At 65.8% G+C, this 458,146-nt stretch carries 439 protein-coding genes, 1 tRNA gene, 1 other RNA gene, 7 pseudogenes and 2 riboswitches (1 of these 450 cut by a window edge); of the genes and pseudogenes, 192 read left to right on the top strand and 256 right to left on the bottom strand.

From position 1 onward, the window contains the following. The 3 genes from N4S67_RS22060 to N4S67_RS22050 all read right to left on the bottom strand — a co-directional run. Positions 1 to 302 carry the 5' end (the start) of an SDR family NAD(P)-dependent oxidoreductase gene (locus tag N4S67_RS22060; protein WP_260995141.1) on the bottom strand. It extends 553 nt beyond the left edge of the window, so only the first 302 of its 855 coding nucleotides appear in the window; the start codon lies at positions 300 to 302; its stop codon lies off the left edge, out of view. Continuing rightward, the gene (locus N4S67_RS22055) at positions 289 to 1,833 is read right to left on the bottom strand and encodes a flavin-containing monooxygenase (protein WP_260995140.1); all 1,545 of its coding nucleotides are present in this window, start codon (positions 1,831 to 1,833) and stop codon (positions 289 to 291) included. The genes N4S67_RS22060 and N4S67_RS22055 overlap by 14 nt, the downstream gene beginning before the upstream one ends. A 136-nt stretch (positions 1,834 to 1,969) precedes the next feature. Beyond that, positions 1,970 to 2,704, bottom strand: coding sequence for a TetR/AcrR family transcriptional regulator (locus N4S67_RS22050; RefSeq protein ID WP_260995297.1), 735 nt, complete (start codon positions 2,702 to 2,704; stop codon positions 1,970 to 1,972). A gap of 115 nt (positions 2,705 to 2,819) precedes the next feature. Here N4S67_RS22050 and N4S67_RS22045 point away from each other — a divergent pair, with 115 nt between their 5' ends. The 6 genes from N4S67_RS22045 (at position 2,820) to N4S67_RS22020 (ending at position 5,275) form a co-directional block, all read left to right on the top strand. Beyond that, on the top strand, positions 2,820 to 3,263 hold the full coding sequence (locus N4S67_RS22045) for a hypothetical protein (RefSeq protein ID WP_260995139.1): 444 nt from the start codon (positions 2,820 to 2,822) through the stop codon (positions 3,261 to 3,263). A gap of 61 nt (positions 3,264 to 3,324) precedes the next feature. Next, positions 3,325 to 3,498 carry a CsbD family protein gene (locus N4S67_RS22040; RefSeq protein WP_260995138.1) on the top strand — a complete coding sequence of 58 codons (174 nt, stop codon included), beginning with the start codon at positions 3,325 to 3,327 and terminating at the stop codon, positions 3,496 to 3,498. Positions 3,499 to 3,535: 37 nt separating this feature from the next. Then, positions 3,536 to 3,691 (top strand): DUF6131 family protein, encoded by a 156-nt coding sequence (locus N4S67_RS22035; RefSeq protein WP_260995137.1) that lies wholly within the window; start codon positions 3,536 to 3,538, stop codon positions 3,689 to 3,691. 71 nt (positions 3,692 to 3,762) lie between these two features. Beyond that, positions 3,763 to 4,215 (top strand): hypothetical protein, encoded by a 453-nt coding sequence (locus N4S67_RS22030; protein WP_260995136.1) that lies wholly within the window; start codon positions 3,763 to 3,765, stop codon positions 4,213 to 4,215. Positions 4,216 to 4,275: 60 nt separating this feature from the next. Then, complete coding sequence (locus N4S67_RS22025) at positions 4,276 to 5,091, top strand: DUF1206 domain-containing protein (RefSeq protein ID WP_260995135.1); 816 nt, start codon at positions 4,276 to 4,278, stop codon at positions 5,089 to 5,091. A gap of 43 nt (positions 5,092 to 5,134) precedes the next feature. Next, positions 5,135 to 5,275: a hypothetical protein gene (locus N4S67_RS22020; RefSeq protein WP_260995134.1), complete on the top strand. Its 141-nt coding sequence runs from the start codon at positions 5,135 to 5,137 to the stop codon at positions 5,273 to 5,275. A gap of 28 nt (positions 5,276 to 5,303) precedes the next feature. On the opposite strand, the gene N4S67_RS22015 is transcribed toward N4S67_RS22020, so the two are convergent. The 6 genes from N4S67_RS22015 to N4S67_RS21990 form a co-directional block, all read right to left on the bottom strand. Continuing rightward, a complete protein-coding gene (locus N4S67_RS22015) occupies positions 5,304 to 5,786 on the bottom strand; it encodes a DUF309 domain-containing protein (RefSeq protein WP_260995133.1) in 483 nt (160 codons plus the stop codon). Between the two features lie 52 nt (positions 5,787 to 5,838). Continuing rightward, positions 5,839 to 7,275 (bottom strand): WS/DGAT/MGAT family O-acyltransferase, encoded by a 1,437-nt coding sequence (locus N4S67_RS22010; protein ID WP_260995132.1) that lies wholly within the window; start codon positions 7,273 to 7,275, stop codon positions 5,839 to 5,841. A gap of 100 nt (positions 7,276 to 7,375) precedes the next feature. Then, the gene (locus tag N4S67_RS22005; protein WP_260995131.1) at positions 7,376 to 9,082 is read right to left on the bottom strand and encodes an alpha-glucosidase; all 1,707 of its coding nucleotides are present in this window, start codon (positions 9,080 to 9,082) and stop codon (positions 7,376 to 7,378) included. Continuing rightward, on the bottom strand, positions 9,079 to 9,999 hold the full coding sequence (locus N4S67_RS22000) for a glycosyltransferase family 4 protein (protein WP_260995130.1): 921 nt from the start codon (positions 9,997 to 9,999) through the stop codon (positions 9,079 to 9,081). Before N4S67_RS22000 ends, N4S67_RS22005 begins: the two co-directional genes overlap by 4 nt. A gap of 222 nt (positions 10,000 to 10,221) precedes the next feature. Then, entirely contained in the window at positions 10,222 to 11,196 is a 975-nt protein-coding gene (locus N4S67_RS21995) for a YihY/virulence factor BrkB family protein (protein WP_260995129.1), read from the bottom strand. Beyond that, on the bottom strand, positions 11,180 to 11,593 hold the full coding sequence (locus N4S67_RS21990) for a hypothetical protein (RefSeq protein ID WP_260995128.1): 414 nt from the start codon (positions 11,591 to 11,593) through the stop codon (positions 11,180 to 11,182). Before N4S67_RS21990 ends, N4S67_RS21995 begins: the two co-directional genes overlap by 17 nt. On the opposite strand from N4S67_RS21990, the gene N4S67_RS21985 reads away from it, so the two are divergent. After that, entirely contained in the window at positions 11,580 to 11,984 is a 405-nt protein-coding gene (locus tag N4S67_RS21985) for a hypothetical protein (protein WP_260995127.1), read from the top strand. The genes N4S67_RS21990 and N4S67_RS21985 overlap by 14 nt on opposite strands. A 55-nt stretch (positions 11,985 to 12,039) precedes the next feature. Here N4S67_RS21985 and ssrA read toward each other — a convergent pair. Next, positions 12,040 to 12,408: a transfer-messenger RNA gene (gene ssrA / locus N4S67_RS21980) on the bottom strand. A 595-nt stretch (positions 12,409 to 13,003) separates the two neighbouring features. On the opposite strand from ssrA, the gene N4S67_RS21975 reads away from it, so the two are divergent. Beyond that, a complete protein-coding gene (locus N4S67_RS21975; RefSeq protein WP_260995126.1) occupies positions 13,004 to 14,377 on the top strand; it encodes a hypothetical protein in 1,374 nt (457 codons plus the stop codon). Between the two features lie 72 nt (positions 14,378 to 14,449). Here N4S67_RS21975 and N4S67_RS21970 read toward each other — a convergent pair whose 3' ends face one another. The 10 genes from N4S67_RS21970 to prfB form a co-directional block, all read right to left on the bottom strand. Further along, entirely contained in the window at positions 14,450 to 15,301 is an 852-nt protein-coding gene (locus tag N4S67_RS21970; protein WP_260995125.1) for a maleylpyruvate isomerase family mycothiol-dependent enzyme, read from the bottom strand. A gap of 62 nt (positions 15,302 to 15,363) precedes the next feature. After that, positions 15,364 to 17,559, bottom strand: coding sequence for a putative bifunctional diguanylate cyclase/phosphodiesterase (locus N4S67_RS21965; protein WP_260995124.1), 2,196 nt, complete (start codon positions 17,557 to 17,559; stop codon positions 15,364 to 15,366). Positions 17,560 to 17,797: 238 nt separating this feature from the next. Continuing rightward, positions 17,798 to 20,113 (bottom strand): putative bifunctional diguanylate cyclase/phosphodiesterase, encoded by a 2,316-nt coding sequence (locus tag N4S67_RS21960; protein WP_260995123.1) that lies wholly within the window; start codon positions 20,111 to 20,113, stop codon positions 17,798 to 17,800. A gap of 119 nt (positions 20,114 to 20,232) precedes the next feature. Next, complete coding sequence (locus N4S67_RS21955) at positions 20,233 to 21,078, bottom strand: EamA family transporter (RefSeq protein WP_260995296.1); 846 nt, start codon at positions 21,076 to 21,078, stop codon at positions 20,233 to 20,235. Positions 21,079 to 21,086: 8 nt separating this feature from the next. Beyond that, complete coding sequence (gene smpB, locus N4S67_RS21950) at positions 21,087 to 21,590, bottom strand: SsrA-binding protein SmpB (RefSeq protein ID WP_260995122.1); 504 nt, start codon at positions 21,588 to 21,590, stop codon at positions 21,087 to 21,089. Positions 21,591 to 21,592: 2 nt separating this feature from the next. Further along, positions 21,593 to 22,486 carry a permease-like cell division protein FtsX gene (gene ftsX / locus N4S67_RS21945; RefSeq protein ID WP_260995121.1) on the bottom strand — a complete coding sequence of 298 codons (894 nt, stop codon included), beginning with the start codon at positions 22,484 to 22,486 and terminating at the stop codon, positions 21,593 to 21,595. Next, positions 22,486 to 23,175 carry a cell division ATP-binding protein FtsE gene (ftsE, locus tag N4S67_RS21940; protein WP_260995295.1) on the bottom strand — a complete coding sequence of 230 codons (690 nt, stop codon included), beginning with the start codon at positions 23,173 to 23,175 and terminating at the stop codon, positions 22,486 to 22,488. The genes ftsX and ftsE overlap by 1 nt, the downstream gene beginning before the upstream one ends. A gap of 36 nt (positions 23,176 to 23,211) precedes the next feature. After that, entirely contained in the window at positions 23,212 to 23,658 is a 447-nt protein-coding gene (locus tag N4S67_RS21935) for a hypothetical protein (RefSeq protein ID WP_260995120.1), read from the bottom strand. After that, positions 23,655 to 24,671, bottom strand: a complete 1,017-nt coding sequence (locus tag N4S67_RS21930) for a mechanosensitive ion channel family protein (protein ID WP_260995119.1) — start codon at positions 24,669 to 24,671, stop codon at positions 23,655 to 23,657. Before N4S67_RS21930 ends, N4S67_RS21935 begins: the two co-directional genes overlap by 4 nt. Further along, positions 24,661 to 25,776 carry a peptide chain release factor 2 gene (prfB, locus tag N4S67_RS21925; protein ID WP_260995118.1) on the bottom strand — a complete coding sequence of 372 codons (1,116 nt, stop codon included), beginning with the start codon at positions 25,774 to 25,776 and terminating at the stop codon, positions 24,661 to 24,663. The genes N4S67_RS21930 and prfB overlap by 11 nt, the downstream gene beginning before the upstream one ends. Positions 25,777 to 25,960: 184 nt before the next feature. On the opposite strand from prfB, the gene N4S67_RS21920 reads away from it, so the two are divergent. Next, complete coding sequence (locus tag N4S67_RS21920; RefSeq protein ID WP_260995117.1) at positions 25,961 to 27,325, top strand: FAD-dependent oxidoreductase; 1,365 nt, start codon at positions 25,961 to 25,963, stop codon at positions 27,323 to 27,325. A gap of 13 nt (positions 27,326 to 27,338) precedes the next feature. On the opposite strand, the gene N4S67_RS21915 is transcribed toward N4S67_RS21920, so the two are convergent. Continuing rightward, on the bottom strand, positions 27,339 to 27,605 hold the full coding sequence (locus N4S67_RS21915) for a helix-turn-helix domain-containing protein (RefSeq protein ID WP_260995116.1): 267 nt from the start codon (positions 27,603 to 27,605) through the stop codon (positions 27,339 to 27,341). A gap of 84 nt (positions 27,606 to 27,689) precedes the next feature. Here N4S67_RS21915 and map point away from each other — a divergent pair, with 84 nt between their 5' ends. After that, entirely contained in the window at positions 27,690 to 28,478 is a 789-nt protein-coding gene (map, locus tag N4S67_RS21910) for a type I methionyl aminopeptidase (protein WP_260995115.1), read from the top strand. A gap of 37 nt (positions 28,479 to 28,515) precedes the next feature. On the opposite strand, the gene N4S67_RS21905 is transcribed toward map, so the two are convergent. After that, complete coding sequence (locus tag N4S67_RS21905; protein ID WP_260995114.1) at positions 28,516 to 28,902, bottom strand: hypothetical protein; 387 nt, start codon at positions 28,900 to 28,902, stop codon at positions 28,516 to 28,518. A gap of 23 nt (positions 28,903 to 28,925) precedes the next feature. Between N4S67_RS21905 and hisN the strand changes: the two genes are divergently transcribed. The 3 genes from hisN (at position 28,926) to N4S67_RS21890 (ending at position 32,485) form a co-directional block, all read left to right on the top strand. Further along, positions 28,926 to 29,714 carry a histidinol-phosphatase gene (gene hisN / locus N4S67_RS21900; RefSeq protein ID WP_260995113.1) on the top strand — a complete coding sequence of 263 codons (789 nt, stop codon included), beginning with the start codon at positions 28,926 to 28,928 and terminating at the stop codon, positions 29,712 to 29,714. A 127-nt stretch (positions 29,715 to 29,841) separates the two neighbouring features. Then, on the top strand, positions 29,842 to 31,236 hold the full coding sequence (locus tag N4S67_RS21895) for an acyl-CoA dehydrogenase family protein (protein WP_260995112.1): 1,395 nt from the start codon (positions 29,842 to 29,844) through the stop codon (positions 31,234 to 31,236). A 34-nt stretch (positions 31,237 to 31,270) separates the two neighbouring features. Then, entirely contained in the window at positions 31,271 to 32,485 is a 1,215-nt protein-coding gene (locus tag N4S67_RS21890; protein ID WP_260995111.1) for an acyl-CoA dehydrogenase family protein, read from the top strand. 16 nt (positions 32,486 to 32,501) lie between these two features. Here N4S67_RS21890 and N4S67_RS21885 read toward each other — a convergent pair whose 3' ends face one another. Together N4S67_RS21885 and N4S67_RS21880 are read right to left on the bottom strand one after the other, a co-directional pair. Next, positions 32,502 to 33,500, bottom strand: coding sequence for an acrylyl-CoA reductase family protein (locus N4S67_RS21885; protein WP_260995110.1), 999 nt, complete (start codon positions 33,498 to 33,500; stop codon positions 32,502 to 32,504). A gap of 67 nt (positions 33,501 to 33,567) precedes the next feature. Continuing rightward, the gene (locus N4S67_RS21880) at positions 33,568 to 34,542 is read right to left on the bottom strand and encodes an esterase family protein (RefSeq protein WP_260995109.1); all 975 of its coding nucleotides are present in this window, start codon (positions 34,540 to 34,542) and stop codon (positions 33,568 to 33,570) included. Positions 34,543 to 34,871: 329 nt separating this feature from the next. Here N4S67_RS21880 and N4S67_RS21875 point away from each other — a divergent pair, with 329 nt between their 5' ends. The 11 genes from N4S67_RS21875 (at position 34,872) to N4S67_RS21825 (ending at position 44,816) form a co-directional block, all read left to right on the top strand. Continuing rightward, entirely contained in the window at positions 34,872 to 35,429 is a 558-nt protein-coding gene (locus N4S67_RS21875; RefSeq protein ID WP_260995108.1) for a TetR/AcrR family transcriptional regulator, read from the top strand. Positions 35,430 to 35,509: 80 nt separating this feature from the next. Then, entirely contained in the window at positions 35,510 to 36,664 is a 1,155-nt protein-coding gene (locus N4S67_RS21870) for an acyl-CoA dehydrogenase family protein (RefSeq protein WP_390893484.1), read from the top strand. A 10-nt stretch (positions 36,665 to 36,674) separates the two neighbouring features. Next, on the top strand, positions 36,675 to 37,061 hold the full coding sequence (locus tag N4S67_RS21865) for a nitroreductase family deazaflavin-dependent oxidoreductase (protein WP_260995107.1): 387 nt from the start codon (positions 36,675 to 36,677) through the stop codon (positions 37,059 to 37,061). Between the two features lie 72 nt (positions 37,062 to 37,133). Next, positions 37,134 to 38,234, top strand: a complete 1,101-nt coding sequence (locus tag N4S67_RS21860) for a homogentisate 1,2-dioxygenase (protein ID WP_260995106.1) — start codon at positions 37,134 to 37,136, stop codon at positions 38,232 to 38,234. A gap of 63 nt (positions 38,235 to 38,297) precedes the next feature. Further along, positions 38,298 to 39,497: an alpha/beta fold hydrolase gene (locus N4S67_RS21855; protein WP_260995105.1), complete on the top strand. Its 1,200-nt coding sequence runs from the start codon at positions 38,298 to 38,300 to the stop codon at positions 39,495 to 39,497. Beyond that, a complete protein-coding gene (locus tag N4S67_RS21850) occupies positions 39,494 to 40,699 on the top strand; it encodes a CaiB/BaiF CoA transferase family protein (RefSeq protein ID WP_260995104.1) in 1,206 nt (401 codons plus the stop codon). Before N4S67_RS21855 ends, N4S67_RS21850 begins: the two co-directional genes overlap by 4 nt. Beyond that, complete coding sequence (locus N4S67_RS21845; RefSeq protein WP_260995103.1) at positions 40,696 to 41,628, top strand: hydroxymethylglutaryl-CoA lyase; 933 nt, start codon at positions 40,696 to 40,698, stop codon at positions 41,626 to 41,628. The genes N4S67_RS21850 and N4S67_RS21845 overlap by 4 nt, the downstream gene beginning before the upstream one ends. Further along, a complete protein-coding gene (locus tag N4S67_RS21840) occupies positions 41,628 to 42,239 on the top strand; it encodes a TetR/AcrR family transcriptional regulator (RefSeq protein WP_260995102.1) in 612 nt (203 codons plus the stop codon). The genes N4S67_RS21845 and N4S67_RS21840 overlap by 1 nt, the downstream gene beginning before the upstream one ends. A 14-nt stretch (positions 42,240 to 42,253) precedes the next feature. Further along, on the top strand, positions 42,254 to 43,492 hold the full coding sequence (locus tag N4S67_RS21835) for an acyl-CoA dehydrogenase family protein (protein ID WP_260995101.1): 1,239 nt from the start codon (positions 42,254 to 42,256) through the stop codon (positions 43,490 to 43,492). Then, entirely contained in the window at positions 43,489 to 44,478 is a 990-nt protein-coding gene (locus tag N4S67_RS21830) for a phosphotransferase family protein (RefSeq protein ID WP_260995100.1), read from the top strand. The genes N4S67_RS21835 and N4S67_RS21830 overlap by 4 nt, the downstream gene beginning before the upstream one ends. Continuing rightward, a complete protein-coding gene (locus N4S67_RS21825) occupies positions 44,475 to 44,816 on the top strand; it encodes a DUF6285 domain-containing protein (RefSeq protein ID WP_260995099.1) in 342 nt (113 codons plus the stop codon). The genes N4S67_RS21830 and N4S67_RS21825 overlap by 4 nt, the downstream gene beginning before the upstream one ends. Positions 44,817 to 44,865: 49 nt before the next feature. On the opposite strand, the gene N4S67_RS21820 is transcribed toward N4S67_RS21825, so the two are convergent. Then, positions 44,866 to 45,507: a class I SAM-dependent methyltransferase gene (locus N4S67_RS21820; protein ID WP_260995098.1), complete on the bottom strand. Its 642-nt coding sequence runs from the start codon at positions 45,505 to 45,507 to the stop codon at positions 44,866 to 44,868. Positions 45,508 to 45,556: 49 nt separating this feature from the next. On the opposite strand from N4S67_RS21820, the gene N4S67_RS21815 reads away from it, so the two are divergent. The 19 genes from N4S67_RS21815 (at position 45,557) to N4S67_RS21725 (ending at position 64,046) form a co-directional block, all read left to right on the top strand. Further along, the gene (locus N4S67_RS21815; RefSeq protein ID WP_260995097.1) at positions 45,557 to 45,964 is read left to right on the top strand and encodes a nuclear transport factor 2 family protein; all 408 of its coding nucleotides are present in this window, start codon (positions 45,557 to 45,559) and stop codon (positions 45,962 to 45,964) included. A 1-nt stretch (position 45,965) separates the two neighbouring features. Beyond that, positions 45,966 to 46,496 carry a YceI family protein gene (locus N4S67_RS21810; RefSeq protein WP_260995096.1) on the top strand — a complete coding sequence of 177 codons (531 nt, stop codon included), beginning with the start codon at positions 45,966 to 45,968 and terminating at the stop codon, positions 46,494 to 46,496. A gap of 18 nt (positions 46,497 to 46,514) precedes the next feature. Next, complete coding sequence (locus N4S67_RS21805; RefSeq protein WP_260995095.1) at positions 46,515 to 46,916, top strand: Rv3143 family two-component system response regulator; 402 nt, start codon at positions 46,515 to 46,517, stop codon at positions 46,914 to 46,916. A 164-nt stretch (positions 46,917 to 47,080) separates the two neighbouring features. After that, the gene (locus tag N4S67_RS21800) at positions 47,081 to 47,452 is read left to right on the top strand and encodes an NADH-quinone oxidoreductase subunit A (protein WP_260995094.1); all 372 of its coding nucleotides are present in this window, start codon (positions 47,081 to 47,083) and stop codon (positions 47,450 to 47,452) included. After that, a complete protein-coding gene (locus tag N4S67_RS21795) occupies positions 47,443 to 47,997 on the top strand; it encodes a NuoB/complex I 20 kDa subunit family protein (RefSeq protein WP_260995093.1) in 555 nt (184 codons plus the stop codon). The genes N4S67_RS21800 and N4S67_RS21795 overlap by 10 nt, the downstream gene beginning before the upstream one ends. Before the next feature lie 62 nt (positions 47,998 to 48,059). After that, the gene (locus N4S67_RS21790) at positions 48,060 to 48,686 is read left to right on the top strand and encodes an NADH-quinone oxidoreductase subunit C (protein WP_390893483.1); all 627 of its coding nucleotides are present in this window, start codon (positions 48,060 to 48,062) and stop codon (positions 48,684 to 48,686) included. Beyond that, positions 48,686 to 50,020 carry an NADH dehydrogenase (quinone) subunit D gene (gene nuoD / locus N4S67_RS21785; RefSeq protein ID WP_260995091.1) on the top strand — a complete coding sequence of 445 codons (1,335 nt, stop codon included), beginning with the start codon at positions 48,686 to 48,688 and terminating at the stop codon, positions 50,018 to 50,020. Before N4S67_RS21790 ends, nuoD begins: the two co-directional genes overlap by 1 nt. After that, positions 50,017 to 50,898 (top strand): NADH-quinone oxidoreductase subunit NuoE, encoded by an 882-nt coding sequence (gene nuoE / locus N4S67_RS21780; RefSeq protein ID WP_260995090.1) that lies wholly within the window; start codon positions 50,017 to 50,019, stop codon positions 50,896 to 50,898. Before nuoD ends, nuoE begins: the two co-directional genes overlap by 4 nt. Beyond that, a complete protein-coding gene (nuoF, locus tag N4S67_RS21775; RefSeq protein WP_260995089.1) occupies positions 50,895 to 52,211 on the top strand; it encodes an NADH-quinone oxidoreductase subunit NuoF in 1,317 nt (438 codons plus the stop codon). Before nuoE ends, nuoF begins: the two co-directional genes overlap by 4 nt. Continuing rightward, positions 52,211 to 54,598 (top strand): NADH-quinone oxidoreductase subunit G, encoded by a 2,388-nt coding sequence (locus N4S67_RS21770; protein WP_260995088.1) that lies wholly within the window; start codon positions 52,211 to 52,213, stop codon positions 54,596 to 54,598. The genes nuoF and N4S67_RS21770 overlap by 1 nt, the downstream gene beginning before the upstream one ends. After that, the gene (gene nuoH / locus N4S67_RS21765; protein ID WP_260995087.1) at positions 54,595 to 55,842 is read left to right on the top strand and encodes an NADH-quinone oxidoreductase subunit NuoH; all 1,248 of its coding nucleotides are present in this window, start codon (positions 54,595 to 54,597) and stop codon (positions 55,840 to 55,842) included. The genes N4S67_RS21770 and nuoH overlap by 4 nt, the downstream gene beginning before the upstream one ends. After that, positions 55,835 to 56,359 carry an NADH-quinone oxidoreductase subunit NuoI gene (nuoI, locus tag N4S67_RS21760; RefSeq protein ID WP_260995086.1) on the top strand — a complete coding sequence of 175 codons (525 nt, stop codon included), beginning with the start codon at positions 55,835 to 55,837 and terminating at the stop codon, positions 56,357 to 56,359. The genes nuoH and nuoI overlap by 8 nt, the downstream gene beginning before the upstream one ends. Further along, positions 56,356 to 57,126 (top strand): NADH-quinone oxidoreductase subunit J, encoded by a 771-nt coding sequence (locus N4S67_RS21755; protein ID WP_260995085.1) that lies wholly within the window; start codon positions 56,356 to 56,358, stop codon positions 57,124 to 57,126. The genes nuoI and N4S67_RS21755 overlap by 4 nt, the downstream gene beginning before the upstream one ends. After that, the gene (gene nuoK, locus N4S67_RS21750; protein WP_260995084.1) at positions 57,123 to 57,422 is read left to right on the top strand and encodes an NADH-quinone oxidoreductase subunit NuoK; all 300 of its coding nucleotides are present in this window, start codon (positions 57,123 to 57,125) and stop codon (positions 57,420 to 57,422) included. Before N4S67_RS21755 ends, nuoK begins: the two co-directional genes overlap by 4 nt. Before the next feature lie 7 nt (positions 57,423 to 57,429). Then, entirely contained in the window at positions 57,430 to 59,310 is a 1,881-nt protein-coding gene (gene nuoL, locus N4S67_RS21745) for an NADH-quinone oxidoreductase subunit L (RefSeq protein WP_260995083.1), read from the top strand. Further along, a complete protein-coding gene (locus tag N4S67_RS21740; RefSeq protein ID WP_260995082.1) occupies positions 59,307 to 60,872 on the top strand; it encodes an NADH-quinone oxidoreductase subunit M in 1,566 nt (521 codons plus the stop codon). The genes nuoL and N4S67_RS21740 overlap by 4 nt, the downstream gene beginning before the upstream one ends. Beyond that, the gene (nuoN, locus tag N4S67_RS21735) at positions 60,869 to 62,449 is read left to right on the top strand and encodes an NADH-quinone oxidoreductase subunit NuoN (protein WP_260995081.1); all 1,581 of its coding nucleotides are present in this window, start codon (positions 60,869 to 60,871) and stop codon (positions 62,447 to 62,449) included. The genes N4S67_RS21740 and nuoN overlap by 4 nt, the downstream gene beginning before the upstream one ends. Positions 62,450 to 62,458: 9 nt before the next feature. After that, entirely contained in the window at positions 62,459 to 63,238 is a 780-nt protein-coding gene (locus N4S67_RS21730) for an enoyl-CoA hydratase (RefSeq protein ID WP_260995080.1), read from the top strand. Between the two features lie 28 nt (positions 63,239 to 63,266). Beyond that, positions 63,267 to 64,046 carry an SDR family NAD(P)-dependent oxidoreductase gene (locus tag N4S67_RS21725; RefSeq protein WP_260995079.1) on the top strand — a complete coding sequence of 260 codons (780 nt, stop codon included), beginning with the start codon at positions 63,267 to 63,269 and terminating at the stop codon, positions 64,044 to 64,046. 3 nt (positions 64,047 to 64,049) lie between these two features. On the opposite strand, the pseudogene N4S67_RS21720 reads toward N4S67_RS21725, so the two are convergent. Together N4S67_RS21720 and N4S67_RS21715 are read right to left on the bottom strand one after the other, a co-directional pair. Continuing rightward, positions 64,050 to 64,726, bottom strand: a pseudogene (locus N4S67_RS21720) (PIG-L deacetylase family protein). A gap of 5 nt (positions 64,727 to 64,731) precedes the next feature. Beyond that, positions 64,732 to 65,334 carry a TetR/AcrR family transcriptional regulator gene (locus tag N4S67_RS21715; protein WP_260995078.1) on the bottom strand — a complete coding sequence of 201 codons (603 nt, stop codon included), beginning with the start codon at positions 65,332 to 65,334 and terminating at the stop codon, positions 64,732 to 64,734. A gap of 45 nt (positions 65,335 to 65,379) precedes the next feature. Between N4S67_RS21715 and N4S67_RS21710 the strand changes: the two genes are divergently transcribed. After that, entirely contained in the window at positions 65,380 to 66,543 is a 1,164-nt protein-coding gene (locus tag N4S67_RS21710) for a phosphotransferase family protein (protein WP_260995077.1), read from the top strand. After that, positions 66,543 to 67,655 (top strand): hypothetical protein, encoded by a 1,113-nt coding sequence (locus N4S67_RS21705; RefSeq protein WP_260995076.1) that lies wholly within the window; start codon positions 66,543 to 66,545, stop codon positions 67,653 to 67,655. The genes N4S67_RS21710 and N4S67_RS21705 overlap by 1 nt, the downstream gene beginning before the upstream one ends. A 34-nt stretch (positions 67,656 to 67,689) precedes the next feature. Here N4S67_RS21705 and N4S67_RS21700 read toward each other — a convergent pair whose 3' ends face one another. Next, positions 67,690 to 68,061: a DUF4345 domain-containing protein gene (locus tag N4S67_RS21700; RefSeq protein WP_260995075.1), complete on the bottom strand. Its 372-nt coding sequence runs from the start codon at positions 68,059 to 68,061 to the stop codon at positions 67,690 to 67,692. Positions 68,062 to 68,094: 33 nt separating this feature from the next. Between N4S67_RS21700 and N4S67_RS21695 the strand changes: the two genes are divergently transcribed. Then, positions 68,095 to 68,856, top strand: a complete 762-nt coding sequence (locus N4S67_RS21695) for a helix-turn-helix transcriptional regulator (protein ID WP_260995074.1) — start codon at positions 68,095 to 68,097, stop codon at positions 68,854 to 68,856. Here the strand turns inward: N4S67_RS21695 and N4S67_RS21690 are convergent. Further along, positions 68,813 to 70,324 carry a flavin-containing monooxygenase gene (locus N4S67_RS21690; protein ID WP_260995073.1) on the bottom strand — a complete coding sequence of 504 codons (1,512 nt, stop codon included), beginning with the start codon at positions 70,322 to 70,324 and terminating at the stop codon, positions 68,813 to 68,815. The two genes, N4S67_RS21695 and N4S67_RS21690, sit on opposite strands and share 44 nt — an antisense overlap. Before the next feature lie 41 nt (positions 70,325 to 70,365). Then, the gene (locus N4S67_RS21685; RefSeq protein ID WP_260995293.1) at positions 70,366 to 71,346 is read right to left on the bottom strand and encodes a TIGR03617 family F420-dependent LLM class oxidoreductase; all 981 of its coding nucleotides are present in this window, start codon (positions 71,344 to 71,346) and stop codon (positions 70,366 to 70,368) included. A 34-nt stretch (positions 71,347 to 71,380) separates the two neighbouring features. Between N4S67_RS21685 and N4S67_RS21680 the strand changes: the two genes are divergently transcribed. Next, entirely contained in the window at positions 71,381 to 72,727 is a 1,347-nt protein-coding gene (locus N4S67_RS21680; protein ID WP_390893482.1) for a flavin monoamine oxidase family protein, read from the top strand. Here N4S67_RS21680 and N4S67_RS21675 read toward each other — a convergent pair. Then, the gene (locus N4S67_RS21675; protein ID WP_260995292.1) at positions 72,724 to 73,692 is read right to left on the bottom strand and encodes an alpha/beta fold hydrolase; all 969 of its coding nucleotides are present in this window, start codon (positions 73,690 to 73,692) and stop codon (positions 72,724 to 72,726) included. The two genes, N4S67_RS21680 and N4S67_RS21675, sit on opposite strands and share 4 nt — an antisense overlap. 147 nt (positions 73,693 to 73,839) lie before the next feature. Between N4S67_RS21675 and N4S67_RS21670 the strand changes: the two genes are divergently transcribed. Continuing rightward, on the top strand, positions 73,840 to 74,811 hold the full coding sequence (locus tag N4S67_RS21670) for an NADPH:quinone oxidoreductase family protein (protein ID WP_260995071.1): 972 nt from the start codon (positions 73,840 to 73,842) through the stop codon (positions 74,809 to 74,811). Here N4S67_RS21670 and N4S67_RS21665 read toward each other — a convergent pair whose 3' ends face one another. After that, positions 74,812 to 75,564 (bottom strand): alpha/beta hydrolase family protein, encoded by a 753-nt coding sequence (locus N4S67_RS21665; protein WP_260995070.1) that lies wholly within the window; start codon positions 75,562 to 75,564, stop codon positions 74,812 to 74,814. A gap of 56 nt (positions 75,565 to 75,620) precedes the next feature. On the opposite strand from N4S67_RS21665, the gene sodC reads away from it, so the two are divergent. Next, positions 75,621 to 76,478 (top strand): superoxide dismutase[Cu-Zn], encoded by an 858-nt coding sequence (sodC, locus tag N4S67_RS21660; protein ID WP_260995069.1) that lies wholly within the window; start codon positions 75,621 to 75,623, stop codon positions 76,476 to 76,478. 5 nt (positions 76,479 to 76,483) lie between these two features. On the opposite strand, the gene N4S67_RS21655 is transcribed toward sodC, so the two are convergent. Continuing rightward, positions 76,484 to 77,029: an SRPBCC family protein gene (locus N4S67_RS21655; protein ID WP_260995068.1), complete on the bottom strand. Its 546-nt coding sequence runs from the start codon at positions 77,027 to 77,029 to the stop codon at positions 76,484 to 76,486. A 131-nt stretch (positions 77,030 to 77,160) separates the two neighbouring features. On the opposite strand from N4S67_RS21655, the gene N4S67_RS21650 reads away from it, so the two are divergent. Next, complete coding sequence (locus tag N4S67_RS21650; protein ID WP_260995067.1) at positions 77,161 to 77,757, top strand: DivIVA domain-containing protein; 597 nt, start codon at positions 77,161 to 77,163, stop codon at positions 77,755 to 77,757. Here N4S67_RS21650 and N4S67_RS21645 read toward each other — a convergent pair. Further along, a complete protein-coding gene (locus N4S67_RS21645) occupies positions 77,734 to 79,530 on the bottom strand; it encodes an alpha/beta hydrolase (RefSeq protein ID WP_260995066.1) in 1,797 nt (598 codons plus the stop codon). The two genes, N4S67_RS21650 and N4S67_RS21645, sit on opposite strands and share 24 nt — an antisense overlap. A gap of 139 nt (positions 79,531 to 79,669) precedes the next feature. Here N4S67_RS21645 and N4S67_RS21640 point away from each other — a divergent pair, with 139 nt between their 5' ends. After that, the gene (locus N4S67_RS21640; protein ID WP_260995065.1) at positions 79,670 to 80,095 is read left to right on the top strand and encodes a hypothetical protein; all 426 of its coding nucleotides are present in this window, start codon (positions 79,670 to 79,672) and stop codon (positions 80,093 to 80,095) included. A 1,492-nt stretch (positions 80,096 to 81,587) separates the two neighbouring features. On the opposite strand, the gene N4S67_RS21635 is transcribed toward N4S67_RS21640, so the two are convergent. The 5 genes from N4S67_RS21635 to N4S67_RS21615 form a co-directional block, all read right to left on the bottom strand. Further along, positions 81,588 to 82,712, bottom strand: coding sequence for a helix-turn-helix domain-containing protein (locus tag N4S67_RS21635; protein ID WP_260995064.1), 1,125 nt, complete (start codon positions 82,710 to 82,712; stop codon positions 81,588 to 81,590). Positions 82,713 to 83,184: 472 nt separating this feature from the next. After that, complete coding sequence (locus N4S67_RS21630) at positions 83,185 to 83,385, bottom strand: hypothetical protein (protein ID WP_260995063.1); 201 nt, start codon at positions 83,383 to 83,385, stop codon at positions 83,185 to 83,187. A 44-nt stretch (positions 83,386 to 83,429) separates the two neighbouring features. Beyond that, entirely contained in the window at positions 83,430 to 83,882 is a 453-nt protein-coding gene (locus tag N4S67_RS21625) for a deaminase (RefSeq protein WP_260995062.1), read from the bottom strand. Between the two features lie 96 nt (positions 83,883 to 83,978). Beyond that, positions 83,979 to 84,353, bottom strand: a complete 375-nt coding sequence (locus N4S67_RS21620) for a hypothetical protein (RefSeq protein WP_260995061.1) — start codon at positions 84,351 to 84,353, stop codon at positions 83,979 to 83,981. 565 nt (positions 84,354 to 84,918) lie between these two features. Further along, positions 84,919 to 85,269, bottom strand: coding sequence for a helicase C-terminal domain-containing protein (locus N4S67_RS21615; protein WP_260995060.1), 351 nt, complete (start codon positions 85,267 to 85,269; stop codon positions 84,919 to 84,921). A gap of 200 nt (positions 85,270 to 85,469) precedes the next feature. On the opposite strand from N4S67_RS21615, the pseudogene N4S67_RS21610 reads away from it, so the two are divergent. Next, a pseudogene (locus N4S67_RS21610) lies at positions 85,470 to 85,813 on the top strand (helix-turn-helix domain-containing protein). Positions 85,814 to 85,964: 151 nt separating this feature from the next. Here N4S67_RS21610 and N4S67_RS21605 read toward each other — a convergent pair. Genes N4S67_RS21605 through N4S67_RS21595 form a run of 3 tightly spaced genes read right to left on the bottom strand, consistent with a single transcriptional unit; the run spans position 85,965 to position 90,129 of the window. Further along, positions 85,965 to 87,755: an ATP-binding protein gene (locus tag N4S67_RS21605; protein ID WP_260995059.1), complete on the bottom strand. Its 1,791-nt coding sequence runs from the start codon at positions 87,753 to 87,755 to the stop codon at positions 85,965 to 85,967. Further along, the gene (locus N4S67_RS21600) at positions 87,748 to 89,133 is read right to left on the bottom strand and encodes a hypothetical protein (protein ID WP_260995058.1); all 1,386 of its coding nucleotides are present in this window, start codon (positions 89,131 to 89,133) and stop codon (positions 87,748 to 87,750) included. Before N4S67_RS21600 ends, N4S67_RS21605 begins: the two co-directional genes overlap by 8 nt. A 33-nt stretch (positions 89,134 to 89,166) precedes the next feature. Further along, positions 89,167 to 90,129 (bottom strand): hypothetical protein, encoded by a 963-nt coding sequence (locus N4S67_RS21595; RefSeq protein ID WP_260995057.1) that lies wholly within the window; start codon positions 90,127 to 90,129, stop codon positions 89,167 to 89,169. 668 nt (positions 90,130 to 90,797) lie between these two features. Between N4S67_RS21595 and N4S67_RS21590 the strand changes: the two genes are divergently transcribed. Beyond that, positions 90,798 to 91,637 (top strand): hypothetical protein, encoded by an 840-nt coding sequence (locus N4S67_RS21590; protein ID WP_260995056.1) that lies wholly within the window; start codon positions 90,798 to 90,800, stop codon positions 91,635 to 91,637. Between the two features lie 241 nt (positions 91,638 to 91,878). On the opposite strand, the gene N4S67_RS21585 is transcribed toward N4S67_RS21590, so the two are convergent. The 4 genes from N4S67_RS21585 to N4S67_RS21570 form a co-directional block, all read right to left on the bottom strand. Beyond that, a tRNA-Met gene (locus tag N4S67_RS21585) sits at positions 91,879 to 91,952 on the bottom strand. A 75-nt stretch (positions 91,953 to 92,027) separates the two neighbouring features. Then, positions 92,028 to 93,410, bottom strand: coding sequence for an FAD-binding oxidoreductase (locus N4S67_RS21580; protein ID WP_260995055.1), 1,383 nt, complete (start codon positions 93,408 to 93,410; stop codon positions 92,028 to 92,030). A 9-nt stretch (positions 93,411 to 93,419) separates the two neighbouring features. Next, positions 93,420 to 96,446, bottom strand: coding sequence for a UPF0182 family protein (locus tag N4S67_RS21575; RefSeq protein ID WP_260995054.1), 3,027 nt, complete (start codon positions 96,444 to 96,446; stop codon positions 93,420 to 93,422). 76 nt (positions 96,447 to 96,522) lie between these two features. Next, the gene (locus tag N4S67_RS21570) at positions 96,523 to 97,545 is read right to left on the bottom strand and encodes a YlbL family protein (RefSeq protein ID WP_260995053.1); all 1,023 of its coding nucleotides are present in this window, start codon (positions 97,543 to 97,545) and stop codon (positions 96,523 to 96,525) included. Between the two features lie 77 nt (positions 97,546 to 97,622). Between N4S67_RS21570 and N4S67_RS21565 the strand changes: the two genes are divergently transcribed. The 3 genes from N4S67_RS21565 to N4S67_RS21555 are packed head-to-tail and all read left to right on the top strand — an operon-like array spanning position 97,623 to position 101,242. Further along, entirely contained in the window at positions 97,623 to 98,978 is a 1,356-nt protein-coding gene (locus N4S67_RS21565; protein WP_260995052.1) for a zinc-dependent metalloprotease, read from the top strand. 50 nt (positions 98,979 to 99,028) lie between these two features. Continuing rightward, a complete protein-coding gene (locus N4S67_RS21560; protein ID WP_260995051.1) occupies positions 99,029 to 99,859 on the top strand; it encodes a cyclodehydratase in 831 nt (276 codons plus the stop codon). 42 nt (positions 99,860 to 99,901) lie between these two features. Continuing rightward, entirely contained in the window at positions 99,902 to 101,242 is a 1,341-nt protein-coding gene (locus tag N4S67_RS21555) for a macrolide-binding ATPase MABP-1 (RefSeq protein ID WP_260995291.1), read from the top strand. A gap of 20 nt (positions 101,243 to 101,262) precedes the next feature. Here N4S67_RS21555 and N4S67_RS21550 read toward each other — a convergent pair whose 3' ends face one another. From N4S67_RS21550 to N4S67_RS21540, 3 genes are all read right to left on the bottom strand, one after another. Further along, on the bottom strand, positions 101,263 to 101,544 hold the full coding sequence (locus N4S67_RS21550) for a WhiB family transcriptional regulator (RefSeq protein ID WP_313959975.1): 282 nt from the start codon (positions 101,542 to 101,544) through the stop codon (positions 101,263 to 101,265). A 142-nt stretch (positions 101,545 to 101,686) separates the two neighbouring features. After that, a complete protein-coding gene (locus tag N4S67_RS21545; RefSeq protein WP_260995050.1) occupies positions 101,687 to 101,881 on the bottom strand; it encodes a hypothetical protein in 195 nt (64 codons plus the stop codon). A 115-nt stretch (positions 101,882 to 101,996) separates the two neighbouring features. Further along, complete coding sequence (locus tag N4S67_RS21540) at positions 101,997 to 104,105, bottom strand: ATP-dependent DNA helicase UvrD2 (protein WP_260995049.1); 2,109 nt, start codon at positions 104,103 to 104,105, stop codon at positions 101,997 to 101,999. Positions 104,106 to 104,187: 82 nt separating this feature from the next. Between N4S67_RS21540 and N4S67_RS21535 the strand changes: the two genes are divergently transcribed. Continuing rightward, complete coding sequence (locus tag N4S67_RS21535) at positions 104,188 to 104,430, top strand: mycoredoxin (RefSeq protein ID WP_313959974.1); 243 nt, start codon at positions 104,188 to 104,190, stop codon at positions 104,428 to 104,430. A gap of 25 nt (positions 104,431 to 104,455) precedes the next feature. Here the strand turns inward: N4S67_RS21535 and nudC are convergent, their stop codons facing one another. Together nudC and N4S67_RS21525 are read right to left on the bottom strand one after the other, a co-directional pair. Next, positions 104,456 to 105,388 carry an NAD(+) diphosphatase gene (gene nudC, locus N4S67_RS21530; protein ID WP_260995048.1) on the bottom strand — a complete coding sequence of 311 codons (933 nt, stop codon included), beginning with the start codon at positions 105,386 to 105,388 and terminating at the stop codon, positions 104,456 to 104,458. Positions 105,389 to 105,440: 52 nt separating this feature from the next. Further along, complete coding sequence (locus N4S67_RS21525) at positions 105,441 to 106,535, bottom strand: potassium channel family protein (protein ID WP_260995047.1); 1,095 nt, start codon at positions 106,533 to 106,535, stop codon at positions 105,441 to 105,443. A gap of 46 nt (positions 106,536 to 106,581) precedes the next feature. Between N4S67_RS21525 and N4S67_RS21520 the strand changes: the two genes are divergently transcribed. After that, positions 106,582 to 106,977: a DoxX family protein gene (locus N4S67_RS21520; protein ID WP_260995046.1), complete on the top strand. Its 396-nt coding sequence runs from the start codon at positions 106,582 to 106,584 to the stop codon at positions 106,975 to 106,977. 10 nt (positions 106,978 to 106,987) lie between these two features. On the opposite strand, the gene N4S67_RS21515 is transcribed toward N4S67_RS21520, so the two are convergent. Continuing rightward, positions 106,988 to 110,218 (bottom strand): ATP-dependent helicase, encoded by a 3,231-nt coding sequence (locus tag N4S67_RS21515; protein ID WP_260995045.1) that lies wholly within the window; start codon positions 110,216 to 110,218, stop codon positions 106,988 to 106,990. Next, on the bottom strand, positions 110,215 to 113,337 hold the full coding sequence (locus N4S67_RS21510; RefSeq protein WP_260995044.1) for a PD-(D/E)XK nuclease family protein: 3,123 nt from the start codon (positions 113,335 to 113,337) through the stop codon (positions 110,215 to 110,217). Before N4S67_RS21510 ends, N4S67_RS21515 begins: the two co-directional genes overlap by 4 nt. Positions 113,338 to 113,401: 64 nt before the next feature. On the opposite strand from N4S67_RS21510, the gene N4S67_RS21505 reads away from it, so the two are divergent. Together N4S67_RS21505 and N4S67_RS21500 are read left to right on the top strand one after the other, a co-directional pair. Further along, positions 113,402 to 114,181, top strand: coding sequence for an alpha/beta hydrolase (locus N4S67_RS21505; RefSeq protein ID WP_260995043.1), 780 nt, complete (start codon positions 113,402 to 113,404; stop codon positions 114,179 to 114,181). A gap of 2 nt (positions 114,182 to 114,183) precedes the next feature. Beyond that, positions 114,184 to 114,480 carry an MGMT family protein gene (locus N4S67_RS21500; protein WP_260995042.1) on the top strand — a complete coding sequence of 99 codons (297 nt, stop codon included), beginning with the start codon at positions 114,184 to 114,186 and terminating at the stop codon, positions 114,478 to 114,480. A 77-nt stretch (positions 114,481 to 114,557) separates the two neighbouring features. Here N4S67_RS21500 and N4S67_RS21495 read toward each other — a convergent pair whose 3' ends face one another. From N4S67_RS21495 to N4S67_RS21485, 3 genes are all read right to left on the bottom strand, one after another. Next, positions 114,558 to 115,412 (bottom strand): TIGR02569 family protein, encoded by an 855-nt coding sequence (locus N4S67_RS21495; protein WP_260995041.1) that lies wholly within the window; start codon positions 115,410 to 115,412, stop codon positions 114,558 to 114,560. A gap of 36 nt (positions 115,413 to 115,448) precedes the next feature. Next, positions 115,449 to 116,627 carry an adenylyltransferase/sulfurtransferase MoeZ gene (gene moeZ / locus N4S67_RS21490; RefSeq protein WP_260995040.1) on the bottom strand — a complete coding sequence of 393 codons (1,179 nt, stop codon included), beginning with the start codon at positions 116,625 to 116,627 and terminating at the stop codon, positions 115,449 to 115,451. Positions 116,628 to 116,720: 93 nt separating this feature from the next. Beyond that, entirely contained in the window at positions 116,721 to 117,752 is a 1,032-nt protein-coding gene (locus N4S67_RS21485) for a DUF3152 domain-containing protein (RefSeq protein WP_260995039.1), read from the bottom strand. 128 nt (positions 117,753 to 117,880) lie between these two features. On the opposite strand from N4S67_RS21485, the gene N4S67_RS21480 reads away from it, so the two are divergent. Then, positions 117,881 to 118,543: a TetR/AcrR family transcriptional regulator gene (locus tag N4S67_RS21480; protein WP_260995038.1), complete on the top strand. Its 663-nt coding sequence runs from the start codon at positions 117,881 to 117,883 to the stop codon at positions 118,541 to 118,543. On the opposite strand, the gene N4S67_RS21475 is transcribed toward N4S67_RS21480, so the two are convergent. After that, positions 118,530 to 118,781 carry a DUF3107 domain-containing protein gene (locus N4S67_RS21475; protein ID WP_260995037.1) on the bottom strand — a complete coding sequence of 84 codons (252 nt, stop codon included), beginning with the start codon at positions 118,779 to 118,781 and terminating at the stop codon, positions 118,530 to 118,532. The genes N4S67_RS21480 and N4S67_RS21475 overlap by 14 nt on opposite strands. 237 nt (positions 118,782 to 119,018) lie before the next feature. Here N4S67_RS21475 and N4S67_RS21470 point away from each other — a divergent pair, with 237 nt between their 5' ends. Further along, positions 119,019 to 119,786: a hypothetical protein gene (locus N4S67_RS21470; protein ID WP_260995036.1), complete on the top strand. Its 768-nt coding sequence runs from the start codon at positions 119,019 to 119,021 to the stop codon at positions 119,784 to 119,786. A 6-nt stretch (positions 119,787 to 119,792) separates the two neighbouring features. Here the strand turns inward: N4S67_RS21470 and N4S67_RS21465 are convergent, their stop codons facing one another. Then, entirely contained in the window at positions 119,793 to 120,494 is a 702-nt protein-coding gene (locus N4S67_RS21465) for a ferritin-like domain-containing protein (RefSeq protein ID WP_260995035.1), read from the bottom strand. A gap of 233 nt (positions 120,495 to 120,727) precedes the next feature. On the opposite strand from N4S67_RS21465, the gene N4S67_RS21460 reads away from it, so the two are divergent. Together N4S67_RS21460 and N4S67_RS21455 are read left to right on the top strand one after the other, a co-directional pair. Continuing rightward, complete coding sequence (locus N4S67_RS21460) at positions 120,728 to 122,176, top strand: DEAD/DEAH box helicase (protein ID WP_260995034.1); 1,449 nt, start codon at positions 120,728 to 120,730, stop codon at positions 122,174 to 122,176. A 20-nt stretch (positions 122,177 to 122,196) separates the two neighbouring features. Then, complete coding sequence (locus N4S67_RS21455) at positions 122,197 to 123,408, top strand: Rv3212 family protein (RefSeq protein WP_260995033.1); 1,212 nt, start codon at positions 122,197 to 122,199, stop codon at positions 123,406 to 123,408. Positions 123,409 to 123,691: 283 nt separating this feature from the next. Here N4S67_RS21455 and N4S67_RS21450 read toward each other — a convergent pair whose 3' ends face one another. Then, positions 123,692 to 124,495, bottom strand: a complete 804-nt coding sequence (locus N4S67_RS21450; RefSeq protein WP_260995032.1) for a ParA family protein — start codon at positions 124,493 to 124,495, stop codon at positions 123,692 to 123,694. A 51-nt stretch (positions 124,496 to 124,546) separates the two neighbouring features. Here N4S67_RS21450 and N4S67_RS21445 point away from each other — a divergent pair, with 51 nt between their 5' ends. From N4S67_RS21445 to N4S67_RS21435, 3 genes are read left to right on the top strand one after another with little or no spacing between them, the layout of a single operon-like run. Then, positions 124,547 to 125,191 (top strand): acid phosphatase, encoded by a 645-nt coding sequence (locus tag N4S67_RS21445; RefSeq protein WP_260995031.1) that lies wholly within the window; start codon positions 124,547 to 124,549, stop codon positions 125,189 to 125,191. Continuing rightward, on the top strand, positions 125,188 to 126,285 hold the full coding sequence (locus N4S67_RS21440) for an isochorismate synthase (RefSeq protein WP_260995288.1): 1,098 nt from the start codon (positions 125,188 to 125,190) through the stop codon (positions 126,283 to 126,285). The genes N4S67_RS21445 and N4S67_RS21440 overlap by 4 nt, the downstream gene beginning before the upstream one ends. Next, positions 126,282 to 126,761 carry a GNAT family N-acetyltransferase gene (locus N4S67_RS21435; protein WP_260995030.1) on the top strand — a complete coding sequence of 160 codons (480 nt, stop codon included), beginning with the start codon at positions 126,282 to 126,284 and terminating at the stop codon, positions 126,759 to 126,761. Before N4S67_RS21440 ends, N4S67_RS21435 begins: the two co-directional genes overlap by 4 nt. Here the strand turns inward: N4S67_RS21435 and N4S67_RS21430 are convergent. Beyond that, positions 126,716 to 127,141 carry a hypothetical protein gene (locus N4S67_RS21430; protein WP_260995029.1) on the bottom strand — a complete coding sequence of 142 codons (426 nt, stop codon included), beginning with the start codon at positions 127,139 to 127,141 and terminating at the stop codon, positions 126,716 to 126,718. The two genes, N4S67_RS21435 and N4S67_RS21430, sit on opposite strands and share 46 nt — an antisense overlap. Positions 127,142 to 127,191: 50 nt before the next feature. Here N4S67_RS21430 and N4S67_RS21425 point away from each other — a divergent pair, with 50 nt between their 5' ends. Together N4S67_RS21425 and whiB1 are read left to right on the top strand one after the other, a co-directional pair. Then, positions 127,192 to 128,157, top strand: a complete 966-nt coding sequence (locus N4S67_RS21425; RefSeq protein WP_260995028.1) for a diacylglycerol/lipid kinase family protein — start codon at positions 127,192 to 127,194, stop codon at positions 128,155 to 128,157. 237 nt (positions 128,158 to 128,394) lie between these two features. Continuing rightward, positions 128,395 to 128,649, top strand: coding sequence for a transcriptional regulator WhiB1 (whiB1, locus tag N4S67_RS21420; RefSeq protein WP_015305418.1), 255 nt, complete (start codon positions 128,395 to 128,397; stop codon positions 128,647 to 128,649). A gap of 193 nt (positions 128,650 to 128,842) precedes the next feature. On the opposite strand, the gene N4S67_RS21415 is transcribed toward whiB1, so the two are convergent. Continuing rightward, on the bottom strand, positions 128,843 to 130,330 hold the full coding sequence (locus N4S67_RS21415) for a sensor histidine kinase (protein WP_260995027.1): 1,488 nt from the start codon (positions 130,328 to 130,330) through the stop codon (positions 128,843 to 128,845). A 37-nt stretch (positions 130,331 to 130,367) separates the two neighbouring features. Beyond that, complete coding sequence (locus tag N4S67_RS21410) at positions 130,368 to 130,583, bottom strand: biotin/lipoyl-binding carrier protein (RefSeq protein ID WP_006245864.1); 216 nt, start codon at positions 130,581 to 130,583, stop codon at positions 130,368 to 130,370. Positions 130,584 to 130,725: 142 nt separating this feature from the next. Between N4S67_RS21410 and N4S67_RS28080 the strand changes: the two genes are divergently transcribed. Further along, complete coding sequence (locus N4S67_RS28080) at positions 130,726 to 130,800, top strand: 50S ribosomal protein bL37 (RefSeq protein WP_085976515.1); 75 nt, start codon at positions 130,726 to 130,728, stop codon at positions 130,798 to 130,800. Positions 130,801 to 130,815: 15 nt separating this feature from the next. Here N4S67_RS28080 and rsrA read toward each other — a convergent pair whose 3' ends face one another. Beyond that, positions 130,816 to 131,115, bottom strand: coding sequence for a mycothiol system anti-sigma-R factor (rsrA, locus tag N4S67_RS21405; protein WP_260995026.1), 300 nt, complete (start codon positions 131,113 to 131,115; stop codon positions 130,816 to 130,818). Then, a complete protein-coding gene (locus N4S67_RS21400) occupies positions 131,112 to 131,771 on the bottom strand; it encodes a sigma-70 family RNA polymerase sigma factor (RefSeq protein ID WP_260995287.1) in 660 nt (219 codons plus the stop codon). Before N4S67_RS21400 ends, rsrA begins: the two co-directional genes overlap by 4 nt. Before the next feature lie 184 nt (positions 131,772 to 131,955). Between N4S67_RS21400 and N4S67_RS21395 the strand changes: the two genes are divergently transcribed. Together N4S67_RS21395 and N4S67_RS21390 are read left to right on the top strand one after the other, a co-directional pair. Then, positions 131,956 to 132,447 carry a YbaK/EbsC family protein gene (locus tag N4S67_RS21395; RefSeq protein ID WP_260995025.1) on the top strand — a complete coding sequence of 164 codons (492 nt, stop codon included), beginning with the start codon at positions 131,956 to 131,958 and terminating at the stop codon, positions 132,445 to 132,447. Between the two features lie 9 nt (positions 132,448 to 132,456). Next, entirely contained in the window at positions 132,457 to 133,314 is an 858-nt protein-coding gene (locus N4S67_RS21390; protein WP_260995024.1) for an SDR family oxidoreductase, read from the top strand. A gap of 6 nt (positions 133,315 to 133,320) precedes the next feature. Here N4S67_RS21390 and N4S67_RS21385 read toward each other — a convergent pair whose 3' ends face one another. From N4S67_RS21385 to N4S67_RS21350, 8 genes are all read right to left on the bottom strand, one after another. Next, positions 133,321 to 134,091, bottom strand: coding sequence for a YqjF family protein (locus tag N4S67_RS21385; protein ID WP_390893470.1), 771 nt, complete (start codon positions 134,089 to 134,091; stop codon positions 133,321 to 133,323). Positions 134,092 to 134,152: 61 nt separating this feature from the next. After that, positions 134,153 to 134,395, bottom strand: a complete 243-nt coding sequence (locus N4S67_RS21380) for a hypothetical protein (RefSeq protein WP_260995022.1) — start codon at positions 134,393 to 134,395, stop codon at positions 134,153 to 134,155. Positions 134,396 to 134,397: 2 nt separating this feature from the next. Further along, positions 134,398 to 135,261 carry an oxygenase MpaB family protein gene (locus N4S67_RS21375; RefSeq protein ID WP_260995021.1) on the bottom strand — a complete coding sequence of 288 codons (864 nt, stop codon included), beginning with the start codon at positions 135,259 to 135,261 and terminating at the stop codon, positions 134,398 to 134,400. Then, on the bottom strand, positions 135,258 to 135,479 hold the full coding sequence (locus N4S67_RS21370) for a hypothetical protein (protein WP_260995020.1): 222 nt from the start codon (positions 135,477 to 135,479) through the stop codon (positions 135,258 to 135,260). The genes N4S67_RS21375 and N4S67_RS21370 overlap by 4 nt, the downstream gene beginning before the upstream one ends. 118 nt (positions 135,480 to 135,597) lie before the next feature. Further along, positions 135,598 to 136,428, bottom strand: a complete 831-nt coding sequence (locus N4S67_RS21365; RefSeq protein WP_260995019.1) for an enoyl-CoA hydratase/isomerase family protein — start codon at positions 136,426 to 136,428, stop codon at positions 135,598 to 135,600. Beyond that, on the bottom strand, positions 136,425 to 137,021 hold the full coding sequence (locus tag N4S67_RS21360) for a TetR/AcrR family transcriptional regulator (protein WP_260995018.1): 597 nt from the start codon (positions 137,019 to 137,021) through the stop codon (positions 136,425 to 136,427). The genes N4S67_RS21365 and N4S67_RS21360 overlap by 4 nt, the downstream gene beginning before the upstream one ends. Positions 137,022 to 137,060: 39 nt before the next feature. Then, the gene (locus tag N4S67_RS21355) at positions 137,061 to 138,602 is read right to left on the bottom strand and encodes a DUF7782 domain-containing protein (RefSeq protein WP_260995017.1); all 1,542 of its coding nucleotides are present in this window, start codon (positions 138,600 to 138,602) and stop codon (positions 137,061 to 137,063) included. Beyond that, positions 138,599 to 139,357, bottom strand: coding sequence for an SOS response-associated peptidase (locus tag N4S67_RS21350; protein WP_260995016.1), 759 nt, complete (start codon positions 139,355 to 139,357; stop codon positions 138,599 to 138,601). Before N4S67_RS21350 ends, N4S67_RS21355 begins: the two co-directional genes overlap by 4 nt. Positions 139,358 to 139,393: 36 nt before the next feature. Here N4S67_RS21350 and aroA point away from each other — a divergent pair, with 36 nt between their 5' ends. From aroA to N4S67_RS21335, 3 genes are all read left to right on the top strand, one after another. Further along, positions 139,394 to 140,710, top strand: coding sequence for a 3-phosphoshikimate 1-carboxyvinyltransferase (aroA, locus tag N4S67_RS21345; RefSeq protein ID WP_260995015.1), 1,317 nt, complete (start codon positions 139,394 to 139,396; stop codon positions 140,708 to 140,710). Beyond that, complete coding sequence (gene rsgA / locus N4S67_RS21340) at positions 140,707 to 141,696, top strand: ribosome small subunit-dependent GTPase A (RefSeq protein ID WP_260995014.1); 990 nt, start codon at positions 140,707 to 140,709, stop codon at positions 141,694 to 141,696. Before aroA ends, rsgA begins: the two co-directional genes overlap by 4 nt. Before the next feature lie 105 nt (positions 141,697 to 141,801). Further along, entirely contained in the window at positions 141,802 to 142,443 is a 642-nt protein-coding gene (locus tag N4S67_RS21335) for a class I SAM-dependent methyltransferase (RefSeq protein ID WP_260995013.1), read from the top strand. Positions 142,444 to 142,467: 24 nt separating this feature from the next. Here the strand turns inward: N4S67_RS21335 and N4S67_RS21330 are convergent, their stop codons facing one another. The 5 genes from N4S67_RS21330 to N4S67_RS21310 form a co-directional block, all read right to left on the bottom strand. Next, complete coding sequence (locus N4S67_RS21330) at positions 142,468 to 143,706, bottom strand: fatty acid desaturase family protein (RefSeq protein WP_260995012.1); 1,239 nt, start codon at positions 143,704 to 143,706, stop codon at positions 142,468 to 142,470. Between the two features lie 69 nt (positions 143,707 to 143,775). Then, positions 143,776 to 144,942, bottom strand: coding sequence for a ferredoxin reductase (locus tag N4S67_RS21325; protein ID WP_260995011.1), 1,167 nt, complete (start codon positions 144,940 to 144,942; stop codon positions 143,776 to 143,778). Positions 144,943 to 145,014: 72 nt separating this feature from the next. After that, positions 145,015 to 145,509 (bottom strand): DUF6912 family protein, encoded by a 495-nt coding sequence (locus tag N4S67_RS21320; protein WP_390893468.1) that lies wholly within the window; start codon positions 145,507 to 145,509, stop codon positions 145,015 to 145,017. 16 nt (positions 145,510 to 145,525) lie between these two features. Then, positions 145,526 to 147,265 carry a BCCT family transporter gene (locus N4S67_RS21315; protein ID WP_260995010.1) on the bottom strand — a complete coding sequence of 580 codons (1,740 nt, stop codon included), beginning with the start codon at positions 147,263 to 147,265 and terminating at the stop codon, positions 145,526 to 145,528. Positions 147,266 to 147,325: 60 nt separating this feature from the next. Then, positions 147,326 to 148,735 carry a WS/DGAT/MGAT family O-acyltransferase gene (locus N4S67_RS21310; RefSeq protein WP_260995009.1) on the bottom strand — a complete coding sequence of 470 codons (1,410 nt, stop codon included), beginning with the start codon at positions 148,733 to 148,735 and terminating at the stop codon, positions 147,326 to 147,328. A gap of 167 nt (positions 148,736 to 148,902) precedes the next feature. On the opposite strand from N4S67_RS21310, the gene N4S67_RS27995 reads away from it, so the two are divergent. After that, positions 148,903 to 149,439, top strand: coding sequence for an Rv3235 family protein (locus N4S67_RS27995; RefSeq protein ID WP_313959972.1), 537 nt, complete (start codon positions 148,903 to 148,905; stop codon positions 149,437 to 149,439). 10 nt (positions 149,440 to 149,449) lie between these two features. On the opposite strand, the gene secA is transcribed toward N4S67_RS27995, so the two are convergent. From secA to N4S67_RS21290, 3 genes are all read right to left on the bottom strand, one after another. Continuing rightward, positions 149,450 to 152,263: a preprotein translocase subunit SecA gene (secA, locus tag N4S67_RS21300; protein WP_260995007.1), complete on the bottom strand. Its 2,814-nt coding sequence runs from the start codon at positions 152,261 to 152,263 to the stop codon at positions 149,450 to 149,452. A gap of 104 nt (positions 152,264 to 152,367) precedes the next feature. After that, positions 152,368 to 153,012, bottom strand: coding sequence for a ribosome hibernation-promoting factor, HPF/YfiA family (hpf, locus tag N4S67_RS21295; protein WP_260995285.1), 645 nt, complete (start codon positions 153,010 to 153,012; stop codon positions 152,368 to 152,370). A gap of 340 nt (positions 153,013 to 153,352) precedes the next feature. Next, entirely contained in the window at positions 153,353 to 153,982 is a 630-nt protein-coding gene (locus N4S67_RS21290; RefSeq protein WP_260995284.1) for a ComF family protein, read from the bottom strand. Positions 153,983 to 154,058: 76 nt separating this feature from the next. On the opposite strand from N4S67_RS21290, the gene N4S67_RS21285 reads away from it, so the two are divergent. Continuing rightward, positions 154,059 to 155,366, top strand: coding sequence for a DUF2252 domain-containing protein (locus tag N4S67_RS21285; protein ID WP_260995006.1), 1,308 nt, complete (start codon positions 154,059 to 154,061; stop codon positions 155,364 to 155,366). Between the two features lie 19 nt (positions 155,367 to 155,385). On the opposite strand, the gene N4S67_RS21280 is transcribed toward N4S67_RS21285, so the two are convergent. The 7 genes from N4S67_RS21280 to N4S67_RS21250 form a co-directional block, all read right to left on the bottom strand. Continuing rightward, positions 155,386 to 155,814: a QcrA and Rieske domain-containing protein gene (locus N4S67_RS21280; protein WP_260995005.1), complete on the bottom strand. Its 429-nt coding sequence runs from the start codon at positions 155,812 to 155,814 to the stop codon at positions 155,386 to 155,388. Positions 155,815 to 155,827: 13 nt separating this feature from the next. Next, positions 155,828 to 156,391: a DUF6529 family protein gene (locus N4S67_RS21275; RefSeq protein ID WP_260995004.1), complete on the bottom strand. Its 564-nt coding sequence runs from the start codon at positions 156,389 to 156,391 to the stop codon at positions 155,828 to 155,830. Continuing rightward, entirely contained in the window at positions 156,384 to 156,836 is a 453-nt protein-coding gene (locus tag N4S67_RS21270; protein WP_260995003.1) for a hypothetical protein, read from the bottom strand. Before N4S67_RS21270 ends, N4S67_RS21275 begins: the two co-directional genes overlap by 8 nt. 101 nt (positions 156,837 to 156,937) lie before the next feature. Then, the gene (lpqB, locus tag N4S67_RS21265; RefSeq protein WP_260995002.1) at positions 156,938 to 158,695 is read right to left on the bottom strand and encodes an MtrAB system accessory lipoprotein LpqB; all 1,758 of its coding nucleotides are present in this window, start codon (positions 158,693 to 158,695) and stop codon (positions 156,938 to 156,940) included. Next, the gene (mtrB, locus tag N4S67_RS21260) at positions 158,692 to 160,338 is read right to left on the bottom strand and encodes an MtrAB system histidine kinase MtrB (RefSeq protein ID WP_260995001.1); all 1,647 of its coding nucleotides are present in this window, start codon (positions 160,336 to 160,338) and stop codon (positions 158,692 to 158,694) included. The genes lpqB and mtrB overlap by 4 nt, the downstream gene beginning before the upstream one ends. Before the next feature lie 75 nt (positions 160,339 to 160,413). Next, entirely contained in the window at positions 160,414 to 161,100 is a 687-nt protein-coding gene (gene mtrA, locus N4S67_RS21255; RefSeq protein WP_260995000.1) for a two-component system response regulator MtrA, read from the bottom strand. Between the two features lie 61 nt (positions 161,101 to 161,161). Then, positions 161,162 to 161,794 (bottom strand): dTMP kinase, encoded by a 633-nt coding sequence (locus N4S67_RS21250; RefSeq protein WP_260994999.1) that lies wholly within the window; start codon positions 161,792 to 161,794, stop codon positions 161,162 to 161,164. Positions 161,795 to 161,847: 53 nt separating this feature from the next. On the opposite strand from N4S67_RS21250, the gene N4S67_RS21245 reads away from it, so the two are divergent. Further along, positions 161,848 to 162,747, top strand: coding sequence for an LppU/SCO3897 family protein (locus N4S67_RS21245; RefSeq protein ID WP_260994998.1), 900 nt, complete (start codon positions 161,848 to 161,850; stop codon positions 162,745 to 162,747). A gap of 136 nt (positions 162,748 to 162,883) precedes the next feature. Then, a complete protein-coding gene (locus N4S67_RS21240; protein WP_260994997.1) occupies positions 162,884 to 163,249 on the top strand; it encodes a heme-binding protein in 366 nt (121 codons plus the stop codon). Between the two features lie 74 nt (positions 163,250 to 163,323). On the opposite strand, the gene ahcY (N4S67_RS21235) is transcribed toward N4S67_RS21240, so the two are convergent. The 6 genes from ahcY (N4S67_RS21235) to N4S67_RS21210 form a co-directional block, all read right to left on the bottom strand. Further along, entirely contained in the window at positions 163,324 to 164,790 is a 1,467-nt protein-coding gene (ahcY, locus tag N4S67_RS21235; RefSeq protein ID WP_260994996.1) for an adenosylhomocysteinase, read from the bottom strand. A 117-nt stretch (positions 164,791 to 164,907) separates the two neighbouring features. Next, positions 164,908 to 165,543 carry a TetR family transcriptional regulator AlkX gene (alkX, locus tag N4S67_RS21230; protein WP_260994995.1) on the bottom strand — a complete coding sequence of 212 codons (636 nt, stop codon included), beginning with the start codon at positions 165,541 to 165,543 and terminating at the stop codon, positions 164,908 to 164,910. 17 nt (positions 165,544 to 165,560) lie between these two features. Next, complete coding sequence (locus N4S67_RS21225; RefSeq protein WP_260994994.1) at positions 165,561 to 165,743, bottom strand: rubredoxin; 183 nt, start codon at positions 165,741 to 165,743, stop codon at positions 165,561 to 165,563. Further along, positions 165,740 to 165,913, bottom strand: a complete 174-nt coding sequence (locus N4S67_RS21220) for a rubredoxin (protein WP_260994993.1) — start codon at positions 165,911 to 165,913, stop codon at positions 165,740 to 165,742. The genes N4S67_RS21225 and N4S67_RS21220 overlap by 4 nt, the downstream gene beginning before the upstream one ends. Further along, on the bottom strand, positions 165,910 to 167,058 hold the full coding sequence (locus N4S67_RS21215; RefSeq protein ID WP_260995283.1) for an alkane 1-monooxygenase: 1,149 nt from the start codon (positions 167,056 to 167,058) through the stop codon (positions 165,910 to 165,912). The genes N4S67_RS21220 and N4S67_RS21215 overlap by 4 nt, the downstream gene beginning before the upstream one ends. A gap of 224 nt (positions 167,059 to 167,282) precedes the next feature. Continuing rightward, positions 167,283 to 168,752, bottom strand: a complete 1,470-nt coding sequence (locus N4S67_RS21210) for an amino acid permease (protein WP_260994992.1) — start codon at positions 168,750 to 168,752, stop codon at positions 167,283 to 167,285. A 56-nt stretch (positions 168,753 to 168,808) separates the two neighbouring features. Between N4S67_RS21210 and N4S67_RS21205 the strand changes: the two genes are divergently transcribed. Beyond that, entirely contained in the window at positions 168,809 to 170,167 is a 1,359-nt protein-coding gene (locus tag N4S67_RS21205) for an FAD-dependent oxidoreductase (RefSeq protein ID WP_260994991.1), read from the top strand. Positions 170,168 to 170,177: 10 nt separating this feature from the next. Then, positions 170,178 to 171,119 carry a DUF808 domain-containing protein gene (locus N4S67_RS21200; protein WP_260994990.1) on the top strand — a complete coding sequence of 314 codons (942 nt, stop codon included), beginning with the start codon at positions 170,178 to 170,180 and terminating at the stop codon, positions 171,117 to 171,119. Here N4S67_RS21200 and manA read toward each other — a convergent pair. The 4 genes from manA to N4S67_RS21180 all read right to left on the bottom strand — a co-directional run bounded on the left by manA (position 171,116) and on the right by N4S67_RS21180 (position 175,361). Continuing rightward, the gene (gene manA / locus N4S67_RS21195) at positions 171,116 to 172,342 is read right to left on the bottom strand and encodes a mannose-6-phosphate isomerase, class I (RefSeq protein ID WP_260994989.1); all 1,227 of its coding nucleotides are present in this window, start codon (positions 172,340 to 172,342) and stop codon (positions 171,116 to 171,118) included. The genes N4S67_RS21200 and manA overlap by 4 nt on opposite strands. Before the next feature lie 4 nt (positions 172,343 to 172,346). Then, entirely contained in the window at positions 172,347 to 173,459 is a 1,113-nt protein-coding gene (locus N4S67_RS21190) for a TobH protein (RefSeq protein ID WP_260994988.1), read from the bottom strand. After that, positions 173,456 to 174,844 carry a phosphomannomutase/phosphoglucomutase gene (locus N4S67_RS21185; RefSeq protein WP_260994987.1) on the bottom strand — a complete coding sequence of 463 codons (1,389 nt, stop codon included), beginning with the start codon at positions 174,842 to 174,844 and terminating at the stop codon, positions 173,456 to 173,458. Before N4S67_RS21185 ends, N4S67_RS21190 begins: the two co-directional genes overlap by 4 nt. A 97-nt stretch (positions 174,845 to 174,941) precedes the next feature. Further along, complete coding sequence (locus tag N4S67_RS21180) at positions 174,942 to 175,361, bottom strand: DUF3499 domain-containing protein (protein ID WP_260994986.1); 420 nt, start codon at positions 175,359 to 175,361, stop codon at positions 174,942 to 174,944. 130 nt (positions 175,362 to 175,491) lie between these two features. Here N4S67_RS21180 and N4S67_RS21175 point away from each other — a divergent pair, with 130 nt between their 5' ends. Next, positions 175,492 to 175,914 carry a metallopeptidase family protein gene (locus N4S67_RS21175; RefSeq protein ID WP_260995282.1) on the top strand — a complete coding sequence of 141 codons (423 nt, stop codon included), beginning with the start codon at positions 175,492 to 175,494 and terminating at the stop codon, positions 175,912 to 175,914. Between the two features lie 10 nt (positions 175,915 to 175,924). Here the strand turns inward: N4S67_RS21175 and N4S67_RS28075 are convergent, their stop codons facing one another. Next, on the bottom strand, positions 175,925 to 176,338 hold the full coding sequence (locus N4S67_RS28075; RefSeq protein ID WP_390893464.1) for a WhiB family transcriptional regulator: 414 nt from the start codon (positions 176,336 to 176,338) through the stop codon (positions 175,925 to 175,927). Between the two features lie 294 nt (positions 176,339 to 176,632). Here N4S67_RS28075 and cofD point away from each other — a divergent pair, with 294 nt between their 5' ends. The 3 genes from cofD to N4S67_RS21155 are packed head-to-tail and all read left to right on the top strand — an operon-like array spanning position 176,633 to position 179,570. Continuing rightward, positions 176,633 to 177,697, top strand: coding sequence for a 2-phospho-L-lactate transferase (gene cofD / locus N4S67_RS21165; RefSeq protein ID WP_260995280.1), 1,065 nt, complete (start codon positions 176,633 to 176,635; stop codon positions 177,695 to 177,697). Further along, on the top strand, positions 177,694 to 179,034 hold the full coding sequence (locus tag N4S67_RS21160) for a coenzyme F420-0:L-glutamate ligase (RefSeq protein WP_260994985.1): 1,341 nt from the start codon (positions 177,694 to 177,696) through the stop codon (positions 179,032 to 179,034). Before cofD ends, N4S67_RS21160 begins: the two co-directional genes overlap by 4 nt. Further along, positions 179,031 to 179,570, top strand: a complete 540-nt coding sequence (locus tag N4S67_RS21155; protein ID WP_260994984.1) for an NUDIX hydrolase — start codon at positions 179,031 to 179,033, stop codon at positions 179,568 to 179,570. The genes N4S67_RS21160 and N4S67_RS21155 overlap by 4 nt, the downstream gene beginning before the upstream one ends. Here the strand turns inward: N4S67_RS21155 and N4S67_RS21150 are convergent. Genes N4S67_RS21150 through rfbD form a run of 3 tightly spaced genes read right to left on the bottom strand, consistent with a single transcriptional unit; the run spans position 179,567 to position 182,366 of the window. Beyond that, positions 179,567 to 180,643 (bottom strand): NDP-sugar synthase, encoded by a 1,077-nt coding sequence (locus N4S67_RS21150; protein WP_260994983.1) that lies wholly within the window; start codon positions 180,641 to 180,643, stop codon positions 179,567 to 179,569. The two genes, N4S67_RS21155 and N4S67_RS21150, sit on opposite strands and share 4 nt — an antisense overlap. After that, a complete protein-coding gene (locus N4S67_RS21145; protein ID WP_260994982.1) occupies positions 180,640 to 181,527 on the bottom strand; it encodes a glycosyltransferase family 2 protein in 888 nt (295 codons plus the stop codon). Before N4S67_RS21145 ends, N4S67_RS21150 begins: the two co-directional genes overlap by 4 nt. Continuing rightward, a complete protein-coding gene (rfbD, locus tag N4S67_RS21140) occupies positions 181,524 to 182,366 on the bottom strand; it encodes a dTDP-4-dehydrorhamnose reductase (RefSeq protein WP_260995279.1) in 843 nt (280 codons plus the stop codon). The genes N4S67_RS21145 and rfbD overlap by 4 nt, the downstream gene beginning before the upstream one ends. A gap of 115 nt (positions 182,367 to 182,481) precedes the next feature. Between rfbD and N4S67_RS21135 the strand changes: the two genes are divergently transcribed. Then, a complete protein-coding gene (locus N4S67_RS21135) occupies positions 182,482 to 183,951 on the top strand; it encodes an LCP family protein (protein WP_260994981.1) in 1,470 nt (489 codons plus the stop codon). Next, positions 183,939 to 184,658, top strand: a complete 720-nt coding sequence (locus N4S67_RS21130; protein ID WP_449288839.1) for a TIGR03089 family protein — start codon at positions 183,939 to 183,941, stop codon at positions 184,656 to 184,658. Before N4S67_RS21135 ends, N4S67_RS21130 begins: the two co-directional genes overlap by 13 nt. A 6-nt stretch (positions 184,659 to 184,664) precedes the next feature. Here N4S67_RS21130 and N4S67_RS21125 read toward each other — a convergent pair whose 3' ends face one another. Next, complete coding sequence (locus N4S67_RS21125) at positions 184,665 to 185,912, bottom strand: DUF1298 domain-containing protein (protein WP_260994980.1); 1,248 nt, start codon at positions 185,910 to 185,912, stop codon at positions 184,665 to 184,667. 162 nt (positions 185,913 to 186,074) lie between these two features. Here N4S67_RS21125 and N4S67_RS21120 point away from each other — a divergent pair, with 162 nt between their 5' ends. Both N4S67_RS21120 and N4S67_RS21115 read left to right on the top strand, forming a co-directional pair. Beyond that, a complete protein-coding gene (locus N4S67_RS21120) occupies positions 186,075 to 187,277 on the top strand; it encodes an AMP-binding protein (RefSeq protein ID WP_260994979.1) in 1,203 nt (400 codons plus the stop codon). 31 nt (positions 187,278 to 187,308) lie between these two features. Next, on the top strand, positions 187,309 to 187,575 hold the full coding sequence (locus N4S67_RS21115) for a hypothetical protein (RefSeq protein WP_260994978.1): 267 nt from the start codon (positions 187,309 to 187,311) through the stop codon (positions 187,573 to 187,575). On the opposite strand, the gene N4S67_RS21110 is transcribed toward N4S67_RS21115, so the two are convergent. The 3 genes from N4S67_RS21110 to N4S67_RS21100 are packed head-to-tail and all read right to left on the bottom strand — an operon-like array spanning position 187,564 to position 190,505. After that, entirely contained in the window at positions 187,564 to 188,727 is a 1,164-nt protein-coding gene (locus tag N4S67_RS21110) for an acyl-CoA dehydrogenase (RefSeq protein WP_260994977.1), read from the bottom strand. The two genes, N4S67_RS21115 and N4S67_RS21110, sit on opposite strands and share 12 nt — an antisense overlap. A gap of 28 nt (positions 188,728 to 188,755) precedes the next feature. Next, positions 188,756 to 189,265 (bottom strand): 5-(carboxyamino)imidazole ribonucleotide mutase, encoded by a 510-nt coding sequence (gene purE / locus N4S67_RS21105; protein WP_260994976.1) that lies wholly within the window; start codon positions 189,263 to 189,265, stop codon positions 188,756 to 188,758. Further along, complete coding sequence (locus tag N4S67_RS21100; RefSeq protein ID WP_260994975.1) at positions 189,258 to 190,505, bottom strand: 5-(carboxyamino)imidazole ribonucleotide synthase; 1,248 nt, start codon at positions 190,503 to 190,505, stop codon at positions 189,258 to 189,260. The genes purE and N4S67_RS21100 overlap by 8 nt, the downstream gene beginning before the upstream one ends. Positions 190,506 to 190,599: 94 nt before the next feature. Between N4S67_RS21100 and N4S67_RS21095 the strand changes: the two genes are divergently transcribed. Further along, a complete protein-coding gene (locus N4S67_RS21095) occupies positions 190,600 to 191,277 on the top strand; it encodes a GtrA family protein (RefSeq protein ID WP_260994974.1) in 678 nt (225 codons plus the stop codon). Here the strand turns inward: N4S67_RS21095 and N4S67_RS21090 are convergent. Then, the gene (locus N4S67_RS21090) at positions 191,232 to 191,750 is read right to left on the bottom strand and encodes a PH domain-containing protein (protein WP_260994973.1); all 519 of its coding nucleotides are present in this window, start codon (positions 191,748 to 191,750) and stop codon (positions 191,232 to 191,234) included. The two genes, N4S67_RS21095 and N4S67_RS21090, sit on opposite strands and share 46 nt — an antisense overlap. 73 nt (positions 191,751 to 191,823) lie before the next feature. Here N4S67_RS21090 and N4S67_RS21085 point away from each other — a divergent pair, with 73 nt between their 5' ends. After that, on the top strand, positions 191,824 to 192,594 hold the full coding sequence (locus tag N4S67_RS21085; RefSeq protein WP_260994972.1) for a CmcI family methyltransferase: 771 nt from the start codon (positions 191,824 to 191,826) through the stop codon (positions 192,592 to 192,594). A 2-nt stretch (positions 192,595 to 192,596) separates the two neighbouring features. Here N4S67_RS21085 and N4S67_RS21080 read toward each other — a convergent pair whose 3' ends face one another. The 11 genes from N4S67_RS21080 to N4S67_RS21030 form a co-directional block, all read right to left on the bottom strand. Continuing rightward, positions 192,597 to 193,808 carry a lipase family protein gene (locus tag N4S67_RS21080; protein WP_260994971.1) on the bottom strand — a complete coding sequence of 404 codons (1,212 nt, stop codon included), beginning with the start codon at positions 193,806 to 193,808 and terminating at the stop codon, positions 192,597 to 192,599. A 3-nt stretch (positions 193,809 to 193,811) separates the two neighbouring features. Next, positions 193,812 to 194,618: a biotin--[acetyl-CoA-carboxylase] ligase gene (locus N4S67_RS21075; protein ID WP_260994970.1), complete on the bottom strand. Its 807-nt coding sequence runs from the start codon at positions 194,616 to 194,618 to the stop codon at positions 193,812 to 193,814. Further along, positions 194,615 to 195,871 (bottom strand): lipase family protein, encoded by a 1,257-nt coding sequence (locus tag N4S67_RS21070; RefSeq protein ID WP_260994969.1) that lies wholly within the window; start codon positions 195,869 to 195,871, stop codon positions 194,615 to 194,617. Before N4S67_RS21070 ends, N4S67_RS21075 begins: the two co-directional genes overlap by 4 nt. Before the next feature lie 176 nt (positions 195,872 to 196,047). Next, on the bottom strand, positions 196,048 to 197,556 hold the full coding sequence (locus N4S67_RS21065; RefSeq protein WP_260994968.1) for a sugar transferase: 1,509 nt from the start codon (positions 197,554 to 197,556) through the stop codon (positions 196,048 to 196,050). Positions 197,557 to 198,018: 462 nt separating this feature from the next. Then, positions 198,019 to 198,906: a sialate O-acetylesterase gene (locus tag N4S67_RS21060; RefSeq protein ID WP_260994967.1), complete on the bottom strand. Its 888-nt coding sequence runs from the start codon at positions 198,904 to 198,906 to the stop codon at positions 198,019 to 198,021. Then, the gene (locus tag N4S67_RS21055; RefSeq protein WP_260994966.1) at positions 198,887 to 200,104 is read right to left on the bottom strand and encodes a lipase family protein; all 1,218 of its coding nucleotides are present in this window, start codon (positions 200,102 to 200,104) and stop codon (positions 198,887 to 198,889) included. The genes N4S67_RS21060 and N4S67_RS21055 overlap by 20 nt, the downstream gene beginning before the upstream one ends. Next, a complete protein-coding gene (locus N4S67_RS21050) occupies positions 200,104 to 201,366 on the bottom strand; it encodes an acyltransferase family protein (RefSeq protein WP_260994965.1) in 1,263 nt (420 codons plus the stop codon). Before N4S67_RS21050 ends, N4S67_RS21055 begins: the two co-directional genes overlap by 1 nt. Next, positions 201,363 to 202,673, bottom strand: coding sequence for a lipase family protein (locus tag N4S67_RS21045; RefSeq protein ID WP_260994964.1), 1,311 nt, complete (start codon positions 202,671 to 202,673; stop codon positions 201,363 to 201,365). Before N4S67_RS21045 ends, N4S67_RS21050 begins: the two co-directional genes overlap by 4 nt. Beyond that, positions 202,670 to 203,338 carry a YveK family protein gene (locus N4S67_RS21040; protein WP_260994963.1) on the bottom strand — a complete coding sequence of 223 codons (669 nt, stop codon included), beginning with the start codon at positions 203,336 to 203,338 and terminating at the stop codon, positions 202,670 to 202,672. The genes N4S67_RS21045 and N4S67_RS21040 overlap by 4 nt, the downstream gene beginning before the upstream one ends. Next, entirely contained in the window at positions 203,335 to 204,615 is a 1,281-nt protein-coding gene (locus tag N4S67_RS21035) for a lipase family protein (protein ID WP_260994962.1), read from the bottom strand. Before N4S67_RS21035 ends, N4S67_RS21040 begins: the two co-directional genes overlap by 4 nt. 2 nt (positions 204,616 to 204,617) lie before the next feature. After that, entirely contained in the window at positions 204,618 to 206,171 is a 1,554-nt protein-coding gene (locus N4S67_RS21030; RefSeq protein ID WP_260994961.1) for a polysaccharide biosynthesis tyrosine autokinase, read from the bottom strand. 97 nt (positions 206,172 to 206,268) lie between these two features. Between N4S67_RS21030 and N4S67_RS21025 the strand changes: the two genes are divergently transcribed. Then, complete coding sequence (locus N4S67_RS21025; protein ID WP_260994960.1) at positions 206,269 to 207,681, top strand: O-antigen ligase family protein; 1,413 nt, start codon at positions 206,269 to 206,271, stop codon at positions 207,679 to 207,681. A gap of 178 nt (positions 207,682 to 207,859) precedes the next feature. Further along, positions 207,860 to 209,272, top strand: coding sequence for an endo-1,4-beta-xylanase (locus N4S67_RS21020; protein WP_260994959.1), 1,413 nt, complete (start codon positions 207,860 to 207,862; stop codon positions 209,270 to 209,272). On the opposite strand, the gene N4S67_RS21015 is transcribed toward N4S67_RS21020, so the two are convergent. The 7 genes from N4S67_RS21015 to N4S67_RS20985 all read right to left on the bottom strand — a co-directional run bounded on the left by N4S67_RS21015 (position 209,265) and on the right by N4S67_RS20985 (position 216,185). Next, entirely contained in the window at positions 209,265 to 210,452 is a 1,188-nt protein-coding gene (locus N4S67_RS21015) for a hypothetical protein (protein WP_260994958.1), read from the bottom strand. The two genes, N4S67_RS21020 and N4S67_RS21015, sit on opposite strands and share 8 nt — an antisense overlap. Next, entirely contained in the window at positions 210,449 to 211,579 is a 1,131-nt protein-coding gene (locus N4S67_RS21010) for a glycosyltransferase (protein WP_260994957.1), read from the bottom strand. Before N4S67_RS21010 ends, N4S67_RS21015 begins: the two co-directional genes overlap by 4 nt. Positions 211,580 to 211,587: 8 nt before the next feature. Further along, entirely contained in the window at positions 211,588 to 212,256 is a 669-nt protein-coding gene (locus N4S67_RS21005; RefSeq protein WP_260994956.1) for an acyltransferase, read from the bottom strand. Positions 212,257 to 212,322: 66 nt separating this feature from the next. Beyond that, on the bottom strand, positions 212,323 to 213,450 hold the full coding sequence (locus N4S67_RS21000) for a glycosyltransferase family 1 protein (RefSeq protein ID WP_260994955.1): 1,128 nt from the start codon (positions 213,448 to 213,450) through the stop codon (positions 212,323 to 212,325). Next, positions 213,447 to 214,124, bottom strand: coding sequence for an acyltransferase (locus tag N4S67_RS20995; protein ID WP_260994954.1), 678 nt, complete (start codon positions 214,122 to 214,124; stop codon positions 213,447 to 213,449). Before N4S67_RS20995 ends, N4S67_RS21000 begins: the two co-directional genes overlap by 4 nt. After that, on the bottom strand, positions 214,121 to 215,086 hold the full coding sequence (locus N4S67_RS20990) for a GDP-mannose 4,6-dehydratase (protein ID WP_260994953.1): 966 nt from the start codon (positions 215,084 to 215,086) through the stop codon (positions 214,121 to 214,123). Before N4S67_RS20990 ends, N4S67_RS20995 begins: the two co-directional genes overlap by 4 nt. After that, a complete protein-coding gene (locus tag N4S67_RS20985) occupies positions 215,076 to 216,185 on the bottom strand; it encodes a glycosyltransferase (protein WP_260994952.1) in 1,110 nt (369 codons plus the stop codon). The genes N4S67_RS20990 and N4S67_RS20985 overlap by 11 nt, the downstream gene beginning before the upstream one ends. A 403-nt stretch (positions 216,186 to 216,588) precedes the next feature. Between N4S67_RS20985 and N4S67_RS20980 the strand changes: the two genes are divergently transcribed. The 5 genes from N4S67_RS20980 (at position 216,589) to N4S67_RS20960 (ending at position 222,249) form a co-directional block, all read left to right on the top strand. Then, on the top strand, positions 216,589 to 217,347 hold the full coding sequence (locus tag N4S67_RS20980) for a class I SAM-dependent methyltransferase (protein ID WP_260994951.1): 759 nt from the start codon (positions 216,589 to 216,591) through the stop codon (positions 217,345 to 217,347). Between the two features lie 35 nt (positions 217,348 to 217,382). Further along, a complete protein-coding gene (locus N4S67_RS20975; RefSeq protein WP_260994950.1) occupies positions 217,383 to 219,023 on the top strand; it encodes an acyl-CoA carboxylase subunit beta in 1,641 nt (546 codons plus the stop codon). A 38-nt stretch (positions 219,024 to 219,061) separates the two neighbouring features. Next, on the top strand, positions 219,062 to 219,313 hold the full coding sequence (locus tag N4S67_RS20970) for an acyl-CoA carboxylase subunit epsilon (RefSeq protein WP_260994949.1): 252 nt from the start codon (positions 219,062 to 219,064) through the stop codon (positions 219,311 to 219,313). Then, positions 219,310 to 219,966, top strand: coding sequence for a Maf family protein (locus N4S67_RS20965; RefSeq protein ID WP_260994948.1), 657 nt, complete (start codon positions 219,310 to 219,312; stop codon positions 219,964 to 219,966). The genes N4S67_RS20970 and N4S67_RS20965 overlap by 4 nt, the downstream gene beginning before the upstream one ends. 462 nt (positions 219,967 to 220,428) lie before the next feature. Next, positions 220,429 to 222,249 (top strand): hypothetical protein, encoded by a 1,821-nt coding sequence (locus tag N4S67_RS20960; RefSeq protein ID WP_260994947.1) that lies wholly within the window; start codon positions 220,429 to 220,431, stop codon positions 222,247 to 222,249. Between the two features lie 27 nt (positions 222,250 to 222,276). On the opposite strand, the gene N4S67_RS20955 is transcribed toward N4S67_RS20960, so the two are convergent. The 6 genes from N4S67_RS20955 to N4S67_RS20930 all read right to left on the bottom strand — a co-directional run bounded on the left by N4S67_RS20955 (position 222,277) and on the right by N4S67_RS20930 (position 228,122). After that, on the bottom strand, positions 222,277 to 223,161 hold the full coding sequence (locus N4S67_RS20955; protein WP_260994946.1) for a phytanoyl-CoA dioxygenase family protein: 885 nt from the start codon (positions 223,159 to 223,161) through the stop codon (positions 222,277 to 222,279). Positions 223,162 to 223,172: 11 nt separating this feature from the next. Next, positions 223,173 to 223,763, bottom strand: a complete 591-nt coding sequence (locus N4S67_RS20950) for a TetR/AcrR family transcriptional regulator (RefSeq protein ID WP_260994945.1) — start codon at positions 223,761 to 223,763, stop codon at positions 223,173 to 223,175. An 85-nt stretch (positions 223,764 to 223,848) separates the two neighbouring features. Further along, positions 223,849 to 224,829 carry an NAD-dependent epimerase/dehydratase family protein gene (locus tag N4S67_RS20945; RefSeq protein ID WP_260994944.1) on the bottom strand — a complete coding sequence of 327 codons (981 nt, stop codon included), beginning with the start codon at positions 224,827 to 224,829 and terminating at the stop codon, positions 223,849 to 223,851. Continuing rightward, on the bottom strand, positions 224,822 to 226,171 hold the full coding sequence (locus tag N4S67_RS20940; RefSeq protein WP_260994943.1) for a nucleotide sugar dehydrogenase: 1,350 nt from the start codon (positions 226,169 to 226,171) through the stop codon (positions 224,822 to 224,824). The genes N4S67_RS20945 and N4S67_RS20940 overlap by 8 nt, the downstream gene beginning before the upstream one ends. A gap of 153 nt (positions 226,172 to 226,324) precedes the next feature. Beyond that, entirely contained in the window at positions 226,325 to 227,461 is a 1,137-nt protein-coding gene (locus tag N4S67_RS20935; protein ID WP_260994942.1) for a glycosyltransferase, read from the bottom strand. A gap of 28 nt (positions 227,462 to 227,489) precedes the next feature. Next, a complete protein-coding gene (locus N4S67_RS20930) occupies positions 227,490 to 228,122 on the bottom strand; it encodes an acyltransferase (protein WP_260994941.1) in 633 nt (210 codons plus the stop codon). A 215-nt stretch (positions 228,123 to 228,337) separates the two neighbouring features. Between N4S67_RS20930 and N4S67_RS20925 the strand changes: the two genes are divergently transcribed. Then, the gene (locus tag N4S67_RS20925) at positions 228,338 to 229,234 is read left to right on the top strand and encodes a sulfurtransferase (protein ID WP_260994940.1); all 897 of its coding nucleotides are present in this window, start codon (positions 228,338 to 228,340) and stop codon (positions 229,232 to 229,234) included. After that, positions 229,231 to 229,641 (top strand): SufE family protein, encoded by a 411-nt coding sequence (locus N4S67_RS20920; RefSeq protein WP_260994939.1) that lies wholly within the window; start codon positions 229,231 to 229,233, stop codon positions 229,639 to 229,641. Before N4S67_RS20925 ends, N4S67_RS20920 begins: the two co-directional genes overlap by 4 nt. Before the next feature lie 25 nt (positions 229,642 to 229,666). On the opposite strand, the gene N4S67_RS20915 is transcribed toward N4S67_RS20920, so the two are convergent. Together N4S67_RS20915 and N4S67_RS20910 are read right to left on the bottom strand one after the other, a co-directional pair. Further along, positions 229,667 to 230,020 carry a hypothetical protein gene (locus tag N4S67_RS20915; protein ID WP_313959971.1) on the bottom strand — a complete coding sequence of 118 codons (354 nt, stop codon included), beginning with the start codon at positions 230,018 to 230,020 and terminating at the stop codon, positions 229,667 to 229,669. Between the two features lie 33 nt (positions 230,021 to 230,053). Beyond that, positions 230,054 to 230,575: a GFA family protein gene (locus N4S67_RS20910; RefSeq protein WP_260994938.1), complete on the bottom strand. Its 522-nt coding sequence runs from the start codon at positions 230,573 to 230,575 to the stop codon at positions 230,054 to 230,056. A gap of 96 nt (positions 230,576 to 230,671) precedes the next feature. Here N4S67_RS20910 and N4S67_RS20905 point away from each other — a divergent pair, with 96 nt between their 5' ends. Continuing rightward, positions 230,672 to 231,130, top strand: a complete 459-nt coding sequence (locus N4S67_RS20905; protein WP_260994937.1) for a VOC family protein — start codon at positions 230,672 to 230,674, stop codon at positions 231,128 to 231,130. A gap of 71 nt (positions 231,131 to 231,201) precedes the next feature. Here N4S67_RS20905 and N4S67_RS20900 read toward each other — a convergent pair whose 3' ends face one another. Beyond that, entirely contained in the window at positions 231,202 to 232,383 is a 1,182-nt protein-coding gene (locus tag N4S67_RS20900; protein WP_260994936.1) for an HNH endonuclease signature motif containing protein, read from the bottom strand. A gap of 232 nt (positions 232,384 to 232,615) precedes the next feature. Here N4S67_RS20900 and N4S67_RS20895 point away from each other — a divergent pair, with 232 nt between their 5' ends. Beyond that, on the top strand, positions 232,616 to 234,427 hold the full coding sequence (locus N4S67_RS20895; RefSeq protein WP_260994935.1) for an acetyl/propionyl/methylcrotonyl-CoA carboxylase subunit alpha: 1,812 nt from the start codon (positions 232,616 to 232,618) through the stop codon (positions 234,425 to 234,427). Positions 234,428 to 234,447: 20 nt separating this feature from the next. After that, positions 234,448 to 234,777, top strand: coding sequence for a hypothetical protein (locus N4S67_RS20890; protein WP_260994934.1), 330 nt, complete (start codon positions 234,448 to 234,450; stop codon positions 234,775 to 234,777). 9 nt (positions 234,778 to 234,786) lie between these two features. On the opposite strand, the gene N4S67_RS20885 is transcribed toward N4S67_RS20890, so the two are convergent. After that, entirely contained in the window at positions 234,787 to 235,329 is a 543-nt protein-coding gene (locus N4S67_RS20885; RefSeq protein ID WP_260994933.1) for a nucleotidyltransferase family protein, read from the bottom strand. A gap of 310 nt (positions 235,330 to 235,639) precedes the next feature. Between N4S67_RS20885 and N4S67_RS20880 the strand changes: the two genes are divergently transcribed. Beyond that, positions 235,640 to 236,083 (top strand): STAS domain-containing protein, encoded by a 444-nt coding sequence (locus N4S67_RS20880; protein ID WP_260994932.1) that lies wholly within the window; start codon positions 235,640 to 235,642, stop codon positions 236,081 to 236,083. Here N4S67_RS20880 and N4S67_RS20875 read toward each other — a convergent pair. After that, positions 236,054 to 236,776: an RNA polymerase sigma factor SigF gene (locus tag N4S67_RS20875; RefSeq protein ID WP_390893481.1), complete on the bottom strand. Its 723-nt coding sequence runs from the start codon at positions 236,774 to 236,776 to the stop codon at positions 236,054 to 236,056. The genes N4S67_RS20880 and N4S67_RS20875 overlap by 30 nt on opposite strands. Positions 236,777 to 236,838: 62 nt before the next feature. Further along, a complete protein-coding gene (locus N4S67_RS20870; protein WP_260994930.1) occupies positions 236,839 to 237,273 on the bottom strand; it encodes an ATP-binding protein in 435 nt (144 codons plus the stop codon). 373 nt (positions 237,274 to 237,646) lie between these two features. On the opposite strand from N4S67_RS20870, the gene N4S67_RS20865 reads away from it, so the two are divergent. Further along, positions 237,647 to 238,663 carry a DNA topoisomerase IB gene (locus N4S67_RS20865; protein ID WP_260994929.1) on the top strand — a complete coding sequence of 339 codons (1,017 nt, stop codon included), beginning with the start codon at positions 237,647 to 237,649 and terminating at the stop codon, positions 238,661 to 238,663. A gap of 56 nt (positions 238,664 to 238,719) precedes the next feature. Here N4S67_RS20865 and N4S67_RS20860 read toward each other — a convergent pair whose 3' ends face one another. Continuing rightward, a complete protein-coding gene (locus tag N4S67_RS20860) occupies positions 238,720 to 239,946 on the bottom strand; it encodes a glycosyltransferase (RefSeq protein ID WP_260995277.1) in 1,227 nt (408 codons plus the stop codon). A 242-nt stretch (positions 239,947 to 240,188) separates the two neighbouring features. On the opposite strand from N4S67_RS20860, the gene N4S67_RS20855 reads away from it, so the two are divergent. Together N4S67_RS20855 and mbp1 are read left to right on the top strand one after the other, a co-directional pair. Continuing rightward, positions 240,189 to 240,386, top strand: a complete 198-nt coding sequence (locus tag N4S67_RS20855; protein WP_260994928.1) for a hypothetical protein — start codon at positions 240,189 to 240,191, stop codon at positions 240,384 to 240,386. 117 nt (positions 240,387 to 240,503) lie between these two features. Beyond that, positions 240,504 to 240,740 carry a microaggregate-binding protein 1 gene (gene mbp1, locus N4S67_RS20850; RefSeq protein ID WP_260994927.1) on the top strand — a complete coding sequence of 79 codons (237 nt, stop codon included), beginning with the start codon at positions 240,504 to 240,506 and terminating at the stop codon, positions 240,738 to 240,740. A gap of 69 nt (positions 240,741 to 240,809) precedes the next feature. On the opposite strand, the gene usfY is transcribed toward mbp1, so the two are convergent. From usfY to N4S67_RS20830, 4 genes are all read right to left on the bottom strand, one after another. Further along, positions 240,810 to 241,118 (bottom strand): protein UsfY, encoded by a 309-nt coding sequence (usfY, locus tag N4S67_RS20845; protein ID WP_260994926.1) that lies wholly within the window; start codon positions 241,116 to 241,118, stop codon positions 240,810 to 240,812. Positions 241,119 to 241,207: 89 nt separating this feature from the next. After that, positions 241,208 to 241,828, bottom strand: a complete 621-nt coding sequence (locus N4S67_RS20840; RefSeq protein ID WP_260994925.1) for a flavodoxin family protein — start codon at positions 241,826 to 241,828, stop codon at positions 241,208 to 241,210. Continuing rightward, positions 241,825 to 242,208 (bottom strand): hypothetical protein, encoded by a 384-nt coding sequence (locus N4S67_RS20835; RefSeq protein WP_260994924.1) that lies wholly within the window; start codon positions 242,206 to 242,208, stop codon positions 241,825 to 241,827. Before N4S67_RS20835 ends, N4S67_RS20840 begins: the two co-directional genes overlap by 4 nt. A gap of 104 nt (positions 242,209 to 242,312) precedes the next feature. Further along, positions 242,313 to 242,996, bottom strand: a complete 684-nt coding sequence (locus tag N4S67_RS20830; protein WP_260994923.1) for a PAS and ANTAR domain-containing protein — start codon at positions 242,994 to 242,996, stop codon at positions 242,313 to 242,315. 126 nt (positions 242,997 to 243,122) lie between these two features. Here N4S67_RS20830 and N4S67_RS20825 point away from each other — a divergent pair, with 126 nt between their 5' ends. Next, positions 243,123 to 243,683: a restriction endonuclease gene (locus N4S67_RS20825; protein WP_260994922.1), complete on the top strand. Its 561-nt coding sequence runs from the start codon at positions 243,123 to 243,125 to the stop codon at positions 243,681 to 243,683. Here N4S67_RS20825 and lat read toward each other — a convergent pair. Beyond that, the gene (gene lat, locus N4S67_RS20820) at positions 243,680 to 244,996 is read right to left on the bottom strand and encodes an L-lysine 6-transaminase (RefSeq protein ID WP_260994921.1); all 1,317 of its coding nucleotides are present in this window, start codon (positions 244,994 to 244,996) and stop codon (positions 243,680 to 243,682) included. The two genes, N4S67_RS20825 and lat, sit on opposite strands and share 4 nt — an antisense overlap. Positions 244,997 to 245,100: 104 nt before the next feature. Between lat and N4S67_RS20815 the strand changes: the two genes are divergently transcribed. Together N4S67_RS20815 and N4S67_RS20810 are read left to right on the top strand one after the other, a co-directional pair. Beyond that, entirely contained in the window at positions 245,101 to 249,564 is a 4,464-nt protein-coding gene (locus N4S67_RS20815) for a cation-translocating P-type ATPase (protein WP_260994920.1), read from the top strand. Next, positions 249,548 to 249,874: a hypothetical protein gene (locus tag N4S67_RS20810; protein WP_260994919.1), complete on the top strand. Its 327-nt coding sequence runs from the start codon at positions 249,548 to 249,550 to the stop codon at positions 249,872 to 249,874. Before N4S67_RS20815 ends, N4S67_RS20810 begins: the two co-directional genes overlap by 17 nt. On the opposite strand, the gene N4S67_RS20805 is transcribed toward N4S67_RS20810, so the two are convergent. Next, positions 249,875 to 250,345, bottom strand: a complete 471-nt coding sequence (locus N4S67_RS20805) for an Lrp/AsnC family transcriptional regulator (protein WP_260994918.1) — start codon at positions 250,343 to 250,345, stop codon at positions 249,875 to 249,877. A 30-nt stretch (positions 250,346 to 250,375) separates the two neighbouring features. On the opposite strand from N4S67_RS20805, the gene hglS reads away from it, so the two are divergent. Both hglS and amaB read left to right on the top strand, forming a co-directional pair. Next, positions 250,376 to 251,617: a 2-oxoadipate dioxygenase/decarboxylase gene (hglS, locus tag N4S67_RS20800; RefSeq protein WP_260994917.1), complete on the top strand. Its 1,242-nt coding sequence runs from the start codon at positions 250,376 to 250,378 to the stop codon at positions 251,615 to 251,617. Next, positions 251,614 to 253,167: an L-piperidine-6-carboxylate dehydrogenase gene (amaB, locus tag N4S67_RS20795; RefSeq protein WP_260994916.1), complete on the top strand. Its 1,554-nt coding sequence runs from the start codon at positions 251,614 to 251,616 to the stop codon at positions 253,165 to 253,167. The genes hglS and amaB overlap by 4 nt, the downstream gene beginning before the upstream one ends. A gap of 4 nt (positions 253,168 to 253,171) precedes the next feature. Here the strand turns inward: amaB and N4S67_RS20790 are convergent, their stop codons facing one another. Further along, positions 253,172 to 253,606: a hypothetical protein gene (locus N4S67_RS20790; protein WP_260994915.1), complete on the bottom strand. Its 435-nt coding sequence runs from the start codon at positions 253,604 to 253,606 to the stop codon at positions 253,172 to 253,174. A gap of 149 nt (positions 253,607 to 253,755) precedes the next feature. Between N4S67_RS20790 and N4S67_RS20785 the strand changes: the two genes are divergently transcribed. Further along, on the top strand, positions 253,756 to 254,658 hold the full coding sequence (locus tag N4S67_RS20785) for a MerR family transcriptional regulator (protein WP_260994914.1): 903 nt from the start codon (positions 253,756 to 253,758) through the stop codon (positions 254,656 to 254,658). 96 nt (positions 254,659 to 254,754) lie between these two features. Further along, positions 254,755 to 255,345: an isopentenyl-diphosphate Delta-isomerase gene (idi, locus tag N4S67_RS20780; protein WP_260994913.1), complete on the top strand. Its 591-nt coding sequence runs from the start codon at positions 254,755 to 254,757 to the stop codon at positions 255,343 to 255,345. On the opposite strand, the gene N4S67_RS20775 is transcribed toward idi, so the two are convergent. The 11 genes from N4S67_RS20775 to N4S67_RS20725 all read right to left on the bottom strand — a co-directional run bounded on the left by N4S67_RS20775 (position 255,284) and on the right by N4S67_RS20725 (position 263,887). Further along, positions 255,284 to 255,628, bottom strand: a complete 345-nt coding sequence (locus N4S67_RS20775) for a DUF3140 domain-containing protein (protein ID WP_260994912.1) — start codon at positions 255,626 to 255,628, stop codon at positions 255,284 to 255,286. The two genes, idi and N4S67_RS20775, sit on opposite strands and share 62 nt — an antisense overlap. Then, positions 255,621 to 255,836 (bottom strand): hypervirulence associated TUDOR domain-containing protein, encoded by a 216-nt coding sequence (locus tag N4S67_RS20770; protein ID WP_260994911.1) that lies wholly within the window; start codon positions 255,834 to 255,836, stop codon positions 255,621 to 255,623. Before N4S67_RS20770 ends, N4S67_RS20775 begins: the two co-directional genes overlap by 8 nt. Positions 255,837 to 255,874: 38 nt before the next feature. After that, a complete protein-coding gene (locus tag N4S67_RS20765; protein ID WP_260994910.1) occupies positions 255,875 to 256,894 on the bottom strand; it encodes a DUF5914 domain-containing protein in 1,020 nt (339 codons plus the stop codon). Further along, a complete protein-coding gene (locus N4S67_RS20760) occupies positions 256,891 to 258,408 on the bottom strand; it encodes an FAD-dependent oxidoreductase (RefSeq protein WP_260994909.1) in 1,518 nt (505 codons plus the stop codon). Before N4S67_RS20760 ends, N4S67_RS20765 begins: the two co-directional genes overlap by 4 nt. Beyond that, a complete protein-coding gene (locus tag N4S67_RS20755; RefSeq protein WP_260994908.1) occupies positions 258,405 to 259,121 on the bottom strand; it encodes a class I SAM-dependent methyltransferase in 717 nt (238 codons plus the stop codon). The genes N4S67_RS20760 and N4S67_RS20755 overlap by 4 nt, the downstream gene beginning before the upstream one ends. After that, complete coding sequence (locus N4S67_RS20750) at positions 259,118 to 259,447, bottom strand: lycopene cyclase domain-containing protein (protein ID WP_260994907.1); 330 nt, start codon at positions 259,445 to 259,447, stop codon at positions 259,118 to 259,120. The genes N4S67_RS20755 and N4S67_RS20750 overlap by 4 nt, the downstream gene beginning before the upstream one ends. Further along, on the bottom strand, positions 259,444 to 259,788 hold the full coding sequence (locus N4S67_RS20745) for a lycopene cyclase domain-containing protein (RefSeq protein WP_260995276.1): 345 nt from the start codon (positions 259,786 to 259,788) through the stop codon (positions 259,444 to 259,446). Before N4S67_RS20745 ends, N4S67_RS20750 begins: the two co-directional genes overlap by 4 nt. Before the next feature lie 2 nt (positions 259,789 to 259,790). Next, entirely contained in the window at positions 259,791 to 260,729 is a 939-nt protein-coding gene (locus N4S67_RS20740) for a phytoene/squalene synthase family protein (protein WP_260994906.1), read from the bottom strand. Continuing rightward, positions 260,726 to 262,228: a phytoene desaturase family protein gene (gene crtI, locus N4S67_RS20735; RefSeq protein WP_260995275.1), complete on the bottom strand. Its 1,503-nt coding sequence runs from the start codon at positions 262,226 to 262,228 to the stop codon at positions 260,726 to 260,728. Before crtI ends, N4S67_RS20740 begins: the two co-directional genes overlap by 4 nt. Further along, positions 262,228 to 263,364, bottom strand: a complete 1,137-nt coding sequence (locus N4S67_RS20730; protein ID WP_390893462.1) for a polyprenyl synthetase family protein — start codon at positions 263,362 to 263,364, stop codon at positions 262,228 to 262,230. Before N4S67_RS20730 ends, crtI begins: the two co-directional genes overlap by 1 nt. A 139-nt stretch (positions 263,365 to 263,503) precedes the next feature. Then, positions 263,504 to 263,887: a hypothetical protein gene (locus N4S67_RS20725; RefSeq protein ID WP_260994905.1), complete on the bottom strand. Its 384-nt coding sequence runs from the start codon at positions 263,885 to 263,887 to the stop codon at positions 263,504 to 263,506. A gap of 106 nt (positions 263,888 to 263,993) precedes the next feature. Between N4S67_RS20725 and N4S67_RS20720 the strand changes: the two genes are divergently transcribed. From N4S67_RS20720 to nei2, 3 genes are read left to right on the top strand one after another with little or no spacing between them, the layout of a single operon-like run. Continuing rightward, positions 263,994 to 264,644: a TetR/AcrR family transcriptional regulator gene (locus N4S67_RS20720; RefSeq protein WP_260994904.1), complete on the top strand. Its 651-nt coding sequence runs from the start codon at positions 263,994 to 263,996 to the stop codon at positions 264,642 to 264,644. Positions 264,645 to 264,675: 31 nt separating this feature from the next. Further along, on the top strand, positions 264,676 to 269,214 hold the full coding sequence (locus N4S67_RS20715) for an ATP-dependent helicase (RefSeq protein ID WP_260994903.1): 4,539 nt from the start codon (positions 264,676 to 264,678) through the stop codon (positions 269,212 to 269,214). A 24-nt stretch (positions 269,215 to 269,238) separates the two neighbouring features. Beyond that, positions 269,239 to 270,000 (top strand): endonuclease VIII Nei2, encoded by a 762-nt coding sequence (nei2, locus tag N4S67_RS20710; protein ID WP_260994902.1) that lies wholly within the window; start codon positions 269,239 to 269,241, stop codon positions 269,998 to 270,000. 4 nt (positions 270,001 to 270,004) lie between these two features. On the opposite strand, the gene N4S67_RS20705 is transcribed toward nei2, so the two are convergent. Together N4S67_RS20705 and N4S67_RS20700 are read right to left on the bottom strand one after the other, a co-directional pair. Next, positions 270,005 to 271,108 (bottom strand): fatty acid desaturase family protein, encoded by a 1,104-nt coding sequence (locus N4S67_RS20705; protein ID WP_260994901.1) that lies wholly within the window; start codon positions 271,106 to 271,108, stop codon positions 270,005 to 270,007. A gap of 13 nt (positions 271,109 to 271,121) precedes the next feature. Continuing rightward, a complete protein-coding gene (locus tag N4S67_RS20700; RefSeq protein ID WP_260994900.1) occupies positions 271,122 to 272,174 on the bottom strand; it encodes a ferredoxin reductase in 1,053 nt (350 codons plus the stop codon). Between the two features lie 177 nt (positions 272,175 to 272,351). Between N4S67_RS20700 and N4S67_RS20695 the strand changes: the two genes are divergently transcribed. Together N4S67_RS20695 and N4S67_RS20690 are read left to right on the top strand one after the other, a co-directional pair. Then, positions 272,352 to 273,026 (top strand): TetR family transcriptional regulator, encoded by a 675-nt coding sequence (locus tag N4S67_RS20695; RefSeq protein WP_260994899.1) that lies wholly within the window; start codon positions 272,352 to 272,354, stop codon positions 273,024 to 273,026. Positions 273,027 to 273,057: 31 nt separating this feature from the next. After that, on the top strand, positions 273,058 to 273,837 hold the full coding sequence (locus N4S67_RS20690; RefSeq protein ID WP_260994898.1) for an enoyl-CoA hydratase/isomerase family protein: 780 nt from the start codon (positions 273,058 to 273,060) through the stop codon (positions 273,835 to 273,837). On the opposite strand, the gene N4S67_RS20685 is transcribed toward N4S67_RS20690, so the two are convergent. From N4S67_RS20685 to N4S67_RS20670, 4 genes are all read right to left on the bottom strand, one after another. Next, a complete protein-coding gene (locus tag N4S67_RS20685; RefSeq protein ID WP_260994897.1) occupies positions 273,806 to 274,576 on the bottom strand; it encodes an SDR family NAD(P)-dependent oxidoreductase in 771 nt (256 codons plus the stop codon). The two genes, N4S67_RS20690 and N4S67_RS20685, sit on opposite strands and share 32 nt — an antisense overlap. Before the next feature lie 4 nt (positions 274,577 to 274,580). Further along, entirely contained in the window at positions 274,581 to 274,877 is a 297-nt protein-coding gene (locus tag N4S67_RS20680; protein ID WP_260994896.1) for a hypothetical protein, read from the bottom strand. A gap of 142 nt (positions 274,878 to 275,019) precedes the next feature. Next, on the bottom strand, positions 275,020 to 275,340 hold the full coding sequence (locus tag N4S67_RS20675; protein ID WP_390893460.1) for an RNA-binding protein: 321 nt from the start codon (positions 275,338 to 275,340) through the stop codon (positions 275,020 to 275,022). Between the two features lie 52 nt (positions 275,341 to 275,392). After that, complete coding sequence (locus N4S67_RS20670; RefSeq protein ID WP_260994895.1) at positions 275,393 to 276,217, bottom strand: MOSC domain-containing protein; 825 nt, start codon at positions 276,215 to 276,217, stop codon at positions 275,393 to 275,395. Between the two features lie 515 nt (positions 276,218 to 276,732). Between N4S67_RS20670 and N4S67_RS20665 the strand changes: the two genes are divergently transcribed. Both N4S67_RS20665 and N4S67_RS20660 read left to right on the top strand, forming a co-directional pair. Continuing rightward, the gene (locus tag N4S67_RS20665) at positions 276,733 to 278,619 is read left to right on the top strand and encodes a glycoside hydrolase family 2 protein (RefSeq protein WP_313959970.1); all 1,887 of its coding nucleotides are present in this window, start codon (positions 276,733 to 276,735) and stop codon (positions 278,617 to 278,619) included. A 526-nt stretch (positions 278,620 to 279,145) separates the two neighbouring features. Continuing rightward, positions 279,146 to 282,385 carry an Ig-like domain-containing protein gene (locus N4S67_RS20660; protein WP_260994893.1) on the top strand — a complete coding sequence of 1,080 codons (3,240 nt, stop codon included), beginning with the start codon at positions 279,146 to 279,148 and terminating at the stop codon, positions 282,383 to 282,385. 67 nt (positions 282,386 to 282,452) lie between these two features. Here N4S67_RS20660 and N4S67_RS20655 read toward each other — a convergent pair whose 3' ends face one another. The 3 genes from N4S67_RS20655 to N4S67_RS20645 all read right to left on the bottom strand — a co-directional run bounded on the left by N4S67_RS20655 (position 282,453) and on the right by N4S67_RS20645 (position 286,540). Continuing rightward, the gene (locus N4S67_RS20655; RefSeq protein WP_260994892.1) at positions 282,453 to 283,310 is read right to left on the bottom strand and encodes a pseudouridine synthase; all 858 of its coding nucleotides are present in this window, start codon (positions 283,308 to 283,310) and stop codon (positions 282,453 to 282,455) included. Continuing rightward, positions 283,307 to 285,046, bottom strand: a complete 1,740-nt coding sequence (locus N4S67_RS20650; RefSeq protein WP_260994891.1) for a glycerol-3-phosphate dehydrogenase/oxidase — start codon at positions 285,044 to 285,046, stop codon at positions 283,307 to 283,309. Before N4S67_RS20650 ends, N4S67_RS20655 begins: the two co-directional genes overlap by 4 nt. A 78-nt stretch (positions 285,047 to 285,124) precedes the next feature. After that, complete coding sequence (locus N4S67_RS20645) at positions 285,125 to 286,540, bottom strand: NAD(P)H-quinone dehydrogenase (RefSeq protein WP_260994890.1); 1,416 nt, start codon at positions 286,538 to 286,540, stop codon at positions 285,125 to 285,127. 91 nt (positions 286,541 to 286,631) lie between these two features. Here N4S67_RS20645 and N4S67_RS20640 point away from each other — a divergent pair, with 91 nt between their 5' ends. Further along, complete coding sequence (locus N4S67_RS20640; RefSeq protein ID WP_260994889.1) at positions 286,632 to 287,111, top strand: gamma-glutamylcyclotransferase; 480 nt, start codon at positions 286,632 to 286,634, stop codon at positions 287,109 to 287,111. Here the strand turns inward: N4S67_RS20640 and N4S67_RS20635 are convergent. From N4S67_RS20635 to N4S67_RS20625, 3 genes are read right to left on the bottom strand one after another with little or no spacing between them, the layout of a single operon-like run. Beyond that, complete coding sequence (locus N4S67_RS20635) at positions 287,108 to 288,064, bottom strand: hypothetical protein (RefSeq protein WP_260994888.1); 957 nt, start codon at positions 288,062 to 288,064, stop codon at positions 287,108 to 287,110. The two genes, N4S67_RS20640 and N4S67_RS20635, sit on opposite strands and share 4 nt — an antisense overlap. Before the next feature lie 58 nt (positions 288,065 to 288,122). Beyond that, positions 288,123 to 289,292, bottom strand: coding sequence for an amidohydrolase (locus N4S67_RS20630; RefSeq protein ID WP_260994887.1), 1,170 nt, complete (start codon positions 289,290 to 289,292; stop codon positions 288,123 to 288,125). Continuing rightward, complete coding sequence (locus N4S67_RS20625) at positions 289,289 to 290,464, bottom strand: M20 family metallopeptidase (RefSeq protein WP_260994886.1); 1,176 nt, start codon at positions 290,462 to 290,464, stop codon at positions 289,289 to 289,291. Before N4S67_RS20625 ends, N4S67_RS20630 begins: the two co-directional genes overlap by 4 nt. Before the next feature lie 48 nt (positions 290,465 to 290,512). Here N4S67_RS20625 and N4S67_RS20620 point away from each other — a divergent pair, with 48 nt between their 5' ends. Further along, the gene (locus tag N4S67_RS20620; RefSeq protein WP_260994885.1) at positions 290,513 to 291,295 is read left to right on the top strand and encodes a purine-nucleoside phosphorylase; all 783 of its coding nucleotides are present in this window, start codon (positions 290,513 to 290,515) and stop codon (positions 291,293 to 291,295) included. Here the strand turns inward: N4S67_RS20620 and N4S67_RS20615 are convergent. Then, positions 291,241 to 292,344, bottom strand: coding sequence for an AbrB family transcriptional regulator (locus N4S67_RS20615; RefSeq protein WP_260994884.1), 1,104 nt, complete (start codon positions 292,342 to 292,344; stop codon positions 291,241 to 291,243). The genes N4S67_RS20620 and N4S67_RS20615 overlap by 55 nt on opposite strands. A 101-nt stretch (positions 292,345 to 292,445) precedes the next feature. Between N4S67_RS20615 and N4S67_RS20610 the strand changes: the two genes are divergently transcribed. Together N4S67_RS20610 and N4S67_RS20605 are read left to right on the top strand one after the other, a co-directional pair. Then, on the top strand, positions 292,446 to 292,919 hold the full coding sequence (locus N4S67_RS20610) for a MarR family winged helix-turn-helix transcriptional regulator (RefSeq protein ID WP_260994883.1): 474 nt from the start codon (positions 292,446 to 292,448) through the stop codon (positions 292,917 to 292,919). Continuing rightward, a complete protein-coding gene (locus N4S67_RS20605; protein WP_260994882.1) occupies positions 292,916 to 294,553 on the top strand; it encodes a phospho-sugar mutase in 1,638 nt (545 codons plus the stop codon). The genes N4S67_RS20610 and N4S67_RS20605 overlap by 4 nt, the downstream gene beginning before the upstream one ends. A 5-nt stretch (positions 294,554 to 294,558) precedes the next feature. Here the strand turns inward: N4S67_RS20605 and upp are convergent, their stop codons facing one another. Next, the gene (upp, locus tag N4S67_RS20600; RefSeq protein WP_260994881.1) at positions 294,559 to 295,182 is read right to left on the bottom strand and encodes a uracil phosphoribosyltransferase; all 624 of its coding nucleotides are present in this window, start codon (positions 295,180 to 295,182) and stop codon (positions 294,559 to 294,561) included. On the opposite strand from upp, the gene N4S67_RS20595 reads away from it, so the two are divergent. Both N4S67_RS20595 and N4S67_RS20590 read left to right on the top strand, forming a co-directional pair. Next, positions 295,181 to 295,528: a type VII secretion target gene (locus N4S67_RS20595; protein WP_260994880.1), complete on the top strand. Its 348-nt coding sequence runs from the start codon at positions 295,181 to 295,183 to the stop codon at positions 295,526 to 295,528. The genes upp and N4S67_RS20595 overlap by 2 nt on opposite strands. Positions 295,529 to 295,530: 2 nt before the next feature. Beyond that, a complete protein-coding gene (locus N4S67_RS20590) occupies positions 295,531 to 296,610 on the top strand; it encodes a C40 family peptidase (protein ID WP_260994879.1) in 1,080 nt (359 codons plus the stop codon). Positions 296,611 to 296,614: 4 nt separating this feature from the next. On the opposite strand, the gene N4S67_RS20585 is transcribed toward N4S67_RS20590, so the two are convergent. The 3 genes from N4S67_RS20585 to N4S67_RS20575 are packed head-to-tail and all read right to left on the bottom strand — an operon-like array spanning position 296,615 to position 300,326. After that, the gene (locus N4S67_RS20585) at positions 296,615 to 297,076 is read right to left on the bottom strand and encodes an SRPBCC family protein (RefSeq protein WP_260994878.1); all 462 of its coding nucleotides are present in this window, start codon (positions 297,074 to 297,076) and stop codon (positions 296,615 to 296,617) included. After that, complete coding sequence (locus N4S67_RS20580) at positions 297,076 to 298,662, bottom strand: GTPase (RefSeq protein ID WP_260994877.1); 1,587 nt, start codon at positions 298,660 to 298,662, stop codon at positions 297,076 to 297,078. Before N4S67_RS20580 ends, N4S67_RS20585 begins: the two co-directional genes overlap by 1 nt. Further along, the gene (locus tag N4S67_RS20575; protein WP_260994876.1) at positions 298,659 to 300,326 is read right to left on the bottom strand and encodes a GTPase domain-containing protein; all 1,668 of its coding nucleotides are present in this window, start codon (positions 300,324 to 300,326) and stop codon (positions 298,659 to 298,661) included. Before N4S67_RS20575 ends, N4S67_RS20580 begins: the two co-directional genes overlap by 4 nt. 112 nt (positions 300,327 to 300,438) lie before the next feature. On the opposite strand from N4S67_RS20575, the gene satS reads away from it, so the two are divergent. Further along, the gene (gene satS, locus N4S67_RS20570) at positions 300,439 to 301,695 is read left to right on the top strand and encodes a protein export chaperone SatS (protein ID WP_260994875.1); all 1,257 of its coding nucleotides are present in this window, start codon (positions 300,439 to 300,441) and stop codon (positions 301,693 to 301,695) included. Positions 301,696 to 301,725: 30 nt separating this feature from the next. Here satS and N4S67_RS20565 read toward each other — a convergent pair whose 3' ends face one another. The 3 genes from N4S67_RS20565 to N4S67_RS20555 are packed head-to-tail and all read right to left on the bottom strand — an operon-like array spanning position 301,726 to position 304,530. Beyond that, complete coding sequence (locus N4S67_RS20565) at positions 301,726 to 302,814, bottom strand: adenosine deaminase (protein WP_260994874.1); 1,089 nt, start codon at positions 302,812 to 302,814, stop codon at positions 301,726 to 301,728. 1 nt (position 302,815) lies between these two features. Continuing rightward, the gene (locus tag N4S67_RS20560; protein ID WP_260994873.1) at positions 302,816 to 304,117 is read right to left on the bottom strand and encodes a thymidine phosphorylase; all 1,302 of its coding nucleotides are present in this window, start codon (positions 304,115 to 304,117) and stop codon (positions 302,816 to 302,818) included. Continuing rightward, positions 304,114 to 304,530 (bottom strand): cytidine deaminase, encoded by a 417-nt coding sequence (locus N4S67_RS20555; protein WP_260994872.1) that lies wholly within the window; start codon positions 304,528 to 304,530, stop codon positions 304,114 to 304,116. The genes N4S67_RS20560 and N4S67_RS20555 overlap by 4 nt, the downstream gene beginning before the upstream one ends. Before the next feature lie 209 nt (positions 304,531 to 304,739). Between N4S67_RS20555 and sdhC the strand changes: the two genes are divergently transcribed. The 4 genes from sdhC (at position 304,740) to N4S67_RS20535 (ending at position 308,222) form a co-directional block, all read left to right on the top strand. Beyond that, complete coding sequence (gene sdhC, locus N4S67_RS20550; RefSeq protein WP_260994871.1) at positions 304,740 to 305,168, top strand: succinate dehydrogenase, cytochrome b556 subunit; 429 nt, start codon at positions 304,740 to 304,742, stop codon at positions 305,166 to 305,168. A gap of 83 nt (positions 305,169 to 305,251) precedes the next feature. Further along, positions 305,252 to 305,671, top strand: a complete 420-nt coding sequence (locus tag N4S67_RS20545) for a succinate dehydrogenase hydrophobic membrane anchor subunit (RefSeq protein ID WP_260995272.1) — start codon at positions 305,252 to 305,254, stop codon at positions 305,669 to 305,671. Between the two features lie 14 nt (positions 305,672 to 305,685). Next, positions 305,686 to 307,440 carry a succinate dehydrogenase flavoprotein subunit gene (sdhA, locus tag N4S67_RS20540; RefSeq protein ID WP_260994870.1) on the top strand — a complete coding sequence of 585 codons (1,755 nt, stop codon included), beginning with the start codon at positions 305,686 to 305,688 and terminating at the stop codon, positions 307,438 to 307,440. Further along, positions 307,440 to 308,222: a succinate dehydrogenase iron-sulfur subunit gene (locus tag N4S67_RS20535; RefSeq protein ID WP_260994869.1), complete on the top strand. Its 783-nt coding sequence runs from the start codon at positions 307,440 to 307,442 to the stop codon at positions 308,220 to 308,222. Before sdhA ends, N4S67_RS20535 begins: the two co-directional genes overlap by 1 nt. A gap of 54 nt (positions 308,223 to 308,276) precedes the next feature. On the opposite strand, the gene N4S67_RS20530 is transcribed toward N4S67_RS20535, so the two are convergent. Continuing rightward, on the bottom strand, positions 308,277 to 308,666 hold the full coding sequence (locus N4S67_RS20530) for a hypothetical protein (protein ID WP_260994868.1): 390 nt from the start codon (positions 308,664 to 308,666) through the stop codon (positions 308,277 to 308,279). Positions 308,667 to 308,767: 101 nt separating this feature from the next. Between N4S67_RS20530 and N4S67_RS20525 the strand changes: the two are divergent. Further along, positions 308,768 to 309,388 (top strand): annotated as a pseudogene (locus tag N4S67_RS20525) (carboxymuconolactone decarboxylase family protein); the annotation flags it as partial. Here N4S67_RS20525 and N4S67_RS20520 read toward each other — a convergent pair. The 3 genes and pseudogenes from N4S67_RS20520 to N4S67_RS20510 all read right to left on the bottom strand — a co-directional run bounded on the left by N4S67_RS20520 (position 309,381) and on the right by N4S67_RS20510 (position 313,267). Next, positions 309,381 to 310,280, bottom strand: coding sequence for a sigma-70 family RNA polymerase sigma factor (locus N4S67_RS20520; RefSeq protein ID WP_260994867.1), 900 nt, complete (start codon positions 310,278 to 310,280; stop codon positions 309,381 to 309,383). The pseudogene N4S67_RS20525 and the gene N4S67_RS20520 sit on opposite strands and share 8 nt — an antisense overlap. Before the next feature lie 77 nt (positions 310,281 to 310,357). Further along, positions 310,358 to 311,704: pseudogene (locus tag N4S67_RS20515) on the bottom strand (amino acid permease); the annotation flags it as partial. 69 nt (positions 311,705 to 311,773) lie between these two features. Then, positions 311,774 to 313,267, bottom strand: coding sequence for a gamma-aminobutyraldehyde dehydrogenase (locus tag N4S67_RS20510; protein ID WP_260994865.1), 1,494 nt, complete (start codon positions 313,265 to 313,267; stop codon positions 311,774 to 311,776). Positions 313,268 to 313,390: 123 nt separating this feature from the next. Here N4S67_RS20510 and N4S67_RS20505 point away from each other — a divergent pair, with 123 nt between their 5' ends. The 4 genes from N4S67_RS20505 (at position 313,391) to N4S67_RS20490 (ending at position 317,615) form a co-directional block, all read left to right on the top strand. Beyond that, positions 313,391 to 313,912, top strand: a complete 522-nt coding sequence (locus N4S67_RS20505; protein ID WP_260994864.1) for an Lrp/AsnC family transcriptional regulator — start codon at positions 313,391 to 313,393, stop codon at positions 313,910 to 313,912. Further along, positions 313,909 to 315,294 carry an aspartate aminotransferase family protein gene (locus N4S67_RS20500; protein ID WP_260994863.1) on the top strand — a complete coding sequence of 462 codons (1,386 nt, stop codon included), beginning with the start codon at positions 313,909 to 313,911 and terminating at the stop codon, positions 315,292 to 315,294. The genes N4S67_RS20505 and N4S67_RS20500 overlap by 4 nt, the downstream gene beginning before the upstream one ends. Positions 315,295 to 315,317: 23 nt before the next feature. Beyond that, positions 315,318 to 316,313: an SMP-30/gluconolactonase/LRE family protein gene (locus N4S67_RS20495; RefSeq protein WP_260994862.1), complete on the top strand. Its 996-nt coding sequence runs from the start codon at positions 315,318 to 315,320 to the stop codon at positions 316,311 to 316,313. 81 nt (positions 316,314 to 316,394) lie between these two features. Next, on the top strand, positions 316,395 to 317,615 hold the full coding sequence (locus tag N4S67_RS20490; protein WP_313959969.1) for a D-alanyl-D-alanine carboxypeptidase family protein: 1,221 nt from the start codon (positions 316,395 to 316,397) through the stop codon (positions 317,613 to 317,615). On the opposite strand, the gene N4S67_RS20485 is transcribed toward N4S67_RS20490, so the two are convergent. Next, positions 317,609 to 318,541, bottom strand: a complete 933-nt coding sequence (locus N4S67_RS20485; RefSeq protein WP_260995270.1) for an NAD(P)H-dependent flavin oxidoreductase — start codon at positions 318,539 to 318,541, stop codon at positions 317,609 to 317,611. The genes N4S67_RS20490 and N4S67_RS20485 overlap by 7 nt on opposite strands. 59 nt (positions 318,542 to 318,600) lie before the next feature. Continuing rightward, positions 318,601 to 318,664: riboswitch (guanidine-III (ykkC-III) riboswitch) on the top strand. An 11-nt stretch (positions 318,665 to 318,675) separates the two neighbouring features. Between N4S67_RS20485 and N4S67_RS20480 the strand changes: the two genes are divergently transcribed. Beyond that, positions 318,676 to 318,993 (top strand): DMT family transporter, encoded by a 318-nt coding sequence (locus N4S67_RS20480; protein WP_260994861.1) that lies wholly within the window; start codon positions 318,676 to 318,678, stop codon positions 318,991 to 318,993. On the opposite strand, the pseudogene yhjD reads toward N4S67_RS20480, so the two are convergent. From yhjD to N4S67_RS20465, 3 genes and pseudogenes are all read right to left on the bottom strand, one after another. Beyond that, a pseudogene (yhjD, locus tag N4S67_RS20475) lies at positions 318,987 to 319,978 on the bottom strand (inner membrane protein YhjD). The gene N4S67_RS20480 and the pseudogene yhjD overlap by 7 nt on opposite strands. A gap of 17 nt (positions 319,979 to 319,995) precedes the next feature. Further along, on the bottom strand, positions 319,996 to 320,988 hold the full coding sequence (gene trpS, locus N4S67_RS20470; protein ID WP_260994860.1) for a tryptophan--tRNA ligase: 993 nt from the start codon (positions 320,986 to 320,988) through the stop codon (positions 319,996 to 319,998). Between the two features lie 22 nt (positions 320,989 to 321,010). Beyond that, on the bottom strand, positions 321,011 to 322,381 hold the full coding sequence (locus N4S67_RS20465; RefSeq protein ID WP_260994859.1) for an NAD(P)/FAD-dependent oxidoreductase: 1,371 nt from the start codon (positions 322,379 to 322,381) through the stop codon (positions 321,011 to 321,013). 93 nt (positions 322,382 to 322,474) lie between these two features. On the opposite strand from N4S67_RS20465, the gene N4S67_RS20460 reads away from it, so the two are divergent. After that, positions 322,475 to 323,311 carry an alpha/beta fold hydrolase gene (locus tag N4S67_RS20460; protein WP_260994858.1) on the top strand — a complete coding sequence of 279 codons (837 nt, stop codon included), beginning with the start codon at positions 322,475 to 322,477 and terminating at the stop codon, positions 323,309 to 323,311. On the opposite strand, the gene N4S67_RS20455 is transcribed toward N4S67_RS20460, so the two are convergent. Next, the gene (locus N4S67_RS20455; RefSeq protein WP_260994857.1) at positions 323,308 to 325,563 is read right to left on the bottom strand and encodes an NADP-dependent isocitrate dehydrogenase; all 2,256 of its coding nucleotides are present in this window, start codon (positions 325,561 to 325,563) and stop codon (positions 323,308 to 323,310) included. The two genes, N4S67_RS20460 and N4S67_RS20455, sit on opposite strands and share 4 nt — an antisense overlap. Positions 325,564 to 325,824: 261 nt before the next feature. Further along, a riboswitch (SAM riboswitch) is annotated at positions 325,825 to 325,943 on the top strand. Between the two features lie 100 nt (positions 325,944 to 326,043). Between N4S67_RS20455 and N4S67_RS20450 the strand changes: the two genes are divergently transcribed. The 6 genes from N4S67_RS20450 to erm all read left to right on the top strand — a co-directional run bounded on the left by N4S67_RS20450 (position 326,044) and on the right by erm (position 331,134). After that, entirely contained in the window at positions 326,044 to 327,399 is a 1,356-nt protein-coding gene (locus N4S67_RS20450) for a bifunctional o-acetylhomoserine/o-acetylserine sulfhydrylase (protein ID WP_260994856.1), read from the top strand. Further along, on the top strand, positions 327,400 to 328,521 hold the full coding sequence (gene metX, locus N4S67_RS20445; protein WP_260994855.1) for a homoserine O-acetyltransferase MetX: 1,122 nt from the start codon (positions 327,400 to 327,402) through the stop codon (positions 328,519 to 328,521). Next, positions 328,518 to 329,246: a methyltransferase domain-containing protein gene (locus tag N4S67_RS20440; protein WP_260994854.1), complete on the top strand. Its 729-nt coding sequence runs from the start codon at positions 328,518 to 328,520 to the stop codon at positions 329,244 to 329,246. Before metX ends, N4S67_RS20440 begins: the two co-directional genes overlap by 4 nt. A gap of 55 nt (positions 329,247 to 329,301) precedes the next feature. Beyond that, positions 329,302 to 329,652, top strand: a complete 351-nt coding sequence (locus N4S67_RS20435; protein WP_260994853.1) for a type II toxin-antitoxin system prevent-host-death family antitoxin — start codon at positions 329,302 to 329,304, stop codon at positions 329,650 to 329,652. Between the two features lie 12 nt (positions 329,653 to 329,664). Next, the gene (locus N4S67_RS20430) at positions 329,665 to 330,303 is read left to right on the top strand and encodes a zeta toxin family protein (protein ID WP_260994852.1); all 639 of its coding nucleotides are present in this window, start codon (positions 329,665 to 329,667) and stop codon (positions 330,301 to 330,303) included. Between the two features lie 63 nt (positions 330,304 to 330,366). Beyond that, positions 330,367 to 331,134 (top strand): 23S ribosomal RNA methyltransferase Erm, encoded by a 768-nt coding sequence (gene erm / locus N4S67_RS20425; protein WP_260994851.1) that lies wholly within the window; start codon positions 330,367 to 330,369, stop codon positions 331,132 to 331,134. Positions 331,135 to 331,158: 24 nt separating this feature from the next. Here erm and N4S67_RS20420 read toward each other — a convergent pair whose 3' ends face one another. Continuing rightward, positions 331,159 to 331,452 (bottom strand): DUF3017 domain-containing protein, encoded by a 294-nt coding sequence (locus N4S67_RS20420; RefSeq protein ID WP_260994850.1) that lies wholly within the window; start codon positions 331,450 to 331,452, stop codon positions 331,159 to 331,161. Further along, positions 331,442 to 332,293, bottom strand: a complete 852-nt coding sequence (locus N4S67_RS20415) for a bifunctional methylenetetrahydrofolate dehydrogenase/methenyltetrahydrofolate cyclohydrolase (RefSeq protein WP_260994849.1) — start codon at positions 332,291 to 332,293, stop codon at positions 331,442 to 331,444. The genes N4S67_RS20420 and N4S67_RS20415 overlap by 11 nt, the downstream gene beginning before the upstream one ends. Positions 332,294 to 332,321: 28 nt before the next feature. Here N4S67_RS20415 and N4S67_RS20410 point away from each other — a divergent pair, with 28 nt between their 5' ends. Continuing rightward, positions 332,322 to 333,539, top strand: coding sequence for an NADH:flavin oxidoreductase (locus tag N4S67_RS20410; protein WP_260994848.1), 1,218 nt, complete (start codon positions 332,322 to 332,324; stop codon positions 333,537 to 333,539). Here the strand turns inward: N4S67_RS20410 and N4S67_RS20405 are convergent. Together N4S67_RS20405 and N4S67_RS20400 are read right to left on the bottom strand one after the other, a co-directional pair. Continuing rightward, positions 333,506 to 333,892, bottom strand: a complete 387-nt coding sequence (locus N4S67_RS20405; protein WP_260994847.1) for a hypothetical protein — start codon at positions 333,890 to 333,892, stop codon at positions 333,506 to 333,508. The genes N4S67_RS20410 and N4S67_RS20405 overlap by 34 nt on opposite strands. A gap of 77 nt (positions 333,893 to 333,969) precedes the next feature. After that, complete coding sequence (locus N4S67_RS20400) at positions 333,970 to 334,530, bottom strand: TetR/AcrR family transcriptional regulator (protein ID WP_260994846.1); 561 nt, start codon at positions 334,528 to 334,530, stop codon at positions 333,970 to 333,972. Positions 334,531 to 334,565: 35 nt separating this feature from the next. On the opposite strand from N4S67_RS20400, the gene N4S67_RS20395 reads away from it, so the two are divergent. After that, positions 334,566 to 334,970, top strand: coding sequence for a nuclear transport factor 2 family protein (locus N4S67_RS20395; protein ID WP_260994845.1), 405 nt, complete (start codon positions 334,566 to 334,568; stop codon positions 334,968 to 334,970). Between the two features lie 65 nt (positions 334,971 to 335,035). Beyond that, complete coding sequence (locus tag N4S67_RS20390) at positions 335,036 to 337,657, top strand: FHA domain-containing protein (RefSeq protein WP_260994844.1); 2,622 nt, start codon at positions 335,036 to 335,038, stop codon at positions 337,655 to 337,657. A 48-nt stretch (positions 337,658 to 337,705) separates the two neighbouring features. Here N4S67_RS20390 and N4S67_RS20385 read toward each other — a convergent pair whose 3' ends face one another. From N4S67_RS20385 to N4S67_RS20350, 8 genes are all read right to left on the bottom strand, one after another. Then, positions 337,706 to 338,599 (bottom strand): SDR family NAD(P)-dependent oxidoreductase, encoded by an 894-nt coding sequence (locus tag N4S67_RS20385; protein ID WP_260994843.1) that lies wholly within the window; start codon positions 338,597 to 338,599, stop codon positions 337,706 to 337,708. A gap of 39 nt (positions 338,600 to 338,638) precedes the next feature. Next, on the bottom strand, positions 338,639 to 338,851 hold the full coding sequence (locus N4S67_RS20380) for a three-helix bundle dimerization domain-containing protein (RefSeq protein WP_260995307.1): 213 nt from the start codon (positions 338,849 to 338,851) through the stop codon (positions 338,639 to 338,641). A 120-nt stretch (positions 338,852 to 338,971) separates the two neighbouring features. Next, positions 338,972 to 339,292 (bottom strand): nuclear transport factor 2 family protein, encoded by a 321-nt coding sequence (locus N4S67_RS20375; protein ID WP_260994842.1) that lies wholly within the window; start codon positions 339,290 to 339,292, stop codon positions 338,972 to 338,974. A 58-nt stretch (positions 339,293 to 339,350) separates the two neighbouring features. Beyond that, a complete protein-coding gene (locus N4S67_RS20370) occupies positions 339,351 to 339,914 on the bottom strand; it encodes a pentapeptide repeat-containing protein (protein ID WP_260994841.1) in 564 nt (187 codons plus the stop codon). Between the two features lie 4 nt (positions 339,915 to 339,918). Then, positions 339,919 to 340,485 (bottom strand): GTP-binding protein, encoded by a 567-nt coding sequence (locus N4S67_RS20365; protein ID WP_260994840.1) that lies wholly within the window; start codon positions 340,483 to 340,485, stop codon positions 339,919 to 339,921. A gap of 16 nt (positions 340,486 to 340,501) precedes the next feature. Beyond that, on the bottom strand, positions 340,502 to 340,873 hold the full coding sequence (locus N4S67_RS20360) for a DUF742 domain-containing protein (protein WP_260994839.1): 372 nt from the start codon (positions 340,871 to 340,873) through the stop codon (positions 340,502 to 340,504). A gap of 7 nt (positions 340,874 to 340,880) precedes the next feature. After that, positions 340,881 to 341,300 carry a roadblock/LC7 domain-containing protein gene (locus tag N4S67_RS20355; RefSeq protein WP_260994838.1) on the bottom strand — a complete coding sequence of 140 codons (420 nt, stop codon included), beginning with the start codon at positions 341,298 to 341,300 and terminating at the stop codon, positions 340,881 to 340,883. Further along, complete coding sequence (locus N4S67_RS20350) at positions 341,297 to 344,119, bottom strand: HAMP domain-containing sensor histidine kinase (RefSeq protein WP_260994837.1); 2,823 nt, start codon at positions 344,117 to 344,119, stop codon at positions 341,297 to 341,299. Before N4S67_RS20350 ends, N4S67_RS20355 begins: the two co-directional genes overlap by 4 nt. A gap of 264 nt (positions 344,120 to 344,383) precedes the next feature. Here N4S67_RS20350 and N4S67_RS20345 point away from each other — a divergent pair, with 264 nt between their 5' ends. Then, positions 344,384 to 344,848, top strand: a complete 465-nt coding sequence (locus N4S67_RS20345) for a tRNA (cytidine(34)-2'-O)-methyltransferase (protein ID WP_260995269.1) — start codon at positions 344,384 to 344,386, stop codon at positions 344,846 to 344,848. A gap of 17 nt (positions 344,849 to 344,865) precedes the next feature. Here N4S67_RS20345 and N4S67_RS20340 read toward each other — a convergent pair whose 3' ends face one another. Beyond that, positions 344,866 to 345,513 (bottom strand): nitroreductase family protein, encoded by a 648-nt coding sequence (locus tag N4S67_RS20340; protein WP_260994836.1) that lies wholly within the window; start codon positions 345,511 to 345,513, stop codon positions 344,866 to 344,868. 22 nt (positions 345,514 to 345,535) lie between these two features. On the opposite strand from N4S67_RS20340, the gene N4S67_RS20335 reads away from it, so the two are divergent. Next, positions 345,536 to 345,952 (top strand): TIGR03667 family PPOX class F420-dependent oxidoreductase, encoded by a 417-nt coding sequence (locus tag N4S67_RS20335; protein WP_260994835.1) that lies wholly within the window; start codon positions 345,536 to 345,538, stop codon positions 345,950 to 345,952. 30 nt (positions 345,953 to 345,982) lie between these two features. On the opposite strand, the gene N4S67_RS20330 is transcribed toward N4S67_RS20335, so the two are convergent. Then, positions 345,983 to 346,810, bottom strand: a complete 828-nt coding sequence (locus N4S67_RS20330) for an adenylate/guanylate cyclase domain-containing protein (protein ID WP_260994834.1) — start codon at positions 346,808 to 346,810, stop codon at positions 345,983 to 345,985. 19 nt (positions 346,811 to 346,829) lie between these two features. Next, the gene (locus tag N4S67_RS20325) at positions 346,830 to 350,126 is read right to left on the bottom strand and encodes an error-prone DNA polymerase (protein ID WP_260994833.1); all 3,297 of its coding nucleotides are present in this window, start codon (positions 350,124 to 350,126) and stop codon (positions 346,830 to 346,832) included. Between the two features lie 54 nt (positions 350,127 to 350,180). On the opposite strand from N4S67_RS20325, the gene N4S67_RS20320 reads away from it, so the two are divergent. The 3 genes from N4S67_RS20320 (at position 350,181) to N4S67_RS20310 (ending at position 351,804) form a co-directional block, all read left to right on the top strand. Next, positions 350,181 to 350,567, top strand: coding sequence for a DUF2237 family protein (locus N4S67_RS20320; RefSeq protein ID WP_260994832.1), 387 nt, complete (start codon positions 350,181 to 350,183; stop codon positions 350,565 to 350,567). 74 nt (positions 350,568 to 350,641) lie between these two features. Continuing rightward, positions 350,642 to 351,334, top strand: coding sequence for a DUF899 domain-containing protein (locus N4S67_RS20315; protein ID WP_260994831.1), 693 nt, complete (start codon positions 350,642 to 350,644; stop codon positions 351,332 to 351,334). Then, complete coding sequence (locus N4S67_RS20310; RefSeq protein ID WP_260994830.1) at positions 351,331 to 351,804, top strand: SRPBCC family protein; 474 nt, start codon at positions 351,331 to 351,333, stop codon at positions 351,802 to 351,804. Before N4S67_RS20315 ends, N4S67_RS20310 begins: the two co-directional genes overlap by 4 nt. Here N4S67_RS20310 and N4S67_RS20305 read toward each other — a convergent pair. The 5 genes from N4S67_RS20305 to N4S67_RS20285 form a co-directional block, all read right to left on the bottom strand. Then, positions 351,801 to 352,682, bottom strand: a complete 882-nt coding sequence (locus N4S67_RS20305; RefSeq protein WP_260994829.1) for a universal stress protein — start codon at positions 352,680 to 352,682, stop codon at positions 351,801 to 351,803. The two genes, N4S67_RS20310 and N4S67_RS20305, sit on opposite strands and share 4 nt — an antisense overlap. 66 nt (positions 352,683 to 352,748) lie before the next feature. Next, the gene (locus tag N4S67_RS20300) at positions 352,749 to 353,618 is read right to left on the bottom strand and encodes a MaoC/PaaZ C-terminal domain-containing protein (protein WP_260994828.1); all 870 of its coding nucleotides are present in this window, start codon (positions 353,616 to 353,618) and stop codon (positions 352,749 to 352,751) included. 642 nt (positions 353,619 to 354,260) lie between these two features. After that, positions 354,261 to 354,446: a hypothetical protein gene (locus tag N4S67_RS20295; RefSeq protein ID WP_260994827.1), complete on the bottom strand. Its 186-nt coding sequence runs from the start codon at positions 354,444 to 354,446 to the stop codon at positions 354,261 to 354,263. Positions 354,447 to 354,812: 366 nt separating this feature from the next. Beyond that, positions 354,813 to 355,478, bottom strand: a complete 666-nt coding sequence (locus tag N4S67_RS20290) for an MBL fold metallo-hydrolase (protein ID WP_260994826.1) — start codon at positions 355,476 to 355,478, stop codon at positions 354,813 to 354,815. Beyond that, positions 355,475 to 356,560 (bottom strand): S-(hydroxymethyl)mycothiol dehydrogenase, encoded by a 1,086-nt coding sequence (locus N4S67_RS20285; protein ID WP_260994825.1) that lies wholly within the window; start codon positions 356,558 to 356,560, stop codon positions 355,475 to 355,477. Before N4S67_RS20285 ends, N4S67_RS20290 begins: the two co-directional genes overlap by 4 nt. Positions 356,561 to 357,095: 535 nt before the next feature. On the opposite strand from N4S67_RS20285, the gene N4S67_RS20280 reads away from it, so the two are divergent. The 4 genes from N4S67_RS20280 to N4S67_RS20265 all read left to right on the top strand — a co-directional run bounded on the left by N4S67_RS20280 (position 357,096) and on the right by N4S67_RS20265 (position 360,606). Next, on the top strand, positions 357,096 to 357,857 hold the full coding sequence (locus N4S67_RS20280; protein WP_260994824.1) for an SDR family NAD(P)-dependent oxidoreductase: 762 nt from the start codon (positions 357,096 to 357,098) through the stop codon (positions 357,855 to 357,857). Positions 357,858 to 357,978: 121 nt separating this feature from the next. After that, positions 357,979 to 358,365: a nuclear transport factor 2 family protein gene (locus tag N4S67_RS20275; RefSeq protein WP_260994823.1), complete on the top strand. Its 387-nt coding sequence runs from the start codon at positions 357,979 to 357,981 to the stop codon at positions 358,363 to 358,365. Between the two features lie 115 nt (positions 358,366 to 358,480). After that, the gene (locus N4S67_RS20270; RefSeq protein ID WP_260994822.1) at positions 358,481 to 359,599 is read left to right on the top strand and encodes a zinc-dependent alcohol dehydrogenase; all 1,119 of its coding nucleotides are present in this window, start codon (positions 358,481 to 358,483) and stop codon (positions 359,597 to 359,599) included. Positions 359,600 to 359,661: 62 nt separating this feature from the next. Next, the gene (locus N4S67_RS20265; RefSeq protein WP_260994821.1) at positions 359,662 to 360,606 is read left to right on the top strand and encodes a TAXI family TRAP transporter solute-binding subunit; all 945 of its coding nucleotides are present in this window, start codon (positions 359,662 to 359,664) and stop codon (positions 360,604 to 360,606) included. A gap of 1,997 nt (positions 360,607 to 362,603) precedes the next feature. Here N4S67_RS20265 and N4S67_RS20260 read toward each other — a convergent pair. Next, positions 362,604 to 363,452: a fumarylacetoacetate hydrolase family protein gene (locus tag N4S67_RS20260; protein ID WP_260994820.1), complete on the bottom strand. Its 849-nt coding sequence runs from the start codon at positions 363,450 to 363,452 to the stop codon at positions 362,604 to 362,606. A gap of 333 nt (positions 363,453 to 363,785) precedes the next feature. Next, positions 363,786 to 363,965: a hypothetical protein gene (locus N4S67_RS20255; RefSeq protein ID WP_260994819.1), complete on the bottom strand. Its 180-nt coding sequence runs from the start codon at positions 363,963 to 363,965 to the stop codon at positions 363,786 to 363,788. A 778-nt stretch (positions 363,966 to 364,743) separates the two neighbouring features. Here N4S67_RS20255 and N4S67_RS20250 point away from each other — a divergent pair. From N4S67_RS20250 to N4S67_RS20215, 8 genes are read left to right on the top strand one after another with little or no spacing between them, the layout of a single operon-like run. Continuing rightward, complete coding sequence (locus tag N4S67_RS20250; protein ID WP_260994818.1) at positions 364,744 to 365,511, top strand: MlaE family ABC transporter permease; 768 nt, start codon at positions 364,744 to 364,746, stop codon at positions 365,509 to 365,511. Continuing rightward, the gene (locus N4S67_RS20245; RefSeq protein WP_260994817.1) at positions 365,508 to 366,359 is read left to right on the top strand and encodes an MlaE family ABC transporter permease; all 852 of its coding nucleotides are present in this window, start codon (positions 365,508 to 365,510) and stop codon (positions 366,357 to 366,359) included. The genes N4S67_RS20250 and N4S67_RS20245 overlap by 4 nt, the downstream gene beginning before the upstream one ends. Positions 366,360 to 366,361: 2 nt before the next feature. Further along, a complete protein-coding gene (locus N4S67_RS20240; RefSeq protein ID WP_260994816.1) occupies positions 366,362 to 367,747 on the top strand; it encodes an MCE family protein in 1,386 nt (461 codons plus the stop codon). Positions 367,748 to 367,774: 27 nt separating this feature from the next. Further along, positions 367,775 to 368,803 (top strand): MCE family protein, encoded by a 1,029-nt coding sequence (locus tag N4S67_RS20235; RefSeq protein WP_260994815.1) that lies wholly within the window; start codon positions 367,775 to 367,777, stop codon positions 368,801 to 368,803. Then, entirely contained in the window at positions 368,800 to 370,119 is a 1,320-nt protein-coding gene (locus N4S67_RS20230; RefSeq protein ID WP_260994814.1) for an MCE family protein, read from the top strand. The genes N4S67_RS20235 and N4S67_RS20230 overlap by 4 nt, the downstream gene beginning before the upstream one ends. Further along, the gene (locus tag N4S67_RS20225; protein ID WP_260994813.1) at positions 370,119 to 371,483 is read left to right on the top strand and encodes an MCE family protein; all 1,365 of its coding nucleotides are present in this window, start codon (positions 370,119 to 370,121) and stop codon (positions 371,481 to 371,483) included. The genes N4S67_RS20230 and N4S67_RS20225 overlap by 1 nt, the downstream gene beginning before the upstream one ends. A 23-nt stretch (positions 371,484 to 371,506) precedes the next feature. Next, positions 371,507 to 372,610, top strand: coding sequence for an MCE family protein (locus N4S67_RS20220; RefSeq protein ID WP_313959978.1), 1,104 nt, complete (start codon positions 371,507 to 371,509; stop codon positions 372,608 to 372,610). Between the two features lie 3 nt (positions 372,611 to 372,613). After that, positions 372,614 to 374,059: an MCE family protein gene (locus tag N4S67_RS20215; RefSeq protein WP_260994812.1), complete on the top strand. Its 1,446-nt coding sequence runs from the start codon at positions 372,614 to 372,616 to the stop codon at positions 374,057 to 374,059. A 77-nt stretch (positions 374,060 to 374,136) separates the two neighbouring features. Here the strand turns inward: N4S67_RS20215 and N4S67_RS20210 are convergent, their stop codons facing one another. The 5 genes from N4S67_RS20210 to N4S67_RS20195 form a co-directional block, all read right to left on the bottom strand. Continuing rightward, a complete protein-coding gene (locus tag N4S67_RS20210) occupies positions 374,137 to 375,420 on the bottom strand; it encodes a DUF3500 domain-containing protein (RefSeq protein ID WP_260994811.1) in 1,284 nt (427 codons plus the stop codon). 5 nt (positions 375,421 to 375,425) lie between these two features. Next, complete coding sequence (locus tag N4S67_RS20205) at positions 375,426 to 376,979, bottom strand: FAD-dependent monooxygenase (RefSeq protein WP_260994810.1); 1,554 nt, start codon at positions 376,977 to 376,979, stop codon at positions 375,426 to 375,428. Between the two features lie 63 nt (positions 376,980 to 377,042). Next, positions 377,043 to 377,699 carry a class II aldolase/adducin family protein gene (locus N4S67_RS20200; RefSeq protein WP_390893480.1) on the bottom strand — a complete coding sequence of 219 codons (657 nt, stop codon included), beginning with the start codon at positions 377,697 to 377,699 and terminating at the stop codon, positions 377,043 to 377,045. A gap of 557 nt (positions 377,700 to 378,256) precedes the next feature. Further along, positions 378,257 to 378,460: a ferredoxin gene (locus N4S67_RS28070; protein ID WP_390893479.1), complete on the bottom strand. Its 204-nt coding sequence runs from the start codon at positions 378,458 to 378,460 to the stop codon at positions 378,257 to 378,259. Positions 378,461 to 378,471: 11 nt separating this feature from the next. Then, positions 378,472 to 379,677: a cytochrome P450 gene (locus N4S67_RS20195; protein WP_260994808.1), complete on the bottom strand. Its 1,206-nt coding sequence runs from the start codon at positions 379,675 to 379,677 to the stop codon at positions 378,472 to 378,474. 1,010 nt (positions 379,678 to 380,687) lie between these two features. On the opposite strand from N4S67_RS20195, the gene N4S67_RS20190 reads away from it, so the two are divergent. Continuing rightward, positions 380,688 to 381,335, top strand: coding sequence for an MBL fold metallo-hydrolase (locus tag N4S67_RS20190; protein ID WP_260994807.1), 648 nt, complete (start codon positions 380,688 to 380,690; stop codon positions 381,333 to 381,335). 489 nt (positions 381,336 to 381,824) lie between these two features. On the opposite strand, the gene N4S67_RS20185 is transcribed toward N4S67_RS20190, so the two are convergent. The 3 genes from N4S67_RS20185 to N4S67_RS20175 form a co-directional block, all read right to left on the bottom strand. Beyond that, positions 381,825 to 382,835 (bottom strand): quinone oxidoreductase family protein, encoded by a 1,011-nt coding sequence (locus N4S67_RS20185; protein ID WP_260994806.1) that lies wholly within the window; start codon positions 382,833 to 382,835, stop codon positions 381,825 to 381,827. A gap of 1,234 nt (positions 382,836 to 384,069) precedes the next feature. Then, positions 384,070 to 385,863: an acyl-CoA dehydrogenase gene (locus N4S67_RS20180; protein WP_260994805.1), complete on the bottom strand. Its 1,794-nt coding sequence runs from the start codon at positions 385,861 to 385,863 to the stop codon at positions 384,070 to 384,072. A 100-nt stretch (positions 385,864 to 385,963) separates the two neighbouring features. Further along, positions 385,964 to 386,719, bottom strand: a complete 756-nt coding sequence (locus tag N4S67_RS20175) for a cupin domain-containing protein (protein ID WP_260994804.1) — start codon at positions 386,717 to 386,719, stop codon at positions 385,964 to 385,966. Between the two features lie 518 nt (positions 386,720 to 387,237). Here N4S67_RS20175 and N4S67_RS20170 point away from each other — a divergent pair. After that, positions 387,238 to 387,972, top strand: coding sequence for an SDR family oxidoreductase (locus N4S67_RS20170; protein ID WP_260994803.1), 735 nt, complete (start codon positions 387,238 to 387,240; stop codon positions 387,970 to 387,972). Positions 387,973 to 388,656: 684 nt separating this feature from the next. Next, complete coding sequence (locus tag N4S67_RS20165; protein ID WP_313959968.1) at positions 388,657 to 388,794, top strand: hypothetical protein; 138 nt, start codon at positions 388,657 to 388,659, stop codon at positions 388,792 to 388,794. A gap of 492 nt (positions 388,795 to 389,286) precedes the next feature. Here the strand turns inward: N4S67_RS20165 and N4S67_RS20160 are convergent, their stop codons facing one another. Beyond that, positions 389,287 to 389,898 (bottom strand): class I SAM-dependent methyltransferase, encoded by a 612-nt coding sequence (locus tag N4S67_RS20160; protein ID WP_313959977.1) that lies wholly within the window; start codon positions 389,896 to 389,898, stop codon positions 389,287 to 389,289. A gap of 456 nt (positions 389,899 to 390,354) precedes the next feature. On the opposite strand from N4S67_RS20160, the gene N4S67_RS20155 reads away from it, so the two are divergent. The 3 genes from N4S67_RS20155 (at position 390,355) to N4S67_RS20145 (ending at position 393,090) form a co-directional block, all read left to right on the top strand. After that, complete coding sequence (locus N4S67_RS20155; RefSeq protein WP_260994801.1) at positions 390,355 to 390,816, top strand: SRPBCC family protein; 462 nt, start codon at positions 390,355 to 390,357, stop codon at positions 390,814 to 390,816. Between the two features lie 252 nt (positions 390,817 to 391,068). Then, complete coding sequence (locus tag N4S67_RS20150; RefSeq protein ID WP_260994800.1) at positions 391,069 to 391,650, top strand: TetR-like C-terminal domain-containing protein; 582 nt, start codon at positions 391,069 to 391,071, stop codon at positions 391,648 to 391,650. A 306-nt stretch (positions 391,651 to 391,956) separates the two neighbouring features. After that, a complete protein-coding gene (locus tag N4S67_RS20145) occupies positions 391,957 to 393,090 on the top strand; it encodes a cobalamin-independent methionine synthase II family protein (RefSeq protein ID WP_260994799.1) in 1,134 nt (377 codons plus the stop codon). A 282-nt stretch (positions 393,091 to 393,372) separates the two neighbouring features. On the opposite strand, the gene N4S67_RS20140 is transcribed toward N4S67_RS20145, so the two are convergent. The 5 genes from N4S67_RS20140 to N4S67_RS20120 form a co-directional block, all read right to left on the bottom strand. Then, positions 393,373 to 393,693 carry an antibiotic biosynthesis monooxygenase gene (locus tag N4S67_RS20140; RefSeq protein WP_260994798.1) on the bottom strand — a complete coding sequence of 107 codons (321 nt, stop codon included), beginning with the start codon at positions 393,691 to 393,693 and terminating at the stop codon, positions 393,373 to 393,375. A gap of 109 nt (positions 393,694 to 393,802) precedes the next feature. Then, positions 393,803 to 394,228: a DUF1761 domain-containing protein gene (locus tag N4S67_RS20135; protein WP_260994797.1), complete on the bottom strand. Its 426-nt coding sequence runs from the start codon at positions 394,226 to 394,228 to the stop codon at positions 393,803 to 393,805. Between the two features lie 74 nt (positions 394,229 to 394,302). After that, positions 394,303 to 395,145: a fumarylacetoacetate hydrolase family protein gene (locus N4S67_RS20130; RefSeq protein WP_260994796.1), complete on the bottom strand. Its 843-nt coding sequence runs from the start codon at positions 395,143 to 395,145 to the stop codon at positions 394,303 to 394,305. A gap of 469 nt (positions 395,146 to 395,614) precedes the next feature. Next, positions 395,615 to 396,805 (bottom strand): DUF3500 domain-containing protein, encoded by a 1,191-nt coding sequence (locus tag N4S67_RS20125; protein ID WP_260994795.1) that lies wholly within the window; start codon positions 396,803 to 396,805, stop codon positions 395,615 to 395,617. A 207-nt stretch (positions 396,806 to 397,012) separates the two neighbouring features. Then, entirely contained in the window at positions 397,013 to 397,837 is an 825-nt protein-coding gene (locus tag N4S67_RS20120) for a cupin domain-containing protein (RefSeq protein WP_260994794.1), read from the bottom strand. Between the two features lie 264 nt (positions 397,838 to 398,101). Between N4S67_RS20120 and N4S67_RS20115 the strand changes: the two genes are divergently transcribed. The 5 genes from N4S67_RS20115 to N4S67_RS20095 all read left to right on the top strand — a co-directional run bounded on the left by N4S67_RS20115 (position 398,102) and on the right by N4S67_RS20095 (position 403,352). Then, positions 398,102 to 398,932, top strand: coding sequence for an N-acyl homoserine lactonase family protein (locus N4S67_RS20115; protein WP_260994793.1), 831 nt, complete (start codon positions 398,102 to 398,104; stop codon positions 398,930 to 398,932). Positions 398,933 to 399,047: 115 nt separating this feature from the next. Next, the gene (locus tag N4S67_RS20110) at positions 399,048 to 400,154 is read left to right on the top strand and encodes an alcohol dehydrogenase catalytic domain-containing protein (RefSeq protein WP_260994792.1); all 1,107 of its coding nucleotides are present in this window, start codon (positions 399,048 to 399,050) and stop codon (positions 400,152 to 400,154) included. Beyond that, positions 400,154 to 400,900: an SDR family NAD(P)-dependent oxidoreductase gene (locus N4S67_RS20105; RefSeq protein ID WP_260994791.1), complete on the top strand. Its 747-nt coding sequence runs from the start codon at positions 400,154 to 400,156 to the stop codon at positions 400,898 to 400,900. The genes N4S67_RS20110 and N4S67_RS20105 overlap by 1 nt, the downstream gene beginning before the upstream one ends. Before the next feature lie 44 nt (positions 400,901 to 400,944). Continuing rightward, positions 400,945 to 402,426, top strand: coding sequence for an aldehyde dehydrogenase (locus N4S67_RS20100; protein WP_260994790.1), 1,482 nt, complete (start codon positions 400,945 to 400,947; stop codon positions 402,424 to 402,426). A gap of 14 nt (positions 402,427 to 402,440) precedes the next feature. Then, a complete protein-coding gene (locus tag N4S67_RS20095) occupies positions 402,441 to 403,352 on the top strand; it encodes an NAD(P)-dependent oxidoreductase (protein ID WP_260994789.1) in 912 nt (303 codons plus the stop codon). Here N4S67_RS20095 and N4S67_RS20090 read toward each other — a convergent pair. The 4 genes and pseudogenes from N4S67_RS20090 to tcuA form a co-directional block, all read right to left on the bottom strand. Further along, positions 403,343 to 404,881, bottom strand: a pseudogene (locus N4S67_RS20090) (carboxyl transferase domain-containing protein). The gene N4S67_RS20095 and the pseudogene N4S67_RS20090 overlap by 10 nt on opposite strands. Further along, positions 404,878 to 406,092, bottom strand: coding sequence for a CaiB/BaiF CoA transferase family protein (locus N4S67_RS20085; protein ID WP_260994788.1), 1,215 nt, complete (start codon positions 406,090 to 406,092; stop codon positions 404,878 to 404,880). Before N4S67_RS20085 ends, N4S67_RS20090 begins: the two are co-directional and overlap by 4 nt. Further along, on the bottom strand, positions 406,089 to 407,213 hold the full coding sequence (tcuB, locus tag N4S67_RS20080; protein WP_260994787.1) for a tricarballylate utilization 4Fe-4S protein TcuB: 1,125 nt from the start codon (positions 407,211 to 407,213) through the stop codon (positions 406,089 to 406,091). The genes N4S67_RS20085 and tcuB overlap by 4 nt, the downstream gene beginning before the upstream one ends. Then, on the bottom strand, positions 407,200 to 408,630 hold the full coding sequence (tcuA, locus tag N4S67_RS20075; protein WP_260995267.1) for an FAD-dependent tricarballylate dehydrogenase TcuA: 1,431 nt from the start codon (positions 408,628 to 408,630) through the stop codon (positions 407,200 to 407,202). Before tcuA ends, tcuB begins: the two co-directional genes overlap by 14 nt. A 194-nt stretch (positions 408,631 to 408,824) precedes the next feature. On the opposite strand from tcuA, the gene N4S67_RS20070 reads away from it, so the two are divergent. From N4S67_RS20070 to N4S67_RS20060, 3 genes are all read left to right on the top strand, one after another. Then, complete coding sequence (locus tag N4S67_RS20070; protein WP_260994786.1) at positions 408,825 to 409,679, top strand: oxidoreductase; 855 nt, start codon at positions 408,825 to 408,827, stop codon at positions 409,677 to 409,679. A gap of 248 nt (positions 409,680 to 409,927) precedes the next feature. Next, positions 409,928 to 411,130, top strand: a complete 1,203-nt coding sequence (locus tag N4S67_RS20065) for a cytochrome P450 (RefSeq protein ID WP_260994785.1) — start codon at positions 409,928 to 409,930, stop codon at positions 411,128 to 411,130. After that, positions 411,127 to 411,327, top strand: coding sequence for a ferredoxin (locus N4S67_RS20060; protein WP_260994784.1), 201 nt, complete (start codon positions 411,127 to 411,129; stop codon positions 411,325 to 411,327). Before N4S67_RS20065 ends, N4S67_RS20060 begins: the two co-directional genes overlap by 4 nt. Before the next feature lies 1 nt (position 411,328). On the opposite strand, the gene N4S67_RS20055 is transcribed toward N4S67_RS20060, so the two are convergent. The 3 genes and pseudogenes from N4S67_RS20055 to N4S67_RS20045 all read right to left on the bottom strand — a co-directional run bounded on the left by N4S67_RS20055 (position 411,329) and on the right by N4S67_RS20045 (position 413,872). Beyond that, positions 411,329 to 412,048, bottom strand: a complete 720-nt coding sequence (locus tag N4S67_RS20055) for a TetR/AcrR family transcriptional regulator (RefSeq protein ID WP_260994783.1) — start codon at positions 412,046 to 412,048, stop codon at positions 411,329 to 411,331. Positions 412,049 to 412,121: 73 nt separating this feature from the next. Beyond that, positions 412,122 to 413,185, bottom strand: a pseudogene (locus N4S67_RS20050) (aldo/keto reductase). Positions 413,186 to 413,347: 162 nt separating this feature from the next. Next, positions 413,348 to 413,872, bottom strand: a complete 525-nt coding sequence (locus N4S67_RS20045; RefSeq protein WP_260994782.1) for a TetR/AcrR family transcriptional regulator — start codon at positions 413,870 to 413,872, stop codon at positions 413,348 to 413,350. Positions 413,873 to 414,160: 288 nt separating this feature from the next. On the opposite strand from N4S67_RS20045, the gene N4S67_RS20040 reads away from it, so the two are divergent. Both N4S67_RS20040 and N4S67_RS20035 read left to right on the top strand, forming a co-directional pair. After that, positions 414,161 to 415,318, top strand: a complete 1,158-nt coding sequence (locus tag N4S67_RS20040) for an LLM class flavin-dependent oxidoreductase (protein WP_260994779.1) — start codon at positions 414,161 to 414,163, stop codon at positions 415,316 to 415,318. 76 nt (positions 415,319 to 415,394) lie between these two features. Beyond that, on the top strand, positions 415,395 to 416,486 hold the full coding sequence (locus tag N4S67_RS20035) for a hypothetical protein (protein ID WP_260994781.1): 1,092 nt from the start codon (positions 415,395 to 415,397) through the stop codon (positions 416,484 to 416,486). A 112-nt stretch (positions 416,487 to 416,598) separates the two neighbouring features. Here N4S67_RS20035 and N4S67_RS20030 read toward each other — a convergent pair whose 3' ends face one another. Next, on the bottom strand, positions 416,599 to 416,781 hold the full coding sequence (locus N4S67_RS20030; protein WP_260994780.1) for a hypothetical protein: 183 nt from the start codon (positions 416,779 to 416,781) through the stop codon (positions 416,599 to 416,601). Between the two features lie 181 nt (positions 416,782 to 416,962). Here N4S67_RS20030 and N4S67_RS20025 point away from each other — a divergent pair, with 181 nt between their 5' ends. The 8 genes from N4S67_RS20025 (at position 416,963) to N4S67_RS19990 (ending at position 424,324) form a co-directional block, all read left to right on the top strand. Next, the gene (locus N4S67_RS20025; RefSeq protein ID WP_260994779.1) at positions 416,963 to 418,120 is read left to right on the top strand and encodes an LLM class flavin-dependent oxidoreductase; all 1,158 of its coding nucleotides are present in this window, start codon (positions 416,963 to 416,965) and stop codon (positions 418,118 to 418,120) included. Between the two features lie 4 nt (positions 418,121 to 418,124). Next, on the top strand, positions 418,125 to 418,940 hold the full coding sequence (locus N4S67_RS20020) for an alpha/beta fold hydrolase (protein ID WP_260994778.1): 816 nt from the start codon (positions 418,125 to 418,127) through the stop codon (positions 418,938 to 418,940). A 150-nt stretch (positions 418,941 to 419,090) separates the two neighbouring features. Beyond that, the gene (locus tag N4S67_RS20015) at positions 419,091 to 419,618 is read left to right on the top strand and encodes a flavin reductase family protein (protein WP_260994777.1); all 528 of its coding nucleotides are present in this window, start codon (positions 419,091 to 419,093) and stop codon (positions 419,616 to 419,618) included. Then, complete coding sequence (locus N4S67_RS20010; protein ID WP_260994776.1) at positions 419,615 to 420,868, top strand: bifunctional 3,4-dihydroxy-2-butanone-4-phosphate synthase/GTP cyclohydrolase II; 1,254 nt, start codon at positions 419,615 to 419,617, stop codon at positions 420,866 to 420,868. The genes N4S67_RS20015 and N4S67_RS20010 overlap by 4 nt, the downstream gene beginning before the upstream one ends. A gap of 75 nt (positions 420,869 to 420,943) precedes the next feature. After that, positions 420,944 to 421,954 (top strand): ABC transporter substrate-binding protein, encoded by a 1,011-nt coding sequence (locus N4S67_RS20005; RefSeq protein ID WP_260994775.1) that lies wholly within the window; start codon positions 420,944 to 420,946, stop codon positions 421,952 to 421,954. After that, positions 421,951 to 422,781: an ABC transporter ATP-binding protein gene (locus N4S67_RS20000; protein ID WP_260994774.1), complete on the top strand. Its 831-nt coding sequence runs from the start codon at positions 421,951 to 421,953 to the stop codon at positions 422,779 to 422,781. Before N4S67_RS20005 ends, N4S67_RS20000 begins: the two co-directional genes overlap by 4 nt. After that, positions 422,778 to 423,578 carry an ABC transporter permease gene (locus N4S67_RS19995; protein WP_260994773.1) on the top strand — a complete coding sequence of 267 codons (801 nt, stop codon included), beginning with the start codon at positions 422,778 to 422,780 and terminating at the stop codon, positions 423,576 to 423,578. The genes N4S67_RS20000 and N4S67_RS19995 overlap by 4 nt, the downstream gene beginning before the upstream one ends. Then, positions 423,575 to 424,324, top strand: a complete 750-nt coding sequence (locus tag N4S67_RS19990; protein WP_260994772.1) for an ABC transporter permease — start codon at positions 423,575 to 423,577, stop codon at positions 424,322 to 424,324. The genes N4S67_RS19995 and N4S67_RS19990 overlap by 4 nt, the downstream gene beginning before the upstream one ends. Before the next feature lie 143 nt (positions 424,325 to 424,467). Here the strand turns inward: N4S67_RS19990 and N4S67_RS19985 are convergent, their stop codons facing one another. The 13 genes from N4S67_RS19985 to N4S67_RS19925 form a co-directional block, all read right to left on the bottom strand. Continuing rightward, a complete protein-coding gene (locus tag N4S67_RS19985) occupies positions 424,468 to 425,085 on the bottom strand; it encodes a GntR family transcriptional regulator (protein WP_260994771.1) in 618 nt (205 codons plus the stop codon). 205 nt (positions 425,086 to 425,290) lie between these two features. Further along, positions 425,291 to 425,797, bottom strand: a complete 507-nt coding sequence (locus N4S67_RS19980; protein WP_390893456.1) for a CAP domain-containing protein — start codon at positions 425,795 to 425,797, stop codon at positions 425,291 to 425,293. 10 nt (positions 425,798 to 425,807) lie between these two features. Beyond that, a complete protein-coding gene (locus N4S67_RS19975) occupies positions 425,808 to 426,182 on the bottom strand; it encodes a DUF732 domain-containing protein (protein WP_260994770.1) in 375 nt (124 codons plus the stop codon). After that, positions 426,152 to 426,682 carry a hypothetical protein gene (locus N4S67_RS19970; protein WP_260994769.1) on the bottom strand — a complete coding sequence of 177 codons (531 nt, stop codon included), beginning with the start codon at positions 426,680 to 426,682 and terminating at the stop codon, positions 426,152 to 426,154. The genes N4S67_RS19975 and N4S67_RS19970 overlap by 31 nt, the downstream gene beginning before the upstream one ends. A gap of 40 nt (positions 426,683 to 426,722) precedes the next feature. Beyond that, positions 426,723 to 427,301, bottom strand: coding sequence for a mammalian cell entry protein (locus N4S67_RS19965; protein WP_260994768.1), 579 nt, complete (start codon positions 427,299 to 427,301; stop codon positions 426,723 to 426,725). 27 nt (positions 427,302 to 427,328) lie between these two features. Further along, positions 427,329 to 428,783 carry an MCE family protein gene (locus tag N4S67_RS19960; protein WP_260995265.1) on the bottom strand — a complete coding sequence of 485 codons (1,455 nt, stop codon included), beginning with the start codon at positions 428,781 to 428,783 and terminating at the stop codon, positions 427,329 to 427,331. A gap of 10 nt (positions 428,784 to 428,793) precedes the next feature. Next, the gene (locus N4S67_RS19955; protein ID WP_260994767.1) at positions 428,794 to 429,927 is read right to left on the bottom strand and encodes an MCE family protein; all 1,134 of its coding nucleotides are present in this window, start codon (positions 429,925 to 429,927) and stop codon (positions 428,794 to 428,796) included. After that, positions 429,924 to 431,258, bottom strand: a complete 1,335-nt coding sequence (locus tag N4S67_RS19950; protein WP_260994766.1) for an MCE family protein — start codon at positions 431,256 to 431,258, stop codon at positions 429,924 to 429,926. Before N4S67_RS19950 ends, N4S67_RS19955 begins: the two co-directional genes overlap by 4 nt. Continuing rightward, positions 431,255 to 432,604, bottom strand: coding sequence for an MCE family protein (locus N4S67_RS19945; protein WP_260994765.1), 1,350 nt, complete (start codon positions 432,602 to 432,604; stop codon positions 431,255 to 431,257). The genes N4S67_RS19950 and N4S67_RS19945 overlap by 4 nt, the downstream gene beginning before the upstream one ends. Then, positions 432,601 to 433,629, bottom strand: coding sequence for an MCE family protein (locus N4S67_RS19940; RefSeq protein ID WP_260994764.1), 1,029 nt, complete (start codon positions 433,627 to 433,629; stop codon positions 432,601 to 432,603). Before N4S67_RS19940 ends, N4S67_RS19945 begins: the two co-directional genes overlap by 4 nt. Positions 433,630 to 433,649: 20 nt before the next feature. Further along, a complete protein-coding gene (locus N4S67_RS19935; RefSeq protein ID WP_260994763.1) occupies positions 433,650 to 435,014 on the bottom strand; it encodes an MCE family protein in 1,365 nt (454 codons plus the stop codon). Between the two features lie 4 nt (positions 435,015 to 435,018). Beyond that, positions 435,019 to 435,873: an ABC transporter permease gene (locus N4S67_RS19930; RefSeq protein ID WP_260994762.1), complete on the bottom strand. Its 855-nt coding sequence runs from the start codon at positions 435,871 to 435,873 to the stop codon at positions 435,019 to 435,021. Further along, positions 435,873 to 436,637, bottom strand: a complete 765-nt coding sequence (locus N4S67_RS19925) for an MlaE family ABC transporter permease (protein WP_260994761.1) — start codon at positions 436,635 to 436,637, stop codon at positions 435,873 to 435,875. The genes N4S67_RS19930 and N4S67_RS19925 overlap by 1 nt, the downstream gene beginning before the upstream one ends. Before the next feature lie 283 nt (positions 436,638 to 436,920). Between N4S67_RS19925 and N4S67_RS19920 the strand changes: the two genes are divergently transcribed. Continuing rightward, a complete protein-coding gene (locus N4S67_RS19920; RefSeq protein ID WP_260994760.1) occupies positions 436,921 to 438,054 on the top strand; it encodes a cobalamin-independent methionine synthase II family protein in 1,134 nt (377 codons plus the stop codon). 1,491 nt (positions 438,055 to 439,545) lie between these two features. Here the strand turns inward: N4S67_RS19920 and folD are convergent. From folD to N4S67_RS19865, 11 genes are all read right to left on the bottom strand, one after another. Continuing rightward, positions 439,546 to 440,382, bottom strand: coding sequence for a bifunctional methylenetetrahydrofolate dehydrogenase/methenyltetrahydrofolate cyclohydrolase FolD (folD, locus tag N4S67_RS19915; RefSeq protein WP_260994759.1), 837 nt, complete (start codon positions 440,380 to 440,382; stop codon positions 439,546 to 439,548). Further along, the gene (locus N4S67_RS19910; protein ID WP_260994758.1) at positions 440,379 to 441,383 is read right to left on the bottom strand and encodes a carbohydrate kinase family protein; all 1,005 of its coding nucleotides are present in this window, start codon (positions 441,381 to 441,383) and stop codon (positions 440,379 to 440,381) included. The genes folD and N4S67_RS19910 overlap by 4 nt, the downstream gene beginning before the upstream one ends. Positions 441,384 to 441,397: 14 nt before the next feature. Further along, positions 441,398 to 442,306, bottom strand: coding sequence for a formyltetrahydrofolate deformylase (gene purU, locus N4S67_RS19905; RefSeq protein ID WP_260994757.1), 909 nt, complete (start codon positions 442,304 to 442,306; stop codon positions 441,398 to 441,400). 10 nt (positions 442,307 to 442,316) lie between these two features. Beyond that, positions 442,317 to 443,795, bottom strand: coding sequence for an adenosylhomocysteinase (gene ahcY / locus N4S67_RS19900; RefSeq protein ID WP_260995264.1), 1,479 nt, complete (start codon positions 443,793 to 443,795; stop codon positions 442,317 to 442,319). Positions 443,796 to 443,797: 2 nt separating this feature from the next. Continuing rightward, the gene (gene metK / locus N4S67_RS19895) at positions 443,798 to 445,042 is read right to left on the bottom strand and encodes a methionine adenosyltransferase (RefSeq protein ID WP_260994756.1); all 1,245 of its coding nucleotides are present in this window, start codon (positions 445,040 to 445,042) and stop codon (positions 443,798 to 443,800) included. Between the two features lie 2 nt (positions 445,043 to 445,044). Beyond that, positions 445,045 to 446,115 carry a hypothetical protein gene (locus N4S67_RS19890; protein WP_260994755.1) on the bottom strand — a complete coding sequence of 357 codons (1,071 nt, stop codon included), beginning with the start codon at positions 446,113 to 446,115 and terminating at the stop codon, positions 445,045 to 445,047. Position 446,116: 1 nt separating this feature from the next. Next, positions 446,117 to 447,295, bottom strand: a complete 1,179-nt coding sequence (locus N4S67_RS19885) for a class I SAM-dependent methyltransferase (RefSeq protein ID WP_260994754.1) — start codon at positions 447,293 to 447,295, stop codon at positions 446,117 to 446,119. Between the two features lie 283 nt (positions 447,296 to 447,578). Continuing rightward, on the bottom strand, positions 447,579 to 448,553 hold the full coding sequence (locus tag N4S67_RS19880; protein WP_260994753.1) for a methylenetetrahydrofolate reductase: 975 nt from the start codon (positions 448,551 to 448,553) through the stop codon (positions 447,579 to 447,581). After that, positions 448,550 to 449,002: a methylenetetrahydrofolate reductase C-terminal domain-containing protein gene (locus tag N4S67_RS19875; protein WP_260994752.1), complete on the bottom strand. Its 453-nt coding sequence runs from the start codon at positions 449,000 to 449,002 to the stop codon at positions 448,550 to 448,552. The genes N4S67_RS19880 and N4S67_RS19875 overlap by 4 nt, the downstream gene beginning before the upstream one ends. 262 nt (positions 449,003 to 449,264) lie before the next feature. After that, positions 449,265 to 451,064, bottom strand: a complete 1,800-nt coding sequence (locus N4S67_RS19870; RefSeq protein WP_260994751.1) for a bifunctional homocysteine S-methyltransferase/methylenetetrahydrofolate reductase — start codon at positions 451,062 to 451,064, stop codon at positions 449,265 to 449,267. Further along, complete coding sequence (locus N4S67_RS19865) at positions 451,061 to 452,299, bottom strand: PucR family transcriptional regulator (protein ID WP_260994750.1); 1,239 nt, start codon at positions 452,297 to 452,299, stop codon at positions 451,061 to 451,063. Before N4S67_RS19865 ends, N4S67_RS19870 begins: the two co-directional genes overlap by 4 nt. 176 nt (positions 452,300 to 452,475) lie before the next feature. Here N4S67_RS19865 and N4S67_RS19860 point away from each other — a divergent pair, with 176 nt between their 5' ends. Both N4S67_RS19860 and N4S67_RS19855 read left to right on the top strand, forming a co-directional pair. Next, positions 452,476 to 453,411 carry a LysR family transcriptional regulator gene (locus tag N4S67_RS19860; RefSeq protein WP_260994749.1) on the top strand — a complete coding sequence of 312 codons (936 nt, stop codon included), beginning with the start codon at positions 452,476 to 452,478 and terminating at the stop codon, positions 453,409 to 453,411. 326 nt (positions 453,412 to 453,737) lie between these two features. Continuing rightward, a complete protein-coding gene (locus N4S67_RS19855; RefSeq protein ID WP_260994748.1) occupies positions 453,738 to 454,640 on the top strand; it encodes a LysR substrate-binding domain-containing protein in 903 nt (300 codons plus the stop codon). A gap of 15 nt (positions 454,641 to 454,655) precedes the next feature. Here the strand turns inward: N4S67_RS19855 and N4S67_RS19850 are convergent, their stop codons facing one another. The 4 genes from N4S67_RS19850 to N4S67_RS19835 all read right to left on the bottom strand — a co-directional run. Then, complete coding sequence (locus N4S67_RS19850; RefSeq protein ID WP_260994747.1) at positions 454,656 to 455,453, bottom strand: SDR family oxidoreductase; 798 nt, start codon at positions 455,451 to 455,453, stop codon at positions 454,656 to 454,658. 36 nt (positions 455,454 to 455,489) lie between these two features. Next, entirely contained in the window at positions 455,490 to 456,710 is a 1,221-nt protein-coding gene (locus N4S67_RS19845) for an NAD(P)/FAD-dependent oxidoreductase (RefSeq protein WP_260994746.1), read from the bottom strand. Positions 456,711 to 456,764: 54 nt separating this feature from the next. After that, on the bottom strand, positions 456,765 to 457,286 hold the full coding sequence (locus N4S67_RS19840) for an aromatic-ring-hydroxylating dioxygenase subunit beta (RefSeq protein WP_260994745.1): 522 nt from the start codon (positions 457,284 to 457,286) through the stop codon (positions 456,765 to 456,767). 1 nt (position 457,287) lies between these two features. Continuing rightward, positions 457,288 to 458,146 (bottom strand): SRPBCC family protein (locus tag N4S67_RS19835; protein ID WP_313959967.1); only part of this gene is annotated, 859 nt, incomplete at its 5' end.

Genomic DNA, 458,146 nt, shown 5'->3' with positions numbered 1-458,146 from the left:
ACAGGCACCGCGCCGCCCGCGACACCGGCGTTGTTGTAGATCTGGTGGACCACCCCGTAGTGCCCAGCAACCGACGATGCGTAGGTATTGACCGCCGACTGGTCGCTCACGTCGAGAACTTCGACGTGCGCCTTCTCGCGGGCGACGGTGTTCACTCGCTCGGCCGTGCCGAACAGGCCCTCCTCGTTGACATCTGAGATCGCCACGCGCGCACCCCGGCCGGCCAGAGCGATCGCCAGGGCACGGCCGATTCCGGAACCGGCACCGGTGATCACCGCGACCTTGCCGTCAATTGAACCCACGTACTGTTCCTTTCGCACGCGCGGTGCTCGCGTCTATGTCGAGCGACGTCTCGTAGGAGTCGAGATCGAAGCGCCTGGTTTGGCGGCGGAAGCGGAAGGTGAAATCGGGCCACAGCGTGGTGTTGTTGCCATGGGCGTCCAGGTACCAGCTGGCGCAGCCGCCGGTCATCCACACCGACCCGGCCAGCTTGCGTTGCAGTTCGTCGTTGTAGGCGTCTTGGACGTCCTGTCGGACGTCGATGCGCGTGATCCCACGGCTTTTCATCGTGTTGACGGCGTCGACAATGTAGTTCAGCTGGGACTCGATCATGTACACCATCGACGTGTGGCCGAGTCCGGTGTTGGGCCCCACGAGGACGAAGAGGTTCGGGTAGCCGGCGACCGTTGTTCCCTTGTAGGCGCGCATCCCCTTGTCGGCGAAGGTCTGGCTCAGGCTTCGTCCGTCGCTGCCGCAGATCCTGTCGAACATTGGCGAGTCGGTGACATGGAACCCGGTGGCCACGATGATCGCGTCGACTTCGCGGGCGGTGCCGTCCTTGGTGACGATGGCGGAGCCGTCGACTTCGCGGATGCCCTCGGTGATCAGGTCGACGTGCTCACGATCCAGTGCGGGGTACCAGTCGTTGGCGATGAGCATTCGCTTGCATCCGATGCGGAAGTTCGGTGTCACCTTGCGGCGCAGCTCGGGGTCTTTGATCTCGGTGCGGATCTTGGCACGCGAGATCAGCTCGAATGCCTTCATCAGCCGCGGATTCTTCGCGAGCCCGACAACCTGCGTCTCGCGTGCGGCATAGATGCCGGCGCGGGCCAACCGCAGTACGCCTGGAATATTGCGAAACGCCCACCGTTCGACCCGGGTGAAGGGTCGGTCGAAGCGCGGAAGAAGCCACGGCGCCGTGCGCTGGTACACGTCGATATGAGAGACGGTGTCGGCGATCGCCGGTACCAACTGAATCGCCGACGCTCCGGTACCGATGACGGCGACGCGTTTGCCCGTCAAGTCCGCGTCGTGGTCCCACTGCGCCGAATGAAACAGCGCACCGTCGAAGTCGTCTATGCCCGGTATGTCCGGCAACGAGGGTTCGGCCAGCGCCCCGAATGCCCCGATGAGCACGTCGGCGGTCATCGTTCCGTGGCTGGTGGACAGTTCCCAGTGCCGGCGCTCCTCTCGCCACACGGCTCTGGTGACCGCACACCCGAACACGTGCCGATCAAGGACACCCGCACGTCGGCCGACTCTACGGATGTACTCCTCTATCTCGGGCTGGGTGGAAAACGACCGCGTCCAGTTCGGGTTGAGCGCGAAAGAGTACGAATACAGATGCGATGGCACGTCGCAGGCCGCACCGGGGTAGGTGTTGTCGCGCCAAGTCCCGCCGACGTCGTCGCCGCGCTCCAACACGACGAAGTCACGGTGGCCGGCCTCCTCCAGATTCACGGCAGCGCCTAGACCCGAGAACCCGCTACCGACGATCGCGATGTGGGTGTGACTAGGCAGTTGCTGCGACTTCACCGGCGAATCGTCAGCCACGTGGCCTCCCCCCGTTGGGCGCGCATCTCCAGCGCACCGTCGTACTCGACACTCGATCCGGTCACCTACGAACCCGTAGGTTACTTACTAGTAGCCACGGAGGGAAGCTAGCAATCCTTTGCGGGTCCGTGGCGTCTCAGGGGGTGCGGGGCGATCCGTCGGGCCGGGTAAGGGCGGCGGCCAGGCCGTTGAGCAGGAGGTCGAGTCCACGGTCGAGTTCAGCGGCGCCGTCATACGAGGCCAAAGCGGGCGCAAGGGCTCGCAGCCGAGGGAAGTCGGTGATCGAAAGCCGGTGCAGCCCGAGTTGCAGGACGTGGTCGGTCTCTTCGGGCCGTTCGATGATCTCCTGCAGTTCGTCGAGCACGTGACCGTGCAGGTACGCGAACAGCACGCGGTAGATGTGGAGCGCGTCATCGCCGGTGAACCCTGCGGAGATGAGCAGGGTGAGAACGTCTTCAAGCGGGCGCAGCGTGCCTGGTGGCCGCTGCCCGAGCGGAGTGGCCAACGGCCGAGTGACCAGAAGCGGCACCACGTTCGGGTGTTCGAGAGCCAGTGCGCGAAAGCGATGGGCGACGGCCCGTAATTGGCCCGCCCAGTCACGGTCGGCGGTGTCCACCGAGAGCTGGCTCATGACGATTTCCGCAACGCCGTCGAGCACCGCGGATTTGTTTGCGACGTGGCGGTAGAGCACCGTCGTGTCACGTTCCACGGCGTCGCTGAGTCGGCGCATGGATAGGGCATTCACACCGTCGCGGTCGATGATCCTCAGGGCGGTGTGCAGGATGACCGACCTGGTGATCTGGCCGTTGTCGCGACCGGCGGCCGTGAGCGGTTCAGCATCAGCGGCCAAGGGAGTTCTCGGTTCCATCATCGGAGTCATGTTTCCTCCTACGACACTGTAGACCAATGGTGTGTGTCAACGCTGTTGACAAGCTACCCGGTGAGGCGTCTACTGGAGTCCTAGCACCGGAAATAGAGGCGTCACCATGATCGTCATCGTTGGAGCGATCGTTTTACTTGCCGCCGTCGTCGTCGGACTGGTCGGAATTCTCGGCAACGCCGGTTCCGCTCATTCGTTGACGGAGAACTTCGCGGTGTTCGGCTACCACGTCACTGGATCGACGGGCACGCTCTTTCTGTTCGGCATCGTCGTCGGCGCGGTGGCCATGCTGGGCATGAGCGCGCTGTTGGCCGGTGCTCGTCGCGCTGCGAGCCGCGGCCAAGACGCGCGTCGCGAACTCGCACAGTCCCGGCGCGAAACGGCGTTCCTTAACCGGGACCTCGCCATCCTGCACGAACACCAGAGCGCTTCAACAACGCGCGCTGAGCCGCGCGGAGTCCCAGCGGCGGGCGATCGCGATCGAGATTTCCGTCCATGGTCACGAATTCGGCGCCCAGTTGCCAGCGCTAGACGCGGCGCATCCCGCTAGCACCATCCGTCGAGCCCTGTCCCCATTGGCTTTTCCACCACTACAAATCGAAGGAAGCACCATGAGCATTGGCAAGAAGCTCGCCAACAAGACCGAAACGGTCAGGGGCGCCGCCAAGAAGTACTTGGGCCGCGCCACCGGCAACACCCGGCTGCGCACCGAGGGGCGCCTCGAGCAGGCCAAGGGCAATACCAAGCAGGCGGGGGCCAAGGCCAAAGACATCTTCAAGCGCTGATCGCAAATCGCCGCTCTACCAAAGGAAAAGTAACACCATGATCGTTCTCGGAATCATCCTCCTCATCGCCGGCTTTCTCCTCAACATCTCGATCTTGTGGACCATCGGCATCATCGTTCTCATCGTCGGCGTCGTCTTGACCGTGATGGGATCGATGGGACGCGCCGTCGGCGGCCGTAAAACCTATTACTGATCCCCAGTTCAAACCCGCACGCCTACAACTGATCCGAACTTCTCACCGCTCGACCAATTCTAGGAGTCATTATGACTACCAGCACCATCATTCTAATCGTGGCCGTCGTGGTCATCGCCCTGCTGATCGTGGCCGCAATCGCGTGGTTTGCGCGAAACAAGCGCACCCAGCAGCATCGCGTTGAGGCAGGCGACATCCGCAACAAAGCGGCCGAGCAGTCCCACAAGGTGGGGCAGCGCGAGGCTCTCGCCGAGGAGACCGCAGCCAAAGCCCGTGCCGCCCAGGCCGAAGCTGACGCCAAAGCCGCGCACGCGACCGGCCTGCAGCACCAAGCGCAGATGCGTCACAGTGATGCTGCCACCGCGCGCGACGAGGTGAACCAGGAATACGACCGCGCCAACAAGATTGACCCGGACACACAATACGACGACACGACACAGACAGGACCTGACAATCGCGAATCGACTCGTGACGAATCGACCAGAGGCCAGCAGGGCCCCCCGGCCATGCCCCGCGCCAGGTAGTCCGCCCTCGACGGCATAGGCGGCCGGGTGCTGACTCATCCGGCCGGTTAGGAGCGATCGATGTTCGACCAGGCCTCGTCCTCCACCGCGACCGAGATCGTCCAGAACAGCACCTTCGAACGCTTCGCCCGAACCGGCTACGTCGTGAGCGGTCTGTTGCACCTCACCATCGGCTATTTGGCCATTCGGATCGCCCTGGGCACCAGCGTCGGCGACGCTGATCAATCCGGTGCGCTCTCGGCGGTGGCGGCTCAACCAGGTGGCATCGCCGCCCTCTGGGTCGCCGCCCTGGCGTTCTTGGTGATGGCGCTGTGGCGGTTGGTCGAGACGGCGGTGGGCCGCTCGACGGCCCGGAAATCGCAGCGCACAGCATCAGAAGTCCTGGACCGAGCAAAAGCCTTCGCACTCGCGGTCGTCTACTTCGCGCTCGCGTACTCCACATTCGGATTCGCCCGCGGTGCAGGTAAATCCACCGGCGAGCAGAACTCCGACATCAGCGCACGACTGATGCAGACAGGGCTGGGCACTGTCGCGCTGATAGCCGCGGGAGTGGTCATCGTCGCGGTAGGCGGGTACCACATCTACAAGGGAGCCTGGCGAAAGTTTCTCGACGACCTCAAGGGCACGTCGAGCGATCTGGTGCGGCGACTGGGTACGGTGGGCTACGTCGCCAAGGGCTTGGCCATCGCAGGCGCCGGAGTACTCATCGTTGTCGCCGTCAGTCGCACAGACCCGAACCAGGCAACCGGTATCGACGGTGCTCTGAAAACACTTGGGGCGCAACCCTTTGGGGCAGCGATGTTAATCGCGGCCGGCTTGGGCATCATCACCTATGGCCTGTACAGCTTCGCCATGGCCCGCTACACCAAGATGTAGGCCGAGCTACGCGTACACGATCAACCAGAAGCAGGAAGCAAGTATGAATAGTCGTCTCGACAGTTTGTGGTACGCGATACAGCATCCACTGGGGCCGTCACGCGAACTGGGTTCCTACGCCAACCATCAGGACAGCGTGGAGGAACTCATCCGCGACATGAAGACACGAGTGCAGCCCGAGTAGTGTCGGCCCGAGAGTGCCGCCGCACAGGTTACTCAGATCGATGAACCAGGCGGGGTCGTAGGCGTTCCGGCGTGATCACGGTGTCCGCGGACATGTCGTCGATCAGCGCGTGCGCATAGTCGGCCAAACCTGCGGCGTCGATACCGTACCGCCGCCCCGTGTCATCGTGGGCGAGGACGGCCGCTGCGCGGCTGAGGACGGACACCGCTCCCCTGCCGTTGTCGCGCTGGACATGGGTGATGCCGACCGCAAGTTGGGCAAGCGCTTGCCACAGTGACCTTTCGTCATCCGGGGCGTTCTTCCACGCGGCCTCGAGCACTTCGTGCGCGTTGAAGGCCAAGCCCCGGTCCAGCAGATCCTGGGCGAAGGCCAGCGTTTCGGCCGGCGGCAACTCGAGGTCGTCCGGGATGCGCGCAACGCCCTCGCTGCCCGGCGGAAGCGGTCGACCGAGCTCGTCGCGGGGGCGACGGCTCTGGGGCCTGCCATGTTCGTCGCGATCGCGCTCAGTCACCCGCTCATCATGGCATCGGCGACGATTCGGCTGGCGAGTGGGAGCACGCTGATCACCCTGCGGCGCTGAGCATCTCCTTGAAGGCGCTCTGCATACAATCGGCGTAGTGACCGGGGTCGGGCAGCGCACTACGATCCGCTGTCACCCCGATCGAGACTGTTCCGTTGTAACTCGCCACGATGTGGAAAAGGTTCATCCCGCCGATCAGCGGACCCAGGCCGGTGACCCGCACGAGGCGGGCGCCAGCGAAGAAAATCGGCTCGGTCGGGCCTGGCACGTTGCTCACCGTGGTATTGGCGATCGCGGGCCCCGAAAAAGGGACTGCGCTAGCGGCTTTCACCGTCAAACCCAGCAGTGTGGTAGGCACGGTGCCGACCAGCTCCATCAGCCGGGAGCTGCTCGAGGTATCGGAAGTGTCGCGGAACGCCGAGGTCTCCGCAACGATGGCAGCCAGCCGTTCGAGCGGATCGCAGATCGTGGTTCCCAGTGCCTGCACTCTGCCGAAGAGTCGGTTGCCGCCGCTGCCGCTCTCGCTGTCGGACCGTATCGACATCGGGCACGCGGCGATGAGCGTCTCGTCGGGCAGCTCGCCGTGCCCGTCCAGATAGTGGCGCAGCGCACCCCCGACGTAGGCAAGTGCCACGTCGTTGATGGTCGCGTCCGGTACACAGGCTTTGATCCGTTTGAAGTCATCGAGGTCGTGGAAGCGGGCATCGAACACCCGGTGCGGCGTGGCCGCGCCGTTGAAACGCGTGTTCGGCGCGAACAGCGAGCCCGCCCCCGGGGCCAGTGCGGCCGCGACTCCGCCGGCAATTTTTCCTGGCAGCGCCGCGACGTGGCGCAACGCCCCAAATGCGCTCGGAATCACGACTTTACCCGCGCGCAGCGGGTGCAGTGCGCCGTTGAGCGCGGTGCGCACTACGAGGTCCGCTGTCGACGGCAGCGCCCCGGGTTCCCATGGCTTGTCCGGTGGGGCGGGGCGTGCGCTGTCGGGCGCGAGATCATGCATGGCCGCCATCAACTCGACGCTTTCCATCCCGTCGACGACACAGTGGTGCAGCTTGAGCGAGATCGCGAACGACCCCTTCGGCACACCGGGGATGGAGTTCAATCCCTCGATCACCGTCATCTCCCACGGCGGCCGACGAAGGTCGAGTTGGCGTCCGTGGATGCGGGCGATCTGTATGCACAGCTGACGCCAGTCCCCCGGCTGAGGCAAGGCGATGTGCCGGACGTGGTACTCGAGGTCGAAGTTCGGATCATCGACCCAGTACGGCATGTGCAGGCCGCCGGGCAACTCGGTCAGCCGCCGACGGAATGTCGGTGCAAGATGCAGTCGCGCGTCGATCTCGCCCAGAATGCGTTTGAAGGTGACTCTGCCACCGGGCACCGTTGACTGGTCGTAGATCAACAGCATCTGGATCTGCATTGGCGTCTCTGGTTTTTCGGCGCGCAACATCATGTCGTCCGTCCAGCTCAGCTGTTCCATATCCCACCCCTTTTCCGTTCACCCCAGTCGACACGCAACGCGTGCCGTCCGCAGCGAATCGGCGAAGTTTCTTCCCCTCCTCAGAGGGAGGCAAGGGGCGTCATCGGACCGGGCGCATGTAGATGCGCGCGTCCCAGCCGGCGAGGTCAAGCGATGCCGAGGTCAACGTCGCGGGGGCATCGGCCAGGCCGAGCAGCATCTCGGCATCGATCCATTCCCTGCCGATGTCGACAGTGCGGGGGTCCCGTCCGCAGTTCGCGATGATGAGGAGTTCGGCGGTCGACGTGCTTCTGGTGTACGCCCAGATCTGCGGGTCGTCCTCCATCAGCGGCGTGAAATCGCCGTCCACCAGGACCGGCAGGTCGTGGCGGAGACGGATGAGTGCCTGGTAGTGCGCGAAAACCGAGCCCGCCGAGTCGATCTGGGCTGCGGCGTTCAGCCAGGTGTGGTTGGGGTTGACGGCCAGCCACGGCTCGCCGGTGCTGAACCCGGCATTCGGTCCGGCGTCCCACTGCATGGGTGTACGGGCATTGTCGCGGCTGATCTTGGCCAAACCGGCCAGCGCCGCGGCTTCATCTCCGCCGGTTTCGAGCACGCTCCTGTGGAAGTTCACCGCTTCGAGGTCCCGGTGGTCCTGAGGGGTTCGGAAGGGGAAGTTGGTCATTCCCAGTTCTTCGCCCTGATAGACGAACGGGGTGCCACGCATGCCGTGCAGAATGGTCGCGAGCGCTTTGGCCGAGGCCGCCCAGTAATCCGGGTCGTCGTCGCCGAACCGGGACACGACGCGAGGCTGGTCGTGGTTGTTCCAGTACAAGCTGTTCCATCCGGTGTCCGCCAACTCCACCTGCCACCGATGCAGCGCCTTCTTCAGGGCCACCAGGTCGAGACCGCGGTAGTCGAATTTCCCCGCCGGGCCATGGTCGACGGAGACGTGCTCGAACTGGAAGACCATGTTCAGCTCTCCCCGCGTTGGATCGGTGTAGAGCCGGGCTTGTTGCGGTGTGACGCCCGGCATTTCGCCGACGGTGATGAACTCGCCGTCGCGGCCACCGAAAACCGCGCGTGTCATCTCGGCGAGGTACTCGTGCACGTGCGGTCCGTCGGCGAAGTTCTCGAAGGCGACGACGAATCGTTGCTCGGGGGCTGCCGGGGCGTCGGGCAGCCCATCGGCCTTGGAGATGAAGTTGATGACGTCCATCCGGAAGCCGTCGACGCCGCGGTCGAGCCACCAGATCATGGTGTCCTGAACGGCCTTTCGCACCTGGGGGTTCTGCCAGTTCAGGTCGGGTTGTTTCCGGTCGAACAGGTGAAGGTAGTACTGGCCGGTGGTCTGATCCCATTCCCACGCCGAACCGGAGAACAACGAGCCCCAGTTGTTCGGTTCGGCGCCGTCACGTGCGTCGCGCCAGATGTACCAATCCCGCGTTGCGCTGTCTCGCGAGGACCGCGACTCAACGAACCACGGGTGCTCATCGGAGGTGTGGTTGACCACCAAGTCCATCACCAACTTCATGCCGAGTTCGTGCACCCTGGCGAGCAACGCATCAAACTCGGGGAGGGTGCCGAACAACGGATCGATGTCGCGGTAATCGCTGATGTCATAGCCGTTGTCGACCTGTGGCGAACGATAGACCGGCGACAACCAGATGACGTCGATCCCTAGTGTCCGTAGATAGTCGAGGCGTCCGATGACGCCACGCAGATCGCCGACCCCGTCCCCGTTCGAGTCCGCAAAGCTGCGCGGATAGATCTGGTAGACGACGGCCGACTGCCACCAAGCAGTATCGCGTCCGCCACCCACCGTCACGCCCCACGACCGATGACGTCGCGGTAGACCGCGACATACTTGTCGGTCATGGCGGAAACCGTGAAGCGTTGGGCGGCCAGGCCGGCGATGGCGCCGCGGTCGAGGTTGCCCGCGGCAGCGACCGCGGCCACCGCCGAGTCGATGTCGTCGACGAGCAAGCCGGTGGTGCCGTGCGAAATCAACTCGCCCATGGAGCCTCTCGCGTTGGCGATCACCGGCGTGCCACAGGCCATCGCCTCGACGACGCTGTAGCCGAACGGCTCGTCGAAGTCGATCAGGTGGAGCAAGGCGTGCGCACTTCCCAGCACGTCCGCGCGGTTCTTGGCATCGACGGGGCCGAGGTAGCGCACCCGCTCGCCGTCGATGTGTGGGCCGACCTCGTCGCGGAAGTACTGCTCGTCCTGGATGATCCCCGCGATGTCGAGCCTTCGGCCACATCGGCGGGCGACCTCGATCGCGTGGGCGGTGCCCTTGTCGGGGTGGATTCGACCGAAGAACAGCAGGTGCTCGCCCGGGCTGGGATGGATCGTGAACCCGTCGATGTCGATGCCGTGGTGAATCGTCGCGGCGTAGTGCAGGTTCGGGTGTCGGTCGGCGTCGCTGATCGACACGTAGGCGGTGCCGGCGTCGTAGCGCTCGTACACGGGAACGATCCGATTCGACGAGAACCCGTGGATCGTGGTGACCACGGGTGTGGCGACGAGATTGCTGTATGTCAGTGGCAGGAAGTCGAACCCGTTGTGGATGATGTCGAACTCGCCGGCGCGCTCGAACACCGAAGCGATGTGCAGGCATTCTGCGACCTTGGCGTCGATCGTGGGATCCTCCGACCAACCAGCGGGCGCGGTCGCATGCAGCCTTGCCGTCGTGATCGAGTCTGCCGTGGCGAACAGCGTGACATGATGGCCTGCCGCCACCAGACCTTCGGTGAGCAGTGAGGCGAACTGCTCCCACGGCCCGTAGTTGCGCGGCGGTGTTCGCCACGCGATCGGCGCCAGTACGGCAACTCGGATCGGGCCGTCAGCGTTGTCTTGAATGGGAATGTTCCCAGGCTACCCGGGCTGAACAGCTACGGGTGCTACCCCGTCAGGCATATCCCGCAGCATGCTGCCGTTTCAGCTCGTCGTTCCTCCGAGACGTCACGCCTGCGTATCTTTGGACTCAGGCTCTTCGAAGGTGACATCGATACGCTGAAAACCCTTAGCGCGTTGGGCTTTGGCCTGACCGATATAAGTCTTGCGGTCACCACGGGTCAAGTCGACGTTGTCGGTAAAGGGAGTCAGCAAGGCACGGGGGTAGAGGCGATCGGTCGCAACCACATTGGCTTGGGCGCATAGCAGCAATGTGGTCGCGATCAAGTACAGGAAAGCCAACAAGCCGAGCACTAAAGCGAACACGCTGTTGGTAACACTCGAAGACTTGACCACCTGCGCTATGTAGATCGCGCCGAACCACTGCAGCAGTTGCCAAACGATAGCCGCGGCCAGGGCCCCGGGCGCAACCTCACGGTAGGTCACATCCCTGGCGGTGGCGGCCCGGAAAACAACCAGACACACGCCTGCATTGATCAGCACCGACAACACCACAATGGTCGCTTTGCCGACTATCCCGAACGACTCCGAAGCGCGGCTGACTGCGGCTAGGACGGTGGTGGCTATCAGCGCCAAGGCGAGGACCAGGAGCAGGAGCAAGCTGCGGATCCGCGCCCGGACGGGATCGCGCCTGTCGTTGCGCGGCACCGCCCACAACGTGTCCATGGCGTTCTGCACTGCCTGGCCCGCGCCAAGACCTCCATACAGCGCCCCCGCAATGCCGACGAGGACGCCGACCGTTCCCCCACTCAGACCTTCGGGCTGGCCGAGTTGCTCACCGATAACGGGAAACTGCGCGAACGCAGACTGCAAAATTTGTTCCTGCAACTCCGGGCGTCCGACCAGCACTACTCCCAAAACGGTTGTGAGCAGCAGCAACGCAGGAAACAGCGAGACGAATGAGTAATAGGTGATCAGCGCAGCCAGGTAACTAGCCTGATCATCGACATACTTGTAAACGACCGCGATGAGAAAGCCGGCGACGCGACTCCGCCGTTGTACCCGATCAAGCCAACCCACCATGATGGACTCCACCGCCAAGTGCGGTGAGGCCCGCACGCTGCAGCGATACCCAAGCGATCGAGGCGCAAATCAACGCGGGCACGGGCATCGCAATCTCACCGCCGACCGTGCATTCTCCACACGCGTCGCGCGTGAGCCGAACAGTCTGGCCTCGGCTCACAGATGAGGTGAGGCCGACAATGCCTGCGGCGCGAAACAACGCGAGGGCACCCGCGGATACGTGCGGTAGTTGCGATTCAAATTCCGCGAAAATGGGATCATTAGCAACACTGGCAGGGTTCAATTGCACCGCACGACCAGGAAATTCTTCTGCTGCGTCAAAACTCAGCAATCGCACAAGATGATTCGCGGCCCGGGAGGCCGCCACGGACGAAAGAAACACCATGAACACCACCATGATGATGAGGCGCCTCTTCGCTGGGGCGTTGATCTCGGGCGCCGTCGCGGCGGCCGGCTTGGGGCTGGGCGCAGGTTCTGCCGCCGGCCACCCTCCCACCGGAACGTGGTGCCCAGGACAGCCCTTACCGCTTGGGGACGCGGTATTCGGCTGGGACATGAACGTCTGCCACGATTACTGGTTCGTCAACCCCGGTGAAGGCAACGTCCCGATAACCGCCAGCGGCAGGCAGATCGGCAGCTATATCTGGATCGGTTCGGTACCCCCATGGCTGCCACCCCTTGGGCCGCCGCCTCCGCCGCCCCCACCACCTGCACCGGGTTCCTATTGCGCAACCAACCCGATTGGATGCCACTTCTTCGGCCCGTATGGACCGGGTAGCCACGGCTAGGGGGAGTCGCCGTAGAAAGGCCCAGGTCGAGATCTTGTCCCGACCTGGGCCTTAATCGTGGAGCTGCCGGGAATCGAACCCGGGTCCTACGGCATTCCCTCAAGGCTTCTCCGTGCGCAGTCCGCTATGTCTCTACTCGGATCTCCTGATCACGCGAACAAGTCAGGATGACGATCCCAGTCGCTGTTTGATGTCCCCATGGGTTCCGCGACCGAACCCGTGGGTTTGTCCCTCTAGCTGATGCCAGGGTCCGGGCCGAGGGCGCTCCCGGTCTGACAGACACACCGTCGCTTAGGCAGCGAGGGCGTAGTCGCGCTGATTGGAATCGGCGCTTAATTGGTTGCAACGACGCTTACGGTGGTCTCTTGCCTGCACCGGCACGCTTCCCTTGATTCGATGCGCGAAGTCGAAACCGTTCAGCCCCTCGCACCCCTGCCGACCATCGACAGGACACTCAATCGTACGCCAGACCCAACCGTCGCGGCCAAGACATTCTTCCCGCGTCTAACGATGCAATAACTCCAGCACTCATTCGCCACGCCGTGATCGGACAAGTCACTCGCCGTCACTAGCAAAGCTATTGCGCCGTAGCACGTAACGCTACCGAGTGGGCTGCAGTGGGTCGCCCCTCCTCTGCAAGGTTGGCGGCGCATCGCCACACAGACCACAGCCACCTCTACTGTTTTCGACGGCAACGTCATTTCCTGCGGAAACTGAGGTCAGCGATCGAAACCTACCTATTGCCTGTTTAGGGCTTCTAAACCATACAAATAGTATGTTACGGTCCACGCCATGGTCCAGCGGCAACGTCGTTCCCGGCGGCTAGCAACGGCGGCACCCACCGCGTCGCGTGACGCGACTCGGCTCGCGTGTCGCGACAGTCGTCCGACCGACGGCCCCATTGCAACGTTCCCCGTTGCTAGCGCAGCGCCCCTTGAGTTCGCCCCGAAGAGCACCTCCAACAGCGCTCGCCGAGTTGTGGCGTCCCGCTTTGGATTCACCGTGGAATGGAGAGAAAAGTGAAATGGAGTAACCGCCCGCTGCGGCTACGCCGGGTTGCACGGCCGATCGTGCTGGCACTCGGAGCGTCCCTTGCGGTCATGGCCGCCGGCCCCGCGGCGCCGGCCGCCGCGTCAGCCGCCGGCTACGAGCACAAGGAACCGCACCGCGTTTCGGTCCCTTTGTACTATCCGTGGGGGTATCACGATCTGCCGGGCGATGGTCACTCGATGGGCAGAATCGGATGGCAGGCTCACGCGATTTCCGGCCCGCGAGGCGTCTTCGCCGCGTTCGAGGCCATCAACAACCAAAGCAACAAGATCGGCCCGGTCGTCGCCGACTTCGACATCCTGAAGGGCGTTTACCCCCGCATCACCACAGGCGGAAAAAAGCCGCACGGACCCAAGCCGGGCCACGGCAGCGGCGGCCCCCAGATTGGGCTGGACTTCGTCGATATCGGTAGATGGCGTGTCGGCGTGCCCGAGTTCGCGGAATCAACCGGCAAGCTCGGCTTCGAGAGCAAGAACAGCTTCGGCGCGGACGGCATCAAGACCAGCATCGTCGGATTCAACAATCAGGGCCTCGCCCTCGGGCCGACCCGAAACAACATCGACATCGTCAAGGGCGCCTACCTCACCATCACACCCGGCGGAAAGAAGGATCCGTGTGACCCCAAGCCGATAGGGCCGGCGGCCTCGCTGAAGCTCATCGACATCGGCAAGTGGCGAACCGGAATCCCCGGACTCCTGGAGTGGAGCGGCGAACTGGGTTGGGGAGCCAATGTCAATGTCGACAAGACCGGCTTCAACGGCGGTCTCTGGGGGGTCAACAAACAATCGATCACCATCGGCCCCGCCAGCTTCGGCTTCAATTTCACTCCAGGCTTCCACGTCGATCTCGGTGGGCCGCAGACGAAACCGGGGAAGCCCCACACACCACATCACCCCGGCGACAAGCCCGACAAGCCCAGCCACCTCGGCGATATGCCGGACAACCCTGGTTACGGGGGCGACAACCCCGACAAGCTCGCTGACCCACTCGCCAACGCAGGCCACACGCCCGGCCAGGGCGACAACGACAAACCGGGTCACGACGGCGACAAGCCAGGGCAAAGCGGCGAGAGGCCCGGCAAGGGCGATGACGACGACCTCGGCCGGGACAACGACAAGCCGGGTCAGGGCGGGTCCAAGTCAGGCGACAAGCCCGGCGACACCCTCGCGAACGGCAACACAGCCGACAAACCTCAGAACGGCGGCAGCAAGTCAGACGACAAGCCCGGCGCTGAAGGCGACAAGCCGGGCAACGGCGGCGACAACTCCGACCAGGGTGGCGGCGGAAGCAATGACAGCAACGGCGGCAACGGCAACAGCAGCAGTGACAACAGCGACGACTGATCGCTGACTCGAGGCCAACGGCACGACCGCCCGTCTGCCGTTGGCCTCGACCCTGCCAAACGGAAGACGTTGCTAGATCACGTAATTGAGGTGCTCAACAATACGCCTGCCGACCGCTTCGTCTCCGCCGTATGAGACAGCGTCGGCGTGCTGGGCCAGTGGCACGCGCCCCCCGGCGAGCCGGCTGAACAGCAGCGCGTCAAGGCGAATGGTCGTCGTCGGATCGGCGTCGCCGAAGTCGTCGACCACCCGTCCCCTGCCCTCGACCGCCACGTTGATCGTCCGGCCGAGCGGCCCGGCCAACTCGATCGACACTCGCGCACCGTCCGGCGCGCCACCGAGCTTGCCGACGACGAAGCCCATGCTGGCGGCCATTTCGTCGAGTGCGAGCTCTGAGGCGGGTCCGACGAGCTCACTGGTGCCTGCCGGTCGGCCGACGGCATCGCGGATGTCGTGCTCGTGCATCCAGCAGTCGAAGACCCGGACTCGCATGAAGCGCCCGTAGCTGTCGGGACCCGCCGGCGTCGCGGTGACCTCGTTCCATGCGCTGTTGGACATGTCGGACAACGCTTTTCGCCGATCCGCTGTCGTGGCGCGGAATCTCTCGAGCAGCTCCGCCGGCGGGACGCTTCGCATCCGGCGCACCCAGCGCTCGTTGAGCACGCCGATGTCGTTGCGGACGTGTTCCAATGTCGACACGTCGAGATCCGCCTCGGGCGTGTCGACGCCTTGCAGCATCGACTCCGTTCCCCATATGTGTGCGACGACGTCGTGCACGCTCCAGCCGGGCAGCGACGTCTGCGCCTGCCATTGCTCATCGCCGAAACCGCTGACGAGCGTGTCGAGATTCCTCCACACCTCGAACAGACCGGCCAGCACGGCGGGCTTGTCGAGGGTGGTCACCGGGCGCGGGGGGCTGCTCACCCCCTCGACGCTAGACGCCGAGCGCCGGCCCGATCACCGAACGTGCGCGAAACCCCGGTGATTCACGGCGTGTCGACGGGCAGACCCGCACACTCGCCGACAGCGGACTCGTCGAGAGCGCTGATCGGGGCGGGCGCGCCGAAGAGGTGGCCCTGAGCCAGCCGGCAGCCCGCCTCGGCGACGGTCTGCGCCTGTTGAGGCGACTCGATGCCCTCGGCGACAGCCTCGAGGCCGAGTGCGTGGCAGAGTCCGATCACCGACCGGTACAACGTCATGTCCTCGTTCGGTTCGACACCGACCGCCAGCCCGCGGTCGAGCTTGACGACTCGCACGGGCAGCGAATGCAGATAGGTCAGCGAGTTGTAGCCCGCGCCGAAATCGTCGAGCGCGACTCGCACACCGAGCGCGTCGAGTCGGGCGATCTCGGCAGCGGCTTCGGCGATATCCACGATCGGCACCGTCTCGGTGATCTCGAGCACCAACCGCGTCGGCGGTATGCCGCACCGCGCCAGCGTCCGCCGCAGTTCCTGCTCGAAGTCGAGATTGCCCAGGCGCGCCGCACCGATGTTCACATGCAGGTCGACGTCCACGCCCGCCGCCTTGAGTTCACCGCACGCCAGACTCAGCACCATGGCGTCAAGGTCGGCGCCAAGGCCGGCGGCTTCGGCTGCGGCGACGAAGGTTTCGGGCGGAATCTGTGTGCCATTTGGCGCCGTCCACCGGGCCAGTGCCTCGACGGCGACCACCGTCGCCTCCGGCAGTCGCACGATCGGTTGATAGGCGAGGCTGAAGCCATCAGGCACCGTGCCCTTCGCCCGACGCAATGCCACCGCGAAATCGGTCGATGCGCCCGAAGCGGGTCGATACACCACGGCGGTGTCCTTGCCGAGGCGCTTGCCCGCGTACATCGAGATGTCGGCTTGGCGCATCAGATCATCCGAGGACGGCATCGGCTCGTCGACACCCGTACGCACCAATCCCATGCTTGCCCGGACGCGCACCGAGGAACCGTGCACCGCGAACGGATCGCGCAGTGCCACCCGCAGTCGGTCGGCGACGACCTCCGGCGCCTCGATGTCGTCGTCGATCAGGATCGCGAACTCGTCCCCGCCGATGCGCGCGACGGTGCCGGGCTCGCGCACACAACGCTGCAGCCGCTCGCCGACGGCGCGCAGTAATTCGTCGCCCGCGGCGTGACCGAACCGATCGTTGACGTCTTTGAAGTCGTCGAGATCGACGAAGATCAGCACGAACCGCCCGTCCCGCATCGCCGAGTCGAGCCGTCGACCGAACATCAACCGGTTGGGCAGTCCGGTCAATGAATCGTGATGTACCTGGTGAGCGAGCAGACGTTGGGCGTCGACCAGTCGCTGCATCAGCAGGTGCTGCGCATGCATCGCGATGACCTGGCGGGCTGCGACAAGCAACACCAGGGCCACTGTCGACCACACCATCACGGCGGTCGGGGGCTGTCCCTGCAGCACATGGAAGGCGAACAATGCGGCGATGCCGATGAACCCGGAGTACGGCAGGACGAGTTGCGTCCAGTTCATGGCTTCGCGACTGCGTCGCGACCCGGGCTGTGGGGACCACTCGAGTACCGAGTAAGCGATCAGTAGCGGCCCGAGGACGAACCCGATGCCCGCCCACACCGCGCCGGATGTCTCGTCGACCGAGTGCAGATAGGCGACCATCCGGTCCGAGCCCGCGATCACGACGACGCCGCCGGCCAGCAGGAGGTAGTTCGTGCGATGCGGCCGGTCCGGCTGATAGCGCATGGTGATCAACGTGGCGCTGACGACCACGACTGCTTCGAGCAACGCGTAGGCAAGCGCCACGGGCGCACTGCCGGAACGCGGCACCGCGGCGCCGGCAACTGCGCCGTCGAGGCCCATGAACACCAGCAGCGAGAAGGAGGTCCCCGCCACCACGCCGTCCAGCACGTAGGTGAGCACCGAATGCTTGATTGGACCATCAGGCGGGACGGTCAATGCGCCGCTCGACCCCGCCAACACCAGCAGCGCGACGAACACGAACGTCGGCGGCAGGAAGTACGCCGTCACCGATGGCGCAGGAGCGAGGCTCACGCTGCTCGCGTCGCCAAGTACTCGCCAACATATCTCGGCGACAAGCCAACTCAGCATCCCCGCGAAGACGAACAGCCGCCAGATGCGCGACGCCCCCTGCGCTCGCAACGCGAAGACGGCGCTGCAGACCAGTCCCGCGAGACCGACACCGATTTGAAGCACGGCATCCATGGCCTGCGATGCCTGCTCACCCCAGAGACTGAGCGCATTCAGACACGTCAGCGCGACAACGGCGGCGAAGAGCCCGAGGCGCAGCTGTTGGCGCTTAACGACACCGCCTCCAATCGTGACCCTCTGACGGCGTCTCCGGCGCCCGCTGCTACCCAATATGCGGCAACGGAATCAACCTAGCAAACTCTCATGTGTCGAACCAACGCGATCATCGTCGCAACCAGCAACTTTCGGGGCACTAACCGATGCGCTCGGCCTGCCCGACCGGAACCCCCACTGCGCTGATGGCGAGTTCTGCGATGGGCGCCGGAGTGCCGTACAGATGCCCCTGAGCAAGACCGCACCCTGCGGCAGCGATCGTCTGCGCCTGAGCAGACGTCTCGATGCCCTCGGCGATCACGTCCAGATCGAGGGCGTCGCACAATCCGATGACGGACCGATAGAGCGTGACATCGCGATGACGTTCGGCACCCACGGCCAGACTCCGGTCGAGTTTGACGATCTGCACGGGTAGGGCGTGCAGGTACATCAGTGAGTTGTAACCCGTGCCGAAGTCATCCAACGCCACTTTGACGCCGAACTCGTTCAACCGTTCGATCTGCGCTGCAGCGCCGGCCAGATCGACGATGGGCACCGTCTCGGTGATCTCCAGAACCAGCTGCGTCGGCGGTATCCCGTGTCGCGTGAGCGTGCGCAGAACCTGCTGCTCGAAACCAGCGTTGCCGAGCCGGGCTCCCCCGATGTTCACATAGAGAACAAGGTCGATGCCGGCCCGCTTCACTTCCTCACATGCCAGGTCGAGCACCATGGCGTCGAGCGTGGCCCCCAACCCGGCTGCTTCGGCCGCGGCGACGAACGTCTCGGGCGGAAGCTCGATGCCGTTGGGGGCATTCCACCTCGCGAGCGCCTCGACACCCTGCGGCGCCCCATCCGGCACGCGCACGACAGGCTGATAGACGAGTTGAAAGCCGGCAGGCACGCCGCCATCGGCCTTGCGCAGCACGGTCGGGAAGTCCGCTGTCAGGTCGGAAGTCGGCTGATAGACGACCGCGGTGTCCTTGCCCAGTCGTTTGCCCGCGTACATCGACAGATCGGCCTGCCGCATCAGGTCGTCGGGCGACGGTGACGGTTCGTCGACGGCGGGCCGGACGACACCCATGCTGGCCCGGATGCGTACCGAGGACCCGTGCACCGCGAACGGTTCTCGCAGCGCCACGCGAAGACGGTCCGCGACGACCTCTGGTTCCTCTTGTTCCCCGTCGACGAGGATGGCGAACTCGTCGCCGCCGATACGCGCGACGGTGTCGGGTTCGGCGACACACCGCAGGAGCCGCTCGCCGACCGCGCGGAGCAGTTCGTCACCGGCGGCGTGCCCGAACCGATCGTTGACGTCTTTGAAGTCGTCGAGGTCGACGAAGATCAGCACGAAGCGGTTGCCGCGCATCACCTCGTCGAGCCGCTGCGCGAAGAGCAATCGGTTGGGAAGTCCGGTCAGCGAGTCGTGGTGAACCTGGTGCGCCAGCCGACGCTGGGTGTCGTAGAGCCGATACGTCAATCTCCGCTGCGCCCGCATGGCGACCACCTGCCGAACTGCCACGAGCAGAACCATCAGCCCCGTTGCCCCGACGGCAATCGGATCCAGACGCTGGTCGCTGAGCACGTGGAAGGCGAACAGGACTGCCACCCCGAGGAATCCGGCGTAGGGCAGCGCCAGCTGCACGAGTTCCAACGCGTTGTCGCTTCGGCGTATGGCGGTGCCGGAATGCCGAAAATCGAGTAGACCGTACCCGACCAAAACCGGGGCCAGGACGAAGCCGATGCCGCCCCACAATTCGCCGCCCTCGCCGACCGTGTTGCCGAGATAGACGACGAGTCGGTCCGCCGTGGCGGCCAGCACGCCTCCCGTGGCCAACAGAAGATAGTTGAGACGGTAGGGCCGACTCGGAAGGTAGGTCATCGCGACCGCCACCGCGACGATGACGACCAGGACTTCGAGCAGCCAATAGGCGAATGACGCCGTAGGAGTGCCCATGCGGTCCGGCGCAGTGCCACGTACGGCGCCCGATCCGGCAAGGGCAACCAGGATCGAGAAAGACAGCGCCGCCACCAGAGCGTCGAGCACGGTGGTCACCGGCGAGTTCCGGATGGCGCGGTCCGGCCGACCGCGAAGGCCCCCGCCTGCGCGAACCAGGAGAAGTGTCGTCACCAGGCCGCACAACAGCGCGACGAAGTACGCGACAACCCCGGGGGTGGGAAGCACGCCGGTTTTCCTCCCGGCATCCGACCACATCCAGAAGTACTGGCCGAGCATCCAACCGGCGATTGACGCGACCGCGGTCAGCCGCCACCACCTCGACAGGCCACTGGTTCGCCACGCCATGATCAGCGCGCAGAGGATCGCGCCGCTTCCAGCGGTCAGTTGCATCAGCCCGTACACCAGGCGGGAAACGTCCTGACCCCACAGTGCCAAGGCATTCACCACCGCCACGACGAGGACCACGGCAAAGACGGCGGCAAAGAGAACTAGGCGCGGCTTGTCGCCCTTGACTAGCACCCCGTCTCCTTACGCTGGTCGGCGGACGGCGTCCTGAATTGCCACGACGCGCAACGCTCGCAGCTCACACAGTACCTAGAACATGCCCGATTCAGATGAATCTAGCAAACTTGGGCCGACTATCCGGCGGTGATCATGGCCACGGCCGCCACCGCGAGGACCATCCCGGTGACCTGCCAACGGGTCACCCGCTCACGCAGTACCACGATCGCCAGCAACACTGTCGCTGCCGGGTACAGCGACATCAGCACCCCGGCGAGCGATAGCAGGGCCGCCTGCAGCGCAAACAACATCGCGATGTTGGCGCCGGTATCGAGCAGCGCAGCGAGCACGGCGAGCTTCAGCGGGGCGCCTGACGGCGGGCGCAACGCGCCGCTGACGGCGGCGATCACGACCACCAGAACCGTCGCCGATGCTCGGGCGAAGACCAGCGGCCACAGATTGGCCTCCGCAGGCGCCTGATCGATCAGCACGAAGTTCAGGCCGAACGCGACCCCCGATCCGACCGTCAACCAGGCCACCGTCTTGGTGAATGTGTGCGTTGTGCCGTCGTTGTCGGGAGCTTCCCGGCTGACCAGCACCACCGCGGTCAACGCCACGACGACCCCGCACCCGGCGATCAGGCCGGGCTGCTCCCCCAACGCCAGACCCACGCCCACCGGCAGCGCCGCCACCAGCACCGCCGTCAGCGGCGACACGACCGAGATCGGTCCCGCGCCGAGTGCCGCGTAGAACCACCACACCCCGAGGGCCTGAGACACTCCGCACAGCGCGCCCCAGAGCACGGCACCCTGCGATACCTCACCGCCGACCGCGAGTGCCAATGCGGTCAGCAGCACCAACGCGATCGGGTAGGACACCAGCACGACCCGCAGCGCGGCGACCCGTCGTGACGCGATGCCGCCGACGAAGTCACTGACGCCGTAGCCCAGCGCCGATGCCAGCGCGTAGGCCGGGCCCTCCAGCGGGCCGATCAGGTCATGCCTTTGGCGCGACGACCCAACTCGCGGGTGATCTCGCGCTGGGCGTCGCGACGCGCCAGATCCTGGCGCTTGTCGCGCGCTTCCTTACCCCGGGCCAGTGCCAACTCCACTTTCACCTTGCCGTCGGAGAAGTACAGCGACAGCGGCACCAGCGTCAGGTTGCCGTCGCGAATCTTGCCGACCAGCGTGTCGATCTGGCTGCGGTGCAACAGAAGTTTGCGGTTGCGCCGTGGCGGGTGGTTGGTCCAGGTGCCGTGGTGATACTCCGGGATGTGGAGATTGCGCAGCCAGACCTCGCCGTCGTCGACGGTGGCGAACGCGTCGGCGAGAGACGCCTGGCCGTCGCGCAGGCTCTTCACTTCGGTACCCACCAGCTGGATGCCGGCTTCGTAGGTGTCGAGAATCGAATAGTTGTGCCGCGCTCTGCGATTGGTCGCGACAATTTTGTTGTTGGATTTTCCGGTGTCGGCTGCGGAGCCTGATTTTCTGGCCATGGCTATCTTCGAACGTAGAGGCGCAGCGTGACATAAGCCGTGACACCGGCCATCGCAACGCCGACGAACAGCAGGATCGGTGCGATGTAGAGGATGTCGGCGTAGTCGATTCTGGCGATCAGATTGGCTTGGTAGAACTGGTTCAACGCGTTCTCGAGGAACAGCGCGCGCACCGCGATGAGGCCGAGGATCGATATCGCCACACCGATGAATGCCGCCAGCATCGCCTCGACGAGGAACGGCAACTGCGTGTACCAGCGACTCGCGCCCACCAGTCGCATGATGCCGATCTCGGTGCGACGCGTGTACGCGGCGACCTGAACCATGTTGGCGATCAACAGCACTGCGCCGACCGCCTGCACCAACGCCACGGCGAACGCCGCATTCGACAAGCCGTCGAGCACTGCGAAGAGACGGTCGATCAAGTCCTTCTGGTTGAGCACGTTGAGTACGCCGGGTCTGCCGACCATCGCGTCGTCGAAGTCCTTGTGCTGCTCGGGATCGTTGAGTTTCACGACGAATGACGCCGGAAATGCTTCCCGTCCCGCGACATCCCGGTACTGCGGGAACTTCCTGATCGCGTCGTCGTAGGCCTGGTCGCGGTTGAGAAACCGCACCGACCGCACGTCGTCGCGGTCCTCGATCTGTTGACGCAGGGCCTGGCACGGGTCGGCGTCGCAGGTCGGATCGTTGGCCGAGACATCGTTGGTCAGAAAGACCTGGCTCTCCACGCGATCCAGATAGATGTCGCGCGACTGGTCGGCCAGGCGCACCACCAGGAGCCCACCGCCGAACAAGCCGATCGAGATCGCGGTGGTCAGGATCATCGCAACCGTCATCGTGACGTTGCGACGGAACCCGGTCAGAACCTCATTGATCAGGAAGCCGAAGCGCACTAGCGATCCATTCCGTAGACGCCACGCTGCTCGTCGCGAACCAGCCTGCCGAGTTCGAGTTCGACGACGCGCTGGCGCATCGAGTCGACGATGTGATGGTCGTGGGTGGCCATCAGCACCGTCGTGCCGGTGCGGTTGATCCGCTCGAGCAGATCCATGATGTCCTTACTGGTTTCGGGGTCCAGGTTGCCCGTGGGTTCGTCGGCGAGCAGGACCAGCGGCCGGTTGACGAAGGCGCGGGCGATCGCGACGCGCTGTTGCTCGCCGCCGGACAGCTCGCCGGGCAACCGGTTGGCCTTGCCGGACAGGCCGACCATCTCCAGCACGTCGGGCACCACACGGTTGATCACCTCCGCGCGCTTGCCGATGACCTCCAGCGCGAAGGCGACGTTCTCGAACACCGACTTCTGCTGCAACAGCCGGAAATCCTGGAAGACGCACCCGATCACCTGGCGCAGACCGGGGATGTGGCGGCCGGGCAGCTTGTTGACGTGGAACTTGGACACCCGGATGTCGCCGGCCGACGGTTGTTCTTCGGCGAGCAGCAGCCGCATGAACGTCGACTTGCCCGAGCCCGACGGTCCGATCAGGAAGACGAACTCACCCTTGTCGATCTTGAGCGACACATTGTCGAGGGCAGGTCTGCCCGACGACTTGTACTGCTTGCTGACACGGTCGAGGGTGATCATCACGGCTCGCCAGTGTAGCGGTGAACGGTCATGCGGCTAGCTGGGCGGAGCCGTGGTCGCCGGCGTCGTTTGAGGGCCGAACGGCGCAGCGGTGGTCGGGGGCAACGACGTCGTCGGCGTCAGCGTCTGCGTCTCCGGCGGCAGCGGACCGAAACCGTCCGGGTCGACCACGGTCGTTGTCGGCGTCGGCGAAGTCGTCGGGGTCGTCGTCGTGGTGGGACTGGTGGGCGTCGTGGTGGTCGGCGGCGTCGTCGTCGTGGTGTACACCGGTTCTTTCGGCCTGCGCACATTCGTGCGCGGCACCCAGGTGTAGTTCGGATCGGGCACGAAGCCGGGCGGTACGACAGCCGCAGGCGGTGGCGCCGGCGCGGGCGGCTCGGGCTGGAAATTCTGGTGCACCCAGAACAGCGCGATGAACGCGACGACGAGCACCAGCGTCGAGATGCGCATGCGACCGAATTTGGCCGTCACCCAGGATTTCATTTCGTCTGCTCCGTGCCCGCCCGCTCCTCGCGCGAGCGCTCGTCGGCCGGACCCTGGGTCTCGGCCTCAGCGCCGCCCGCGGTCGCGGGATGCACGATGGCCTCGACCATCGGGGCCGCGGTGCCGTCGTGCAGCGACACGATGCCCGCGCGACGGAGCGCGCGCAGCACCAGGATGCGGATGCGCCTGCCCACCTCGAACTGCTTGCCGGGCAGCGTGCGGGCGACCATCCGCAGATTCACGGTGTCCAGTTCGATGCTTTCCACACCCATCAGTTGCGGTGCGTCGAGCAGCAGATCCTTCAGCGCCGGGTCCTCGATCGCGCTCTCGGCGACCTCGTGCAGCAGGTCGTTGACGACGTTGAGGTCGGCGGCAGCAGGCACCGGGATGTCGATGACGGCACGCGCCCAGTCCTTCGACAGGTTCACCGACTTCACGATCTGCCCGTTGGGAATGGTGAACATCTCGCCTTCGGCGGACCGCAGCTTGGTGACGCGCAGGGTGACGTCGACGACGGTGCCGTCGGCGGGAGCCGCGATGCCCGCGACGGTTAGCGACACTAGGTCACCGAAGCCGTACTGCTTCTCGGTGATGATGAAGAAACCGGCCAACAGATCCTGCACCAGCCGCTGCGCGCCGAAACCGAGCGCCGCGCCGAGCACGGCGGCGGGGGCGACCAGCGATCCGATCGGGATGGCAAGGATGTCGGTCACTTCGACCGCCACGATGACGAAAAGCAGCGCCACCGACACCCAGGAGATCACCGAGGCAACGGCCTGGCGATGCTTGGCGCTTTCGGTGCGGACCAGCTGGTCACTGGACTGGTATTCGGCGTCGATCCGGCGGACGACCCGGCGCGCCCCCCAGTTGATGAACCGGGCCGCGAGCAGGCCGCCGATCAGCAGCAGCCCGATGGGCACACCGCGCTCGAGGATCCAGGAGCCGACATTGCCGTCCCAGAAGCCGCTCCAGCGGTCCCCCAGGGATAGGGCGATCAGATTGCTATTCGTCATCTCGTCTGTTGCGCCAACGGATCCCGGCCTCGAGGAACCCGTCGATGTCTCCGTCCAGTACTGACGCCGGATTACCGACTTCGTGTTCGGTGCGCAGGTCTTTGACCATCTGGTACGGGTGCAACACATAAGAACGCATCTGGTTGCCCCACGAACTGCCGCCGTCGCCCTTCAACGCGTCGAGTTCGGCACGTTCTTCTAACCGCTTGCGCTCCAATAACTTTGCCTGGAGAACCCGCATCGCCGAGACCTTGTTCTGCAATTGCGACTTCTCGTTCTGGCAGGTGACCACGATACCGGTCGGGATGTGGGTGAGTCGAACCGCGGAGTCGGTGGTGTTCACCGACTGACCGCCCGGGCCGCTCGACCGGTACACGTCGACCCGCACGTCACCTTCCGGGATGTCGATGTGGTCGGTGGTTTCGGTGACGGGCAGCACCTCGACTTCGGCGAAGGAAGTCTGCCTGCGGCCCTGGTTGTCGAACGGGCTGATCCGCACCAGCCGATGCGTGCCCTGCTCGACCGAGAGCGTGCCGTAGGCGAACGGTGCGTGCACCGCGAAGGTGGCGCTCTTGATGCCCGCCTCTTCGGCGTAGGAGGTGTCGTAGACCTCGACGGGGTACTTGTGCTGCTCGGCCCAGCGGATGTACATCCGCATCAGCATCTCGGCCCAGTCGGCGGCGTCGACCCCGCCCGCGCCGGAACGGATGTTGACCAAGGCCTCGCGTTCGTCGTACTCGCCGGACAGCAGCGTGCGGACCTCCATGGCCTCGATGTCCTCACGCAGCTGCTTGAGTTCGGCGTCGGCTTCGGCCAGCGCTTCGGTGCCGCTGGCACCTCCTTCTTCGTCGGCCATCTCGTAAAGGACGGGCAGGTCGTCGAGACGCTGGCGCAGTTCCTCCACGCGGCGCAGCTCACCTTGCGTGTGCGACAACTCGCTGGTGACCTTCTGCGCACGGGCCTGGTCGTCCCACAGATTGGGGTCGGAGGCCTCCTGCTCGAGCTTCTCGATGCGCACGCGCAGCCCCTCGACGTCGAGCACCCGCTCCACCGTGGTCAGGGTGGAGTCGAGGGCGGCGAGGTCGGCTTGACGGTCAGGATCCACGGGAGTTCAGGGTACCGTCCCGATTTCCCGGCGCGTTTCGCGTTGACGTGCGACTTCGCCCGGAGTTACCCCGATCGACGGCGTCCGCCGTTTAGCATCGGGTTCGTAACCAGCCCGGCGACGACGCGGCAGCCCCTTGCGCGTGGCCGGGCGCGATAGATGTGCCTATCAGAAGGTTCGAAGAATGCGCCCTTACCACGTGGCGATCGTCGGCTCAGGACCCTCGGGTTACTTCGCCGCGGCGTCGCTTCTGAAATTCGCCGATGCTGACGACGACGCCGATGTGCGCGTCGACATGCTCGAGATGCTGCCCACGCCCTGGGGATTGGTGCGCTCCGGCGTGGCGCCCGACCATCCGAAGATCAAGTCGATCAGCGCGCAGTTCGAGAAGACCGCACTCGACCCGCGGTTCCGGTTCTTCGGCAACATCGTGGTCGGCGACCACGTGCACGCCGCCGAACTGGCCGAGCGCTACGACGCCGTGATCTACGCGGTGGGCGCCCAGTCCGACCGGTCGTTGGGCATCCCCGGGGAGGATCTTCCCGGCAGCGTCGCGGCTGTCGACTTCGTCGGCTGGTACAACGCGCACCCTCACTTCGAAGACATGACCCCCGACATCTCGAGCGGTCGCGCCGTCGTGGTCGGCAACGGCAACGTCGCCCTGGATGTCGCGCGGATCCTTGTCACCGACCCCGAGGTGCTGGCGGCCACCGACATCGCCGACCACGCGTTGCAGTCGCTGCACGACCGCGGCGTCGAGGAGGTGCTCATCATCGGCCGCCGCGGACCGCTGCAGGCCCCGTTCACCACGTTGGAACTGCGTGAACTCGGCCACCTCGAGGGATTGGGCGACGTCGACGTGATCGTCGACCCGGCCGATTTCGCCGACATCACCGACGAGGACCTCGAGGCCGCGAGCAAGACGGTGCGCAACAACATCAAGGTGCTGCGCGGCTACGCCGAACGTGAGGTCACCGGGGCCAAGCGGCGCATCGTGTTCCGGTTCTGCACGTCACCGATCGAGATCAAGGGCGACGGTCGCGTCGAATCAATCGTGTTGGGGCGCAACGAACTCGTCGACGACAACGGACGCGTCGCGGCCAAGGACACCGGCGAGCGCGAAGAGGTGTCCGCCCAGCTGGTGGTGCGCGCGGTCGGCTATCGCGGCGTGCCGACGCCCGGCCTGCCGTTCGACGACCGCAGCGGCACGATCCCGCACGCCGGCGGTCGCGTCGAAGGCAGCCGCAATGAGTACGTGGTCGGCTGGATCAAGCGCGGCCCCACGGGTGTCATCGGCAGCAACAAGAGTGACTCCCAGGAAACCGTCGACACGCTGTTGGCCGATCTGCGTGGCGCCGCACTGCCCGAGCGCGAGCCGGACCACTCCGACAAGATCGCCGAGTGGTTGGTTGAGCGTCAGCCCAAAGTCGTCACCGACGACCATTGGAAGCTGATCGACGAGCACGAGAAGTCAGCGGGTGAACCGCACGGCAGGCCACGGGTGAAACTGACCAGCGTCGCCGACCTGCTGCGCATCGGGCACGGCTAGGCGCCAGTCGGTGTCAGATGGCCATCCGTTGGCCGTCTGTCCCATGCCAGGCATCGACGGCATCCTGCAAGGGCAGGTCGAGCGCGTTGCAGAGCCCGATCACCGTGCCGAAGCTCGGGCTTGGCATCCGTCCGACCTCGATCTTGCGCAGTGTCTCCGGTGAGATACCGGCGCTGCGAGCGATCACCTCGGGGTCGCGACCGGCTCGAGCCGTCCGCATCAGCGCACCGAGACGTTGCCCCGCTCTCACCTGCTCCGGACTCAGGGGTACCCGCACCATGCCGGTCAGCATAGCCGGTATTCAAATACCGGCAGTGGTAATGTCGCGACGGTATAAAAATACCGACACCGACGAGGGCCGAACATGATCGAACTCAAGACTGCCAACGAAATCGCCAAGATGGCGGTGACCGGCGAATTCGTTGCTGACACGCTGGCGACGCTGTCGATCGAGGCCCAGCCGGGGGTGAACCTGTTGCAACTCGAGCAGCACGCGCGCGAACTGATCGCCGAACGCGGTGCGACCTCGTGCTACTGGGATTACGCGCCGTCGTTCGGCCGCGGTCCGTTTCGGAATGTCATCTGCCTGTCGGTCAACGATGCTGTCCTGCACGGTCTTCCCCATGACTACGTGCTGCGTGACGGCGACGTGTTGAGTCTGGACTTCGCGGTGTCGATCGACGGTTGGGTTGCTGATTCTGCGGTCACGGTCATCGTCGGTGACAGCGCCGAACCCGCCGACAGAGCCCTGATCGAGTCGACGCGAAAAGCCCTCGACGCAGGTATCGCCGCAGCGGTGCCCGGCGGCCGGCTCGGCGACATCTCCGCCGCCATCGGCGACGTGGCGACCGAGGCGGGATATCGCGTCAACGCCGAATTCGGCGGTCATGGACTGGGCCGCACCATGCACGAGGACCCCCACGTGGCCAATCGCGGGCGCCGTGGGCGCGGACTGCTGCTGCGGCCGGGCATGACCCTGGCGCTTGAACCGTGGTGGGCACGAGGCAGTGATCGTCTGGTGATGGATGCCGACGGCTGGACGCTGCGCTCGGCTGATGGGTCGAACACCGCGCATTGTGAGCACACCATCGCCATCACCGAGAGCGGACCGCGTGTGCTCACCCCGTCGCGATGTGCCCAGCAGACGAATTGACGGAGCCGCGGTCGGGTGCCGCAGCGACTCCGCTCGCCTAGTGGACGTGCGGCGGCTGATTCGGCGGCGGCGGTCCCGGTGGGGGTGGAAGTGGGGCGTCGGGCGGCGCGAAGTTCCAGTTGTCGGGGTTCTTCGGCGAATACACGACGTCGATCAGCTGGCCCATCGTCGGCCAGTTGTCCGGGTTGACGACCATGCGCTGGTACACCACATGTTCGTTGACGGTCGGACCGTTGATCACGCCGGTGATCGTCACGAACTGCTCTGCGGCGTCCTCGCCTCTCGGGCTGACGCCGGTGACCAGCATGGTGCCCGGCACCCAGTCAGAGCCCATGCCGCCCATTCCACGCCGCCGCCTGATCCATGGCGCGGCCAACAGGAAGAGCGCACCGATCAGCACCACCAGCACAAGGAGTTCAAACACACGGCCATGGTAGGACTGCAGCCATGGGATCGGTCGCCGACGACGTTTCGCTTGCGCTGCAACTGGCCGATGAGGCCGATGCGCTGACGATGGACCGCTTCGGCGCGCTCGATCTGAACGTCGACACCAAACCCGACCTCACCCCGGTCACCGATGCCGACCGCAACGTGGAGTCGGCGCTGCGCACCACACTGTCCGCGCAGCGTCCCGACGATCCGGTGCTCGGCGAAGAATACGGCGGCACAGCAACTTTCACGGGCAGACAGTGGGTGATCGACCCGATCGACGGCACCAAGAACTTCGTCCGCGGTGTGCCGGTGTGGGCGACACTGATCGCACTGCTGCGCGACGGGGTTCCGGTGGCGGGGGTGATCAGCGCGCCGGGCTTGCAGCGGCGATGGTGGGCCGGTGAGGGCCTTGGCGCGTTCATGGCCGTGAGTGGGGCGGCACCTCGCAGGATCGAGGTGTCGTCGGTCGCCGACCTGGAGTCGGCGAGCCTGTCGTTGTCCAGCCTCGACGGCTGGGCCAAGCGCGGATTGCGCGACCGCCTGATCGACCTCACCGATGCCGTGTGGCGCGTGCGCGGCTTCGGCGACTTCTGGTCCTACTGCCTGGTGGCAGAGGGCGCGGTCGACATCGCGGCGGAACCCGAGGTCTCGCTGTGGGATCTCGGTGCGCTCGACATCCTGATCCGCGAAGCCGGTGGCGCATTCACCAGCCTCGACGGCGCGGCAGGCCCGCACGGCGGCAGTGCTGTGGCCACCAACGGCCACCTGCACGATGCGGTGCTGAGCAGTCTCGACCCGGCGTAGCGTTGACCGCGGAGTCTGTGAACTTCATAACAAGGGCGGGCAGACCTTACTGCTGAGTCAGTTCCTACCTTACTCTGGAGTCAGTTAGGCGTGTGCGCACGTCCCATCACCGATCGAGGCAGCTGACATGACCAACACCCGGCCGTCGAAAAACGGCTCCTCCTTTGCCAAGCGCACCGACAAGCAGAGCGCCGTCGGTCTGCAGAAGCACAAGCGCTCTCCCACCGACATCGGGCTCGCGCTGGTCACTCCGCTGGTCGGCCAGGAGTTCTTGGACCGGTACAACCTGCGTGACCCGCTCAACCGCGGACTCAAATACGGCGTCAAGCAGGTGTTCTCCGTCGTCGGCGCGGCCAACCGGCAATTCAAGAAGGCGTCCGGCTCGCCGAGCGGGCCCACGCGTCTGAAGAAGAGCGGCGCCGACTACTTCGACCTGACTCCCGACGACGAGCAGAAGATGATCGTTGAGACGGTCACCGAGTTCGCCGACGAGGCCATCCGGCCCGCCGCCCGCGAGTCCGACGAATCTGCGCACTATCCCACCGATCTCGTCGCCAAGGCTTCCGAACTCGGCATCACCGCGATCAACGTGCCCGAGGACTTCGAGGGCATCGCGGCGCATCGGGCGGCCGTCACCAACGTTCTGGTCGCCGAGGCGCTGGCTTACGGCGACATGGGACTGGCGTTGCCGATCCTCGCGCCCGCTGGTGTCGCGTCGGCCCTGACGCACTGGGGCAGCGCCGATCAGCAGGCAACCTACCTAAAGGAATTCGCCGGCGAGAACGTGCCGCAGGCGTGTGTGGCCGTCGCCGAGCCGCAGCCGTTGTTCGATCCGACCGCGCTCAAGACCACGGCGGTGCGCACACCCAGCGGTTACCGTCTCGACGGGATCAAGTCACTGGTGCCCGCGGCGGCGGACGCCGAATTATTCGTCGTCGCAGCGCAACTCAACGGGAAGCCGGCGATGTTCATCGTCGAGTCGTCGTCGAAGGGGCTGAGCGTCACGCCCGATCCCGGCATGGGTGTGCGCGCGGCGGCGCTGGGCCAGGTCACGCTGGACGGGGTGACGGTGCCGCTGTCGGCCCGACTGGGCGAAGACGGTGCCGGCGACGAGGACTACTCCGAAGCCATCGCATTATCGAGGCTGGGTTGGGCTGCGCTGGCAGTCGGCACTTCGCATGCGGTGCTCGACTACGTGGTCCCTTATGTCAAGGAGCGCAGAGCGTTCGGTGAGCCGATCGCGCACCGTCAGGCCGTGGCGTTCATGTGCGCCAACATGGCGATCGAGTTCGACGGACTCCGGTTGATCACCTGGCGCGGCGCCTCGCGTGCCGATCAGGGCCTGCCGTTCACCCGAGAAGCGGCGCTGGCCAAGCGGATGGCCACCGACAAGGGCATGCGGATCGGCCTGGACGGTGTTCAATTGCTCGGCGGCCACGGATACACCAAGGAGCATCCCGTCGAGCGTTGGTATCGGGATCTGCGTGCGATCGGCGTCGCCGAGGGCGTCGTGGTGATCTGACCGAGTCGTCCTTACCTATACCGAAAGTCGAATCATGGCAATCAATTTGGAACTGCCCCGCAAGCTGGAAGCAGTGATCGAGAAGGCGCATCAGGGTGCCGCCGAGATGTTGCGGCCGATCTCGCGCAAGTGGGACCTTCGTGAACACGAGTACCCCGTCGAGTTGGACACCCTTGCCACCTTGTTCGAGGGCATCCAGGACGCCAAGGCCTTCGCTTTCGCCGGCGCCGAGGCGTTCCGCGACGGCACCGAACCCAAGGACGTCAACCACAACGGCGCCAACATGTCGGCTGTTCTGAACGTGATGGAAATCAGTTGGGGCGACGTGGCGTTAATGCTGTCAGTACCGCGCCAGGGACTCGGAAATGCCGCGATCTCGAGTGTGGCGACCCCCGAGCAGTTGGACCTCCTGGGCAAGGACGTGTGGGCTGCGATGGCGATCACCGAGCCGGACTTCGGCTCGGACTCGGCGGCGGTGTCGACCACGGCCAAGCTCGACGGCGACGAATATGTGATCAACGGCGAGAAGATCTACGTCACAGCGGGTTCGCGGGCCACCCATATCGTGGTGTGGGCGACGCTGGACAAGACGCTCGGCCGCGCGGCGATCAAGTCGTTCATCGTGCCACGCGAGCACCCCGGGGTCACCATCGAACGGCTCGAGGACAAGCTCGGCATCAAGGCGTCCGACACCGCCGCGATTCGCTTCGACAATGTCCGGATTCCGCAAGCGAATCTGCTCGGCAGCCCGGAGATTCAAATGGACAAGGGCTTTGCCGGGGTCATGGAGACCTTCGACAACACCCGGCCGGTCGTCGCCGCGATGGCCGTCGGTATCGCTCGCGCCGCGCTCGAGGAACTGCGCAAAATCCTCACCGCGGCCGGGGTCGAGATCTCCTATGACAAGCCGTCGCACGCGCAGAGCGCGCCCGCGGCCGATTTCCTTCGGATGGAATCGGATTGGGAGGCGGCGTACCTGCTGATGGTGCGTTCCGCGTGGCAGGCAGACAACGACATTCCCAATTCCAAGGAAGCCTCGATGGGCAAGGCCAAAGCCGGCCGCGTCGCCAGCGATATCACGCTGAAGGCCGTCGAACTTGCCGGAACCGTCGGCTATTCGGAGCAGACACTGCTGGAGAAGTGGGCCCGCGACAGCAAGATCCTGGACATCTTCGAAGGCACCCAGCAGATTCAGCTGCTGGTGGTGGCTCGCCGCCTGCTCGGTTTATCGTCGTCCGAATTGAAGTAGTCGTCGCGGCGACGGCTCAGAACCCGTCCTTCACGACGACGCGGGTTCGGCCGGTGACGCCGCCGCCGATGATCGTGCGCAGGGTCTCCGGTGCTGCGAGCACCGACACGTCTGCGGTGAGGTCGTCGAGGTGGCGCGGCTTGAGCTCGTCTTCGAGCTGACGCCAAACCTCGCGGCGGGCGGCGATCGGCAACTGCACCGAATCGATACCGGCCAAGGTGACCCCGCGCAGGATGAACGGATGCACGGTGGTGGGCAGGTCTGCAGACCCTGCTAGCCCCGACACCGCCGCCACACCTCCGTAATTGAGCGTGCTGAGCGCGTAGGCGAGCGGGGTGCCGCCGACGCAGTCGACCACCGCGGCCCAGTTGGACTTGCCGAGGGCTCGCACCTTCTCGCCTTCCCCGGGCACCCGGCCGATCACCTGCGTTGCGCCGAGCTGCATCAGCCAGTCCTGCGCGTCCTCCTTGCCCGTCGACGCCACCACCTCGTAGCCGAGCGCGGCCAGCAGATCCACACTGATGCTGCCGACGCCGCCGGTCGCGCCGGTGACCAACACCGGACCGTCCTCCGGATTGATGCCGTGCGTGCGGACCGCGTTGACGCTCATCGCGGCGGTGAAGCCCGCGGTGCCGATGGCCGCTGCCTCGGCGGTCGACAGTTGATCGAGCTTGACCAGATAGTCGGCCGGGTACCGGGCGGTTTCGGCGTAGCCCCCGTGGCGACCGGTGCCGATGTCGTATCCGTGGGCGACGACGCGGTCCCCCACCGCGAAGTCAGCAGCGGTGCTCTTGGTGACCGTGCCGGCGACGTCGATGCCCGGAATCAGCGGATAGGAGCGCGCCACACCGCCTTTCGGCGTCACCGCAAGAGCGTCCTTGTAGTTGATGCCGCTGTAGTCGACGGCGATCTCGACGTCACCTTCGGGCAGGAAGGTCTCGTCGACCTCCTCGTGCTGGAGGGTGATCGAGCCCTCGGAGTCCTGATGTGCGACCAGTGCGTTGATTGCGACCATGACGGCCATTGTTCACCAACGCAAAAGTCCCCGAACACTCGCGCGTTCGGGGACCTTCGCTCGATCGTCAGCCGAGGTAGGAGATGAGGTCAGGCTTCATCTGCTGAAGCTGCTGGCCCCAGTACTCCCAGCTGTGGGTGCCGTACGGCGGGAAGTTGAAGACACCGTTCGAACCGCCGGCGGCGACGTATTGCTCCTGGAACGTGATGTTCGTGCGGATCGTCAGCCCCTCGAGGAACTCGGCGGGCAGGTTCGCGCCGCCCAGCTCGTTGGGCTTGCCGTTGCCGCAGTACACCCAGAGCCGAGTACCGTTGGCCACCAGCTGCGGGATCTGCACCATCGGATCGTTGCGCTTCCAGGCAGAGTTCGGGTCCTCGGTGGGGCCCCACATGTCGTTGGCCTTATAGCCGCCCGCGTCGCCCATCGCCATGTTGATCAGGAACGGCCACTGGCCCTCGGACGGGTTGAGGAACGCCGACAGCGCCCCGGCGTAGATGAATTGGTCGGGATGGTAGACCGACAGGATCATCGCCGAGTTGCCCGACATCGACAGGCCCACCGCGGCGTTGCCGGTTGTCGACACCCCGCGGTTGGCGGACAGCCATTGCGGCAGTTCGGAGGTCAGGAACGTCTCCCATTTGTAGGTCTGGCACCCGTTCTTGCCGCAGGCGGGCTGGTACCAGTCGCTGTAGAAGCTGGACTGCCCGCCGACCGGCAAGACCAGCGACAGCGGGGTGTCGTAGAACCACTCGAAGGCCTGGGTCTCGAGGTCCCAGCCGTTGAAGTCGTCGCGGGCGCGCAGACCGTCGAGCAGGTACACCGCCTGGGACCCGGTGCCCTTCTGGAACTGGACCTTGATGTCGCGGCCCATGGAGGGTGAGGGCACCATCAGGTATTCCACCGGAAGGCCCGGCCGAGAGAAGGCCCCGGCGGTGGCTGACCCTCCGGTGAGACCGACTACGCCAGGCAGGAGAGCCGCTGCGAAGGCGGCGACCGCGAACCGGCGCGCCCAGGGGCCACGAATCTTGTCAATGAGCCACATACTGCAAATTCCGTCCATCTTCCGGTTTCCGGGGTACAGGTTTCCCGTGATCGAGCGATCACCACCAGCAGCGCAGCGTCTTTCTTGACTGTGCCGCTCGTGTGTCCGCTCGACTGAGCCCGGTGGCCGTCGCACGGACCGAGAAAATTTCAGTTGTCGCGTGTGCAGTAAATCACGTGGCCAGCGATTGAGGAATCGTGACTGACATTGATTGGCGGATCTGCGCCAATCGAAATATTGGTCGGCGTCATTTCTTTGCCTTTACAAATCTCTTTGATTCGTAATCTCTTGTTGGCCGCAATCGGTGGGCATCGTCGTACGCTCGGGTCATGGCAAACGCCCGCGCGCACCGGCTGAGCGTGGACGACTGGATCCAGGCCGGGTACGCGATCCTCGCCGAGGAAGGCATCAAAGCGCTGAAAATCGACCGCTTGTGCGGCCGCCTCGGCGTGACCAAGGGCAGCTTCTACTGGCACTTCACCGATATGGCCAGTTACCGCAGCGCGTTGATCGACGCATGGGGCCAGCTGCTCGACGAGGACCGGCGCGACTTCGGCAGACCCACCGACGCGTCGCCACGCGAACGGCTATCGCAAATGATGACGTCGTTCATCAATGCCCGGCAGTGGACACTCGAGCGCGCGATGCGCGAGTGGGCCCGCACAGACGAAGCGGTCGCGGCCAGCGTGCGCGCGGCTGACCAACGGGTTTTGACGGCGGTGCGCCAGGCCTTCGTCGACGCCGGGTTCGACGCCGAGGAAGCCGCGCTGCGCGCCAACGCCACCTTCGCCGCGGGCATCGGCTTTCTCCACCTATCTGGGTCCAAACCCAGTGAGCGCGGCGCCGACGCGCGGGAACGCTTCCTCGAACTGATGCTCACGCGCTGAGACTGCATGCTCGGCGGCAATGCTGTCCGTACAAAAAAGTATGTTAGCGTGCCCGCATGGTTGCGTCCGCCATGACCACGATGAGCGGTGTCAGTGCGATCAGCGAACAGTTCGTCGCCAACCTGGGTCACCGGGCCCGGGAAGCCGAGCGACTCCGACGGCTGCCTGCGCAGACCGTCGCCGATCTCACCGAGACCGGCTTCACCGACCTGCTGGTACCGGCGCGGTTCGGCGGGCAGCAGGCCGACTTCCCGTCGATCCTCGACCCCGTCCGTCGGATGGCCCACGGCTGCGCCTCCAGCGCATGGACCATCGGTTTCTACGCGCTGCACAACTGGATGCTGGCGCTGTTCGGTGAGCGCGCCCAGCAGGAGGCGTTCGCAACGCGGCCGTTTCTTGCCCCCGCTCCCCTTGCCCCGACGGGTCGAGGCGTCCCGTCGGGCGACGGCGTCCGGCTGACCGGCAGGTGGTCGTGGGCCACCGGTGTGATGGACGGCAACTGGATCATCGTCGGCGCTCTGTGCGGTCCAGATGACGGCATCTTTCCGGCGCTGGCGCTACTGCCGATCAGCGAGGTCGAAATCGACGACGTGTGGCACACCGATGGCATGGCAGCCACCGGCTCCAACGACGTCGTCATCACCGACGTCTTCGTCCCCGAGCACCGACTGGTGCCGGTGTCCGACATCTATTCGGGCACCGCGCCCGGCGCGCATCTGCACGGGGTCGACACATATCGGTGGCCGATGGTGCCCGCGCTCGCACTTCTGGCGGCGATGCCCGCGCTCGGCAGCGCCGAACGCGTCGCCGACATCTACGCCGAACGACTCTCCACACGGGTGCTGGCCTACGAGGGCGTCCTCCAGAAGGACAAGCCGATCGCCGCGGCCCGTCTCGGCGAGGCCCTGGTGCGGCTGCGTGCGTTGCGCGGTTTGCTCGCCGACACCGTCAGGCAGATCGAAAGCCTGCTTGCGACGGGCGATCCCGTGCCGCGTCCGATACGCGGTGAGGCCCGCATGGCGGCTGCGCACATCGTGCACGAGTCGCGAGCCGTCATCGGCGACCTGCTGGAGGCCTCCGGCGCCAGCGCCCACTTCGCCGACAATCCGCTGCAACGAATCAAGCGCGATGTCGATGTGCTGGCCGGCCACGTCGTATTCGATTACGACACCAGCCGGGAGCTCGCGGGCGCACTGCGCCTGGGCGCGAAGGTGTCCAGAACCGCGATGGTGTGAAAGGGAGGCCATGGCCGACGTACGAAACCGGGTCACGACCGTGTTCCAGAAGCGGGTCGCCAACCCGCTGATGCGGCTGATGCCGTTCCAGACGTTGCTCGAGACAACAGGGCGCAAGACCGGTCGGCCCCGCCGAACGCCGCTGGGCGGCAAGCGCGTCGGCAATGAATTCTGGTTCGTCTCGGAGTTCGGCGAAAAGTCGCAGTACGTCCGCAACATCAAGGCCGATCCGGCCGTTCGTGTCCGCCTCAACGGCCGGTGGCACAACGGCACCGCTCATCTGATGCCCGGCGACGATCCGCAGGCACGCCTGCGATCGCTGCCGCAGTTCAACAGCTTCGGTGTGCGCACGTTCGGCACGAACCTGCTGAGCATCCGGGTGGATCTGACCGACTGACCCGTTGACGGCCGACTGAAGTAAAACTAAAGTCAGTTTTATTTTGCTGCCGACTACGCCGATGGAGCGTCCATGGAATCCTTCGTTCACCTGCGCAAAGGGCGCACTCCGCGGCGCCTCCACGCCGATCTGGACGGCCTGAAGGACGACGAGCTGGGCCGCGGTGGATTCACCGGCCGCACCGCGAACATGTACCGGCGCAACGACCCGACCGCGTACCGGTCCGTCGGCCCCCTGCAGCCGGTCGATGTGTTGTCCAGCGAGCTCAAGCCGAGCGACACCGACGCGGCCGGCGGTCCGATGCTGTTGTTCTCGAACGCCGACTGCCAGGTTCTGCTCTCGCGCCGCAGCGAGCCGATGCCGTTCTTCGTCCGCTACGTCGACGGCGATCTGCTCAGCTTCGTCCACAAGGGTGCCGGGGTCTTCGAGACGGAGTTCGGCCCGCTTCCCTACCGCGAGGGCGACTGGGTCTACATCCCCAAGGCGTGCACGTTCCGCCAGGTGTCTGACGAGGAGTCGACTCTTCTGCTGATCCAGGCCACCGACGAGTTCCGGGTACCACCACCGGGGCAGCTCGGGCGCCACTTTCCGTTCGACCCGTCACAGGCGACGATCCCCGAACCAGCGCCCTTCGACACCGGCGACGGCCCTCTACAGAACGGGGAGTACGAGGTGCGCCTGATCCATGACGGCGGGCCGACATCGCTGTTCTACGAACACCATCCGCTCGACGTCGAAGGGTGGCGAGGCGACAATTTCGCGTTCACCTTCAACATCGCCGACTACAACGTCGTCACCTCCGACAGCGTGCATCTACCGCCGACTGTGCACATGTTCATGCAGGCCACCGGCGTGTACGTGATGAACTTCCTGCCCAAGCCCGCCGAAGGCGTTCCGGGCACCGAACGCACACCGTGGTACCACCGCAACGTCGACTTCGACGAGATCGCGTTCTTCCACGGCGGATCGCTCTACGGCATTCCGATGCCGCCGGGCCTCATCTCGCATGCGCCGCAAGGTCTTCACCACGGCGCACCCGAGAAGGCGCGGGAGCGGGCCCGCCGCAAGTTCGACGACTTCGACCGGGTGGACTGGCAGGTCATCGCGGTCGACACCCGTAGGCGGTTGATCCCGTCGGCCGAAGTGCTGGCCAACGATCTGGGGCAGCACTGATGAGCGCTTGCGCGAAGAAGCGAGGGCACTGATGAGCGCTTGCGCGAAGAAGCGGAAGCACTGATGACGACGATGGAGGCGCCGGCGCGCTACGAGTACGAGCGCATCCCCTATCTCGTTGCCTTTCAGAACACTTCGGGGGTTCGCGACGTCTATGGCGGCGTGGCCGAGTTGGTTGTCCTGGAGAGTCATCTGCTCAAGCCGAAGAACAGGCCGAGCGACACGGTGCTGGTGTTCATGCACCCGATCGGTGGCGGCGCTTACCTGCCGATGATGAACGGACTCGCGCGCGCAGGTCATCATGTCATCTACTGCAACAGCAGGTTTCGCGGCACCGACTCGGCGCTGCTGATGGAGAAGGTCGTCGAAGACCTCGGCGAATGCATCAAAGACGCCAAGAACCGGTTGGGCTATTCGAAAGTGGTCCTCGCCGGTTGGAGCGGCGGCGGCTCGTTGTCGATGTTCTACCAGCAGCAAGCCCAGCGGCCGACCGTCACGGCCAGCCCTTCCGGTGACGGACCCGACCTGACGAAGCTGGGGTTGATCCCCGCCGACGGCATCATGCTGCTGGCCGCGCACATCAGCCGCCACGGCACCCTGACCGAATGGCTCGACGCGTCCATCCTCGACGAGTCCGATCCGAGCAGGCGCGACCCGGAGCTGGACCTTTACGACCCCGACAATCCCAATCAACCGCCCTACACCCGGGAGTTCCTGGACCGTTACCGGCGGGCGCAGGTTGAACGGAACCGCCGAATCACGAAGTGGGTTAAGGCCAAACTGGCCGAGCTCAGATCAAGCGGACGCCCCGGCGCGGATTCCGAAGAGTTCGCGTTCGTGGTGCACGGCACCATGGCCGATCCCCGCTGGCTGGACCCCACGGTAGATCCCAACGAACGCACCCCGGGGACGTGCTACCTGGGCGATCCTGCGGTGGTGAACAACAGTCCCGTGGGCCTGGCGCGCTTCTGCACACTGCGCAGTTGGCTGTCGCAGTGGAGCTACGACGACGCCAACGGTGACGCCGTGCGGTGCGGGCCGGACATCGCGATACCCGCGCTGGTCATCGGCAATCTCGCCGACGACGCATGCACGCCGAGCCATACCCGCCGACTTTTCGACGCCATCGGGCATCCTGATAAGGAGATGCACGAGATCGCAGGCGCCAACCACTACTACGCCGGCCCCGACCAGCGGGACACGCTGCGCGAGGCAGTCGGCCTCGTCACCGGCTGGCTGCATCGGCACGGCTTCTCGCAATGACTGCCACCGGTCCGCTAGACGGCATTCGCGTGATCGAGGTTGGGACGCTGATCTCGGGCCCCTACGCCGGCCGCCTCCTCGGCGACATGGGCGCTGAGGTGATAAAGATCGAGCCGCCCGGCGCACCCGACCCGCTGCGCACCTGGGGGCAGGCCGAACTCGACGGCCACCACTTCTTCTGGACGGTGCACGCCCGCAACAAGAAGGCCGCCACGCTGAACCTGCGCGAAGCGGCGGGCCGCGAGCTGTTCCTGGAACTGGTCGAGCGTTGCGACATCATCGTCGAGAACTTCCGGCCCGGCACCCTCGAGAAGTGGAACCTCGGGTATGACGTTCTGCGCGAACGCAACAAGGGCATCATTCTCGTCCGGGTATCCGGGTACGGGCAGACCGGCCCCGACGCGCACAAGGCCGGCTACGCCTCGGTGGCCGAAGCAGCCAGCGGGCTGCGGCACATGAACGGATTTCCCGGCGGGCCGCCGCCACGCCTGGCGCTGTCGCTCGGCGACAGCCTCGCGGGGATGTTCGCCGCGCAGGGTGCGCTGGCGGCGCTGTACCGGCGCACCGTGACCGGCGAGGGGCAGATCGTCGACGCGGCGCTGACCGAGGCCTGCCTGGCCGTTCAGGAGTCGACCATTCCGGACTACGACGTCGGCGGGGTGATCCGCGGCCCGTCGGGAACTCGGCTGGAGGGCATCGCGCCGTCGAACATCTATCCCACCGCCGACGGCAGCTGGGTGGTGATCGCCGCCAACCAGGACACCGTCTTCCGGCGGCTGTGCGGCGCAATGGGTCAACCGGAACTGGCCACCGACGACCGGTTCGCCAATCACGTTGCGCGGGGACGTAACCAGGACGAACTGGACAAGATCATCGGCGACTGGGCGGCACAGCGTCAGCCCTCCGACATCATCGCCACATTGTCGGAGGCCGGCGTGATCTCGGGGCCGATCAACACCGTCGCCGAGGTGGTGACCGACGCGCAGTTGCTGTCGCGCGGAATGATCGCCGATCACTGGGACGAACGTATCTCGCGCAACGTCAAGGGTCCGGGTGTGGTGCCGGTGCTGTCGGAGACGCCGGGCACCATCCGCTCGGCAGGCCCCGCGAAACCCGGTCAGCACAACGCCGAGATCTACGGTGAATTGCTGGGCAGGACCAACGACGAGATCGCGGCACTGCAGGCGGAGGGCGTGTTATGAGACCGCGGACGCGAGGAGCGAATCAGACGCTGCCGACGCACGTGGACATTCGGGACGTCTCGATGCGCGACGGACTCCAGATCGAGAACCCGATCCCGTTGTCCGCCAAGCGAAAACTGCTTGCAGCCGTCGCCGCCACCGGTGTCCGTGAAATGGAGGCCACGGCCTTCGTCTCACCGTCGAAGGTGCCCGCGCTGGCCGACGCGGCCGACCTCGCCGCCGAACTGCACAACTTCGAGGGCATCGAGTTCTCAGCGCTGGTGGCGAGCACCAACGGGGCCAAGCGCGCGATCGCCGCGGGGCTGCGGTCCATCGAGTACGTGGTGTCGGCGGCCGACGGACACAGCCAGGCGAACGTCGGCCGCTCGTCAGCGGAGGCGACCGCACAGATACCCGAGATCGTCGCCGTCGCCCACGACAGCGAGGTGTCCGTCGAGGTCATCGTCGCCACCGCGTGGGACTGTCCGTTCGACGGGCCCACCCCGGCGCAGCGGGTTCTCGACATCGTCGCTGCGGCGTGCGACGGCGGCGCGGACCGTCTCGCGATCGCCGACACCATCGGCACCACCACGCCCGGGCGGGTGACGGACCTGGTCTCTGCGGTCCGGCCGCTCATCGGCGAGGTTCCGCTCGGCGCACACTTCCACAACACCCGTGGCGCCGGTCTGGCCAGCGCTTGGGCCGCCGTCAGCGCCGGTGTCACCCGCCTCGACGCCTCGGTCGGCGGGCTCGGCGGCTGCCCGTTCGCCCCCGGCGCGAGCGGCAACATCGCGACCGAGGATCTGGTCTACATGTTGCGCGACAGCGACATTCATGTCGACGTCGACCTGCAGGCCGCCCTTGACGCGGCGCGCGTCGCGCAGGAGGTCGTAGGACACGAGCTTCCCAGCTCGCTGTTGCGCGCCGGCGACCGGATCCTCGGCGACTGATGCCCGTCGAGACGCTCAGCGCCAAGGGCCGCCAGACCCGCCAGGCCATCGAACTCGCCGCCCGAAAGCTGTTCGCCGAGCGCGGTTTTCACGGCACCACGCTGGGCGACATCACGTCTGCGGCGGGAAAGTCGCCCGCCGCGTTCTACCGCTACTACGCCGATAAGGAAGACCTGCTGGCCGCGTTGGCCCAGTCGTTTCTGCACGACGTCGTGACCCCGTCGGGGCTGAGCGTCCACCTGCCGGAGTCGCCCGACGACGACGCGTTCTTCACGTCGGTGGTGACCGGCTACTGGAACATGTTCAAACAGAACATCGGCATCATGATCGCGGTCGCACAGCTCGCGGCCACCCAGCCGCGATTCGCCGCGGTGCAGAACGAGTTTCGCCAGTTCGGCATGGACATCGTCGCCGCATCCGTGCGTCGCGCCCAAGAGCAGGGCTACGGCGCCGAACTGAACCCACAGCACACCGCAGCGGCCATCGCGCTGTTGTTCGAGAACTTCACGACGGTGTTCGTCGGCACGTCGGGTCTGGACCTCGAGATCAGCGACGAGGACGCCATCGCCACGCTGTCACGGATTTGGAAGAAGACTCTGTACGGTTCCTAGCCAAGGAGACCACTGTGGATTTCACGCTGCCCGACCACCTTCCGGGTGTGCTCGCCGAGATGGACGCCTTCATCGAGGCCGAGATCAAGCCGCTGGAACGTGAGCACATCCAGTACTTCGACCATCGCCGCGAACACGCGCGCACCGACTGGGACAATGGCGGCATCCCGCGCCGAGAATGGGAGGACCTGCTCGGCGAGATGCGCAAGCGCGCCGATGCGGCCGGATGGCTGCGCTACGGCCTGCCGTCGGCATTCGGCGGTCGCGACGGCAGCAACATCGACATGGCCGTCATTCGGGAACATCTGGCACACAAGGGCCTCGGACTACACAACGACCTGCAGGACGAGTCGTCGATCGTCGGCAACTTCCCACAGGTGATCATGATGGACCGGTTCGGCACCGACGACCAGAAGAAGGAGTGGACCGAGGCGCTGATCACCGGCGAGCGGTCGATGGCATTCGGTCTGACGGAGCCCAATCACGGATCGGATGCCACTTGGCTGGAGACCACGGCCGTCCGAGACGGTGATGAGTGGGTGATCAACGGCGTCAAGCGATTCAACACCGGTGTTCACCGCGCGACGCATGATCTGGTGTTCGCGCGCACGTCGGGTGAGCCGGGTCAGGCCCGTGGCATCACCGCGTTCCTCGTGCCGACCGACACGCCGGGATTCACCGTCCCGTACTACTGGTGGACGTTCAATATGCCGACCGACCACGGCGAGGTGGAACTCTCCGACGTGCGGGTGCCCGCCGACGCGATCCTCGGCGAGCTCGACCGCGGCCTCGAGGTGGGCCAGACCTTCCTGCACGAGAACAGGATTCGCCAAGCCGCCAGCAGCCTCGGCGCCGCGCAGCACTGTATCGACCGGGCCGTCGCTTATGCCAATGAGCGCAAGGTGTTCGGCAAGCCGCTCGCGGTGAATCAAGCGGTGCAGTGGCCGCTGGTAGAGCTGCAGACCGAGGCGCAAATGGTGCGGTTGCTGGTCCGGTTCGCGGCTTCTGAGCTGGACCGCAACCACCACATGGAGGTCTCGGACAAGGTGTCGATGGCCAACTACCGCGCGAACCGACTGGTGTGCGAGGCCGCCGACCGTGCGATGCAGGTGCTCGGCGGGGTGGGCTACAGCCGTCACGAGCCGTTCGAACACATCTACCGACACCATCGCCGATACCGGATCACCGAAGGAGCAGAGGAGATCCAGATTCGCCGAGTGGCGCAGCGGCTGTTCGGATTCGGGCGCAAGTGACACACCGTCAAGGAGCTGGACTGACAGAAGAGCGGCTCGAAGCCGTCCTGCGCCCGGTGCTGGGCGAGGACGTCGCGGTCGAGAACCTCAACGCGCTGACCGGCGGTGCGAGCCGGACCACGTGGGCGTTCGATGCCGTCACCGCCGGGGAACGCCGAGCGTTGATCCTGCGCACCGGGCCACCCGACGACGTGCATGCGGCGATGGAGTTGGAGGCGCAGGTGCAGCAGCGGGCCGCCGCCGCCGGAGCGCGTGTCCCCAACATTCTGACCGCGGACAATTCGCCTGCGGCGCTGGGCAACCCGTTTCTGATCTGTGGGGCGATCGCCGGCGAGACCATCGTGCGGCGGATTCAGCGGGCGCTTGACGACGACGGCCGTACCCGGCTGCTGAATCAGTGCGCGCAGGCACTGGCCGCCATCCATCGGGCCGATCCGGACGGTGTCGGGCTGACGCAGTCCGATCAGCTCATCGAGTGGCGGGATCGCCTCGACGAGATGGGTGACACCACGGCGACCATCGAGTGGTCCTTCCGGTACCTGGAGGCGAATCGACCACCGCGGTCACCACTTGTGCTGGTGCACGGCGACTTTCGGATGGGCAACCTGATCGTGGACGACCAGGGTTTGGCGGCGGTGCTGGACTGGGAGCTGGTGCACCTGGGCGAGGTGTACGAGGACCTCGCGTGGTTCTGCATCCGGGCGTGGCGGTTCGGGGCGCCGGAAGCACTCGGAGCGGGCGGGCTGGGCAGCGTCGAGCGTTTCCTGACCGCTTATGAGACGGCGAGCGGGACGACCGTCGACCGCGACGCGTTCCGGTGGTGGCTCACCGTCGCCACGCTGCGATGGGGAGTGATCTGCCGTTTCCAAGCCGAACGCCACCTGTCCGGTCAGTCACCATCGGTGGAATTGGCGGCGATCGGGCGGCGGGTCAGCGAAACGGAATGGGATGTGCTGGACCTTCTGGAAGGTGGCGGACCGAGATGAACTGGCTCTACGGTCGGCCGACCGCCGCCGAACTCGTCGCCGCGGTGGCCTCGTTTCTCGAGACCGACGTGCGGGCAGCCACCGTCGACGCGAAGCAGGTCAACTTTCATGCCCGCGTTGCGGCCAACGTCTTGCGCACCGTCGAACGCGAACTGCTCGACACGTCGGAAGGCGAGGTCGCCGCGGCGCTGAACGGGCTGGGTTTCGCCGACGAACCGGAACTCGCCGCGGCGATCCGCGCCGGTGCCCTCGACGATCGAGGCGCCGAGCTGTTGCCGGTGTTGCGCATGCTGGTCCGGCACCGCCTCGCGATCGCCCACCCCGGCTACGCCGAGTGATTTCGGCGCGCAAACGTTCGCTCAGCGACGGTTTGCGCGCCGAAATCGCTCAGAGGCGGCGGGCCCGCGCCAGCCACGCCGGCTCGTCGACCACGGTCCCCACCGGCGCTCCATAGGCCTGCGCCTGCGATTCCCGCACCACGCCGCGGTAGGTCGTCTCGTCGAGCGCCTCGAGCGCCCATCCGTCGGCGAACGCCTCACGGATCACCTGTTCACTGACTTCGGGGCCGAATCCGCGGCCCTTGTCCGACAACGCCAGCACGTGCACCAGCCCGCCCGGCCGGCACGCCGCATGCAGGCTGCGCACGTACCGCGGGCGGTCCGCGTCGTCGAAGATGTGGAACAACGCGCTGTCGACGATGGTCTCGTAGCCCGGCTCTGCCAGCTCAGACGAGCCGAGAGCCAAGGCGTCGGCGACGTCGAAGCGGGCGTCGACGCCCTTCGACGTGGCGTTCTCCCGCGCCTGCTCGATGGCGTGCGGCGCGAAATCGATGCCGAGCACGTCATAGCCGAGCCGGGTGAGCAGGATCGTGTGTTCACCGGCGCCACAGCCGACATCGAGCACTCTGCCGCGGAATCCGCCGGTCCGTTCGAGCTCCACGATCGCGGGCTGGGGCTCCCCGATCACCCACGGCGCGGACCGGGACTTGTAGGCGTCGTCGAATAGCGAGAAGGTAGGTGTCACGTCCATGTCCGCAGTGTTCTACCTCAAGCGTTGTTGAGGTCAAGAAAGGACCACCGTGCCCGTTGCCGACGCCGATGCCATCGTCGAGGTGGCAGACCGCCTGTTCGCGGCGATCGAGCAGGGCGACATCTCAATGGTGCAGCAGATCTGGGCCGACGACATCGTGGTGTGGAAGACCGGCGATCGCGACCGCGACAAGGACCGGGCACTGCGGGTGATCACCTGGTTCATGAACACGACCACCAAGCGCCGCTACGAGATCCTCGATCGCGAACTGTTCGACGGCGGCTTCGTCCAGCAGCACGTTCTACACGCCGACGGCCGCAACGGCGGATCGATCTCCATGCGGGTCTGCCTCGTGGTGAAGTTGGGCGTCAACGGCTTGATCAGCCGTATCGACGAATACTTCGACCCAGCCGAGTTGGCGCCGCTCCTCGGGTCGACCGGCTCACAAGGAGAATGACATGGTCAGCCTGAGCGAGTTTTTCAGCGATTCGTCCTCGACCGGAACGTGGACCGTCGTACCCGACCAATCCACCATCGTGGTAAAGAGCAAGTCGATGTGGGGCCTGGTTCCCGTCAAGGGCCGCTTCACCGAATTCAGCGGCGACGGCCAACTCACCCCCCCACAAACGGTTTCCGGCCATATCGACATCAAAGCCGCCTCTTTGCGCACCGGGATCCGCAAGCGCGACGAGCATCTGCACTCCGCCGATTTCTTTGAGGCCGAAAAGTTCCCGGACATCAGCCTGATGATCACCGAAGCCAGCGCCATCGACGGCGACACAGTGGATCTTCATGCACAGCTGACCATCAAGGGCACCACCAAACCGCTGTCGCTCAAGACCAAGGTGAGCCCCGTGGGTGACGGCGGCATGCGCCTGTCCACCCGGGTCACCGTCAACCGGCAGGACTTCGGTGTCGACGGCAACATGGCCGGAATGATCGGCGACAACGTGACGATCTCCGGCGACATTGTGTTCCGGCACACCTGATAGCCGTACGATCGGCCCATGGTCGAGCCATCGGGTCCGTTGCGAATCCTCGTCTACAGCGACAATCCACGGACCCGCGAGCAGGTTCAGCTGGCCCTCGGCAAGCGCGTGCACCCCGACCTGCCCGAGCTGACCTACGTCGAGATCGCCACCGGGCCGATGGTGATCCGCCAGATGGATGCGGGCGGGTTCGATCTGGTCATCCTGGATGGGGAAGCGTCCCCGGTGGGCGGTATGGGAATCGCCAAGCAGCTCAAGGACGAGATTGCGGACTGCCCGCCGATTCTGGTGCTCACCGGACGCCCGGACGACGCCTGGCTGGCCCACTGGTCGCGCGCCGAAGCCGCCGTTCCGCATCCGATCGACCCGATTCGCCTCGGGGATGCCGTCGCGTCGCTGCTGCGCACGCCCGTTCAGTAGCCAGAAAGGCGAATTGAACTGTCGCACTTGCCTATTCGAGGCATGACGACATAGCCACACGGTGCTAATAGCGATACTAACCAAAACGCGTGGCGCGCATCGCAAAGCCCGCTAGGGTGTGGGTAAGCTCACATCGACAGCCCACGAGGGAGCGTTCGCGCGGTATGGATTTGTACACGCCAATCCTGGTGCTTGGCGCTATTGCGGCCGTGTTTGCGGTCGGGTCGGTCGGCATTGCTCTGCTGGTCGGCCCACGGCGCTACAACCAGTCCAAGCTGGAGGCCTACGAGTGCGGCATCGAACCGGTGCCGGAGTTGGCCAGCGCGCACTCGGCGGGCCAGCGCTTCCCGATCAAGTACTACCTGACGGCGATGTTGTTCATCATCTTCGACATCGAGATCGTCTTCCTCTACCCCTGGGCTGTCGCGTTCGACAGTCTCGGCCTGTTCGCGCTGGTAGAGATGCTGCTGTTCATGGTCGTCGTGTTCGTCGCGTACGCATACGTCTGGCGACGAGGAGGTCTGGCATGGGACTAGAGGAGAAGCTGCCCGCAGGCATCATGCTCTCGACCGTCGAGAAGGTGGCCGGCTACATCCGCAAGGGCTCGCTGTGGCCCGCCACGTTCGGACTGGCCTGCTGTGCGATCGAGATGATGGCGACGGCGGGCCCGCGATTCGACATCTCCCGCTTCGGCATGGAGCGGTTCTCGGCGACGCCGCGGCAGGCGGATCTGATGATCGTTGCGGGGCGGGTCAGCCAGAAGATGGCGCCGGTGCTCCGCCAGATCTACGACCAGATGGCCGAGCCCAAGTGGGTGCTGGCGATGGGGGTGTGCGCCTCGTCGGGCGGAATGTTCAATAACTACGCGATCGTGCAGGGCGTCGACCACGTCGTGCCGGTCGACATCTATCTTCCTGGATGTCCGCCCCGGCCTGAGATGCTGCTCCACGCAATTCTCAAGCTGCACGACAAGATTCAGCAGATGCCCCTCGGCGTGAACCGCGAGGAGGCGATCCGCGAAGCTGAGCAGGCCGCGCTGTCGGTGACACCGACAATTGAGCTCAAGGGGTTGCTGCGGTGACCGAGAACGACGGCGGCCAGGCTGATCTCAATCCTCCCGAGGTCATCGGCGTGCGCCGCGGCATGTTCGGCGCCAAGGGCTCGGGCGACACGTCGGGCTACGGCCGACTCGTCCGGCCGGTGGCACTACCGGGCGGTTCGCCGCGCCCGTACGGCGGCTACTTCGACGAAGTCGCCGACAAGCTGGCCGAGGGTCTCGGAGACGACGGTTACGCGCAGTCCATCGAACGGGTGGTGGTGTTCCGCGGCGAGCTGACGCTGGAGGTCCGGCGCGAGAAGCTGCCCGCGGTCGCGCAGGTGCTGCGCGACGATCCCGCATTGCGGTTCGAGCTGTGCCTCGGGGTCAGCGGTGTGCACTACCCCGACGACAAGGGGCGCGAACTGCACGCGGTCTACCCGTTGATGTCGATCACCCACAATCGCCGCATCCGCGTTGAGGTCGCCGCGCCCGACGCCGACCCGCACATCCCCTCCCTGTACGGGGTGTACCCGACCGTCGACTGGCACGAGCGGGAGACCTACGACTTCTTCGGGATCATCTTCGACGGCCATCCGGCGCTGACGCGCATCGAGATGCCCGACGACTGGGTGGGTCACCCACAGCGCAAGGACTACCCGTTGGGCGGCATCCCGGTCGAGTACCACGGCGCCGAGATACCGCCGCCCGACCAGCGGAGGGCCTACAACTGATGAGTACATCCCCCACTCCGCCCGAGCCGGGCGGTCCTGAAACGGTGGTCGTCGTCGGCGGACAGGACTGGGAAGAGGTCGTCGCCGCCGCCCGCCGAAACGCCGAGGCCAATGCCGGCGAACGCATCGTCGTCAACATGGGCCCCCAGCACCCCTCGACGCACGGCGTTCTTCGCCTCATTCTCGAGATCGACGGCGAGACCATCGTCGAGGCCCGTGCGGGCATCGGCTACCTGCACACCGGCATCGAGAAGAACCTCGAGTTCCGCAACTGGACCCAGGGCGTCACGTTCGTGACCCGAATGGATTATTTGTCACCGCTTTTCAACGAAACGGTGTACTGCCTGGGAGTCGAGAAACTGCTCGACGTCACCGACGACATCCCCGAACGGGCCAGCGTCATCCGGGTGATGATGATGGAACTCAACCGCATCTCCTCGCACCTGGTCGCGCTGGCCACCGGCGGCATGGAACTCGGCTCGATGGGCGCGATGTTCTACGGCTTCCGCGAGCGTGAGCAGATCCTGTCGATCTTCGAGACCATCACTGGGTTGCGGATGAACAACGCCTACATCCGGCCCGGCGGCGTGGCGATGGATCTGCCCGACGAAGCCATCCCGCAGATTCGCGACATGCTCAAGCTGATGCCGAAGCGGCTCAAGGATCTCTCAGACCTGCTGAGCGAGAACTACATCTGGAAGGCGCGCACCCAGGGCATCGGATATCTGGACCTCACCGGGTGCATCGCGCTGGGCATCACCGGTCCCTGCCTGCGGTCCACCGGCCTGCCCCACGACCTCCGCAGGGCGCAGCCGTACTGCGGTTACGAGAACTACGAGTTCGACGTCATCACCGACGACGCCTGCGACTCCTACGGCCGCTACCTGATCCGCGTCAAGGAGATGGACGAGTCGCTGAAGATCATCGAGCAGTGCCTGGACAAACTGAAGCCCGGTCCGGTGATGATCGAAGACAAGAAGCTCGCGTGGCCCGCCGACCTGAAGCTCGGGTCCGACGGGCTGGGCAACTCGCCCGAACACATCGCCAAGATCATGGGCCACTCGATGGAAGGGCTGATCCACCACTTCAAGCTCGTCACCGAGGGCATCCGGGTTCCGGCCGGGCAGGTCTACGTCGCGGTCGAGTCGCCGCGTGGCGAGCTGGGCGTGCACATGGTGTCCGACGGCGGCACCCGGCCCTACCGCGTGCACTACCGCGATCCCTCGTTCAACAACCTGCAGGCCGTCGCGGCCATGTGCGAGGGCGGCATGGTCGCCGACGCGATCACCGCGGTGGCGTCGATCGATCCGGTAATGGGCGGGGTGGATAGGTGAGCGTGTTCCTCGAATTGGGCCAGCGCCCCGACGAACCCGGCCCACCGATCCACGGTCAGAAGACCTATCCCGGTGACGTCGCCGCCCGCCTGACACGCGACGCGGAAACGGTGATCGCGCGCTATCCGCACAGTCGGTCGGCGTTGCTGCCGCTGCTGCACCTGGTTCAGTCCGAGGACGGGTGTCTCACCCCGGCGGGCATCGCGTTCTGCGCGGCACAGCTGGGGCTCACCGAGGCCGAAGTCACCGCGGTGGCGACGTTCTACTCGATGTACCGCCGTACGCCAACCGGCGAATACCTCGTCGGCGTCTGCACCAACACGCTGTGCGCGGTGATGGGTGGGGACGCGATTCTCGACGCGCTGCAGGACCATCTGGGCGTGCACGCCGGCGAAACCACCGACTCCGAGAATGGGGCGCCGCGCGTCACTCTGGAACACATCGAATGCAACGCCGCATGCGACTACGCGCCGGTCGTCATGGTCAACTGGGAGTTCTTCGACAACCAGACGCCGTCGTCGGCACGCGATCTCGTCGACGCGCTGCGGGCGGGCGAACCGCCGACGCCAACCCGTGGCGGCCCGCTGTGCACCTTCAAGGAGACCGCGAGAATCCTTGCCGGATTCGCCGATCCGGAAGCCGCCGCGGCCCAGGGACCGGCGGGACCCGCGACGCTCGCCGGTCTGCGTGTTGCGCGCGAGAACGGCATGCAGGCCCCCGAGGTCACCACCGTGACGGATTCGCACGCCGGGCCCGACGACGGCGAGGTCGCCGCTGATGCGATGAAGGACCAGGCCGCGCCTGCGCCATCAGCCACCGTGCCTGCCGAACCGAATACCACCGAAACCGACCCCACCGCAACGGATCGCAAAGCATGACCGCACTGACTCCCGTTTTCAGCCGGTACTGGGACGAGCCCGAACCCTGGTCGATGGAGACGTACCGCCGCCACGACGGCTACCGCGCGCTGGAACGCGCGCTCGGCATGGCTCCCGACGACGTCATCGCCACCGTCAAGGACTCGGGTCTTCGCGGCCGCGGCGGCGCAGGCTTCCCGACCGGCACCAAGTGGTCGTTCATCCCGCAGGACGACACCGGTGCGGGCGCCAAGCCGCACTACCTCGTGGTCAACGCCGACGAGTCCGAACCCGGTACGTGCAAAGACATTCCGCTGATGCTGACGACGCCGCACTTCCTCATCGAGGGGGTGATCATCGCGGCGTACGCCATCCGGGCCAACCACGCGTTCATCTATGTACGCGGCGAGGTGGTGCCGGTGCTGCGGCGACTGCAGGCGGCGGTCGCCGAGGCGTACGAGGCCGGCTACCTCGGCACCGACATCGGAGGATCCGGCTTCGATCTGGAACTCATCGTGCATGCGGGCGCGGGCGCCTACATCTGCGGTGAGGAGACCGCACTGCTGGACTCTTTGGAGGGTCGACGCGGGCAACCGCGGTTACGTCCACCGTTTCCTGCGGTGGCCGGCTTGTACGCCTGCCCAACGGTGGTCAACAACGTCGAGTCCATCGCCAGCGTCCCGCCCGTTCTGCTCAATGGCGTGGACTGGTTCCGCTCCATGGGGTCGGAGAAGTCGCCGGGCTTCACGCTGTACTCGCTGTCGGGCCACGTCACCAATCCGGGACAGTACGAGGCGCCGCTGGGCATCACGTTGCGCGAACTGCTCGAGTACGCGGGCGGGATCCGGGCCGGGCACTCGCTGAAGTTCTGGACTCCCGGTGGCTCGTCGACACCTCTGCTGACCGAGGAGCATCTCGACGTGCCACTGGATTACGAGGGAATGGCAGGCGCTGGGACCATGCTCGGCACCAAGGCGCTGCAGATCTTCGACGAGACCACGTGCGTGGTGCGCGCGGTGCGCCGCTGGACACAGTTCTACGCCCACGAGTCGTGCGGCAAGTGCACGCCGTGCCGGGAAGGCACCTACTGGCTTGCGCAGATCTACGAGCGCCTCGAGACCGGCGCGGGCACCGAGGCCGATATCCAGAAGCTGCTTGACATCTCCGACAACATCTTCGGAAAGTCGTTCTGCGCGTTGGGTGACGGCGCAGCAGCACCGATCATGTCGTCGATCAATTTCTTCCGCGACGAATACATGGCGCATCTGTCCGGCGGTTGTCCGTTCGACCCGCACGCCTCGACACTGATGGCGGCCGAAGGGGTGGGAGTCTGATGACGCAGACCGCCGACACTGGCGCCGCGGCCGACGTCGAGATGGTGAGCATGACCATCGACGGCGTCCAACTCAGCGTGCCGAAGGGCACATTGGTGATTCGCGCCGCCGAACTGCTCGGTGTACAGATCCCCCGGTTCTGTGACCATCCGCTGCTCGACCCGGTCGGCGCGTGCAGACAGTGCCTGGTCGAGGTCGAGGGCCAGCGCAAGCCGATGGCGTCGTGCACCACCACCTGCACCCCCGACATGGTGGTGCGCACCCAGTTCACCTCGGCGACCGCCGACAAGGCGCAGCAGGGCGTGATGGAGTTGCTGCTCATCAACCATCCCCTGGACTGCCCGGTGTGCGACAAGGGCGGCGAATGCCCTTTGCAGAATCAGGCGATGTCCAACGGCCGCACCGAAACCCGCTTCGAGGACGTCAAAAGGACGTTCCCGAAGCCGATCAACATTTCCTCGGAGGTGCTGCTCGACCGGGAACGCTGTGTGCTCTGCGCACGCTGCACCCGGTTCTCCGAGCAGATTGCGGGCGACCCGTTCATCGATCTGCTCGAGCGCGGCGCGCTGCAACAGGTCGGGATCGCCCCTGGGGAACCGTTCCAGTCGTACTACTCGGGCAACACCGTGCAGATCTGTCCGGTCGGCGCGCTCACCGGCGCGGCCTACCGGTTTCGCGCCCGGCCTTTCGACTTGGTCTCCAGCCCCAGCGTGTGCGAGCACTGCTCGTCGGGATGCGTCCAGCGCACCGACCACCGGCGCGGAAAAGTGTTGCGCCGCTTGGCAGGTGACGATCCGCAGGTGAACGAGGAGTGGAACTGCGACAAAGGTCGCTGGGCCTTCACCTACACCGGGCAGGGCGACCGCATCACCACACCGCTGGTCCGCGACGACGGCACGCTGCGTCCGGCCTCCTGGTCGGAGGCGATCAGCGTGGCGTGCGCCGGCCTGGCCGCCGCGCGGGGCAGTGCCGGAGTGCTCGTCGGCGGACGGGTGACGGTCGAGGATGCCTACGCCTATGCGAAGTTCGCCCGAATGGTGCTCAAGACCAACGACGTCGACTTCCGCGCGCGGCCGCACAGCGCCGAGGAGGCTGACTTCCTCGCCGCCCACGTTGCGGGCCAACCGATGACGGTCACCTACACCGACCTGGAGAACGCGCCTGCGGTACTGCTCGCCGGGTTCGAACCGGAAGAGGAGTCGCCGATCGTCTTTCTGCGGCTGCGCAAGGCCGTCCGCAAAAAAGCCTTGCAGGTCAAGGCGATTGCCCCGTTCGCCTCGCGCGCCCTTGTCAAACTGCGCGGCCAGCTGATCGCCGCTGCGCCAGGTGGTGAGGCCGCTGCGCTCGACGGTCTGGCCGACGACGAGCACCTGAACCTGCCCGGCGCTGTCATCCTCGTCGGCGAACGCCTCGCCACCTCACCCGGTGCCTTCTCGGCCGCAGGCAGGTTGGCGGCCGCGACCGGCGCCCGGCTGGCCTGGATCCCGCGGCGGGCCGGCGAACGCGGCGCACTGGAGGCCGGTGCGCTGCCCAACCTGCTGCCCGGTGGCCGACCGGTGTCCGATCCGGTCGCGCGCGAACAGGCCGCCGCCGGCTGGAACGTCGCCGAGGTGCCGAGCACTCCGGGCCGCGACACCACGGGCATCCTCGACGCGGCGCGACGCGGCGAGTTGGGCGCCCTGGTGGTCGCCGGCGTGGAACCGGACGATCTCGCCGACCCGGACGCGGCGCTGGCCGCGATCGAGGCCGCCCCCTTCGTGCTGAGTTTGGAACTGCGGGAGAGCGCGGTCACCGAACGTGCCGACGTGGTGTTCCCGGTCGCGCCGGTGGTCGAGAAGGACGGCGCTTTCCTGAACTGGGAAGGACGAATTCGTCCGTTCGGGCCGTCGCTGCAGAGCAACGCCGCGCCGGACCGGCGGGTGTTGCAGTTCCTCGCCGACGAGTTCGGTATCGACCTGAACATGTCCAGCGCGACGGCCGCCGGCGAGGAGATGGCGCGTCTCGGACTGTGGGGGGGCCCGCGGCTGAGCGGTCCGACAGTGCAGGCGGCGCAGCCCACGCACGCGGGCGCCGGGCAGGCGGTGCTGGCCGGCTGGCGCATGCTGCTGGACGCGGGACGCCTGCAGGACGGCGAACCGCACCTGGCGGGGACCGCGCACGCTCCGGTCGCGCGGATGTCGGCGGCCACCGCGAGTGGAATCGGCGCCGCCGAAGACGATTTGGTGACCGTGAGCACCGACCGCGGGCAGATCACGCTGCCGCTGGTCATCACCGAGATGACTGACGGCACCGTGTGGGTTCCCCTGAACTCCACCGGCTCGGGGGTGCACCGCAACCTCGGTGTCACCGCCGGAGCCGTCGTCTCGATCGGACGGGCGGCGCGATGACCTATCCGGATCCGACGCTGTTCGGCCACGATCCTTGGTGGCTGATTCTCGCCAAGGCGCTGCTGATCTTCGTCTTCCTGATGCTGACCGTGCTCACCGCGATTCTGATCGAGCGCAAGATCCTCGGTTGGATGCAGATGCGACCCGGCCCCAACCGCGTTGGACCGTGGGGGCTGCTGCAGTCGCTGGTGGACGGTGTGAAGCTGGCGTTGAAAGAGGGCCTCATCCCCGCCGGCGTGGACAAGTTCATCTACCTTGCCGCACCGGTCATCTCGGTCGTTCCCGCCTTCATCGCGTTCGCCGTGATCCCGATGGGCGGCGAGGTGTCGGTGTTCGGTCACCGCACGGCGTTGCAGCTCACCGACATGCCCGTCGCGGTGCTCTACATCCTGGCCGCCACGTCGATCGGCGTGTACGGAATCGTGTTGGCGGGCTGGGCGTCGGGATCCACCTATCCGCTGCTGGGCGGCCTGCGATCGAGCGCGCAGGTCATCTCCTACGAAATCGCGATGGCTTTGTCCTTCGCCGCCGTGTTCATCTACGCGGGCACGATGTCGACGTCCGGGATCGTGGCCAGCCAGGACGGGCTGTGGTACATCTTCCCGCTGCTGCCGTCGTTCATCATCTACGTGACGTCGATGGTCGGCGAAACCAACCGCGCGCCATTCGATCTGCCCGAAGCCGAAGGCGAACTGGTCGGTGGTTTCCACACCGAATACTCCTCGATCAAGTTCGCGATGTTCATGCTCGCCGAGTACGTCAACATGGCGACCGTGTCCGCGCTGGCGACCACCTTGTTCCTCGGCGGGTGGCACGCACCATGGCCGATCAACATGTGGGACGGCGCGAACACCGGATGGTGGCCGCTTCTCTGGTTCACCGGCAAGGTCTGGGCGTTCCTGTTCCTGTTCTTCTGGCTGCGCGGAACCCTGCCGAGGATGAGGTACGACCAGTTCATGGCCATGGGTTGGAAGATCCTAATCCCGGTCTCACTGGCCTGGATCATGATCGTCGCCACCACCCGCAGCCTGCGCAACCAGGGCTACGACCAGCTGTCCAGCGGCCTGGTCGCCGTGGGCGCCGTGGTGGCGCTGCTTCTGCTGTTCGCGCTGTGGCGGACCCTGCAGGCCAGAAAGATTCGGAACATCCCGAAGCAGGCAGTGGACACCGGCGTTTTCCCGGTGCCGCCCCTGCCTACCGAGGCCCCGAAGGGGACGGCTTCAAAGGAGGCGACGAATGCCTAAGTTCTTCGATGCGATCGCAGGTTTCAGGGTCACGTTCGGCACGATGTTCAAAAAGCGGCTCACCGAGCAGTATCCGGAGAAGCCGGGTCCGGTGGCCAAGCGCTATCACGGCCGCCACCAACTCAACCGGTATCCCGACGGGCTGGAGAAGTGCATCGGCTGCGAGTTGTGCGCATGGGCCTGCCCAGCTGACGCCATCTTCGTCGAGGGCGCCGACAACACCGAGGACGAACGGTTCTCCCCCGGTGAGCGGTACGGCCGGGTCTACCAGATCAACTATCTGCGGTGCATCGGGTGCGGTCTGTGCATCGAGGCCTGCCCCACCCGCGCCCTGACCATGACCAACGAGTACGAGATGGCCGACGACAACCGCGCCGACCTCATCTGGGGCAAGGACAAGCTGCTCGCTCCGCTGGAGTCCGGTATGCTGCCGCCGCCGCATCCGATGGCCGAGGGCAGCACCGACGAGGACTACTACCGAGGCAACATCGCGCCTCTCGCCGGGGACGCCAGGTGACCCTCGAGTTCCTCGCGAACGCGGCCGCCGATGTCGCCGGCCGCACCTCCACAACCGAGGCGGTGCTGTTCTGGGTACTGGGCACTGTCGCGGTGCTCGGTGCGCTGGGAGTCGTCACCGCACCGAAAGCGGTGTACTCGGCGATGTTCCTGGCCACCACGATGATCGTGTTGGCCGTCTTCTACATCGCCCAGGACGCGCTGTTCCTCGGCGTGGTGCAGGTCGTCGTCTACACCGGCGCCGTGATGATGCTCTTCCTGTTCGTGGTGATGCTCATCGGCGTCGACTCCTCCGAGTCGTTGGTCGAAACAATTCGGGGACAACGCATTGCGGCGGTCGCCGTCGGCATCGGCTTCGGACTGCTGCTCATCGCGGGGATCGGCAGCGTCTCGGTGGGCGGGTTCACCGGCCTGACGCAGGCCAATGCGAACGGCAACGTGGAGGGTCTTGCCGCGTTGATCTTCACCCAGTACCTCTGGGCGTTCGAACTGACTGGTGCCCTGCTGATCACCGCGGCCCTCGGGGCCATGGTGCTGGCGCACCGGGAGCGGTTCGAACGCCGGATGACCCAGCGCGAGTTGGCCGAGGAGCGCTTCAAACCCGGCGGGCACCCGACGACGCTGCCGAACCCCGGTGTCTACGCGCGCAACAACGCCGTCGACGTCGCGGCACGTCTTCCCGACGGGTCAGCGTCCGAGCTGTCGGTCAGCGCCCTGCTGCAGAAGCGCACCGTCGGTCAGACGAACGGCAGCGGAGGTGATGAGTGAATCCCGACAACTATCTCTATCTGGCTGCGCTGCTGTTCACCATCGGCGCCGCCGGTGTGCTGTTGCGGCGCAGTGCCATCGTGATGTTCATGTGCGTCGAGCTGATGCTCAACGCCTGCAACCTGGCTTTCGTGACGTTCTCCCGGATGCACGGTCAACTCGACGGGCAGGTGGTGGCGTTCTTCACCATGGTGGTCGCCGCGTGCGAAGTGGTGGTCGGTTTGGCGATCATCATGACCATCTTCCGGGCCCGCCGCTCGGCCTCGGTTGACGACGCAAGTCTGCTGAAACACTAAGGGTGCGATGACGACTCCTGTGTGGCTGACGATCGCCCTGCCGCTGGCAGGTGCAGCGATACTTCTCCTGGCCGGGCGGCGTACGAACAGTTGGGGCCATCTGCTGGGCTGCGCGGCCTCGCTCGGATCGTTCGCGGTCGGGGCGGTGCTCTTCGTCGACATGCTGGGGCGCGACCCCGACAACCGCACCATTCACGAGGCGCTGTTCAGCTGGGTACCGGTGGCGGGTCTACAGGTGGACTTCGGGTTGCAGCTGGACCAGTTGTCGATGTGCTTCGTCCTGCTCATCACCGGTGTCGGCTCCCTGATTCACATCTACTCGATCGGCTACATGGCCCTGGACCCCGAGCGGCGCCGGTTCTTCGCCTATCTGAACCTGTTCCTGTCCGCGATGCTGCTGCTGGTGCTCGCCGACAACTACCTCGGTCTGTATGTCGGCTGGGAGGGTGTCGGCCTGGCGTCGTACCTGTTGATCGGGTTCTGGGCACACAAGCCGTCGGCGGCCACCGCGGCGAAGAAGGCGTTCGTGGTCAACCGCGTCGGCGACATCGGCCTGGCCATCGCACTGATGGTTATGTTCGCCCACATCGGATCCGTTTCTTTCGCAGGTGTTTTCGCCGCCGCACCGGATGTGGGCGAGGGCGTGCTCACGGCGATCGGTCTGCTGCTACTGCTGGCGGCGTGCGGAAAGTCGGCACAGGTGCCGCTGCAGTCGTGGCTGGGTGACGCAATGGAGGGCCCCACGCCGGTGTCGGCCCTGATCCACGCCGCCACGATGGTGACCGCGGGCGTCTACCTGATCGTGCGTTCCGGCCCCGTCTTCGACCTCGCACCGAACGCGCAACTGGGGGTCGTGATCGTGGGCGCGGTCACGCTGCTGTTCGGCGCGATCATCGGGTGCGCGAAGGACGACATCAAGAAAGCGCTTGCGGCGTCGACGATGTCGCAGATCGGCTACATGGTGCTCGCCGCCGGCCTCGGACCCGCCGGATACGCGTTCGCGATCATGCACCTGCTCACCCACGGTTTCTTCAAGGCCGGGCTGTTCCTCGGCGCCGGGTCGGTGATGCACGCGATGAACGACGAGGTCGACATGCGCCGCTACGGCGGACTGCGCAAAGCGCTGCCGATCACCTTCATCACGTTCGGGCTCGGGTACCTCGCGATCATCGGGGTGCCGCCGCTGGCCGGCTTCTTCTCCAAGGACGGCATCATCGAGGCCGCGCTGGGAGCGGGCGGCGTCAAGGGCTACCTCCTCGGCGGAGCCGCCATCCTCGGCGCCGGGATCACCGCGTTCTACATGACGCGGGTGATGCTGATGACGTTCTTCGGCGAAAAGCGTTGGGGGTCGGACATTCATCCACACGAGTCACCAAAGGTGATGACGTGGCCGATGGTCCTGCTCGCGATCGGCTCGGTGGTCTCCGGTGGTGCGCTGGCCGTCGGCGGCACGCTCGAGCACTGGCTGGAGCCAGTCGTCGGCACCCACGAAATCCACCACGTCGCACCGGTTTGGCTGGTGACCACGGTGATCCTCGGGGTCGTCGCGGTCGGCATCGCGATCGCCTACCGGATGTACGGCAGGCAAGCGGTGCCCGCGGAGGTGCCCGCCGGATCGGCGCTCACGGTCGCGGCCCGTCGCGATTTGTACGGTGACGCCCTCAACGAAGAGGTGTTCATGCGGCCGGGACAGTTGCTGACCAGGGGGCTGGTGGAGATCGACGACGAAGCAGTCGACGGTGCGGGCTCTGGGCTTGCCGCCCTGGTGTCCCGATCATCGGGTGGACTCAGGAAGTTTCAGACCGGTTTCGCCCGCTCCTACGCGCTGACGATGTTGGCGGGCGCGGTGCTGGTGGTCGGCTCGATTCTGGCGGTGCAGTGGTGGTGACGTCGTTTCCGTGGTTGACGGTGCTGTGGGCGGTGCCGATCCTCGGCGCCGCCGTGGTGATCCTGCTTCCCGCGCCGATGCGCGCAGCGGCCAAATGGATTGCACTCGTCGTATCGATCGCCGTGCTCGCCATCACCGCGCTGCTCGCGGTGCAGTTCGACCCCGGCGGTGAGCAGTATCAGTTCGTCGAGGCGCACCGCTGGATTCCGTCGTTCGGCACCGGCTACATCCTCGGCCTCGACGGCATCGCGCTGGCGATCGTCGCACTCACTGCGGTGCTGGTGCCGCTGCTGCTGGTCGCCGGGTGGAACGACGTCAGCGACGAGGGCGCATGGGGCGGCCGTTCCACGCACGCGTATTTCGCGCTGACGCTGGCCGTCGAGGGCATGGTGATCATGTCCCTCGTCTCGCTCGACGTGCTGCTGTTCTACGTGTTCTTCGAGGCGATGCTGATTCCGATGTACTTCCTCATCGGTGGCTTCGGCGGCGCGGGCCGTTCGAAGGCCGCGGTGAAGTTCCTGCTGTACAACCTGTTCGGCGGCCTGATCATGCTGGCCGCGGTGATCGGTCTCTACGTCGTGACGGCGGGAAGCGACGCCTTCGAGGCCGGCACGTTCGACTTCCGGCAGATCGTCGCCGCCGTGTCGAGCGGCGACTTCGTCGTCAACCCGGCGGTGATGAACCTGCTGTTCCTCGGATTCATGTTCGCGTTCGCGATCAAGGCACCCCTGTGGCCGTTCCACCGCTGGCTGCCCGACGCGGCGGTCGAAGCCACACCCGCGAGCGCGGTGCTGATGATGGCGATCATGGACAAGGTCGGCACGTTCGGCATGCTGCGCTACTGCCTGCAGTTGTTCCCTGACTCCGCAACGTATTTCCGGCCGCTGATCATCACGCTCGCGGTGATCGGCATCGTGTACGGCGCGATAGTGGCGATCGGGCAGACCGACGTCATGCGTTTGATCGCGTACACATCGATCTCCCACTTCGGGTTCATCATCCTCGGCATCTTCGCGATGACGAGCCAGGGGCAGTCCGGCTCGACGTTGTACATGGTCAACCACGGCCTGTCGACGGCGGCACTGTTCCTGATCGCCGGATTCCTGGTGTCACGGCAGGGATCTCGTCTCATCGAGTCCTACGGCGGCGTGCAGAAGGTGGCTCCTGTGCTGGCCGGCACGTTCCTGGTTTCCGGCCTGGCGACCCTTTCCCTGCCCGGACTGGCGCCGTTCATCAGCGAATTCCTGGTCCTGATCGGCACGTTCACCCGCTACCCGGTGTTCGCGGTCGTCGCCGCAACCGCGTTGGTGTTGTCGGCCGTCTACATCCTGTGGATGTACCAACGGATGATGACCGGGCCGGTCAAGGACGGCAACGAGCGGCTGCGGGATCTGGTGCCCCGGGAAGTCCTGGTCGTCGCACCACTGATCGCGCTGCTGATCGGTCTCGGGGTGTATCCGAAACCCGCGTTGGACGTGATCAACCCCGCGGTCACCCACACGCTGACCACCATCGACCAGCCTGACCCGGTTGCCCCGATCGCCGAAGGGCCGATGCGATGAACCTGCAAGCCCCCACCGTCGAGTACGGCCTGCTGTCCCCGATGCTGATCGTGTTCGGGGTGGCCATCGCCGGCGTACTCGTCGAGGCCTTCCTGCCCCGCACGAGTCGCTACGGCGCGCAACTGGTCCTCAGCCTCGGCGGTTTGGCCGCCGCAGTAGCCGCCGTCGTAGTGCTCGCCCGCGACATGCACGGCACCGTCGGCCAGTCCGCCGTGATGGGCGCGGTCGTCATCGACACACCCGCCCTGTTCCTTCAGGCCACCATCCTGGTGGTCGGCGTGCTGGGCATCCTGCTCATCGCCGAACGCCAGATCGGCGCACAGGCCGACGGAATGCCCGCCGGGCGCGGCCTGGACGCGTTCACGCCGCAGGCGTCGGCCATTCCCGGCGCGGTCGCCGAACAGCTGGCGACCAAGGTCGGCATCATCCAGACCGAGGTCTTTCCGCTGACGATGTTCGCGATCGGCGGCATGCTGCTGTTCCCGGCGGCCGACGATCTGCTGACGATGTTCATCGCGCTGGAGGTGCTGTCGCTTCCGCTGTACCTGTTGTGCGGACTCGCGCGCAGGCACCGCCTACTGTCACAGGAAGCTGCACTGAAATACTTTCTGCTGGGCGCGTTCTCGTCGGCGTTCTTCCTTTTCGGGGCGGCGATGTTGTACGGCTACGCCGGCACGCTGGACCTGCGCGGCATCGCCGACGTGGTGGCGTCCGGATCCGGAAAGACTTCGCTGGCGCTGATCGGCACCGGCCTGCTGCTCGTCGGACTGCTGTTCAAGATCGGGGCTGTGCCGTTCCACTCCTGGATCCCCGACGTGTATCAGGGTGCGCCGACGCCCATCACCGCGTTCATGGCTGCCGCCACCAAGATCGCGGCGTTCGGCGCCACGCTGCGCATCTTCTACGTGGCACTGCCCGAACTGCGCGACGACTGGCGGCCCGTGCTGTGGGCCGTCGCGATTCTGACGATGGTGATCGGCACCGTGACCGCCGTGACGCAGACCGACGTCAAACGGATGCTGGCCTACTCCGCAGTGGCGCACACAGGGTTCATCCTGACCGGCGTGATCGCCGGAAACGAGTCGGGACTGTCCTCGACGCTGTTCTACCTGTTCGCCTACGGATTCTCCACCGTCGGCGCCTTCGCCGTGGTGAGCCTGGTGCGCAACACCGCCGACGGCGACGAGGACACGGCGATGGCGCGCTGGGCCGGGCTCGGCAGACGGTATCCCGTTGTCGGCGTAGTGTTCTCGCTGTACCTCCTCGCGTTCGCGGGCATTCCGCTGACCAGTGGCTTCGTCAGCAAGTTCGCGGTGTTCAAGGCCGCCGGCGAGGGCGGGGCGATCCCGTTGGTGATCGTCGGCGTGGTCGCCAGCGCGGTGGCCGCGTACTTCTACGTGCGGGTGATCGTGCTGATGTTCTTCACCGATCCACCCGAGGACGCGCCGGAGGTGGTGGTGCCGAGCGTGCTGAGCACCGCGGTCGTCACGATCACCGCGGCGGTGACGTTCGCGCTCGGCGCACTGCCGCAGCCCATTCTGGACCTGGCGAACAACGCCAACCAGTTCCTGCGTTAACGTCGCGCAGTGTCCGACTCACTAGTCCTCGTCGCCGACCACGGCGCCGTTCGCATGCTCACGCTCAATCGGCCTGAGGCCAGGAATGCGTTGAGCCGGGACCTTATTCGCGCGGCCTACGCGGCGCTGACGGAGGCCGACACCGACGAGGCGGTGCGCGCGGTCGTGTTGACCGGTACCGACCCCGCGTTCTGCGCGGGTGTCGACCTCAAAGAGGCGCAGCGCGACGGACTCAAGTATTTCGAGGAGTTCCGGTCGCAGAGTTGCATCGCGGCCACCGCCAAGATGAGCACACCCATCGTGGGCGCCGTCAACGGCGCGACGTTCACCGGCGGTTTGGAGATGGCGCTGGGCTGCGACTTCCTGATCGCCTCGGAGCGAGCGGTGTTCGCCGACACGCACGCCCGCGTCGGCATCCTGCCCGGCGGGGGCATGACGGCCCGGCTCCCCCAGGTCGTCGGCGTCGCGATGGCCAGGCGGCTGTCGATGACCGGTGAGGTGGTCGACGCCGCACGTGCCGAACGTATCGGGCTGGTCACCGAAGTCGTCGCCCACGAGCGGCTTCTGGAGCGCGCGCTCGAACTCGCGACGCAGATCGCCGAGGTGCCGGGCCCGGTGATGCGGGGACTCAAGGAGATCTACACCACCGGCGCCGCGGCGGTGATCGACCCCGCGCTGGCAGCCGAGCAGACGATCGCGTTCGCCCAACACCGCGACTTCGAGGGGCTCGGCGATCAGTTCCGGGCGGTGGCCGCGCGCAACAAGGATCAGATCGCACCTGGGGAATAGGCCAGTACTGAGCGAGGTTGTCGCCCGCATGACCTCACTTTCTGGCAAGACCGCACTGGTGACCGGCGCCTCGCGAGGGATCGGACGCGCCATCGCACAGCGACTGGCTGCCGACGGCGCGCTGGTCGCCGTGCACTACGGCACAAACGACGCTGCGGCCGCGGAAACCGTTGATGCGATTCGCGCCGCGGGCGGCGAGGCATTCGCGGTCCGGGCAGAACTCGGCGTCGAGGGCGACGTCGACACCTTGTTCGCGGGACTCGAGGGTGAACTCGGTGGCCGTCGGTTGGACATCCTCGTCAACAACGCCGCCATCGCCACCGCTGACGCCACCATCGACAAGGCAACGCCCGAACAGTTCGAGCGGGAGTTCGCCATCAACGTGCGGGCGCCGTTCTTCATCACCCAGCGAGCACTGCCGCTGCTCAGCGACGGCGGGCGCATCATCAACGTGTCTTCGGGCGTCACCTGGTTCGCGACACCGCAGATCGTGTACTCGATGACCAAGGGCGCGCTGAACGTCCTCGGCCGCTCATTGGCCAACACACTCGGGGAGCGCGGCATCACGGTGAACAACGTGGCGCCCGGCGTCACCGACACCGACATGAACTCGTGGCTGCACGACAGCGACGATGCGCAGAAGGGATTCACGAACATCACGGCGCTCGACCGGATCGGCAAGGCCGACGAGATCGCCGATGCTGTCGCGTTCTTCGCGTCCCCCGACAGCCGCTGGGTGACGGGTGAGACGCTCAACGTCAACGGCGGGATGTATCTCGGGCCGAAGGAGAAGTTGCTGCCGAGCTAGCCGTCAGCGTGCGCGTTTTACAATGAACTCGACGGTGCGTTGGCCGTTGAACTCCGGGCGCGGCGACGTGGTCATGTCGACCTGCTTGCGCGCCTGCTCAATGACCGGCGTGTCCGGGTCGAGGACAGACAGGTAGACGTCGTGCTGCGCGAGCGACGTCACCGCACGCTCGAAGCATTCGCCGTCGATCACCTCGGCATGCGTGGGCTCGGGTCCGTTCTCGAACAACCAACGCGGCGGGCTCTCGAGCGAATCATAGGCCGCGGCAACGGCATTGGAGAACTCGATGTGGTCGCGCTGGTTGGGTTGGCCGGGCGCCCACTGCGGACCGCTGTAAATCGTGATGACCAGCTCCGGCGCCAGTGCGGTGATCGCCTCGACGATCTTCGCCCGCAGCTGCGGCGTATTGCGGATATCGCTGTCGGGGAAGTCCCAGAACTGGACGTCCTGGACGCCTACGACGGCGGCCGAGCGCAGCTGCTCCTGCTCTCTGCGCGCGCCTGCCTCCGCGGGCGCCATCCCCTCGATGCCGGCCTCCCCGCGACTCCCAGCGCGTAATGCACCGCCTTGCCCTGGCCGGTCCACTTGGCCACCGCGGCCGCACACCCGTACTCCGGATCGTCGGGATGCGGGACCAGCAGTAGCGCAGTGCGCCACTGCGTCGGGAAGGGCTCGAGCATCGCCGCTATGTCACCACCCCGTGCACGACGATCGCGGTCGTCTGGACAACCCAGTCGTCGCCGAGGGTCTCGTCGGGCACCAACAGAACGCGCAGCAGGGTGGCTCCGCCGATCACCTCGACCAGCCGGTCGGGATCGATGTTCGGGTGCACCTCGCCACGCTGCACCGCGTCGGCCAGTCGGGAGCGAACGGCGGCGAAGACGTCGGTGAACCGGGCCATCACCCGGGTGTTGAGTTCGGCGTCGGCGGCCACGTCGGCGATCAGGCCGGGCAGCGCGGCGCGCACCACAGGAGTGGTGAACACGTCGCGCGCCGCTGCGAGCATCGCGCGGATGTCGGCGGCGATGTCGCCGGGCGGCGTCTCGATAGCGGTGGGCGCGGCCGGGAACGCGGTTTCGTGCACCAGTTCGGCCTTGCTCGACCATCGTCGGTACAGCGCGGTCTTCGTGGTACCGGCCCGATCCGCCACCGCGGCCATCGTCAGATTCGAATATCCGATTTCCACAAGCAGATCCGCGGTGGCGCGCAGTATGGCAGCGTCGATGCGAGGGTCCCTCGGCCGTCCGGCCGTCGGGGCCTTGTCAACCGGGGACGGGTCTGCTTTCATAACGCTACCCACCGTATCGTAATCGTCGGCCGAAGGAAGAAATAAGTGGCAAGTGAACCGGCTGTCGAAGATGTCAGTCGCCTCGAGCATTCGAGTCGCGACCTGTCCAAGCTCCCCGAGGTGATGGCGCGCTGGTTGTCGACGGTGCTGCCCGGCGGCGTCACCCCGGAGATCACCGTCGAGAGCGGGGTCGATGCGAACGGCATGTCGTCGGAGACGATCATTCTGACCGGCCGCTGGGACGAGAACGGCCAGGTGGAGCAGAAATGGGTGGCCCGCGTCGCCCCGGCGGCCGAAGACGTTCCGGTGTTCTCCTCCTATCGGATGGACCATCAGTTCGACGTCATCCGGCTGGTCGAAGAGAAGACCGATGTGCCGGTGCCGCGCGTACGGTGGCTGGAGAGCACCGGTGAGGTGCTCGGCACACCGTTCTTCCTGATGGACTACGTCGAGGGCCGCGTGCCGCCGGACGTCATGCCGTACACCTTCGGCGGAAACTGGTTCGCCGACTCCCCCGCCGAGCGCCGTCGCGAACTTCAGGACGCCACCGTCGGGGTGATCGCGCAACTGCACTCGATTCCGGAACCGCAGAACACCTTCGGATTCCTCGACGACGGGTCCGATGACAACGCGTTGCGGCGCAACCTGAACTGGCTGCAAGACTGGTATCGGTTCGCCGTTCCCGACATCGGGCGCTCCGAATTGGTGGAGCGGTCGCTGGACTGGCTGGAGGCGAACTGGCCCGCCGAGGCCGCGGCGAGCGACCCCGTCCTGGTGTGGGGCGACTCCCGCGTCGGCAATGTGCTGTACTCCGGGTATCAGCCCGCCGCGGTCCTGGACTGGGAGATGGCGACGCTAGGCCCGCGCGAGATGGATGCCGCCTGGATGATTTTCGCGCACAATGTTTTCCAGGAGCTTGCCGGGCTGGCCGGCCTGCCCGGTCTGCCGGACTTCATGATCGAGCAGGACGTCAAGTCGCACTACGCCGCAATGACGGGCGTGCAACTCGGCGACCTGAAGTGGTTCTACGTCTACTCCGGTGTCATCTGGGCGTGCGTGTTCATGCGGACAAGCGCCAGGCGGGTGCGCTTCGGCGAAATCGAGAAACCCGACGACGTCGAGTCGCTGTTCTATCACGGTTCACTACTGCGCCGGCTGATCGGCGATGAGCGCTCGAGCGAAGAGCCAACCAAAGGAGCTGACGCCTGATGCTGGGACCGACCGATGAATTCCCGATTCACCAGATCCCCCAGCCCATTTCGTGGCCCGGGGCGTCGGACCGCAACTTCTACGACCGCTCGTATTTCAATGCGCACGACCGCACCGGCGACATCTTCCTGATCACCGGTATCGGGTACTACCCGAACCTCGGCGTGAAAGACGCCTTCGTTCTGGTGCGCCGTGGCGACAAGCAGACGGCCGTGCACCTGAGCGACGGCATCGACGCCGACAGGCTCAATCAGCACGTCCTGGGGTACCGCGTCGAGGTGGGCGAGCCGCTTCAGAAGTTGCGGGTGACGCTCGAGGAGACCGAAGGCATCGCCCTCGACTTGAGTTGGGAGGGTTTGTTCCCCGTCGTGCAGGAGCAACGCCACGTGCTGCGTACCGGCACGCGGGTGACGCTCGATGCGCAGCGGTTCGCCCAGGTGGGCTCGTGGAGCGGAAAGATCTCGATCGACGGCGACGAGATCGGCGTCGACCCGGCGGTGTGGATCGGAAGTCGTGATCGGTCATGGGGCATTCGCCCGATCGGCGAACCCGAGCCGGCGGGCCGGCCCGCGCATCCTCCGTTCGAGGGCATGTGGTGGCTGTACGTCCCGATGGCGTTCGACGATTTCGGTATCTGCCTGATCATTCAGGAGGAGCCCGACGGGTTCCGCAGCCTCAACGATGTCACCCGGGTGTGGCGCGACGGCCGGGTCGAGCAGCTCGGCTGGCCGCGGGTGAAGATCCACTACAAGTCCGGGACGCGAATTCCGCACGGAGCCACCATCGAAGCGACCGCCGGCGACGGCTCTCCGGTGCGCTTCGACGTCGAGTCGAAGCTACCGGTGCCCATCCACGTCGGCGGCGGATACGGCGGCGACTCGGACTGGGTGCACGGTGTGTGGAAGGGCGACAAGTTCACCGAGCGTCTCACCTACGACATGACCGATCCGGCGATCGTCGGCCGGGCGGGCTTCGGCGTCATCGACCACGTCGGCCGTGCCGTGTGCACCGAGGGCGGCAAGACCGCCGAGGGCTGGGGGTTGTTCGAGCACGGTGCGCTGGGGCGCCACGACCCGTCAGGATTCGCCGACTGGTTGACCGTCGCCCCCTAGCGATTTCGGCGCGCTGACGATCGGTGAGCGAACGTTAGGGCACCGAAATCGCGAAAAGTAGGGCGGCGGCGGCGGCCTCGACCAGGCAGTAGAACCAGTTGGGGTAGAACGGCGTTCGGTCACCAAGCAACGCGGCCACCAGCCGCCCCAACGCCATCCCGGCCAATGCGGCGCCGACGGTGATCAGTACGCCTTTGCCGATGTCCCCACCCACGATGGCGGCATACCCCAGAACGCCCGCGATCGCGAGCCCGAACCCGCCATAGACCGCGCGCACCTCGGATCGCGCCGCGGCGTCCCCCAAGCGGATGCCGAACGGTCGGATGATGGCCGCCGGTGCGACGAGCGCGTAGATCCCCATGCCCGCGAAGAACACACCGATCACGATGATGACAGCGTGCGCCAAGGTAGCCTCCTAACGATCGACGAGGAGACCAGCATGGGCGATGCGGCGACGGAAGCGCTTCCACAAACCTGCTGCCCGACGGTGTGGCTGTGGCCGGGCCAAGCCATGTATGCGGGTCCCAGCCTCAACCTCGCACCACACTCGGGATCGGTGTGGTGCTTCGCTGCCGGCATCGGCGGGCCATTGACCGTGACCACGCCCGACGGGGCCCCGCGGCAAGCGCGCAGCGTCTTGATCCCACCGCGAGTGACCCACCAGATGGTCTGCCACGGCGCGGGATTGGTGTCGTGCTATCTGGAGCCGACGTCCGCGCGCGCCGAAGCCTGCCGGTCGGCCATGTCGGAGTGGATCGGCCCTATCGGACTGACGCACACGGCCGAGGACCGGCTGTTGGCCATGCCGCAGGACGACGAGAGCGCTTCTCGCTGGCTGGATTCGGCCGCCCCGGCAACGCAGCGGGCCGTCGATCCGCGCATCACCGCCGCGGCCCGCAGAATCAGAGACGATCCCGCCACCGCGGTGTCATCGCGCGAGCTGGCCGGGCAAGCGGGCGTGTCCGAATCGCGGTTCCTGCACCTGTTCCGCGACGAGCTCGGAACAAGCCTGCGGCGTTACCGGATCTGGGTGCGTCTGGTGCATGCGGGCACCGCCATCGCGGCCGGAGCCAACCTCACCGAAGCGGCGATGAAGGCCGGCTTCGCGAGTCCTTCGCATCTCGCCGACCGGTTCAAGACGACGTTCGGGCTATCAGCTAGCCAGCTGCTCGCGACGGGGTTGACGGTACGGACGCCGTAGCCACCCGCCCGAACACCATCGACTCGTCGATGCGGTCGAACCGGTGGTCGATCGCGTCCAGAACGTAGTTGTGTCGCACGTTCCACGGTCGGTGCGTGCCCGACTTCGGCAGCACGTGTGCCGAACGCTTCACATAGCCGGCGTTGATGTTCCACGCCGGCTTCTCCGGCATCGGCTTGCCACCCAGGTGGGGGTAGGCGTGCGTATAGCCGTGAGAGTCCATGTGCGCGATCAACTTCGCGAAAGCCTTCGCCGTCATGTCGGCGCGCAGCGTCCACGACGCATTGGTGTAGCCGATGCACCACGCCATGTTCGGCACGTCCTCGAGCAGATACTCCTTGTAGACGAACCGGTCGGCGGGCTTGACGCCGACCCCGTCGATGCTGATCTCGATGCCACCGAGCGCCTGCAACTGCAGGCCCGTCGCGGTGACGATCACGTCCGCGTCGAGGCGCCCGCCCGACTTCAGCACGATGCCGTCCGCGTCGACGTGATCGATGTGGTCGGTGACCACTTCGGCACGGCCCTCGCCGACATGCTCGAACAGATCGTTGTCGAGCACCAGGCACATCCGCTGATCCCACGGGTCGTACCGCGGTTTGAAGTGCACATCGACGTCGTAGCCGTCGGGCAACGCGGCGATCGTCCGGTTCCGGATCAGCCACCGGCCGAAACGGGGCGCCTTGCGGAACATGAAGTAGGTCAGCACGTGGAACAGCGCGTTACGCATCCGGACCACGGCGTGAGAGGCCCGCAGCGGCAGCGCTTTCCGGATGAAATCCACCATCGGATCGATCCGCGACATCGACATCATGTACGTCGGCGAGCGCTGCAACATGGTCACGTGCGCCGCCTTCTGCGCCAGTGCGGGGATCAGGCTGATCGCGGTGGCGCCGCTGCCGATGACCACGGCCCGCTTTCCCGAGTAGTCGAGATCCTCCGGCCAGAACTGGGGATGCACCACGTCGCCGCGGAACTGCTCGATGCCGGGGAACTCCGGGGTGTAGGGGGCGTCATAGCTGTAGTAGCCGGTGCCGAAGAACACGAACCGCCCGCGGTAGAGCTTCTCCTGCGGACCGTCGGGACCATCCTGGACGGTGCGCACCGTCCAGGTATCGGTCGTCGAGTCCCACTCGGCCGACTGGACGTGGGTGTTGAACCGGATGTGACTGTCGATGCCGTACTTGCGGGCCGTCGCGGTCAGATACTCGCGGATGTACTCGCCGTCGGCCACGTTCTCCGGTCGGGTCCACGGCTCGAACGGGTAACTCAGCGTGAAGATGTCGCTGTCGGAGCGAATGCCCGGATAGCGGAACAGGTCCCACGTCCCGCCAATGCGGGCACGGCGCTCGAGCACCGTGTAACTAAGCCCGGGATTCTTCTCGCGAATGCGGTACGCCGCGCCGATTCCCGAGATCCCCGCGCCGATGATCAGCACGTCGGAGTAGTCCGCCTGGTCGGCACCCATCCCGCAGCCTCCTTTGGTCCGGCTGGGTACCACGATAGGGGTCAGCCCTGCAGCGCGTCGACGATCTCGGCCAGGGATTCGACCGCGATGGGACCGGGCTGGTAGAGGCAGACGCGGTCGGACACGCCTTCGACGCGGTCGCGGATGTGCGCCGCGACGTCGACGGGGCTGCCGCACGCCGCGATGGTGTGCAGCATCTCGTCGTCGATCAGCGTGCCCATCTCCTCCCATCGCCCCTGTTTGGACAGCGTGTTGAGTTCCGGCTGCAGATCCCCCCAGCCGTGCACCTCCAGGACGGGCCGGTACGCAGGCGTCGACCCGTAGAACGCCAGCAGCCGACGGGCCGCCGTGTGATCTCGATCTTCGGAGCCGACCGACACGATGATCTCGGGAACCACCGCGAAGTCCTCGAGGCGACGTCCCGACGCGTCGAGGCCGTCGCGCACCGCGGGCATCGTCACCTCGGCCAGGAATCGCTTGGACCCGAACGGCATCACCAGCAGCCCGTCGGCGGACTTCGCCGTGGCATGGGTCAACCGCGGTCCCAACGCGCCGACATAGATCGGCGGCGGGGCGGGCAGGGGGCCGCGCGGGGTGAAGGTCGGCGTCATCAGGGTGTGCCGGTAGTACTCGCCGCGGAAGTTCAGCCGTTCCCCGGTGGTCCAGGTGGTGAAGATGGCGCGAAGCGCGGCCACCAGTTCGGTCATGCGCGCGACCGGTTTGTCGAAGTCGGCGCCGTAGCGCTTCTCGATCTGCGTGCGGATCTGGGTGCCCAGGCCGAGGGTGAACCGGCCGCCGCTGAGCAGCTGGTGGTCCATGGCCTGGTGTGCGAGATGGATTGGATTGCGCGGGAACGCGATCGCCACATTAGTCATCAAATCCAGCCCGCCGACCGTGGAGGCAAGGGTCAGCGGAGCGAACACGTCGTGCGGTCCCTCGAAGGTGAATACGCCGCTGGCGCCCGCCTCCCGCAGCGCGTGTGTCCGTTCGATCGCATCCATTGGTCCGAACAGCGCCGTCATCACCTTCACGGCGTGAGAGCCTAGTCGGGTGACCATGCCAGCCAACGCCGACGTCGTCGTCGTCGGCGCGGGATTCGCAGGCCTGGCGGCCGCCCGGGCCCTGGTGCGATTCGGCCACTCCGTGGTCGTTGTCGAGGGTCGCGACCGGGTCGGGGGTCGGTCGATGACGACGACCATCGCCGGTGTTCCGGTCGACCTCGGGGCGACGTTCGTCGGCCCCACCCAGGATGCCGTCGTCGCGCTGGCCAAGGAACTGGGCTGCGCAACCGAACGCACCCACACCCGCGGCAAGAACCTGATCCGCTGGCGGGGCCGGACGCGGTCCTACCGCAGCACGATCCCGAAGTTGTCGATCCTGGAACTGGTGGACGTGTCGCGCATCCAGTGGCGTTTCGAGCGGGTATGTCGCCGCGTGCCGGTGAACGAGCCGTGGACGTCGCCGATCGCCGAACTGCTCGACAGCAAGACCCTCGACCAGTGGCTGCGCTATGTGCACGCCAACGCCTCGACGCGCGACCTGATGGCGATCATGGCCCGGGTGACGTGGGGTTGCGAGCCCGACGCGGTGTCGATGCTGCACGCCGTGCGCTACGTCAAGGCCGCGGGCGGTATCGGGCGCATGCTCGACGTGCAGGGCGGCGCGCAGCAGGATCGCTTCCCCGCAGGCACGCAGCAGATCGCGGTGCGCATGGCCGACGAACTCGGTCCGCGCGTCGTGCTGAACACCGTGGCGCGACGCATCGAACGCCATGCGGACGGCACGCTGTCCGTCGGGACGGACAGCGGTGAGGTGGCCGCTCAAGCCGTCATCATCGCCGTCCCGCCCGAGCACCGCGCCAACATCTCGTTCGAGCCGGACCTGCCCCCGGAGCACCAGAAGCTGGCCGCGCACTGGCCGCAGGGCAATCTCAGCAAGGCCTACGCCGCCTATGAGACGCCGTTCTGGCGCGCGAACGGCTGTTCGGGTGAGGCGCTGTCCGATGAGGGGCCGGTGTTCATCACGTTCGACGTCAGCCCGGGTGACGGCGGCCCCGGGATCCTGTTGGGATTCACCGATGCGCGGTCTTTCGACCCGCTGCCCGGCCCGGAGCGACGCGAACGCGCGCTGACCGGGTTCGCGACACTGTTCGGCGACGCGGCGATGACTCCGACCGACTACGTCGACCATCGTTGGAGCGCAGAAGAATTCGCACCCGGCGGCCCGACGGCCGCCGTCCCTCCCGGATCATGGACGACGTACGGCCCGTGGCTGCGCAAGCCGGTCGACGGAATCTATTGGGCGGGAACCGAAACCGCCGACGAATGGACCGGGTTCCTCGACGGCGCGGTCCGTTCAGGGCAACGGGCCGCCGACGAAGTGCACCGGCGGCTGTCGGACTAGGAGCTGGCGCGGCGCTGCTGCGTCGCCGATTCGACCAACCACCGCAGGTGCTTGTTGACCTCGTCGGGGCATTCTAGGATCGCGCAGTGTCCCCCGGACAGCTCGACGAACTGCGCGAGATTCGGTACCTCTCTGGCGATTCGGCGCGACGACACCATCGGCAGCAGGCGATCTTTCTCGCTGCCGATGACAAGGGTCGGCACCGTGAGGTTCTTCACGCCGATGTGCTGCGGACCTAGGTGGTCGACGAGCGTGCGGGCCCAGCCACCGCGCCCGGCGGCCGGCGTCGTGGTGAACAATTCGAAGACGAACTCGGCGACGGCGGGGTCGGCGTCGCGACCCACGGCCAGTGTCGAGACGACGCGCCTGCTCGGCAGGTCGACGGCGCGCACCAGCGGAGCCGCGCCCAGCGTCTTCAGCAGGGTTCCCCCGGCCCGCACCCTGGCCGCGGCCAGCGGCGGCGGCACCGGCAGGAACCGCAGGTGCCGCAACAGGTCCCCGGTGGTGGTGTTGATCAACGCGACCGCGTCGGCGCGCTGCGCCACCCGCTCGGGATGACGCTCGGCCCACGAGGTGATCGCGATGCCGCCCATCGAATGCCCGCCGATGACGGCACGTTCGCCGGGTGCCAGCGTCGCCTCCAGGACCGCGTCGAGGTCGGCGGCCAGATGGTCGAGGCTGTAACCGTGGCGACGGTGCGGCACACCGCTGCGCCCGTGGCCGCGGTGGTCGAAGGCGATGACGCGGTGGTCGCGGGCCAGGTCGGCGATCTGACACGCCCATACGCGCAGCGCGCAGGTGATGCCGTGCGCCAACACGATCGGATAGCCGTCCTCGGGTCCGAAGACCTCGGTGTGCAGACGGACGCCGTCGCTCGAGCGAACTTCAACGACACGACTGGGCGGTAAGGACTGGGCGGGGGCGAAGGTGCGGGAATGTCGGCTGGCCCGTCGGCGCTGCCGCATCTGAGGTCCCATATGAGCTCCGATCGACTCCGGCAACGCTGCCGGATAAGTGAGCTTATCGTCCGCCCGATCGGATCTGGCGCAGGATGTGAGATGGTGACGCGCACGCGAGGAGCAAGGAAGACGTCGACGACGAGAGGACGGCCGATGCGCGCGATACAGATTGCCAGCCTGGACGGACCGCAAGCCGCGAAACTCGTCGAGGTCGACGAACCCGACGGCGACGGCCTTGTCGTCATCGACGTGCACGCGGCCGGGGTCGCCTTTCCTGACGCTTTGCAGTCGCGCGGGCTCTACCAGTACAAGCCGGACCTGCCGTACACCCCTGGCGCGGAGATCGCGGGGGTCGTGCGCAGCGCTCCCGAGGATGCGGGGCTGAACGCGGGCGACCGGGTGTGCGGGTTGACGATGCTGTGCGGTGCGATGGCCGAAGTCGTTGCGCTGCCCGCTGACCGGGTCTTCACGCTGCCCGACTCGGTGTCGTTCGAGGCCGGCGCCGGACTCCTGTTCAACGACCTGACCGTGCATCACGCGCTGCTGACCCGCGGCCGGTTGGCCGAGGGCGAGACGGTGCTGGTGCACGGCGCCGCGGGCGGTGTCGGCACGTCGGCGCTGCGGTTGGCCCCGGCGTGGGGCGCCTCCCGGGTCATCGCGGTCGTGAGCTCCGAGGACAAACGCGCGGTCGCGCAGGCGGCGGGCGCATCGGATGTCGTTCTGGCCGAGGGCTTCAAGGACGCGGTCAAGGAGATGACGGGCGGGCGCGGGGTGGACATCGTCGTCGACCCGGTCGGTGGCGACCGGTTCACCGACTCGCTGCGCTCACTGGCCCCCGGAGGGCGACTGTTGGTCATCGGGTTCACCGGCGGCGAGATCCCGACGGTCAAGGTGAACCGGCTGTTGCTCAACAACGTCGACGCGGTCGGTGTCGGCTGGGGCGCGTGGGCGGGAACGCATCCCGGCTATCTCTTGGAGCAGTGGGCCGAGCTCGAGCCGCTGCTGGCGTCGGGCAAAGTGGCCGCGCCCGACCCGGAGGTCTATCCGATGGAGCGCGCGGCCGACGCGATCGCGTCACTGGAGGACCGCTCTGCCAAGGGCAAGGTCGTCGTCAAGCTGCGCTGATCAGAGGTAGGGGTCGGACCAAGCGCTGATGATGCGGGCCGCCCGCGCCGCCTGGTTCTTGCCGGTCAGCAGATGGTCGGCACCTTCGAGCGACACGAAGCTGCGGGGATGGCGGGCGGCGCGGAAGATCTCGCTGGCGTTCTTGATGCCGACGGTGTTGTCGGTCGGCGAGTGCATGACGAGCAGGGCCCGACGCAGCGATTGGATCCGCTCGTGCAGATCGACGGCGCGCACGTCTTCGATGAAGTGGCGCTTGAGGGTCAGCGCCTTGCCGCCGATGAGGAACGGCGCCTCCCCCTCGGACTCGATGCGCTCGCACAGGGCGTCGTAGGCGTGCTCGACGTGAGCGGGTTCGTACGGGGCGCAGACGCTGGCCACCGCCTTGACCGTCGGGCACTCATGGGCGGCCGCGATGACAGCCGACCCGCCGAACGAGTGGCCCACGAGCAGACGCACCTCGCGGCCCTCGTCGTTCATGAACTCGACCGCGCGGGCGGTGTCGGCGACCTTGTGGGAGAACGACCCGTCGCCCCAGTCCCCCTCGGAGTCGCCCAGGCCGAGATTGTCGAATCGCAGCATGCCGATGCCTTCGCCGGCCAGTTGCTTGCAGATGCGGCTGGCGGCCGGGCTGTCCTTGCCGAGCGTGAATCCGTGCGCGAAGACACCCCATCCACGCACGTCGCCTTCGGGGACGTCGACGAGACCGGCCAGGGTCGGTCCGGAGGTGCTGGTGAATCTGACGCGCTCGGCCACGCGCGCCATCCTGTCACCATGTGTCGCCGATCACGTTTGGGGGTACGCCCTGTGCCATGGCAAACCGAATCGTCATCGCTGCTGCCCTTTTGGCAGCACCCATCGCCGCGCTGAGCGGATGCAGCACTTCAGATCAGGCCGACGAGCAGACCACGTCGAGCAGCGCGGCGCCCGCGGGCACCGAAAGGTTGACCGCGCAACTGAAGACGGCTGACGGCACGCCGGTCGCCAACGCGACCCTGGACTTCGCGAACGGGTTTGCAAGGGTCACGGTCGAGACGATCGAAAGCGGCATTCTCAGCCCGGGCTTTCATGGGATGCACATCCACTCGGTCGGCAAGTGCGAGGCCAGTTCGGTGGCCCCCACTGGCGGCGAGCCGGGTGACTTCCTCTCGGCGGGCGGACATTTCCAGGCCCCCGGGCACACCGGCCATCCGGCAAGCGGTGACCTCACCGCGCTCGAGGTCCGGTCGGATGGGTCGGCGGAATTGGTGACCACCACCGACGCATTCACCGCGCAGGATCTCCTCGCTGGAGAGGGCACCGCGCTGATGATCCACCAGGACGAAGACAACTTCGGACACATTCCGGACCGCTACAGCCAGGGCGACGGCTCCCCGGGTCCGGACCAGGACACGCTGGCCACCGGCGACGCGGGTGGCCGGGTGGCCTGCGGTGTCATCGAGTCCGTGTCGGCCACCACCTCGTCGTCGACGACCACCACCACCACGACGACCACCACGACGCCGACCACCATCACCGAGACGACGGTGATCAGCCCGACGACGATTGTGCCGCCGCCGGTGACGCAGACGACGACCCCCGCCACCACGACCGTCACGACGGCGACCACCACGACGACGGTGCCCACGGAGACGACGACTGAACCGCCGCCTCCTCCCGGGCAGGGGTAACTCCCTTAGCGAGGAAGCCCGACCTCGCGTGCTTCGCGTTCGGCCAGCGCCTTGAACACGAGCAGTTGCTTACGCATCATCAGCAGGTTGACCAACGTCCAGGTCTGCCCGATCACCCAGGGACCGTCGAACAGTGCCCGCACATGCAGACGCGTTCCGGTGCCGTCCGGCCGTAACGCGTAGGTGTTGACGACCGTGTTACCACCCGACATCGCGCTGCCTTCGCGCGGCCGCAGCGTGAGATGCTCGTTTTCCTTGAACGACGCCAGCTCGAAAACATAGGTGCGGCCGAAGATTCGGACGAAAGGCTGCCCGACCGCGAGCTCGGTGAGCGCAGGAGTACGCGTGCGCGGGCTGCGCCTGCCGGTGTTGTCCAGGAGGTCGTAACTGTAGGGCGCAACGCGCATCTGGCACAGCCAGGCGAACACCATCGCGGGTGTCGCGTCGATGGAGATGGCGCGGTCGACGCGTAAGGCGCCAGGCAATAGGGCGTCGCAGGGCAGGTTCGCCGCTCGTTCTTGCGCGGTGACGTTCCAGGAGGTTCCGATCATGAACCGTACATTACCGTTCATCTATATAGATAGCAATGCATAGACGGTGCAACACCGAAATTCCCGTCATAACGGAGGCCCACCAGGCGCGATCATGAGTACATGACGACTGCGCTGACGAGGATGGCCAATTGAGCGACCACTCAACGTTTCTGCTGTGGGCGTCGTTCGCCGTGATCGCGGCCGTGTCGCTGATCCCGATGAACTTCATCAGCGACCGGCGCACCGGGCGGCGCATCTACTGGTGGGGCTGGCTGATGGGCACGGCAGGCATCGCGGTGGCAATGTCCGGACGCGAGGGTTGGCGCGCTGCGATCGTCGGCGCGGGCGGGTTATTCGTCATCGGAGTGATCACGGCGTTTCGCTATACGCCGTACCTGAAGGTCGGCGGACAGATCTTCGCCTCGAGCCGATGGGACCGGCAGCCCGACCCGGGCGACCAACCAGAAGTACCATTTCGCCCCCTGACGGCCGATGACGTTCGCAGCGCCTCTTTTTCGCGACCGTTCGGCCAGCAGGGCTACAACCCCGGCGAGGTCGACGCGTTTGTCGAGATGATCGCCGGCCGCTTGGAGAGGGCGAACGCTTTGACCGCCGACGACATCGGGGGCGTGAAGTTCGGACGGCCCAGAGCGTTCGTCCGCGGCTACGACCCTCATGAGGTCGACGAGTTCCTCGCCGCCGCAGCAGAAACGCTGGCGCGTCTAGACAGCTTCGGTGAGGCCTAAGTCGCGGTAGATGTTGGGCCGTTCAGCTTGGGCGTCGGGCAGGAAACCGAAGATCGGCCAATCGTGGATCTGGCCCTTGCGCAATTCGAAGGTGAAATCGGCGCCGGGTGTTGTTATCGCCTTCTGCTGCAACAGCAGTACATCCGGGGTGCGAAGGTCGAGTTCGCCGGCATAGACGGTCGTCGGGGGCAGGCCCTCGAGTGATCCGAACAACGGGCTGGCCAATGGGTTTCGGGTGCCGTCGGGATCCTCGGCGGTTTCAAGCCCCCTCGACCACCACAGCCCGTTGCGCTTGGAGCTGGCCGGGCTCAGCAGCGGATCGTCGACCTTCGCGACGTCGGGGTTGCTCAGGCTCGAATCGAGCGCAGGGGCCAACAACACCATGCGGCCCGGCAGCGCCTCCGCGAGGTCGCATTCCGTATCGCTCTCGCATCGGCGGACCAGCTCCTGGGCGGCGGCCAATGCGATCGAACCGCCGGCGGAATCGCCTAGCACGCTGACGTTTTCGGCGCCGTGCTCGGCGACCTGGGCTGCAATGAAGTCGGCCATCACCGGGATCACCGACTTCGCGGTGCCCCCGGTGCCTTCCGCGTTGGCGAGCGGATACAGCGGCACCACAACGGTCGCGTCCGTTGCCCGCGCCAGATCGGCGTACGTCGACCAATGGAAGAGGCTGGCCGTGGAGATGAACGAGCCGCCGTGCACGGCGACGACCACCTTCTCCGACGGGTTGCGCGGCGCGAGTGTCCAGACCTTCCAGCCGTTGTACTCGCCGCTGCGCACGTTGAGGCCATAGGTCACGAAGAACGGCGGAACTCCGTCGGTGAAAACCGGAATCTTTGCGCTGGTGCCGTTGAGCTCAATGCCGAAGGCGCCCAGGATGGGCTTGATCAGCCGCAGTCCGGCGACGAACACCTGCGTGATCAACGACGGCCGCCCGGTGAACTCGGCCTCCTCGACAACGGCCGCCGTCTGCGCGCTGAGGGTTTGGATCGCCGGTGGGTGCCGTTGTGGCTCGACAAGCGCTTCTCCGATCTCGCGACGGGCAGCGGCCGCCAGTACCCACGCCGCGGGAGGATCGGCGGGAGCTGGCACGTCACCGTCGTTGGCGAATGGCGCGAGCACCGCGGTGAGCACGCTGGTGATGACGTTAGCGGGGGCCTGGGGGGCGGGCTCGGAGTCGAGCGCGACGGTGCGCTGCTTGCGGATCGGCTCAGCGGGGCGCGGCGCTGCGTCGACCGTCGGCTGGAGCACGACTTCGGGCACGGCGGGGTCCGCTTCTCGCGGCTGGGCCACCGTCACCGTGTGGGCCGTGGTGTTCGACTGCGGCGACGGCGGGGTGGCCTCGGTGGGATCCTCGTCATCCGCGCGGTCGCGACGATCGTCGCGGTCGTCATCGGCAGGAGGCTCTTCCTTCGGCTCTTCGTCTTCGTCTTCTTCGTCTGGCGCCACCACTTCGTCGGGCGTCTCGATCTGCGCTGTGCCGCCCGCGCTCACCACACCCGCGGGTGCGGTACGCACGTCGTCGCCCGATACGTTCGACGGAGGCGAGTTCGGATCAGCGTCAGTGCCGGTGTCGGGTGACGATGACTTCGTCTGCGAGGCATCGTCATTGGACGTGTCATCCGAACGGGCACTGGAGTCCGCAGGTTCGGCGACGGCAACGCCCGCGACTCCATGTCCGGTGACGACCGCAGCACCGACGCCGAGCGCGACCGCCAAGGCGCCGATCCGTCCGACATGATCCGCCGCGCGCCACGAGACAACCGCCATCGTCGACTCCATCCCCGCTGTGCCCGGCTGGCAGCGTTGCCGGACTATCCGGTGGATACGGTCGCATGAGTGCCGTGCGGACGGGGTCGATTTGGGGCGAATGGAAACTCGCCAGCGGGACAGGGCGGAGGTGTGTGTGGTGCCAGAACGCAGTGTCACTCTGGAGACGCTGGGAGCGTGGGTCATCAAGTGCAATCCGCGCCGGACGCCTGTCGATCCGATGCTGGCGGTCGGCGAGACCAAGAGATCCTGGTGCATCGCCGACAATTACCGCTCGGAACTCATCCGGCCAGGTCATCGAGTGCTGTTCTGGGTGTCGGCGCACCCGCAACGGGGATTCTGGGGTGCGGGGCGCATCACCGGCGATGTGACGGTCGATGAGGCCGGCGGGCTTCATGTGCCGGTACGCATCCCGTTGTTCGCCGAGCCGCTGACAGCCGCCACACTCAGCTCGGTACCGGGTCTGCGCTCGCTGGAGGTGTTCCGTTCGCCGCAGCAAGCCAACCCGTCCTGGGTGAGCGCGGCCGAACTGGCGCTGCTCCACCCGCTGCTGCCGCCGGCGTGATCGCCTCGGGAAGTCAATGAAAACGGCCCCCGGAGAATCTCCGGGGGCCGTTTCATCTAGTAGCGGGGACAGGATTCGAACCTGCGACCTCTGGGTTATGAGACAGAAATCTGGAGTTTCGGGGTACCGGCTATTTCCCATTTGTGCAGCTCAGTGCGGGTGTGCCCCCCGAGCGGTTCCATCTGATTGCACCCGTTTGGGCCCGTTTCGCAGAGTTGTGTTCCCAAATTTGTTCCCAAATATCGGGTCCGCTGCGACCGTGGGGAACGGTCGCAGCGCACTTCTGACGACGTTTCAACTCCCGTGGGTTAGACGACACACCGCTAGCTATGCGGCGCCCGTGGCTGCACCGTTACGCGTGTTCGATCACGAACTGACGGATACAAGCATTGACCTCGTCAGGAACTTCGCCCGGCAAAGAGTGCGTGGCGTTAGGCTACAGGCTATGTCGCTAGTGGGGCACTACCGCCTTCATCCGCGCAATCCCTTTGTCCGAATCATGAATACTGTTGCCTGCCAGCAGAACCTGTATCGGTAGCTGTGTCGAACGGAGTAGACGATCGCTAGGGAAGAACGGCGACGCCACGCGCACGGGTGGCGCGAAGGCCGCGAATCCGGCGCCGAACAGCCCAGTAAGTCTGGCGGTAGAGCTACCCGGTGCGGGGTTACCCGTCACCGATGCCGCAAAGCGTTTAGCGCGCGCGGAATTCGGGCGGCCGATAGTGGCGAAAAGATTCCGCCAAAACCACTGGTAAGTCCTTGTCACCGTGTTGGCCGGATCGACTGGTCGGACGCGTCCGCTCCGAGTGTCGCCGATGACGATCGGTTGCCACCGGTTAGGTGACTCGCCGAGCGTGGTCTAGCGCCAACTGGGTTGCGTAACCACTCGTTCCATGCGGTGGGGGTATCGTCAGTGGGTATGAGTTATGCAACGTGGGAGGAGGTTCCGGACCGTCTCTTGGCGCTGGAGAACCCGCCGCGAAGCGATGTAGATCGCATCTGGCGCGAGGACCGAACCCGGATCCGGTGTCGGAGTTGCGACCGCCACTACATCGCGAGAGTGTCTGATACTCCAGATTGTGAGGATTGCCGCTCGGGTAACCCGCCGAGGCCCCTGCCCGAAGTCCAGGAGTTGGCAGAGGAAAAGATTTCGCAAGCGAGGTGACCAGAAGCGCCCGCCGGTCGAAACAACGGGGGCGCAATGTGTCACACGTTCAGCCCGCAAAGCGTCCTTCAGAAACAAGTGTCACTAGCTACACGCCGTACGAGTGACTGCGCCGAACACCACCACCCGAGGACCGGGTTCGTAGCACTGCGTGGCTCGCGGGGGCTAGGGTCGCGGTCTAGGGGCAAAAGGGAGGGAGTCATGGCTGAAGCACAAAACGTGGCACGCACCCCCGCCAGGCGGCCGGCGTTCAGCGTTCATAATCAAGACCGAGGGCATGACCGCCGACGAGATGAAAGCCGCCGCGCGGGAAGCGCTTCGGCGGCGTCAGGAATCGTCCGACGAAGACACTTGAGAATGCTTTTTGATTACCCTGCTCACTGTGCTGGTCGAGCAGCCAACCTCGGCAGCGATTGCCTTCTGCGACTTGCCCTCTCGGCGTAGGGCCATGATGGATTGCTCACGGACCGCTGCGGCGGCTTTGGGCTTCGCCGCGTCAGGAATAGGTATGGTGAGGCTCATCTTTCGGGAATCAGGACCGTGCGGAGCTTGGTTGGCTCGCAGGATGTCCATAATGACCGAAAGCTTGTGCATCCGAGATAGTCCCGCATGTTCGTTGCGGCGCGGTATTCCGGTGTCGTTGAAGTGGCTTGCATTGATTCCAATAAGGAATGACTGGTGATAGTCGCTAGATATCATTTGAGCGGCAGTCTTGCCATCGCCTGTGGGGAGCAGCATTTTCATTCCGCGTTGGGCAACGTATACGGGACTTCCTGAGTTGCCAGCTGTCGAGAAGGCATCAAACAACACCTGATGGCTACTGTCCTCTTTGGTTGGCGCGCCTTTGTCGGACCGGTAATCGGTCTGCGGATCACTCGCGATCAAGCCAGAGCGCATCACTGGCCTTATTTGCAGCTGGTCGTACCATTGTGGATAACCAGGGAAGACAACGAAATCTCCCGGTTGTATTCGTGGCCACAGCCTTTCGCATTCCACGAGCATCTCCCAACCGATTGCGTGGTTAAGTGTGATTTCAGTGGGACTATTTTCGGCCATGAACTTCGCCATGTCGCCGTAGATCTCGCCGGTAGCCTCTAGGAATTCTCCAGGCTTCGATGCAACTGGGATTACTGCAACGTCAAGCAAGGGGTCTGGATGATAGAGCGGCTCTGGATTAGCAATGACGTACTCGCACCGCAGTTGCGTACTTTGCCACCATTGGATCTTGATTGACTGTATCTTTGACCCTCTGTTGTCCACCTCGTTGTAGAAGACCGCATCAGCAATATGCCGGTTAGTTACTAATCCCATACGATCGTCACCGGTGGGAAACCCGACGATAAATCCGGTTCCTTTAAGGTCGCAGCAATGCGAGCCATCATCTGGAAAGTAGTGCGTCGCCTCTAGTCGGCATGCCGAGTAGAGCTGACGTGCGCTAAATCCGGTGTCCACGAATGCACGGTACCCCGGCATGGGCCGGATCTGAGGCTAGGCTGAGAACGGAAACGACGCCCCGGGCCTACCCCAATCAAACAGGCCCGGGTCGTGTCTATCAGCGGACGCCAATCAGCGGCTCACCGTTTTCCGAGTCGTCGGTGATGATCAGCGACAGACCACGTTCGGCAAGCGAGTCGCGCAAGATCTGCCAGCACCTTCCGAAACTCTCCAACAGTTGATCGGAGTGCCGTCAGGGTTGAAGCCGCAGACAGCAGAATTGGGCGTCAGCGGGTTGAACGGGTCAATGAATTCAGCCATGAGTCAGGTCTCCCTGTCAGGTGGCACTTGCGGAGAATTCCGGCAAGTGACGGGAGACCGTCCGCGCTGCGGTAATTGTTGATGCTAGCCACCGAAAGTCGTTGGGCTAGAACATCTTCGGGCCGAATAGCGGGCCGCGTTGTCCGATTTCCGGACAGTACGGCGCGCGTTAGTTCAACTCATAGGTGTCGGTTCCAGCGTCGGACTTGATGGTGAGCTTCACCGACGACACGTCGTAGAAGGCCTTGTATGTCCGCAAAGCTCGATCAACAGCCCCCTGGTATAGCTGCGGGCCTGCTATCTCCATATCAACGAGTACCTCACCAGCCCTCTGAAACCGAGCCTGCTCGTTGAGCAACCTGTCGCCCATGAACGGCGACAGTAGAAAGCCCCAGGATTTGGTCTGCTGTTTGCCTACCTGATCTCGCGTGAACTCGTCGTTGAGTTCTTCGATCTGCGCACTGAGGTCGAGATCAAAAGTACGACTTGGATACCGGCTCCCATCAGGCGTCGTAGGCCGCGACCGCAGATTGCGTTGTTCGGATCGAGCACGCCGATAACAACACGGGCGATTTGGTGGTCAATAATCCACTCTGCGCACGGCCTTTTCCCCTTTGCGGCATCTCTGCCCGTGGTGCACGGCTCCAGCGTCGTGTAAAGCGTTGCGCCCATGACTGATACGCCTTTGAGGTTCTTTTCGAGAAGTGTGAACTCGGCATGGTCTCCCGGGTGCTGCTGGCCTCGATAAGCCTCACCCAGCTTCTCGCCGTCCCGCGCGATCACGGCACCCAACTTGGGCGAGATTTTGATCTGCCCGTCTTTTTGTTCATTGACGCATTGCCGTGCGATCTCAACGGTTCGTTCCATGAACGCTCGCTCTGGCCCAGATGGGGGGTGGGGGTGGTCACCGCCGGACGGTATCGACGGATGGGCGAGAGCGAATCGGCTCTGCAAAAAATCGGCTCACGGTCCGCCCTCCCGCACGTCACCTGACGGTGCGAGCACGAAGTTCTCGTGGTGGCCCACTGACAGGTCGGCGTCAACGTCGGCGGCGGCGTAGTCCCGAACCGACCGGACCCGGCAGTGCCAGATATGCCCCTTAGTCAGGTACGCGTTGTGGAAGTAGATGCCCCACCCAGCGGCCTGGTCCCTGGTTTCGAAGTTGCCGATGCGGACCAGCTTGGTGCCGTCCATGACGATTTCCAGCGCGTAGAGCAACGGTTTGATCCCGCCCGATTGCAGGGGTCGGAACTCGATCCCGCCTGCGCCGCCTCGTGGCACGAGAACCGGTTCCGGTGCGCCGGTCCAGTCGCACAACAGACAGGTGAAGAGCTGCACGAGGGTGAACGCTACGCCGCACCACCGACAGATTTGGGGGACCGAGCGCGTGCCGCTTTGCTGACTTGCTGACTTGCTGACTTGCTGGCGCGATGGCCCCGGCCCGCAGTAAATTCCCGCCAGGTTTGAGACAACTTCCCGTGATCGTCAGTGTCAACGCTGTAACCTGCGGCGATGCCGCACAGCCGACAGAGCTTGAGTCGGCAAACGCGCAGGTCGGCGTATTTCGTCTCGTTCGCATCGAGAAGGTCGGTGAACATCCGCGCGGGACCCAGGCCGTCATCGCTCACTAAAATTCGGGGGATCCGCTGCCTCGCTGGCGATCAGAGATCCAGGCCGGAGTCGCGGCTCAGGCTGACGCCTCGGTCGCGCGCCACGTCCCTTGCCTGGTCTTGTCGATCCCTTCCAGCCTGCCACGCATCGAAGCTGCCGCGCCGAGACGCGAAAGCGTCTGCGCGGCGATCCACAAATCTCGCAACGATATCGGGAATTGCAGCGGGGTCTGCCTGGGAGGCGACCTGATGCGCAATGCGCGAAGAGCTGTCGCGAGCGATCAGCGAATGCACTAATCGCGCTGATTCCATCGGGGTTCCGCGAACCAGCGAGAGAACGGCCTCCGGCTGTTCTGGGTATCAGTGATCCGTTCGTAGAGGTGTGCGGTGTTGGTGTGGCGGCCGCGAGACATCGCCAGGTAGAGCAGGTTTCGGGTGGCGTTTTCGCCGAGGACGGCGTGACTGGTGTCGGCGGTTACGCCTTGGGCGGAGTGGACGGTGACGGCATAGCCGAGATTGATGTGCTCACGCGGATAGTCGCCGGTGAACACTGCGCCAGCGCCATCGTCGAGGCGGACCGCTGCAATCCGGCAGTTCTCCTCGTCGATCGCGGCGATTCGCCAGCGGTTTCCGTTTCGGACCATCGGGGCGCACTCGGTGGCTTGGAATTGTCGATGACCGTTACGTCGGGATCGTTGCGGCGACTGATGATGAGATCGCCGACCCCGACACGTTGTCCATTGGCGCCGGTGAGGGTGGGTTCGTCGCGTCCGATGCGATGCTCGTGCAGTCGTTGGTTGAGAGCGCGGGTCATTTCGGTGGTGTCGCAGATCAGCAGGGCGTCATGGCCTTTCGACAGGTCAGACTGGTAATCCGTGCCGAGGCGGTGAAGCGTGGCCTCGTCGACTCTTCGCGCGCCGATGCCTCGCGCAAGGGCCTGCACGAGGCCGTCCAGACCCAACGTCTCGTGGACATTCGGAAGGCGCACGGTCATCGCCAGTCCGACGTCGCAGCACTCATGGGCGTCTCGCAAGCGCGAGTGTCCAAGCAGAAAGCGGCGATCTGTCGCATACCGAAATCGGCACACTCCAGTCTTATGTCGCAGCTCTGGGCGGGCACCTGCGGATTGTTGCGGAGTTCAGAGAGAGAGCCCTCGACGTGGCGACTGCCCGTCCGGATACGGATTGAGTTACACCCGGGTTGGATGTCCATCGATCACCTAGAATTTCGGCCGCCAACCGCCGAGACAGCATCGAGCCCACGGGCTGCTAACCCTGGCCGTCGATCGGTAAGCGGTAGTCGCTTTCAACGCAATCTGCGACCTGATCAGTTTGTGAAATTACTGTGCGGCCTGATCGCCGACCCGTGATTCTTGGCGCACATCCAGAAGCGTCACCCAGTTGTCGTCGCGAATCTTGAGCTGGCGAGCAAGCGGTTCCTCGTACGTTGTAACCACGACTTGCCGGAAGGGTTGACCTCCGCTCGTAACCCTGGTGAGCAAGCTGGCCACTTTTCGGCGCGCATCGGGGTCGAGATGCTCCAATGGTTCGTCAAACCAACAGAAGTCAGCTTTGGTGGCGAGCTGGGTGACTAGAAGACGTAGCAGAATGTTGGCACCCATCCCTTCGCCGGTGCTGAAGGAGTCAAACGGCAATGGAAGGCCGTTCACCGTTCGTGAGATCTCACCGTCTGACGAGGTTGATAGTCCTCCACGACCAGGAAACAGCGCATCCCATCGTCGGTTGATCTCCGCAGCAAGAGGACGAACGTTGCTGTCGAGCACCTCCTTCAGGGTCCTCTCGGTGGCATCAATCGCAACTTGCAGTTTCGCCGAACGCCTGAATAGGGCCGCCAGTTCGCGCATCGCGTCGTCGGCCGCGACCGCCTCTTCGTACTCCTTGTCTGCCATATTGCTTGATGCACGAGCGTTTACAAGCTCCGTAAATGCCGCCTGCACGTGCACTTCCAGATCCTCCACACTCCCAGTATCGGATTCGGCCGGTGGAGTCGGCGGCGCAGGTGGAAGATGCGGGACAGAACGCCACTGCGTTCGAACCTTCTGTAACGCGACCTGCTCTGCAGATGCCTTGGCCTCGTCATCTCGAAGACTAACTTGTTGCGCATCTAGGGCCTGGATGTCGCGTTTATTTACGTCATGCGCGATATTGACAGTGGCGTCGTCGAGCGGCCGACGGCACACGGGACAATCCTCGTGTGCGTCGCCTAACCGTTGGTCGTTGGCGACTAGTAGATCTTTCGATGCCTGAAGCACTGCGAGTCGAACTCTGATGCTTTCCAAACGCGAAGAGATTCCACTCAAGGCATCGTCGAGAGTTTCTTCAACCGCCGTTGCCGCGACCGTCTTGCCCAACAGGCCTGAGAGATCGGTGGCAATCAATTGGACCGCAGTGGTCCATCGAGTTTGTTCATCCGTCCATTTCTCCAACGCCGCCCGCGCGCTTGCATTATCGCGCAGCGCCTTCATGCGTTGTTGCAAGTCAAGATATTTGACGTTGGCTGCCTCTGCGGATCGACCAGCCTCTTCTTTCGCATCTTGCAGCGCGTTTAGAGCCTTGGCAGACGACGCGTTCGCCTGCTTTATAGAGCGGATCGCAGCTTCGGTCTCCTTTTGCAACCGCTTCACATTGTCAACCGCGACGCTCAAACTGTCGACGCCATAGTATTGGCCGAGGTGCTCGCGGAGTCGCCACGCGGGAGCGCCGCCAGACCGGTCAGCAGACGGCATTGTGGCTCCGGCTAAGAACCAAGGCTCCGCGCCATACACATCTTTCAACAGACGTGGCAACTCGTCGCCGTGGACCGCTTTTCCATCAATAGCAACATTCGCCGCAAGTTCTGCTTTCCGTTTCTGCGCCTGAATGGTGCGCTCTACGGTGAGTGACCGTCCATCTGGAAGGGAAAGTTCAACGAAGGCAACAGCTTCGGTTCGCCCGTTGCGAACTGCCGCTACTCCGGGTGCTGCAGTGCCGAACAACGCCCAACGGGCCGCTTCGACCAGAGATGTCTTTCCCACGCCATTCGAGGCGACCACAAACGTGGTGCCCTGGCCGAACGTCACTGTGAGGTCATCATAATTACGCCAGTTGTGCAACGTTAGTGTCTTAAGCATCGTCGATTTCCGCGGTTAAGGTGTCCAGCGCGGTCGGGAGAGATTCAGCGCTGGCGACTGAGAGGACGAAGCGAACCACTGATTCTTCGACGTCTTGTCCTAACGTTGTCCAAGCCTGACGCTTAGGCTGATGAGCGCGGCTTCCCGCCTTTATCACTTCAGCTATAGAACTGCGGACATGTCGCCTGGCGACTTCAGCGAGATCAGCCCGCATCTCGGTGAGCGCGTCATCCTCCACGAACTCCCAGCCAGTCATAGCGAAGGCATCGAGATATTTGAACAAGGTCTCGCCAACATCGAACCCACGCATAGTCACTGTCGGTCCACTCGTTGCGCCGCTTGGAACCGCGTAGGCCGTCCTCATGTCCGCCGTAGTGAACAGGAATGTTGTCCAATCATTCGCAGGAACGGCGACCGCAACCGCGTCAGCATCACACTCGATGTGGCACAAACGTTCGCATGCGTTTGCAATGTCGCCTATACCAGGAAAAGCAGTTCGCTCAGCACTCTCGAGGGTTGCCACTAACACCGCAGTGTCGAGGTAGACGACTTTCAGTATCGCTGCGAGATCTACTCCGGGCCAGATCTGCACTCGAAGTTCTTGTGGCGCAACGCATGTGATACCCGTCAGTCGCCCGCCAATGTCACTAGCAATCGCCGCGGCTTCGCCAGACATAGCCACCTGTGCCGCCGGCGCGACTAGCTCCGCATGGACCGTCTGCGACGCCACTGCACTTGGCGACAGGTCCCCAAGAAGATCTCGAAGCGCTTGCCGGTACTCCAGCCGCTGGTCCCTGCTGTCCAGGATTGGCGGCCCCGTAGCCACGTCGCGAGGACGACGGCCTTCGCGCGTTGCGGCAATGACTTCATCAACCGCGAGAGCAATATCCAATTCACATAAGTAATCTAGAAATGCCGTGACATCGATATGGGTCCGTAAGGCCGTCATTGCCGCTGCGGAGATGCCCAAAGGTGTTGCGTCGCTGTCAATTATGACTGATTCCTCATCAGCTAAATCGTCATCGAAGACCACAGGCACAACATCAGCGACTCCGTCGTCAAAGACACGACGAACCCAAACCAAAAGAGCTTCATCACGGCCAACACGCCACAGCTCATTGGGGTGCGGAGCCACGCCGTTGGCGGCGTCGATTGCTCTTGTAAACGTCTCCGACAACGGGTTGGACGCTGAAAGAATTCGCGCCACGCTGTTATCGCTTGGCTGCTCTGGGCGGACACCGCTCGCCAACTGCATCCGCGCAAATCGAACACGGCAAGCAAGGCAATCGTCAGTGTGCGCATCGACTGCTGCACGGCTCTCGGCGTCGCTCAGTGCCGCAAGCAGTTCGTTGGATGACGGGTGGGTGTAGTCCGCCATCACTTGTCACCTCCATTCGGATCCATGTAGTAGTTAAGACGTTGCACTGGGGGTTGGTGTCCGATATTCGACCCAATCACCGCAGAACCTCGTTAGAGCGGCGCTAGTTGCCTCCGCAGACGCGGGATCGTCGAAGTCCTTGGCGAGCTTGTCGAACAAGCGTTGGCGAATGAGCGCCGCCTGCGATTTGCCTACGCCGATGTGAGTGGCCAGATCTCGGATCGAGCTATCAAGCCTCGCAACGATGATTCTTTCACGATCGCTCAGGCGCCCAAATATTTCAGCTGCGTGGAGTTCTGATATCGCTGCCAGGGCGGGGTCCAAAGCAGGTTGTAGCGGCTCTCCGACTCCATCAAGAATATCGACTTCGACAGAGAGCGGAGTCCGACGATGATCGAGTCGGCTCGTGAGAGCGTGTGCTATGTCAACTGCGGGCAAGCTGCCGGCCGCGGCTCGTAGCAACGTTTCTATCAAACGAACGAATGAAGCCTCATCGGCCAGGGGGGCATCCCGTCTAGCGCTATTCCATGGTGGCACAACGACTTCGACCGCCACTATCGAGCGTGTCAAGATTTCCGGGCTAACACTGCTAGGGTCCGTCGATCCATCCACCAGCGTCCAACGCTCCTTCTTCGGCGCGACCGCCAGGAACTCGTCGCGAGATCGCAAGATCTCTTTGGTCCGCAAAATGAGCTTGCCAAGATCTGTACGCCTACCGGCGTCGCGGAGGTAGTTAGCGACCGCGGAATCGAGGATCCGTTCGAAACTTCGCTCGTCAACTGACCGCGTCGTTACATCGGCGATGCGCTTCTGCCCGCGTACACCCTCGAGGAAACCGTGTGCTGCCTCGGCTATCGCCGAGGCGTCCCACAGCAGTGAACCCGGCGGTGGCGGGAACCCGTAGCCTAGGGCCACGGCTCGCACAGTTGCATACAGCAACCGCGCGCCTTCAGCCCCCAGCATGCCGGTGGCAAGTACTTCCTCACGGGGTGTCATCTAAACCGTTCCAAAACTTGCTCGAGGTACGGGGATGACAAGACGCCTATGCGTTTTACGTTCGGCGAGCGCCACAGCGATTGCTCTACCGTCTTGAAGTCCGAAAAAACGCCCGGTTCATTACATCCGGCACACGCATCAGCAGGGTGACTCACGCCTGCGACGTGGAGTAGGTGCGTTCTCGTGACGATGCGGATAGGGCTGTGGGCAACAGGTGGTACTTCGAAGATCACAGCAGGCCGGGCTGCCGCTGGATCTTTACCGTAATAACAGAGCGGGTCGACAAGATACATATGACCGACCTCAGGCAGAAATGGATCTCCCTGCCTGCCCCCGAGTTGGGCCAGTAGGGCGTGCGGCCGCCTGTCCTGTGTGGCCATGGTGTCGTACGTGACCCTTCTGATCCGCAGGTGGTTCGCAGCGATTCCTTTGCTGTTACTCAAACGTCGGATCTAGATCATTTGTCCGATCATCGCAGCGAGATGAATGCGCAGGACAAGAAAGCCCGATTCGACGTCATACCACTGTGACAGCAGCAGTTCGCCCGAACACGGATTCTGGAGGTGAGTCGTGACATTTATCCTGGATACCGGAAGATTCTGCGATTCGGCGGTTCGTCGCCCGCCCTTGTGTTCAATTCGAAGCAGGCTAGCCCGGCTGGGCCCACGATGACCGGGTTGATCGCGTCCCTGGTCGTGGGGATAATAGTTGCGCTGCTGTTGCTGACAGCGTGGAATTTGCTGCGCCGCCCAAGCGAGCGGCGCACCTACAAGCAGACAGTCGGAGCCATACGGACATGGATGATCCCGTTGGCATTCGCGCAAGCTGTGCTCGTAGCCGCAACAGTCATCTTCCTCTCCAACGCGTGGCCCATTCTGAGCTGGGGTTGGTGGAAGTCGACGGGAGGGAGCGGCAATATCGTCATGGGACAGACGGCCAACGAGGGCCAACTGTGGAGTTGGCTATCATTCGCGATCCCGATCGGGCTGGCGTTCCTGGTGCCATGGCTCGCGCACCAAGAAGAGCGCGTATTCCGGTACGGCACCGAAGACGACAGCTGGCCGCGGCGACTGCGTACCCAGACCGCATTCGGCCTTGCGCACCCACTATTCATGGGCGTGCCAATCGCTGCAGGACTCGCTCTCATCTTGGTCGGACTTACTTTTCAAGTGGTGTATCTGGCCGCCTTCCGCCGATCGATCGCCGGCTCGCCGCGCACGGCGCCAATCCCTCCACCAGTTCGCCTTAGCTACCCCGCAGCGCCCGATGGCCCTTACGATCCTGCGAAGTGGGACGAGCACATTCAGGACTGCATCGACGTTGGAGCTCGGAACCACCGGCGGATCGATGACTGGGCAGACGCTGAACTCAAGCGGATCGAAGGCAACGAAGAGCTCCTGCGTGAGTCGCGAAACCGTGCCACAGCGATCGTGGCGGCGTTCCACTCCATCTATAACTGGCTGCTGCTAGGACTGTTAGTCGCATCTTTGGGGGCGGCGTCGACGTGAGCCGATAAATGCGTCAGAACTGGGGGTTGCGGCCGTGTCAATCTGCGAGCAACCGTATTTGGGCCTGTCCCCGACTTGCCGGCCAAGAGTGGCCCGGACTTAGATCCGCAAAGCGGCATTGAGGACGCACAAATTCCATTCCCGCACCATGTAAATCCATAGCTTCGCTAATGTTCCCAAAAGTGTTCCCAAATGGCATGAAAACGGCCCCCGGAGAATCTCCGGGGGCCGTTTCATCTAGTAGCGGGGACAGGATTCGAACCTGCGACCTCTGGGTTATGAGCCCAGCGAGCTACCGAGCTGCTCCACCCCGCGACGGGTGAACGCAAGGTTACCGAAGCCGGGTGTGCACATCCAAATCGCGTGCTCGCCTTCCCGACGTGAGACCGCTCACGGCAGGCGGACCACCTGGCCCGCTCGGTATACCCCAGCCGGGTCGTACCGATCACCCGCGGCGGCCAGCCGCTGTCGGACGGCGTCGGTGTACACCCGGGCCGGCCGGTCGGGATCGGTCGACGGTGCGAAGTTCGGGAACTGACCGCCGTGCGACCACGGCGCGAGCGCGTCGACGATTGCGTGCGCGTGCGCGGTGACGCGTTCGGCAAGATCGGGCATCGGCAGGCCGATGGTCGTCAACGAGTACGCCGCGTCACGGTGGCACAGCGCGCTGTCGACGCGTGGCGCCCGGGCCAGCGCGCCGCCGAGCATCCTGAATTCGACGATGGTCTGCAGAGATTGCGCCGTCGGGCCTGCGAGCGCCAGCACCGCGTCGATACCGTCGGCGCTGAGGGTGTTCAGCAGCGCCTGGTTCTCGTAGACCGGCATCGGGTCCACCGGATCCGCGTGGACCCCGCCGATTGCCGCGTACGGGGTCACTCCGACCGTGTCGACCAACGGCGTCGCCGCCCCGTGAATCGGGGCCAGCACCCGCTCGGCCGCGGCCACATCGCCCAGGGCGACATAGCGCACGGCCACGGTCATCCGGCCTGCCAACGGTTCCGGCACCCCCGGCAGCGGCGGCAACTGGAGCAGCGCGACCGACGTCGTGATGCTTTCCGGCAGTCCCACACACCACTCCCGCCAGGCGTGTAGCACCGCGGCCGCGTCGGCTCCATCGAAATAGACGGCACCGCCGTAGAATTCGGGGATCGGCAGCAGTTCGATCTCCATGGCCGTGACGATGCCCAGCGTCGCCTTGCCGCCACGCAGGCCCCAGAACAGGTCTGGGTGCTGTTGCGGCGTCGCGCGCACGAGATCGCCCGTGCCGACCACGACGTCGATGGCGCGAACGTAGTCAGCGCATGCCCCGACGCTGCGCACGAGCGGGCCGATTCCGCCTCCGGTGTGCAGGCCGACCACCCCGACGGTCGGCGATGAGCCGAGCACCGGCGCCAGACCGTGCGGCGTTGCCGCGTCCAGCAGGTGCTGCCCCGTCGCGCCAGCCCCTACCCGGGCAATCCGGTTGTCAACGTCGACAACGCATTCCGTCATGGCCCCGGTGTGCACCAGCACAGTGTCGGTATTCACCACCAGGGCGCCGTGTCCCGTCGCCTGGACAGTGACCTTCAGTTCGTTCGCCACCGCGTATCGGACAGTCTCGGCAACGTCGTCTGGGGTCGACGCGAACAGCACCGCGCCCGGCGTGATCTGACCCGCCACGTTCCACGGGTTGCTGCGCAGATACTCGGGTTCGCCGGGCAGAGCCACCGGAGCGGTTACACGTTCGCGCAGGCCCGACAAGGCATCAGCGAAGTCGGTTTCGGTAGTCGTCACTAAAGGAGCTTATCGAGCCGCCTGGTAATCGCCCATCGCGTCGTCCAGGCGCTGAAGCGCCTCGCCGAACTGGGCGAAGTCGCCGCCCTGCTGCGCTTGGCGCATCGCGTCGAGTGCCTCGTTGACCTGTTGCAGCGCTGCGGCTTTCGCCGCCGACAGCTGCGTCGGCGCACCGTCAGTAGGCGGCACCGCGCCCGGCGGCGTCGCCACCTCCGGGGCGCGGCCCGACTGGTCGGCCGGGGGCTGACCGGTGGGCGTGCGACCGTCGGGCGGCGGCTGCGCGGCGGGTTGTTGCCCGCTCGGTTGCCCCGCCATTGGCGCCGGACCCGTGGCCGTGGCGTCGGCACCGGGACCGAACAACTCGGTGAGCGCGTCGCGCACCGTGGGTCCGTAGCCGACCCGGTCGTTGTAGAGCATGGCCACTCGGATGAGACGCGGGTAGGACGACGCGGCGTCACTGGCACCGGGTGACGCGTAAACCGGTGCGACATAGAGCAGTCCGCCCTGAGCCACCGGCAGCGTCAGCAGGTTGCCCCACCGGATGCGGTTCTGGTTGTCGCGGCCGATGACGCCGAGGTCCTGGCTGACCGCGGTGTCGGTGCTGATCGCGTTGAACGCGAGCTTGGGACCGTTGACCTGACCGGGGATGGTCAGCACCGTCAGCTTCCCGTAGGTGTCCGGGTCCGAACTGGCGCTGATGTACGCGGCCAGGAAGTCACGGCGGAACCGGTTCATGGCGCTGGTCAGCTGGAACGACGACGAATTGTCATCGGCGGCAAGGTTCTTGGCAACCAGGTAATACGGCGGCTGGTAGCTGCTCGCGGTCGGATTGGGATCAAGCGGCACGTCCCAGAAGTCCGACGTGGAGAAGAACGTCACCGGGTCGTCGACGTGGTACTTGGCCAGCAGTTCGCGCTGCACCTTGAACAGGTCCTCGGGATAGCGCAGATGCTGCTGCAGTTCGGTCGAGATGTCGCTCTTGGGCTTCACCGTGTTCGGGAACACCTTCATCCACGCCTGCAGGACCGGGTCCTGCTCGTCCTGGGCGTACAGCGTGACGGTGCCGTCGTAGGCGTCGACCGTCGCCTTCACCGAATTGCGGATGTAGGACACCTGTTTGTCGACCTGAAGCCGGTTGAGCGCCACCTCGGTTGAATCGGCTGTGGCGCTCGACAGAGACGTCAGCTGCGAGTACGGATAGTTGTCCAGCGTGGTGTATCCATCGACGATCCACACCATCCTCTTGTTGACGATGGCCGGGTACACGCTGGTGTCGGTGGTCAACCAGGGCGCCACCGCCTCTACGCGCTCGGCCGGATCGCGGTTGAACAGGATCTTGCTGTTCTCGCCGATCACGTTGGAGAACAAGAAGTTCCGCTCGGCGAACTTCGCGGCGAACACCGACCGCGTCAGCCAGTTGCCGATCGCCACGCCACCTGAGCCGGTGTAGGTGTAGTTCTTCGTTTCGGTGTTGGTCTCGTAGTCGTACTCGCGGTCGGCGCCGTTGCTGCCGACGATCGCATAGTCGGCGGCCGTGTTGGCGATGACGGGTCCGAAGTAGATGCGCGGCTGATCCAACGGCGCGGGGCCCGGCGACACGACGCTGCCGTTGGCGCCCACGACGCTGGCCAGGAACTCCGGGTAGCCGCCGTTCTGGTTGGGGTCGTTCGCGACGCCGCGCACGGTGTTGGCCGGCGAGGCGATGAAGCCGTTGCCGTGGGTATACACGGTGTGCTTGTTGATCCAGTCACGCTGGTTGTCGATCAACCGGTCCGGGTTGAGTTCGCGGGCGGCCACCACGTAGTCACGCAGATTGCCGTCGCGTCCCACGTAACGGTCCATCGACAGCTGGTCGGGGAAGTAGTAGAAGTTCTTTCCCTGCTGGAACTGGGTAAACGCCGGGCTGACGATCGTGGGGTCGAGCAGCCGGATGTTGGACGTCGTCGCGCGATCGGAGGCCACCTGCTGGGCCGTCGTCTGCGCGTCGCCGCTGTAGTTGCGGTATGTCACGGTCTCGTCGGTCAGCCCGTAGGCGTCCCTGGTGGCCGTGATACTTCTGCTGATGTATTCGCTTTCCTTCTGCGCCGCATTGGGTTTGACGCTGAACTGCTCGACCACCAACGGCCAGCCGGATCCCACCACCAGCGACGACAGCAGCAGCAGCACGACACCGATCGCGGGAATACGCAGATCCCGCAACACGATCGCGGAGAACACCGCCGCTGCGCAGATCACGGCGATGGCCATCAAGATCAGCTTGGCCGGCAGCACCGCGTTGATGTCGGTGTAGCCCGCGCCGGTGAACGGCTTGCCGCCGCGCGTGTGGCTGAGCAGCTCGTAGCGGTCCAGCCAGTAGGCCAGGGCCTTGAGCAGCATCAGGGTGCCGACCAGCGAGATCAGCTGGATGCGTGCCGCGCGGCTCAGTGCGCCGGTACGGCCCGACAGCCGGATGCCGCCGAACAGGTAGTGCCCCACCAGATTCGCGATGAACGCCAAAAACACCGCGGCGAACAGATACATCAGAATCATGCGATAGAACGGCAGGTCGAATGCGTAGAAGCCGAGGTCCTTGCCGAACTGCGGGTCGGTGACGCCGAAGTCGCCGCCGTGCATGAACAGCTGTACGGGCGCCCACTGACCCTGCGCGATCAGCCCGGCGAACAGGCCGACGAAGGCGGGGACGCCGATACCGACGAGCCGCAACCGGGTCATCACCGCGGTGCGGTAGCGGGCGACCGGGTCATTGGGGCCGCTGGTCGGGACGAACACCGGGCGCGTGCGGTACGACAGCGCCAGACCGGCGAAGACGATGCCGCCGATCAGCACCGAGACGGCGACGAACACCACGAGCCGGGTCACCAGCACGGTGGTGAACACCGAGCGGTACCCGAGTTCCCCGAACCACAACCAGTCCACGTAGGTGTCGATCAGGCGGGGCCCGATCAGCAATAGCAGGACCGCCGCGACCGCGAACGCGATCAGAATCCGGCTACGTCGTGTCAGCTTCGGCATTCGTGCCGCGGGCCGCATACCCACTCGTCAACTCCAGTCTTGAGGGTTTGAACGTCTGGTGACGTGCCACAACTCTACGCATCCACCTCGTGGCGGTGGCTCAGCACTGCGGGGGTTCGCCACCAGCGGAAATCGTGTTCAGGGCGGCCACGGCCTGGCCGAGATCGCCGACCCGGACCATCTGCAGGCCGTCCTGGGGCGCGGTCTTGGCCTCCTCGCAGTTGTCAGCGGGCACCAAAAACACCGTCGCGCCGGCATCGCTGGCCGCCAGCATCTTGTGGGTGATGCCGCCGATCGGGCCGACCTTGCCGTCGCCGGTGATGGTTCCGGTGCCCGCGACGAACTTGCCGTCGTTGAGATCTCCGGTGGTGAGCTTGTCGACCACCGCCAGGGAAAACATCAGCCCGGCCGACGGCCCACCGATGTTGGCGAGGTTGAAGTCGATCGTGAACGGCGCCCACGGCGCGTCGAGCACGCCGATACCGAGGTAGCCGTGGTCCCGCTCGGGGTGATCGCCGAGCGTGATCGTGACGTCGCCGATCGAGCCGTCCTTGCGCCGGTAGTCGAGCACGACCTTCTCGCCGGGTTTGGTGGCGTTCATCAACGCCTGGAACTGGTCGAGATTGGACACCGGCTTGCCGTTGACGCCGTCGATCGCGTCGCCGTCGCGCAGCTTGCCCGCCGAAGGGCCGGGGTCGGTGACCGATTCCACCGTCACCGCCATCGGGTACTTCATGTAGTGCAGCGCGGCGTATTCGGCGCTGTCCTCCGACTGGCGGAAGTCGGTGTTGTTGGCCTCGTCGATCTCCTCGCGCGACTTGTCCGGCGGATACACCAGATCGCGGGGCACCAACTGCTCACGGCCCGACATCCACAGCATCAGCGCCTGCGCCAGGTTCAGATTGTCGCGCTGGGACACGGTGGTCATGTTCAGGTGGCCCGACGTCGGATGCACCTCGGCGCCCTCGATGTCGACGACCTCTTTGCCCTCGACCTCGCCGAGCGTGTCGAACGTCGGACCCGGCCCCAACGACACGAACGGCACCGCCACCACCGACACCAGCACGCCGAAGGCCACGATCGGGACGAGCGCGACGAGCATCGTCAGAATCCGCCTGTTCACGCCGCCCAATGTATGGGTTCGCTCTCAGCGTGACCTGCGCAGGCGCACAGCCGGAGGCCGGTGAGTACCGTTGAGGCATGGCTGACCTGCCCTTCGGCTTCAACGCCGGGGATGACCCCGAGCGCGACAAGCGCAAGAACGACCCCGAATCGGGATCCGGCGACCCGTTCGGCGGCGGCTCGGAATTCGACATGTCGCAGCTGGGCCAGATCTTCTCCCGGCTCGGCGAAATGTTCAGCGGTGCCGGCAACGTGATGGCCGGCGGCCCGCAGTCCGGTCCGGTCAACTACGACCTGGCGCGGCAGCTGGCCTCGAGCCAGATCGGTTTCGTCGCCCCCATCGGCGAGAAGACCGGCCAGGCGATCAACGACGCCGTGCGCCTGGCCGAGACGTGGCTCGACGGTGTGACCGCATTACCTGCGGGCACCACCAGAGCCGTCGCGTGGACTCCCACCGACTGGATCGACAACACGCTGGAGACCTGGAAACGGTTGTGCGACCCGGTGGCCGAACAGATTTCGACGGTATGGGCCTCGGCGCTGCCCGAGGAGGCCAAGAGCATGGCCGGCCCGCTGCTGTCGATGATGTCGCAGATGGGTGGCATGGCGTTCGGGTCACAGCTGGGCCAGGCGCTCGGCAAGCTGTCCCGAGAAGTGTTGACCTCCACCGACATTGGACTTCCGCTAGGCCCCAAAGGCGTGGCAGCCCTGCTGCCGGAGGCCATCGAATCGCTCGCCGAGGGCCTCGAACAGCCGCGCAGCGAGATCATGACCTTCCTCGCCGCGCGTGAGGCCGCCCACCACCGGTTGTTCTCCCATGTGCCGTGGCTGGCCAGCCAGCTGCTCAACGCCGTCGAGGCGTTCGCCAAGGGCATGAAGATCGACATGAGCGGGATCGAGGACCTCGCGCAGGGCTTCAACCCGGCGGCGCTGACCGATCCGTCTCAGATGGAGCAGTTGCTCAATCAAGGCATCTTCGAGCCGAAGGCAACCCCGGAGCAGACGGCCGCGCTGGAACGGCTGGAGACTCTGCTCGCACTGATCGAAGGCTGGGTGCAGACAGTCGTCAATGAGGCGCTCGGTGACCGCATCCCCGGGACGTCGGCGCTGGCGGAGGTGCTGCGCAGGCGTCGCGCGACGGGCGGGCCCGCCGAGCAGACATTCGCCACCCTGGTGGGACTCGAGTTGCGGCCGCGCAAGATGCGGGAGGCCGCGGCGCTGTGGGAGCGGCTGACGCAGGCCGTCGGCTCGGATGGCCGCGACGCGGTGTGGCAGCACCCGGATCTGCTGCCCAGCGCCGAGGACCTCGACGAGCCCGCGGCGTTCATCGACCGCATGATCGGCGGGGACACCAGCGGCATCGACGAGGCGCTGGACCAGGCGATCGCGGATCTGCAGAAGGACTCCGACGAGGGCAACGACCCCAAGGCTTGAGCCTGTGGATAACCCGCAGAGCCCGGTCGGCCCCGTGGCAGAGTCATCGCATGTACGCGCTGAGCCCGGCCACGCCGGTGCTGTTGCGTCCCGACGGCGCGGTTCAGGTGGGTTGGGACCCGCGGCGGGCCGTCCTGGTGCGTCCACCGCACGGCATAACCGTCAATGTGGTGGCCGACCTGCTGCGCAGCATGCAGTCCGGCGCCACGATGGCCGAATTGCACGCCCGCGCTGACGGTGTCGACGCCACCGTGGTGGCCGAGATGGTGGCGTCGCTCGTCGACTCCGGTGTCGTGACGGCCCGCTCGGGCAGGCCGACCCGTGCCGCGTCGATCCGCATTCACGGCCGCGGGCCGCTGTCGGACCTCCTCACCGGCGCGCTGCGCTGCTCGGGTGCGCGGATCACGCACAGCGCCCGGACCCACGCCGGCGCACCCTCGGAAGCGACCGATCTCGTCGTGCTGACGGACTATCTGGTGTCCGACCCGCGCGTCGTGCGGGACCTGCACGCCGCAGGCGTGGCACACTTGGCGGTGCGGGTGCGCGACGGCGCCGGACTGGTCGGGCCGCTGGTGATCCCCGGTGTGACGAGCTGCCTGGGCTGTGCTGACCTGTACCGCAGCGACCGCGACGCGGCGTGGCCCGCCGTCGCGGCGCAACTGCGCGACATCGTCGGCAGCGCCGACCGCGCAACCGTGCTGGCCACCGCGGCGCTGGCGCTCAACCAGGTCGACCGGGTCATTCGCGCGGTGCGTGGCGGTGTCGAGATCGGCGGCGCGCAGGAGCCGCCGCCGACGCTGAACACCACCCTGGAGTTCGACGTCAGCACCGGCACGACGGTGGCGCGCCGCTGGTCTCGTCATCCGCGCTGCACCTGCTGACAACGGTCGTCGCCAAGTCGTTGCGGCATGTTTGCCCCCGTCATGGATGATGGTCTGGTGAGCGAGATCAAGCGCGGCCGTGCCGCACGAAACGCTGCGCTGGCGGGCCTCGGTGCCGGCATGGCCGGCCGTGCCGCGCTGGGCTTCGGCAAGAGACTGACCGGCAAGTCCAAAGACGAGGTCAACGCCGAGTTGATGGACAAGGCCGCGCAGCAGTTGTTCACCGTCCTCGGAGAGCTCAAGGGCGGGGCCATGAAGGTCGGCCAGGCGCTGTCGGTGATGGAAGCCGCCATTCCCGACCAGTACGGCAAGCCGTACCGCGAGGCCCTGACCAAGCTTCAGCGCGAAGCCCCGCCGCTGCCCGCGGCGAAGGTGCACCGGGTGCTCGACGGCCAACTGGGCACGAAATGGCGCGAACGGTTCACATCCTTTGATGACAAGCCGGTGGCATCGGCCAGCATCGGTCAGGTCCACAAAGCGGTCTGGTCCGACGGTCGCGAGGTCGCAGTCAAGATCCAGTACCCCGGCGCCGATGAAGCCCTGCGCGCCGACCTGAAGACGATGCAGCGGATGGTGAGTGTGCTCAAGCAGCTCTCCCCCGGCGCCGACGTCCAAGGCGTCGTCGACGAGCTGATCGAACGCACCGAGATGGAACTCGACTACCGGCTTGAGGCCGACAACCAGCGGGCCTTCGCCAAGGCTTACGAGGGCCACCCGCGCTTCGTGGTGCCGCGCATCGTCGCGAGCGCACCCAAAGTCGTGATTCAGGAGTGGATCGAAGGCATCCCGATGTCGGTGATCATCCGAGAAGGCACACCCGAACAACGAGACCTGATGGGCACCAGGCTTTTCGAGCTCACCTACGATGCGCCGCGACGGCTGCAGATGATGCACGGCGATGCCCATCCCGGCAACTTCATGCTGATGCCCGACGGCAAAATGGGCGTCATCGACTTCGGTGCCGTGGCGCCCCTGCCGGACGGCATCCCAGTCGAGATCGGTATGGCCACGCGCTACGCGCTCATCGACGACTACGACAACCTGCTGACGGCGATGCAGAAGATCGGCTTCGTCCAAAAGGGCGAGCAGGTGTCCAAGCGCGAGATGGACGACATCATGCGGCAATACGTCGAGCCGCTCGAGGTGGACACGTTTCACTACACGCGCAAGTGGCTGCAACGCATCACCGCGTCGAACATGAAGCCGGATCGCGCCGCAAACCAGATCAAGGCGGCGCGTCAGATGGATCTGCCCGCGAAGCTGGCGATTCCGTTGCGGGTCATCGCGTCGTGCGTCGCGATCGCCTGTCAGCTCGACGCGCACATACCCGCGAAAGAGCTTGCCACTGAACTGATTCCGGGTTTCGCCGACGAAGCCGCTTAGACCCGGGAAAACCCGGCAGCCTAAGCGGCCGCCGGGTTCTCCTCGCTGTTCTTGCGCGGGCGTCCACGCGGACGTTTCCGGGCGACGACTGCGCCACGGTCGAGGATCTCACCGCCCCAAACACCCCACGGCTCTTGACGTTCCAGCGCGGCGTCGAGGCACTCGCGACGGATCGGGCAATCCGCGCACAGGGCCTTGGCGCGTTCGAGCTCCACGGGGTTCTCGGCGAACCACATGTCGGGGTCACCGACATGACACGGCACCGACAGCATCGATCTTTCACGGCATGTCCCGGTTGACATGTCCAGTCCTCAGCTTCCTGGTCGAAGTTCTCGCATCTGTGTTTCTGATGGGATCTGTGACCAGGTCTTCGTGTGGTGAAAGACGAAGGCCACGGATCCGGTGACTGCGGTTCCGTGGCCTTTGTGGCGAAATCGTGGGCTTCTAGATGGTGCCCCGATCCACGGACGGTCCAGTCGCGGCGGCGGTGCGGCGCTTACGCGGCGGCGTAATGGCAGCGGCGGCATCCGCGGCGGCGCGCGCCCACACCGCGGGATGCGCCGCGGCAACGGCGGTAGCGACAGAGGGGTGCGACATGCCGACAACGCCTACGCCTGCGAACGCGTAATTGCTTTCCATCGGGGCACCCTCCTTTCGCATGATTAATCCCACATCTGGGGTGTGTGATCTTGAGGCTAAGCGTAACAGGAAGATCACACAACCGAATTTCTGACCAGCGGGTTTGGCACGATTTTTACGACGATTGGCGGCCTTTGACCAACGCGAGGACATCGGGGCCGAACTGCTCGAGCTTGCGGGCGCCGATGCCGGGAATGGCGACCAGCGCCGCATCGTCGGCCGGGGAGGTCTCCGCGATCGCGATCAGCGTGTTGTCGGTGAACACCACATATGCGGGCACGCTCATCTCCTTGGACATGCGCAGCCGCCAATCCTTGAGTCGGGCGAGCAGGTCTTCGTCGACGTTCGACGGGCAGTCCTCGCAGCGCCGCAGCATGATCGAAGCCGGCGTGGTCAGCGCCTTGTTGCAGACCCGGCAGCGCGGGGTGGCGCCGCGCTGGCGCTTGGGCCTGGCTGGGGTGGTGTCGTTCGACGACTGGGGCGCGATTCCGTTGAGGAAGCGCGACGGTCGTCGGCCCTGCCTTCCACCGGGTGTTCGGGCCAGCGCCCAGCTGAGCGCCAAATGGACTCGGGCCCTTGTCACTCCGACATACAGCAGACGGCGTTCCTCTTCGACCGGTTCGCTATCCGGACCGTGCGCGAGCGCGTGCGAGATGGGCAGTGTGCCGTCGGCGAGCCCGACGAGGAAGACCGCATCCCACTCGAGGCCCTTGGCGGCGTGCAACGAAGCGAGCGTGACACCCTGCACCACCGGCGGGTGCCGCGCGTCGGCGCGCTGCCGGAGCTCGGCGACCACGGCACGCAGATCAAGCTCCGGACGCTGGGCGACCTCTTCGTCGACAAGCTCGGCCAATGCCGTCAGTGCCTCCCAACGCTCGCGCGCCTTGGTGCCGGCGGGCGCTTCTGCGGTGAGTCCGAGTGGTTCGAGGACGGCGCGGACGACGTCGGGAAGAGCACCCTCGATGTCGCGGTCGGCGGCGCGTTGCAGCGCGACCAGCGACTGGCGGACCTCCTGACGGCTGAAGAAGCCTTCGCCGCCGCGGACCTGGAAGGGGATGCCGGCCTCGGTGAGCGCTTCCTCGTAGATCTCGGATTGCGCGTTGATCCGGTAGAGCACCGCGATCTCCGCCGGTGCGGTGCCCGCCTCGATGAGCCGTTTGATGCTCTTGGCCACCGCGGTGGCCTCGGCCACCTCGTCGGGGTGCTCGGCGAAGGTGGGTGCAGGCCCTGCGTCGCGCTGACCGACCAGATGCAGCCTGCTGCCCGCCATCCGGCCGCGGGCCGCGGCAATCACGCGGTTGGCCAGCGACACCACCTGTGGGGTGGACCGGTAGTCGCGTTCCAGCCGGACGACCGCGGCGTCGGGGAAGCGGCGCGAGAAGTCCAGTAGGTAGCGCGGGGTGGCGCCGGTGAACGAGTAGATGGTCTGGTTGGCGTCGCCGACGACGGTGAGGTCGTCCCGGTCGCCGAGCCAGGCGTCGAGCACCCGCTGCTGCAGTGGAGTGACGTCCTGATATTCGTCGACGACGAAACAGCGGTACCGGTCGCGGAACTCCTGAGCTACCGCGGCGTCGTTCTCGATGGCGCCAGCGGTGTGCAGCAAGAGGTCGTCGAAGTCGAGCAGTGCCGTGTCACCGCGGGACTTGAGGTTCTCGTAGCCCTCGTAGACGGTCGCGACCTTGGCGGCGTCGAATGGGATGTCGCGGCCGACCTGCGCGACCGCACCCGGATAGGCCTCCGGCGTGATCAAAGACGCCTTGGCCCATTCGATTTCGCCCGCCAGGTCCCGGACGTCGTCGGTACTGGTCGACATGCCCGCGCGGTTGGCGGCCTGGGCGACGACTGAGAACTTGGTGTCGAGTAGTTGCCATCCGGTGTCGCCGACAACGCGCGGCCAGAAGTAGGCCAACTGGCGGCGCGCTGCGGCGTGAAACGTCATCGCCTGGACCGATGACGTGCCGACATCTCCGGAAGCGGCGTCGAGCGCGCGCAACCGGCCGCGCATCTCCCCGGCGGCGCGCGACGTGAACGTGACCGCCAGCACCTGGCCGGGTGCGACGTGGCCGGCGGCCACGAGGTGGGCGATGCGGCGGGTGATGGTGCGGGTCTTACCGGTGCCCGCGCCGGCGAGAACGCATACCGGGCCACGCGCCGCCAGCACCGCTTCGCGCTGTTCGTCGTCGAGGTCCTCAACGATGCGCGCGTCAGCGGCCTCTACCGGCATGCGGTCCATCTTGGCAGTACGCCCCGACAAAAGCCGGGACGGCGTCGGGCATGTTGTCGCCATCGACTACGTTGCAAGGATTATGAGTGCTCAGCTGACGATGTACACCACCACGTGGTGCGGCTACTGCGTGCGATTGAAGAAGGCGCTGCAGGTCGAGGGCATCACCTACGACGAGGTCGACATCGAGGCTGACCCGTCGGCCGCCGAGTTCGTCGGGTCGGTGAACAACGGCAACCACGTGGTGCCGACGGTCAGGTATCCCGACGGGTCGACACAGACAAACCCGAGCATCAAGGACGTCAAGGCCAAGCTCGCCGCCTAGTCCGGAAACCGCGACGGCGGCGACATCAGTCCAGCGCCGCCCAGGACTCGATGATTTCCCGGGCGATCGAGATGGACCCCGGCAACAGCAGGCGCGACGGTGAGTCGCTACTCCAGTCACCGGTGGCCAGCGCCTCGCGGATCTCGGCGCGGGTGAACCAGGCCGCCTCGGCGATTTCGCCGTCGTTGAACGAGAACTCCTGTTCGGGGTCGCCGACGGCGTGGAAACCGATCATCAGCGACCGCGGGAACGGCCACGGCTGGCTGCCGAGGTAGCGCACGTCGGTGACCGTCAACCCGATCTCCTCGGCGATCTCACGGACGACGCACGTCTCGAACGATTCGCCGGCCTCGACGAAACCGGCCAGGATCGAGAACAGGCGTTCGGGCCACACCGTTTGGCGGGCGAGCACCGCGCGGTCGTGGCCGTCGTGCACAAGACAGATGACGGCCGGGTCGATGCGGGGGAACTCCTCGTGGCCGTTGACCGGGTTCACCCGCGACCAGCCGCCTTTGATCGGCTTGGTCGGCGAGCCGTCGACGGGGCTGAAGCGCGCGTTGTCGTGCCAGTTGAGCAGCGCGGTCGCCGTCGCCACCAGCTGCGCGCTGACGTCGTCGAAGATCTGGCCGGCACGGCGCAGGTCCAGCACCTCGGTTTCGGTGTGCGGATCGTCCGGCCCCTCGAGAGCGGCTCGGATCGCCCAGACGTGGCGTCCGTCGTTGAGCCGGCCGAGGAAGACGGCGTTGTCCGGCGGCTTGTCGCCGACCTTGGCCGCGGGGCCGAGGACCACTTGGCCGCCGGAGATCAGCACCTGGTTGCGACCGTCGACGCGCAGCAGCTGCGCGTCGGGCCAGCCTGCGGTGGCCGCGTCGATGTCCGTGCGCAGATTATCGGCGCGGTCGGCGCCGACCCGGGACAGCAGTGGGATGTTGCGGAGTCGGAAGTCGGGGCCGCTCATCGCACTCTGTTCTTCGCGCAGGCGTCCCCCGCAAGCGGGAGGTGCCCCCACATCACCGCTCCGCGTCCGCACTGCGGATGTAGAGCAGGCGGTCGCCGAGTTCGAGCGCGTCGACCTCCGGGTCGTCGACGCGGACCAGCTTCCCGTCACGCACGACGCCGAGCACGATGTCGGTGTTGTGCCGCGGCGATCCGCCGACCTCCTTGGGGCTGACCTCGCGTTCCGAGATGGCGAACCCGGCATCGGGCGTCAGCAGGTCTTCCATCATCTCCACGACGCTGGGGGTCTGCACGGCGATGCCCAGCAGACGGCCGGCCGTCTCCGAAGTGACGACGGTGGAATCGGCGCCCGACTGCTCGAGCAGATGCTGGTTCTCGGCCTCGCGGACGGCTGCGATGATCTTCGCTTTCGGCGCCAGTTCGCGGGCGGTCAGCGTGACGAGCACAGCGGATTCGTCGGTGTTGGTGGCGACGATGATCGCCTTGGCGTGCTGAGCGCTGGCCAGTCGCAGGACTTCGAAGCTGGTCGCGCTGCCGCGCACCGTCACCAGACCCGCGCTCTTGGCGCGTTCCAGCGCGGCGGCATCGTCGTCGATCACCACGATCTCGCTGGGGGCGACCTCATCGCCGACCATCGCGGCAGCGGCGGTCCGGCCCTTGGTGCCGTATCCCACGATCACGATGTGGTTGCGCACTTTGTTCCTCCATCGCTGGATTTGGTAGACCTGCCGCGACTGCGTGGTGAGCGTTTCGACCGTCGTACCGATGAGCACGATCAGGAACGCGACCCGCAGCGGCGTGATCACCAGGACGTTGATCAGCCTCGCCGACGGTGTGACGGGGGTGATGTCGCCGTAGCCGGTGGTCGACAGCGACACCGTCGCGTAGTACAGGCAGTCGAGGAACGACAGCGGGTCGTTCGGGTTCGGGCTGCTCTCAACATCGCGGTAGCCGTGACGGTCGAGGTAGACGATGATGACCGCCGCGAACAACGCCGCCAGCGCGTAGACGACCCGGGTCGTAATCCGACGTCCCGGGCTAACCGGGTCGCTGGGAATCTGCACCCGGTCGGTGAGGGCGTGGACTGGCTGGTCGGCCAGCGACTCGTCGAACCGGCGGAGCCGACGCCGGAGTTTGCCCTTAGCCACGAGGGTCTGTCACCGCATGGGACTGCCGCACCAGCACAATGTAATCATGACCTCTCCCCCACCCGAACTTCAGCAGATCGCCAGCCCCACCCGTGCGACGCAGATGGGTGCGCTGCTCGTCGGGATGGGTGTGCTGCACTTCGTGGCGCCCAAGCCGTTCGACACGATCGTGCCGGTCGAGTTGCCGGGCACCCAGCGCTTCTACACCTACGCCTCGGGCGCGGCCGAAGTCGCGGTCGGCGGGCTGATGTTGGCGCCTGCGACCCGGCGCGTCGGCGCGCTTGCCGCGATCGCGCTGTTCCTCGCGGTGTGGCCGGGCAATATCAACATGGTGCGGCTGTGGTGGGACAAGCCGTGGTACATGCGCGCGATCGCGATCGCGCGGCTGCCGCTGCAAATTCCGATGATCGCCCAGGCGCTCAAGGTGTACCGAAGCTCTTAGGCGGCTCCTCTCACGCCGCGTCGAGAAACCCGGCGAGTTCGTCGGCGTCGGGCAGATTCATCGGGGTAACAGTCTCGCCGCTTCGCACGTAGTGGAAGGCCGCGCGGACCCGGCCGACCGGCAAGCCCTGCAACCTCGCCCACGCCAATCGGTAGACCGCGAGCTGAATTGCGGCGTGTCGCTTGTCTTCCGGTGTGCGAGGCGGGTCGCCGGTCTTCCAGTCCACGACTGTGGCGCCGCCGTCCTCGTCGGCGAACACGGCGTCGATGCGTCCGCGCACCACACGGCCGGCGATGACCATGTCGAACGGCACCTCGACGTCGACCGGCGTGCGCGCGGCCCACGGCGAGAGCGCAAAGGCGGACTGCAGTTCGGCGAGCTCGTCGGCCGTGCCGTTGTCGCGGTCGACCGCACCGGGCAGGTCGTCGAGATCGAACAGCCGCTCGGCGTGGTAGAACCTCTGCACCCAATCGTGAAAGGCCGTGCCCAGCAGCGCATGCGGGTCCGGCGGTGTCGGCAGTCGGCGGCGCAGCCGCTGAGCGACCGCCGCAGGGTCGCGGCCCAGATCGACCAGAGTGCTCACCGACACCTGCGCTGGAAGCCGTATCGGCATGGGTTCCGGCTCCCGGTCCCGTTCGGCCAGTAGCGCGTCGACGTCGGCCGACCAGCCCTCGATCTCGGTGACGGCGCCGCCGAGTTCGCCCGACTTCGCCTGCGTGACGAGGGCTGCCCCACGGTCGACCTCGCCGCGCTGCGAGCCTGCCGGGTCGGGCGGCCAGACGGCTTCGATCTGCCTGTCTCGCAACGGGTTCACTTCTCCGTCGGCGGGAGGGGGAGCCCACTGTTCGATGACACCACACGGCTCGCCCGTGGCGGCCGCCTGCTCGATGATGTCCTTGAGCTCACAGAGGAACTCCGATGGGCCCCGGGGTTTCGTCTCGGTGGCACCCCAGTGGTGACCGGACAGCAGCAGGGTGTCCTCGGCGCGGGTGATGGCCACGTACAGCAGTCGGCGCTCCTCGTCGACGCGGCGCTGCTCGAGGCGCTTCTTATGCTCGAAGATCTCGTCGGACAGCTGTTTACGATCGTTGACGTCGTCGGTGTCGAGTACTGGCACACCGTGCTCGGACATCGTGGCGCGGTCGCCGCGCAGCAGCGGCGGTAGGTCACCCGCGTCGGTGAGCCAGGTCCGTGTCGACGCAGTGGACGGGAATACCCGACCGCTGAGATGTGGCACGGCGACCACCTGCCATTCCAGTCCCTTCGCGGCATGCACAGTGAGGATCTGCACGCGGTCGTGGGCGACGGTCACTTCGGCGGGCGCCAGGCCGTTCTCGACCTCTTCCGCGGCGTCGAGGTAGGCCAGCAGGCCGGGCAGCGTGGCGGCGGGACGGCTGGCGAACCCCACCACCACATCGGCGAACGCGTCGAGGTGCTCAGTGCCCGACCATCCCGCCGACACCGGTTGTCTGGCACGCACTTCGGTATCCACCCCGATGACCCGACGTATCTCGGCGACCAGATCGGGCAGCGGGTGTGACAGGTGCGCCCGCAGCGCGGTCAGTTCTCGGGCGAGCGCTTCGATGCGGGCGTAGCCCGCAGCCGAGTACGCCGCCGCCGAACCGGGATCGCAGATGGCGTCGGCCAGGCATGGAGCGTCGGCTTCGGGGTCGGCTTGGGCGACGATACGGTCGGTCGCCGCACAACCCGTTGCCGGTTCGTCGATTTCGACGGCACGTCGCCACAGCGCCGCGATGTCGCGGCCACACAGGCGCCAGCGCGGGCCCGTGAGCACCCGCATGGCGGCCGTACCCGCGGTGGGGTCTGCCACAAGCCGCAACATCGCCACCACGTCGGCGACCTCCGCCACTCCGAGCAGACCAGCCATACCGACCACCTCGACCGGCACACCACGTGCGGTGAGCGCCTCAGCCATCGGCGCCGCGTCGGCGTTGCGGCGTACGAGCACCGCGGCCGTCGGCGCGGATTCACCCTGCTCGCGCGCGCCGTGATAGACACTCGCCAAATGGTCTGCCAGCCAATCGCGTTCGGCCGCCACGTCGTTCAGCAGCGCGCAACGAATGGTGCCCGGCTCGGCGTCGGGGCGTGGCCGCAGTTCGCGTACCGCAACCGACCGGCGGCGGGCCTGCGTCGACACGGCATTGGCCAGATACAACGCCCGCGGCGGATTGCGCCAGCTGGTGCGCAGTTCCAGCGTCGGAGCGGGCGTGCCGTCGGACCGAGGGAAATCGGTGGTGAACCGCGGCAGGTTGGTGGCCGACGCGCCGCGCCAGCCATAGATCGACTGAATGGGATCGCCCACTGCGGTCAGCGCGAGGTCGTCGTCCACCCCTCCCCCGAACAGCGAGGACAGCGCGACCCGCTGCGCGTGACCGGTGTCCTGATACTCGTCGAGCAGGACGACGCGATACCGGCTGCGCAGCTGTTGGCCGACATGCGGGAACGACGATGCCAGCCGGGCGGCCGAGGCCATCTGCATGCCGAAGTCCATCGCCTTCTCGGCCTGCATGCGGGCGTGCAGCGCGTCGATTAGCGGCACGAGCACCGTGCGCTCGGTCTGCGTCGAGAGCATGCGCAACAGCCATTGGCTGGGCCCACGGTCGCGTTGGTAGGTGCCCGCGGGCAGGGTGTGCACCAGCCGCTCCAGCTCGACGTGCGTGTCGCGCAACTGTGCGGTGTCGACGAGGTGCTCGGCCAACTGACCTGCCAGGCGCAACACCATCGAGGTGATGGCGGCGGGCGACTTGTCGGTGTGGAGGTGCGAATAGTCGCACACGACCCGAAACGCCAACTGCCACAACTCCGTTTCGCTCAGCAAGCGGGTCTCCGGCTCGATCGGCAACAACAGTCCGTGCTCGCGCAGCAGGTTGCCGGCGAAGGCATGGTAGGTGCTGACGGTCGCCGGTTCGTCCACCATGTCGGAAGCGTTGGGTAGCAAGCCGGCGCCGGCCAACCGCGCCAGCCGCATACGCACCCGGCGCAGCAGCTGGCCTGCGGCCTTGCGGGTGAACGTCAGCCCGAGGACCTCACTGGGCCGGGCGTAGCCGTTGGCCACCAGCCAGACCACCCGGGCGGCCATGGTCTCGGTCTTGCCCGCGCCGGCGCCCGCGATCACCACGAGGGGGCCTGGTGGAGCCTCAATAACGGCCGCCTGCTCCTCGGTGGGTGCGAAAAGCCCCAGCGCCGACGCCAGCTCGGTCGGGGTGTAGCGCGTTGTCATGACCGTCCCACCGTGCTCTGGGCCGGGCACATCGCCCGCACCGGGCAGTGTGCGCAGCCGTCGTTGACCCGCGCGACGAACTCGGGGCCCTGCGTGGCGCGGGCAGCGTCGTGGACGGCGTCGCGCCATTGCGCGTGCGCCTCGGGCGTCAGCGCGTCCTGCTCACGCTCGGTGGCACCCGACGCGCTGATCTTGCCGAGGTAGACCAGGCGGCCACCGCCTGGTGAATCACCGTGCGGAACAAGCCCTTCCGCGATGGCTAACTGGTACATGGCCAGCTGTGCGTGGCTCTGTGCGTCGTCCTTGGTGACCGGCGTCTTGCCGGTCTTGATGTCGACGACGACAAGGCGGCCTGCGCCGTCGCGTTCGAGTCGGTCGACCCGGCCCCGGACGCGGACCTGCGGGCCCGCACCGTCGCTTCGGCCGACGATGCCCTCGACGTCGACCTCGACGCCGACTTCGGTCAACTCACCGCGAGTCTGCGCGCGCCATTCGGCGAAGGTCGCCAGCATGACGCGGTGCCGGTCGAGTTCGTTGTCCGAGTACCAGGCCGACTCGAACGGCAGCTTCTCCCAGACCTTTTCCAGGTTGACCAGTTGGATGTCGGTCGTGGCGGGGTCGGCCAGTAGCGCATGCACCAGCGAGCCGACGGCGGACCGCACATCTCGCCCGTCGGTGCCGCCGTGCCGCTCGAGCAGCCAGCGCAGGGGGCAGTCGGTCAGCATCTGCAGGGTCGACGGTGACAGTGTGACCGTGTGGGCGTCGCCGGACCATAGCGGCTGATCGCTGGACAACGGTGTCATCGCATGCCACTGCGCGGGGTCTGCTCCGGCGACGCCGGCTTCGGCGAGGCGGGCCAGTTGTGCTGCTGCGCAGACGCGCACCGCGTCGTCGACCGCGCCATCGGGTGCGCAGACAACCGCACGCAGGCGGCCGACCAATGCCGCGGGCACGAGCACCGGAGGCGCCTTGATCGGCGCATCGGCGGCCGGGCCGGTGTCGGTTGCCAGGGCGGCCAGTTCGTAGCAGAACGGCGACGGCAGCATCGAGTCGTCGCCGTTGTCGGTGTCGACGGCGGTCACCAACAGCCTGCTGCGAGCCCGTCCCATGGCTGCGATGAGCAGTCGGCGTTCGTCGGCGAGCAGCGGGGCCCGGGTGGACAGGCCCCTGTCCGCGGCGGTGGCGACGCCGTCCATCACGTCGACGAGCTGCTGGGTGCCCAGCACGCCGCCACGGGGAATAGTGTTGGGCCACAGCCCTTCCTGCAGCCCGGCGATGACGACGAAGTCCCATTCGCGGCCGAGCGCCGCATGCGCACTGACCACCGCGACGGCGTCGGGCTCGGCTTGCTCGCCGCGCGGCACGGCGGGCAGCCCCAGCGACCGCACATGGTCGGCGAGTCCGCGCAGTGAAGCGCCCGCGGTTTGGCTCACATACTGCTCTGCCACGTCGAACAGCGCGGTCACGGCGTCGAGGTCGAGGTCGGCCTGCGCACCGGTAGGTCCGCCGCGTTCGCTGGCGGACAGCCAACGCCGCTGCAGACCGGAGCGGTGCCAGGCCTGCCACAGCGTGTAACGCGGGTCCGCGCCCTCGTCGGCGCTGCGCCCGGCGGCGGTCAGCACTGCACGCACGCGCCGCAACGGGCGGGCCAATTCCGCGGTCAGCCCGCCCGGCTCCTGCGCCAGCGCATCGACGAGCAGATCCCCGAGCGCGCGCGGCGGCTGGTGACCGTCAGCGCGTCGCAACGCCCGCCGCAGTTGGCGCAGCGAAATCGGGTCGACGCGACCGATCGGACCCGTCAGCAGTGACAGTGCCTGCTCGGCGTCCAGTCCGTGGGCAGTGGCGTCCAGAACGGTCAACAACGCCTGCACCGCGGGCTGGTCACCTAGCGGCGCGTGCGGCGCGCGCATGTCCACGGGGACCCCCGACGCGGCGAGCGTGCGCGCGAGGGCGGCACCCGACCGCGGCACCGAGCGCACGATGACCGCCATTTCCTTCCACGGCATGCCGTCGACCAGGTGCGCTCGCCGCAGCGCGTCGGCGATCATGGCCGACTCGGCGTGCGGGGAGGCGGCGATGCGCACCGCGAGGGAGCCCGCGGCCTCGGCGCCGGCGAGGTGGCGTCCGCCGTCGGCACCGGGCAGTCGGTCCGCGACCCCGGTGACGGCCCGCGCGACGGCCGCAGCGCAGCGGTGCGACTGTGTCAGCGTGACCGCCGGCTCGTCGCCACGCAGCAGCATGGGATCGGCGCCACGGTAGCCGAACACCGACTGGTTGGGATCGCCTGCGATGACGGTGAGTTCGGCACCCGCTGCCAGCACCCGCACCAGGCGGGCCGCCTGCGGATCGAACTGCTGGGCGTCGTCGATGAGGAGCAGTCTGATGCGGCTGCGTTCGGCGGCCAGCAGGTCCGCGTCCATGGCGAAGGCCTCCAGCGCGGCCCCGACAAGTTCGGCCGCGCCCAACGCCGGCACGGTGGCCTGCGGCGCCGCCATCCCGACAGCCGAACGCAACAGCATGACCTGCTCGTAGACCTGGGCGAACTGACCGGCGGCCACCCACTCGGGGCGGCCGGAGATGCGTCCGATGCGTTGCAGCTCAAGCGGATCCACGCCGCGTTCGGTGCAGCGTGCGAGCAGGTCGCGCAGCTCGTTGGCGAATCCGACGGTGCTTAGGGCCGGGCGTAACTGGGTGGGCCACGCGACCGCGGCCTTGTCACCGTCCTCGAGGTCACCTGCGAGAAGTTCACGGATGATGCCGTCCTGCTCGGCGCTGGTGATCAGCCGAGGCGGGGGGTCGCCGTTGCGCTGCGCGGCCAGTCGCAGCACCGCGAACGCGTAGGCGTGCACGGTGCGCACCAACGGTTCGCGCACGACCCCGCGGTCACCGGCCGCAAGCAGGGCCGACGTGATGGCCGCCCGCGACTGCGCACCGAGGCGGGCCGAACCCGTCAGCAGCAGAACCGATTCCGGATCGGTGCCGGCCGCGATGTGCGCGACGGCCGTCTCGACCAGCAGTCGGCTTTTGCCGGTGCCCGACCCTCCGATCAGGCGCACCACGCCGCGCGTCGCGGGATCGGTGAGCGCAATCGGCGTCAGGTCGGTGTGCGGTGCGGACATGAGGGAATGACAGCACGGGGGTCCGACAAATCAGCCGTCGCGGCTGCTGGCAGCATCGAGAGCCGTGAGCGATCAGATACAGGTGTACCGCTACGGGCCGGAACGGCCCCCCGACGTACTCGCTGTCCACGGGCTGACCGGTCACGGCCAGCGCTGGCAGACGCTGGCGACACGGCACCTGTCCGACATCGCGATCGCCGCGCCGGACCTGCTCGGCCACGGCCGGTCGTCGTGGGCGGCGCCGTGGACCATCGAAGCGAACGCGACTGCGCTGGCGCGCCTGCTGGACGCCGACGCGGGCCGACCGGTGGTGGTCGTCGGGCATTCGTTCGGCTGCGCGGTGGCGCTGAATCTGGCTACGGCGCGACCGGATCTCGTCGACGCGCTCGTGTTGCTCGACCCTGCGGTCGGGTTGGACGGCGGCTGGATGCGCGACATCGCCGACGACATGTTCGCCTCGCCGGACTACACCGACCGCGCCGAGGCCCGCGCCGAGAAAGTAAACGGCTCGTGGGGCGAAGTCGACGTCGACGAGCTGGAACGCGAACTCGACGAGCATCTGGTCGACCTGCCCAACGGCCGCGCCGGGTGGCGAATCAGTATTCCGGCGATGATGTCGTATTGGAGCGAGTTGGCGCGCCCGATCATGGTGCCGGACACAGCGATTCGGATCAAAGTCGTCCGCGCGACAAAGACCAAGCCGCCGTATGTCACCGACGAGTTGCTGTCCTGCCTCAGCGACCGTCCCGCGTTCGAGTCGCTCGACTTCGACTGCGACCACATGGTGCCGCAGGCCCGGCCCGAGGACACCGCTGCGCTGATCCGGTCTCAGCTCGGGTCGTAGCGATGGCGGCGATCAGCGACGAACAGGTGGAGACGGTGCGCGCACTGGTCGCCGCGATTCCGCCGGGCCGGGTGTCGACCTACGGCGACATCGCCGACGCAGCAGGGCTTTCCAGCCCTCGTATCGTCGCCTGGATCATGCGCACCGACTCGGCGGACCTGCCGTGGCATCGGGTGATCCGCGCGTCGGGCCGGCCTGCGCCGCACCTCACCACGCGCCAGCTCGACCTGTTGCGCGCCGAAGGTGTGCTCGCGTCCGACGGCCGCATCCGGCTCGCGGAGGTCCGCCACGCGTTCTGAGCGCCGAGACAGAAGCCAGGGCGGCTAAGCGCGCCGCTTGATCGCCGGGAATTCCATTTCGGCGCAGACGCGGGACGCTAGAGTGCGAGGCGCACCAGCGCGGCGGTGCGCGCCAGGCCGGGGAACGCCGCAGCCGTCGAGCGCGGATGCAGTGCGTGCACGGCGAGTCGGAACATCAACGCCCGCAGCAACATCTGCGGCCACTCCGGCAGGGGGCTCCACCGCTCGACCAGACCGTCATCGGCTTCGCCCCAGGCCAGCGAGTCGACGACCACAACGCCTGCCGCCCAGGACGCCGGCCGCCAGTACGGCGTGATGTCGGTGATGCCCGGCGCCGCAGTACCCGCGAAAAGCACTGTGCCGTAGAGATCTCCGTGTACCAGCTGGCTCGGGCTCTTGGTTGGCCGACGCAGTGCGGCCAGCTGGTTGATCAGCTCGACCGAGCGCTGCCCATCGGACGAACCGGGCGACACCCTGGCTCCCGGCGGCAGTGAATGCAGCGGACGTTCCTCCCACGCCGCCCGATCGGCGGCGATGAACACGTCGACATCAGCCCACGGCGCCACCGGCGGCTGGGTGAGGAACCGCGGCCGTTCGAGCTTGGCCGTCGCCTCATGCAGTCGCACCGCGGCCGAGACCACCTCGTCGTGGCGTGGCTCCGGGGTGCCCGCGACGTAGGTGTCGGCCCGCCAGCCGGCGACCACATAACGTCCGTCGGTGCTGCGTACCGGTCGGGCCAGTCGGACACCGTCGACGAACAGCGTCTCCCGCACCTTGGCCGACCAGGCCGCCCGGGCGTGGTCGGCCACCATCGACAGCACGACTTCGCCGCAACGCCAGCCGCCTTCCCAGCTCGAGCCGAGCGGAACGGGTTGGACGCCGGTCAATCCGAACGCAGCCAGCACATGATCCGGCGGCCGTTCGACAGTCACCACCTCAGCCTAAGCCGAGGACCGGCAAACCAGCCGTTAGTACATGACCATGTCGGGTTCGAGTTGCTTTCCCCACGCGACGATTCCGCCCTGTACGTGCATCGCGTCGGAGAAGCCGGCCTTCTTGGCGATGGCCAACACCTCGGCCGAACGCACCCCCGTCTTGCAGTAGAAGACCGGTGTGCGGTCGACCCGCAATCTCGACAGCGCCTCACCCGACTCGAACGCGCCCTTGGGTATCAGCTCGGCACCCGCGATGTGGTTGATGTCCCACTCCACCGGCTCACGAACGTCGATCAGCGCCAGCGGCTTACCCGAGTTCAGCAGCTCCTTGAGCTCGCGCGGGGTGATCGTCGCGTCGGCGGCCGCCTCGGCTGCCGCGTCGGACACCACGCCGCAGAACTCCTCGTAGTCGATGAGTTCGGTGATCTTCGGCGTCGCGGGATCCTTGCGGATCTTGATCGTGCGGTATGTCATGTCGAGCGCGTCATAGACCATCAGCCGGCCCAGCAGCGTCTCACCGATGCCGGTGATCAGCTTGATGGCCTCGGTGCCCATCACCGAGGCGATCGACGCGCACAAAATGCCCAGCACGCCGCCTTCGGCGCAGGACGGAACCATTCCCGGCGGCGGCGGCTCGGGGTACAGATCGCGGTAGTTCAAGCCCAGTCCGTCGGGGGCGTCCTCCCAGAACACCGACACCTGGCCCTCGAAACGGTAGATCGAGCCCCACACGTACGGCTTACCGGCGAGCACCGCGGCGTCGTTGACCAGATAGCGGGTTGCGAAGTTGTCGGTGCCGTCGAGAATCAGGTCGTACTGCGCGAACAGGTCGACCGCGTTGTCGGGCTCGAGACGGATCTCGTGCAACCGCACCTCGACCAGCGGGTTGACCTCGAGGATGGAGTCGCGTGCGCTCTGCGCCTTGGACCGGCCGATGTCGGACTGGCCGTGGATGATCTGTCGCTGCAGATTGGACTCGTCGACCACGTCGAACTCGACGATGCCGATGGTTCCCACCCCGGCGGCCGCCAGGTACAGCAGCGTCGGCGAGCCCAGTCCGCCGGCCCCGATGACGAGCACGCGGGCGTTCTTCAGCCGTTTCTGCCCGTCCAGGCCGAGGTCGGGAATGATCAGATGACGGCTGTAGCGCGCGACCTCTTCGCGCGTCAGTTCAGCCGCCGGTTCCACCAGCGGTGGTAACGGTGTCGACACCGAATTCTCCTTGATTGCTGTGCTGCCCCAACAATAGGCACATCACACAACAGCCGAAGCGCTGTCAGCCTTCCCGGCGTGGGTCGGCCGAGATCAGGCGATCGGATACGGCCAGGGGTTGAAGCGGCAGGACTTGCCGTCGGGCCGGACCGTGCCCGGGTCGAAGCGGGCGGCGTCGTTGTTGTTCGTCGAGAACGTCTGCTGCATCATGATCGGCGCCAGCTCGCCGTTGTTGGCGCACTGCTCATGGCGCTGATAGCCGATCGCGTGGCCGACCTCGTGGTTGATCAGGTACTGCCGGTACGAGCCGACGTCACCCTGGAACGGCACCGCGCCGCGCACCCAACGCGCCTCGTTGATGAATACCCTGGGCTGCCCGTCGATGTAGGCCGGGTTGTAGCAGGAGGCCTCCAGCTGGATGTCGTACCCGCAACCCTCGCGGACGGTCATCGGAGAGCTCAGCGACACCCGGAAGTCGGGTTCGACGCCGGAGGCCGCGTCGACGCGGGTGAAACCGAACTGCGGGTTGTGCGTCCAACTCTTCGGGTTGGCGAGGGTCTCGCTGACCATCCGGGCGAAGCCGTCGTCGCCGCCGAACGTCGTGGTGTCGACGCCGTCCTCCACCTCGACGGTGTAGGAGAACACCTTCGCCGTCCCCTGTCCCACCTGGGGTGTGGTCCCGGGAACGACGTGCCAGGTCTTGGCCCCGGCCTCGGTGAACGGGCCGCCTTCGGGCAGGATTCCGGTCGGCAGGTTGGCGTCGAACTGGGTCAACCCCTTCGGCGGCGCACCGATGATCGCGGTGCTGGCCACGCCGATGGTCGGCGGCCCCTGCACGGGGCCTTCAGCCTGCTCGATTGCCGGCGCGCTGGTCCCGGTGATCGTCTGGTAGACCACGACCGCGGTCAATGCGATCAGCACCGGAAGGGCGTACGCCCGCCAGCCGTAGGTAGACACGAACCGGCCCAGCCACGTCTGCTTGCGAACCCGGCGGTGTTCGTCGCGGTTCGATCTGGCCCTGCCGGAGTCCTCGGCCAGCGGGTCGCGTTGGGCGCGCAGCGGCTCTCGCCACTCGTTGCGCAGCGCAGGCACGCGACTGCCCCCGCGACGACCGTCGTAGGTCACCGAAACAGGATGACACAGGCCAGAGGTCACAGACTCCCGGCGCGCCACCGATAGCGGGGACGTCATCGCCCGCATGCTCGGCCAACGGTAGTAGTGTCGTTGCGAAGCGAAGTCAGATGAAGGACGTGATGAGCGATCTCGCCAACACCGCCGCCCGGCGGGGCGCGCAGCCGGCCAACGGCGAAGGGAACCGGCGCGGAAACCGGCTGCCCCGTGATGAGCGCCGCGGGCAGTTACTCGCCGCTGCCAGCGAGGTTTTCGTCGATCGCGGCTACCACGCGGCGGGCATGGACGAGATCGCCGACCGCGCCGGGGTGAGCAAACCAGTCCTCTATCAACACTTCTCGTCGAAGCTCGAGCTCTACCTCGCGGTTCTGCAGAGGCATGTCGACAACCTGGTCTCCGGCGTGCGGCAGGCGCTGCGTACCACGACCGACAACCGGCAGCGGCTGCGCGCGGCCGTGCAGGCCTTCTTCGACTTCATCGAGCACGACGGCCAGGGCTACCGGCTGATCTTCGAGAACGATTACGTGTCCGAGCCCCAGGTCGCCGTTCAGGTGAAGGTGGCCACCGAGGCCTGCACCGATGCGGTGTTCGACCTGATCAGCCGCGACTCCGGTCTGGAGGCGCACCGCGCGCGGATGATCGCCGTCGGCCTGGTGGCCATCAGCGTCGACTCGGCGCGCTACTGGTTGAACAACGACCGGCCCATCACCAAGGATGACGCCGTCGAAGGGACCGTGCAGTTCGCCTGGGGCGGGCTGTCACACGTCCCGCTCACCCGTTCTTGACGGCCTCCGCGCCCACCACGCCGAAGCCGACCCTGCGCACGTCTGCGGCACCGATCTCGACATAGGCGACCTTGTTCGTCTGCACCAGAAAACGACGGCCCTTCTCGTCGGTCAAGGCCAGGACGCCCGAATCGCTGCCCAACGCGTCGGTGATCATCTTCTCGACCTCGCTGGGCGTCTGCGCGCTGTTGAAGACCAGCTCGCGCGGACTGTCCGTGACACCGATCTTGACCTCCACGCTGCACCCTTTCGCTTCCGACTGACGAAGAACCTGTGGCAAGGCTAGTGGACGACTCAGGGTCGTTGCCGCGCTGGTGAGTTCGCACTCGGCGAAGCCGGGCTGCGGCAAGGTCTCGACCGGCGACCGAACCGAGTCCGGACCGTGACCGACACACGCCGCATCGGGACCTCATTCGTCACTTCAGCCTCGATAGCATCAGGCACGACATTGCAGTAGACAACGGGGATTTGGTAGATGAACAGGCCTTATACCGCACATTCACCGTATTCGCTGGCCCCGACCGAACGCATTAGCGTCCTGTCGGAGGAGCCGGGTGCCGACGGTCCGGACTACGGCACCGGGTACGAGGGCTATGACGCGGATTACGACGAATACGCCGACCACGGCCCCGAATACGACGGCCCCGAATACGACGAGCAACGCATCGACCGTCGCTGGATGTGGATAGCGGGCATCGCGGGCGCCATCCTGTTCGTCGCCGTGGCGACGACAGGCATCGTGCTCGGCGGCGGCGACAGCGGTTCGGTGTCGGCGACCGCGACGTCGGGAGCGCCGACCCCCTCCGCCGCGCCCACCCCATCTGCGCCGCGGGTGGCCGCCGCGCCGAGCGCCCCCGTTGTCCCGTCACTGCCGCCCGAAACGGTCACCACGGTCAGTCCGACGGCCGAGGCGACCCCGAGCGCGGCCGCTCCGCCGCCGGTCGAGGCCGCTCCCCCGCCGCCTGCGCCCGCGCCGCGCACGATCACCTACCGGGTGACGGGGAATCGTCAGCTCATCGATCTGGTGACGGTGATCTACACCGATCAGCAGGGCGCGTTGCGGACCGACGTCAACGTCGCACTGCCGTGGGCGAAGACCGTCGTGCTCGACCCGGGTGTCGAACTCAAGTCGGTGACGGCGACCAGCGTCGCCGGTCAGCTCAATTGCAGCATCACCGACGCCGCGGGGACGCTGCTCAGCGTCCAGAACAGCAACTCGATGATCGCCACCTGCACCCAGTAGCGAGGTTCAGGCCAGGCCCAGCTCTTGCATGCGGGTCATGTGGGTGTGCTGCAAACGGTCGAAGAACTCGGTCATCTGGGTCAGGCCCTCGCCCGACGACATCACCAGGTCGACGAGTTCGTCGTGGTCGGCCAGCACGTACTGGGCCTGGGTGATGGCTTCGCCCAGCAGCCGTCGCGACCACAGCGCCAGCCGGTGGCGCTGCTTCTCGCTGGCCGTCACGGCCGCCTGTACCTCGGCGACGACGAACTGGGAGTGACCGGTCTCCGAGAGCACCGCCCGGACTACATCGGATACCTCGGTCGGCAGCGACGTAGCGATCTCGAGGTAGAAGTCAGCGGCGAGCGCGTCGCCGACGTAGGTCTTCACCAGCGCCTCCAGCCACGTGCTCGGCGTGGTCAGGCGATGGTAGTTCTCCAGCGCCGAGGCATACCTGGTCATCGCGGGCACGACGTCGACTCCCCTGCGCTCCAACGCATCTCGGAGTACTTCGTAGTGGTTCATCTCCGCAGCGGCCATGCTGGCCATGTTGATGCGGCCCCGCAGGTTCGGCGCCATCCGCGCTTCGTCGGTCAACCGGTAGAAGGCCGCCACCTCGCCGTAGGCCAGTAGCGCGAACAGTTCGTTGACGCCCGGATGGTCGGCCGTGACACCTGAATCCGAATTGGTCAACTGCTCGGAAGAGGCCGCAGATGGCGTCGAATTCATGGCCCAACTGTAGACGTCGAGCGCGGTGTGGCCCGTCGGGCGAACCCGACCAGCTATCATGGTCTCAGGCAGTGGCCCGCAAGCTGTTGATTCGTACCGGCCGCTACCTAAGAAATGTGCGTGCACGCTGTCGGCCCGCCTACCTCAGCGCAGGGCCCTGACCATAGCTTCGTCGAACTCGTGCGCGCGTGAACGCCATGAGGATGACAATTGAAAGGCTATGAATCCCGCGTATGACGCACCTCAATAAGACATTTGCTGAACTCGGAGTTCGCGACGAAATCGTGCGCGCACTGGACGAAGAGGGAAAGACCCATCCCTTTGCCATTCAAGAACTGACGATGCCGCTCGCGTTGGCGGGCGACGACCTGATCGGCCAGGCCCGCACGGGAATGGGCAAGACGCTGGCGTTCGGTGTGCCGATGCTGCAGCGCATCACCACCGACGCCGAGCGCACCCTGAGCGGTATCCCGCGCGCGCTGGTCGTCGTGCCCACCCGCGAACTGTGTCTGCAGGTCTACAGCGACTTGGCGTCGGCGGCCAAGTATCTGACCGCCGGAGACCGCAAGCTGACGGTCACCTCCATCTACGGCGGTCGGCCCTACGAGCCGCAGATCGAGGCCCTGCAAAAGGGTGTCGACGTCGTCGTCGGCACACCCGGGCGGTTGCTCGACCTCGCCCAGCAGGGCCACCTGCAACTCGGTGGACTGTCGATGCTGGTGCTCGACGAGGCCGACGAGATGCTCGACCTGGGCTTTTTGCCCGACATCGAGCGGATCCTCAAGCAGATCCCGGCGTCGCGGCAGTCGATGTTGTTCTCGGCGACGATGCCGGACCCGATCATCACGCTGGCCCGCACGTTCATGAACCAGCCGACGCACATCCGCGCCGAGGCTCCGCATTCGGCGGCCACCCACGACACCACCGAGCAGTTCGCCTACCGCGCGCATGCGCTGGACAAGGTCGAGATGGTCAGCCGGATCCTGCAGGCCGAGGGCCGTGGCGCGACCATGATCTTCACCCGAACCAAGCGCACCGCGCAGAAGGTCGCCGACGAGCTCGCTGAACGCGGGTTCAAGGTCGGCGCCGTGCACGGTGACCTCGGCCAGGGCGCGCGCGAGAAGGCGCTCAAGTCGTTCCGCACCGGGGAGGTCGACGTGCTTGTCGCCACCGACGTGGCCGCCCGCGGCATCGACATCGACGACATCACCCACGTCATCAACTTCCAGATCCCCGAGGACGAACAGGCCTACGTGCACCGCATCGGCCGCACGGGCCGCGCCGGCAAGACCGGTATCGCCGTCACGCTGGTGGACTGGGATGAGCTGCCCCGCTGGTCGATGATCGACAAGGCCCTGAGCCTGAACACACCCGATCCCGCCGAGACCTACTCCAACTCTCCGCATTTCTACGAAGAGCTCAACATCCCGGCTGACGCCACCGGCTCCGTCGGCGATCGGCCCAAGTCGGCGGCCAAACGTGCGCCTGCGGAGAGCGATGAGCGCCCGGCGCGCAACCGCACCCGCAACCGCAGGCGTACCCGCGGCGGCCAGACCGTCAGCGGACATCCGGAGTCGGGCGCGCCCGAACCTGCCACCGAGGCCGGCGAGGAGGCCGCCGACGGCGCGCCGAAGCGCAGGCGTCGTCGACGTCCGCGCAAGGCCGCGGCCAGCCCCAGCTAGCCCGCCCTTCGCCCCACCCGATGGTCAGACCCGAACGCCGCACCCGGTCCGATGTGTTGGCAGCCATCGCGATCGCCGCGGTGGTGGCCCTCACCGCGGCGCTGGTGTGGTGGACCAGCGACGCGCGGGCCACGATCAGCCGGCCCGCGCCCACCCCCGTGCCGAATCTGACACCCGCCACGGCCGCGCCGGAGTCGCTCCGCGAGCTGTGGACGGCGCCGAGCGCCAAGACGACTCAACCACTCGTCGTGGCGGGCAGCGTGGTCACCGGCGACCGCAGCACCGTCGATGGCCGTGACCCCACAACCGGGACCGCGCTGTGGACCTACGCGCGCGATCTCGACCTGTGCGGGGTCAGCTGGGTGTACCAGTACGCGGTCGCGGTCTACCCCGATGTCCGGGGGTGCGGCCAGGTCAGCACGATCGACGCCAAGACCGGACTTCGCGGCTCGGCCCGCACCGGATACGCCGACCCGCAGGTGAAGCTGTCCTCGGACGGCACCGCCGTGCTCTCGGCCGGCGACAGCCGCCTGGAGCTGTGGCGCTCGGACATGGTCAGGATGCTGAGCTACGGCACGCTGGACGCCCGCATCAAGCCCGACGTCCCGGCGTCTCCGCTGTGCCGACTGGTGTCGGCCGCCGCGAGTGCGTCCGCGGTGTCGGTCCTCGAGGCCTGCCCGGGGCAGGCGGACCTGCGCCTCACGCTGCTGCGGCCCTCCGATGAAGAGGACACCCCGGAACTCAAATATGTTCCGCAACCGGGTGTTTCCGTCGACTCCGGCGCCCGCGTGATCGCCGTCGAGGACACCACGACCGCCGTTTACATGCCCACGCCCAAACCGACGGTCAACATCGTCGACGAGACCGGCGTGACGGTGGCGAGCACCCCACTGGCCAAGGCGCCAACGGAGAACGCGACGACTACCCGAGCGGGCGACCTGATCACCTGGTGGACGGGTGACACCGTGATGGTGTTCTCCGCCAACGGCATTCGCTATCGGTACTCGATAGCACCGTCTGGTCCCAACGTCCCGCTCGGACCGGCGACCGTGATGGCCGGGCGGCTGCTGGTCCCGGTCACCGGCGGTTACGACGTGTTCGACCCGGACGGCGGCCAAGGCGACCGGCATATCGCCGTGAACCGAGCGCCGGTCGCCACCGCGGTGGTGCCCGCGGTGGCCGGCTCGGTGCTGCTCGAACAGCGCGGCAACGAGGTCGTCGCGCTGGGCTGACGCAGCCTAAGCAGGAGGCATCCGGCCGACACCCCCGATACACACATGTGCCATGTCGCCGAACGGATGATCGCAGACCGGGCACTCGCCGTCCTCGATCGGCGCGTATACGGGTCGATGACTCACGAGGTTCGCGAGTGCAATGCTGGCCCCAACGAAAATAAACCGCACCATAGTGATTTCCCCCCACTACCGGTGCGCGGCTCCTACCGCGTAAAAGTGACGATAGACCCCACTTTCAGCAACGTCAATTGCCTTCGCAAGGATAATTGGCGTTGGGGTATTAGACGTCTGGCGTGAACGTCGCCAGCGCTTTTCCGCTCTTCCAGTGCTTCAGCAGCGCCTCCGCCAACTGGCGGTATGCCACTGCGCCTTTGTTCTTCCGGCCGGCCAACACCGACGCGCCCGACGCGCTGGCTTCGGCGAAGCGGACCGTGCGTGGGATCGGCGGAGCCAGTACCGGCAGGTCGTAGCGGTCGGCGACATCGAGCAGGACATCGCGGCTGTGCGTGGTGCGCGAGTCGTACAGGGTGGGCAGCGCACCGAGCAACTTCAGATCGCTGTTGGTGATCTGCTGGACGTCGGCGATGGTACGCAGGAACTGGCCGACACCGCGGTGCGCCAGCGTCTCGCACTGCAACGGCACGATGGCGTAGTCGGCCGCGGTCAGGCCGTTGAGCGTCAGCACGCCCAGCGAGGGCGGGCAGTCGATGATCACCACGTCGTATCCGTCGCTGAGTTTGGCCAAGGCCCGTTTGAGCGCGTACTCGCGCCCGGCCCGCATCAGCAGCATCGCCTCGGCTCCGGCGAGGTCGATGTTGGCCGGCAGCAGCGCCATACCCTCGGGGGTTTCGAGCAGCGCCGCGTCGGGCTCGACCTCGCCCAGCAGCACCTCGTGGATCGAGACGGGCAGCTTGTCGGGGTCGTGCCCCAGCGAGAAGGTCAACGACCCCTGCGGGTCCAGATCGACCAGAAGGACCCGCTTGCCCTTCTCCTGCATCGCGGCACCCAACGACGCGACCGTCGTCGTCTTGGCCACCCCACCCTTCTGATTGGCGACCGCCAATACCCGCGTCACGGTGTTCATCGTTGCACGCTTGCAGACACGCGTACTGGACGTGCGGCAGAATCGAGTGTCGTGGGCGATGAGCCGATTGGGCGAAGAGCAGACGAAGGTGTCGAGCGGCATCGCCTACTCCTCCTGCGCCACGGCGAGACGGAGTGGTCCAAATCGGGCCGTCACACCGGCCGCACCGAGCTCGAACTCACCGAGACCGGACGGGACCGGGCCAAGCTGACAGTCGACGCGCTGGCCGAACTGGAGCTGCACGATCCGCTGGTCGTGTCGAGCCCCCGGCGGCGCGCACGCGAGACCGCGGAGCTGGCCGGCCTGACCGTCGCCGAGGTCTCCCCCGAGCTCGCCGAATGGGACTACGGCGACTACGAAGGTTTGACCACGGCCCAGATCCGCGAGCAAGTCCCCGACTGGCTGATCTGGACTCACGGCTCCCCGGGCGGCGAGAGCGTCGAGAACGTCAGCGATCGCGCTGATCGCGCTATCTCAACCGCTCTGCGGCACATGCAGACTCGCGACGTGGTGTTCGTCGGGCACGGACACTTCTCGCGCGCGGTCGTGACGCGCTGGATCGGGCGCCCGGTGTCGGATGGCATCAGGTTCGCGATGGCGCCCGCGTCGATCGCGGTGTGCGCCTTCGAACATGGCGTGCGCCAGATCAGCGCACTCGGACTCACGGGATACCCTCACCCGTGCAAGCCGACGTGACCCGCGAACCCTCGTTCGTCCTCGCGTCCGCCGGGAGCGCCGTCGTCGCCGAGGGCGTGCACACCGCGTTCCCGCGGCTCGCCGACGCCCGCGCTGCACTCGCATCGCACAGCACCCCAATCATTTTGGGCGCATTGCCGTTCGACACCACGAAGCCCGCCGCGTTGATCCGCCCGCAGTCCGTGCAGTTTTTGGACGTGTTACCCGCATGGCCGGTGCGTGAGCTGCCGACGGCGCGGATCGCCGAGACCCGGCCCGATCCGGACGAGCACCGTCGGCGCATCGCGATCGCGCTGCAGCGCCTGCGCGACCCGGACACCGAACTGCACAAGGTGGTCCTCGCGAGGGCCTTGCGGGTGGCTGCCGACGGCCGGTTCGACGCGCGCACCGTCGTCGACCGCCTGATGGCGGACGACGCAGGCGCCAATGTCTATCTCGTCGACCTGACCCCCGCCGGAGGCGGCTACTCGGGCTCCGCGCTCGTCGGCGCCAGCCCTGAACTGTTGGTGGCCCGCCGTGGTGAACGCGTGCTCTGCGCACCCTTCGCCGGCTCCGCGCCGCGGCTGCCCGACCCGCAGGCCGACGAAGCCAACGGCGCAGCGCTTGCCCAGTCGGCGAAGAACCGCCACGAGCATCAGTTGGTGGTGGACTCGATGCGTGCGGCGCTGGATCCGCTGTGCACCGATCTGCGGATCGCTTCCGAGCCGGAGTTGACCAAGACCACGGCGGTATGGCACCTCAAGACCGTGATCTCCGGAAGATTACGCGAAAGCTCCTGCACTGCACTGGATCTGGCTCTAGCCCTGCATCCGACACCCGCGGTGGGCGGGGTGCCGGTGACCGCCGCTACAGAGCTGATCGAGGAGCTCGAGGGCGACCGGGGCTTCTACGCGGGCGCGGTGGGCTGGTGTGACCAGCGCGGCGACGGGCGCTGGGTGGTGTCCATCCGGTGCGCGCAACTGGCTGCCGACCGCCGCACCGCCGACGCGTACTCGGGTGGCGGCATCGTCGCCGAATCCGACCCGGACGAGGAAGTCGACGAGACAACGGCGAAGTTCAACACCATCCTGTCGGCGCTCGGAGTCCAGACATGAGCGAGCTCATCCGCCGCGCACGGCCCGGCGACGAGGTCGAACTGACGGCGATGATCCACGAGCTGGCCGAGTTCGAGCGCGCCGCACATGAGTGCACCGTCACCGAAAAGCAATTGCACGAGGGACTTTTCGGCGACCCGGCAACGGTGCAGGGTCACCTCGTCGAGGTCGACGGTCAGGCCGCGGCCGGCGCGTTGTGGTTCCGGAACTTTTCGACGTGGGACGGCGTCGCGGGCATCCACCTCGAGGACCTGTTCGTGCGTCCGCAGTTCCGCAGACGCGGCCTGGCCCGCAAACTGCTTGCGACGCTGGCGCGTGAATGCCTTCACCACGGTTACACGCGGTTGTCCTGGGTGGTGCTGGACTGGAACGTCGACGCGATCGCTCTGTACGACGCCGTCGGCGGCAAGCCGCAGAACGAGTGGATCACCTACCGGGTGTCGGGCTCGGATCTGTCGGCACTGGCCGGATCCTGAGCGCCCAGCCATTCCAAAGTCGACCTGCTGAACAGCAGCCCCAGCGTGGCGATAGCGATCAGTCCGACCGGTATGCCGTAGAGCCACTGGCCCGATCCGACGGCCATGTAGTAGGCGACGGGCAACAGCAGCAGTTGGGCGAACACCGCGATGCCGCGGCCCCAGCGCCGCCCGGTCCACAACGCCCAGCCGGCTGCGAGCAGCGCCGACCCCATGATCGCGAACCAGCCGGCGGTGCCGTAGCCGGACAGCCACGGCGGGTCCTCGGTACCGGCGAGGTGGCGCACCACCAGCGTCGCCGCGACGACGACAAGGGCTGTGCCCTGCAGGGCCACCACGGCGCCCGCCTGGCGCACGGCTGCAGGTGAGGGAACGTTCACGACGTCGAGCGTAGAGGGCAGCAGTGCCCGAACAGATAGGGTCATCCTCTGTGCGCGCCGTGCTGATCGTGAATCCGAATGCGACGTCGACGACGCCCGCCGGGCGCGATCTTCTGGCCCACGCGCTGGAGAGCAGGGTCAAGCTGACCGTCACCCACACCGACCACCGCGGGCACGCCATCGAGATCGGCCGGGACGCGGCCCGTGACGGCGTCGACGTGCTGATCGTCCACGGCGGCGACGGAACGGTGAACGAGGTGGTCAACGGGATCATGGAGGTCGCAGGACCGGGTGCGCCCGCCCCTGCGGTCGGTGTGGTGCCCGGCGGGTCGGCCAACGTGTTCGCCCGCGCTCTCGGCATCAGCCCCGACCCGATCGAGGCCACCAACCAGCTCGTGGACCTGCTGACGGAGTACCGGCGACGCAAAATCTGGCGGCGGATCGGGCTGATGGACTGCGGGGAGCGGTGGGCGGTGTTCACCGCGGGCATGGGCGTGGACGGCGATGTGGTCGCCGCCGTCGAGGCGCAGCGCAACAAAGGTCGCAAGGTGACCGCGTCGCGCTACATCCGCGTGGCTATCCGCGAGATGCTGGCCAACAGCCGCAAGGAACCGTCGCTGACCTTGCACCTGCCTGACCGCGAGTCCGTCTCCGGCGTGCACTTCGCGTTCGTGTCGAACTCCAGCCCGTGGACCTATGCCAACACCAGGCCCGTGTGGACCAACCCTCATACGACCTTCGAGACCGGCCTGGGCGTGTTCGCCACGACCAGCATGAACGTCTGGGCCAACCTGGCTCTGGTGCGGCGAATGCTGTCGCAGAAGGCGGCGATCAAAGCCAAGCACCTGATCCGCGACGACGACCTGCCGTGGCTGCGCATCACCAGCGAGGCGCCGGTGGCGTGCCAGATCGACGGCGATTACCTGGGGTTGCGCGAAGAAGTCACGTTCAAGGCCGTCCCCAACGCGGTCGCCGTAGTGGCGCCGCCCGCAGAAAACGTCTCTGAGCTGCACTGATCACATTCGTCTGCGCGAAGAAGAGCGCAGGTGGGTTGAGTCTAGTACAAACGGGTAAGGGGCTAGGTAACGAGGCGCGCAAGTGACATTGCGCACTTGTTAACTGACCAGTATTGACATCTGTTCAGCCTGTGACAGCATCGGAAGCAACAGTGCAGAAACATTTCACGTGCACGCGTTAACAGCCGAAGAAATACTCGTGCGCCCTGCTGCGCACACAGTTAGGAGTTAGGTCTTATGGATTGGCGCCACAAGGCGGTTTGTCGCGACGAAGATCCGGAACTGTTCTTCCCGGTGGGAAACAGCGGCCCGGCGCTCGCGCAGATTGCTGACGCGAAGCTCGTCTGTAATCGCTGCCCCGTCACCACCGAGTGCCTCACCTGGGCTTTGGATTCCGGGCAGGATGCCGGCGTGTGGGGCGGTATGAGCGAGGACGAGCGGCGCGCACTCAAGCGGCGCAATGCGCGGACCAAGGCCCGCAGCGGAGTCTAGGCTCAGCGGCCACAGCTAAACATTTACGGCCCCGACGTTTGTCGGGGCCGTAAATCTGTGCAAATGCAATTAAGCCAATTTGCGTTGGCTGAATGGTGTTTTGCGAAATTGGTCACAATTCGTGACGTTTCCCGCGGTGCCCTACTGCGCGGCTCGGCCGCGGTGCCCTACTGCGCGGCTCGGCCGCGGTGCCCTACTGCGCGGCTCGGCCGCGGCGGCCGATCGGCACCCTCAGCACCACATCGGTACCCCCGGTCGCCGATTCGTGCATACCCAGCGACCCGTCCAGCTCCGCCGACACCAATGTCCGCACGATCTGCAGTCCCAGACTGTCGGACTTCTCCAGGCTGAACCCGGCGGGCAGCCCGCGGCCGTCGTCATGAACGACGACGTCGAGCCAGCGCGCCGAGCGCTCCGAGCGGATCGTCACGCAGCCTTGACGGGTGGACGTGTCGAAGGCGTGCTCGATCGCGTTCTGCACCAGCTCGGTGATGACCATGATCATGGCGGTGGCGCGGTCGGCGTCGAGCACCCCGAGGTCGCCGACGCGATTGATCCGGATCGGCGTATCAACGGTCGCAACGTCGTTCATGATCGGCAGGATTCGATCGACGACTTCGTCGAGGTTGACCTCCTCGTCGACCGACATGGACAGCGCATCGTGCACCAGCGCGATGGACGACACCCGTCGCACCGACTCGATCAGCGCTTCCCGGCCCTCGGCGTTGTTGGTGCGCCGCGCCTGCAGCCGCAACAGCGACGCCACCGTCTGCAGGTTGTTCTTCACCCGGTGGTGGATCTCGCGGATGGTCGCGTCCTTGGACAACAGCGCCCGGTCCCGGCGCTTCACCTCGGTGACGTCGCGGATCAGGACCGCCGCGCCGACGGCGGCGCCGTGTACCACCAGCGGCAGCGTGCGCAGCAGCACAGCGGCGCCGCCCGCGTCGACCTCCATGCGCATGCTCGACCCGCCGCTCAGCGAGTCACGCACGTGGTTGGCCAACTCCTGGGCCTCGAACGGGTCGGAGATCAGCGGTCGGGTCACCGTGACGAGGTTGTGGCCCTCCAATTCGGCCGAAAGGCCCATCCGGTGATATGCCGAAATTGCATTCGGGCTGGCGAACGTGACGACACCGGTCTCGTCGAGTCGGATGAAGCCGTCGCCTACACGCGGGCTGGATCTCGACATCGCGAGATCGCCCACGTTGGGGAACGTGCCCTCGGACAGCATGAGCAGAAGGTCGCTGGCGCAGTCGAGATACGCACTCTCCAAGGGACTGGCATTGCGGTCGCCCAGCGCGGTCTTGTGGGTGAGCACCGCGACGACATCGTTCTTGTATCGCACAGGCACAGCTTCCACGTTCAACCCGAACGAATCCTGTTGTCCCGCTGGGGTTTGCCTGCCGATGGCGCCGGAGGCGAAAGCGTCGGCGACCACCGGCATCTCTTCGGCGCTGTTGGCGGTGCCAACGGCGTCGGCCAGCAGTACGGTCGGCGCGGTGTTGGGCCGGATCTGCGCCACACACACCAGCGCGCCGTCGTCGCGGCGCACCCACATCAGGTAGTCGGCGAACGACAGGTCCGCCAGCAGTTGCCACTCCCCGACCACCGCGTGCAGGTGGTCGACGGCATTGCCGGGCAGCATGGTGTTCTCGGCGAGCAGGTCACCGAGGGTGGACATCGAGGGTCTTACTCCGTACCGCGGGTTGGTACCCGGGTCAACTGATCACGGCGATGAGATCGCCGGCCTGGATGACGTCACCGACCGAAACGCTGACCTTGCTGACGGTGCCTGCCACTTCGGCCAGCACCGGAATCTCCATCTTCATCGACTCCAGGAGCACCAGGGTGTCGCCCTCACCGATCTGATCGCCCTCGTGAACCACGACCTCGAGCACACTGGCCACGATCTCGGCGCGAACGTCCTCGGCCATCTTCACCCCTTCGGAGTCTTATGTCGCAGCCAGCCGGCTCCGCCTGTCTGTCGGCTCCTATCGAACCACAGCGACGGGTTTTCGGTGCCGCCGCCGGGCCGTGAGAGAATGGGGGCCAAGCACAACACAACGGAGGTTCGACATGGCCAAGCGAGGCCGCAAGAAACGCGACCGCAAGCACTCGAAGGCAAACCACGGAAAGCGCCCCAACTCCTAGGGGCGCTTTTCCGTATCAGCCGCCACGGATGATCGTGGTGCGGCTGATCTCGATGCGCAACCGCTCGCGAAGACTCTCGGGAGCCTTCTCTCCGCCGCACTTCTTGGCGATCAGACCCTTCACCCGCTCCTCGACGCCGTAGTGGCGCAGGCACGCCGGACATTCCTCGAGATGGTGCTTGAGCTTGTCGCGCGTCTCCGGCGTGCATTCACCGTCGAGCAGCGTCCACACCTCGGCGATCACCGCCGCGCACTCGGGATGCTCGGGATCGACGGGGCCGATCGGCGGTGTCCAGCGTTCGTCCGACGAGCTCATGACGACACCTCCTCAGGCGCATCGAGCGGTCGATTCTCGCGTAGGAAGCCACGGTCTCTGGCCACGTCGGCCAGCAGTTCGCGCAGCTGGCGACGGCCCCGGTGCAGCCGGGACATCACCGTCCCGATCGGCGTCTCCATGATCTCGGCGATCTCCTTATAGGGGAAGCCTTCGACGTCGGCGTAGTACACCGCCATCCGGAAATCCTCCGGCAGCGCCTGCAGGGCTTCTTTGATCTCGTTGTCCGGAAGCGCCTCGAGCGCCTCGACCTCCGCCGAGCGCAGACCCGTCGACGAGTGCTCGGCGTTGGCCGCGAGCTGCCAGTCGGTGATCTCCTCGGTCGGATACTCGGAGGGCTGCCGTTGCTTCTTGCGGTAGCTGTTGATGTAGGTGTTGGTCAGGATTCGGTACAGCCACGCCTTGAGGTTGGTGCCCTCCCGGAACGAGCGGAAGCCCGCGTAGGCCTTCACCATCGTTTCCTGAAGCAGGTCCTCGGCATCGGCCGGATTGCGGGTCATGCGCAGCGCGCCGCCGTACAGCTGATCGAGCAGTGGGATCGCGTCGCGCTCGAACCGGGCGGTCAGTTCGGCGTCGGTCTCCTGGCGTTCGGGCGCCGACGCCGCCGGCGTCGTATCGGTCATGGTGGGAAACACCATCCCTTCTGTAATGGCACCGCCAAACAGGCCCGGTAGGTCCACGGGAGGCTCCAGGCAAATGGCAGGCACCAAAGACCCCTTTCTTCGATCGTAGAGGCAATAACCGACACGGCCGTTTCGTGGGCCGAACTGCACCCAATAACAGCAGGGACGGCCGCGGTTGTTCCCGCACTACGCTGAACCGGTGGCACGCGCGGCGACCCGGGCGATCGCGGCACTGGTCGCCGCCGACGTTCCTCACGAGGTACTGCAGTATCGCCACGATCCGCGTCATGCCTCGTTCGGCGAGGAGGCCGTCGCCGAGCTCACCCGCGACCTCGTGACCCGGCCCGAGCAGGTCCTCAAAACGCTGGTGGTGGCGTCATCCGGGGGTCTCGGTGTTGCGGTGCTGCCCGTGCCGGCGAAGCTGTCACTGAAGGCGGCCGCGGCGGCGCTGGGCGTTTCGAAGGCGACCATGGCCGATCGCGTCGCCGCCGAACGCGCGACCGGTTACGTGACCGGCGGCATCTCCCCTCTGGGGCAGCGCCAGCCGTTACCGACCGTTGTCGACGCTTCGGCACTGCGCTGGGACCGGGTGCTGTGCAGCGCAGGCAGGCGGGGGCTGGAGATCGCCCTTGACCCGCGCGATCTCGTGCGGCTGACCCACGCGGTCACCGCGAATATCCGCGCGCCCTAGGGTGAGGCCATGGCACAGACGTCGTTGTCCGGTAAAACCATGTTCATCTCCGGCGCCAGCCGCGGCATCGGGCTGGCGATCGCCAAGCGCGCCGCCGCCGATGGGGCCAACATCGCGCTGATCGCCAAGACGGCCGAGCCGCACCCGAAGCTGCCCGGCACCGTGTACACGGCGGCCAAGGAACTCGAGGAGGCCGGCGGGCAGGCGCTGCCGATCGTCGGCGACATCCGCGACGGCGACTCGGTGACGTCCGCGGTGGCCCAGACCGTCGAGCAGTTCGGCGGCATCGACATCTGCGTCAACAACGCCTCGGCGATCAACCTCGGTTCCGTCACCGAGGTGCCGCTCAAGCGGTTCGATCTGATGAACGGCATCCAGGTGCGCGGCACGTATGCGGTGTCGCAGGCCTGCATTCCGCACATGACGGGCCGCGACAACCCGCACATCTTGACGTTGTCGCCACCGATCCGGTTGGAGCCTAAATGGCTTACGCCCACCGCCTACATGATGGCCAAGTACGGAATGTCGTTGTGCGCGTTAGCACTTGCCGAGGAGTTGCGCGGCGAAGGCATCGCCTCGAACACGCTGTGGCCGCGAACGATGGTGGCGACCGCGGCGGTGCAGAATCTGCTCGGCGGCGAGGAGGCGATGGGCCGCGCGCGTAAGCCCGACGTCTACGCCGACGCCGCGTACGTCATCCTCAACAAACCGGCCCGCGAATACACCGGCCAGAGCCTGCTGTGTGAGGACGTGCTGGTCGCCAACGGCGTCGACGACCTGTCGGTGTACGACTGCGTCCCGGGCTCCGAACTGGGCGTCGACCTGTGGGTTGACACACCCAACCCGCCGGGATATTCGGCGCCCTAGCGACCGTCACGCGACAATGCTCGGGCGGCCGAACCGGGCGTGAACTCCGGTGGTGAACAGCGGCCGGAGCATCGGGCCCGCGGGGTCCACGCCCGCAGCTTGCAGCAGTTCGTCGTCGCACTCGATGATCTCCGCAGAGCACAACGGCCACGGGTCGTGCTCGTTGGGCACCCACCAGGTGCGCCCCGCCTTGCGGGTGTGGGCGCCCCATCGGGCCGTCAGCCAGATCTCCAGTGGCGTAGCCCTCACTTGGGCACCGATCCGCACGCTGAGCTTGCTGCGCAGTCCCCGCCGCGGCCATCGTCGGACGCTGTCGTACGTGATCAGGTCCGCTGACCGCGTGACGCGCATCTTCGACCAGGTGTACGGAATGCCGAGCAGCACCCGGCTCACGGGAACCACCGCCAGGCGTGTGGTCTCCAGCGATCGGAACACCACGCCGTGGCGACCGGCATCGTCGATCGAGTACAGCCGGATATTCGTCTCGGCGAAGGTGCCGAAATACGGCAGCGGCAGGATCGAACCGACCCTGGTGTCCCTCATGGTGAACGGCACCAGCCCGACGTAGGTGAGCCCGTCTGCGAACACATCAGGCCGCGTGCCCGCCGGGTACAGGTGCGTGACGGTGACCGGGTCAACCGGCCAATGCACGAAAGTCAGCTCAAACCAGCGCTGTTCGGTGAACACCGGGCGCGGCACCGGCGGCGCGACGACGGGAAACCCCGACAGCGATTCGTCCTCACCGCCATCGGCTGGACGTGAAGTGCCCGTCACCACTTTATGGTGACACCACCGCCGTCTGACGGTGGTGCCATATGACTGGCGATGCCGAGCATTGTCACCCCACGCAGAGGTCGAAACCGAACACCCTGGCCGGCCACGACGCCGCGGTCAACACGAACGCTCCGACGTCTGAGCCTGCCGGAATCCGGTTCCGCAGTGCGGCGTCGATGAGGTGCACCTGTTCGGCGTCGAAGAACGCCCACACCAGGCCGATGGTCAGGTAGGGCAGCGCGAGCCACATCGCGAACTCGAGCATCGCCTCGACACTGACCCGGCGACTCAATATCCGGCGCAGCATGCTCACACCAGCGCGCGGTGTTGTCGGACCCGGCGGCGCACATCTGCTAGCAGGATGTAGCTACCGCCCTGTCGGACGAACACGGGCAGGAACCTGTTGACGAAAGCGACCAGCAGGAACAGGTTCTCGAATTGGCGCTGCCGGAAGTCGCCCCACGACAATCCCAGCGCATCGCGGAACGTGGGCGCGAGGAAGCCGGCGGTCAGGAACTTCAGCAGTGGCCGGAACGGCAGCGCCAGAAGCGGATTGATCATCCGAAGGTTGACGAGGTCGAGGAGATAAGCCCGAACGCGGTCATCGATCTCGACGCGGCCGCACGCGGCCCTCCAGTAGTCGTCGAACGCCGCGCGCGTGGGTGGCCACTGATCCTCGGTGACCTGCAGGGTGGTGCCCAGCGGCCAGGCGGATCGGTAGAACTGCTCGGCCTGCTCAGGCGTCATCTCGCCGCGCAGCAACTGATACGTGTCTTCCAGCCCGACGAAAAGGCAAGCGGCGACCCACATCTGAAGCTCGCGGTCGAAAGCATTGTACCGGACCGGGCTGGCGGCGGTCGACTTGACGTGGCGGTGCGCGGTGTTGACCGCTTCGCGGAATGCGACGCGGTCCTGCTCTGTGCCGATGACGGCCACGGCGAGGTACTGAAATGTCGTCCTCGCCCTCTTCCATGGATGCTTGAGCAGGTTGCCCGAGTCCACCGTGCTCTCCGCGACGCCGTGTCCCACCTCGGGCCACGAGAGCTGCATGATCACATTGGCTGCGCCTGCCGCGAACGCCCAGAAATCCATGGCCTCGCGGGCCGTCACCGGTTCGGCGTCCCAGCGCGCGGTTCGCCGACGAACGGAGATGCGGTAGCCGGCGTCGATCATGCCGCGCACACCGTCGAGAAGACCAAGGCGGGCCAGTTCGCAATCGACCCGATGATCGAGACGACACGAGCAGCGCCGGTCGCGTGGAGCTGCTCGGAGTGCGTCACCGTCCACACCACACCCACAAGCAGATATGGGGCGGCGAGCATGATCGCCGTGCCGATCCATTCGGCGATGGTCATCTCGAAACTCATGACCCGTTTCAGCGCATTGACCATGCCTCGACCCTCTCAGTTCCGTCTGACCCGCGGCATTATGTTAATGACTATTTGCGAACCGAGGGAGAATTCAGGCGAGTAATCAAGGAATTAGCCCGTCCATGTGAACGGCTGTCGGCTATTTGAGCATGCTTCTCACGTTGTCGGCGAACGCGGCGGTGGTGAAGCACGTCGGTTCGGCGAACTCCTCCAGCGTCAGAGCAGAGTTCCAGTCGGCGTCGGCTGCCGCGCGCAGCAGGGGTTTGGTCATCGCCGCCGCGTGCGGCGGTAACGCCGCGATCCGCTCGCACCACGTGTCGGCCGCGGCCAGCAGGCGTTCGTGGTCAACGACTTCCTGCACGAGTCCGAGCCGAAGTGCGGCCTGCGCGTCGATGTGCTCGCCGCGCAGGTAGTAGGCGAGCGCGCCCTGATAGCCGAGGTGGCGGGTGAGCGCCCAGCTGGTGCCCACCTCGGGAATCAGGCCGAGGCGGCCGAAGGCGGGCACGATCACCGCGCGCTCGCTGGCGATGACCAGATCGCACGTCAACGCCCACGCGAGTCCGACGCCGGCCGCCGCGCCGTTGAGCGCGGCGATGAAGATCGTGTCGGACCCCGCGATCAGCCGGGCGATGCCGCCGAATTCGCGTCGGATCCACCGCCACACGTCGGCGACGCCTTCCGGCGCGTCCCGCTGGTCGACGGCGGCCTGCATCATTACCAGGTCACCACCGGCGCTGAAGCCGGGGTCGGCGCCGGTCACGATGACCGAGCGGACATCGGCATCGGCGTCGAGGTCCTGCAGGGCCCGCCGTAGCTGCCGAACCAGGGGCGCCGACAACACGTTGAGGCGGTCGGACTCATCGAGCGTGACGATCGCCCGGTCGCCCCGGTGGTCGACGCGAACCCGTTGCGGTGCGTCAGGGTCGTCGCCATCGGCGACCATCGAGCGGTACAGCGGTTGAGCGGTCATCGGTTGTCCTCCTCGGTAGCGTTGGCGCGCAACACCTTCCACGCTGCGGTGGCGAAGGTGTCGACGGCGTCACTCGACATGGTGGTTTCGCCGCCGGAAAGCCAGTAGCGGCTGTATTCCTGTGCGGGCCCCAGCCACAATGCGGCCGTCAGGCCGAGCCGCATGGGGCGCAGCGCACCGTAGGTGTGGTGCGGGCGCCACCAGTCGCGGACCGCTGAGAAGAACTCGCGGTTCGCGTCGCGCAGCGGTGCGCTGTCGAGGCGGTCGCCGAGTAGCAATCGCGCCTCGCCTCGGTGTTCGGTCACCCACTCCAGGTGGTAGGCGACCCCGCCCCGGACGCCACCCTCGGCATCCGCGTGCCCGCGCAGCATCGCGATGAATCCGGTTTGGTACTCGGCGATCAGCTGGGCGTACACCGCCGCGGCGAGGGCGGGTTTGTCCGGGAAGTGGTGGTACAGGGCGCCGACGCTGACCTCGGCTTCGCGCCGGACCTCGTCGAGCGTCGGACCCAGGGCGCCGTCGTGCGCGAACCTGCGCCGCGCGACCCGCAGCAGCCGCTCACGCGCATCGGACGTCTTCGCGGCCCTTGGCACGAGGATTATTCTACTCGAACAGAGGATTCCTCGGTAGGGTCACTGCGCCTGGTGAAGGATGCCCCGCCCGATGGCTTCACGGACCACCGGCAGCGCCGCGGTTGCCAATGCGTCGCTGTCGACGCCGTGGACGGCGGCGAGAAGGTCGATCAGCGTGCCGAGCGCCACCTCGCCGCGACAGCCCGCCAGCAGCGCCCGGGACACCTCGTCGACGCCGATCACGGCTCCTGGCCCGCCGGGACGTCGGACCGCTGCCCCAACGATCTGCCAGCCGTCGCCCCCCGGCAGCGACTGCTCGTCGAGGAAGACGGGCGCGGTCGAGAACCGGGCCGCAAGAAGTTGTTCGTCCGTGGTGTCGTGCAGGTATTCGCGGCGGGCGAAGAAGGCGGCCACCTCGGGTCCGGTCAACGCCTCGTCAGCGGCTGTGATCTCCTCGAGGACCTGATCAGGGGCGCGGTCCTCGTCGGCGCGCGGGGCACGCAGCGTGATCATGCCCATCCCGACGCCTGCAATGCCTTCGGCCTCGAACCAGTCCAGCCACTGCCCGCCGCGCCGCGCCGCCTGCTCGGGCGACTCACCGGCGTCAGACGTCCACAGCGACACGTAGCTCACCGGATCGGCGAACTCGCGCTGCACGACCCAGGCGTGCAACCCGGTGCCGGCCAGCCAGCCGCGGACGCGGTCGCGCCAGTCCTCGTCGCGCACAATCCAGTTCGCCATGATCTGCGCGGTGCCGCCGGGCTCGAGATGCGCGGCCGTCCGCTCGACAAGGTGTTGACACAGCGCATCTCCAACCATGCCCGAGTCCCGGTACATGTAGTCGAGGGCACCGACGCCCACGACGAAGGGCGGATTCGACACGATCAAATCGAAGCGTTCGCCCGACACTGGTTCGAACAGGCTGCCGTGCCGCAGATCCCACGTCATGCCATTGAGCCGCGCCGTCGCCGCGGCCAGCGCCAGCGCCCGTTCGTTGGTGTCGGTGGCGACGATGTCCGCGCAGTGCGCGGCCAGATGCAGCGCCTGGATGCCGCATCCGGTGCCGAGGTCCAGCGCACGGCGCACGGGCGTGCGCACGACGGCGTGGGCCAACGACACCGACGCGCCGCCGATACCGAGGACGTGATCGCGGCGCAGCGGACCCGCGCGCAGTGCGGCGTCCTGATCCGAGACGACCAGGAACTCGCTCGCGCCGTCGCTGTGCGGGCGGATGTCCAGCGTGGCTCGAAGCGTCTCCTCCCGTGGCGAACCAGGAGCCCCCGCCGGGATGACTTCGACGACGCCGTTTGCGGTCAGGGCGTCGAGGCCGACGGTGGGCATCGCAGAGGCGACACGTTCGCGGGGTTCGTCGGCGCCGAGCAGGAACAGCCGCACCAGAACGGCGAGCCGCTGTCGGTCCGGCGCCGCCCGGTCGGTGGCGCGCAATGCCGACCACCACAGGCCTCTGCTGAATGCCGCGCTGGCGTCGGCGCCCAGCAGTTCGGTGACGCCGTCGGTGGTGTACCCGGCGCTGCGCAGATCGGCAGCGAGCGCGTCGACGACAGCGGCCGAGTGCAGCGGCCGAGACGGTCCCGGCGTCAAAGCAGGGTGCCCTGCCGGGCTTCGGGCTCCACCGGGTCGATCAGCTCAGGGCCGTTGTTGCGGACACTGTTGACCAGTCGCGAGACCTCGCGAACCTCGATGCGGTCGAGGTCGCCGTGCCCGCGCAGCAGACCCTCGTCGATCGGCGCGTCGGGGTCCAGCCACCGGTCCCAGTCGGACTGGCTGATGGTCAACGGCATCCGGTCGTGGATCTCGGCCAGCGGACCCGCCGCGTCGGTGGTGATGATCGTGCAACTCAGCAGCGGCGCCGCATCTTTCGGTGCCTCTTTGGGGCGCCACGTCGACCACAGACCCGCCATGAACAGCGGCTCGCCGTCGGCGCCGAACATGTAGAACGGCGTCTTGGAACCCTTTTCGCCGCGCCATTCGTACCAGCCGTCCATCGGCACCAGGCACCGCTTGTTCTTGGCCGAGTTGCGGAAAGCCGGGGAACTGCTGACCTTCTCGGAGCGCGCATTGATCAGTAGTGGGCCCTTGGTGTCCGGCCCGCCGTCGTCGGCCGTCTTGGCCCAGGGCGGCACCAGCCCCCAGCGCATCAGCCGGACGCGGCGCGTCGACTCGTCTTCGGGTTCGGTGTGCCGCTTGACCACCGTGCTGATCGTGGTGGTCGGCGCCACGTTGTAGTTGGGGGCGGGAGAGGCCTTACCGCCGCTGGCCGCCGTGCTTTCATCGATCGCCTGGATCTTCTCGGCCAACAGCGCCGGATCGGTGGTCACCGCGAATCGCCCGCACATGGATCCCATGGTGGCACGCTGGCCCGACAGGGCAGGATGGACGGCGTGACGAACCGCGCACGCGAGGAGCAGAACGGTACGTGGCCGGCGCCGACAACCGCAGGTCCCGTGCACGCGACCGTCACCGTGCCGGGGTCGAAGTCGCAGACCAACCGGGCGCTGGTCCTTGCGGCGCTGGCCACCCGGCAAGGCGTGTCGACGGTGAGCGGAGCGTTGCGCAGCCGCGACACCGACCTGATGATCGATGCGCTGCGGGCCCTTGGCGTCGCCGTCGACGGCGACAACACCGAGTTGACGATCAGCGCAACGATCGCGCCACAGCAGGGCGCGCGGGTGGACTGCGGACTCGCCGGGACGGTGCTGCGCTTTGTTCCTCCTGTCGCGGCGCTGGGTGCGGCGACGGTCGAGTTCGACGGCGATGAGCAGGCCCGCAGCCGACCCATCACGCCGCTGCTCGACGCGTTGCGCGGCATCGGGGTGGACATCGACGGCGACGGCCTGCCGTTCGTGGTGCGCGGCACCGGGGCGGTGGCCGGCGGGACGGTCGAGATCGACGCGTCGGCCTCCTCGCAGTTCGTCTCCGGACTGCTGCTGTCGGCCGCGGCATTCGACAACGGGCTGACCGTCGTGCACACCGGCGGCTCCGTGCCGTCGGCGCCGCACATCGCGATGACCGTGGCGATGCTGCGCACCGCAGGCGTCGACGTCGATGACGCCCAGTCCAACCGGTGGCGGGTGTCACCGGGGGCGATTGCGGCCAGGCACTGGGACATCGAGCCCGACCTGTCCAATGGCGTGCCTTTCCTGGCCGCCGCGGTCGTCAGCGGCGGGAGTGTGCGCATCACCGGCTGGCCCGAGGTCAGCATGCAGCCGGCCGCCGAAGTTCAGGCGATTCTGGAGAAACTCGGTTGTGTTGTGCAGAACGGCAATTCGTTCCTCGAAGTCCAGGGAACCCAGGTTTACGGCGGATTCGACGTCGACCTGAACGACGTCGGCGAGCTGGCACCGGCTGTAGCAGCCCTTGCGGCGTTGGCGTCCGACGGTTCGGTGTCGCAGCTTCGCGGCATAGCCCATCTCCGCGGGCACGAGACCGACCGGCTGGCGGCGCTGTCCGCTGAGATCAACGGCCTGGGTGGGCATTGCGAGGAGACGCCCGACGGGCTGGTGATCACCGCGCGACCGCTGCACGGCGGGCTGTGGCATTCCTACGCCGATCACCGGATGGCCACCGCGGGGGCGATCGTCGGGTTGCGGGTGCCCGGCGTCGAAGTCGAGGACATCGGCACCACCGCGAAGACGTTGCCGAACTTCGCGCAGTTGTGGGCCGACATGTTGGCGGGTCAAACGACTTGAGTCCCCGCGAGTACGACGAGTCCGACGTCCGGGTCAGACCCGGCCGAGGCTCGCGACCGCGGACCAAGACCCGTCCGGATCACGCCGACGCCCAGGCAGCCATGGTCGTCACCGTCGACCGCGGCCGCTGGGGGTGTGCCCTCGGCCGCGATCCGGATCGGGTGGTCACCGCGATGCGCGCCCGCGAACTCGGGCGCACACCGATCGTCGTCGGCGACGACGTCGACATCGTCGGTGACGTGTCGGGCAAGCCGGACACGTTGGCGCGTATCGTGCGGCGCTCGAAGCGACGAACAGTGTTGCGGCGCACTGCCGATGACACAGATCCGGCCGAACGCGTCATCGTCGCCAACGCCGACCAGCTGCTGATGGTCGTGGCGCTGGCGGATCCGCCGCCGCGCACCGGCCTGGTCGAGCGGGCACTGATCGCCGCCTACGCCGGCGGCCTCCAACCGATCCTGTGTCTGACGAAGACCGACCTCGCCCCGCCGGAGCCCTTCGCCGCTCAGTTCGCCGACCTCGACCTGACCATCTGCACCGCCGGACGTGAAGACGCTCTCGACGTGGTGTCGCCCCTGCTCGCCGACAAGGTGACGGTCCTGCTCGGACATTCGGGTGTAGGCAAGTCGACGTTGGTCAATCGGCTTGTGCCGAAGGCGGATCGAGCCACCGGAGAGGTCACCGACATCGGCAGAGGCAGACACACCTCGACGCAGTCGGTGGCTTTGCCGCTGAGCTTGGGCGGCTGGGTGGTCGACACGCCGGGCATCCGGTCGTTCGGGCTGGCGCACATCGAGCCCGACGACGTGATGCTGGCGTTCTCCGACTTGTCCGACGCCATCATGGACTGCCCTCGCGGCTGCGGTCACATGGGTCCGCCTGCGGACCCGGAATGTGCGCTGGACGCATTGTCAGGCGCCGCCGCCGGCCGAGTCGCCGCGGCGCGACGGCTGCTCGCGGCGTTGCACGAGACGGCCGCGTACTAACCCCCCACCCGCTTGTCGCGGGTGTGCGCATTCACACCGACACGCCAGGGCGTCACCGCATTTCGCGCACGCGCGCGGCCGTCATGTGCCCGTAAAGTGCGGTCGGTGACCGAAAACTTCCTGCGGGACACGCGCGACGGCTACGACCTGACCGCCGCCTCGTATGCCGACCACTTCCACGGTCATCTGGACGACAGGCCGCTCGACACGGCCATGCTGACCGGTTTCGCCGGACTGCTTACGCCAGGCGCCACCATCGCCGACATCGGCTGCGGCACCGGAGCAGCCACCCGCATCCTCGCTGACCGCGGACTCAATGTCGTCGGTATCGACTTGTCCGCCAACATGATCGCCGAGGCGCGGCGGCTCAACCCGCAGCTGAGTTTCCGGATCGGCTCGATGACGCAGCTGGACTTCGCCGATGACGAACTCGACGCGGTCTGCGCCTGGTACTCGGTGATTCACATCCCCGATGAGGCACTGCCGCACGTCCTTTCGGAGTTCCGCCGCGTGTTGCGACCCGGCGGGTGGGCAATGCTTGCCTTTCAGGTGGGCGACCGCCCCCGCATGTTCAAGGAGATGTTCGGCGAGCAGGTGGCGCTGACGTTCTACCGGCGGCAGCCCGACGCCGTCGCACACCTACTCGAGCAGGCCGGCCTGGAACCGTACGCGGGCACCGTGCGGGCACCCAACGACGACGGCTTCGAATCCACACCGCACGCCTACCTCATCGCCCGAAAGGTCTGACCCCACGCGGAGCAGGACGGCGCGCTAGGCGGCGAGCTGACGCTGGACGCGCTTCTCGCGGCGGCGTTCCCGCACTGCGGCCATCGCCGACCGAAGTCCGCGCCGCTGGCCCGGCTCGAGTTCGGCGAACATCCGCTCGCTGCGGGTCTCCGGCGCGTTGTCGGCCGTGGCGCTGAGGTACTTGTCCGGCAGCGACAGCTTGGCGATGGTCCGCCACGCCTTGCCGTACTGCAGCAGGAACGAGCCCGTCGTGTACGGCAGGTCGTACTTGTCGCAAATCTCACGCACCCGCACCGAGATCTCGTGCAGCCGGTTGCTCGGCAGGTCCGGATACAGGTGGTGCTCGATCTGATGGCACAGGTTGCCGCTCATGAACCGCAGCAACGGGCCGCCCTCGAAGTTGGCGCTGCCGAGCATCTGGCGCAGGTACCACTGCCCCTTGCTCTCGCCGACCATGTCGGTCTTGGTGAATTTCTCTGCGCCGTCGGGGAAGTGGCCGCAGAAGATCACGGCGTTGGCCCAGACATTGCGGATTACGTTGGCGACCGCGTTGGCCTTCAGGGTGGACTTGTACGTCGCGCCCGGCGACAGCGCCGTCACAGCAGGCCAGGCGACGTAGTCCTTGACCACCTGCGCGCCCGCCTTGAGGGCGAACTCACGGGCCCGGATCTTGCTTTCGTCCCGGTTGTCTCTGCCCTTGAAGATCTTGCCGAGCTCGACGTGCTGAAGTCCGACGCCCCACTCGAACCCGAGTGCCAGGATCGTGTTGTACAGCAGGTTGCCGAGGTTGAACGGCTTCCACTTGGCGTCACGAGTGACGCGGATCAGGCCGTAGCCCACATCGTCGTCCATGCCCAGGATGTTGGTGTACTTGTGATGCATGAAGTTGTGGGTGAAGCGCCAGTGTTTGGACGAGCCGCTCATGTCCCACTCCCACGTCGAGGAGTGAATCTCGGGATCGTTCATCCAATCCCACTGGCCGTGCATGACGTTGTGGCCGATCTCCATGTTCTCGATGATCTTGGAGACGCCGAGGGTCAGGGTGCCGGCCCACCATGCCGAGCGCTTGGAGCTCGCCGCCAGCATCACGCGGCCGGCGATCTCGAGTGCCCGCTGAGCCGCAATGGTGCGATGGATATAGCGCGCGTCGCGGTCACCGCGGTCGTCCTCGATGTCCTGGCGGATCGCGTCCAGCTCAACGGCCAAACTCTCGATGTCCGCATCAGTCAGATGCGCGAATTCCGGAACGTCTGTGATTGCCATCGTCAGGCCTCCTCTCGCTTACCTACGCTACCGTAACCTACGTACCCGTAGGTTACCAGCCAGTAAACCTCAGACATCAAGCACGCAATCGCCCGATGCTGCGGAAATGCACGTCTGAATGCGGGAGCCGGCCTCGTGCTCGACGCCGGTGCGCAGGTCACGCACGTGCCCGTCGAGCAGTCCCACCACGCATGACTGACAAATACCCATTCGACAGCCGAACGGCATCCTGATTCCGGCCTCTTCGCCGGCATCCATCAACGACGTCGCCGCGTCAACACTCTTGCTCTTGCCGCTGCGCGCGAACTCCACGGTGCCGCCCTGCCCGTGCGCCGCCGCCTTGGACACCGCGAAGCGCTCGAGATGGAGACGATCGGCGATGCCGGCGTCGGTCCACACCTTCTGAGCCGTGTCGAGCATGCCCTCGGGGCCGCACGCCCACGTCTGGCGCGAGCGCCAGTCGGGCACCTCCTCGTCGAGCCGCGACAGGTCGAGGCGACCCTCGGTCTTGGTGGCGCGCACCCGCAGGCGGTACCCGTCGTGGCTGTGCCCCAACGCCGTGAGTTCGTCGGCGAACATCACATCCGATTCCGTCGGCGCTGAATGCAAGTGCACCACGTCGGTGATCTGGTCGCGGCGCACCAGCGTCCGCAGCATCGACATCACCGGTGTGATGCCCGAGCCGCCGGTGAGGAACAGCACCGACGCCGGTGCCGGGTCGGGCATGACGAAGTTGCCCTGCGGCGCGGCCAACCGCACGATCGTGCCTGGCGCCACCCCGCCGACCAGGTGGGTCGACAGGAACCCCTCGGGCATCGCCTTGACCGTGATCGTGATGGTGCGACTGGCCCGGCGCGATGTCGCTGTCCGCGTGGCTCCGGCCACAGGGCTCGAGGTCAGCGAGTACGACCGCCACCGCCACCGCCCGTCGACCAGCAACCCGATGCCGATGTACTGGCCCGGGTCGTAGTCGAAGGTGAAGCCCCACCCCGGCTTGATCACCAGCGTGGCCGAGTCCACAGTCTCTTGACGGACCTCGACGACACGGCCACGCAGTTCGCGTGCCGACCACAACGGATTGGCGAGCTTGAGATAGTCGTCCGGCAGCAAGGGCGTGGTGACGCGTTCGGCCAGTCGGCGCAGGGCGTGCCACCCGGGATGCTTGTCGGCTCCCGCGACCTTCGGGCGCATGGTGTCGGCGACGTTGGCCGAGACTTTGACGTGGTTCTTGGCCATGCAACCTACGCTACCGTAACTTACGCTTGCGTATCCAGTCCCAAGAGGCTCAGAGCCTAGGGCGGCGAGGACCTAGAGCAGGTCCAGCAGAAACGGCAGTTCCTGCGGCGCATACCAGGCCAGATCGTGGTCCTGGGCGTCGCCGACGGCCAGTTCGGCATCCTCGTCGCCCAGATCGGCGGCGTCGACGACCTCGACGGCGGTCAGCACCGCGGCTTCGGCGTCGGCATTGTCGACGTAGGCGGCCACCACGTCGGCGAACGCCACCGGACTCGACAGCCGCACGACCGCGTCGTCGAGGTCCGGCCGCGGCTTCGCGTCCTCGGCACGGACCACCAGCACCACGCGCCGCGGCGCCAACTCAGAGCCGCCGTCGGCCAGCAGCCGCATCGACGCCAACGCCGCGTCGCGCAGCGCTACCTCGGCCAACTCGTCGTCATCGCCTTCGGCATAGGACTCCCGCAGCGTCGGCGTCACGGCGAACGCGGTGCCGTTCACCGCGCGCAACGTTCCATCCGCGACGAGCGACTGCAGCATGGCCAGGGTCGCCGGAACGTAGACGTGCACCTGGCGAGGTTAGCCGCTACTGGGCAGCCGGATCCTTCTCGACGGCGATGACGAAGTCGTCGCCGTGCTGGGTGACCCCGGTGACGACGGCCGAGTCGACAGCTTCCTCGGCGTACCGCTTGCGCACCACCAGCGGATCGGTCCGCAGATCCTTCATCAGTGACACGCAGAGCAACACCATGACGATGACGAACGGCACGGCGGCCAGAATCGTGATGGTCTGCAGCCCGGTAAGAGCATCGGAGCCGCCCAGCAGCAGCATCACCGCGGCAACGGCACCGGTGGCGACGCCCCAGAAAATCACCGTCGGCCGCGACGGGTTCATCGATCCGCGTTCGGACAGTGACCCCATGACGATCGAGGCGGCGTCCGCCCCGGAGACGAAGAAGATCGCCACGAGGATGATCACCAGCACGCTGGCGACGGTGGCCAGCGGATACTGCTCGAGGAGTCCGAAGAGTTGCCCCTCTGAGCTGCCGTCACCGACCACGTCGACGCCCTGCTGCTGTTCGCGGATCGCGGCGCCACCGAAGATGCAGAACCAGAACAGCGACACGACACTCGGCACCAGCAGCACACCGGCGACGAACTGCCGAATGGTGCGGCCTCGCGAGATGCGCGCGATGAACATGCCGACGAACGGCGTCCACGACAGCCACCACGCCCAATAGAAGACGGTCCAGGACTGCAGCCAGTCGTTGACGTCGCCCCCTTCGGCGCCCGTGCGCGCCGACATCATCGCCAGCTCCTGCAGATAACTCCCGACCGAGGTGGGGATGAGATTCAGGATGAACACCGTCGGGCCGACGACGAACACGAACAGGGCCAGGACCAACGCCAGGACCATGTTGATGTTGGACAGCCACTGAATGCCCTTGGCCACACCGGAAACCGCGGACAATACGAACGCCACGGTCAGTATGGCGATGATGCCGATCAACACGGCGTTGCCGGTCTGACCGATGCCGGCCACGATCTGGAGTCCGCTGCTGATCTGCAGTGCGCCGAGGCCGAGCGACGCCGCCGAGCCGAACAACGTGGCGAAGATCGCCAGCATGTCGATGACCTTGCCCCAGCCGCCGTTGGCGCGCTCACCGATGAGCGGCTCGAAGGCCGCGCTGATCAACTGGAACCTGCCCTTGCGGTACACGCCGTAGGAGATCGCCAGGCCCACCACGGCGTAGATCGCCCAGGGGTGCAGCGTCCAGTGGAACAAGGTGGTGGCCATCGCGGTGGCGGCCGCTTCGTCGTTGCCCGGTGCGCCGGTGCCCGGCGGCGGGGTGACGAAGTGCGTGAGCGGTTCGGCGACGCCGTAGAACATCAGGCCGATGCCCATGCCTGCGCTGAACATCATCGCGATCCAGGACACGGTCCGGAACTCCGGCTCCTCGTCGTCTCGGCCGAGGGGGATGTCGCCGTATCGACTGATCGCCAACCAGAGCACGAACACGACGAAGCCGGACGCGGTGAGGACGAAGAACCAGCCGACGTTGGTCATCACCCAGGCCAGTCCAGCGCTGGAGGCGTCGGCGAGCGTCGTCGTGCTCACGCCACCCCAGACGAGAAATGCGACCGCGATCGCGGCGGTGACCCCGAATACAACCCAGTCGATACCGCGACGGCGCTTCTGCTCGGCCCGATCGAAATCGACGTCGAGGACGGGATGCGGAATGGCCGTATTGGTGGGTGAGCGCAGCGCGCGCCCGGTCGCGGCTTTGGCTTTCTGGGTCTTCTTCGTCTCTGGGCTGATTGTCATGGTGAGCCAATTCGACCCCGCAAAGGTTCACCCGTCAATCCCGCAACGGAAACGAACGGGTTACTGCGCGGCTTCCAGCAGTTCATCGAGCGCTTCGCGAAGCAGGCCGGGCAGCACGTCGACGTCGCTCATCGCGTCGCGGTCGGCGTTGATGCCGAAATAGATCATGCCGTTGTACGACGTGACGCCGATGGCGAGCGTCTGATTGGTCAACAGCGGTGGCACCGAGTACGTCTCGAGCAGCTTGGTGCCCGCGACGTACATCTGGTGCTGGGCGCCAGGCACGTTGGTGATCAACAGATTGAACTGCCGTGCCGAGAACCCGGTGGCAACGCGGATCCCCATGGCGTGCAACGTCGGCGGCGCGAAGCCGGACAACGTGACGATGGTCCGGGCGTCGACCAGGCTGGCGGCGGTCGGATGCGACTCGGTGGCGTGCGCGATCTGCGACAGTCGCACCACAGCGTTGCCCTCCCCCACAGGCAGGTCGACCAGGAAAGGCGACACCTCGCTGATGGCCTGGCCCGGCCCGGCCGCTTCGTGGTCGGTCTCCGGATAGACCGACATCGGCGCCATGGCGCGCACGGTGGTCGTCGTCGTCACCGGCTCACCGCGCGAGATCAACCAGTTGCGCAGCGCGCCGGCCACCACCGCGAGCACGACGTCGTTGACGTCGCAGTCGTAGCGCGCCCGCACCATGCGGTAGTCCTCGAGCCGCCCGCTGGCGACGGTCAGACGCCGGTTGCGCGACACCGTGGTGTTGAGCGGACTGTTCGGTGCGGTGCCTCGGGCCACGGTGCGGGCCACGTCGATGAATCGACGGCCGATGTCGACGAGATGCCCTGCGTTGGTGGCGGTCTCGGTGATGGCCGTCCGCACTGCACCGAGTTGGTCGGCCGGTCGGGTCACCCACTCCCCCACGGCGCCGAGCAGCAGTTGACGGTCGCTCGGCTCGCGGGCCGGTATCCAGATGTCCTCGCCGAACTCCGGCGGCTTCTGGGTCCGATCGGCGATGACGTGTCCGATCTCGAGCGCCGTCATACCGTTGACGAGGGCCTGGTGAGATTTCGTGTAGAGGGCGACGCGGTTGCGCGCCAGTCCTTCGACGAGGTACATCTCCCACAGCGGACGCGACTTGTCCAACGGGCGCGAGCCCAGACGGGCGACCAGGTCGTGCAGTTGGGCGTCGCTGCCCGGCGACGGCAGCGCGGATCGGCGGATGTGGTAGGTGATGTCGAAGTCGCGGTCGTCGACCCACACCGGACGGGCCAGGCCGAGCGTCACTTCGCGCACCTTCTGCCGATAGCGCGGAATCTGCGGCAGGCGCTGTTCGACGGTGGCAAGCAACGATTCGTAGCTCAGGCCGTGGCGCGGCCTTCGCAGAATCGACAGCGATCCGACGTACATCGGGGTGGCCGAATTCTCCAGACCGAAGAATGACGCATCGGACGCCGACAATCTGGTGACCATCGCCGCGCCGCCTCCCTGTGTGTGCCGAACTCCCAGCCTCCGTACGGTATCGGCCGTTCCTGGCATCGCGCATTACGGGTGCGTCGAACCCCCTGCCAGCCGTGGGATCATGAACAGGTCTGCGACTCTCCGGCAGATGCGTCCCGTCTCGTCGACCGCTGGAGAGCATGGAAGTGACTGCATCAAAGATCCCGTCGGAGCAGGCGGTGTTGGTCTGTCCGGTCATCGATTACGAACCGCGGCCGGTGGGTTCGGTCCCGGCCGCCCCGCCGTGCCCGCCACCGACGTCCGCTTCGCTGCGCCGACGCACCACTCGTCCATCTCCGTGCCCTTCGAACGGCCGACCCCGGCGTCCGGTGGTGCCCGCCCCCGCCCGCGAACCCGCACCCCCGCGCGTAGCTGTCGTGTTCGCCGACACTGCGCTGCGCCGCATCCTCGAAGTGATCGACCGGCGCCGACCCGTCGCGCAGCTGCGTCCGCTGGTGACGCCCGCGTTGATCGACACCGTGCTCGAGCTGACCCGATCGCCGCACAACGCCGCAGCCCGGTTACATCGCGTGCGAGTGCGCATGGTCGACGACCGGGACGGCGAGGCAGCCGAGGTGTTCGCGACCTACACGCGCGGCGCACGCGTGCGCGCGCTCGCCGCGCGCATCGCGCTCACCGGCGGCAATTGGCGCGTTGTCGCCCTGCAGGTCGGTTGACCGCGCCGGCTCAGCGCCTGCGGCTGCCCTTTGCCGCCTTCGCCTGCTGACGCGCGGCCTCGCGCCGTTCCCGCCGCGACGTGCTCGGTGCCGAGTGCCGGCCGCCGTCGGAACGCTGCACCTGGGCAGAGCCGTCTTCCGACGGACCTGTGTAGGTCAGCGGCGGCGCCGCGTCGTCGTCGATCCCCTTGGCGCGCAAGGGAGCCGGACGCTCCTTAGTGGCCACCCCGCCCTGCTCGGACGCCTTGGCCGCGGCGGCCTGTGCGAACGCCGCGAGCCCGGAGGGCGTCGCGACGGGCGCCACTGCGGGCGCGGCGGGCGCGGCCTCCACCTGCACGTTGAACAGGAAGCCGACCGACTCCTCCTTCAGACCTTCGAGCATGCCGACGAACATGTCGTAGCCCTCGCGCTGGTACTCCACCAGCGGATCGCGCTGCGCCATCGCCCGCAGGCCAATGCCCTCCTTGAGGTAGTCCATCTCGTAGAGGTGCTCGCGCCATTTGCGGTCGAGCACGTTGAGCAGCACGTTGCGCTCCAGCTGGCGCATCGCACCCTCGCCCGCGATCTCCTCGAGCTGCTTTTCGCGTTCGGCGTATGCGCGCTCGGCGTCGGCGATCAACGCGTCGAGCAGCTCCTCGCGGGTCAACTCGCCGGGTTCGCCGACGGCGTCGGAGTCGATCAGGTCGTTGTGGTCGATGCCGACCGGGTAGAGCTGGCGCAGGGCGGTCCACAGCTGCTCGAGGTCCCAATCCTCGGAGTAGCCCTCGGCGGTCGCGCCGTCCACGTAGGCGGTGACGACGTCGGTCAGCATCTTGTGGGCCTGCTCGGCGAGGTTCTCGCCCTCGAGGATGCGGCGGCGCTCCGCGTAGATGACCACGCGCTGCTGGTTCATCACCTCGTCGTACTTGAGGACGTTCTTGCGGACCTCGAAGTTCTGCTGCTCGACCTGGGTCTGCGCGCTCTTGATCGCGCGGGTGACCATCTTCGCCTCGATCGGCACATCGTCGGGCAGGTTGAGCCGGGTCAGCAGGGACTCCAGCGTCGCGCCGTTGAAGCGCCGCATCAATTCATCACCCAGCGACAGGTAGAACCGCGACTCACCCGGGTCACCCTGGCGGCCGGAACGGCCACGCAGCTGGTTGTCGATGCGGCGGGACTCGTGGCGTTCGGTGCCGAGCACGTACAGGCCGCCGACCGCGATGACGTCCTTGGCCTCCTCGGCGGCCTCGGCCTTGACCTGGGCGACGATCTCGTGCCAGGCCTTCTCGTAGTCCTCCGGCGTTTCCACCGGGTCGAGCCCGCGCTCGCGCAGCCGCCGGTCGACCAGGAAGTCCACGTTGCCGCCGAGCACGATGTCGGTGCCGCGGCCTGCCATGTTGGTGGCGACGGTGATCGCGCCGAGCCTGCCGGCCTCGGCGATGATGTTGGCTTCCTGCTCGTGGTACTTCGCGTTGAGCACGTTGTGCGGGATGCGGCGCTTCTGGAACTGTCGCGACAGGTATTCCGAGCGCTCGACGCTGGTGGTGCCGATCAGCACCGGCTGCCCCTTCTCGTAGCGCTCCGAGACGTCGTCGACGACCGCGATGTACTTGGCTTCCTCGGTCTTGTAGATGAGGTCGGATTGGTCGCCGCGGATCATCGGCTTGTTGGTCGGAATGGAAACCACGCCGAGGCCGTAGATTTCGTGCAGTTCGGCGGCCTCGGTCTGCGCGGTGCCGGTCATGCCCGAGAGCTTGTCGTAGAGCCGGAAGTAGTTCTGCAGCGTGATGGTGGCCAGAGTCTGGTTCTCGGCCTTGATCTCGACGTTCTCCTTGGCCTCGATGGCCTGGTGCATGCCCTCGTTGTAGCGGCGACCGACGAGCACGCGGCCGGTGAACTCATCGACGATGATGACCTCGCCGTTGCGGACGATGTAGTCCTTGTCGCGATTGAACAGCTCCTTGGCCTTCAGGGCGTTATTGAGGTAGCTGACCAGCGGCGAGTTGGCCGCCTCATACAGGTTCTCGATACCGAGCTGGTCCTCGACGAACTCGACGCCGATCTCGTGCACACCGATGGTGCGCTTGCGCAGGTCGACCTCGTAGTGGACGTCCTTCTCCATCAGCGGAGCCAGCCGCGCGAACTCGGTGTACCAGTTCGACGCGCCGTCGGCGGGGCCGGAGATGATCAGCGGCGTACGAGCCTCGTCGATGAGGATCGAGTCGACCTCGTCGACGATCGCGAAGTTGTGGCCGCGCTGCACGAGGTCGTCGAGGCTGTGCGCCATGTTGTCGCGCAGGTAGTCGAAGCCGAACTCGTTGTTGGTGCCGTAAGTGATGTCGGCGGCGTATGCGGCCCGTCGCTCGTCGGGTGTGAGCCCGGACAGGATCACCCCGACGCTCAGGCCGAGGAACCGGTGCACGCGGCCCATCTGCTCGGCGTCGCGCTTGGCCAGATAGTCGTTGACGGTGACGATGTGCATGCCCTTGCCGGACAGCGCATTGAGGTAGGCGGGCAGCACCGCGGTCAGCGTCTTGCCTTCGCCGGTCTTCATCTCGGCGACGTTGCCGAAGTGCAGCGCCGCGGCGCCCATCACCTGGACATCGAAATGACGCTGGTCGCGGACCCGCCACGAAGCCTCGCGCGCCACGGCGAACGCCTCGGGCAGCAGATCGTCGAGGCTCTCCCCGTCGTCGAAGCGCTTCCTGAACTCGTCGGTCTTGGCCCGCAGTTCGGCGTCGGAGAGCTTCTCGATGTCGTCGGCCAGGGTGTTGACGTAGTCAGCCACCCCCTTGAGGCGCTTGACCATGCGGCCTTCGCCGAGACGCAGCAACTTCTGCAGCACGCTATTTCCCCTATGGGTTCGAAGTCTTGAGCTCAACCCATGGTAGGTGACATGCAGCCACGGTCGGCCGAACGGCGTCGGGCCGGGCGGAACCGGCCCCCGGCTCAGGCGAGCCGGATCAGTCCATAGTCGTAGGCGTGGCGCCGGTACACCACAGACGGCCGGTCGGTCTCCTTGTCGTGGAACAGGAAGAAGTCGTGGCCGACCAACTCCATCTGCGACAGTGCGTCGTCGACGGTCATCGGTGTGGCGGGGTGCTCCTTGACCCGGACGATCTGCCCGGGTGCGTGGTCGTCGACGGCCACGTCGAGCGGTGTCCCGTCGGTGGACTGCTGCGGCGTCAACGGGTCGACGGCCAGGCCCGCGGCCGTGGCCTCGGCGACCGACACGGGCGTCTTGTCGCCGTAATGGATCTTGCGCCGGTCCTTGCTACGCCGTAGCCGGCTCTCGAGTTTGCACACCGCCGCCTCGAGAGCGGCGTAGAAACTGTCGGCACAGGCTTCGCCTCGTACCACCGGGCCGCGACCGCGCGCGGTGATTTCGACGTGCTGGCAATTCTTGCGTTGGCGACGGTTGCGCTCGTGGTCGAGTTCGACGTCGAAGAGGTAGATCGTGCGATCGAACCGTTCGAGGCGCTGGAGCTTCTCGGAGACGTAATTACGAAAATGATCAGGGATCTCGACATTGCGACCGGTGACCGCAACCTCGGCGCGGAGGGCGGCTTCGGGCTGTTCGTCCTCGACCACCATTGTGCGGGTCGAATTGATGGAATCCGTTGACATGCTTAGTAACTCGTTTCTCTTTCGCGTCCGCACGCGTCAGCGTGCCCGGCTAGCTCGAATCGCGCCGACGGGCTCTGCATGTCTCATGCCTGGTCGCGGCCCGCCGGTGCAAGGTGTCGTCTACTCACCTCCTACCGCTGGTCGCGATGTTGGCGCTTCGTGCCGAGCGCCGCCGTGAGGCATTCACGGGTGGTTGTTGCCGACGGTAGTCCGTGTTCACCCGGTAGTGCCAGTAAATTCGCCGACCTGTTTTCAGTTCTTCACAATTGGTGACGTCACTGAAATCGCCCATCTCGTCACGACGGGATCATGCGTTTGCGACGGCAAGGACGGCCGCGACACGTGCGCCTCCGTTGTGCAGAACGCGCACGGACTCACCGGCGGTGGCGCCGGTGGTCACGATGTCGTCGACGAGCACCACCTCTCCGGCGACGGGCTTGACGGGCTTGACCCGGCCGGCGATGTTGCGCTGCCGGTCGGCACTGGACAGGCCGACGGAGTCCGAAACCAGGGCCCGGGTGCGCAAGGCCGCCACCACCGCAACGCCGGGAAGTTCGGCGGTTGCGGCCATCGCCATCCGCAGGACAGGATCCCCACCGCGGCGCCGGGCGGCCCAGCGGCGCGTGGGGGCGGCCACGACGCTCACCGGTGTGTCGACCACGCCCCAGCTCAGCAGGTGTTCGAGCCCGGCGCGTAGCGCGGCGGCCAGCGGAGCGACCAGGTCCGCACGGCCCTGCTCCTTGACGGCGACGATCGCGGTCCGCCTGGCGCCGGCATACCGGCCGAGGGAGAACACCGGCACGCCGGGATCGAGCCGCGGCGTGATCAGATGCGGCTGGTCGTCGGCGACCGCCAACTCTCGTGCGCACTGCGGGCACCAGCGCGTCGACGGCGCGCTGCACCCGCCGCAGTGCAGCGGAAGAACAAGGTCGAGCACGACGCCCAGTCTCGCGGCTGCCGGTGACAAGCCGAGCGGCCTGCGTAAGTTCGCCGACTTCGGGGAACCCACCGTCATGGCCGACCAGCGTGAATCATTCATCGTCGACTGCCTGGTCAACGCTTTCTCCGACCTCATGGAGGCCGACCCCGACGGGTTCCGGACCAAGTTCCGCAAGATGGCGGCCGAGCCGTTCGCCTTCTACCGTGGCAGCGCGTGCGTGTTCTACGCCGACGTGGCCGCCCGCGAGGACCGGTGGGCCGACGATCGCACCAGCCGGGTGTGGATTCAGGGCGACCTGCACACGGAGAACTTCGGCACGTACATGGACGGCGAGGGCAAGCTGATCTTCGACGTCAACGACTTCGACGAGGCCTACATCGGACACTTCACCTGGGACCTGCAGCGGTTCGCCGCCAGCGTCGCGCTGATGTGCTGGCAGAAAGCGCTGTCGGACGCCGAGATCAGCGGTTTGATCGACACCTTCATCCGGGCCTACGTCGACCAGGTGCGCTGGTTCCTCCACACCGACGACGACGCGAGCTTCTCGCTGAACCTCGACACCGCCCGCGGCGCGGTGCTGACGGCCTTGCAGTCCGCTCGGCTGTCGACGCGGTCGGACCTGTTGAACCGCATCACGCGAGTCGACGAGTGGGACAGGCGGTTCCGCGACTCCAGCGGGGTGCGCCGGCTCGACGAGGGCGAACGCGAAAAGGTGGCCGACGCGTTCGATCGGTACCTCGAGACGATCCCGAAAACCAAACGCTTCCAGGGCATCACCTACGACATCAAGGACGTGGTCGCCAAGAGCGGGCACGGAATCGGCAGCGCGGGCCTGCCGACCTACACGGTGCTGATCGAGGGGTTCAACCAGGCGCTCGACAACGACGCCGTGTTGTCGATGAAGCAGGGCAACGTCGCAGCTCCCAGCCGGGTCGTGACCGACCAGAAGGTGCACGAGTTCTTCCGCAACCACGGGCACCGCACCGCGGTGTCGCAGCGCGCGCTGCAGGCGCACGCCGACCCGCTGCTCGGGTACACCGACATCGACGGGACAGGCTTCGTCGTCAGCGAATTATCGCCCTACGATGCCGATTTGGAATGGAGTGAGCTGACCGAGCCCGACGAGCTCGCCGAGGTGGTGTCGCAGCTGGGGCAGGCAGTGGCCAAGGTGCACTGTGTGGGCGATACCGACAGCGACCAGTCGCTGGTCGACTTCCAGACCGAGGAGGCGATCGACACGGTCATCGGTGAACGCATCGACGAATTCGCCCGTGACATGGTCACATTCGGCCTGGAGTACGCCGCGGTGGTGCGTGACGATCACCGGCACTTCGTCGAGGCGTTCCGCGAGGGCCGCATTCCCGGTGTCACGTCCACTTAGCGAGGCGCGACGACGTCGCTCACCCCAGGACGATCGAGTCACCCTGCACCGACACCGCTTCGGCGTTGAGCGGGCGCGATGCCGGACCGTTGGCGACGGTACCGTCCAAGTTGAACTTGCTGCCGTGACACGGGCAGTTGATGGTTCCGCCGGCGACGTCGGCCAACTTGCAGCCCGCGTGGGTGCAGATCGCCGAGAATGCCTTGAAGTCACCGGCCGAAGCCTGGGTCAACACGATGTCGTCGACGATCACACCAGAACCAACGGGCACATCGGCGGTCTTGGCGATGGCATCCGCGGCGGGCGTTCCCGGACCCGACGCAGACGCGGGTTCTGTTGTCGGAGAATCCGATCCGGAGTCTTCATTCCTTCCATAAGTGGTGCAGGCCGCGGCAACGGAGGCGACCAGACCAAGTCCGGCTCCGATGATGAACTGTTTGCGACGCATTGCAATCCTTTCGTTAGAACGTGATGCCGGTCGTCTGGAAGAACCACAACGCCGACGTCAGCCAGGTGTAGACCAGGCCGAAGAAGACCAATCCCCCCGCGATCGGAACCACCCATGCCCGCACGCCCCTTCGCGTGAGCAGGAGCATCTTCGTCGCAAAGGCGCCATAGAAGAAGCATCCGAACAGTGAGTGGAACAGCACCCTGGTGTCAGTCGACGCGAAGCCAAGCGCATACAGGCAGTGCACCGCCACCGGCACGGTCGCCAGCACGGCCAGGCGTCCCGACCAGACATGGGCCGTGCCGATCCACGCAGGCGCCCGGCCGCCCGGCGTCAACCGGTACATCGCGAATGCCGATGCCAACTGGAACACCGCCAGCGCCACCGCCAGGGTGGCCAGCCACGACTTCACCGCGGTGCCGCTGGAGAACCCCGCCACGTTGATCGAGAAGAACTGCGGCTCATGCATTTTCCCGAACGCGCCAAGTCCGACCGCGACGAGGGCACCTATCACCACGGCGGCCAGGCCGCCCACGCCGGCGGTGGTCGGCTGTCGAGTCGTCGGCGACTCAGACATCGCCCTCACCCTTCAGCCGGGCCGCCGTGAAGTCCCATTTCCGCTCTCCGATCCAGAGCGTGCCCACGAGGGTGGCGTTCTCCAGCCTGCCGTCGAGGCGGCTGCTTCGGTCCGTGTTCGCCAGGCGCATGGTGCCATTGACGGCGGGTCCGCGCAGCCACGACTCGATGGCGTAGCCGTCGCAGGCGTATGCGCTCGCTTCGGAGCCGTCGACGCTGATCTCCACGGTGAGCGTCCCGTCGGCGGTCGGGATGTCGCCGACGTAGTCCGCGTGCTGCGGGAAGGTTTCCAACGGCTGGGCGGGCGTCGGCGCGGCGGTGGTGGACGTCTCCGCGACCGGCGTGGGCGACGCCGTCCCGGGCTCTTGCGCCACGTTGAGAGAGAGGATGGCGCCGCCGAGGGCCGCGACGGCACCCAACGTGATCAGTGGACCGCGAATCGTCATGTCTTCTACTCCTGGCTGATAGCAAACGCCTGTGGCGTCGTTCTGTCAGCACAACGGGCGATGCCGCGAGACGGTTCAAAGCGCGAAAGGCGAGGGCCGCATCAGCCCGGGAGCACGGGCACCGCACTGTTGGCCATCAACGGGCGCACCTCGGCCCACGCCGGGTTGTCCTCGGCAGCCGAGGCGGACAGCTGAAGTACGCCGCGCTCGTCTGCGACGTACACCGTCGACGGGCTCGCTGCCACGGTGCTGACAGGCATCAGCAGGTTGCGGCTCGGGCCGTCGGAGTTGACCCCGTCGAGGTTGACGTAGGAGACGGGATGCGCGGGATCGGTTCGGCTGACGACGATGTCGTCGCCGGTGCGCCACGACAGGGACACCACGGTGTTGCCGAGTCCGAAGCCCAGGCGTCGAGGGTAGGTCAGCGCGTAGCCGCCGCCCGGCGTCTGCTCGACTCCGGCCATGATCACCTGTCCCCCGATGACCATTGCGGCGCGAGTACCGTCGCGCGACAGTTGCAGCTCGGCGATGACGCCGGGGAATCTCGACGAGACGCGTGCCGAGTCGACCGGTATGCGCGCCGGGGCGCCGGAGGCGTCCTGGATGACGCGCACCACGTTGATGCCGTCGACCACCACCCAGATCGCGTCGTCGAGCGACCAGCTCGGCCGCGAAAGGCTGCGCCCCTCCAGCCCCTGCGACGCGTTGCCGCCCAGCGGCCCGACCCACAGCGACGACACCATGTCGGGTGCGCCGGGGCGAAGCGTCACGATGGAGGCCACTTCCTGTCCGGAGCGCGAGACGGCCGCGGCGGTCTGATTCGGTGTGGAACCGAACGATCCGGACACCCGCGGTGCCCGTTGGCCGTCGAGCGACACCAGCGACCCGTTCACCAGCGCGTGCAGGCCGGCCGCCGCTCCGGGGAACGCGCCTGGATCTGTGGCGGCGACGTCCGAGGTCTCCCAGCCGTCGGCGAACCTGTCGTCGAGCGCCGCGCCGTCGGCGTTGATCACGTAGGGTCCGTTGACCCCGGCGCGCGACAACGTCCAGATGATCTGCGCCGCAAGCAGTTGCCGACTGTGCGGGTCGGTCGTCGACAGGCCGTCGACGTCGATGCGCGCGCCGCCGTAGCCGCGGCCGACTCCCATCTTCCCGCCGTCGGCGCGGGTGACCGGGCCACGCAGTTTCAGCGGCGGGCCGAGCAGGTTGCGCACGGTGCCCGCCATCTCCGGGCGCGCGCCAGCGACCAGCTTGCTCACCAGTTCGGTGGCCAGTTGGTCGGGGTCGGACACCGCGACATACCGCGGATCGGGTACGACGGTCTGGCCAGTCGGGTCCGCGAAGTACAGCGTGTTGCGCTTGTAGGTGGACTGGAACTGCTGCCAGTCCAGGAATACGCCGTTGGGCAGTTTGTCGATGCGCCAGCCGTCCGGAGTCTTCACCAGTTCGATCGGGCCGGGGTCGGGCAGCGCGCCCTCGCCGGTCTCGAAGACGCCCATGTCCGAAAGCGACCCGAGGATGTCGGCGCGCATGTTCACCGAAACTCGCTCCGGCTTGCGGGTTTCGACGAACACCACGTTGTCGATCAGTAGTGCGCTACCGGCGTCGTCCCACGCCCCTGAGGCCGACTCGGTGAGAAACTGCCGGGCCGCCAGATGCCTGTTCGCGGGATCGGCTGTGGCTTTGAGAAATTCGCGCAGCAGCACGTCCGGGTCCATGTCCGGAGTCGGCTTCGGCAGGCTCGGTGGCGCGGGGCGGTCGACGGTGCCGATGGCCTGCGGCGCCGAGGAGCTGGGCACGCCGGCGCATCCCGCCAGGACGCAGGCCAGCAGCCACACGATCGCGAGCAGGCGCTTCACACCGTCTCCTCGGCGGGCTCGCGGTCGCGGGTACGACGCGGCGGCCGTTCCGCGACAACGGGCTTCATCGGAAGCGGACTCGTCGTCACCTTGTGGCCGCGTACCAGCGGCAGGGTGAGTCGGAAGCAGGCGCCCTTGCCCGGTTCGCCCCACGCTTCGAGGCGGCCCTGGTGCAGGCGGGCGTCCTCGATGCTGATCGCCAGTCCCAGTCCGGTGCCGCCGGAACGCCGCACCCGCGACGGGTCGGAGCGCCAGAAGCGGCTGAACACCAGCTTCTCCTCGCCGGGGCGCAAGCCGACGCCGTAGTCGCGCACGGTGACCGCGACCGTGTCCTCGTCGGCCGCCATCCGGATGCGCACGGGCTTGCGCTCGGCGTGGTCGATGGCGTTGGCGATCAGGTTGCGCAGGATCCGCTCGACGCGGCGCGCGTCGACCTCGGCGATCACCTCCGCGGGGGGCAGATCGACGATCAGTTCGACGTCGGCGTCGGCGGCGAGGTGTCCGACGTTGTCCAAGGCGCTCTGCACGGTGGAGCGCAGATCCACCGCCTCGACCGACAGCTCGGCGACACCCGCGTCGTGGCGCGAGATTTCGAGCAGGTCGTTGAGCAGTGTCTCGAACCGGTCGAGCTCGTTGACCATCAGCTCGGTGGAGCGGCGCAGCGCGGGGTCGAGGTCCTCGCTGTGGTCGTGGATGAGGTCGGCGGCCATGCGCACCGTCGTCAGTGGGGTGCGCAGTTCGTGGCTGACGTCGGAGGTGAAGCGGCGCTGCAGGTTGCCGAACTCCTCGAGCTGGGTGATCTGGCGGTGCAGGCTCTCGGCCATGTCGTTGAACGACACCGCCAGACGAGCCATGTCGTCCTCACCGCGCACGGGCATGCGCTCGGTGAGGTGTCCTTCGGCGAACCGCTCGGCGATCCGCGAAGCCGACCGCACCGGCAGCACGATCTGGCGGGCCACCAGCAGGGCGATCGCCGCGAGGAGTACCAGCAGCACGACCGCACCGGTGGCCATGGTGCCGCGCACGAGCGCAATTGTGGACTCTTCGTTGTTGAGCGGGAAGATCAGGTACAGCTCGAGATTGGTCACCGGCGACGAGGTAGGGCTGCCGACGATCAACGCGGGGCCGGAGAAGCCGTCGGTGTTGACGGTGGCGTACTGGTAGCTGACCTGACCGGCCGTCACGAACTCGCGAAGCGCGTTGGGCACCTGCTGGACCGGGCCCGCGGCGGTCGCCGCGCGCGGACCGTCGCCGGGCACCACGAGCACCGCGTCGAAGGTGCCCGCCAATCCGGTGCCGGCGTCGGCGGTGCGGTCGATCAAGGTGTTGCGCGCCAGTTGCAGGCTGCTGTCGAGCGAACGAGTCTCCTCACCGCCGACGATGCCGCTGACAGTGCCGCGCGCACGGTCGACCTCTTCGGTCGCGGCGCGGACTTTGACTTCGAGGATGCGGTCGGTGATCTGACTGGTCAGCACGAAGCCCAGCACCATGATCACGGCCAGCGACAGCCCCAGCGTGAGCGACACCACCCGCAGCTGCAGAGAGCGTCGCCAGGCGAGCGCCAGCGCTCGACCCAGCGCACCGAGACCGCGTACCAGTGGTGCCGAACGCCGGTGAATGCGCCGTCGCGAGCTGAAGATCACGGCGCCCGCCGAGCGGTCAAGAACACGACGACCGCCGAGGAGTCAAGATCATGGCCACGGCGCAGCCGTGCGGACTCACGGCGGTCCGGCCTTGTATCCCACTCCTCGAACGGTCAGCACCACCTGCGGGTTCTCCGGGTCCTTCTCGACCTTGGCCCGCAAACGCTGGACATGCACGTTCACCAAACGGGTGTCGGCGGGGTGACGGTATCCCCACACCTGTTCGAGCAGCACATCACGAGTAAACACCTGCCGTGGTTTGCGTGCCAGCGCGACCAGGAGGTCGAACTCCAGCGGCGTCAGCGAGATCTGCTCACCCTGCCGGGTCACCTTGTGGGCGGGCACGTCGATCTCGACGTCGGCGATGGAGAGCATCTCGGCCGGCTCGTCCTCGTTGCGGCGCAGCCGGGCGCGCACGCGGGCGACGAGTTCCTTCGGCTTGAACGGCTTCATCACATAGTCGTCGGCACCGGATTCCAGGCCGAGCACCACGTCGACGGTGTCGGTCTTGGCCGTCAGCATCACGATCGGCACACCCGAGTCCGCGCGCAGCACGCGGCACACGTCGATGCCGTTCATGCCGGGCAGCATCAGGTCGAGCAGCACCAGGTCCGGGCGCAGTTCACGCACGGCGGTGAGCGCCTGCGTGCCGTCGCCGATGACCGCGGTGTCGAAACCTTCTCCGCGCAGCACGATGGTGAGCATCTCGGCGAGCGAAGGGTCGTCGTCGACAACCAAAATCCTTTGCCTCATGGAATCCATGGTGTCACCAAAACGCGACAAAACGCGGCTAGCACACGGGCGTTTTGCGTGTTGAACGGTCTCAGCGCCCGCTCAGCGTCGACGCGAGTGCCGCCGGATCGACGTCGGGACCGGCAGTCACCCACCGGCCGCACCAGTGCTCGGCCGCCAGCGCGGAGTACACCTCGTTGGTGCGCCGCTGCAGACCGTCGTCGCGCTCGTAGGCGTCCTTGGCTCGGTCGGCTTCCTCGCGGGCCCGGTTGTCGGCCCGCTCGGCGGCGAGTTCTGTTGGCACGGCCAGTAGCACCTGCCAGTCGGGCTTTCGGAGCCCGAGCCGGTCGTATTCGAGCCACCGCACCCACTCGACGATGTCGCCGTCGACGCCCTGGTGCATGCGCGCGGCGCTGTAGGCGGCGTTGGACGCGACGTAGCGGTCGAGAATCACGACGTCGTGGGTGGCGTCGAGATGGGCGATCTGGTCCATGGCGCCCGCGCGATCGAGAGCGAACAGCACCGCCATCGCAGAGACGGATCCCGCGAGGTCGCCGTGCTCGCCGCGCAGGGCCTCAGCGGCCAGGTCGGCCGTGACCGAGTGGTGGTAGCGCGGAAAGGCAAGCGTGGCGACCGATTTGTGCGCCGCCTCGAACGCGGCGCGCAGTCCATCGGTCAGCGTGCGTTTGCCGGCGCCGTCGACGCCTTCGATCACGATGAGCACGCACCGCAGCGTATCTGTGGCGACGCGGACCGGCGGCGTGACGGATCGAGTCGGTGCGCAAACATGTGTACGCGCTGCCGCGTGAAGCAGCGGACAATTTGACCGGACAGTTCAACAGCGGAAGGGCACACATGGCCGCCTACACCATCGGCGTCGTCATCGGGGCGTTGGCGATACCGCTGATCGGTCTGACGCTGTTGATCGTCGGGCTCGTCCAGCGGACCCGGCGCCAACCGCCGCCACCCGGTTACGGCCCCTACCCGCCGCAGGGCTACCCGCCGTATCCTCCTGGCGCCCAACCGCCCTACTACTATCCGCAGCCCGGTCAATGGCCGCCGCCGCGGCCGAAGCCGCGCGGCACCGGGCTGATCATCGCGGGCTCGGCGATCCTCGTTCTGTCGCTGCTGGGCGGCGTGGTCCGAGCCGCCACGTTGTCGTCGTCGCCGGATTCGGAGAGTAGTTCTTCTCGTTCGAGCAGTTCGAGCAGTTCAAGCAGTCCGTCGCGGTCGAGCACCGCGACGAGCACGCCTGCCGCCGGTGACGGTCTCGTGATCGGCGACTGCGTACTCGACAGCGAATTCACCGAACGCAACCCGGAGCCTTCGGACTGCGAGGACCCGCGGGCCGTCATGGAACTCGTCTCCAAGGGTGGTGCGAATGCGATGTGTCCGGACGGCAAACGCCGCGACGACACCGACTACACCACGTTGTTCTGGGATGACGAAACGCTGTGCTTCGCCGCTAATTTCATTGAGGGCGAATGCTATTCAGTCAACACCGTCGATATGACCGAAGCGCCGTTCGCTCACCGGAACTGCGTGAGCTCGCTGGCTCAGGTCAAGGTCGTCCAGCGGTTCGACGGTACGACAGATGACACGCGGTGCCGGGCCGGTTCGAAACCGATCTCCTACGTCCAACCGGCGCGGCTGTACTGCCTGGAACCCGCCCGTTGAGGCAGACGGAGCAGGCTCGGCCCGAGAAGCTTCGGAACGCCTGCGCGTTTTCTGTGTAAGGCCTTGGGAGGCTTTGCATCACCACGGCGGCGACTCCAGACTGGCAGCAAACAGCCAATCCCGAGGAGCTCAGCTCATGCCCAACGTCACCACGCGCCACCTGTCGATGACCCTGTTGGCGGGAGTGGCCGCCGTCGCCGCACTGTGCGCCGCTCCCCTGGCCAACGCGACCGGGGACCCCGCCGTTGATCCGCCGCATTGCACCACCGCCGACCTGCAGGGCGTCCAAGCCGGCGTGGACGCCTCGGCCTCGGCGTATCTGTTCACCCATCCCGATCTGAATGGTTTCATGAGCACGCTCGGTGACCTGTCCCGTGAGCAGGTCGCGACCCGCGTGGACGGCTATATGGCCACCCACCCGCAGGAGGACGCCGAGATGAACGGCATCCGCCAACCGCTGGTGGACATGAAGAACCGCTGCGGCACTGCGGTCAGCCCTTAGAGACGCCGAAACTGCGGTCAGATCGCGAATTTCAGGGAAATCGCGATCCGACCGCAGTTTCGATGGCGACCGACTCAGTACCGGTAGTGCTCCGGCTTGTACGGGCCTTCGACGTCGACGCCGATGTACTCGGCCTGCTCCTTCGTGAGCTTGGTCAGCGAGCCGCCGAGCGCCTCGACGTGGATCTTCGCGACCTTCTCGTCGAGGTGCTTGGCAAGGCGGTAGACCTCGTTGTCGTACTCGTCGTTCTTGGTCCACAGCTCGATCTGCGCGATGACCTGGTTGGAGAAGCTGTTGCTCATCACGAACGACGGGTGGCCGGTCGCGTTGCCCAGGTTCAGCAGGCGACCCTCCGACAGCACGATGATCGAATGCCCGTCGGGGAAGACGAACTCGTCGACCTGAGGCTTGATGTTGATCCGACGGATGTCCGGGTCACGCTCGAGCCGGGCCATCTCGATCTCGTCGTCGAAGTGGCCGATGTTGCCCAGGATCGCCTGGTGCTTCATCGACCGCATGTGCTCGAGGGTGATGATGCCCTGGTTGCCGGTCGCGGTGATGATGATGTCGGCCCAGCCGACGGCCTCTTCGACAGTCTTGACCTCGAAGCCGTCCATCAGCGCCTGGAGTGCGTTGATCGGGTCGATCTCGGTGACGGCCACCCGTGCGCCCTGGGCCTTGAGTGCCTCGGCGCAGCCCTTGCCGACGTCGCCGTAGCCGCACACCAGCGCGGCCTTGCCGCCGATGAGGACGTCGGTGCCGCGGTTGATGCCGTCGATCAGCGAGTGGCGGGTGCCGTATTTGTTGTCGAACTTGCTCTTGGTGACCGAGTCGTTGACGTTGATCGCCGGGAACGACAGCTCACCGGCGGCGGCGAACTGGTACAGCCGCAGCACACCGGTGGTGGTCTCCTCGGTGACGCCCTGGACCGACTCGGCGATCTTGGTCCACTTGCCCTTGTCGGTCTCGAACCGCGCGCGCAGCAGGTTCAGGAAGACCTTGTACTCGTCGGAGGCGTCTTCCTCGGCGGGCGGAACCACGCCGGCCTTCTCGAACTGCGCGCCGCGCAGCACCAGCATGGTGGCGTCGCCGCCGTCGTCGAGAATCATGTTGGCGGGCTCGTTCGGCCAGGTGAGCATCTGCTCGGCGGCCCACCAATACTCCTCGAGTGACTCGCCCTTCCATGCGAAGACCGGAGTGCCCTTGGGGTCCTCCGGCGTGCCGTTCGGGCCGACGACGACGGCCGCGGCCGCGTGGTCCTGGGTGGAGAAGATGTTGCAGGACGCCCAGCGAACCTCGGCGCCGAGTGCGACCAGCGTCTCGATCAGCACGGCGGTCTGGATCGTCATGTGCAGCGATCCGGAGATCCGGGCGCCCTTGAGCGGCAGCACCTCGGAGTACTCGCGCCGAAGCGCCATAAGACCGGGCATCTCGTGCTCGGCGAGCCGGATCTCCTTGCGGCCGAACTCGGCCAGCGACAGGTCGGCGACCTTGTAGTCGATGCCGTTGCGGACATCGGCGGTCAGTGTTGGTGCAGTCATGTAGAGCCCCTTTTTCGTTCGTCATTGTCGTGCGGCGCACAGATGTGCGCCGAGGACACCCATGCGGAAAACCCTCAGCCTGCGGGCTCGCGGGACAGGCGCTTGGCGCTCTGACAGCTAAGGGATATCTATGACACCGTAGCGTTCGGCGAACGGCGTCATCAATTTGGCCAGGTCACGAGCCACATCGTGGTCCGCCTCGGGGGGCATCGACACGTAACTCATCGCCAGTCGGACGATGGCTCTGGCCAGCACCCCGGCGTCCTCTTCGCTTGCCTGCACCCAACTGTCCACGAACGTGGCCGTCAGCCGCCGGCTGCAGTGCGTGATGATCGGTCCGCTGTCGGTGGTGATGAGCTGCAGCAGATCGGGTTTGATGTCTCCGGTCAGCAGCGAGATCACCAGCGGATCGGCGGCGGACTCGGTGAAGAAGTCCCGAAACCCCTGCTCGAACGCGGCCTTCACGTCGCCTTCGTTGCCCTCGATCGACTCGTCGATCTGGTCCACGAGCCGGTCGGCCAGACGCAGTGCGTACGCCTGCGCCAGGCCCTGCCGTGAGCCGAACTCGTTGTAGATCGTCTGGCGGCTGATGCCGGCGGCCTTGGCCACGTGCGACAGCGTGATCGCCGACCAGTCGCGGGTGAGCAGCTCCTCGCGCATGCCGTCCAGAATCGAATCGCGCAGCAGCACCCTGGACGCCTCGGCGTACGGGATGCGCTGCGCGGTCCGTCTGTCGCGCCGCAGTGCACTCACGACCGCGACACTAACGGTCACGAACGGGCCACCTCCACCATCTCGAAGTCCGACTTCGCCGCGCCACAATCCGGGCAGCTCCAGTCCTCCGGGATGTCGTCCCAGCGGGTGCCCGGCGCGATGCCGTCTTCCGGCCACCCCTTGGCCTCGTCGTACTCGAACCCGCACTGCACGCAGACGAACATTCTGTAATCACTCACTGCTTCACTCCTACCTCTTCGAAATCGACCTTCTCGCGTACTGCGCAATCCGGGCAGCACCAATCCTCGGGGATGTCCTCGAACAGCGTTCCGGCCGGAAACCCCTCCCGCGGAGCACCTTTCGCCTCGTCGTACACGTAGTCACAGCCGGCACAGCGGAACGCGCTCACGCCCGCGCTCCGTACTTGGCCAGCACCCGGTCGCGCACCCGCGGATGGATGTTCACCCGGGTGATGTCGCCGTCGTAGTGGTCCAGAACCCGGTGATCCATCACGCGCCGCCACAGCGGCGGGAAGTACGTCAGCGCGATCATCGACGCGTAGCCGCTCGGCAGGTTCGGAGCACCCTCCATGCTGCGCAGCGTCTGATAGCGGCGGGTCGGGTTGGCGTGGTGATCGCTGTGGCGCTGCAGGTGGTACAGGAACAAGTTCGTCACGATGTGATCGGAGTTCCAGCTGTGCGCCGGTGTGCACCGCTCGTAGCGGCCGCTTTCGGTCTTCTGTCGCAGCAGCCCGTAGTGCTCCAGGTAGTTGACCGTCTCGAGCAGGGTGAAGCCGAACACCGCGGAGATGACGACGTACGGGACCAGTGCCACACCGAAGACGGCGATGAGGATGCCGTAGAACACCACCGACATCGCCCATGCGTTCAGCACGTCGTTGGACCAGTGCCACGGGCTCTTGCCGGCTCGACGCAACCGCTTGGCCTCCAGTTCCCAGGAGGACTTCAGGCTGCCCCACACGCTGCGCGGCAGGAATTCCCAGAACGTCTCGCCGAATCGGGCGGAGGCCGGGTCCTCCGGCGTCGCGACCCGCACGTGGTGGCCGCGGTTGTGCTCGATGTAGAAGTGGCCGTACAACGTCTGTGCCAGCGTGACTTTCGACAGCCACCGCTCCAACTCCTCCTTCTTATGGCCCATTTCGTGCGCAGTGTTGATACCGACACCGCCGAGCACGCCCACCGACAACGCCAGCCCGATCTTCGCCGGCCAGCCCAGCCCGCCCTCGAAGCCCAGCCAGCTCAGGTCGGACGCGGTGAACAGGTAGGCGCCCATGATCACGCTGGCGTATTGGAACGGGATGTAGATGTAGGTGCAGTAGCGGTAGTACTTGTCGTTCTCCAGCCGCTCCATCACCTCGTCGGGCGGATTCTGTCCGTCCGGGCCGAACCGCACGTCAAGCGCGGGCAACAGCACGTACAGCAGGATCGGGCCGATCCAGAACGGCACCGCAGCGGCGCCATGCCAGCCCCACTGGTTGAACGCCCACACCAGCGGGAGCATGACGAACAGCGCCGTCGGCGCAATCAACCCCATCAGCCAGAGGTAGCGCTTCTTGTCGCGCCACTGCGCTAGTTCGAGTTCGGACAATTGCGTGGTCACCGGATACCTCCTGAAGTGAGTGCCGTCACGTCTGGACTTGACTATAGAGGCCGTTATGTCGGCTGTCTAGACATCACACCGTCATTTGTAAACCGCTGCAGACCGTTTTCGGCGCGCTAACGATCGCTGAACGACTGTTAGCGCGCCGAAATCGCTGGCTAGGGGGTGGTGGCGGCGGCCCGTTCGCGCTGGGCCAGCATCGAGTGGCGGCGGCCGTAGAGGAAGTAGACGACGACGCCGATGGCCATCCAGATCAGGAAGCGGATCCACGTCAGGCCGGTCAGGTTGAGCATCAGCCAGACGCACGCCACGATCGCCGCGATCGGCAGCACCGGCACCCACGGCGCGCGGAAGCCGCGCGGCAGGTCGGGCCTGGTTCGGCGCAGCACGATCACGCCGGCCGAGACCAACACGAACGCGAACAGCGTGCCGATGTTGACCATTTCCTCGAGCTTGTCGATCGGGAACACCGACGCGGCGATGGCGACCAGAACGCCGACGATCAGCGTGATGCGCACGGGCGTTCCGTGCTTACCGGTCTTCGCCAGCGGTCGCGGCAGCAGTCCGTCGCGGCTCATCGCGAACAGCACCCGGGTCTGCCCGAGCACCAGCACGATCACCACCGTGGTCAACCCCGCCAGCGCGCCGATCGAAATGACCTTCGCGGCCCAATCCACGCCGTTGGCCGAGAACGCAGTCGCCAGGTTGGCATCCTCGCCGGCGTCGCGCAGTTCGGTGTAGGACACCATTCCGGTCAGCACGACGGCCACGGCCACGTAGAGCACCGTGACGATCGCCAGGGAACCGAGGATTCCGCGCGACACGTCGCGCTGTGGGTTGCGGGTCTCCTCGGCGGTGGTGGCCACGATGTCGAAACCGATGAACGCGAAGAACACGATCGACGCGCCTGCCAGCACGCCGTACCAGCCGTAGTTACTGCCTTCGGCTCCGGTCAACAACGAGAACAGGGACTGCTCGGAGCCGCCGCCGCCTTCGCCCGGTTCCGCGGGCGGCACGAACGGCGTGAAATTGGAGGCTTCGATGTAGAAGGCACCGACGATGACGACCAGCAGCACGACCCCGACCTTGATCGCGGTGATCACCAGGCTCACCCCCGCGGACAGCTTGGTGCCCATCGCCAGGATCAGCGTGACGAACGCGATGATCAGCAGCGCGCCCCAATCCACCGAGAACGCGCCGAATTCCGCCGTGCCGCCGCCAAAACCGAAGACCGTGCCCAGATAGCTCGACCAGCCCTTGGCGACCACCGCGGCCGCGACGGCGAACTCGAGGATCAGGTCCCAGCCGATGATCCAGGCGACGAACTCACCGAACGTCGCGTAGGAGAACGTGTAGGCACTGCCCGCCACCGGGACCGTTGAGGCGAACTCCGCGTAGCACAGCGCCGCCAGGCCGCAGGCGATCGCCGCGAACAGGAACGAGATCGAGATGGCCGGTCCGGTGAGATTGCCCGCCGTCGACGCCGTGATGGTGAAGATGCCCGCCCCGATCACGACCGACACCCCGAAAACGGTGAGGTCCCACCAGTTCAGGTCCTTGCGTAATCGGGTGTCCGGCTCATCGGTATCAGCGATCGACTGCTCCACCGATTTGGTCCGCCAGGCCATCAGTTTCGTGTCCTCCCTGGTAGCTACCTCGGGAACGTACCTTGTACTGTCCCCCCATGGGGCGGACTGGAAACCACGCTGTCGTCATCGGCGCCAGCATCGGCGGGCTGTGTGCCGCGCGGGTGCTGTCCGACGTCTACGACCGGGTCACCGTATACGAACGCGACGAACTTCCCGAGGGTCCGGCCAACCGCGCGGCGGTGCCCCAGGGCAGGCACGTGCACCTGCTCATGGCGCGCGGTGCGCAGGAGTTCGAGAGCCACTTTCCCGGCCTGCTCGACGGCATGGTCGCCGACGGTGTGCCGATCCTGGAGAACCGCCCCGACTGCATCCACTTCGGCGCCGCGGGCCACGTGCTGGGCACCCAGCACACACTCCAGGACGAGTTCACCGCCTACGTGCCCAGCCGCCCACAACTCGAATGGCAGATCCGGCGCCGCGTGCAGGCGATCGAGAACGTCGACATCGTGCGCGCGAACGTGACCGAACCGACCTACGACGCCGGCAGGCAGCAGGTGACCGGAGTCCTGCTCGACGACGGCGCCGTGGTGTCCGCCGATCTGGTCATCGACGCCACGGGCCGCGGCACCCGGCTGCCGGTGTGGTTGGAGAAGTGGGGTTACCAACGCCCCCGTGAAGACACCGTCGACGTCGGCATCGCCTACTCGAGCCAGCGCGTGCAGGTGCCCGACGGCCTGCTCGCCGAGAAGGTCGTCGTGGCCGGTGCATCCGATGCACAGCCGGTTGGGGTGGGGATGCTGTTCTACGAGGACGGCGTCTGGAACGTCACGACCTTCGGCGTCGGAAAGGTCGAGCCGCCACAGAATTTCGCTCAGATGTGCGACCTGGCCGACGAGATCCTGCCCGCACACGTCGCCGACGCCCTGCGCCGCGGCACACCAGTGGGCGAGGTGGCGTTCCACAAGTACCCGACCAGTCGCTGGCGCCGCTACGACAAGTTGGACCGCTTTCCCGCCGGCATCCTCCCGTTCGGCGACGCGGTCGTGAGCTTCAACCCCACCTACGGGCAGGGCATGACGATGACGTCGCTGCAGGCGGGTCATCTCAAGCGGGCCCTGCAGTCCGACGACCTGGTCGGCACGTTCACCACGGCGACGGCCAAGAGCACCTTCCCCGTCTGGACGATGAACGCGATCGGCGACCTGACCCTGCATCGGGCCAGCGGGCCGGCGCCACGGTGGTACAAGCCCGTGGGCAACCTCTTCGACCAGTTCCTCGGCGCCGCCGAGACCGATCCTGTTCTCGCCGAATGGTTCCTGCGACGGTTCAGCCTGCTCGACAGCCTCTATATGGTCCCGTCGGCGCGGCTGGTCGGCCGCACGGTCCGGCACAACATGCGGCTCTGGCTCGCCGAAAAGCGCACGGCCAAGCAGCCGGTCGCCGCGCTGCGGTAGCTTCGGTGCCATGAGCGCGGGCCTGTTCGGACTTCTCGACGACGTTGCGGTACTGGCCCGGCTTGCTGCCGCATCGGTCGACGACATCGGCGCGGCGGCCGGGCGCGCGACGGCCAAGGCGGCAGGCGTCGTCGTCGACGACACCGCCGTGACGCCGCAGTACGTGCACGGCCTCGCCGCCGAGCGCGAACTGCCGATCATCAAGCGGATCGCGATCGGATCGCTGCGCAACAAGCTGTTGTTCATCCTGCCCGCCGCGATGCTGCTCAGCCAGTTCGCGCCGTGGCTGCTCACGCCGCTTCTGATGCTCGGCGCGACGTACCTCTGCTACGAGGGCGCGGAAAAGGTCTGGGGCCGCTTCAGCAAACACGGCGGGCACGCCGCCCACAGCGCGCCGGTCACGGCCGCCGGCGAGGACGCCGAGAAGCAGATGGCTGCAGGCGCGATCCGCACGGACTTCATCCTGTCCGCCGAGATCATGGTCATCGCGCTGAACGAGGTGGCCAGCGAGAGCTTCTGGCCCCGCCTGATCATCCTGATCGTGGTCGCGATCGTGATCACGGTCGCGGTCTACGGGGTGGTCGCGGCGATCGTGAAGATGGACGACATCGGCCTTGGCCTCACTCAGCGCGCCTCGCGCTTCGGACAGCGGGTGGGTCGCGGCCTGGTGGCCGGTATGCCCAAACTCCTTGCCGCACTGTCGACTATCGGCACCGTCGCGATGCTTTGGGTCGGCGGCCACATACTGCTCCTCGGCACCGACACGCTCGGCTGGCACGGCCCGTACGGGCTCGTTCACCATGCCGAGGAATGGGTGCACCACGTCGCGGGGGTCGGCGGGGTGCTGGCATGGCTGACCAATACGGCCGCATCGGCGCTCATCGGGTTGATCGTCGGGGCGGTGGTGGTCGCGGTCGTTCACCTGCTGCCGTTCGGCCGCAAGGACCACTAGATACCGACTGTCGCCCTGAACAGTCTGGTCGGATCCTGCGCGACCAGCCGGATGGGCCCGTCGTCGGCCGACACCCATGCCGCCGCGCCGCGCTCCAGCGTCACGCTGCCCGACTTGGCGTGCACCACCGTCGAGCCTTCAGTGCACAGCAGGATCTGGGGGCCGTCGTGGCGGGTCGGCGCATCGATCTCGTGGCCGAGCTGCTCGCCGTCGATGCACAACACCGACACTGCGAATTCCGGTGCCGGTGTGTCGTACACCAGCTCCGTTCCGTCCTTGATGATCTTGGGTCGGATGAGGTGCTCTGTGGCCGGCGTGAAGTCGAGCACGCGCAACAGCTCGGGGACGTCGACGTGCTTGGGTGTGAGCCCGCCGCGCAGAACGTTGTCGGAGTTGGCCATCACCTCGACACCCACGCCCTGCAGATAGGCGTGCAGGTTGCCCGCCGGCAGGTAGATGGCTTCACCGGACTGGAGGCTGATCCGGTTCAGCAGCAGCGACGCCAGCACGCCGGCGTCGCCCGGATAACGCTCGCCGAGTTCGAGCACCGTTCGGGCTTCGGCAGCGAACTCACGCTGGCCCGTGCGGACGTAGTGGATAGCGCCGTCGATCACGGCGGGCACCAGGACGTCGAGATCGGGTTGCGGCAGAGTGATCCACGTGGTGAACAACGCGCGCAGGCCGTCGGCATCGGACTGACCGGACAGCAGGTTGACGAAGGGGTCGAGGTCGGTGACGGCCAGTGCGCGCATCAACTCCACGGTGCGTGCGGCGGGTCGAAAGCCTGCGAGTGCCTCGAATTGTCCCAGCGCGACCAGGATTTCGGGTTTGTGGCTGGGATCGCGGTAGTTGCGGTTCGGCGCCGAGACCGCGAGGCCCATCCTCTCCTCGCGGGCGAAGCCCTCGACGGCCTGCTCGGCGCTCGGATGCGCCTGCAGCGACAGCGGCTCGTCGGCCGCCAGCACCTTGAGCAGGAAGGGCAGTGTGTCGCCGAACCGGCCGCATACCGCCGCGCCCAGCTGACCTTCGGGGTCGTCGCGCAACGCGTCGAGCAGTGACCGCTCCCCCTGGTCTGTCTCGAGGAAGGCCGGATCACCCGGATGCGCGCCGAACCAGAGCTCGGCCTCGGGATGCGCTGTGGGACTGGGTCTTCCAGTGAAATCGGCAATCGCGGTCCGCGAACCCCATGCGTAGGTCCGCACAGCTCCCCGTAGCAAGTGCACTTGTTTAACCTCGAACCAGTCTCAGGTACACGGCCGCCATCTCGATCCGCACGGTCAACATCGTCAGTTGCAGTTCCGGCCGTCCGAACACCGGCGAGCCCACGGCCGCAGGCACGTCACCGGTCGGAAGCGCATCGGGCGTCGCCGGAATGTCTCCGGCGCTGACCACGTCGACGCCGTCGAGCCCGCCCACCCGGGCGGCGACCACCGGCATCTCCGAATCGGTGGTGAGCACCAGGGTGCGGACCCGCCGCGGCTGCGGGCCGTCGATCTCTTCATCGTGGAATATCGACTGTGCGCCGTCCGTCCCCGCCGCACTGCCCATCCCGGCGCGCAACGCCACAAGGGTGTCCGCCAGCCCGACCGCGCAGACCGGGGTGTGCGCGATCCGCAACAGAACCGCGGCGGCATGTCGGGCCAGCGCCAGCGTCGCCGCGTTGTCACCGGCCAGCACGACGTCGCGGTCCGACATCCGCTCGGCCAGCGACTTGGCGGGGTTGGTGAACAGTTCGTGACCGGCACTGTTGCGGAAGGCTTCTGCGTCGAGTTCGTCGGCCATCGATCCCAGGTCCACCCGCAGTCCCGGGTCGACGACCTGCAACACGGCCAGGCCCGCGGCGACGAAGCGGACGAGGCCGAAATCGTCGCGCACCGGCAATCGCGGGGGAAGCGCGACAGACCGGCCCGCGGTGGCGTCCCGCAACGGTCCCTCGTAGGGGGCGATGACGGCCACGCGCGCACCGCGGCGCACCCCGGTGGCGGCGGCCGACACCAGTGCGGGGTCGCCGGAATCGTCACCGGCGATGACCAGGACGTCGAGCGCGCCGATCCACGGGGGCACCTCCGAGACGACGACGATGGGTGCCGCGATCGATCCGCCCAGCGCGGCCGCGAGCAAGGTCCCCGCGGTCTCGGCGTTGCCGCGACCGGCGACCCAGATCACTGTGCGGGGCAGCTGCCCGGACTGCAGCGTCGCCAGCTCTCCCTCTTCGAGCGCGGCGGCGGTGGCCCGTACCTGCGCGCCGGCCATCGACGCCGCACGCAGCAAACCGTCCCGGTCGGCGGCGAGCAGCCCGTCGACATCGTCGAGGTCGACTGTCGCGTGGGTCGAGTTCACATCGCTGCCTCACTGCGGGCGGCGATTTGGGCGGCCACCTGGCCGACGATCTCCTCGACGCCCTCGCCGGTACGGGCTTCGGCGTTGAGCCGCAGCAACGGCTCGGTGTTCGACATTCGGAGGTTGAACCAACTGCCGTCACCCAGGTCCACGGTCACGCCGTCGAGGTGGTCGATGGAGTGGATGCGGCTTCCGAACGCCTTCAGCACATCGTCGACACACCGTTCGGCGTCGGCGACGGTGAAGTTGATCTCGCCCGAGGACTCGTAGCGCTCATAGTCGGCCATCAGATCCGACAGCGGGCGCTGTTGCTCGCCCAGCGCGGCCAGCACGTGAAGCGCGGCCAGCATGCCCGAGTCGGCGCCCCAGAAGTCGCGAAAGTAATAGTGCGCGGAATGCTCGCCACCGAAAATCGCCCCGGTGTCGGCCATCAACGCCTTGATGTAGGAGTGCCCGACGCGCGAGCGCAGCGGGGTGCCGCCGCGTTCGGCCACCAGCTCCGGTACCGCGCGGGAGGTGATCAGGTTGTGGATCACGGTTGCGCCGATCTCTTTACCCAATTCCCGTGCGGCGACCAGGGCGGTCACCGCTGAGGGAGAAACCGGATGCCCCTTCTCGTCGACGACGAAACACCGGTCGGCGTCGCCGTCGAAGGCCAGACCGATGTCAGCGCCGGTCTCGACGACGTACGCCTGCAGGTCAACGAGGTTCGCCGGATCCAGCGGGTTGGCCTCGTGGTTGGGAAATGTGCCGTCGAGCTCGAAGTACAACGGCTCCACCGTGATCGACGGAATCGCGCCGAACACCGCGGGTGCGGTGTGGCCGGCCATGCCGTTGCCCGCATCGACGGCGATCTTCAGCGGTCGCATCTCGGCAAGGCTGACCAGCGACCGCAGGAACTCGCCGTAGTCGGCGAGCACATCGCGGTCGGTCGTCGTGCCGGGTGAGCCGTCGTGGGTCGGCACACCCGCGATGACCTCGGCGCTGACGGCGGACAGGCCGGTGTCCTTGCCCACGGGTTTGGCGCCGGCACGGCACAGCTTGATGCCGTTGTAGGCGGCCGGGTTGTGGCTCGCGGTGAACATGGCGCCGGGGCAGTCCAGTAGGCCCGACGCGAAATACAGCTGATCAGTCGACGCCAACCCGATGCGTATGACATCGAGGCCCTGAGCGGCGACGCCGTCGCCGAAGGCCGTCGCAAGCGACGGTGAGCTGGCGCGCATGTCGTGGCCGATCACCACCTGAGTCGCGCCCTCGTCGCGCATCAGGCGGGCGAATGCGCCGCCGACGTCGGCGACGAATGCCTCGTCGATCTCCTCACCGACCAGCCCGCGCACGTCATACGCCTTGATGACGCGGTGGACCGCAGCGGCAGGCCGTGACATAGGACTCCTTGCGAAGGGGACGTTGGCGCCAGCCTAACCGTCGGTCGCGCAGTGCAGGCCGACTAGTCACAGCCGATTGCCGGGAGTTGACGAAGTACTAATCGCCCGGGTCGGGCAACACGCGCAGGTGGCCGCGCCTGCGGCCGTTGGTCTCTGGCCGGCGGGCGGGCGGAGCCATCAGTGCGCCGCCGGGAGCGCCGGTGACGGGGTCGGAAAAGCCTGCGGCCACGCCGTTGACCGGCGGGGCGACGTCGCGGCCTTCCCGCACCGCATCGGCCAGTGCCACCAAATCGTCTTCATCGGGATGCGCGGGCAGCGGCCCCGCATGGCGAACGAGTTCCCAGCCGCGGGGAGCGGTGACGCGGCCGGCATGAACCACGCACAGATCCCACGAGTGCGGTTCGGACACCGTGGCCAGTGGACCCACGACGGCCGTCGAGTCGGCGTAGACGAAGGTCAACGTCGCGACCGCATAGTGGGGGCACCCGGGCCGACAGCAGCGACGGGGAACGTTCACGCTGGGAAGGCTATCGTGCGGAAACGTCCACAGGCGCCGGACACGCGCAGCCACGGGACCGCCGATCCCCAACCGTTACGATCTTTGCGTGCTCGAGCGTCGACGCCCGCGATCGCGCCGCGGCCGGGAGATGCGTGGGCCATTGCTTCCCGCCACCGTTCCCGGCTGGCGCAGCAGGGCCGAGCGGTTCGACATGGCGGTGCTGGAGGCTTATGAGCCGATCGAGCGCCGCTGGCAGGACCGTCTGTCGTCGCTCGACGTTGCGGTCGACGAAATTCCCCGCATCTCGCCGAAAGATCCCGACAGTGTGCAGTGGCCGCCCGAGGTGGTCGCCGACGGCCCCATCGCGTTGGCCCGGCTGATACCGGCGGGCGTCGATGTCCGAGGAAACGCGACCCGGGCACGAATTGTGTTGTTTCGCAAACCGATTGAGCGACGGGCCAAGGATACCGTCGAGCTCGCTGAATTGTTGCATGAAGTGTTGGTGGCTCAGGTCGCCACATACTTGGGCGTCGAGCCGTCCGTCATCGACCCGACGATCGACGACGAGTGATCCCCGCTGCCTAGATGATGCCGCGCTTGAGGCGACGGCGCTCGCGCTCAGAGAGCCCGCCCCAGATGCCGAAGCGCTCGTCATGGGCCAGGGCGTACTCCAGGCACGCGTCGCGCACGTCGCAGCCCAGGCAGATCCGCTTGGCCTCGCGGGTCGAGCCACCCTTCTCGGGGAAGAACGCCTCCGGGTCGGTCTGCGCGCACAGCGCCTTCTCTTGCCAGAGTTCGTCCTCCGGCGTCAAGGCCGGCACTGCCGATGTTGCTGGCGCCACATCAATAGGAGCGGGCACAAGACTTAGCTGAGGACGCCGCGGCGTCTCGAGCGGTGCCGGTCCGATATTGGTGTGCGGCGCATTGTCTACTGAGTCGATCAGCCGATTGTCAAACCGGAAGACATGATCGAAATCGCTGTACTCAAAAGACATTCTCCGCCTCCTCACCTGGTGTCGTTACTGCAAAAATGGAGCCCCACTATTGTTCTGTGCGGCCATCTCGATTCGAACATATGATCGAATCTCGGTCTGCGACACCGAAACCGGCCGGCCAACCGCGAAATGACACTGGTGTGATTACACACGCGTTAGCTGCCGGGGTCAAGCGCTGGAACAGAAATTCATACCATTCCGTGACCGGATTTCGGCGCGTCGTCACATCGGCGTGTCCGTCACATGATCAGCCTGATGCTCCCGCCGGGGAAAGACGGCCTAATGTCGGTGCTTGTGAAGGTCACGGTTCTCGTCGGCGGCGTAGGTGGCGCCCGGTTCCTGTTGGGCGTGCAACACCTGTTGGGGCTGGGGCAGTTTGGCACCGCGGACGTGAGGAGCGATGAAGGCACCGCGGACGCGAGGAGCGATGAAGGCACCGCGGACGTGAGGAGCGATGAAGGCACCGCGGAGGCGGAACATCAGCTGACGGCCGTGGTCAATGTCGGCGATGACGCCTGGATGTTCGGCGTGCGGATCTGCCCGGACCTCGACACGTGCATGTACACCCTGGGCGGCGGTATCGATGCCGACCGCGGGTGGGGTCACCGCAACGAAACCTGGCATGCCAAGGAGGAACTCGCCGCGTACGGCGTGCAACCCGACTGGTTCGGGCTCGGCGATCGCGACCTGGCGACCCATCTCGTGCGCAGTCAGATGCTGCGTGCGGGATATCCGCTGTCGGAGGTCACCGAAGCGTTGTGCCACAGGTGGAATCCCGGCGCGCGACTGGTGCCCGCAAGCGACGACCGCAGCGAAACGCATGTCGTCATCACCGATCCCGACACCGGCGAGAAGCGTGCGATCCACTTTCAGGAGTGGTGGGTTCGCTATCGAGCTCAAGTAGAGACTCACAGTTTCGCGTTCGTGGGCGCGGACAACGCCACCGCGGGACCGGGGGTCACCGAGGCGATCGAGACCGCCGACGTGGTGCTGGTGGCGCCATCCAATCCGGTGGTGAGCATCGGTTCGATACTGGCCATACCCGGTATCCGCGGCGCTCTGCGTTCGAGCGCGGCCCGGGTGATCGGCTACTCCCCCATCGTGGCGGGAAAGCCGTTGCGCGGCATGGCCGACGAGTGTCTTTCCGTCATCGGCGTGGACAGCACTTCCGAAGCCGTCGGCAACCACTACGGCGGCCGCGCCGGCACCGGAATCCTCGACGGTTGGCTGATCCACGAAGGCGACCGCGCCGAGGTCGAGGGCGTGGAGGTGCGTACGGTTCCCCTGTTGATGAAGGATCCGGCGACGACGGCCGAAATGGTGCGCGCCGGACTCGAATTGGCCGGGGTGAAGCCGTGACCGAACACGGTTCCGCGGCGGCGGTCGAACTGCTCCCAGTGCCCGGACTGCCCGAGTTCCGGCCCGGTGACGATCTCGCGGCGGCCGTCGCGGCGGCGGCGCCATGGTTACGCGACAACGACATTCTGGTTGTCACCAGTAAGGTGATGTCGAAGTGCGAGGGTCGAATCGTCGATGCGCCGATCGATCCCGAGGAACGCGATACGTTGCGGCGCAAGCTGATCGATGCCGAAGCCATTCGGATACTTGCCCGCAAGGGCCGCACACTGATCACCGAGAACGCGATCGGGTTGGTGCAGGCGGCGGCGGGGGTGGACGGCTCGAACGTCGACTCCGCCGAACTGGCCCTGCTGCCCGTCGATCCCGACGCCAGTGCAGCGGCGCTCCGGTCGGCGTTGCGCGAGCGTCTCGGCGTGAGCGTCGGCGTCGTCGTCACCGACACCATGGGCCGGGCATGGCGCAACGGCCAGACCGACGTCGCCATCGGGTCGTCGGGACTGACGGTGCTGCACGGCTACGGGGGCTCGCACGACCGGCACGGCAACGAGTTGGTGGTGACCGAGATCGCGGTTGCCGACGAGATCGCCGCCGCCGCCGATCTCGTGAAGGGCAAATTGACCGACATTCCGGTCGCGGTGGTGCGCGGCCTGACCCTCGACGACGACGGCTCCACCGCACGCACTCTGGTGCGGGCCGGCGAGGAGGACCTGTTCTGGTTGGGCACTGAGGAGGCGATCGCGCTGGGCCGCAGTCAGGCTCAACTGCTGCGCCGGTCGGTGCGCCGATTCTCCGACGAGCCCGTGGCGGCTGAACTCGTCGAGTCCGCCGTCGCCGAAGCGCTGACGGCACCGGCGCCGCACCACACCCGGCCGGTGCGGTTCGTGTGGATACAGGATGCCGACACGCGGCGTGCGCTGCTGGATCGCATGAAGGACAAGTGGCGGGCAGACCTGGCGAGTGACGGTAGGCCCGCCGATGCGGTGGAGCGCCGCGTGTCCCGCGGTCAGATCCTCTACGACGCACCCGAACTCGTCGTCCCGTTCATGGTCCCCGACGGCGCGCACAGCTACCCCGACGCCGAGCGCACCGCAGCGGAGCACACCATGTTCACCGTCGCGGTCGGGGCGGCAGTCCAAGCGCTTCTGGTCGCGCTGGCGGTGCGCGGTGTCGGCAGCTGCTGGATCGGGTCGACGATCTTCGCCGCAGATCTGGTGCGTGACCAGCTCGACGTGCCCGGCGATTGGGAACCGTTGGGCGCCATCGCCATCGGATATCCCGACGAGCCGGCGGGGCCGCGTGACCCGGTGCCGACCGACAGCCTGCTGGTGCGCAGGTGAGCCTGCACGCATCGGCTGTCGAGATGCTGACGGCGTGGGATACGCCCGATCCCACGCAGGATTCGCTGCGTCACGCGGTGCTCGCCTTTCTGGCCGCACGCCCCGACGGTTGCTTGCGTGAGTGCCTGCCCGGACACGTCACCGGATCGGCACTCGTCGTCGACGACACGGGCACGCGGACCCTGCTGACGCTGCACCCGCGGTTCGGCCGGTGGCTGCAGCTCGGCGGCCATTGCGAGGCCACTGACGACGACATCGTCGCAGCCGCGCTGCGTGAAGCGGTCGAAGAGTCCGGGGTCGACGGGCTGACCGCCGATCCGGCGCTGGCCGCGCTGCACGTGCATCCGGTGACGTGTTCGCTCGGCGTGCCGACGCGCCACCTCGACATGCAGTTCATCGTGCGGGCGCCTGCGGGCGCCGACATCCGGGTCAGCGACGAGTCGTTGGACCTGCGTTGGTGGCCGCTCGACGCGCTCCCGGAGGGCTCCGACTTCGGCCTCACCCAGTTGGCGAGCGCCGCGCGGGCAAGACTCTAGACGTCGGTCGAGTAGCGGATGCCGCCGTCGGGGATCGTGACTCCCGGCCACACCCGCGCCCCACGCAGCAGTTCGCATCGTGCGCCGATGTCGGCACCGTCGCCGATCACGCCGTCGCGGATCAGGGCCCGTGGTCCGATGCGGGCGCCGAAGCCGATGATCGAGCGCTCGATGACCGCGCCTGCCCCGACACGTGCACCGTCGAAGATCACCGCGCCGTCAAGCCTTGCGCCACCGGCAATCTCGGCGCCACGGCCGACGACAGTGCCGCCGATCAGCAGTGCACCCGGAGCGACGCTGGCCCCGTCGTGCACCAGCATCTCGCCGCGCTGGTGGCCCAGCGCGGGAGACGGCGCGATGCCGCGGACCAAGTCGGCCGAGCCGCGCACGAAGTCGTCGGGCGTGCCCATGTCGCGCCAGTACGACGCATCGACGAAGCCGCACACCTTCAAGCCGTCCGCGAGCAGGCCCGGGAAGACCTCGCGTTCCACCGACAGGTTGCGGCCCTTCGGTATCTGGTCGATCACCGAGCGCTTGAACACATAGCAACCGGCGTTGACCTGATCGGTCGGCGGATCCTGCGTCTTCTCCAGGAACGCCGTCACCGACCCGTCGGCGTCGGTGGGCACACACCCGAATGCGCGCGGGTCCCCGACACGCACCAGGTGCAGTGTCACGTCGGCGTCGCGCTCCTCATGGCTGTCCAGCAGCGCCCGCAGATCGGCGCCGGACAGCACATCGCCGTTGAACACCAGCGCGGTGTCGTAGCGCAGTTTCGACGCCACGTTCGCGATGCCGCCGCCGGTGCCCAGCGGCTCGTCCTCCACGACGTAGTCGATCTGCAGACCCATCTTCGAGCCGTCGCCGAACTCCGACTCGAAGACTCCGGCCTTGTACGAGGTGCCCAGCACGACGTGCTCGATCCCGGCATCGGCGATGCGCGACAGCAGATGGGCCAGAAACGGCAGGCCGGCCGTCGGCAGCATCGGCTTGGGCGCCGAGAGCGTCAGCGGCCGCAGCCGCGTGCCGAGGCCGCCGACGAGTACGACGGCGTCCACTTCTGCTGGATTCACGCTGGCCGTCCTTTCGCCCGGTTACGCCTCGACTTGCGAACCACCAGACCCGCCCGTGCGGCGAGGGCGGCCCTCATCGACCACCGCAGTGGCGCCTGCCACCGCTTCGGATATCGATCCGCGAGGAAAGTGTAGGTGCTCGTGTGATGGGCAGCCAAGTTGCGGGCCGGATCGCGGCCCGTGGCGTGTCCCTTGTCGTGCAAAATCTCCGCCGTCGGCACATAGATGTTCTGCCAACCCGCGCGTGAGAGACGATCTCCCAGGTCGACGTCCTCCATGTACATGAAATAGCGCTCGTCGAAGCCCGAGATCTCCTCGTAGGCAACCCTGCGCAGCAACAAGCACGATCCGGAAAGCCAGCCCACCGGACGTTCGCTGGGTTCCTGCCGCTCCTGGCGGTACTCGGCTGTCCACGGGTTGTTCTTCCACACTGGTCCGACGACAGCGTGCATGCCGCCGCGGACCAGGCTCGGCTGATGGCGCGCCGATGGATACACCGAACCGTCCGGGTCGCGGATCAGCGGCCCGAGCGAGCCGGCCCGGGGCCAGCGCGCCGCCGCTTCGAGCATGATGTCGATGCTGCGTGGACCCCACTGCACGTCGGGGTTGGCGACGATGAAGAAGTCGGAATAATCCGAGTCCCTCAGGTACTCCTCGACGGCCCGGTTCACCGCGGTGCCGTAGCCGAGATTGGCGCCGGTGCGCAGCAACCGGGCGTACGGGTAGCGCTCCAGCGCCTCTTCGGGGGCGCCGTCGATCGACCCGTTGTCGGCCATGATCACCGTCACCGGCCGCTCGGTGGCATGCGACAGCGAGGCCAGGAACCGGTCGAGATGCGGCCCCGGTGAGTACGTCACCGTTATGACAACCAGTTCGTCACTCACGGCGTTGAGGGTAGCGGGCCGTTCGAGCCGTGTGCCTCGAGCGCATCCCGTAGCGCCGCCCGCCACGGCCGCAACGGGGTCAGCCCGGCCGCCGCGGAGCGCTCGCCGGACAGCACCGAGTACGGCGGCCGAGGCGCGGGCCGCGGGTGCCGGTCGCTGCCGACGGGCCTGACCCGGTCCGGATCGGCGCCGACCTCCTCGAACACCGCCCGGGCCATGTCGTAGCGGCTGGCCGCGCCGACATTGACGGCGTGCAGCACCGGCCCCCGGACACGACCGTCGGCCACCTCGAGCAGCGCGCCCACCAGATCACCGACGTAGGTCGGCGACCCGATCTGGTCGGCCACGACGTCGACCTGCCCGTCGCCCGCGGCCTTCGCGCGCATCACCGCCGCGAAGTCCGATCCGTCGCCGCCCTCGTAGACCCATGCCGTCCTGACGATGTGCGCATCGGGCAGCGCGGCAAGGACCGCGACCTCGCCCGCCAGCTTGGTGCGGCCGTAGGCACTGGTTGGGCCGGTCTGGTCATCGATCTCGTACGGATGCCGCTGCGAGCCAGAGAAGACGTAGTCGGTGGAGATGTGGATGAGCCGAGCCCCGACACGACCGCACGCCTGCGCGAGGTTCGCCGGCCCGACGGCGTTGACGGCGTGAGCACGGAGTTCGTCGGTCTCGGCGGCGTCCACCTTGGTGAAGGCGGCGCAGTTGACCACCACGTCCCCGGATTCGATGACGTGGCCTGCCGCCGCCGAGTCGGTGATGTCGAGGTCCGAGGACGTCAGCGCGAGCACCTCACCGCCGTTACCACGCACCCGGTCCGCCAGTACCCGCCCGACCATGCCGCCCGCCCCGCAGATAACGATTCGAACCGGACTCACCGAAGACACGATCACGAGTCTGGCACGCCGACCCGGGCTACCGGGTCTACGCCCTGTCCGCCAGTAGCCTGGGCAGATGCCCGCTCGTCTGCTCCGTGTCGTCGCTGTGTCGGCGGCTTTGGCGATCGTCGTCGGTACGGGGGTGGCGTGGGGCAAGATCCGCTCGTTCGAATCGGGCATCAACCACATCTCGCCGATCGCGTTGGGTGAAGGCGGCGAGGACGGTGCGATCGACGTGTTGCTCGTGGGTATGGACAGCCGCACCGATGCGCATGGCAACCCGCTGTCGGCTGAGGAGTTGGCCACGCTGCGGGCCGGCGACGACGTCGCCACCAACACCGACACGATCATCTTGATCCGCATCCCCAACAGCGGGAAGTCGGCCACGGCCATCTCGATCCCGCGCGACTCCTACGTGGAGGCGCCGAGCGTGGGCAAGATGAAGATCAACGGCGTCTACGGCTCGGCCCATTTCGAGAAGAAGACCGAGCTCGTCGAGCAGGACGGCATGGACCCGGTGGCGGCCGAACCGCAGGCCGCCGAGGCAGGCCGCGAGGCGCTGATCAAGACGGTGGCGAACTTGACCGGCGTGACGGTCGACCACTACAGCGAAATCGGGCTGCTTGGCTTTGCGCTGATCACCGACGCGCTGGGCGGTGTCGACGTCTGCCTCAAAGACGCTGTCTACGAACCGCTTTCGGGTGCCGACTTCCCGGCCGGCTGGCAGAAGCTCGACGGCCCACAGGCATTGAGCTTCGTGCGGCAGCGCCACGATCTGCCTCGCGGCGACCTCGACCGGGTGACCCGCCAGCAGGCGGTGATGGCGTCCCTTGCACACGAGGTGATCTCCAGCAAGACGCTGTCGAGTCCCGCCACGCTGGACCGGTTGCAACAGGCCGTCCAGCGCTCGGTGGTGCTGTCCGACGGCTGGGACGTCATGGAATTCGCCGAACAGTTGCAGAAGCTCGCCGCGGGCAACGTCGCGTTCGCCACCATCCCCGTGCTGCAGGAGAACGGCTGGAGTGACGACGGGATGCAGTCCGTCGTGCGGGTCGACCCGATCGCGGTCAAGGAGTGGGTCGACAGCCTGCTGCACGATCAGGACGAGGGTAAGACCGAGGAACTCGCCTACACCCCCGACAAGACCACCGCCGACGTCGTCAACGCCACCGACATCAACGGGTTGGCCGCCGCGGTGTCGGCGGTGCTCACCAACAAGGGCTTCACTCCCGGTGCCACCGGCAACAACGAGGGCGGCCCGGTCACCGGAAGCCAGGTGATGGCGGCGAAAACCGACGACCTCGGCGCGCAGGCGGTTGCCAAGGAACTCGGCGGCCTGCCCGTCGTCGAGGACCCCGCTGTGGTGCCGGGCACGGTGCGGGTGGTGCTGGCAGGTGACTACACCGGGCCGGGCTCCGGTCTCGATGGCACCGACCCGATGCTGACCACCGCCGACAATGTCGCCGCGACCGGACCCGCCGAGGGCGAACCGATTCAGTCGCCGATCATCACCGCCGGATCCACCGACCCCGAGTGCGTCAACTAGTCGTGACGGTCAGTTCGGCGATCCTCGACCCGCTGATGGCGTCCGATCCCGCGGGGCCGCGTATCACCTATTACGACGACGCCTCGGGCGAGCGCATCGAATTGTCCACGGCCACTCTGGCGAACTGGGCGGCCAAGACCGCGAACCTGTTGCGAGACGAGTTGGGCGCCGGGCCGTCGAGCCGGGTCGCGGTGCTCTTACCCGCGCACTGGCAGACCGCGGCGGTGTTGTTCGGCGTCTGGTGGATCGGCGCGGAGGTGGTCCTCGGCGGTGAGACCGCCGACGTCGCGCTGTGCACCGTCGACCGGCTGGCCGACGCCGACGAGGCTGTCGGCATGGGTGAGGTCGCCGTGCTGTCGCTGGACCCGTTCGGCAAGTCCGTCCCCGATCTGCCTGTGGGCGTAACGGATTACGCGACTGCGGTGCGGGTGCACGGCGACCAGATCGTCCCCGAACGCCACCCCGGTACCGCATTGGACGGCCGGTCCGTCGACGAAGTGCTCACCGGCGCGCGGCAATCCGCCGAAGCTCAGGGTGTCACCGGCCGCGACCGCGTGCTGTCGAGCGCTTCATGGAGCACTGCCGACGAGCTCACCGACAACCTGCTGGCGATCTTCGCCGTCGGCGCATCCCTTGTGCAGGTTGCCAATCCCGATGAGGCGGCCCAGGATCGCCGTAGGCAGACGGAGAAGGTCACCCGCGGCTAGCTCGGATCAGGAATGCAGTGCGTGGGTGAGGCGGTCCAGGTAGCCGTCGACATCGGAGATCACCGACTGTGTGGTGTGCACGCTCACCGCCACCGTCTGACCGATGCGGTGCACCCCGTGCGTCAAACCCATCATCGGCATCAGCGAGGGGTAGGAGGATGTCAGCAGGACCGGACACCCGCCGAAGCTCAGGTCGGCAGCGCCGCGATCCACGCTCGAGACCACCGTGTTGGCGCCGACCGTCGTTGATTCCGGGTCGGCGCGCAGACGCCAGATGCCCGTGCGTCGGACAATCGACGGGATCGCGTCGAAACCGATGTCATGAGCGGCGAAGGCGGGATGCGCATTGCGGCGCCGGACGTCCATCAGGTCGCCGACGATCCGTTGGTAGCGTTCGTCGTTCGATACCGCGTCGGGATAGAGGCCGATGGCGGTGGTGTCGAAGTGGTTGCGGGCGCGCGGTTTTCCGGCTTTGGCGATGGCGACGTCCGCGGTGAGCTGGGAGACGTCCTCGCCGCGCTCACGAAGATGGCCCGACAGCGCTTCGGATACCGCGATGAGCGCGCCCACCAGAACCGTCGGGCCCGGAAGCTCGTCGGGGCGGCAGGCCACGGTGCGCAGCACGCTGGAGCCCGTCGGCTCACGGTTGGTGCTCAGCGCGGGCACCGGCGGTCGCGGGGCAGGCACCGAACCCGATTCGGTGTCCCGGGCAAGCTGCTTCTGCGCGCGGTAGGCCTCCACGATGCGGCGGACCCGGTGACCGCCCTCGTGTGGCACGACCGGCTTCGGCCCGGTGGCTCGCCCGAACAGCCGACCGGCCAGTGCCGCAGTCCTGGTGCCGTCGCCGAGCGCGTGGGTGATCTGCAGGACGACGACGGTCGACGGGCCGCAACTGTGCGGCACGTCGCTGACTCCGGAAAACACGTGCAGCCGCCAGGCCACCTCGTGCGGGTCGAGTTGTCGGGTCATCAGGCCCGTCAGCTCGTCGAGAACCCGCTGCCAGGTGGGGTGCTCGAGTGAGTGGACGACGACCTGCTCGGTGCCGATCGGTGCCGCGGTCCACGCCGGGAAACGCAGATCGAAGTTGCGCCGCCGGATCCGCAGCCCGAAGTCGCGACAGTCGGCGGCCCGTTGCAGCACCTCCTCGATGGCCGCATCGAGTGATGGCGGAGCGCCGGCGAACGCGTATACGAGGAACTGGTCGGTGTCGAACTTCGTCGACAGCCAGTGCCACATCGCGTCGACGGGCCTCATCGGCTCGGCGTCACCGCGACCAAGTCGTCGTCTCGGACTCGTCCCCACCGCGCAAGTCAACCAGCTGTTCAGCACGGCTGTGCGCGCGACCCGTCAACGCCGCTCAGCAACCTGCGCTGCGATAGCATCGACATCCGCCGCGACGGAACAGGAGAAGGGTTTTTGACGAACTCGTCGACCGTGTCGCACGCGCTGACCGAGTCGCACGACGTGATTGCGCGATACCTGCGTGCATTTCGGGACGAGAGTTCGGTCATCGTCGTGTCGCCCGCGCGGTTCGAGCTCGTCCGGTCCCACCCTGGACTGGCCGGGTGGTTTGTCACCGACTGCGCGACTGTTCTGGAGAAGCTCCCCGGCGACAAGGCCTCGGCGCGCGAGGAATTGGTCATCGAAACGTCCGGCACCACCGGCGAACCGAAAATGGTGCGGTACACCAAGGACGCGATCAAGAACTGCGCCACCGCGATCGCGGAAAGTATTCCGCTGGACCGCCATCGCGAATACATCGCGCTGGTGAACCCGCGTCTGGCGTACGGGATGTCGATCGTGCACAGCCATCTGCTCGCCGGTGTGCCGGTGCGGTTTGTGCCCGCACCTGTGTCGCTTGATGCCTGGACGGACTTCCGCAATGCGCTGCGACCCAACTCGTCGGTGTACCTGGTGCCGCACCAGTCATTTCTGTTGGCGCAGGACTCGCAGTGGACGTTCGACGGACCGCTCGAATTGATCTTTGCCGGCGGGCCTTTCACCGAGTCGATGGCGGCCAACCTACGGCCCACGTTCCCCGGCGCCACCGTCGTCAACATGTACGGGCAGGCCGAACTCGGGCCACGCATCTCGATCGGCAGATCCCCGTTGTCCGACTTCCGCGAAGGCGATGTCGGCAAACCACTCTCGGGTGTGCGGGTCCGGATCGCCGGTGCCGATGCGCCGGGCGCACCGGGCAAGGTCGAGGTCGCGAGCCCGTATCAGATGTCGTCCTACTTCCACGTCGGCGGCGGAGAAGAGCAGACACCACCGCAGTGGTGGCCCACCGGCGACGTCGGCTCTCTGGCAGCAAATGGCCACGTGCACGTCGCCGGCCGGGACGCGCCCGACGTGAACTTCCTCGGCAGCAGATTCGCGTTGTCTCATCTGCGCGATCTCGTGCGCGATGTCGCGGGCGTCCTGGACTGCCGGGTGTCGGCGACCGAGCACGCCGTCTACGGTCAGCAGCCGTCCATCCGGGTACTCACCGAGACGCCCGACCCCACCATCGAACGGCGGGTGCGCAAGGCGCTGGCCGCCGACGTCGGCAGCGCCGCGTCCGCCATGCTGATCGAGGTCATCGACATCGCTTCGCTGCCCGAGTCCGGAAAGCTGTAGCCCAGCTTCAGACGAGAAGAGGTACCACCACGTGGCCGTCGCATGGGAACAAATGCGCCAACGCCTGCTCGACCGTGTCTTCTACAGCTTCGAAGAAGACGAGGTCGACGCATCGCAGGACCTGCTCGGCGACGGCTATCTGGACTCGCTGTCGGTGTTGGTGACCCTCGGCATCTTCGACGAAGAGCTGGGCGAGGGCGTGGCCGTCAAGGCAGCGCGGGTCCCCGACACCACGAGCATGGATGCGTTGAAGAACCTCTACCAGCGGCTGCGGGACGGCGACGCGTCAGCGCATTAGCGCGCGCGACATCACCACGCGCTGAATCTGATTCGTGCCCTCGTAGATCTGGGTGATCTTCGCGTCGCGCATGAACCGCTCGACCGGGAAGTCAGTGGTGTAGCCGTAGCCGCCGAACAGCTGAACCGCGTCCGTGGTCACCTCCATCGCGACGTCGGAGGCGAAGCACTTCGACGCCGAGGAGATGAAACCGAGGTTCGGCTCGTTGCGCTCGGCGCGCGCCGCAGCGGTGTACACCATCAGGCGCGCCGCTTCGAGCTTCATCGCCATGTCGGCGACCATGAACTGCACGGCCTGGAAGTCACCGATGGGCTTACCGAACTGCTTGCGCTCCTTGACGTAGGCGATCGACGCGTCCAGCGCGCCCTGGGCGATGCCCACCGCCTGCGCACCGATCGTCGGCCGGGTGTGGTCCAGCGTGGCCAGCGCCGTCTTGAAGCCGGTGCCCGGGTCACCGATGATCCGGTCACCCGGAATGCGGCAGTCCTCGAAGTACAACTCCGTGGTCGGTGAGCCCTTGATGCCCAGCTTCTTCTCCTTGGCCCCGACGGTGAAGCCGGGATCGTCCTTGTGCACCACGAACGCGGAGATGCCGTTGGCGCCCTTGTCCGGATCGGTCACCGCCATCACCGTGTACCACGTGGAATGCCCGCCGTTGGAGATCCAGCACTTGGCGCCGTTGAGCACCCACTCGTCACCCTCGGCGCGGGCGCGGGTCCGCATCGACGCGGCGTCGCTGCCGGCCTCGCGCTCCGAGAGCGCGTACGACGCGACGGCCTCGCCCGCCGCGATCGACGGCAGAACCTGCTTCTTCAACTCTTCCGAGCCACGCAACAGCAGGCCCATGGTGCCCAGCTTGTTGCAGATCGGGATGAGCGACGACGACGCGCACACCCGGGCGACCTCTTCGATCACCAGGCAGGCGGCGATCGAGTCGCCACCCTGGCCGCCGTACTCCTCGGGGATGTGGATGGCGGCCATTCCCGATGCGGTCAGCGCCGTCAGCGCTTCGTCGGTGTAGCGCGCCTTCTCGTCGACATCGGCCGCGTGGGGCGCGATCTCCTTCTCGCACAGGTCACGCAGCACCGCGCGCAACTCCCTGTGCTCGTCGGACAGCGCAAACGCATCAAACGACGGGTCACCGATCGACATTCATACTCCTCGCTACTCGCCGGTAACTTTACCCGAGCAGTCGGTTGCGCAGCGCAGCGTCCTTCTCCAGCACCATTGCGGCAAGCCCGGACTGGAACTCCTCCATGCGTGCGCGCAGCGCAGCGTCCGATGCGCCGAGGATGCGCACCGCGAGCAAGCCGGCATTGCGGGCCCCGCCGATCGACACCGTCGCCACCGGAACCCCGGCGGGCATCTGCACGATCGACAGCAGAGAGTCGAGCCCGTCGAGCTTGGCCAGCGGCACCGGCACCCCGATCACCGGAAGCGCGGTGGCCGACGCGACCATGCCGGGCAGATGCGCGGCGCCGCCCGCCCCGGCGATGACCACCTCGATACCGCGCCCCGCGGCGCTGCGCGCGTAGTCGAGCATGCGGTCAGGCGTGCGGTGCGCCGAGACCACGCCGACCTCGAACGGCACGTCGAACTCGGCCAGTGCGTGCGCGGCGTCCTCCATGACCGCCCAGTCGCTGTCGCTGCCCATGATCACGCCGACCCGGGGTTGGGGCGCGCTAGCCATGTTCACTCCATCCGTCGGTCCATTCGGCATGTGACAACCAGTGCGCCGCCCGCACCGCGCGCTCACGGACGTCGGCGACGTACGCCTGGTCCTCGACCGACCCCCCGGCGGCACCGAGGACGTTGACGTGGCCGATCTTGCGGCCGGGCCGCTCGCCCTTGCCGTAGAGATGAACTTTGGCTTCGGGCATCCTGGCGAACAGGTGGTGCACCCGTTCGTCCATACTCATCGACGGAATTCGCTGCGCGCCAAGCACATTGGCCATTACCGTAACCGGCGCGATCACTGAGGTGTCGCCGAGTGGATAGTCGAGCACCGCGCGAAGGTGCTGTTCGAACTGGCTGGTGCGTGCGCCGTCCATGGTCCAGTGGCCGGAGTTGTGCGGGCGCATCGCGAGCTCGTTGACCATCAGCGCGCCGTCCACCGTCTCGAACAGCTCGACGGCCAGCACTCCCACCACACCGAGCTCACCGGCCAGTTGCAGCCCCAATCTGCTTGCGGCGTCGCGGAGTTCGGGGTCCAGGCCGGGGGCAGGCGCAATCGCCTCGACGCAAATGCCGTTGCGCTGAACGGTGTGCACCACCGGCCAGATCGCCCCCTGGCCGAACGGCGACCGCGCCACCAGCACGGCCAGTTCCCGCCGCATGTCCACCTTCTCCTCGACGAGCACGTCGGCGCCGTCGGCAAGGTAGCGCGTGGCGACGGCGCGGGCCTCGGCCACGTCGTCGGTCAGGGTGACGCCGCGACCGTCGTATCCGCCGCGGACCGTCTTGACCACGAGCGGACGGTCGACGCGCGCGGCGAACGCGTCCACGTCGGCCACGTCGGTGACGCGTGCGAAGCGGGGCACCGGGGCGCCCATCGCCTCGAGGCGGCGCCGCATCACCAACTTGTCCTGGGCGTGTATCAGCGCCGTCGGCGGCGGGGCGACGTTCACCCCGTCGGCGATCAGCTTCTCGAGGAGTTCGGTGGGCACGTGCTCGTGGTCGAATGTCAGGGCATCCGCGCCCGCGGCGGCCCGGCGCAGCGCGTCGAGGTCGGTGTGGGCGCCGAGCACCACATCGGGGGTGACCTGGGCGGCCGGATCGTCGGGACTGGCGGCCAGCACCCGCAGGGTCTGGCCCAGCGCGATCGCGGCCTGGTGGGTCATCCTGGCCAGTTGCCCGCCCCCGATCATGGTCACCACGGGCATGTCGGGCTCCTTTCGTCCGCCGGAGCGCGCGCTGGGGTTGCGTGGCACCCGCTTATGTTGTCATGACCGCGGCATGCAGGTTTACCGGCTGCGACCTGCACGGGTACGCGTGGCATGGCCAATTTACGTACACTGCGCTGTTGTGTCCTTCACCGATGCCACGATCGCGCGGCTGCCGCGGCCGATCCGGCCGTACTTCGAACGACATCACGAGCTGATCAAGTTCGCGATCGTCGGCGCGACGACGTTTGTCATCGATTCGGCGGTCTTTTACACGCTCAAGCTCACCGTGCTGGAGCCCAAACCGGTGACGGCGAAAATCATCGCGGGCATCGTCGCGGTGATCGCGTCCTACATCCTCAACCGCGAATGGAGCTTCCGCGACCGCGGCGGCCGTGAGCGGCACCACGAAGCGCTGCTGTTCTTCGGTTTCAGCGGTGTCGGCGTGCTGATCTGCATGGCGCCGCTGTGGTTCTCCAGCTACGTGTTGATGTTGAGAGTCCCCGAAGTCAGCCTGACGGTGGAGAACATCGCCGACTTCGTCGCCGCCTACATCATCGGCAACCTGCTGCAGATGGCGTTCCGGTTCTGGGCGTTCCGTCGCTGGGTGTTCCCCGACGAGTTCGGCCGCAACCCCGACAAGGCCATCGAGTCCCTGACCGCAGGGGGCATCGCCGAGGTGCTCGAGGATCAACACGACGCGCGCCTGCGCGGCGCTGACGCCGCCAACGTCACGCCGCTGCGCCGCCCGACCCGCCGGGCCAGGCGGTTGGCTCAGCTTGGCGACTCCTCCGAATCCAACGTGTCGAAGACCTCGTGATACAGCAGCGAGTGGACGCGCTCCACCCGCGGGATGTCGCTGAATTCCAGAGGATCCTGCGCCGCTGATTCGATGATGAGCGTGCCGGTGCGCAACAGGCGGTCCAGTAGGCCGTGGCGAAACTCCACACTGTTGATCCGCGCCAGCGGAATGTCGATGCCGGACCTCGTCAGCAGCCCATGGCGGAACATCACCCGGCGGTCGGTGATCACGAAATGCGTGGTCCACCAGTTGAGGAACGGCCAGACCGTCAACCAGCCGACGATCAGCAGCCAAATCGCCGCGATCACGAGCATCACCACGTTGCGGGCGCCTGCTTCCCAACCCGTCTGGTTGACGTAGCCCGCGCCGAACGCCGCGAGCGCGGTGACGACCAGCAGGATCAGGATCGGCCCGAGCAGGCGCTTCCAATGCGGATGGCGGTGCAGCACCACCTGCTCGTCGGCGGCGAGCACGTTGTCCGGATAACCCATGGCCAAGACCCTAGCGGCACACCGGCGGGGGGCGTTGGAGCAAAGACCGCAACCTCTGTCCTATGGTGTGTCCATGCGGGGAGTAATCACACGAAAAGCGTTCACAGCCATCGACACACTGGTCTCGTCCGGCCGTGCGGCCACCCGCAAGGTGCTCGGGGCGCAGCAAAACGGACAGCGATTTGCTGATTTCGCCGACCGCACCTGGGCGACCGATATTGCGCTGTCGCGTCAGATGCTGCGGCGCAACCAGGCCGCCAAATGGGGGGATCTCCTGTGGGGTGAGGACTGGGCCGACGACCAGGAGCCGCTGATCCACTGGAAAGGGGTGCCCAACATCAAGGACCCCTACGACCTGGCCCTTGTGCCGTTGTTGCTCGACGAGCTCAAGCCGGCGACGGTGCTGGAACTGGGCAGCTATATGGGCGGCAGCGCGCTGTGGATGGTCGACCTGCTCGAAGACTTCGGTGTCGAGTCGCAGATCGTGTCCTTCGACATCGACATCTCCCGGGTGGTCGTGGGACACCCGCGGATCCAGTTCGTGCAGGCCGACTGCATGAAGCCCGACACCTTCAACGGGCCGTGGCTCGACCTGCCTCATCCCTGGCTGTTGATCGAGGATGCGCACGTCAACACCCATGCGATGCTGGAACACTTCCACCCGCACCTCCGACCGGGCGACTACCTGATCGTCGAGGACACGGCGTTCATGATCGACAAGTATCAGGACCTCGAACGTTTCGTCACCAGCCACGGCAACGACTACAAGGTCGACACCCGGTTCACCGACCTGTGGGGTTACAACGGCACGTTCAGCTTCAACGGATACCTGCGCCGCATGTGAGCTCAGCGCGGGCAGTCGTTGCCTGCAGGCGTTCCGGCGAAGCGGTCGGCCATCCAGGTGAGCCCCGCGTCGAAGACGACGTTGTTGTGGTCGTTGTCGGGCTGCATCTCGGTCTGCACCTCACCGCCGACCACACATGCCCGCCTGATCGCATCGGCAGTCCAATGCACGTCGATGGACTGGTCCTGACCGACGTAGGTGACGAACAGCGGCGCGGTCAACGGGCCCTGCGGCAGAGCCCAATCGCGTAGGTAGGCCCTGAGCCTCTCGGCGGCCGCGGGGGTGGCCGGTGCCAGATCGCCCGGTTTGAGGGCGTCCTCGGTTCGCTTGCGCCGATCCTCCACGTCGCCGCGGCACGCGACGAGCACATCCCAGTTCTCGAGTGCGGCGCCGCGGCGGTAGTCGTCACGGTTGAGGTCGGGGTGCAGCCGCGCCAGCGATTCGACGATGGCGGCCAGGGAGTAGTGCTGAGCCTTGGTCAACGTTCCAGCCACCGACTTGTCGACCAGGCCGGTCATGTCCGCGGCGGGCACGTAGGCGACGGCACCGACGAGGTTCAGTTCGGGCGCGTAGTCCTCGGCCTGTTCGTCGGCCGACCACACGGCCGCCCCGCCCTGCGACGCCCCCATTGCGGCCCACCGGTCCGACACGCCTGCGAAGGTGTGCCGTAACGCTCGGACGGAATCGATGATGTTGTGGCCCGCGGTGCGGTGGTCGGTGTAGCGATGCACTCCCGGCGATCCGAGGCCTTCGTAGTCGGCCATCGTGACCGCGTAGCCGCGGTCGACCAATCCGCCGACCACGCCGATCATTCCGCGCAGCCGCCCGGACTGCGACGGCGCGCAGTTCTCGTCGATGCCCGTCGTCGGGTGCCCGAAGCCCACCACCGGCCAGCCGCCGGCCGGCGGCGACCCCAGCGGGACGTAGACCGTGCCGGTCACGACGGTCACCCTGCGGTCCGCACCCGAGGTCGACCGGTAGGTGATGCGCGCCCCCTGCATGCGTTTCGCCCCTGAGGCGGTCGCGACGTCCTCCAGCCTGGTCGCCTCCACCAACGACCCCGGACCGGTGCCCGAGGTGTCGGGCCGCCAGGAATCGGACGACGCATCGCCGCCCGCCAAGTTGCGCAGCGTCGGCCAGGACACGACGGCGATCGATGCCAGCACGAGCACCGCGACCGTTGCGGCCGCGAACCACCACAGCGTCCTGCGCACCGCTCAGCTGCTCTCACCGGCGGGCCGGAGATGGACAATGTCGCCGGCGGCGACCGTTACGGTCCGGTCGTCGGCGACGATCACCAGCCGACCTCCATCGTCGATGTCTTGGGCGGTGCCCACGACCTCATTTCCTCCGGGCAGGACCGCTCGCACCTGCTGTCCGAGTGTCGAGCTGCGGGCGCGGTAGTCGCCCAGCAGGCGTTCGTCGGCTCCGTGCGCCGTGCGCCACGCGTCGATGCGGTTGCCCAGGTGCGCGAGCACCCGGCCGACGATCCGCTGCCGGTCTGGTGATCCGACACCCAACTCCGTCAGCGAAATCGCCTCGGGGATGCCGATTTCCGCGCCGCGCACCGAGACGTTGAGGCCGACGCCGATCACCACCACCCGCTGTGCGACTTCGGCGAGGATGCCCGCCAGCTTGCCGCCGCCGGCCAACACGTCGTTGGGCCACTTCAGGTGCGCGTCGACACCCAGCTCGGACACCGCGTCGACGACCGCGAGACCGGTCGCCAGCGGCAGCCAGCCCCACGCCCGACTGGGTACCGAGCCTGTGTCCACTGCGACCGACATGGTGATCTGAGCGTGCGGCGCCGCCGACCAGCTGCGCCCCTGCCTGCCACGGCCCGCGGTCTGGTGCTCGGCGAGCAGCACCGCACCGTCGACGTCCTGCGACGCGGCACGGGCGAGCAGATCGGCGTTCGTCGAACGCGTTTCGGCGACGACGTCGAGCTGCCGCCACACCGCCGATACACCGAGCACATCGGCGCGCAGCGCCGCTTCGTCGAGCGGAACCCGGTCAGCGGTCATGAGCAGTCATTCGGGGCAGGCTTTCCGTCGAAGCGCTCGGCCATCCAGTCGAGCATCCCCAGCGCGTTGGCGGGATTGTGGCCGCCCTCGGGATCGAAGTGCACCGTCACGACACCGCCCATCGCACACGCCCGTTCGACGGCCGCGGCGGTCCACGCCGAGTCGATGTAGGGGTCCTTCCCGCCGTACCAGACGTAAAGCGGTGCGGCGAGCGGTTCCTGGGGCAGCGCCCAGTCCTGCAGCAGCCGGCGCAGCCGGTCGGCGGCCTCGGCAGTGCTCGGCGTGAAGTCGCGCGGACCGAGCTTCGCCGATGCCGTCCCGCGTTGGTAGGCGGCGGACTCGCTGCAGTCGGTGAGCACGTTCCAGTAGTGCGCTGCGGCACCGCGCCGGTAGTCGTCTCGGTTCAGGTCGGGGTGCAGCCGCGCGAGCGACTCCACCACCAGTTGCATGACGGGCCGTTGTTCCCCGGTCAGCGTGCCCTGCTGGGCCTTGTTCACCAGACCCGAGATGTCTGCGGCAGGCGACGACGCGAGCGCGCCGACGAGGCGAAGCTCCGGCGCGTACGCCCGCGCCTGTTCGTCGGCGGCCCACGCGGCCGCTCCGCCTTGGGAGTCGCCGAGCGCGGCCCACCTCTGCGAGACGCCGTCGAACGTGCGGCGCAGCGCGCGTACCGCGTCGATCATGTTGAGCCCGGCCGTGCGGGCGTCGGAGTAGGGATGCACGCCCTTGGTGCCCAGCCCTTGGTAGTCGGGCAGCGCGACGGCGTAACCGAGCCGGACCAGGACACGGACGACGTTGACCAGATTGAGCAGCGTCGGCGACGTCGACGGCCCGCACTGCCCGTCGATGCCGAGCGTGCCGTGCCCGAACGCGACCACGGGCCAGCCGTCGGCGGGAGCGTCCCCGCGCGGGGTGAACACCGAGCCCGAGACGACCGTCGGCTCCGAGGTGTCGCCCGACGTGGACCGGTACACCACACGTGCCGCCCTCAACGCCCGTCCTTCGATGGTGCGCGTGACGCCCGGCATGGTGGTGGCGCTGATCAGCGATCCCGGCTCAGAGCCACTCAGATCCGCGGTCTCGACCGCAACGGGCGGTCCGCCCGAAGAGGGCAGTTGGTTGAGTATCCGGAACGCGACCATCGTGCCGATCGGTCGCAGCATCGAGGCGGCGACGATCGCGACCACCACGGCGAGGGTCAGAGCGGTCCACGACAACACTGTGCGCCATCTACCGCCGCGTTGGCCGTCCATCATCTCCTGGGGTAGTCACCGAAGCCGAGCCCGGAGCCGAACATACACAGGCTGATTCGTTCTGCGGCTACACCACTTTGCGACCCGGCCCGCGGCGAAAGCCTACAGGCGGCCGCTCGCGCCACGTGCTGTTCGTTGCTGAGTGGCCCGAGGGGACGACGCCGAAGTTCGCGCCGTCAGTAGGCGCCGGAGCCAGCGGCCACGGTGCGGATCGTCTTCGCCGCGATCAGCAGGTCGTTGGTGATCGACCAGTTCTCGACGTACGACAGGTCCAACCGCACCGAATCTTCCCACGACAGGTCCGAACGTCCGCTGACCTGCCACAGGCCGGTGATACCCGGCAGCACCAGCAGCCGACGGCGCACCTGGTCGGTGTAGGTGTCGACCTCGCGGCGCAGCGGCGGGCGCGGGCCGACGACGCTCATGTCGCGGCTCAGCACGTTGAAGAACTGCGGCAGCTCGTCGATGCTGTACCGGCGCAGGACCTTTCCGACCGCCGTCACGCGCGGATCCTCGCGGATCTTGAACAGCACCCCGCCGACGCTTTCGTTGATGTTCATCAGGCTGTCGACCTGGGTGTCCGCGCCGTCGACCATGGTGCGGAACTTGATCATCTGGAAGGGCTGCCCATCCAGGCCGATGCGCTCGGAGCGGTAGAACACCGGGCCCTTGCTGGTCAGCTTGATGGCGAGCGCGGCGAGGATCATCACCGGCAGGGCGCCGAGCAGAACCGTGAGCGACACGCAGATGTCGAAGGCCCGCTTCTGCAGCTTCTTGGTTCCGCTGTACTGCGGCTTCTCGACGTGAATCAGCGGGAGGCCCGCGACCGGGCGCAGCGTCAGCCGCGGTCCCGCGACGTCGACGACGCCGGGCGAGACGACCAGATCGACGCCGAGCTTGTCGAGGTCCCATGACAATTCGCGGACGCCCTCGGGGCCGAGGTGATCGGTGGTGGTCAGCGCGACGGTGTCGACATCGGCTTTCAGGATCGCGTCGTGCACCTTGGACTCGTCACCGAGCACCGGCAGCGAGCCGACGCCGGGGACGTCCAGCGTCCCGCCTGTGCTGCGGCCGGTCAGGCAAACGCCGACGACGTTGTAGCCGTAGCCCCAGCCGCGCGAGAGGGATTGCACGAGACTGCGCACCGCACGGGCGTCGCCGACGGCGAGCACGGATTGCACGCACCGGCCCTGGCGACGCTGCCTGGCGAGCACGCGCCGACACAGGCTCCGGCTCAGCAACAGGCCGAGCAACCCGAGCGGAAGGGCCACCCCGAGATAGCCACGCGCATATTCCGGCCGGAAAATCATCAGCCCGACCGCGATCACTCCGACGGTTGCCAAGGTGGCGGAGAAAACCCGGCGATATTCCTCGACTCCGGCACCGATGATTCGCGGCGAACGGGTCCGGTACGCGGCCAGCAGAGCGAGCCAAATCGCGGCGACGATCAGAGAGAGCATCGAGTAATAGGAGAAAACCAAGTAATACGTCCGCGACGCGTCGAGCACGCTGTCCGGTCGTCCGAGCCGCACAATCTGCGCGACGACGAGGGCCAGAGCAACCACGACGACGTCAGACGCGATCACCGCGGTGCGGTACTTGCGCTGCCAGACCTGCGTGGCCACGGCGCGCACCGGGGTCAAGCGCGGCTTAGCGGGTGCGAATACCTCTTCTGCCACCGACACGGCTTGACCTACCTCCTATTTGCTGGCGGGTAGCGATCAAGGGTGCGACCCCGACCGCCGATCCACTATCGCAGAGTTTGCCCGGTAGCGCTACCCATTCGCCGAATTGGCTGGTCAAGCGCAATCATACTCGGCGTATGCAGTAGCGACCCTGGCTAATTGACCTGCGTGCGTCCACAGGTGTCACACAGGGGATGTGTTATTGCTTCGGCGTCCGGTCCGGCCGCCAACGGTGTCGCGCCGGACAGTGAGGCACCGGCGAACTGTCGCGACCTAGCGGGCGCGGACAGATCCGGCGCGGCTCACGCGGATCAACTTGATGTTGTTGTCGTGGCCGCAGACCACCCGCGGTGATCGGCACGACCCATATGGAGTATCGCACCGCAACCGGCCGGGTGTTACCTCGAGCGCTCGAACGTCATCAAACCGACCCAATAGCACGCTGACGGGTCGAGTGCCGGGTCAGTTCGCGGCGTAGCGGCTCAAGTCCGCGGCGCACATCCGCCGGTATACATCCCACATATCGTGGCCCATTCGGCGTTGTCCGACGGCGTTGTAATGGCGGTCCGCGCCGCCGTTGATGCAATTTCGACTACCTGAAATGAACGCGGTTCGGGACAACCTGTTGGGGGTGTCGCCGTGGACCGCATTGATCGCCGAATAATCCTTGTGGCTCAGCTCCATTTCCTCGGGCACCATTTGCCCCAGCAGGACAGGCAGATCAGCACCGTATCGCGACCGCAGGTCGTGAAACAGCGAGTCGAGCTTGACCTGGTAGTCGGGGCCCGACATCAACGGGACGTCGGTTTCACCCTGGTGCCACAGCACCACCGGCACCTCGCTGCCGGGATACTGCGCCAGCACCCGGTCGATGGCCCGGACGGCGCGGCGATACAGGTTCACCCGTGTCCCGGTGTCGGCCGGATCCCAGGTGTATCCGTTCTTGGGCGTGAACGACGTGTCGCCCCGCGCGCCGGGAATCAGCAGCACCGCGCGGCCGGTCTCCTCGGTGAGGTGTTTGGCGAAGGTCGTCGCGAATCCGACGCCCTTGGCCGGAATCTCGTGGATCAGCGGGTCGACCGCCAACACCGCGGTGCCCTTGGACGGTCCGCACATGGCCCACTGGTGGACCCGCGGGTGCGGGCGGTCCGGACCCTCGAGGTCGAGGCCGACACCCATCCCGAACGCGTTCGACTGGCCGAGCACCGGCACCACGAGATACGGCCGTTCGGGCGCGTCGACCGGAGTACCTTTCGGAGCGATTCGCCGTTTGACGACACACTTCGCCTCGATCAGCGCTTGGCGCCACAGCGGGCCGTCGCCGTCGGGGTTACGCCGGCGCGCAGCCACTGCTCACCGGCTTGCCCGCGAAGCGGTCCTGAAGCCACGCGTACTGGTCGGTTACGTCCACTCCCCCGTGTCCCTTCCCCGGTTCCAGACGCGACGCCACCGTTCCCCCGAGCGCGCACGCGCGCCCGATCGCGGCGGTGGTCCAATCGGCGTCGATGAACGTGTCGCGCCCGCCGTAGACCACCGAAAGCGGTGCCGACAACGGTCGCTGCGGTAACGCCCATGCGGCGAGCAACCGTCGTATCTTGTCGGCCGCCTCGGGCGACGCGGGCGTCAGGTCGCCGGCCTGGAGTTCCTCGATGGCCGCTGGACGGTCGCTGACCATCGGGCCCGAACACGAAGTCAGCACGTCCCAGTATTTCGCCGCCGCACCCCGGCGGTAATCGTCGCGGTTGACGTCGGGATGTAACCGCGCCAGCGACTCGACGACCGCGATCCAGATCAGCCGCTGGTCGTCGGTCAGGGTGTTGTTGAGCGCCTTGTCGACCAGCCCCGTCACGTCGGCTGCGGGCACATAGGCCACCGCGCCGACGAGTTCGAGTTCGGGGGCGTAGGCGGCCGCCTGCTCGTCTGCCGCCCACACCGCGCCGCCACCCTGCGAGCCGCCGACCGCAGCCCATCGCTTGGACACGTCGGCGAACGTGTGACGTAGCGCGCGCACCGAGTCGATCAGGTTGAGCCCGGCGGTGCGCGAATCCGGGTACGGATGCACGCCGTCGGCGCCCAGCCCCTGGTAGTCGGGCATCGCGACCGCGTATCCGTTCCTGATGAACGCGATGACGGGGCCGGTCATGTTCAGCAGAGTCGCCGACAGCGACGGCGCGCACGGTTCGTTGATGCCCGTCGTGCCGTGCGCGAAGACGATCACCGGCCAGCCACCGGGCGGTGGGGCGCCCAGCGGGGCGAAGACACTCCCGGACACCTCGGTCGGGGCTCCGGTGTCACCGGAGGTCGACCGGTACACCACGCGCGCGGAGTGCATGCCCTTGCCCTCGTTGGTGTGCGCGAACCCGGGCATCGTCATCGCGCTGACCAATGATCCCGGCCCGCTGCCCGACAGGTTCGCCGACTCGATGGGCACCGCCCGTTCCGCACCGGGCTCGACCAGTCCTTCGCCGACGCGCCACGCGACCGGCGTCAGCGCCGCGACGAGCACCACAACGGCCGCGAGGATCAGCCATCTCGCTCGTCTGCGCATCAAGCCCACCGGGCGCGGTACCGCTTGGCCCAGTTCATCGCCGGCTCCTCGACGAGGTAGTACGTCGCCGCCGACACCACCAGCGCCACGGCAAGGACGAGCGCGATGTTGCGAAGCATGCCCGGCACGGTGTCACCCGCCATCAGTCCCCAGCGGCCCAGCAGCAGTAGCAGCGGGAAATGCCACAGATAGAGCGACAGCGAGACCTTGCCGATGAACCGCAGCGGAGCGGTGTCGAGCACTCGGGCGATCAAGGTGGCCTCACCACGAGCCAACGGCGCCACGATGATCAGGATCACCAGCCCGCAGGCGACCGCGATCGCGCTCGTGGCATACGGGTTGAGCGTCGCGATCAGCAGCAGGGACACGACGAGCACGGGTAGCAGCGCGAGCCCACTGTACAACCGTGCCCTTCGGCTCAGACTGTCGCGCAACGACTTTCGCTCCATCGCGACGACGACGATGGCCGCGAGCATGCCGAACGCGAACGTATCCGCGTTGGTCAGGAAGCACTTGGTGAACACGGCCACCCAGTTGTCCCCCCACTGGATGACGTTGAAGTCGGTGAGCCCCGATGCCTTGATCGCCAGCGGAATGAACGCCCGTCCCACGAACCCGATGACGATCAGGATCAGCGGCGCGAGCAACGCCAACGCGAACGGTCGCACCGCCGTTCGCCTGCGCAACGTGAACGTCAGCGCGCCGAGAATCGGAAGCGAGGTGTAGAACGCGTACTCCAGCGTCAGCGACCACGACGGGTTCAGGCCGGTCTGGAAGTACGCCGGAATGTAGGACTGCATGAGCGTCAGGTTCGCGATCAGCTGCCACGGATCGGTGATCATGCCTGCGCCGTTGTCGGTGCCGGGCGTCTGCATCGAGGCGTTATCGATGTAGGCCGTCTGCAGCGCGTAGTTGACCAGCAGGAAGATCACCAGGTAGCCGGGCAGGATCCGGGCGAGGCGATGCAGGGCGAAGTTCCTGGTGCTCGGCAGCTGCGCCGACCCCCGCTCCTCGACGAGGTTGCGGACGTAGGGCAGAAACAGCAGGAAGCCGCTCAATGCGTAGAAGAAGATCAGCGACAGTCCGAGAAGATTCACATACCAGGTGGCCGCGGTGTCCGGCGAGTAGTGCACGGCCACGTGCATGATCGCCACCCCGAGGCACGACAGTCCCCGCGCGCCGTCGAGGCCGATGATCCGCGACCGCATGCCCGCGACGCCCAGCTGCGCGGGCGTCGACGCGGTGCGCGGTTCGGTGGTCACTGACCCTCCTCCATCATGGCGCCGTCCTCGGTCACTTCCGCTTCACTCGGGTCCACCAGCGGTTCCTCGGTCGGAGGCTGCGCCGGGGCGGTCGCCGCACAGCTGTTGACCGCGGGCAGTCCCGCGAACCGCTCACCGATCCACCCGAAAGTCCTCGACACATCGAGATCGTTGTGAGTCTTGTCGGGCTGGAACTGGATGTCGATGACATCGCCCATGCCGCACGCGGCGGCGAGCGCGCGGTCGGTCCACGGCCCGGGGAGCAACTCGTCCCTGCCGCCGTAGATCACGAGCATCGGCGCGACGGCGGGGCGCTGCGGCAGGCTGCGCGCCCGCAGCAGTCCCTCCAGTTTGGCAACCGCCTCCGGGGTTGCCGGTCGCAGATCGTCGGGCGTCACCTTGTCCAGCGCCGCGACACGTGCTGCGGCGCGGGCGCCGTCACACGACGACAGCGAATCCCACTTCTCGGCCACTGTTCCGCGGCGGTAGTCGTCGAGGTTGAAGTCGGGCTGCTCTTTCGCCAGCGTCGCGAGCATCAGTTGCAGCGCTGCTTGTTGCTGCTTGGTCAGCGTGCCCGCGGCCGCGTCGAAGGCGAAACCGGTGAGGTCGGTCGGCGGCGCGAGGCTGACGGTACCCAGCAGCGCCAGGCCCGCGCCGTACACGGGAGTCAGTTCGTTCGCCGCCCAGACCGCCTGTCCGCCCTGCGAGAGGCCGACGCCGACCCACCGGTCCGAGACGTCGGGCACCAGGCGACGAGTGGCCCTCATCGCGTCGATCACGTTGTTACCGGCCGAGATCGGATCCAGGTACGGGTGGTGCGAGTCGTCGACGCCCAGCCCCTGATAGTCGGGCACGGTGACCACGTAGCGCGCATTGACCAGCGCCACGATGGTCGACGACGCGCCGAGCAGGGTCGGGGAGGCCGACGGGGCGCACTCGGCGCTGATACCGGTGGTGGGGTGGCCGTAGACGACCACCGGCCAGCCGCCGGGCGGTGGCGGTCCCGTCGGCACGAAGACCGTTCCGCTGACGCGGGTGCGGCTGCCGTCGACTCCCGAGGTGGAGGTGTACTCCATGCGGGCCGCGATCGACGTCATCGAGCGCAGCCGCAGGTCGACGGTCGGCAGCGTGCGGGCCGCCACCAGCGCGCCGGGGTCGGATCCGGCTCCTGTGGTGTCGGGCCGCAGGTCGACACCGATGTCCCCCGACGGTTTCGGCGGCCGATTCTCGGAGGTGCAGCCGGGAATCAGGAGACCCAAGGCCAGCAGGGCACACAGAGCGGCCTGCGGCCTGCGGCGTCTGGTCATCGGTTGGGGTCCGTCAGGGTTTCATCGACGATGCGGACGATCTCTGATCGCGCCAGCAGCCGGCCCCGCACGAGTCCATGCGCGATCACCAGCAGGGAGCTCAGCACGAGGCCCAAGGCCGCGCCCTCGAGGACCTTCTGCCACATCGACCCTTGGCGCTGCGCAAACCCCGCGTCTCCGACCTTCGCGAGTTCGGTGTCGGCGGTCTCGACGGCCGCCATCTGGCGCGACAGGACGACCATGTTGTCGGCTACCGCGTCGGCGGTCTCGCGGGTGAGTTCTCGATCCGTGCCGGTCACCGTGAGGTCCAGCAGCACGGGCGTCGAGGGAGTGACGGCGATACGAGCCGCAAGCGCGTCGGACGTCTCGAGAAGTCCGAGTTGCTCAATGGTCCGGGTGGTGACATGGCCGCTGCGTGCCAGCTGCACGAACGTCGGCGCACGCAGCGCCGCGTTCGCCTGGCCGTAGTACGCGTCAATGGTCGTCGCGTTGCCCGGGGTCACGATCAGCAGTTTGGTTCCCGACTGGTACATCGGCGGGGCGGTCTGCCAAACCAGAAACCCGACACCTGCGGAAAGCATTGTGCCGCAGAGGATGACCAGCCATCCACTGAGCATGATCTGCAGATAGTCACGTATTCGCGGAACGGCAGCAGGTACTTTCACGTCGCCCCCACACATACGTCGCCGAGTTGTTGGCCGTCGAACCTGGCCAGCAGCCAGCTCAGCGCGCTCCCGATGACCTGGTCGTTGACCGGCTTGCTGTCACCGATGCGTCGCATCACCTCGACCGGATCGCCCTCCGCGCACGCTCTGACCACCGCGCGGTCGATACCCGCGGCAGGCACCACGGCATCGTCGGTGCCGTAGATGACAAGCACGGGAACCGATCCGGGAGCGGGCGGGCCGGTGGGCACTGCGGCGTCGCCGAGCCGCCGTCGCAGATCGTCGGTCGCGCCGGCATCGCGGGGACGGAAGTCATCGCGCGGGATCTCGGTCAGGAGCCGCAGCGCCTCGTTCGGGTTGCGCGGCGCGCAGTCGGTCACGGTGGCCCAGCGTTCGGTCGCCAGGCCGGTCCGGTACGCGTCCAGATCGAAGCCCGGTGAGGTGTTGGCCAGACTCTGCAGAGCCAGCATGTACAGCCTCGACTGCTCGCCAGGAGCCAGTGTGCCCGCCGCCGCCGCGTCGACCAACGGAGTCAAATCCGCATAGGGCGAAACGGCAACGGAGCCAACCATTTCCAGACCGGCACCATAGGTCGGGGCGCGCTCGGCCGCTGCCCACGCCGCCAAGCCGCCCTCGCCGACGCCGAATGCAGCCCAGCGGGTGCCCGCCGACGGCAACACCCGGCGCGCCGCACGCGCCGCGTCGATCATGTTGTTGCCCAGCGCCGCACTGTCGACCACCGAATGAGGCTGGCCTTCGATGCCCAGGCCCTGGAAGTCGGACAGCACGACGACATATCCACGGTTCAGGAAGGTGGTCATCTGTCCGGCGTAGCCCAGGAAGTCTCCGACCAACGAAGGCGCACATTTGGGTTGCACGCCGATCATCTCGTGGCCGAACGACACGACGGGCCATCCCCCTGCCGGGGGTTGGCCAGGCGGAACGGCGACCAGGCCCGACACCTCAGTCGGTGTTCCCGCCGCGCCGGACGTCGACCGGTAGACGATCCGTACGGCGGTGGAGTTGGAGTTGTCAAAGGAGGCGTTACCGCTGACGGGCTCGACGCGAACCAGTGAGCCCGGCCCGTCGTCGGTCAGGTCCGGCGGCGGAAGTACCGGCGCCCCTTCGAAAGTCGGCGTCAGTTCGCGCGAAGGCCGCTCGTAGTCCGGAGCGTATGTCGGGACGCCGCCAGAGCAAGCGGACAGCGCCGCGACCACCGCGGCGAAGGCGACGCAGGCGCGCCACCCCATCCGCGAGGAGCGCAGAAGGTCCGACACGCTCAGGTGGTCCCGTGCCGGGATCGCAAGGGCTGGTGAGGTCCTGCGCTGCCGACCAGTCCGCCTTCGGAGATGACCGACGTGTCGTCGTCACTGTTCCCGCGACCGCGGCCGTTCCCTTCGGATGCCGACCCCGGCGAGGCATCCCGCCCCCCGGTGCGGCCCTGGCCCGACGACTGACCCATCCGGTTCTCGAACGTCGCCACGGTGCCCAGGATGGAAACCGTCGCCCCGCGAAGCCGCTGCAGCGCCCGGCGCAGTGCGGTACTGGTGGTGCCCCGGATTCGGGCCAACAGCAGCGCCCCGTCCGACAGTGCACCGATGACGGCGGCGTCGGAGTAGTCGTCGAGCGGCGGGGTGTCGATGACGACGTAGTCGAATCCCTGTGTCAGCTCCTCGAGTAGGCGTCCGGCACGATCGGTGGCCCACAGCGCGCTGGGCCGCGGCGGGCGCGGCCCGGCAGGCAGGACGGCGATCGTCTGCTCTCCGACGGGAACCTGACCGAGCAGCCCGTCGCGCGCGCCGTGCTCACCGGACAGGGCCGTGGACAGTCCCCGCGCGTTGGCCGAATCGCGCATCGGACCGCTCAGCGGCAGCCGTTCGGCCAGTGTCGGGTTGCGCAGATCGCCGTCGACGAGGACCACCGACTTGCCTGTCTCGGCCAACGCCGCGGCCAGGTCGATGGCAACCGTGGTGCGTCCGTCGCCGCGCGAGGGACTGGTCACGGCAATCACCTCGGGTGGCCGCTGGTTCTTTGCTGTGGAGACGAATCGCAAATTGGTGCGCAGTTCGCGGATCCGGTCGGCGTACGCGCTGTCGGCGTCCAGATCGACCACGGCCGCCTTGGCGCGCGCACGGTCGGCCGGCAAACCCGCGATCACCGTCGTGCCGACGGCGTTCTCGACCGAATCACGGCCCCGCAGTCGCTTGTCGATGACACCGGTCAGGATCGCGGCGAGAATCCCGAGCACCAGACCGGCAAGCGCGCCTAGTGCCACGCGCAACGGCCAGCCGAAGCCGGCGGGCGCCGTCGGATAGCCGGCCTCGTCGACGACGACCGCGCCTGCGGCCGGGGAACCGCCGCGCCGCGAGGTCTCCAACTCGCTGACCAGATTGACCAACTGGCCCGCGACCGCATTGGCATACGTCTGCGCCTGAACGGGGTCAGGATCGGTGACAGTCACCGTGAAAAGCACCGTCTTCGGCGCCGCGACTGCGGTGATCTTCTCCCGCAATTCATCGGCGGATATGGGTGCCTTCAATTGGTCGACGGCACGCGCGGCGACCTGTTCGCTGGTGGCCAGTGAGGCGTAAGAATTGGCGCGGTCGACCGAGAACAAGTTGTTCTGGTACGCCTCGGTTGCCGTCGAGCCATTCTGCGTCGCCACGAAAAGTGTCGCCGTGGACTCGTATTCGCGCGTCTGGAACTGCCATGTCGCGTAGCCGATCGCGCTACCGACGACGGTGAGGACCACGATGACCCACCAGTACCTGGCGAATATGCGCAGGTATTCCCTGATCTCCAAAGTCGTCTCCCCTTGTGAGTCGGTTTGCAACGAATGACAGGTTAGCGGCCGAGAACCATGTGGCCCGAGTCGACACGGTCGCCCGGCGGGTTTGAGCTTAGCTGGCGAAGCTGAGAACATAACCATCGTGAACACCCGCGGCGAGATGATCCGCACTTTGATGGTGTCCCTGGCGATCCTCGTCGTGGTTCCCGCGATCGCGTGGGTCGCGTTGTCGTTCGGCCAGCTCGCGATGCTCGGGGTGGTCGGGCTGATCGGTGTCGCTGTCGCCGTCTATATCGGTCTACGGCATCCGCTCTGGCTGTTCTGGTTCCTGGCGTTCGTCGTCGGTGCCTTGCCCTTCGGCCAGTTTCCCGGCGTCAACCTGCCGCTCTACCTGCCGCTGGCGTTCGGCGCGCTGGTCGCCATCTATGTGCACCCTCGGCTGGCGCGACCCACGCATCCGATCGAGATGGCGGTCTGGGCGCTGCTGCTGACGTCGGTGGCGTCGGTGCTGGTCACCAGCCACACGCTGATCAGCGCGATCATGATCGTGCGGTGGGGCATCGTCACGCTCGTCGCCGTGGCGCTGATCCAGCTGTCGAACGAGCACCTCGCCAAGTTCGGGCGGATCTTCGTCTACGGTTCGGTGCTGAACGCACTTTTCGGCTTGTACATGGTCGCGTTCGACCCGGCCCAGACCGCGTTCCGCTACCTACGGATCTTCGGGTACGCCGCCGAACTGACCTCACCGCGATTCGCGTATTCGCAAGGCGGCGCGACGCAACTGATCCGTCTCGGCGGCACGTCGGTGGACCCCAACGGCGAGGGCATCGCGTTGGTCGTGGCCCTGGCGGTGGCTCTCATCCTCTTCGCGGGCTGGCGGCGCGTGTGCATCACCGCGATCATCGGCGTCGCCTTGCTGCTCACTCTCAGCCGCGCCAGCATCTTCAGCGCGGTCGTCGGTGTCATTCTGGTGCTGATCTTCCACCGGATGCGCACCCGCGACCGGATGCTGGGCTTGGGCGGGCTTGCCGCCCTGGTCGTCGTCGGGTTCCTCACGCCGTCGATTCGGACCCGCTTCCTGAGCGCGTTCGCCAGCGACGACCGCGGGGCCAACGACCGCGTGGCGTCCCTTCGCGACTTCCCCCACCAGATGTCGGGGCACTGGTTGTTCGGACTGGGCTGGGATCGCCCGGAGTTCACGGACGGCAACTACGCATTCCTTCTCAACCACGTCTCCAATGCGCCGCTGCTAACCGTTTATCGCGGCGGCATTTTCGCCGGCCTCGCCTTCCTTGCGGTGATGATCGTCGGCTGCGTGTACGCGTATCGCGCCATCCGCTCCGACTCGTTCCCGTTCGCGCTCTACGGCGGAATATTCATCGGCTTTTGCCTTGTCGCCCTTCAGCTTGACCATCCCGTCGGCGGAAGCCCGCCGTCGGTGCTCAAATTCGCGATTTTCTTGGCGTTCCTCGTCTATATGGATCGCGCCAAAAATGATGGCATGCGACACGTGACGTCCGATGCCCGGGAAAAGGCTGTCGCTGCGGCAAACTGAGTGCGCATTTCGCGTAATCACACGCGAATATTTGGCCAACCGGAGGTCACTCGTGCGCGCCGTACGCAGTTCGAGGTTTCGCCGTTTCACCACAATAATTGTCGCTCTCGTCAGCGGAATTGCCTGCGCGGCAGGAATTGCGCTGGTGCTTCCTTCGGAATCGCCGCGAAAAGTCATCGTGGAGCAGAGCGCAAACATCAATCCCCTTCCGACGACGATCGGCATCGCCGATGCCGACATCTACGGAATGTCTGCCGCCGACGTCGACAGGACGTTGCAGGCGATGGGCAACACGAACGTCAAGACGGTTCGCCTGATGATCCCCTGGGCCGGCGTCGAACCGCTCAAGGGACAACTCAATTGGGCCATGGTCGACAAGACGGTGAATGCGGCCGCCGCGCGCGGCATGTCGATCCTGGGCTTCATCAATTCGACTCCGGCATGGGCGGTGGGGTCCGGCGGCATGCCCATCAGCGGCAGGCCCGCCTCGCCGGCCGTATACGGGGAGTTCGCCGCCAAAGTCGCGACCCGATACAAGGGCAAGATCTCCGCCTACGAGATCTGGAACGAGCCGAACTCGGCCCAGTTCTACACTCCGACACCCGATCCCGCCGGCTACACCCAGCTGCTACGGGAGGCGTACCCACGGATCAAGGCCGTCGACTCCAGTGCCACGGTCATCGGCGGCGTGGTCGGCTCGGTGGTCGACTGGGGCAACTTCACCATGAACCCGGTGCGGTTCGTCCAGGGCATGTACGACGCGGGCGCGGGAGACTTCATGGATGCGCTGTCGTTCCACCCCTACCACTACCACCTGAAGTTCTCCGACGGTGTCCCCGTTGTCAATTCGCCGGCGCAGCAGCTGATGGACATGCGTCAGATCATGGTGGCCAACGGCGACTCCGCCAAGAAGATCTGGGCGACGGAGTACGGGCAGCCCACCTCCGTCGTCGACGAGGCCGGCCAGACCGCTTTCCTCAAAGAGATGTGGACCAAGTGGCAGGAGCTGCCTTACACCGGGCCGCTGTATCTGTACACCACCCGGGATCGCAAGTCCGGAAGCACGACCGACCAGGACACGTTCGGGTTGTTGCGCACGAACTGGACGTCCAAGCCCGCGCAGCAGGCCCTGCAGTTCGCCATTCCCGCCGGCCCGGCCAAGTCGCCGGAGTTCGGACGCTTCGCCGCGGTGACCGACTCAGCGCACGGCACGGTACTCAGCCCCGTCTTCCGGGCCATGCCGACGGTCTGGGCCCAGGTGCGTACCGTCAACACCCTGTTCGAGACGCCGTCGGGGATGAAGTCGTCGCCCCGGCCTGTCGCGGCGGTCGCGTTGGCCCGCAAGGGGATTCCGACGACGCCTTTCGCCAACGGCTGGCAGGACTTCGATGCCGCGAACGACTTCCGGGTCTGGTGGTCGGAGGCGACGGGTGCGCACTGGGCGAGCGTCGGCTTCGCCCAGGCGTGGCGGCCCGAGCTGGGGCTGGCGACCAGCGACGAGACCTACGTCAACGGAATGAACCGGGTGAACTTCCAGCGCGGCTACATCACGTGGCAGCCGTGGATCGGTTTCAAGGTCTACGTCACTTGAGTTCAGGCGCCGGTCCTGCGGCGCCGGGCGCCGGCTTCCTGGGCCGGTACAGCGCGATCGAGAAGCAGATGAGCAGCAGCGCGTCGGTGACCGACGTCGAGATCGCCGCACCGACGGCACCGGCGAACGACAGCGCGGCGACCAGACCGAACTTCACCGGAACCAGGGCGAACGCCGCCGTGAGCCGGAACAGGTCGCGCCGTTGCGTGGTGAGGACGACCTGGAACACCGACACGACGACGCGCAGCGCGGCGAAGATCGACATGATCATCATCGCGACCGCCAGTTCCCTTGCCGTCGGCCAGAAGAACATCACCAGCCCGACGGTGAGCACCAGGGTGCCGCCCGCGGCAGCCAGAAGCAGGGTCAGTCGCAGTCGCGGTCCCGCGGAGACGTCGCCGTCGGCGTTGCGCAGCTTCTCGTGAAAGCTCATGCCGAAGGACTGGCCCAGTGCCGCGACCGCGGCGCACACCACCCACGTCAGGGTGTAGTAGCCGACGGTGGTGGTGTTGGTGAGCACGCCGAGCAGCAGCACGTCGCCCTGCAGATACAGTGCGGTGCCCAGTAGTTCGCCCGTCAGGGCCGCCATGAGTCGCGGGTTGCCCGGCAGCCCGGGTCGATGTCCGCGCACGGCCCTGGCCGCGAGCGCGACGATGACCACGTAGGGGGTGCAGTAGAGCAGGCTGGCGGTGGTCAGCGACGGATCCGGCGCGAGGAACAGGTACGCCGTGCCGATGCCGACTCCGGTGGCCTGCCTGGCCGTGTCCATCCGCCAGAACAGATGCGGATGACCGTCGCGGGCGACGCGGCTCTTGAGCACGTTCAGAGTGATCTCGCCGCCGGCGACGATGATCCCGAACCCGGCCACGTAGCTGACCGTGAGCAGCAGCAGGCCCGCCGTGATCAGCGTCACCCCGAGCAGAAAACGCGCCGTCCGTTCCGCGAGAAACCGATCTTCGGACTCGCGGATCGCCCGCACCGAGAACGGATTGTCCAGTGACGGCCCGACGATCGCGTTGAGCGCGACGGCCATGCCGTAGAGGCCGTAGTCGCTGATGCCGACGTGCCCGATCAGGGCCGTGGCCCACAGCAGGCCGAGTCCCCGGGTCCCGTAGATCCAGAACATCGACACAAGGGTTTTGGCGACGTTCCCGAGGTTGCGCGGCACCGCGTCCGTCATGTCGACGCTTCGACCGTGCCCGCCAGCAATTTCGTCCACGCGGCCGCGAAGGCTTGCGCCGTGCTGACGTCGGAGCGGGCGTGCCGGCACCGTTCGGCGTTGTCGCCGATGCGGGTGAGCCGCGCTTGGTCGTCGACCAGTTCTACGATCGCGGCGGACAGGTCGCGCGCGGCCGCCCCGGGCCGGTCGGTGTCGGCGCGCACCACGACGGCTCCACTGGCCTCGTCGAGTTCGGCCAACGAACCATAAGCGGTGCACACCACGGGAGTTCGGTAGGCCATCGCGTTGGCCACCGCACCCGAGGCGGGATAGGTCTCGGCGTACCAGTGCCTCTTGTTGTACGGAATGACGATCGCGCGCACCGACTCGAAGAACGCGTCCTCGTCGCGGCCCTCGACCGGACCGACGATCTCGACGCCGTCCGCGCTGGGCAGGTGTTCGGTGCCGCGGCCCGCCACGCGTACCGTCATGTCGGGTGGCAGCAGCTTGCGGATGGCGGCGATCAGCTCGAAACCCTTGCCGCGGTAGACGTGCCCGAAGAAGCCGATGGCCCTCGGCCGGGACTGCGCGGGCAGGATGTCCGGCCTGGGCTTGACCAGGTGTGGTACGTAGACGACGTTGGCGCCGGGGTAGGTGATGGTGATCGAGCGCGACCCGATCTTGCTCAGCGCGAACAGCATTCGATGCCCGTTGACCGCTCCCTCGAGCACCCGCGACACGGGTCGCAGCGGGTAGTGCAGGCCGTGCATCAGCAGACGGTGGTGGGCGACGAAGCGGGTGCGGGCGGGCCACCAGATACCCTGCGGCGGATCGTGGATGGTCGCCGTGACCGGAACTCCGGCCAGTCCGGCGGTGGCCCAGAACGCCGACACCCCGCCCGCGGCCAGTTCGGCGTGCACCAGCACGCGCCCCGGTGGTGCCTGTTCGACGGCTGCGGCCACGGCCTTGCGGTGTCTGCCGATGTCGCGCACCCCGTCGACCCCGGGTCCGCCCGTGCGTACTTCGACCACCTCGCCGAAGTAGGGCCGTACCGCGCGCGCGAAGTACTCGGAGTAGTCGCCCACGGCGGTCTGCCCTTCGGCCGGGCCGACGAAGACCAGCCGAAAATCCTTCAGAGAGTCGGACATCGGAGTCGCTATGTACCGCTGTCCGCGCGCGGCGGGACCGCGTCCGGGTTGCGCTTGGCGTATGGCTTGGCTGGATTTCCGCACACCACCGCCAACTCGTCGACGTCGCGGATGACCAGCGAGTGGGCGGCCACGACGGCGCCGCGGTGGACGAGGCTGGGCAGCGTCATGGCCCGGTTGCCGATGTATACGTAATCCTCGACGACGGTAGGGATCGGCACCGGCAGGAAGTCCGGATGGTTGATGTCGTGGCCACCGCCGAGCAGATGCACATCCCTTTCGATGGTGACATGGTCGCCGATCCACAGCCCGCCGCGCGCGTCGAGCAGACACCGGCTCCCGACGGTCGTGTTGTTGCCCAACGTCAAGAACTCGATGCTGAGCACTTTGGTGCCCCGGCTGATGACACAGTTGCGGCCGATGTGCGCGCCGAGCAGCCGCAGATAACCCTGGCGCGCCGCCTGCACCGGAATATGGGTGACGATCATGTTGTAGCCCAGTTCGCCCAGATAGTTGCGCAGCTTGCGCTTGAACCCCATCCCCTCCTGGAGGATGTCCACCACATGGCCGTCCGGCCCGAACACCCATTCCGGCGGCGGTGGGATCTTCAACGTAGGCGCAGCGGCGAGCTTGCGAGCCACGTCCTGCGGGTCAGCGGTGTCGGGTTCTACAGTCACCGAGGATGCTCCTGTTCGTTGCGGCCGACTAACAATAGCGTCGAAGTTCTAGGTACGAGCACCGCCTCAGGGGTCCGCAGGATTTGCCAGCATGTTCGACCACACGGCGGCGTATGCCGCGGCGGTCCGTGCCGCCGACCGTTCCTGGCGCGTGCGATCGGCGTTCTCGCCGAGCTGCGCCACCCGCGCGTCGTCGTTGACCAGCGCGGTGATCTCGGCCGAGAAGCCGGCGGGCAGCGCGCGGGGATCTGCGCCGAACATCGGCACCACCACGGCCCCGGTCTGCTCGTCGAATTCGGCAAGCGAGCCGTAGCCCGTGCACACGATCGGGGTGCGGTAGGCGAAGGCGTGCGCGGCCACCGACGACGCGGGATATGTGTCGGCGTAGAAATGCCGCTTCCCGTAGGGGATCACGATCGCGCGCACCGATTCGAAGAACGCATCCTCCTGCGCGCCGTCCACCGGGCCGACGATCTCCACCCCGTCGGCCTGCGGCAGCATCTCGGTACCGCGGCCCGCGACCCTGATCAGAATATCGTCGGGGAGCTCTTTCCTGATGCGTGCGATCTGCTCGAATCCCTTGCCGCGGTAGACGAATCCGAAGAAGCCGATCGCCTTGGGCCGCAAGTGTGCCGGCTTGATCACGGGGCGCTCGCGCACCAGGTACGGGATGTAGACGGTCTTGGTCTTCGGGAACGTCATCTCGATGGACAGCCGGCCAATCTCGCTGAGCGCGAAGATCGTTCGCCGACCGTTGGCCGCGCCCTCGATCGCCCGTGAGACCGGCCGCAGCGGGTAGTGCAGTCCGTGCATCAACAACCGGTGCCCGGCAAGGTACTTCGTTCGGGCCGGCCACCAGATGCCCTGGGGTGGATCATGCACCGTCGCGGTGACGGGCACTTTGCCCAGCCCCACCGTGGACCAGAACGGCGCGATGCCGCCGGCGGCCAGCTCGGCATGCACCAGCACGCGCCCGGGCGGACCCACGGCGACATGCTCGGCGACCGCCTTGCGGTGCTGCCAGACACTGCGGGCGGTTTCGCCGCCTGGGCCCAGCGTGCGCCGCTGGACGATCTCGCCGAAGTAGGGCTGCAGATGGTGCAGCAGGTCCTCGGAGTAGTCGCCCACCGCGGTTTGACCGTCGGCGGGACCGACGAAAACCAGCCGGTATTTCTTGAGATCGACGATGCTCACCAGAACGGCGCGCGGAACCTGCCGCTGTACTGCAGAGCGCCGGGGCTGCGTTTGGCGATCACCTTCGCCGGATTGCCGCCGACCACCTCGAGTTCGCCGACGTCCTTGATCACCACGGCCTGCGCGGCCACGACGGCGCCGCGGCCGATGTGGCACGGCAGGGTCATCGCCCGACTGGCGATCCACACGTAGTCCTCGACCACCGTGGGATTGGGAACGGGCAGGAAATCAGGGTGGTTGATATCGTGACCGCCTCCGAGCATCTGCACGTCGCTGGCCAGAATAACGTTGTCGCCCAACCACAGTCCGGCTCTAGCGTCGAGCATGCAGCGCCCGCCCACGGTCGTGTTGTTGCCGATGGTGAGGAACTCGATGTCCAAAACCGTCGTGCCGCGGTTGACCGCCGCACCCTTGCCGATGGTGGCGCCGAACAGTCGCAGGTACGCGAGGCGGACGTGGTGCGACGGGATGTGGGTGACGAACATGTTGTAGAGCAGTTGCCCGACCCGGTTGCGGGCCTTGCGGAACAGCCCCATGCTCTGCATCCGGTAGTTGGCGACCCTGCCGTCGGGCAGCAGATCGTATGTCGGCGGTGGCGGCAGTTTCAGCGTCGGCGCGGCCGCGACCTTGGCAGCGACGACGTCCGGATCCGTGACGGCCGGCTCTCGACTCACGAAATTCGCTCCTGTTCTAGGTCCGAAACAACCATGGCCTCAACGATATCGGCGAATGTCAGTGACGGCCGCCAGTCGAGCAGTGCCGATGCCTTCGCGGCGTCGCCGACCATAACCGTCCGGTCCGCGGGCCGCAGCAACGCATCGTCGCTTTCGACATATTGTCGCCACTGCGAAACTCCCGCGATGGCGAACGCGGCCTCGACGAATTCGGCGATCGAGTGCGCCGCGCCGGTGGCGACGACGAAGTCGTCACCCTTGCCGTGCAACGCCATTCGGTACATCGCCTCGACGTAGTCGGGCGCCCACCCCCAATCGCGCTTGATGCTCAGATCGCCGAGTACGAGGCGATCTTGGCGGCCCGCGGCGATCGCGGCGACGGCCTTGGTGATCTTGCGAGTGACGAAACGTTCCGGTCGCCGCGGCGACTCGTGGTTGTACAGGATTGCGTTCGTGGCCTCGAGACCCTTGGCCCGGTAAACCTGACACATCATGTGGCCCATGGCTTTTGCCGCGCCGTAGGGTGAGATCGGCTGCACCGGGGTTGCCTCGGTCTGCGGCGAGTCGCCGGCTCCGGCGAAGATCTCACAGGTCGAGGCGTTGACTACGGTGATCTTGCGCCCAGAGCCGTCCTGCACACGTAGGCAGCTGTCCAGCAGGGTCGCCGTGGACAAGGCGTTGACCCGCGCGGTCGATGTCGGGTCCGCCCAGGATGCGGCGACCGAGGACACGGCGGCGAGGTGAAAGACCAGATCGGGCTGCACCTTCTGCACGAGTGCAGCGACGGCGTCGGAATCCAGCAGATCAGTGGTGTGGGGTGTGACGCCCGCGGGCACCGCGCCGGCCCGCGGCGAGGGCACGCCGTGCACCTGATAATCCCGATCGACCAGCAGCTCGGCCAGGTAACGACCGTCCTGGCCCGTCACACCGGTGACCAGCGCCGTGCCGCCGTCACCTGACATCTAGGGCTGCCAAATCGTCGACGGCCGCGTACAGCTTTTCGGAGAAGCGTTCCTCGGTGAACTGTTCCACATGGCGACGGATCTTGTCGGCGTCGAAGGTCGACGCCTCGAACCGGTCCAGCGCCGCGGCGATGGCGTGTGGCTCCGGCTCGTCGAAGTACATGCCGGTGACACCTTCATCGATGGTGTCGAGGAAACCGCCGAACCGCAGCGCGACGCTGGGGCGCCCCCACACGCCCGCCTCGATCGGGGTGAGCCCGTAGTCCTCGAAGCTGGCGGCGATCAGCGCCCGGCAGTTCTTGTAGAGCCACGCCATCTGGCCGTCGGTCAGGTCCGACACCATGCGCACGTTGTCCGTCTTCATTGCCCGCAGCCGGTCGCCGTCGGGACCCCTGCCGACGACCACGAGCTGCCGGTCGGCGCCCGCGAATGCGCGCACGATCACGTCGACGTTCTTGTACGGAAGCAGCCGCGACACGACCAGGTAGAAATCGCCGGGGCCGCCTTCGGAGCCGGAATCCATGCCGGGAACCGGCTCGGTGTCGTAGGTCTGCGACATGGCCACCGGGGCGAACAGTACGTCGGCGTCGATGCCGTAGGTCTCTTTGATGCGGCCCTGGATCAGCGTGGAGATGGCCAAATACTTGTCCGACGCATGTGCCATCCGGCGGTCCCACGCCTTGAGATAGGGCGCGGTCAGCCGCAGCCCCGCCCGCTTGAGGATGTTCGAGTCGTCGCCCAGGTACTTGTCGGACAGATACAGCCACCGGGCGGGCGAATAGCAGTAGATCAATTTGCGCCCGCGGGTGCGGAAGCCGTGTGCCCAGCCGCTGGTGCTCGTCAGCACGATGTCGGCGTCGACGAAAACCGAACGGGCCACCAGCGGAAAGATCGGCAGCGCGGCCCGGTGGTGCTTGCGCGCCAGCGGAATCTTGTTCAGTCCGGACACCCTGATATCCCGGTCAGCAAACTCCGGATAGGTGGTCGACGGCTCGTAGAGCATGGTGTAGATCGGCGCTTCGGGAAACGCCTTGCTCATCGACAGCACGATCTTTTCCGCGCCGCCGAGCTGCGTCAGGTAATCATGGGCAATCGCCACCTTGGGACCGTCGGTCCCGTCGTATTTGCGAGTCCCTTGCACGCGAAAACCCCTTGCGAACGCCGTATTGGTCATTGTCGGTAAATGGCTGAAAGCTGGATCCGGTCCTGGCGGAACCAATTCAACCGCTAATCGGTTCCGGCCACGAGCGAAACTGCTGCCCCACGATACTCGCCGCGGAAACCCGTGCTGACAATCTGTTCGCCCGGCGTGCCGGACGGACACCGCAGGCCGACATCAAAATCACCGTCGCTACGCCGTGGACCAGGTTGTTTCGATATGCGGTTCGGTCGGTTGTCGATCTTTCATCCGGTGCGTCCCGGCCGTCGAACTCTTGTTAAGCAGGGATGCGCCCGGAGCGGGTATAGTGTGGCGTTCAGCAAACTACCACCGGAGTGACTACATGGGAAACGACGACTTCGCCGGCGCGGTGATCAGCCGCAAAGGCCGAGTTGAGTACACGGACGTCGACGCGCTGTGGAAGGGCTACGACAACTTCGTCCGCGAACTCGCGCAACGCGAAGGCGTCGACCGCGTGGCCGAACTCGGGGGCGGCGCGAACCCGATCATCGGTGACGCCGACAAGTGGGGTTTCGCCAATCACCGCGTGGTCATCGACATCTCGGCCGTCGAACTCGACAAGGCGCAGGGCGACCTCGAGACCCGCGTCGCCGACCTGTGCCGGCCGATCAACGACGAGCACAACACCTACGACCTGTTGTTCTCCAAGATGCTGTGTGAGCACTTGCCCGACGCGCGAATGTTCCATCAGAACTGCTTCAACCTGTTGCGTCCGGGTGGCTTGTCGGTGCACTACTTCCCGACGCTGTTCACGTTCCCGTTCGTGGTCAACAAGCTGATGCCGGAAAAGGCGGCGCGCGCGCTGCTCGACAAGGTTCAGCCGGGCCGCCTACAGCTGGGCAATATGGACAAGTTCCCGGCCCACTACCGGTGGACCACCGGCCCGACGAAGCGGGCCATCCGGCGGTTCGAAAGCGTCGGGTTCGAGGTCGAGGAATGGCACGGGGCGTACGGCCATCACTACTACCACGTGGTCAAGCCGCTGGACGCGATCGAACGCGCGAAGTCGCGGTTCCTCATCAAGCACCCGGTGCCCGCGCTCACGAGCTTCGCGGCCGTGGTGTTGCGCAAGCCTGCTTAAGGGGACTTTAAGGCCGTTCGTTAGCATCGACGACCATGACTAGCGTTACCGAGCCGTCGGTCGAGCCCTCCGGTGAACACGAGCCGGACATCCACACCACCGCGGGCAAGTTGGCCGATCTGCGCAAGCGGACCGAGGAGGCCCTGCACCCGGTCGGCGAGGCTGCGGTCGAGAAGGTCCACGCCAAGGGCAAGCTGACCGCGCGAGAGCGGATCCTGGCCCTGCTGGACGAGGATTCATTCGTCGAACTCGACGCGCTGGCACGCCATCGCAGCACCAACTTCGGGCTGGAGGCCAACCGGCCACTCGGCGACGGCGTGGTCACCGGCTACGGCACCATCGACGGCCGCGAAGTGTGCATCTTCAGCCAGGACGCGACCGTCTTCGGCGGCAGCCTGGGCGAGGTGTACGGCGAGAAGATCGTCAAGGTTCAGGAACTCGCGATCAAGACCGGCCGTCCGCTCATCGGCATCAACGACGGCGCGGGCGCGCGCATCCAAGAGGGTGTCGTCTCACTTGGTCTGTACAGCACCATCTTTCACAACAACATCCTGGCCTCGGGCGTCATCCCGCAGATCTCGCTGATCATGGGCGCCGCAGCAGGCGGGCACGTGTACTCCCCCGCCCTCACCGACTTCGTCGTGATGGTCGACCAGACCAGCCAGATGTTCATCACCGGGCCGGACGTCATCAAGACCGTCACCGGCGAAGAGGTGACCATGGAGGAACTCGGGGGCGCGCACACCCACATGGCGAAGTCGGGTCTGGCGCACTACGTCGCCTCCGGCGAACAGGACGCCTTCGACTACGTGCGCGACTTGCTGTCCTACCTGCCGTCGAACAACTACGCCGACCCGCCGCGCTACGCCATGCCCGATACGGCGGGCGCGATCGAGGACAACCTCACCGAGGAAGACCTCGAGCTGGACACGCTGATCCCGGATTCGCCGAACCAGCCGTACGACATGCACGAGGTCATCACGCGCATCCTCGACGACGACGAGTTCCTCGAAGTCCAGGCGGGCTACGCGACCAACATCATCGTCGGCTTCGGACGTGTCGACGGCCGTCCGGTCGGCATCGTCGCCAACCAGCCGACGCAGTTCGCCGGCTGCCTGGACATCAACGCCTCGGAGAAGGCGGCCCGCTTCATCCGCACCTGTGACTGCTTCAACGTCCCGATCGTCATGCTGGTCGACGTTCCCGGCTTCCTGCCCGGCACCGAGCAGGAATACAACGGCATCATCCGGCGGGGCGCCAAGCTGCTGTACGCCTACGGTGAGGCGACCGTCGCCAAGGTCACCGTCATCACCCGTAAGGCCTACGGCGGCGCGTACTGCGTGATGGGGTCCAAGGAGATGGGGGCCGACGTCAACGTCGCGTGGCCGACGGCTCAGATCGCGGTGATGGGCGCTTCGGGTGCGGTGGGCTTCGTCTACCGGTCCAAGCTCAAAGAGGCGGCCAAGAACGGCGACGACGTCGACGGGCTGCGACTGCAACTTCAGCAGGAGTACGAGGACACGTTGGTCAACCCGTACATCGCCGCCGAACGCGGTTACGTCGACGCGGTGATCCCGCCGTCGCACACCCGCGGCTACGTGGGCACCGCGCTGCGCCTGCTGGAGCGCAAGATCACGCAGATGCCGCCGAAGAAGCACGGGAACATCCCACTGTGAGCGGGGCGAACAATCCGGCACCTGTGAGCGAGGCACCTGTGAGCGAGCCACTTGAGGCCGACGAGCGGCCGAGCCAGGCACACGACCCCCATATCCAGGTCGTCAAGGGCAAACCGACCGACGACGAGCTGGCCGCGGTCATCGCGGTGCTCGCCGCCTCCTCGGGGACTCCGCCGGAGCCGCGAGAACAGGAAGTGAACCTGTGGGGCCACCCGGTCGACCGGTTGCGCTACGCGACGTTCAGCTGGCAGAAGGTGACCCTGGTCGAACGGACGCACATGCGCAAATGACGCGGTTCGTTCTCGCGTCGGCTTCTTCCGGCCGTCGGAAAGTGTTGCGCCAGGCTGGAATTGAACCACTTGTCATCGTCTCCGGTGTCGACGAGGATGCCGTGATGGCGCGGCTGCATCCAAATGCCACGCCGCCAGAGGTGACGACCGCGCTGGCCACGGCCAAGGCCGACGCCGTCATCGCAGATCTCGATACCGACGTCGCCGCCGACTGTGTCGTCATCGCCTGCGACTCGATGCTCTTGCGCGACGGCGCACTGCTCGGCAAGCCGGCCTCGGTCGATGCGGCCCGACTCGGTTGGGAGCAGATGGCGGGGAGCGCCGGCAAGCTCTATACCGGCCACTGCTTGATTCGATTGCGGGACAACAAGATCGCGTTCCGCGATACCGGGGCCATCCACACGACGGTGCAGTTCGGGGTCCCGGCGCCGGGCGATCTCGACGCGTATCTGGCCAGCGGCGAACCCACCGCGGTGGCAGGTGGGTTCACGCTCGACGGGCTGGGCGGGTGGTTCGTCAACGGCGTCAACGGCGACCCGTCGGCAGTGATCGGAATCAGCCTTCCCCTGACGCGCGCACTGCTCGAGCGTGCGGGGTTGTCGTTGGCACACCTCTGGACGAGCAATGCCGTGCCGCCCTCCGATCACGGGTGATTGCTGGCCAAAGTGGCATACAGCGTTGCTGGCGCAAATTTCTTCACTTTGCGCATTACCTCAAGATCGGCGCTAGTAGGACCCCGCTGACGCTGCGCTCAGGAGGGCGCCCGCCGAACGATATCCGCACCGACGGACAACCCACCGCGAGGCAAATGAAATTGGAGCAGCGGCATGTGGGTGCGCCGCGCTGCATTCTTTACCGCCGTAAATAATGTTGATCACCAGCGTATTTGTCCCGAGTCTAGGGCCGACGGCCTGCTCGCCGACGGTGGCGGCATTCCGATTTCATGATCGTCGGTGAACGCAGCGGGAATCTCGCGCAAATTGACGGACAGAAAAGAACACGCGGCTTATTCGCAGATATTGCGATATTGGCTGTAATGATGCGATTATCTTTGCTACTGAGAAGCACGGAATTCACAGCGCGTACCCGACCGGCACGCCGGGGAAGGAAGTTCGATGGGCGGCAAGCACTACACGCAACGTAAGCACCCGTACCTGGTGCACACGGCGGTGGCCATCGGCGCCCTCGCCGCCGCCGGCGCCGCCTTCGGGAGCGCGAGTAGCGGGGACACGCCAAGCGGACCGGCGGTAGAGACCAGGCCGTTCTCGCTCGGCGCGTACGCCACCCCGAACAGCTTGTTCGCGGAGGCGGTGCGAGCGTCGAGTCCGCCTCAGCAGCCCTCGCAACTGGCATTCGGCACTGCCGCCTCCTCTGGCGGGGCATCGAGCGCGCCGACGAGTCAGTCGGCGCCCGTTGCCCCGAGCGCGGCGCCGAACACGTCGCTGAACGTCGGTGCCTTCGACTTCATCCGCGACTACTTCACGTACCCCACCCACAACGACGACCCGCCGCTGGCCGGTTTCCCGCACTCGGTGAAGATCTATTACGAGCGGCCGTGGACCATGATCACGACGCCACTGGCGACGGTCTCGGCCGCGCAGGCGGCCAGCGGAGTGGCAATGAACTACGCCGAGGCCGGACTGCTGATCGGCGCCGGACTCAACACCACATGGCAGCGCGCGATGTCGGAGATGTCTGCGGTCAGCCTGCAACAGGATCCTTTCGCCGTCGCCAACGACGTGTTCCGGGTGTTCGTCCGCAACGGCGAAGCGCCGGGTGAACACGGCGGCGTGCTGATCGGAAACGGTGCACCCGGTGCGGCGGGCCAAGACGGCGGCAACGGCGGGATGTTCCTCGGATCCGGCGGCAAGGGCGGCGACGGAGCGGCCGGTCAGGACGGCGGCGACGGCGGAAGCGGCGGGCTGGTCTTCGGCAACGGCGGGCAGGGCGGCAAGGGCGGCGACGTCACCGGCGCAGGCGACGTGGTCGCAGGCGACGGCGGCAAGGGCGGCGCCGCGGGCATGTACATCGGAACCGCAGGCGCCGGTGGCGCGGGCGGCACTGCCACCTCTACGACCGGAAAAGCAGAAGGCGGCACCGGTGGCGCGGGCGGGGATTCCGGCTTCCTCGGCAATGCCGGAGCCGGTGGCGCCGGTGGAACCGCGAATGGCGTCACGGGCGCGACCGGCGGCGACGGCGGCGACGGCGGCAACCACGACCTGCTCCAGGGCAACGGCGGTGCGGGCGGCGTCGGCGGCGACGCGAACACTGCGACCGGTAATGCCACGGCAGGCGACGGCGGCGACGGCGGCCGGACCGGCATCGAAGGCAACAGCGGTCGCGGCGGCAACGGCGGTGACGCGCAAACCGGTTCGGGCGTGGCGACCGGCGGCAACGGCGGCGACGCCGGAGACACCGGTTGGGACGGCAACACACCGGCCACCGGCGGCAGCGGGGACGCCATCGGCGGCCACGGCGGCGACGCTTCTGCAGGCCAGGGCACCGCGATCGGTGGCAACGGCGGCGACGGCGGCAGCTCCGGCTGGGATGGCGACGGCGGCAAGGGCGGCGACGGCGGCGACGCCGAAGTGGTGACATCCGGCGACGCCGTAGGCGGTACCGGCGGCGAGGGCGGAGCCGGCGGATGGCAGGCGCCCAGCGGCCGCGGTGGCCATGGTGGCGACGCCGAGACCGGTAGCGGCACGGCCACCGGCGGCGACGGCGGCGCTGGCGGCGACGGCGTCTTCGGCGTATTCGATGCGCCCGGCGGTATCGGCGGTAAGGGCGGCAACGGAACCTCGCACAACGGCACGGGCGTCGCCGGCAACGGCGGCGACGGCGGAACCGGACAGGGCGGCGGTGCCCACGGTGCCGACGGAGCCGACGGCGCCGGAAGTTCCGGCAGCGGCGACTCGGGCGGCTCCAGCACCGACTGACGGGGTCGGCACGGGCCGGCTCCTAGTTCACGATCGCGGTGCGATGTCGAGTAACCGCTTGGGGTGCATGCCGTCGACCATGCCGACGAACGGCGGGTGAATGCTGTATCCCAGCATCCGGCGAAGGTCTTCGGAAACCGCGTTGACGGTGTCGCGAGGAGTCGACAGGGTGAACGCTTCTTGGGTTCGAAGCCATGGTTCGCAGTACTGCGCAGTGACGGCCAGGCGAGACTGTCCTGAAAGGTTGGCACCGCCGCCGTGCCACAGGGTGCCGACGAAGAACACGCACGAGCCGGGAGGCATCGTCACGCTGACCCGGTGGTCCTGGTCGGTGGCACGACGCTGACTGTTCCATTGGTGACTGCCGGGCAGCACGACGGTGGCGCCGTTGCCTTCGGTGAAAGCATCGATCGCCCAGATAGTGGCGGCACTCAGCGGTGGCCGCGGACGTGGGATGGGATACATGCCGTCGTCGTAGTGCAGTAGCTGCGCCTGCTCGCCGGGGTTGATGTTGATGACCTGCAGCTGGGAGAGCAGGTAATTGGGCATGAGTAGCCGGTCGAGAAGTGCCAGCACTCGCGGGTGCTCGACGAGTACATCGCAGACGCGGGTCTTGGTCAGTACGTTGTACAGCCGCTGAGTACGTTGTCCTTCAAAGGAATTGCGACCCGACTTGCTCAGGAGTGGTTGGACCGCTTCCTTGATCTCCTCGCAGATCGCAGCCGTAATCAAATCTTCCACGATGATGAAGCCGTCGCGTTCGACGGCAACCAGGTCGGCATCCACAACGGCAGGTGCGATGGCGTCTCCGCTGCTGGCGGTGACCTTGAACCGGCCGGCGAGGTCGGATCGCAGGTCGTCGACGGATTCAATGGTGCGGGCGGTAGCAGCACCGGAAGGGTTGTGCGACAAGGGTCGTCCTCTCAACGCTGGGGCAGTCCGACCGCGCCGGACACGAATGCCCAAAGCTGGTCGACGACGGATTCGGCGGGCGGACGAGGCGTCCGCGTGAGACATACCGCGACAACCGCGTTGGTTCCGCCGAGGGTCGCCGCCGCCAGGAACTCCGGATCGCGCTCGTTGGGGAGTTCGCCTGTTCGTTGGGCGTGGGCCATATTGCGGGCGCCGACCTCGGTCAGCTCCTGCAGGTGTCGGGTGTTTGCGGCGGCCACGTCGGCGTCGCCGAAGCCGGCGAGCACGATCGGTGCCACCGGCTCGTCGTAGAGGAAGGACACCCAATCGCGGATGCGCTGCAGCTCACGCTCCGCCCAGGTAGGGGCGTCATAGGTGCGCATCGCCGCCGCATCGCAGAGCCGCTGGTGAAATGCTTCGAGCACCGCGACAAGCAGTCCGGTCCTGGTGGCGAAGTACCGGTAGGGCAACCCCACGCTCACCCCGGCTCGGCGGGCCACCGCCGCCACCTCGAGTTCGCCGGTCTCCGCCAACTCGTCGGTGGCTGCCGACAGCAGCCTGTCCCGTGCGAGAGCACCTCTAGATTTCACCGGCACACTCATGCGATGACTGTAAGTTGAGTTCAACTCAAAGCAAAGTGTCCGAGGCACGACGTACCCGTGGGCTGCGCCTCAGCCGAGTGCCGACCTACATCAAGTCGTTGGCGGGTTTGGCGTCTCGGTTCTCGGCGTACCACGCGACCGTGCGCTCGAGTCCGTCGTCCAGGCTCACCGTCGGCGACCATCCCAGCGCACGCATCTTCGTGATGTCCGCGCAGCGCCGCTTCGTGCCACCCTGCTGCAGTTCTCCGGCTTGGATATCCAGATCGATGCCGACGATCTTGCCGATGCGGGCGGCGAGGTCGCGAATGCTGACCTCTTCGTCGCTGCCGATGTGGTAAATCTCGCGGTGCCCGCCCTTTTCGTACATCGTCAGGATTCCCTGCACGACATCGTCGACGTAGCAGAACGAACGCGTCTCGGTGCCGTCGCCCTGAATTGGAAACGTGCCGTCACCCGCGTCTCTGGCGGCCAGCGCCCGCATGATGAACTGCGGTTCGACGTGCTTCCACCCCATGTTCGGACCGAAGACGTTGTGCGGCCGGAACACCTGCACCTGCCGATAATGGTCCCGGCCGTAGTTGAAAGCGATGAGCTCGCTGACGATCTTCGAACCACCGTAGGAGTAACGGGGATTGAGGCTGTCGGGAAGCATCAGCGGAATCGTCTCGGGAGTCGGTATCACCGCCGGCGTCTGATAGACCTCCGCTGTCGAGGCCACCACCAGATCCGGCACACCGGCCGCGCGGCCGGCGTCGACCACAGCGAGCGCCCCGCGCAACCCGACGTCGAGCACGAGTTCCGGTTGCTTGTAGAAGTTTTCGGTACCGTTGATCGCTGCCAGGTGCATCACCACCGTCGCACCCTTGAACGCACGTTCCAGCGCCTGTTGATCACGCACATCGCAGGTGAACAACTCCACGTCGTCGGCAACCTCGGCGAACCTGCTCGCATCGCCGCGCACCATGGTGTCGACGACGGCGACGTCCCAGCCGTCGGCGACCATGCGCTTGACCAGATAGGCGCCGATGAATCCGCCACCACCGGTGATCACGACCCGCTCAGCCACCGGCGGGCACCCATCCGCTCTTGCCGACCGCGAAATAGGAATCGCCGAGTTCGGACGCGGGAAGGTGGCTGAAGTGGTTCCAGTAGTCGAACACGAACCCACCCGGGCCGATGAATTCGCTGATGGTGCGCGGCGAAATGGTGCCCAACGACGGATGGTTGTTGCCGATCACCACCACCGACGCACCGCTGACGGCATCGCCGAACCGGTTGAACACGCGCTCGTCGGGAAACTCGGAGGCAAGTACCTCCGGCGGCGTGACCGGATCGTAAACGCCGATCTCGGCATCGGGGTGGGCCTTCTTCAACGCGTCGAGCACCTTGACCGACATCGACCCGCGCAGATCGCTGGTCTCCGGCAGTCCCTTGAACGCCATGCCGACGAGATTGATTTTCAGCGGCCCGTCCTTGGCGAGGCCACGCCGGTCGATCTCGCTGCTGATGAAACGGACCGTCTCTTCGGGCTGGCGCTCGTTGACCAACCGGCCCGCCGCGGTCATCTCCAGGTGGACGCCACGCGTGCGGGCGCTCTCCATCAGGATGTGTGGGTCCTTCTCCAGGCAGGGCCCGCCGACCAGACCCGGCATCGGGATGTTGGTGCGGTTGTAGCCGAGTTTGCCCGACGCGATGACCTCATGAGCGCTGACGCCGAACGCATCGCATAGCCGCGCGACTTCGTTGGCGAACGCGAACTGCACGTCGCGGAAGGTGTTGCTGACCAGCTTGATGATCTCGGCGGTCTCGACGCCGGACACCTGCACGATCGAGTTGGTGAGCCGCCGGAACAGCGCGGCGGCGCGATCGGCGACGGCCTGGTCGTCGGCACCGATGATTTGCGGCAACTCACGCAGTTCCTGTAGCGCCTTGCCTTCGAGCGTGCGCTCGGGGCACATCGCGATGTCGAACGACTTGCCGCTGGAGGCCAGCGCGGGCGTGACCACGTCGCGGGTGGTGCCCACCTTCACGGTGGAGCGCAGGATCACCAGCGCGCCGTCGCGCATGTTGGCGGCGATGTCGCGGGCGGCGGCATCGATCATGTCGACGCGGGCGACGCCGTCCGACGACAGCGGTGTGCCCACCGTGATGATGTAGGTGTCGCAAGTGAAGCTGTCGTCGAACGCTGCGACGGCCCGGAGTTTGCCCGACCGGGTCACGCCGGACAGCGCGTCCGGCAGTCCGGTCTCGGTGAAGTGCGGGGTGCCCTCGTTGGTCAGGTCGACGATGTCTTGCCGGGTCTCAACGCCGATCACCGAATTACCTGCTTCGGCGAGCACGGTCGCCAAGGTCAACCCGACATAGCCGAGTCCGACGATTCCGACGTCGTACTTTGCTGGCTCAGACATATCCCTCCGGTTCCAATCTCGAGGAGAAGTTTGCGGCACCGCGTGACGACGATACGTTGCCTGCGTCTATTTCGCGTAATCGACAGCCACATTTTCCACCGCAATCGGAGGGCAGCGTAGCGTTGCCGGCGCCCCGGGAAAAGAGTGTGTTGGTCAACCGCGGATTCCGACCCGGACCAACTCCTCGAACGACCGGTGTGGGCGGCGTTCGGCCCAGTGCACCCTGTTGCTCTCGAAGAGATCGTTGCCCGCTTTGACCGCGACGTCGCGATCCAGCAGGTGTCTGCGGCACTCGGCGATGAACTCCTCGTCGCTGTCGTAGGTCGGAAGGTCGAACAGTGTGGTCAGCGATCCGACCGCCGGACTGGTGCCGATCACCGGTAGCCCCTTGCTGATCGAGTCGAGGATCTTCACCCGCACTCCCCCGCCGGTCTTGATCGGCGCCATCAGAGCACGACAGGTCCTGAAGAAGCCCGGCAGGTCGTCGACGAAGCCCAGATCGCGCACTCCGGCGGGATAGACGGGGTCCTTGGCACCCGGCTTCTTCGGGCCCGCGATGCACAGTTCGGCACCGGGAATGCCTTCGGCAATCTTGGGCCACAGTTCGAGCGCGTACAGGAAGCCCTCCTGGTTCGGAGGCCAGTCGCGCACCCCGACGAACCCGAGCCGCGGGCCCGTCGCCGACACATCGATCTTCTGCGACGGCGGCAGCGTCACATCCAGCCAGCGCGCGTGCGGTTGTCCGTTCGCCCGGTACATCTCGGCTTCTTCGATGTCGTAGGTCCCTACGGCGTCGGCCGCCTTAGCCACCCGGATCTCGTCACGCAGCAGCCTCGGTTCCTCGATGCGGCCGAGCAGGCCACGGGTGGAGAGCCACACTTGCGATTCGGTGTTGATGGTGTTGATCACCAGCCCGCGCTTGCCGAAATGCTTACTGCGCAAGAATGATTCAGCCATGTAACTGTGCTCGGCGACGAACACGTCGGAATCGATGCCGTTGATGGCGGTCACCAACTCGTCGAAGTCGAATCGGGCATGCGCCAGGCTGCGCCGTTTGAGCAGCGATTGGGTGAGCACTTTCGGCTTGTCGACCGGCCGTTTGAACACCCGGGTCAGTGGCAGCCCGCCCGGCACCAAATCGACGGTGGCAGAACCGTCTTCGGCTGAGAGGCAAAGCGCGGCCACGTCGAAGGACTCCGCGGCGAGCCGCATCGCGACCCTCGACAATTCGATGTCGCCGCCGTGCTGGGTGGCGGGGTCCTTTGACAGCAGGAACGTCACCTTGGTCATGGCATGGCCTTTCGGGATCGCAGACGCGTCAGGAGAACAACGGACGGTAGCCGGCGCTGTACTGCAGGGCATCGGGGTCGCGCTTGCTGATGACTTTGGCCGGATTGCCGCCGACGACCTCGCACTCCCCGATGTCGGCCATCACGAACGCCTGGCCCGCGATCACCGCGCCGCGCTTGATGTGCGACGGCAGAATCATTGCGCGACTGGCGATCCACGCGTAGTCCTCGATGACGGTCGGAATGGGCACGAGCGCGAAATCGCGATGATTGATGTCCCGGGTTCCGCCGAGGATGTGCACATCGCTGGCGATCGTGACGTTGTCGCCGATGTAGAGCCCACCCCTGCCGTCGAGCAGGCAGCGCCAACCGACCGCGGTCTCGCTGCCGATGGTGAGGAACTCGATGTCGAACACCTGCGTGCCGCGCATGATCGCGGTTTTCTGGCCGATGTGCGCACCGAACGCGCGCAGGTACCCCTGCCGGATGGTGTGCGAGGGGATGTGCGTGATGATCGCGTTGAAGAACACCGCTGCCAGACGATTGCGCAACCTGCGCCGGGACGTCATGCCGTTGCCCGGCGGCGGCAGCTTCAGGCCGGGCGCCGCCGCCTTCTTGCGAGCGACATCGTCGGCATCGGCGGTCATCGGTTCTCCGGTCACTCGTTTGCTCCCGTGTTCAAATTGCCCACCACCATCGCGGTGAAGACACTTTTCGTAATTTGTCGGTCGCCTCGGTATTTCCGACGGAAATCGCGCTGCTCGACGATACTCGGTGGTACGGCGATCACCGCCTTAGTTCCTACCGCAGAAGGTTTGCGGCAACAAGTTTCCGCCGACGGTGTGCCGCCACATTTCAGCCTGGGTAGGCTCGGGGTGTGCCGCTGCCTGCCGACCCCAGTCCCGCCCTGCAGTCGTATGCCCATCCCGAACGCCTGGTCACCGCCGACTGGTTGTCCGCCAATCTCGGCAGGCCAGGACTGGCGATCGTCGAATCCGACGAAGACGTGCTGCTCTACGACACCGGTCACATCCCCGGCGCGGTGAAGATCGACTGGCACACCGACCTCAACGACCCGAACGTACGCGACTACATCAACGGTGCGCAGTTCGCGGAGTTGATGAACCGCAAGGGCATCTCGCGCGACGACACCGTCGTGATCTATGGCGACAAGAGCAACTGGTGGGCCGCCTACGCCCTATGGGTGTTCACCCTCTTCGGCCACCCAGACGTGCGCCTGCTCGACGGCGGGCGCGACCTGTGGATCTCCGACGGCCGAGACACCTCGCTCGACGTGCCGTCAAAGACGGCGAGCGATTACCCGGTCGTCGAGCGCAACGACGCGCCCATCCGCGCCTTCCGCGAGGACGTGCTGGCGGTGCTGGGCGACCAACCGCTGATCGACGTCCGCTCCCCGCAGGAGTACACGGGCGAGCGCACCCACATGCCCGACTACCCCGAAGAGGGCGCGTTGCGCGGCGGCCACATCCCGACCGCGCAGTCGATCCCGTGGGCCAAGGCAGCACGAGACAACGGCCAGTTCCGCAGCCGCGCGGAACTCGACGAGTTGTACGGCTTCCTTCCGGAGGACGCCAAGACGGTGGTGTACTGCCGCATCGGAGAGCGGTCCAGCCACACCTGGTTCGTGCTGACGCACCTGCTCGGCAAGGAAGGCGTGCGCAACTACGACGGCTCGTGGACCGAGTGGGGCAACGCGGTGCGGGTGCCCGTCGCCGTCGGGTCCGACCCGGGCGAGGCGCCCGGAAGCCCATGAGCATGCCGGCCGCGCTGGCCGAAGTGGTGTCCGACTTCAAGGACGTGCAGGGCCAGGACAAGCTGCAACTGCTGCTCGAGTTCGCCGGTGAGTTGCCGCCACTGCCCGCCGAACTCGAAGAGGCGTCGATGGAACCGGTGCCTGAATGCCAGTCGCCGTTGTTCTTGCACGTCGACGCCGAAGACCGCGAGCACGTGCGGTTGTACTTCAGTGCGCCGCCCGAGGCGCCGACGACCCGCGGCTTCGCATCGATCCTGGCTCAGGGCCTCGACAAGCAGTCCGCCGACGACATCCTGGCCGTACCGGACGACTTTTACAGTGAACTCGGCCTCGCCGCGTTGATCAGCCCGCTGCGGCTACGCGGCATGTCGGCAATGTTGGCTCGGATCAAGAAGCGGCTGCGCTAGCGCCACACGTTCGACTGCGACCCACTCAGAAGGGTGGGGGTTTGTTGCGTTCGGCGACCTGGGTGTCGTTGCGTTGGCGTTCGGCGTCGTTGCGGGCGGCGCGGTCGTGGGCGCGGGTGGTGGTGCGGCGCGGCATCATCAGGGCGCGGTTGGGCCTGGTGTCGCGGATGTCGGTGGCGGTGATCGGTGCGGTGGGGCGGCACAAGCTCGGGAACAGCAGGCGGCTGCCGGGATGGGTGATGTTGGTCTGCCCACTCGGCGAGATCCATTCGACGGTGCCATCGGGTGACTGCTGGTCGCGCCAGCCCCAGAACGTTTTGAGTAGGTGGTGATTGCGATTGGCCGAAGAACGTTTCAGGGGTAGGTGGGCCGCCTGCACTTCGGCAGTTCTGGCTCGCCAGCACGTTTGCGCTCAACGCTGGTCTGAACGTTTCTCTTCGCTCGACGACCGGGCCGGTCGACCACCCTGCAACCCCGACTCGACGGTGAGCGAGCCATCCAGCGGGTCGTAGAGCTGGACGGCGTCGGGAATCGGTGGGACCCACGGGTGGCGGAACCTAGTGAAGAACTCGGTTGTCGGCGGCGGGAATACCGCGTCGACGAAGCAGCCGAGCGCGATGGTGAAGACACGCTCGCCGGTGTGCGGGAAGATCGCGTCCATGTAAATGCTGGAGCCGCATACCGCGCAGAAGCGGTAGTTGATTCCTCCCGGCATGCCTACGGCACCGACGCCGTCGATTTCGAGGCCGTTGTAGCAGCGCGTCTCGCCCGTGATCGACACGACTTGGTCCTCGGGGAACTGCGCCGAAGCGATGAACACGTTCCCCGATCTCCGTTGACAGAAATCGCAGTGGCAAACGTAGACGAGCAGTGGCTCGCCCTCCACCGTGACTTCGACCCGACCGCAGGCGCAGTTAGCGGTTCGCGCTGTCATACGCAACCCCCATCGAGACGCGCGGCGGACGGTGGCCGACCACCTCCGACCGAGCATCTCTTCCCCGCATATTGCCCGATGCGGCAGCATGACCGCATGGAGTTCCCCGAGATCAACGGCTTCGGGCACATCGACCTCACGGTCACCAATGTCGAGCGCAGCGCCCGTTGGTGGGAAGACGTGTTGGGCTTCAAGCTCATCAACACCCGCGAGACGCCTGACTTCAAGCTCTGGAGCGTGATCCACCCGTGCGGGTTCTTCATCGGGCTGATGTCGCACTCGAACCCGGCCAGCGACCGGTTCGACGAACGGGCCGTCGGTCTCGACCACCTCGCGTTGAGGGTCCCCGACCGAGCCGCGCTCGAGGCGTGGGCGCAGCACCTCGATGACCACGGCATCGCACACTCGGGTGTGCTGGAAGAACTGGCGGGCCCAGTCATCGTGTTTCGCGACCCCGACAACATCCAGCTCGAGCTCTGGGCACTCGACGCCGGTCTGGTGCGACCCGGCTTCAACGTCACGCCGATGTCCGAGGCCCCTCCGTCTCCGGCGTAGCGACGGTAACTGGCGTGCCTTGCTCGATGACCGCACGAAGCCGTCATGCGGTCATCAAGCGACTTGGAGAGTTAGTGTTTTCGGCACAGGCATTTGAGGTTCGATGCTTGGGTCGGGCCGTGCGGGTACGGGATCGTGTGGTCGATGTCGCAGACGTGAGCCGCGACGTCGCAGCCCGGGAAGCGGCAGGTCAGATCCCGCGCCCGAATGAACCACGCCAGCACCGCGGTCGGGATGTAGCGCTGCTGCGGTGGCGCGTCGCCGGGATGGATGATCGGCACGATTTTCGTCGCGGTGCCGGTGACCGTCGCGGCGATCACCGGGGCGGGTAACAGCCCGCCGCCGAGCAGCACTGCCGGCGAAGCCGACGCGTTCGACGGGTGCGGTTCGCATGTGGCGGGCTCAGCGGCATGCTCGCCGTCCAATCGGGCGCCGGCCTCCTCGTGCAGGGCCTTCTCGTCGGCGATGACATGCACGACCACCGCACTGGGCTGTTCACCGGCGGCCGCGCAGCCCGGCGACCCGCAACGACACCTCAGCCGGTCGGCGCCGTGACCGAGGGCGGCGGCCGCATCGGCGCGGCGCTGGGCATGGCTGCGCGGATCACCCTCGCACACCGCGGCGGCCATCGCGTTCAACCGCTGATCGAGCGCCTGGCCGTCCTGGGCCAACAACATGGCCTCTTGATAGGCGACCCCCGATCCGTCGCGTGCCACATGAATATCCACATGGCGTCCGCACGCGCAGGTTTCGACACGGCGCAACGCCAACGGGTCGTAGCGCTGCACCCAGTAATCGATGGCCTGTTCGGCCTTGGCCACCGACAGTGCACCCCATCTGGTCACGGCCCCGGCGATCTCGGCGTCGACCGTGGCCAACGCGCCCAGATCCTTGATCAGACCGGTGCGGAACACGATCGTGTTGACCAACCGCAACGACACCAAGCCCGCGGCGCAGACCTCACCCAGCCGGGGCAGCCGCTCGCGCAGCGCGATCGCCAACAACAACTGGTGCGACGCCACCCCGAGCGACACGTTCTGCGCCGCGGCGATCTCGGCGCACACCGCATCCCAGTTGTCCACACACCACTGCTCACGCTCAGCCGACCCGTCAGCGGCATAGGCCGCCTCCAACACCTGAGCCGACGCCCACAACCGCCGCGCCGCCGCGGCGTTCTCCACCCGCGCCCACGCCCCCACCCCAGCAGCAGGACCACCCGCCCCACGCGCTGCAGCAACCAACTCATCGAACACGCCCCGAACCTACGAACCGCCCCAGACACACCACCGACGAGCAGCCACCCCACACCCCAACCTGTGGATGAATCACCCATTGGGGATAAGTCGATCGGCTCGCGGCCGTACTTACTTGCCAGTAACCGACACCGCCTGCCCGAGGCCTCAGGTGTGCCGCTTAAACTGCCCCGGATAGATTCTTAAAGACGTTCTTAGAGAGATGCCCGCGGGCATTCCAGTAGGAGGCGCAGTGGCTAGTCACGCCAGCTCAAGAATCTCCAAGGTGCTTGTAGCCAACCGTGGGGAGATCGCAGTCCGGGTGATTCGGGCGGCTAGGGACGCCGGACTGCAGAGCGTGGCGGTCTACGCCGAACCCGACGCCGACGCACCTCACGTTCGGCTCGCCGACGAGGCCTTCGCGCTGGGCGGTCAAACGTCTGCTGAGTCGTACCTCGATATCGGCAAGCTGCTGGACGCGGCCGCGAAGTCCGGCGCGAACGCGGTTCACCCGGGTTACGGATTCCTCTCGGAGAACGCCGATTTCGCGCAGGCTGTCCTCGACGCCGGGCTGATCTGGATCGGGCCGAGTCCGCAGTCGATCCGCGACCTCGGCGACAAGGTCACCGCGCGCCACATCGCCGCGCGGGCGCAGGCGCCACTGGTGCCCGGCACCCCCGACCCGGTCAAGGACGCCGACGAGGTCGTGGCGTTCGCCAAGGAGTACGGCGTTCCGATCGCGATCAAGGCGGCCTTCGGCGGCGGCGGCCGCGGAATGAAGGTGGCCCGCACCATCGAGGAGATCCCCGAGCTGTACGATTCGGCAACCCGCGAGGCCGTCGCCGCCTTCGGCCGCGGTGAGTGCTTCGTCGAGCGCTACCTGGACAAGCCGCGTCACGTCGAGGCACAGGTGATCGCCGACCAGCACGGCAACGTCATCGTCGCGGGCACCCGCGACTGCTCGCTGCAGCGCCGCTTCCAGAAGTTGGTCGAAGAGGCGCCCGCGCCGTTCCTGACCGACGCGCAGCGCAAGGAGATCCACGAGTCGGCCAAGCGCATCTGCAAAGAGGCCGGCTACTACGGCGCCGGCACGGTCGAGTACCTGGTCGGACAGGACGGCCTGATCTCGTTCCTGGAGGTCAACACCCGACTGCAGGTCGAGCACCCGGTCACCGAGGAGACCGCGGGCATCGATCTGGTGCTGCAGCAGTTCCGCATCGCCAACGGCGAGAAGCTCGACATCGCCGAAGACCCCGAGCCCCGGGGCCACGCCATCGAGTTCCGCATCAACGGCGAGGACGCGGGACGTGGCTTCCTGCCCGCGCCCGGCCCGGTCACGAAGTTCGAGCCGCCGACGGGCCCCGGCGTCCGGTTGGACTCCGGCGTCGAGTCCGGATCGGTGATCGGCGGCCAGTTCGACTCGATGCTCGCCAAGCTGATCGTCTACGGCGGCACCCGCGAGGAGGCACTGGCCCGGTCCCGCCGCGCGCTCGACGAGTTCAACGTCGAGGGCCTCGCGACGGTCATCCCGTTCCACCGCGCGGTCGTCTCCGACCCGGCGTTCATCGGCGACGGCGACGGCTTCACGGTCCACACCCGCTGGATCGAGACGGAGTGGGACAACACCGTCGAGCCCTTCACCGGCGGCGAGGCCATCGAAGAGGAAGACACCATCCCGCGGCAGACCGTCGTGGTCGAGGTCGGCGGTCGCCGGATCGAGGTGTCACTGCCCGGTGACCTCGCGATCGGCGGCGGCGGCGGCGGTGGTGGCGGCGCGGCCGCCGCGGCGGGCGTTGTGCGCAAGAAGCCCAAGCCGCGCAAGCGGGGCGCAAGCGCCGGTGCGGCCGCATCCGGTGATGCGGTGACCGCGCCGATGCAGGGCACCGTCGTGAAGGTCGCGGTCGAGGAGGGCCAGCAAGTCTCCGCGGGTGACCTGGTCGTCGTGCTCGAGGCGATGAAAATGGAGAACCCCGTCACCGCGCACAAGGACGGCACCATCACCGGCCTCGCGGTCGAGGCCGGCGCCGCGATCACCCAGGGCACCGTCCTGGCCGAGATCAAGTAGGCGTCAGCACGCCCAGTCGCGTGGAGCCGGTCGAGATCAACGCGGGCGCGTGGTATCTGCGCGCTCTGCGGCACGACGAACTGATGGACGACCGGCCTGCGCTGGCCGAGCTCGGAGAGACGGACTCCGGTTACGTCAGCACGTGCAGCGCACAGTGGGCGTCGGACACGAGATACACGTGGGCGGTGTGTGAACCGACTACCGGCGAGATGCTGGCCGAAGTGATCGTCGACCCCACCACCGCGACGGTGCGGACCCGCGCCCGCCAGGGCCACGCGGACGCGGCCGCGATCGCCGAACAGTCGGTTCGCCGCTTCGCCGCCGCGATGCTCGGACTGGCCATCTCCTGAACTGCCGGCTCAGCCGGGGACATCGATGTCGCGGCCGCCGGCCAGGTCACCGCATTCGACCGTGACGACGTCATCGCGTCCGCGCAGGAACGGTCGCGCTCCCTCGTCGCCCTGCAACCCGTCAAGCAGCGCCGGCCAGTGCCGACGCGCCACCGCCACGGGATGACCGGGCGCCCCGGCGTAGCTCGCCCGCGCCAGGCCCGATGACGACGATTGGACCGCCTGCAGCACGCGGCGCACCACGCCGGCGCCGATATCGGGCGTGTCGACGGTGTGTAGTACCGCGTAGTCCGCGTCGACGGCCGTCAGGCCTGCCCGCACCGAGGCACTCAGGCCACTCGACCAGTCCTCGGCGAGGACCGCCCTCGCGGGCGGCGGGACGTCGACGACCGCGGCGCCCAGCACCACCACCACGTCCCCGCAGCCGCCGTCACACAGCGCACGCACAGCCAGGGCTAACCAATTCCCTTCAGCGGCAAGCACTTTGGGCATGCCATACCGAGTGCCTGCGCCGGCGGCCAGCAGCACGCCCGCGGCGACCGTCTCCGCCATGCGAACCAGTGTGAACCGAGCGGTACAGACTGGACAATTCTGCGCGCACTTCCGCTACGGCGTGGCGCGATCTTCTCGGGGTGGCGGCCAAATGAACACGGTGAACTGCGGTTGTAACATCGAGTGAATCGATTGTTTGTTTCCCACAAGACGCGTAGGGTCAAATCAGGTTGAAATAACAGCCGCTGGAAACGTCACAAGACGTGAAGGGCGGAACTCCGCTTTGTAACGAAGGCTTTGAGGACGCAGGGCCTGCCTTTTCTGACGTGAACCACAGTACGAATCACGCATTCCGACTGATGGAGTCACAATGTCTACTCTCAGTACCTCCAGGCCCGCTCCTGCAGGGTCTCTCATTGAACGCACTGATTGCCATACCGCTTACTTCGCCACACGGTGGTTGAAGCCGGATACTGCTGTCATCACCGCACACGGCGATCTCGACGCGGCGAATTCGCAACAGTTCGTCGACTACGCATTGCGTCACGCGGCGCAGATGAAATGCTTGGTGCTCGACCTGACCGGCATCACTTTCTTTGGTACAGCAGGCTTTTCGGCGCTGCACACCCTCAACGTGCGCTGCGCGGGCGAGACCATTCAGTGGGCACTCGTACCCGACGGCGCGGTGTCGCGGTTGCTGAAAATCTGTGACCCGGATTCGACTCTGCCCATCTGCCCGAGCGTCGAGTCGGCGCTGGCGACGGTGCAGGGCGAGCCACAACGGCTACTGAAGCTGGTCGCGGAGTCTCGTTAGGGATTTCGCGAGCAATCGCGACACATGCATTTGCGAGATACCGACACGTTCGGCGATCTGCGTCTGGGTGAGCGACTCAAAGAATCGCAGCAGCAGCACGGTCCGCTCGCGCTCTGGCAGTGCAGCGAGCAAGGGCCGCAGGGCTTCTCGGTTCTCTATCTGGTCTAGACCCAGATCAACATCGCCGAGCGTGTCGGCTATCGCCGGTGCGTCCTCGGTTCCGCTGCCTCCGCTGTCAATCGACAGCGTGTTGTAGGAACTTCCCGCGACCAGGCCCTCGATCACCTCGTCGCGGTCCATGTCGAGTTCGGCGGCCAGTTCCGAGGCGGTCGGCGCGCGGCCCAACCGCTGGGACAGGTCGGCAGTCGCGGCGCCAAGCCGCAGATGCAGCTCCTTGAGCCGACGCGGCACCTTCACCGACCAGCTGTTGTCACGGAAGTGGCGGCGGACCTCCCCCATGATCGTCGGCACCGCGAACGACACGAAGTCCGAACCGGCCTCGACGTCGAAGCGGATCACCGCGTTGACCAGTCCGACGCGTGCCACCTGGACGAGATCGTCGCGGGGTTCGCCTCGGCCGTCGAACCGGCGGGCGATGTGGTCGGCCAGCGGCAAGCACCGCTCGACGATGCGGTCACGCTGGCGCTGGAACTGCGCCGAACCTTCTGACAGGTCCTTCAATTCGCGGAACATGTCGGCGACGTCCGCGTACTCAGAGTTCGGCCGTGACGACGAACCCTGCGATGTCGACGGAGTCACCGCGGCGAACTCGCTCGTCTCGTCGTCATGGATATACCGAATACCTGGGCGTCCGCGGGTCCCTTTCCGTCCTGGAAGGTCCGCACCTCGTCGGTCAACGAGCTCAGCACGTGCCAGCTGAAGCTGCCCGGCGCGAGAATGTCGGGGCTCTTGCACGTGGTCGACGCGTCGATGACGACGGCATCGTCGCGCGGATCGACCACAAGCAGCAGCGCAGAGTCGGGAACAGACGACCGGATGAGCCGCGTGCAAGCCTCGTCGACCGCGAGCCGCAGATCGGAGACCGCGTCGAAGTCGAGGTCCTCGAACGTGCCCACCGCTGCCACCAGAGTGCGCAACACAGCGAGGTTTTCCAGTTTCGCGGCCACCCGAAGCTCGACCGCACGGTCGCTGCGCAGGTACCCGTTGTTGGTATTGGTGGCGTCGGCCACGTGACCTCCCGGCAATGTCGAAGCGAGACTACCCCAGGACGATTTCCAGCTAACCACCGGCGGTCCGATCACCTGTCGTCGAAGACGTGTGGCAAGCCCTTTGGCCGGGTAATCCCCTGCCATGGAACAGATGCGACCGCGAAATCATCTCGATCATTTCGGGCCGTCCGATCACCGTCTGCGCAAGATAGTCATGACGGCAGCGATGGTGTTGGCCGTCCTGGTTCTGATCGCGGTGGCGATCTATGCGGGTGCGTTCCTGATGCTCGCGCCGATGATGCAATGACCCCAGCGCAAAGCAGAACGCAGCAGCAGCCGTACTGGTCCTCACCATGGTCCATCCTCCATACCCCTGCGTAGTCGGGCACCAAACATGCGACTTCGCCGTAGCGTACTGAGTGGCCCGGGCCTGCGCCGGGTGCGTCGGGGCAAGGGGTTTTCCTACCACCATCCCGACGGCACGCCCGTGACCGACGCCGAGACTTTGAAGCGCATCAAGGACCTGGTCATCCCGCCTGCTTGGCGGAATGTATGGATCGATCCGCACGCCAACGGCCACATCCAGGCCGTCGGGACCGATGCCGCCGGCCGGCGCCAGTACCTCTACCACCTGCGGTGGCAGGAGGAGCGCAACGAGGAGAAATTCGACCGGGTGCTGGGGATGTCGGCGGCGTTGCCCGACATGCGCCGCAAGATCGCGGCTGACCTACGTGGCCGCGGACTCACCCGCGACCGGGTGCTCGCCCTTGCCCTGTATCTGGTTGACCTCGGCTACTTCCGGGCCGGCTCGGAACAGTATGCGGAGGAGAACAACTCCTACGGCATCGCGACCCTGCGGTGCGAACACGTGACGTTGCAACGCAAGGGAATCGAGTTCGACTTCCCCGCCAAGAGCGGGGTGCGGCGGACGCTGCTGATCGACGATCCCGAAGCGGTCCGGTCGGTGCGCGCCCTGCTGCGACGGCCCGAACGCACCGAACGATTGTTGGTGTGCCGCAACGGTACCGGGTGGCTCGACATCCATGCCGACGACCTCAATGCCCGGTTCAAAGAACTCGTCGGCGCGGAGTACACGGTCAAGGACCTGCGCACCTGGCACGGCACCGTGCTCGCGGCGGCGGCGTTCGTCGACGCCGATCCGCCGGTGAACAAGACGGTGATCAAGCGAGTCGAATCGGCGGTCATGAAAGAGGTCTCCGAAGAACTGGGAAACACGCCGGCGGTGGCGCGGGGCTCCTACGTGGACCCGCGGGTTGTGCAGGGCTACGAGAACGGCCTGACGATCGCCGCGGGTGTGCGGCGTGCGGCGAGGACCCGAAGAACGTCCGATCGCCAGGAGATCCTCGACGCCAGCACGGCTCGGCTGATCCGAAAGGTTTCCAAGGGCTGATCGGCGTTGCGACGCAATCGGATTGGCGCGGTAATGCGTGCTGCAAACCGGCCCGGTCATCCAGACGACAGTGTGGCCGCGGACGTCTGCCGCCGGCAGTCTGCCGCTTCAAGGCGGTCATAGATGCGCTGGGTGTCGGCGGCGATCCGGTCCCACGAGTAGCGGGCCCGCGCGCGGTCGCGTCCTGCGGCGCCGAGGCTCTGCCGGAGGAACTGATCGCGCAGCAGGTGAATGATTGCGTCAGCCACCTCGGCCGTACTCTTCGGCTTCACCAGCCGTCCGGTCACGTCGTGCACGACGGTGTCGAGCATTCCGCCCACACCCGAGGCCACCACCGGGACACCGCACGCCATGGCTTCGAGCGCCACGATGCCCGACGGCTCGTACCACGGTGTGCAGGCCACCACGTCAGCGGATCGCAGGATCGCGGGCATGCCTTCGCGCGCGACCGAGCCGTACATCAGCACCCGGTCGCCGACGCCGAGATCACGAGCCAGCTTTCGCAACCGGCGCACCTCGGTATCGGCGGGGAGCTGCGACGCCTCGGGGCCACCGACGATGACGAGTTCAGTGTCGGGCAAGGCGGGCAGCGCCCGCAGGACGACATCGAATCCCTTGCCAGGCAGTGAATTTCCGACACTGACGATGCGGTGTCGCCCGCCGCGCGGTGCCGTGGGGCCATCTGGAGTGAACATATCCAGGTCGACGCCGCAGGGAACGACGGATATTCGATTGCGCGACCGACCCATCCGCATCAGCTCGAACACCTCGTCGGTACAGGTGGCGACGACCCATGTCGCGGACCGCGCGACCATGGCCTCGATCCGATGGCGGTCGGACGAGCTGGTGTCGGACGTGTCCTGGTGACGGCGCACGACCGCCTCCATCGCGTCGAATGTCTGCACCGCGGGCAGATCGAGGTGACGGGCCGCCAGCTGAGTGGCGATGCCCGACCTCCAGGAATGTGCATGCACGACGTCGGGCCGGTTGACGGTCCACTGGTCGTCGAGGAACTGGGCGAACGGGCCCATGTGGCCCAGCAATTCGTCGTCCGGGATCGATTTCGCCGGTCCCGCAGGCACATGCACGACGCTGTAGCCCTGCGGAGTGTCCACCCGCTCAGGCAGGTCCGGGTCGTCGCGCCGGGTGTAGACGGTCACCAGATGGCCGCGCCGGGCCAGCGCCGCCGAGATCTCGGCGACCTGCACCTTCTGCCCCCCGGCGGCGACGCCGCCAAGCGCGGCCAGCGGACTGGCGTGCTCGGAAACCATGGCGATCTTCATCATCGGCGTCCCCCTCTCACAACGTCATTCGCCGAGTTCTCGATGACGCCGCCTCACTCATCGAGGAGTGCCCCCGGGCGGCACGCGAGATCTCCAATACACGCGCCAACTACCCGAGCCCAAATTCCGCAAAACGGTGGAACGCCCGAGTTTTCGCATAGTGGCCACAGCTCATTCGCATTCCGGCTCGAAGCGCCGCGGCGGCGGTTTCCGACGACTGCACCCCGGGTACCCGCACCGCCATGCGCGACAGCGAGCAGCTCCCCGACGAGGTCCCGGTCGCCGACGCCGTCGAGCAGAGTCAAGACACCAGCGTGCCCGACGACGAGGCGGCCGCCCAGCGGCCGCAAACGCCGCCGCTGGAGGCTGCGCCGGCAGATTGGCAGGAACAGCTGGAGACGGTGGATCTCGACCCCGAGGAACGCAGGGACCACGACTGATCGGCGCAGCCGTTTAGCCCGTCCGGCGTTCGGGAACACCGTGATTGCGTGGGGAAACCCTCGTGTGGCCCAAATATGGGCCTGTGATTGATCCACGCGACAAGCGGAAGGGTGAGCATGACCGAGAAGAACAGTGGGCCCGAAGAAGGCATCAAGGGCGTCGTCGAGGACGTCAAGGGCAAGGCGAAGGAAACAGTCGGCACTGTGACCGGCCGTGACGACATGGTCCGCGAGGGCAAGGCCCAGCAGGACAAGGCCGACGCCCAGCAGAACGCTGCTCAGAAGGAAGCTGAAGCCGAGGCAGCGCGCGGTGGCGCTAAGGCCGCCGAAGAGCGCCAGAAGTCCGAGCAGTAGATCTTCAATGAAAAGGCCCAGCCCGGACCATCCGGCTGGGCCTTTTTCATGTCCTTTTCGCCTACCCGGCTAAGAGCTGGGCTTTTGACGTTCGGCCTCGGGATGCTCTGCGTGCCAACGATCTTCCATCTTGCGAACGCGAAGGTGTTCGATTCCCAGCCACGCCACACCGACCACCAGCAACACCGCTGATGCGCTGCCGAGGCCAACCCCGACATCGTGGTGTCCTGCGCCGTGAGCGGCCAGCGCCGAGACGAACGCCACCAGCGCCAAACCGACCACGATGAGTGCGGGCAGGTTCTTGGTGTCCTTCATCGTCTCGCCGGCGTGCGGCCTCGTCGTCCTCGAGTGATCGACGGGATCTTTCGGGCTCTTCATCGGTACTCCTCCCTCGGCATACCTTCACCCGCGTGAATGGGCTGATTCCCACGGTAGGACTACCCGACGCCGCCGTCGAGAAAACGACATCACTGGTAGGGCGGGTATTGCGCGTCTCTGAGCGCACCGGCGAGAAAGGCGGCGTTGCGGGCCGCGGCCGCGGTGGCCGACGCCACCTCCTCGGGTACCTCGTCGAGTTCCTTGAAGTCGGTCGAACCCATCGCGTGGTCATTCCAGTAGGTGCAGCCCTGCGCCGAGATCGTGTAGCCGATGTCGTTGAGCCCCTGGAAGCAGTCGGCAACGACCTTGTGCGCCCCATCTTCGTTGCCGACGACTGCGACCACCGCAACCTTGCCGACCATGGCGGGCCGCCCCGCATCGTCGGTGTTCGATAACTCGGCATCCATTCGCTCCAGCACGCGCTGCGTGACGCTGGAGGGATGCCCGAGCCAGATCGGGGTGGCCAGTACCAGAATGTCGGCGTTCAACAGCTTCTGCCGGATGCTCGGCCACTCATCGCCGTCGCCCATGTCCGCCTCGACGCCAGGGGCAATCGCGTAGTCGACACAACGCACGGCTTCGGTCAGCACCCCGGCCTTGCGCAACTGTTCACAGACCTGTTCGGCGAGCAGCTCGCTGCTCGACGGAGTCGGGCTCTTCTTCAAGCTGCACACCAGGGCCAGCGCGGACAGCGGTCGATCCGCAGTCACCAGCCGAAGACCGCGGGTCCGGCGAGCTCAGGCATGCTCATCATCACAATCAGCAGCATCAGCGTCATCAGCAGCCAGCCCGCGCCTTGCCAGACCCACCAGGTCTCGTTGCGGCGCCACGTCTGGTACGTCCGAACGAACGCGCGCAGCCCGCCGGCGAGCAGGATGGCCGGGGCGCCCACCGCGAGCAGAGTGCGCTGCGGCGCACCGCAGGCAGCTGTGTCGGCGACGGAGCCGCTGCACGTGCTGACCCATACCGCGGCGACCACGAGGAACGCGATGCCGGCCGCGGCGACGCCGACGCCGAAGCGCACCGCGTCCCGCACTCCCGCGTCATCCTGCTGCGCATTGCCTCGCAGATCGCCTGGCGTCCGATACACGTGCACCCACTCCGATTGCTGGCCGAAGGCCCCCGTTATGACGAGGCCCAGAATTCCCGCGACGTCGAACGAATAAACGTCCGGGTGAGGACGTCACATTCGGGTCAGGACTGCACTCTGAGATGCGCGGAGAGCAGGAGCCGGTCATACGCGGTGCGCGGTGGCGGCGTCCCGTCGTGCTCGAGGTCGAGGAAGTCCTTCGTGATTTGCTCGGCGAGAACCCGCAGCTCGGTGTTGGTCTCCTGGGATCGCCACTTGAGTAGCTCGAACGCCGCGTCGGCGCTGATTCCGTAGACGAGCATCAGCATGCCCTTGGTCTGCTCGATGGCGCCCCGCGCCTCGGCGATCTCCGCGACCGCTTCGGTCACGATGTCTTCGCGGCGTTCCTTCATCGACGGCGTGACGTCGACGTAGAAGCCATGCGTGCCGATCACCTTGCCCGAGCCGCTCTCGTAGAGCTGGTCGCCCACGACCACGACGTGGCGGATGTTGCCGTGGGTGTCGATGATGCGGTGGCGCGTGGAGAAGGCCGCCGAGGTGCGGCGGATTTCGTTGAGCGTGGCGGCCACCTGGCCGTAGTCGTCGGGATGTTTGTGCGAGAGCACAAGATCGGTGGTCGGCTGAACAGTCCCTGGCTGATAGCCGTGCATACGTTCGACTTGTGGCGACCACTCCCAGCGCTCGTCGGCGAAGTAGAACCGGAACCAGCCGACGCGCTGCGGGTCGCCCCCGGCGAGGGCCCGCTCGACGGACGTTTGCCCGCCGGGTTCCGACGCCTCATCCGTCATGTCTGAACATTAGCCCGCGCGACGGCGCAGGATGCTGAGGCCGCGCTGGGAGAACTTCAGATGGACAGCCGGCCCGCCAGCGCGTGTCGCGGTTATTCGTCGGTGCCCGATCCTACGATTCGCGGCGTGAACATCGGCCCGAAGACGTACGCGTGCGTCGCGGTCGCCGCGGGCGCGACCGCCTGGGCGGCCGGGACGACGCCGGTGTGGGGTGTGGTGATCGGAGCGCTCGCGCCGGTAATCCTTGCCGCGACTCCGCGCTTCTTCTTCGGCGCAGTGTCAGGGGTGCGCACCGCCCACCCGCGTGAGGACCCGATCGCACAGATGTCGGGTATCGAGTTCGAGGACTACGTCGCGCGTGTGGCCCGGTCGTGCGGGGCTCCGGTCATCATGACGTCGATCACCGGCGACTGGGGCGTCGACATCATCGTCGGCAGACGACCGAATCGCCTCGCCATTCAGTGCAAACGGCAGTCCCGGCCGGTCGGCGCCGGCGCCGTCCAGGAGGTGGTGGCCGGTGCGCCAATGCAGGACTGCACCGCCACCATGGTCGTGACGAACCACGAATTCACCCCGGCCGCACGCAAACTCGCCGAGTTGCACGGCTGCGAGCTGGTCGGTCGCGACGAGCTCGTGCGGCTGCGCTCAACGATCCGGCGCCTCACCCGGCCGGTCGCCGACGTCTAGCGAAGCGCTTCGCGAACCGCGTTGATGGCGGTGTCGATCTCGTCGCGCGACACCGTCAACGCGGGCCGGAACCGCACACTGTCGGGCCCGCTGGCCAGCATGATGACTCGGCGCTCCCAGAGCCGCTCAATCAAGTGGTCACGCTGCTCGGCGGTGGGCAGGCTGAACGCGCACATCAGCCCACGACCGCGAACGTCGAGGACCACGCCGGGGAACTCTTCGGCGAGTTCGGCGAGCCGGTCGAGCAGATAGCGCCCCGCCTGAGCCGCACGGACGATCAGCCCGTCGGCCTCGATAACCTCGAGGATGCGCCGTGACCGCACCATGTCGGCGAGATTGCCGCCCCACGTGGAGTTGATGCGCGAGCCGACCGTGAAGACGTTGTCGCTGACCTCGTCGACCCGCCGGCCCGCCATGAGACCGCACACCTGTGTCTTTTTACCGAACGCGACCACGTCGGGCTCGACACCCAATTGCTGGTAAGCCCAGGCGGTCCCGGTCATCCCGCAACCCGTCTGCACCTCGTCGAAGATCAGCAGCGCGTCGAACTCGTCGCACAGCGTGCGCATCGCCGCGAAGAACGACGGCCGGATGTGCCGGTCGCCGCCTTCGCCCAGGATCGGTTCGGCGATGAAGCAGGCGATGTCGTGCGGGTGCGCCTCGAACGCCGCCCGCGCCTGCGCCAACGACTCGGCTTCGAGGGCATCCATGTCGATGACATCGGGCCGCACATACGGCGCGTCGATACGGGGCCAGTCGAACTTCGGGAAACGCGCGACCTTGTTCGGGTCGGTGTTGGTCAGCGACAGGGTATAGCCGCTGCGGCCATGGAAAGCGCCGCGCAGGTGCAGCACCTTGGTGCCCAGTTCGGCGCTCCTTCCGTGTGCCTCGTTGTGCCGGCTCTTCCAGTCGAAAGCGACCTTGAGCGCGTTCTCGACGGCCAGCGCTCCCCCGTCCACGAAGAACAGGTGCGGCAGCGCAGGATCGCCGAGCACCCGGGCGAAGGTGTCGACGAAGCGCGCCATCGGCACGCTGTACACATCGGAGTTGCTTGGCTTGTTCACCGCGGCGCGCGCGAGTTCGGCGCGGAACTCGTCGTCGGCCAGCGCAGGATGATTCATGCCCAGTGCCGAGGACGCGAAGAACGTGAACATGTCCAGGTATCGCTCGCCGGTGCGGGCGTCGACGAGGTAGGAGCCTGCGGACTGCTCGAGATCGAGGACCATGTCCAAGCCGTCGGCCAGGATGCTGCGGGTCAGGACGTCTCGGACGTCGGCAGGGCCGATCCCTACAGGTGTCAGCACAGCGGTCATGCGCCGATCGTAGCGCATATTTTACGGTGTTATCGCCGTAGGGCCGGATATATTCCTGTACGCGGGATCGGTTTGCATATTGAAGCGCGCGGTAATTCCCCCTCATGGCCTTGCTCCGAACTCCGCGTCTGCCCCTGCCCGGACTCGGACTGGCCATCGCGCCGCTGCGGTTGGCCGCGGCCGGAACGCGGATGGCCCTGGGAGCCTCGGGAACACTGGCCGCATTGGCCGTCGAGGCAGTCGGTGGTCCGCCGGCACGGCGCTACAGCGCCAATTCCGACCGACTCTGGGTCGAGGTTCGCGGCCTCGGCGGTGACAACGGTTCGGCCGTCGGACGCGAGGTGCTCAAGGCGGTCAAAGCCACGGCGGGCGTGAAGAGTGCGGTGCTGAACCGCTCCGTCGCCCGACTGGTCGTCACGGTCGACGCCGACGGTCCCGCTGCCGAGGCGCTGTGCGGCGTGGTCGCCGACGCCGAACGCGCCGCGCGCGCGGTGAAGCAGCCCGCACTCAACCTCCCAGGCGACGACGCGCTGCTGGTCGCGCGCACCGCGGGCGCCGCGGTGGCCGCCGCCGGCCTCGGTCTCTCGGTGGCCGGCAGCGTCCTTCGGCTGCGCGGGTTGCCTGAGGCCTTCTCGGCGATTCCGACGCTGTCCGACCACGTGCCGCGGCTACGCAGGCAAATCGAACAAGGTCTCGGCTCCGACGGCGCCGACCTGTTGTTCGCGGTGGTGAACTCGACCGCCGCGGCGCTGACGGTGTCGCCGGTATCCGCCGCGTTCGAGACCGCCAACCGGACGATGCTGGCGGCCGAGGCGTGGAACGGCCGAATGTCCTGGCGCAGACACGAACCCGAACTCGCCGAGCACGCCGCCAGCGACCACGAAACCGACTTCAACCGGTCACCGTCGGAGGGCCCCGCCGATCGCTACGCGGATCGCGCGGGACTGGCCGGTCTCGGCGCTGCCGCGGTGCTCGGCGCCCTGACGGGCAGTGTCGGCACTGCGGCATCCGCGGCGGTGGTCACCGTTCCCAAACCCGTGCGCGCCACGCGCGAAGCCTTCGCCTGCGCCCTGGGCCGCGGCCTGGCCAACCGGCACGACGTGCTGATCATGCGGCCGAGGGCGCTGCGCATCCTGGACCGGGTCGACACCGTCGTGGTCGACCCGCGTGCGCTCTACACCGACGACCTGATGGTCGGCCGTGTCCGCGGGTTGACCAATTCACACCGGGCCAAGGCCTGGGAGGCGGCGCGCACGGCGCTCGCCGACGGAAAGCTCGGCCCCGGCTGGCATCGGCTTGCCGACATCCCAGGCGCGAACGGCAAAGGAGACGCGCTGGTGAGCCCGGTGCGCGACCCGTTCGCGGCGGCGGTGCTCGCCGAGGCGCGTAGGACGCGGCCGACGCTGGTCTCAGTGCGCGATGACGGATTACGTTCGCTGGCACAGGGTTTCGATCGTCTGCACCCGCTTGGCGACTCGTTGAACGACTCGCTGGCCGATGCCGTCGCCGCGGCCAAGGCCGACGGCAAGACCGTGCTGCTGCTCACGGTGCCCGACATGGCGATTCCGCAGGCCGCCGACGTGACGATCGGATTGCGTCGCGATGACCAGCCGCCGCCCTGGGGCGCCGACCTGTTCGTCAACGACCTCCTCGCCGTGTGGCGGATCCTGCACGCGCTGCCCGCCGCGCGCGACGCCAGCGCGAAGGGCGTGCAGCTGTCGATGTCGAGTACCGCGCTGGGCTCGCTGATGTTGATTCCCAGCGTCGTCGGCAGCGGACCGATACCCGTGCACGCCGGGGCCGTCGCGGGCCTGCTCTCCGGATATGGGTCGGGCAACCGGGTGTTCGGCGATCCGGTGCCCAGCCCCGAACCCGGCCACGACTGGCACGCTCTACCCGTCGACGAGGTGCGCCGCCTGCTGCCGGAGCAGCCGCGGGAGGCCGACGAGCCGTCCCGGTCGGTGTTCGATGCCGTGCCCGCGGCCCGGTCGGTGCTCGACGCCGTCGGCGGATCGTTCGGCTACGCGCGCGATTTCGTCGGCGAGATCCGCGCCAACCTGGCCGATCCGCTCACCCCGATACTGGCGACCGGCGCCATCGCCAGCGCGATGCTCGGCTCGCCGTTCGACGCCGCACTGGTCGGCAGTGTGCTGTTGGGCAACGCGGCGCTGTCCGCCGAACAACAACTGCATGCCGAGCGTGTGCTGCGACGACTGCTCGCCGTGCAGGAGCCGCCCGCGCGACGACTGCTCGCCGTGCAGGAGCCGCCCGCGCGGCGACGCGCGGGCGCCGCCGACGCGAACCTCGTAGAGGAGTTGCCCGCGCGAAAGTTGCGGCCCGGCGACGTGATCGAGGTGCGGTCGGGCGAAGTCGTGCCCGCCGACGCCCGGCTCATCGACGTCGACAGCGTGGAGGTCGACGAGTCGTCCCTGACCGGCGAGTCGCTGCCGGTGGTCAAGACCGCCGATGCCACGCCGGGCGCGCCGCTGGCCGAACGCGCGTGCATGATCTACGGGGGCTCGACGCTTGTGGCCGGGACCGCGGTCGGGGTCGTCACCGCGGTCGGGGCGAGTTCGGAGATGCGACGGGCGATGGCGATGGCGCCGGCGAAGTCACGCGAGATCGGCCTGCAGTCGCAATTGCGCCGCATCACGTCGCGGGCGCTGCCGTGGACCCTGGGCGGCGGCGCGGTGGTCGGCGTGCTGAGTTTCCTGCGCCGCACTCCGCTGCGCGACTCGGTGGCCAGCGCGGTCGGTGTCATCGTCGCTGCGGTGCCCGAGGGTCTCCCGCTGGTGGCGACGCTCGCGCAGTTGGCGGCCGCTCGCAAGCTCAGCGGCGAGTCGGTGTTGATCCGCAATCCGCACGCCGTCGAGGCGCTGGCCCGCGTTCGGGTCGTGTGTTTCGACAAAACCGGCACCCTGAGCCAGAACCGGTTGCAGGTCAAGGCGCTTCGGGCGCTCGACGGGTTCGACTCCGACGAGGTACTGCGCACGGCCGCAGACACTGTCGTCGTCAAGAACGGCCAGCGCCCCGACCACGCGACCGACGAAGCGATCCTGCGGGCCGCCGAACACAGCGGCGCCCGCACCACCGCACAACCCGACGCGGTGCTGCCGTTCCAGTCCGACCGCCCGTTCGCGGCGGCGCTTTTCGGGAACCGGCTTCAGATCAAGGGGGCACCCGAGAAGATCACCGCAGCGCTGGGCGAGGTGAATGGGCAGCTGGCCGAGGCGCTCGACGAACTGGCCGCCGAGGGGCTGCGCGTGCTGGCCGTCGCGGAGTGCCGCCTCACCGACGAGGACGCCAAGGCCGCCGCGGCCGATCCCGAGCGGCTGGAAACGCTGTGCACGGCGAACCTGCGTCCCGTCGGGGTGGTCGGACTCGCCGATACGCTGCGGCCCGCCGCAGGCGATCTGCTCAAAGAACTCGACAACCGCGGGATCGGTGTGCGGCTGATCACCGGCGACCACCCGGTCACCGCCTCGGTGGTGGCCGGCGATCTGGGGCTGCACGTCCGGTCGGACGATGTCGTCACCGGCGACGAATGGGAGACGATGTCGGCCGACGAGCGTGCCGATGCGGTGCGCACGCACGCGGTGTTCGCCCGGATGACGCCCGAACACAAGGTCGACGTCGTGCAGACGCTGGAACGCATCGACATGGTGACGGCGATGGTTGGCGACGGCGCCAACGACGCGGCGGCGATCCGGGCCGCCAGCGTCGGGATCGGGGTGGCCTCCGAGGGCAGTGACCCCGCCCGCACCGCGGCCGACGTGATGTTGCTCGACGGGCGCATCGACGCCTTGATCGACGCGATCGACGAGGGCAACCAACTGTGGCGCAGGGTGCAGTCGGCGGTCTCGGTGCTGCTGGGCGGCAACACCGGCGAGGTCTGTTTCGCATTGATCAGCAGCCTGCTGACCGGCAACTCGGTGCTCAACGCGCGGCAGATGCTTCTGGTCAACATGCTGACCGACGCGCTGCCCGCGGCCGCGCTGGCAGTCAGTCCGCAGTCGGCAACCGGACGCGCCGACCGCGACGAGTCGGTGATGTGGCGGGCCATCGCGGTGCGCGGGGCGGCCACCACCGGCGGGGCAACCGCGGCGTGGTTGATGGCTCGGGTTACCGGAAGCCGGCGGCGGGCCGCGACGGCGGCCCTCATCGGTCTGGTGTCGACCCAGATCCTGCAGACGTTGATCGACTCGCACGGTCCACTGGTGGTGGCGACCAACGTCGGGACATTCGCGGTGATGATCGGCATCGTCAGCACGCCGGGGGTCAGTCAGCTGTTCGGCTGCACGCCCGTCGGGCCGATCGCGTGGAGTCAGGCGTTCGGAGCCGCGGTCGCGGCGACGATGATCTCGGCGCTCGCGTCGCGCGTGCTGGCGGCGCGCATCGGCACGACCGCGTCGGGCGAGGAGTCAGTCGTCTTCGATGACGACGACGCCGGCGCGCACCAGAACGGCGTAGATGTCACAGAGCGGCGGGGTGAGGACACGGACCGCGCCACCGAGCAACGCGTCTTGCCCAAGAGCGCTGAAAAGGTTCCCCATGACTTCGCAAGGTAAGGCCCACGAACGCCGAAACGGTGAGGGACACGCGACCGGTGAGACAACGAAAGGTGACGGCCAGGTGTCGTCGCACCGCGACACCGCCCGTCGGGTGCGCGATGCCGACCACTTCGCGCTGAGGCTGCCCGTCCTCGGCCGCGTCCCGTTTCCGCGTCCAGACCAGCTCGCGTTCTACGGAGCGCTGGCCGCGCTGGTGGCCATCGAGCTGGTGGACTGGCCGGTAGCGGTGGCGATCGGCGCGGGCCACGCCCTGATCAGCGGTCGTGAGCACAAAAATGACGGCGAAACCACTACTGGACCGGAATAATTACGGTACGAATTGCCTCCCGTCGTAAAACGTCTGTAAGATGACGGTGCTTCGCGTACGGACATTCGCTGCGGTCCTGATCTGCTGCAGCAGGTCCTCCAGGGCCCGCGCCGACCCGACACGCACCAGGAGCACGTAGCTCTCCTCGCCTGCCACCGAATAGCAGGACTCGATGGCGGCTATGTGCTCCAGCCGAGCAGGCGCATCATCGGGTTGAGACGGATCGAGAGGGGTGATGGCGACGAACGCCGACAACTGGTGCCCGACCGCCTCGGGGTCCAGCCGCGCGTGGTACCCGATCACCACGCCACGCGCCTCCAGCCTTCGCACCCGGGACTGCACCGCCGACACCGACAGGCCTGCGCTGGCGGCTAGATGCGCGAGCGTTGCCCGGCCGTCGGCCACCAGTTCACGGGCCAGTATTCGATCGATCTCGTCGAGATGGGCCTGCGAGTCTTCGGCGTCACCCATGGCGGCACTGTATCCGAGCCGGTGGCGGTCATGAGCCGGCGTCTCGAAACCTGGCAGCTGCGCGCGAGTTTCGCCGCCGCGCTGTCGCGTATGTACGCCGCCGAAGTGCCTGCCTACACCACGCTGGTCGAGGTCTCCGCCGAGGTGAACCGTGACTACGCCGCCCACTCACCCGATGCCGAACGGCTGGGCTCGCTTGCGCGGGTGACTGCGGAGCGCCACGGTGCCATCCGGGTCGGAAGTGCGCGCGAACTCGCACAAGTCGCCGATCTGTTCGCCGCATTCGGCATGTACCCCGTCGGGTTCTACGATCTGCGCGAAGCAGCCTCACCGGTCCCAGTCGTTTCGACTGCGTTCCGGCCAGTCGATTCAGAAGAACTGGCCCGCAACCCCTTCCGGGTGTTCACCTCGATGCTGGCCACCGCCGACGCCCGGTTCTTCGCCCCTGCCCTTCGCGACCGGGTTGAGCGGTTCGTCGCCGAGCGGCAACTGTTCGACCCCGCGCTGATCGCCGAGGCCCGCCGCATCGCCGCCGACGGCGGCGCGGCTCCCGAGCGCGCCGAGCGTTTCGTCGCGGCCGCGGCGTCGGCGTTCGCCCTGTCGCGTGAACCGATCGACCGCGGCTGGTACGAGGAGTTGACCAGGGTCTCGGCGGTGGCCGCAGACATCGCGGGCGTGACGAGCACCCACATCAACCATCTGACCCCGCGGGTGCTCGACATCGACGACCTGTACCGGCGCATGACCGAGCGCGGCGTCATGATGATCGACGCGATCCAGGGACCGCCGCGCTGGCCGGGACCGGAGGTGTTGTTGCGGCAGACGTCGTTTCGGGCACTTGCCGAGCCGCGCCGCTTCCGCGACGGCGATGGCGCCGTCTCCGAGGGCACCCTGCGGGTGCGCTTCGGCGAAGTGGAGGCACGAGGCGTAGCCCTCACCCCGAAGGGCCGTGAGCGCTATGACGCCGCGATGGCTGAAATGCCCGCCGGGGCGGCGTCGGCGGAGGTGTGGGCAAAGCACTTCCCGGCGACGGACGAAGAGATGGCCTCGGCGGCGCTGGCCTATTACCGGGGTGGGGATTGCACGAAACCCGTTGTTTACGAGGATTTCCTGCCTGCATCAGCAGCCGGGATCTTCCGCTCCAACCTCGACACCGACACGCACGCCGCCGCGGTGCGCGACGACTCGCACTACAGCCTGGACTGGATGGCCGGGCAGATCCACCACCACATCCACAACCCTTACGAGCTCTACGAGAAAGCCGCGTCATGACCACCATTACGACCACATCCCTTCCGGCGGCCGAGCAGTTGCGCGACCGGGTCCGCGCCGCGTTGCGGGCAGTCGGCGCGACGACGGCACTCACCCCACCCGGTGATCCCGGGCTGGTAGCCAGCACCCCGATCACCGGGGAGACGTTGTTCAGCGTTCCCGAAACCACCGCAGAGCAGGCCGATGCGGCCATCGCCGAAGCGGCGCAGGCGTTTACGACGTGGCGGACCACGCCGCCGCCGGTCCGCGGTGCGCTCGTCGCCCGCCTCGGCGAATTGCTGGTAGCGCACAAGTCCGAGCTGGCCGAGCTGGTCACCATCGAGGCGGGCAAGATCACCTCGGAGGCCCTCGGCGAGGTGCAGGAGATGATCGACATCTGCCAGTTCGCCGTCGGGCTGTCGCGTCAGCTGTACGGCAAAACCATCGCCTCCGAACGACCCGGCCACCGGCTGATGGAGACCTGGCACCCGCTCGGCGTTGTCGGTGTGATCACAGCGTTCAACTTCCCGGTCGCGGTGTGGTCGTGGAACACCGCGATCGCGCTGGTGTGCGGCGACACGGTGGTGTGGAAACCCTCGGAGCTCACGCCGCTGACCGCACTGGCGTGTCAGGCGCTGATCGAGCGGGCCGCCGACGATGTCGGAGCACCGCGCGGGGTGAGCCGGCTGGTGCTCGGCAGCCGGGACGTCGGCGAGCGCCTCGTCGACGATCCCCGGGTGGCGCTGCTGTCGGCTACCGGCTCGGTGCGCATGGGTCAGCAGGTGGGTCCGCGGGTGGCACAGCGCTTCGGGAAGGCACTCCTCGAGTTGGGCGGCAATAACGCCGCGATCGTGACCCCGTCGGCCGATCTCGACCTCGCGGTGCGCGGCATCGTTTTCTCGGCCGCGGGTACCGCGGGTCAGCGCTGCACCACGCTGCGCAGGCTGATCGTGCACCGCTCGATCGCTGACGAGCTGGTGGGCAGAATCGTCGACGCCTACCGCCAGCTGCCCGTCGGCGATCCCGCCGCAGCCGACACCCTTGTCGGGCCGCTGATTCACGAGACCGCGTACCGGGACATGGTTCGCGCTCTGGACACGGCGCGCACGGACGGCGGAGAAGTCTTCGGAGGCGAGCGCAGAATCTTCGATGGTGAAGCGGGTGACACGTCGTATTACGTTGCGCCCGCGGTGGTTCGGATGCCCGCGCAGACCGACGTGGTGCACGCTGAGACGTTCGCGCCGATTCTCTATGTGCTGACCTATGACGAGCTCGATGAGGCAATCGCGTTGAACAACGCGGTGCCGCAAGGTCTTTCGTCGTCGATCTTCACTCTCGACATGCGTGAGGCCGAGCGGTTCATGTCCGCCGAGGGCTCGGACTGCGGCATCGCCAATGTCAACATCGGGACCTCGGGTGCCGAGATCGGTGGGGCGTTCGGCGGTGAAAAGCAGACCGGTGGCGGCCGCGAGTCCGGATCGGACGCCTGGAAGGCCTACATGCGCCGGGCCACCAACACCGTCAACTATTCATCGGAGTTGCCACTGGCTCAGGGCGTGCATTTCGGCTGACGCACTACGGCCGGTATTCGTGGCCGGTGTTCCCCTTGGTGCGCCGGTCCTCCTTCATCTCGGCCTCGAAGATGTGGCGCTTGCCGTCCTGCAGTTCGTCACGGACCCGCCGTTCGTGGTCGCGGAACACCGACCAGTAGTTGTCGTCGAAGTCCTCGACGATCTGGAACGTCCACCTGCCGTAGATGACGTTGCGGCCGACGACCTCCTTTTCCAGCCGGTCTGCCTGCGCGCCATGGCCCGCATCGCGAAGCTTGTCGCACGCGTCGCCGAGCGTCAGGTCGGCGCGGCCCATGAGCTGGTGAAAGTCGTACAGAGCGCCGCGAGCACGCTCGACCCACTCCAGGGCCTCCGAGACGGCACCCACCGCCTCGACCGTGGCGTCGTCAATCCCCTCTGGGCGCTTATGCTGAGTGTCTTCGTTGCCGGTCACCGCCATTAAGTACCCAGTTCCGAACGAACGAAATGCATCAGTTTTGCGTCGATTCACACGAAGGCGCCCACCCGCACGGACCCGCATCCCTAGTCTGGCGGGAGTTCTGTTCCGACCGACCGCCAACTACATGCGCCCATGATCCGTGAGGGGCTGTGAGCCGAGCACCCAGACCCGAACGCCGCTATAGCGACGACGCGCCCGCCGAGGCCGATATCAGCCTGCCGCGCTACACGGTGCGCGCGGTGGCCGAGCGTCTCGGCGTGCCGACGGCGACGTTGCGCAGCTGGAATCAGCGCTACGGAGTCGGGCCGTCCGGCCACACGCCCGGCCGTCACCGGCTCTACAGCGAGGCCGACATCGCGATGCTGCAAGAGATGGGCGATCTGGTTCGCCGCGGCGTCAATCCACGCAGTGCCGCAGCGGCCGCGATGCACGCCACGTCCCCCAACCGCGCAGATGCCGCCTCGCTGCTGTCGGCGGCGTTCGAACTGGACGTCGACGAGATGGGCAGGCAACTGGACAACCACTTCCGGCACTACGGCGTCGTGGACACCTGGAACCAGTTGATACGGCCGGCGTTCGTCACTATCGAGGCGCAGCAGGGCGCAGGCGTCGGGTGCATCGATGTAGAGCACGCGCTGTCGTGGACGGTCGCCCGGTCGCTGCAACGGGTGCCGTCAGGCCACCACGCAGGGGTGAATCAGGAAACCGCGCCGGTGATCCTGGCCTGCACCGAGAACGAGGCGCACACCCTGCCGTTGGAAGCGCTGCGTGCTGCGTTGAGCGAGCGCCATCGCACGTCGCTGATGCTCGGCGCTGCGGTGCCGCAGTCCGCGCTGCTCGACGCATTGGCGCGGCATACGAACCGCAGCACCGTGGCGCTGTGGGCACAATCCCCTGACACCGCGGATGTGGCCGCCATCGAGGCTCTGACGCAAGCACATGCGTCGGTGGTGGTGGTCGGTCCCGGCTGGGAGGCCGCGGCGCTGCCCCGTTCGGTGCCGTACGAGACCACTTTCATCGATGCCGTCGCCCGACTGGCCGGTTCCGGTTAGCTGCCGGAGTGCATCACTTCCGCATCGAGAGGGTATTAACGGGATGGCGCGGGTCAAAGCAGAACGCCCGCGGACGTGAGGAGCGAAAGAAGGCGAATGACGACCACCAGTGAACCCGAGCTCGTGGTGCTGCTCGACGAACGCGGGCAGCACGTGGGCGCTGCGGCAAAGGCCTCGGTGCATCACGAGGACACGCCGTTGCACCTCGGGTTCTCCTGCTATCTGTTCGATGCGGCGGGCCGCGTGCTCGTGACCCGGCGCGCACTCGGCAAGCAGACGTGGCCGGGAGTGTGGACCAACTCCTACTGCGGGCACCCCGCGCCTGGCGAACAGCTCGACGAGGCGGTCCGCCGCCGCGGCTTCCAGGAACTCGGTGTGACCATCACTTCGGTGGAATGTCTTCTGCCGCAATTCCGTTACCGCGCGGTCGCGGCCGACGGCACTGTGGAGAACGAGATCTGTCCGGTCTTCTGCGCCCGCATCGACAGCCCGGTTCACGTCGACCCCGACGAAGTCATGGATTTCACCTGGGTGCCGTGGGAGCACTTGATCACCGCTACCCGACTGCCCTGGTCGATTAGCCCGTGGGCGGTGGATCAGATCCCCGAACTCGACGCCGCAGGGGTCATGTCTTACACGGGTCGTGGCCCCAGTTCATCAGTGAGTAGCGCCACGCAGATTCCTTGATATCGCCTGACGGTCGCTGCGCGAGGTGGCGGTTGACGTACCCGACGACCTTGCGCATGTGCCCGTAGTCGTCGTCGGTCAGATCACCCTTCTTGCATTCCAGGATCGAGACGATCTGGCGACCGCTGGCGTGGCCCGTCGATTCGCCGCCCGCCGCGGACTTCTGGCCGACGTCCTTGGACTCGTCGGACTCCAACCACTTCGCGAGTTCGCTCGCAGTCATGTTCACCGCCCCTGTGAAGTCGTCCCAGGTGGCGGTGTCGTCCCTCGTCGTCTCAGCCATGCTTCTTCTTCAACGACTCCGGTTTGTGGACGGCGTCCTTGCCGCTCTTGTCACTCTTCACGCGATACTGCGGCTCATCGGGGGACGCCTTCACTGTGCGGCCTGCCGCCTTCTCGTCCGAGGTGATCTTCTCTTCGACCGTGCCGGGAACCGTGGTGCCGTGGCTCTGCCACGTGACCTTGTCGCCTTTGCTCAAATCCTTCGCCATGGATGTTCGGGTACCCCCGATAGCGATGCATAACCGATTCAATCGAGCGGCTGTCGCCTGCTTCGGAGCTCGTAGAGGCGTTCGGCGTAGGCGAGGTCGTCGCGCCACAGCCGGGCCGCGGCATGGCGCATTGCGGGGGTGATCAGGAAAGCGCCACGCAGCGCGTAGGCGAAGCCGGGCCGATCGGAGTGCGCGACGACCGCTTCGAGCACCGCGCAGCGCGGCCGTCCGTCCGGCCCCGGCGCCAGCGGGGTTGCGTGTGTCTCCACGACACTTCCCGCGCCCTCCCCGTCGACGATGCGCATCACGATCGTGCGCGGTTCGGGCGCGGTGAATTCGGCGATCACCGGCACGCCGAGGCGGCCGATCCGGAAGGTGACCGCGACGAGGAAGTGGTCTGCTTCGTCGCCGACGTCGTCGCCGACCGGCGGCGCGGTGAGCACCTCGAGCCGGGTGAACGAGTAAGGGTGAAACCAGGATCCGTGCCACGGGTCCATACGGTTGGCGATGATGTCGCGTGGCTCGCAGGTCCCGACGAGGTGGGCAACGGTCTGCAGCCGCGCGCCTTCCGGCCTGCGCGGCACCAGCGGCGCGTCAGTCGGCGTTTCGCCGCCGATGCGGTCTAGCCGCACCCAGACCAGAACACCGTCGTCGTGAGCCGGATATGGCGCCCAGCCGAAATGCCGGCTGCCCGTCAGGCGCAGCCCGTGCCAGGGGCAGATCAGCGCACCGCAGTCGACGACGCCGGTCGACAGATCGGCACCGAGATGCGGGCAGGCGCCAGGCCCCACGTGCACTTCGCCGTCCTCGCCCCGCCACGCCACCAATTCCACGCCGGCGACCGACGTCCCGAGCGGGCGCGTGCCGACACTTTCACTGGCGGCGATCGCGAACCAATTGCCGCTCGGCCGATTCTGTGAGCGCCGCAGCGCAGAATCGATGACGGCGGGCACCGCGTCGCGGTAAGTCGGGCCCTGGCCTGCCCACCGCAGCGGGGGCAACAGTTCGAGCGGGATGGACTTCGCCACCCGGGCACGCAGTTCGGCCAGCTTGCTCACGGTTGCTCTCCGCGGGTGGCGAGCCGTCGCAACACCGCCGAACGGCCCTGGTTCGGCACGGTGTGCAGGACGTGGCCGGCCAGGCCGAACCGCCGCAACAGGTGATTGGCCGCGAACCAACCGGTGGTGGCGGCGCGTTCCATCAACGCGACCGGCAGGTCTATGCGAATGCCGTCGCCGGCCAGAACCAGACCGTCTTGCGGCGACACGACGGGCGGCCGGTCGGCGAAGTCGCCCGGCGCGAACCGCGGGCAGTCCTCGGCGCGCAGTATTCGTTCACCGACGACGTTGGCACTCGCGGTTTCCGGGAACAGTTCGTGCAGTCGTGCTCGCAACCGGGTGGACAGGTCTCGAGCATCGGTCACCGCGTAGGAGTGCAATTCGACCACGGATCCGCCGGTGCGCTGCGACCACTCGGCGGCCTCCCGCTCGTAGCGATCGAGCACACTCACATTGTCCAGCGGCGGACGTCCGCCGGTGCCGAGGAACGCGGGCCGGTCGGGATTGACCGGCCGGTCCAGCCACAGCCGCTGCACCACGAACGGCGGCGCGGTGCCCAGAGCGGCCACCTTCTGCCGCCACGCATCGGCCCCGAGGCCGGGCGAGTTCTCGACGATGTGCCGCAGCCCCGCCACATCGGTGGCCAGCACCACCGCGTCGGCGCGGTACTCGTCGCCGGTGTCGCCGCTGACCGTGAAATGCGTACCGGCCTGAATCTGCTTGACCGAGGTGCCAATCAGGAATCGCACACCGTGCTTCTCCAGGTACGCTCGCAGTGGATTCCACAGCGCGACATCGAAGTTCGCATTCGCCACGTCGAAGACCAGACCCTCGCTGGAGCCCAGGAAGTAGATGTGGAACATGGCTGCCAGTTCGGCGGCCGACAGCTTGGCGGGCTCGGCGAAGAAACTGCGCGAGAACACCTCGAACGCCAGGTGCCGCGCCGCGGGCGGGAAGTTGATGTCACGGAGGAAGGTTTCTGCGTCGATGTGGTCGAGTCTGCGGTAGATGTCGGGTACCGAGACTGAAGCCAGTGGCGCTGCGGCTCTGGCGTTGAGTCGCACCAGGTCTCGCGCCCGGAACGTGGGGCTGCGTAGCGCGAAGGCCAGGGCGTTGACCGGCGGTGTACGGGGCAGTCCCTTGAACGAGTCGTAGCGGTCGTGCCCGTCAACCAACGGGTAGTCGTCGACCGGGCGGAACATTCCCAGGTCGGGATCGATGCGCCGCAGCAGCTTTCGCAGGTTGTAGTACTGCCGGAAAAACGCGTGAAAGCCCCGGTTCATCGCCACCGGGGTGGCATCGTCGAGGGTGTCCGCCCATCCGGCGACCCGGCCGCCGAGGTGCGGCTCGCGTTCGAGGACGTCGACGGTGACACCTCGTTCGGCCAGCCCGGCCGCTGCGGCGAGCCCCGCGATCCCTGCGCCCACGACCACCGCGTGCGGTCGCCGTGACAGTGCGGACGCCGACAGCAGTCCGGTGGCGGCGGGCAGTGTGACGCGGCGGGGATCGGTCACCGGGGCGCCTCCGCGAGGAAGGTGTGCACGATGTTGCGCTGCCAGCCGGGCATGGTCTCACTGCGCACCGCGGTGAACCCGTTGTCGCGCAGCCGCTTGCGGAACGCCTCCGCACCGTCGAACTGGTTGACGCTGCGGCGCAGGTAGCGGTAGAGCGAGTCGTCGCCGCTGCGCAGGCGGCCGCTCGGGATGATGATCGTCGCGCAGACGGCGTTCCACACCGCGGTGGCCAGTTTCGAATCGCGCACCGAGTACTCGTGCACGGCCAGCGTCGCCCCGGGTCGGAGCATCGCGCGGAAGGCCTGCAGTTGCGCGTCGCGATCGTCGACGTTGCGGATCAGATAGGCCGCGAAGATGCCGTCGAACGGACCCTCGACGCCCGCGGCGGTGATGTCCTCGATGCGGCTGTGGACGAAGCGCACCGACGGCGGCCACACCTTGGCGGCCGCCTCGGCCAGCATGCCCGTCGAGCCGTCGACCCCGATGATCTCGGCTTGCGGTGCGACGGCGAGCAGCGCCGCGGTCGACGCGCCGGTGCCGCAGCCTGCGTCGAGCAGACGCAGGCCCCTGCCGTCACTTCGAAGCCGCATCCGTCGGGCCGAGATGAGAAGGTGCTCGTGGTAACCCGGGTTCGCGTCTACGAGTTTGTCGTAGCTCGGTGCTCCGGCGTCGAATGCGGCGGGGATGTCGGCAGGGCTCTTGTCGACGCTCACGTCGTCTCCTCGTCACGGTTGCGCGATCGTCCGCGGACCCACAGCAGCAGCGCCGCGGTCACCATCGCCCACCCGAACAGGAAGTCCTCCACCGGGATGTCGAACGGATAGCGGATGCCGCTGGTGTGCTTTTCGTCGTAGATGACTATCGGGGCGGACAGTTTGGTCAGCCAGCCGTCGACCGGGATCTGGAAGCCGAGCACGATGACCATGGAGATCCAGTACGCGGGACGGCGAAACAGGCCGGTGCGCAGCACGCGCAGTTCGAGCACGAGTACCGCCACGACGGCGACGACCGCGGGCAGGGTGTAGCCGAGTCCGGTCATGACCTCTGCTCCGAACGGGACCGGATCCGTTGCAGAAACGACAGGATGGTGTCGACCGCGTTGTAGGTGAGCAGCCCGCACAGCGGAATGACGATGAAGAACAACAGTTCTTCGATCGGCATCGAGAGGGGCAGTTCGATGCCCGAGATGTACTGCGGGTTGTACGTCCATACATGGGCGGCGATCGCCACCGCGTCCCACAGGACGAAAACCAGTGCCACCGGCAGGACGGCTCCCGCGGTGCGCCGCAGTTGGCGATACACGCCGGAGCCCAGAAGTTCGAGGGGAGCCGTGATCGCGAGGCAGGCGGCAAGGACGAACAGGTACTGCCAGCGGTCCATGCTCAGTTTCCGCTCATCCTCGCTCGCCATGCCTTCAGCAAGCCCCCTGCGGCAACCTGCAGACGTCTACCGGTGCCGACGGTGGCGCGATGGCTGAAGATCGCGAAATCCATGTCCTCGATGCAATCCAGTATCTCCGAGTACAGCGTCAGCGCAGCCGCGACGCAAGGACGCGATCGCGGATGCAACTTCGCTATGCCGCGCGCCGCGTAGTCGTAGACCCGCCGGGTTGCGCCGAGCTGCTCGGCAAGCGCGCGACGAACCCGGGGGTCGGTGCGCCGGTTCTCGTGGCACCACGACAGCAGGTCGCGGTCGACGTCGTGGGCGGCGAGTTCGTCGGCCGGCAGATAGACCCGGCCGCGCTGCAGATCCTCGTCGACGTCACGCAGGAAGTTGGTGAGCTGGAACGCCTTTCCCAGCGCGGCCGCGTACGGCGCGGCCTCCTCACGCGGCCCGGCCGTGCCGAGCACCGGCAGCATTTGCAGCCCGATGACCTCCGCCGAGCCGTACATGTACTTCTCGAGCGCCGCGCGGTTGGGATAGTCGGTCTCGGTGAGGTCCATGCGCATCGACTCGAGGAAGTCATCGAACAGGTCCCACCCGATGTCGTACTTGCGGGCGGTGTGCACCACCGCCGCCAACGCGGGATCGTCGCTGGGCGCGCCGTCGACGCGCGCGGTGAACAGTTGCGCGCCCAGCTGCTCGAGGCGGTCCGCGCGTTGCGCGGTGGTCTGACGGTCGTCGAAGTCGTCGAGGATGTCGTCGGCGCGCCGGGCGAATCCGTAGAGCGCGTGCACCGCAGGCCGTTGTGCCGGTGCCAGGAGCCTGGTCGCGAGAAAGAACGTCTTGCCGTGCTGCGCGTTGAGGATTCGGCATTGTCGGTAGGCCTCGCGCAACGCCGGATCGCGTACGCCTGCGGCATCCAACTCGGAACTGATCACGTGTGCACCACCCGCGAGGTTGTCGCCGCTACGCCGGTGACCCGGTCCGCCGCCAGGCGTCCGGACATCAGCGCTGTGGGCACCCCCACTCCGGGCACCGTCGAGGAACCGGCAAGGACCACGTTGTCGACTCCGCGCACGGTGTTGGCGGGACGGAAGGGGCCGGTCTGGCCGAAGGTGTGGGCAAGGGCGAACGGCGTGCCCGCGGCCATCCCCTGGCGGGCCCAGTCCGACGGATCGACGACGTGCAACAGTTCGGCGTCGACGCCGAGAGCGGGAATCCGCGAGGCCGCGGCGCGGACGATCCGGTCGGCGTAGGCCGAGCTTTCTTTCGCCCAATTCACCTTGCCCACCGCGGTATTCGGCGCAGGCGCCAGAATGTAGAGCAGGTCGCGGCCCTCGGGGGCCAGACTCGGATCGCCCGCGGTCGGCCGAGTCACCAGCAGTGACGGGTCGGACATCAGCCGTCCGTCGTCAATGATGTCGGTGAACGTCTGGCGCCACGCGTCGCCGAACATGATCGTGTGGTGTCCGGCGGCGTCTCCCACCGCGCGACAACCGACGTGGGCGACCACCGCCGACGGCGCGGGGCGCAGAGGCAGCAACCGCCGCGGCGTCCTGCCGAGCAGTCGGTAGGTGTCGGGCAGTTCCGTGGTGAGGACCACCGCGTCGGCCGGTATCCGCTCACCCGTATCGGTGAGCACCGCGCTCACCCGCCCGCTGCCGTGCTCCAATCCCGAAACCGATGACCCGTAACGAAATTCGACACCGGCATCGGCCGCGGCGGCGGCCAGGGCGTCGGGCAGGGCCCGAACGCCCCCGCGGGGAAAGTACACGCCCGCCACGGTGTCCATGTAGGCGATCACTGCGTAGACGGCCAGTGCGCGCTGCGGGGGCACCCCGGCGTAGAGCGCCTGGAAGGTGAACACCCGCGAGAGACGCTCGTCGGTGATGAACCGCCGCACCATCCGGTCCCACCGTCGGAAGCCGCCGATGGCCGTCAGCCGTGCTAACTGGGGCGTCACCAGCGACAGCGGCGAGTCGAAGTTGGCGGCGATGAAACCGTCGAACTCGACGCGGTACAACCGGGTCAGCCACTCGCGCAGCCGCAGATATCCCTGGGCCTGATCGCTGCCCGCGAAGCGTTGCACTTCGGCGGCCATCGCGTCCGGGTCGCTATGGACATCGAGGGCGCTGCCGTCGGCGAACGAGGCGCGGTACGCCGGTGAGACCTGCTCCAATTGCAAACGGTCGGACATGTTTTCGCCGACCGCCGCGAACACGTCCTCGATGATGTCTGGCATCGTCAGCACCGTTGGGCCGGTGTCGAGGTGGTATCCGTCGATGTCCAGCCTGCCGACCCGGCCGCCGGGATGTTCGCCGCGCTCGACGACGGTCACGGCGCGGCCCCGGCCGGCCAGATGCAGCGCGGCCGACAGGCCGGACAGCCCGGCGCCGACCACGACCACGCGGTCGGTCGGGCCATTGAGGCTCTTCATCACGCGGCCCGCTCTGCGCATGCCGAAGCCATGCTGCCCAGCGCCGCCCTGACCGCCGTGTCGAGCGGAGCGGCGTCGAGCCGTTCCAGTGCACGCTTGAGCCGCGAGTCGATCATCTGCTCGATCCGGTCCACAGCGCCGGTGGCGAGAATGAGCCCCCGCCAGCGGTCGACGTCGGATTCGTCGAGGTCGCGTCGGCTCATCAACTCCTTGAGCTGGCCGCGCACAGTCGAGTCGGCGAGCTGGTAGGCCGCCACGACCACGCTGGTGGCCTTGCGCTCGATGAGGTCCCCACCGGCGGGCTTTCCGGTGACCGTCGGGGAGCCGAAGATCCCGAGCACGTCGTCACGCATCTGAAAGGCGTCCCCCACCGCCTCACCGTAGGTGCCCAGGGACGCCAGCACTCGCGAACTGCAACCTGCCATGGCCGCGCCGATCTCCAGCGGCCGTCGCACGGTGTAGTTGCCCGACTTGCGACGGGACACGTCGAGCACCTGATCGAGGGCCGGAAACGCCCCGGCGTCGTTGACGAGATCAGCGAACTGCCCGATTGCCAGCTCCGTGCGCATCTCGTCGTACCGCGGCCAGACCCGTGCCAGGGCTTTGGCGTCGACACCACTCTCGCGGAGCATCTGCGCTGACCAGACCAGGCAGAGGTCGCCGAGCAGGACGGCCGCCGATTCGCCGAACCGGTCCGACGATCCGGGCAGTTCACGCTCCCGATGCCACCGGGCGAACGCCACATGCGCCGCCGGTTTGCCGCGCCGGATCGTCGAGCCGTCCATGACGTCGTCCTGCAGCAGCGCGAACGCGTGCAGCAGTTCGAAGCTCGCGGCCGCCCGCAGGGCGGCGTGGTCGTCGTCGGCCCCGCAGCGCCAGCCGAGGTACATGAATGTCGGACGCAGGCATTTGCCGCCGACGGCGAAGTCACGCAATACGTCGGCTGCGGCGTCCACGCCGGCGCATGCGAGATGTTCGGTGCATCGGTCGGCGATGAATTCATCGATCGCCGCCTGCACGGAATCGGCGACGCTGCGGTGCCACGCGCCGAAGGAGGTGCCGAGGCTGACCGTTGGATTGGCAGATGATGCTGGCGCCGACAAGGGCCCGCGCGTCTTCTCGTCAATGCCGCTCAACCGCGCCCCCTTCCACCGCCAGTCCGTTGAGGATTACCCCATCGGCGTCATGCCAACCGGTGCCGCCTCGCCCGACAGTCCCGGGGCGGCCAACTGCGGCGCCTCGCCCGACAGTCCCGGGGCGGCCAACTGCGGCGCCTCACGACTTCTTACGCGCTGATGACTTTCGCGGCGGCGCCTTCTTGGCCATCGACGCGGACGACGCCTGGCGGGGCGTCGGCGCGGCCCGTCCCGCCTCGTCCTGGGCGGGGCCGGCGAGCTGTTGCACCAGCAGGGCGGTTCCGCCGACCATCAGCAGCGCCGGCCACTCGATCAGACCCGCCGCGCCGATGGCGCCCATAGCCAGCAGTGCCGCCGGTGTCGAATGGCTGCCGCTGCTGACGCCTTCGCGCACCCCCCGCGCGGTCCCCTGCACGCCGCCGATGATGCCGTTGACCGTCGCTCCGCCCAAAGCGCCGGCGGCGGCGGTGGTGGCGTTTGCGGCTCCGGTGACGACGCGTGTCGCGCTTCGAACGATGTCCATGGCCTGTCCCTGACTGTCAATTCCGTCAATAAACCGGAATACCCGGTCCGGCGCCGCGGCAAAACGCAGCCGGCCGCTGTTAGACAGGCGTCAATAGAATGGCGTCATGGCAGATACCAGACGACGGCTATCGCCCGAGGATCGACGCAGGGAACTGCTGTCGCTGGGCGCCGAGGTGTTCGGCCAGCGTCCCTACGACGAGGTGCGCATCGACGAGATCGCCGAACGGGCCGGGGTCTCGCGTGCCCTGATGTACCACTACTTCCCGGATAAGCGGGCCTTTTTCGCCGCCGTCGTGCGAGCCGAGGGTGAGCGGCTGTTCGAGGCCACCAACACCCCGCCGGACCCCGGCCAGGGCTTGTTCGACCAGTTGCGGGCCGGCGTGCTGGCCTACCTGCGCTACGACGAGGAGCACCCGCACGGCGCGTGGGCCGCCTACATGGGCATGGGCCGCTCCGACCCGCTGCTGCGTGGAATCGAGGATGTCGACAACGACCGTCAGGCCAACCGGATCATCGCGCGCATCAACGCCGGGATCGGCGGGGCACTGGATTCCAAGGTCGAGCGCGACCTGCGCGTCACCGTCTACGGCTGGTTGGCGTTCACATTCGAGATGTGCAGACAGCGCCTGGCCGACCCGTCCATCGACGCGGGCGTCGTCGCCGACGCGTGCGCCCACGCGCTGCTGGACGCGGTCGGGCGAGTGCCCGCCATCCCGGCCGAACTGGCGGACGCGGTCGCCGCCGAGCACCGCTGAGGTTGTCGGTGCCCTCCTGCACGATGGTCTGATGAGCACAGGTGCCCTCTCGCGGTTCAGCCCGCTGACGCGGGAGTGGTTCACGGGTACCTTCGCCTCGCCCACTCCCGCGCAGGAGCAGGCGTGGTCGGCCATCGCCGACGGCGACAACACCCTGGTCATAGCCCCGACCGGGTCCGGCAAGACGCTGGCCGCGTTCTTGTGGGCCATCGACGAACTGGCTTCCGCCGACCCACGCCCGCCCGGCGCAGGCACTCGGGTGCTGTACGTCTCCCCGCTCAAGGCGTTGGCCGTCGACGTCGAACGCAACCTGCGCACCCCGCTGACCGGCATCGGCCGCGTCGCCGAACGCCGCGGCGAGCAGGCCCCGTCCATCAGCGTCGGGGTGCGCTCGGGCGACACCCCGCCCAACCAACGCCGCGAGCTGATCACCCGGCCGCCCGACATCCTGATCACCACGCCGGAGTCGCTGTTCTTGATGCTGACGTCGTCGGCGCGCGACACCCTTGCCGAGGTGCGCACGGTCATCGTCGACGAGGTGCACGCGGTGGCGGGCACCAAACGCGGCGCACACCTCGCGTTGTCGCTGGAGCGCCTGGACCAGATGCTCGACAAGCCGGCGCAGCGCATCGGCCTGTCGGCGACCGTGCGCCCGGCCGAAGAGGTGGCGCGTTTCCTGTCGGGTCAAGCCCGCACCACCATCGTCGCGCCGCCCGCGGCCAAGACGTTCGACCTGTCGGTCCAGGTGCCCGTGCCGGACATGGCCAACCTCGAGAACAACACCATCTGGCCCGATGTCGAAGAGCGCATCGTCGACCTCATCGAGGCGCACAACAGCTCCATCGTGTTCTCGAACTCGCGCCGGCTCGCCGAGCGACTCACCTCGCGACTCAACGAGATTCACGCCGAACGAAGTGGCATGGAGGTACCGGCGGGTCCCAACACCGGCGTCGCGGGCGGGTCGCCCGCCCACATCATGGGCAGCGGTCAGGCGTCGGGCGCGCCAACGCTGCTGGCCCGGGCGCACCACGGTTCGGTCAGCAAGGAGCAGCGCGCGCAGGTCGAAGACGACCTCAAGACCGGACGGCTCAAAGCGGTCGTCGCGACGTCGAGTCTCGAGCTCGGCATCGACATGGGCGCGGTCGATCTGGTGATCCAGGTCGAGGCGCCGCCGTCGGTGGCCAGCGGTCTGCAGCGGATCGGCCGGGCCGGCCACCAGGTCGGTGAGATCTCCCAAGGGGTGCTGTTCCCCAAGCACCGGACGGATCTGATCGGCTGCGCAGTGACGGTGCGCCGGATGCTGGCTGGCCAGATCGAGACCATGCGGGTGCCGGCGAATCCGCTCGACGTGCTGGCCCAGCACACCGTCGCCGCGTGCGCGCTGGAACCGTTGGACGCCGACCGTTGGTTCGACGCGGTGCGGCGCAGTGCCCCGTTCGCCACCCTGCCGCGCAGCGCCTTCGAGGCGACACTGGATCTGCTCAGCGGCAAATACCCGTCCACGGAGTTCGCCGAGCTACGGCCGCGACTGGTGTACGACCGCGACACGGGCACGCTGACCGCGCGGCCGGGTGCGCAGCGGCTGGCGGTCACCTCCGGCGGCGCCATCCCCGACCGCGGACTGTTCACCGTCTATCTGGCCACCGACGCGGAAAAGCCGTCGCGGGTCGGCGAACTCGACGAAGAGATGGTGTACGAGTCGCGGCCCGGCGACGTGATCTCACTCGGCGCGACCAGCTGGCGCATCACCGAGATCACCCACGATCGGGTGCTGGTCGTACCGGCACCCGGGCAGCCGGCACGGCTACCGTTCTGGCGCGGTGACAGCGTCGGCAGGCCCGCCGAACTCGGCGCGGCGGTGGGCGCGTTCACCGGCGAGCTTGCCTCGGTGGGCCGCGACCAATTCGGCGAACATTGCCGGGCAATGGGATTCGACGACTTCGCGACCGACAACCTATGGCAGCTACTCGACGACCAGCGGCAGGCCACCGGCACGGTACCGACCGACACCACGCTGATGGTGGAGCGGTTTCGCGACGAGCTCGGTGACTGGCGGGTGATCCTGCACTCGCCGTACGGCCTGCGCGTACACGGCCCGCTGGCACTAGCGGTGTCGCGCAGGCTGCGTGAGCGTTACGGCATCGACGAGAAGCCGACCGCGTCCGACGACGGCATCATCGTGCGACTCCCCGACACCGAGGACACCGCACCCGGCGCAGACTTGTTCGTGTTCGATGCCGACGAGATCGAGCCGATCGTCACCGCGGAGGTCGGCGGCTCAGCACTCTTTGCGTCACGGTTCCGCGAATGTGCCGCGCGCGCTTTACTTCTGCCGCGCCGCCATCCGGGCAAGCGCTCGCCGCTGTGGCACCAGCGGCAGCGCGCGGCGCAACTGCTCGACGTCGCGCGCAAGTATCCCGACTTCCCGATCGTGTTGGAGGCGGTGCGCGAATGCCTGCAGGACGTCTACGACGTGCCCGCCCTGACCGAGCTGATGCGCGGTGTGGCGCAGCGTCGACTCCGGATCGTCGAGGTCGAGACCACCACACCGTCGCCGTTCGCCGCCTCGCTGCTGTTCGGCTACGTCGGGGCGTTCATGTACGAGGGCGACAGTCCGCTGGCCGAGCGGCGCGCGGCGGCGCTCTCGCTGGACAGCGTGCTGCTGGCCGAACTGCTGGGTCGCGTCGAACTGCGCGAACTGCTCGATCCGCAGATCATCGACTCCACGACGCGCCAGCTGCAGCACCTCGCAGAGGACCGCAAGGCCCGGGACGCCGAAGGTATCGCCGACCTGTTGCGGGTGCTGGGGCCGCTGACCGAGGCCGAGATCGCCGAACGCTGCACGGCCGACGAGGTGGGCGGCTGGCTCGAGGGCCTGCACGGCGCCAAGCGGGCACTGCCGGTCTCGTTCGCCGACCGGGCCTGGTGGGTCACCATCGAAGACATCGGCCTGTTACGCGACGGTATCGGCGTCGCTGTGCCCATCGGGGTGCCGACAGCGTTCACCGAATCCGTCGACGACCCGCTCGGCGAACTGCTGGGCCGCTATGCCCGCACGCACGGGCCGTTCACCACTTCCGACGCCGCCGCCCGCTTCGGACTGGGGCTGCGCGTCACCGCCGACGTGCTCGGCCGAATGGCTATCGACGGCAAGCTGATTCGCGGGGAGTTCACCGACATCCCTGTGACGGACCCTGGGGCCGGCGAACAGTGGTGTGACTCCGACGTGTTGAAGATTCTGCGCCGCCGGTCACTGGCCGCGCTGCGGGCGCAGGTGGAGCCGGTCAGCACGGCCGCCTACGGTCGCTTCCTGCCCGCGTGGCAGCAGGTGGGCACACACAATTCGGGCATCGACGGTCTCGCCTCGGTCATCGACCAACTCGCCGGAGTGCCGATCCCGGCGTCCGCGGTCGAATCGCTGGTGCTCGGTCAGCGCGTCCGCGACTACCAGCCGGCGATGCTCGACGAGCTGCTGGCCTCCGGCGAAGTCACCTGGTCGGGTGTCGGCCAGATCGGCGGCGGTGACGGGTGGATCGCCTTCCACACCTCCGACTCCGCGCCGCTGACGTTGACCGCTCCGACCGAAGTAGACTTCACCGACACCCATCGCGCCATCACCCAAGCGCTGGGCGGCGGCGGCGCGTACTTCTTCCGCCAACTCGTCGATGGTGATTCGGAACAGTTCAAAACCGCTCTGTGGGAATTGATCTGGGCTGGGTGGGTCACCGGCGACACCTTCGCGCCAGTGCGCTCGATGCTGTCGGGAACACGCCGCTCCACGGGCAGGCGCGGCGCACCGGCACACCGCCAGAAGCAGCGCCCGCCGCGGCTGAGCAGCTACAGCGTCAAGCATGCCCAGACCCGCAGTGTCGACCCTACGGTCGCGGGGCGCTGGTCGGCGCTTCCCTCTCCCGAGCCGGAATCGACTGTGCGGGCTCATTTCACGGCCGAGCAGATGCTGAGTCGTCACGGCGTCCTTACCAAGGGCGCGGTGGCCGCCGAATCGATACCCGGCGGGTTCGCAATGCTGTACAAGGTGTTGTCGGCATTCGAGGACGCCGGCCGGTGCCAGCGCGGCTATTTCGTCGAGTCGCTGGGCGGCGCACAGTTCGCGGTCGCGTCGACCGTCGACCGGTTGCGTTCCTACCTCGACGGGGTGGACCAGGAGCGCCGCGAGTACCACGCCGTAATGCTGGCTGCCGCCGATCCCGCCAACCCGTACGGCGCAGCGCTGCCGTGGCCCGGCCGCGGACCGGACGATGACGCGTCGCATCGCCCGGGCCGCAAGGCCGGCGCACTGGTCGCGCTGGTCGACGGTGAATTGACGTGGTTCCTCGAGCGCGGCGGGCGCTCACTGTTGAGTTTCACCGATGATGCCGAGGCACACACCGCCGCGGCGACGGCGCTCGCCCAACTCGTCAGCAGCGGACGTGTCCAGGCGCTGCTGGTCGAGAAGGTCAACGGCGTACCGGTGCTGGAACCGCACGGCGAGGGGCAGCGGGCGGCGGTGCAGAACGCACTCGTCGAGGCGGGTTTCTCTCGCACTCCGCGGGGGTTGCGGCTCCGGTAGTGCGCGCGCATGAGAGGCTGACGCATGCCTGAAGGCGATACCGTCTGGCACGCCGGGCTGCGGCTTCGCGAAGGACTCGTCGGAAAGACACTGACCCGCTGCGATATTCGCGTGCCGCGGTACGCCGCCGTGAACCTCACCGGTCAGGTCGTCGACGAAGTGATCACTCGCGGCAAGCACCTGTTCATCCGCATCGGCGACGCCAGCATCCATTCGCACTTGAAGATGGACGGCAGCTGGAAGGTCAGCCCGATCGGCAGACCCAGCCGCGCCGGCTACCGCATCCGGATCATCCTGGAGACTGCGGACGTGCAGGCGGCCGGGGTCGATCTCGGCGTGCTCGAGGTGTTGGAACGTTCACACGATATGGACGTTGTCGCGCATCTCGGACCAGACCTGCTGGGTGACGACTGGGAACCGCGCACCGCAGCGGCCAATCTCGTCGCCGATCCGGACCGCCCGCTGAGCGAGTCGCTGCTCGACCAGCGGGTGATGGCCGGCGTCGGCAACGTCTACTGCAACGAGATCTGTTTTGTCACCGGCTATCTACCGACGACGCCGGTCCGCACGGTCAAGGATCCGCTGCGCATGGTGCAGCGCGCTCGGGACATGCTGTGGCTGAACCGGTCTCGGTCGAACAGGACCACTACCGGCGACACCAGGCGGGGTCAACAGGTGTGGGTTTACGGTCGCGCCGGCGAGCCATGCCGCAGGTGCGGCACGGCCATCCGGTCAGACGACTCCGGCGATCGCATCACCTTCTGGTGCCCGGTCTGCCAGACGTGACCCGTTACCGGGGCAGCGCGAGCCGGAAGATCTTGCGCACGACCGTCGCGAACTGGCGAGGCAACGGGCCCATGTTGTACGGGATGCCGTAGCGTCGGCAGATCTCCTGGACCTCGGGCGCGATCTCAGCGTGCCGATGGGCGGGGATATCGGGGAACAGGTGGTGCTCGATCTGGAACGACAGATTGCCGCTCAAGATGTGAAACAGCTTGCCGCCGGTCAGGTTCGCCGAACCGAGAATCTGCCGGAAGTACCACTGACCGCGGGTTTCGGCCTTGGTCTCCTCGATCGAGAACTCCTGGACGTCTTCGGGGAAATGTCCGCAGAAGATGATCATGTAGGACCACACGTTGCGCATCAGGTTGGCGGTCATGTTGCCCGCGAACACCCACGGCGCGAACGGCCCGGCCAGCAGCGGGAAGGCCACGTAGTCCTTGAGCGTCTGCTTCCTGGTCTTGCGCCAGATTTCTTCAAGAATCTCACGCTTGTCCGCGACCGAGATCTCGCCGGCGCGGATGCGCTCAGTTTCCAACTCGTGCAGCGCAACCCCGTACTGGAACAACACCATGAGCAGGAAGGCGTACACCGGGTTGCCCAGGAAGTACGGGCTCCACCGCTGGTCTTCGCTCATCCGCAGGATGCCGTAGCCGACGTCGCGGTCCATGCCGACGATGTTGGTGTAGGTGTGGTGCATGTAGTTGTGCGAGTGCCGCCACTGATCGGCCGGGCACGCGGTGTCCCATTCGAACTTCTTGCTCGACAACGCGGGGTCGCCGGTCCAGTCGTACTGGCCGTGCATGACGTTGTGGCCGATCTCCATGTTGTCGAGGATCTTCGACAGCCCCAGCATGGCGGTGCCCGCGAGCCAGAACGGCGGGAAGATACCGCCGAACAGCAGTGCACGGCCCGCGACCTCCAAACCGCGTTGGCTCTTGATGATTCGTCGGATGTAGGTGGTGTCTCGCTCGCCGAGGTCGGCGATGACGCGCTCCTTGAGCGCGTCCAGTTCGCGGCCGAATTCCTCGGACTGCTCCGGTGTGAGCGTGATGCGCTGGCCGGCGACGGTCTTCTCGAGGGTCTTCTGCTGCGTGATGGTTGGTGCAGTCATGGCCACTCCTTCCTTAGAGTGCGATCTCGACGTCGCCAACGGGGGCGGACACACAGATTTGGATGTCCTCCTCTTCGACGCCTGACACCGCTCCGGTGATCAGATTTTTCACCGCGCCGCGTGTCTTACGGCGGGTGCAGCTGTGGCAGATGCCCATTCGGCATCCGCTGTCTGGTGTGAGGCCGGCGGCCTCGGCTTGCTCGAGGATCGGTCGGCCGTCGTCGACCGTGTCGACCGCCGCGTCGGCGAAAACGATACGACCGCCTGACGATTCGGCAGGCACGGTGATGACGGGCGGGACGAAGGACTCGGCCTTCGCATCCGGGCAGTGCGCGCGGACGGCCTCTACCAGCGCGGGCGGCCCGCACACGAAGACAGCGTCGGGTCGGGGCATCGCCGCTGCCAGGTGGTCGGCGTCGAAGTGGCCGTCCAGATCCCCGGCGCCCTCGCGGGTGTAGCCGTGCAGCACCCGCACCCCGGCCATCGCGGCGAGCTCGTCGGCGTAGCAGGCCTCCTCCGGCGATCGCGCGTAATGAACGAAGGCGATCTCGCGGTCGGAGCCCTCGTCGCGCATGGTGCGCAGCATCGACATCACCGGGGTGATACCGCTACCGCCCGAGACGAACAGGATCCGTCGCGGACGCAGCGCGGGCAGGACGAAGTCGCCGCCGACCGAGTCGAGCCCGACGACCATGCCGGGCCTTGCGTGCTCGCACAGGTGGGTCGACACCAGCCCGCCGTCGTGGTGGCCGATGGTGAGCTCGATGTAGGGCGAGCCTTCGGCGCTCGCAGGCGAGTAGGGGCGGGTGCGCCGGCGACCGTCGATCTCGACCGTCAGGTTGATGTGTTGGCCGGCGCGAAATCCGGTGAACGCTTTATTGGGTTCCAAGGTGAGCGTGACGCTGCGTGGCGTCTGCCGCCGCACGGCGACCACCCTGGCGCGGGCGTCGCCCTGCGTCCAGGTGGGCTCGACCAGCTCGGTGTACCGGTCCACCCCGTGTGGACCCGTGAGCAGGTCGACCAGCGGTGACCGGAGCACCCGCCGCGTCAGAGTTTCGGTGAACATGTGTACACGATGCAACTATTGCGCTACCACAGTCAACGAATTCGTCCAGCTTGTGGCCCGAAACACATGAGTGAACGACTGTGAACCCATCTACTCCGGCGTTCACGCACCGCAAACACCGCCGGTGCAGCGACAGCTATTCAAATCGACTAAGTAAACAGTTGTACTCTTGGTTATATGTCGAACCGGTCGTCTAGCTCACGGACGAGCCGCTCGAGTAGGTCGCGCTCGCGAGAATCTCCGTCGCGCGAAGAGCGCAAGGAAGCCACCCGGCGTGCCATCGTCGACGCCGCGCTGAAATTGCTCGAGGAGCAGAGTTTCGGCGCGCTGAGCCTTCGCGAGGTCACCCGCGAAGCGGGCATAGTGCCCGCCGCCTTCTACCGGCATTTCGAGTCGATGGAGGCGCTGGGACTAGTGCTCATCGACGAATCGTTTCGGGCGCTGCGCGACATGCTGCGCGGCGCGCGCGCGGGCAAGCTGGACCCGAATCGGGTCATCGAGTCGTCGGTTGACATGCTCATCGAGGGCGTCAACGAGCGCCGCGAACACTGGCGATTCATCGGCCGGGAGAGGTCGAGCGGACTGACGGTGCTGCGCTATGCGATTCGCACCGAGATCCGGTTGATCACTTCGGAACTGGCCATCGACCTCGCCCGGTTCCCCGGCCTGAACACCTGGAGCGGCGAAGACCTCAACATTCTGGCCACCCTGATCGTCAACGCGATGATCTCCATAGCCGAAGCGATCGAGGACGCAAGCGATCCGGCTGCGCTCGAGGAGATCAGGCGCGTCGCGGTCAAACAGTTGCGGCTGATCGTCGTCGGCGTGACCGGTTGGCGCAGCAGGGTGTAGACACCATCGCCCCACCGCTAGCGTGAGGCGCATGCCGAACCTGGAGCTGACCAATCCGCGACCTGACATCGCCCTGCTGACATTGACCCGGCCGGAAAAGCTCAACGCACTGAACCACGACCTGGTGGAGGATCTGCACTCCGCGCTCATCGACATCGCCGCGAACAACGATTGCCGCGCCGTCGTCATCACCGGCGCGGGCCGCGGCTTCTGCTCGGGCCTCGACCTCACTGAGTCCAACCCGGACCAGGCGGGCGGTGGAACCGAGTTCCCGCGGTCGGGCATGCGTTGGCAGGAGCGCATCGCCGACCTCACCGCACGCATCCATCGCCTGCGCCAACCGGTCATCGCCGCGGTCAACGGGCCGGCGTACGGCGGCGGCATGGGTATCGCGCTGGCATGTGACATCCGAGTTGCGTCGAGAACAGCGAAGTTCTGCACACAGTTCATCAAGCTCGGACTCGGCGGCTGCGACATCGGTGTCAGCTACACGCTGCCCCGGATTGTCGGCGCCGGAACGGCATTCGACCTGATCCTCACCGCGCGGGCGGTGGAAGCCGAGGAGGCGCTGCGAATCGGCCTCGTATCGCGTGTCGTCGACGATGCGACCGACGAAGCGCTCCACATTGCCGAAACCGTCTGTGGCTACGGGAAGTTCGGCGTCGAGTCGACCAAGCAGGTGCTGTGGGCCAATCTCGAGGCCTCGAGCCTGGAGGCAGCGCTGCATCTAGAGAACCGCAGTCAGATCCTGGCGTCGACGGGCGGCGTCATGCGCGAGGCTACCGAGGCGTTCCGCCACCGTCAGCGATGATCACCGTCCCCGTGATGTAACTGCCGGCGTCCGACGTCAACAGCAGTGCGGCGCCCACCATCTCGTCTGGCGTCGCCAATCGCTTCATCAACGTCCCGCCGATCATGGCGTCGATGGCCTGCTGCGGGTTCTTGCGCATCATGTCGGTGTCGACGGGGCCCGGAGCCAGCGCGTTGACGCGGATGCCGTGCGGAACGAACTCGGCGGCCATCGACCGGGTGAACGACATCAGCGCCGCCTTGCCCGACGCGTAGATGGACAGCGACGGCGCGAAGTTGAAGGCACCGACCGAGACCATGTTGAGCACCGCGGCGTGCGGGCTCGCCTTCAGGTGCGGCAACGCCGCCTGCACCAGGAACACCGGTCCGCGAAGATTCACCTCGTAGGACTTGGTCCACGCATCAACCGACATCTCACCGAGCGGTTGGGCCAATGCATTGGCGGCGTTGTTGACCACGACGTCGATGCCGCCGAACTCGTCGACGGCGCGCTGCACCAACGCTTCGAGGTCGCCGACCTCGCCGAGGTGCGTCGGCACGCCGACGGCCTGGCCGCCCAGCCCGCGCAGGTGCTGTGCGGCCTCCTCGCAGGCATCGGGCTTGCGGCTGGCGACGACGACGCGGGCGCCGGCCAGCACGAAACCCTCGGCGAGGGCGAGCCCGATGCCTCGGGTGCCGCCGGTGACGATGACGGTGCGGTCGGTCATGTCGAAGAGACGGTCAAACGATGCGCGGTCCACGCCGTCAGTAGAACAGATGGGGATTCGACGCGATGTACTGCTCGACCGTTTGCGGCCGCCGGCCGATGATGCGCTCGACGTCGTCGGTGCCGCGGTCGTAGCGGCCGTTGCGATGTAGGCGGGCCATGGTCGCGATGTGCTGCGCGACATGAGCGGACAGCCCGATCGAGGCCAGTTCGCCGCTCTCCCAGTACTGCTCCGCCAGACCTGTGATGTCAAGCGCCTGAGGACCCGTCAGCTCGTAGACCTGTCCGATTCTCGCGGTCGGGTCCCGCAGGATCGCGGCGACCACGGCCGCCACGTGACATCGCGCATCGCATCGGCGATGTCGCCTGCGCGCGTGAGATCACCGACGACGATGTCGGCTCCCAGATCCCGTAGCTGCGGGGCGCGTTCGTCGTCGCGACGTACCATCGCCCGCGCCGGTGATCAGGTACGTCGCCCTAGATGCAGCCGCTGACGCTGATCCGCCGACCGACATTGGCGCACACGTCGACGTTCGGCGCCGGCGGTAGGTACACCGGCGGTGGTGGCGGCGGTGGGGGTGGCGGTGGTGGCGCGCCGGGCGGGGGCGGCGGTGGCGGAGGTGGTGGCGGCGGAGGCAGCGCGTCGTTGAGGTAGGACAACGGATCGGCGCATCCGGTGACGTCGACGTGTCTGCCGCCGATCGAGCCGCACAGCGTGGCTTCCGCGGGCGGAGCGAGCGGAACCGTCATGCCGCAGGCGATCAGCAGGGCAGGGAGGGCCAACCACTTCTTTCGCACATACGTATCCTCCCCGGCAACGGCGTCCAGGGGATTCGATTGGCGATTACGGTCAACCGCGTTGCTCAAGCGTCTGCAGCACCGACGCCAGCGCGCCGTGCCGCGCCGTCACTCGGTCGAGACGCACCGAGTCGCCGCGACGCACGATGCCGCCCTGCACAACGTCGGCATACACGCCGGCGCATGGCTTTTCGCCGAGCACGGGCACGACTCGGCGGTCAACGCCTGCCACCGCACGCAGGATGTCGGCATCGTGCGGCAGCTGATCCTGTGCGAGCGTGGTCATCACGCAGCGCGGCGTCGGCATCACGGCGTGCAGCACCGCGCTGGTACTGACCAGGTCGCACCCGAGCATGTCGTCGGTCTCCAAGTCGGCCCCGTCGAGGAGGAGGTTCGGCCGAAAGCGCCGCGCGTCCCACACTCCCCCCGGATAGGCGGCCGCCATCCGGCCCAGGATGCCGGTACTCAGTACGTGTACGGGCGCCAGGTCGGCGAAGGTCGACGAAGCCGCCATGGCGAGAAAGTCCTGGGCGACCGGATCGCCGCTCGCCACGATTCGGACCTCGCGGCCGAGCAGCTCGCTAGTACGCCGCGACACTTTCTCTATTCCGCACTCGACGCTCCCATCGGGAAAGGTCACCTCGATGGTCGAGTCGTCGGACTCGGTTGAGCCGACGAGCCGCACGCGGCATTCGAGCAACTTTCCGTACTGACGGGCTCGCTTTGCGCTGGCCAGCCGCCGCTCTCCGACGTCGAACACGCCGAAGACGCGGTCGCCGACGACGCCGCTGCGCCCGATCTCCAGCTCGGAGACCTCCTCGCCGCCCATCGACTTGACCGGATACCGCCACAGCGTGCGGACTGTCGTGACCGTCATCGGTCGATACTGTGGCCGCTGCCGTCCACGGTCAAACGAGATTGTGGCAACCTCAAGTCGAGCTTCAGACTTTCTTTGCTCCGTCGGCAAGTAGCCACCGACGAGGTCCGACTGGCGCCGCGTAGCGTACCCGCGAACTCGTGGACAGATTACTGCTCCGGCCACACCGCACTGCAGGCCACACATCTCGCCAAACAAGCCTTGCTACAGAACATTTCGACTCACACGCCTACGGTGAGCAGTGTGTTGGTGCCACGTGCCGAACGCTGTAACGCGCGCCCGGTCGGTGTCGATACACGAGCGAGGAAAGCGCCTCGTTTCTTCCTCGCCGACTGCTCTGATGTTTGCTACAACCGCGAAGGCTCGCGGGTCAGTCGGGACACATGCGGCACGTCAGTGCTGACTGATCTCACATTTGGGGGATATCCATGGCCGCTGGCGCCAACGCGTCCGCTGGTAGCTGTCGACTCATGCGGTTCGCGGCGGTGGCGGTGGCGCTAATAGCATTTGGCGCGATGGTCACCGCGCCGGCTCACGCGGCCGAGGATTGGCAGCGCCAGCGGTCCCCTCTGTCCACACCGTGGAGCGACCTGGTCGGCCCGAACAACGCGCTGCCGGAGTACCCGCGCCCGCAGCTGGCGCGCAAGTGGTGGCTGAACCTCAACGGCGTCTGGTCGTACACGGGCCGGTCCGGGGGCCGAGCGCTGTCGGCGCCCCCGTCGCCGGACGCCTACAACGAGCGGATTCTGGTGCCCTATCCCACCGAGTCGGCGCTGTCGGGCATCATGCGCCACGACGACCAGATGTGGTACAGCCGGGATTTCGAGATTCCCGGTACGTGGCGTGGCCAGCGGGTTCTGCTGCACTTCGGCGCCGTCGACCAGATCGCCACCGTATGGGTCAACGGCCGGCAGGTGGCCCATCACGAAGGCGGCTACACCGGATTCAGCGCGGACATCACGAGCGCGCTGCGATGGAAGGGCACGCAGCAGATCACTGTGCGCGTCGAGGATCGCAACGAGGCCAACCCGTTTGCGGTCGGCAAGCAGCGCACCCATCCCGAGGGGCTGTTTTACACCGGCGCGTCGGGCATCTGGCAGACGGTGTGGATCGAACCGGTGCGCGCGGCGCACATCGAGAAACTCGACATCACCACCGATCTGACCGGCCTGACCGTCACGCCGAAGGTCACCGGGGGCCGTGACCAACGCGTCGAGGTCACGGTCACCATGCCGGGGGGCGAGGCGGTGGCGCGCTCGTCGGCGCAGCCCGGCGAGCCCGTGCACATCACTGTGCCGAACCCGCGGCTGTGGAGCCCCGAGGATCCTTACCTTTACGACATCAAGGTTCGGTTGGTGAGCCCGTCGGGCAAGGCCACCGACGAGGTGTCGAGCTACGCCGGCCTGCGCACGATCGGCACGGTCAGGGATGCCAAGGGGCGGCCCAGGATCGCGGTCAACGGCAAGATCACGTTCCTGCACGGCCCGCTGGATCAGGGCTACTGGCCAGACGGGATCTACACCGCGCCGACCGATGACGCATTGCGGTTCGACCTCGAACGGACCAAGGCGCTTGGCATGAACTTCGTCCGCAAGCACGCGAAGGTGGAACCCGCGCGCTGGTACTACTGGACGGACAAGCTCGGGCTGCTGGTATGGCAGGACATGCCGTCGCTGGATGTGTCGCTCGACATTCCGGTCGGACCGGACCCCGATCCCTCACCCGCCGCGAAGGCCAATTTCGAGAAGGAAATGGTCGAGATGATCGACCAGTTGCGCAGCGTCACATCGATCATCGGCTGGGTGCCGTTCAATGAGGGGTGGGGCGAGTTCGACACCGCCAGGATTGCGGCCGTCGCCAAGGCCGCAGACCCGACGCGCATGGTCAACGCGAACAGCGGTGTCAACTGTTGCAAATCGCGTCCGGACAGTCGAGCCGGCGACGTCTACGACGACCACACCTACGTCGGGCCCGGCCGTCCGGTGCTGCACGACAACCCGGCGACCGCTCACGATGAACGCCTGATGCTGGGCGACCGGCCGGTGCCACTGGAGCACCGCGTCATCGTCGACGGCGAGTACGGCGGCCTCGGGCTCGTGCTCGACGGACATCGGTGGCCGGGCCGGCCGCAGGCCTACGAGATGACCGACAGCAAGGCGCGGCTGACGGAGCGCTACGTCGAGGTCAGTCGCGATCTCGAGGACGTCGTGCGCAAGGGCGGCCTGTCCGGCGCGATCTACACGCAGACCACCGACGTCGAGAACGAGCTCAACGGGTACATGACGTACGACCGGCGGCTGCTCAAGGTGATGCTGCGGACGGTCGCCGAGCGCAACCGCGCGGTGATCGCGGCGGGCGCCGACGTGGGCAAGCCCGAACCCGCGCGCGACGTCCGCCGGTGACACCGGAGCTGGCGTCAACTTCAATGCGAATGCAACGAATGTTTGCGCTAAGTGCAGATTGATGGCGCACTGTTGAACGGTGGCTGCTCAGCGGCGATGACTGATGACCCCCGTTGACTGATAACCATAGGTTCGGCACCCGGACAGCACCAGCAACATCCGGTAGCGCGAGTGACGACTGCGGAGTGGATTCCCCTCAGATGGGTGACCATCGGAGTCGTTGCAACCGACTCCGTACGGCGCCGAAATCATCGCTAACGCAGCCTTTTAGGCATAGGCGACCGGCGGACCCGCCGCGCCACGGCGAGGCACCAGGCCTCGTCAACGACAGCGTCAGTGCTCCGCACGGTGATTTAGCGAACCGTCGCGGCTGAGCTGCGGTTTCGTTGTTTCTTCTTGGTGAACCCTGTTGGACGGAATTTGAGAATCGTAGGGTTTTCCCGGATTCCTTCGTGGGGGTGAGGGCCTTAGGTTTGCTGAGACGCATCTGCGTCGTCTCTGGCTTCACTCTTGGGGGAATTGCAACATGGCCGCACAGTTCAACCGTCCGTTCGCCGGCAACAACCGGGCTTCTCGCCGGGCGCGAAACGGCCAGGAGTCGTCGGTCGGTTCTGCGACGGTGGCCGTGGGCCCTGAAGGCAGCGCCAGGCACCGTGTGCGGCCGGCTGTCAACGCGGGCTGTGGCCGGTACGTGGGCCGGGTCGGAGCCTTGGCGATTGCCCTCGGCGTCGGCGTGGCGGTGGCCACCGGCTCGGGCATGGGTGTGGCGCGTGCGCAGGACGGCGCCGACGCCAGCAACACGTCGCAGGGTCCCGCCAATGACGGTGCGAACCCGGGTGCCGAGCAAGAGACGGGTGCGGTGGACCCCGGTCAGGTGCAGACCGAACAGCCGGTCGGCTCGGGAGACCCAGCAGAGCAGAACGATCCCGGTAACGGTGTGGTCCCCGAGATGAACGTCAGTGTCAGCGGTGGCGCGACGGTGACCGGTGCCGAGACCAGGGTCGAAAACGGCGACGAGAACCTGTCGCCGACCGGTGAAACGCCAACGACGCCTGCCCCGGAAACAGCCGCACCCCCCGCGCCCGTTGAGCCGCCCCCGACCTTCGTTCCGCCCCCTACCGAAACCGTTGTGCCGCCAGAGGTTCCGTCGGTCGACCCGTCCACACCGCAGGCCCCCACAGGGCGGTCTGCGCAGAGCAAAGACGCCGGGACAGCCGACAGCGCGAATGTGAACGCCCCAGCCGGGTCAGGAGTGTCCCTCGCCGCCGAGGACGGCCACGTGAGCTTGTTCTCGCTGACGGCTGACTCCGACGAGGAGTTGCAGCTGGTGATGGCTGCGGCCGCGCCGGGTACGCCGGCGCCGGCTCCGCTGGTGCCCCAGCCGTCCAATCCGGTGGAGGCAGTGCTGGGCGGCGTCCAAGCGGTGACCAATATCGTCACCACGGCCTTGTCAATGTTCCTGTCGGGATTCTTGGCGCCAGGTCCAACCACTCCGGCCCCGCCGGTGATGTTGTTCGTGGTGTTGGGCTGGGCGCAGCGCGAATTGCAGCGCACCTTCCTCAACCAGTCACCCACTGCGGTGGCCGATACGGTCACCACAGCCGAAGACGACGATGTGACCATTCCGGTGCTGGCCAATGACACCGATGGCGACCTGGGCGCCGGTGACGTGTTGACGGTCACCGATTTCACACAGCCGGCAAATGGCGAGGTCGTGCTCAACCCGAACGGCACGTTCACCTACACCCCCGATGCCAACTTCAACGGCACAGACACGTTCTCCTACACCGTTTCTGACGAAGCCAGCCCCTGGCACCTGCATGGTCTGGCCGGCTTCTTCGGCGGCGGCGGACATTCCTCGACCACCACTGTCACGGTCAACGTCACGCCGGTAGAGGACAACTCCGGTGCACCGGTGGCCGACAACGACACCGCCACCGTCAACGAAGGCCAATCGATCGCAATCAGCGTCCTCGACGGCGACACCGACCCCGACGGCAACACCACCATCGACCCCACCACGGTGCAGGTCCTCACACAGCCCACCAACGGCGCCATCCAGATCAACCCCGCCACCGGCGCCATCACCTACACCCACAACGGATCCGAAACCACCACCGACTTGTTCACCTACACCGTCCAAGACACCAGCGGCGCACCCTCCAACACCGCCACCGTCACCATCACCATCACCCCCGTCAACGACGGTGCACCGGTGGCCGACAACGACACCGCCACCGTCAACGAAGGCCAATCGATCGCAGTCAACGTCCTCGACGGCGACACCGACCCCAACGGCAACACCACCATCGACCCCACCACGGTGCAGGTCCTCACACAGCCCACCAACGGCGCCATCCAGATCAACCCCGCCACCGGCGCCATCACCTACACCCACAACGGATCCGAAACCACCACCGACTTGTTCACCTACACCGTCCAAGACACCAGCGGCGCACCCTCCAACACCGCCACCGTCACCATCACCATCACCCCCGTCAACGACGCGCCGACTTTGGGGAGTCCAGCCTTCGTGGTCGACAGTGTCAACCAAGCCAGCGGGGTCGTCGTCGGCCACGTCGATGTCGTGGATTCGGATTCCGGAATCCTGACGTACTCGGTCAGTCCGATCAGTCCAGCGATTGGTACGGTCACGGTCAACTCCACGACAGGCGTCTGGACCTTCACCCCGACGACACAGACGCGCCTCACCGCCTTGACGAGTCCGGGCGACGAAACCGTCGGCTTCACTATCAACGTCACCGACGGTCAACTCAGCGTGTCGGTGCCGGTCGTCGCACCAATCGATCCCCCAGCGGCAGCCGTAACTGGTTCGATTGCGGCCGGACCACTGCCGCAAGGCGTGGCAGTCGTCGGCGACCGCCTCTACGTCGTGAACCAGAATCCCTCGACCGTCACGGTTATCGACCTGGACACAAACACCGTCATCGATCTCAACCCAGCCACACCGGCGATCGATCGCATCGCAGTCGGTAGCGCCCCATTTGCAACCGCCGTCCAGGGCACGCGGCTTTACGTCGCCAACATCAACGGCGACAGCGTGACAATCATCGACACCACTACCAACACCGTCATCGACGCCAATCCCGCCACACCTGCCATCGACACCATTCCCGTCGGCAACGGCCCACACGGAATGGCGATCAGCGGCGACCGTCTCTACGTCACTAATCGCTTCGGCAACACAGTCACAGTCATCGACACCACGACGAACACCGTCGTCGACGCCAATCCCGCCACCCCCGCCATCGACCCAATCGCCGTCGGCAACAGTCCGAATGGGGCGGCGGTCAGCGGCAACCACCTCTATGTGGCCAACCTGGCCGGCAACACCGTCTCGGTCATCGATACCGCTACCAACACCGTCATCCACAACATCAGCGTCCCCAATCCATATGCGGTAGCGGCCAACGGCAACCGGCTCTACGTCACCAATGCCAATAACGACACCGTCACCGTGATCGATACCACCACTGACACCATCATCGACGCCAACCCCGCCACACCCGCCATCGACGCCATACCCGTTGGTGACGGCCCCGGCGCGATCGCGATCAGCGGCAACCGTCTCTACGTCGCCAACACCACCAGCAACACCGTGACCGTCATCGACGCCACCACCAATACGGTTCTGGCCACGCTGAACGTCGGCAGCTCTCCGATGGCTGTAGCGGTTAGTGGAAACCACGTCTACACCGCCAATCAGAGCTCGGGCACCGTCACGGTGATCACGACCGACCAATAGCGCCCATCGGATGAAGGCCGCCAACCCGGGCGATGAGCTCAAGACCCTGAAGAGCCCAGCTTGACGGTCACAGCTCGCGCCCGCTGACGAACTCACACCGCAATCCGCTCAACGGATCTACGAATTCGAGCCGCTGAGCCAGTAGCCGCAACGGCCGCGAGAAGTCGTCGGAATCGACGTCGGTCACCTTCGGGTACAGCGGATCACCGTCGATCGGCAGTCCCAGCGACGCCATGTGCACACGAAGCTGATGCGTCCGTCCGGTCCGCGGCGTCAGCCGGTACAGCCCGTCCCCTAGATGTTCGACGAGCGTCTCCGCGTTCGGCTCGCCCTGCTCCTCTACCGCCTGTAACTGTCCCCGCCGCTTGATGATCCGGCTGCGCACCACCGTCGGCAAGTCCAGTCCTGGATCGGCCGCAGCCCGCGCCAGATACGTCTTCTGTACCTCGCCCCGCGCGAACATCGTCTGATACGCGCCTCGCACCTCACGCCGCGTCGTCAACACAAGGACCCCTGCCGTCAAGCGGTCCAGTCGGTGTGCCGGCGAAAGTTCCTGAACCTCAAGCGAACGCCGCAGCCGCACCAGCGCCGTCTGTGCGACGTGACGACCCCGCGGCATCGTCGCCAGGAAATGCGGCTTGTCCACGACGACGATGTTCTCGTCGCGGTACAGCACCGGGATGTCGAACGGCACCGCGACCTCGTCGGGCAGGTCCCGGTACAGGTACACGTGAGAACCGGGCGGCAACACGGTCCCCACACCTACCACGGTGCCGTCGGCGCAAACCACCTCGCCGGCAAGTACTTTCGTCGCTGCCGCCTCACCGAATCGAGAAGCCAGCTCGACCAGCACCGAGCCGCCGCGCAGCCGCACTCGTGCGGGACCCAGGCCGTCTCGCGGGGGCAGCGGCGCCTCGCGCCTCAAGTGAGCGGCACCGGCTCGAGTATCTCCGCGCGGGCCTCCGGCGCGGACGCCCGCAGCGCGTCGGCCGACTCATCGTCGGGCTGCTGCTGTGACCGCACTTCGGCGTCGACACGCGCGCAGTAGGTGTCGACCTCGCGATCGATATCCTCAGCGCTCCAACTCAACACGGGTGCAACCACTTCGGCGACCTCGCGCGCGCAGTCCACGCCGCGGTGCGGATACTCGATCGAAATCCGCATCCGTCGCGCCATGATGTCCTCGAGATGCAACGCGCCTTCGGCCGCCGCTGCGTAGTAGGCCTCGACCTTGAGGTATACCGGCGCCTCCGTGATCGGCGTCAACAGCTCCGGGCGCCCTTCCGCCATCTGCAGCACCTCACCGATCAGTGAGCCGTACCGGTCCAGCAGGTGTCGAACCCGGTAGGGATGCAAACCGTAGTGCGCGCCAACGCTTTCCGTCTGGTTGATCAGCGCGAAGTAGCCGTCGGCACCCATCAACGGCACCTTCTCGGTGATCGACGGCGCAACCCGCGCCGGGGTGAACTCGGCGGCCGCGTCGATGGCGTCCTCGCCCATCACTCGGTAGGTCGTGTACTTGCCGCCTGCGATGGCCACCAGGCCCGGCGCGGGGACGGCGACCGCGTGCTCGCGCGACAGCTTCGAGGTCTCCTCGCTCTCACCGGCCAGCAGCGGGCGTAGCCCTGCGTACACGCCGTCGATGTCGTCATGGGTCAACGGCGTTGCCAGAATGGTGTTGACCGTCTTGAGGATGTAATCGATATCGGCCTTCGTTGCCGCCGGATGCGCGAGGTCGAGATTCCAGTCGGTGTCGGTGGTGCCGATGATCCAGTGGGTGCCCCACGGTATGACGAACAGCACCGACTTCTCCGTGCGCAGGATGATGGCGACCTCGCTGACGATGCGGTCCCGCGGCACCACCACGTGCACACCCTTGGATGCCCGCACCCGAAATCGCCCGCGCTGCTTGGACAATGCCTGGATCTCGTCGGTCCACACCCCGGTGGCGTTGACGACGACGTGGCCCCGCACCTCGGTCACCGCGCCGTCCTCTGAGTCACGCACCGACACCCCGACCACCCGATCGCCCTCGCGCAGCAGCGACACCACTTGTGTAGAGGTGCGCACGACGGCCCCATAGTGCGCGGCCGTGCGGGCCACCATCATGGTGTGCCTGGCGTCGTCGACGACGGTGTCGTAGTAGCGGATTCCGCCGATCAACGACGACCGCTTCAGCCCGGGCGACAATCGCAGTGCGCCGGCACGGGTCAAATGCTTCTGCGCAGGAACGGATTTGGCCCCACCCAGCTGGTCATACAGGAAGATTCCCGCCGCGATGTACGGCCGCTCCCACCACCGGTTCGTCAGCGGGAACAGGAACGGCAGCGGTTTCACCAGGTGCGGCGCCAGCGTCGTCAACGACAGCTCACGCTCGTGCAACGCCTCGCGCACGAGCCCGAACTCCAGCTGTTCCAGATAACGCAGGCCGCCGTGGAACATCTTCGACGACCGACTCGAGGTACCCGATGCGAAGTCGCGCGCCTCCACGAGGGCCACCTTCAGCCCGCGCGTCGCCGCGTCGAGCGCTGCGCCCGCACCGACCACTCCACCGCCGATGACGACGACGTCGAACTGCTCGTTGCCGAGTCGCTCCCAGGCCTGCGCCCGCTGCTCTGGTCCGAGCAGCGTCTGGCCGTTCGCCGGGATCGGGTCGCTCACCGGACTCCTAGTTACTCGTCGGTACGTTTGCCCGTTCCCAGGCTACGTGGGTTTCCCCGCTCCTCGCGTCCGCAACTCTCAGTCGAGATCGTCGTGCGCCATCAAACGCCTGCCGGCTTCGGTGATGGATCCCGACAGCGACGGGTACACCGAAAACGTCTGCGCCAGGTCCTCGACGTCGTTGCCATTCTGCACCGCCAGCGCGATCGGCATGATCAGCTCGGAGGCGATCGGCGCGACAACGACCCCGCCGATCACCACGCCGGTGGCCGGTCGACAGAAGATCTTGACGAAGCCGCGGCGCAGGCCCGACATCTTGGCCCTGGCGTTGGTGTTCAGCGGCAGCATGATGGTGCGGGCGGCGACCGACCCGTCGTCGATCTTGGACTGCGGCACCCCGACCGCGGCGATCTCGGGCCGGGTGAACACCGCGGCGGCCACGGTGCGCAACCGGATGGGTTCGAGGCCCTCGCCGAGGGCGTGGTACATCGCGATGCGGCCCTGCATGGCGGCGACCGAGGCCAGCAGCATCAGCCCGGTGCAGTCACCGGCGGCGTAGATGCCGGGCACCGACGTCCGTGACACCCGGTCGACCTTGAGGTAGTCGCCCTGGCCGAGCTCGATGCCGACGCGTTGGAGGCCCAACCCGCCGGTGTTGGGCACCGAGCCCACCGTCATCAGGGCATGGCTGCCCTCGACGCACCGTCCGTCGGTCATCTTCACCACCACGCCGTCGCCGTTGGGTGTCACCGATTCGGCTCGGGCGTTCTTGACCAGCGTCACGCCGCGCGAGCCCAGCGCATCCTCGAGGACGGCGGCGGCGTCGGAGTCTTCGTGCGGCAGGATCTGGTCGCGGCTTGCCACCACGGTGACCCTCACACCCAGCTCGGTGTAGGCGTTGACGAACTCCGCACCGGTCACGCCTGAGCCGACCACAACGAGGTGTTCGGGTAGTTTCTCGAGGTCATAGAGCTGGCGCCAATTCAGAATGCGCTCGCCGTCGGGCTCGGCGCCGGGCAGCACGCGCGGGCTGGCGCCGGTGGCGATGAGGACGACGTCGGCCTTGATCTTCGAGACTTCGCCGTCGTGGGCAGTGATCTTGACGGTGTGGGTGGCCATGCCGGGCATGTCGTCGACGAGTTCACCGCGGCCGGCGATCAGCGTGACGCCTTCGTTGCGCAGCCGCTCGGCGATGTCGGCGGATTGCGCTGAGGCCAGCCGCTTGACGCGCTCGTTGATCTGCATCAGGTCGATCTTGGCGTCCTCGAACTCCAGCGCATAGCCCAGATCGGGCGCGCGGCGCAGCTCGGTCCGCACACCCGTGGAGGCGATGAACGTCTTGGACGGCACGCAGTCCCACAGCACGCAGGCACCGCCGATGCCGTCGGCGTCGACGACGGTGACTTCGACGGCCCCGGGGCCGCGCGCTGCCGCGACGAGCGCCGCCTCGTAGCCGGCGGGCCCACCGCCGATGATCACAATGCGGGTAGCCACGGGCCTAACGCTAGCCAAGCCGGGGGTTGATCGCCCACCCTGTCGACCAAGCCGGTGCGAGAAGCTGACCTTGAAGCCTTAGTCTTTCCTGGTGCCGCTCTACGCCGCTTACGGATCAAACATGCATCCGGAGCAGATGTTGCAGCGCGCTCCGCATTCGCCGATGGCCGGCACGGGCTGGCTGCACGGCTGGCGGCTGACGTTCGGCGGCGAGGACATCGGCTGGGAGGGCGCGCTCGCCACGGTCGTCGAGGATCCGACGTCGAAGGTCTTCGTCGTGCTCTACGACATGACCAAGGACGACGAGGCGAACCTCGACCAGTGGGAGGGCTCAGAGCTCGGCATCCACAAGAAGATCCGATGTCGCGTGCATCGCATCTCGTCGGACACCAGTTTCGAGCCGGTGTTGGCGTGGCTGTACGTAGTCGACGCATGGGAGGGCGGGCTGCCGTCGGCGCGTTACCTCGGCGTCATGGCCGACGCGGCCGAAATCGCAGGTGCCCCAGACGAATATGTGCACAGCCTGCGCACCCGCCCCGCCCGCAACATCGGGCCCGGCACCCCCGGCTAGCGCCCGCGAGCAGGCTTGGACTCGAGCAGCTCGGCGCGTTGGGCCTGCAGTCGCAGCAGTTCGTCGGCACGGCTCGTGCGCCGCGACCGCAACTGCGTCAGCATTGCCTTCACTCCGCTGATCGACTCGGCGACGTCGTCCTGACCGTCGATGATGGTGCTGCGTACCGCGAGATCGCTGAAGATGTTGTCGAACCAGACGTCGAAGATGCGGGTGAACTTGCCCAGCTCGAGTCTGTTCGCCCCGGTCATGTCGACGTCGGCCAGTTCGGTCGCGAATCGCTTGAGTGCCGCGTCGGCCCTTCTCATGTGGGCGACGCCGGCGTCCAGCTTGCCCTGCTTGACCATGCTCGACACGACGCCGCCGTCGAACCAGGTGTCGTAGGCCGACCACGACCGTGCGCTGTCGAACTCCTCGGAGGCAGCGCAGAGGTGCTCCAGCGCGCGTAGACCCGCGTCGGTGGCCTGATCGAGCTCGGCGAGTTCGGCCTCGAGAACACCGCGCCGCTCCGCGATTTCACCGAGTTGCGCCGCCGCAGGATCATCGCTGTCGCGCAGCCATTGCTCCTTGGCGGCCAGCGCCCGCTTGTGCCGCATCTTCACATCGCCGAGCTCGCCCAGCCGACGCCCGTAGCCCTCGACGACGCGCTCGTCGGCATCGGCGCGGGCTTGAAGCGTCAGGTACTCGTACTCGGCGGCCTGATGTTCGGCCATCTCACGCGCCAGGTCGTCGGAATGCGAACCCTTGAGGTGGGCCAAGATCGTCGTGAACGACATCGATTCGAGCTTCGCGACGTCACGGGCCTCCACCGCCATCCGCGCCCGGGCTGCCGCGGCCTTGGCGGCCGACTCCTGCGCCCGCAGCCGGGCGGCGTTGAGTCGGCGGTGCAGCGACCCCCACTCCTGCATCGCGGCGATGGCGTCGGCCAGGTCCTCGTCCGGCGTAGTCGGCATGCGACCAAGCCTATGAACAATCCGAGGGTGCTCCGCACACTGATTGGGGGGACGACGCTCAGTACTGGGCGGCCTGCTCCACGATGTTGGTCAGCACCCGGACGCCGACGGCCAACGACCGTTCGTCGAGGTCGAAGGTCGGCTGGTGCAGATCCAGCTGCGGGCCTCGTCCCGACCAGACACCGAGGCGCGCCATGGCTCCGGGCACCTCCTCGAGATACCAGGAGAAGTCCTCACCGCCGCCGGACTGACGCGTGTCGGCCAGCACGTCGGGGCCCACCGCCTCTATGGCGTGGGTGACGATGCGCGTCGAGATCTCCTCGTTGACCACCGGCGGCACGCCGCGGCGGTACTGCAGCGTGTGGTCGAGACCCAGCGGCGCCAACAGAGACGAAACCGTCTCGCGCACAATCGATTCCAAAGTATCCCAGGTTTCGCGGCTGGCGGTGCGGATGGTTCCGGCCGCTGATCCGGACTGCGGAATGGCGTTCGCCGCCACACCCGCGTTCACTGCGCCCCACACCATCACCGTGCTGTTGCGCGGATCGATGCGCCGCGACAACACACCGGGCACTCCGGTGATCAGCGTGCCCAGCCCGTACACGAGGTCGCCGGTCAGGTGCGGGCGCGACGTGTGCCCGCCGGGCGAATGCAGCGTGACTTCGAGTTGGTCGGCCGCCGAGGTGATCGGCCCGGCGCGCACCGCCACCCGGCCCACGGCCAGTCGAGGGTCGCAGTGCAGCGCGAAGATCCGCGACACCCCCGTTAACGCGCCCGCCGCGATGGCGTCGATCGCGCCGCCGGGCATCAGCTCCTCGGCGGCCTGGAAGATCAGCCGCACCCCGACGGGGAGTTCGGGCACCGACGCCAGTGCCAGGGCCACGCCCAGCAGGATCGCGGTGTGCGCGTCGTGACCGCAGGCGTGCGCCACGTTGGGCACCACCGACGCATACGGCGCGCCGGTGCGCTCGGCCATCGGCAGCGCGTCCATGTCGGCCCGCAGCGCGATCATCGGCCCATGCGCCGGACCGACGTCGCACACCAAGCCGGTACCGCCCGGCAGCACCTTCGGATTGAGTCCTGCGTCGGCCAGACGCGAGGCGACGAACTGCGTGGTGGCGAACTCCTGACGCCCCAGCTCGGGATGGGCGTGCAGATGGCGGCGCCACGCGACGAGATCCCCGAAGTGCGCGTCGAGCCACAGCTCGGTGGCCTCATGCAGGCTCACGACGCCCGCCTCGCCTGCAGTTCCAGCACCCGGTCGCGTTCTGCGGGCTCCTGCGCCAGCGCGACGACGGTGCGGGCCAGCATGATCGCCCCTTCGACGACGGCGGCGTCGGCGCTGGGTCCGGCCGCGGCGCGGGCGAACGCCGGCTGATGCACCGAGGCCCCGCCTGCGTCGATGCCCACGATCGGGTGGATTCCGGGCATCACCTGGGTGACGTTGCCCATGTCGGTGCTGCCCAGCGGCAACGCCGCCTCCAGCTCGGCCGACACCGGGCTGCGCCCGACGCGCACCATCTCGGCACGGAAGGTCTCGGCGAGCCACCTGTCGGGCGTCAGCTCGTGATAGGCCGGTTCGGTCTCGGAGACCTGGTAGTCGCAGCCGCTGGCCACCGCGCCGGCCAAGAAGCAGTCGGTCATGCGCCGCTCCAGGTCCCGCAGCGACGCCGCGTCGTTGGCACGCATCGTGTAGTGCATCTCGGCGCGCGCCGGAATAACGTTGGTCGCCTGGCCGCCGTCGGTGACGATGCCGTGAGCCATGTGTCCCGGCGCCATCTGCTGGCGCAGCAACCCGATCGCCACCTGCGCGACAGTGATCGCGTCGGCGGCGTTCACGCCGTTGAAGGGCGCGACCGCGGCATGCGCCTCCTTGCCGAGATATTCGACGGCCACCTGGGACAGCGCCAGCGACCTCGCGGCCGCAATATCCAGCGGCCCCGGGTGCAGCATCACCGTCGCGGCGATATCGTCGAACGTTCCGGCGTTGAGCAGCAACACCTTTCCGCCGCCGGCCTCCTCGGCTGGAGTGCCGAGCAAAACCACTGTCAGCCCGAGCTCGTCAGCCACCTCGGCCAACGCCAACGCGGTGCCGACCGCGGACGCGGCGATGATGTTGTGACCACACGCGTGTCCGATGCCGGGCAGCGCGTCGTATTCGGCGCAGACTCCGACGACCAGTGGGCCGCTGCCGAAGTCGGCGCGGAATGCCGTGTCCAGTCCGCCGGGCGCCGTGGTGATCTCGAACCCGTGCTCGGCGACCAGTGACTGGGTCTTGGCGCAGCTGCGGTGTTCGGCGAACGCGAGTTCGGGCTCGGCGTGAATGGCGTGCGACAGCTCGACCAGATCGCCACGGCGTCGGTTGACGGCGTCTTCGACGCGTGACGTGGCGGTGGGCATCTCTGCAGTATCTCACTGCCCGCGTCACGCCAGATAAGCTCGCCTATCGTGACGGATCCGGACGAAGCGGCGGCCGCGATCCGCGACCGCACCGGCGTCGACGGCCACGACGTCGCGATCGTCCTCGGCTCGGGCTGGGCGCCCGCCGTCGACGAACTCGGAGATCCGGTGGCCGTGGTGCCGATGGCCGAGTTGCCCGGCTTCACCCCGCCCACCGCGCAGGGCCACACCGGACGGCTGCTGTCGTTGCGCATCGGCGACCGACGGGTGCTGGTGCTCGTCGGCAGGATTCACGCCTATGAGGGTCACGACCTGCGCCATGTCGTGCACCCGGTGCGCGCGGCGTGCGCCGCAGGGGTGCGCACAGTGGTGCTGACCAACGCCGCGGGCGGTCTGCGTGAGGATTTCACCGTCGGACAGCCGGTGCTGATCAGCGACCACCTCAACCTCACCGGCCGCTCGCCGTTGGTCGGGGCACAGTTCGTCGACATGGTCGATGCCTATTCGCCGCGGTTGCGCGCCATCGCCCACGAGATCGATCCGACGCTGGCCGAGGGCGTCTACGCCGGGCTGAACGGCCCGCAGTACGAGACCCCGGCCGAGATCAGGATGCTGCGAGTCGTCGGCGCGGACCTGGTCGGTATGTCGACGGTGCACGAGACCATCGCCGCGCGCGCCGCGGGCGCTGCGGTGCTCGGCGTGTCATTGGTGACCAACCTGGCGGCCGGAATGACCGGCCAGCCGTTGAACCACGACGAGGTATTGGAAGCGGGTCGTCAGTCCGCGACGCGGATAGGTTCTTTGCTCTCGGCGGTGATCGCCCGACTCTGACGGCCGATCCTCTTGCTGACGGCGACCACGCCCCGCGCCACCCAGGGGGCCGCGAACAGCATCAGCAGGATGCGCAGCACCTGCGCGGCGACGATGAACGTGACGTTGGACCCGGTGTCGACGGCGGTGGCCAGGATCGCGTAGACGCCGCCCGGCGTCGTCGCCAGGTATCCCTCCAGCGGCGTGACACCCGTGACGTGCGACAGCAGCAGGCCGAGGCCCGCGGTGGCGACACCGAGCGCGACGATCAGGCCGATCGCGGTCGGCAGCGAGCGTCCGACCACCCGCAGCGAGTCGCGGGTGAAGGCCAGCCCGGCCTGCCAGCCGATCAGCGCGTAGCCGATCTGCACCAGCACGATCGGCACCGACAGGCCGAAGGACAGGCCGGTCAGCTCCAGCACCACCGTCAGTGCCAACGGGCCGAGCAGGCCCGCGCCGGGCAGCCGAATGAGCTTGCCGCCCGCCGCCCCGACCACGATTAGGGCGATGAGCATGCCGATGCTGAGATACCAAGGCGCTGTCTCGGTTTGAGGAAGCTGCGTCGCGGGCCGTGACTTGTCGACGTGATAGAACAGCGCTACGACGGCGGGCATCGACGCGGTAACCAGCGCGACCCGCAGGTACTGCACGACCGAGACCACACGGTCGTCGCCACCGAGTTCGCGGGCAATCGCGACCAACCCGGAAGCGCCGCCGGCCACCAACGCCAGCGAGCCGGTCAACGGGGTGACGTCGCGGTGCAGCGCGAGCAGTGCTCCGAACACGATGCTCAGCAGCAATGTGGCGACGGCGACGGCCGCAACGATGGGCCAGTCCGGGCCGAGCGCGGTGATCGCGTCCTGCTGGACCATGGTGCCGATGTAGACGCCGAGCACGCCCTGAGCAGCGATGGCAGCGGGACGCGGCACCCGACTGGGTGCCAGCGCCGAAAGCGCCAGCACGATGCCGACGGCCAGGGCGGCGAACAAGGCGGCCGACGGCACGCCGAAATGGGTCAGCGGGATGGTGACGCCCGCCGTGGCCGCGAGCAGCAGCACCCACTTCAGCATCCGTTTCACCATATCGATAACAAGTATGCCCTTGTCTTTTTTCCCATGCAACACCGTGTGTAGCCGAGACTTGGCGATAATTACCAAGGTATAACTTGGTTATGACGAGCGACTCGGTACTGAAAGCAACGCCTCAGTCAGCGGCGACCGAACTGCGGGAGTCGATGGTGGCGGTGGTTCGCCAGATGCGCAGACACCGGCCCGACCACGGCCTGACGCTGAGCCAGATGGAACTGCTCACCGAGGTCAGCCGCACCGGCGTCATCAGCCCCGCCGACCTCGCGGGCCGGCTGCGGGTGCGGGTGCAGTCGCTGACCGACAGCATCAACGAGCTGATGGGCCGCGACCTGATCGTTCGCCGTCCCGACGAGGCCGACCGGCGCCGCCAGCTCATCGAGATCACCGATGCGGGCACGGACTTGCTCGAGACCGACCGCGCCGAGCGCGACGCCTGGCTGCACGCCACGATGCGCGACAACCTGTCCCAGCTCGAGTTCGACCTATTGATGCTTGTCGCACCGGTGCTTCGCAAGCTGGCATATGCAGACGCAAAAGTGGGCACACTGGCCCTATGACTCAGACGCGGACCTCCACGACCGCGCAAGAGTGGATCTCCCACGACCCCGATCCGGACACCGCCGCCGAGCTGTCGGCGTGCAGCGAGGATGAGCTCGACGAGCGGTTCGCGCGATCGCTCACGTTCGGGACGGCGGGTCTGCGCGGCCCTCTGCGCGGCGGACCCAACGGGATGAATCTAGCTGTCGTGCTGCGGGCCAGTTGGGCCGTTGCCAAGGTACTCAAGGACCGGGGGCTGGAGGGCCGCGACATCATCGTGGGCCGCGACGCCAGGCACGGCTCCGACGAGTTCGCCTTGGCGACAGCCGAAGTGTTTGCCGCTCAGGGTTTTCCGACAACGTTGATGTTCACCGCGGTGCCCACGCCTGTGGTGGCATTCGCCGTGCGGCACGGCGGTGCCGTCGCCGGCATCATGATCACCGCGTCGCACAACCCGCCGAACTACAACGGTTACAAGGTCTACTTCGAGGGCGGCTTTCCGATCGTCGGACCGTCGGACCGTGAGATCGAACAGGCGATGGCGGAGGCACCGCACGCCGACGAGATCCCGCGGCATTCGGTCACACCGTCCGGCGTCGACCAGGTTCAGCGCTACGTCGACCGGGCGTCGCACGTGCGCCACACGCACGGGTCGGTCCGGATCGCGCTCACCCCGCTGCACGGCGTGGGTGGCGAGTTCGCCCTCGACGCCTTCGTGCGCGCTGGGTTCTCGGACGTGCATGTCGTCGAGGAGCAGTTCGCGCCCGACCCCGATTTCCCGACGGTGGAGTTCCCGAACCCGGAGGAGCCGGGGGCGACCGACGCGGTGCTCAAACTCGCCGCCGACGTCGAGGCGGACGTGGCCATCGCCCTGGATCCCGACGCCGACCGGTGCGCCATCGGGGTGCCGACCCCCGACGGCTGGCGCATGCTTTCCGGCGACGAAACCGGTTGGCTACTAGGCGATTATCTGCTTTCACAGATCGAAGCCGGTCCGGTGAAGGACGTCACGGTGGTGGCGAACTCGATCGTGTCGTCACGCATGCTCGCGGCCATCACCGCTGAACACGGCGCCCGCCACGTCGAGACCCTGACCGGGTTCAAGTGGCTGGCGCGGGCCGACCTGGACCTGCCGGGCTGCACGCTGGTGTACGCCTACGAAGAAGCGATCGGCCATTGCGTCGACCCCGCAGGCGTCCGCGACAAAGACGGCATCAGCGCCGCGGTGCTCTTCTGCGACATGCTCGCGGCGCTGCAGCGCCGCGGACACACGGTCCTCGATGCGCTGGACGACCTGGCGCGCCGCCACGGTGTGCACGCAACGCAGCAGGTGTCGCGACGCGTCGACGACTTCGACGAGGCGGCCGCGGTGATGTCGCGGCTGCGCGACACCCCGCCCGATCGGCTGGCCGGTTTCGAGGTGACGGCCACCGACCTGCAGCACAACAGCGGCGACTCCCGCACCGACGCGCTGATCCTCACCGGCGGCGACGACGAGAAGTGGGTCCGGGTGGTGACACGGCCGTCGGGCACGGAACCGAAAGTCAAGTCCTACATCGAGGTTCGATGTGGGGTGGACGGCGACCTGAGCGCCGCTCGCGAGCAGGCATACGCACTGCGGGACCAGGTCGCAAGCGTCGTCGAGCAGCTTTAGCGGCGCTACCGCGGTCCGAACTGACGGTCTCCCGCGTCGCCGAGGCCCGGCACGATGTAGGCGATGTCGTTGAGTCGCTCGTCGATGGTCGCTGTGAACAGTCGCATGTCGGGGGCGACTTCCTCCAGTGTCGCTATCCCCTCGGGCGCGACCACCACGCAGATCGCGGTGATGTCAACGGCATTGCGTGAGTGCAGCAGCTTGATGGTGTGCGCCATCGACCCGCCGGTCGCCAGCATCGGATCGAGCACCATTACCGGCTGAGTGCTCAGATCGTCGGGCAGCGACTCCAAATACGGTGTGGGCTGGTGGGTTTCCTCGTCACGCGCGACGCCGACGAAGCCGACGCGGGCTTCGGGGATCAGCGCGTGCGCCTGGTCGACCATGCCGAGACCGGCGCGCAGCACCGGAACGAGCAGGGGCGGGTTGGCCAGCCGGTAGCCGGTGGTCTCGGCCAGCGGCGTGCGCACCGAGATCGCGTCGGTGGCGGCGTCGCGGGTGGCCTCGTAGACCAGCATCAGGGTCAGGTCGCGCAGCGCGGCCCGGAACGTCGCGTTGTCGGTGAGCTCGTTGCGCAGGGTGGTCAGCCGCGCGGCGGCCAGCGGGTGGTCGACGACGCGCACATCCATGCGCCGCACATTAGTGGAACCGATGCGCGCCGGACGCCGTCCTAACGGCATGTTCGCCGATACCGATGCCATCCGCGCGCTGGGTAATGCCTCCGGTGACCAAGCCGCTGACCTCGCCGCGATCGCGGCCGCACTGTCGACGCTGCCGGGCGCGGGGGCCGCCGAGATGCTGGGTCCCGTCGGCGCAGGCTTCCTGGCCGCGTTGGCCGAGGCGGCCGCCGACGGGGCCCGCGCGGTGACCGCTTTGAGCGACCGGCTGTCGGCGACGGGCGGCACCGCGTTCGGCACGGCGGCCGCGTACGACGCCGCCGACCACGACGCCGGCACGTCGATCATCGGGGTCTAGCGGTGCCGGGCGCGCTGGTGGCGCAGGTGGTCGAGGCGATCCGACGGGTGCGTTCGACGGTGGGCCCGGGCTTTTCCGTGGGTCCACTCGCCGATCCGGCGGCGGCGCTCGAGCGGACCCGCGACGCGCTCATGGACGTGTCGGCGGCGGCGCGGCGGTCGTGGCTTCACGCGCAGGCGTCCTGGTCGGGTTCAGGTGCCGACGCCGCCGCCGGGTCCATCGCGTCGACGGTCGCAGCGATCGACGGACTCGCCGAGCGCGTCGACCGGATGAGCGCCGCCGCGGGTACCGCGTCGGCGGCGGTTCAGCGCGCCGACGCGCGGTTGCGCGCCATCGCCGACGACTTCGAGGCGCGCGCAGCGGCGCTCGAGCCGTTCGTGGACTCACCCCAGGTGGCGCAGGCGTTGCTCGCCGAGGCGCAACGCTCGCTCGACGAGGCCGTCGCTGTGGTTAGGGAGCTGCAGGCCGAGCTGGACGGCCATACGGCAGCGCTGACTTCTGAGGCGACACCGGCGTCCACGGCACCTCTCGCCACGGCGCCGGCGGGCATGTCCGCGCCGGCGATGCCGTCGATGCCCTCACAGAGTGGCGGGGGCGGCGGGTGGGGTTCGGCGATCGGCGAATTGGCTTCGCTTGCTTCGCATCCGGAGACGGCGCGCGACCTGCCCGATGCGGCGACGTTCGGCGACGGCGTCGCCATCCGCCTGCCCGACGGCAGCACGGCGTTGGCGCCGAATGCGACGGCGGCGAGCGCGGTTCGACACGCTTTGACCCAGCTCGGTGTGCCCTACGAGTGGGGCGGTACGACCCCGGGCGTGGGCTTGGACTGCAGCGGACTCACGCAGTGGGCCTACGGCCAAGCGGGCCTGAACATTCCGCGGCTGGCGCAGGAGCAGGACATCGGCGCCGCCGTGGGCGCGGGGGATCTGCGGCCGGGCGACCTCGCGGTGTGGGACGGTCACGTGGCGATGGTCGTCGGCAACGGCACGATGATCGAGGCGGGCGACCCGGTGAAGTTGTCGCCGATCCGAACCGACAACGTCGGTCAGGGATTCCAGGGTTTCTGGCGTCCGACGGTGTGAATCGTCAGCCCGGCGATTCGACGACGGTCTTGATGCGTTCGAGGGTCGTGCGCATATCGCGCAGGTTGCGACGCTTGCGAACGTAGCCGAGTAATTCCAGCGGCCGCAGGACCGGCGACTCAATAGTCCGGAATGCCTCGGTCACGTCGGTTCCGCTGCCTTCGGGCAAGAACGCGTAGTGCCAGTGCCAATTGTTCACCGCGCGCTCGCCGACTAGCACCGCGAAGCCGAACTCTCTACCTGGGTCACACGCCGTAACTCGACACGTCGTCCAGTACACGGGACCGATCTCGTTGCGCTTGACGTGGCCGCGGAACCGCGCGCCGATCGCGGGTTCGTCGACTTCGTCGAGCCATTCGGCGTCGAACGTCTCCGGCGAGAACCGCCCGGTGTTCCTGACGTCGGAGACAAGGTTCCAAATGTCCATCGCCGGCGCATTCATGTGAACCGTCACCGCTCCGCGCATCAGCGGCTCAGGCCCTGCACTGCCGCGGACAACTGTCCGTAGACGGACAATTCCGTCGACACCTGCTTCACCACGAACTCCTCCCCCACTGCGTCGACGCGTCGACGCAGTTCCGATGTAGCCCGTCGTCGGCGCCGCGCTGCGCCCCACGCCACGAACGGCCGAATCAGCACGCGCAGCGCCAATCCGAGGGCAAGTCCCCCGGCCAGCAGAACGGTCGGCCAGGCGAATGGCCCTAGTGCCGGCGGGTCGAGATCGATCTGCAGGTAGGCCAGTACGGCGAGGAGGCCCAGCCACAATCCGCCCGCCACCGCTGCGGCCAGAAGGACCCACTGGATCACCTCGATCAGCCGCCACCACCGCGGTGACCGCTCCGTCCCGAGTTCGGCGCCGCCCACGGCCCGGTCCAGGGCGTCGGGCACAGCAGCGGTCCGCGACTTCGCCGCCTCGAGTACCAACCGGGGCCACGGCGCAGGCAGTCCGGTCGACGCGGTTTCTACCAGCGAGCGGACGGCACTGTCCACCGCCGCGCGCGAGGCCGCCGACGCCGACGGCAACGACGTCCGGCGCAGCACCTCGTTGCCGTCCGATGCGGCAGAGTGTCCGATTCCTAAGCGGCGCAACGGGTCAGGCCGCAGTTTGGGGATCAGGCGCAGCGGCGGCCAGCCGACCGCCGCGAGCCCTCGCCGCTCGTAGGCTCGGCCTACGGCACTCACCACCGTCGGAACGCCTGCGGCCGCCGCGAGCGCGGTCTGCAGCCGTCGCTCGGCGTCGCGCAAGGCGGGCCCGGACCGTTGCGGTGGGACGAGCGGCGTGAGACGACTGGCCATCGAATCCAGATCAGCGTTCACCCGCGCGGTCCGCGCCCGGTGATTGGCCACAGTCGACACCAGGAAATCACGAAGCGGCACAACGCCGTCCGGCGTCACGGCCGATGTCGCCAGGACCGACACCCCCGCCAAGCCATCCTCGGCCAGCAGCCTGTCGACGTCTCGGACACACGCGGCCAGGTCATCAGCGGGCAGCCGGTCGGACTGGTTGAGCACCACCACCATCACGTCTCGATGCGCGGCGAGCGGCCGCAGGTACGAATCGTGCAGCGCTGCATCGGCGTACTTCTGGGGGTCCAGTACCCAGACGAACGCGTCGACGAGCCGCACCAGGCGGTCCACCTCCGCCCGGTGGGACAACTCGGTGGAGTCGTGATCGGGCAGGTCGAGCAGCACCAGCCCGGACAGCCCCGGAGCAGACGAGGCATCGCTGTATTGCCGCGTCCCGATCTCCAGCCAGTCCAGCAGTTCCGTCGCGCCGGCAGGCCCGAAGACGACCGCTTGAGTCGCCGACGTCGTGGGCCGTCGTATCCCGACGGTGGCCAACGGCGCTCCCGCAATCGCGTTGAACAATGAGGACTTTCCGCTGCCGGTGGCTCCGGCCAGCGCGACGACGGTGTACTCGCCGGTCAGCCGCAACCGGGCGCCGGCCCGTTGGTCCAGGGCATGCAAGTCGGCCAGTAGTTCCTCGGGCAGTCGCCCGACGCCCAACTCGGCCACCGACGACAACGCTGCCAACCTGTCGGCGAGGGTCACCGCAGTACTGCCGCAACGCGATCGGCGGCCGAGCGCAGCTCGGCACCGGACGTCATCGATCCCGCCGAACCGAGCACCTGGCGGTAGCGGGCGGCGTCCTGATCCAGCAGTCCGTCGACGCGAGCCAGCAGGTCGTCGCGGGCCTGCCGGGCCAGACCGCGAACAGCCTGTTCGCCGAAGATCGCCTCGAGCACCTTCTGGCTGGCCACCGTCGTGCCTCCCGCCACCGCGATCTCGGCGCCGGTCAGCCCGGCCGTCTGGCTGAACACCGCGAGCATGACGACGAGGCCGGCGCCGTTGACGCCGTACGACGCCAGGCGCGCCCCTGACCGTTTCGACGCGCCTTCGGTGCGGACCAACTCCAGCACGAACTCCTGCCAGTCGCGGACCAGCCGCTCGACGCTATCGGTCAGTCCGGGCGAGGGCCGGGCGAGCTCGTCGGTCAGCAGCGGGGCCCCGGCCTGATGCCGCGCCCAGCAGGCGTACGACGTCTCCGCGGCTTCCTCCACCGCCGCCTGCACGACGGTCGCGATGCCGGACTCCAATGCCGATCCGAGTTCTTCCACCGGCGTCGGCCGTCCGCTCACTGCGGCGACCACACGGTCACGGATCCGGCCGACCCGTGACTCGAGCCTGCGCAGGAACTCGCCCGTTCCGACCACGTCCTGCCAGCGGGCGAGCACCTCACCGCGCAACAGCGCGCCGTCGCGGATCGCTTCCTCCACCCGAGTCAGCGCACCGGCGTAGGCCGAGGACACGCACGATTCGAGTTGTGCGCGCACAGCAGATTGCTCATCCGCGGCGCTCGCCAGCGCATACGTCCGCGGCGGCAGGCTGCGCAGCGCCCCGTCCAACGTGTAGCGCACCACCGCCACCCGCTGCTCGGCATCAGCGGTCAACCAGGCCAACCATGAGCGAATGGGCCGAACCGCCTTGTCCTTCAGCCGTCCGCCGCGCAGGTGCTGCTCTTCGATGACGAACAGCGGCGCACCACCCAGTCCGTTCGCCGCGAGCATGTCCGTCAAGTGCCCACCCACGTCCTTGACCGCATCCGGCGGGCAGCGGTCGAGCACGATGGCGATGGCCGTGCCGCGGTTGCGCGCGGTGTGCAGCAGCTGCCACGGCACCGCATCGGCGTAGCGGGCGGCGGTCGTCAGGAAGATCCACAGGTCGGCGGCGGCCAGCAGCGTGGCAGCGAGCTCCCGGTTCGTGCTGACGACGCTGTCGATGTCGGGGGCGTCCAGCAGCGCGAGGCCGGGGCCGATACCGGGGTGCGGGGCCACGCGTAGGCCGTCGGGCCCTGATGATCGCGGCAACTGCGGCAGTATCCGGTCGCTGGTGAACCAGTCGAGATCCGACGGATGGCACACGATCACGGGGCCCCGCGTGGTTGGCCGCAGCACACCGGCCTGGCTCACGTCGTCGCCGACCAGCGAGTTGATCAGTGTCGACTTCCCTGCGCCGGTGGACCCGCCGACGACCGCAAGTAGGGGCGCGTCGATGGTGAGCAGGCGGGGAATCAGGTAGTCGGCCAGCTGTCCGGTCAACTCGCGGCGGTCGGATTCGGCCGGCCACGCCGACGGCGCCGGCAGCGGAAACGTCGTATGCCTCAGCGCTGTGCTCAGATCAGTCACCGCGTCGATCAGCTCGGCGGCTTCCGTCATTGCTTCAGCCTTCCCTAGGTAGCTTTCAACGGGGGTTGATTTGATACCCGAACTCGAAACGGCGACACCTCGCTGAACGTGACCGGCAAGGTCGATGGCTATTCTGTGCGCCATGGCTGCTGACATCGTGCCGATTCGGCTTGGGCTGACCAAGGGCGACCACTACACGCTGTGGGCGCCCAGGTGGCGTGACCAGGGCGATGAGTGGGAAGCCTTCCTCGGCAAGGACGAGGACCTGTACGCGTTCGATTCGGTGGCCGACCTGGTCGGGTTCGTCCGGACCAACACCGACAACGACCTCACCGATCACCCCGCATGGCAGAAGCTGACCGAGGCGAACGCTCACCGGCTCGATCCCGCCGACGACCGGCAGTACGACCTCATCGAGGTGGAGGAACTGGTCGCCGAGAAGCCGACCGAGGAATCGGTGGCCCGGCTGCACGGCGCCCTTGCCATCGTTTCGTCCATCGGTTCGGTGTGCGAGCTGCCTGCCATCACCAAGTTCTTCAACGGCAACCCGGTACTCGGCAATCTCGGCGGTGGTATCGATGCGTTCAGCGGCCGCGCCGGGCGCAAGCGGTGGAGCGAAATCGAGACGGTCATCAACCGCGGCTGGGACGGCGTCATCGACGCACTCGACGAGGTCATCACCAAGCCTGACGTCGACAAAGCCGCATCGGAGAAGGCCGAGGCCGAACTCGCCGAGCCTGCGCCAGAACCCGAGGAAGAAGAAGACATCGAGGTCGAGGAGACCGACGAGTCCGACGTCGAGGAAACCGACGATCTCGAGGATCACGCCGATGGCGCCGTGCTCGGCAGCGACGACGATTTCTGGCTCAAGGTGGGCATCGACCCCGTGCGGATCATGACCAGTGGCGGCACGTACTACACGCTGCGCTGCTACCTCGACGACCAACCGATCTTCCTGGGCCGCAACGGAAGAATCAGCGTGTTCAGCTCCGAGCGTGCGCTCGCGCGCTATCTGGCCGACGAGCACGATCACGACCTGTCCGATCTGGCCACCTACGACGACATCCGCACCGCCGCGACCGACGGCTCGCTGGAGGTGACGATCAGCGACGAGAACGTGTACGTGCTGACCGAGATGGCCGACGATCTCGCTGACGGACCCGAAGCAATCGACCGGGACCAGTTACAGCTTGCTGTCGAATTACTCAGGGACGTCGGCGATTACGCCGAAGATCCGATCGTCGAAGAGTCGCTCGACGTGGATCAGCCGCTCGGCAAGGTGATCGCCCACATCCTGAGTCCCGACACCGTGCGGCGCCCGAGCCCGCCGTACGCGAAGGCCGTCGAGCAGTGGGAGGCGTTGGAGTCCTTCGTCGAGTCGCGACTGCGCCAGGAGTAGCTAGCGGCCGGCGGGGCTTGCGGGAAGAACTCAGCCGATCAGCACGGCATAGCGCGGCTTGATGATGTCGTCGATGATGGCCAACCGCTCATCGAACGAAATGAACGCCGACTTCATCGCATTGATGGTGAACCGCTGCAGATCGCTCCAGCCGTAGCCGAAAGTCTCCACGAGCCGGAGCATCTCCTGGCTCATCGTCGTATCGCTCATCAACCGATTGTCGGTGTTGACGGTGACGCGGAAGCGCAACCGGGCCAGCAGGTCGAACGGATGCTCGGCGATGCTGGCCACGGCACCGGTCTGGACATTCGACGACGGGCACATCTCGAACGGAACTCGCTTGTCGCGCAACAGCGCTGCGAGCTGGCCCAGGCGTGCGACGCCGTCCGCACCCACCGCGATGTCGTCGGCGATCCGCACACCGTGGCCCAGCCGGTCGGCGCCGCAGTACGCGATCGCCTCGTGAATCGACGGTAGGCCGAACGCCTCACCCGCGTGAATCGTGAAGCGCGCATTGTGACTTCGCATGAACTCGAACGCATCGAGATGCCGCGTCGGCGGATAGCCTGCCTCCGCCCCTGCAATGTCGAAGCCGACGACGCCCTTGTCCCGGAACCGAATCGCCAGCTCGGCGATCTCGCGTGACCTCGCCGCATGCCGCATCGCGGTGACCAGGCACCGCACCGTGACCGCCCGCCCCTCGGCGCCGGCGGCCTTCTCGCCGTCGGCGAAGCCGGCCAGCACCGCGTCGACGACCGCGTCCAGCGTGAGGCCACCGTCGATATGCAGCTCGGGGGCGAACCGGATCTCCGCGTACACCACGTTGTCGGCGGCCAGATCCTCCACGCATTCGTAGGCGACCCGGTGCAGCGCCTCCGGCGTCTGCATGACCCCGACGGTGTGGGCGAACGGCTGCAGATAGCGCTCGAGCGATCCGCTGTGCGCGGCCGTGCGGAAGAAGTCGGCAAGCTCGTTCACGTCGGCGGCGGGCAGATCGTCGTAGCCCGACGCCTGGGCCAGCTCCAGCACGGTGGCCGGGCGCAGGCCGCCGTCCAGGTGGTCGTGCAGAAGCGCCTTCGGCGCGCGCTGGATGTTGTCCAGGGTCAACGGCGTCGTCATGTCACTCCCGGATCCTATCGATGATCAGCGGTTGCGCGGACGGCGTCGAATCCCCGACCCGCCATGCGCCGTCCAATTCGGCGATCGCGGCCTCGAACCGTTGCGGGGTCTCGGTGTACAGCGTGAACACCGCTTCCCCGGCGGCGACGGCCTCACCCCGGCGGCGGTGGATGTGCAGCCCAGCGCCGGACTGCACCCGCTCACCGGGTACCGAGCGGCCCGCACCGAGCCGCCATACCGCCAGACCCACCGCCATCGCGTCGATGTTCTCCATCGTGCCACCGCGCGAGGCCGTGATGGTCTCGGCGTGAACAGCGACAGGCGAACTCTGCGCCAGGTCACCGCCCTGCGCGGCGACCAGCGCCCGAAACCGGTCCATCGCCGAACCGTCGGCCAACGTCTGCGCCGGATCGACGCCGTCCAGCCCGGCCTCGGCGAGCATCTCGGCCGCCAGCGCCAGCGTCAGCTCCACCACGTCGGGCGGCCCGCCACCGGCCAGCACCTCCAGCGATTCGGAGACCTCGACGGCGTTGCCGACGGCCCGGCCCAGCGGCGTGGACATGTCGGTCAGCAGCGCACTGGTCGCCAGCCCGTGTGCGGCACCGAGTTCGACCATGGTGCGGGCCAGCTCACGCGCTTGTCGCTCGGTCTTCAAGAAGGCGCCCGAGCCGACCTTGGTGTCGAGCACCAGCGCTGCGGTGCCCTCGGCGATCTTCTTGCTCATCACCGAACTGGCGATCAGCGGCAGCGACTCGGTGGTCGCGGTGATGTCGCGCAGCGCGTAGATCTTGCGGTCGGCCGGCGCCAGCTCACCCGCCGCGAAGATCGCCGCGCCCAGGTCGCAAAGCTGTTGTCGTATCTGAGCTTTCGAGATCTCGGCGGTGAAGCCGGGAATCGACTCGAGCTTGTCCAGCGTGCCGCCGGTGTGCCCCAAGCCGCGCCCCGCCGCCTGCGGCACCGAGCCGCCGCACGCCATCACGACCGGCACCAACGGAATCGTGATCTTGTCGCCGACGCCTCCGGTGGAGTGCTTGTCCACCAACGCCAGTGGTCTCCCGTCGCGGCGCAGATCCGTGAAATCGAGCCGCTCACCCGAGGACACCATCGCGGCGGTCCACCGGGCGATCTCGGCGTTCGTCATCCCGCGTAGGAAGATCGCCATCAACAGTGCCGACATCTGCTCGTCGGCGACCCGGCCGTTGGTGTACGCGTCGATCACCCAGTCGATCGCCGCATCCGAGAGCGCACCGCCGTCGCGCTTGGTCCGGATGACGGTCGGAGCGTCGAATGTGAACTGCGTCACGGGGTTTGCTCACCCCTTCGCCGCGCCAAGTCGTCGGGACCGAACGCGTCGGGCAGCAACTCTGCCAGCGGCCGCGGCCCATCGCGGTGGTCGATCAACATCCGCGTGCCGCCGTGTTCCATCAGCACCTGTCTGCACCGCCCGCACGGCATCAAGATCTCGCCGGCGGCGTCCACACACGACAGCGCGACGAGCGTCCCGCCGCCCCCGGAATGCAGCGCGCAGACCACAGCGCACTCGGCGCAGAGACCTAGGCCATATGAGACATTTTCCACATTGCAACCGGTGACCACCCGGTCGTCGTCGACCAGTGCCGCGGCACCGACCGGGTACCCCGAGTACGGGGCATAGGCACGGGTCGACGCGTCAGTTGCCCTGCGCCGCAACAAATTCCAGTCAATTTCGGATGTCATGCCACCCTCGCAGTGCTGATTCTGAATCCATTCCGAAGCCCCGTCCTATGGCCGACCTCACGAAATAGGCCACCCTAAGTTCCGCGTTTTTCCAGACATCGACGGCTAAACCGTAGTTCGTTTAGCAGTACAACTGGGTTTAGAGTCGCCCCGAGGTTCGGGCTAGGTCCTGCCTGGCCCAAACGTCCACCGAAGGCGTTGGAGGCCCGATGAGTACTGCGACACCCGCGAAACCGGATGTACCGGCTCCGCGTTCCGGACCGTCGCGCAGACGCACCCTGTATCGCGGTGATCCCGCGATGTGGTCCTGGGTGCTGCATCGCATCACCGGTGCGACGATCTTCTTCTTCCTGTTCGTCCATGTCCTCGACACGGCGCTGGTGCGGGTCAGCCCGCAGGCCTACAACGAGATCATCGAGACCTACAAGACCCCGATCATCGGCCTGATGGAGGTCGGGCTGGTCGTCGCCGTGCTCTATCACGCCCTCAACGGCATCCGGGTCATCCTCATCGACTTCTGGTCCAAGGGCCCCAGGTACCAGCGCAAGATGCTGTGGGTCGTCGTCGGTGCCTTCCTGGCGATCTTCATCCCGTCACTCGGCGTGATCGGCATGCACATGGTGGAGCGGTTCCTGTGATGGCCGGAGCCGCCGGGCCGGCGACATCAGGCCGAGAGAATCCCTACGACCACATCACCGAGCGCGGCGGCCCTGCGCCGGTCATGCAGCGCAGCTACGACCGCCCGGCGGGCCTGGACAATCCACGCGCCCCGCGCAGCAGGGGCGGAATGCCGAACTTCGAGAAGTACGCCTGGCTGTTCATGCGCTTCTCCGGCCTCGTACTCGTGTTCCTGGCGCTGGGCCATCTGTTCATCATGTTGATCTGGGACGAGGGCGTATACCGGATCGACTTCAACTACGTCGCCGAACGCTGGAGTTCGCCGTTCTGGCAGACCTGGGACCTGCTGCTGCTGTGGCTGGCCCAGCTGCACGGCGGCAACGGCATGCGCACCATCATCGCCGACTACACCCGCAAGGATTCAACCAAGTTCTGGCTGAACACCCTGTTGGCGTTGTCGATGGCGTTCACCTTGGTCCTGGGCACCTACGTGCTGCTGACCTTCGACGCGACCATCTCCTGACGGGCAGGTTGTAAATGATTGTCGAACATCGCTACGACGTCGTGATCGTCGGCGCAGGGGGCGCGGGCATGCGCGCCGCGGTCGAGGCCGGCCCCCGGGCCCGCACGGCCGTGCTGACCAAGCTCTACCCGACCCGCAGCCACACGGGCGCGGCTCAGGGCGGCATGTGCGCGGCGCTGGCCAACGTCGAGGACGACAACTGGGAATGGCACACCTTTGACACGGTCAAGGGCGGCGACTACCTGGCCGACCAGGACGCTGTCGAGATCATGTGCAAGGAAGCCATTGACGCAGTGCTGGATCTCGAGAAGATGGGGATGCCGTTCAACCGAACCCCCGAGGGCCGCATCGACCAGCGCCGGTTCGGCGGGCACACCCGCGACCATGGCAAGGCGCCGGTGCGCCGAGCCTGTTATGCCGCCGACCGCACCGGCCACATGATTCTGCAGACGCTGTACCAGAACTGCGTCAAACACGACGTGGAGTTCTTCAACGAGTTCTACGCACTCGACATCGCGCTGACCGAGACGGCCGCAGGTCCCGTCGCCACCGGCGTCATCGCCTACGAGCTGGCCACCGGCGACATCCACGTCTTCCACGCCAAGGCCATCGTGTTCGCCACCGGCGGGTCGGGCCGGATGTACAAGACCACCTCGAACGCGCACACGTTGACCGGCGACGGCCTGGGCATCATCTTCCGCAAGGGACTTCCCCTGGAGGACATGGAGTTCCACCAGTTTCACCCGACGGGTCTTGCCGGGTTGGGCATCCTCATCTCGGAGGCGGTCCGCGGTGAGGGTGGTCGGTTGCTCAACGGCGAGGGTGAGCGTTTCATGGAGCGCTACGCGCCCACCATCGTCGACCTCGCCCCGCGCGACATCGTGGCCCGCTCAATGGTGCTCGAGGTGCTCGAGGGTCGCGGCGCCGGACCGAACAAGGACTACGTCTACATCGACGTGCGCCACCTCGGCGCGGACGTTCTCGAAGCCAAGCTGCCCGACATCACCGAGTTCGCCCGCACCTATCTGGGCGTCGACCCGGTCAAGGAACTGGTGCCGGTCTACCCGACGTGCCACTACGTGATGGGCGGCATTCCCACGACGGTCAACGGTCAGGTGCTGCGCGACAACACCACGATCATCCCCGGCCTCTACGCCGCCGGCGAGTGCGCCTGCGTTTCGGTGCACGGCGCCAACCGGCTGGGCACCAACTCGCTGTTGGACATCAACGTGTTCGGTCGCCGCGCAGGCATCGCCGCGGCCAATTACGCACTGGGACACGACTTCGTCGACATGCCGCAGAGCCCGGCGGACATGGTGGTCGGCTGGGTCGGCGACATCCTGAGCGAGCACGGCAACGAACGCGTCGCCGACATCCGCAACGCGCTGCAGCAGTCGATGGACAACAACGCCGCGGTGTTCCGCACCGAAGAGACCCTCAAGCAGGCGCTCACCGACATCCACGCCCTCAAGGAGCGTTACAGCCGAATCACCGTGCACGACAAGGGCAAGCGCTACAACAGCGACCTGCTCGAGGCGATCGAGCTGGGCTTCCTGCTGGAGCTGGCCGAGGTGACCGTCGTCGGAGCACTGAACCGCAAGGAGTCTCGCGGCGGCCATGCCCGTGAGGACTACCCGAACCGCGACGACACCAACTACATGCGCCACACCATGGCCTACAAGGAAGGCAGCGACCTGCTGTCCGACATCAGGCTGGACTACAAGCCGGTGGTGCAGACCCGGTACGAACCGATGGAGCGCAAGTACTGATGACGATCAGCCCCGAGATCGAGAAGAAGGACACCCTCGAGCCGCCCGTGCCCGAGGGCGCGGTGATGGTCACGCTGAAGATCGCCCGCTTTAACCCCGAAAACCCTGACGCGGCAGGGTTTCAGAGTTTCCGGGTGCCGTGCCTGCCCAGCGACCGGATGCTCAACCTGCTGCACTACGTCAAGTGGTACCTGGACGGCACACTGACGTTCCGCCGATCGTGCGCGCACGGCGTGTGCGGCTCGGACGCCATGCGGATCAACGGCGTGAACCGGCTGGCGTGCAAGGTGCTGATGCGCGACATGCTGCCGAAGAACCCGAAGAAGAAGCCGCTCACCATCACCATCGAGCCCATCCGCGGTCTGCCCGTGGAGAAGGACCTCGTGGTCGACATGGAGCCGTTCTTCGATGCCTACCGCGCCATCAAGCCGTACCTGATCACCAGCGGCAACGAGCCGACGCGTGAGCGCATCCAGAGCCAGACCGACCGCGCCCGCTACGACGACACCACCAAGTGCATCCTGTGCGCGTGCTGCACGACGAGTTGCCCGATCTACTGGAGCGAGGGCAGCTACTTCGGCCCGGCCGCGATCGTCAACGCGCACCGGTTCATCTTCGACAGCCGCGACGAGGGCGCCGCGGAGCGGTTGGACATCCTCAACGAGGTCGACGGCGTGTGGCGGTGCCGCACGACGTTCAACTGCACCGAGTCCTGCCCCCGCGGCATCCAGGTGACGCAGGCCATCCAGGAGGTCAAGCGCGCGCTGATGTTCGCGCGTTAGCGGTGATTTCGGCGCGCAAACGATCGCAGAGCGATCGTTTGCGCACCGAAATCGCTAGAGGACGATCACTGGGATGAACACGCCGAACAGCCAGAAGCCGAAGGCGGCGTAGCCGGGGTCCCAGACCGGGCGTACCCGGTAGCCCCAGTAGTCGATCCACTCCGGCGGATGTCCGCGCCAGTGCACGGCCGGCGGCGGTCCCCAGCCCCACGGCGGCCGGTCGTCGTTACGCCACTTGTTGACCTTCCACCACTTGTGCCACCGGTCGTCGTCCCAGGACTTGTCGTTCCAGTCGCCGCGCCATTCGTTTTCGACCCAGTCGCCACCGCCTCGGTCGTCACGGTCGGGGTCGGCATTGGCCGGCACGACACCGGCGCCAAGGGCTGAGCCGCCTAGAACGGCGACGACGGCGCCCTTCGCCACAATTTTCTTGAGGTCCACCATCGACTCCTCGTCTCCCCGACCCGAACAGGAAACTGAGAAGGACACCCCGATATCGCTCTCACCATCGCTATCGGCAGGGAGCCGCGGCGCCGTTACACACGGTGTCACACCTCGGCGGGCTGTCTCGTCTAACCGGTATGACCGAGACGCAGAAGACCCGCATCGAGCCCCTGTCCCCCGAGCGCGCGCCGCTGTGGATGCGCGCCATGTACCGCTATGCCAAGAAGCGGTTCGGCGAGGTGCCCGAACCGTTCACCGTGGCCGCGCACCACCCACGCCTGCTGGTGGCCAACGGAGTCCACGAGATGCTGCTGGAACGCGGCTCGACGAAGCTGCCTGCCAACGTGCGCGAACTCGCAGTGTTCTGGGCCGCTCGCACCGTCGGATGCTCGTGGTGCGTCGACTTCGGCTCGATGCTGCAGCGCCTCGACGGCCTGGACGTCGAACGCCTCAAGGAGATCGACGACTACGCCACCTCACCGCGCTACACCGACGACGAACGCGCCGCGATCGCCTACTCCGACGCCATCTCCACGAACCCCCACACGATCACCGACGAGCAGGTCGACGATCTGCGGCGCCGGTTCGGCGACGACGGAGTGGTCGAGCTGACCTATCAGATCGGGGTGGAGAACATGCGGGCGCGGATGTACTCGGCGCTGGGCATCACCGAACAGGGCTTCAACTCGGGCGACGCGTGCCGAGTTCCATGGCTCACCTGAGCGGCGAGCCGGTGAACTTGTCCGGGTTCGCGATATCCCATATGGCGCAGATCTTTCCGTCACGCACGGTCATCGCCGTCACCCGCGGGGTCACCGCGGGGAAGCCGTCGCCGGCCGGTGAGCCCGTGAGGTAGCTGCCCAGCTGGCCGTTCACGTTGGCCAGCTGGCTTGACGAGAGGAATGCGGGCCCGTACTTGGCGGCGAGCCCGAACAGGAAGCGGGCCACCTTGTCGGGTCCGTGGATGACACGCGCAGCCGTCGGCGCCCGGCGGTTCGAGTCGCCGGTGAACGTCACATCCGGATGCAGAACGCGCACAACGGCTTCCATGTCTCCCGCAGCGAGCGCAAGCATCAGCGCACCGGCGACCTCGTTGTGCTCGTCGTCGGACACCGGCGGTGGCGCGGCGGTCACGGCGCGGCGGGCACGCGAGGCCAATTGACGGGCGGAGGATTCGCTGATGCCCAACACCGAGGCGATCTCGCCGAACGGCACGGCGAAGCCGTCGTGCAGCACGAATGCCACCCGCTGATCGGGGCGCAGCCGTTCGAGCACCACCATCGCGGCGAACCGCGCATCCTCCGACGCGACGACGCGGGCCAGTGGATCGTCGCGGTCCAGCGGCGTGACCACGGGCTCCGGCAACCACTCACCGACGTAGGCTTCACGCCGGTGCGCGGCCGATCGCAGCCGGTCCAGAGCCAGCCTGCTGACGACGGTCGTCAACCATGCCCGCAGGTCCGAAATATCTTCGCCCGCCGCGCGATTCCACCGAAGCCAGGCATCCTGCACGATGTCCTCGGCGTCGGCAACAGTTCCGGTGAGCCGGTAGGCAACGGCAAGCAGATGCGGCCGCAGTTCCTCGAACTCGTCGACCCGCGTGCTGGCGGTCATAACCGTCAGTCTAGTTACCCGATGTCGCAGCATCAGTTCAGCAGCGCGCGCGCTCTCTCTTCCGCAGCGTCCACATCGATGTTGTGGCGCTTGTTGAAGCGTTGATTCAAGAAGAACAGTCCCAACACCACCGCCCACGACAGCAGGCTCAGCACCAGCTGCGAGCGGAGTTTGTCGTCCAGCGACATTTGCACAAGAATTGCGAGCATTCCCGCTGCGGTGAGGACCGAAAGCGCGGGGAAGAGCCACATTTTCAGCTTCAGATCCGCGCCACGGCGGCGGCGCCGCAACACGATCTGCGAGATGGCGATCAGGATGTAGACGAACAGAATGATCGCTCCGCTGGAGTTGAGCAGGAACGCGAAAATGGTGTCCTCAGCGAAGGCGGCGGCGATGACGCAGGCGAATCCGACGATCGACGAGAACAGAATCGCATTCATCGGCACGCATCGGCGCGTCAGCCGGACCAGCAATTGAGGCGCCTCGTTACGCGCGGCGAGGACGAACAACATGCGCGAAGCCGTGTACATCCCCGAGTTGAGACAGCTCAGTACCGCCGTCAACACCACGGCGTTCATGATGTGGTCCGCGTAGGGGATGCCCATCTCGGTGAACGCGGCGACGAACGGAGACGCTGACAGGTCCTCGTCGTTCCACGGCACGATCGTCACGAGCAGGAATACCGAGAGCACGTAGAAGATCAGGATCCTCCAGATCACCGAGTTAGCGGCCTTGGCGACCGCCTTCTCCGGGTCCGACGATTCGGCGGCGGCGATCGTCGCGATCTCCGGGCCGACCATCGAGAAAATCACCGTGACGATGCCGACGGTGATCACGCCGAAGCCCATCGGCATGAATCCGCCCTCGCTCCACAGGTTGGAGAAGTCGGCGGACTTGTTCGGCCACAGCCCGAAGACGAAGCACGCGCCGATCGCAATGAACACCACGATGGCCGCCACCTTGATGCCCGCAAACCAGAACTCGAACTCGCCGTAGGACTTCACCGAGAACAGGTTGGTGCCGGTCATCAGGACCATGAAGAGTAGGGCGCACAGCCATAGCGGGATGTCTATCCAGTACTGCACGATCTTCGCGCCGGCGATCGCCTCGAACCCGACGACGATCACCCAGAAGTACCAGTACAACCAACCGACGGAGAACCCCGCCCAGTGGCCGAGAGCGTCGCGCGAGTAGTCGGCGAACGATCCGGTGGAGGGGTTGGCCACCGCCATTTCGGCCAGCATCCGCATGACCATGATGATGAGCACTCCGCTGAGGGCATACGTGATGAACACGCCCGGTCCGGTGTCAGCCATCACCACGCCGGAACCCACGAACAGACCTGCGCCGATAACCCCGCCGATCGCGATCATCCGCAGCTGACGCTGACTCAGAGCCTTCTTCAATCCCGGCGCGGCGCTCATGGGCACTCCTCTGATCTTGGCCAGATCAGCCGGGTGTACCCACTTGGCACGCTGCGCTAACCGAACCGACTACCGCTTCGCGAATACCGTCCGGTGCCACTGCTTGTCGGCCACCCCGGTGATGTCGCTCATCACGTGTTTGATGGTGAGGTACTCCTCGAGTGAGTAGTCGCTCATGTCCTTGCCGAAGCCCGACGCCCCGACCCCGCCGTGCGGCATCTCGCTGATGATCGGGATGTGGTCGTTGAGCCACACGCAGCCGGCATTGATCTCACGCGACGCGCGCTGGGCGCGGTACACGTCCCGCGTCCACGCCGACGCGGCCAAGCCGTACGCGGTGTCGTTGGCCTGCCGCAGCGCATCGTCGTCGTCGGTGAATGAGCGCACCGTCAGTACGGGTCCGAAGATCTCATCGCGGTACACCTCCGATTGCTCGTCGACATCGGCGATCACCGTCGGCAGGTAGAACGAGCCAGGCAGATCGGGCGCGGTGCCGCCGGCGACGATCCGGCCGCCCTGCGCGGGGGCGCGCTCGACCATGCCCGCCACCTTCGCGCGGTGCGCCATCGAGATGAGCGGGCCCAGATCGGTGTCGGAGTCATGCGGGTCACCGACGACGACCTTGCCGAACACCTCGGCGACCCCGGCGACGAAGTCGTCGTAGATGTCGCGCGCCACGATCGCGCGCGTCGCGGCGGTGCAGTCCTGCCCGCTGTTGATCAGCGCGCCCGCGGCGGCTCCCTGGATCGCGGCGTCCAGATCCGCGTCGTCGAACACGACGAACGGCGCCTTGCCGCCCAGTTCAAGCTGCGTGCGGTGACCGTGCACGGCGGCCGCGGCCATCACCTTGCGGCCGACGGGCGTAGACCCGGTGAACGTCACCACGTCGACGTCCCGGTGCCCGGCCAGCGCGGTTCCGACATCGCCACCGAGGCCGGTCACCACGTTGAAGACCCCGGCGGGCAGCCCGGCCTCGTCGGCCAGCCGGGCCAGCGTCAGCGTCGTCAACGGCGTGAGCTCACACGGCTTGATGACGACTGTGCAGCCGGCGGCCAAGGCGGGCAACACCTTCCACACCGCCATCTGCAACGGGTAGTTCCAGGGCGTGATGGTGGCAACGACACCGACGGCCTCGCGCCGGATGCTCGACGTGTGGTCGCCGGAGTATTCCGCGGTGGCCTTGCCCTCGAGGTGGCGGGCGGCGCCTGCGAAGAATTCGATGTTGTCGACACTTCCCGGCACGTCGAACTCGTCGGCCAGTCGCACCGGCTTGCCGGTCTGGCTGACCTCCTCGGCGACCAGGGCGTCGGCCTGCCGGTCGGCCAATCGGGCCAGCGCGAACAGCACCGCCGAGCGCTCGGCCGGTGTCGCGCCGGACCACCCCGGCAGCGCCGCGCGCGCCGAAGCGACCGCGGCGTCGACGTCGGCGGGCGACGCCAGCGCGTATTCGGCGACCGGATCACCCGTCGCAGGGTTGATCACCTGGTGAAGGCCGCCGCCGGTGGCTACCGCGGTGCCGTCGATCCAGCTGCTCGCCACGCTCGTGGAGACACTGCCAGTCATGAGCCAACGCTAACCGACAGGCCACCGACCTGGCTACGCATTCCCGCGGTAGGGACCCCTCCGAACGCGTGATTTCATGGTGATGGTTGCTTGCAACGACGGATTCCGTGCACAATCACAGGCATGGCGAACCCGGGTCCCCACCATCCGATGGGCCCCGTCTCATTCCGGGTCAACCAGTCCCGGCCCGGCGCGGCGTTCCAGCTTGACGAGTTGTCGAAGCAGATCATCGAGAAGTTGCAGCAGGACGGCAGGCGCTCGTACGCGGGCATCGGCAAGGCCGTCGGACTGTCGGAGGCCGCGGTGCGGCAGCGGGTCCAGCGCATGGTCGATGCGGGCGTCATGCAGATCGTCGCCGTCACCGACCCGATGCAACTCGGCTTCGCCCGCCAAGCCATGATCGGCATCCGCTGCACCGGCGACACCACCAAGGTGGCCGAGAAGCTGGCCGCCATCGAGTCCGTCGACTACGTGGTCCTCACGGCCGGGTCGTTCGACGCGATCGTCGAAGTCGTCTGCGCGGACGACGACGACCTTCTCGACCTACTCAACACCCAGATCCGCGCGTTACCGGGAGTGATATCCACCGAGACACTTGTCTACCTGAAACTCGTTAAACAGCAATACAATTGGGGTACAAGATGACTACAACCGATATCACCAGAGAGATCACCTCGGAGCTGGGCGCCAAGGCAAACCGCTACTTGTGGGGGCACTTCGCCCGCCACGGCGAGGGCATCACGCCGCCGATCATCACCCGCGGCGAAGGTGTGACCATTTGGGACGATAAGGGCAAGAGCTACATCGACGGACTCTCAGGGCTTTTCGTGGTGCAGGTCGGGCACGGCCGCAAGGAGCTCGCCGAGGCCGCCGCCAAGCAGGCGGAGCAGCTGGCGTTCTTCCCGCTGTGGTCCTACGCCACACCCACCGCGATCGAACTGTCCGAGCGGATCGCCGGATACGCGCCGGGCGACCTGAACCGCGTTTTCTTCACCACCGGCGGCGGCGAAGCGGTCGAGAGCGCGTGGAAGCTGGCCAAGAACTTCTTCAAGCTGACCGGAAAACCCGGTAAGCACAAGGTGATTTCGCGGGCGATCGCCTACCACGGCACCCCGCAGGGGGCGCTGGCGATCACCGGCCTGCCCGCGTTCAAGCAGCAGTTCGAACCACTGACCCCGGGCGGGTTCCGCGCGCCGAACACGAATTTCTACCGGGCGCCCGCGCTGTACGAACACGACGCCAAGGCGTTCGGCCGGTACTGCGCCGACCGCATCGCCGAGGCCATCGAGTTCGAGGGTCCCGACACTGTGGCCGCGGTGTTCCTCGAGCCCGTGCAGAACGCCGGCGGCTGTTTCCCGCCTCCTCCAGGGTATTTCGAGCGCGTCCGCGAGATCTGCGACGAGTACGACGTGCTGCTGGTCTCCGACGAGGTCATCTGCGCCTACGGCCGCATCGGCTCGATGTTCGCCTGCGACGACTTCGGCTACGTTCCGGACATCATCACCTGCGCCAAGGGACTGACATCCGGGTACTCGCCCATCGGCGCGATGATCGCCAGCGACCGGCTGTTCGAGCCGTTCAACGACGGCAAGACCACGTTCGCGCACGGCTACACGTTCGGCGGGCACCCGGTGTCCTCCGCGGTGGCGCTGGCCAACCTCGACATCTTCGAGCGCGAAGGCATCAACAACCACGTCAAGGAGACCGCGCCCGCGTTCCGCGCGACGCTGGAGCAGCTCTACGACCTCCCGATCGTCGGCGACGTCCGCGGCGAGGGCTTCTTCTACGGCATCGAGCTGGTGAAGGACAAGGCCACCAAGGAGACCTTCAGCGACGAGGAATCCGAGCGGCTGCTGCGCAGCTTCCTCACCCCGGCACTGTTCGAAGCGGGCCTGTACTGCCGCGCCGACGACCGCGGCGACCCAGTCGTGCAGCTCGCGCCGCCGCTGATCAGCGGGCAGAAGGAGTTCGACGCGATTTACGAGATCCTGCACGGTGTCCTCGCCGAAGCCAGCCGGATGCTGTAGACCGACGGCGTAGGTTCAGGCGGGTGAGCCCGCAAAAGCCGCCCGTCGATCCCGTCCGCTGGCAGCCGCCACCGGTCGACCCGCTGCCGGAGTTCGGATCCGCCGACCTGACGGTCGTCGCGCTGCCGGGCAACGCGCCGGAAGACGTCGTCGTCGACGCCGAGGGAAACATCTGGACCGGCGTCGACGACGGCCGCATCGTGCGCATCCCGCCCGGGGGTGGCGAGCCGACCGTTGTCGCCACCGTCACCGGCAGACCGCTGGGCATGCACGTGGCACAGGATGGCCGAATCCTGGTGTGCAGCAGTCCCGGCGGGCTGCTGGCGCTCGACCCGGCCAGCGGTGCACTCGACACGCTCGTCCGCGAGGTCGACGGCCGTCCGCTGCGCTTCTGCTCGAATGTCACCGAGATACCAGACGGCACAATCTTTTTCACCGAGTCCACAAGCGCATTCACCTACGAGCACTTCAAGGGAGCGGCGTTCGAGGCACGGCCGCGCGGCAGCCTGTTCCGGCGCGACGCCGACGGCACCGTCCTCACGGTGTTGCCGGGTCTTTACTTCGCCAACGGCGTCACGCCGACGGCGGACGGTTCGGCCCTGGTGTTCGCCGAGACGCTGGGCCGTGCGCTGTCGAAGTTCTGGTTGACGGGCCCGCGGGCAGGCACGGTGACACCGCTGCGCGCCAACCTGCCCGGCCTTCCCGACAACCTCTCCACCGGCGGCGACGGCCGCATCTGGTGTGCCATGGTCTCCGGGGTGAACACAGCGGCGGACCGTCTGGCGACGAGCCCGCCGCTACTTCGCAAACTGCTGTGGAAGCTGCCCGACACGTTGCAACCCCAGCTCGAATCGCAGGTGTGGGCCGTTGCGTTCGACCCCGATACCGGCGAGGCCGTCGCGGGCCTGCACACCGCGCACCCGGAATTCGGGCAGGTGACCGGCCTGGTGGAAGCGGATGGGCGGCTGTGGATGGGCTGCATCGGGGCGCCGGCAGTCGCGAACTGCGCGCTGCCGTAAATCACGTCTGCAACTCCAATCACACCAGTAACAGCGCGCCTCCGCGGAATCGTTCCTTCCAGCGCCTAACCTTCGCTCACGATGGCGAAGTATCGAACCGCAATTGTGCGCGCTGTCTCGCTGGCAGCTGCGCTTTGCATGCTGGCCTCCCCCGCCCTGGCAAGCGCCGAACCGGTCGCTGCGCCGAACGCCTGCCCGTACCGCGAGGTGACACCGCCCGCGGTCGATGCCTCCGAAGTGCCCAAGCCCGGCCAGGACGCGCCCTCGCCGCTGCCGGTGCCCGCCGAGCCGCTCGGCGGCGACGCCCTGTCGGGGTGCGGCGTGATTACCGCCCCGGGCACCCCGCCGCTGCCCGGGGACGTCTCCGCTGAGGCGTGGCTGGTCGCGGACCTCGACACCGGTGACGTCATCGCCGCCAAGGATCCGCACGGCCGCCACCGCCCCGCCAGCATCATCAAGGTGCTCGTCGCGATGCAGGCGATCAAGGAGTTGCCGATCCACAAGGTCGTCGCGGGCACCGCCGAGGACTCCGCCCAGGAGGGCACGAAGGTCGGCGTCGGCGAGAACGGCCACTATTCGATCAACGACTTGTTGCACGGCCTGCTGATGTATTCGGGCAACGACGCTGCGCATGCGTTGGCTGCGCAGATGGGCGGGATGGACGCCACGCTGGCCAAGCTCAACGACCTGGCGAGCAAGCTCGGTGGTCGCGACACCCGCGTCGCGACCCCGTCGGGACTGGACGGACCGGGCATGAGCACCTCGGCCTACGACATGGGCCTGTTCTACCGCTACGCCTGGCAGAACCCGATATTCACCGACATCGTGGCAACTCGATCGTTCGACTTCCCCGGCCGAGGCGACGTGGGCTACCCGATCGAGAACGACAACAAGCTGCTGGCCAACTACCCCGGTGCGCTCGGCGGCAAGACCGGCTTCACCGACGACGCGGGCCAGACCTTCGTCGGCGCTGCGAACCGCGACGGCCGTCGTCTCGTGGCCGTGCTGCTTCGTGGCACCCGTCAGCCGATCGCGCCGTGGGAACAGGCCGCGCACCTGCTGGATTACGGATTCGCCACTGCGCCCGGTACATCCGTGGGCACCTTGATCGAGCCGGACCCGTCGCTGTCCGGCTCCAAACCCGATGCCGCCGCAAGCAATTCGGCCGTCAACGCCGCACCCATACTGGCGGATGTGGACGCGATGCCGGTGCGTGTCGGCGTCGCGATCGGCGGCTCCGTCATCGTCTTATCGCTCATCATGGGCGCACGGTCGTTGAACCGGCGCCCGCAGCACTACTGATCCGGCTGACCCCACCGCCGCAGCAGCCGCTCGCCGTCTGTGTGCAGTCGTTCGACCACTTGCGCCGCCGAGCACACCGCGCGAACCATGCCGACGCCCTGTCCGGCGTTGACGGGCGCCACCCGGAAGTCCTGCGCCACGACCGCCGCGGCGAGTGCGGCTTTCGTCTCGTCGTCGATCGCGCGCTCGTGTCCCTCGAAGCGGTCGACGAACTCATTGCGCAGCACACGCTCGGGAATCGTTGTCGGCCAGGGGTACTCCTGCGCGACATCGAACAGACGCGTCGTTACAGTCGCGTCCGCGGGTGCCGCCAGCAGCAGATCGCGGACGCCCGCAGGTGTCGCCGCTTCGGTGCACGCCGCGAACGCCGTGCCCAGCCAGACGCCGGACGCACCGGCGGCCAGTGCCGCGGCCAGGCCTCGACCTGAGCCGATGCCGCCGGCAGCGAGCACCGGGATCGACACCTCGTCGAGCACCTCTGCGAGCAGGGGCAAGGTGCCGAGGCGCGGTTCGCCGTGCCCACCGCCCTCGGCGCCGCGGGCCACCAGCACGTCGACGCCCGCATCGGCCGCGCGCCTGCCCGCGGTCGCGTCGGCCACCTGCGCAGCCACCGGCACGCCGGCATCGTGCGCCCGCTCCACCCATGACCATTCGCCCCCGAAGCTCACCGCGAGCAGTGCAGGCCGGGCGGCGAGGGCGGCCTCGAAGAGATCCGGCTGCGCCGACATCACCCAGTGCACAAGCCCAATGCCGTACGGGCGCTCGAGCCCGGACACATGCGTCAGTTCGTTGCGCAGCTGCGCGGCGGTGGCCGAGCTGCCCATACCGATCATGCCGAGGGCGCCGGCGCGCGATACCGCGGCCGCCAGCGCACCGCCGGCCGCGCCGCCCATCGGAGCGTTGACGATCGGTACGTCGAGGCCCATCGCTCGGGACCACGGCGTTGACAGTGCCACGGCGCGACGGTACCGCTTTGCTACTGTCCGAAGGGTCACGAAGTGACACCGGACGAGGGGCACCGTACCCGGCCAGCGACAAGACGGTGCTTCGGAGGTGTGTGATGGCCTGGCTGATTCTTGTCGTGTCCGGTGTGCTGGAAGCGGTCTGGGCGACGGCGCTGGGCAAGTCGGAGGGCTTCACCAAAGCGGGGCCCACGGTCGTGTTCGGGATTTCGGTCGTGCTGTCGATGGTGGGACTTGCCGTCGCGATGCGCAGCCTGCCGGTCGGCACCAGCTATGCCGTCTGGGTCGGCATCGGCGCCGCGCTGACGGTCGCCTACGCGATGCTGACCGGCACCGAGGCGGCGTCACTGATCAAGGTCATGCTGATTCTCGGTGTCATCGGCTGCGTCATCGGCCTGAAGCTGGTCAGTCACTGACGGCGATTCAGTCGCGAAAAGCTAAGCGCCCCTAGGGCTCCCACGGCGGCCGCGGTCAGGGCCCCCGGTACACCCAGACCCTCGCGAACCTCGACCCGGGGAGTGATCTGGGCTGGATTAGGCGGCGCGACCGGTGCGGCGAGAAGGTTCTCGGTCGACGTCGCCGCCCAGGCCGTCGCGAACAGGATGAGCCGAGCGGTGATGTAGGCGAACACCATCAGGCCCAACACCGGGCCGAACGTCGCGCCCGCCGGACCCGTCACGACCGACCGCAGGTAGATCGCAGCAACCTGCTTGAACACCTCGAACGCCACCGCCGCCAGCAGCCCTGCGCGCATCGCGCTGCGGAAGGTAACCGGCTCTCGCGGCAGCCGGGAGATCATCCAGGTGAACAGCAGCCAGGAGATGGCCAACGCGACGAGCATCGACACCACGCGCAGGCCTGCCGTGAGTCCCGGTATGTCGTGGATGCCGATCCACGCCAGGATCCTGGCGACCAGCCGCTGGTCGCCGAGCGCGGTCAGACCGACGGTGACCACGATGGCAAGAAACGCCGACAGCAGCGCCGCAAGGTCCGCCACCTTGGTGCCGACGAATCCGCTCGTCTCAGATCGCTGCTCCCACATCGCACTCAACGCTTCGCGCAGATTGGCCATCCAGCTCAGCCCCGCCCATGCCGCGGTGGCAAGACCGAAAAGGCCCAGCGACGTACGGGATTCGATGGCGGTGTTCATCAGGTCCACGATCTGCTGTCCGACATCTCCGGACACTGTCTGCCTGATCCGGTCGGCTATCTTGGCCAATACGTCAGGTTGGCGTGCCAGCGCGAACCCCGCGATGGAGAACCCCAGCATCAGCAACGGGAACAGGGCGAAGACGGTGCCCGCATCGCGTGGGCGAACCACGGATAGCGTGCTTTCAGGCGATCCGGAATGCCTGGCTTGTCAGGCTCGGCTGCAGCTACCGGCCCGGCCGGTGGTGACATCCGCGCCTCCCACGTTGCTACAGAAATCCCAGCCGCTCGTATACCCGCTGCAGCGTCTTGGCAGACACCTCTCTGGCGCGCTCAGCGCCTGCCGCCAGGACCGCCTCCAGCTCGGCCGGATCAGCGAGCAGTTCGTCCACGCGGGCCTGGATCGGCCGCACGAATTCGACCACGGCCTCGGCGGTGTCGGTCTTCAGGTCGCCGTAGCCGCGTCCGGCGTAACCCGCCACGAGCTTGTCGATGTCGGCACCGGTCACGGCCGACTGGATGGTGAGCAGGTTCGAGACGCCCGGTTTCGCGCCCTGGTCGAAGCGGATCTCGCGCTCGCTGTCGGTGACCGCCGAACGGATCTTCTTGGCCGACACCTTCGGGTCGTCGAGCAGACTGATCAGCCCCGCCTCTGTCGCGGCGGACTTGCTCATCTTCGCCGTCGGATCTTGAAGGTCGTAGATCTTGGCCGTGACCTTCTGGATCAGCACGTCCGGGACGACGAACGTGTCCGGAAAGCGGGCGTTGAACCGCTGCGCGACGTCGCGGGCCAACTCGAGATGCTGGCGCTGATCCTCCCCGACCGGCACCAGGTCCGTGTCGTACAGCAGGACGTCGGCGGCCATCAGCACCGGATAGGTGAACAGCCCGACCGTGGTGGCCTCGGCGCCTTCCTTCTGCGACTTGTCCTTGAACTGCGTCATCCGCGACGCCTGGCCGAAGCCGGTGAAACAGCCCAGCACCCAGGCGAGTTCGGCGTGCTCGGGCACCTGGCTCTGCACGAAGATCGTCGAGCGCGACGGATCGATACCCAGCGCGAGGTATTGCGCGGCGGTGGCCAGGGTGCGCAGCCGCAATTGCGCGGGATCCTGCGGGATCGTGATCGCGTGCAGGTTGACGACGCAGAAGAAGGCGTCGTAGTCGTCCTGCAGGCCCACCCACTGTTTGATCGCACCGAGCGCGTTGCCCAGATGCAGAGAATCGGACGTGGGTTGGACACCGGAGAAGACGCGCTGGCTCATGATGGGTCAATCTTGGCATGAGTCACCCAACGGATTTTTGGACGCTCTGCTCCTTCGACTGTTCCAATGCCCTGCGCGCGAACACCCAGCGTTCGGTGATCGCCATCTGGCCTCGGCCCCTGCCGAGGAAGGTGACGAACCACGAGATGACCGCCATCAAGCGGTTCCGCCCGCCGACGAGGTAGTAGAGGTGCAGGCCGAGCCATGCCAGCCACGCGATGAAGCCGCCGAACTCCAGCTTGCCGACCTTGCATACCGCGGAGAATCGCGACACCGTCGCCATGCTGCCTTTGTCGAAGTATTTGAACGGCTTTCGAGCCGCCGGATCCTCGCCCTTCAGGCCGGCTTTGATCTGTTTGGTGGCGTAGGTCGCACCCTGGATCGCACCGGGAGCCTGGCCCGGCACGTTCGGCACGCTCATCATGTCGCCGATGACGAACACGTCGGGATGGCCCTTGACTGTGAGGTCCGGTTCGACGATTACGCGCCCGGCCCGGTCGACCTCCGTCCCGTCGGACTGCTCGGCGACCACCTTGCCCAGCGGACTGGCCTGCACCCCGGCCGACCACACCTTGACGGCGCATTCGATCCGGGTCTCCTCCCCGAAGTCCTCGCCCACCTTCTCCTTGACCGTCAGCCCCTTGTAGTCGACGTCGGTCACCATGGTGTTCAGCTTGATCTCGACGCCCATCTTCTCCAGCCGGCGCTTCGCCTTGAGCCCAAGCTTGGGGCCCATCGGCGGCATCACCGCGGGACCGGCCTCGACGAGGATCACCCGCGCCTCGGTCGGATCGATGGTGCGAAACGCCCCCTTGAGCGTGCGGTCGGCGAGTTCGGCGATCTGACCGACGATTTCGACGCCGGTCGGCCCGGCCCCGACGACGACGAACGTCAGCCGGCGCGTGCGCTCCTCCTCCGACGTCGTCACCTCGGCCGCCTCGAACGCGCCCAGAATCCGGCCGCGCAGTTCGAGCGCGTCGTCGACGGTCTTCATGCCGGGGGCGAACGCTTCGAAGTGGTCGTTGCCGAAGTAGGACTGCTGGGCGCCCGCCGCGACGATCAGGCTGTCGAACGGCGTGACGCGCTCCCAGTCGAGCAGTGTGGAAGTCACGGTCTTGTTCGTCAGGTCGATGTCGACGACGTCGCCGAGCAGGACTTCGGCATTTTTCTGCTTGCGCAGGATGATTCGTGTCGCGGGCGCGATCTCGCCCACCGACAGGATGCCCGTCGCCACCTGATACAGCAGCGGCTGGAACAGGTGGTGCGTCGTCTTCGCGATCAGTGTGACGTCCACGTCCGCGCGCTTGAGGTGCTTGGCGGCGAACAGTCCGCCGAAGCCCGATCCGATGATGACGACGCGGTGTCGCGGCTGGGCTGTGGTGTCAACGCTCACCGCTCGAACCCTAACCGAACTCGACGGTCACCGGCGCATGGTCGCAGCGACTCACTTGCGGTACCGGCGGTATCACCTTTAGTGTCGGGCAGCATGACCGAGCGCGCACCCATCCACCTGGGCTCCGGCGAGCCGATGCTTTTGCTACATCCCTTCATGATGTCGCAGAACGTGTGGAAAGACGTCGCCCCGATGATTGCCGACACCGGCCGGTACGAGGTGTTCGCGCCGACCATGGCCGGCCACAACGGCGGCCCGAAGGGGCCGTTCTTCCTCAGTTCGAGCGCTCTGGCCGACGACGTCGAACGGCGTCTCGACGCGCTGGGCTGGGACACCGCGCACGTCGTCGGCAACTCGCTCGGCGGGTGGGTGGCATTCGAACTCGAGCGCCGCGGGCGGGCCCGGACTCTGACCGGCATCGCACCTGCCGGCGGGTGGCGCCACTTCACGCCGGCCAAATTCGAGATCGTCGCCAAGTTCCTCGCGGGCATGCCGATCTGGCTGTTCACGCTCGTCGCTCGCGAACACACACTGAAACTGCCGATCACCCGCTACCTGACGCACCTGCCGGTCAGCGCGACGCCGGACGGCCTGTCCGACGACGACCTGCGCGACATCATCGACGACGTCTCGCACTGCCCGGCCTACTACCAGTTGCTGATCAAGTCGTTGTCCTCGCCGGGCCTGCTGGAGATCGCCGAGGGCAAGGCACCGACGCACCTGGTGATCTGCGAGAAGGACCGGGTTCTGCCGCATCCGCGGTTCACCCGACACTTCACCACGTACCTGCCCGAGGACACCGAGGTCACGCACCTCGACGGTGTCGGGCATATCCCGATGTTCGAGGCACCCCGGCGGGTCGCCGACCTGATCGTCGGGTTCACCGACCGCTACGCTTCGCCGCCACCGAAGACGGCGACCGGCGGCTAACGCTCCGTCACCGGCTCGGCCGTCACGCTCTCCAGCACCGAGTTGAGCGTCTTGCTCGGCCGCATCACCGCGGTGGTCTTCTCGCGGTCCGGGTAGTAGTACCCGCCGATATCGACCGAATCGCCCTGCACCTCGGCGAGTTCGGACACGATGGCGTCCTCGTTCTCGGCCAGCGTCTTCGCCAGATTCGCGAAGTGGTCCGCCAGTTCCTGGTCGTCGGACTGATCGGCGAGTTCCTGCGCCCAGTACATCGCGAGGTAGAACTGGCTGCCTCGGTTGTCGAGCTCACCGGCCTTGCGCGACGGACTCTTGTTGTTGTCCAACAGTTTTCCGATCGCTGAGTCCAGCGTCTTGCCCAACAGTACCGACCGCTTGTTGTCGGCCTTGCGACCCAGATCCTCGAAACATGCTCCGAGAGCCAGGAATTCGCCAAGGGAGTCCCACCGCAAGTGGTTCTCCTCGACCAACTGATGCACGTGCTTGGGCGCCGAACCGCCGGCACCCGTCTCGTACATGCCGCCACCTGCCATCAGCGGCACGATCGACAGCATTTTGGCGCTGGTGCCCAGCTCCAGGATCGGGAACAGATCGGTCAGATAGTCACGCAAGATGTTTCCGGTGACAGCGATGGTGTCCTGTCCGCGGATCACCCGCTCCAGCGTGTACCGCATCGCCCACACCTGCGGCATGATCTGGATGTGTAGGCCCTCGGTGTCGTGGTCCTCCAAATAGGTCTTGACCTTCTTGCGCAACTCGGCCTCGTGCGGACGCTCGGTGTCCAACCAGAACAACGCCGTCATGCCCGACTCACGCGCCCGAGTGACCGCGAGCTTCACCCAGTCCTGAATCGCCGCATCCTTGACGATCGGCATGCGCCAGATGTCACCGGTCTCGACGTTCTGCGAGAGCAGCACCTCGTCGGTGTCGATGTCGACGATGTTGGCCACGCCGTCTTCGGGAATCTCGAAGGTCTTGTCGTGGCTGCCGTACTCCTCGGCCTTCTGCGCCATCAGGCCGACGTTGGGGACGGTGCCCATGGTCGTCGGATCGAACTGCCCGTGAGTCTTACAGAAGTTGATCATCTCCTGGTAGATCCGGGAGAACGTCGACTCCGGATTGACCGCCTTGGTGTCCTTGGTGCGCCCGTCGGCGCCGTACATCTTGCCGCCGAGGCGGATCATGGCGGGCATCGACGCGTCGACGATCACGTCGGACGGCGAGTGGAAGTTGGTGATGCCGCGGGCCGAGTCGACCATCGCCAGCTCCGGCCGGTGCTCATGGCAGGCGTGGATGTCGTTGACGATCTCCTCGCGCTGCGAGGCCGGCAGCTTCTCGATCTTGTCGTAGAGGTCGGACATGCCGTTGTTGACGTTGACGCCGAGTTCGTCGAACAGCTTCTGGTGCTTGGCGAATGCCTCCTTGTAGAACACCTTGACCGCGTGGCCGAACACGATCGGGTGGCTGACCTTCATCATGGTCGCCTTGACGTGCAGCGAGAACATCACGCCGGTCTCGTAGGCGTCCTGCATCTCCTGCTCGTAGAACTCGCACAGCGCCTTCTTGCTCATGAACATGCTGTCGATGACGTCGCCCTCGTCGAGCTTGACTTCGGGCTTGAGCACGAGGGTTTGACCGCTCTTGGTCTCGAGCACCATCTTGACCTTGCGGTCCTTGTCGATGGTCATCGACTTCTCGCCGGCGTAGAAGTCGCCGCCGCGCATGGTCGCGACGTGCGTGCGCGACGCCTGCGACCACTTGCCCATGCTGTGCGGGTGCTTCCTCGCGTACTCCTTGACCGCTTTCGGGGCCCGCCGATCCGAGTTACCCTGTCGCAGAACGGGATTGACCGCGCTACCGAGGATTTTGGCGTAGCGATCCTTGATCGCCTTCTCCTCGTCGTTCTTCGGCTCTCCGGGATAGTCCGGCAAGTCATAGCCCTTGGCCTTGAGTTCCTTGATGGCCGCCAACAGCTGCGGCACCGATGCGCTGATGTTCGGCAGCTTGATGATGTTGGTGTCCGGGTTCTGCGTGAGCTCACCGAGTCGGCCGAGGTCGTCGGGAACCCGCTGCTCGTCGGTCAGACGGTCGGAGAACTCGGCGAGGATGCGAGCCGCGACCGAGATGTCACTGGTCTCGACGTTGATGCCCGCCGGCTCGGTGAAAGTGCGAACGATCGGCAGGAAGGCGTATGTCGCCAGCAGCGGCGCCTCGTCGGTGAGCGTGTAGATGATGGTCGGCTGCTCGTCACTCATGTGGCTCTCCCGCGTCGGTCTCGGTCAGTGCAGTGGCTTTTGGTGGCTATCAGTATCGCTTCGGCTACGACGCTACGCGCGCGCCGGGGGTATCGGTCCGCCACCTCGTTATGGCTACTGACCAGTAGCTTTGCCCTCGCCCTGGAAATGGGGGCTTTTGCCCCATGCCATCGCAACCGCCGCGCGACACGATCGCAGTCGACCGAGGCGCGCGATCGACCCGCTGGCACCCAGTCAGCGAATTGCGATACTCTCTATCTCGGTCATGAGTGCCAGCGACAAGCCCCGGCTCGCTGGCCGGCAACCCTCCAACCGCGGTGGGGTGCCCCGGGTGATGACCAGGTTGAGTAGCCGCTAGCGGCTGCCGGCAAGCGCGGGTCCGTTGTGACGGGCCCCCAGAGAAGACAGGCGGAGGTCCGGCGTGCGCAGTTACCGCTGAGTGCGTGCAGCCCTACCCGGCCCCTCACAACAGGAGAACCGATGAGCACCGACAACACCATCGACGACCCGACCGCTCGGTGGGCGTTCGAGACCAAGCAGGTCCACGCGGGCCAGACGCCCGACTCCGCCACCAACGCGCGGGCGCTGCCGATCTACCAGACCACGTCGTACACGTTCAACAGCACCGATCACGCCGCGGCGCTGTTCGGCCTCGCCGAGCCCGGCAACATCTACACCCGGATCATGAATCCGACCCAAGACGCCGTCGAGCAGCGCATCGCAGCGCTCGAAGGCGGTGTGGCCGCCCTGTTCCTGGCCTCCGGCCAGGCCGCCGAGCACTTCGCGATACTCAACCTCGCCAACGCGGGCGACCACATCGTGTCGAGCCCGCGACTGTACGGCGGCACGTACAACCTGTTTCATTACACGCTGCCCAAGATCGGCATCGAGGTGAGCTTCGTCGAGAACCCCGACGACCTGGAGTCGTGGCGGGCGGCGGTGCGGCCCAACACCAAGGCGTTCTTCGGCGAGACGATCTCCAACCCGAAGATCGACGTCCTCGACATCCCCGGCGTTGCGGCCGTCGCTCACGACGCGGGTGTCCCGCTGATCGTCGACAACACCATCGCGACGCCGTACCTGATCCAGCCGCTGGCCCACGGTGCCGACATCGTCGTGCACTCGGCCACCAAATACCTCGGCGGGCACGGCGCGGCGATCGCGGGCGTGATCGTCGACGGCGGCACCTTCGACTGGACCAACGGCAAATTCCCCGGCTTCACCGAGCCAGATCCGAGTTATCACGGCGTGGTGTTCGCCGAACTGGGGCCGCCGGCGTTCGCGCTCAAGGCCCGCGTTCAGCTGCTGCGTGACCTCGGCTCGGCGGCTTCGCCGTTCAACGCCTTCCTGATCGCGCAGGGGCTCGAAACACTGAGCCTGCGCGTCGAGCGGCATGTGCAGAACGCGCAGCGCGTCGCCGAGTACCTGGAGGCGCACGAGGACGTCCTCTCCGTCAACTACGCCGGTCTGCCCAGCTCACCGTGGCATGAGCTCGGAAAGAGGCTGGCGCCGAAGGGAACCGGCGCGGTGCTGGCCTTCGAGCTGGCAGGCGGCATCGACGCGGGCAAGGCGTTCGTCAACGCGCTGACGCTGCACAGCCACGTCGCCAACATCGGCGACGTCCGGTCGCTGGTGATCCATCCGGCGTCGACGACGCACGCCCAGCTGACCCCAGAGGAGCAGCTCGCCACCGGTGTCACGCCGGGACTGGTCCGCCTCGCCGTGGGCATCGAAGGCATCGACGACATCCTCGCCGACCTCGAGCAGGGCTTCGCCGACGCCAAGCCGTTCCACTCGGCGGCGACGACCGATCCGCGTACGACAGCAGCGTTCTAGATGACGATCTCCGAGGTGGAAACTGTGAGCCTGCCCGCCGAAGGTGACGTCGGTGTGGTGGACATCGGTGCGTTGACGCTGGAGAACGGCACGGTCATCGAGGACGTGCAGATCGCCGTGCAGCGCTGGGGCGAGCTCTCGCCCACCCGCGACAACGTGGTCGTCGTCCTGCATGCGCTGACCGGTGATTCGCACGTCACCGGCCCGACCGGCCCCGGAGCCGAGACCGAGGGCTGGTGGGAAGGTGTGGCAGGCCCTGGCGCACCGATCGACACCGACCGTTGGTGCGCGGTGTCCACCAATGTGCTGGGTGGCTGCCGGGGATCGACGGGCCCCAGCTCACTGCATGCTGACGGAAAGCCGTGGGGCTCACGGTTTCCCGTCGTGTCGATACGCGACCAGGTCGAGGCTGACCTCGCGGCGTTGGCTGCGCTGGGCATCACCCGGGTCGCGGCGGTGGTCGGCGGCTCGATGGGCGGGGCGCGTGCGCTCGAGTGGATCGTCGGCCATCCCGACACGGTGCGCGCCGCGCTGGTGCTGGCGGTCGGCGCCCGGGCCACCGCTGACCAGATCGGCACCCAGAGCACGCAGGTGGCGGCCATCAAGTCGGATCCGAACTGGCAGGACGGCGACTACTACGGCACCGGGCGCTCCCCCGACATCGGCATGGAGATCGCCCGGCGCTTCGCGCACCTGACGTACCGGGGCGAGGAGGAACTCGACACCCGGTTCGCCAACGACGCGCAGCCCGGTGAGGATCCGGCGATCGGCGGCCGCTATGCGGTGCAGAGCTACCTCGAGCATCAGGGCCGCAAATTGGTGGACCGGTTCGATGCGGGGACATATGTCGCGCTCACCGATTCGCTGTCCAGTCACGACGTCGGTCGTGGGCGGGACGGTGTGGCATCAGCCTTGCGCAGCTGTCCCGTGCCGGTCGTGGTCGGCGGCATCACGTCGGACCGGTTGTACCCGCTGCGGCTTCAGGAGGAATTGGCCGAGCTGCTCCCGGGTTGTACCGAGCTGAACGTGGTCGATTCGATGTACGGCCACGACGGCTTTCTGGTCGAGACGGAGGCGGTGGGCAAGTTGATCCGGTACACGTTGGAGCTGGCCGAACGGTGACCCGCTCGCAGCAGCGCTCGCTGTCATTCGGCGCCGAAGCCGCGGCCTACGAGCGCGGCAGGCCGTCCTACCCCCCCGAAGCGATCAACTGGCTGCTGCCTCCCGGCGCCCGCGACGTGCTGGATCTCGGCGCAGGCACGGGCAAGCTGACCACCCGCCTCGTGGAACGCGGCCTCGACGTGCTCGCCGTGGACCCGATCCCCGAGATGCTCGAGCTGCTGAGCAATTCGCTTCCCGACACCCCGGCGCTGTTGGGCACCGCCGAGGAGATCCCGCTGCCCGACGACAGTGTCGACGCCGTCCTGGTGGCCCAGGCCTGGCACTGGTTCGACACCGAACGCGCGGTCACGGAGATCGCGCGGGTGCTGCGCCCCGGCGGCCGGCTCGGGCTGGTGTGGAACGCTCGTGACGAGCGGCTGGGCTGGGTCAAAGACCTCGGCCGCATCATCGGCCACGAAAACGCCCAATTCAACGACACGACAACGGTGCCCGCCCCGTTCACCGATGTCGAACACAACTCGGTCGAGTGGACCAGCTACCTGACCCCGCAGGCACTGATCGACCTCGTCGCCTCGCGCAGTTACTGCATCACCTCGCCCGAGAACGTGCGGACACACACCCTGGACCGGGTCCGGGACCTGCTGGCGACGCATCCGGCGCTTGCGAACACCGAGGGTCTGGCGCTGCCGTACGTCACTGTGTGCATCCGCGCGACGCTGGCGTGAATTTCCGCCGAACGTCCATAATGGACGTTTTGGCCATAACGGCTAGAATGACGTCATGGCCACACTGACGTTCCGTAATCGCGAAGGCGAGCTGGTCGACGTCCCGACCGTCGCCGCTACCCGCTTCAAGAACGAGTTCGCCACGATCTTCGAACAGGCCGCGCTGGGCGGTGCCGTCGCGATCACCAAACACAACACCCCCAAGGCGGTGCTGCTGTCCTATGCGGAGTTCGAAGCGCTGACCCGGGCCGGCACGCCGGCACTCGACGATCTGGCCTCGCAGTTCGACGAGCTGCTCGAGAAGATGCAGGCACCGAGTTCGAAGCGCGCGATGACATCGGCGTTCGACGCCGCACCGGACCAACTCGGTGACGCTGCGGTCAAGGCGGCACGCGCCGAACGCTAGCCCGTTTCTCGCATGGCCCGTAAGGCTGCGCCGCGCCTGTACGTCCTGGCCGGTGTCAACGGTGCAGGCAAGAGCAGCATCGGCGGCGCCACGATCCGAACGTCGGGCGCCGACTACTTCAATCCCGACGAAGCCGCGCGCGAGTTGATCGCCGCGAATCCGGGTCTCGATCAGGTGAGTGCGAACGCCATGGCGTGGCAACAGGGCAAGCGCCTGCTCGAGCGGGCGATCGACGAGCGCAAGGACTTCGCTTTCGAGACCACGCTCGGCGGAGCCACGATGCCGAGGCGGCTCGCCGAGGCGGCGTCGCTCGGCTTCGAGGTACGTATCTGGTTCGTCGGACTGGCCACCGCCGACATGCACATCGACCGGGTCCGCAGTCGCGTGCGCGCCGGCGGCCACGACATTCCGGAGTCGAGCATCCGTCGACGCTGGCGGCACAGCAGGTTGAACCTGGTCCAACTCCTGCCGCACCTGACCGAACTGCGCCTCTACGACAACTCCGCTGACGCCGACCCCGCCGCTGGACGTGCGCCCCGGCCGCTCCTTGTGTTGCATCTCGACCGCGGCGAGATCGTCGGCCCGCCCGATCTGTCGTCGACGCCCGAGTGGGCCAAACCGATCGTCGCCGCCGCACTGAAAATCAGTTGAACCGCGACACCCGTCTCTCTAACGTGGCCGACATGTCGAACACCTCGATGAGGATGCGCGCCCGTGTCCTCCCCTCATCAGGGCCGGCATGAAACCGGCCAGAACTTCCTGTGCGACCGCTCTGTCATCGCCGCCATCGTCGAAATCGTCGCCGGCACTGAGGGACCCATCGTGGAGATCGGCGCCGGCGACGGTGCGCTCACGCTGCCTCTGCAGCGTCTCGGCCGCCCGCTGACCGCCGTCGAGGTCGACAGGCGACGAGCGGTCAGGTTGGCGCGACGAACCACCGCGGCCACGCGAATCGTCGACGCCGACATCCTGCGCTATCGCCTGCCCCGCACACCGCACGTCGTCGTCGGCAACCTGCCGTTCCACCTCACCACCGCGATACTGCGACACCTCCTGCACTTCCCCGGCTGGACCGATGCGGTGCTGCTGGTGCAGTGGGAGGTCGCCCGCAGGCGCGCAGGGGTCGGCGGTGCGACGATGATGACGGCGCAGTGGTGGCCGTGGTTCGAATTCTCCTTGGCGAGAAAGGTGTCCGCGGCGGCGTTTCGACCCCGTCCGACAGTCGACGGGGGCTTGCTGACGATCCGTCGGCGGACGGACCCGCTGGTCGACCCGCGCGACCGTCGCCGCTTCCAGGCGTTGGTGCACGACGTGTTCACCGGCCGCGGACACGGTGTCGGCCACATCGTCGGTCGCAGGCTGCCGAGGGCCACCGCACGACAGTGGCTGCGCGACAACGGCATCCGCCCCGCCGCGCTACCGCGTGACTTGACCGCCGCGCAGTGGGCAGCGCTGTTCACGGCGTACCGAACCACCGGATGAGCGGGTTTGCGCCTTGGGCAAGATTCAGCTGGTGCCCAGCGGGTCGATCGTCCAGGCGATGTAGAGCATTGCGGCGCTGACCGTCGCGGTCGTCGCGACGTCGATGCCCCTGCTGCGCACGGCGAGCAGGCCGGCGCGGTCGTCGGGAAGGACGATGCGCAGGGCGGCCGCGGCGCCGACGGCGATCGCCATCACCAGCGCTCCGCGGCGCCAATAGCCGACGGCCACCAGGCCGAACGCCGCGATGAAGATCAGCCCGACCGACCAGATCGGCCACTGCACCGCGAAGACTTTGCGGGCGAACTCTTTAGGCGTCACGTTCCGCGCGTTCCACGACGTTGGTCAGCAGGAACGCCCGGGTGAGCGGACCGACCCCGCCGGGGTTCGGCGACACATGCCCGGCCACCTCCCACACATCGGGGTGCACGTCGCCGACGAGCTTTCCGTTGTCGTCGCGGCTGACGCCGACGTCGACGACGGCCGCGCCCTGCCGCACCATCTCGGCGGTGACCATGTGCGGCATACCTGCGGCGGCGATGATGATGTCCGCCTCGCGCGCCAGCTCGGGCAGGTGCCGGGTCGCCGTGTGGCACAACGTCACCGTGGCGTTCTCCGACCGTCGCGTCAGCAGCAGCCCCAGCGGACGGCCGACGGTGACACCGCGGCCGATGACCACGACCTGCGCGCCGGCGATCTCCACTTCGTAGCGCCGCAGCAGGTGCACGATGCCGCGCGGGGTACACGGCAGCGGCGCCGGCTCGCCCAGCACCAGTCGGCCCAGGTTCGTCGGGTGCAGGCCGTCGGCGTCCTTGCCCGGATCGATGCGCTCAAGCGCGGCGTTCTCGTTGAGGTGCTTGGGCAGCGGCAACTGCACGATATAGCCGGTGCACTCGGGGTCGGCATTGAGCTCGTCGATGGTCTCGTCGAGCGTGGCCTGGCTGATGTCGGCCGGCAGGTCGCGCCGGATCGACTTGATGCCGACCTTCGCGCAGTCGGCATGCTTGCCGCGCACGTAGGCGTGCGAACCGGGGTCGTCGCCCACCAGCACGGTGCCCAGTCCTGGCGTGCGGCCCGCAGCCGTCAGCGCCTTTACCCGTTCGGTGAGGTCGACGAAGATCTCGTCGCGCGTGGCTTTACCGTCCAATGTGATCGCACCCACGGCGCCTATTGTGGCAGGCTCCACCCGTATGAACACTCAGCCCAATGTGTTCACCCCCGCCAAGCTCGGCCCGGTGACGCTGCGCAATCGAATAATCAAGGCGGCGACGTTCGAGGCAGCGACCCCGAACGCGCTCGTCACCGACGACCTGATCACCTATCACCGCCTGCCAGCGGCGGGCGGGGTCGCGATGACGACGGTCGCCTACCTGGCGGTGTCACCGGGTGGCCGCACCGAAGGCAAGCAGATCTGGTGGCGGCCAGAGGCGATCGCCGGCCTTGGCGAACTCACCGCGGCCATCCACGCCGAGGGCGCCGCGATCAGCGCCCAGATCGGCCATGCCGGTCCGGTCGCGAACGCCAGGTCGAACAAGGCGAAGGCCTATGCACCGGTGCGGTTCTTCAACCCCCTGTCGATGCGGTTCGCCAAAAAGGCGACCAAGGACGACATCAACGACGTCATCGACGCCCATGCGAACGCCGCGCGGTTCGCGATCCAGGCAGGATTCGACGCCGTCGAGATCCATCTGGGCCACAACTACTTCGCCAGTGCGTTCCTCAGTCCCCTGATCAACCGCCGCGACGACGAGTTCGGCGGGTCGCTGGAGAACCGCGCCAAGGTGGCGCGCGGCATGGTGCAGGCCGTGCGCCGCGCGGTCGAAGCGGAGGGCACGCCGATCGCGGTGACGGCCAAGCTGAACATGACCGACGGTGTGCGCGGCGGCATCTCGACCGAGGAGTCGTTGCAGACGGCGAAGTGGCTCGAGGAGGACGGCGGGCTGGACGCCATCGAACTCACGGCGGGCAGTTCACTGGTCAACCCGATGTACCTGTTCCGGGGCGACGCACCGGTCAAGGAGTTCGCCGGAGCCTTCAAGCCACCGCTGAGGTGGGGCATCCGGATGACCGGCAAGAAGTTCTTCCGCGAGTATCCCTATCGGGAGGCGTACCTGCTGCGCGACGCCAAGTTGTTCAGGGCTGAGCTCAAGATGCCGTTGATCCTGTTGGGCGGCATCACGAATCGCGAAACAATGGACTTGGCGATGGCGGAGGGATTCGACTTCGTCGCGATGGGCCGCGCGCTGCTGGCCGAGCCCGACTTGATCAACCGGATCCAGGCCGACGCGAGCGTGCGGTCGGTGTGCAACCACAACAACCAGTGCATGGCGGCGATCTACAGCCGGACTCATTGCGTGTTGACGCAGTCGCCGCTTCAGTCCTCGTCAGTCAGCCGCGGCTCGACGTAGGCCACCATCGGGTCGGCGCGCACCAACTCGCCGTTCTCCGCCACCGCGAGTTCCTTGGCTGAGAACGTGTAGGTCACCGCGTCGTTCTCGGCGGTGAACACGCCGTTGGCCGTCTCGACTGCGGTCACCGAGAGCAACGCGTCGTCATTCAACCGCACACCGCGGTACTCGTAGCGGCCCGTTTCCCGGCAGATCGCGATCAGCGCGTATTCGGTTCGGCCGAATGCCACCGCGGCCGCGGAAGTGTCGCAGCGGGCGGCGGTGTCGACGAAACCGCGGTCGTCGATGGACCCGGGCTGCGCGCCTGCCGGCGCGGCCAGCAATGTCGCTGCGGCCACGGCAGTGGCGATCATGAGCGGCGCTTTGCACACCATGACCCATGGTGACCACGAACTGGCACCGGGCACCGCGCGACGCGCCGGGGACGCCGTCAATTCCTCAGCAATGCCCTCGCACAGTCGGTGACGATGGCGTCCGCGCTCGCCGGGATGGACCGTCGCGCAAGCAGGTGGCGACGCACGACGGCATAGGGAATGTCGGTGACGGCGGCGCTGACGCGGTCGGTGTCGGCGGGCACCGCCGCGAGCAGGCGTCGCAGTCTGCGGCCGCGCTGTCGGTGGCGCGCGACCAATGGATCCGGCCATCGGGCCGAATCCAGCGCGTCGGGTCCTGCCAGCAGCACCTGCGCCTCGTCGGGATGGTCGCGGCACCACTGCACGATGAACAGAGCGGCGTCGACGCACTGGGCGTGCGGATCGTCCGACCTCGTCAGCGCGGCGGTGAAGCCGTCCTGGAACCGCTCCTCGGTACGCGCCCACAATTCGCCGCACAGGGCGGCACGGGTCGGAAACCGGTGATACAGCGAGCCGCTGGGCGCACCGGTTGCCCTCGCGACCGCGGACATGGTCACCGCACCGGGCCCGTCGCCGGCCAGCAGTTTCGCGGCCGCGTCCAGAAGCTGGTCGACGGAGTATCGGGCGGGCCGCGGCATTGCCACACCCTATAATAGAGATTAGTCTCTAATATGTGCACACGCCCGAAGACGTCGCAAAGCGGTTCTACGAGTGCCTGGCGGGCACCAACGGCCAAGCCCTATTCGATTTGCTCACAGACGATTTCGTCGGCACGGTCAGCGCCGGAATGCCGCACGGCGTGGGCGGCGAGCACCGCGGCCGCACCGCGATGCTGTCGGACGTGTGGGGCCCGATCGCATCGATCTACGACATGCACGTCGATCCCGAGGAGTTCCTCGTTGTCGACGACACGCGTGTCGTCGTCCTCGGCCGGTACTGGGGCCCGGCGCGGGACGGCAACAGGTGCGTCGACGCCGCGTTCGCGCACGTCATCACCACCCGCGAGGACCGCATTGCGGCACTGCAGCAGATCACCGACACGGCCAGGTGGGAGCTGCCCTCCCCGCGCGCATCCTGACACCGCATCCCGACGCACCCACGTTGAGCCTTCCCGCGGGCGCTCTACCGATAGAGTGATCGCCGATGAGCCGACCAGCCCCACCTGCGCTGACCGTTCGGTACGACGGATCGACCCGATCTTTTGCGGCGGGCAACGATGTCGTCGTCGGCCGCGACCTCCGCGCTGATATCCGTATTGCCCATCCGCTGATCTCCCGTGCACACCTGGTGTTGCGGTTCGACCAGGGTCGCTGGGTCGCGATCGACAACGGCAGCCTCAACGGCATGTTCGTCGGCGGCAGACGGGTCCCGGTCGCGGACCTCCATGACGGGCAAACCATCAACATCGGCAACCCCGACGGCCCGCAGCTGACGTTCGAGGTCGGCCGCCACCAGGGTGCTGCCGGGCGCACGCCGACCACGGCGGTGCCGGTGCCGCACCAACGGCCGCCGTCGGCGCCGTGGCCTACGCAGGGACCGCCGGCGTCGCGCCCGCAGCTCCACCCGCCGGGCTCGGCGCCCTCGCAGCCGATGTATCCCTCGGGACCGGCGCCGCGATATCCCTCCGGCCCGCAGGACACCCGCACCGGCTACCCGCCCAGCGCCGCGCAACCGGCGCGGGCCACTGTCGCGCCGCCGCCCATCTCGGCACCGGAGTTGGAATCGGTGACGGCGATGGGCCCGACCGCGGCGCCGCGCTCCAGCGAGGGCAACCTCGCGACGAGCATGCTCAAGATCCTGCGGCCGGGCCGGCCCTCGGATGCCCCCGCGGGTTCGGTGAAGATCGGCCGCGCCACCGACAACGACATCGTTATCCCCGACGTGCTGGCGTCGCGGCACCACGCCACGTTGATTCCCGGCCCGGGCGGCACGCAGATCCGCGACGAGCGCAGCATCAACGGCACTTTCGTCAACGGGTCGCGGGTCGACTCGGCACTGCTGACGGACGGCGACGTCGTCACCATCGGCAACATCGACCTCGCGTTCTCGGGCGGCACGCTGGTCCGCCGCACCGACACCGCCGCCGCCACCCGTACCGGCGGCCTCGAGGTGCACGGGGTCACGTGGACGATCGAGGGCAACAAGACGCTGCTGGACAACATCTCGATCGCGGCGCGGCCCGGCACCCTGACGGCCGTGATCGGTCCCTCGGGTGCGGGCAAGTCGACCTTCGCGCGGTTGGTGGCCGGCTACACCCACCCGACCACGGGCACCGTCGCGTTCGAGGGGCACAACGTCCACGCCGAGTACGCCTCGCTGCGCTCCCGAATCGGGATGGTGCCCCAGGACGACGTGGTGCACGGCCAGTTGACCGTCAGGCAGGCGCTGATGTTCGCGGCCGAACTGCGGCTGCCACCCGACACCAGCAAGGCCGACCGCGAGCAGGTTGTCATGCAGGTGCTCGAGGAACTCGAGATGACCAACCACCTCGAGACCCGCGTGGACAAGCTCTCCGGCGGTCAGCGCAAGCGCGCCTCGGTGGCGCTCGAACTGCTCACGGGCCCCTCGCTTCTCATCCTCGACGAGCCCACCTCGGGCCTGGATCCCGCCCTTGACCGGCAGGTCATGACCATGCTGCGCCAGCTGGCCGACGCCGGCCGTGTGGTGCTCGTCGTGACGCACTCGCTGACCTACCTCGATGTCTGCGATCAGGTGCTGCTGCTGGCGCCCGGCGGCAAGACGGCTTTCTACGGACCGCCGGACCAAATCGGCTCGTCGATGGGCACGACGAACTGGGCCGACATCTTCAGCACGGTCGCGGGCGATCCGGACGCCGCAGCCCAGCGATACCTCGCGCAACACGGTCCGCCACCGCCGCCACCGCCGACCGAGAAACCCTCCGACCTCGGCGAACCGACGAAAACCAGTCTGCGAAAACAGTTCTCGACGATTTCTCGCCGCCAGATGCGGCTGATCATCTCGGACCGCGGCTACTTCATCTTCCTGGCGTTCCTGCCGTTCATCATGGGCGCACTGTCGCTGTCGGTGCCCGGAAACGTCGGATTCGGTGTCCCCGTCCCGGCGATTCAGGGCGGTGAAGCGCCCAACGAGCCGGGACAGATTCTGGTGTTGCTCAATGTGGGGGCCATTTTCATGGGCACCGCGTTGACGATCCGTGCGCTCATCGGGGAGCGGGCGATCTTCCTGCGCGAGCAGGCGGTCGGATTGTCGACAACCGCGTACATCCTCGCGAAGGTGTTCGTCTTCGCCGGGTTCGCGTTACTGCAATCCGGTGTCGTCGTGGCCATCAACATCTACGGAAAGGGCTGGGGGTCCGGGGCCGTCACCAGCGGCGCGGTGATACCCAGCCGATCGTTGGAGCTGTACGTCGACGTCGCGGCGTGCTGCGTCGGCGCGGCAATGGTCGGGTTGGCCCTCTCCGCGCTGGCCAAGTCGAACGAGCAGATCATGCCGCTGCTGGTGATCGCGATCATGTCGCAGCTCGTGTTCCAGGGCGGCATGATCCCGGTGACCGGTCGCATCGTCCTCGACCAGATGTCATGGTTCACCCCGGCCCGATGGGGGTTCGCCTCGACGGCGTCGACGATCGATCTGATCAGGCTCGTGCCGGGCCCGCTGACGCCCCAGGACTCGCACTGGAAACACACCGCAGGCACGTGGTGGTTCAACATGGCCATGCAAGGGGCTATCTGCATCGGCTATCTGAGCCTGGTGCGCTGGCGGATACGGCTGAAGGCCAGCTGACATCCGACCCGGGGACTGCGCAACTTGTTGGCGTTGCGCGACGTCCGATCAATGCACCGGAAGCGTTGTCCCGGTTTCCTTTTCGGCAAACTCCCACAGCTGCCTGGCCAATGCGTAGTCGGACGCCACCGCGGAACGGCCGCTGAGCGTCGGACCGCCCTTCAAACCGAGTCTGCTGTCGATGCCCACGTAACTGCCCGGCGGGATCGGCTCGGTCATGCAGTACAGCGTGGGTGCGGCACCGGCGTCGGTGTCGTTCGCCAGCGCACCGGCGACCGCCTGCGCGGCTTTGTGGAAGGCGCTCATCAAGCGCGTGTCGGCGACGTTCGTCAGATTTGAAGCAACCCAGCCGGGATGGGTGAGATACGAGCTGACGGGTGAATCCGCCTCGCGCAACCGGCGATCGAGCTCCAGCCCCCACAGCATGGTCGCGAGCTTGCTGCGCGCGTAGGCGGGGAACGACGACCAGCGGTGCGAGCGCAGATGCGGGTCATCGATGGCCAGCGTGCCCATCTTGTGGGCGTCGGATCCGACGATGATGATCCGCGACCGCACGCGTTCGAAGAGGAGGTTGGTGAGCGCGAACGGACCGAGGAAGTTGGTGGCCAGCGTCATCTCGAACCCGTCGGCGGTGTCTTGGCGCTTCTGCGCGACAACGCCGGCGTTGTTGATCAGAACGTCGATGTCGCCCTCGAGCAGATCGGGGAACGCGCGCACCGACGACAGGTCGGCGAGGTCGAGCTTCACGATCGAGGTGTCGCCGCCGATCTCGGTGGCCCGTTGCGCGCCCAGCTCGGGGTTGCGAACGGCCAGCACCACGTGCGCGCCGGCCCTGGCGAGTGCGCCTGCCGTCGCCAGGCCCACGCCGTTGGTGGCGCCGGTGACGACGATGCGGGTGCCGCTCAGATTGCCGAGTCGGGTCGGCGACCACTGTGGTGTCACGGATTTGAGACTACGGCGTGCTCGCGTAGCCGGCCCGCCTCAGTTCGCGAGCGTCGCCAACTCCGTGCGCGCGAAGCGCTCGACGAACAACGGCACGAAGTCGCGTACGGGGCGGCCGTCGAAGCGGGCGTACTTGTCTTCGACCACCGCGGCGATGGTGTCGGATGGCACCGACGGATACATCGCGGTCAGCCTCTCGGCCACCTGCGCGACGATTTGCTGTTCACTGTGCTGCTGGCTCGGCGATCCCACATCGTTAGTGTGCGTAACGGTTCATGTCCTGACAAGTCCGACCCACCGCTGACCTGCGCTGATGACACGAGTGTGAGCAACGACGCACCCGCGTGGTCGATGTGGCGTTGACGAACTCGGTCAGTCAGGATGGACGTCCGGGTGGACCTGGCGCAATTGCGCGCTGTCCCAATACCCGCGTTGGTGCACGATCAGGCCGTCGCGGACGCAGAAAAAGCCGCAGCCCCGGAAGCCGCCGGGATCGGTCCACTCCAGCGCGGCCCAATCGCCGTCGACGACCAGGTTGATCGGCGTACACGTCAGCGGTCCAGCGGCGAACGTCTCGCGGTGGAACTCTTCGATGCCGGCACGGCCGACGACGGGTTCAAGCGGAATCTGATGATTGATCGCGTCGTCGGCGTACAGCGCCGAAACACCCGCGGCATCACCGGCATTGAACAACTCCTCCCACGACGAACGGCGTGCGAACGGTGAAGGGCTCCAACCGCATCGCCGGCGGTTATTCCCCGTGGATGTCGAGGCCGTGCGCGGCGGCGTAAGCCAACGCCTGGTCGATGTCGATCTTCGCGCCTCGAAGGCTGGCGGTGGTCCACAGCGTGGGATCGGTTCGTGCACCGCGCATATCGGCGTCGTCGAGTCTGGCCTTCTGCAGTCGCGCACCACGCAGATCGGCGTGTCGCAGCACGGCTTTGCGCAGGTCGGCCTCGACGAGGCTGGCTTCGCGCAGGCGGCAGCCGGTCAGGTCGACGCCCCGCAGATCGCAGCCGCCCAGCGCGGCGAGCGTCAAGTCGACTTCGACGAGCGTCAGCGGCCGCAGCCTGGTGTTGGTGAACACGGAACCGAGCATGCTGCACTGGCGAAACGTACTGTGGTGCAACGTGGCCCGTTCGAAGTTGCAATTCCGGAAGGCGGAGCCGACGTGCTCGGACTCGGTGAGGTTCACGCCGCGGAAGTCACACTCGTCGAACACCGCGCGTTCTGTGCGGAGCCGGCTCAGATCGTCGTCGCGGAAGTCATGGCCGACGAATTCGCGCTCTGTCCAGACGGTTTCGTCGACGTCCATCGAGTCAGCCGGGCAGCGACGTCAAGCTGTTGAGTGCGTACTCGGTGACCGCGATCAGCGCCGCCCTGCTCGAGTGTCGATCCCTGGCGTCGACGGTGACGACCGGTGTGCGGTCGGGCAGGGCCAGGGCCTTGCGCACTGCTTGCACGGGATGTTTCGGCGCTCCGTCGAACTCGTTGACCGCGACGATGAAGGGCAGGTTGCGCGCTTCGAAGAAGTCCACGGCGGCGAAGCTGTCCTGCAGTCGCCGGATGTCGACGAGGATGATCGCGCCGATCGCGCCGCGCACGAGGTCATCCCACATGAACCAGAATCGGCGCTGGCCGGGCGTGCCGAACAGATACAGCACGAGGTCCTGGGCCAGGGTGATGCGCCCGAAGTCCATCGCCACGGTTGTTGTGCTCTTCCCCGGAGTGGCCTCCAGGCCGTCGACGCCGGCCGAGGCGTTGGTCACCAACGCCTCGGTCCGCAGCGGCATGATCTCCGAGACGGCGCCGACGAACGTCGTCTTCCCGGCGCCGAAGCCACCGGAGATGACGATTTTTGTCGAGGCGGGCCTCGCATCCTGCACCGAGGCGGTTCGCCTCTCAAAGTGCCCTGAGGCCACGCAGCGTCCTTCCTATCAGTTCACGTCGTTCGTCGGTCGTCGCCGACTCGTCGAGGGTGGTCTGCACCTGCAAGTAGCCCTGCGTCACGAGATCGCCGATCAGCACCCGCGCCACTCCGAGCGGCAGTGCCAACTGTGCCGCAATCTCAGCCACCGATGGGTGATCGACACACATCGTCAGGATCCGGCCTCGCACATCGTTTCCCGGCCATCGTGACGGCTTCGATGATGCCAGCGTCCCGACGGGCGCTTCGAGGGGCAGGTCGACGCGCGAATCCGTGCGACCCGCCGTCAGCGTGTACGGCCGGACCAGACTCGGTTCGTCCGCGACATCCCGCTCCCAAGAGTCCACAGGCGGCTCACGAGTGCTGGGGTGCGCGCCGTCGTGCCGACTGAACCACGGTGCCCACCCGTTCCACCAGTATCGCCATCTCATAGCCGATCTGGCCGATGTCGCAGTTGCGCGTCGCCAGCGTCGCGAGGTTCGACCCGTCGCCGACCCGCATGAGCAACAGATAGCCGTTCTCCATCTCGACGACCGACTGCAGCACATGACCGCCGTCGAACAGTTGCGCCGCACCCGTGGCCAGGCTGGCCAGTCCAGAAGCCACTGCCGCGAGTTGATCGGCGCGCTCGCCGGGCATGTGCTCGCTGGCCGCCATCAGCAGGCCGTCGGCCGAGACCAGCACGGCGTGCGACACCCCCGAGACCTCACGCGCGAACTTGGAGACCAGCCAGTCGAGCGAATCGCGCTGCGTCGAACGTGGCGGGTAGGTCATTCGGTATCAGTTCCTCCGGTCTCTCTGACGTGCGAGCGGCCGGCATGCACACCGCCGAAATGGCTGCTCATACTGGCGCGGACCGCCTCGGGATCCCGCCGCGGAATCGACTCGCCCGCCTCGAACTCAGCCGCCGATGCTACCTCGTCGTCGGCATCGTTGCTCCGGTGCGCACCGCCGTTCTGGCGGTGCCCGCCGCCGTTGGCGACGCGTGCGGGCGGTGCCGCCGGGTCCATGGCACCCGGCACGAGCCTGGCCCCGGGCTGGCGCATCGGCAAGCCCTCGTCGGTGTGCTGGTCGACGGGCGCGTCCTGCGCCTCGGCGGCCGCAGAGAAGCCGCGGTCCCACACCGATTCCCAGTTCAGGTCCTCGCTATTGCCCAGTTCGGTCGGGTCGACGAGCCATTCCGAGAGCATCTTCTGGTAGATCGCGTCGTCGGATCCGGCCGTCGAGACCTCCTGCGCGGCGTGGCGGGCCGGTTCGGGCTCCTCGACCGGGGGCGTCGGGTGGTCCGCCTCGAACGTACTGGCCACGCCGTTGCTCGCCGCCTGTGCGCGCGCCGCGAAGAACCCGGAGGTATCGGTCGGCACCGGGCCGGTGACCGGCGACTGTTCCAGCACGTCGGGCTCGGACGTCTGAGCGGGCATGGAATCCTCGGGCCAATCCGGTTCGGCGTGCGGCGCGGCGGACGGCGCGGCGAGCGACGCGGGGATCTCGGAGATACCGCTGGCCCCGGGATCGCGTTGCGGCAGCAACGAGACGGGCAGCTCGGACTGGCCGTTCTGGTGCTCCAGGCCGATCGCCTCGTCGCCCCCCTGGTAGTAGTGGTGCTCCTCGTCGAGCGCCAGAGCGACCGCGATGCCGGCGTGCGCGTCCGCGGGGCTGCCGTAATCCGGCTCGCCGTACTGGTGCGTGCCGTCGCTGCCCAGCAACTCGGACGGCACGTACACCCCGGCCGTCGTGCCCGAATTCGGTTCGCCGGCAATGGTGCTGCGCAGCCGGACAACGAGTCCGTGCTGGGCGGCGAGCCGGCCGACCACGAACAGGCCCATGTGCCGCGCGGTGTACGGGTTGACCTCACCGCCGGACTGCAGCCGGGTGTTGGCGACCCGCATGTCCGAGTCGGCCATCCCAAGACCGATGTCGCTGACTTCGATGACGAGTCCGCCGTTGCCTGTGTGCACCGCCGAAACCCGTACCTGCGAGATCGGCGGCGAGTAGCGCAGCGCGTTGTCAAGCAGTTCGGCGAGCAGATGCACGAGGTCGCCCGCGACGGACCCGGCGATCTCGCTGTCGGGCACGGTCGCGGTGATCACCCGGGTGTAGTCCTCCACCTCGGAGGCCGCGGCGTTGATGATCGCCGACACCGGAACCGGCTCGGCCTGCTCGCGGGGCACCTTCGCCCCCGCGAGCACCAGCAGGTTGGCACCGTTACGGCGCATCCGGGCGGCGAGGTGGTCGAGGCGGAACAGGCTTTCCAGCCGCTCGGGGTCCTCCTCGTTGCGCTCGAGCCGGTCGATCAGCGACAGCTGTTGGTCGACCAGCGACCGGCTGCGCCGCGACAGCGTCTCGAACATGTCGCTGATCTGATGCTGGAGCCGAGACTGCTCGCCCGCCAAGAGCACAGCCTGCTCGTGCAGTTCGTCGACCGCGTGCGCGACCTGGCCGACCTCCTCGGAGGTGTGCACCGCGATCGGCTCGACGTGCGCCGGCTCCCCGCCGGAGCGAACACGCTCGATCTCTCGGGCGAGGTCGTCGTGGGCCACCCGCAGCGCGCTGTCGCGCAGCCGCCGCAGCGGCTGGACCAGCGAACGCGCGACGAACATGACCACCAGCAGTGCGAGCAGGAACGCAACCCCGAAGATCACCGCATCCCGGACCAGGTCGGCGCGCGCGGCGGACGCGCGATCGTCGACCGCCGACGTCACCGAGGCGGTGGTCCGGTCGATGACCTGCCGCGCGATCTGATCGGTCGCGTCGATCGAGGCCGTCAACTCCGGATTGTTCGTCAGCGGGACGGCCGGGTTGGTCATCAGCGCCATCCGCTTGACGAACTCGGCCTGTAGCTTCTGCGCATCCGGTGAGCCCACGCCGAGCGCCTGACTCAAACCGAACAGCGTGGAGGGCTCCGTGCCTGCCAGCGCGATCATCGACGATCGCAGCTCCGGCTCGGGCAGCTCGAGGCCGCGAACGATGGCCAACCTCTGCATCGTCATCTGACCGCGCACGCCGATCGCGCGGGACAATCCGAGGGTCTCGGCGCGGATTTGTTCGTCGTCGATGCGGACCGATCCGGTGACCGCGTCTTCGGCGGGCAACAACAGAAGCGCATAGGCCTGGATGGCATCGCGCAGACCGATGCTGTTCGAGGTGACCTTGTCCATCAGCCCCTGGCCGTCGTCGACCATCGCCGTGACGACGCCTCGGACGTCCGGCGCAACGTCGGTTTCGTCCAGCCGCCGGGAGAGTTCCTGTCTGCTGGTGTCGAAGTCGCTCAGTGCCGACTGCGCGTCGCCTCCGGTCGACGTCGCAACCATCGCGCCCTCGAGGCCCGACATGTAGCTCACAATGGCGGGCACAAGATCAGCGCGCTCGGCGGCGCGGCGCAAATCCGAGGCTTGCGTTGCACTGCTGTAGATCCGCAACCCGCCAAATGTCCCGGCGAGAACCAGCGGCACCAAAACGATGGCGAGGACTTTCCACCGAACGGGCCAATTGGCCAGCGCCCAGCGCGACGGCTTCTTGACCGGTGGGGCTGCTTTGGGTTCGAAATCGACGATCGTGCCGTCGGACTGCTTCAGCTGCGAGAACGCACTCATCGGCGCCCGTTCGCACGGTCGGCGGCGTGTCCGAATTCCTGTATTGGCGCGTCGTTCATAAGGCTTCCTGCTCATTTCGCCCTGATGTGGGCGGGCGTTTCACGCCTGGCAATTGACCGAGTATGCCAGTCATGCCCGAGCGATTCCACAATTCTTACTGAACAGACAGAGTTCACAACAATGGCGTCGCGTCGTTTCGTGGTATGCGAGCAAATATATTCGGGCGCTGCCGCGGAGCCCGCCGCGGGCTGAGAAGATGCCGTGGTGTTCCGGTTGCTGTTCTACTCGCCGCGCATTGCGCCCAACACCGGCAACGCGATCCGGATGGTCGCGGCGACCGGTTGCGAACTGCATCTCGTCGAGCCACTGGGGTTCGACTTGTCCGAGCCGAAGCTGCGGCGGGCCGGCCTGGACTACCACGACCTCGCGTCGGTCACCGTCCACCACGATCTGCTCGCCGCGTGGGACGCGCTTGCGCCCGAACGGGTGTTCGCGTTCACGGCGCACGCCACGACGTCATTCGCCGCCGTCGCGTACCGGCCGGGCGACGTGCTGATGTTCGGCCCCGAGCCGACGGGCCTGGATGCGGCGACGCTGGCCGACCCACACATCAGCACGCAGTTGCGTATCCCGATGCTGACCGGCCGCCGGTCACTGAACCTGTCGAACGCGGCCGCGGTCGCCGTCTACGAGGCGTGGCGTCAGCACGGGTTCAGCGGCGCGGTCTAGTCACCTTTTGATAGGTCTCACCAACTGTCGAAATGGGCCAGCTGTTCTGCGGGCAGTCGCTTGGCCGGGCGGAAGTCGGTGCCCTTGGTGTAGGCGATCGGGAAAAGTCCGCCCTGGCTGTACTTGTCGAACGGAATGCCGAGAATCTCGGCGGTCTGCTTCTCGCCCTCTCCGAGTAGGTGCAGCGTCGTCCACGCCGAGCCGAGCCCGCGGGATCGCAGGGCGAGCATGTAGCTCCACGCGGCGGGCAAAAGCGACCCCCAGTAGCCCGCGCTCGCGGCACCCGGCACGCCGTCGACCCGACCCTCCAGGCAGGGAATGAGGAGCCAGGGCGACTCGTGCATGTGCCCGGCCAGATAGGAGGCCGACGACACCACGCGCTGCCGCTGCTCGCCGCGGCTGTCGCCCTCGGCGTACTCGGGCTCGGGCATCTGGCGGTACAGCTCGAAGTTCGCGCTGTAGATGTCGGCGATCGCCTTCTTCTTGGCGGCGTCTTCCACGAAGACCCACTGCCAGCCCTGGGCGTTGGACCCCGTCGGCGCCTGCAAGGCCAAGTCCAGGCATTCCAGCAGCACCTCGCGCGACACCGGCCTGTCGAAATCGAGCCGTTTACGCACCGAGCGCGTGGTGGTCAATACTTCGTCGACGGACAAGTTCAGTGTCATCGCCCGAGACTACATTCGGCTCATGGCAGTCGAATTCACGCAAGAGGTGTCTGACCGGCTCAACAACGACCAGTACGGATGGCTGACGACCATCGCGAAATCCGGGCAACCGGTGCCCAAGCTGGTGTGGTTCTACTTCGACGGGTCGGACGTGATCGTCTACTCCGAGCCCGGTGCCGCGAAGGTGAGGCACATCAGGAATCACCCTCGGGTCAGCCTCAATCTCGATTCCGACGGCAACGGTGCGGGGGTCATCGTCGTCGGCGGCACCGCGACCATCGACGCGGAGAACGCCAACCCCCTGACCGATGATCGGTACCGGGCGAAGTACGGCCAACTGGCGGCCACCTTCGGCTTCAGCGAGGAGTTTCTTGCCGCGTACAACACGCGGGTGAGGATCAACGTCGACAAAGTGTGGACCACGCCCACCGAGGGCTGATTCCCACACGCCCGTTCCGACGCGTCGGCCTCAGAGGCCGCCAGAGAAAGCGACCGCGTAGACGGTCTGAGCATCACGAAAGCCCTTGAGCTCCACGTGACGCGGCGCTTCGAATCCGATGTCATCGAGCTCGTGGACCGATGTGCGCAATGCATCGCTGACGAGGATCTGTCCACCGTCGGCGAGTCCAGCGATCCGCGCGGTCAAGGCGACGTCGAGACCGAACAGGTCGTCTCCGCGTCGAACCGAGGTGCCGACGTGCGCACCCATCCGCACTCGGAAGCCGTCCCACCTCTGGGGGTCCTGCAGCAGCGCCCGCTGTACAGCGACGCAGCAGCGGACCGCGTCGCCGGGCTCGGCGAAGGCGATCATGAACCCGTCGCCCTGGTTCTTCACGACGTACCCGCGGTGGTCGGCGACGCGCCGCTCGATCAGCTCGTTGTGCCGTTCGAGCACCTTCACCCATCCGCGATCGCCCAACGACTCGTTGCGTGCGGTGGAGCCTTCGATGTCGGAGAAGACGAGGACGACGTTTCCGTCCGCGGTGATCCTCGCGAGATCCGGCCGTTCGACACGCGCCCAGCCGGCGAGGTCCTCGATCGAACTGCGTACCGACCCGCCGATGCCTCTACGGAGGATCGCATCAGCGGACTGCACCGTGTTCACCACTGTCTTGACCGCCATCGGTGCGACGCCCAGCGGCTTACGCCGGCGGCGAGGCTCATCGTCGCCGCGGTGTTGACGTGTGAGGGCCGCTCGCGCCGACGCCAGTTTTCGCCGCGAAACGATCAGCACGACTGCGAGCGCGATCAGACCGGCTGTCTCGAGCAGAACAGCGAAGGAGAGCGCGACGGTCACCGGATGATTATGCGGCCGGTCAGCGGAAGTCCCGCGACTTCGAACCGACCGTCATCGTGAGCTTGCCTATCCGGTCGGCGACGACGGTGACGGCCCCGGTGGCGTTCTGCACCTGCCCGCGGATCAGCAGCGCCGCCGCCGTCTGAGCCACCTTGCGGTGCCGCCCCCACACCCCCGGTGTGCACAAGATGTTGACCATGCCGGTCTCGTCTTCGAGGTTGATGAACGTCACGCCTTGGGCCGTCGCGGGTCGTTGACGGTGGGTCACCGCGCCGGCCACCAGCACCCGGGTGCCGTCGGGCACGTCCATCAGCTTGTCCGCGGGAACCACCCCGATCGCGTCGAGGTCCTCGCGCAGGAACTGGGTGGGATAGCTGTCCGGGGAGACGCCGGTCGCCCACACATCGGCGGCGGCCAACTCCAGTTCGGTCATGCCGGGCAGCGAGGGCACATGCGACGACGACCCCACTCCCGGCAACCGGTCGGGGCGCTCGGAGGCGGCAGCCCCGGCCGCCCACAGCCCTTCACGGCGTGAGATGCCGAAGCAGCCCAGCGCCCCCGCGGTGGCCAGCGCTTCGGTCTGCGGCACGCTCAACTGGACCCGCTGGGTCAGGTCCAGCAGAGAAGTGAACGGCCCGTTGGCTTTCCGCTCGTCGACGAGCTGCTCGGCGAGCTCGTCACCGATATGGCGCACCGCGCCGAGTCCGAGCCGTACCTCGGTGCCGTGGTTCTCCAGCGTGGCGTGCGCAAGGCTGGCGTTGGCATCGGGCCCGTGTACGACGACGCCGTGCCTGCGGGCGTCAGCCACCAGCGTCTGCGGTGAGTAGAAGCCCATCGGCTGGGCCCGCAGCAGCGCGGCGCAGAACGCCGCTGGATGGTGCAGCTTGAACCACGACGAATAGAACACCAGCGACGCGAACGACAGCGAATGGCTTTCCGGAAAACCGAAATTGGCGAACGCCTCGAGCTTTTCGTAGATGCGGTCGGCCACGGCGCCGGTGATGCCGTGGCGCTGACGCATCCCGTCATAGAATCTGCCGCGCAGTCGGCGCATCCGCTCGGTCGAACGTTTGGATCCCATCGCCCGGCGCAGTTGGTCGGCTTCGGCGGCGGAGAAGCCCGCGCAGTCGACGGCCAGTTGCATCAGCTGCTCCTGGAACAGCGGCACGCCCAACGTCTTGTGCAATGCCGATTCCATCGAGGGGTGTTCGTAGGTGATCGGTTCTTCGCCATTGCGGCGCTTGATGAACGGGTGCACCGACCCGCCCTGGATCGGCCCCGGCCGGATCAGGGCGACCTCGACCACCAGGTCGTAGAACACCCGCGGCTTGAGCCTGGGCAGGGTGGCCATCTGCGCGCGCGACTCGACCTGGAACACCCCGACGGAGTCGGCCTTCTGCAGCATCTCGTACACCGCGGGCTCGGACAGGTCAAGCTGCGCCAGGTCGACGTCGATGCCCTTGTGCTCGCGCACGAGGTCGATGCAGTAGTGCAGCGCCGACAGCATGCCGAGACCGAGCATGTCGAACTTCACCAATCCGATTGCCGCGCAGTCGTCTTTGTCCCACTGCAGGACACTGCGGTTCTCCATGCGCGCCCACTCCACCGGACACACGTCGGCGATCGGCCGGTCGCAGATCACCATGCCCCCGGAGTGGATTCCCATGTGGCGCGGCAAGTTGGAGATCTGCGTGGCCAGGTCGATGACCTGATCGGGGACACCGTCGACGTGAGTCGCGTCGGTGAGTTTTCCCCACTGGCCGATCTGCTTGCTCCAGGCGTCCTGCTGTCCCTGCGAGAACCCCAGCGCGCGGGCCATATCGCGCACGGCGCTTCGCCCCCGGTAGGTGATGACGTTGGCGACCTGGGCGGCGTAGTCGCGGCCGTAGCGGTTGTAGACGTACTGAATCGCGTTCTCGCGCAGGTCCGACTCGATGTCGATGTCGATGTCCGGCGGTCCGTCGCGCGCCGGCGACAGGAACCTCTCGAACAGCAATTCGTTGGCGACCGGGTCGACATTGGTGACGCCGAGGGCATAGCAGACGGCCGAGTTGGCCGCCGATCCCCTGCCTTGAGCCAGGATGTTGTTCTCTTTGCAGAACCGGGTGATGTCGTGCACCACCAGGAAATAACCCGGGAAGGTCAACTGCTCGATGGTCTTGAGCTCATGCTCGATCTGGGCGTATGCCTGCGGCGCGCGTTCGGGCGGACCGTACCGCTTGTGCGCGCCATCCATGACCAGGTGTCGCAGCCAGCTGTCCTCGGTGTGCCCGGGCGGAACGTCAAACGGCGGCAACTGCGGGGCGATCAGCGCCAGCCCGAATGCGCACTGCTCACCGAGTTCGGCGGCCGCGGTCACCACTTCGGGGCGGTCTGCGAACAGGCGCGCCATCTCCTCCCCCGAGCGCAGATGCGAACCACCAAGCGGGGCAAGGTAACCGGCGGCCTCGTCCATCGAGTGGCGGGCCCGGATCGCGCCCATCGCCATGGCGAGCCGGCCTCGAGATGGCTCGGCGAAGTGGGCGGCGGTGGTGGCGACGACATTCAAGCCGAAGCGGGACGCCAGGCCGGCAAGGGTGGCGTTACGTTCGTCATCGAGCGGATGCCCGTGATGGGTGAGTTCGACGCTGACGCGGTCATGTCCGAACCGGTCGACCAGATCGGCAAGGGCGTCGGCCGCCGCTTCCGGGCCGCCGGTCGAGAGTGCTTGCCGGACATGGCCTTTACGACACCCGGTCAGGATGTGCCAGTGCCCGCCCGCCGCCTCGGTCAGCGTGTCGTAGTCGTAGCGCAGCTTGCCCTTCTCCCCACCGGCCAGGTGCGCCCTGGCGAGCTCGCGGGACAGCCGCCGGTAGCCTTCCGGCCCGCGGGCGAGCACCAGCAGATGTGGACCGGGCGGGTCGGGATCCTCGGTCCGGTCGCCGCCGCCCAGCGACAACTCGGCGCCGAACACCGTCTGCATGTCGAGTTCCTTGGCCGCCTCGGCGAACCGAACGACGCCGTAGAGGCCGTCGTGGTCGGTCAACGCGATGGCCCGCAGACCGAGCCGGGCGGCCTCCTCCACCAGTTCCTCCGGGGTGCTGGCCCCGTCGAGGAAGCTGTACGCGGAATGCGCGTGCAGTTCGGCGTAGGGCACCGACGACGCCGGCCGGTCGTCCGACTCCGGCGCTTCGTAGGCTCCGCGCTGGCGCGACCATGCGGGGCTGTCACCGCCGTCGCCCACCTGCTCGTCGATGGGCCAGCCGGCACGGCGCGGTTTGCCGCGCAGCACCCGCTCCATTTCCGTCCAGCTCGGCGGCCCGAGATGCCAGCCCATCGTCGCAGTCTATCGAACGCACGTTCGAGGGGCTACGAGTGTCAAGCTGTGCCTGTGGCCGAGCGCAATGTCCGCGGGACCGAGCTGGCGCCCTGCGGAGACGATCCGGTTACCGGCTTCTACCGCGACTGCCACTGCCGCTGCGGACCCGAGGACGTCGGCCTGCACGCCGTCTGCGCGGTGATGACCCGCGAGTTCCTCGACCACCAGGCTGCTGTCGGCAACGACCTCATCACCCCACGACCTCAGTGGCAGTTCCCCGGGCTGCGCCCCGGCGACCGGTGGTGCGTGGTCGCGGCCCGGTGGCTGCAGGCTCACCTTGACGGTGCCGCGGCACCGGTGGTCCTCGAAGCGACCAGCGAACGAGCACTCGAGATCATCCCCCTGGAACTGCTCGAGCAGCACGCCGTCGACGTCCCGCCCGACGCCAGCACGCTCTAACCGCTCGTGCGCGAGCGATGAGTTTTGCGCAAGCCGGCGGTCTATTCGTATGGCACATGGACAAGGAGGCTCCTATGACGTCAGCCCTACCCCCGGTGGTCGACCGCGACACCTGGCAGAGCGCCCTCGACGACCTGCGCCGTCGCGAGAAGGCCGCCACGCGCGAACTCGACGCCATCGCCGCGCAGCGCCGCAAGCTGCCGATGGTCGAACTGCCGGACTACACGCTCATCGGCCCGGACGGCCCGATCCGGCTGGTCGAGGTGTTCGACGGGCGATCGCAGCTCATCGTTTACAACCACATGTGGTCCGACGGCGCGCAGTGGCAGTGCGGCGGTTGCACCAGTCTCACGACACAGTGGACCCGGCTGGGCATCCTCGACAACTACGACGCCCGCTTCGTCATCGTCACCAACGGGCCCATCGACGAAGCACTGGCCTACAAGGCCAAGGTCGGCAACAAGATGGACTGGTATTCGTCGTCGGAGAGTTCTTTCGGCGCCGACGTCGGTGCTCCGCCCGGCGGGGGCTTCGCAGTGAACGTATTTCTCCGTGACGGCGAAAAGGTCTACCGCACCTGGCACACAAACGGCCGCGGGACCGAACAACTCAGTTACACCTTCGCGCTGGTCGACATCCTGCCGTGGGGCCGCCAGGAGGACTGGCAGGATTCTCCCGACGGTTGGCCGCAGTCCCCCGCCTACTCAAAGTGGCTCGACTCCCCCGATGTCGCCCGACTTTACGGCCCGAACGGAGACGTGGAATGACCGCACCTACCGAAGAACGCTATGTCGTCACCAGAACGATCCCGGCTCCGCCCGCGAAAATCTTTGCCGTGCTTGCTGATCCGGCTCGGCACAAGCACACCGAGCCTGGCGACTGGGTCCGCGACGCCGAAGACACCGATCCCATCACCGGAACCGGACAGATGTTCGCGGTCAACATGTTCCTGGACCGGGCCGGAGGTCACTACGTGATGCACAACGTGGTCACCGCCTTCGAGCCCGACCGGACCATCGCGTGGCTCCCCGGTCAGTTGGACGAGTCCGGCAAGCACAGTCCCGGCGGGTGGTGGTGGCGTTACGACCTCACCCCGAACGGCACCGGAACCGACGTGACGCTTACCTATGACTGGAGCGAAACCGACCAGGGATTCCGCGACGCGGTAGGCGTGCCGGTGTTCGGACCCGAGTTCATCGAGGAGTCGCTGGCGGCCCTGGAACGCGCTGTGCGCTAAGGCAAGTCGTCGGGACGGAGTTGGTCGCGCGGGACCACGACCATCGGCACGTCGAGCACCCGCAGCATCTTGGCGGCGGTCGAACCGAGGAACAGGCGCCTGGGCGCACTGAGCCGGCTCGATCCCACCATGATCAGGTCGCCGTCCTGCCAGTCCAGCTTGCTGACGGCGTCTTCGACCGATGCCCCGTCGACGACCGTCGATGTCACCGGAAAACCCGCGGGCAGCGCGGCTCTGGCGGTCTCCACGGTCTGCTGTGCGTGCGCGCGGGCGCGCTTACTGACCGCCTCCTGATCGCCGCGCAGAACCCCGAATGTCGGGTCGAGCGCCACCAGGGACGCCAGCCGCAGCGGCGCGTCGGCGGCGCTGCTGAACCGAACAGCGTTGTCCAGCAACAGGTCCGCGCCTTGCCGCTCGCCGATCGCGCAGGTCACCTCGCGGACCCGTTCGACGGTGGAGGTGCGGGTGCCACGCGGCGCGACGACCACCGGCACCGGCGCCGAGTGCAGCAGCTCATTGACCACCGAGCCCAGGGACAGGCTGCCGGCCAGTCCGCCGCCCGAGCCGCCGACCACGATCAGATCGCCTTCCAGCCTGCCGGTCTCCCGGATCAGTCCGCCGGCGAAGGAGTCGTCGAAACTGACGTGACCATGGGCACTAAGGTCGTCAGGGACCGATGCGCACGCTTCGGTGAGCCATTCGTTGGCCTGCTCGGCGAGTAGGTCTGAGTAATCGGCCGTCGGAACGTGTGCGATCCGGTCGGGCGGCAGGATCATGACTGCGTGTATTTCGGCGTCGAACGTGCGAGCCAGCCGAACGGCGAGTGCCAGCGCGTCCGCGCCACCGGGCGTGGCCAGGTAACCGACGACCAACTTCATTGCCAACCACCGCCGATCTCGCCCTCCGCTGGACGTGTCGTCGCCATCCTGTCAGCGACGCGCAGATCATTCGGTGTATTCGGCGACACCGTCCTCGAGAACCAGCCGGGCGTCCGACCCGTCGGGTGCCGCTGCTTCGGTGCGGAAGAACGCTCGGCCCGCTTCGATGCGCCAGATCGACGTCGTCAGCGTCTCGCCGGGGAACACCGGCGAGGTGAACCGCGCGCCGATCGCCGTGACCTTCGTGGCGTCGCCGCCGCCGAGTTCGGCCACCAGCGCGCGCCCCGCGACTCCGTAGGTGCACAGCCCGTGCAGGATCGGCTTGGGGAAACCCGCGAGCTCGCGGGCGAACCACGGGTCGCTGTGCAGCGGGTTGCGGTCACCGGACAGCCGATAGAGCAGGGCCTGGTCCTCGCGGGTCGGCAGCGCGATCCGTGCGTCGGGCTCCCGATCGGGGATCTCCGGCGCCGGCGGTCGCTGTCCCGGCTGGCCGCCGAAGCCGCCCTCGCCACGGATCACCGCCGTCGTGAGCGTCTCGGCCACCACCTGCCCCGAATCCGGGTCGGTGCCAGTGGCCTTGAGCATCACGATCGCGTTCTTGCCCTCGCCCTTGTCCTGGATGTCGGCGACCTCGGCGACGACGCTGAGCTTGCCGGCGGGCGGCAGCGGAGAGAACAGCCGGATCTCCTGGGAGCCGTGCAGCAGCATCGCGAAGTTGAAGGTGCCGATCTTGGCTGCCGCCGCGAACGGCAGACACGCGATGACCGCGTACGTCGGCAGGACCTGCTGCTCGATGTCGTGACTGTTCTCGGTGGTGAAGGCCAGATCATCGAGACCCGCTCCGACGCCGAGCGCGTACAGCAGCGTGTCGCGGTCGGTCCACGTGAACATCTGCGGTTCGGTTTTGGCACCTATGGCGTTCGGGTCGATCGGCATGGCACTCCCTTCGCGGCTGCACCGGACCTTACTTTTTCGGTTAGTCGGCCGGAATTTCGGCCACCGCTTGGTGATGACCGAGCCGACGGCGTCACGGACAGTTGATGTCGGTTCTCAGACTCCATGTCATTTCAGGACGATCTGACCTGCGGTGATGCGAGTCGTCTCACGGCATGTCATCTGCGGACGTCTCATTTTCGTGTCATTTTGTCGAAATGTATCCGGCGCCCGACTTTGTTGTCGGATTCGGGAAGTCGAAGCCGGGATTCGCGAGCTTCGCTTCGTCGCGTGACGCCATGCCGTCCGCCGCTGAGCACACCCTAGGACCGGAGACCCCGACTGTACGATTCAGCTATCCAATGGGAGGCTGACCGTCACTTCAGAACACTAGATCACGTGATCTAAAGGACCGTGCAGATATGTCGCACCCATGAGATATGTTCGGCGACAATGATTCACGAGACCGTCATGGAATTGGTCATTATCCATGAAGCATTGGGCCGCTGCCGACATGCCCGGCGCAACTATGCATAGCGCTGCTGGCGGTGGCGGGGCCGGATCTGCTCTCGAATTCGGACGGCTACGCACTGCCCTCGCACAGCGCGAGTACGGCTTTCGGTTCGTCGGTGCCGTGCTTGGTGATCAGGTGGACGTCACACGGATCGACTTGGCTTCGCCCGCTGCGGGTTTGTCGCAGGCCGTCGCGAAGTAGACGACCCCGACGACGATGGTCACCGTAATGGCAGTCAGAAGGATTCGGATCGCGAACTCGCGCCTGCTGTCGGCGGCCGCCGGTTCGGGTTTCGGTTGCCGGTTCGTGGTCGTCACGCCGATGAGGGTACTGGTGCGGCGAAGGTCCTGGTATGTCCGAACTGGCCCCGCGAGACCATCGGCCCTCTTCGCGCGGGGCTGCGACGAGCGAGCAAATCGACCGACTGTTGCCTTGATCTTCGCTGATTGCAATCGGCAAAGATCCTGGTGCACGCAAAGCGGCTGGCGGAATTAGCTATGCGCTCGCCAGTTTGCTCACGAGATTGTCGTCGAGATATTTGAAGGGAGATATCCGCCGGGATGTGCAAGCGCGGCAATGATGTTGGGATCATCTACGATCACCATGCGGCCGCCGTAGGTAGTGATCGATCGGACTTAGCCGCCACGTGTTCACTTCGACCGCGCCGCAGCTCGGCAGTTCACTCAGGTGCCGCGCGCTATCCATTCTTCGAGGTGGGGCGCTTCCTCACCGACGATGGTGGCTCCGCCGTGGCCGGTAAATACTTGAGTCTCCGGCGGCAGTGTGAGTATTCGTTCCCGAATGGAACGCACGATGGTCGGGAAGTCCGAGTATGAGCGGCCGGTGGCTCCAGGACCGCCTTGAAACAGTGTGTCGCCGGAGAACAGCAGCCCAGCTTCTGGCAGATAGATACAAACCGACCCGGGTGAGTGGCCCGGAGTATGGAGGATGTTCAATTCCGTGCCAGCGACGCCGATTCGCTGTCCGTCATGCATCGGAAGATAAGCGATGTCGGAATAGATGGCCTTCCAAAGCATACTGTCACGGTCGTGCAGTAAGACGGGCGCGTGGGCAGCGGTACCGAGGTCAGCGGCGGCGTTGATGTGGTCATTGTGCCCATGGGTGCACAGAACGGCGGTGACATCGCGATCCCCGAGCGCCCCCAGGATGAGTTCGGCATCGTGAGGGGCGTCGATAACGACAACATCGGTGTCGTCGCCGACGAGCCAGACATTATTGTTGACTTCCCAACTACCGCCGTCTAGTTCGAACCTGCCGGAGGTGACAACGCGTTCAACACGCAGCCCGTCAAGCTGCACCACCACGTTGGCCTTCGGCGAGGCGCTCACAGCACCACCACCGAGCGCAGCACCTCGCCGGCGTGCATCTTGTGGAAGGCGTCCTCGATGTCGTCGAGCCCGATGCGCTCGGACACGAACTTCTCCAGCGGCAACCGGCCCTGCAGGTAGAGGCTGATCAAGGTCGGGAAATCGCGTTCGGGCAGACAGTCGCCATACCAGGACGATTTCAGTGAACCGCCGCGGGAGAAGAAGTCGATCAGCGGCATCTCCAACGTCATGTCCGGGGTCGGAACACCGACCAGCACAACGGTTCCGGCCAGATCGCGGGCATAGAACGCCTGCTTCCACGTTTCGGGCCGACCGACCGCGTCGATCACCACGTCCGCGCCGAAGCCGTCGGTCAAATCCTGAATCGTCGTCACCGGGTCGAGCTCTTTGGCGTTGATGGTGTGCGTGGCCCCGAACCCGCGCGCCCAGTCCAGCTTCTTGTTGTCGGTGTCCACCGCGATGATCCGCCGCGCCCCGACCAGGGCGGCTCCGGCGATCGCGGCATCGCCGACGCCGCCGCAACCGATCACCGCGACCGTCTCGTCGCGGGTCACCGCGCCGGTGTTGATCGCCGCGCCGATGCCGGCCATCACGCCGCAGCCGAGCAGCCCGGCCACCGCGGGGTCGGCGACGGGATCGACCTTGGTGCACTGGCCCTCGTGCACTAGCGTCTTGTCGGCGAACGCGCCGATGCCCAGCGCGGCAGTCAGTTCGGTGCCGTCGGTCAGGGTCATCGGCTGCGCGGCGTTAAACGTGTCGAAGCACAGGTGCGGGCGGCCGCGCTTGCACGCCCGGCACTGCCCGCAGACCGCGCGCCAGTTCAGGATCACGAAGTCACCGGGTTCGACGTTGGTCACGCCAAGGCCGACGGACTCGACGGTGCCGGCGGCCTCATGGCCTAGCAGGAACGGGAACTCGTCGTTGATGCCGCCCTCGCGGTAGGTCAAGTCGGTATGGCAGACACCGCACGCGATGATGTCCACCACCACTTCACCCGGCCCGGGAGGGGGGACGACGATGTCCACCACCTCGACCGGGGCACCCTTCTTGCGGGAGACCACGCCCCGCACCGTTTGCGTCATAGTGTGCCGTTCACCCCGCCGTCACAAGCACACATGCGACTCCTCTTCCGAGCCAACGCGTTGGCCACTCATTCCCAAAGCACGTCGCCTGCTCGCCAGCACGTGTCGCTGACAAAGCTAAATATCGGCTGCCTGTAGGTCAAGACACTACTCCTGCTATGCAGGAACCTGCAAAGCAGGCGCGTCACCGAGACTGAATCCCTGTGAGAGACGACCGAACCCGTGGACGTATACGAGTCCACCATCTCACCTCGCGTGGAGTCAGAGTCAGAAGAGATCTGACTCCTATTTATCAGGACATTCCGATTGACGTCATAACACCGAGCATCTACCTTGTGGTGCCAATCAAGCGTGTGACACCGCCTTGTCGTTGCACGCAATCCTTGATCACAGCGCTCGCAGTAGCGGCGAGCCATAAGGGCGAGACGGCAGTCGTAGCGGCTTAACAAAGAAAGGTATTGGGTGAGCTCAGTGGAACTCAAGTCAACCAACGAACGATACATCTCAGCGCCGCACGCTCACCGAGGAATCTGACGTGAGTGTGCTCGATTCATTCCGGCTCGACGGCAGAGTTGCCATCGTCACGGGTGCCTCTTCCGGCCTGGGCGTCGCTTTCGCGCAAGGGCTCGCCGAAGCAGGCGCAGACGTGGCCCTAGGCGCACGTCGTGTTGACAAGCTAGCGGACACCTCAACACTAGTGAAACGCGCTGGAGGCCAGTCGGTTTCGGTTGAGACCGATGTCGCTGATCCCGACCAATGCGAGAGGTTGGTCGCAGCCACCATGGAGGCCTTCGGCGGCGTGGACGTTCTTATAAACAATGCCGGCGTCGGCGCCGCAGTACCTGCGACGCGCGAAGCACCCGACCACTTCCGCAGGGTCATCGATGTCAACCTTAACGGGGCGTACTGGATGGCGCAGGCATGCGGACGCGTGATGCGCCCAGGGAGTTCGATCGTCAATATCGCGAGCATTCTTGGCATCACGACGGGCGCACTGCCGCAGGCCGCATACAACGCATCTAAGGCCGGGTTGATGGGGCTCACGAGGGATCTCGCCCAGCAATGGGGCTCTCGCAAGGGCATACGGGTCAACGCCCTAGCTCCGGGATTCTTCGAAACCGAAATGACTGACAAGTACGAACCCGGCTATCTCGAAACCCAAGTGCGCCGCGTAGCACTGGGCCGGACCGGTAACCCGGCTGAACTCGCCGCGGCTGTGATATGGCTCGCGTCACCAGCCAGCGGCTACGTCACAGGACAGACCATCGTAGTTGACGGCGGATTGACTATCTGCTGATTAACCCTCCACTGAGCGAACTAATCGGCCAAGCAGTGGAAGTGCTCCGACAGCGTCGTGGACTGAGGCCCAACCGATTGACCCACAGACGCTCTGCGACTCCGGAAGAGGTAGCGAACAAATGATTGATGCGACATTCATTCTGCGAATGGACCGCACACGGTATCAGGCGATGGTGGCACGAAACATTGCGCTCCTTGACGCGCTGCTAGCCGACGACCTTGTCTACACCCATTCGAGTGGGCGAAGGCAAACGAAGGTGGACTATCTTCGTGCACTCAGAGAAAACACCCTGACTTACAACAAAGTGCACCACAGCGTCGATCACGTCACGGTCATGGATGAAGTCGCCATAATCACAGGAGCCCTCGCCGGTTCTGTCACCTCGTCTGGCGTCACTCGTCGGCTAAACCTTGTCACGACCACGCTGTGGACGAAGGGCCAGGGCCGCTGGCGCCTATCCATATTCCACTCCACCCAGGCACCGCCGGTACGCCCCGTTTCCTGAGGCTTGGCAGGACACGGTCCTCCACGGGACAGGCGCTCGTGAGCCCTATGCCCCCTCCAGGGAAGAGGATCGGTTACCGTGGCAGATCAGTTTCCTGATATACAGTACTAATGACGTGTATAACAGGACATTTTTCGCGGTGACCGGAATGCTCGCGTTGCGTGCAGCCAGAGACGCGACGGTCCATTTGGACACGGTTCCCATTCCCGACATAGGACCCGATGACGTCCTCATACGGGTAGCATCGGCGGGACTGGCCCCCGGCATGATGGCGCTGCTCGCCATCGGAGCATTCAGGCACCTGCCAACCACGGTTGGGCACGAAGCGGCGGGCACAGTGGAAGCAGTCGGCGATTACGTTGACCGCGGACTGATAGGGCAACGAGTTCGGGTACATCCGATGTTGTCGTGCCGATCCTGTACACACTGCCGCAGCGACCGGGAGCAAATGTGTCGCGACGCAGCGATGCTCGGTCATGCTGCATTCGGAAGCGGGCAGCTGCAGTTGTACGCCCGCTATCACGACGGCGGACTAGCTGAATACGTTCGTGTGCCGCATTGGCTCGTCGATGTGCTACCCGACAACGTAAGTTTTGACGTAGCCGCCAAAGTATGGGACCTGGGAAACGCGGTACGCGCGCTCAAACAAGCGGAGCTGTCCGTTGGCGACACCCTTGTCATCACCGCCGCGACAGGCACCATGGGCACCGCCACAATCAAGCTTGCGCACTTCTTCGGCGCGGGTCGCTTGATTCTTGTGGGCAGGTCAGAGGAGCGTTTGGCGGCGGTACTTCCCCTGGCCGCAGTACCAGTAGAAACCATCGCGTTAGAGAGCCTCGATGAGGATTGGTCGACCACCCAAGGACTTAGCACACGGATCCGGGAAGTAATTCCAGGAGGCGCTGACGCGGCGATCGACTACATCAAAGACGGTGCGGCCACCAGTCAGGCACTTGCCGGACTGGCTACTGGCGGCACCTTGGTACATATGGGCGGAAATCTCGCTGCGATTCCCTTCCCGCCGGCAATGATGATGCTCAACATGTGGCGGATCATCGGTACCCGCGCCTGCACTCGTACCGATACCGATGAAGTCCTGCGCTTGCTGGCCCAGGGAGCAGTCCAGGCCGACGATCTGATCACCCACCGTTTCGCTCTGGGCGACGTTCAGAATGGTATCGCCCAGATGCAGGAGCGCTCCGAACATTTGTGGATGGCGATCGTCAACCCGTAACGCACCTCTACGCATACTCGAGCAAGAGCCGACTAAATTCGTACCCCCGGAAGGGGATTGTGATGACAGAACCGTTCATTGACCGTCCTTTGACGTTGCACATACAGGCCGACTGGGGATTGGCCAACCTCACTCGCGTCGCCGGATGGCTCGGAATGGAGCTCACCGAGCGCACTGCTCCAGGAACTCGCGTAGCCATTTGGAACGGTCGCGGCTTCGTGGACAACGTGCTCGCAGTCGGTCGCGGCACCGTCGACCTCGCGATCGCCACACCGGCTCACTTCATCCCGATGGCTCTCGACGGCCGGGGTCCGTACATCGGTGAAGCGTTCCCCGATCTGCGGGCCATTGGTGCCGTTCCTCAAACCGACCGATTTGTCGTTGCGATACGAAAGTCTATGGGTATCAGCACCTTTAACGAACTCCGGCAGGCGAAGCCACGACTACGACTCACAACTTCTCGGCACGATGGAATCAGTAACGTCGGCCTCGCTATGCATGAAGTGCTAACGCGGTCACGCGTCGACATCGAAGGCTGGGGTGGCACGATCCTCGGCCACGAACTCCCGACGGACTGTCTCGACGACATCATCGCCTGCCGAGCAGACGCGATCGCGCATGAAGCCGTCATGCTGCCACATTGGCAGCAGATCAGTGAGGACCTGAACTTTCTGTCGATCGAAGACGACGTCTTGAGAACCCTGCAGGACGATCTCGATTGGCCAGACCGAGTCATTCCGGCGGGATATTTTCCGGGCGCGCCAGAGATTCACACAATTGATTTCAGTGATTTTCTCATCATCGCCCGCGCCGAACTTGCCGACGATGTGGCCTACGCACTGGCATGGATATTGGGCGAAGCGAAGGACCTCTTCGAAGCCCAATACCTTCACATTCCGTCCGAACGGTCTCCAGTTACCTATCCGCTCGATCCCGTCACCATGGGTAAAACGCCAATTCCACTTCATCCCGGGGCGGCACGCTACTACGCCGGCTTAGAGCACTAGGGTCAGCTTCTTTCCAAGGATCGGGTTAGGCGACTGCCGCCAGGATTTCGTAAACCCGTGAGCCACCGATCCTCGAGATGCTGCGCGGTCTCACTTCAGTCGACGTACCTCGATCGTTCACGAGCAAATCGAACGTACCAGTCCAGGACTTCCGGACGATCAGTGGCGCTGGGGTCGACGCCACTCGCCGGATCCGCCCGCTGCATAGGCCTTTCAGCGGCACTTCTATTTTGCCCGTGTGGGTATCTGGAATCCCCGGTACTCGAAAGTCCTCATCACGGACATGCCGCGGCGACGCATTCTTACGCACAGCTTCGACGATTCGAGCGGGGATCCAGTACGAGCCGTCGGCGCCTTCGACACTGAGAACCAGAGCTTCCTCCGCTACCCGCTACGACGGCATAGACATCCCACTGCCCATGTGGACACCGTGGCGGTTCAACGACGAGCCGGAACGGCCATGGATGACGACCCCCCTCGATCGATCCTGGTTATTCAATCACCCTGCCGCCAAACGCCTTCGAACATGGATAAGTGGGTGTCACGACAGCCTCGCCGTCACGATCGTTCCAAAGTCCGACCGGCATCGAAGGCGTCGGTCGCATGATGGTCACTGACGGAACCGATCACTGATTGGCCCATCTCGTCGTAGGAGGCCACCGCCACCTCAAGGCATGGCGCCGATATCTAACCAGCCCTGCTTGTCGAAATCGGTGCACTGCCGACTAATCCGGTGAGGTCCTCGGTGCCCCCACTGACCGATGCTATCCACACCCTTGGCCCCAATTGCCCTGCTAACCACGCCGCCGTGTGCGCTGGCAGCGCAGAACCCGTGACGTGTACGCACTGCAGAGTGTCGAGCACTCCCCCGCGTAGCAAAGGCTCTGCGTTACTGGCCCGCATCCAGGTACCGAGGGCCCACCCCTAGCACTCACTCTCAGTCGCTCAACGATATCCCGCAGGATTTCGCCGCCGCATAATGGTGGGCTGGCGTCATAGCAGACGACTCGGCAACCGACCAACAGACTCCGACGAGTGTGTTCCACAGCATCCAACTGGGCGTGTTCACGTCGCCCGGGCTCAGGTCGAGATGCAAAGCCTCCGTTTTGAGCCGTCCGAGAAGGACTCCGCCGTGGCGATGAACGATCTATGCCGGTGCGACCCGAGGAGACGACAATCCAGAGCGGATGATCAATAGGGACTCCCGCGGGCGTCCGCGCTAGTTGACCTCCTGTTGCCTCAACCCATGCGAGCTTCGCCTGGGATGCCGGTTCCTTGGCGGGCTGACGCCGGTGCTCAGGGCGTAGGCAGGCTCGCGCGAACTCCTACACAGCGTCACGCCGGTCCACCGGTTGACCATAGAACTGGTACCCACTGCCGTGACCCAACGCTGCGGGTTTGAGTTGTTCCAACCGGGCAATGGCCGCGGCAGCAGCGTAGTCCTGCCCGCAGCACGCCATACCGCTCCGATCGATGCGGTCGCCAGGAAGGCGACGATAACTTCTGGAATGTTTCGGCAGGTAACCCACCACCCGGTCGCCTGGACCGATTCCGTTCTCTGACAAGGTGCTGACCAAGGCAGACACCTGCCGCCGCACTTCACCGCGAGTCCACTTACGGTGGCAAACCGGCCTCGCCTGCGCCGATGATCGCCGTGGTATCGGGCTCACCGCACAAAGTGCATGGTGCGCATAGTTCAGGTGTGTCCCCGGAAGCCAAGTCGCGCGGGGCATAGCAGGGTCTGCAAGGGGGATCGTCGACTCCACCGTCGAGTCAACGGAAAAGACGTCCCAGACCGATCGCCAGAATGCAGCTCAGACTATCTGTGCAGCGAAAAACCTGGCACACCTCGATAGACCGCGCGCGAACCGTGAAATCGCGCCGGCCTCGACCACTTCGGGTCGCGTACCCAAAGACGTTCTGACACGAGATCGGCTACTGGTCCATCTCCGGGTGCTGGTCGCGATGTCCTGGTCAGCAGCCGTCACGCACGATCTCTACGAAGGGTTGGCGGCGATAAATCGCTGATCCAGAGTTCCAAGGTGCTCAACCCAGCTGCGTAGATGCTCGCCAACTTTAAGGAAGCGCTGCGGTGTCCGGCCTGCGCCCACTCCCGGCGGTGTGCCGGTAAAGATCAGATCGCCCGGATACAGCGGGAGCAGCGACGACAAATAGGCCACCAAATCCGGCACGGGGTAGATCATCAACGCCGTCGTCGACGACTGAACGACACTGCCGTCGATCTCGCATCCGATTTTCAAATCATCGCGGTCTGGCAGCTCATCGGGAGTCACCAATGTCGCGCCGAGTGGCGAGAACCCGGGTAGCGACTTGGCCAGGCTCCACTGCGCAGAACCTCCGCGCATCTGCAACGTTCGCTCTGATAAATCCTGGCCGACGGTCAGCCCTGCCACGTAGTCCCAGCCCTCCTCCGCGGGCACGTTTCGGGCGTTCCTGCCGATCACTGCAACCAATTCTGCTTCCCAATCCACCGTTCCCTCGGCGGGCAATTCCACGTCGGTCACCGAACCGGTCAGTGAGCTCATGTACTTGGTGAACACGATCGGTGCATCGGGAACAGCCTGCCCAGATTCTTCGGCGTGTTCTCGATAGTTCAACCCGATCGCGAAGACTTGACGAGGCGCGGGCGTGACCAAGCCCGCGATTTGCGGGTCGAACGGCTCTGTCGCCTCGCGCACTGTGCGCGCCCACGCCCGAAACTCATCCCAACGGTCAAATATCACTTGAGGATCGGCGCCGAACTTTGCGGCACTTGCCTTTTCGACATCGACAACACCAGCTCCGATCAGCAACTTCAGTCGACCATCGACGCTAGCGATGCGCATCTCTAATCTCCTGGAGTCGTCAGGTACGGCCCTTCCACGAATTCCTCGACGTCGACGAGCCACAGCTCGCCGAGCGTTAGGTCGGGGATCGGGCAGCGCGTGCACACGCCACCGCCGACCACCCATCGGACGCTACGCGATAGTCCTGATATCTACAAGACGCGTCCTGGACCACAGGAACCAGGCAAGTATCCTTCCCTCGGCACCTTTACCAGCATTCAGACGGCCGGCGGAATGTTCGACCAGCGAATCATCCTGCGTGATAGATACATTCACGACGCACGGGGCCCTCCCTACTGAAAGACTTCGGGTGAGTACCAGTCTCCCGGCGCTTCATGTATGCCAGTACAGCGGCCGCCGTGCGGTCGACGTGAGCGGCAAGCCGTCCGCCGCCTCGTCGGCTTTACGCCCGATTGTGAGGTCGACCAACCAGCGGTGCTCGCCCGCGGCGTCTCGCGAACTGTCATCGCTGAACTCGCGCGACCAATGCAGATAGATCAGCGCACGGCCCACCGCATAATGGCAGTGGAGGTCAGGGGGATTCACTGCCGGCCAATAAGCACGTGAGATTCACGATGCGCTTCAACGAAGAGGCTTGATTCGGCATTGAACTCATCGAAAGGGCGAGATCCGGTGGTGGGCGGTGACAACCTGTGCTTCCCACTCGAGTCCCCCGCGAGCAATCGCCTCGCGCAGCACCGACGTTGCGATGATGACGCGGGCGCGCGTCAGAGTCTGAAGGTCCTCTACAGTCAGCGGCAGAATGCTGAGCCCTCGCTGAGGATTCGCATGCACTAGCCCTTGTTCGGCGAGCCTGGTGCACGACGGAAGACTCACCTCAAGCGAGCGCCGTACTCGGCGACCCTCAGCTTTGAGTCGGCTGAAAGTTGCCCCGGCCAGGATATCGGCGCGAATCGCGTGTGGAGACCGCCTGCACTCGCGTCGCCGAAGACGTCCCAGTCTCCACCCACGCGGGTACGAAATACCGCGAGCCCCTCAAAATGTCCTGACTTTCGAAACTTTGTTGTACTTGCGAAAATTGTGCGTTAGAAAATGTGTCCTACGGCACAGTCTAGGAATGGTGGATGAGCCAGCAACGTCCAAACGCACCCTATCAGCGTCGCCGCCGGGAAGAGATATCTCGTTGGCCCGCAGCACAATTGACGACGGTTTATATGCTGATGTTCGCCACGACGAGCGGGTGCGGTGCCGCCCGGGGGGCGCGCTCCGCGCCTAGCAGGTCGGGGCGTACCCGGGGCGCTGGAAAGCCACGTTCAGGGAGCGCACCGGCATGAACGTGGCGGGCGCGCTATCCAAACCCCTGCGCGGAGTCGGCGGCCTTGTCGGCATGGCGTACGACACAATGCTGCAGTCCGTGCGGCCACCCTTTGCCTGGCGTGAGTTCCTGCTGCAATGTTGGTTTGTCAGCCGGGTTTCCATTCTGCCGACCCTGCTGATGTCGATTCCCTTCACCGTTCTCGCAGTGTTCGCCATCAACGTGCTTCTGCTACAAATTGGTGCCGCCGACTTCTCCGGTAGCGGCGCCGCATTGGGCGCCGTGACTCAGATCGGGCCCATGGTGACGGTGTTGGTCATTGCCGGAGCGGCTGCCACCGCGATGTGCGCAGATCTAGGTGCACGCACGATCCGTGAAGAGGTCGACGCGCTGGAGGTATTGGGGATCAACCCGATACAAGCGCTGGTAGTGCCTCGGGTTGCAGCGGGCACTTTGGTCTCGGTGATGTTGTCGGGGTTGGTCATCATCACCGGACTAGCCGGCGGGTTCTTCTTCTCGGTCTACATACAACATGTAACACCGGGGGCATTCGTCGCGGGGCTGACTGTGCTGACCGGCCTACCCGAATTACTAATCGCCATCATCAAGGCAGGATTGTTCGGCCTGTCAGCGAGCCTGATCGCCTGCTACAAAGGTCTCTCCGTTGGTGGCGGACCAGCAGGCGTCGGCAATTCAGTAAACGAAACCGTCGTGTACTCGTTCTTAGCATTGTTCGTGATCAACGTGATCGCCACTGCCGTCGGTGTGAAGGCAACAACATGACCATTGTTGTCTCCCAGCGCTTTCCACGACTTGCACGATCAGCTGCCAATTGGTCCACCGGCCTCAACCGGATCGGCTACCAAACCGCTTTCTATCTGCAGACGTTGCTCAACAGTGGTGACGCCCTTATCCGCTATCGCGGCGAGACGCTGCGCCACATGGCGCGAATGGGCTTGGGTACCGGCGCGCTCGCGATTATCGGCGGTGCAATCGGAATCGTCGGCTTTCTGACACTCTCTGCAGGTTCGCTCATAGCCATCCAGGGGTACAACTCGCTGTCCGGGGTCGGCATCGAGGCCCTCACTGGATTCCTCGCGGCCTATTTCAATGGACGCGTCATTGTGCCGACGTCAGCAGTGATCGGACTTGCGGCCACCATCGGAGCGGGAACTACGGCGCAACTCGGGGCCATGCGCATCAACGAGGAGATCGACGCCCTCGAAGTGATGGGTATTCGAACGATCAGCTATCTCGCGTCTACCCGCGTCGTCGCCGGCGTCATTGTCGTGATTCCGCTCTATTGTGTCGCGTTGGTCATGTCTTTTGCTGCCGCGAAATTTGCCACGACCACTGTCTACGGACAGGCATCCGGCGTCTACGACCACTACTTCCGCACGTTCCTCAACCCCGTAGACATCATCTACTCGGTCATCCAGGCCGTCGCCATGGGACTCGTCGTGATGCTAATCCACACCTACTACGGATTCACCGCGGCCGGCGGCCCAGCCGGCGTGGGTGAGGCGGTCGGACGTGCCGTGCGCGCGTCGCTCGTCACTGTCGTATTCGTGACCTTATTGCTTTCGCTAGCAATGTACGGTCGCACCGGCAACTTCGAGTTTGCAGGATAGCGATGGATCTCAAACCTATGGGCCTACATCCGAAGTGGTGGGCTTTCATCATGGCAATCACGCTAGCCATGTTCGTCGTCGTCAGCGGGGCCGCGTTCAATGATTCACTGCGATCGGTCATTCCGGTGACTCTGACGTCGGAACGCGCCGGCCTTGTGATGGAAACCGGCGCGAAGGTCAAGCTGCGTGGTGTCCAGGTCGGCCAAGTCTCTGCCATATCGCACTCCCAGGACGGGCGGGCGAACCTTCAACTCGAAATCGACCGCTCACAACTTCAGTTCATTCCGGCAAACGTTGACGCCAGTATTAAGGCCACGACAGCATTCGGCGCCAAGTACGTTAATTTGGCCTATCCCGACGATCCCAGCCCCAAGCGGCTGTCCGCCGGCCAAATGTTGCTATCACGCAATGTGACCACCGAAGTCAACACCGTTTTCGAGAACCTGATGGGTGTTCTAGATCAAGTTGATCCCGCCAAACTCAACAGTGTTCTCACAGCCGTCGCGGATGCCTTGAGAGGTAAGGGACGGGCCATCGGTCAGCAGATCACCGAAATCGACAATGTGGTCACCACGCTGAACACCCGCACCGACAACATCCGAGACGGCCTGCAGGCGACAGCCGCAGCCAGCGACGCCTACGCCACGGCCGCACCGGATATCCTTCGGATACTCAACGCCGCAACTACTACAAGCGAAACGATAACGAGCCACGCCAAGGCGCTGGATACGCTGTTACTCAACACGATTGGATTCGCAAAGTCGGGCGTAGAGCTCATCGGCCCTAACCAAGACAATCTCATCAATTCCATCAACGTTCTGCGGCCAACGACCGAGCTGCTGATGAAATACAACCCGGAATACACATGCCTGCTTCTCGGAGTCAAATGGGCCTACGACAACGGGACGACCGTCGGCGGCGGCAACGGTTACAGCGCAGTTATCGACGCTAGCTTCGCCTGGGGTGTCGACCCTTACGCCTATCCAGCGAACCTCCCTGTCGTGGCCGCTAAAGGCGGCCCCGGGGGCAAACCTGGTTGTGGATCTCTACCCGATCCCACGAAGAACTACCCCGTCCGGGCGCTGGTCACCGACACCGGATGGGGGACGGGCATAGACATCCGTCCGAACCCCGGCATCGGACACCCGTGTTGGGCCAATTACTTACCGGTCACGCGCGCGGTCCCAGAGCCGCCGAGCATCCGCCAATGCCTGCCCGGCCCGGCCATAGGGCCAGTCCCCTACCCCGGAGCTCCGCCGTATGGCGCACCCCTGTACGGCCCCGATGGCGCACCCCTTTATCCGCCGCCCCCAGGGCAGCAACCGGTTGACTTGCCTGCCCCAAACCCGCCGACTCCGATCGTTCCGACGGCGACACCCACTCCCTGACCCCATGAAGAATTAAGGACCACCCCAATGGGAAGTAGTGTGCGCGCCGCCGCAATCCGGTTCGCCATATTCACGCTGGTAAGCATTTTGGGAATGTTCGGGCTGTTCATAGTGTTCGCCCAGCTGCGGTTCCAACCCGAAAACACCTACCACGCGCTGTTCACTTCAGTCAGTGGGCTCAGAGCCGGCAACTTCGTACGCATCGCCGGCGTCGAAGTCGGCAAGGTTGAGAATATCGAAATCAAATCGGATAGCACGGCATTCGTTTCGTTCAGTGCCGATAATTCGGTGGCACTGAGCCAAGGTACGAGAGCAGTCATTCGATATGACGATCTGGTCGGCGGGCGTTTCCTGTCCCTCGAGGAAGCTGTCGGCAATATTGAGCCGCTGCGTCCCGGTCAGACAATCCCACTAGACCGCACCCAGCCCGCATTAGATCTCGACGCGCTAATCGGCGGCTTCCGGCCGTTGTTTCGAGCGTTAGATCCCAAGCAAGTCAACGATCTGAGCGCCCAACTCATAGATGCTTTGGAGGGCCAGGGCGGCAACATCGACTCATTACTGGCCCAGACCGCGGCCTTGACCACGACGCTGGCCAACCGCGACGAACTTATCGGCCAAGTGATCACCAACCTCACTACCGTCATCGGCACCGTAGACGCTCGCCGCGGGCAGGTGTCGGCAAGCATCGACTCACTGTCACAACTGATTTCCAGCCTCACCGAGCGCAAGACAGATATCGCCGAATCGATCAACCGGGGCAACGCTGCCGCGAGCACGATCGCCGATCTATTGGATCAGTCACGACCGCCGTTGCAGAAAGTCGTTCGAGAGGCTGATCGCAGTGCGGGCATCGCGGTGGCCGACCACGAATACCTCGATGACTTGCTCGCCACCCTGCCCGACGCGTACCAGGCGCTCGCCCGACAAGGCCTCTATGGCGATTTCTTCAGCTTCTACCTCTGCGAAATTCTGTTCAAAGTCAACGGCAAGGGCGGCCAACCGGTGTACGTCAAGGTCACCGGTCAACCCAGCGGGCGGTGCGCACCGAAATGAGATCCCTGACCGAACGCAACAACCTACTGCTCGGAACGGTCGGCATCGTGGTCGCCACGACGGTGGTGGCCGCGGCCACCCAATATGACAAGCTGCCCCTCTTATCGAACGGCGGACATTACGAGGCGTACTTTGCCGAAGCCGGCGGACTGCTGTCGGGGGCGATCGTGGAGGTATCAGGCCTCGATGTGGGGAAGGTGTCATCGATCGACCTCCACGGAGACCGAGTCCTCGTGAAATTCACAGTACAAAACGATATTGCTGTCGGCGACCGTTCCGAAGCCGCCATTAAGACCAAGAGCCTACTGGGCACAAAGCAGCTCGAAGTCATCCCGCGCGGGGACGTACCCCTTTCAGAGCCGATCCCCGTCGATCGCACCACTTCTCCGTACCAACTTCCCGACGCCCTCGGCGAATTGGGCACTGCCATCAGCGGCTTAGACACCGCCGAACTCTCCCAGTCTCTAGCAGTTCTTGCTAAAACCTTTCAGGACACCGCCCCCGAATTCGGCGCAACACTCGAAGGCGTTTCGCGCTTTTCAGAGACACTCGGGACCCGCGACGACGCCCTCCGCGGACTTCTGGCCAAAGCGAACAGCGTCTCTTCCGTTCTCTCCGAACGCAGTACGCAGATCGTCACCCTGATCACGGAGACCAACTCCCTACTGGCAGAGCTACAGGCAGACAGCGCTGCGCTCGAACAAGTGTCAGCCAACGTCTCAGGTTTGGCTCGCCAAGTGGACGGTTTCATCGCCGAGAACCGCACCCAACTGCGGCCCATGCTCGACAAAGTCAACGGCGTCCTCGCAATCCTTGACAACCGAAAGGCCGAGATAAAGAGATCGATTAAGCTTCTTGAGGGCTACAGTATGTCGCTCGGGGAAGCAGTCTCGGGAGCACCCTTCTTCAAGGCGTACATCTCCAATATCCTTCCGGGTCAGCTTATTCAGCCTTTCGTCGATGCAGCATTCTCTGATTTAGGCCTCGATCCCAGTGTCCTACTGCCGTCACAGCGTACCGATCCACCCGTCGGTCAGCCTGGTACACCGGCGATGCCGGTGCCGTACCCGCGCACGGGACAAGGCGGCGAGCCCAATCTGACACTGCCTGACGCAATCACGGGTAAACCCGGCGACCCGCGCTACCCGTATCGGGAGCCGCTTCCCGCCCCGCCGCCCGGCGGCCCACCGCCTGGTCCACCTGCACCGGCTCCGGCAGGACGCGAGTCAATACCCACGCCATCCCCCAGCCCCGTCTATGCGCCTGCCCCGGACGAGCACCCACCTCTGCCTGACGCACAATCTGGAGAAGGATGATGACCGCGCGCAACTCCCGCATCGGGCTGGCCGCAGTCCTTATCGTCCTGCTCGTTGGCGGCATGACCTTCGCGGCGAAGAGCCTACTAGAGACTCATCGCCGCGTCACCGTCGTCGGCTACTTTGCGAATGCGAACGGAATTTTCGTCGGTGACGACGTCCGCATTCTCGGCGTGCCTGTGGGTCGCATCGACGCAATCGAACCGCAGGCGACAGGCGTCCGGATCACGTTCTGGTACAACGGCAAGTACCGCGTACCGGCGACGGCCAACGCGGCAATATTGTCGCCATCTCTGGTAACCGCACGGACCATCCAATTGACGCCGGCCTACACCGACGGGCCCGTCATGGAAACCGGAGCAGTGATACCGAAGCAGCGCACCGCCGTGCCGGTCGAATGGGACGAACTGCAGAAACATCTACTGAAGCTCACCGAGAGTTTGGAGCCCACCGAACCGGGCGGGGTCAGCACAATGGGTGCGCTCGTGAACACCGCCGCCGAGAATCTGCGCGGTCAAGGAACCAATATAAGAGACACAATCCTCAAACTGTCGCAAGCTTTTTCAGCGCTGGGCGACCACAGCAACGATCTCTTTTCCACCATCAAGAATCTTTCCGTATTCGTCTCCGCACTCCAGTCCAGCGGCGATCTGCTCCAAGCACTGAACATGAACCTGGCAACGGTCAGCGGCCTACTCGCGACGGATGACGATGCCATCGCAGAGGCAATCACCGACCTCAACGCGGCAGTGGCTAACGCCACCAGTTTCGTCAACGAGAACCGTGAATCCATCGGTACCTTTTCAGACAAATTCACCGGGGTCACCACTGCGTTGATCGAAAGCCTCGACAGCATCAAACAGATACTCCACGTTACGCCGACGTCGCTGCAGAACTTCGCGAACTCCTACAGCCCCGCGCGAGGAGCCATGACGGGCGGCCTGGCAGTCAACAACTTCGCTGACCCAATTTCGTTCTTGTGCGGCGGGATCGAGGCCGCTTCACGCCTCAACGCAGAACAATCAGCGAAGCTCTGCGCACAATACCTCGCCCCCATTATTAAGAATCGACAGTACAACTTTCCGCCCATCGGGTTCGGTCCGTTTGGACCAGCCATCGTGGGTGCACAGGCACGCCCCAACGAGGTGACCTACAGCGAGGATCGGCTGCGTCCCGACTATCGCCCCATACCTGTGGGCTCAGCGGCGCCTGATCCCGGAGATCCACCCCCGCCTCCCCTGGCCGCTGAAGCTCAACCAGATGCGGCTGCTGCGCAGCCCGAAATCACCAGTCCCGCCGCTATTGCTACCGACCCGGCAGCGGGCCTGCCCGGCTTGATGATCCCCCCCGGAGCCGGCTCATGATTGGTCGCAGAATTCGCGTGGTGATGATGATCATCGTCACCATTGCCGTCAGCACGGGATGCGGCTGGCGCGGCCTCAACAGCCTGCCGATGCCAGGTACGGCGGGTGGTGGACCCGGTTCTTACTTGGTTCAGGCGCAACTACCAGACGTCGACAAGGTCGAGCCGAACTCACGAGTGCAGATCGGCGATGTCATTGTCGGCACCGTAACCAAGATCGAAAGGCAAGCCTGGCACGCCCTGGTGACCATGCGACTTGACGGCGATGTGCGCCTGCCCGAGAACGCCACCGCGAAGGTCGGTCAGACCAGCCTCCTAGGTACCCCACACATCCAACTTGCGGCACCACAAAGTATTCCGCCACAGGGATCGCTGCACGAGGGTTCACTGATTCCCTTGTCCTCCGGAGGGACGTACCCAACCGTCGAACACACCTTGGCCGCCGTATCCATGCTCCTCAATGGGGGAGGAATCGGACAAGTCCAGGACATCACTCGTGAGTTGTCGGTTGCGTTCGGGGGCCACGCGGATGTCATTCGGCACCTCATTGGACAGCTTGACCAGCTGATGGGCCGCCTCAACGATCAAACTGAGGACATCTTCGCCGCAACGACGAGTCTGAACAACCTCGCAAGCGAGTTCGCCCAACAAAAGCCGATCCTCGACAACGCCCTGCGCACCCTTCCTGACGCGCTCGCCGTCCTTCGCGAGGAGCGGACCAACCTCGTCGAGGCCCTCGCTCATCTCGGCAAGCTCAGTGCGCTGACTGCCAACTCCGTCGACCAAACAAAAGACGCACTCGTGCAGGAACTCAAAGACGTCGGACCCGTGCTCGAATCGCTGGCCAATGCCGGTCCAGCACTTACCCGGTCCCTGAGCATGCTCTCGACGTTTCCGTGGCCGAAGGAGACCATCCAAGACATCTTCCGCGGCGACTTCCTCAACGTCAGTCTCATTTTCGACCTGACCTTGAGCCGTCTCGATGCGGGATTCTTCACTGGCACGCGGTGGGAAGGGAACCTCACCGAACTGGAACTGCAATGGGGCCGAACCATTGGCCAGAAACCGAGCCCGGCCACCCAAGTCAATCCGCTGGTGGCTCCCTATCGCCTTGATCAAGGTCGGTGACCGATGACGACAAGACGCATCAAATTCCAACTCGCCGTATTGTTCATCGTGGCAGCGGTGGCCGGAACATACGTGACGCTCAACTACATTCGCCTGCCGCAGCTTCTTTTTGGTCTGGGCCAGTACACCGTCACCGTCCAACTGCCGCAATCCGCTGGGCTGTACGCAAACGGGAACGTCACATATCAAGGTGTCGAAGTTGGCCGTGTAGACAACGTGCACCTGACAAACCGCGGCGTTGATGCCGTACTCTCGCTCAATTCCGATGTGCCCATTCCGTCCGATGTTCAGGCGCAAGTCCGCAGCGTGTCCGCCGTGGGCGAACTCTACGTCGCGCTGCAGCCGCGCGCGGACGGCGGTGGCCCGCCGTTGAAGAACGGCGACATCATCACGGCCAGCGACACAGCTGTGCCCCCCGACATCAATATGCTGCTGGATGCCACCAATCGTGGACTGCAGGCGATCCCTCCTGACAACCTCAAGACTGTCGTTGACGAACTTGCTGCAGGTGTCGGAGGGCTGGGGCCCGAGCTGCAACGCATCGTCAACGGCTCGATCGCATTGGCCGCCGACGCAAACGCAAACCTCGAGTCGATGACCACTCTCATCGATAAGGCACCCGAAGTTATGCAATCGCAGGCGGATACCGCTGGCGCTATCCAGGCTTGGGCGGCGAATCTCGCCGACATCAGCACCCAGCTCAAGGATCGAGACGACGATCTCGGCAGCCTCATCGACGGAGCTGGACCAGCGGCCGCAGAGGCGAAACTGCTTTTCGATCGGTTGCAGCCCACCGTGCCGCTGCTGCTGGCTAACCTCGCCAGTGGGGGGCAGGTCGCACTGGCGTATCAGCCAGCGATCGAACAGATGCTTGTGTTGCTTCCACAGGCGACCTCGAGCGTCGCTGCATCGTTGGTTCCGAACCTGCACAACAAAAGCCCCTACGCCGGAACGTTCTTGGACTTCAACCTGAATATGAATCTCCCGCCACCCTGCACGACAGGATTCCTGCCGGCTCAGCAGCGGCGTACCCCCGCGCTGATCGACTACCCGGACCGTCCGGAGGGCGACCTCTACTGCCGAATCCCCCAGGACGCGTCCAACGACGTCCGCGGTGCACGCAACCTGCCTTGCCTTACGGTGCCCGGCAAGCGAGCACCAACCGTGAAGATGTGTGAGAGCGACGAGAATTACGTCCCACTCAACAACGGTGACAACTGGAAGGGTGATCCGAACGCCACCTTGTCAGGACAGGCGATTCCTCAGCTACGTCCTGAATCTGCACCACCGCCAGAGCCAGCTGCGCCACCACCCCCCGTTGCCTTCGCACCCTACGACCCTGCCACCGGTATGTACATCGGACCCGACGGCCAGACCTACGCGCAGACAGACCTGGCCCAGACAGACGTGAATAAGACATGGCAGGCGATGTTGCTGCCACCGAATTGATCTGTCAGTCTCATCTGAGACTCAGCGCTCCATGGCGATATTCGGGCTTCAAGGATTAGCGATCTCGAATTCGCAGCCTAAGGCCCACTTCCGGGCTGGTGATGAAGGGCGTAATGCTGCCGCAATAGGTCCTTGCCGTAGTCGTTTCCGTTTGGTGTGCGCACGATCGTATGAGTGTGGAACGGTTCAGCTTCGTCGTTGTCAAAGAATATGCCGCCGTGATTATCGTATTCGATCAGGATCACGGGGCTGTGGATCTTATAGTAGAACGCGCCGTCAGGATCGTCTCCACCGATCCAGGAGAACCAGGTCTCGTCCATCCAACGGTCGACCTCGGCGAGTTTCGCAGCGCGAGGTCCGTCCGGAAGTCTGTCCAGGTAGGGTTCAATGGCACCGCGCAGCCGGGAAAGCTGGGCAGCCGAGAGATCCTTCGCCGCCAGCCCGGAATACGGCATAAGCCTGTTGTCGTGTCCCGCGCCAGCCAGATGTCGACCCTCGACCAGCCCGCTCAACTCGTGAGGCAGGTCGCGGGCGAGTGTCGACGAATGTAACGTGGCCTCGGCGCGTTGTGAACTCGACAGACCCGAGAAGAACGCGAAACCGCCAGCCCTTTCGGCGGTCAACGTCTCGGTGCCGGCGTACAACCCGCTCTCAGCGAACCAAGGTTCGGCGCCCATGAAGGTCGGTGTTAACACCATTTGTCCGTGGACAAACACACAGTTGATGTCGAGATGGTGTCCCGAGATCTGCCACCCCCACGGGTCACTCGTGTGCGGTTTACCGAAGATCGTCAAAAAGTACATCCACTCAGTCAGCGTGTCTGCATAATCGTCAACCAGTTCCCCCAGGGTTCGGTTGAGGCGCATCACGTCTCGTGCCGTCCGAAACCCCGAATGACTCAGACTCGTTTCCAGCAATCGCATGGCCGCCTCGCGCGTTTTCTCCTCGACGTGCTGCAGACACACACCAGGCGGCTCCCACGTGGGAAACGCGTTCGACCACGTCCGCCATGAGGCCGAATCTAACGGGAGATTCGCCCTGCTTCGGATATTCCTAGGCAATCCGTTCAACAAGGCCGAAGCTGCAGCTGCAGCCGGGCTACAGTCAAATCCGTTGTTCTCCAGGATATAAAGTCCTGGAACGACGTCGCCATCAGCTGTGATTCCCTGCCACGGCTCTTCGGCGTTCTCCAGGACCGGCGGCATCGGATGATCGCCCAGTAACTCGCCTAGGGCGCGCAGATCGCCCGTCACGTCGAGAAGTCCGTTTCGGAGCGGAATCAGTCCTCGCTCGCGCGGCGAGAAATCATGAAACCTTCTACGGATAGCGGTCGAATCTGGCGGCGATTCCGGTTGATTCATCGCCGTCAGCTGCTCAACGATGTCGTCAACTGGAAGGACATCTCGAAGTCGTCAGGGCCGAGATGGCTCTCGATATGACCATCGGGACGGACCAAAACGCCGCGGTTCCTAGTCAACATCATTGTCTCTAACCACTCATGAGGTACATGCCAACGTTCGGAGACGCAGACGTGAATCATCGGGATACGCGGGTTGATGAGTTTCCATCGGTAATGCGGAGACCGTGTCAACAGCGTGAATCGCTGGTCGTCGAGGAGATCGAGTGACGAAATGCGGCCTCGGTCGGCGGTATCGATCCAGGCATGCGGCATGCGATCGCCGACCCGACCTGAGGGTTGATAAACCGATACCTGCGATTGCTGCGGACCATTCCCATAAGTGAAGCCGATCTGCATCGCCAGGCTGTTGAAATTGTCGAACATCCCGTCAACTGCCGCTTGTACTTCAGCCGGTGATGACTGATCGCTCAAAGCGGACACCGCCGGGATACCTTCGGCGTTCTTCAGACTTTGTTCGGCATTGCGCAGCGCTACCGGCCTGCGCTCAGCCTCATATGTGTCGAGCAGGTCTCGATCGGCCCATCCGTGGATCACCGCAGCGAGCTTCCAGGCGAGATTGTGGGCGTCTTGAATGCCGGTGTTCATTCCTAAACCTCCGGCGGGCGGAAAGCTATGGCAGGCATCGCCAACCAAGAATATTCGGTCACTGCGATAGCGTGTTGCCACGCGTCCGGCGAGGTTCCACGGAATTACGTGACGAACCTTGAGGTCTAGATCATCTTTGCCGATCGTTGAGCGCAGAAGATCGAGCACTTCCTCCGTCGTGGGCAGATGTTCTGGAGCGCTAAACGACAGATACACCCAAGTGTTGTCGATGTCGTAGGCGATGAAGATTCCCGGAATCGGCGCTCCGATCACCCAGTAGAACATCGCAGGCCGATCGACCACCAATGGACGAAGGTTCGCTTCGAAATGGATTGTCAGACAGCGGCTGACGTCTTCGGTTCCCTCCAACTCGATGCCAAGCGCCTTCCGCACAGTACTGCCCGCACCGTCTGCGCCCAATAGATATGACGCCCTGAGAAGGTAGGTTGACCCGTTGTCGGTCCTTACTCTTGAGACGACCCCGTTGGCCGATTGCTCTGCCGAAAGCCACTGGTGGCCGATGCGCAACTCGATGCAAGATTTCGTCCGGATCGCGTCGATGAGTATCTGTTCGAGGCGGGGCTGGGCGATGTTAATGCGCGGCAGTGGCGTATGAGTGTCGTCCTGCCGTTCGTATGGCGATCTGCCGATCTCATCTCCGGTCATCGTCGTTACGAACAACGCCCACCGATCGTCTTCTGGTGATGTTGCGGACGCCCGCATCCGCTCGACATCAAGTTCGGCCGCGCGGGCTATCTCCAGACTCCTGGGGTTGAGCACATGGGCCTTAGGCGCTCGAGGCTCGAGGGTGGTGCGCTCCAGCAGAACAGAACGAATCCCTTGACGTGCCAACAATAATGCCATCATCAGTCCGGTCGGCCCGGCTCCTACGATGACGACCGGTTCCGATGCCACCACGACGTTCCCTTTCCACACTCAACGGCAGTATTGAGGAATTCCGACCGGCTCGCGGGGATGTCAGTCGTGCATTCGGCGAATGACAGCATCCGCGGTTGCCGCATCAGCCATACGCAAAAGGTAATTCCATCCCGCTACGAGCTGGCTTTCTGGCCAACACTGTTCACGCTTAATCCGCGCCTCGGCCGCGTCGGAGTAGACGTCAATCGGGCCGGCCGCCATTGCGCGAAGCTGCAATGCGCAGGAACGTTCAAGCAGCACTGCGTGCATCACGGCCGCTGGTACCGATCGGCCAGCAGCGACGAGGCCGTGCTTCGGCATCAGCACCGCCGGGGACTCACCCAGGACTTGAGCCAAGGCCACCCCGAGTTCAGGGGTGTTGATCAAGCCCCCTGTGATGTCGAAGCGCGGGACGTCCGCACCGCCGAAGATGGCGGCATCATGCGAGATGGGCAGCAACGGGGTATTCAAAGCGGCGAATGCGATGGCCGCTTGGGCGTGTGTATGCGCGACACATTGCAGGTCGGAGTACATCCGAAAGAACTCGAGGTGAATGTGGCATTCCTTGTGCGGAGCTCCGCTGCCCACGAGTACTTCGCCATCGAAGGACACCAACTGAACTCGGTCACCGCGAGTTTCCTCCAAACCCCACCCAGGCGCCTTTATCCAGATACCCCGGCCGCGCCCGTCACGCACGGCGACGTGTCCCCAAACCATATCGCCTTGTCCGCTGACTGCGAGCGCGCGCGATGCCGATACCGTCTCCGCCGCTTCAGTATTCACTCCTCGACTACGATCATCCATCGGCGAGTCCCGCATCACCGGTCGCCCAACACCGAGCACGTAGGCGTCTGATATCCGTCAGGTCGGTGGGCACCAGCAGTTCGTACGCCATCAGCGAGTCGCCTGACGGGCCGTCGCGAAGCCACTGTGATGTGGGCGCTAGGACCGGTATTGGTGCTAGCGGACGCGACTCCGACCGGGACGCGTACGACATCGCCCGGCTCGAGTAGCAACGTGTCGCGTTGGGTGGTGAGGAGCCGACGACCGCTGATCTGAAACTGGATTTCCTCGGCATCTACGTGCCGCCCATAATCACACCCTGCGTGCGCCGCTGACCTGCTCAAGCGCATCATCATGTCGTCAGTCCGCCACCGAGTGGCGCCCCAGACTATTGCTGGCGCGGCCGAGCAAGAGTTCCTCTCGACCAAGGACCACTCTCGGTTCGGCGGTAAACGGGAAGGCGACGAGGTATCACGCACGATCACGGTTGCCTACTCGGATGACCCGGGAAGCGCGGTAACAGTCAGTGCTGCAACCGGACACGCCTGGGCTCCATCTATCGCACTAGTGCGAAGCCCTTCATCGATGCGATCGAGTTCCACGTGCACAGTTCCCTCCTCGTCAAGCGAGTAGATTTGGGGGGCCACTTGCTGACACAACCCGTGCCCCTCGCACAATGCGCGGTCGGCGATCACCCTGAATTCGGTCACTTTTCGACTCTGTCCACGGTCACCGGAATCGATTCCCAGCTCTGAACCACAGGGTTGTAACGGCGCTCAACGTGTCCTTGCAGGTGGAAACGTGACACCCTGGGGATGAGCGATTCGACGAGGGCCTGGACCTCCAACCGTGCCAACCCTTGACCGGCGCAGGCGTGGACGCCGTATCCGAACGCCAAATGATCGAACGGCCGACGCCTTGGATCGAAAACGTCGGGATTCGCGTAGTGGCGTGGGTCGCGATTAGCAGCGGCGAGATTGAGCATCACACGCGAGCCGTCCGGAATGCTGACGCCGTCAACCTCGACGTCACGGGTCGTCTCGCGAAAGAACCCGACCAATGGTGACTCCCATCGGAGCACCTCCTCGAAGAGTTCGCGCGCGAGAGCCGGCTCCTTACGCACCATTGTCCACACATCCGGCTCGACAGCGAAAAGCCGCAACAGTGAACCGATCGCGTTGACCGTCGTATCCATTCCCGCAGTGAGATAAGCGCCCAGTGTGCTCAGCGCACCCACCTCGGTCAAGGTACCCTCGGCAACCGAGTCCATAACTGCTTCCCCCCAGCTGCCAGGTGCAAATCGACGACCGCCGGAGGCAACCTCGCTCATCCACTCCATATACGCCTGGATCGCCGGGAGCCGTTCGGCTAATTCAGGCGTCTCCGGCCCGAAGGCGGTGAACATGGCGTCGGCTCCGGGATGGAGGCGCTCGCGGCCCTCGGTGGGCAACCCGATGAGGTCAGCGACGACATTGATCGGGAAGACTCGGGCCAAGTCCTCAACCGCGTCGAATTCCGTGCGACGCAACAGTTCGTCGACCAGGTCGTCTGCCTTGCCCCGGATGTCATCGCTAAGTGTCTTCAACGCACGGGGAGCGAGCTTCTCGGATAGTACGGAGCGCAGACCGTCATGTTCGGGCGGATCTGTGGCCAGTACCGACCCGGCGAGAGACTGGTTGAACCAGTCCATCAGGCCGACCCCTTTGGCGGACGTGTAGGTCTGCCAGTCCATAGATGCAGCCCTGACGTCGTCGTAGCGCGCCAGCAACCAGAAGTCGTTATGAGTCATGTAAACGGCGCCGGCGAGTTCGCGTAACTCAGCCAGCACCGGGTATGGGTTGTCGACCTGCTCGCGAGAGAAGAGGTCGACGTCCGATTCGAAACGCCGCAGGTGTGTTGTCGACCCTGACATCGTTCAGACTCCCATCTGGCCCCATTGTCGCGAAGCGCTGCCCCGCTCGCGCGTGTTTCGACCGTACAGCGATGTCCTGATATAGGCAATTAGATCCCTGAATAACAGGACGCAATTGAGTGCGATCGTTCGCACTTTGCGATTGGTCGGCGGCGGCGGGCTGCGCGATTACCGGGTGACAGTCGCTGTCGCCTGACACCCACCCCCGACTGTGGATCGGCCAAGGTTTCACCATCTCTGGCGGGCCGGCTGCACACATCTGTCTTCTCCCAGAGCTGTGTCGAGATGTGGGCGGCAGCCGCCTCAACGGCTTCGTAATCGGTTCGATTGAGGGCGCGTTACTCGGGCAGCCAACGCTGCAGCGCTGACCGCAGCAATAACGCTTCGGCAGGAATTGCAGATGGGCGCCGCCCCTACCAACATATGCTCATCGAGTTCGCCTGCGACACAGCTAGGCCATCATTACGGCTCTGAGCGAAGCTGGCCTGCAACACTGCTGAGTCAGTGAGCGTTCGACTTCTGAAGCGCTCGAACGGAGTCGCGTTGAGTACGGGAGCGACTTCATTCTAGGGAGCCCATGCCGGCAGTACCTGGCGGCAGCTCCCGCATTGACGGGTAGTACGTGCCCCCAGTTCGAACGACAAACGCACAGAGTGCGCGGTCTCGACGAGGTCTATGCAGGCCACGAATCGCCCCAACCGACGCGTCAAGCACCGTCCGGTTTACGTCGCCGGCGACCGCACGCACCGCGGGAGGCAAACCGCGGATAGATTCCAGCATGCGCACTTGAGCCACTCGGAAGATCCGCGGCCCGCGGCAAATCCGCCGATGCGTTCCCCATGAATCCCGCCTGAGCGTGACACTGCAGTGCCGGTAACCCCGTTGAGGCGGGATCGGTAACCCGTACCAATCGCGCATCGCACCACGTGCGATGCGGATCATCCTATTAGTTAGGACGTTGAGAGTGTATATCAGGAATGCTAATGTCTACTACCTCTGAAGGAGAACACGTGAAAATCACCCATTTTGGTCACGCCTGCGTGCTTGTCGAAACCAACGCGAGCAGGTTGCTCATCGACCCCGGCAGCATGAGTGAGCCACAGCGGTCCAGTGGCGACATCGACGCGATCTTGTTCACTCACAGCCACATCGATCACCTTCACCTGCCCACCGTTCAAGAGCTCATTCACACGAGGATGCCGCGGACGATCGTTGCCGACACCGACTCGGACCGGGTGCTAGCTGATGCCGACATCACCAATGTGACGGTGGCCGACGACGCCGCGGGGGTAAAGCTGGATGTCGCCGGTGTCGACGTTGTTGCCACGAAGGTTCCTCACGCCACCATTCACTGCGAGCTGCCACACCCCGTCAACAACACCTACCTTTTCGATGGTCGACTGCTTCACCCTGGCGACGCGTTCTGGTATCCGTCCCAGGCGGTAGACGTCCTACTCCTACCCATCGGCGGCCCGTGGATGAAACTCGCAGAAGCTGTCGATTACCTGCGATTGGTCGCGCCGAAGGTCGTAATACCCATCCACCAAGGCGGACTCGCCAAGCCGCACCGCGATTTGCACTCCGACATCCTGAGCAAGCTCAGTCCAGCCGGCACTGAGTTTCTTCCTCTGGCAAGCGGCGAATCGGTGTCGCTGTAGTGATGACCTGCATAGCAGGAGCCCTTCTCTGGATTGGACTGGGTCAGTAGAGTGCGACCGGCGCATGAGTTTCCCGGGCATCACACGAATACGAGGAGGGGTATGAGATCCGCCGCCTCGGAGCTGAGTTGCCACGTCGCCGCGACCTACCGCTCCAACACATCGATCACTCAGTCACAACGCCGACAGGAGTCACCCCCGTTGACCCCGGCGGAACGACGGTTCACTTCCACAGCGCAGCGAAGCGTCAAAAACTCAGCAGACTTAAGCCGGCAGGCGGCGACGAAGTAGCTCGCCCTCTTGGCTGCGTCAGCCGTTCCTAGAGTGGCATGCTGATCGGTTCTAACGTGAGTCACCCGATGCCGCCTATCGATGCGATCCCAACTGTCGTGAAAGTCGGCGATTTCATTGCCGCCCAAATCAACGCGATTGGTGGGAATAGGACGCGGCCACTACTACGGTCCTCGTAGTAGCCGCGCGGTCTCTTCGCTAAGAGTGCTCTGGTATCAGCAGTACCTTCCCGATGTGTTGCTGACTTTCGACGAATTCGTGGGCGTCGGCAGCCTCATTCAATGGGAATGCGCGAGCAATCACCGGGTCAATCTTTCCATCACTTAGTAGATCGACGCAGCGCCGCTGATCATCGCGGGTGGCCCCCCGCACACCGACTATGTCAAGTTCACCAAACACCAGCGCCTGCGCATTCGTGGACAACGCCGACCCGGTCTCGGTGAGCGGTGCCCCGAGGATGGCGATCTTGCCTCCTAAGCGTGTGCAGGCTGATGCCAGCGCCAAGAACGAAGATCCGCCAACAGAGTCCCAGACCGCGTCGGCCCCCAGACCGCCGGTCAGCGCCCTGATCTCGTCCGGTGCCTCCGCTCCTGCCGAGTCGACGATGTGATCGAACCCGGCGTTAATTAAGGCCGCACGGCGCGCAGGTTTGGTAGTCGTCCCAATAACGGTTGCCCCACACAACCGCGCGATCTGGGCAGCCGCAGTTGCCAAACCACCACTGGCTCCGGTGATGACCACTGTGTCCCCGACACCGACAGGTGCGCGACGGCGGGCACAATTCATCGGGGTGGTGTAAGACCAGAGAGTGGCAGCCGCTTTCTCGAAACTAACACCATCGGGAATACCCAAGATCGCATCCTCGGGACGGGTGATGAGTTGTGCGTAGCCACCGAATATTTGATGACCGGGATAGGCGGTGTTAATGCACAGGTTGTCGGCTCCGCGAGAGCACATCGGGCAACCCCCGCAAGCCGGGTGGGGCATCTGGACGACTCTTTGGCCCACGGACCACTTCTCAACTGCGGCACCGACCGCGACGACCTCGCCGGCGGCATCGCGGCCCAATTGGAACGGCAGAGGCCAGCCCGGACGGCCCGGTAACGGCGGCGGCAGCATGCCTTTGCGATATCGCAAGTCCCACATATTGACCGCCGTCGCCCGCACCCGAATCAAGACATCGTGGTCACCGACGTCCGGTTCCGGCACCTCTACGTACCTCAACACAGACGGACCTCCATGCTCAAACAGTCGCACAGCTTTCATACGGCATCTCCTGTCCTCATCTGTGTTCGATAGTTAGAGGCGATCTGGCAGCTCATAGTTCGAGTGCTCGCAGGTTGACCAAAACGCCGACGACGCACCGCGATTCCGACCTTCTTCGGACCAAGCACCGACCTCAAAGTTCTTGCGGCCAACAAGATTGTGTGTGAGGCTGGGTAGTCGGAACCATCGCTTCACAACGTCGAGGTCGTTGGTCTCGTGCGCACGATTGATGGCAATGAGATGGATTGGTTTCCCGTGGAAGCCGGCCGCATCAGCACGGGCCCGAACGGTCGCGCCGTGCGTTCCAACGTCACCGGACCGAGACCATCTAATGAGACGTCCTTCGCATGACCACTGAGCAGCCAACCGCGACGACGAGGTGGCGTGAATATCGGTCGAGCAACCCGCTTGTCGCTGCGACGCGTAAACGTTCGCCAGCACACTGCTAGTTGAGCCGCCTGTTCTCACCACCAACCACTGGCACACCTCAGAGCACCGCCATAGAACCAGCCGTAACAATCGTGCGAATCGCGGCTTACCGGTCATCACGACGCACAAACACATCTGCGTACGTTCGCGCCTCGTAGGAGTGGCGAAACTGCTCTGTGGCCGCCCTTGGGCGCCGCTCTGCGATGTTTGACCATGGCGGGCTGCGGTGTGAGCCTTCGTATAATCGTCAGGCGCATCTCTTCGCGAAGCTGCACTCACTAAAGCGGTCTCTGCGCGGTGCGGCATTGTCGCCGCTCGCGACAGCCGACAGCCATAGCGAGTGCGCGGGCGCGTGCCGGCACGAATCCGCTCATCACGAGCGGTTTCCAATCCCTGTCAGATCTCCGGCATTTGGGCGGATACTGATCGGCAGCGCTGACTTGCTTGTATGGAACAACGGCTACGTAGGGCATCGATGACCTCGGACAGACATGTCTGTGGAGGCGGCGCGCTCCAGCATGAATACTTGCGCCGGTCCGTCGTTGGCCTAACAAGGCCTTAGTCCATCGCTTCGCCGAGACGCCATTGCATCCGTACCACGCCATACCCTCTTGAGCCGCGAAGTCGGGAGGAACCTCTAGCGCAACAGATAAGCTGATCGCCAGCAGATTGATCTCTATGTTGACAGGGTCGGCCACTAGCCGGCTGCTGCGATCGTCAACGCGTCGCCGCAACCGTAGACGAAGACCTAGAACCATGTGGGCCGCATGTCTACTGTCGTCCGGTCCTTGCTGCGCAGAAGTGCTAGCTGCGCACCGGTTTTCGGTAGCTCGTAGCGGAAGAAGAAGCTGCCCGCCTGCCGTTTACCGTCGAAGAATTCGCCGTCGCGCGCGCCAACGACGCACAGCAACTGCAGCCAGATCCACGCGACCACGATATGGCCGAATGCCTCCATATAGATGGCGCTGTTAGCCAACGACACTTCGAGATCGTCGTGCACCAGCAGAACCTCGGTAACCGACAGGAGATCTGTCCACGCAGCTGTCAACGCAGTTGCGTGAACCCCCACTTCTCCCCCGTGAGCCGCCGCTTCGGCAATCGTATTCCGCACGGCGGAATCGAGAACCGCCAGACCGGCACCGTCTAGTTGACCGACTTTGCGCCCCAGCAGATCAAGGCTTTGAATTCCGTAAGTACCTTCATGTATCGCGTTGAGTCGGTTGTCTCGGTAGTGCTGCTCAACGTCGTATTCACGGGAGTATCCGTAACCTCCGTGGACCTGAATCGCCAGATGGTTGGCTTCCAGGCACCACTGAGATGGCCAGCTTTTCGCTACGGGTGTGAGAACGTCGAGCATGAGCTCGGCAGACACGCCTTCGTCCGGTGATAACGGGCTCTGGGCAATATCCACCAGCCGCGAGCAGAACAACGCGAGGGCCATAGCGCCTTCCACGTATGACTTCTGCGCTAGGAGCATGCGCTTGACGTCCGCGTGCTCGATGATGGCGACCGGCGCAGCGGACACACCAGCGGATTTCGCTGCTCGGCCTTGTCGCCGCTCTTTCGCATACGCGACCGATTTTAGATAGCCGGTATAACCCAAAGCGACTGCGCCCATGCCGACAGCCAGTCGCGCCTCGTTCATCATGTGGAACATGTATTTCAGTCCGTAATGGGGCTCACCGACCAGGTATCCGATCGCACCGGCGGCGCCTCCTGGGTTATGTGCCCCATCCCCGAAGGCCAGAACAGTATTGGTTGTACCTCGGTAGCCCATCTTGTGGTTGAGACCGACTAAGGTCACGTCGTTGCGCTGATAGGTACCATCGGCAGCAACGACAAATTTCGGGACGACAAACAGTGAGATCCCTTTAGCACCAGCTGGACCACCTGAGATCTTGGCCAGTACCAGGTGAACGATGTTGTTGCTCAGTTCATGATCTCCGCCGGAGATCCACATTTTCGAACCGAAGAGGCGGTAGCATCCTCCCTGTGCCGGCTCGGCACGCGTCGTGATGTCCGCCAGCGACGAACCAGCTTCCGTCTCTGATAAGCACATCGTGCCCAGATGCTCACCTTTGAGCATGGGCTTCACAAAGGATTCAATCTGTTCCGCTGAGCCGTGCGCCATTAGAAGGTTCGCGTTCGCCGCGGTGAGCATGAGGTACGCATAGGTGCTGACGTTCGCCGCCGCGAACCATGCCAGGCCAGCGTCTGCCACTGTCCTGGGAAGTTGGGACCCGCCTACCTCGTAATCCATTGTGATGCCGAGGAGATCGGCGCCAACGAACGCATCGAGCGCCTGCTTAACCTCAGGAATCACCGTGACTGACTCGCCGTCGAACTGCGGCTCTTCGGCGTCGCCCTTCTTGTTATGAGGCGCGAAGTAGCGCGCCGCGACATCTTCACACAGATCGAGAAACGCACTGAAGTTTTCATGTGAGTGCTCAACATATCTGTTCCGACAGGGCAGGTCGTGTGCCTTCAGCCAATCGAACAGAAAGAAATCAATGTCCCGTCGGGCTAAGAGCGGCACTGTCACAGCGTTATATCCATTCGGCCTTCTTCACCGATCAACTTTGATGCTTCATCGCGGCACATCGCATAATCACGTGTCGCCGTGAGGAAACGCCGGATGCCTGTCACTTCGTTGACTCGACCGCACTTCGGATCGGCAAGCCATCATGGCTTTCGCCGTTGACTTCGAATCTAACCCCGACATCCCACGGGCGACCTTCTTCCGGGACTGGTGCAAGGATCGCGAGATGTGTCTCGATGGTGTTGCCCTCGTTCCATTGGCGATGCGGCACGCCAGCCGGAAGTATCACCAAAGTCTGCGGACCGACCACATGGCGTTGCAGTGCCACCTCCACTGTCAGCTCGCCCTCGAGAACCAAGTAATACTGGTCGAATTCGTGAATGTGAGTGCCTGGCCCGGACTTACCGGGTTCAATCTCGGCGACGCTGATGACGATGTGATCGGACCCGGTCACCGGCGCTGCCAGAGGTGTCATTCGGAATCCGGGCATCGGCTCGCTCGTCTCAGCGTCTTGCCTTGCTAAGACGTAGCCGCTTTGCCGTGCACGAAAGTCCGCGGGGACATCGGCTGGGCTGTCTACGAAGTACACGATCGGCTCAACCGGAGACGGTGCGGGAACAATAATTTCGAAGTGCGTTTCGCTGCCTGGACCATCGTTCCAGTTGCAGTGCGCGGTCCCAGCCGGAATGAAGACCAGCGAGCCAGGCCCGACCTGATGGATTTGGTCCCCGAGCCGAACGTTCATCGACCCCGACATCATGTAGTAGACCTGATCAACTGTGTGATAATGGAGCTGCGGTCCGCACCCGCCCTCGCCGATGTGACTCGCCAGCATCATCGCGCTTTCCAACCGGCTCAAGATTTGCGCACGATAGTGCGGGAACCCTGTGTCATAGGTCTTTGCGTCGTCAAACGGGCGTAGATATCGCATGGTTGGCGCAAGCTCTCTCTTGAAAACTGTTCATACACGTCGTGTTGCGTCATGGCCGGTGATGCCACGCCAGGGCATCAGTGATCTCTCAGCCGAACCGCCACGGGCTCGACGTCCTGTTTTATAGGAGTATATAACTACATATCAGGATTCACGTCAACGGCACCTACTGCACCGATGCTCCCGTGGACTCGGGCCACACGCAATCGCCCACGCGCCCCTCCTTCGGAAGCGTTTGGACAGACCGGCGGCGTGTCCTGTATAGCAGGATGGGTATCCTACTATGCGGGAGTCCGGCGAACCGGTGTGTGCCTTGGCGCCGGGACGTTATGGGCAACCGAGCGGCAGAGGATTGCCGACTCGCGGGCGAGCATCGTCGCCGGCCTGATGAGGCGCGGTTTGTCGATCTGAATCACCGCCGAGTAACTGTCGAGAGGGTTTGCACGTTGAACGTTGCATACGACTTCGGGGGCCAAACGGTCGTCGTCACGGGTGGTGCCCAAGGGATCGGGCTAGAGCTAAGTCGCTTCTTTTGTGACGCTGGAGCCCATGTCTTCATCGTTGACTACGACCAGGCCGCAGCCAGTAGGTCAGCCGCGGCTATCGGCGCGATCGCCATCGGCGCAGATGTCAGCAAAACTGATGAGGTCGACTTAGCCGTGCGCCAGATCATCTCGCATACCGGGCGGCTCGACGTTCTAATCAACAACGCGGGAATCCTGCGCGACAAGATGCTTTGGAAACTGACTGACGACGACTGGGAACAAGTCATGGCCATCCACGTCGGCGGAACCTCCCGCATGACCCGTGCGTGTGTCGCGCATTTCCGTGCCCAGAACTTCGGTCGCGTGATCAACGTAACTTCTTACACGGGGCTGCGCGGAAACATCGGACAGGCGAACTATGCGGCCGCCAAGGCGGGCATCGTGGGATTTACGAAGACTGCGGCCAAGGAACTAGCGCGATTCGGCGTGACGGTGAACGCGATATCGCCGAACGCCCTGACCCGCATGGTGTCGTCCATTCCGGAGGACAATAAGGCCGAGCTCACTGCTGGCATTCCGATGGGACGGTTCGCAGATCCACGCGAAATGTCTTTCGCAGTAGGGTTTCTTGCGTCCCACGAGGCGGGCTACATAACTGGAACTGTGTTACCGATCGACGGAGGGATGTCAATCTAAGGCGAGGGGTTCGGCCTCTTATCGTAGTGCAGCACCGCTATGTCCTCCACTGCCCGAAGCCAATGAACAGGCGCAGAGCCCGCCTGGTGACACCGGAGAGCTCGACCGCGAAATCGATCATCGCGGTGAAGGCAAACCGAGTGCGCCGACTCGCGGCGATGCCACCTGTGTGGCAACGATGTTGGGTGCGTCCGCAGGCATAGGTGAGACGGTAAGCATTCGCGCCGCCGGTGGACAATCGAATCTGTCCAGAGACTTCGTCACCACCAGAACCGTGATGAAGCCAGACTGTGGCCGCCCTGACCCCCAAGCACCTACGGCGGCCGGAACCGTGCGTGGCACGTGGGGAAAAGCGGTCGCGGTGTTCCGCGCCATTCCCTACAACCACCCGTCGGGCCGACCGCTTCGCGCGGTCGGCCCGACCCCCACGCTTGGACGGCGTCCGAGACACGGTCAGTTTGGGCCGCCGGCGCCCCAGTCCGGCGTTGGACGCTCTGGCATCGACACTGGCTGGCTGGTCCTCGGACCTGGTTAGCGCGGGTTTGCCCGTCATGGTCTGGATTCACTGCGGACGCCTTCTGGAGGGCCTTCGAACTACCGCGTCGGCGCGGACGGCGTCGCCCACATCGACAGCGCCCCCGAACAACCGCGGGCCTGCTCGACCAGGTCGCCGCCCTGCAATGAGTGCAGGACAACATCGCGGCTTTGGCAGACACCGCCGCAAACGTAATCGTCTTCCGTCAATCCGCCGGCGGCGGCAGCGTCGCTGCACTGCTCACCATGCCGACCGGTTCGGGACTGTTCCAGAGCGCGATCACCTGAAGCCTGCCAGGCACGTGCTTCACCGAGGATTTCGCCGCCACGAGCTGCACCCGAATCGCCGCCGAACTCGGCGCCCAGGCGACAGCCCTGAACTGCAACGCTTCTCTTTATGGCGCACTGGTGACGGCGAGCCAGGCGTTGCTCACGTGGATGCCCACATTCGCCGAGTCATTGGGGCCCAAGGGCGCTCACACCCACACCCTTCTCGCCCCCGTCGTCGAGGGCGACGCCCTGCCCGGCGCGCCGTGGCGTTCCCGTCGAAGTCGCGGAACAACGAACGGAGCTTCAACTTTCGACCCGGTTCTGGAGCCTAAGCGCGGAAAGTCTCGCATCCATCCGAGGGTCACCGTCGATGATGTCGACCTTGCGGACCTCGGTCAGGCGGCGGCCTCACGCTGCCTCCCAGTGCACCTGCCGCCTTCAGTCTTGTCGGGGTGTCCTACGGTGACCGCCTCGCTGGTAAACAGCCGATCTGCGCTGACGATGCTCCACCTAGATATCTTTGGTTTGTATGCCGTAGTGGTTTCTACGGAATCGAACTACGTCGCCCCACCGACCTTCAATTGCGTCGGCGAACGCAAAATCGTTAGGTTCAGCCAACTTTCGTAGCTCAGCCACACTCAACCGATCAGGATCGGGGAACGCCTCGCGGAAGACAAGGACGCCGCCAGGCTTGATGACGCGCGCCAGCGACCTGAGGCAAGCAGTCTTATCGGAAACCTCTCCGATCACCTCAGCCAAGAAAGCGACGTCGAACGCACCGTCTGGGAACGGCAGCTCAACATCAGCTTCACCCACGTGGTAACCCACATTGCGATGACCTGCCCGCTCGAGATTGCGTCTCGCCCTATCCAGCATCCCGGGCTGTATGTCGAATAAATCGAGATGGCCACGCGGCAGGCGGCCCGCCAACGGGACGCTGAAGAATCCGGGTCCTGGGCCCAATTCGAGTACGTGCTCGTGGCCATCAAGTCCGATCTTGTCGATCGTGGAATCCGGGCGCTCGAGCGCCCGCCGGATCGGGTTATTCAAGAGAACCGATGCCCAATGAGGGAAGGGAAACCTACCGATAACAGTACGCGTCTGCGATAGCACGCTGTCGATCATTCGTCTTGGCAAAGAGGTTCCTTTCTCCAATTTCCCACCGGCGCGGGGCACCCGCTCGACACACGGCCGCCCACGACGGCAATTCGACGGATTACAGTTGTTGACAATCAATTAGGCACAATCACACTGGAACCCAGTATGGCGGCGGCCGTCGGTCAGGTCCAAGACTTTGTGCAGCACGAACCGAGTCTCCCGATGCATTGATGCCGCTTGCTCCGAGGATGGGCGGGGGAGGCTCCAGCCGTCGGTCCACGTTGCGGCAGCGTGGTTGACGGTCATCTAGCGGGAGTTGTCGCCGAATTTTGAGCCGACGAAGCCACCTCCGGAGGCCCGCGCCATCGTATGCATAATGTATCGTGAGTGATACCTTGCGCGCTTCTCCCTCGTTGGGTTCTCGACGAGCCGAGCCGCTGGGTTTCGCGTGTCATTTTCCAGAGAGAATGGAGATACGGGATGACGGGGAACGCTGACATCCCACGCGTTGTGTGCGCAGTACGCGACATCGCAGCCTCTGCAGATCAGATCTTCGAGTTGATCGCCGATCCAGCACAGCAGCCCCGCTGGGACGGCAACAGCAACCTAGGCGGCGCCGCCGACGGACAACGCGTACGCGCGGTCGGCGAGGTTTTCACGATGACGACCACGTCAGGCAACATCCGTGAGAATCATGTCGTGGAGTTCGAGGAAGGTAGGCGCATCGCTTGGATGCCGGCCGACGCGGGCAGCGCGCCGGCCGGACATCTATGGCGCTGGGAACTCACGCCCATAGACGCATGGCATACGCGAGCCATCCACACCTACGACTGGACTGCGCTCACTGACCAGAATCGATTGCAGCGAGCAATGGCCACGACGACCGTGATGCTGCGGGCATCGCTTGACCGACTCGCAGACCTGGCCGAGCACCAGCGGTGACCGCCGGCGCCGACTATTCAACGGAAGACATGGCTGCGGTCGTAGTCGAACCGAACCTGGCGGCGGCCGTGGACATCAATGGTGCCACAGCGGCCTGAGAGGCCCCCAACTCGTGCGCAACCCCGTCCGTAATGGGGTGATCATGCTTGATGAGCTCGGTGACCTTATCATCAAGGTCCCGAAGCCGCAGGGCCGAGCCGATGGCCTGCGCGCTAAGCGAATGTATTCCTACCCTCGACCGATCGACGCACCGTGACAGGCGCCGTTCAAGCGCCTGACGGACACTCGCCATGGACGCCCCGCGAGGCCGAACTACTTAGCGCAACAATGAAAATCGTCAGGGAACGCGGATATGACGGACTGACGCTCGATGCCGTAGCGGCCACCGCGAAAGCCAGCAAGGCGACCATCTATCGGCGTTGGCCAACGAAGGCGGAGCTAGTGCTCACTGCTTTCACAGAAGGATGCCGCTCCACCATGGCCGCGCCCGCCACGGGCACGCTGCGCGGCGACTTGCTACGAATCGGCGAGTTGGTGTGCGCGCAAGCAAGCGCTATAGGTGCGCTGACGTTCGAAGCGTCGCGCAACCAAGACCTTCGTAATGCGGTTCAGGGCCTGCTCCTCGACCACCGGAACGCGCTGATTGGTCTTGCTCTCGACAAAGCCATGAACCGCGGCGAAGTCCCACAAGGTTCAATCGGCGAAACCCTTCGAGACGTGCTGCCCGGCTATCTCCTATTCCGGTCCGTCATCTCGGGGCGCGCTCCAACGCGCACAACTCTCGAGTCCCTTATTGACGAGGTAATCGTTCCAAGTCTCACCCAGGGCGACTAGGGCTCGCTCGCCCGGGACAGCGAACGCCGGGATGGTCAGGCGTCAAACGAACTCTCACATCCCTCTATAGCCCAGGGCACGATGAGCTTCGACTGAATGAGCGAACGGCGGCTTTCGGTGACGCAGTTGAATTATGCATAACGCATTGACGATAGATCCCGGGTGTGATGTGATGGGCACGGTCGCCGCTGCCTGGCCCGACAAAGAATGCACCCCGTAGGGCCGACTCTTCGAAAGTCTCAAGCGAGTTCGGATACCTTCCGAACAGTTCGCGGCGATCGCTTTCCCTATGACGAGGAGGCGGCGATGCCTACGACTGATCAGGAACTCATGGATACGATTCTGCACGCGGAAGTGGTCGGCTCATTGCAACGCCCGGCCGACCTGATCGCCGCGCGCGCACAACTGCGCGATGGAACTCTCTCGGCCGAGGCTTTCCAGAAGATCGAAGACGGCGCCGTCGACAATGCGCTGAAGATGCAAGAGAACGCAGGACTGGAAGTTCTCACCGACGGTGAGATGCGCCGGGACAACTTCATGGACTTCTTCTTCACCGGTATGAATGGTCTCAGTGAGGTTCCTTCGACCGCGATGACGTTTCATGGCAAGGATGGAAGCGATCAGGCGTTCGTTTTTCCGTTCACGGTCACCGAAAAGGTCACGGCCCGCGAGTGTCCCGGCGTTGCCGAGTTTCGCTACGCCGCGGATCGCACCGACAAGCTGATCAAAGTCACCCTTCCGAGCCCGATGCTGGCGGTGGGTCTCTACGCGGAAGCGTCGCGGGACGTCTATCGGGATCCCTACGACTTCACAGCGGACGTCGCCGACGTCCTCGAGCAGTGGATGATCCAGTTGGCCGATGCTGGATGCCGCTACATTCAGATCGACGCGCCCGAGATGGCAACGGTCTACGTCGATGAGCGTGCGCGGGCTCAGTTCGACGCCAACGGCATACCGACGGACAGGTTCCTGTCCGTCGGAACCGAACTGCTCTCGAAACTCGGCTCTCTCAATCTGCCTGGAGTTCGCAAGGGTATTCATGTCTGCCGTGGTAACGCCACTGGCGGCTGGCTGGCCGAGGGAGGCTACGGCGAATTCACCAAACAGGTATTCCAGCGGTTGGACGGATTCACGGTTTTCCACATGGAGTACGACGACGAACGCTCGGGCGATTTCGCTCCCCTTACCCATCTGCCTGATGACAAGATCGCCGCGCTGGGGTTGATTTCCACCAAGCGAGCTGACCTCGAAGATGCCGATGAGTTGGTCGCGCGCATCGAAGACGCTGCCCGCTTCTACCCCAAGGAGCAGTTGGCTCTCGCACCGCAATGCGGCTTCGCCAGCGAGGCCGCCACGGCCGAGGATCGTCACGTCCTACCGACCACCGAGCGCGACAAACTGCAGTTGGTGACGTCGGTCGCCGAAAGAGTCTGGGGCTGAGGCTCAGCGCCCGAACCCTGATCCGGTGCTGTTGATTCACGACGTGATCGTGTCCTCGAGCTTGCGGCCGCGTCGTGGCCGGGAAGGCCGCGACTAACCCGGATACGCCTGCGGGCGGGCCGCTCGTCACCTCCAGCGCAGTCAGGCAATTAAGGACCGATGTCAGATACCCGGCGGCGACGACGTCGTGCGCGTCGATCAATTATCTCAACGGTGTCGCGTTCGTCTGCCCGGTGCTGTCGACGTTTCGTGCGGTGAAAGGTTCAGCAAGCTGCGGGGGCGTTACGGCTTCTGAACGGCGTGCAGGACATCGACAACGTCGAGCAGCGTGTGATCGACCTCGATTGGGAAGGGCGGCATCTGATGTGTGCCTTCGGTGGCCTTTTGCATCACCGCGAGATCCTCCTTCGTTTCATACTGGAGGTACTCCACAATGGTGGTGTTGTCGGCGCTCCGGTGAAGCGTGCAGGCGACGAATCCCGGTCGGCCAAGCTGATGCTGACTGGATTCAACGAGGATGTTCTGCAGGTCTTCGATGTGAGCGGGGTCTACCCGGAAAGTGACGAGCAGCGTCGCGAAATTGCGGCTAGGATCGACGGTCATCTTTCAACCTCTCTGGTTGTTGGTTACCTGCACACTGCATATGCGGTTGCCCGGCGTACGTCTTTTCACAGGAGCTCTTTGGAGTTGGTCCAGTACCAAGCGGATCCGCTCACCACGGAATGACCACCACAAGAACACTCGCCACGACGTTTCCGATCACGAAGTAGGGAGCATTGAGCAGTCCGTAAACCAACGGACGGGGAAATAGCGGATTGATCGCGATGTTGAAAGCCATGGGCACCAGAAAGCCCACACCGGTGACCAAGCCGAACACTATTGCACCGCCGACCGTGCCGATGCCGAGCGCGCTGATGAAAAGGGCGTCCGCTACGACGACGACAAGCGCGCACACCAGCGGGCCGGCATAGAAGAGGGCGCCGCCCGCTCGCTCGTCGTTGGACTGGTTCTCACGGCCGATCGCGTAGGCGTACTGCTTGGGAAACAGCACGGCGAAGTAGATCCCACCGAGTGCCCCGAATGCGGTGGTGGCTACGACGACGCCGATCCAGTGGACGTCTGCGAGATGGCCTAACACTCGTTTCTCCTTCTAGATTCCGTGCGGACGACGTCGATGTTGGAGCCCTTGCTGCCGACCGTCGGCGCGAACGCCTAGCTCTTGGGCGCGATGAAGCGCTGATCGAGTGTGCCGAGGTGTTCAACCCAGCTACGCAGATGCTCACCAACCTGGAGGAAACGCTGTGGCTTCCGTGCGACACCGACCCCTGGCGGCGTTCCCGTGAAGATGACATCGCCGGGGTAGAGAGTCAGCAGCCCTGACAGGTAGGCGACCAGCTCGGGGACCGGATAGATCATCAGCCCTGTCGTGCTGTCCTGGACGATCTCCTGGTCGATCTCGCAGCCGATCCGTAGATTGTCGCGATCCTCGAGCTCGTCCGGCGTCACCAGCGTGGCGCCCAGCGGTGAGAACCCCGGCAGCGACTTGGCCAGGCTCCACTGCGCTGAGTTGCCGTGCAGTTGTAGGGCACGCTCGGAAAGATCTTGTCCGACAGTCAGTCCCGCGACGTAATCCCAGCCGGCTTCGGCCGGTACGTTACGCGCCGTCTTCGAGATCACCGCCACCATCTCGACTTCCCAGTCCACGGTGCCTGGCGGCAATTCCACTTCAGTGACCGGACCCGAGAAGGAGCTGACGAACTTGGTGAACACGATCGGCTTGTCGGGAGCCTCTTCGCCGGCCTCGGCGGCATGCTCACGATAGTTCAGCCCGATGGCGAAACACTGCCGCGGCGACGGGACCGGCGGGCCGGCCTTGTCCGGATCAAAGGGTTCGGTGGCCTCGGTGACCGTCGCCGCCCACGCGCGGAAATCCGCCCATTCTTCGTAGATGGCTTGCGGGTCGGAAGAGAACCTGGCGTCACTGCTCTTTTCAACGTCGACGACACCAGAACCGACCAGCAATTTCAACCGACCATCGACATTGGCGATACGCATGCTTGCTACTCCTTGAATTCTCTACAGTGCCAACACTTCTGGACTGGCCAGCCGCCAAGCCGCCCTGAGCTCGCAGGAGATGCACGGCGATGACGGTGGCCACGGGCTCGCAACGCACCTGCCCGCGCAGCCCATTGCTTGCACGTTACGGTAACATCGCTGATTGCACAATGCATAATCCATAAGTATGTTGGCCCGGGAACGCCTGGTGCCACGCCGGCTTAGCAGCGGCTAGCCGACACGGCGCCGTCCCCTGCTCATCCACCAGACTGCTACCGCTCAGGCGAGGAGATCTTGACTTGCCAAGAGGACTCGAACGCGCCGACCGATCAGCGACCCTCTTGTCCGTCGAAATCAATGTTTTCGCTGTGCGCATCACGCTCGCGCTTTCACATCGCCTCGTTCCCACGGCACTTCGATTCGCGAGGGAGGCAGCACCGATAGCTGAGGCGCCGCGAGCCGGCATGCCTCAATTGGAGGGTTGATCCGCCTGCGTGTGGTGGTGTTGCTCGTAATGCTGACGCAGGAGGTCCTTGCCGTAGTCGTTGCCGTTCGGCGTGCGCACAATCGTGTGGGTGTGGAACGGTTCGGCTTCGTCGTTGTCGAAGAAGATTCCACCGTGGTTGTCGTACTCGATGAGGATGACCGGGCTGTGCAACTTGTAGTAAAACGGCCCGTGCGGATCGTCGCCTCCGATCCAGGCGAACCAAGACTGCGACAACCAGCGGTCCACCTCATCAAATTTGGCCTGGCGCGGCCCGTTGGGAAGCCGCTCCAGATACGGCGCGACGACGTCGCGTAGTCGTGCACGCTGCTGCTCCGATAAGTCCTTTGCCGGCAAGCCTGTATAAGGAATTAGACGATTATCCTGACCCGCTCCGGAGAGGTGTCTTCCATCGATCGGTCCGGCCAAGTCATGCGGTAGGTCTTGCCTCAGAATCGACGGGTACAGCGTCGCTTGAGCGCGTTGGCTCGGCGACAGCGACGCAAAGAAGTCGTATCCGACCGCCCGCTCAGCGGCCAGCACCTCCGTGCCGGCAAAGGAACCCGATTCCGCGAACCACGGCTCGGCTCCCATGAAGGTCGGCGTCAGCACTATCTGCCCGCCGACGAACACGCAGTTGATGTCGAGGTGGTGTCCGGAGAGCTGCCAGCCCCATGGCTGGCTCGTATCGGGCTCACCGAAGATCGTCAGAAAGTACATCCATTCGGTCAGTGTGTCTGCGTAATCGTCGACCAGCTCGCCGCATGTGCGGTTCAGGCGCATCACACCACGAGCCGTCCGAAATCCCGCGTCGCTCAGGCTGCATTCCATCAAACGCATTCCAGCGTTCCTGGCGTCCGAATCGACTTCCTGAAGACAGACTCCGGTAGGCTCCCAGTCGGGGAAGGCATTCGACCATTTCCGCCATGCCGACGAATCCAGGGGATGCAGTGCTGTCGCACGCACGTCACTGGGCAACGACGCCAAGAAGCTGCGAGCAGCCGCCGCCGCCGGCGCGCAGTCGAAGCCATGGTCTGCCAGGGCATACAGGCCGGCAATCACGTCACCGTCGGTGGTTATCCCTCGCCACGGCTGCTCTGCATTCTCCGCAATGGCCGGCAACGGGTAGTCCCCGATGAGTGTCCCCAGCGCGGTCAGATCACCGGACAGGTCCATCCGGCCGGCACGAACCGGAATCAACCCTTTTTGCCGTGGCCCGAAGTGGCGCAACCGTTCTCGCGGCCACGACATCGCCGGGGACGTGCCCTCGACGTCGCCTGCCGCCGTCCTAGTGTCACTCATGGCGTCTCCTCGCCCCGTTGGTCGGATCACCTTGGTCTGCCAGAACGACAATCCGCTGGCACTCGAACGTCATACCGAGGTCTACACACCCTGCCGGATCGGAAATCCGTAGCTCTCCTTGCCGTTTAGGTGGAAGTCGATGCCCACGTCCCAGGGCCGACCCTCCTCAGGCGCCGGGATGATGATCGACAGGTGCTTTTCCGCGACCGCACCGTCGTTGTACTGACGATGGGGCACACCGGCCGGCAGGATCACCAACGTCATCGGACCCACGACGTGCTTCTGCAGCGCGACCTCGATGGTCAACTCCCCGTCGAGAACGAAGTAATACTGGTCGAACTCGTGCACATGGGTACCGGGGCCGCCCTTTCCGGCGTCGACCTCGGCGACGGTGACCACCGCATGATCAGAACCCATCGCCGGCGTGGCCAGTGGTGTCATCCGGAAGCCCGGCATCGGCTCGGTGGCCGCGTCCGGCACGGGAGTCAGGACATATCCCCGACGATTGGTCCGACGTTCGACGGGCACATCATCGGGACTGTCGACCGGGCACATCAGGGGATCGACCGGCCTGGTCTGGGGAACCATCATCTCGAAATGTGATTCCTCGCCGGGCCCGTCGTTCCAGTTGCAGTGTGCCAGCCCGGCGGGAATGAACACCACCGATCCGGGCCCGGCAATGTGCACCTCGTCGCCGAGTCGCACATTGGTCGTGCCCTTGATCATGTAGTAGATCTGGTCGACGTAGTGGTAGTGCAGGCTGGGGCCACACCCGCCCTCGCGGATATGGCTGGCCAACATGAGACCGCTCTCCAGATTGGACAGAATCTGCTGACGGTACCCACGAAATGGCGTGTCGTAGGTCTTTTCCTCGTCCAGCGGACGAATGAACTCCATAGCAGCCATCCAGCTGCCCCCTCACTGTGGTTGTGACACAACGCTTTCAAGCACCACTCGACCTTCAGCTCCAGCCGGCCGCGACGGCAGAGTCGTCATTCGCCCCGCCGCAGTCCGACGTCCTCGCTCGAATGTGCAATGCATTATGCATTAACCTTACAGCAGCCCGTCGGGCAGTTCCACGAAAACCCGAGGGATCGGTGCAATCGCAGGCGCCCTGACAGCCTGGACGAACGAGCGTCCACCGCCCTCTGCACCAGCCAGGAGGTTGTGATGGCCGAACCCACCTTTGCGCTGTACGCGCTGCGTTACGGAATCAATCACGGCTGGGATGCATCACGGTCATACATGCCCACCAGCAACTTCGTTCCGCACGAGCGAGACCATCGCCTCTTCTGTTACTGCTGGGTGGCCCGATCGGCCGACCGCACAGTTCTGATCGATGCCGGCTGCGACGAGATCACCGCCGCAGCCCGGGGGGTGACTTTCGAACGATCGCCGCTGGACTCCCTCACCCTGATGGGCATCGATCCAGCTGACGTCGACGACATCATCCTGACTCACCTGCACTGGGACCACGCCGGTAACCTGTCCTCTTTTCCCAACGCGCGAATCCACCTGCACCCTGAGGAATTCCGGTTTGTGACCGGACCCGCGATGCAACACCGCTACCTGCGTCGGCCGTTCGACACCCGCCAGCTGCAGGACGTCGTCGAGCTCCTCTTCGAAGGGCGGGTGAGCTTCACCGGAAGCGAAGAGGAACTCGCACCAGGACTGAGCATCCACCACGTCGGCGGACATACGCCGGGCACCCAGATCGTCCGTGTGGCAACCAAGCGTGGGTCCGTCGTCCTCGCCTCCGACGCCCGGCATTTCGCACGCAACGACTGCGGATGCGACGCAACCGGGGTTCCTTTTCCCGTCGTCATCAGCGTCGACGATTACTGCTCGGCCTCGGCCACGATCGACCGCATGGCGCCGGGGCCCGATCACATCGTGCTGGGCCACGACCCCGAAACGGCGCTTCGCTACCCCACTCTGGACGGTGATGAACTCATCACCAGGCTCGATGTGGCACCGACGCCCCAGCACAGCGGGGCGTGAATCAGAGCCGAGCCGCCCCGCACATTGACGATTATGCATAATGTCACCTATCGTCGAGGGTTGCATGAGCTGACGGTGGAGCGCCACCACCGAACGCACGAGAAGGGCTACTTCCTTGCGTGGATTCGCATTCCGCGGCGACCGACAGATCGCGCTCCTGACCAAACCCACCCCGGTTTGCGGGCCACGCGAGGTTCTTGTCCGCGTGCGTGCGACTGCTGTCTGCGGATCCGACCTGCACTACTACCGCCAATCCGCGCAAGAACGCCGCGCGGCAGCTGACTTCTATTGTGGCCACGAACCTGTCGGCGTCGTCGCAGCGGTTGGCGCTGACGTCCGAACGGTCTCACTCGGGGACCGGGTCGTGGTGTACCACGTCGGCGGATGCGGACACTGCTCCGCGTGCGACGGTGGCCGGTTCAAGGACTGTCCGCAAGCGCAGCAGCACGTCATGCAGCGCAGTCGCGACGGCGCCAACGCCGAGTTCGTAGTCGTCCATGAGCGCCAAGCGCTGCCGCTGCCCGATTCAGTGAGTTTCGAGGCAGGCGCCGTCCTGGCATGCAGCTTCGGTACGGCGTGGGCCGCGGTCAAGCAGACGAGCGCACCCCCATCGTCACTCGCGGTGTGGGGTCTGGGCCCGGTTGGCCTCAACACCGTGGTGATCGCCAACCTGATGGGGTTGCGGACCGTCGGTATCGACCTGTCTGGCGAGCGACGCGAGGCCGCGGCCGAGCTCGGCTGCGAGGTGGTCGACGGCTCAGAACCGGAGCTTACCGACATACTGCTCGACCGTACCGACGGCGCGGGATTTAATACGGTCATCGAGACGACCGGTGCGACCGCGGTTCACCACCAAGCAGCCACGGTCACACACCGAGGAGGCACGATTGTCCTCGTCGGACTCGGTGCGAACAGCTCGATAGGGCCGACGCGCGAGATCATCCTGCGCGAACTATGCGTAAGGGGCTCATGGATATTCGGCGTCAGAGACTGGCCCGATATCCTCGACTTCGTCCTGCGCAACGACATCGACCTGATGCGGACAGTGGACAGGGTTACGTCCATCGAGCACTTCCGCGACGCCATGTCCGACGCCGATCAAGGCAGCATGGCCAAGATCGTATTCAGCTGGCCACCAAACGGGTTGCCGGACTCCCTGTCGCACGATCCGATGACGAGCCGCACCACCGAACCACCGAATATCAACCTACGGAGCTCGTAATGACGACTTACACCACCAATCTCCTTGATTTCTCTAGCAAATCAGCAATCGTCACCGGCGCCGCATCAGGGATCGGCAGAGCCTGCGCGCGCTTGTTGGCCCACGCTGGCGCTGAGGTGGTCGCGCTCGACGCCGACGCCGCGGGCCTCGAGAAGTCCTACGCAGAAGTCGACAACGTCACGACCGCTGTCGCCGATGTGGCGGACCTATCAAGGGTGCAGGCCGCCGTCGGAACCATGGCGTTTGATGTTGCGCTCAACGCAGCGGGAGTCATGATCCGCAAAGACCTCACCGAGACATCGCCGGACGACTGGAACCGCGTCATCTCGGTCAATCTCACCGGGTACTTCAATGTGCTCAAAGCGATCGCCCCCCACATGCCCGACGGGTCGGCCATTATCCAGATTGCCTCGATCACAGCACATCTCGGATACCGCTATCCGGCCTACAGTGCGACCAAAGGCGCAATCCTCGCGCTCACCCGACAGCTGGCACGAGAGCTGGGCCCGCGCGGCATCCGGGTGAACTCGATCAGCCCCGGCGTCATCGTCACCGGCCTCAACGACACCTATTTCGCCGATCCCGAGCACGCCACACCGACCATTTCTCAGACCCCGCTGTCGCGGCTCGGTGCACCGGAGGACATTGCCAACGTCGCGCTGTTCATGGCCTCTCCGCTGGCGTCGTTCATCACAGGTGAGGACATCCTGGTCGACGGCGGACTCGGAAGCACCGCGCACTTCTGACACCCCGAACGCGTCGACGCGCGCCAACGAATCGAAGGAGTCCCGTGTCCCCCCTGACCTATCCGATGGTGATCGGCAATCACCGCCCGCCGGTCAATCCCGACCGCGCCCTGGAGGTGCGTAGCCCGCTCAGCGGGGACCTGCTCGGCCTGGTTTCCGATGCCACACCGGCCGAGGTCCACGACGCGGTAAGCGCCGCACAGCATGGTTTCGACGAAACGTGGCGGTACGCCACCGGCTCGCAACGTGCCCAACTGATGCACCGCCTCGCCGACCTAATCGACATGCACGCCGATGAACTCGGTGGCCTCGAGACCGCAGACAACGGCAAGCTGTTACGCGAAACGACGATGCAGGCACGGTTTGCGGCGCGCAACTACCGATTCTTCGCCGGTATCGCCGACAAGCTCACCGGACGCACCATCCCGATGGACAATCTGTCGACATTCGACTACACACTGCGCGAACCCGTCGGCGTCGCGGCGCTGATCACCGCATGGAACTCCCCCATGCAGCTTCTCGCGAACAAGCTCGCGCCCGCGCTCGCCGCAGGAAACTGTGTCGTGGTCAAGCCGTCAGAGCTGGCGCCGCGCAGCACCATTCGGTTGGCAGAACTCATTGAAGAGGCAGGCTTCCCGCCCGGAGTCTTCAACGTCATCACGGGCGGACACCAGGCCGGTGCCGCGCTGACTGCTGACGCCCGGTTAGGGCTGATCAGCTTCACCGGAAGCGTTGCCACCGGTCAGGCGATCGCCGCGACCGCCGCCAAGAACCTGGTGCCGGTCACCCTTGAACTCGGTGGAAAATCGCCGAACATCATCTTCGATGATGCCAACCTGGATCGCGCGGTCATCGGTGCGGTGGCGGGAATATTCGCGGCCAGTGGTCAAACCTGCATAGCCGGAAGCCGATTGCTGGTGCAGTCGAACGTCTACGACGAAGTGGTCGAGCATGTCACTGAACGCGCTCGCACCATCCGGGTCGGTGATCCGGCGCTCGACACGACGCAAATGGGTCCGGCAGCCAATATGGCCCAGCACAAGCGAATACTGAGCATGATCGAGGTCGGCCTGTCCTCGGGCGCCAAGCTCGCCTGCGGGGGCGGCGCGGTCCGGGATCCCGAGCTGCCTGACGGCCTGTTCATCGAACCAACTGTGTTCGTTGACGTCGATCCGGCCTCTCGCATCGCGCAGGAGGAAATCTTCGGCCCGGTGTTGTCGATCATCCGATTCGACACCGAAGCCGATGCGATATCGATCGCCAACGGCACCGAATTTGGCCTGGCTGCGGGTATCTGGACCGAGAGCCTCAGTCGCGCGCATCGAGTTGCACGCGAACTTCTCGCCGGCATGGTGTGGGTCAACACCTACCGCTCCAGCGCTGCACAAGCTCCCTTCGGAGGTGTCAAGAAGTCGGGATACGGACGCGAAAGAGGACTTGAGGCAATCGACCCGTACCTGCGGACCAAGAACGTCATGGTTGATCTCTCGGACTCTGTGCGCGACCCGTTCTCGATCCAGACCTAGAAAGGCATATCTCAATGACCAATTCCGCCAATGTCATCGGTCAGTGCGGCCTCGGCAACATGGGCTTCGCCGTCGCCACTCGGTTGGCGACCGCCGGTCCTGTCTTGGCCTACGATCCCAGTGCCGACCGTCGTATCGCCGCCGACGAGATCGACGGTGTCACCAAAACTGACTCCATGGAGTCCTTGCGCGGCCTGTCATCGGTTGTGTTGTCGCTGCCGACGCCCGCGATCTCCTTGACGGTTTGCCGACAGCTCAGCACGATCCTTGACGACGGCGCGCTGGTGATCGAGACCAGCACGGCCACCCCGGCCGATGTCTTGGAATGCGCGGGAGTCCTCAACGCCAAGGGGATTGGGTTGGTGGACGCCGCGATCCTTTCCGGTGTCGGACTGATGGCTGCCGGTAAGTCGACACTGCTGGTCGGCGGTTCGCGCGCCGACCTCGCACGCGCCGAGCACATCCTCGAGGCGCTCGCCCCCAACCGGCAAGTGTTCGGTGAGCTCGGCGCCGGGTCGGCGGCCAAAGTGGTCAACAACGCTGTCGCACACGCCGTCATGGTCGTCCTCGTCGAGGCAATGGCCATGTCCGCAGCGAGCGGGATCGACCTTGGCATGATCGCGCAGATCCTGCAGTCCGACGATGGCGGGCTGGTTCGGCCGCTGACCCACCGTGTGATGGAGCGTGTCGCCAGCGCTGACTTCGATGGCGGCATGCCGATGGAAGCCGCCCGCAAGGACTCCGTGCTCGCCCTGAAGATGGCCCAGCATTACGATCTTCCGCTGTTCGCCATCCAGGGCGCTCACACCGTTTACGAGATCGCCGACCGTACGGGACTTCGACGTTTGGATTACTCGGCTTTGGCGACGCTCTGGGAGGAATGGGCGGGGATTTCACTTTCCTACGCCCAGCCGACTCAGAGGTGAGGCATGGGGCTTCGCACAGGGAGTGATTCCGTGGCCGCCGAGGCCTGGCCGAGCCGCTCGAATCGTTCGGTCCGATCACGCAGACGCGTGGCGGCAGGTATCCGGGAAGCCACCATGACCTCCCGCTGGATCGCCGCGGAAACTCGGATGCTGAACCGGTCTGGTTCCAGGCCGGCGTCCGCAGTGTCGGCGACAATGTGATCGATCGCGCCGCAACGGAGCAGGTCGGCGGCGCGAATACCCTGTCCTGCAACGAGTTCGGCGGCACGCCCCGTTGTCCGATGCAGGATTGCGCTTGCACCTTCGGGAGGCAGCGGACACAGCCATCCGTCGTGCGCCGCGAGGATGCGATCGGCGGGAAGCAATGCCAGTGCTGCACCGCCGGTCCCCTGCCCCAAGAGCACTGACACCGTCGGTACCTCCAGTGAAAGTAGATCGCGGATACATCTTGCGATCTCACCAGCCATCGCACCCTCTTCGGCACGCCGGGACAGTTCTGCGCCGGCGGTGTCGATGACCGTCACCAGCGGCACACCCAGTTCTTCGGCCAGTTGCATCCCCCGTCGCGCCTGCCGAAGCGCTGCAGCGGCGGTGCTGTTCGATCTGCGGTCCTGGCCCACCACGACACAGGACACCTTACCGAATCACGCCAGCGCGACGACCACCGACGGATCGGCCTCACCCGCTCCGGTGCCGTGCAAGAGAACCAACTGTGCTGCAGTATCGAGCAATTCCCGTACACCCGGACGGTTCGGATGCCTGGTGGACAGAACCGACGCCCATGCGGACCCCGCGTGGTTGTCGCTCGGCACGGACGGCACCATCGGACTGTCCATGGTGGGAGAAGGATGCGACACGATGTCGAGAATGCGGGACACGACGTTCGCCAGTTGGTCGGCGCGATATACACCATCGATGAGGCCGCAACTGTACAGGTGTTCGGATGTCTGAACACCCTGCGGGAACGGGGTTCCCGTCAGCGCTTGGTAAACCCGCGGGCCCAGGAACCCGACGAGCGCGCCGGGCTCTGCCAGCACGATGTGCCCCAGCGAAGCCCACGAGGCGAAGACCCCGCCGGTCGTCGGATGACGCAGGTACACCAAGTAGGGCAGCTGCGTCGACTTGAAACGCTCCACCGCCGCGGTGATGCGGATCATCTGCAGAAACGCTGCCGTTCCCTCCTGCATGCGCGTGCCGCCGGAGCAAGGGGCGACCAACAACGGCAGCCGCTCGGTGGTAGCGCGGTGAATTGCCGATGTGATTCGGTCACTGACCGCTGATCCGATGGAGCCGCCGAGAAAGGCGAATTCACTCACCACCATCGCGACCCGATGGCCGTTGATGACCGCGCTCCCGGTCATCACAGATTCGTCGATTCCGGCCCGCGCGGCCGCCAATACCAGCTCAGCGCGATACTCGCAGCCGCTCGCTGCAGGCTCGTCCAACGGCTCGTCCCAAGATCGCCAACTGAGGGGGTCAGTGACCTCGTCGATCAACTGCCGAGCACTGAGACTTGCGGGCCTCGTCATGTCTTGAATGGCTGCGGCGACTCCAGGAGGTCGTTGTGCGCCCCCAGGACGGGCGGCGCCGTGTGCCGCGTGCGGGTGCGCTCGCTGCCGTCGGTGTCGAAGAACCGCAACGGTGGCCCGGGTAACCGGATCGGTCCCAGGGTCTTGTGGTCAACGTCGATCAGCAGGCCCTGCGACAGTGTCTGTTCCCACTCGTAGACCTCAGAAATTGATCGAATTCGCCCGGCCGGCACGCCGATTGCGTCGAGTTTTGCCAGGAGTTCATCAGACGAGTACTGCAGGAAGACCTTCTGGACGAGTTCTCGCACGGCCGCAGCGTTCTCGACGCGTTCCGGATTGGACGCCATGCCGGGTGCCAGGGCATCCAGACCGAAGCCTTCGCAGAGTCGGATCCACAGGTTCTCGCTGCCCACGGCGATCTGCACTGCGCCGTCGGCGGTGTCGAAGAGTCCGTAGGGACAGATTGACGGGTGGTGATTACCTGTGGCCTGGCCGACCTGTTTGGCCACCGTCCACCTAGTTCCCTGAAAGGCGTGCACCCCAACCATCGCAGCCAACAGTGAGGTTCGTACCACCTGCCCCTTTCCGGTGTGCCGGCGCTCATGCAATGCGGCAAGGACGCCGAAGGCGCCGTACATGCCGGCGAGCAGGTCAGCGATGGGCACTCCGACGCGCTGCAGGTCAGCCGCCGAGGATCCGGTGACGGACATGAGACCGCCTTCGCCCTGGGCGATCTGGTCATAGCCAGCACGACATGCCTCTGGGCCGTCGTGGCCGAAACCACTGATTGACAGCACCACCAGACGCTCATTGAGTTCAGCAAGCCGACGCAACGAAAATCCGAGGCGATCCAGCACTCCGGTGCGGAAGTTCTCGATCAAGACATCGGCCGAGCGGAGCAGTCTTTCCAGCGAGTTTCGGCCGTCAGGGGACTTCAGGTCGAGGGTCACCGATTTCTTGTTGCGATTTGCGCAGAGGAAATAGGTGGATTCGCGGCCACCGTCAGACGCGTCCACGAACGGGGGACCCCAACCGCGGGTGTCATCCCCCCCGTTGACGTTCTCCACTTTCACGACTTCAGCACCGAGGTCACCCAACATCATTGCTGCGTGCGGTCCAGCCAAGGCTCGGCTGAGATCTACGACCACTAGCCCGCATAGCGGCCCACGGCTATTCCCCTCAGACCTAGTTCCGCGAACGCCAGCTGTCATCGCCGTGAGTTTTCCTTCGCTGCATCGACTTCCAGGGCGTTCTGATAGATCGCGAGCAGTCGGAATATCCAATGAACGAACTTGGTGTACGGGGCGATCGCAAACGCCACCAGCACCGCGGCTAGGTGAATGACGAGCGTCGTGCCGAAGAGCGCCGTGGTGCGCAGCACCAACACCAAGAGCCCAGTTACATTGAGAATCAACAGCGCCCAGAGGAAGGCGTAGTCAGCCCGCCACATGCTCGAGATGGTCTGGTCGCGTGCGCTACGTCGTTTGATCGCCATGAGCGCGATGCAACCCACCACTTGCATCACTCCGCCGACTGTCCCGCTCACTACGGGAACAGACAGATAGGGATAGGGCGGGTACATGCCTAGGACGTTTTGCTGGAACGCCGCCGCTGTCGTCGACAGCAGTGTCAAGCCGAAGCCATAGACCACCATCTGGTGAAACACACGACGCGCGCGCGACGGCGCATCTTTAGGGTATGCACATCCGTCGTCTGCGCCTGCCTGATGGCGTAGCGTCGCCGCTTGTCCAAGCGCAGTCAACCAAGCCCGCGCATTGAACAGGTGCCGAAACTGACCGTGGGTGAAGCGCCAGTAGTTCAGCGCGGCGCAAAACAGCACGACGACCGCGAATACCGCTGGGGCCGCAGCTACCCCGATGAGCACCCAATGCTCGATGAAGTCGTATGGTGACCCCACCCCAGCCCGGAAGGCCGCGCCGCCGGTGGTGAGAATGCTCAACGCGATCAGCAGGGCGCTCACACCGACAAGCGCGCCAACCATTGCCGCACGGCCACGCAGCCATCGTGGTCGAGGACTCGGCCATACGAACCGTTCATAGGTTTCGTGACGGACCTGAGCGAACAATTCCGGTGGATTGACCGCGAACTCATGCGGCGGCGTGTACATGCAGGCCACGTAGCAATCGCGGCAGTCATGGCAGAGATTTGCAAGGTGGGTGACGTCGGCCGGCGTCAGGTCGACCCGCCGTTCCAGCGCAGGCCAGACCGGACAATAGCCTGCGCAGTAGCGACACGAGTTGCAGATGTTCAGCTGACGCCGGCCTTCTGGGAAGGAGCTGACCGGAGGAATCCCAAGATCAACGGTCGCCATTGAGCGCCGCCTCTCTACCCGCGATGCGTCCCCACACCGTTCCGATGGTCATTCCAAAGCCTGCCATGTATCCAGTTGACAAGATGTTTCCCGACATGATTTCGCCTGCTGCATAGATGTTTTCGAACACCGATCCATCGACCCTTTGGATTCGAGCATCGTCGCGGACCTCGACACCCATGTATGTGAAGGTGATACCGGGACGCATCGCTATTCCGAAGTATGGCGGTGTGTCCAGCGGCAACGCCCAATTCGACTTCGGCGGTGAGATGTCAGTTGTTGCAACACCATCCAAGCCGGCCGGATCGAATCGAGCGCCGGCGTCAGCCGGAACGGCGGCGTTGAAGGCTTTGACCGTGCGGGCGGCCGCGGCGCCGTCGATCCCCATCTGCCTACCGACTTCATCAATGGTCGGTGCGGAGTACGCCCCATACATCGGCGGCAGAAACATGTTCTGCACCTTGGAATCCCAGAAGCTGTAGGCGATCTGATCGGGCTGGCGCGCGATGTTGCCGCCCCAGATCGCGTATCTCTTGGGCCAGACGTCCTCGCCCTCATCGTAGAATCGGTCGCCGTGCTTGTTCAGCACAACACCGAACGGGATCGAGTCCAATCGGGTGGCGATGCCGCCGTCGAACTTCGGGCTTCGCGCATCTACGGCGACCGAGTGAAAGCCACGCTCCTCCCCGGCAGTGGCTGCGCCGACTTCGAGCAGCCGAGCCAGCATGGACCCGTCGTTGGTTTTGGGCCCACGGATGTGGTAGTTGAGCGCGGCATCGCCCCAATACCGGGACAGCCATTCGATATTGGCTTCGAAACCGCCGCTTGCGACGACGACGTTCTTCGCGGTGACGCGGGCGTTGGTCTCGGCGAGATCGACGTTGATTCCGGTGCAACGTGTTCCCTCGAAGTCAAGGCTGTCTACCCGCGCTTCGTAGATGATCTCGATGCCGGCTTGCTCGGCTCGCCGATAGTACGAGTTGATCAATGCCTTGCCGCCGCCGAGGAAGAACGTGTTCGTGCGGCCGAGATGCAACGTTCCGGCGAGCGCCGGTTGGAATCGCGCACCGTGTGCAGTCATCCATGGTAGGACCGACTCCGACTCGCGCACCGTCAGGTCTGCGAGTGCCTCATTGCTCGGTCCACGGCCGACACCACAGAGGTCCTTCCACAATTCACTGCGTGCATAGGCGCCGGTGTTCCACGCACTCGCGTCGTCGTGCACGCAGCGGATGTTTCGCGTGTGTCGGCTGTTGCCGCCGCGGAAGACCGGGTCGGCACGCTCCAGCAGCAAGACCCGAGCGCCGTTTTCCCGCGCTGACAACGCGCTTACCAGTGCGGCATTGCCGCCACCGATGACAACGACGTCCCATGGCCTGGTCAGCAACTCTCGCGCCCTGGTCCCGCCGCCCGGCATGGTCACCTCGTCGTCATTTCAATTCCGTCGGCGGTAGACACCGCCTCTGTGCATGGTACATTATGCATAGTAGATACGCGGTAGTGGTCCTAAGTTCTGCTTCGGCCCACCCCCAACTTCAGCCGATTGGACACCTGAAGTTCAAGCGGCCTCTCGCATCTGCAAATTCGATACCAGAAAGAGGCACAACTCGCATGACGAAAACCTTCCTGATCACAGGCGTGAGCAAGGGATTGGGCCGCGCCTTTTCAGAAGCCGCGCTCGAGGCCGGTCATACCGTCGTTGGAACGGTGCGCAAGCCAGACCAGATTTCAGAATTCGAGGCGCTCAAGCCGGGCAGCGCCCATGGACGACTTCTCGACGTCACCGACTACGACAGCATCCCCAAGATCATCGCCGATGTGGAGTCCTCGATCGGACCGATCGATGTGCTCATCAACAACGCCGGCTATGGGGTGGAGGGGACCTTCGAGGAGACCCCTCCGGACGTCTGGCGTCAGCAGTTCGAGGTCAACGTCTTTGGGCTGGTCGAGGTCACCCGCGCCGTGCTGCCACACATGCGTGCTCGGCGATCCGGCCAGCTCGTGTTCATTTCGTCGATCGGCGGCTTGCGTGCTTTCGCCGGCCTGTCGGCGTACCACGGCACCAAATACGCCGTCGAAGGCATCGCTGACAGCTTGCGTGCCGAGCTCGCCGGCCTGGGTATCCAGGTCATCACTGTGGAGCCGGGATCCTTCCGCACTGATTGGGCCGGCGGCTCGATGACCCGCGTTGAGCGCAGCATTCCCGACTACGCCGAGGTGTTCGATCCCATCCGTGAACGACGTAATGCGATGAACGGTTATCAACTCGGCGATGCCGCAAAGGGCGCCAAGGCCGTCCTCACCATCTTGGAAGAGGCCAATCCGCCCGGTCACTTCCTGATTGGTGCCGACGCGATGCCGCTGGTCATGGAGGCGCGTTCCGCGGTAGACGCTGAATTCGCCGCGTGGGCCGAGCTGTCGGCCGATTGTGCCCATCCGGACGGCATGACCCACATCAAGTCCTGACCGTCTCTGCTTACCCGGACCTGCTTCGGCGGAAGACCTGCTTCTGCCGAAGCAGGTCCGTTGTCTGTATGGAAAAGGTGTATCCGAACGGATTCTGGTCGAACCGGGGCGCAGGCGTGGCCAGGACCAGACCAACTCAACCGTGGGTCAGTTATTGACCATTGGTCAAATTGGCTGTAGCTTCGCCCTCAAAGGTCATCGGAGAGAGCTCAATCGCCCCGGCGGCCGCGACACAGGGAGGACCGCGTATGACCACGCCGACACAAGCAGACGAGTTCTTCAACCCGTTGAATCCCGCCCATATCGCAGATCCCGATGACTACTTGGAAGCCTCTCGTAAGGCCTGCCCCGTCGCTCAGGTCAGCGAGACTCTCTACACGGTCAATTCCGACGAGACGGTGCGACAGGTATTCGGCGACAACGAGAACTTCTCCAGCAAGGGCAACTTCACCATCTACGACGACGACTTCGATCTGCCCTTTCCAGCCGTCAACATCTCCGATCCGCCGGTACACACCGCGCTGCGTGCACGACTGCTGAAGAACCTGTCACCCGCCCGGTTACGCAAGCTGAAACCACGGATTTCCGGCATCGTCGCCGACGCAATCGCATCGCTGCCCGAAGCCGGCCGCGTCGAACTGTATTCCGACTACGTCCGCTACATTCCGACGGCGGCTCTGTATGCGCTGATCGGAATTCCCGAGGGGTCGTGGTCGTACGTCGAGAATCTCTCCGACATCCTGGTGGCGCAGCTGCCGGGTACGCCAGTTCATCTACCCGAGTTCATAGAACTTTCGGGCTTCATCGCAGCCCTCGTTGAGGAGCGCCGCGCAAACGCAGACAACCGAACCGAGGACGTTCTGGATAATCTGTGCTTCGCCGAGCCCGGCGAGTCCGATATGTCCACCACGGAAGTGGTTATCCACACAATTCAGTTGATCGGCGCTGCGACGGACACGACCCGTGCACTGATCACCAATTGCCTGTACCGACTCCTCGAAGACCCCCGTCGGTGGGACGCGGTGCTGGCCGACCGAGCCCTGCTTCCGAAGGCCATTGAGGAATCATTGCGCTTCGACTCGCCGCTCCAGTTCATGGTTCGTACCGTCGCCAGCGACGTCTGCGTCGGCGACATCCCGGTGCCTGCCGGCAAGAAGGTCTATCTCAACATCCAGTCGGCCAATCACGACGAAGCGACCTGGGGCGAGCAATCCCGACAGTTCCAGCTCGACCGGGCAAACGCTTCCGCCCATATTGCTTTCGGCCGCGGAATCCACACGTGTATCGGCGCGCCCGTCGCACGGATCGAAGCGGTCGAAGCCATCGGTGCCCTGCTGGACCGCTATCCCCATATGCGGCTCGCGCCAGATGCGCAGTGGGTGAAATGCCAGGGTGACTTGTTCCGCCGAGTCGAATCACTTCCAGTGCTCTTGAACGGCGGGGCACAGTGATACGGATCGACCTCGATAGGGAGCGGTGCGAAGGTCACGCCATGTGCGAGGCATTCGCACCGGAGTTCTTCTCCGTGGACGACGAGGGGACGCTCACCGTGGTCGCCGAGATCGTGCCAGCGGGCAGCGAAACAACTGTGCACAACGCGGTATCGGCCTGCCCGGTCGCGGCATTAAAGATCACCGCACTGTCCTAATCTATGCACCGCTGCGGGTCTGCATTGGTTTCGACGTCGTAGTTCGAGACTCTGCAGCGCGAGCCTCTCGACGAGTTCGAGCCACTGAAGGCTGCGGAGCACGGAGGCCGTCGAGCAGGTCGATAACCACCGAGCGCGCGAACGAGCGCGACGGTTCGGTACCACGCGCTACCTCTGGCTGCGGCCACAGCACCGTATCGACGACGGTTCCGAAAAGTAGCCACAGCAGCCGTTGGGTGAATTCGGCCCGGCGGTGCGCCGGCACGTCGGGGTGCGCTTCCACGATCGCCGCGATGTGATCGGACCAGTTCTGTCGAAATTCGTTGTGTCGCTGCCTGATGACATCGCCGTCGCGCGTTCCTTCGGCGAACGACACCAAGAGTAAGTTGCCGTGCATCAGCAGCTCTCGCAGGCCGTCGACGACACTTTCCGTCAACGCGTCGACCAACGCCAACCCCGCCAGCCGATCCCGCGCTGCGGCGAGCCTTGATGCTTCGAAATAATCGAACTCGCGAATCAGTACAGCCTCCAACAGCGCGCGCTTCGAGGAGTAGTAGTGATAGAGCGCCTTTGGGGACAGATCCACTCTGTCAGCCACGTCGCTCAGACTGGTGTGTTCGTAACCGGCGCTGGCAAACAGCTCGGCGGCTGCATCCAATATCGATTCGATGCGGGCGTGGCGCCGCCTCAGTTCTGGTGTCGAGCTGTCGCTTTTTCCCATCGATCACCAGCCTAGTCAGGCTGGGCCGACGGTAGACCGCTCCTCGCCAGGTGGCCGACTCGCCAACCCTGGATCAGCGAGCTGACACGGCCCCACGTCCGGCGCTCGCAGATCGGTTCTCAGCTGGACGCCGACGCAGCCCGGAGATTTCGACCGCCGGCGGGTCATAGCGTACGTCGAGTGGTCCGATATCGGCGCCAGGTGGCGCAATCTCGTCGATCTTGTCGAGGATGTCGTTGTCGAGCAGGGTGTCCGCGCCGACCAGCAAGTTCTCGAGATGCTCGATCACGCGTGGCCCGATGATGGCAGCCGTCACGCCGGGATGAGCGAGCACGAATGCAACGGCCATGTTTGGCAACGAGATACCTGCCTCGTTGGCTGGGTCGGTCAGTTGGACCACGACGTCGAGGGTGCGGTCGTCATTCATATGCTTGGGCACCCAGCGCTCGTTCTGACGCGGCGTCTCTGGCCGGTGGTTCTTGCTGTGTTTACCCGACAGCAGGCCCATCGAAAGTGGGCTCCACACCAAGGCACCCATGCCAAATTGCTGGCAGACCGGCAGTACTTCGCGCTCGATACCTCGATTGAGGATGGAGTACGGGGGTTGCTCAGCGCGAAAGCGTGCGAGTTCCTCGTTCGGTGGCGATCCACTGAGCTTCGACAATAGTTGTGGCGGGAAAGTTGGATGATCCGATGGCACGGACCTTGCCTGCCTGCATCAGGTCTGTCAGCGCCGATAGCGTCTCCTCAATGTCCGTGCCAGGGTCAGGATGGTGCATCTGGTACAGGTCAATATGATCGACCTGTAGGCGCCGCAGCGAGTTCTCGACTTCGGCAACGATCCAGCGGCGTGACCCGCCGGCGCAGTTGGGATCCTTGCCCATCGGGCCGCTGAATTTTGTGGCCACTACTACCCCGTCGCGGCACCCCTAGAGAGCCTTGCCCACAATCTCTTCTGACTCACCGTCGGAATAAACATCGGCTGTATCGATGAAGTTTATCCCGCTATCCAACGCGCGGGTGAATGATCCGCACGCAGTCATCGGAGTCGGTGCCACCCGCTGTGCCAAACATCATGGTGCCCAGGCAATAGGCGCTTACCTGAATACCCGTCCGTCCCAGTGGCCGCAGCTTCATTTCCTTGCCCCTCCTCTGAGAGCGCTCGATTCTCTTGGTCTAAGCAGGTTTACGACAGCATGCTCGGTTTCGCTCGGAGCGCGGGGATTAGAACGCCATCGACCATCGCGGTGAGGAAATCCCGATCGAACACCTTTTGCCTAACGTGGCATCGGTAGATCGTCATCGCTGCACGACGTGACATAGGGTGTCGAGTTCGGCAGGAGTAGAGATCTCGCCGCGGTCGACGGCACGCTCGATCAGCCTTCGGTGCGCGGCGACCCAGAGCCCGATCACCGCACGATCAACCGCGGCGGCAATCGCGGGCCGGGTTTTCACCGTGGCGGCCAGATCGCCCGTCATCCTTCGAACTTGCTCACTCTTGTCAATAGACTGCGCGTCGAACAGGCCGAGCAGATCACCCCGCAGTGTGCCGGTGTCCGGCATCCGATCGAGCTCGGCCAGTTTCGGCATTCGCTGAGCGGCGTCGAGAATCAGCTCATCCTTCGACCGCCAGCGGCGGTAGATGGTCGCTTTCCCAGAGTTGGCCCGCACGGCCACCATTTCGACCGTCAAGCCGAGGTAGCCCGTCGCGACGAGCACTTCCAATGCAGCATCGAGAATTTCGGCATCGCGGGTGCGATCGAGGTTGCGGCCCCGTCGGGGCGGCGTAACTACCGTCTCTGCAGCGGGATCATCACCGACCACCAGCCCGGCCTCCTATCCCGCTGTGCGGCGCTGCGACCATCGATTCGAAACTTCGCAGGTCCAGAAGTATTGGGGTTTCACAACCGGCGTCATACCGCCCCACCAAGCATTACCTATTATGCATAATGCGGTGTCGTTTGTGCTTAACATGGTTAGTCTTCGAGGTGGCGCACGCGATCCAGGACTGTTGGTTCACGGGACGGACTCGTATGAGGAGTCGAACGCGACGCACACCTTGGCGCTGCCGACTCAAGCGTGGCGCTACCTAGACGAAAGGAAGCCAGGCTCATGGAGATTGGGATCTTCGGCGGCGCGGACTATCAGAGCCCTCGTATGCCGCACGGATGGCCGCGTCGGCCACGGTTCTGCGAGCCAGACCTCGCCCGCAAGGCGCACGCGGACGCGATGGCGATGTACGAACTGGCCGACGACGTCGGTCTTGACTTCGTCACCGTCTCCGAGCATCACTACGGCGGACCCGGGCTAGAGCCCAACTGTCACGTCACCGCCGCCGCGCTCGCCCCCAGGATGAAGAACGCGCGGATCGCCCTGCTCGGCCCCAACCTACCGATGAACAACCCGGTGCGAATCGCCGAAGAGGTCGCCCAACTCGACCTGCTCACCGACGGCAAGATCTACGGCGTCGCGCTGCTGCGCGGCACGCCGAACGAGGTCATCACCTACTACAACAACCCCGTCGAATCGCGGGCAGTGTGGGAGGAAAGCGTCCAGCTGATCTTGCGCGCGTGGCAAGAACCCGAGCCGTTTGGCTGGGAGGGCGTGCACTACCGCTACCGGACCATCGCCGTCTGGCCGAAGTTTCTTGACGCGGCAGGCCCACGAGTCATGCTGTCGGGCAACAGCCTTGAATCCGTCGATTTCGCGTTGTCGTTGAACACCGACATCGCTATCAGCTACGGCAGCTATGAAACCGTCGCGGGATCCATCGAACGCTTCAACGCCGGAGCGGCGGCCACGGGCCGCACTGTGGGCCCGGCCAACGTTCTGTACCGCAACTTCGTGTACGTCTCCGAAACCGAGGAACGTGCGCGCGAAGAGGCACAACGACACGGCTTCGGGTCGATGGACTTCTTCCGCCCACCCACGAAGGGCGCAGCCGACATCTACCAGTCCACCATCAACAGTGGCTACGCCAAAGCCGGCGCCACCCAGGAAACCCTGGGCAAGGCCCCCGGCAGCTGGGGACTACCCAAATTCATCGGCACACCTGAGCAGGTTTTCGACACCATCCGCGACTACCACGCTCTCGGAGTCGGCGCCATCGACTTCAGCTTCGGCGGCTTCGGCCTACCCACCGAGCTCGCCAAAAGAACCTCGAGCTATTCGCCAAAGAGGTCCTACCCGAAGTACACAAACTACCCACGACCGCCCCGGCCACCGCCGCCGCAGCCGTCTGAATGGGCCCGCCCACCAGGGAGAAAGTGAACCAATGACAGCAACCATGCCAGAACTCCTGGGACCAGAATCCGACGCCGTGACTTCGCCGCTGAACGGGGAATAGATGAAACCAGTCACCGCACTGCCGGACTCTCGTAAAACCTTGTTGGTAGGCAGCATCCCGGCTCCTGATGCCCGTGAAGCAGTCGAACTTGCGTTGAATGAACTGGGCCCCACGCTGATGTGCATACCCGACGGCGAAACCGGGCCGCGCCGCCAATGGGTCACCTCAATCATCACAGGCCTGCGCGAACATCCCGCTTTGGTGCTGAAGCGAGACGGCCGTTGGTCGGACTACAACGACAGGCCCCACTACCGCGTGCGCCGCGGGGCGACACTGGACCCCGATCAGCTGCAGCTGGGCTACGACGAGGCGCTACGGGAATCTCAGCCCGTGCTCAATGGACTGGTATCCAAACACGGATTGAAAGCCGCGGTATACCAGGTCGGCATTGCCTCCGGTTTCGACCTAGCGCTGATGGCCTTCGGTCTCGTCGGCGCGCTGCGTTACCGAAGAGCATTCAACTCGGCAGCCAGCCGCGAAATGCGATCTATCCAAAGCATTGTCGACAACGATGACGACAATGCTGACGACAACGATGTCGACAAAGACGTGGTCTTCCAGCTGGAGGTGCCTGTCGAGCTAGCCACTGTTTCGCGAGCCCCGCGGGCGTTACGTCCGGCAATGGCGCGATGGATGGCCGGCGTCTCGGTTGAGCTGGCGCACATGGCTCCCGGGGGGACGAAGATGGGTATCCACCTGTGCTTCGGCGACCTCAACCACCGCGCGCATCTGAAAGCGGGGGCGACCTGCGCGCCCGCTGTTGAGCTGACCAATGCCATCATTGCGAGGTGGCCGTCGCACACATCGCTGACCTATGTGCACATCCCGCTGGCGGCCGGAGAGGATCCCCCGAGCCTGGCGGAATCCTATTACGCGCCATTGGCGAAACTGTCGCTGCCGACTGACACGCGCTTGGTAGCAGGCTTCGTTCATGAGGCGCTGCCGGCCGATCAACTCCGTGACGTCCTCACGATGGTCGAGTCCGCCGTCGGGCGCCGTGTCGACATCGCCGCCCCCTGCGGGCTTGGACGCCGTGACGCCGCGACGGCGCGCGATCTCATGCGCGTCAGTCGTCTGCTGACGACCGCCTAGCCACCGTCGAGGAACCTACCGACACCGTCATTTCAGCTGATCCGGAGCGACGCGAACCGCTTAAGCAACACAGCGATGGACGTCGGGCCGACAACGACAGGGCGGGGGTCGTTCATTGCGCCGCGCAGATCCGCCTGGCGTTCTCGATGTCGTAGGCGTCGACCGGCCGCAGGTTTCTTGTGGGAGGGCGCCCCGGTAAACCCAAGGCGGTGGCGAATGAGGCTGCTGCCACCCTGTCGACACCTTTGTCTGGCGCGATTGCCTTGAAGCCGTTGCGCTCGTCGAACCAACCCATTGACGTGGATTATGCATAATGTCTTGTCGTTTGTGCTTAACATGGCTAGTCTTCGAGGTGGCGCACGCGATCCAGGACTGTTGGTTCACGGGACGGACTCGTATGAGGAGTCGAACGCGACGCACACCTTGGCGCTGCCGACTCAAGCGTGGCGCTACCTAGACGAAAGGAAGCCAGGCTCATGGAGATTGGGATCTTCGGCGGCGCGGACTATCAGAGCCCTCGTATGCCGCACGGATGGCCGCGTCGGCCACGGTTCTGCGAGCCAGACCTCGCCCGCAAGGCGCACGCGGACGCGATGGCGATGTACGAACTGGCCGACGACGTCGGTCTTGACTTCGTCACCGTCTCCGAGCATCACTACGGCGGACCCGGGCTAGAGCCCAACTGTCACGTCACCGCCGCCGCGCTCGCCCCCAGGATGAAGAACGCGCGGATCGCCCTGCTCGGCCCCAACCTACCGATGAACAACCCGGTGCGAATCGCCGAAGAGGTCGCCCAACTCGACCTGCTCACCGACGGCAAGATCTACGGCGTCGCGCTGCTGCGCGGCACGCCGAACGAGGTCATCACCTACTACAACAACCCCGTCGAATCGCGGGCAGTGTGGGAGGAAAGCGTCCAGCTGATCTTGCGCGCGTGGCAAGAACCCGAGCCGTTTGGCTGGGAGGGCGTGCACTACCGCTACCGGACCATCGCCGTCTGGCCGAAGTTTCTTGACGCGGCAGGCCCACGAGTCATGCTGTCGGGCAACAGCCTTGAATCCGTCGATTTCGCGTTGTCGTTGAACACCGACATCGCTATCAGCTACGGCAGCTATGAAACCGTCGCGGGATCCATCGAACGCTTCAACGCCGGAGCGGCGGCCACGGGCCGCACTGTGGGCCCGGCCAACGTTCTGTACCGCAACTTCGTGTACGTCTCCGAAACCGAGGAACGTGCGCGCGAAGAGGCACAACGACACGGCTTCGGGTCGATGGACTTCTTCCGCCCACCCACGAAGGGCGCAGCCGACATCTACCAGTCCACCATCAACAGTGGCTACGCCAAAGCCGGCGCCACCCAGGAAACCCTGGGCAAGGCCCCCGGCAGCTGGGGACTACCCAAATTCATCGGCACACCTGAGCAGGTTTTCGACACCATCCGCGACTACCACGCTCTCGGAGTCGGCGCCATCGACTTCAGCTTCGGCGGCTTCGGCCTACCCACCGAGCTCGCCAAAAGAACCTCGAGCTATTCGCCAAAGAGGTCCTACCCGAAGTACACAAACTACCCACGACCGCCCCGGCCACCGCCGCCGCAGCCGTCTGAATGGGCCCGCCCACCAGGGAGAAAGTGAACCAATGACAGCAACCATGCCAGAACTCCTGGGCTTCACCGAGCACTCGGTCGACGCCGACGGTTTCACAATTCGCTACTGGGAGCGCGGACAGGGTGAACAACCGCTCGTGGTCATCCACGGTGCCGGAGGCCCCGACGGCAACGGCGGAGGTGCACTGGAACTGCTCGCCGAGAACCATCGGGTGATCGCGGTGGAGCTACCCGGCTTCGGACAATCCGAAACGAACACCCGCACGCAGGACGGGCGCCAGATGGCGGCGACGGTAGCGAGCGCGGTCGCCGCTCTGGGTGTGGAAAAGTACTCCGTCTCAGGCACATCGATGGGCGCGATCGTGGCCTTGTGGATGGCTGCGGACCATCCCGACAACGTCGTTTCGGTCGTGCTGGAGGCGCCCGCCGCGTTCCGCATCTGCACGACGCGGCCGGAGAACATGATGACGGATCGCGCGGTGTTCATCCGGGCATTCCATGCGCGCCCCGAACGCAAGCCGTGGGTTCAGAACTTCACACCCAATGTCCCTGCTGAGTTGTACGCCAAGATCATGGGTCCCGACCGCGATGAAGAACTCGTCACGGCGCTGCAAACACTCGAGATGCCGGTGCTTGCCCTGTTCGGCACCAAGGACCTGGTGATCAATCCAAACGAAGGCCGACTCTACAAAGAGCTGATCACCGATTGCTACTTCCTGCTGGTCTACGACGCCGCCCACGATCTCAAGGGCGACCGGCCGGAAGCGTTCGCCGAGGTTGTCGGTGACTTCCTTACCTACGGGCCCAAATTCCTTGCCAATCACCGAAGTACGGTCATCTGCCCGTAACCCACGGTCATGGTGGATCCGGTCGGCGCCGGATCCACCAGTGGCGGGACCTGCGTCGGCCACGTCCTCGCACGGCGCAGGTCCCGCTCTCCAAATCCGCTGCGGCAGTTGCCGTGCGAAATTCGATACCCGATCACCCCGGAGGCCGATATGGCTGGCATCACCCCGGTGGGTAAGCCACCGCAGCAACACTCCGTCCAGGCCGGTTTCCGTGAGGTGATGGCTGGCGTCTGCACCCCAGTGTCGATCGTCACCGCAATGGCCGACCAACAACCGCACGGCACGACAGTCAGCGCTTTCGCGTCGCTGTCGATGGATCCGCCGATGGTGCTTGTGTCACTCGACCGCGGATCCGAACTGTTGGAGATGATTCGGGCCACCAAACTCTTTGGCCTCAACGTGCTCAGCAGCGCCCAGTCTGCGGAGGCGCTGACGTTCGCCCGCAAGGGTGGTGTCGCCAAGTTCGCCGGTGTGCCATGGGAGGTCGACGGCGGCGTGCCGCGACTGACCGATGTGGCCGGATTCCTGGTCGGGGAAGTCACCGAGTTCGTCGAGGGCGGCGACCACGTCATCGTGCTCGGGCTGGTACTGACGGCCGACTCCGTGCCGATCTCCCCCCTCACCTACCATGGCCGGGTCTTCGGCACCCACGCCGCGCTCGCCGAGGCAGACCGATGACCCGCGTGATGGCTGCCGAAGCAGTCGCCGCGGCGCTGGAAACGTTGGCAGCGGGCGGGATGATCGTCGTGACCGACGACGAAGACCGTGAAAACGAGGGTGACCTCGTCGCGGCCGCCGAGCTCATCACGACCGAGCAGATGGCCTTCCTGGTCCGCCACACCACAGGTATAGTCTGCGCTCCGATGTCGGTGGCGCGCGCCGACGACCTGCGATTGCCGCCGATGGTGGCCGAGAACACCGAGCCGCACAGCACGGCCTTCACCGTTTCGGTCGATATGGTCGGCACCGGCACCGGCGTCGCGGCGGCGGCACGCACCGCAACTGTCCGCGCCTTGGCCGACCCTGCTCTGCGGCCCGACCAGCTCTCCCGGCCCGGCCACATCTTTCCCCTGCGCGCACGGCCCGGCGGAGTTCTCGTCCGTGCCGGACACACCGAGGCCGCCGTCGACCTCTTGTCCCTGGCCGGGCTTTCAGGCGTCGGCGTCATCGGTGAACTCGTCTCCGACGACGGGACCATGCGCACCGGTACCGACCTCAGGCAGTTCGTCGCGGAGCACAACCTGCCCCTGCTGGCCATCGCGGACCTGGTCCGCTACCGACGGGCCACGGAGCGCATGGTCGAGCGGGTTGCCACCTCCACCATGCCCACCGAGTTCGGCGCGTTCCGGGCCGTCGCCTACCGCAACACTCTGGACGGCACCGAGCACCTCGCCCTTGTCCTCGGCAATGTTGCCGCTGCGGGCAGGTCGGCGCGGGGGGCGTTGGTCCGCGTGCACAGCGAATGTCTGACCGGCGACATCCTTGGCTCGCTGCGGTGCGACTGCGGCGCACAGCTCCAGCAGGCATTCAAGGCCATCGCCGCCGAGGGCTGCGGCGCCATCGTCTACCTCCGCGGGCAGGAGGGACGAGGTATCGGACTGGCGCACAAGATCCGTGCCTATGCCCTGCAGGACCAAGGCATGGACACCATCGAAGCCAATACCGCTCAAGGGCTGCCGGTCGATTCACGCCGCTACGGTGTCGGCGCCCAGATACTGGCTGACATCGGGATCCGTCGCATCAGGCTGCTCACGAACAACCCTGCCAAGTACAGCGGCCTCGAAGGTCACGGACTCGAGCTAGCCGAACGCGTCTCGATAGAGACCGTTCCGACGCCGCACAATGTGCGGTATCTGCGCACCAAACACGACAAGATGAACCACAAACTTGATCTAGTACCACCGCCTACGGCGGCCCCGGATGCGTAACTGGTCGGCAGGCAAAGCGGCCCAGTTCTCCCAAATGCTTGTAGACGGTGACCGCTAACTATGCATAATGCCCTCATGGCCACATGGGGCCGCACGGCCGCCAACCGCACCGGCGCTGTCCGCGGCATGCGCCCAGGGGCGCTCATTGCGCCATTGGCTGTGCTCGCCGCCCTCGTCCTTGCCGCGTGCAGCACCACCGGCGCGACATGCGGTGAATCCGCATGCGCAGCACCGATGCGCGTCGCTTACCTCGACACCGTTGCCGCGCTGCCGGTGCTGGTCGCCCGACAGCGCGGGTACTTCGCTGAACACGACCTCGACGTCCAGTTGACCGGTGTGTCCAATCCGCCGACGGCGGTGCAGGCCCTTGGTCGCAGCTTCGACGTCGTTTCGGGAACGGTTACCGACGTCTCGCTGGCGGACGCCCACGGTCGCGATGTCCAGATTTTCGCTGGCGCATACGAGTTCAGCAGCGCCACACCACAATTCGATCTGATCGCGCACAGCGATGTCGGCTTCTACCGGGAACTTGGGGGGTTGAAGATCGGCGCTCCGTCGCTGTCGGGGGCCGTGTACTGGGCGCTGTTGAACAGCCTGGCGCAGGCGGGTCTCACCGCGCGCGATGTCACGATCGTGCAGGTCGCCTTCCCTTACGTCGCCGCGCAGCTTAACGCCGGAGTCGTCGATGCGGCGTTGAGCGTCGCGCCCTTCTCAGCCGGCATCCTGCAGAATCCCGAATATCGATCGCTGGGTGATCCGAACCTCGCCATCCGAGATCCCCTCCTCGTCGGCGTGTGGGCTGCCACGAGCGGGTGGCTGAGTGACAACCCCGGGAAAACCGCGGCTTTCGTCGCGGCGATCGAGCAGGCCCACGGCTGGATAGCCGCCAACGACACAGAGGCCCGGGACACTCTGGTGCGGGGCGCCGGGCTCCCAAGCGCGGCGGCCGGGGCCCTGCGGCTGCTCGGCTGGCGCACCAGGGTCGCACCCGCTGACTTGCAACCCTGGCTAGACCTGCTCGCCTACCTCGACGCCGCCCCCGACGGTCAGCTGCCCGAGGCCGACTCGATGGTGTTCCGGCCATGACAGAAGACACCACGGACGTGGCTGAGCAGAACGCCCGACAATCGGACCATGACCCGCCGATCTTCGAATTGCGCGGGGTGGGCGTCGATTTCGCCACCAAGACCGGGCTCCGTCCGGTTCTGCGCGATCTTTCGTTGAGTGTGGCGGCTGGTGAGTTCGTCAGCATCGTCGGGCGTTCCGGCACGGGCAAGACCACGTTGCTCCGGGTGCTCGGGGGGTTGCTTCGGCCCACGCGGGGCACGATCCTCCTCAACGGCCATGCGGTGACCGGCCCTCCGGCGGACGCGGTCGTCGTCTTCCAGGACTACGCGAACGCGCTGCTGCCCTGGCGCACCGTGCGTCGCAACGTGGCGCTCGGCCTGGAGGGCCGGATGGGTGCCCGACAACGCAACGAACGCGTCGACGAAGCCCTACGCATGGTTGGGTTGGAGGGCCGAGACCTCGATCGACCGCGACACCTGTCCGGCGGAATGCAGCAACGGGTTCAGATCGCCAGGGCGGTGGTGCGCCGGCCCAAGGTGCTACTGATGGATGAGCCGTTCGGCGCGCTGGATGCGATGACGAAGGCGAACTTGCAGGATTCACTCCTGAACCTGGCTCAGCAGACCGGTGCCACGATCCTCTTCATCACCCACGACATCGACGAGGCGATCTACCTCAGTGACCGTGTCGTGCTGCTGGGCGGGCAACAACCAAGCACGATTTCCGAGATCATCACCACCGGCCTGACCCGGCCGCGCCGACAACTGCAGACCCGGGAATCGCCTCGCTTCCTGGAGGCGCGTCATCAGCTGGCCCTGGCGCTCCACGGCGACGAAGACCGATGACCGGGCCGGGCATCCTTGAGGTCGAGCCTCGACGCCGGCGTCGACGGCCTGCCCGCGGAGCGTTCAACTGGCCCGGGTTGGCCGTCCTCGTCGCCCTCGTCGTCATCTGGCAGCTGCTGGCCGACCTAGGAGTCGTCCACAACGATTACCTACCCAGCCCCGTACAGATAGGGCACGGTTTGGTCGAACTCGCCGACCGCGGAGAACTGGCGTCCAGCGTTGCGCACACAGTCTCGGTGGTGGTCGGTGCGCTGCTGATCGCTGCGGTCGTGGGGATCGGCGCGGGTGTCGTCTCCGGCCTGTCTGCCCGGCTCTGGACTTGGTCGGGCGCGACGATCGATATCTTGCGCTCACTGCCCGCCATCGCACTGGTGCCCCTGGCGTTGATGATCTTCGGCCTCTCCGGCACCGCGGAGATGGTGGTGGCGGCGTTCGCCGCTACTTGGCCCATACTCCTCAACACGGCCGGCGGGGTCCGTCAGATACATCCGCTGCTTTACGACGTGGGCCGCACCCTGAGCTTGTCCCGATGGGCGGTGTTCGTCAAAATCGCCCTGCTGGGCGCCACCCCGGCGATTGTCGCGGGACTGCGAATAGGCATGACGGTAAGCCTCCTCGTGACCGTCACCACCGAAATGGTGGGCAATCCCGCAGGCATCGGCTACGGGCTGGTTCGCGCCCAGAACGCCATCCAGCCCGCGTGGATGTACGCCTACGTGGCGGTCGTACTGGTGATCGGGTTGATCCTCAACGCGATGCTGCTTTCCCTGTCCAGACCGATCCGGGCGCGGCCATGATTGCGCGGCCGCCGCTTCGGGGGCTCTCGGTAACGCTGCTGTTGCTCGCACTATGGGAGGTGCTCGGCGACGCGCGGTCGCCCTACTTGCCGCCGCCATCTACGTGGTGGACCGCGCTGCAGGTCATGCACGCCAAAGGTCTTCTCGTTCCTGCTGCTACGGCGACGCTTCAAGTAATGGCGATCTCGGTGATACTGGTGATCGCCGTGGGGACGACGCTCGGCGCGTTGCTCGGCACGTCGCCGCGATTGGAGCGCACGCTGTCTCCGACCATCGAGGTGTTTCGAACGATTCCGCCCCCGACGCTCGTGCCCCTGGCGGTGCTGCTGTTCGGCGCCACCACCGCGACCGCCATCCTGTTGACCACGGTGACGTCAATTTGGGCCGTGGTTTTCAACGCGGGCGCCGCCGCGCGCGCAATCCCACCATCTCGGTTCGACGCTGCGCGCAGCCTGGGCCTGTCGAAGGCGGCCACGGTCCGCAAGGTGGTTCTCCCCAGTCTGGTTCCCGGCGTTTCGCTCGGGTTGCGGGTCGCGGCACCGATCATCATGATCGTGGTGCTGTTGGTCGAGATGCTGAGCTCGCTACCCGGCATGGGCCGCCTGCTGATGGAGTCCCAACAGAACTTCGCGACCGCGCGGGTCTTCGGCGTACTGGCCCTCGTCGGGGCGCTGGGATATCTGCTCAACCTGCTCGTGGGCGCGCTGCAGGAATGTCTAGTCGGGACGTGGCAAGCCGCCGAGTAGACGTCGGGGTTCGGCAACCGGCGAACCAGGGCGGCGGCGAGTGTTGGGTTGTGTCACGCCACAAGGCGGTTTCGCGTGCAACAACCCAACGCTCGGCAGGATCTTCATCCTCCACCGCGGAGCGCAGCTCTCCTGGCCGCTGCTCAGGAGAGATTCTGCCGGGAAATTTCCCCGCCCCACCGAATGTGATCGACCGTACGGGCGGCCGCCTTTTCTCCGCTTCGTTCCGCGCACGCATCCCAGATGGCTTCGTGTTGCTCGTAGATCGTCGCCATCAGATGCTCCCCCTCGATGGCGGCCAGCACCATTTTGTGCACGACGGTGTCGCGGTGGGCCTGTTCGGCGAGGTTCCTGAGCTTGGTGTTGGGGCAGCGGACCAGCAACGCCATGTGGAACTCTGTGTCGAGTTGCAGGCGGCGTTCAAACTGGTTGGCTCCCACCCGCCGATGCTTTTCCATCAGCCGCCGCGCGGCGGCCAGATCCTCGTCGGTCAACAACGGCGCGGACGCTGCGATGCTAGGGCCCTCGAGGAGCTCGAGAACCTCCGATGCCTCGATCACATCGGCCAGCGTGGGCCGAAACACCCGCACCCCGCGGTGCTCGGAAGCTGATACCAGGCCTTGCCGACGGAGTTCGGCGAACGCCTCTCGAACCGGGGTGCTGCTGACCCCGAACTGCGCGGCGACATCGTTTTGCTGCAACCGCGCCCCAGTCGGGATCTCGCCTTTGAGGATCCGCCCCCGCAACGCTTCGGCGATCATTTTCGAGACGGTCCGCGGACCGGTACTGAGATCGGGTTCGCTCATGCTGTGCCGCCGGTCATCCTGTAACCCATGAGAAATCCATCCTAAGACTAAAGCCAACCTTCAAATGTATGCATACGCGATAGCGGCCGGCTGCGCTCGGCGTTCCGTATGTCGCCGTGTCGTCGGGGCGGCGCCAGACCGGGTATGCCGTCTGCGCGGCTCAGTCGGCGCCGGGAGGGCTGGGATCCCCGTATACCGCTACCACCACGGTCCGGTCCAGCATGTTCTCGGTCCACACCCCGATCAGGGAGTACGCGCAATCGGACATGACCGCGTAGTCGGCGGGGTCGTAATACCACTGGCGGATGATCTCGAGGTTGTTCATGGCCAGCGCGGGGTTGATCGCCACCGTCTCGCCTACTTCGCCATGAAATCCAGCGGCGGCCGCACGGTCCTGTGGCGTGGAGCCGTCCGATCCGATGTCGCCTTGGAGAACTCGGTTGTTCAGCACATCGCGGGTGTGCCACTGAGCGGCCAACTGTAGCTGCGGGCTGACCGTCAAGGGGTTGGTGCAGCCCGCCTGACGCTGGACGGTATAGACGTTGGAAACCACACTCCGATTGAGGCGATTGTTGTCGGCGTGCGCAAACGGCACCGCCCACATGGTGGTCGCTATGAGCAGACCAGCCGCGGATACTGTTACCGGCCAGCGCATTTCGGTCGTCATTGCCCTCTCCTCATCGCCCGATTGCCGGATACTGCGCAGTGCTTTGTCGTAGCTGCCAAATTCGCGCGGGGCAGAGCTCGTTGACGGCCTGCGTGATCAAGTAGGACGCGGAGTACTCGTCCGTGAACGCGAAGTCTGCCTTCACATCGGCCACGACGTCGGCGTAGGTGCGACCTCCAGTGACCTTGTCGCAGATGCCCTCTCCGTATCGCAATGCGTCGTCGGCGTCGGCGAAGTTGTAGCCCGGCCGAACAGTCACATTGACCAGGTACGCCGTGGCGTCGGCGCGAGCCGCTGCGGCGCCGAGCAGGCCGCCGGCGGCCGCCGCGGATGCCAGCGCGCCGGCGAGCACCCTCAGATGGGTTCGAACTGCGATACCAGCCATGTCCCATTCACCTTGTCCAGGGTCACCCGCGCGCTCGACGTGGTTTCCGTCGGTGGGTCGCTGCCGATGACGGTCGTCTGATTCACGAAGACCAGTACCACGGCGTGGCTTTCGGTTGCCGACACCGCACCGGCCGCCGGCACGGAGGCGACCGCGGCGATCTGCTTCTGCTTGGCGCCGGGAATCACGATCTCGTTGACCAGGCTGGTATAGGACTCGAGGAACTGTCCGGTCAGCCGGTTGTTGACGGATCCGAGGTCTTCGCCGACCGTGTCGGGCTGATAGGACAGCATCGCGATGGTGGTGTCCTTGGCGGCCTGCACGGATTGCGCTGCGGCGGACTGTGAATCACGAACGGACGTGTTCTGCCACTTGAGATAGCCGGCCGACGCCGTAAGCAGGAACGCCAACGTCGGCAGAACCGCGAACGCGATGGCTCGCCCCAGCCGATTCCGCCTGCTGCCTTGTTGTGCGTCGGCGTCCTCGCTGCTGTCGACCATGGCTGCCGTCCCTCTCTTTCGTTGCTTCGCCGACTCGGCCTCATTGCACGAACTGCACCTCGGATGCTTTGTCGCTGCCGCTGGTCTTGTCGACGACGATGCGCATCCGCCATGTGCGTGGTTCTTGTTCCAGCGCTTTCGGAGTCGAGGTCTTGACCGATAGCGTGACGATCACTTGTGCGCCCCCGGCGTCCGCGGACTCGATGGCCGCCTCGGTGACCGTGCCCTGCGTGGTGGATTGCGCCTGTTTGACCATTTCGATGAACGGCGGGGAACCGTCACGAAACTCGTCGTGAAACTTGCCTGTCGTCGAGTCCAGGATGCGCTGCACGTCGGAATCCACACGCGTGTGATCGATGGTCGTGAGGTTCAGCGCCGTCTGCCGCGCAACCTGAAGGAACGCCGCCCGCTGTTGCTCATCGCGCCGGTCCTGATATGCCCGGTTGCCCAGCCAACCCACAAGCGCGGCCAGCACGAGCACGACCACGGTTCCGGCTATCAACGGCGTCGGCGTGGCCGGCCTGAATACCCTTGGTTTAGTGCGTGATTCACCGCTTGTGCGCGACGGCGGTGCTACTGCTGATGTGTCGGCTTCGGAGCGGTCGGTGTCGACGGTCATACGCATCCCTTTCAGTGACCCCGGGATTCACGGAGCTGTCGGTGGCACCAGCATGCTTTGCCACGTCTGGCCAGACTGAGCGCTCTGGTCGAGATTGCCTTGGGTGTACACCTTCCCGTCCGGACCGATGTAGCGCCCGGTGGCGGGGTCGTATTCGGCGACGGCTATCGGCGGCGGGGCGGCGACGGCGTCTGCCCGCGGCGGCGAGTCAGGAGGCAATTGCGGGACATCCTGTCCGGAGAGCGTCGCGTTGGGATCGCCTTTCCAGTTGTAACCGTCGTTGAGCGGCACATAGTTCTCATCGCTTTCACAGATCTTTACCGTGGGCGCCCGCTTACCCGGTCGGGTCGTGCATGGAATGTTGCGTGCTCCACGGACATTGAGCAAGGAATCCTGGGGGATGCGACAGTAGAGGTCACCCGGTGCCCGTTCGGGTTGGTCCAAACTGCTGGCGGGCCGCATTTGTTGCGGTGGCAGATAACCAGTGTTGCAGGGTGACGGCAAGTTCATGTTCATATTGAAATTCAAACCAAATCCCTTATACGGTGAGGGATTGTCGCGGTCGGCCAGAACAGTCGCTTGTGTGTTGGCGACTGCCAGCGGAAGCAGCACCAGGAGCTGCTCGAGGCTGGCCTGGTAGGTGACCAGCACGGGGGCGATGCTGGTGAGGTTTGCGAGCAGCACGGGGAGGGTCGGACGGAATCGGTCGAGCAATAGCCGGCCTTCTTCGGCTGCCGCGGGACCGTCGCGAAGTATTCCGGCGACATCGTCGTCGTGCGTCTGTAGTTCAGCTGTGATGGCCGCGATGTGCGCCGCCCAGGCCCGTACTGAATCCGACGTTTCCGTCTGGGTGTCCAGCAGCGGAGCGGAGTTGTCGACCAGATTGGTCAAGTCGGCCAGATTCTTTCGGGCATCTATCGCGACGGCAGTCGATCCTTTGACGATCCGCGTGATCTCAGGTCCCAGCCCGCCGAAGGCGGTATAGGCCTCGTCGATGACAGTCTGCAGATTGTCGGACGGTATCGCTTGCAAACCACGGTTGGTCGCGTCCAGTAGCGAGTTGATATCTGGGGGAGCTGACGTCTGGTCGCGTCGGATCACATCACCATTCCTCAACGGTGGCGAGTTGTCATTGCGTGGCGACAGATCCATGTATTGCTCGCCGACGGCGGTTTGGCTGTGGACCTCGGCGTCGAGGTTCGAAGGAATCGCCACATTCGAGCGAAGCGACAGCACGGCCTCGACACCGTCGTCGGTGAGCCGGACGTCTCGGACCTGACCGACCTCTGTGCCGCGATAGGTGACATTGGCGCGTGGGTAAAGTCCTCCGGTAGAGGGCAATTCAACAGTTACCTCGTAGTGGCCCGCACCGAACAGCAGATGCGGCAACCGCATGTATCCCAGCGCCATGGCCAGGGCTGCGGCGATGCTGATCGCGGCGAAGACCGCCAACTGGATGCGGGTCCTTCTCCTGATATGCAGTGCTGGCATGTCATGGCCCCTGGTTGAAGTTGTAGGGGACCACCAATGGATTGCCCGCGGTGTAGGGGCTTGGTAGTTGCCCGATCGTGCGACCCCATTGCAGTTCCAGCTCGGTCAGATCGCCCTCGAAACGCGTGCCCGTGAACATCGCCGTGTCGATCCTGCTAAGTGTGAAGTCGAAGATCGTGATCACGTTCGCCAGATCACCCCTGAACCACTTCGGCAGGTTCTCCTTCACCCACGGGAAGGTGGAGAGCACACTCATCGATCGGGTCAGTGCGGAACCAGAGTCAGCCAGCGATTGCAGTACCGGACCCAGTTGATTGAATTCGTTGATCAGACTCTCCTTGGTCTGGTTCACCGAATCAGCTGCCAGTGCACTGAATTTGCCTAGGGTGTCAAAGGCGTCAACGAAGTTCTGGCGCTGATCGCTGAAAACTGCCAACGCTTCGGGAATGGTCTTCAGCGCCTTGTCGAGCACCGGCTTCTGGTGGGCAAGCTGGCTGAGCAATGCATTCGTGCTGTCAGTCGCCGCGATGATGTCGTCGATCTGATCGTTGAGGTAGGTCACGAATGTGTCGACCTGTTGAATGAGGCTGCGCAGCTCGCTTTCTCGACCGGCGAAGGCGGTGTTGAGCGCCTGGGTGATGTCTTGAATCTGACCAATTCCACCACCGTTGAACAGCATTGAAACAGCCGCCAGGGTTCGCTCCACGGTGGGATAGGCACCGCCCGATGACAGCGGGATCAGCGATCCGTTGCTCAGACTGCCCTGTGGGGGAGCATCTTTGGGTCCCGCCAGCTCGATATGCCGGGTCCCCAGCAGGCTGGTCTGGCCGACAGTGGCCGTTGCGTTGGCGGGCAGCCGGACGTCGCCATTGAGGGTCATGGTGACCAACGCGTGCCAGCCTTGTCGCTCGATGTCGGTGACGGTGCCGACCGTGACGTCACCGACCTGGACCCGCGAGTTGCGCTCGATGTTGTCTATGTCGGCGAGCTGGGCCTGAATGGTGAAGGAACCGTCTCCGCGCCCTTCTGTTCCCGGAAGGGGCAGCGAGTTGGCGCCGTGCCAGGCGCATCCGGCGGACACGACGACGACGGCGAGCGACATTGCCGCCATGGGGAATTTGTGGCGGACGATCATGATCCACCTCCGGGCGGCGTCATCATGCCGAGTAACCCGTCGGCGGGGTTGGTCTGCTGCGCTTCGGCGGGCAGGGGCATTGGCGGCGTCGCCTCGGCGGCAAGAGGTGCGTGCGCAGGTGGCAGCCCACCGGCGGGAGATTCACCCGCGCCCGGCGGTGTCGGCCTGTGATCGGGTCGCATCCAGTCCTCGCTGTAGGTCACCTCGTTGGGGCGTGCCATCGCGCCGACGAACGGGTTGACGCCGAGCGGGGGGAAGTTGTATTGCCGGTTCTTGACGATCGGAGCGAGGTACTGGACGCACAGCTTCGCTGACTGTTCGGCGTTCAGCCGCGATGCGGCCTGGATTGCCCCACAGACAAACGCGATCGGGTTGGCCGCCATGTTCATCACCATGGCCCCGGCGATTGCTCCCTTCGCCGGTTGGTAGAGGTTGACGAAGTTCTGAATGGAGTTGGGCGCAATGTGGAGAGTTTGTTCGAGGTCGTCGAGGCTGGCCACCACCGCGCTGCTGATCGACGCGAATTTGTCCGAGGTGGTCCCCAGTGCTTCTCGATTGTCCGCGACGAATTTCGCCACATCGTTGACTACCGCGTTGATGTCGCGCACCGCGTTGCCGACTTCACCGGGATCATTGGCCAACAGTCCCGTCGCGGAGGCGAGCCGCTGGTTCAACTGCCGCATGATGTCTGCGCTGCCTTGAAGCGCAGTGACGAGAATCGACAGGTTCTTCACGGTGCTGAAGACGTCGCTGCTGTGGTCGCCGATCGCCGAAAATGCCTGTGCCATAGCGGTGATCGTCTGCCGCATGTTGGCGCCCTGGCCGCGCAGGTTATCGGCCGCAGTGTTGATGAGGGCGCCGGCGGTGCTGACCCCACCGGGCTCTGTCGGTTGTAATGATTCGGTCAGCTTTTCGAGCTGTGTGCGCAGATCGTCGTACTCCATCGGCACCGCAGTACGGCCCTGCGGGATGACGGTCTGATCGGTCATCACAGGCCCCTGGGTGTAGGCCGGTGTCAGCTGAATCGCGCGGGCAGGTACCAACGACGGCGACAGGATGACCGCCTTCGCCTCGGCGGGCACCTTGTACTTGGCGTCATACCAGAAGCTGATCTTCACCCGCGTGCCTTGGGGTTCGATCTGGTCGATCTCCCCCACCCGGATGCCGAGTATGCGGACGTCGTCGCCGACGTAGATGCCTTTGCTGTTGTCAAAATATGCGATCACATGGGTGCGATTGAGCGGGCCGTCGGTCCCCAGGGCAATGAGCAGCCCTGCTACCAGCATCGCCACCAGCGTCGTGGCCAGTCCAACTCGCAAGCGTCGGGTCATGGTTCTGTCCCCTCGGGCGGTGTGGGCGTAGCAGGTGGCGAGTGAAACACCGGTGACGGCGCCGGCGTGGGTGGCGCCTGCAACTCCGGCGGTGAAGGGGCCGGCGGTCCAGGCGGCGGCCCACCCGGTGGCGGGGCAGGCAGCGGTTCGCGGTACGGATAGCACCCGGGGCCGGGCAGTGGAATGCCAGGTGGTCCGCACTGCCGGTCATTGGGGTTGCCGGTGATCGCGTCCGGCAGGGTCAGATTCGGCGTACCACCTTGTCCAGTACGTGGGTAGGGCACCGGCAGCGCCGGCGTTGCAGGCTGGCCGATCTGAGGATCGGTGCGCTCGGAGGGCAGCAACACATTGGGGTCGAGGCCGAGGTCGGAGAACGCGGCGTCGACGAAGGGCTGTAGCCATTGTCCCGGAGCGATGTTGGCGATGTAGGCCTTGAAGAACGGGCCGCCGGACACGGCTTCGCCGAGTGACATCAGGTAGGAGTTGATTTTGGTGATCGACTCTTGTACCTGCTGTTTGCGGTTGTCGACGGTGGTGAGGACCCCGTTCAGCTTGTCAAAGGCGGGATTCACAGTGTCGCGGTTGTCGTCAATGAACGCCTTGACTTGCTGCGCGAGCGCCGACACGTTGTTCGAGACTTCGTCGAGCGCCGCGCTCTGCTGGAGAAGCTGGGCCAATACTGCGTTGGCGTTGGCGATCAGCCCGGCGACCTGATCGCTGCGCTCGGCCAACACGGCAGTGGCTTTGTTCGCGTTGGCCAAGAGCGTGCGCAGATTCTCGTCGCGCCGGTTGAGGGTGTCGGAGAACCGAGTGACGCCTTCCAACGCAACCTTCAATGCGGGCGGTGTGTCCTTGAACGTCTCGGATAGCACCGACAGCGCTTGCGAGATCTCCTCCGTGTTCAGTCCGCTGATGGTCATCGTCAGATCACCCAGGGCGTCTGGTAACTGGTAGGCGGACTGTGTTCGATCGAGGGGGATCGGCCCCGTCAGGTGACCATCGCCGCGCGGCGTCAACTCCAAGACTTTGGCTCCGAGAACGGTTTTGGTCTTGATCGCGGCCTCGCTGCGATCGCCGAGCCCAACGTCCTGCTGGATGTTGAACGTGACCAGAACCTTCGGTCCATCCAGGCTGAGACTATCGACCTTGCCGACTTCGAGCCCCGAAACCTGCACTGGTGCACCGGGAATCAGGCCGCCTGCTTCAGCGAAGTATGCCGTGTATTCCGTGGTGTCGTCGACAAAGGGCAAGCGATCGTAGTTCAGCGAGATCACTGCGATACCCAGCGTCAACCCGAGCCCGATCGCTCCGATGGCGACAGGATTGCGCTCTGAGAAGGACCTCACTGCGGTGTGCACCGCCCGCTCGCCTGGCCTGCAACCTTGATGTACACCGGTTGCCCTCCTTTGCCGTTGACCTTGAAAAGCAGCTGGCACATGTAGAAGCCGAAGAAGTCGCCGTACATGGCCTGCCTGTTCAGGATTCGGTAGGCGTCGGGCAACGTGGCCAACAAGTTGTCGACGTACTCGTGATCGGCCACGACGATGCCCGCCGTGCGATCGGTCTCCTGGAATACCTTCTTCATCGGCGAACGACCCTGCACTAGCAGATCCGAGATCGAGGCGGCAGCCGCGTTACCGGAGTCCACCGCGTCGCGCAGGTCCTCTTGGCGATCGGCCATCGTCGCCATCAGCTGCACCAACGAGTCGACAGCCTTGGCAAATTCGGTGTTTTGATCTCCCAACGAACCCAGCACGCTGTTGAGGTTGGTGACGACTTGACCGACCAGTCGATCGCGGTCGGCGAGCATGGTCGTCAGGGCAGCTGTCTGTTCGAAGAAGGAATTGATCGTCTGGCCCTGACCTTGGAACGCGTCGATGAGTTGGCTCGACAGCGCGTTGACCTGATTGGGATCCAAGGCGCGAAACAGTGGCTTGAATCCACCGATAAGGGCGTCGAGATCCAGCGGCGGCGACGTGTTCGACAGTGGAATAGTGCCGCCCGGCTGGAGTCGACCACCCCTGCCAGCGCCTTCCTCGAGCGCCAGGTAACGCCCGCCTACCAGGTCGGCGTAGCGGATTACGGCCCTGCTCCCCTGCGTCAGCACCACGGATTCCTCGGTGGTGAACTGAACCGCAACGGTCGAATCCGGCGTTAAGGAAAGCTTCTTGACCTTGCCGACTTCGACGCCCGCGATACGAACGAGTTGGCCCTCCTCCAACCCGGATACGTTTGCGAACTCGGCGAAATACATCGACTCCCGAGCGAAACGCAGTTGTCCGAAGATCGCGACCATCAGCGCCAGGAACACCAAGGCGACCGACGTGAAGATACCCAGTCGCCACAGAACACCCGTCAGACCTGTTCTCATTGCCTACACCCGTTCATTTGCTATGGGCCCGCATTCACCGGGGCGCCATGCGGTGCAGGCGCGGCGGGGGGTAAACCCGGGAACAGCGGTGCGCCATCCGGTCCATACCAGGGTGCGCCGTAGGGCGGCCCGCCCGTATACGCCGGAGCAGGTCCCGGAGCGGGGCCACCGGGGTAGCGGATGCTCGGCGGCTCGGGTACCGCACGCGTGACGGGAAAGTAGTTTGCCCAGCCCGGGAATCCGATGCCCGGGTTTGGTCGCCATTCCACTCCGGTGCCCCATCCGGTATTGGTGATCAATTGGCGCACTGGCCAGTTCGCTCCTACGTCGGGCAACGAACCACATCCGGGTTTTCCGCCCGGGCCGCCCTTGGCAGCCGTAATCGGCAAGTTCCTCGGGTAGTTGTAGGGATCGTTGCCGAACTGGAAGCTGCCCGAGATGGTGCCGGCGTACCCGTTACCGGCGTTGATCTCGCGCCAATGGTATTTGTCCAACAAGACTTGAGAGCCGACCAGCGAACAGGTCAGGACCGGGTTGTACTTGAGCAGTAGCGCGGTGGTGGGTTCTAGGTCGTTGACGGCCTTCACATAGTTGTCCCTATTCGGCCCGAACAGGTCGATCCCCGCTTGTGAAATACCAATGACGTTGACTAGAAACCGATCCAAGTCACGGGCATGGTCGGTGACTGTCGTACTCGTGGTGCTCGCAGCGGCCAAGATTGCAACGATGTCCTGCGCCGCAGCACTGTAGGTGTCGCTGAATCCCTTGAGCGATTGATAGTCCCGCCGGATTGTGTCAGCGCGCGGATTGAGTTCGGACAGCACCTGATCCGCGCTGGTGATGGCCTCCCCCATTCGTGGGCCTTGCCCGCGCAGACCTTCGGAGAATGCGGACAGAATGCTGTTGAGCTTCGCCGGATCAATGTGGTCCAGCAAGTCGAGAAGATTCTCAAACACCGTATTCACCTCGGTGGATACGTTGCGCGAGCGGATTACTGCGCCCGCGGTCAGCCGTTCGGAACTCGGGTTGCTGGGATAGATCAGATCGACGTACTTCACGCCGAATACCGTTGTGGCCCGGATCTGTGCGGAGACGTCGGCTGGAATGTACTGAAGCTGATCTCTGTCGATCACCAGGTCGAGATGTGCGGAGTCTGAGCTGCTGCTGATGTTCTTGACCTCGCCGACTTGAACACCACGCAACTTCACCTTCGCGCCCGGCTCCATGACCAGACCGGCGCGCTCGGACGTCAGCACCACGGGCACCGAGGAATCGAACGTTCCGGTGAAGCGGGACAGCGTGAGAAAGATGAACGCACCTATTGCGGTGATGAGAATCAAAGACCACCAGGCGGGGTGAATCCGGCGATTGGTATCGGTAGTCATCGCGCTAACCCGAGTAGTTGAAATCGCCCGACGGGCCATAGATTGCCAGCGATACGAACAATGTGACAACGACCAGCGCGACCAGTGACGTGCGCACCGCGCGGCCCACGGCTTCACCGACGCCTGCGGGGCCGCCGCTGGCGGTGAACCCGTAGTAGGTGTGCACAAGCATCACGACCAGGCCGACTACAACGGCTTGTAGGAAGGACCACACGAGGTCCATCGGATTGAGGAACGTGTTGAAGTAGTGGTCGTAAACTCCACTGGATTGGCCGTAAACCGTGGTAGTTCCAACTCGTGTCGCGACGTAGGCCATCAGCACCGCGATGGTGTACAGCGGCATCACGACGATGACACCGGCCACCAGCCGGGTCGAACACAGGTAAGGAATTGCCCGAATACCCATCGCCTCCAACGCGTCGATCTCCTCGCTGATCCGCATCGCGCCCAGTTGTGCTGTCGCCCCGGCGCCGATGGTTGCGGCCATCCCGATTCCGGATACCAGCGGCCCGAGGAATCGGGTGTTGAGTAGCGCCGAAATGAATCCGGCGAGCGCGTCGACGCCTACCTCCTGCAGCTGGGGGTACAGCTGGATCGCGATCATCGAACCTGTTGACATCGTGAGGAATGCGATGATGACGACGGCGCCGCCGATCATCGCCAAGGCGCCGACTCCCAGGCTCATCTCAGCGATGAGTTTCAGTAGTTCACTGGGATATCTGAGGACCGCAGTCTTACAACCCGTGATCGTATCGACGTAGAACTGGACCTGCCGTCCCAGGCGATTCCAGCTTGCGGTCGTGTTGGCAGCGAGTCGGCGCGGGCCGGGATGCAGTGTGCTCGGCGCAGAAGATGCCATTAGGTTGCCTTGACTCCGACAGCAGTAGCGAGGACGTCGATGATGAACAGGGCCAAGAACGTGTACACGACAGTCTCGTTGACCGCGTTGCCGACGCCGGCTGGTCCGCCGCCCACGGATATTCCCTTGTAACAGGCGATCAAGCTGCCGGCCATACCGAAGAGCGCCGCCTTGGACAAGCAGATGACGACCTCGGGTATCCCGACGAGCAGCGGCAGGCCGGCTACGAACGCCCCGGGCGTGATGTTCTGTAGGTATACCGAAAAGAAGTACGCCGCTGTGATCCCCACCATCGTGACGATGCCTGCCAACAGTATTGACACCACGGTGGTGGCAAGAATCCGAGGAACCACAAGCGCTTGGATCGGATTGATACCGAGCACGCTGAGCGCGTCCAACTCTTCGCGAATCGCGCGCGAACCGAGATCGGCGCACATCGCGGTCGCGGCGGCTCCCGAGATCACGAGTACTGTCACGATTGGCCCGCCCTGAGTCACCACACCGATGGCTACGCCGGCTCCCGAAAGGTCGGCAGCGCCGAACTCGACAAAGAGAATGTTGAGGACGTACGTACCAAGCACGACAAAGGGGATCGCCATGAAGATTGTCGGCAAGAGCGACACACGGGCCACGAACCACGTTTGAAGCAGAAACTCGCGCCACGCCCACGGCGGTCGAAACATCAGGACGAGTGCATCCAGGGACATCGCGAAGAATCCACCGACGGCCCGGAGAGGCGTCACAGCATAGAACGGTGATGTCATCGTCCGTCCCTGCTGTCGGGGGCATATGGGGTGAGAGCCACGCTGCGCAACCTCCGGTGTGATACCCGCCTCGTTTTCGCGCTGGGTGTGATGCGCGCCTCAAGTTAGCAGTTTTGTCGATTATGCACAACGCATTGCACATTAGCGATCAGTGTGCTGAAATCGGGCCTGGCCCGTCCGCCTAGCTCTGACCGTGTCGACAGCGGACACGCCCTTGCTAGGTGGATGCGACCCATTCCCGCGCGTTACAGCGCACTTGAAGCCACAGGAAGGTGGGACCACCATGCCAATGACGGAGAACCTGACCGAAACGGTCCATCACGCCGAAGTCGTCGGCTCGTTGCAGCGACCGGCACAACTCATTCAGGCGCGGACGGAATTCCGCTCCGGAACGCTGGCTCCGCAGGATTACCAGCGCATCGAGGACGCCGCGGTGGACGAGGCGCTGGCGCTGCAGGAGGAGTCTGGTCTGCAGGTACTCACCGACGGTGAGATGCGACGCGACAACTTCGTGGATTTCTTCATCAGCGGAATGACCGGGCTGAGTATGGAGCCGGCCGCGACGATGACGTTTCACCGCAAAGACGGCGAGGACCGCAAATTCGTCTTCCCGTTCTCGGTGACGGGGCCGGTCAAGGCGCTGGAATGCCCCGGAGTCGCGGAGTTTTCATATGCATCGCAACGGACCGACAGACTTCTCAAGGTTACCCTGCCCAGCCCGATGCTGGCACTGTCCTTCTATGGTCCCGCGTCACGCGACGCCTACCCCGACCCGTTCGACTTCGCGGCCGATGCCGCGTCGGCAGTCCAGCAGTGGATGCGCCAGTTGGCGGCGGCAGGTTGTCGCTACATCCAAATCGACGCACCGGAGATGGCCACGGTATATGTGGACCACAGCGTGCGGGCGCAGTATGAGGCCAACGGCATTTCAACCGACCGCTTTCTGAGCATGGGCACGGAATTGCTCACCGCGTTGGGCTCACTGGATCTGCCAGGAGTACGCAAAGGCATTCACGTGTGCCGAGGTAACGACACCCAGGGGTGGCTGGCGGAGGGCGGCTACGGTCAGTTCACCAAGCAGGTCTTCCGCCGCCTCGACGGTTTCGACGTCTTCCACATGGAATACGACGACGAACGTTCCGGGGACTTCGCGCCGTTGAAGCACCTGCCCGACGACAAGGTCGCCGCGCTGGGAATGGTGTCGACGAAGTGGTCGGTTCTCGAGGATGAAGACGAGCTGGTCGCCCGCATTGAGGACGCGGCCCGATTTCACCCCAAGGAGCAGCTGGCCATCGCGCCGCAGTGCGGCTTCGCCAGTGAAGCCGTCACCGCAGAAGACCGCCGGGTGCTACCGACCACCCAACGCGACAAGCTGCGGTTGGTCGCTTCCGTCGCCGAACGGGTGTGGGGCGCCTGACCATCCTGTCCAACGAGAGTTCTCACGGTCGACGTGCAGCGCGGGACTAATCATTCTCGTGTTGACAGGGAGGATGAGGCCCGTATAGCAATGAGGTCGCTGAGCCGCCCGTGCCGTGTGCCCGGGCTGTATCGGCTGCGTCCAGGAAATAGCTATGAACTGTATTCGGCCCGCGCGCCACAGCGAGGCTGTGGGGCCAATTGTTGCAGCACAGCAACCAGATGAAGTCGCAACCGCCAGGAATACAGTGAGTTGTAGCCGAGACGGGGGGCCGAGACGCGGCCACTGTTGCCTCAGTGCCAGGAATCAACCATACGCACCGGACCCCAGCGCCTCGATCCTGCGGTACGCCCTCGTGGCGACGGCGCTCGAGACGTCGACGACTCGTCCGTCGACGTCAAAAAATTAGCGGGCGTTGCCTCCGGCGGGACGCTTTGGCTTGCAGAAGTCAGCGCAACCACCCAATCGCGCTGTGGAGGATCTGGAGCTCAATTGTCGTCGAAGCGTCGACTTCGGCTATTCGCGCCTGCCTATCGATATTCAACCGTTGTTACCCAAGGGATCCCGCGATCACCCTCTGCGGGCTTCTCAGCGATGCGCGGCCACCTTGCATCACGCGACCGAGGCGCCTGAGCTCCGCAGCGAGCCCGTCGCAGCCTTTCTGCCCTATGACGCTTGGACGGTTGCCGCAGACTTGCAAGCGAGGTTCTCCGATCATTGCCATCAAGCGAACCGACCAGTCGCGACGTCGGCCGGTACAGTCGAATGGGCATTCTCTAACACCGTCGGCGGCGCTGACATTATCGCAGCAACCATGATCAGCACGGCGACACTATCCATATCCGCTTTTCGTATACGGACCAGCCTGATTCGTCCCGGACAACGCTCCCATCCGCGAGACGACCATTCTGAGCGGGACGTAGAACGACGGTTAGAGACTGGTGCCCCATCAAACGCCTCCCGCACAGTCGCATCGTCGCGAATCAGCGCTCTAGCGCACGCCTTATTGCTTGTGTCACTACCGATCAGCTCTCCGTCCACCCACTCCTGATGCCCTCCGTACATTTCAAATACGGCTAGCGAGGCGCACGATCGAGGCTGTGAGATCAGCGGTAGATAGAAGGTTGCATCCTTGCAAGCGAACATATTCGGTCAGTGACATCGACCGCATCGATGAATTGGGCAGTCGGCCCGTTTCGGTACTGAACACGATTCTCGTGCCAGTCGCGTGAAGAGCATGCCCGGTGTACGTATTGACAAGTGTGGCAGGACATGGATTTCGAGTTGTCGGAGGACTATCTGTCACGATTGGTGCTCCTCGGCGCGCGTCGATCTCGCATTTCATCGTGAGGCGCCCGGCGATCTGGCGACCGTTGACCAAGTCGCTACCGCCGAGGTACGGGAGCCAAACCGACACCGCAAGATGATGCGCTCGTAACCATCCAGAACCAGCTGGTGACTCGTATCGCTGGTCCTCCTACCGCATGTGCCTCAGGTGAAATCTTGGGTAGCGGCGAATACGGTGTTTCGCAGGAGCATCGCAATGGTCATGGGACCGACGCCGCCGGGAACGGGTGTCAGCGCCCCGGCGATTTCATTGACACCGCGGTCGACATCACCGCACAAGCCGTCGTCCGTCCGGTGGATTCCCACGTCGATCACGGTGGCGCCGGGCCGCACAGCGTCAGCGCCGATGAGCCGAGGCACTCCTGCCGCGACGACGAGCACGTCCGCTTGACGGCATACGGAGGCCAATTCTCGCGTGCGCGAATGACACACGGTAGCGGTAGCATTGCGCTGTAATAGCAACTGCGCCATGGGTTTACCGACCAGATCAGAACGGCCGACGACCACCGCATGGGCGCCGCCCAGTTCGATACCTGCCTCGTCGAGCAGGACCAGCACCCCAGCGGGGGTACAGGGCCGCAACCCTGGCCGGTTCAATGTCAGCCTTCCCGCGTTGACCTCGGTGAGGCCGTCGACGTCCTTGTCGGGCGGGATCCGGTCGATCAGTGCCACGGCGTCGAGGTGTTTCGGTAGCGGAAGCTGCAACAAGATCCCGTCGACACTCGGCTCAGCCGCCAGTTCGTCGATCACATCGGCCACGGCCGCCTGGGGCACGTCGGCAGGAAGGTGCCGGTGCAGATCCCGCATCCCGGCCGTGACGCACTGCTTGCGTTTGTTGCCGACATAGATTGCGGAGGCGGGGTCGTCGCCGACCAAGATGGTGGCCAGCCCGGGTGACGTGGCCAGAGCACCGACGTCGGCAGCGACTTGTTTGCGTATCCGCTCTGCGACCGCCCTGCCGTCGATCAATGTCGCACTCATATGGCTTGCGCCGCCGCCGGCGCCCGCAACACGGTCAGGATGTCACCCGCGGCTGCCGCGCCGTAGGTCTCCGCGAGCCGACCGACGGCGTCCTCGACATCTAGGCGCCATTCCTGCGTGCCCGCGGTCTCGATCACCAGCGTGGCGATCAGTGAACCGAGTTGGGCGGCACGCTCCCGGGTGAGCCCACTGCCCACCCCCGCGAGGAATCCGGCGCGGAACGCATCACCAACGCCGGTCGGGTCGACGATGTTTCGTGCAGGCACAGCTTGTACGTGAACTTCCGAGCCGTCGCCCGCTACGAGAACACAGCCCTTATTGGACAGCGTCGTGACGCGCAGCTCCACTCGGTCAGCAATGTCGCGCGCGTTCCACTCCGTCTTGCGGGTAAGCAATTCCCACTCGTACTCGTTGCAGAACAAATACTTCGCGCCTCCAACCAGCATCCGGGCGCAGTCCCGGTCCAGCATCGGCAATTGCTGCGAAGGATCGGCAGCGAACGGCACACGGAGGCGACGGGCATCCTCGGTGTGGATGCACATCGCCTCGGGGTCGTTGGCACCGATGACCACCAGGCCGAGTTCACGGGCCTTCGTCACCGAATCGAGTGAGATGCGGGACGCTTCGCTCATCGCCCCGGGATAGAAGGAGGCGAGCTGACACTGGTCGTCATCGGTTGTGCAGGTGAAACGTGCTGTGTGCTCGGTACTGGAAACATGCAGGTGCGAGCAATCAACGCCGTGGCCTTCCAGCCAGGCGCGATATTCGTCGAAGTCGGGGCCGACGGCACCGAGAAGAATCGGGCGCTGGCCCAGCACACCGAGGGCAAAAGATATGTTGGCCGCCACCCCGCCGCGACGGACCACCAGATCGTTGACCAGAAAGCTCAAGGACAATCGGTCGAGGTGGGTGTCGACGAAGTGCTCGGCGAACCGCCCAGGAAACCGCATGAGATGGTCGGTGGCGATGGACCCGGTAACGGCGATCGTTCCAATTGACATGGGGCAGAGCCTTTCTAGAAGACGATGGTGGTTCGGCCGTCGACCAAGACGCGCTCCTCGCAATGCCACTTGACGGCACGCGCGAGGACCGTGCGCTCGATGTCAGCGCCGCGGCGACTGAGTTCAGCACTGGTGGCCCGATGCGAAACGCGCACGACGTCCTGCTCGATGATCGGGCCCTCATCGAGATCCTCAGTGGCGTAATGAGCGGTCGCGCCGATCAATTTCACGCCTCGCTCCTTGGCCCGCTCATACGGTCCTGCGCCGGCGAATGCGGGCAGAAATGAGTGGTGGATATTGATCACCGGTACTCCGATGGTGTCAAGGAATTCGGCAGACAGGATCTGCATGTATCGAGCGAGCACTACGAGATCCACCCGGCCACGTAACAGCTCCAGTTGGCGATGTTCGGCACTCCGCTTGGTTTCCCGGGTCACCGGCACACGTTCGAACGGCACCCCGAACGCGGCCACATCAGCGGCGAGATCGGAATGGTTCGACACCACTTGAACGACTTCCACCGGCAACTCACCACGGCGAGTCCGCCACAGCAGATCCAGCAGGCAATGGTCGTACCGTGACACGAACACGGCCACCCGGGTAACGGCTCCCGCGTCGCGGAATCGGAAGGTGCCGCCAATCGCACTGCCGACCTCTGTCGCGAAATCGCCTGTCAGTTCGGCCAATTGGCTGGTCAGGCAAGGCAAATGGAACTCCACCCGAAGAAAAAACCTACCCCCCACGGGTCCGGTGGAGTACTGATCAGACTGAATGATGTTGGCGCCCCTGCGATGCAGGAACGTGCTTACCTTCGCCACGATTCCAGGGCCGTCCGGGCACGATACGACGAGTCGCCCGACGTCGCTGGCCGACTCCTCTCTGCCCGCGCCGTGGGCGCGGGGCAGCGCAGTAGTAATTGTCATCGAAAAATCCCTAGTACCGGTAGTGGTCCGGCTTGTACGGGCCCTCGACATCGACGCCGATGTACTCGGCCTGCTCCTTGGTGAGCTTGGTCAGCGTGCCGCCCAGCGCCTCGACGTGGATGCGCGCCACCTTTTCGTCGAGGTGCTTGGCCAACCGGTACACCGCGTTGTCGTACTCGTCGTTCTTGGTCCACAGCTCGATCTGCGCGATCACCTGGTTGGAGAAGCTGTTGCTCATCACGAACGACGGGTGCCCCGTCGCATTGCCCAGGTTCAGCAGCCGGCCCTCGCTCAACACGACGATCGACTTGCCGTCATCGAAGATCCACTGGTCGACCTGCGGCTTGATGTTCAGGCGCTTGGCGCCGGACTTCTCGAGCGCGGCCATGTCGATCTCGTTGTCGAAGTGGCCGATGTTGCCCAGAATCGCCTGGTCCTTCATCGCCCGCATGTGCTCGAGGGTGATGATGTCCTTGTTGCCGGTCGAGGTGATGACGATGTCGGCCTCGCCGATGCCCTGCTCGACGGTCACCACATCGAAACCGTCCATCAGCGCCTGCAGCGCGTTGATCGGATCGATCTCGGTGACCGCGACGCGCGCGCCCTGGCCGGCCATCGACTCCGCGCAGCCCTTGCCGACGTCGCCGTAGCCGCAGATCAGCACCTTCTTGCCGCCGATCAGCACGTCGGTGCCGCGGTTGATGCCGTCGATCAGCGAGTGCCGGGTGCCGTACTTGTTGTCGAACTTGCTCTTGGTGACCGAGTCGTTGACGTTGATCGCCGGGAACGGCAGTTCGCCGGCGGCCTCGAACTGGTAGAGCCGCAGCACACCGGTGGTGGTCTCCTCGGTGACGCCCTTGACGGCCTGCGCGATCTTGGTCCACTTGGTCTTGTCGGTCTCGAAGCGCTCCCGCAGCACGCCCAGGAACACCTTCCACTCCGCCGGGTCGTCGTCCTCGGCGGGCGGAACCACGCCCTGCTTCTCGTACTGGGCGCCGCGCAGCACCATCATCGTGGCGTCGCCGCCGTCGTCGAGGATCATGTTCGCCGGCGAGCCCTCCCAGGTGAGCATCTGCTCGGCGGCCCACCAGTACTCCTCGAGCGTCTCGCCCTTCCATGCGAAGACCGGAGTGCCCTTGGGGTCCTCCGGTGTGCCGTTGGGTCCGACGACGACGGCCGCGGCCGCGTGGTCCTGGGTGGAGAAGATGTTGCAGCTCGCCCATCGCACCTCAGCACCGAGGCTCGTCAAGGTCTCGATCAGCACCGCGGTCTGCACGGTCATGTGCAACGACCCCGAGATCCGCGCTCCCTTGAGCGGCTGCACATCGTGGTACTCCTGGCGCAGCGCCATCAGGCCGGGCATCTCGTGCTCGGCGAGCCGGATCTCCTTGCGGCCGAACTCGGCCAGCGACAGGTCGGCCACCTTGAAATCGACGCCATTGCGCACATCGGCAGTCAGGATGGCTGCCGACTGCTGCTCAGTTGTCATCGTCATGCTCGGCCTCCCTTGGCCACAGTGGTTTCGGTCAGATTGGCGGCTTCGCGCAGCGCGGCCGCGCGGTCGGTGCGCTCCCAGGGCAGATCCACGTCGGTACGGCCGAAGTGGCCGTAAGCAGCAGTCGCCGAATAGATGGGTTGATGCAATTCGAGATACGCCCGGAACGCAGCTGGCCGAAGGTCGAAGTGCTCACCGACGAGCTTCTCGATGAGGCGGCGGTCAATCCGCTCGGTGCCGAACGTCTCGACGAGCAGCGACACCGGTCGGGCAACCCCAATTGCGTATGCCACCTGCACTTCGGCGCGTTCGGCAAGACCGGCCGCGACAACATTCTTCGCCACGTAACGAGCCGCATAGGCCGCCGAGCGGTCGACCTTGGACGGATCCTTGCCCGAGAACGCCCCTCCGCCGTGACGGGCGAATCCACCATAGGTGTCGACGATGATCTTTCGACCGGTTAACCCGGCGTCGCCCACTGGCCCACCGATCACGAACCGGCCGGTAGGGTTCACCAGCAAGTCTGCACGTAGCTGATCGGCATCGTAGAAACCAGTGGGCAATTCTGTGGAAATCACCTGATTCCACAGATCCTCCTGGATCTGCTCGGTGGTGACATTCTCTGCGTGCTGCGTCGAGATCAGCACCCGCTCGACGGTGATTGGCACTCCGTCGATATAGCGGACCGACACTTGTGTCTTGCCGTCTGGGCGCAGGTATGGAAGCGTCCCATCCTTGCGCACGCTGGCCAAACGACGGGATAGCCGATGTGCCAGCGCAATTGGCATGGGCATCAGCTCGGGCGTCTCATTGGTGGCGTAGCCGAACATCATGCCCTGGTCGCCGGCGCCGGCCAGGTCGAATTCGTCGACAGAGCTGCCGCTTCGAGTCTCGTGTGCCTGGTCGACGCCCTGCGCGATGTCTGGCGACTGCTTGTCTAGTGCTACCAGCACTGCGCAGTTATGCCCGTCGAAACCGTAGTCACCGTTGTCGTAGCCGATGCGGCTGACCGTGTCCCGCACGATCTGGGTGTAGTCGATTATCTGTGGCGTGGTGATCTCACCCGCCAATACCACCATCCCGGTGGTGATGAGTGTTTCGCATGCCACCCGTGAGTAAGGATCATTTGACAGCGCCGCATCGAGCACGGCGTCAGAGATTGCGTCCGCAATCTTGTCGGGGTGTCCCTCGGTCACCGATTCAGAGGTGAAGAGGAATTCGTGCGCGTCGGATTGCGCCATTCTCATGCTCCTTGGGTCAGTTTTTCAGCGGTGAGGGTTGACTCGGCGATCGATAAGGGGGCCAGCGAACGGCGGACCTCCGCGGTTCCGTTCACCATGGCCGCGAGCTTGCCGCGAGCGACGGCGGTGGATAAGTTGCGAAGTCCGCAGTCCGGATTGATCACCAGTTGCTCGGCGGGTACCAGGTCCAGCGCTGCGCGGATGCGGCTAGCCACCTTTTCCGCGGTCTCTACCTGCTGGCTTTTCACGTCGATGACGCCGAGGCCTATCTTGCGATCCCACCCAAACTTCTCGATGACGGGAAGATCTGCGTATCCCTTGCGTGCGAACTCGAGAACGAGCTGGTCCACCTTGGCCTCGAGCACCGCAGGGAACAGGAAGTCGTAATGTCCTTCCCACGAAGGCCGGGCATAGCGATTGCCATAGCAGACGTGCAGTCCCCAGTTCACACTTACCCCAGCTGTTACGACATTGATTGCAGCGATGGCATTTTCGACCTGGTCGGGGTAACCCGCGAGGAACGGTTCATCGATCTGCAGTAACGAGGCGCCCTTGTCAGCCAACGCGTGGGCAGCAGCGTTGAGCCGGTGCGCGATCGCCACCATCAGATCGTGCTGGTCGACACCGGCGTTGTTCCTTATTCGACTCGCTAGTGAGAACGGTCCGGTGAACGAGAATTTGATGGGCCTGCTGGTCTGCGACAAGATAAAACTGAAATCGTCTGCTAGCCAGATGAATTCTGACCCGTCTGCGGATGGAAGCGGCCGGGACAGGATCACATCGTAGTAATCGAAGTAAAAATCCTTAGCGCGGTGCGCGATCTCCACGCCAGGCAGCCTTGAGAGAAAGTAGTCGATATCATTGTCGCGACGCAGTTCCCCGTCGGAGACGATGTCGATGCCGGCCAGTTCCTGATCTCGCAACGCAGCCTTGATCGCCATTTCGTGCACTTCGGCCAATTGCGTCTCGCTTATCCGGCCGCGGAGGCTATCGGTTTTCAATCGCTCCATCCACTCGGGAACCGGGTAGGAGCCGACCACCGTGGTGGGCAAAATCGGTAGGTGGTAGTCCATATCAATCCCTCAGCTGAGCTGTCATCGTGACGATGTTGCCGCCGCGATGCCGGAACGGCTCCAGGTGGATGTCGAAGCCGCGACGCCGCCCGATGTGCGACAACAGCGGTCCATTGACCCAGTTGACTACGGATCCGTCGTACTTGCCTGGGCCCCGGAACGTTGTGTGGTAGCCATCGACATCGGTTACGAAAAGGTCGTGACAAACCAGCTTGCCGTACGGATGGAGCAAGGTGAGGGTGTCGTCGAAGCTTGCGACGGCCCCGTTGTTGACGTGCATCCGCACATCGGTGCCCGACTCCAACATTGGTCGCAGGACCTCACCTGTCAGCGTCTCGGTGACTTGGTAGGTGTCGAGTCCCTCGAGCGGCACATATCGCTCCTCGAGCCGCAAAGCCCCCCAGATGTCCTGCCAAAAGCGCACGGCTGCATCCAGCCCCGAGAAATTTGCCGGACAAGCGTCCACGAGAAGTCCTGGGCCCAGCCGCAGCAGTTTGTCCACCAAGCCGGGCAGTTTCTCGACGGTGATCGACACCGACTCGGCAAGTTCGGCGGCCTTCTCGTCCGGAAGGTATGCGCGCGTCTGCACCTGATAGGTCCGGCCGCCCAACTGTGCGACTTCGTCGGTGGGGAGGTTGTCATACACATTGGAGATGTAGACGAGAAATACCTTGCCGCGAAGGAAACTCAGCGCCGTTCTTGGCTTAGTCGCGTCGAGCGCGAGCGTGCTTACGCGCTCGCTGTGGTCTGCGACCGTCTCGCGCGCCAGTTCGAGGACGTGTGCGGAGTAGTCGCACATCAGGTAGTGCAGTCGTTCGTAGTACCCTCTGCCATGCCTGACGTCCATCTCGCGGAACTCGTCGAGAAAAACTTTGGCCTGGTTGCCGTTACCGACCCCTAATTCAACGACATAGAGCTCTTCGGGCAGTGCGTTGACCTTATCCAGACGATCCCATATGGCCATCAGTTCGCCAATGAGATCAGCGGCCGCAGTTCGGTTGCGCGCATCGCTTTCGCCGCCCGGCAGGGCCTGCTCGTAACCGCGGCCGGTTGCCTTTTCCCATAGGTCCAGTGCCGACCAGTACAGTGCGTTGAATTGCCATATGCAGCTTCGGCGACCTGCTGTCCACTCCTCGAGATACACTCGATCGGCTTCGTCTCGCAGCAGTGACGACGTCACCTCACTCAGCGGTGAGTCTGGAGCGCGCCGCACATCGACCGCTATTTCGATGTCGCCGCCCGGTGCCCCGTTCGTCCTCGGCACTACATCGAACGAGGAGCTACGCAGTATCGGACGGATCTCCACGACATCGCGAAAGTTGTTGCGGTACTGCACCCAGTCACACACGACACGGACCCTCGACAGGTCGGTCGTGCTCTCGCTCAGGGCGGTGACAACCGGCAACACCGACGCGCCCAGATCAGCCGGCCGCTCGGCGCGCAGACGGCTATGCGGCCGGAAATCAATCAGCATGCCCACCGCCCTCCACGCCGCACGACACCGTCGGGTTCGGCCGCGGTGCGAAACCTGCGCGGTCAAGAATCTCGGGTACGCCGTGCTCGAACCCGAACGCCATGACGTGAACCCCCGCTACACCGGGAATTTCGCAGAGCTGCTGGATCGTTTCGGCACACAACCGCATGCCCTCCTCCCCAACCTTGTCCGCAGGCACACCTCGCAGGCGCCGCTCGATTGCCCGTGGCACGTTCACGCCGGGCACTTCGCTGCGCAAGAACTCGAGCATTCTCAACGACCGGATCGGACCTACCCCGGCCAACACCGCGCACTTCTGCGTGATGCCCATTTCGTGCAGAGACGTGATCCAGCGGACGAAGACATCGAGGTCGAACACATATTGGGTTTGTGCGAATTCAGCCCCGGCGGCCACCTTCTTCGCCAGCCGTTCCGCCCGAAGGGAAACCGGTGGCGCAAAGGGGTTCTCTACTGTCCCGATCATCCATTCCGGCGTTACCGAGACATCCTCGCCAGACATCAAAACGCCGTCGTCTCGAAGCGTGCGCGCAATCCACGTCAGCTGCACGCCGTCGACGTCGAACACCGGTTTGGCCTCCGGATGATCGCCCGCGCGCGGATGATCGCCCGTCAACAGCAGCACGTGCGGGATGCTGAGTGCACCTGCGGCCAGCAGATCGGCCTGCAAGGCCATCCGGTTGCGGTCACGGCACGTCAGCTGCATCACCGGCGATAGACCCTCGCGTTGTGCCAGCACCGACCCGCCCAAGCTCGACATCCGCACTCGTGCACCTTGGTTGTCTGTGACGTTGACTGCGTCGACCCAACCGCGCAGGTAGGCGGCCTTCCGCTTGATCGCGTCTGCATCGGCACCTCGTGGCGGGCCCAGCTCGGCCGTGATGGCGAACCGCCCAGACGACAAGGCGGCTTTCAGGCCGCCGCCGGACATACTGTTGGTCCTCATCGCGCGGCCACCGTGCCGTCTCGTTTCACCATCCGCGGATTCGCGGATGGATCGGCAGCCATCTCGTCGTCACGGCCCTGCCAGTAGTTGATCCAGGAGCTGCGGCCCTGTTCGCGGTGATCGACTGGCCGCTGCAGAAGCGAGAAATCGGCACTGTGTCCGGTCGCCACCGCACGTTCGTAGGCGAGCACCCATACGCACCGCACATCAGGATGCACCTCGCAGCGGCCGTCGGCGGAAACACCTCCACACGGACCGTTTCGCAATTGCTTCGGACAAGTCATGGGGCAGGCGTAGCCAGTTGTCGGTAGCTCACATTGACCGCACATCTGGCAACCGAATAGGCGCTCTTTCGACTTCTTTTCGACCAGGGTGAAGACGCGGTATGCGTTGTCCCGCCGCTCCAGGGCCCGCGCCAGCCAACGATAGAACCGATTTTCGACAAGCACCGAATGAAGGCGGTAGGCCCATCGTGCCGGTATCCGCGGCCGATATGGCTTAGGCCACGAGTACGTCGTCACAGCATCCACTTGACCGCCGTCACTTCCGATTGATGGAGGCTCTTGCTATTACCTCCGTGACGGTATGCGCCGTTCGGCCCGACTACATCGGGCCACAGGACAGTGAATCGGATCATCTTCTTGTACCGGGATGCCCGTCCGACCGCGTTGACTCACAATCGGTGAGTGTTTCTGTGCCTCAGCACAACACCTACCTGCGAGCGGCCATCAGTAGGGCGCGGGCCGTCTGAGGATCGTCGCTCGCGCCAATCACGATGCCGTCTGCCAACGACCGAGCGTGCGTAGCCAGATAGGTAACCAGATAGGTGGCGAGCTGTGTGCCGACATCACGCTGTGCAGTTCCCGCCGCGGCAAGCTCGGCCAGACTCTCCGGCGGGATCGTGACGTCTGGGACTTCATACGCGAGGTACTCAGCCTCAGCGAAGCCACTCAACGCTGACACGGTGGCTAGCACCGGCACCCGGTTCTCGCCGAGCGCGGACACGAGCCGGCGCAGACCCTCCACTTCGTAAACCGCCCGGGTGATCAGGAATTGCGCTCCTGCGGATATCTTTGCGCGTGTTCGTTCGATCTCCGCATCGAGGTCTTCGGCACCGGGGTTGCACCGTGCGCCGATCACGAATTCGGTCTTGGTTGCCAGCGACAGCCCGTGACAATCTCGCCCGGCGTTGAGCCCAGACAGCAATCCGATCAGACCAACGGAATCGACCTCCCAGATGCCGTCAGCGTTGGGATAGTCACCAAGAAGCGGCGGATTCCCTGTCTCGCACAACACTGTTCGGGTGCCCAGTGCATGCGCGCCCAGCAAGTCGGCCTGCAACGACATGATCGTCTTGTCCCAGGTTGTGATGGTGGCGATGGTGCCGATCATGGTCTCTTGCTGCAGGTGTAATGCCAGGCTGGTCGAGGAGAGCTGGGCCTGGGCTCCTTGCACGGCTGACACGAGTACCACGTCGCAGCCGTCGGCCCGCAGCGCACCGGCAGCTTGAATAGCACCGTGTGATGTGCCGTCACCAGGGGGTGTGATCTCCGCTGCGACGACAAAGTCGCGTCCGGCAGAACGCCAGCTCAGACCGGCTGTCGCCGACGGCCGCGTCGGCGGATCATGGGACGGCACCTGCTTGACGCTGGCCGTAAGCGCACGAATGTGCATGGGCGTGGTTCCGCAGCAGCCACCGACCATCGACGCACCGGCTTCAATGCATCGACGGGCGTAGCGCACAAAGTAGTCATGGTCGAGGGCGTACTCGAACCGGCGGTCCGGGAGGCGCCGCGGCAGACCTGCATTCGGCTGGGCGCTGATCGGTAGCGTGCCCCACCGACGCAACTCTCTGACGATGTCGTGCATCCGTTGCGGGCCTACTGTGCAGTTGGCACCCAGACCCGCGACGGGCAATTCCGACAACGCCACCGCGACGTCACGCGGTGTATCTCCTCCCGGTGTCTTTCCCTCGGTGGTGAAAGTCGCCTGCGCCACGATAGGCAGATCGGTGATGCCAGCTGCTGTGTGCACCGCTTCCACCAGCTCGGCCAGAAAGCCGAACGTCTCCAAGACGAGGACGTCGACACGTGCTTCGACAAGAGCGCAGATCTGCTCGGCTATGACGTCTTTTCGTTCGACATCCGGAATGCGCGGCCGTTGCGCAGCGCTCACCGCGGGGCCGATCGATCCGCCGACGAAAACTTGCCTGTCCGTAGCATTCGCGGCGTCACGCGCGATTTGCACACCTGCGCGGTTGATTTCAACGACGTTGTCCGAAGCACCGTGCTCGGCCAACCGCAATCGGCCTGCGCCGAATGTATTTGTCAGTATCAGGTCAACGCCGGCATCGACATAGGTGTCGTGAACCGTCTTTACCGCGTCCGGCTTGGACACGTTCAACTCGGGCAACGCGCGGTCCAGTGAATTGCCCGCCGCGTGCAGCATGGTGGCCATCGCCCCGTCACACACCACCAGCCGCTGATTCAGGGCGTCCAGAAAGGCGGTCACGAGATCGCCTCTTCCAGGTCGACCATATCGAGGATCTCGAGCGCGACTTGGGCCATCAGACGGTCCCGATAGTTGCGCAAGTCCAACGAACTCATCTCCTCTATGCGCCGAATCCGGTAGATCACGGTGTTGCGGTGCATGTGAAGTTCTCGTGCGACAGCCTGCGGGCTGTTGTTCGCTCGGAAGTAGCGGGCCAAGGTCGACAGGTACTCCGTCGTGGTGCCGTTGCCGTGCACCAGCAGATCGCCGAACACCTGGCGTGCGAACGCCCGTAGTTGTGTCCTGGAGGCGACCTGCAGCAGTAGACGGTGAATGCCCAATTGTTCCACGGCAAGGGATGTGCCGACATGACCCGTGCGACAGACGATGTCAACGGTGCGGCGCGCGTCGTCATAGGACCGTGCGATTTCGGTTGAGGAGCTACACATTCCGCCGACCCCGGCGTTGATCGGTGCGGCGCCGAATGTTTCGCTCATCCGGCCGATGCACCGTTCAGCAAGCCGCAACGCGCGCTGCGTCGCGTCGTCCTGCTCGGGCAGTACCACCACCACCTCGCGGCCGCGCAGCGCGGTGATCGCGTCTGGTGCTTGGGTATTGAAGAATCGAGCGACGGCCGCGGGCAGCCGTGCGGCGTCCTCGCCGTCGGATGCATCGACCACCACCACTGAGACGACCCGATGCTTACGGTGTTCGTCATAGCCGAGGTGAGCCGCCCAGCGACGCACCTCGTCGGCATCGCTGCCCGCTCCGGCAAGCAGGCCCTCGATGAGGTCGCCGCGTGCCTGGGTCGCGGCCGCGGCGAGCACCCGCGCGCGCCCCAGAATGACCCCGCATATCGTGGCCGCGTGTTCGCTGAGCAGCAGCCTCAGGTCCTCACCTGAGCCGAAATCGCCGACGTCGAGGGTCAGCAGAAAGGCAGGTACGGTGTCACCGACAGGTACCGGCGCCACGATGATGGGTTCGACCCCGGCCACGCCGGGAATGCGCAGTGCCCTCCGCGTCGGAGCGGCGACGGCGAGGACCTGGGCCAGGCGGGTACGCCGGGCGGGATCACTGAAGTACCGTGCAGCGTCGGACTCGGATCCGCCCGAGGCCGCCAGCAGGGTCAGCTGGTCATCGACCACGGCGACCGCGGTGTCGATGCGTTCGGCGACGAACTCGGCGACGGATTCGAGGCCGGCGTCCTGCACGGCGAGGCTGGACAGATGCTGGAGCGCCGCGACGAGTCGCCTCAATTCAGCATTCTCCCTGCCGATCTCATCACTAGCAGCCAAACCCGAGATCACCAGCGGAGCCTTGTCAGCTGTGTTCGGTGACCGAACGGTGCGGCGACGCACGGGAGCGTCGCCGTTCCCGAAATGAAAGACCGCTGCTGACCGGAACCATCGACGCCATCGATTAGCATCTGCGTATGGCGACCACCCGCGTCGATCTCAGGAGGATCGACCTGAACCTGTTGGTGGCGTTCGAGGCGTTGGTCGCCGAACGCGGAGTCACCCGTGCCGCAACCCGGCTTGGCGTTGGGCAATCGGCGATGAGTTCCACTCTCGCGCGTCTGCGCAAGCTGCTCGATGACCCGGTGCTGGTGCGCGACGGGCGCAAACTCGTCGCGACGCCCCTGGCCGAGTCGTTGCTCGAACCCGTGCGCGCCATCTTGCTGGACATCGAGGAGGTGCTGGCGCAGCGGGACGCCTTCACGCCGGCCACCGACGCCCGTACGTTCTCGATTTTGGTGATGAGCTACCACCTGACGTACACGTATTTGCATCCGCTGCTGGCACGTCTGGATGTCGAAGCGCCGCGGGTGCGGTTGCACATCGAGCCGGTTTCCGACGACTTCGCTGAGCGTCTCGCGCGCCACGAGATCGATTTGTTGATCGTGCCGCGGGAGGCCTGCCCGGAGCACCGGGTGTTGCCGCACCGTGTCCTGTTCAGTGACCGCTACGTCGTCGCGGCCGACCGAGACCATCCAGAGATCGGTGATGAGATCACCTACGAGCAGTTCTGCACGCTGCCCTATCTGGCGACGTGGTCGGGCCATCAACGATCGCCGGTTGAGAATCAGCTCGACCTGCTGGGAGTTCCCCGAAACGTGGAGGTGATCACCGAGTTCGGCATCGCGTCGTTCTTGCTTCGTGGCACCCGAATGATCACCGTCCTGCACGAACGGCTCGCCAATTCGCTTGTCGACCTGGCCAACCTGAAGCTTCTCGAGCCGCCGATCGAGGGTCTGCGTCCCACCACCGAATTGATGGTCTGGACGAAGCGAACCGACGGCGACGCCGCCCATCGGTGGTTGCGCCAGCGCCTGACCGATTTGGCGGCCGAGCTCACGGCCGCGAACTGAGACTGTAACTTTCACACTCAGGCTCCGCTCCCGACGGTGACACGGGCGACGCCGCCCCTGTGAGGCTACGAAAATGCGCACATTAGCGGAAGCAATGATTTTCGATACGTCCCATTGATTCGACCAATAGAGGCCGTCAACGGCATCTATTGAGAACGACAATGCGAGCAATCGATTTCGTCCGTTTCTCTTGATGCGGTGGCCGTTCTAGCGTTTAACGTCAGGACGTCCCACGCCGCCAACGTGTGCCCCGGCCCCTTTGCCCGCATCTCCGTCGGTGTCACGGTGATTCGGTAGCAATGTTGTTTCGCAGGAGGCTCGCGGTGGTGGATCTCAAGCGAATGGATCTCAACCTGCTGGTGGCCTTCGATGCGTTGATGACCGACCGCAGCGTGACGAAGGCTGCAGAGCGCCTCAACATCGGCCAATCGGCAATGAGTTCGACGCTGGGCCGATTGCGCAAGCTCTTGGGTGATCCGATTCTCGTACGCGAAGGCCGCACGATGGTGTCTACGCCGCTGTCCGAATCACTCGTCGAGCCAGTGCGGGATGCACTGTCACGCATCGAATTACTGTTCCAGCATCGCGGCTTCGATCCGGCGACCGACCAACGGACGTTCTCAATCATTGCCACCGACCGGACGACCCTGACATTTCTGCACCCACTGATCAACGGACTTCACCGCGAGGCCCCTAACGTGAGGCTGCAAATCACGCCGCCCAGCACGGATTACGCCACGAGACTGCAACGCGGCGAGGCCGACGTGATGATCATTCCCCGCGAGGTTTTCGCTGAGCACCGCCGATTTCCGCATGCGGTCCTCTACCAAGACCGGTTCGTGTGCGCCGTGGACGCGGCCAATACCGAAGTGGGTGAGTCAATCACCCTCGAGCAGTTCAGTACCCTGCCCTATCTGGCAACGGACGCCCCTGGAGCTCCGTCGCTGGCCGAACTGCAGCTGGACTTCCTCGGCGTCGCCCGCAACACACACGTCACCGCCGGGTTCGGTCTGGCCAACTGGCTGATCCGGGACGGTGCACTGATCACGTTGATCCACGAAAGACTCGCGCGCGTCATCGATTTCGACAACAGCTTGCGTCTCCTTGACCCACCGATAGAACTTCAACCCATCACCGAGATCCTGGTGTGGACCCCCCGAAGCGACCGAGACCCGGGCAACCGCTGGCTGCGCGACCGCCTGCTTCAACTCGCAGCAGATCAGCCGTAACTGGGCTGAGAGCGGTTATGCGCTCATGAGTGCGCGATTGAACATACCCTGATCCGCGATCACGCTCTGACCGGTCATGATCTTGTTGTGCCGCGACGCGAGAAAGGCATAGACCGGTGCGTAGTCCTCAGGCTCGCACATCTGACTGAGCGGAATGAGCCGCTCGAATGCGCTGGCCATGTCCTCGACCGGAACCTGCGACTGATCCCACCCGTCCATGCCGAGCGCAGCCGGCCCGCGCAGCCTGCTGTTCGCAAAGGTCAGCGGGGCCACGCCGTTGACCCGGATCCGTGGCGCCAGTTCGAAACCGAGCTGGTTGACCAGACTGCTCACGGCGCCCTTGGAAGCGGTGTAGGTCGGTCCGCCACCATCGGCGGCATAGGCAGCCGTCGAGGTCGTCAGCACGATTGCACCGCCGGATTGGTCGAGCAGATCGACGAACACCTTGGTAGCCAGCATGTTTCCCAACACGTTGATGTGAAAGATTTCGTCAAACAGCGCCGGCATCTTGTCGAGCGGCGTGTCGTGCAGCGAGACGTTACCGTCGAAGACGCCCACACATCCGACGAGCGCGTCGAGCCTGCCGAACCTTTCCAACAGCACTGAACGACAGCGCTCGAGGTCGCCGATGACGGTCACATCGCCCTGCACCGCGAGTACGTCATCACCGAATTCGGTCTGCAACTCTTCAACCTTGCTCGCCGATACCTCCAGCACCGCAACCTCTGCGCCCTCGTTGCGGAAACTGCGCACCAAGCCGCGGCCGAGGCCGGAGCCGCCGCCAAGGACAAGCACCACATGATTCTCGAGCATCGACACCGCTTCCCTTCGTTGAAATGGGCGCTGCCATCAGTCCGTCGACGGAGCAGCCGAGGTTTCTGTCAGCCCGGCAACTTCGAGAGCTTCGGTGATCCCGGCGTTGCGCTGCAAAAGCTCTCGATACCCAGCCAGCAGACGTTCTCGACCACACGCCGCGACACCGTGCAGCGTCGCGCCATCGGTGAACAGGGCCAGAAAGTCGCCGTTGAGGTCGCCGTCGACGACAATCGTTTCGTCCCCCGGCCGCCACCGGCCGTAGCAGCAGTACTTGCGGCTGTACTGTGTCGTCCAAAAATATGGCACTGCCGCAAAGGGTTTGTGCTCTTCGCGCAGCAGGTTGTGGGCGACAAGCCGCCCCGCACCGATGGCGTCCATCCAGTGACCTCCGTGCGCATGCGGGCCGCTGTTCCGCCAACGCGCGACGTCGCCGGCGGCGAAGACATCCGGCACCGATGACCGCCCGTCGGGATCACACAAGACGCCGTGATCGACAGCCACGCCGGAGCGTGCCAGCCAGTCGGTATTGGGCTCAATTCCGACGCCGGCGACCACATGGGCAGCGCGGTACGTCTGCCCGTCAGCGGTGCGGATGGTGTAGGAGCCGGGTTGGCCACTGACTTCGACTACTTCACTGTTGGTGTACATCGCGACACCGTGGTCGGCATGCGCGTGGTGCACCGCCTGCGCCACCTCGGCTCCGAGCACGCGGCTCAAAGGCAAGCCGCTGCGTCCGAACACCGAAACCTGCACACCGCGCGGTTGAAGTGCGGCGGCGATCTCCAAGCCGATGAAGCCCAGGCCGATCACCGCAATGTCATCAAAGACTCTGGCCGCCAGACGCAACGCAGCCAGATCGGCGGCCGTGCGCAACACCGGGAGGATGTCGCCCTGCGGAGTGCGCATTCGCCGCGCCCGCGCGCCACTCGCGATGACGACCGCGTCGTAAGGAAGCGGTTCACCATCGCTGGTGATCACATAGCGCCGATCGATATCCAGACCGACAGCGGCCTGGCCCAACCGGAGATCGAGATCATAAGCCGCATAGTGGGATTCCGCGCGCAGCGCGCCCAGCGGTAGATCCTCCTCTGCTTCGAGCAGACCCTTTGACAGCGCGGGCCGATCGTAAGGCGCGAACGACTCGGCGGACAGAATCGTGATCGCTCCGTCGTAACCGTTGGCGCGCAACCCATCCGCGGCGGCGAGCCCGGCGGCAGATGCGCCGACTACCACGACATTGCGTAGGACTCGCACGTCAGCGGTCCTCCGCAGCCCCGTCTACGCCTGTCGGCGCCAACGAGAGGACAGTCACAGGAATATCCCCAAGTTCGGTGTGGCCAGGGTAGTTTCGGTGAGAATGATTTCGCGTGACAGCAGCTGCGGGCCCGAACCACCGAACTTGATCCGGTCGTACCGGCGGGCCGGGATGAGGTCGAAATGCTGGTCGATGCCCCGTTGGCGGTAGACCAGCAATGCGCTGGCCACGTCGACGACATCGCCGTCCACACCTGTGATCTCGACGCTGCCGACCACGCGCAATGTGCGCGACGGTGGTACTTCGGAGTAGGCATGACCGGTGTTGAGTCGCTCAACACGCTTTATGACATGAATCTTTTCGTCCCTCACACGAAAGCCGGTGCGGCTGATTTCCTTTGACCGCGGCTCGGTGGCTTGCCGTACAGGTATGACGTACGAAAGGTCGTCGTGGAGCAGTTCCAGCCACTCCACTTCGCGGCCCTCATCGAGCAGGCGGGCTTCCTTGTTCAGGAACTGGGTCACCTTGGTGAGGAGTTCGGAGGTTACGACGTCGTTGTTGATGGTTGTGGTCATCTCAGTTCACCGCGCTTGTCACTAGTGCCGGGACCTTCCCGCGCATCCCATGTAGCCATTCCCGGTAGAAGGCCAGCTGATTGTGCTCACCGAAGCCGGTCCGGCGATGTATTCCGGGCCCGGTCCAGGTCGGATCCGGCGCCTGGTCGACCGAGGAGTTCTTGCCCTGCTGGAAGTGCAACTTCAACGCTGTCTTCTTCGCCCAGGGGCTGGCCGCGGCCCGCGCGGGCCCCTCCCATGCCACGGTGTCGTCCTGCTCGAAGATTCCTCCGGAGCCGAAGTTGTACTGGGAGATGTCGTATTGGCGCTGCACGTCTTCGTCAGCTCGGAACTTCCAATCCAATACCCAACTCCACAGCTCGATCTCGCCCGGCGCGACCGGTTGCCATTGCCGGAAACTGGTCATCACCTCCATGGCACCCCCCGGCTTGGAAACCGCGAAGATGCGAATGAAGCTGAAGTTCGGGAAAATCGTCCCCACCGTCGGTACGCCGCTGTTGAGGACATACGTCTGCGCCTCGTCCATGCCAGAGAGATCGAATTTTTCTTTGATGTGCGGCGGGTAACCCCAGAGGACGAAGCCCGGAATGACGCTGGCCCAGTCATGGCCCATGAAGCTGTGGCCGTTCTCGAACTCATAAGCGCGGCCCAATTCACAGTTGTCGTCAAACGCCGCGACGAGGCCGACTTCGTGCACACTCTGGTGCAGGCTCGAGAGGTGGTAGAGGTCGCCGGAGAAGTTCTCCGACGCCACCTTCCAGTCCGTTTTGACTCGGTAGCGGTCTGGGGGTGCGACCACGCGCATGCCGTCGGGGTGCAGTCCGGCGATGAGGTCGAGCATCCATCCGGCGCCGCCGAGG

The sequence above is a fragment of the Mycobacterium deserti genome, assembly GCF_025345615.1.
Classification (GTDB): Bacteria; Actinomycetota; Actinomycetes; order Mycobacteriales; family Mycobacteriaceae; genus Mycobacterium; species Mycobacterium deserti.
This window is presented reverse-complemented; position numbering and strand designations above follow the sequence as displayed.

Excerpts from the sequence above, each read along its gene's own strand:
- rsrA (WP_260995026.1), bottom strand. The coding sequence starts at position 131,115 with ATGAGCTCGTCGGACGAACGCTGGACACCGCCGATCGGCCCCGTCGAT.
- N4S67_RS20115 (WP_260994793.1), top strand. The coding sequence starts at position 398,102 with ATGGCCGAACCCACCTTTGCGCTGTACGCGCTGCGTTACGGAATCAAT.
- amaB (WP_260994916.1), top strand. The coding sequence starts at position 251,614 with ATGACCACCATTACGACCACATCCCTTCCGGCGGCCGAGCAGTTGCGC.
- N4S67_RS20595 (WP_260994880.1), top strand. The coding sequence starts at position 295,181 with ATGCGCCGCACATTAGTGGAACCGATGCGCGCCGGACGCCGTCCTAAC.
- N4S67_RS20520 (WP_260994867.1), bottom strand. The coding sequence starts at position 310,280 with ATGACCGCCAGCACGCGGGTCGACGAGTTCGAGGAACTGCGGCCGCAT.
- N4S67_RS19980 (WP_390893456.1), bottom strand. The coding sequence starts at position 425,797 with ATGACGACCGAAATGCGCTGGCCGGTAACAGTATCCGCGGCTGGTCTG.
- N4S67_RS21680 (WP_390893482.1), top strand. The coding sequence starts at position 71,381 with ATGCCAGCCAACGCCGACGTCGTCGTCGTCGGCGCGGGATTCGCAGGC.
- N4S67_RS20745 (WP_260995276.1), bottom strand. The coding sequence starts at position 259,788 with ATGGACCGCTGGCAGTACCTGTTCGTCCTTGCCGCCTGCCTCGCGATC.
- N4S67_RS21895 (WP_260995112.1), top strand. The coding sequence starts at position 29,842 with ATGACCAACACCCGGCCGTCGAAAAACGGCTCCTCCTTTGCCAAGCGC.
- N4S67_RS20225 (WP_260994813.1), top strand. The coding sequence starts at position 370,119 with ATGACCGCGCGCAACTCCCGCATCGGGCTGGCCGCAGTCCTTATCGTC.
- N4S67_RS20810 (WP_260994919.1), top strand. The coding sequence starts at position 249,548 with ATGACTTCGCAAGGTAAGGCCCACGAACGCCGAAACGGTGAGGGACAC.
- N4S67_RS21685 (WP_260995293.1), bottom strand. The coding sequence starts at position 71,346 with ATGACGGCGCTGTTCGGACCAATGGATGCGATCGAACGGACACACGCG.
- N4S67_RS20140 (WP_260994798.1), bottom strand. The coding sequence starts at position 393,693 with ATGACCGTCGATCCTAGCCGCAATTTCGCGACGCTGCTCGTCACTTTC.
- N4S67_RS20400 (WP_260994846.1), bottom strand. The coding sequence starts at position 334,530 with ATGCCGCGGCCCGCCCGATACTCCGTCGACCAGCTTCTGGACGCGGCC.
- N4S67_RS20665 (WP_313959970.1), top strand. The coding sequence starts at position 276,733 with ATGGTCACCGCGCCGGCTCACGCGGCCGAGGATTGGCAGCGCCAGCGG.
- N4S67_RS21205 (WP_260994991.1), top strand. The coding sequence starts at position 168,809 with ATGGGGCGGACTGGAAACCACGCTGTCGTCATCGGCGCCAGCATCGGC.
- N4S67_RS22045 (WP_260995139.1), top strand. The coding sequence starts at position 2,820 with ATGATCGTCATCGTTGGAGCGATCGTTTTACTTGCCGCCGTCGTCGTC.
- N4S67_RS21935 (WP_260995120.1), bottom strand. The coding sequence starts at position 23,658 with ATGAAATCCTGGGTGACGGCCAAATTCGGTCGCATGCGCATCTCGACG.
- N4S67_RS20720 (WP_260994904.1), top strand. The coding sequence starts at position 263,994 with ATGGCAGATACCAGACGACGGCTATCGCCCGAGGATCGACGCAGGGAA.
- N4S67_RS21280 (WP_260995005.1), bottom strand. The coding sequence starts at position 155,814 with ATGCGTCGCAAACAGTTCATCATCGGAGCCGGACTTGGTCTGGTCGCC.
- N4S67_RS21125 (WP_260994980.1), bottom strand. The coding sequence starts at position 185,912 with ATGAGGCCCGTCGACGCGATGTGGCACTGGCTGTCGACGAAGTTCGAC.
- N4S67_RS21045 (WP_260994964.1), bottom strand. The coding sequence starts at position 202,673 with ATGACCAGACGCCGCAGGCCGCAGGCCGCTCTGTGTGCCCTGCTGGCC.
- aroA (WP_260995015.1), top strand. The coding sequence starts at position 139,394 with ATGGACGGCGTGACGAACCGCGCACGCGAGGAGCAGAACGGTACGTGG.
- metX (WP_260994855.1), top strand. The coding sequence starts at position 327,400 with ATGACGATCTCCGAGGTGGAAACTGTGAGCCTGCCCGCCGAAGGTGAC.
- N4S67_RS21415 (WP_260995027.1), bottom strand. The coding sequence starts at position 130,330 with ATGTCCACCCTCGGTGACCTGCTCGCCGAGAACACCATGCTGCCCGGC.
- N4S67_RS19910 (WP_260994758.1), bottom strand. The coding sequence starts at position 441,383 with ATGTCAATTGGAACGATCGCCGTTACCGGGTCCATCGCCACCGACCAT.
- N4S67_RS21865 (WP_260995107.1), top strand. The coding sequence starts at position 36,675 with ATGGCCGACGTACGAAACCGGGTCACGACCGTGTTCCAGAAGCGGGTC.
- N4S67_RS20435 (WP_260994853.1), top strand. The coding sequence starts at position 329,302 with ATGGCCACACTGACGTTCCGTAATCGCGAAGGCGAGCTGGTCGACGTC.
- N4S67_RS21075 (WP_260994970.1), bottom strand. The coding sequence starts at position 194,618 with ATGACCGCTGACCGGGTTCCGCTCGACGAAGCGGCGCTGCGCGCCGAT.
- N4S67_RS21800 (WP_260995094.1), top strand. The coding sequence starts at position 47,081 with ATGGATTTGTACACGCCAATCCTGGTGCTTGGCGCTATTGCGGCCGTG.
- N4S67_RS20285 (WP_260994825.1), bottom strand. The coding sequence starts at position 356,560 with ATGACGCAAACGGTGCGGGGCGTGGTCTCCCGCAAGAAGGGTGCCCCG.
- mbp1 (WP_260994927.1), top strand. The coding sequence starts at position 240,504 with ATGACCGAGAAGAACAGTGGGCCCGAAGAAGGCATCAAGGGCGTCGTC.
- N4S67_RS20200 (WP_390893480.1), bottom strand. The coding sequence starts at position 377,699 with ATGGTTTGGGGACACGTCGCCGTGCGTGACGGGCGCGGCCGGGGTATC.
- nuoL (WP_260995083.1), top strand. The coding sequence starts at position 57,430 with ATGACGACTCCTGTGTGGCTGACGATCGCCCTGCCGCTGGCAGGTGCA.
- N4S67_RS20220 (WP_313959978.1), top strand. The coding sequence starts at position 371,507 with ATGATGATCATCGTCACCATTGCCGTCAGCACGGGATGCGGCTGGCGC.
- N4S67_RS21135 (WP_260994981.1), top strand. The coding sequence starts at position 182,482 with ATGCCCGCTCGTCTGCTCCGTGTCGTCGCTGTGTCGGCGGCTTTGGCG.
- ftsE (WP_260995295.1), bottom strand. The coding sequence starts at position 23,175 with ATGATCACCCTCGACCGTGTCAGCAAGCAGTACAAGTCGTCGGGCAGA.
- N4S67_RS21930 (WP_260995119.1), bottom strand. The coding sequence starts at position 24,671 with ATGACGAATAGCAATCTGATCGCCCTATCCCTGGGGGACCGCTGGAGC.
- N4S67_RS21885 (WP_260995110.1), bottom strand. The coding sequence starts at position 33,500 with ATGGTCGCAATCAACGCACTGGTCGCACATCAGGACTCCGAGGGCTCG.
- N4S67_RS20020 (WP_260994778.1), top strand. The coding sequence starts at position 418,125 with ATGACAGCAACCATGCCAGAACTCCTGGGCTTCACCGAGCACTCGGTC.
- N4S67_RS19930 (WP_260994762.1), bottom strand. The coding sequence starts at position 435,873 with ATGGCATCTTCTGCGCCGAGCACACTGCATCCCGGCCCGCGCCGACTC.
- N4S67_RS21010 (WP_260994957.1), bottom strand. The coding sequence starts at position 211,579 with ATGTCCGACTCTCTGAAGGATTTTCGGCTGGTCTTCGTCGGCCCGGCC.
- metK (WP_260994756.1), bottom strand. The coding sequence starts at position 445,042 with ATGGCGCAATCCGACGCGCACGAATTCCTCTTCACCTCTGAATCGGTG.
- rfbD (WP_260995279.1), bottom strand. The coding sequence starts at position 182,366 with ATGGTCGGGCGGGTACTGGCGGACCGGGTGCGTGGTAACGGCGGTGAG.
- N4S67_RS20370 (WP_260994841.1), bottom strand. The coding sequence starts at position 339,914 with ATGGACGTCGACGAAACCGTCTGGACAGAGCGCGAATTCGTCGGCCAT.
- N4S67_RS20210 (WP_260994811.1), bottom strand. The coding sequence starts at position 375,420 with ATGAATCAACCGGAATCGCCGCCAGATTCGACCGCTATCCGTAGAAGG.
- N4S67_RS20615 (WP_260994884.1), bottom strand. The coding sequence starts at position 292,344 with ATGCTGAAGTGGGTGCTGCTGCTCGCGGCCACGGCGGGCGTCACCATC.
- N4S67_RS21625 (WP_260995062.1), bottom strand. The coding sequence starts at position 83,882 with ATGGAACGAACCGTTGAGATCGCACGGCAATGCGTCAATGAACAAAAA.
- N4S67_RS22010 (WP_260995132.1), bottom strand. The coding sequence starts at position 7,275 with ATGGAACAGCTGAGCTGGACGGACGACATGATGTTGCGCGCCGAAAAA.
- N4S67_RS19995 (WP_260994773.1), top strand. The coding sequence starts at position 422,778 with ATGACCGGGCCGGGCATCCTTGAGGTCGAGCCTCGACGCCGGCGTCGA.
- N4S67_RS20975 (WP_260994950.1), top strand. The coding sequence starts at position 217,383 with ATGACTAGCGTTACCGAGCCGTCGGTCGAGCCCTCCGGTGAACACGAG.
- N4S67_RS19965 (WP_260994768.1), bottom strand. The coding sequence starts at position 427,301 with ATGACCGTCGACACCGACCGCTCCGAAGCCGACACATCAGCAGTAGCA.
- N4S67_RS20605 (WP_260994882.1), top strand. The coding sequence starts at position 292,916 with ATGACTCAGACGCGGACCTCCACGACCGCGCAAGAGTGGATCTCCCAC.
- N4S67_RS21410 (WP_006245864.1), bottom strand. The coding sequence starts at position 130,583 with ATGGCCGAGGACGTTCGCGCCGAGATCGTGGCCAGTGTGCTCGAGGTC.
- N4S67_RS20920 (WP_260994939.1), top strand. The coding sequence starts at position 229,231 with ATGAGCATGCCGGCCGCGCTGGCCGAAGTGGTGTCCGACTTCAAGGAC.
- N4S67_RS20790 (WP_260994915.1), bottom strand. The coding sequence starts at position 253,606 with ATGGCGGTGACCGGCAACGAAGACACTCAGCATAAGCGCCCAGAGGGG.
- N4S67_RS20455 (WP_260994857.1), bottom strand. The coding sequence starts at position 325,563 with ATGAGTGACGAGCAGCCGACCATCATCTACACGCTCACCGACGAGGCG.
- N4S67_RS20235 (WP_260994815.1), top strand. The coding sequence starts at position 367,775 with ATGGGAAGTAGTGTGCGCGCCGCCGCAATCCGGTTCGCCATATTCACG.
- N4S67_RS20310 (WP_260994830.1), top strand. The coding sequence starts at position 351,331 with ATGACCGCACCTACCGAAGAACGCTATGTCGTCACCAGAACGATCCCG.
- N4S67_RS20005 (WP_260994775.1), top strand. The coding sequence starts at position 420,944 with ATGGCCACATGGGGCCGCACGGCCGCCAACCGCACCGGCGCTGTCCGC.
- upp (WP_260994881.1), bottom strand. The coding sequence starts at position 295,182 with ATGGATGTGCGCGTCGTCGACCACCCGCTGGCCGCCGCGCGGCTGACC.
- N4S67_RS20105 (WP_260994791.1), top strand. The coding sequence starts at position 400,154 with ATGACGACTTACACCACCAATCTCCTTGATTTCTCTAGCAAATCAGCA.
- N4S67_RS20405 (WP_260994847.1), bottom strand. The coding sequence starts at position 333,892 with ATGATCGCCACTGCCGTGGCCGCAGCGACATTGCTGGCCGCGCCGGCA.
- N4S67_RS21795 (WP_260995093.1), top strand. The coding sequence starts at position 47,443 with ATGGGACTAGAGGAGAAGCTGCCCGCAGGCATCATGCTCTCGACCGTC.
- N4S67_RS21510 (WP_260995044.1), bottom strand. The coding sequence starts at position 113,337 with ATGTCCGCACCGCACACCGACCTGACGCCGATTGCGCTCACCGATCCC.
- N4S67_RS20875 (WP_390893481.1), bottom strand. The coding sequence starts at position 236,776 with ATGTTCCGCGAATTGAAGGACCTGTCAGAAGGTTCGGCGCAGTTCCAG.
- N4S67_RS20265 (WP_260994821.1), top strand. The coding sequence starts at position 359,662 with ATGACAGAACCGTTCATTGACCGTCCTTTGACGTTGCACATACAGGCC.
- N4S67_RS21690 (WP_260995073.1), bottom strand. The coding sequence starts at position 70,324 with ATGGGTGCCGACCAGGCGGACTACTCCGACGTGCTGATCATCGGCGCG.
- N4S67_RS21500 (WP_260995042.1), top strand. The coding sequence starts at position 114,184 with ATGGCGGCGATCAGCGACGAACAGGTGGAGACGGTGCGCGCACTGGTC.
- N4S67_RS21375 (WP_260995021.1), bottom strand. The coding sequence starts at position 135,261 with ATGATCGACGCCGGCTACCGCATCTCCGTTCGTCGGCGAACCGCGCGC.
- nuoI (WP_260995086.1), top strand. The coding sequence starts at position 55,835 with ATGCCTAAGTTCTTCGATGCGATCGCAGGTTTCAGGGTCACGTTCGGC.
- N4S67_RS21985 (WP_260995127.1), top strand. The coding sequence starts at position 11,580 with ATGAACACCACCATGATGATGAGGCGCCTCTTCGCTGGGGCGTTGATC.
- N4S67_RS19955 (WP_260994767.1), bottom strand. The coding sequence starts at position 429,927 with ATGATCGTCCGCCACAAATTCCCCATGGCGGCAATGTCGCTCGCCGTC.
- N4S67_RS20865 (WP_260994929.1), top strand. The coding sequence starts at position 237,647 with ATGCGACTTCGCCGTAGCGTACTGAGTGGCCCGGGCCTGCGCCGGGTG.
- N4S67_RS22050 (WP_260995297.1), bottom strand. The coding sequence starts at position 2,704 with ATGATGGAACCGAGAACTCCCTTGGCCGCTGATGCTGAACCGCTCACG.
- N4S67_RS21855 (WP_260995105.1), top strand. The coding sequence starts at position 38,298 with ATGACGACGATGGAGGCGCCGGCGCGCTACGAGTACGAGCGCATCCCC.
- N4S67_RS20025 (WP_260994779.1), top strand. The coding sequence starts at position 416,963 with ATGGAGATTGGGATCTTCGGCGGCGCGGACTATCAGAGCCCTCGTATG.
- ahcY (WP_260994996.1), bottom strand. The coding sequence starts at position 164,790 with ATGACTGCACCAACACTGACCGCCGATGTCCGCAACGGCATCGACTAC.
- N4S67_RS21085 (WP_260994972.1), top strand. The coding sequence starts at position 191,824 with ATGCGGGGAGTAATCACACGAAAAGCGTTCACAGCCATCGACACACTG.
- N4S67_RS20585 (WP_260994878.1), bottom strand. The coding sequence starts at position 297,076 with ATGCGCGGAGCGGTGACGGTTCACATGAATGCGCCGGCGATGGACATT.
- N4S67_RS20980 (WP_260994951.1), top strand. The coding sequence starts at position 216,589 with ATGGGAAACGACGACTTCGCCGGCGCGGTGATCAGCCGCAAAGGCCGA.
- N4S67_RS20565 (WP_260994874.1), bottom strand. The coding sequence starts at position 302,814 with ATGACGACGCCGTTGACCCTGGACAACATCCAGCGCGCGCCGAAGGCG.
- N4S67_RS20905 (WP_260994937.1), top strand. The coding sequence starts at position 230,672 with ATGGAGTTCCCCGAGATCAACGGCTTCGGGCACATCGACCTCACGGTC.
- N4S67_RS21770 (WP_260995088.1), top strand. The coding sequence starts at position 52,211 with ATGACGCAGACCGCCGACACTGGCGCCGCGGCCGACGTCGAGATGGTG.
- N4S67_RS21990 (WP_260995128.1), bottom strand. The coding sequence starts at position 11,593 with ATGGTGGTGTTCATGGTGTTTCTTTCGTCCGTGGCGGCCTCCCGGGCC.
- N4S67_RS21825 (WP_260995099.1), top strand. The coding sequence starts at position 44,475 with ATGAACTGGCTCTACGGTCGGCCGACCGCCGCCGAACTCGTCGCCGCG.
- N4S67_RS22030 (WP_260995136.1), top strand. The coding sequence starts at position 3,763 with ATGACTACCAGCACCATCATTCTAATCGTGGCCGTCGTGGTCATCGCC.
- N4S67_RS21915 (WP_260995116.1), bottom strand. The coding sequence starts at position 27,605 with ATGGTGCGGGTACCCCTGAGTCCGGAGCAGGTGAGAGCGGGGCAACGT.
- N4S67_RS20230 (WP_260994814.1), top strand. The coding sequence starts at position 368,800 with ATGAGATCCCTGACCGAACGCAACAACCTACTGCTCGGAACGGTCGGC.
- N4S67_RS20490 (WP_313959969.1), top strand. The coding sequence starts at position 316,395 with ATGGCGAAGTATCGAACCGCAATTGTGCGCGCTGTCTCGCTGGCAGCT.
- N4S67_RS22025 (WP_260995135.1), top strand. The coding sequence starts at position 4,276 with ATGTTCGACCAGGCCTCGTCCTCCACCGCGACCGAGATCGTCCAGAAC.
- N4S67_RS20130 (WP_260994796.1), bottom strand. The coding sequence starts at position 395,145 with ATGCGTATCGCCAATGTCGATGGTCGGTTGAAATTGCTGGTCGGTTCT.
- N4S67_RS20935 (WP_260994942.1), bottom strand. The coding sequence starts at position 227,461 with ATGACCAAGGTGACGTTCCTGCTGTCAAAGGACCCCGCCACCCAGCAC.
- N4S67_RS21090 (WP_260994973.1), bottom strand. The coding sequence starts at position 191,750 with ATGGGTTATCCGGACAACGTGCTCGCCGCCGACGAGCAGGTGGTGCTG.
- N4S67_RS27995 (WP_313959972.1), top strand. The coding sequence starts at position 148,903 with ATGGAAGTGACTGCATCAAAGATCCCGTCGGAGCAGGCGGTGTTGGTC.
- N4S67_RS20880 (WP_260994932.1), top strand. The coding sequence starts at position 235,640 with ATGTCTACTCTCAGTACCTCCAGGCCCGCTCCTGCAGGGTCTCTCATT.
- N4S67_RS20575 (WP_260994876.1), bottom strand. The coding sequence starts at position 300,326 with ATGACGGAAGCCGCCGAGCTGATCGACGCGGTGACTGATCTGAGCACA.
- N4S67_RS20910 (WP_260994938.1), bottom strand. The coding sequence starts at position 230,575 with ATGACAGCGCGAACCGCTAACTGCGCCTGCGGTCGGGTCGAAGTCACG.
- N4S67_RS21600 (WP_260995058.1), bottom strand. The coding sequence starts at position 89,133 with ATGGCGGACTACACCCACCCGTCATCCAACGAACTGCTTGCGGCACTG.
- whiB1 (WP_015305418.1), top strand. The coding sequence starts at position 128,395 with ATGGATTGGCGCCACAAGGCGGTTTGTCGCGACGAAGATCCGGAACTG.
- N4S67_RS21545 (WP_260995050.1), bottom strand. The coding sequence starts at position 101,881 with ATGGAAAGCAATTACGCGTTCGCAGGCGTAGGCGTTGTCGGCATGTCG.
- N4S67_RS21515 (WP_260995045.1), bottom strand. The coding sequence starts at position 110,218 with ATGACAACGCGCTACACCCCGACCGAGCTGGCGTCGGCGCTGGGGCTT.
- N4S67_RS20095 (WP_260994789.1), top strand. The coding sequence starts at position 402,441 with ATGACCAATTCCGCCAATGTCATCGGTCAGTGCGGCCTCGGCAACATG.
- N4S67_RS20195 (WP_260994808.1), bottom strand. The coding sequence starts at position 379,677 with ATGTCAGGGTCGACAACACACCTGCGGCGTTTCGAATCGGACGTCGAC.
- N4S67_RS20410 (WP_260994848.1), top strand. The coding sequence starts at position 332,322 with ATGAACACTCAGCCCAATGTGTTCACCCCCGCCAAGCTCGGCCCGGTG.
- N4S67_RS21920 (WP_260995117.1), top strand. The coding sequence starts at position 25,961 with ATGCGCCCTTACCACGTGGCGATCGTCGGCTCAGGACCCTCGGGTTAC.
- N4S67_RS21845 (WP_260995103.1), top strand. The coding sequence starts at position 40,696 with ATGAGACCGCGGACGCGAGGAGCGAATCAGACGCTGCCGACGCACGTG.
- N4S67_RS21275 (WP_260995004.1), bottom strand. The coding sequence starts at position 156,391 with ATGTCTGAGTCGCCGACGACTCGACAGCCGACCACCGCCGGCGTGGGC.
- tcuB (WP_260994787.1), bottom strand. The coding sequence starts at position 407,213 with ATGGCGACCGTTGATCTTGGGATTCCTCCGGTCAGCTCCTTCCCAGAA.
- N4S67_RS21645 (WP_260995066.1), bottom strand. The coding sequence starts at position 79,530 with ATGGCGGTTGTCTCGTGGCGCGCGGCGGATCATGTCGGACGGATCGGC.
- N4S67_RS21560 (WP_260995051.1), top strand. The coding sequence starts at position 99,029 with ATGTACGCGCTGAGCCCGGCCACGCCGGTGCTGTTGCGTCCCGACGGC.
- N4S67_RS21390 (WP_260995024.1), top strand. The coding sequence starts at position 132,457 with ATGGCACAGACGTCGTTGTCCGGTAAAACCATGTTCATCTCCGGCGCC.
- trpS (WP_260994860.1), bottom strand. The coding sequence starts at position 320,988 with ATGAGCCAGCGCGTCTTCTCCGGTGTCCAACCCACGTCCGATTCTCTG.
- N4S67_RS20035 (WP_260994781.1), top strand. The coding sequence starts at position 415,395 with ATGAAACCAGTCACCGCACTGCCGGACTCTCGTAAAACCTTGTTGGTA.
- N4S67_RS20245 (WP_260994817.1), top strand. The coding sequence starts at position 365,508 with ATGACCATTGTTGTCTCCCAGCGCTTTCCACGACTTGCACGATCAGCT.
- N4S67_RS20240 (WP_260994816.1), top strand. The coding sequence starts at position 366,362 with ATGGATCTCAAACCTATGGGCCTACATCCGAAGTGGTGGGCTTTCATC.
- N4S67_RS20775 (WP_260994912.1), bottom strand. The coding sequence starts at position 255,628 with ATGGCTGAGACGACGAGGGACGACACCGCCACCTGGGACGACTTCACA.
- N4S67_RS21820 (WP_260995098.1), bottom strand. The coding sequence starts at position 45,507 with ATGGACGTGACACCTACCTTCTCGCTATTCGACGACGCCTACAAGTCC.
- N4S67_RS21480 (WP_260995038.1), top strand. The coding sequence starts at position 117,881 with ATGAGCGATCTCGCCAACACCGCCGCCCGGCGGGGCGCGCAGCCGGCC.
- N4S67_RS21215 (WP_260995283.1), bottom strand. The coding sequence starts at position 167,058 with ATGGGGTTGATTGCGCCGACGGCGCTGTTCGTCATGCTCCCGCTGGTG.
- N4S67_RS20860 (WP_260995277.1), bottom strand. The coding sequence starts at position 239,946 with ATGAAGATCGCCATGGTTTCCGAGCACGCCAGTCCGCTGGCCGCGCTT.
- N4S67_RS20460 (WP_260994858.1), top strand. The coding sequence starts at position 322,475 with ATGACCGAGCGCGCACCCATCCACCTGGGCTCCGGCGAGCCGATGCTT.
- N4S67_RS20335 (WP_260994835.1), top strand. The coding sequence starts at position 345,536 with ATGGCAGTCGAATTCACGCAAGAGGTGTCTGACCGGCTCAACAACGAC.
- N4S67_RS19850 (WP_260994747.1), bottom strand. The coding sequence starts at position 455,453 with ATGCTCGAGAATCATGTGGTGCTTGTCCTTGGCGGCGGCTCCGGCCTC.
- purE (WP_260994976.1), bottom strand. The coding sequence starts at position 189,265 with ATGGCTAGCGCGCCCCAACCCCGGGTCGGCGTGATCATGGGCAGCGAC.
- usfY (WP_260994926.1), bottom strand. The coding sequence starts at position 241,118 with ATGAAGAGCCCGAAAGATCCCGTCGATCACTCGAGGACGACGAGGCCG.
- N4S67_RS21965 (WP_260995124.1), bottom strand. The coding sequence starts at position 17,559 with ATGGATGCCGTGCTTCAAATCGGTGTCGGTCTCGCGGGACTGGTCTGC.
- N4S67_RS21015 (WP_260994958.1), bottom strand. The coding sequence starts at position 210,452 with ATGACGGACGCGGTGCCGCGCAACCTCGGGAACGTCGCCAAAACCCTT.
- N4S67_RS21270 (WP_260995003.1), bottom strand. The coding sequence starts at position 156,836 with ATGACGATTCGCGGTCCACTGATCACGTTGGGTGCCGTCGCGGCCCTC.
- N4S67_RS22020 (WP_260995134.1), top strand. The coding sequence starts at position 5,135 with ATGAATAGTCGTCTCGACAGTTTGTGGTACGCGATACAGCATCCACTG.
- N4S67_RS22035 (WP_260995137.1), top strand. The coding sequence starts at position 3,536 with ATGATCGTTCTCGGAATCATCCTCCTCATCGCCGGCTTTCTCCTCAAC.
- N4S67_RS20725 (WP_260994905.1), bottom strand. The coding sequence starts at position 263,887 with ATGGACATCGTTCGAAGCGCGACACGCGTCGTCACCGGAGCCGCAAAC.
- hisN (WP_260995113.1), top strand. The coding sequence starts at position 28,926 with ATGGGATCGGTCGCCGACGACGTTTCGCTTGCGCTGCAACTGGCCGAT.
- N4S67_RS20040 (WP_260994779.1), top strand. The coding sequence starts at position 414,161 with ATGGAGATTGGGATCTTCGGCGGCGCGGACTATCAGAGCCCTCGTATG.
- N4S67_RS20085 (WP_260994788.1), bottom strand. The coding sequence starts at position 406,092 with ATGACAGCTGGCGTTCGCGGAACTAGGTCTGAGGGGAATAGCCGTGGG.
- N4S67_RS20275 (WP_260994823.1), top strand. The coding sequence starts at position 357,979 with ATGATTGATGCGACATTCATTCTGCGAATGGACCGCACACGGTATCAG.
- nuoN (WP_260995081.1), top strand. The coding sequence starts at position 60,869 with ATGAACCTGCAAGCCCCCACCGTCGAGTACGGCCTGCTGTCCCCGATG.
- N4S67_RS21705 (WP_260995076.1), top strand. The coding sequence starts at position 66,543 with ATGCTGGGACCGACCGATGAATTCCCGATTCACCAGATCCCCCAGCCC.
- N4S67_RS20010 (WP_260994776.1), top strand. The coding sequence starts at position 419,615 with ATGACCCGCGTGATGGCTGCCGAAGCAGTCGCCGCGGCGCTGGAAACG.
- nuoH (WP_260995087.1), top strand. The coding sequence starts at position 54,595 with ATGACCTATCCGGATCCGACGCTGTTCGGCCACGATCCTTGGTGGCTG.
- N4S67_RS21370 (WP_260995020.1), bottom strand. The coding sequence starts at position 135,479 with ATGGTCAATGCGCTGAAACGGGTCATGAGTTTCGAGATGACCATCGCC.
- N4S67_RS20805 (WP_260994918.1), bottom strand. The coding sequence starts at position 250,345 with ATGGGTGACGCCGAAGACTCGCAGGCCCATCTCGACGAGATCGATCGA.
- N4S67_RS21880 (WP_260995109.1), bottom strand. The coding sequence starts at position 34,542 with ATGTGGCTCATTGACAAGATTCGTGGCCCCTGGGCGCGCCGGTTCGCG.
- N4S67_RS20610 (WP_260994883.1), top strand. The coding sequence starts at position 292,446 with ATGACGAGCGACTCGGTACTGAAAGCAACGCCTCAGTCAGCGGCGACC.
- N4S67_RS20965 (WP_260994948.1), top strand. The coding sequence starts at position 219,310 with ATGACGCGGTTCGTTCTCGCGTCGGCTTCTTCCGGCCGTCGGAAAGTG.
- N4S67_RS20990 (WP_260994953.1), bottom strand. The coding sequence starts at position 215,086 with ATGTCAGGTGACGGCGGCACGGCGCTGGTCACCGGTGTGACGGGCCAG.
- N4S67_RS20480 (WP_260994861.1), top strand. The coding sequence starts at position 318,676 with ATGGCCTGGCTGATTCTTGTCGTGTCCGGTGTGCTGGAAGCGGTCTGG.
- N4S67_RS21670 (WP_260995071.1), top strand. The coding sequence starts at position 73,840 with ATGCGCGCGATACAGATTGCCAGCCTGGACGGACCGCAAGCCGCGAAA.
- N4S67_RS21310 (WP_260995009.1), bottom strand. The coding sequence starts at position 148,735 with ATGGTCACCAGATTGTCGGCGTCCGATGCGTCATTCTTCGGTCTGGAG.
- N4S67_RS20510 (WP_260994865.1), bottom strand. The coding sequence starts at position 313,267 with ATGACTGGCAGTGTCTCCACGAGCGTGGCGAGCAGCTGGATCGACGGC.
- ahcY (WP_260995264.1), bottom strand. The coding sequence starts at position 443,795 with ATGACAACTGAGCAGCAGTCGGCAGCCATCCTGACTGCCGATGTGCGC.
- N4S67_RS21860 (WP_260995106.1), top strand. The coding sequence starts at position 37,134 with ATGGAATCCTTCGTTCACCTGCGCAAAGGGCGCACTCCGCGGCGCCTC.
- N4S67_RS20340 (WP_260994836.1), bottom strand. The coding sequence starts at position 345,513 with ATGACACTGAACTTGTCCGTCGACGAAGTATTGACCACCACGCGCTCG.
- N4S67_RS20000 (WP_260994774.1), top strand. The coding sequence starts at position 421,951 with ATGACAGAAGACACCACGGACGTGGCTGAGCAGAACGCCCGACAATCG.
- N4S67_RS21890 (WP_260995111.1), top strand. The coding sequence starts at position 31,271 with ATGGCAATCAATTTGGAACTGCCCCGCAAGCTGGAAGCAGTGATCGAG.
- N4S67_RS20355 (WP_260994838.1), bottom strand. The coding sequence starts at position 341,300 with ATGACCTACCCGCCACGTTCGACGCAGCGCGATTCGCTCGACTGGCTG.
- N4S67_RS21840 (WP_260995102.1), top strand. The coding sequence starts at position 41,628 with ATGCCCGTCGAGACGCTCAGCGCCAAGGGCCGCCAGACCCGCCAGGCC.
- N4S67_RS20215 (WP_260994812.1), top strand. The coding sequence starts at position 372,614 with ATGACGACAAGACGCATCAAATTCCAACTCGCCGTATTGTTCATCGTG.
- N4S67_RS21615 (WP_260995060.1), bottom strand. The coding sequence starts at position 85,269 with ATGGTCCGAAACGGAAACCGCTGGCGAATCGCCGCGATCGACGAGGAG.
- mtrA (WP_260995000.1), bottom strand. The coding sequence starts at position 161,100 with ATGGATTCCATGAGGCAAAGGATTTTGGTTGTCGACGACGACCCTTCG.
- N4S67_RS20390 (WP_260994844.1), top strand. The coding sequence starts at position 335,036 with ATGAGCCGACCAGCCCCACCTGCGCTGACCGTTCGGTACGACGGATCG.
- N4S67_RS20500 (WP_260994863.1), top strand. The coding sequence starts at position 313,909 with ATGACTACAACCGATATCACCAGAGAGATCACCTCGGAGCTGGGCGCC.
- N4S67_RS20505 (WP_260994864.1), top strand. The coding sequence starts at position 313,391 with ATGGCGAACCCGGGTCCCCACCATCCGATGGGCCCCGTCTCATTCCGG.
- N4S67_RS21550 (WP_313959975.1), bottom strand. The coding sequence starts at position 101,544 with ATGTCAACCGGGACATGCCGTGAAAGATCGATGCTGTCGGTGCCGTGT.
- N4S67_RS21110 (WP_260994977.1), bottom strand. The coding sequence starts at position 188,727 with ATGTCGATCGGTGACCCGTCGTTTGATGCGTTTGCGCTGTCCGACGAG.
- sodC (WP_260995069.1), top strand. The coding sequence starts at position 75,621 with ATGGCAAACCGAATCGTCATCGCTGCTGCCCTTTTGGCAGCACCCATC.
- N4S67_RS20325 (WP_260994833.1), bottom strand. The coding sequence starts at position 350,126 with ATGGGCTGGCATCTCGGGCCGCCGAGCTGGACGGAAATGGAGCGGGTG.
- N4S67_RS20960 (WP_260994947.1), top strand. The coding sequence starts at position 220,429 with ATGGGCGGCAAGCACTACACGCAACGTAAGCACCCGTACCTGGTGCAC.
- sdhC (WP_260994871.1), top strand. The coding sequence starts at position 304,740 with ATGAGTACTGCGACACCCGCGAAACCGGATGTACCGGCTCCGCGTTCC.
- map (WP_260995115.1), top strand. The coding sequence starts at position 27,690 with ATGATCGAACTCAAGACTGCCAACGAAATCGCCAAGATGGCGGTGACC.
- N4S67_RS21200 (WP_260994990.1), top strand. The coding sequence starts at position 170,178 with ATGAGCGCGGGCCTGTTCGGACTTCTCGACGACGTTGCGGTACTGGCC.
- N4S67_RS20030 (WP_260994780.1), bottom strand. The coding sequence starts at position 416,781 with ATGGGTTGGTTCGACGAGCGCAACGGCTTCAAGGCAATCGCGCCAGAC.
- N4S67_RS21875 (WP_260995108.1), top strand. The coding sequence starts at position 34,872 with ATGGCAAACGCCCGCGCGCACCGGCTGAGCGTGGACGACTGGATCCAG.
- N4S67_RS21380 (WP_260995022.1), bottom strand. The coding sequence starts at position 134,395 with ATGCTGCGCCGGATATTGAGTCGCCGGGTCAGTGTCGAGGCGATGCTC.
- hpf (WP_260995285.1), bottom strand. The coding sequence starts at position 153,012 with ATGGTGGTCGAGGACGAACAGCCCGAAGCCGCCCTCCGCGCCGAGGTT.
- N4S67_RS20700 (WP_260994900.1), bottom strand. The coding sequence starts at position 272,174 with ATGTTCACCGAAACTCTGACGCGGCGGGTGCTCCGGTCACCGCTGGTC.
- N4S67_RS19940 (WP_260994764.1), bottom strand. The coding sequence starts at position 433,629 with ATGAGAACAGGTCTGACGGGTGTTCTGTGGCGACTGGGTATCTTCACG.
- N4S67_RS20855 (WP_260994928.1), top strand. The coding sequence starts at position 240,189 with ATGCGCGACAGCGAGCAGCTCCCCGACGAGGTCCCGGTCGCCGACGCC.
- N4S67_RS19890 (WP_260994755.1), bottom strand. The coding sequence starts at position 446,115 with ATGGACTACCACCTACCGATTTTGCCCACCACGGTGGTCGGCTCCTAC.
- tcuA (WP_260995267.1), bottom strand. The coding sequence starts at position 408,630 with ATGCCGGGCGGCGGGACCAGGGCGCGAGAGTTGCTGACCAGGCCATGG.
- N4S67_RS20055 (WP_260994783.1), bottom strand. The coding sequence starts at position 412,048 with ATGGGAAAAAGCGACAGCTCGACACCAGAACTGAGGCGGCGCCACGCC.
- N4S67_RS21210 (WP_260994992.1), bottom strand. The coding sequence starts at position 168,752 with ATGGCCTGGCGGACCAAATCGGTGGAGCAGTCGATCGCTGATACCGAT.
- N4S67_RS21240 (WP_260994997.1), top strand. The coding sequence starts at position 162,884 with ATGCCCAACGTCACCACGCGCCACCTGTCGATGACCCTGTTGGCGGGA.
- N4S67_RS20670 (WP_260994895.1), bottom strand. The coding sequence starts at position 276,217 with ATGACGGTCACGACAGTCCGCACGCTGTGGCGGTATCCGGTCAAGTCG.
- N4S67_RS21315 (WP_260995010.1), bottom strand. The coding sequence starts at position 147,265 with ATGACAATCAGCCCAGAGACGAAGAAGACCCAGAAAGCCAAAGCCGCG.
- N4S67_RS21470 (WP_260995036.1), top strand. The coding sequence starts at position 119,019 with ATGAACAGGCCTTATACCGCACATTCACCGTATTCGCTGGCCCCGACC.
- N4S67_RS21520 (WP_260995046.1), top strand. The coding sequence starts at position 106,582 with ATGACCTCTCCCCCACCCGAACTTCAGCAGATCGCCAGCCCCACCCGT.
- N4S67_RS19990 (WP_260994772.1), top strand. The coding sequence starts at position 423,575 with ATGATTGCGCGGCCGCCGCTTCGGGGGCTCTCGGTAACGCTGCTGTTG.
- hglS (WP_260994917.1), top strand. The coding sequence starts at position 250,376 with ATGAGCCGGCGTCTCGAAACCTGGCAGCTGCGCGCGAGTTTCGCCGCC.
- N4S67_RS20450 (WP_260994856.1), top strand. The coding sequence starts at position 326,044 with ATGAGCACCGACAACACCATCGACGACCCGACCGCTCGGTGGGCGTTC.
- N4S67_RS21535 (WP_313959974.1), top strand. The coding sequence starts at position 104,188 with ATGAGTGCTCAGCTGACGATGTACACCACCACGTGGTGCGGCTACTGC.
- N4S67_RS21325 (WP_260995011.1), bottom strand. The coding sequence starts at position 144,942 with ATGGCCAAGAACCACGTCAAAGTCTCGGCCAACGTCGCCGACACCATG.
- N4S67_RS20885 (WP_260994933.1), bottom strand. The coding sequence starts at position 235,329 with ATGGCGGAGACGGTCGCCGCGGGCGTGCTGCTGGCCGCCGGCGCAGGC.
- crtI (WP_260995275.1), bottom strand. The coding sequence starts at position 262,228 with ATGAAGAGCCTCAATGGCCCGACCGACCGCGTGGTCGTGGTCGGCGCC.
- N4S67_RS20830 (WP_260994923.1), bottom strand. The coding sequence starts at position 242,996 with ATGACGGATGAGGCGTCGGAACCCGGCGGGCAAACGTCCGTCGAGCGG.
- folD (WP_260994759.1), bottom strand. The coding sequence starts at position 440,382 with ATGAGTGCGACATTGATCGACGGCAGGGCGGTCGCAGAGCGGATACGC.
- N4S67_RS20815 (WP_260994920.1), top strand. The coding sequence starts at position 245,101 with ATGGCCTTGCTCCGAACTCCGCGTCTGCCCCTGCCCGGACTCGGACTG.
- N4S67_RS21285 (WP_260995006.1), top strand. The coding sequence starts at position 154,059 with ATGGCCGACCAGCGTGAATCATTCATCGTCGACTGCCTGGTCAACGCT.
- N4S67_RS21995 (WP_260995129.1), bottom strand. The coding sequence starts at position 11,196 with ATGGTGGGTTGGCTTGATCGGGTACAACGGCGGAGTCGCGTCGCCGGC.
- N4S67_RS20065 (WP_260994785.1), top strand. The coding sequence starts at position 409,928 with ATGACCACGCCGACACAAGCAGACGAGTTCTTCAACCCGTTGAATCCC.
- N4S67_RS20315 (WP_260994831.1), top strand. The coding sequence starts at position 350,642 with ATGACGTCAGCCCTACCCCCGGTGGTCGACCGCGACACCTGGCAGAGC.
- N4S67_RS21435 (WP_260995030.1), top strand. The coding sequence starts at position 126,282 with ATGAGCGAGCTCATCCGCCGCGCACGGCCCGGCGACGAGGTCGAACTG.
- N4S67_RS20625 (WP_260994886.1), bottom strand. The coding sequence starts at position 290,464 with ATGCCCACCGCCACGTCACGCGTCGAAGACGCCGTCAACCGACGCCGT.
- N4S67_RS22040 (WP_260995138.1), top strand. The coding sequence starts at position 3,325 with ATGAGCATTGGCAAGAAGCTCGCCAACAAGACCGAAACGGTCAGGGGC.
- N4S67_RS21850 (WP_260995104.1), top strand. The coding sequence starts at position 39,494 with ATGACTGCCACCGGTCCGCTAGACGGCATTCGCGTGATCGAGGTTGGG.
- N4S67_RS21675 (WP_260995292.1), bottom strand. The coding sequence starts at position 73,692 with ATGCGGCAGCGCCGACGGGCCAGCCGACATTCCCGCACCTTCGCCCCC.
- N4S67_RS21350 (WP_260995016.1), bottom strand. The coding sequence starts at position 139,357 with ATGTGCGGGCGATTCGCGGTGACCACCGATCCGGCGCTGTTGGCCGAG.
- N4S67_RS20635 (WP_260994888.1), bottom strand. The coding sequence starts at position 288,064 with ATGCCGACTACGCCGGACGAGGACCTGGCCGACGCCATCGCCGCGATG.
- N4S67_RS21465 (WP_260995035.1), bottom strand. The coding sequence starts at position 120,494 with ATGAATTCGACGCCATCTGCGGCCTCTTCCGAGCAGTTGACCAATTCG.
- N4S67_RS20305 (WP_260994829.1), bottom strand. The coding sequence starts at position 352,682 with ATGAAGTTGGTCGTCGGTTACCTGGCCACGCCCGGTGGCGCGGACGCG.
- N4S67_RS21655 (WP_260995068.1), bottom strand. The coding sequence starts at position 77,029 with ATGATCGGAACCTCCTGGAACGTCACCGCGCAAGAACGAGCGGCGAAC.
- N4S67_RS20770 (WP_260994911.1), bottom strand. The coding sequence starts at position 255,836 with ATGGCGAAGGATTTGAGCAAAGGCGACAAGGTCACGTGGCAGAGCCAC.
- N4S67_RS21595 (WP_260995057.1), bottom strand. The coding sequence starts at position 90,129 with ATGACACCCCGTGAGGAAGTACTTGCCACCGGCATGCTGGGGGCTGAA.
- N4S67_RS20070 (WP_260994786.1), top strand. The coding sequence starts at position 408,825 with ATGACGAAAACCTTCCTGATCACAGGCGTGAGCAAGGGATTGGGCCGC.
- N4S67_RS20545 (WP_260995272.1), top strand. The coding sequence starts at position 305,252 with ATGCAGCGCAGCTACGACCGCCCGGCGGGCCTGGACAATCCACGCGCC.
- N4S67_RS21790 (WP_390893483.1), top strand. The coding sequence starts at position 48,060 with ATGTTCGGCGCCAAGGGCTCGGGCGACACGTCGGGCTACGGCCGACTC.
- N4S67_RS20940 (WP_260994943.1), bottom strand. The coding sequence starts at position 226,171 with ATGTCTGAGCCAGCAAAGTACGACGTCGGAATCGTCGGACTCGGCTAT.
- N4S67_RS20950 (WP_260994945.1), bottom strand. The coding sequence starts at position 223,763 with ATGAGTGTGCCGGTGAAATCTAGAGGTGCTCTCGCACGGGACAGGCTG.
- N4S67_RS21555 (WP_260995291.1), top strand. The coding sequence starts at position 99,902 with ATGGATGATGGTCTGGTGAGCGAGATCAAGCGCGGCCGTGCCGCACGA.
- N4S67_RS20250 (WP_260994818.1), top strand. The coding sequence starts at position 364,744 with ATGAACGTGGCGGGCGCGCTATCCAAACCCCTGCGCGGAGTCGGCGGC.
- N4S67_RS28075 (WP_390893464.1), bottom strand. The coding sequence starts at position 176,338 with ATGTCTTTTGAGTACAGCGATTTCGATCATGTCTTCCGGTTTGACAAT.
- nudC (WP_260995048.1), bottom strand. The coding sequence starts at position 105,388 with ATGAGCGGCCCCGACTTCCGACTCCGCAACATCCCACTGCTGTCCCGG.
- N4S67_RS19975 (WP_260994770.1), bottom strand. The coding sequence starts at position 426,182 with ATGGCTGGTATCGCAGTTCGAACCCATCTGAGGGTGCTCGCCGGCGCG.
- N4S67_RS21805 (WP_260995095.1), top strand. The coding sequence starts at position 46,515 with ATGGTCGAGCCATCGGGTCCGTTGCGAATCCTCGTCTACAGCGACAAT.
- N4S67_RS20120 (WP_260994794.1), bottom strand. The coding sequence starts at position 397,837 with ATGGCTGCTATGGAGTTCATTCGTCCGCTGGACGAGGAAAAGACCTAC.
- N4S67_RS21450 (WP_260995032.1), bottom strand. The coding sequence starts at position 124,495 with ATGAACACCGTGACGCGGGTATTGGCGGTCGCCAATCAGAAGGGTGGG.
- N4S67_RS21330 (WP_260995012.1), bottom strand. The coding sequence starts at position 143,706 with ATGGCAATCACAGACGTTCCGGAATTCGCGCATCTGACTGATGCGGAC.
- N4S67_RS19970 (WP_260994769.1), bottom strand. The coding sequence starts at position 426,682 with ATGGTCGACAGCAGCGAGGACGCCGACGCACAACAAGGCAGCAGGCGG.
- N4S67_RS20260 (WP_260994820.1), bottom strand. The coding sequence starts at position 363,452 with ATGCGCATCGCTAGCGTCGATGGTCGACTGAAGTTGCTGATCGGAGCT.
- purU (WP_260994757.1), bottom strand. The coding sequence starts at position 442,306 with ATGACAATTACTACTGCGCTGCCCCGCGCCCACGGCGCGGGCAGAGAG.
- N4S67_RS20555 (WP_260994872.1), bottom strand. The coding sequence starts at position 304,530 with ATGACATCCGAAATTGACTGGAATTTGTTGCGGCGCAGGGCAACTGAC.
- N4S67_RS20535 (WP_260994869.1), top strand. The coding sequence starts at position 307,440 with ATGACGATCAGCCCCGAGATCGAGAAGAAGGACACCCTCGAGCCGCCC.
- N4S67_RS20125 (WP_260994795.1), bottom strand. The coding sequence starts at position 396,805 with ATGGACCTGTCCGGTGATCTGACCGCGCTGGGGACACTCATCGGGGAC.
- N4S67_RS19925 (WP_260994761.1), bottom strand. The coding sequence starts at position 436,637 with ATGACATCACCGTTCTATGCTGTGACGCCTCTCCGGGCCGTCGGTGGA.
- N4S67_RS21630 (WP_260995063.1), bottom strand. The coding sequence starts at position 83,385 with ATGGGCGACAGGTTGCTCAACGAGCAGGCTCGGTTTCAGAGGGCTGGT.
- sdhA (WP_260994870.1), top strand. The coding sequence starts at position 305,686 with ATGATTGTCGAACATCGCTACGACGTCGTGATCGTCGGCGCAGGGGGC.
- N4S67_RS20300 (WP_260994828.1), bottom strand. The coding sequence starts at position 353,618 with ATGCCGATCGACCCGAACGCCATAGGTGCCAAAACCGAACCGCAGATG.
- N4S67_RS21460 (WP_260995034.1), top strand. The coding sequence starts at position 120,728 with ATGACGCACCTCAATAAGACATTTGCTGAACTCGGAGTTCGCGACGAA.
- N4S67_RS19950 (WP_260994766.1), bottom strand. The coding sequence starts at position 431,258 with ATGACCCGACGCTTGCGAGTTGGACTGGCCACGACGCTGGTGGCGATG.
- N4S67_RS21185 (WP_260994987.1), bottom strand. The coding sequence starts at position 174,844 with ATGTCACGGCCTGCCGCTGCGGTCCACCGCGTCATCAAGGCGTATGAC.
- idi (WP_260994913.1), top strand. The coding sequence starts at position 254,755 with ATGACGACCACCAGTGAACCCGAGCTCGTGGTGCTGCTCGACGAACGC.
- N4S67_RS21605 (WP_260995059.1), bottom strand. The coding sequence starts at position 87,755 with ATGCTTAAGACACTAACGTTGCACAACTGGCGTAATTATGATGACCTC.
- N4S67_RS20485 (WP_260995270.1), bottom strand. The coding sequence starts at position 318,541 with ATGGGCCTCGACGTACCGATCGTCAACGCTCCGATGGGCGGCGCGGCC.
- N4S67_RS19840 (WP_260994745.1), bottom strand. The coding sequence starts at position 457,286 with ATGACCACAACCATCAACAACGACGTCGTAACCTCCGAACTCCTCACC.
- N4S67_RS21540 (WP_260995049.1), bottom strand. The coding sequence starts at position 104,105 with ATGCCGGTAGAGGCCGCTGACGCGCGCATCGTTGAGGACCTCGACGAC.
- N4S67_RS21810 (WP_260995096.1), top strand. The coding sequence starts at position 45,966 with ATGGTCAGCCTGAGCGAGTTTTTCAGCGATTCGTCCTCGACCGGAACG.
- N4S67_RS21365 (WP_260995019.1), bottom strand. The coding sequence starts at position 136,428 with ATGACCGCTCAACCGCTGTACCGCTCGATGGTCGCCGATGGCGACGAC.
- N4S67_RS20715 (WP_260994903.1), top strand. The coding sequence starts at position 264,676 with ATGAGCACAGGTGCCCTCTCGCGGTTCAGCCCGCTGACGCGGGAGTGG.
- N4S67_RS21870 (WP_390893484.1), top strand. The coding sequence starts at position 35,510 with ATGAGCGGTGTCAGTGCGATCAGCGAACAGTTCGTCGCCAACCTGGGT.
- nuoD (WP_260995091.1), top strand. The coding sequence starts at position 48,686 with ATGAGTACATCCCCCACTCCGCCCGAGCCGGGCGGTCCTGAAACGGTG.
- N4S67_RS20690 (WP_260994898.1), top strand. The coding sequence starts at position 273,058 with ATGCCGAACCTGGAGCTGACCAATCCGCGACCTGACATCGCCCTGCTG.
- N4S67_RS20695 (WP_260994899.1), top strand. The coding sequence starts at position 272,352 with ATGTCGAACCGGTCGTCTAGCTCACGGACGAGCCGCTCGAGTAGGTCG.
- N4S67_RS21590 (WP_260995056.1), top strand. The coding sequence starts at position 90,798 with ATGACCGGGTTGATCGCGTCCCTGGTCGTGGGGATAATAGTTGCGCTG.
- N4S67_RS20750 (WP_260994907.1), bottom strand. The coding sequence starts at position 259,447 with ATGACCGGACTCGGCTACACCCTGCCCGCGGTCGTCGCCGTCGTGGCG.
- lat (WP_260994921.1), bottom strand. The coding sequence starts at position 244,996 with ATGACCGCTGTGCTGACACCTGTAGGGATCGGCCCTGCCGACGTCCGA.
- N4S67_RS20705 (WP_260994901.1), bottom strand. The coding sequence starts at position 271,108 with ATGACTGCACCAACCATCACGCAGCAGAAGACCCTCGAGAAGACCGTC.
- N4S67_RS20430 (WP_260994852.1), top strand. The coding sequence starts at position 329,665 with ATGGCCCGTAAGGCTGCGCCGCGCCTGTACGTCCTGGCCGGTGTCAAC.
- N4S67_RS21070 (WP_260994969.1), bottom strand. The coding sequence starts at position 195,871 with ATGGACGGCCAACGCGGCGGTAGATGGCGCACAGTGTTGTCGTGGACC.
- N4S67_RS21725 (WP_260995079.1), top strand. The coding sequence starts at position 63,267 with ATGACCTCACTTTCTGGCAAGACCGCACTGGTGACCGGCGCCTCGCGA.
- N4S67_RS19880 (WP_260994753.1), bottom strand. The coding sequence starts at position 448,553 with ATGAGGACCAACAGTATGTCCGGCGGCGGCCTGAAAGCCGCCTTGTCG.
- nei2 (WP_260994902.1), top strand. The coding sequence starts at position 269,239 with ATGCCTGAAGGCGATACCGTCTGGCACGCCGGGCTGCGGCTTCGCGAA.
- N4S67_RS19860 (WP_260994749.1), top strand. The coding sequence starts at position 452,476 with ATGGCGACCACCCGCGTCGATCTCAGGAGGATCGACCTGAACCTGTTG.
- N4S67_RS20145 (WP_260994799.1), top strand. The coding sequence starts at position 391,957 with ATGCCTACGACTGATCAGGAACTCATGGATACGATTCTGCACGCGGAA.
- N4S67_RS21175 (WP_260995282.1), top strand. The coding sequence starts at position 175,492 with ATGCGTGGGCCATTGCTTCCCGCCACCGTTCCCGGCTGGCGCAGCAGG.
- N4S67_RS21055 (WP_260994966.1), bottom strand. The coding sequence starts at position 200,104 with ATGCGCAGACGAGCGAGATGGCTGATCCTCGCGGCCGTTGTGGTGCTC.
- N4S67_RS19985 (WP_260994771.1), bottom strand. The coding sequence starts at position 425,085 with ATGATCGCCGAAGCGTTGCGGGGGCGGATCCTCAAAGGCGAGATCCCG.
- N4S67_RS20530 (WP_260994868.1), bottom strand. The coding sequence starts at position 308,666 with ATGGTGGACCTCAAGAAAATTGTGGCGAAGGGCGCCGTCGTCGCCGTT.
- N4S67_RS20155 (WP_260994801.1), top strand. The coding sequence starts at position 390,355 with ATGACGGGGAACGCTGACATCCCACGCGTTGTGTGCGCAGTACGCGAC.
- N4S67_RS20660 (WP_260994893.1), top strand. The coding sequence starts at position 279,146 with ATGGCCGCACAGTTCAACCGTCCGTTCGCCGGCAACAACCGGGCTTCT.
- nuoF (WP_260995089.1), top strand. The coding sequence starts at position 50,895 with ATGACCGCACTGACTCCCGTTTTCAGCCGGTACTGGGACGAGCCCGAA.
- N4S67_RS21715 (WP_260995078.1), bottom strand. The coding sequence starts at position 65,334 with ATGAAAGCAGACCCGTCCCCGGTTGACAAGGCCCCGACGGCCGGACGG.
- smpB (WP_260995122.1), bottom strand. The coding sequence starts at position 21,590 with ATGGCCAGAAAATCAGGCTCCGCAGCCGACACCGGAAAATCCAACAAC.
- N4S67_RS19920 (WP_260994760.1), top strand. The coding sequence starts at position 436,921 with ATGCCAATGACGGAGAACCTGACCGAAACGGTCCATCACGCCGAAGTC.
- N4S67_RS20350 (WP_260994837.1), bottom strand. The coding sequence starts at position 344,119 with ATGAGTGCGTTCTCGCAGCTGAAGCAGTCCGACGGCACGATCGTCGAT.
- N4S67_RS21455 (WP_260995033.1), top strand. The coding sequence starts at position 122,197 with ATGGTCAGACCCGAACGCCGCACCCGGTCCGATGTGTTGGCAGCCATC.
- satS (WP_260994875.1), top strand. The coding sequence starts at position 300,439 with ATGGCTGCTGACATCGTGCCGATTCGGCTTGGGCTGACCAAGGGCGAC.
- N4S67_RS21695 (WP_260995074.1), top strand. The coding sequence starts at position 68,095 with ATGGGCGATGCGGCGACGGAAGCGCTTCCACAAACCTGCTGCCCGACG.
- N4S67_RS19935 (WP_260994763.1), bottom strand. The coding sequence starts at position 435,014 with ATGACTACCGATACCAATCGCCGGATTCACCCCGCCTGGTGGTCTTTG.
- N4S67_RS21400 (WP_260995287.1), bottom strand. The coding sequence starts at position 131,771 with ATGGTGTTTCCCACCATGACCGATACGACGCCGGCGGCGTCGGCGCCC.
- N4S67_RS21565 (WP_260995052.1), top strand. The coding sequence starts at position 97,623 with ATGGCTGACCTGCCCTTCGGCTTCAACGCCGGGGATGACCCCGAGCGC.
- N4S67_RS20015 (WP_260994777.1), top strand. The coding sequence starts at position 419,091 with ATGGCTGGCATCACCCCGGTGGGTAAGCCACCGCAGCAACACTCCGTC.